Origin of the sequence: Streptomyces uncialis, from assembly GCF_036250755.1 — a bacterium.
Lineage (GTDB): Bacteria > Actinomycetota > Actinomycetes > Streptomycetales > Streptomycetaceae > Streptomyces > Streptomyces uncialis.
On sequence record NZ_CP109583.1, the window covers coordinates 172,105 to 633,477 of the forward strand.

Consider the following 461,373-nt stretch of genomic DNA (forward strand, 5'->3'; position numbering starts at 1 on the left):
CTGCCGGGTCCGACGAAGGTCGCGGGCGGGCGGCCCGGAGGGGTAGTCACGTCGAAGGCAGGGCCCCCGTGGGACGGGCGGCGCCCCTTTCGGCGCGCCGCCCGTCGTGGGATCACTGGTTCAGGAAGGCGTCACGCAGACGCATCTCGTTGAACTTGTTCCCGTCGTAGTCGTCGGAGTACGTCAGGGACAGCCGCCCGTTCGGTGCCAGGGACACCGCGGGGCCGGACTGGTTGCCGCCGGTGACGACGTTCATCCGGGTCGCGGGGAGCCGGTTGGTCGTGGTCTTGTCGGCGTTGAAGCCACGGGCGAACACATCGTGGAAGCCGTCCATGAACGCCTCACGCCAGGCGACGACGAAGCTGCCGTCGTCGGAGACGGCCACGTCGGCGTCGACCTGGGCGCCGATGGGACGTTCGGCGTGGATGTTCGCGTTGTCCTCGGTGGTGCGGCTCTCGGCCCCGGTCGGCGCACCGGCCGCGGAGTACACGCGGTGGTGGACGCGGTCGGGGCGGACCAGGGTGCCGGTGCCGGTGGTGTACTGGTCGCTCCAGGCGGCCACGATCCGGCCGTCGGCGGTCTGCGCGACGGCGGGCTTGGTCTGCTGGCCGTCGGTGAGGGAGTTGGCGACCCGGCGGGTCACGGCGAAGGCACCGGTGTTGTCGAGCTTGGCGAGTCCGACGTTGATTCCGGCGTTGCCGTCGGCGTCCTCCTCCCAGACGATCGCGGTGTTGCCCGCGGTGTCGATGGCGGCGTCCGGACGGCGGTTGGACCCGGCGGTCGCACCGGCGTTGATGGTGCTGACCTGGACGTCCTGGAAGCGCAGCGCGCCCGCGTCGGTCCGGCCGGTGGCCATCACCTGGTTGAGGGTGCTGCCGTCGGCGGTGTTCTCCCACGCCGCGGTGTAGGCGCCGTTGTCCGCGACGGCCACGGTCGGCCGGATCTGGTCACCGGTGCCGGAGGCGTGCGGACGGGGCAGGCTGGTGACCGTACCGCTCGGAGTCACCTTGCGGACGGCGATGTCCGCGTACTTGTTGCCGTCGTCGTCGGCCGCCCAGACGACGATGGCGTTGCCGTCCTGGTCGACACCGACATCGGGCTTCTGGTTGGACCAGTCGGTGCCCGCGACACCGGAGACGCTCAGCTTCTTCTCGTTCCAGAGCGGCACGCCGTCCTTGTACATCCGGATGTACACGTCGGTGCCGAGCTCGGAGTCGGCGGGGTTGTGCCGGTCACCGTTCTCGTAGACGACGGCGAGGTAGGTGGAGGTCCCGGAGCTGTTGGAGGCGGTGGCGCTGTAGTGCTGGTCGCCGGCGGCCCCGACGTTGACCCGCGAGTAGTGCTGCGAGCTGGTGCCGTACTTCGCCGCGTCGATGTCGGACACGGCGTCACGCAGCTTGTCGAAGTTGGCGACGAAGGCGTTGTAGACGCCCGCGTCGTTGATCCTCAGCAGGGTCTCGTCGTTGCGCTCCAGGGCGCCCTTGGTGAAGTTGTGGGACCCGGTGAAGGTGTGCTGGACGCGCTGGCCCGCGGCGTTCTTCCACTCGGTGAGGAGGTACTTCGAGTGGACGCTTCCCCGGTTGCACGATCCGCCGACGCTGACGGTGTAGCGGCAGCCGCCGGGACGCATCCCGTAGGCGTTGATGTTGGCCGCGGTCAGGTCGTTGACGCCCTTGTTGCTGTCCACGTCGCTGAAGTCGCGGACGACGGCGTCGACGGCGCAGCCGGCCGCGCGCTTGGCGTCGAGCGCCGCGAACAGCTCGGGGCGCAGCCCCTTGCCGTCCAGCCCGGAGGAGACGATGCGGATACGGCCGTCGGCGGCGCAGTTCACCTTGTCGATCTGGTGGGCGACGATGTCGGCGTTGCCGTACTGCGTCTGGTCCGACGCCTTGTCCCGGGGGAAGAAGATGGCCTCGACCGGCGCGCCCGGATCGTCGCTGGTGTGGTTGTACGTGGCCGTGCCGGACACGGTCGACCGCTGGACCTGCCGGTTGAAGGCGCCGCGGAACTTGGCCGCGAGGGTGGTGTTGCCGCTGATCACGACGGCGTTGTTCAGTTCACCGGACTGGCCCGGCCACATGTTCTGCGAGGACTGCCAGACCACGTTCTTGCGGCCGTCGCTCAGCGAGTCGAGGACGGCGAACTTGTTGTGGTTGATGCCCTTGCCGTCAGCGGGGGCGGGGTTGTAGAGACAGCCGTTGTCGCACTGGGTCAGCGAGCTGCTCCCGGTCAGTCCGGCCACGAGGCCGGCCTGGTCGGAGAAGCCGCCGCTCTCGGTGACCATCTTCAGCGTGACGCCCCGCGCCTGGGCGGCGAGCAGCTTGTTCTGTATCCCGGCGTCGCCGAACAGATACATGCTCAGGTACAGCGTGCCCGAGTCGGCGAGGTCGATCAGACTGCCGATCCCGTTACTGACGGAGTTGTCGTACGGGCCGTTCGGCGTCGAGTAGTTGAAGACCGATGTGTAGTTGCCGGAGACCACTTCCTCCGCCTGGGCGGTCGCGGGAGTCAGCAGTGTGAGCCCCAGAGCTGTGGTGGCAACGGCTGCCAGACCACGACTTATGCGTCTGCGCAAGATTCTTTCCCATCGCTTTGACGTGCGGAAACAGCGGAACTCTAGCCCTCTTTCGCGATCTTGCGTACAACGCGCGGACGGCCGGTATCCCACCCGGAGCAGGCCCTTCCACTGCCGGGCAGGTCCATGCGTGTGCATGCATTTCAAACCGGCGGGATACCGCCACGGCGATCGGACCGCGCGGTACGGGTGTGTGGCACGCGGTTCGGCCGCCGGGCGGAAACAATGGCCCTGACGGGCCGTCCGGTCCGTGACGCAGACCGAGGAGGTCCGGGGATGCTGTTCAAGGCGGAGACACTGGAGGGCATCCGGGAGGGCAGGGTCACGCTCGCCTTCCGCCGCTGGAAACGTGCCGGGGTGCGTCCGGGGAGCCGGTTGCGGACGGCCGTCGGGGTGGTCGGGATCGACGCGGTCACCGCGATCACCGACAGCGAGGTGACCACCGGTCAGATCGAACGCAGCGGTCACACCTCGCCCGAGGCGTTCTGGAAGGAGCTGACCCGGCACCCGGACGGCACGCTGTACCGGATCGAGCTGAGCTATGCGGGGGCCGATCCTCGGGTTGCCCTGCGCGAACAGGACGACCTCGACGGGACAGAACTCGACTCGGTGAAAGCGGAGTTGGCGCGGATCGACGGCGCGGCGAGGCGGGGGCCGTGGACCGGGGACGTACTGCGGGTGATCCATGAGTCGCCGGGAACGCCCGCCGGGGACCTGGCCGACCGGCTGGACCGCGAGAAGCTCGCGTTCAAGCGGGACGTCCGCAAGCTCAAGGAGCTGGGCCTCACGGAAAGCCTCGGCACCGGCTACCGGCTGTCCCCGCGGGGCGAGGTGGTGCTGGGAACCCTGGACGGCGGCGCCTGAGCGGCGGCGAAGGCCCGTGACCTCGTCCCGGTCCGCCCTGGGCGACGGCTGAACCCGCCGGTGTGAGGCGCCCGGCACCGGGGAAACCCTTGGATGCCCGGTGTCCTCGCCAGCCGGGCACCGCCCCCGGCCGGGGTCCGTCGCGGAGGGAACGGTACGGGGCTTCCAGGAGGTTCGGGATGTCGTCGACGACCGCACGGGCATGGACAGTTCTGGCGGGCGGGGTGTGCGCGGTGGTGGCCGTCACCCTCGTGACCGTCGTGACGGTGACGGATCTGGACACGGCGGACCGTACGGCCAGCGTCGTCGGGGCGGCGCTCAGCGCATTCGGTCTGCTCACGGCGGTGTACGGCCTCGTCCGGGGGCCCGCGGCGGCACCGGAGCGGAGCGGGGCGCGCTCGGTGACGGCCGCGGGCTCCATCGGCCGGGCCGTCACCGGGGACCGCAACCGCGTCGGCACTCCCCCGCCGCCGGTGCCGGGCACCGACTCGGTCGCGGGTACCGACTCGGCCGCGGGTACCGCGCCCGCGCCGCGGCCCCCCGTCGGCGAGCGGGCGGTGGACGCGGGCGGTGATGTCGCCGAGGCGATCACCGGCGACGGGAACCGGGCCTGAGGACCACGTCCGAGGCCTGCCGTCCGAGGCGCCCGCCGAAGGTCCGCCAAAGGTGCGTACAGCGGGTCTTCACGCCTGTCGCGAGCGGGAGTTCGGGCACTCGGCACCGCTCCGGCGCCCTGAACGGACTGTCACGTTCCGGTACTGCCCGAGCATCACCTTGAAGCATCATAAATACTTCTTTCGAGCTATAAGCCCGGAACTTCGGCACACGCGACCGGCCCGCACCGTTACGTTCAGTAGCGACATGCGTCCACCGCTCCGGGCTTCCGAGCCCGGAGCAGGGCGTGTTGAGGCTGTTCTGAGGCTCTTTCGAGGCGGAGGAAAGCGATGCGGGCGAAGGTGACGGTCCTCGGGCTGGGACCGATGGGCGCGGCGCTGGCCAGTGCGTTCCTGGCGGCCGGCCATCCGACGACGGTGTGGAACCGCACCCCCGGCAGAGCGGGTGCCCTGATCGACCGAGGTGCGCGGGAGGAGAGTTCGGCGGCGGCAGCCGTCACGGCGGGGCCGCTCGTGGTGATCTGTCTGGTGTCCTACGACGCCGTGGAGGAGGTGCTGGCGCCGCTGTCCGCCCAGTTGCGCGGACGCACGATCGTCAACCTCACCTCGGGGTCCCCGGTGCAGGCCCGTGAGGCGGCGGCCCTGGCGCAGCGCTGCGGTGCCGACTATCTGGACGGGGTGATCATGACGACTCCGCCCGGCATCGGCCGTCCGGAGTCGCTGCTCCTGCACGGCGGCGCGCCGGAGGTGTTCGCCGCGCACCGGGACACGCTCGCGGCGCTCGGTGATCCGGTGCATGTGGGTGCGGACCCGGCGCTGTCCTCCGTCTACGACACGGCCTTGCTGAGCCAGATGTGGGGCACGCTGACGGGCTGGCTGCACGCGGTGGCGCTGATCGGCTCCGACGGGCCGGGCGGCGGGGTCACGGCGCGGGAGTACACCGGGATCGCCGACCGCTGGATGGGCTCGGTCAGCGCGTTCATGAACGCCTACGCACCGCACGTCGATTCCGGCCGCTACCCCGGCGGTGACTTCACCCTTGATCTCCATCTGCGGACCATGGAGGTGCTGTCCCACGCCAGCGAACTGCGGGGGGTCGCGTCGGGTCTGCCGCAGGTGTTCGAGGAGCTGACCCGGCGGGCGGTCGACGCGGGACACGGTGACGACAGCTACGCGCGGCTGGTCGAGTTCATGCGCGTCGGCGGTCACGTGTGAGCGATCGGCCGGATGCCGTGGTCATCGCCGCGGGACCCACAGGTCTCGCGTCGGGACCGCCCCGCGGTGCCAAGGACCGGTGACCCCGGTCACGTACGCGGTGGACGCGGCGTGCGGCGTTCCACGCCGGGACGGCCCAGGTCCCGCAGGGCCTGGGCCCGGGAGCGGAATGGGCCCGGGAGCGGAGTGGGTTACTCGACGCCCTTGATGACCTCGACCTTCTTGTCACCCGCCGACGCGTGGGCGGTGGCGCCGACCCCCACGACCAGAAGCGCGGCGGTCAGGACGGCGGAGACAACGGCGGTGGCGCGCTTGAGCGTCATGGTTCCCCCTGGGATGTGACGGCGGACATCACCCGCAGCCTGCCAGCTGTGCCTCGCCGTGGACAAGACCTCGTCCGGACGGGGCGGGCGGATCACCGGGCCGGTCCACGGGCCGGTCCACGGGCCGGTCCTCGTCAGGGGGCGTCGGTGCGGGGACCGCCCCGCGGTCACCGGTGCGAGGAGAGGTCATAGGCTGAGGCGGCGGACCGTGCCCGGTGACCTTCCGACGGTCGCCGGGAATCACGCGCGACCGGTCGGGAACCCGCAGGGCCGGTCGGGCGTTCGCAGAGCAGACACGGACGGTCACGGCCGATGGCCGTGAGCGGATCGCGCGGTCGGTCATGGATGGTGAGGGGGGGACGGCGGATGCGTGAGCGAGCACGGCCGATGGCCGTCCGGACCCTTCCCGCGCTGCTGTGGGGCGCGCTGCTGATCCTGGTCGGAGTCCTCTCGCAGGGCGCGGCTCCCGCGAGCGCGGCGGACCGGGCCGTTCCCTCCTCCGTCTTCTCCGCCACCCATGTCTTCGGTACGGCGAAGTTCCCGGACTCCGGCACCCGGGACTTCGGGGCCCGGCTCCCCCACACCCAGGCCGACGGCACCCAGAACCTCGGCACCACGGCGACGACCGCGGACACACCCCCCTTCGTGCCCGGATTCACCGCGCGGGGGACGGAACCCGTCGTCAGCTCCGGCGCGCGGAACGCTCCCGTACCGCGGCACCGGCCGGACACCGCGCCGGGCAGCTCCGCGGTCCGGGGCGAAGCCGGGCAGGGTCCGGTCACCACCGTGCGGCTCGCGGCGGCCGGCGAGCACAGCGGCCGGCCCGTGCTTCCGCCGCCCGCGCCCGGAGGGCCCGTCGCACCCGGGTACGAGCCACCCGCCCCGCAGTGCGCGGTCCTCGCGGTCCCGCACGAGCGCGGACCGCCCGCGCCGTCCCACGGCCCCCGCAGCACCCGCGCACCCCCGCATTCACGGAGCAGCTGACGCCCCAGGCGTCCGCCGTCCCGGTCACCGGCCTGCCCGGACCGTGACGACGGCGGCGTCTCCCGTCCCTGCGCACGGTGCCGTTCCGCGCGCCGTGCGTGTCCCGCGTGTCCACACACACCGTCGGGTGTGTCCGTGGAGCTGCCCGTGGAGCATCCATGTCATCTCGTGCCACTCTCTGGCGGGCGCTGGCCGCGTTCGCCGTCGTCGCCCTGTCCGTACTGGCCGCCCTGACCACCGAGCCCCGGCTGGGGCTCGATCTGCGGGGCGGTACCCGGATCGTCCTGGAGACCCGGGACTCCCCCACCGTGAAGGCCGACTCCGAGGCCACCGACCGCGCGCTGGAGGTACTGCGGCAGCGGGTGGACGCCCTCGGGGTCGCCGAACCCTCGCTGGCGCGTTCCGGTGAGCGCCGTATCGTCGTGGAACTGCCCGGTGTCCAGGACCCCCGGGAAGCGGCCCAGGTCATCGGCCGTACCGCTCAGCTCACGTTCCACCCGGTGACGGGCATGGCCGGGAAGGCCGCCGACGGGATCGCCGAGGACGGGTCGCGGACCCTTCCCGACCCGGACGCGCCGGGGGCCTTCCTACGGCTCGGCCCGACCGCGCTGAGCGGCGGCGGGGTCAAGGACGCGGAAGCCGCCTTCGACCAGCAGGGGGCCCAGGGCTGGACCATCGCGTTGTCGTTCCACGACGGCGCGGGCAAGGACTGGGCGCGGATCACCGGGGAGGCCGCGTGCCGGCCGGCCGGGGACCCGGGGCGGCGGGTCGCGATCGTGCTGGACGACAGGATCGTGTCGGCGCCGGGGATGGAGCAGTCGGTGCCCTGCGGGGCGGGGATCACCGGTGGTTCGGCGCAGATCACCGGCGGCTTCGACGCGGACGAGGCACGTGATCTGGCGGCGCTGGTCAAGGGCGGCGCGTTGCCGGTGCCGGTGACCACCGTCGAGCAGAGCACGGTGGGTCCGACGCTCGGGGCGGACGCGATCCGGGCGAGCGCGATGGCCGCGGTGATCGGGCTGGTCTGCACGGGCCTGTTCATCATCGTCGTGTACCGGCTGCTGGGTGCGCTGGCCACGGTGGCGCTGGGTCTGTACGGGCTGATCTCCTACGCGGCCGTCGTCACCCTGGGTGCGACGCTGACGCTGCCCGGTCTCGCCGGTTTCGTGCTGGCGATCGGGATCGCCGTCGACGCGAACGTGCTGGTCTTCGAGCGGGCCCGGGAGGAGTATCTGCGGCCGGGCGCACGCCGGTCCGATCTGCGGCGTCCGCTGCGGGTCGGCTTCAGCAAGGCGTGGAGCGCGGTGACCGACTCGCATGTGACGACCCTGCTGGCGGCGGGGCTGCTGTTCGTCTTCGCGACGGGGCCGGTGAAGGGGTTCGGGGTGACCCTCGGGATCGGGGTGCTGGCCTCACTGGTCTCCGCGATGCTGATCACCCGGCTGCTGGCGGACTGGGCTCTGGAGCGCGGCTCCGTGCGGCGCCGCCCGTCCTGGACGGGTATCACCGCCAAGGGGCGGGTGCGGGCCCGGCTGGAGGCCCGTCCGCCGCGGCTGATGCGCTCACGGCGCCGCTGGCTGGGGATCTGCGGCGGACTGCTGCTGGTGGCGCTCGCGGGGATCGGGGTGCGCGGGCTGGACTTCGGGGTGGAGTTCACCGGCGGCCGGCTGGTGCAGTACTCCACGGCGCAGACCGTCGACGCGGACACCGCGCGGCAGGCGGTGGCGGACGCCGGGTTCCCGCGTGCGGTGGTGCAGTCGTCCGGGGACAGCGACATCACGGTCCGCACCTCGGAACTGACCGACGACGAGCAGCGGGAGGTGCGAGACGCGCTGAGCGAGGTCGGCGGGGAGACGACCGTGGTGCGGGACGATCTGATCGGCCCGAGCCTCGGGGACGAGCTGCGCAACCACGCGCTGATCGCGCTGGGCCTCGCGGTGGCCGCGCAACTGGTGTATCTCACGGTGCGGTTCCGGTGGACGTTCGCGGCGGCGGCGGTCGCGGCGATGGTGCAGGACGTGCTGCTGGTGGTGGGACTGTTCGCGTGGCTCGGCAAGCCGGTGGACAGTGTGTTCCTGGCGGCACTGCTGACCGTGGTCGGGTACTCGGTGAATGACACGGTCGTGGTCCTGGACCGGTTGCGGGAGCTGCGGCGGGCGGCGCCGCAGGCTCCGTGGCCGGATCTCGCCGACAAGGCGGTGGCGCAGACGCTGCCCCGGACGGTGAACACCGGTATGGGCGCGTTGTTCGTGCTGGTGGCGCTCGCCGTGCTCGGTGGGGACTCGTTGGCGGACTTCTCCGTGGCGCTGCTCGCGGGCGTGCTCCTCGGGATCGCCTCCACGGTGTTCACGGCGTTGCCGCTCGCCGTGTCCCTCCAGTCGCGGCGACCGGAGCGGCCGGTCAAGCCCCGGGTCCGGCCCACGGACCGTGACAGGTCGGGCGCGGTGGTCTGAGCGGGCCCGGTCCGGGAGCGCTGCCCGGCGGACGGCGACGGCGGATGCCGGGGCCGTCCGCCGGGGTCGCGGCCTCGGGGCCCGGCGAAGCAAAGCCCGCGCCGGTGGTGGAGGTTGTGCCGGTGGGCGCCGTGCACGGGGCCGGACCGGCCGCTGACCGGCGCGGATCGCGTCCCCGATGTGACATGGCCGGATTTGATGTTCACCATACAAAGACTTAGGGTCCCCTTAGTTCACGGCCTCGGTCCGGGAACGCCCGCTCCCCGCCGGGCCCTGGGGGTTGCGTACCGGCGTTCCCGGCCCGGGGCATGCCCCCTGACAAGAGGACCCCTCATGCGCTTCACCTCCAGCCGTCCGGGCCTGCGCGCGCTCGCAGTCGTCCCGGCCGCCGCCCTCGTCATGACGCTCGCGGGCTGCTCCTCCGACAAGGAGGACTCGGGGTCCGGCGACAAGTCGGCGGGTAAGGGCACCTTCCCGGTCAGCATCAAGAACGCGCTGGGCACGGCCGAGATCAAGGAGCAGCCCAAGCGGGTGGTGACCCTCGGCCAGGGTTCGACCGAGACCGCGATCGCGCTGGGTCACACGCCCGTCGGCATGGAGAGCTACGAGTGGGGCAGCGACAAGACGGGCTACATGCCGTGGATCCACGAAGAGGTGAAGAAGAAGGGCGAGAAGCTCCCGAAGCAGTTCACGGGTGGTGAGAACCTCGACATCGAGGCGATCGCCGAGCTGGACCCCGATGTCATCCTCGCCCCGTGGTCCGGTGTGACGCAGAAGCAGTACGACGTCCTGAAGGACATCGCGCCGACCGTCGCGTACCCGGACAAGGCGTGGAGCACCAACTGGGACGAGCAGATCGAGATCATCTCGAAGGCGCTCGGCAAGCCGGAGCAGAGCAAGGTCCTGATCGACGGCATCGAGAAGCGGTTCGCCGACGCCGCCGCGACCCGCCCCGAGTACAAGAAGCACACGTTCTCGTACATCTACACCACCGGTCCCGGCACGCTCGGTGTCTTCCGTACCGAGGAGCAGCGGGTGGCCGTGGTCAGCTCGCTGGGGCTGAAGGCGGACCCGGTCGCGGACACCTTCAAGGAGACCGAGGGCACCGACTCCGCGCTCATCGGGCTGGAGAACGGCAACAAGCTCGCGAGCAGCGATCTGATCTTCACGTTCTACTCGGACCCGAAGAGCCGCAAGGAGATCGAGGCGCAGAAGCTGTACAAGGCGATCCCCGCGGTCGGCAAGGGCGCCGTGGTGGCAGGTGAGGAGAACCCGTTCGTGACGGCCTCCTCGATGATCAACCCGCTGACCGTCCCCTGGAGCATCGAGCGCTACCTGCCGATGATCGACAAGGCCATCGAAAAGTCCGGCAAGTAGGACCGGTACCCGGGGATGACGACCACGGTCCGGGCATCCGCGCGCGGCGCCGCCCCGCCGCGCGCGGGTGCCCTCCGGTTGACGCTCGCCCTGGTGGGCGCGGCGTTGCTGCTGCTGTGCGCGGCCGCGGCCAGTGTGATGTTCGGCAGCATGAGCACCAGCCCGGGCGAGGTGCTCTCGGTGCTGTCCGGGGACGCGGAGCCGTATCTGACGACCGTCGTGGAGAGCCGCTATCCGCGGACCCTGCTCGGTGTGCTCGCCGGGGTGTGCCTGGCGGTGTCGGGCACGCTGATGCAGGGCGTCACCCGTAATCCGCTGGCCGATCCGGGGCTGCTCGGGGTCAACACGGGCGCCGCGGCCGGAGTGGTCACGGCGTCGGCGTTCCTCGGTGCCTCCGGCTCCGCCTCCGCCATGTGGTGGGCGCTGCCGGGCGCGCTGCTAGCCGGGGTGCTGGTGCATGTGATCGGTTTCAGCGGGGCGTCGTCCAGCGCGGTGCGGCTGGTGCTCGCTGGCGCGGTGCTGACGGCCGTGCTCACCGCGTACATCCAGGCGGTGACCCTGAGCCGCCCGAAGATCTTCGACAACTACCGTTACTGGGTGGTCGGAGCGCTCGGCGGGCGGGACTTCGACGTGCTGTGGTCGGTGCTGCCGTTCGCGGTGGCCGGTCTGCTCGTCGCGCTGCTGATCGCCCCGGCGCTCAACGCGCTGGCGCTCGGTGACGAGTCCGCGACGTCCCTCGGGGCGAACCCCGCGGTGACGCGGGCGCTCGGCTGGGGCTCGGCGACGGTCCTCGCCGCGGCGGCGACCGCCGCCGCCGGACCGATCGCGTTCGTGGGGCTCGCCGTGCCGCATGTGGTGCGCGGCCTGATCGGTACGGACCACCGGGGGCAGATCGCGCTGTCGGTGCTCGTCGGTCCGGTGCTGCTGCTGACGGCGGATGTGATCGGGCGGGTGCTGCTGCGGCCGCAGGAACTCATGGTCGGTGTCGTCACCGCCTTCGTCGGGGCCCCGGCGCTGCTGTTCACCCTGCGCCGGATGAAGCACTCCCTGTGAGCGGCCGGGACGGGAACCACGGGGAAGTGACGACACATGCCGTATGACGAGGTGGCGACGGCGTTTTGGGGTGCCCCCGGGGACCCGGAGCGCCGTACGCAGGGGACGAGGGGTGTCCGATGAAGACCCGCAGCGCGCCGGATCTCCCGGTGCCGCCCGCGCCCGTGACACCGCCGCCCCGCGCGGCCGGTCTGCTGAGGCTCGGGCGGACGGTCGCCGTACCCGTGGACACCCGGGCGGTGCTGGTGTCGGTGGCGCTGCTGGTGCTGCTCGCGGTGGCCGCCGTCGCCACCCTCACTCTCGGCCGGCTCGGTATCCCGCTGCGGGATCTGCCGTCGGCGCTGTTCGGTGAGCCGCGGGGGATGGACAAGCTGATACTCGACCGGCTGCGCGGGCCGCGGCTGGTCACCGGTATCGGTGCCGGGGCCGCGTTCGGGGTGGCGGGCGCGCTGTTCCAGTCGGTGACCCGAAATCCGCTGGGCAGTCCGGATGTCATCGGGCTGAGCGGGGGCGCGGGGGCGGGGGCGGCGACGGTCGCACTGCTCGCGCCCGGGTTCCCGGTGTCGGTCGGCGCGCTGGTCGGCGCCGTCGTCGCGATGGCGGTGGTGTATCTGGCGACGGGGACGGGCTTCGGTGATCCGGGGCGTCTGGTGGTCGCCGGGATCGGGGTGTCGGCGCTGACGGCGGCGCTGACGCAGTACGTGGTGTACGCGGTGGAGCGGGACCAGGCGACGGTGCTGTCCTCGTATCTGAACGGCTCGCTCGCCACCCGCGACTGGACCGACGCCTCCACCATCTGGGGACTGCTGCTGGTCGCGGTTCCGCTGACCCTGCTGATCTCGCGGAGTCTGACGATCAGCGAGATGGGCGACGAGCTGACCACGGCACTGGGCACGGACCCGCGCCGCACCCGGACCGCCGCGGTGGTGCTGTCGACGGCGCTGGCGGCGGGCGCGGTGACCGTGGCCGGTCCGATCGCGTTCATCTCGCTCACCGCTCCGCAGATCGCGCGCAGACTGGCCCCCGCGCCGGGTCCCCGGATCGCGCTCTCGGCTCTCACGGGTGCGACCCTGCTGGTGCTGGCGGATCTCGCGGCCCAGCATCTGCCGCTCACCGACGATCTGCCCGTCGGCATCTACACGATGGCTCTCGGCGGCGTCTACCTCGGTTACCTGCTCGTCCGCGAATGGAAAAAGGGCACGCTATGACCACCAAGTCCGCCGTGCGCGAGGGCGCCGGGTCCGCGACCACCGGGCTGTCGGCCCGCGGGGTGACGCTGTCGTACAACGGCGACCCGGTGGTCCGGGACGTCAGTGTCGATCTGCCGACGGGTGGGCTGACCGCGATCATCGGTCCGAACGGCTCGGGCAAGTCGACGCTGCTGAAGGCGTTCGCGCGGGTCCTCAAGCCCGACACGGGGACGATCACGCTGGGCGGCGCGGACGTCCACGCGCTGCGCGGCAAGCAGTTCGCCCGGCAGGTGGCGCTGCTGCCGCAGAACCCCCAGACCCCGCCGGGGATCACGGTCCGCGCCCTGGTGCAGCGCGGCCGTCATCCGCATCACACGCTGCTGCGGCAGTGGACGCCCGACGACGACCACCGGATCGCCGAGGCGCTGGCGCACACCGGGCTGACGGACCACGCGGACATCCCGGCGGCGGCGCTGTCGGGGGGCCAGCGGCAGCGGGCGTGGATCGCGATGACCCTCGCCCAGGACACCCAGCACATCCTGCTGGACGAGCCGACCACCTATCTGGACATCGCCCATCAGTACGACCTGCTGGAGCTCTGCGCCCAACTGCACCGGCAGGGCCGGACGATCACCGCCGTGCTGCACGACCTCAACCAGGCCGCGCACTACGCGACGCAGCTGATCGTGCTGAAGGACGGCCGGATACACGCCGAGGGTCCGCCGGCGGAGATCCTCACCCCCGGGCTGGTGTCCGAGGTCTTCGGCCTGACCTGCGACATCATCGCCCATCCGCATCTCGGGACCCCGCACCTCATCCCGCACCCGCAGCCCCGCGCCGACAGCTGAGGCGGGCGCCGCGGGGCGGGTCCGGGCGGTCGGCGGTCAGTCGGCGGCGGTCATGGCGGCGGAGTCGTCCCGGTCCTTGGGGCCGGGGCCGCCGGAGCCGTCCCCGGCGGCGGTGGGGCCGACCCGCACGGTGATCACGTCGTAGTGGGAGTACGTGTTGAGGTCGTCGCCCCGGTGGAGGGTGAGGCTCAGCCCCGCCCGCTCCCAGGTCTCCTCGTGGGTGTCCATCTCACCGGACGTGCTGTGCAGCGGGGCACCGAGCTCCGCGCGGATCAGACCGCTCAGCCGGGCGTACTCGGCGCGGAAGTGGGCGCGCCGGGCGTCCGGCGCGCGGTGCCAGGCGGGACCGTACTCCCCGTCCAGGTCGTCGGCCTCGTCGAGGTCGGTCCCGCCGTCCTCCTCACCGTCCTCGTCCTCGTCGTAGTCCGTCTCGGGGTCTTCGAGGTCGTCGTCCTGGGCGGCGCGGCCGTGCGGCAGCGGCGGTTCCTCGCCGAAGGCGGGCCAGAACAGCGCGCACGGCAGCTGGACGAAGGACGCGCCCTGCCCGTCGTCGGTGCCGGGTGCCGCGCCGAGTTCGAGGCGCGGGCCGATACCGGCGGAGGGCGGATCCGTGCCGAAGAAGTGCGGGGCCGCGGCCCCGCCGCCCCATTCCACGGCGGGCCGTCCGTCGGGGGCCTCGGCCGCCCAGCCCTGGCGTACCAGGGCGTTCTCGATCGTGGAGCGGTCCCAGGGGCCGTCCGTGAGGGCGGTCAGCAGGCGGATCTCCGCCGCTCCCACCCGCAGTGTCTTCAGTGCCATGGGGGAACAGTACGTCGGTGGGACCGAGGTGGTTCCGGGAAAGCCGGAGACCCGGCGGCGCGGGGTCGGGTCCGCGCCGCCGGGTCCGGTTCAGGGAGGGGTGATCAGCAGGGACCGAGGTCCTGCCAGACGCCCCACTCGCCCGTGGTGCCGGGCGCGTTGCCCTGGGTCCACCACTTGGACTTCCACTGCTTGCCGCCGTGGCTCACGGTGGCGCCGCCCGGGTACTCGGTGGTGGCGTTCCACGGGGCCGCGGTGCAGGTGCCACCCGTACCGCCGTTGCCGCCATTGCCACCGTTACCGCCGTTGCCGCCCGTACCACCGGTGCCGCCGGTCGTGGTGCCCGAGCCGTCGGGCTCGACGACCGTCGTGCCGCGGGTGAGGTCACCGGCCAGACCGTAGGTCTTGGCGCCGATCTTGACGGTCCAGTTGGACGGGGTGGAGACGGGGAGGTAGTACACGAAGTCCAGCTCCATCGAGGCACCCGGGGCGATCGACTGCCAGGCCGGGATCTTCATGGAGACCCGGTGGAAGTCGCCCTTGAGTCCACCGACGTTGTTGCCCGTGTGGTCGCTGCGGATGACCGTGGCGTTGAAGCCGGACTGGTCCTTGGCGTTGTTCGGCGCGGAGGTCCCGTAGTCGAACTGGAACTCCGTACCGCCGGGCAGCGCGCTCTTCGTGTTGTTGGTGATCTTCAGCTTCGGGCTGATGGGGTAGTTCTGGTCCCCCAGCTTGAAGCCGCCGAAGTCCACGTCCACGTTGACGGCCTCGGTGGGCAGCGCGATGTTGGACTTCTTCGCACCGTAACCGGGGGCGGCCTTGAACTTGTTGTACATGAGGTTGGTCAGCGTGCTGCCGGCCTCGTACTGGCCCTTGGCCGCGTTCCAGTCGTAGTCGCCCGCGAGCTCCCAGATCATGGTGCCGCCGAGGCCCTTGTTGACCACGTAGTCGGCCTTCGCGCCGATGGACTGCTCGTCCTCGGTGGAGATGAAGACCTTCTTCTGGGCGTTCCACAGCCACGGCGCCACGAGCGTGTTGTCGTACTTGCGGACGTAGCTGCCCTGGAGCTGGGTGTCGGCCGGGAGACCGAACTTCGTCATGTAGTCGCCGACGACACCCTTTTCGAGGTTCTTGGCGTGCCACATCGGGTTGAACCCGGCGGGGGCTTCCTTGCCGCTGGTGTCCTTGTCGTGCCAGACGTTGTCGACGCCCACCGCGCCGTCACCGCACTTGGTGAGACCGGAACCGGCCGGGCAGGACGTGGCCGCGGCCTTGCCCCACAGTCCGTCGGTGCCGCCCTGGACGTTCTTCCAGCCGCGGGTGTAGTACGGCAGACCGATGTTGATCCGGCCGGGGGGCATCGAACCGCGGAAGTACTGGTACGACCAGTCGGTGTTGAGGTACCCGATACCGCCGTACTGGGCGGTGCCGTAGATGTTGGCGCCCGCGAGCTCGGAGTCCTTGCCGTCGTCGTACAGCGCGGCCTGCGGACCGACGTGCTCGTTCCATGTGCCGTGCAGGTCGTACGACATGATGTTGAGGTAGTCCAGGTACTTCTGCACCTGGAACGTCTCCATGCCGCGCAGCAGATAGCCGGACGACGGGGCGGCGACGGTCAGCATGTAGTGCTTGCCGTCCGCGGCGCTCGCGCGGTCGAGCTTCTCACGCAGCGTCTTCATCAGCGCGGCGTAGCCCTTGACGAGACCGCCACGCCGGGCGTTGGCGATGGTCCAGTCGTCGGGGTTGCCCGCGTCCTTCATCGACGTGGGGTACTCGTAGTCGATGTCGACACCGCTGAAGCCGTACTTCTTCAGGAACGCGACCGTGGAGTCCGCGAAGGTGTCGATACCGGCCTGGTTGACCGAGCCGTCGGCGTTGGTGGCCACCGAGTAGAAGCCACGGCTGTCGGCCCAGCCTCCGACGGAGATCAGGGTCTTCACATCGGGATGCTGCTTCTTGAACTTGTTCAGCAGGTTGAAGTGACCCTTGTAAGGCAGCGACGGGTCCATCTCCGCACCGGCGACACCCGGCCAGGTCATCCCGGTGTTGGGGTTGTCCGCGGTGTCGGCGCCGATCGAGATCTTGTTGGCCGAGTCGATCCCGGCGAAGGCGTAGTTGATGTGGGTGATCTTGTCCCACGGGATGTTGTTGGCGAGGAAGGCGGGCCTGCCGTCCTTGCCGGTACGCCAGTTGGTGAAGTATCCGATGATGCGGCGCTGGTGGTCGGCGCCCATCTTCTCGCGGCCCTCGGTGTCGTAGACCGAGCAGTAAGGGACGTCGACACCGGGCGTGGAGTAGAGACCGTCGGGGCGACAGTTCTCCTGCGGCGCGGCCTGGGAGACGCCGGAAGTGAGGGTTCCGGCGAGCATCGCGCCGATCGCGACCGCACCGGCGGCGAAGAGCGCCGGCTTGGCCTTTCTGGAAGACAGCACGTTCAGATCCTCCTGGTGGGGGTCCGTGCTCCGCCGGGGAGCGCGGGGATGTGCAACACGCGTGTGGGGTTGACGCGTTGGCCCTGGGCTGGGGTGCCGAGGGCCGGAACAACGGAGGGAGTACGCCACTTGACGCTGGGGTAGCGCGGTGGCTGACGCTGGGTGGCGTAGTGGCCAGACCTTAAGAGGACTAGACCAACACGGTCAATAGGTCTGGACCTTTCCGCAAGTTTTGCTCAGGGCGGCTACCCGGCGGGAGGTGTCGGCGCCGGGCCCCGCAGGTCACGCGAGGGGCCGTGCCCCACCGCCCCGGGCAAGGGCGGCGTGACGTCCTCGGGCACCGGGACGAACCATCCGGAGGCTGAGAGAACTCTCATCGGCCACCCGCCGACGGGTGGGTCCACGCCACCCGGCACCGGACGGGCGACTCCGTTGTCGCGGGCCCCACTTCGGGGGAGGCGGGGCGGCCGCCACTCCCCGTCGGCCCACCTGTCACCTGCCGCCCGCCCTGGCCCCGTCCGGCCGGGCGCGCCCCTCTTTCACCAGGCTCTCCTCGTCCGGCGCGGCCCTCGCGGCCTTGACCCTGACCTGCGGGCCTTGCCGCTGACCTGCGGGTCAGGGGTTAGCGTCACGGCACTCCGGCAGCGGGCCGCCAGCCGTCCCGCTGTCCCGCTGTCCCGAACCTGCCCCGGGAGTCGCTGAGATGACCGCCGTCCTGCCCCGCACCACCCGTGAGATCCGGCTCGCCGCCACCCCCGAGGGGCTGCCCGGACCGGAACACCTCGCCGTCGTCGACACACCGATGCCGGTGCTCCGACCGGGCCATGTGCTGGTCCGCAACCGGTACTTCCTGGTCTTCCCCGGTCTGCGTACCCTGATGGGCGACGAGATCGACGGCGTACCGCTGCCCCCGCTGCGCGGCGGGGACACCCTCTTCGGGCCCGCGGTCGGTGAGGTCGTGGCCGTCCCGCCCGGCAGCCCGCTGCGGGTCGGTGACACCGTCTCGCATCTCCTCGGCTGGCGGGACCACGCCCTGGTGGCGGACGCCGAGTGCGCCCTACTGGACGGGACGCTGCCCGACCCGGTCGCCCGACTGGCACCGGGAGCGGCGGCCTACGGGGCGCTGACCCGGCTCACCGGTGTCCGCGAGGGCGACACCGTGCTCGTCACGGGAGCGGCCGGGGCGGTGGGTTCGCTGGCCGGGCAGATCGCCCGGGTGCTGGGTGCCGGGCGGGTGATCGGCAGCACCGGTTCACCGGAGAAGGCCGCGCGGCTCGTGTCCGAACTGGGTTACGACGCGGTGGTGCTGCGGGGCACCGGCTCCTTCGCGGAGCGGCTCGCCGGGGCGGCGCCCGACGGGATCGACGTCCTGCTGGACACCGTCGGCGGGGAGCAGCTGGCCGCGGCGCTCGGCGCGGCCCGGCCGGGGGCGCGGTTCGCGCTGGTCGGCGCGCTGTCGGGGCAGTTGTCGCCGGAGCGGGGCGGTGGCAGCGCGCCGGTGCCGCTGGACACGTTCCGCCTGGTCGTGCGGGGCGTCTCGGTACGCGGATACCGGGGCGCGGACCATCCCGAGGTGGACGCGGAGTGGACCCGGCGCTTCGGCGGCTGGCTGCGTTCGGGCGAGCTGAGCTTCCCGCACACCCGGATCGCGGGTCTGGACCGCGCGCCCCGGGCACTGCCCGATCTGATCGAAGGGCGGTACTTCGGGGCCGTCGTCGTGGAACTCTAGAGGCGCGGACTCCCCCGGGACCGGTGCGGGTCCGACGGCACGGCACGTCATGGGAACAGGGTCCGAGCGGGACGGGGTGGCGCGGGATGCGGATCGGTGAAGCGGCACAGGCGGCGGGGACCACGCCCCGGGCACTGCGGTTCTACGAGCAGCGCGGGCTGATACCCCCGCCCGTCCGCAGTCTCGCGGGACAGCGCGTGTACGGGCCCGCCGATGTCGCACGGGTCCGGGTCATCCGCGATCTGCTGGGCCTCGGGCTCACCGTCGAGGACCTGCGCCGCCGCGCCCACCGGCTCCATCAGCTGACCATGAACCCCCCGCCCCGGTGCGACGCCGCCGCACCCGACGGGGCGCGCTCGGCGGTGGTCAGCAACAGGCTCGCGACCCTCGACGCCGAGATAGCCCGGCTGACCGAGCTGCGTGAACGCCTGGCGCGGCAAACCGGTGGCGGCTGAGGCGCCGCACCCGGAAGCAGCCGTACGGTCTCCCCGCGAGCGAAGCGGCGCGGGACGGAGGACGTGCGGAGGGCCGGTGGCGGAACCGGACCCGCGCGGGACGGACCGGTGGGGAACCGGACCGGCCGTCCGGGGTGGACGGCGCGGGGCGGCGGGGGCGGCGGGGGCCGGGGTGAGAGCATGCCTGCGGACATGTTTCCTCCTGCCCGTACCAGCCGAAAGCGGAACGCAGCCCTTCATGAATACGCACAGCTCCTGGATCACCCGCGTCGAGACCGGTGAGGACATCACCGCTGTCCGCGCGATCAACGTCGCTGCCTTCGAGACCGCCTCCGAGGCGGATCTCGTGGACGCGCTGCGGGACGATCCCGCGTGGATCGACGGGCTGTCCCTGGTCGCCGCCGGGGCCGACGGGAAGCCCGTCGGCCACGCGCTGCTGACCCGCTGCCATATCGGGGTGACCCCCGCCCTGTGTCTGGCGCCGGTCGCGGTGCTCCCCTCCCACCAGCGCACCGGGGCGGGCACGGCCGTGACCCGTGCCGCGCTCGCGGCGGCGGCCCTCCTCGGGGAGCGGTTCGTCGTCGTCCTCGGGCACCCGGAGTACTACCCGAGGTTCGGCTTCGGCCGGGCGTCGGAGCACGGGATCGATGTCACGATCGATGTCCCCGACGAGGCCCTGATGGCCCTGGCCCTCGACCCGGAGCACCCACTGCCGAGCGGCACCGTGCGCTACGCGCCGCCCTTCGGGATCTAGCGCACCGGTCGGGCCGACGTCGCCGGACCGTCCCTGGGCCGCGCCGCGTCCCGGCCCAGGGACCGACGGTCGAGGCCCGGCGCCCAGCCGGCCTCCCGGGGACCGCACGGGTCACTCCAGGCCGACGTGGGTGATCCGGTCGTCCCCCAGATCCGTCTGGACGCCGCGCAGCAGGACGCCGAGGAGGTCCGTCAGCAGGTCCCGCTGTTCGGCGCCGAGACCGGCGACGAGTTCGGCTTCCCGGCGCAGGACCTGACCGACGGTCGCCTCGACCAGTTCGTGTCCGGCCGGGGTCAGGGTCACCTCGACGGTACGGGGACGCCCCCGGCCGTTGTCCCGGACCACGAGTCCGTCGCGTTCGGCGCGCGCGACCCGCTGGGAGACCGCCCCCGCGGTGACCAGGGAGCGGCGGGCCAGCTCACGGGTGGTGAGCGTGTAGGGCGGACCACCCCTGCGCAGCACGCTGAGCAGGTCGAGGGTGGCGGCGTCGACCCCGAGGCGGGCGAGGACCCGGCGGCGTTCGTCGCCGAAGAGTTTGGCGAGCTGCCAGACCGGGGTGACGATACCGATGGAGGCGACCGGTACCTCCGGGAGTTCCCGTGCCCAGGCAGCGGTGATGTCCGGCACAGCGGCGCCGCCTCCTCCGCCTGCGGCATCCGCGGCATTCCTGGTATCCGCGCCCTGGTCACCCGGGTGCCGTACCTGCTCCCCCGTCTTGTCGTTTGCCATGACGCCTCTCCCCATGCTTAATATTTAGACCTGAATTTAGACCTTAACGAAATGGTGGAGGCACAGCATATGACACGCGGTACGGCACGCACCGTCCTGGTCACCGGTGGTGGCACCGGCATCGGCCGGGCGATCGCACAGCACTTCGCCACCGAGGGGCACACCGTCGTGGTCACCGGTCGCCGGGCGGGCCCGCTCCAGTCGCTCGCCGAGGAGACCGGGGCCCGGGCGCTGGTCTGCGACCACAGCGACCCCGGGGCCGTGGAACGGCTGGCGGCCCAGTTCCCCGGGCGGCTCGACGTACTGGTCAACAACGCGGGCGGCAACACCGACTTCGACGGTGCCGACGCGGCGGACCTCGCCGGGTACGCCGCGGCGTTCCGGGCCAATCTGGACGCCAATCTCGTGAGCGCCGCCCTGACCACGAGGGCGCTGGAGGACCGGCTCGGTGAGGGCGGTTCGGTGATCCATATCGGCTCGATCGCCGCCGGTCAGGGCGCCGGTTCGTACGGCGCGGCCAAGGCGGGGCTCACGGCGTGGAACCTCTCGCTGGCCGGGGACCTCGGTCCACGCGGGATCACGGCGAACGTCGTCGCGCCGGGCTACGTCGGTGACACCGGGTTCTTCCGGGACCGGCTCGACGCGGACCGCCGTACTTCCCTGATCGCGGCCACGGCCCTGGGACGGGCGGGCGCCCCGGAGGACATCGCGGGCGCGGTCGCGTTCCTGGCCTCGCCGTCGGCGCGGCACATCACCGGTCAGGTGCTGCATGTGAACGGAGGCGCGTACACCCCCGGCTGAGCGCTCCGGCTCCGCCGGGGCCGGTCAGTAGCGGACCGCGGTCGCGACCTCGGCGGTGACCTCGCCGGAGACCTGGTGCGTGCCGCGGGCGGTGGCGTCCTTGGTGGCGCCGGCGGCGACGTCCGTGACGCTGACGACGACCGTGTCGACCAGATTGCCGTCCGCGTCCTTGAAGTTGACCTGCACGCCGAACGACTTGGCGGAGTCGGCGGTGTTGCGGACGGTGAACGGCACGGTGGCGCGGCCTCCGTCGTCGGCCGCGCGGCCGGACAGGGTCACCTCGTCCCGGGCGTCGACGCCGTCGGTGATGTCGTCGAGCTTCTTCTGCGCGTCGGCCGCCGCCGCGGAGACGGAGTCGGCGGCCGACGAGGCCAGCGACGCGCCGACCGACGCCACGGCGGACGCGGCGTTCGACACCGTGCTCGCGGGGGTGCCGCCGTCGTCGGAGCAGCCGGTGAGGGTGACGGTCAGTCCCGTCAGCAGGGCCGCCCCGGCGGCGGTCCGTTTCCAGTACCCGTTCACGTTCCGCCTTCCGCGCAGCCGGTCAGTGCCCCAAGTCAAGGGCGCACGGCCGCGGCCCGCATGTCCGGGCCGCCGGACGGGTGAGCGGCGGGCGGGCCCGGACGGGTCAGAACGAGTCGCCGTACCAGTGCGCGGCGCCGGGCGCGGTCACCGTGCGGGTCACGGCGGCCCGCGGGGCGAGCAGCGGGCGGGCCATTCCTGAGGTGTCCGCGCCGGTGGTGACGGTACCGGGGGCGAGCAGCCGGGGTTCGGCCTCGGTGACGGCCGGGGACGGCGGCAGCAGGACCCGGACCCGGGTGTGCCCGGCGGCGCGGACCCGGTCGGCGAGGGCGGTGTACAGCGCGCCGAGGGCATCGGGGTGGCCGGGGTGCAGCGCGGTCTCCAGGACGTCGGTCCGGCCGGGGGCCGCCGGGCGGGCCACCAGCCAGCCGGTGAGCGTGCCGTCGGCGGGGTCCTCGGCCAGGAGGGACCAGCAGGGCCGGGCGTACAGGGCGGGTACACGGACCCGCCAGTCGTCGGGGCCGCGTACGGCGGTCAGCGGCCGGGTCGCGTTGTACGCGGACTGGAGGCGGGCCAGGCCCGGGGTGTCGGCGGGGGTGACCGCGCGTACCCGGTGCGGGGTGGGTGTCTCCCCGGGTGCGGACGGGACGGTGTGCGGTGCGGCCAGTCGCCCCTCGGTGGTGGGGCGGGCGAACTCCGTCCAGCCGGAGCCCCGGTAGACACCGGGGGTGCCGGTGAACAGCAGGGACCAGGCGCAGCCCTCGTCGGTCATGGTGTCGGTTGCGGCGCGGAGCAGGGCGCGCACCAGTCCCCGGCCGCGGGCCTCGGGGCGGGTGGCGACGGAGCCGATGCCTCCGATCCGGTGCGGGGTGCCGTTCGCGTCGCGGACGCTGCGGGGCACGTACACGACCACGGCGTCGAGGGTGCCGTCGGCGCGGGCCGCGACGAAGGTGCGGTGGTACCGGCCGGGATCGAGGGCGTGCAGGGCGGGCAGCCGACGGACGCCGGGGAAGCACTCGGCCCACAGGGTCAGAAGGGCGTCGTCGTCGCCGGGGCGGGCGGTGCGGATCATGTGCGGACGTTCCCGTCCGCGTGTGCGGCGGGGCCGGTCCCGGGCAGGGCGGTGCGGCGGGTGCCGTGTTCGACGCAGGTGAACGACCGGCCGTCCCCCGCCCGCCGGTACCCCGCCACGACCACCACCGTGCCCTCCCGCACCGGCCTCCCACCCCACCCACGCAACTCCCCGACCGTCGGTACGGAGCGGGTGTCGTGCCCTTGGGAGCGGGCCGCGGCAGGGCCGCTCGCGGTGGCGGTGGCGGTGAGGGCCGCCGCGGTGCCCGATACGGGGAGCAGCTTGCGTCGGGCGGTGCTGCCGTGCGATTCCACTGGTTCCTCCAGGGCGGCCCGGTCCGCGCGGGGGCGGACGGTGTCAGGGTCTGGGGACGGTGTTGCGGTACGGCGGCATGAAGCGCATCCGGGGCATCTGGTCGGCGAGGACTCCCCCGTCCACGACGAGCCGGGTGCCGGTGAGATAGGCGCCCGCGTCGGAGGCCAGCAGCAGCAGCGCGCCGACGCATTCGTCGGGGTCGGCGTAGCGGCCGAGCGGGATACGTGCGCGGTAGGCGGCCTCGAACTCCTCGCGGTCGAAGGGGAACTCCCCGTCGATGGGGGTCTCGACCATGCCGGGTGCGAGGGTGTTGGCGGTGATGCCGTGCGGGGCGAGCTCGACGGCGAGGGTCTCGGTGAGCAGCTGGGCAGCGGCCTTGGACGCGTTGTAGTGGGCGAGCCCGGCCTCGGCGACCAGCGCGTTCTTGGAGGTGACGGTGATGATGCGGCCCGGCACCCCGTCGGCGACCATGTGTTCCGCGATCCGCTGGGACAGGAAGAACACGGCGTCGACGTTGACCCGCATGACGCGCTGCCAGGACTCGGGGGTGATGGTGTTGTAGCGCTCCAGCGCGGCGGTGCCCGCGTTGTTGACGAGGATGTGCAGCGGGCCGCCGAGGTCGGCGCGGACGCGGTCGGCCAGCGCGGACAGCTCCCCGGTGCGGGCGAGGTCCTGGGTGTGGACATGGGCGCGGCGGCCGTGGGCGCGGACGGCCGCCTCGGTCTGTGCCAGCCCCGGGGCGTCCGGGAGGTCGACCAGGACGAGGTCGGCGCCCGCTTCGGCGAGGCCGACGGCGAAGGCCCGGCCGAGACCGCGGGCGGCCCCGGTGACCAGGGCCGTACGGCCCGCGAGGCTGAATCGGTGCATGGGGATCGTTCCTCGGTTGGGGTACGGGTGCCGGGGCGGGCGCGCGGTGGCGGTCCGCCCCGGCGGCGCTCAGTCCGACAGGCCGAGCAGGGGCAGGGCGTCCCGGTGGATCAGCTTCTCCACCTCGTCCCGGTCGAGCGGGTCCAGGCCCGGGATACCGGGGACGGCCGCGACCTTCCGTAGTCCGGCGACGGAGTCGTCCACGGTGGTGAACGGGTAGTCGCTGCCGAACAGCAGCTTGTCCCACACGCCGTAGTCCTGGACCAGCCGCAGGCTGTGCCAGAGCTGGAAGGGGCGGTAGTGCAGGGCGCTGATGTCCGCGTACACATGGGGGTGCTTGCGGACGACCGCGACGCACTCGCCCTCGAAGGGGTGTCCCAGATGGGCGAGCACCATCCGCAGCTCCGGGTGGCGGATGGCGACGGCGTCGAGATGCCGGGGCATCGCGTACTCCAGCGGGGCCGTCGACACGAAGGTGGTGCCCGTGTGGACGAGCAGCGGCAGTCCGTGCCGTTCGGCGTAGGTGTACAGCTCGTCGTACGCCTCGTCGGCGGGGTCGAAACCGGCGTACATCGGCATGAGCTTGATGCCGCGCAGTCCGAGTTCCTGGTGGCCGTACCGCAGTTCGTCCCGCCAGCCGGGCTGGGTCGGGTCGAGCGACAGATAGCCGATCAGCCGGTCGGGGCGAGCCGCGGTGTAGGCGGCGACGGCCGTGTCGTCCACCCACAGTCCGCTGCGGCGGGCCTTGCCGCCGACGACGATGGTGCGGGTGCCGTCGGGTGCGGTGGCCGCGTACTCCTCCCACTTCACCGTGAGGTCGACCTCGCCCGCGTGGGCGCGGGCGGAGTCGGAGGCGAACGGGTCGGTGAAGTCGTGGCTGTGCCGGAACAGATGCGAGTGGACGTCGGTGATCACGCCTGCCGCCTCCCCGCGCTGGCACCGGACCGCGCGCGGGGGCGCCGGTGCTGGTTCATGTGCGGTTCCTCTTCTCCCAGCCGTCCTCGAACATGTTCCAGAAGCGGTGGGTCGGGGGGTGCTCCGCGAAGACCTCGTCGACGAGTTCGACACCGATCCCGGGTGCGGTGGGCAGCCCGATGTGGCCGTCCTCGATGGGGAGGGTGCCCTTGAGGGCCTGGAAGACATGGTCCTCCAGGAGGCCGTCGAAGGTCTCCAGGATCTTCAGATTGGGGATGCCGAGGCCGGCGTGCACGGAGACGGTGGTGCACAGCGGCGAGTTGGAGTTGTGCGGGGCGACGAGCATGCCGTGGCTGTCGGCGATGGCGGCGATCTTGCGGACCTCGGTGAAGCCGCCGGCCATGGAGAGGTCGGGCTGGACGATGTCGACGGCGTGCGTCGCGAAGAGCTGCTTGTACTCGTAGCGGTTGTGGAAGTGCTCGCCGCCGGAGAGGGGGAAGGCGGCGCGTTGCCGCAGTTCCGCGTAGCGCTCGATATGGGTCCAGGGCATCGGCTCCTCGAACCAGCCGATGTCGAAGGGCTCCAGCTCGCGGACGAGTCGGCTCGCGGTGGGCATGGCGAACCGGGCGTGGCCCTCGATGAAGAGGTCGGTGTCAGGACCGATGGCCTCGCGGACGGCGGCCACCAGATCGAGGGAGCGGCGCAGTTCGGCGCGCTCCAGTTCGTGCAGGCCGGGGCCGAAGGGGTCGAACTTGAGGGCGGTGAAGCCCTTCTCGACGGTGGCCCGGGCCTTGGCGGCGAAGACCTCGGGGTCGCGTTCGCCGTTGTACCAGCCGTTGGCGTAGACACGGACCTTGTCGCGGCAGGCGCCGCCGGTGAGCCGGTAGGCGGGGACGCCGAGGGCCTTGCCCATGAGGTCGTACATGGCCTGGTCGAGGCCGGACAGGGCGATGCCGCCCATGTCACCGCCGCGCAGGAAGTCGCCCTGGTAGACGCGGAGCCAGAGTTCCTCGATGTCGAAGGGGTCGGCGCCGATCAGATGGCGGCGGCCCAGCGACTCGGTGAGGGCGCAGACCTCGGCGCCGCGGTAGGGGTGGGTGATCTCCCCGACGCCGGACAGTCCCTCGTCGGTGTGGACGCGGACGTAGCCGAAGTCGCGCCAGGCGGTGCCCAGCATCAGGGTCTCGACCCGGGTGATCCGGCCGGCGGGACCGGCGGGGCGGGTGGTGTCGACGGTGAGCATCAGCGGACCGCCCCGCCCATGGTGGAGGCGTTCTCCAGGTCGCGGGCGCCGCCCTCGGCGAGGACTGCCTGGACGGCGGCCTCGGTGCCTTCGAGGAGCCGGTCGACGTCCGCGTCGGTGTGCGCGTAGCTGATGTGGCTGCGCTTGAGGTTGAGCGGCAGCTCGAACAGCCCGTGGTCGAGGAGTCGGCGGCGGTAGCCGACGAAGAGGGCGGCGTCGTTGGCGAGGAGGTCGTCGTAGGTGCGGGGCGCGTCGCCCGGCATGAAGTAGGTGACGAACACCGAGCCGTGGCCGGTGACGACGGCGGGGACACCGAGGCGGGTGTACAGGCTGTCGAGTCCGGCGCGGACCCGGGCGCCGAGCCGGTAGACATGCTCGTGGACGGGTTCCTCGCGCAGCTTGCGGAGGGTGGCGAGGGCGGCGGCGACCACGGACGGGTGGCCGTTGTAGGTGCCCGCGAAGAAGGCGGGGGCGCCGGGCCGGGTGGAGAACAGGTCCATCAGGTCGGCGCGGCCGCCGATGGCGCCGACGGGGGCGCCGTTGGCGATGGCCTTGCCGAGGGTGGTGAGGTCGGGGGTGACCCCGCTGAGCTGCTGCCAGCCGCCGAGGGCGTGCCGGAAGCCGGTGATGACCTCGTCGAAGACGAGCACACTGCCGGCCTTGGCGGTCTCCTCGCGCAGGGTGGTGAGGAACTCCTGGTACGGGAGGAGGGCGCCGACGTTGTGGGGGACGGGCTCCACGATGACGGCGGCGATGTCCTGGCCGTGCGCGGCGAAGGTCCGGCGGACGGCCTCGCTGTCGTTGAACGGGAGGACGAGTGTGGCGTCGAGGACCTCGGGGAGGATGCCGGTGGAGATGGGGTCGTGCCCGCCGATCTTCTCGGGCGCGGAGATGACGTTGAGGCTGACGGAGTCGTGCCAGCCGTGGTAGCAGCCCTGGAACTTGACGACGAGGCGACGGCCGGTGGCGGCGCGGGAGACCCGCAGGGCGTGGAAGGTGGCCTCGCTGCCGGTGCTGGTGAGGAGCACCTTCTCCACGGAGGGGATCAGTTCGGTGAGCTGTTCCGCCAGCTCCACCTCGCCCTCGGTGACGCCGACGCCCATATGCCCGAGGGTGGTGCCCGCCTCGGCGGTGGCGCGGGCCACGTCGGGGTCGTTGTGGCCGAGCAGCGGGGGTCCGAAAGCCGAGTGGAAGTCGGTGAACTCACGGCCGTCGGCGGTCCGGAAGCGTGCGCCGGAGGTCGCGGTGACGACGAGATCGGCCAGTCCGGGAACGCTGCGCTGGCCGCTGTTCACGCCGCCGGGCACGACCTTGCGGGCGCGCTCGGCGATCCGGGCTCCGGAGGTGAGGTCCGGGCCTGAACTCATGGTGCTTGCTCCTTGCGTCGAGAGTCGTCGGCTCCGGAGGCCCTGCCCGGCCTCCGAACCCTGGCGCCATCCGCCCGGCAGTCGCCGCAGGAAGAGTGCTTCGGTTCGGTCTGTACGGGTTGCCGTACAGATGGGGTGTCACATGGTGCGAGTTTTTCAGAACACCGTTCTGCTGTGCAGAACAGTTCCTGAAGATTACGAGCGCCCCTCCCACCGGTCAACCCCTTTCGGGGCGGTAGACCCGCTCGATATGACTAAACTGTTCGGTCATGACGAACAGAGCTGTTCAGGAGGACCCGAAGTACTGGGTCAAGAGCGTCGCCAGGGCAGCGGACATCCTCGAAGTCCTCGCCACCCCGGCGCCCGGCAGCGGACTGAGCGTCACGGAGGTGGCACAGATCTGCGGGATCTCCAAGAGCGCGGCGTTCGGCACCCTTCAGACGCTTCGCGCCTACGGCCTCGTCTCCGACGACGGCGAGGGCATGAACCGCCGCTACCGGCTGGGCATGGGGCTCTCCCGCCTCGGTGACCGGGCCCGTTCCCAGGTGTCCCTGCGCGGGGTCGCCCACCCGGTGCTGCGCGATCTGAGCCGTACGACGGGCATGGCGTCACGGCTCGCGGTGCCCGAGGACGGGCACGCGGTCGTGGTCGACCAGGTCGAGCTGGACCACCGGGTGCGCCTGGACCTGCGGATGGGGCAGCGCGAACTCCCCCACTGCACCGGGCTGGGCAAGGCCCTGCTGTCGGCGCTGCCCGAGGCGGAGGCCGCGGCCGTGATCGAACGGCACGGGCTGCCCCGCCGCACCCCGCGGACCATCACCGACCCGGCGACCTTCCTCGCGCATCTGCGGGACATCGACCGGGTCGGCTACGCGCTGGACGACGAGGAGGACGCCGAGGGAATCCTGTGCATCGGCGCGCCCGTCCGTGACGACCGGGACATGTGCGTCGGCGCCATCAGCATCACCGGGCTCAAGCTCGGTCTGCCCGCCTGGCGTTATCAGGAGCTGGGCGGCCAGGTGCGGGACGCGGCCCAGCGGATCAGCGAAGCACTGGGGTGGGCCGCCCCCGACCCGGCCGGGGACACGGCGCCGGGGGCCCCTCGGGGCTGAACACCCGGGCACGGACCGTGCGACGGGGATCGGAGAGCGGTGTTCCGGTCCCCTGTTCCGCGTACGCGGGGCGGCCGTCGGCCGGCCGGGAAGGTCCGGGTCCCCGGGGGCGGGAAGCCGGTCGCCGCTGCCGGGTGCGCGGCCGTCGGCCGGCCGGGAAGGTCCGGGTCCCGGGGAACGGGGAAGTCCGGTCCCCGGGAATTCGTCGTGATCCAGCTCTTGACCTTCCATGGAACGGCCACGTACGTTCCTGCCATCCGCCGGGACATTCTCCCGTCACCGGCGTGTCATCCCGATGTATCCCTTCCCGGGCCCTGCCCATCCGTCCGGGAACCCCGCTGAGCTCTGCTCAGGGGCAGCTCTTTCGAGCCATCCGCCGTCATGGCAGTCATCCGCAGGACCGCTCCCCTCCCGCCCGGTTTCCCGGTCACCTCTCGGAAGGCGAAGTCCGCGATGAGCGTTCCGCAACACCCGAGCACCGCCCGCCGTCATCTGCTGCGCGCCTCCGGCGTCGCCGGTCTCGCCCTCGCGGGCACGGCCGCCGCCACCGCTCCCGCCCAGGCCCGGTCCGCCAAGGACGCGACCCTGCGGGTCTCCGATGTCGGGGAGTTGCGTGGGCTGGGTGGGAGGTCGGTGCGGGAGGGCACGGTGGTGGTCGTGGCGGGGTACCGGCGGGCGGGGGACGGCGGGTCGTTCACGGCCCGCTGGGATGCCCGGTCCACCGCCGCGCACAACGGCGGCACCGTCATCGCCCCCGACACCAGGAAGCCCGGACCCGGGCGCTGGCACCAGCTCCACCACGGCGTCCTCGACTTCCGCACCTTCGGCCATTTCGACGCGGACACACCGGCCGACGACGCGCTCGACGCCATGATGAACGACCCCACCGTCCACCGCGTCGAGGCCCACACCGACCTCCTCCTGCGCAGACGCCACACCTTCACCCGCTCCCGTATCGAACTCGACTTCCACGGCAACACCCTCCACACCCACGGCACCGACAAGAACACCCACGACAACCCCTTCGGCGCCACCCTCGCCTTCCGCGGCACCGTCACGGACGAGACCCGCACCCATCGGCTCACCGAGGCGATGCCGGATCTCTCGGACCTCTTCGAGGTCGGGGACTCGGCGGGCTTCGAGGTCGGGCAGTGGTGGGCCGTCGAGGTCAACGCGCTCACCGGCAGGTGGGAGCGCGAGGTCCAGCGGCTCGTCCAGGTCACGGAGATCGTGGACGGCTCCCGTGTCCGGGTGAACTACCGCATCGGCTGGGACCTCGCCGCGGGCCGTACCCTCACCTGGACCCGGGTCGAGCCCGTGGAACGCGCCCATGTGCGCGATCTGCGGTTCGAGGGCGCGGGCGACGACCAGTACACCGGCACCCACCCCGTCTCCTACGAGTACGCGGTGCGCTGCGATGTCTCCGGCATCGAGGCGACGGGCACCTTCTGGCCGGTCGTGATGCGCCGCTGGTGCACCTACTTCCGCACCGACCGCTGCACCCTCACCAACCCGAAGTCGGTGACGTACGGCGGCGCGGGCTACCTCACCCAGCAGATCTACTGCCTGTACGGGCATGTCGAGGACTGCTACGTCTCCAACGCCCGGCACCTCAACGACTTCACAGGCAGCGCCTACTGCTATGTCACCAACTGCCACAGCGACGGCGACGACCAGGGACCGTTCGTCACCCATGGCCAGTACGAGCACGACCTCGTGTACACCGGCAACTCCGGGCTGATGACCTTCGCCAACTCCGGTGCCGCGTGGGGCGGGGCCGCCAAGCGGATCACCGTACGGCGGCACTCCTGCTCCTGGTTCGTCGCCCGGGTCAAGGTCACCGATCTGACGCTGGAGGACGTCACCGTCATCGGCAAGAAGTCGCTCGCCGGGTCGGGGATGCTCTGGGTCAACGCGGACGGCGTCCAGATGCGCGGTTGCACGGCCACCGGACCGCTGATCGTCTCCCAGGCGTCCAAGCGGTCGGCGCGGCCCAATGTCATCGCCGACTCGTCGTTCGCGTTCGCCGCCGGAGCCGAGATCACCAAGGCCGATGTCTCCGCGCCGCTGACCCTGGAGCGGGTCACCCTCACCGGGATCGGCGGAGCGGCCTTCAAGGGCACCGGCCCGCTCACCCTGGACCACTGCGAGCTGACCGGCGCGCCGGACGCGGCCCCGGCCACGTACGCCCATGGCGAGGTGCGTGTCGAGGGCGGCCGGCTCACCGACACCGGGGTACGGCTGACCGGGGCCGGGGACCAGACGCTGCGGATCGACGGCACACGGCTGACCGGCACCAACAAGGACGCCGCGCTGCTGTCCCGCTCGGGTGGTGGGCGGACCGTCGACTGGCGGCTCGGCGGACTCGACTCCTCCGCCCCGGACGGCACCGCGCATGTCCTGGTCACCGAGGGCGCCAACCGCTATCGCGCGCACGGCTGTTCCTTCACCGGCGGACGTCTCGAACTGCGGCCCGCCGCGTTCGGGGACGGCGGTCATCTGCTGCACACCGGGTGCGTGGAGGACGGCACCGAGCGCACCGCGCTGCCCGACGAGGGTGCGCGTGTCTCGCACGGCACCGGCAATCTGCGCCTCTGACCGGCCACCGGCCCGCCCATGAGCCGGGCCCCGCACAAGCCCCGCACGCCCCAGCGAACTCCCAGGGAACACCTGTGTCCACGCATCCCCCGATCACCGGCCGGCCGGTGCGCGTCGCCCTCGTCGGCGCCGGCAATCGCGGTCTCACCTACCTTGAGTGGATCAAGGCGCACCCCGAACGGGCCGAGCTCGTCGCGGTCGCCGATCCCCGTCCGGCGGCGCGTGCCGCGGCGGGCGCGCCGGTCGAGTTCGACGACTGGCGTCCGCTAGCCGGGGAACGGATCGCGGACGCCGTGATCGTCGCCACCCAGGACCGTGACCATGTCGAGCCGGTGCTCGCGCTGGCCCGCGCCGGGTACGCGATCCTCGCCGAGAAGCCCCTCGCCCCGACCGAGGAGGAGACCCGCACCCTCGTGGAGGGGGTGCGGGAGGCGGGGGTGCTGTTCGCGGTCTGCCATGTGATGCGGTACCAGCCGTACACGGATCTGGTGAAGCGGGTCGTGGACTCGGGGGTGCTCGGGCAGCTCGTGTCCGTCGACCATCTGGAGCCGGTCGGTTGGTGGCACTACGCCCACAGCTATGTCCGTGGGCCGTGGAGCAGTGAGAAGACGTCGTCGCCGATGCTGCTGGCGAAGTCGTGCCACGACCTGGACTGGATCACGTATGTGATGGGCGGCCGGATCGAGGAGGTCGCGAGTTTCGGGGGACTCGCGCACTTCCGTCCGGAGAACGCTCCCGAGGGGTCGGCCGAGCGCTGTCTGGACTGCGCGGTGGAGGCTGGCTGTCCGTACAGCGCGCTGAAGCTGTACATGCCGACGCTGCGGGAGCGGGGCGCGGTGTGGCCGGTCACCCATGTGACGGAGGCGGCCGACGAGGCCGGTCTTGTCGAGGCGCTGCGCGAGGGCCCGTACGGGGTGTGCGTGTACCGCTCGGACAACGACGTGGTCGACCACCAGGCGCTGGCCATGCGGATGTCGGGCGGGGTGACCGCGACGTTCCAGATGGTGGCGTTCACCGAGCAGACCCACCGGCAGACCAGGATCTTCGGCTCGCACGGCTGGCTGCGCGGCGACGGTGAGCGGGTGACCGTCCAGGACTTCCGTACCGGGGACACCGTCACGCACGAGCTGGGCGCCGGCGGGTCCAACGCGGCCGACGGGCACGGGGGCGGTGATCCCGCGCTGGTCGAGGCGTTCGTACGGGCCGTCGCCACCGGGGACCCGGGTGCCGTGCGGTCCGGTACGGCGGCGTCGCTCGGCAGTCATCTCGCGGCGTTCGCGGCGGAGCGGGCCCGCCACACCGGGACCGTGCAGAAGGTGCCGGCCCACTGACCCGTCCGTGCGCCGGATCACCCGGCGCGCGCCCCTCGATCTCCCCCCTCAGCTTCCCCTTCCCCCTGAGCTTCCCCTTCTCTTCCTTCTCTTCACGACGATCAGCAGCCTTCGGAGGCGACCCTCATGTCCCGTTCCTCTTCGTCCCGTGCCTCGTCCCGCCGGGGCAGAACGCGTGCCGCCGCCGTCCCGGTGGTGGCGACCGCGCTGGCCACCACGCTGCTCGCCGCCTGCGGCGGTGACAGCGGCGGCGACGAGAAGTCCGTCACCATGTGGACGTACCCCGTGATCTTCGACGAGGCGAAGAACAAGGCGTACTGGGACGGTCTGGTCAAGGAGTTCGAGAAGAAGCACGCCGGGACCTCGGTGAAGGTCGAGACGTTCCCGTGGGCCAACCGCGACACCGCGCTCGCCACGGCGATCGCGTCCGGCAAGGGCCCGGACGTGGTGTACCTGGTGCCCGACCAGCTGCCCAAGTACGCCAAGAACATCGTTCCCGCCGACGAGTACATGCCGGCCGACGCCAAGGCGGACTACACCGACTTCGCGCTGGAGTCGGTGACCGTGGACGGCAAGGCACTCGGCACCCCGGTGCTCACCAGTGCCAACCCGCTGATCTGCGACAAGCGTGTCTTCGAGGCGATCGAGGAGAAGAGCTACCCGAGCACCTGGGCGGATCTGGAGGCGCTGGCCCCGAAGCTGAAGGAGAAGGGCTACTACGCGACCAGCTACAGCGGTGACGCCCAGCAGACCCTCAACATGACGTTCTACCCGCTGCTGTGGCAGGCGGGCGGCGATGTGTTCACCGAGGACGGCAAGAAGACCGCGTTCGGCGAAGCGGCCGGGGTGAAGGCGCTGACGTTCCTGAAGAAGCTGGTCGACGCCGGTCACACCGACAAGGACCTGGTGACGACGACGCCGAAGCTGGAGCAGACGCCCGTCGCCAAGGGCAAGGTCGCCTGCACCTGGCAGAACGTGGCCTCCGATGTGGAGCCGTTCTGGGGCAAGGAGAACATCGTCGTCCAGCCGCCGCTGAAGGACACGGAGTCCGTCGGCTACGGCACGGTCGGGGCGCTGTCGATGCTGAAGGGCGCCGGTAAGAAGGCCGCCGGGGACTGGATCAGCTTCGTGGCCGAGGCGAAGAACGCGGCCGGTCTGGAGAAGGAGTCCGGATACTTCCCGGCGCGGAGGTCCGGCGGTGACCTGTACCCCGGTGACGCGCTCCAGAAGGCCGTCGGCGACACCCTGCCGAGCATGACGGCGGGCCCGCTCCACGAGAGGTCCCGTGAGGTCATGGGCGTCCTGGCCCCGGAGATCCAGGCGGCGCTGCTCGGACAGAAGAGCCCCGAGGACGCGCTGAACGCGGCGGCCAAGGCCGCGGACGCGATGCTCGCGCGGTGATCCGGCCGCCCGGCCCGGTGGCCGGGCAGCCGTCGGCGCCCGGGTGCCCGCCCTCCGGGCAGCCCCTCCCGGGCGTCACGGGCCGCGGGTCCCGGCCGGTGCTTTTCTCCGCGACCCGGCCGGGGCCCGCCGCCCGACGACCCGACCGTGACCGCCGGACCCGGCCTGCCGGGTCCGCTCCCTCCTCCCTGACCTCCCCTCCCCCGCACCGCAAGGAGATTCACCGTGGCAGTCGTCGCGGAACGCGCCCGTCGGGGCCGTCTCGGCGGGCCGCTGGCGCGCCGCGAGGCCCGGATCGGCCTGCTGTTCGTCCTCCCGTGCTTCCTGCTCTTCCTGGCCTTCCGGTTCGGTCCGGGTGTCGCCGGTGTGCTGATGAGCTTCACCGACTACTCCCTGACCGGCGGCGGCCGGTTCATCGGCTTCGACAACTTCGCCCGGCTGTGGGAGGACCCGCTGTTCTGGCAGGCCCTCAGGGTGACCGTGCTGTACACGGTCATCGCGGTACCCGGCACGCTGGTCGTGTCGGTGGCGCTGTCGCTGCTGACGCGGCGCGCGTTCCGGGGCTCCAAGGTGTTCCGGTCGGTGTTCTTCCTGCCGGTCGTCACCTCGCTGGTGCTCGCCGCGACCGTGTTCGTGTGGATCTTCTCCACCGGTGGTCCCTGGTCGACGCTGATGGGCTGGTTCGGCTTCCCGGAGGGCTCCTGGCTCTCCGACGACGTCCTCGTCATCCCGGCCCTCGCGCTCGTCGGTGTCTGGTCCCGCTTCGGCTACGGGATGCTGATCCTGCTGGCCCGGATGCAGGACATCCCCCGGGAGCTGGAGGAGGCGGCGCTCACCGACGGCGCCGGTCCCTGGCAGCGGTTCCGGTACATCGTCCTGCCGCAGCTCAAGCCGACGCTGTTCTTCCTCGCGGTGATCGAGACCACCGCGTCGTTCCAGGTGTTCGACGCCGTGTACACCATGACCGGCGGCGGACCCGCCAACGCGAGCTACACGCTCGTCTTCCAGCTCTACGACGCGGGCTTCAAGTACTTCGACCTGGGCTACGCGGCCGCCATCGGGGTCGCGCTGTTCGTGCTGACCCTGGTGGTCGCGTTCGTGCAGCGGCTCGTGATCGGGAAGGACCAGTGACCATGACGACCACCACACCGGTCGAGTCCCCCTCCGCCGACGGGCCCGCGCGGCCCGCTCCGGTGCCCCGGGACCGGCGGGCGGAGCGCAAGCTGCGCCGGGACGCCGAGCGCGACTCCGTACCGCACGCGATGCGCGGCACCCGGCGCGGCCGGATCGCCCGGGGTGTGCTGCTGGGGCTCGCCGCGATCGTGACGATCTTCCCGTTCTACGCGATGGTCGTACTGTCGCTGAAGCCGTCCGCCGCCGTGGAGTTCCCCGGCAGCCTGGTGCCCTGGCCGCTGACCGGTGAGGCGTACGACAGCGTGATGAACGCGCAGGACGTTCCGCGCTGGCTGTTCAACACGCTGGTGTACTCGCTGGTGTCGGTGGTGGGGACGCTGCTGCTGGCCTCGCTCGCCGGGTACGCCTTCGCGAAGAAGCGGTTCCCCGGACGGGAGGCGATGTTCTGGTCGTTCCTGTCGATGGTGATGGTCCCGTACCACGTCACGATGATCCCGACCTTCGCGATGATCGCGAAGCTGGGCGGGGTGGACACGTACTGGGGTCTGATCGTGCCGACCCTCGCCAACGCGCAGGCGGTGTTCCTGATGCGGCAGTTCATCAAGGGGCTGCCCGACGAGCTGTTCGAGGCGGCGCGGCTCGACGGCTGCGGCGAGTGGCAGATCTTCCGCCGGATCGTGCTGCCGCTGCTGAAGCCGATCCTCGCCACGCTCGGGGTGTTCGTCTTCCTGTGGCACTGGAACGACTTCCTGTGGCCGCTGGTCGTCGGACAGTCGACCGACATGCGGACCCTGACGGTGGGCATCGCCTCGCTCCAGCAGCAGAACGTGCCGCTGAACGTGGTCCTGTCGGGCTCCGTCATCGCGTTCGTGCCCATCTTCGCCGCGTATCTGGTGGGCCAGCGCTACTTCACCGAGGGCGTCACCGCGTCCGGGATCAAGGGATGAGTCAGCGGATGGGCCAGCGCACACCGAAGGGACCGGAAGAGATGTTCACGAACGAGGCGGCGCTGGAGGAGCGCCTGGCCACCCCCTCCCCCGCCCTCGTCGCGGATCTGGCCCGGCTGGACGGCGATCTGCTGGTGCTCGGCGCGGGCGGCAAGATGGGCCCGAGCCTGTGCCGGCTGGCGCGCCGCGCGCTGGACGCCGCCGGACGCGGGGACACCACCGTGTACGCGGTGTCGCGCTGGTCGGACCGGGCGGCGGCCGAGGCGCTGGAGGCGGACGGAATACGGACCGTGGCGTTCGACCTGATGGACCCGGCGGCCGATCTGTCGGCGCTGCCCGACGCGGCGAACGTCGTCTTCATGGTCGGCGCCAAGTTCGGCTCCGCCGGGGCGCCCTCCCACGCGTGGGCGGTGAACGCGGCGATGCCCGACCGGGTGGTACGGCGCTGGCCGCAAGCGCGGATCGCGGCGTTCTCCACCGGCAATGTCTACCCGCTGGTCCCGGTCGCCTCGGGCGGCTGCGTGGAGGACGACCCGGTGGGCCCGGTCGGTGAGTACGCCATGTCGTGCCTGGGCCGGGAGCGGATCTTCGCCCACGCGGCGCTGACCCGGGGCACCCCGGTCGCCCTGATCCGGCTCAACTACGCGGTGGACCTGCGGTACGGCGTGCTCGCGGACATCGCCGGGCGGGTGCGGGCGGGCGAGTCCGTCGACGTGCGCACCGGGGCGGTCAACGTCGTCTGGCAGGGCTACGCGAACGAGGTGACCCTGCGGTCCCTGGCGCACGCCACCGGCGGTGACGCGTTCACCCTCAATCTGACCGGTCCGGAGACCGCATCGGTCCGGCGGCTGGCCGGGCTGTTCGGCGCCGAGTTCGGTACGGAGCCGCGGTTCGCGGGTGAGGAGTCCCCGACCGCGCTGCTGTCCGACGCGAGCCGCTGCCACCGGCTGTTCGGGTACCCGGACGTCTCCCTGGGCACCCTGGTCGCCTGGCAGGCCGACTGGCTGCGGCGCGGACTGCCGGTGTCCGGCAAGCCCACCAAGTTCCAGGTCCGCGACGGCAGGTTCTGACGCCCGCGGTATCCGTCCCGCCCTTCTCCCCCACGGAAAGCCACTGCCATGAACCCCTTGGAAATCCTCGCCCAGGGCACGGTGATACCGGCCCACCCGCTGGCGCTCACCGCCGGAACGACCCTCGACGAGCGCCGTCAGCGTGCCCTCACCCGCTACTACCTGGCGTCCGGCGCCGGTGGGGTCGCCGTCGCCGTGCACACCACCCAGTTCGAGATCCGGGAGCCGGGTGTCGGGCTGCTGCGGCCGGTGCTCGAACTCGCCGCGGACACCCTGCGGGCGGAGGCCGACCGGCCCTTCGTCAAGGTCGCCGGAGCCTGCGGGTACACCGCGCAGGCCGTCGCCGAGGCGGAGCTGGCCGCGTCGCTCGGCTATGACGCGGTGCTGCTGAGCCCGGCCGTGCCGGGCGCGGACGAGAAGGGACTCATCGACCGGGCCCGCGCGGTCGGCGAGGTACTGCCCGTCATCGGGTTCTACCTCCAGGAGGCGGTCGGCGGCCGGTATCTGTCGCCCGCGTTCTGGTCGGCGTTCGCGGACCTGCCGTCCACGGTCGCCGTGAAGACCGCCCCGTTCGACCGGTACCGCACCGCCGATGTGATCCGGGCGGTGGCCGCCTCGGACCGCGCCGACGAGGTCGCCCTGTACACCGGCAACGACGACGACATCATCGGGGACCTGCTCACCTGCTACGACACCCCGGGCGGACGGCGCTGGTTCGCGGGCGGACTGCTCGGACAGTGGGCGGTGTGGACCAGGGCGGCCGTCACCCTGCTGACGGACGTCCGCCGGGCACGCGCCGGTGACCACGAGGCCATGGTGCGCTGTCTGGCCCGGCGGCCGGAGCTCACGGACGCCAACCAGGCCGTGTTCGACGTACGCGGTGGGTTCCGTGGCTGCATCGCCGGGGTGCACGAGGTGCTGCGCCGCCAGGGGCTGCTCGCGGGCACCTGGTGCCTCGACCCGGAGTCGGCGCTCTCGCCCGGACAGACCGAGGAGCTGACCCGGGTGGCGGCCGCGTACCCGTGGCTCACGGACGACGACTTCGTGAAGGAGCACCTCGATGACTGGCTCCGCTGAGCCACCCGCCGGGGGCGCCGGTCGCCCCCGGGTCGTGGTGAGCGTCCCGCCGCCGCTGCGCGCGCAGTTGTTCTCCCCGGCGGTCTGGGACCGGCTCGCGGCGCGTACCGAACCGGTCGTCCTCGACGGCCACACCGACCGGGACGCGCTGGCCGCCGCGCTCCCGGGGGCCCGAGCGCTGATCACGTCCTGGGGCAGCCCCCGGGTGGACGCGGGGCTGCTCGATGTCGCGGACCGGCTGGCACTGGTCGCCCACACCGGTTCCGCGGTCGCGCCGTACGTCACGGAGGAGGTGTTCCGGCGGGGGGTGCGGGTCACCCAGGCCGGGGACGCGATGGCGCGGCCGGTCGCCGAGGTCGCGCTGGCGTTCACCCTGTCCCTGCTGCACCGGGTGCACCGCTTCGACCACGCGCTGCGGACCGGCGCCGACTGGGACACCGCGAGCGCTGCGCCGCCCCGGCACGAGGTGCACGGCAGCGGGATCGGGGTGATCGGGGCGTCCCGTACGGGCCGGGCGTACATCGCGCTGGCGCGTGCCGTGGGCGCCCGGGTGTCGGTGGCCGACCCGTATCTGGACGCGGCGGACGCCGAGGAGCTCGGCGTCCGGCTGCTGCCGTTGGAGGAGCTGTTGGAGCGCAGCCGGATCGTGGCGGTGCACGCCCCGGCGACGGAGGAGTCCCGGCATCTGCTGGGCGCGCGGCGACTGGCGCTGATGCCGGACGGCGCGGGCCTGGTGAACACGGCCCGCTCCTGGCTGGTGGACGAGGACGCCCTGCTCGCCGAGGTGCGCTCGGGCCGGCTGGACGCGGCGATCGACGTCTTCGACGCCGAGCCGCTGCCGGTCGGGCATCCGCTGCGCGCCCTGCCCAACGTCCTGCTGACGCCCCATCAAGCGGCGGGTACCGTCGAGTGCCGACTGCGGATGGGGGCGAGCGCCGCCGACGAGGTGCTGCGGCTGCTCGACGGAAAGCCGCCACTGCACGCGGTGAGCGCACGGGCCCTGGCCCGGCTGCACTGAACCCCGTGGGACCGTTCCCAGGGGCGGTCCGCACCTCGTTCGCCGCACACGCCCCGCCCCGTTCCGGTCCGCGGCACGCCCCATGCGATCCGGTTTCCCCGTCCCTCCCCGACTCGTCCGCCTGTGACACGACCTTCGGAGATCCCCGTCATGCGTCTGATGCGCGTCGGCGAACCCGGCCATGAGAGCCCGGTGCTCGCCGCCCCCAACGGCCACTACTACGATCTGTCCCCCCTCACCGCCGATATCGACGGCGCGTTCCTGAACCGGCTCCTCGACGATCCGTCGCTCGTCCCGGCGGTGCCCGCACAGCTGCCCCAGACCGAGATCCACGGCCGCCGGATCGGGGCGCCGATCGCCCGGCCCTCGGCGGTGCTGTGCGTCGGGCAGAACTACGCGGCGCACGCCGCCGAGTCCGGGGCCCGGCCGCCCGAGCAGCCGATCCTCTTCTACAAGTCCCCGAACACGGTCGTCGGACCGTACGACGACGTGCTGATCCCGCGCGGTTCGCTGCGGACGGACTGGGAGGTGGAGCTGGCGGTGGTCATCGGCCGGCGCGCCTCCTATCTGGCCTCGCCCGAGGAGGCGCTGGCCCATGTCGCCGGGTACGCGGTGACCAACGACGTGTCGGAGCGGTCCTTCCAGCTGGATGTGTCGGGCGGGCAGTGGTCCAAGGGCAAGTCGTGCGCCACCTTCAATCCGCTGGGTCCGGTGCTGGTGACCGCCGACGAGGTGGGCGATCCGCAGGGCCTGCGGCTGCGGTCCTGGGTGAACGGCGAGCCCCGGCAGGACTCGAAGACCTCCGACATGATCTTCTCGGTGGCCCGGATCGTCCACCATCTGTCGCAGTACCTGGTCCTGGAGCCCGGTGACCTGATCAACACGGGCACGCCGGAGGGCGTCGCGCTGTCCGGACGGTTCCCGTACCTCGGTGCGGGCGATGTGATGGAGATGGACATCTCCGGACTGGGGCGGCAGCGCAGCGAGTTGCGTCCCGCGTAGGGCCGCCGATGCCGCGGAGGGCGGGACCCGGGGCGCTCCGGGTCCCGCCCTCCGTACCGGCGCTCGCGGGCTACGGCTTGCGGCCCACCGCGCCGTACGCGTCGACGGCGGGCGCGGCGGCCTCGTCGGGATCAGGCCGCCACGCGGTGACCGGGACGATGCCGGGCTCGACCAGTTCCAGACCGTCGAAGTAGGACGCGATCTCGTCCACCGGGCGGACGTGGTACGGCACCGCGCCGCTGGAGTTGTACGCGTCCGACGCGGCGACCATGCCGGGGCTGGTGGCCGTGCAGTCGCTGATGACGAGGTAACTCCCCGACGGCAGACCGGACATCAGCTCGGCGACCAGGGCGCGGGCCCGCACAGGGTCGTCGACATGGCCGAGGGTGTTGAGGATCATCAGCGCCACGGGCTGCGAGAGGTCGAGTGTCTCGCTCGCGTCCTCCAGCACGGTGGCGGGCGCGTACAGATCGGCGTCGAGGTAGTCGGTACGGCCCTCGTCCGTGCTGGTGAGCAGCGCACGGGCGTGGGTGAGGACGAGCGGGTCGTTGTCGACGTACACGATCCGGGCGTCCGGCGCGACGCGCTGCGCCACCTCATGGGTGTTGTCGGCGGTGGGCAGTCCCGTACCGATGTCGAGGAACTGGCGGATGCCCTGTTCGCCCGCGAGGTACCGTACCGACCGGCCGAGGAAGTGCCTGCTCGTACGGGCCACATCGACGAGACCGGGGAAGATCTCCATGATGTGGTCACCGATCTCCCGGTCGACCTCGTAGTTGTCCTTGCCGCCCACGAAGTAGTTCCAGAAGCGCGCCGAATGCGGCTTGGTGGTGTCGATCCGCGCGCGTATTTCCGCTGCTGCGCGCATGGATGCACGGTCGGACAAGGGGGTGCCTCCTCAAGGGACGTGGAGCGGACAGCTCACCACCGCCCGCGCGCCGGGACGGACCGGCCTGAATACGCGTTCCAGCCATACGAAACAGGCGTACGGGCTTGCGATTCGGTCAGTATGGCATGGCCTGTTGTGCGCTGCCGGGTTCATCACGAGCACGGGATCGACGGGCCGTGGGTGATGCCCCGCCGGTCGGCGGGGAGGGGACGGGGGGCGGTCGTACCCGTCGGCGGACGGGAGGTCCGGCGGTCGTTTCGTGAGCCTTCCGGTGCGGTCGGACCGGTGTGCGGGGTTCCGGTTCCCCGGGGTGGTGCGAGGGCAGGCGGGCGGGTCAGCTTCCGGGGGCCAGTACCGGGGCGCTGGGTACGGACTTGCGGGGGTCGTCGTAGATGGCGCCGGGGCCGGAGGGCGCGTTGTTGAGGACCCAGAGCCCGGCCAGGGTCGCGAGGGTGAAGACCACGGCGATCAGGACGGCGAGCACCAGCCTGCGGCGGCGCTCGCGGCGCAGCCACTCGCCGCGGACGGTGCGGTAGGCGTCGGGAGCGGGGCGGACCTCCCGCGCGAGGGCGTCGAACGCCTCACGCAGCCGCCGTTCGGTGTCGGGGGTGCTCATCGGCGGGCCTCCATCGCCTTCGTCAGGGCCGCGATCCCGCGTGCGGTATGGGTCTTCACCGAGCCCGCGGAGATGCCCATGGCGTCCGCTATCTCCGCCTCCTTGAGCCCCATCCAGTGCCGGAGCACCAGGGCCTCGCGCTGGCGGGCGGGCAGTTCCCGGACGGCGGCGATGAGGACCCGCTGGTCGTCCTGGAGCAGTGCGTCGTGCTCGGCGGAGGCGACGGGTTCCTTGGCCGGTGCGGGGGCCTCGGCGTGCCGGCGCACGGTCTGGAGGTGGCGTATCCGCATCCGGGTCAGATTGCAGACGACGGAGCGCAGATACGCCTCGGCGCGTTCGGGGTTCCGGAGCCTGCGCCACTTGCGGTACAGCTGGTAGTACGCCTCGGCGACGATGTTCTCCGGGTCGTCGGCGCCGAGCAGCGAGGCGAGCCGGAGCATGGATGTGTAGTGCCGTGCGAAGAGCGCGGCGAGGGCGATGTCCCGTTGCGGATCGGTGCCGTCCCCGACCGGGGTGCCCGCGGCAGGCATACCGGGGGTCGCGGGGCGGGTGTCCGCGGCCGGGCCGGTCGGGGCGCCGCCGCCGACGGCGGCGCGGTCGGCGGTTCCGTGGCCGGTGATCTCGTGGTCGGTGGCCCCGTGGTCACCGAGGGACAGGGCCCGGGACTCCCGTCTCATCCGTCGCATGTGCTGCTCGCTCCTGTTCCGGGGCGGCGCCTGAAGACCAGGCCGGGCGGTAGGGCGGTGGTGTCGGTGCCGCGGGGGACGCCGAACCGGTGGAGGACGGGGGTGAGGGCCACGGCGACGGTGAGGTTGACGAGCAGCGCCGCGAGTCCCGCGTAGACCTCGATGACATGGCCGGTGGGTCCGAGCGGTACGACCGGTGAGAATCCTTCCTGGACCACCATGACCGTACCGGCGGTCATGCCCACGGCCCAGCCCGTGAACAGCGCCCGGGGGTGCAGCCTTCGGGTGTAGAGGCCGATGGCGACGGCGGGGAAGATCTGGAGTATCCATACCCCGCCGAGGAGCTGGAGGTTGATGGCGGCCTGGTCGCGCAGTCCGTAGACGAAGCCGACGGCGCCGACCTTGGCGACGAGGGAGACGTTCCGGGCGATCCGCACCTGGCGTTTGGGGGTCGCGGTGGGGTGGACGTACTCGACGTACACATTGCGGACGAAGGAGGTCGCGGCGGCCACCGACATCACGGCCGCGGGGACGAGCGCGCCGACGGTGATGGCGCCGAAGACGAGTCCGGCGACGGCCGGCGGCATCAGCTGGTCGACGAGGAGCGGCACGGCGACCTCGGCGCCGCCGGCCGTGACCCGTATCCGCTCGGCGACGGCGGCGATGCCGAGCAGTCCGAACAGGGCGAGGACCGCGATCCAGGCGGGCAGACCGATCGTCACCCGGCGCAGGGTGTCGGGGCTCTTCGCGGCGAACGCGGCGGTCAGCATGTGCGGGTACATCAGGACGGCGAAGGCGGAGCCGAGGGCGAGGGTGGCGTACGCGGCCTGCTGATGCGGGGTGAGCAGCAGGGCGGCGTCACCCGCGCCGCCCTCGGTCATATGGCGGGCGGCCCGTTCGAAGACGGCTCCGGGGCCGCCGAGGTCGTCGAGCACGAGCCAGACCGCGACGATGACCGATCCGAAGACGGCGACGCCCTTGAACGCGGCGATGACGGTCGGGGCGCGCAGTCCGTAGCGGTAGGTGGCGACGGCGAGTCCGGCGAACAGGGCGATCATCGCGAGGTCGGCGCCCAGGGCGTCGGCGTCGATCCCTCCGGCGGCGAGGATCGCGCGGATGCCGAGGACCTGCAACGCGAGGTAGGGCATGGTCGCGAGGATGCCGGTGAGGGCGACGACCAGCGCGAGCGGCGGGGAGCCGTAGCGGCCGCGGACGAAGTCGGCGGCGGTGATGTATCCGTTGCGGGCGCAGACCGACCAGAGCCGGGGCAGCAGGACGAAGGCCAGTGGGCAGGCGATGATCGTGTACGGGATGGCGAAGAACGCGGGCGCGCCGTTGCCGTAGGCGAGGCCGGGCACCGCGGTGAAGGTGTACGCGGTGAAGAAGGTGCCGCCGATCAGCAGCCAGGACCAGCCGGTGCCGAGTCCGCGGTCGGCGAGGGCCCAGCCCTCCAGCGAGGGCAGTCTGCCGGTGGGGTGGAAGCGGCGGGCGGCGACGGCGAGCAGCGAGGTCGCGGCGATGACGGCGAGGAACGCGACGAGCGTGCCGCCTTCGTTCATCGTCCACCGTCCGTACCGGGCACCGGTCCCGGGGCGAACGCCCGGGCCGGTCCATGCTGTTCCGTCGCGACCCCCTGTCGCGTCCTGTTGCGTGAGTGTGACGGGCGGATCACGTCGGGGCACGGGAATCCGTGGAAGATCCGTCCGAAAATCCACCGCCGATCGCTGTCAACCGGACCGGGGGTGTCGGCAACTCTTCCACAGACCGGTGTGGTGGCGGGAGCGAGGGAGCACGGAGGGCCCGTGGCACAGGACAACGGCATGTGGCGTTCCGGCCGTTCCGCGGTACGGCGGGCCGCGGCGGCCTGCTGTCTGCTCGCGCCCGTGGTCGCGCTGGTCTGGGTGCCCTGGTACGCGGGCGCGCGCCCGGATCTGGCCGGGGTGCCGTTCTTCTACTGGTACCAACTGGCCTGGGTGCCCGGGTGCGCGGTGTGGCTGCTGGCCGCGTATCTGCTGACCCGGGGAACCCGGGGCTCGCCGGACGTGTGAGCCGTCGCGGGACCCGTGGGCGGGCCGTCGGCGGCGGCCGGGGCCCGTGGGTACCGCGCGGCGCTTCGCGTGTCGTGTGCGAGTGCGGCCGGGCGCCCGGCCAGGTGGTACCCGTAACGCTCGACGCAACCCCCTTATGAGAAGCGAACCCCTGAGAAGAGAAGGACTCACCGTGCCACAAACCCTCGTGTCCCCACCGCGGTTCCGTCCCAAGTCGGTGCTGGTCTGGACCCTGGTCGCGCTGGTCGGCGCGGTCTCCTGGGGTGTGCTCGCGCTCTCCCGCGGGGAGGAGGTGTCGGCGATCTGGCTGCTGGCGGCGGCCCTCGGCTCGTTCGCGATCGCCTACCGTTTCTATTCGAAGTTCATCGCCGACCGGGTGCTGAGGCTGGACGACGGCCGGGCCACCCCGGCGGAGCGGCTGGACGACGGCGTCGACTACCAGCCGACGGACCGGCGGGTGCTGCTGGGGCACCATTTCGCGGCCATCGCCGGGGCGGGGCCGCTGGTCGGTCCGGTGCTCGCGATGCAGATGGGTTATCTGCCGGGCACGCTGTGGATCGTCGCGGGTGTCATCTTCGCGGGCGCGGTGCAGGACATGGTGGTGCTGTTCCTGTCGATGCGCCGGGACGGCAAGAGCCTCGGGCAGATGGCCCGGGACGAGCTGGGCAGGGTCGGCGGGGCGGCGGCCCTGCTGGCGGTGTTCGTCATCATGATCATCCTGTTGGCGGTGCTGGCGCTGGTCGTCATCAACGCGCTCGCGGACTCGCCGTGGGGCACCTTCTCCGTGGCGATGACGATCCCGATCGCGCTGTTCATGGGTTTCTATCTCCAGATCCTGCGGCCGGGCCGGGTCGTCGAGACCTCCCTGATCGGTGTGGCGCTGCTGCTGCTGGCGATCCTGGGCGGCGGCTGGATCGAGCACTCGTCGCTCGCGGACACCTTCACGCTGAGCCCGACGACGCTGGTGTTCTGTCTGGTCGGGTACGGGTTCGTCGCGTCGGTGCTGCCGGTGTGGATGCTGCTGGCGCCCCGTGACTATCTGTCGACGTTCATGAAGATCGGCACGATCGTGCTGCTCGCGGTCGGGGTGCTGGTCGCGACGCCGCATCTGAACGCCGAGGCGGTCACGTCGTTCGCGTCGTCCGGCGCGGGTCCGGTGTTCGCGGGCTCGCTGTTCCCGTTCCTGTTCATCACCATCGCGTGCGGGGCGCTGTCCGGGTTCCACGCCCTGGTGGCCTCGGGGACGACCCCGAAGCTGATCCAGAAGGAGTCGCAGGTCCGGATGATCGGGTACGGCGCGATGCTGATGGAGGCGTTCGTCGCCGTCATGGCGCTGATCTCGGCCGCGGTGCTGGACCCGGGGCTGTACTACGCGATGAACGCGCCCGCCGGACTGCTGGGCCCGACGGTGGAGTCCGCCTCGCAGGCGGTCGCCGGGCTCGGGTTCACCATCTCGCCGGAGGAGCTGACGGCCGCGGCGAAGGCCGTGGACGAGAGCACCCTGGTGGCCCGGACCGGTGGTGCGCCGACGCTTGCCGTGGGGATGTCCCAGATCTTCTCGGACGTCGTCGGCGGCGAGGGGATGAAGGCGTTCTGGTACCACTTCGCGATCATGTTCGAGGCGCTGTTCATCCTGACGACGGTCGACGCGGGGACCCGGGTCGGCCGCTTCATGCTCCAGGACATGCTCGGCAATGTGTGGAAGCCGATGGGCCGGGTCAACTGGAAGCCCGGTATCTGGCTGGCCAGTGCGGTGGTCGTCGCCGGTTGGGGCTACTTCCTGTACGTCGGCGCCACCGATCCGCTCGGCGGGATCAACCAGCTCTTCCCGCTGTTCGGTATCGCCAACCAGCTGCTCGCGGCGATCGCCCTGACCGTCGCCACCACCCTGCTCATCAGGTCCGGGCGGCTGCGCTGGGCGTGGGTGACGGGGGTGCCGCTGGCGTGGATCGTCACGGTCACCCTCACGGCGAGCTGGCAGAAGGTCTTCTCCGCCGATCCGCGGGTCGGGTTCTTCGCCCAGCGCGAGCGGTTCTCCGACGCCATCGACGCCGGTGAGGTGCTGGCGCCCGCGAAGTCCATGGACGACATGCACACCGTGGTCACCAACTCCACGGTCGACGGGGTGCTGATCATCCTGTTCGTCGCGCTGGTGCTGACCGTCGTGGTGAACGCCGCGGTGGTGTGCGTCCGGGCGGTCCGCTCGCCCGGTTCCACGGTGTCGACGGAGACCCCGTACGTCGCGTCCGCGATCGAGACGCCGGAGTCCCGTCCCCGGACCCCGGCGGGCGCCGGGACGGGCGGCGGGAGCGGCCCGGGGGCCGGACGGTGAGCGGGGCGCCCGGCGCCACGGCTCCGGAACCCGTCGGGGGTCCCCTGCGTCGAGCATCACGGTGGGTTCTCTGGTATCTACGGGAACTGACCGGCGAAGCCCACTACGACCGGTACTGCGCGCGGTACCGGGAGCACCACCCCGGGGCACCCGTGCCCACGCCCCGGGAGTACCAGCGGATGCGGACGGCCCACCAGGAGGCCAATCCGCAGTCGAGATGCTGCTGATCGGACCCTCATCGCTCTGACCCCCATCCATGAACGGGCGCCGCGCACGGCCGCGCGGCGCCCGGCATCCACCTAGGACACGCGATGCTGCGACGAAGCACGGCGGTACGAATACGCCCCGAGCTGGACGACTACGAGCTGAGCCAGGCGCTCACCGACATCCGTGCCCCGCACCAGCTCCAGGGATTCGGCGCGGACCGTACCCGGCCCGCCTGGCAGCCGGTGGCCGATCTGCTGGACGCCACCGGCACGGACTGGGACCGCAGGACCCACCGGGTGTCCGTGCTGTCGCGGGTGCTGTCCCCCGCCGCGGTGGACCACTGGAGGAACTACGCGCCGGACAGCGTGGACGCGGTGGTGATGCGGGCGTGTGTGCAGGCGGTACGGGCGGCGCCGGGTTCCGTCAAGGAGGTCGGACAGGCGCAGACGAGCTGTGTACGGGCCGCGCACATCCATCCGGGGGACCCGGCGGCGCTGATCGCGCTGCTGGAGCTGATGCGCGAGCGCGGACTCCCGACCCGGCGGGCCTCCCCGATCTGGCGGGAGATCATCCGCCGTGACCCGGGCAACCGCGGCGCCCACCATGTGGTGCTGCGGTACCTCTCCCCCCGGGCGCACGGTTCGGTGAGCGATGTGACCACCTTCGCCTGGCACGCGGCGTCCCACGCGCCGCCGGGTTCCCCGCTGGCGCTGCTGCCGCTCGCGGCGCGCGCCGAGCATTTCGCCCACGCCCTCGACAGCGGCGGGACGAAGGCGCTGGGGGCGCACCGGATCTGGCACGAGAAGGCCGCCGCCAGTGAGCTGGACCTCGCGCTGCGGGGCTGGTTCCACACCGCGCCCGCGCCCCACGCGGCGGCCGTGTCGGACCTCAATATGCTGGCGTTCGCCCTGGTGAAGGCGCGGTGGCTGCCGGACGCGGCCCGGGTCTTCCAGCGGTTGGGGCCGCATATGACGATGTTCCCGTGGGACACCATGGAGGACCCGGTGAAGTCGTTCACCTACTGGCGGCAGCGGACCGGCGCGGTCTGACCCCGGCCGCCGCCGCGCGGGCCGGTGCGGCGGGCCGCACCGGGTGCCGCCACCGGTCCTGGCCGGCGCGAGCGTTCTCGCGCACAGGCCGTCCGGGCGGGCGGGTCGCCGGGTCCGGGCCGGAGCTGTCGCGCGTCCTCACGCGACCTCCCCCTTCACCAGCAGGTCCAGTGTGCGCCGCCCCCGTGCGGTGACCTCGTCGTCGCCGTTCGGCGGACCCCAGGCGAGGGCGCCGACGGCGTCGAGCGCGGCGAAGCACCGCAGCGCGTGGCGCTCGGCGGGGCCGGGCCTGCGGCCGTAGCCGGTGAGGAAGGCGGAGCGCAGCGCGGGGCGGTCCGCCCAGGGGCCGGTGGCGAGCCGGACGAAGTCCTGGACGGCGGGCGCGAACCGGGACCGCTCGAAGTCGATCCAGACCGCGCGGCCCGCCGCCGACCACAGCAGATTGCCGGGCTGGGCGTCACCGTGCACGAAGGCGAGCGGCAGCGGGCCGCTGGTGGCGAGATCGGCCACGAGGGCGCGGAGCAGGGCGCGTTCGCGGGCCGTCACCAGTCCCCCACAGCTGTGCAGACTCCGTTCGAGCCGGTCGGGGGCGCCGTCCCGTTCGGCCTCGGCCTCCGCGCGGCGGGGCGGGGTCAGGTCACCGGCGGTGTGCAGTCGGGCGAGCAGCGCGCCCGACTGCCGGTACGCCTCGCGTTCCTCGGTGGGCGGCAGCCGCAGATCGTCCATCGGGCGGCCGGGGACGGCGGTGAGGAGCAGCGCGAGGTGGTCGGCGCTGGAGTCCAGCAACTGGGGTGCGCCGCCGGGCGGGAGGGCGGGCAGGGCGTGCCGGTAGGCGAAGGTCTCCGCCCGGTAGGCGGTGGCGCCGCGGGCGGTCTTGAGGATGAAGCGGGTGGTGCGGTCGGGGCGGGCGAGTTCCCAGACGCGGCAGGCGGACGGCCCGGTCCCGGAGACGTCCCGGACGTGGTCGAAGGGTCCGATGACCCGGCGCGCCCAGGATTCGAGGGCGTAGGGGAGTTGATTCAGCAGCCGCATGCGCACCGCCTCGGGGACCGGCGTGGGGAACGCGCACGCGGACCTGACGGCGCGTCAACAGCGGATACTCCGTCCGGCCCGGGTACGGGCCGGTACTCGAACGCCGTGTGAAGACCCGAACGGGCGGGCACAGGATGCATGGTCTCTCCCTGATCCAGAAGCGGTGGTTCCTGACGCAAGCACAACGCACCAGATCAAGAACGCGTCACGCTCACTTCCGGACGATTCTTCGGCCGAAAGCACGATCCGCGGGGCATCGTCCGCAGGGGCACTTGATGGGAGGGCCCGTGACGCGGCGTTCGATTCACCCTGGCGGGGGGGGCACCACTTCGGGGGATCGCGGTGCGTGATATCCCTACGGGATGAATGATGTTCCCGCGCGCCCCGGGGCGACCGGTCCCGCGCCAGGCCACGACAGCACCGGGACGGGCCCGTCCGCCGCACCCGCTCCGCGGTCCGTACCCGCCCCCCGTACGGGCCCGGCGCCTCCCTTCGACGCCGTGCTGTGCGACGTGGACGGGGTGATTCGGCACTACGACACCGATGGGGTGACCCGGCTGGAGCGCGCCGTGGGACTGCCGGAGGGCACCACCGCGGCGGTCGCGTACGCCCCGCACAACGATCTGCCGCTGCTGCTGGGCCGGATCTCCCGGGAGCAGTGGGGGGAGTCGATCGCCCGGGAGCTGACCGGGCGGGTGGGGGCGCCGGACGCGGAGCGGCTGGCGCGGGAGTTCGTCCGGGCGGACTTCCACGCGGACCCCGTGGTGGTGGATCTGCTGCGCCGGGTGCGGGAGCGCTGTCCGCTGGTCCTGGTCACCAACGCGACGGTGTGGCTGGACGCGGATCTGGCGCGGCTCGGGCTGACCGGTCTGGCCCATCAGGTGGTGAACAGCTCACTGGTCGGGGTCGCCAAGCCCGACCCGCGGATCTACGGGATCGCCGCCGAGCGGGCGGGAGCGGCGCCCGCGCGCTGTCTGTTCGTCGACGACCGGGAGGAGAACATCGAGGCGGCGGTCGCCCTCGGGATGACCGGGCATCTCTTCCGGGACGCCGCCGGTCTGCGGGCGGCGCTCGCCCCGGTGACCGGGGCCGGGCCGTCGTCCGTCCTCTGAGGACCGCCGTGCCGCGGACACGTCCGGGACGGCGGGAGTCGTCCCGTCGCCCCGAACAGGGGTCGCCGCGCGTGGGGCGCGGCAACAGGTCCGCTACCGGACGGCCGACTGGGTCAGAGGCCCTTCGGCCGCCGCCGGGGGCGGCACGATCCGGGTTTCCACGGAGGCGAGTTCCGCGGCGGTGAGCTCCTCGCAGTAGGTCGCGAAGTGCGAGGTGAAGCCGCCGTCGACGGAGATGGTCGTACCGGTGATGTACCCGGCCTCGTCGGAGGCCAGGAAGGCGACCAGGTAGGCGATGTCCTCGGGGGTTCCGACCCGGGGGGTGAGGGTGTGCCGGGTCAGGCCGAGCTGCTGCTCGGGGGTGAGGTTGTCGCTGAGGGCCGGGGTGAGCACCACCCCGGGGGCGACACCGACCGCGCGGATGCCCTGTTTCCCGTACTGGGTGGCGATGCTGCGGGTCAGTCCGAGGATCGCCGCCTTGGAGGTGCCGTACATGGGCCTGACCAGTTCGGCCTGGATCCCGGCGGCGGAGCTGGTGTTGACGATGACACCGCCGCCGCGCGCCAGCATGTGCGGGATCGCGTGCTTGGCGGACAGGGTGTAGCCGAGGACGTTGACGCGCAGCACCCTGGCGAAGAGCTCGCCGTCGATCTCGGTGATGCTCCGGTCACGGGCGAGCACGTCCGGCGAGAGCAGGGCGGCGTTGTTGTGCAGGATGTCCAGTCCGCCGTAGGCGGTGACGGCGGTGGCGGTCATCCGCTGGATCTGTTCCTCGTCGCTGACGTCGGCGGCGACGGACACGGCCTCAAGGCCGCGGGCGGCGAGGTCGGCGGCGACCTCCTTGGCCGCCTCCGCGTTGATGTCGGCGACGACGACGGCGGCCCCGCGCTCCGCGAGGACGATGGCGGTGGCCCGGCCGATACCGGAGCCGCCGCCGGTCACCAGGGCGACCTTGTTCCTCAGGTTCCTCAGATCGTTCTGAGGCAGCTGATGCGGCGACGGGGACGGATTCGACGGACCGGGGTGGCTCGACGGGTTCAGCGTGTGCGGCAGTTCGGGATTCGACATGAGACTTCCTGGTCCGGCGCCGGTGGGGACGCTTGGTGAAGGTAGTGCACCTGGACCGATTTTCTTGTTCGAGACCGGACTTGTTCGACGCAATCGCGAGGATGGCTGGCATTGACCGCCGTTCGGGTGATGCCCGGTTTGCGGTGCCGAATCCCGGTCGGCGCAGCAACCCCTTGCCCTCCGGCCCGCGCGGCGGGCCGTGGCGGCCGGAAATCGGGGCGGCCGGAGCGTCGGGGGGCGGAGTCGGGCGTCACCCGTCCGTGTCTCTGTCACATGGCGTGTGGTTGCCACCCTTTCGTGTCCGTGCCGCCCGAACGGGCACTCCCGGGTGGTCCGCCCGCCGTCGCGGGACCCGGTCGCCGCTCCAGGTGGGCGGGCGGGTGGCGCGTCCGGCCCCGCCCCTGGCGGCCGGGCGGCGGCGCCCGGCCCGGCGTCCCGGTCGCACACGGCCGTGAGTCCCTTTTGTTGCGCGGGTGTTGCAGCCTCATGGCCGGCACGGTGATGTGCTTTCCGGGGCGAAACCGACCTATTACGTTGCGTGGTGCCGGGCGCTCACGGGTATGTGTCCCCGCGTCCTCGTGGCCCGGCGCGGAGCCAACCGGTCCCGGGTGTTCCCGTGGCCCCTCCGGTCCGCCCGTTCGGCACCCTCGCGCAAAGGAACACACATGAGCCAGCCCATCGACGCCGTGGCCGCCGGCCACACCCCCGACGACGAGCCCGTACCCGCCTCGGGCTGGTCGTTCGAGACCCGGCAGATCCACGCGGGGGCGGAGCCCGACCCGACGACGGGGGCCCGGGCCGTCCCGATCTACCAGACGACCTCGTTCGTCTTCCGGGACACCCAGCACGCGGCGAACCTGTTCTCGCTCGCCGAGCCCGGGAACATCTACACCCGTATCCACAACCCGACGCAGGATGTCTTCGAGCAGCGGGTCGCCGCGCTGGAGGGCGGTGTCGCGGCGGTGGCGCTGGCCTCGGGCCAGGCGGCGGAGACGCTGGCGATCCTGACGCTGGCGCGCGCGGGCGACCACATCGTGTCCAGTACGTCCTTGTACGGCGGCACGTACAACCTGTTCCGTCACACGCTGCCGAAGTTCGGCATCGAGGTGTCGTTCGTGGACGACCCCGACGACCTGGACGCGTGGCGGGCGGCGGTCCGGCCGAACACGAAGGCGCTGTTCGCCGAGACGCTGGGCAATCCGCGGGGCAATGTGCTGGACGTACGCGGGGTCGCCGACGCCGCGCACGCGGCGGGGGTCCCCCTCATCGTCGACAACACCGTGCCGACGCCGTATCTGCTGCGTCCCATCGAGCACGGCGCGGACATCGTGGTGCACTCGGCGACGAAGTTCCTCGGCGGGCACGGCACGACCATCGCGGGTGTCGTGGTGGACGGCGGCACCTTCGACTTCGGCGCCCACCCGGAGCGCTTCCCGGACTTCTCCGAGCCCGACCCGAGCTATCACGGGCTGCGGTACTGGCCGGACCTCGGGCCCAGCGCCTTCGCGGTGAAGCTGCGGGTGCAGCTGCTGCGGGACATCGGCCCCGCGATCGCCCCGCACTCGGCGTTCCTGCTGCTCCAGGGCGTGGAGACGCTGAGCCTGCGGATCGAGCGGCATTCCTCGAACGCGCTGGCCCTCGCCCAGTGGCTCGAAGCGCGCGACGAGGTCGCCGCGGTGCACTACCCGGGTCTGGAGTCCAACCGCTGGTACGAGGCGGGCCGGCGGTATCTGCCGCGGGGTTCGGGCGCCGTGCTGGCGTTCGAGCTGCGCGACGGGGTGGAGGCGGGCAAGCGCTTCGTGGACGCCGTGTCGCTGTTCAGCCATCTCGCGAACATCGGTGATGTGCGGTCGCTGATCATCCATCCCGCGTCGACCACCCACAGCCAGCTCGGACCCGACGAGCTGGCCGCGACGGGTACCTCCCCGGGCCTGGTGCGGCTGTCGGTGGGCATCGAGCACATCGACGACCTCAAGGCGGATCTGGAGGCCGGGTTCCGCGCGGCGAAGGAAGCCTCCTGAAGCCTGGGACGCCCCGCTCCACGGCAGCCGTGCCCACCGCTCCCCCGCCGCCGGCCTCCGGTGCCTGGCGTGAGGGGGACCCGGCGGGCCACCGCCGCTGGGTGTCCCTGCCCGCGCCTCTGCCACTGGAGGCGGGCGGCGAACTGCCCGGGATACGCCTCGCGTACGAGACCTGGGGCCGCCCGGCCCCCGACGGCTCCAACGCCGTACTGGTGCTGCACGCGCTGACCGGCGACAGCCATGTCAGCGGCGCGGCCGGACCCGGTCATCCGACAGCCGGATGGTGGGACGCGCTGATCGGGCCCGGCCGCGCCCTGGACACCGACCGGTGGTTCGTCGTGGCGCCGAACGTGCTGGGCGGCTGCCAGGGCAGTACCGGCCCGTCGTCGCTCCGCGGCGACGGCACCCGCTGGGGCGGCGGCTTCCCGTTCCTGACCCAGCGGGACCAGGTGGCGGCGGAGGCGGCGCTCGCGGACGCGCTGGGCATCGGCCGCTGGGCGCTGGTCCTCGGCGGTTCGATGGGCGGGATGCGGGCGCTGGAGTGGGCGGTGACGCATCCGGGACGGGTCGGGGCGCTGCTGCTGCTGGCGTGCCCGGCGGCGTCGGGCGCCGAGCAGATCGCCTGGTCCCATGTGCAGCTCCACGCGATCCGTTCGGACGCCCACTGGCGCGGCGGCGACTACCACGAGGCCCCGGACGGCGAGGGTCCGCACCGGGGCCTCGGGCTGGCCCGCCGGCTGGCCCATGTGACGTACCGCTCCGGGGCGGAGCTCCAGGAGCGGTTCGGACGCGCCCCGCAGGGCGCCGAGCAGCCGTGGCGGGGCGGGCGCTACCAGGTGGAGTCGTATCTCGACCACCACGCGGCGAAGCTGGTGCGGCGTTTCGACGCGGGCAGCTACGTCACGCTGACGGAGGCGATGAACAGTCATGACGTGGGCCGGGGCCGCGGGGGCACGGCGCACGCGCTGCGCCGGGTGACCGCGCCCGCCCTGGTCGCCGCCGTGGACTCGGACCGGCTCTACCCGCCCGCGCAGCAGCGGGAGCTGGCGGCCGGTATGCCGCACGCGGACGGTCTGCGGATCGTGGAGTCCCCGTACGGTCACGACGGGTTCCTCATCGAGACGGGGCAAGTGGGCGCGCTGGTAAGGGAGCTGGTGGGCGCCCGGTAGCGCGAACGTATGTCGGTCCGTGCTCGTGGGCGGGCCGGGCGCCACGCCCGGTGGTGTCCGGTGCCGGGGCGCGGCCCGGCACCGGGTGGGGCATGGGCACCGGGCGGGGCGCGCCCGGTGCCCATGCCCGTGACCGTGGCCCCGGGCCCGGCGGCCGGCCCGCGCGAGGCTGTCACTGCTCGCGCAGCCCCCACGGGGAGCCGTACTCGGTGAGCAGATCGAGGAACGGGCGCGGGGGCAGTGCCTCGGGGCCGAGGACACCGGCCCCGGACCAGGCACCGGAGGCGAGGAGTTCCAGCGCCACGACCGGGTTCACCGCGGTCTGCCAGACCACCGCCTGGGAGCCGTACTCCCGCATCGACCATTCGTTGTCGACCACGTGGTACAGGTACACCTCCCGGGGCCGGCCGTCCTTGGTGCCCTTGACCCAGGTGCCCGCGCAGGTCTTGCCGCGCATCCGGTCGCCGAGGGTCGCGGGGTCGGGGAGGCAGGCGGCGACGACATCGCGCGGTGACACCCGCGCGGTGGTCCCGTCACCGGCCGCGACCCGGACCGGCTCGGTGCGGTCGAGGCCCAGCAGATGGAGGGTGCGCAGGGTGTCGATGAACTCCGCGCCGAGGCCGTACTTGAAGGTGACCCGGCGGGCGTCCACCCAGCGGGGCATCAGCAGCACCTCCTCGTGCTCGACGTTCACGCACTCCACCGGGCCTATGCCCTCGGGGAAGTCGAAGACCTCGGGTTCGCTGAAGGGGGCCGTGGTGAACCAGCCGCGCTCCTTCTCGTAGACGACGGGCGGGTTCAGACACTCCTCGATGGTGGTCCAGATGTTGAACGAGGGCGCGAAGTCGTAGCCGTCCACGGTGAGGTCGGCTCCGTCGCGGACGCCGATCTCCTCGATGCTGTCGAAGAGTTCGTCGGCGGCGTACCGGGCGAAGACGTCCGAGAGGCCCGGTTCGACGCCCATCCCGACCAGGGCGGTCCGTCCGGCGGCCGTCCATTCACCGGCCCGCGCGAACTGGGCGTCGCCGAGCTTGACCCCGCACTCCTCGTAGGGGCGTTCGGGGTGCGGTCGGGACAGCGACATCGCCATGTCCAGGTAGTCGCTCCCGGCGGCGAGGGCCGCGTCGAACAGCGGCATCACGAAGCGGGGGTCGGTGGCGTTCACCAGGACGTCGCAGCGCTCCCGGCGGAGCAGTTCCGTGACGGCGTCCGCGTCGTTCGCGTCGACCTGGGCGGCGGCGAAGCGCGGATCGGGGGCGACGGCCGCGACGGCGGCCTCGGCCCGGGCGGGGTCGTGGTCGGCGACGACCATCCGGTCGAAGAAGGGGCGGCGGGCGGCGATCCGGGCGAGGGCGCTGCCGACGCCTCCGGCTCCGACGAGCAGTACACGCATGGCGGGACTCCGTTGCTGGGCGGGGTGGGCGCACGGCGGACGTCCGGACGTCTCCGGGGCACCGTGCCGCTGCCGTACGGGCGGGGCGGGACGGTCCGATCCAACGAGACCGCCCCTGTTCACGTCAATGGTGTTGGCATAAGCTCGGGGCCCGGGCCGGACGGCGGAGGGCGGGACGATGGCGAAGCCGGTGGTGGCCGAGAACGAGCGGCGACGGCGGCGGCCGACGAAGAGCGGCGAGGTGCTGTCCGAGCGGCTGATCGTCGACACGGCGCTGCGGATGCTGCGCGAGCACGGCAACGCGGGACTGACCGTCCGGCGTCTCGGCACGGCGCTGGGCGCGGACCCCAGCACGCTGTACCGGTACTTCCGGGGCATCGACGACCTCACTCTGGCCATCGGTGACGTCCTGATCGGACGCGCGTTGGAGGGCTGGCGGGCGCGGGGCGACTGGCGCGCCGATCTCCGGGACCTGGGCGTCCGGGTGCACGGCGCCTATCTCGCCCATCCGCAGGCCGCCGTCCTCACCGCCAGCCGGGTGACCGGCCGCGCGCATGAGATCGCGGCCGACGAGACCGTCCTCGGGGTACTGCGTAACGCCGGGTTCCCCGACGCGGACGCGGTCCGGATCTATCACGCGTTCATCGACCAGAGCCTTGCCTTCGCCGCCCTGGACGCGGCCTCCCTGGCGCTCCCCGAAGCGGCGCGCCGCGCCGACGAGCGGGTGTGGCGGGCCACGTACGCCCGGCTGCCCGCCGACACCCATCCGCACATCGCGGCGACGGCCCCGCTGCTGGTGGCCCGGATGAACGACAGTGCCTATCCGGCCGCCCTGGACATGCTGCTGGACAGCGCGGCATGGCAACTGCGTTCGCTGCGGGGCACGTCGGGGTCCTGAGCCGTCCGACCGAACCGCCACCGAAGGGCCGGTCGACACCTCCCGCACTCACCCTGCGTCACGTTGTGTATCTGGACATGCACACAGAGAAAGACCGTGCGACGCTGAAGGCGTTCACCCCCCACCCCTTCAGGAGTTTGCACCATGGGTATCAAGGACCAGTTCCAGGACAAGGCCGACGAGCTCAAGCAGCGGGCGCAGAAGGCCCGCGAGAGCGGCCACGACGAGGCCCGCGAGCGTGGACAGCAGGCCCCGGAGCGTGGCCGGCCGAACCCGGAGCACGCACGGCAGGACCGGGAACCCGGCCGCCCCGGCCAGGAGCGCGACCCGCGCCGCCAGCGACCGCTCGACGAGCCGGACGAGCAGTCGCAGCGCTGACGAGCGCCCGTACGTACGCAGAGTGGCGCGCCCCGTCCGCGGGCGCGCCATTCGCCGTGCGGGACCCCGGTCGCGACCCCGCGCGGCCCTCCCGGATCGACCCGGTCGCAGGGTGGGGCGTCCGGCTGCCGGACGGCCGTACAGGGGACGGGGTTCGCCGTATCGCGGCGTCGCTCCGGGCCGGGCAAGTACGGGTGCGGCGCGCGGCGTTCACCGCCGGGAACCCGGCGCCGGAAGGCGTCCCGGGGAGGCGTCCCGGGGAGGCGTCCGGGGGCGGTCGTACACTCCGGCCATGGACACCATGACGGCGATCCGCCGCAAGCTCGGACTGCTTCGTGCCGCCGACCCGGGCCTGCGGCTGTTCGGCGCCGGTCGGCATCGCCACAGGTCCCGCCCCGTCGCCGGGGCGGACACCGTCGAGCGGGTGGAGCGGCTGGCCGGGGTCCGACTGCCCGAGGATCACCGGGAGTTCGTGACCTCGGTCGCGGACGGGGCACCGGGCCCGTACCACGGGGTGATGTCCCTGGACGAGGCACTCGGCGAACTCACCCGGTCCTGCGGGACCGGGGTGCTCGGCGCGGACAGTCCGCTCACCGGGGACGTGGACCTCCAGGAACGGCTCGGAGGCGGTGACGACGACCGGGCGACGCACCTCGCGCGCCTCGGCGCGGACCCGGAGTACGCGGCCGGACTCTCCCGGCTCCGGACGGAGTACCTGGGCACGCCGTGGACCCGGGGACGGCTGCCCCTGGCCGAACATGGCTGCGGGGAGTTGCTGTTCCTGGTGCTGCGCGGGCCGCGCCGGGGGACGGTGTGGGTGGATTCGGTGCTGGGCGGGACCGGGCTGTACTGCCTGGAGACGGACTTCCTCACCTGGTACTCGCGCTGGCTGGACGATGGCCTGGCCCGGGCGGAGCAGGGCATGTACGACACGGTGGACGCGCGGTACCCGTTCCTCCGGTACGGCGACAACCCCCGCTACCGGATGGTGGTCCGCCCGGGGATCTCCTGATCACGCTCCGGCGGAGGCCCGGGAGCACTCCGGCATGCGGAAGCGCTGCCAGGGCCCGCCCGCCTGAGCCGACCCGAAGCGCCCTTCTCGCGACGCGGGGGCACGGGTCACCGTCACAGGGTCACAGGGTGGCTCCCCCGTGCTTGGCGTAGTTCTCGATCAGCCTGGTCCGCGAGCCCTCCAGCCGGTGGGCCAGGATCTCGGCGATCGTCCGCAGCAGGATGAGCCCGAGCGCGGTGTCCTGCTCGCACAGGGACCGGACCTTCGGCGCGTCGAACTCGTAGGCGCGTACCGGGCTGAACGCCTCGGCCCCGAAGTCCCACTCGTGCGGCGGGAACAGCCATGACCAGCCGAGCAGATCGCCGGGGTGCAGGGTCTCGACGGTGACGGGACGCCGTTCCGGCACCCGCAGGTCGAGACTGACCGTGCCGGAGCGGATCACCCAGAGCCGGTCGGCCGGGCCGCCCTCCTCGAAGATCCGGGCGTCCTGGGGGAAGGAGACCTCCTGTGCGAGTTCCATGAGCATCCGGCGATGCTCGGCGGACAGTGCCGTCAGCAGTCTTGTCGCGGTAGTCATGCCGGACCTCCTCGCGAGCGGGCGCCACAGCGGCGGCCGCACAAGGGACCTCCCCGCCCGGGAGGTCGCCGTGTGCGGGGTACGCGTACCGCTCTCCTACCCCGGTTCGCCCCATTCGTCACCCACATGGGTGACCCGGCCCGCACACGCCCGCCCGGCGGCCACGCACACGCCGTCCCGGTGGCCCGCGCGCCCCCTCCCGGCGGGGCCCCGGCCCGGCTACCGCCCCATGACCGAGGTCCGGATCCGTCAGGGCCTCGCGGTACCCCTCGTCGACGGCCCGGCCGTTCCGTCACGGCGGGCCGCCCATCTGCGGCGATCGGGGCTCAGCGCTCCACCAGGGTGTCCCGCAGCCGGGTCAGTTCCGCGTCGGTGAAGCCGTTCCGTACGAGCCAGCCCGCGCCTCCTCCGTAGTCGGCCGACAACCGGGCCAGGAAGTCGTGCATGGAGCGTGCCGTGGAGGCCATGTACGCGTGGCCGAGCGGCGGGATGTGCCGGTACGAGGAGATCGTGAGCAGCCGGTCCCTGACCCTGGCCACACGTTCGGCGGTGAGCGCGTAGTCCGTGGCGATGGCCTCGGCGGGCACCCCGACCGCGTCGAGGAGCACCGCCGCGCAGACCCCTGTCCGGTCCTTGCCGACCGCGCAGTGGAAGACGAGGGAGTGCCGGCCGGGGTCGGCGACGAGCCGGGCGGCGGCGGTGAGGGTGTCGCCGCTGGCGCGCAGCAGACCGAGATAGAAGTCGTGCATCTCGTTCTCGGGCTCGTCGGGGACGACACCGGAGAGGTCCGGGTCCGGGAGCCGGACGGGAAGGTTGGCGCGGTGCACGGCCGTCGCGGTGAGCAGACCATGGCCCTCACGCTCGGCCTCGCCCGGTCCGCGCAGGTCCACCACGGTGCGCAGCTTCAGGCCGTCCACCAGGAGTGCCACGTCCTCGGCGGTCACACCCTGGAGGGTGGCGGCGCGGAAGAGGACGCCCCGCCGGGTGGTGCCACCGCCGTCGACGGGCAGTCCTCCGAGGTCACGGACGTTGTCGGCGCCCGCGAGTTCGATCCAGCGGGACTGCTCCGGAGGCGGTGGTACGACTGTGATGTGGGCCGGTGTTCCGGCACCCGCCGGCTCCCGCGTCCCGGCGCCCATGTCCGGCGACCCGGCACCCACGTCCCGCGTTCCGGCACCCACGCCTGGTGACACGTTCCGCACCGCTTCCACCGCAATCGCCCCCTGTGTCGTACCCGCCTGTCGTGGCGGCACCCGCCGTACGGGAGGTACCGCTTCCGGGGCGGCGGGCCGGTGGTGCGTCACCGCGTGTCCGGCCGCCGCCCGACCGGCAGGATCGCCGGTCCGGCGGGCGGGTGTCCAGTGCTGCGGAGAAGTGGCCGAGGCGGCGCGAGCCGCGATCGGCCGGGGCCGGGCGGGAGCGCGGCTCCGGCGGGGCGGCCGGGCACTTGCCTGTGCGGGCGCGGATGGCAGCCGGGGCCCTCCCCCGTACCGTCCTCCGCGCCCGCACGCCTCCGCCGGGAGGCGGCAGCCTTCACCCCCGCGGTCCCGCGTTCCGCACCGCGCGCAGCGCCAGGTGCTGGAGCAGGGCGAATCCGCCGACCGTCACGGCCTGCATCGGCACCCATACCGCGCCGACGGTGGTCGGCGTCAGCCAGAACACCAGCGCGACGAGGCTGACCACGGCCCAGACGGCGTTCGCCTCGACCACCAGCCGGACCGGCAGGGTCCCTGGGGAACGCTGTGCGCCGAGGGCCGCGACACCGAGCCCGTAGAGGGTGAGGAAGACACCCAGGGCGACGAGGAGTCCCGCGTCGACGCCGAGCAGTCTGCTCAGCGGGCCCGAGGCGGCGAGATAGGCGACACCGTTGACGCCCGTGACGACGGCGTCGAGGGCGAGGAAGCGCCGCAGCATGGTGACCGGCTCGGTGGTGCGGGCAAGAGCGGCGAGCGGGAACGTGGCGGACATGGCGGGGTCACCCTCCGTGGGTCGGGAACGCGTCGGTGGTCACCGGTCCCCGAGGCGGAGTGCGCCGCCCCGGGGCCGGTGCGACCACCATGCCCCGGCCACGGAAGCGGGTCGATTACGCCGGAGGTAATGGAGGCGATGCCCGGCATGACCCCGCCCGCGCCGGACCTCGCGGGCCCGGCTCGCCGGGCGGCGCACGGAAGGTGACCTTGTTCGGCGCCGGATGCCCCCCTTGGGTATGGTCGGGGGCGAAACCCCACGGGCCGCGCCCGGACCGGGGTCGCTCGGACACGGACAAGGGACGGGACACGTGCGGATCGGCCGGACACTGCGGACAGCTGGTGCCTGGGGGCATCTGCTGCTCGTGGCCGTGCTCGCGCTCGGTGTCTTCATGATGCACACCGTGGGTCACCAGGAGAGCCCGTCCGGCACCGCCCTGGACTCCACCGCGCACGGGGCGCCCCCCGGCGCCGATCCGCCGTCCACCGCCGGTCATGGCTCCCCGGGCGCGGCGACGCTCACGGGCGCGGCACCGATGGCGGCGGACCCGGCCACCGCGTGGCGGACCGTCGCGTGGCAGGCGGCGCCGGATGCGGCCACTTCGGATCCGGCCACCTCAGGTCACGCCGCTTCGGGTCAGGCCGCTCCTGGTCCAGCCGCGTCAGCTCAGGCCGGTCCTGGCCAGGCCGCTCTTGGTCCGGCCGCTCTTGGTCCGGCGGCCGGATCAGCGTCCTCGTACGCCGACCGCGCCGCCGCGGCCGTCCCAGCCGTGTCCGGGGAGCACGACGAGGCGCCCTCGCACGACACCGGCATGGCGATGGACATGGCCTCGCTGTGTGTGGCCGTGCTGGCCGCCTGGCTGCTCGCGGCGCTGCTGCGGGCCGCGCTGTCCCGGCGTACCGAGTGGCTGGTGCGGCTGCGCGCGGGCGCGCTGCGCCGTTCGCTGCCGCAGCCGCCGCCAAGCGGACCCGATCTCATACGACTGTCGATCCTGCGGATCTAGGCCGACGCCACCGCGGGCCCCTCGTGCCGTTCCCGGCCGAGCCGTGCCCGCCCTCGCGTCATGAGCTCCTTCTCGCAGAACCGAACAGTCAAGAGGTTTCGACATGACCGCCTTCACGCGTGTCCCGCGCCGTCCGGTCCGCCGTCTCGCCCTGGTCTCCGCGGTCGCCGCGGCGTCGCTCCTGCTCGCCGCGTGCGGCGGCGACGACAACGACATGGACGGCATGGACCACGGCAGCGACCGGTCCGCCGCGCCGAGCGCGACCGGCTCCGGTGAGGCGTCCGGCGACAACCCGGCGCCCGGTGCCTTCAACGACGCGGACGTGATGTTCGCGCAGATGATGATCCCCCACCATGAGCAGGCCCTGGAGATGTCCGCGCTCGCGGACGGCCGTGCGAAGGACGCCGCGATCACGTCCCTGTCCAAGGAGATCTCCGGGGCCCAGGACCCCGAGATCGAGAAGATGCGGTCCTGGCTGAAGGCGTGGGGCAAGCCCGAGTCCGCCGACGGCACGGACCACGGCGGCCACTCGGGCGGGTCCGAGGGGTCCGGCGCATCCGGCGGGATGTCCGGGATGATGACCGCCGAGGACATGGCGGCGCTGAAGGACGCCAAGGGGACCGCGTTCGACAAGAAGTTCGCGCGGCTGATGATCGACCACCACAACGGTGCCATCGAGATGGCGCGTGACGAGCAGAAGAACGGGCGCAACGCCACGGCCAAGGCGCTCGCCGACGATGTGGTGAAGGCGCAGCGGACCGAGGTCGATCAGCTCCAGGAGATCCTCGACCGGCTCTGAGCACCGGTTCCGGGGGCCCGGGGCGGCGAGTGCCGTCCCGGGCCCCCGGCCCGCTCCCCCGCTCCCGGCCGTCCGCGGCCGTTCCCGCCACGCGCGCCCTCGCGGCGCCCGACACCCGATCAGGACCCGATGATGAAGCACCGCACCGCCCTGTCCGTCTCCGTCTCCGTCTCCGTCACCGTGCTCGCGCTGGCCCTCGGCGCCTGTTCGTCCGGCGGTGACGGTGACGGGGGCGGCGACAAGGACCAGGCCCATGGCACCACGATCAGCCATATCCACGGTGTGGCCGTCGATCCGGCCGACGGCACGCTCTATGTGGCCACGCACGACGGCATCTACACCCCCGACGACAAGGGCGCGCCCGAGCTGGTCGGGGAGCGCAAGGACGACTTCATGGGCTTCACGCTCGGGAAGTCCGGCGCCTTCCTGGCCAGCGGTCATCCCGCGCCGGGCCGTGACGCGCCGAGCAACCTGGGCCTGATCGAGAGCACCGACAAGGGCCGTACCTGGAAGGACAGGTCGCTCGGCGGGGAGGTCGACTTCCATTCGCTGGAGTACGCGCACGGCACGATCTACGGCTACGACAGCACCAACGGTCTGCTGCGGGTCAGCGCGGACGGCGAGCGCTGGGACAGCCGTGCCGAACTGAGCGCGGTGGACCTCGCGGTCAGCCCGGCCGACCCGGACACCGTGCTCGCGACGACCGAGGGCGGGATCGTGCGCAGCACGGACGGCGGGAGGAGCTTCGCCGCCGCCGCGCAGCCGGTGCTCGCCCATCTGTCCTGGCCGAGGAAGGACGCGTTGTACGGGGTGGACCCGGCGGGGGCGCTCAGTGTCAGCGCGGACGGGGGGCGTACCTGGACCGGGCGGGGCACCGTCCCCGGGGGCGGGCCGCAGGCGCTCACGGCGCTCGACGGGGAGCGGCTGGTGATCGCGTCCCAGGACGGCGTCTACCGCTCCGACGACGGTGGCCGGACCTTCGACAAGCAGCTGTCGGTCAGCTCCGCCGGGGGCCACTGACCGGCGCGGTCCACCGCGTCCGGGCGGGCGCGGTGGACCCGTACGGCCATGGGTGTCACTCCAGGGGTGTGCCGACCCTCAGCCGGTTGCCGTCGGGGTCCCGCAGCTCGATCTCCCGGGCCCACGGCACCTCCTCGGCTGTGACACCGAACTCGGCCGCGACCGCGTCCACATCGCGGACCCGCAGATACACCAGGGTGCCGGGGGTGGCATCGCCCCGGTGCTCCGACAGGAAGAGCCGCACCGGGCCCCGGGCCACCTCCACGAAGGCGGGGAGGTCCGGCTCGAAGCGGTGCTCCCACTGCTGGACGAAGCCCAGGCGGGCGTACCACGTCACCGCCGTGGCGGCGTTCTCGACGCGCAGGACGGGAATGGCCTCCTCGACCATGCCCTCGGGGGTGCTCGGCTGGGACGTGTCGTCCGGTGTGGGGTTGACCATGGGATCACTGTGACAGGTGGGTGTGACAATCCCGCCGCGCGCCGCCGGGCCGCGCGCCCACAGCCGCGGCACGCCGTCCGGCGCCCGGAGCGGTGTGCGGAGCGGTGTGCGGAAGCGTTGTTCCGGAGCGGTGTGCCGGGGCCGTGCGCCGGAGCGGTGTGCCCGGACGGGGCCGGTGTCCGCGCGCGGGTGCCTGTGTGTCGGGCCGCCGCCCACGTCCTCCCAGACCGCGGTCGGTTACGGTGCTTCAGGGCCGGGCCCGCGCCGGAGAGGTCCGGGCGGCGGAGCGGCGGTGGACACGGTGGGAGAGGTGGCTGACGTTGGCGGGCAGGAAGAACGCGAAGCCGGGTGGCGTGACGAAGGTGCCGCGCGGGCCGTACGAGCGGGAGTTGTACCGGCTCCAGACCGAGTTGGTGAAGCTCCAGGAGTGGGTGCGGGCCGAGGGCGTCCGGCTGGTCGTGGTCTTCGAGGGGCGGGACGCGGCGGGCAAGGGCGGCACGATCAAACGGGTGACGGAGTACCTCAACCCGCGTGTCGCGCGGATCGTCGCCCTGCCCAAGCCCACCGAACGGGAGCGCGGCCAGTGGTACTTCCAGCGGTACGCGGCGCAGTTGCCGGCCGCCGGGGAGATCCGGCTGTTCGACCGCAGCTGGTACAACCGCGCGGGTGTCGAGCACGTCATGGGCTTCTGCACCAAGGCGGAGCACCAGCGGTTCCTGCACCAGTGCCCGATCTTCGAGCGGATGCTGGTGGAGGACGGCGTCCTGCTGCGCAAGTACTGGTTCTCGGTGAGTGACGCGGAGCAGGAACGCCGTTTCCACAAGCGGCTGGAGGACCCGCTGCGCCGCTGGAAGCTGTCGCCCATGGACCTGGAGTCCATCACCCGCTGGGAGGCGTACTCACGGGCGAAGGACGAGATGCTGGTCCACACGGACATCCCCGAGGCGCCCTGGCATATCGTGGAGAGCGACGACAAGCGGCGCGCCCGGCTCAACATGATGGCCCATCTGCTGTCCACGGTGCCCTACCGGGAGGTCCCCCCGCCGGACGTCACGATCCCGCCGCGCCCGGCCGCGTCCGGCTACGAGCGTCCGCCGCGGGACCTCCAGTCGTACGTCCCGGATCACGCGGCGACCCTGCTGGACTGACCGGCCCGTCCGGCCACGCGGCACGTCCGAGGCGTTGGGTCAGGGCGCGGATGTGGGTGATCAGCTCGGGCGGTTCGTGGATGTCGAAGTCGAACCCGAAGGCCGCGGTCCAGACGGCGAGCTGGTCGAGGCTGTCGGAGCCGACGCGCAGGACGCAGCTGTGCTCGTCCACGGGCTCGATGACCCCGAGGGTGGGCGGCACCTCGTCCGCGACGGCCTCGGCGGAGCCGTGCATGGTCAGTACCGCCTGGTAGCGGTGCGGCTGGGTGGTGATGCCGAGGGCCAGATAGTGGGACAGGTCCTCGGCGGGCAGGGACCGCGGGGTGAAGCGGGGGCCCGCCGGGGTGCGCAGGGTGAGCCGGTCGGTGCGGAAGGTCCGCCAGTCGGCCCGGCCGGTGTCCCAGCCGAAGAGGTACCAGCGGCGGCCGGTGTGCAGCAGCCGGTAGGGCTCCACGTCCCGGACGGAGTCGGAGCCCTCGTGGGAGACGTAGTCGAAGCGCAGCCGTGTGTGGTCCCGTACCGCGGTGGCCAGGGTGACGAGGATGGACGGATCGACGGTGGGACCCGGTGAGGGCAGGGTGACCAGGGCGGCGCTGAGCGAACCCACCTGGTGGCGGAGCCGGGAAGGCAGCACCTGGTCGAGTTTGGCCAGCGCCCGGACGGAGGTCTCGGCGATCCCGGTGACCGCGCCGCCCGCGGCGGTCCGCAGCCCCACGGCCACGGCGACGGCCTCCTCGTCGTCCAGCAGCAGCGGGGGCAGTGCCTTGCCCGCGGCGAGCTGGTAGCCGCCGCCCACCCCGCCGATCGCGTGGATCGGGTAGCCCAGGGACCGCAGCTTGTCGACGTCGCGGCGGACGGTCCGGGCGCTGACCCCGAGCCGTTCGGCGAGTCGTGCCCCGGGCCAGTCGCGGTGGCTCTGCATCAGCCCGAGCAGTCGCAGCAGTCGGGCGGACGTCTCCAGCATGGTGGTCTCCGGGCGGCGGTGGACGGACGGAACGCGCGGGTGCGGCGGCCCCGGGCATTCCAGCAGCGATCGCGGACAGAAGTCGGCCGCGATCGTTCCTAGTGTGACGGACACGCCGATCACCCGGCGTGTCCACCACGGAGGGAATCCCATGACCGTTCTCGTGACCGGCGCCACCGGCAAGGTCGGCCGTCCGCTCGTCGACGAGCTGCTCGCCGCCGGGCACCGGGTCCGCGCCCTGACCCGCTCGCCCCGGGCGGCGGATCTGCCGGACGGCGTCGAGGTGGTGGCCGGGAACCTCACGGACCCGGCTGGGCTCGCCGGGGTCTTCGACGGGGTGACGGCCGCGCATCTGATCACCTTCGACGGCGCCGGGTTCGCACCGCTGACGAGCGGTCCGGAGATCGTCGCGCTGGCCCGGGAGGCCGGGGTCCGACGGGTGACGGTGCTGAAGGGCGATGTGGCCCGCAGTCCGCTGGAGGAGGCGGTCGACGCCGGTGGGCTGGAGTGGACGTTCCTCGCCCCGGTGGAGTTCATGTCCAACACGCTGGAGTGGGCGGACCCGGTGCGTACGGAGGGTGTGGTCCGGGAGGGCTTCCCCGAGGCGCGCAGCGCGATGATCCACGACGCCGACATCGCCGCGGTGGCCGCGGTCGCGCTGACCACCGACGGTCACGCGGGTCAGGAGTACTGGCTGACCGGCCCGCAGGCGTTCACAGCCCCGGAGAAGGTCGCGACGATCACGGAGGTGCTGGGCCGCGAGGTCCGGTACGAGGAGCTGTCCGAGGACGAGATCGTGGCGCGGTGGCGTGACTCGGGGTACACGGCCGAGGACATCGGCTTCTTCCTGGCCATGCGGACCGACCCGCCGGCCGCGGGGTACACGGTGCTGCCGACCGTGGAGAAGGTCACGGGGCGGCCCGCGCGGACGTTCGCCCAGTGGGTACGGGAGAACGCGGGCGCGTTCGGCGGCTGAGCGGGGTGGGGGGCGTGCCTTCGCGGGGGGCGTGCCTTCCTTCGCGGGCGACGTGGAAGCAGCGCCCGGCGCCCACCGCCCGCCCCCTGGTATCCGACTCCCCCGGCCCGAGGGCCGTCCCGGTGACCGAGCATCGAAGAACGTGGTGCTCAGCACCGGAACAATCCGCTTTTGTCACTCCGCCCGCAGGCCCCAGGATGGCCACGAGCCAGCCAGCGGGAGGAACCCATGACGTCAGCGATCGACCCGGAACTGCTGCCCCTGACCTCGGCGTACGGCCCCCGGGGGCTGACCGTCGGCGACGTGGCGCTGACCGAACTGGCCGCACGGTTCGGGACACCGCTGTTCGTCTACGACGAGGAGCATCTGCGCCGCCGCTGCCGGGAGGCCGTGGCCGCGTTCGGCCGGGACGGCGTCGCCTACGCCTCCAAGGCGTTCCTGTGCACGGCGATGGCCCGGCTCGCCCATGAGGAAGGGCTGCTGCTCGACGTCGCGTCCGGCGGGGAGCTGCGGGTGGCGCTGCGCGCCGGGGTACCGGCCGACCGGATCGTGCTGCACGGCAACAACAAGGACGAGGCGGAGCTGCGGACCGCGCTGACCGCCGGGGTCCGGCACCTCGTCGTCGACAGCTTCGACGAAATGGACCGGATCGAGCGGCTGCATCGGGCCGAGGGACTGCCCCCGGCCCCCGTGCAGCTGCGGGTGGCGCCCGGGGTCGCGGCCGGGGCGCACGAGGCGATCCGGACCGGCGGCCTGGACTCGAAGTTCGGCTTCGGTCTCGCCGACGGCTCGGCCCTGGCCGCCGTACGGCGCGCGTCGGCGTCCCCGGCCGTGCGCTTCGAGGGAATCCACGCCCATGTCGGCTCACAGGTGCTCGACACCACGGAACTCGCGGCGGGCGCGGCGGCCGTCGCCCGGTTCGCCGCCGGGACGGACGCGGCCCGGCTCACCGTCGGCGGGGGCCTCGGGGTCGCGTACGAGAGCGGACAGCGGGCGCCGTCGTTCGCGCGGTGGGCCGCGGCGGTACGGGACGCGGTACGCGGCGCGGGCTGGTCCGGCGCGGTGACCGTGGAACCGGGCCGGTCGGTCACGGCCCGCGCGGGCATGACCCTGTACCGGGTCGGCACCATCAAGCACATCGCGGGTGTCCGCACCTACGTCAGCGTCGACGGCGGGATGAGCGACAACCCGCGTCCGGCGCTCTACGCCAGCCGCTACGAGGCGTTCCTGCCGCGCTGCCCCGGAGCGGCGCGGCCCCTGCGGGCCCGGCTCGTGGGCAAGCACTGCGAGAGCGGGGACGTCGTCATCGACGACGCCGCCCTGCCCGCCGATCTGCGGGTGGGTGATCTGCTGGCGACCCCGGTGACCGGCGCGTACGGGTACGCGATGGCGTCCAACTACAACAAGCTCCCGCGCCCGGCCGTGGTCTTCGTCCGGGACGGGCACGCACGGCTCGTGGTGCGCCGTGAGACGGAGGAGGACCTGCTGCGCCTCGATGTCCCGGGACCGGCGGCGGTGCCCGGGGCGGCATACCTCGCGTCGGCGGGGGCGACTGCGCACGGGCTGCCCGTGGAACCGGTCGCGATGCCCGGCGCGGGCAGCGCTTAGCATGACGCGATGCTGAACAGTGCGCGTCTGCTCGTCCTGCTGGAGATCGCCCGCGGGGGCAGCATCGTGGCCGCGGCGCAGGCCCTGCATCTGAGCCCGTCGGCGGTCTCCCACCAGCTCGCGCGGCTGGAGCAGGAGGTGGGTGTCGCGCTGGTCGAGCGGGCGCCGCAGAGTCTGCGGATGACGGTGGCCGGGCAGCGGCTCGCGGAGCACGCGCAGGCCATCTCGGATCTGATGGCGGTCGCCCGGGACGATCTGCGGGGGCACTCCGCCGGGGAGGCGGGGCTGCTGCGGCTCGGGTTCTTCGCCTCCTCCGGGCTGGAGCTGCTGCCGCGCGCGCTCGCCGGTTTCTCCGCGGAGCGTCCGCAGGTCGAGCTGGAGCTGATTCTCGGGCAGCCGCACGAGCTGGTGCCCGATCTGGAGGCGGGGCGGCTCGACGCCGCCGTCGTGTTCGAGCATCCGCTCGACCCCTGGTGCCGGGACGCCACGGTGGACGTGGAGATGTTCTTCGACGAGCCGCAGCTGGTCGTGGTGCCGCTGCGGCACCGGCTGGGCCGCCAGACGGTGGTGCGGCTCGCGGCGCTGGAGGGGGAGACCTGGATCGGTACGCGGGGTGGCAGTACCGGTGAGCCCGTACTGGAACGTGCCTGTGCCGCGGAGGGCTTTCTGCCACGGGTGCGGTGCCGTAGCGACCACTACCAGGTGACGGTGAACCTCGCGCGGGCCGGGATGGGGATCGCGTTGGTCCCCGCGCTCGGGATCGGGGACACGGCCGGGGTCCATGTGTGCCGGCTGGATCATCCGCGGTTGCACCGGCGGATCGGGGTCGCCACCCGGTCCAGCAATCTGAATCCGCTGCTCCGTTCGTTCCTGACGGAGTTGCGGCGGGCGGCTCGGGAAGTCAGTACGCAGTGGGGGTGACGGTCTCTCTCTTCACGGAGCCCGTGAGTGCTTGCGCGGTTCCCCGCGCCCCCGGGTTCGTACCTGCGGCCGTAGCTGGTCCCGCGCGGGTCGTCCGTGGGTGCGCAGTTCCCCGCGCCCCTGAGTAGCCCGTGCTCGGCGCACTTCGTCCAGTGCCGTCGCTCGGTGGGTTTGCGCGGTTCCTCGCGCCCCTGGGTTTGTGCCTGTGGCCGTAGCTTGTCCTGTGCGGGTCGTCCGTGGGTGCGCAGTTCCCCGCGCCCCTGAGTACGTCGTGCCCGGCGCACTTCGCCCTGCGGCGTCGCTCGGTGGGTTCGCGCGGTTCCTCGCGCCCCTGGGTTTGTGCCTGTGGCCGTAGCTTGTCCTGTGCGGGTCGTCCGTGGGTGCGCAGTTCCCCGCGCCCCTGAGTAGCCCGTGCTCGGCGCACTTCGTCCAGTGCCGTCGCTCGGTGGGTGCGCGCTGTTCCTCGCGCCCCTGGGTTTGTGCCTGTGGCCGTAGCTTGTCCCGTGCGGGTCGTCCGTGGGTGCGCAGTTCCCCGCGCCCCTGGGTAGCCCGTGCTCGGCGTACGTTCGCGCGGTTCCTCGCGTTCCTCGGTACTCGTTCGTGGGCGTACTTGGTTCTGCGGCCCTGGGTACTTCGTGGTCGGCGGACGGGGCTCCTGGTGGGGCTGATCTGGTGGTTATGCTGCGGCGCATGGACATCGTGATCCCCCTCTTCGACGACTTCGAGCCGCTTGACGCGATCGGGCCCTACGAGATCCTCGCCTATGTGCCCGGTGCCACCGTGCGGTTCGTGACGGCCGAACCCGGTCTGGTGCGGGACGTGTTGGGGTCGTTGCCGGTGCATGTGCCGACCGGGTACACCGAGGTGGAACGCTGTGATGTCCTGCTGATACCGGGCGGGGGCAGCTTCCAGACCATGGTGGCCGACGCCGGTTTCCTCGACTGGGTGCGCCGCGTCCATACCGGCACCCGCTTCACCACCTCGGTCTGCACCGGTTCCCTGGTGCTCGGCGCGGCAGGTCTGCTGGACGGGCTGACGGCCACCACCCACTGGGACGCGGTCGCCGAACTGGAGTCGTACGGCGCCGTCTACACCGCCGAGCGGGTGGTCCGGCACGACCGGGTGATCACCTCGGCCGGGGTCTCCTCCGGTATCGACATGGCCGTGCGGCTGGCCGCGCTGCTCAGCGACGACCTGACCGCCCAGGCGATACAGCTCTACACCGAGTACGACCCGCAACCCCCCTTCGACAGCGGTTCGGTGGCCAAGGCTCCGGCCGAGGTTCTCGAACGGGCCCGCACCCTGGGCTGATCGGCGGTCCTGGTGCACGCACGGGCGCGGCCCGGCCGGGTCAGGGGCGTGGAGTGAGGGCGTAGGACTCCAGGGTGCGGCCGATGTCGCGGATCGCGTGGACAGCCGCCCGTTCCGTGCTCGGTCCCAGTCCGGTGTCCCAGTGCGCGACCGCCGCGTACGCCAGCCGCCGGGCTCCGATCAGCAGCCCCGCGTCGGCGCGCACCCCCGCGTCCGTACCGGTCTTGTTGGCCACGAGCAGTCGTCCGGCCGGCCGCTCGGGGAAGCACTCCGCGTAGGGGTCGTGGGAGATGAGCGCGGGTACGAGCCCGTGGTCCGTGTTCGCGCGCATCCAGCGCAGCAGCCGGGCGGACGCCCCGGGCGTCACCATCGAGCCCCTGGCCGCGTGTGCCACCAGCAGGGCCAGATCCCGCGCGGTCCCCGTGGCGAAGACCGGCGGCACCCCGGGACCCCGTACGTCCCGCACGTAGTCGTGCAGGGTGAGCCGCCGTAGTCCCAGCTCCGCGGCGAGCCGTGCGGTGGACTCCCGCCCGACCAGCCGCAACAACGCGTTGGTGGCGGTGTTGTCGCTGACGGAGGCGGTCAGCCAGCACAGGTCCTCGACACTCCAGCCGGTCCGGCCGAACCGGGACAGCAGCCCGGTGCCGCCCGTCCGGTCCTCGTCGAGGAGGTCGACGGGACGGTCGGGGCGCAGCTCACCGGTGTCGAGGCGCCGGGCGATCTCCGCGAGGAGCAGCAGTTTCGACGCGGAGGCGACGGGCAGGACGGCCTCGTCGTGGGCGCCGACGCTCTCGCCGGTGTCGACATCGACGGCGTGGACGGCGAGGACCAGCGGGAGCGCGGCGGACCGGCCGGCCGCCGCGACGACACGGTCGAGGCTCATCGCACCCCCACCACCTGTCCGGCCCGGACCCCGGTGGGCCGTCCGTCGTGGACGGCGAGCCGGCCGGCGACCACGACGGTGCCGATGCCGTCGGGCGCGAGCAGCGGGCTGTCGAAGGTGGCCCGGTCGCGGACGGTGGCGGGGTCGAGGACGACCAGGTCGGCGTGGGCGCCGTCCCGGATGGTGCCGCGGCCGGTGAGTCCGAAGCGGGCGGCGGGCAGTCCGGTCATCTTGTGGACGGCGTTCTCCAGGGTGAGGAGTCCTTCGTCGCGTCCGTAGCGGCCGAGGACCCGGGTGAAGCTGCCCGCCCAGCGCGGGTGGGGGCGGCCCGGTTTGGGGACGCCGTCGGACCCGATCATGGCGAGCGGGCTGGCGATGACACGGCGTACGTCGTCCTCGCGCATCGAGTGGCTGATGATCGTCACCTCGCCTTCCTCGGCGAGCAGGAGGTCGGCGACGTAGTCGACGGGGTCGACGGCGCGTTCGGCCGCGAGGTCGGCGATCCGGCGGCCCTGGATGTGCGGGTGGGTGGGGGCGGCGGCGACGGCGATGAGGTCCCAGCCGCCGTTGCCGACGGTGTTCTCCCAGCCCGCGACGCCTCCGGCGATGTCGCGGCGGACCCGCTCACGTACCGCGTCGTCCCGCAGCCGGGCCAGCAGCGCCGGGATGCCGCCTTCGTTGGCCCAGGGCGGCAGCATGGCGTGCAGGACGGTGCTGCCCGCGGTGTACGGGTACACGTCGCAGAGCACGTCCACTCCCTCCGCCCGGGCCTGTTCCAGTCTGGGCAGGGTACGCAGGGTGGCGCCCCAGGCGTGGCGTCCCGCGGTCTTGTGGTGGGAGATCTGGAGCGGGGCGCCGGAGCGGACGGCTATGTGGAGGGCTTCCTCCAGCGCGGTGTCGATCCCGGACATCTCGTCGCGCAGATGGGTCACGTACGGCTTGCCGTGCCGGGCGGCGATCCGGGCGAGGGCGACGATCTCGTCGGTGTCCGCGTAGGTGCCGGGCGGGTAGATGAGGCCGGTGGACAGTCCGGCGGCACCCTGGGTGAGGGACCGGTCGAGCAGGTCGCACATGGTGCGCAGTTCGGTGTCCGTGGGGGCGCGGTCGTCGAAGCCCATGACCCCGGCGCGGAGGGTGCCGTGGCCGACGAGGGACGCGAGATGGGTGGCGCGCAGCGCGGGGGCCTGGCCGGCGGCGAAGGCGGTGAAGTCGGCGGCAGGTGGGAGCGGTCCGAGCCCGAAGGTGACCCGCAGATGTCCGGCGAGGCCGCCGAGGCGTTCGGGCAGCGCGGGGAAGAGGCTGGAGCCGCAGTTCCCGGCGATCTCCGTGGTGACGCCCTGGAGGAGGGGCGCGAGCCGCAGGGTCTCCACCGAGGGGTCCTCGGTGTCCTGCGGCACCGCCAGGGCGTCGGAGTGGGTGTGCACGTCGATGAAGCCGGGGGTGACGGTCCGTCCGGTGACGTCCAGTGTGGTCAGGGCCGTGGCGGGCGCGCCGGTGGGCAGCAGGGTGATCCGTCCGGCGCGGACGCCGATGTCGGCGCGGCGGGCGGCAGCGCCGGTTCCGTCGACGACCGTGCCGCCGCGCAGCAGCAGATCGAGGGGAGCGCCCATCACAGCACCGTGGAGAGGAAGGCCCGGGTGCGGTCGTGCCGCGGGGCGGTGAACAGTTCGTCGGGGTGTCCGGACTCCACGACGAGTCCCTCGTCCATGAAGACGACGCGGTCGGCCACCTCACGGGCGAAGCCCATCTCATGGGTGACGACGATCATCGTCATCCCGCTGCGGGCGAGGTCCTGCATGACGCCGAGGACCTCCCCGACGAGTTCCGGGTCGAGGGCGGAGGTGGGTTCGTCGAAGAGCATCAGGGTGGGGTCCATGGCGAGGGCGCGGGCGATGGCGACGCGCTGCTGCTGGCCGCCGGAGAGCTGAGCGGGGTAGTGGTCGGCGCGGTCGGCGAGTCCGACCCGGTCGAGGAGTTCCCGGGCGCGGCGCTCGGCGTCGGCGCGGGGGCGGCGTTTGACGACGACGGGGCCTTCCATGACGTTCTGGACGGCGGTGCGGTGCGGGAAGAGGTGGAAGCGCTGGAACACCATGCCGACGCGTTCGCGCTGGGCCCGGATCTCCTTCTCGCGCCGTTCGCGCAGGACCCGGCCGGAGGTGCCGTGCTGTTCGTAGCCGACGAGTTCGCCGTCGACCCATACGCGGCCGGCGTCGATGCGCTCCAGATGGTTGAAGCAGCGCAGCAGGGTGGACTTGCCGGAGCCGGAGGGGCCGATGACGCACAGCACCTCGCCGGACCGGACCTCCAGGTCGATGCCGCGCAGCACCTCGGTGTCGGCGAACCGTTTGCGGACCGCTCGGGCCCGCAGGACGAGGTCGTTCATGAGGCGGCTCCCTTGCCGGTGCGCCCGGGGACGAGGTTGGTGAGCATCCTGCGGCGCAGGGGTGCGGCGCCGGGGCTGTAGCGGCGTTCGATGAAGTGCTGGGCGACGCTGGCGACGGTGGTGAGGGCCAGGTACCAGAGGGAGGCGACCATCAGCAGCGCGATGACCTCGAAGTTGGCGAGGTACAGATGCTGGGAGACGGTCATGAGGTCGGCGCCCGCGATGACGGATACCAGGGAGGTGGTCTTCAGCATGGAGATGAACTGGTTGCCGAACGGCGGGATGATGACCCGCATGGCCTGGGGCAGGATGACCCGCGCGAGGATCTGCCGGTTCGACATGCCGAGGGTGGCCCCGGCCTCGCGCTGGCCCGGGTCGACGCTCTGGATACCGGCGCGGACGATCTCGGCGAGGTAGGCGCCCTCGTTGATGGACAGGCCGAGCAGCGCGGCGACGAACCCGGTGATGACCGCGTTGGTCTGCCATTCGACGAGCTTGGGTCCGTCGAAGGGGACACCGATGCTGATCACGGGGAACAACAGTGCCAGATTGAACCAGAAGATGAGCTGGACGAGCAGGGGCGTGCCCCGGAAGAACCAGGTGTAGGCGCTCGCGGTGACCCGCAGGACGGGGTTCTCGGAGAGCTGCATCACCGCGACGGCGACGCCGATGACGATGCCGGCGGTCATCGAGACGAGGGTGAGCTGGACGGTGACCCAGAGCCCTTCGAGGATCACCGCGTCGAACTGGTGGTCGGCGATGACGTCCCAGTGGAGGTTGGGGTTGACGACGACGGTGTAGCCGAGCCACACCGTGACCAGGACGGCCGCGAGGACCGCGAACCAGCGGGCGGGGCGGGGGCGGCGGGTGACCCGGAAGGCGAACTCGTCGTCGGGGACGCCGCTGGCCGCGCCGGATCCCTTCACCTCGGCGGGGCCAGGGGGATGGGTGCCGTCCGGGCCCGGGGGATCGGTCTTGCTGAGCTGGGTCATGTCCCTGTCCACCGTCCGGCTCACTTGCCGTCGTTGACGGTGGCCCGCGGCACGGCGCTGTCCGCGACCCCGTACTTGTCGAGGATCTTCTTGTAGCCGCCGTTGTCGATGAGCCCTTGCAGCGCCTTCTGGACCGCGTCCCGCAGACCGCTCTGGTCCTTGTTCACCGCGATGCCCCAGGGCGCGGCGCCGTACTGGGTGGGAAGGACCTGGTAGGCGGGGTTCTTCTTGGCGAACATCGCGGCGACGGGGTAGTCGACGATGGTGGCGACCGCGCGTCCGCTCTCCAGCTGGAGCAGTCCGGTGGGGGCGTCCTCGCTCTGCGAGATCCGCATCTTGGGGTCGCACTCGGCGTTCTGCTCCTGGCCGATCTCCAGGTTGGAGCTGCCCTTGGCGAGGACCACGTTCTTGCCGCAGAGGTCGTCCAGGGTCTTGATGCCCTCCGGGTTGCCCTTCTTGGTCATGATCACGCCGCCGGTGCGGAAGTAGTCGACGAAGTCGACGGCCTGGCGTCGCTGGGGGCTGTCGGTCATGGAGGACATCACGAGGTCGAAGCGGCTGGACTTCAGCCCGGGGATCAGCCCGTCGAAGGCGGCGTTGGTGAGCTTGAGTTCGAGGCCGAGTTCGTCGGCGACGGCCTGGGCGAGGTCGGGGTCCACACCGGTCAGCTCGGTGGTGCCGGGCTTGTACATCTCCATCGGGGGGTAGCCGACGGCGGTCGCCACCCGCAGCACCCCGCTCTTCCTGAACGACGCCGGTACGAGTTCCTCGGCGGTCTTCCCCTCGGCGGCGGAGGCGCCCGGTCCCGCGTCGCTCCCCTTCTCGGAGCGACCGCAGGAGGTGACGGCCAGGGCGGCCACCGCCGCGAGGGCCGCGACAGCGCGCAGACGTCTGTGGTTTGCCATCTTTTCTCCCTGAACCGGTGACAGTGCGCTGATGCTGGCAGCCGGGTGCGGCTGGGCGGAAGATGATGAAGCTATTCACGGGTGAGCGTCGATTTCGGTATCGCTCCGGCCCGGCGGAGCCGCCCGCACCTCACCCGGGGTCGCCGCCTGTTCACGGTGTGCCGCCAGGTCCCACCCGCGGTGTCCGTCCGGTCGCGCCGGGTGTCCGGGGCTTTCGCCAGGGCGCGAGGAGAGGGAGGCTGGAGGGACAGTACGACGTATCTGCCCCGCCCTCCCGTTCCGGCGACCGCCGAAGCGGCGACGCCGGCAGTTCGCCGACGGGAGGCACATCATGCGCAAGGTCGCCGATTGCAGGGACTATCCCAGCGAGTCGAACTGCTCGCTCACCATCGCGGGTGAGGAGGAGGAAGTGGTACGCGCCGCCGCCGAGCACGCGGCGTCCGTCCACGGCCACGAGAACACACCGGAACTACGCGACCAGCTCCGCGGCATGCTGAAGGACGAGGTTCCGCAGCACGCCTGACCTGGCGGTACGGCCGATGAGCCGGTGGTCCGCCCGGTGAGCCGGTGGTACGCCTGAGCGGGTCACCGGTCGGCGCCACCGGGTGACAGGACGACGGGACCGCGCGGCATGGCCCTGGCGATCGCACAACCGTCGGGGCGCGATGTCGCACGGTCCGGTCCCGTCGGTCGGGCTGTCGTCCGCCCCTCCCCCATCGCTCCCCGTCCGCGCTCGCCGTCCGCGTTCCGTCCGGTGTTCGGCGTACACCACCAACTAACAATCTTGACGATGAGCAGATCCGTGGGATCGCCGCGACGGGCGGGGTCGTCTGCGTCAGCTTCTTCCCCGGGTTCCTCGCGGCCGACCCCGCCGAGCGGACCGTGGCCCGGGTGGTGGACCACATCGAGCATGTGGCGTCCGTCGCGGGTACGGCACACGTCGGTCTCGGGCCGGACTTCGTCCGCGAGGTGATCAGCGAGGTGACACCGCCGTGCTGCGAGGACTGCGGTATCGAGGGCATCGATCCGCTGGAAGCGCTACCGGGTCTCGAAGGGCCGGCGGGCCTGCCGCTGGTGACGGCGGAGCTCATCCGGCGCGGCCACCCGGAGGAGGACGTCGAAGCCGTACTCGGCGGCAATGCGCACCGGTTGTTCCGCGCCGAACTGGGCCGCCCCCGATAAGGGTACGTACACCGGCGGGCCGCACCTCGCCGGGCGGCCCGCCACCACGCACCCCGGGTGAACGGCATCCGGACCCGGCCGGGGAGCCGGGCCGACGAAGACGGAGGAGACCATGGAACTGGCGGCGATGCTCGCGGATCTCGAAGAGCTCGTGCTGTGCGAGTCGTTCTCGGCGGACCACGAGGCGGTGACACGCAGCGCGGCGGTCGTCGCCGCGCAGGGCGCGCGACTGACGGGCACCGCGCCCGAGGTACTGACCGTGTCGGGCGTCACCCATCTGAGCTGGACCTTCGGGACGCCCCGGGTACTGCTCGTGGGCCATCACGACACGGTGTGGCCGATGGGTTCGCTGGTCACCCACCCCTGGTCGGTGACCGACGGGATCGCCCGGGGGCCGGGGGTCTTCGACATGAAGGCCGGGCTGGTGCAGATGTTCCACGCGCTCGGCTCACTGCCGTCGCCGGAGGGGGTGCGGGTCCTGGTCACCGGTGACGAGGAGGTCGGTTCGACGACCTCGCGCACCCTGATCGAGGAGGCCGCGCGGGGCTGCGCGGCGACGTTCGTGCTGGAGGCGTCCGCCGACGGCGGTGCGCTCAAGACCGCCCGCAAGGGCACCTCCTGGTACGAGGTGGAGGTGCTGGGGAAGGCCGCGCACGCGGGCCTGGAACCGGAGAAGGGCGTGAACGCCGCCGTGGAGGCGGCCCGTCAGATCCTGGCAGTCGACGCCCTCGCCGAGGTCGTCAACACGTCCCACGGGTACGACGGTTCCTGGCGGACCACGGTCACCCCGACCGTGCTCGCCGCAGGGTCCGCCGGGAACACCGTGCCCGCGCGGGCCACGTTCCAGGTCGATGTCCGGGTCCCGGCCCTCGCCGCGCAGCGGCAGGTGGACGAACTGCTGCGGGCACTGACGGCCCGCACCCCGGGCGCCTCGCTCCGGGTCCGGGGCGGGCCCAACCGGCCGCCGCTCGAACGGGAGGCGTCCGCCGCGCTGTTCACCCTCGCCCAGGAAGCGGCGGCCCGCCTCGGGCTGCCGCCGCTCACCGCCGCGGCGGTCGGTGGCGCGTCCGACGGCAACTTCACCGCGGGAGCGGGCTGTCCGACCCTGGACGGGCTGGGCGCGGTCGGGGGCGGCGCGCACGCCGACGACGAGCATGTCGTGGTGGACACGATGCCGGTCCGGGCGGCGCTGCTCGCCGAACTGATCACGGCGGCACGAGGATGAGCCCGTCGCCCGGCCGCGACCCCGGCGGCGGGTCCCCCACGACTCCATCGAGTCCTCGGCGCACGCCGCCGCGGCGATCTCGCTGGGCGCGTGCTCGGTGGTGAACATCAAACCCGGCCGGGTCGGCGGCTGTCTCGAAGCGCGCCGTATCCACGACCTGTGCCGGGCGCACGGGGTCGCCGTACGGTGCGGGGGCATGCTGGAGACGGGTATCGGGCGGGCGGCGAACGTCGCGCTGGCCGCGCTGCCCGGCTGCTCGCTGCCCGGTGACACCTCCGCGTCCAGCCGCTATTACGCGAGTGACATCACGGCACCGTTCGAGCTGGTCGACGGTCATCTGGAGGCGCCGACGGGGCCGGGTACCGGGGTGGACCCCGTACCCGATCTGCTGGACGAGGTCACCACGTCGCGTGAGTGGATCGCCCTCTGACACCCCTTGGGACGATGACGCGTACTGCCGCCCGTCGTACCGCCAGTCGTGTCGTCCGTCCTGGTGCCCGTGGTGCCGCCCGCACCCTCCTGGGGCCCGCGTTCACCGCACCGGGTTACGTCAGTCGGCTTTGGGCACGGCCCGGACACCGAAGTGCAGATACGGCGAGCCGTCGGCGAGTTCGTAGAAGACCACCGGCAGCCAGCCCATGCCTTCGACATGTCCGACGAACGAGTTCCCGCTCACGGCCACGAGGTCCATGCTCGTACCGGGCGCGGTTTCGGCCAGGTCGCCCTTGCGTTCCATCACGAGGCGCGGCCCGTCACCGTCGCGCGCGGTGATGGTGATCTTGACGCCGACGCTCTCGTACACCCCGGCGAAGCGTGCGGCGTCGGTGTCGACGGGGGTGGCGGGCGGGCCCGGCGGGGGCGGGACCTCGATACCGAGCAGTTCCCCGAAGAGGGCTGTGCCCAGCTCGTGTTCGAAGGCGACGGAGTTGCCGCCGTTCAGTACGAGCGCGGCGGTGAAGCCGGACTCCGGTTCGACCCACAGCATCGATGACTGACCGATCGTGGTGCCTCCGTGGGAGAGGATCCGGCGCCCGGAGAGGGTGTCCAGCATCCAGCCGAGCCCCCACTCGCTCGCGAACGGCATCGGGCCCGGGATCGTCACCTGGGCCTCCCACATCGCCTCGGGCCGCTTGAGCAGCGCGCCGGAGAGGTGGCCGCGACCGAAGCACACCACGTCGGCGGCGCGGGCGCAGATGAGCCCGGCGGGACCGGCGGACCGCATCAGCCCCCAGACCTTGCTCACCGAGCCGTCCTTCCTGTGTCCGACGGCGCCGCTGTGCCGCAGCACCTCCTCGGGCAGCGTGCAGGTGTGGGTGAGGCCGAGGGGTTCGATGATCTGCTCGCGGAGCGCGGCGTCCCAGGTCTTGCCGGTGATCCGTTCGACGAGCCGGCCCAGCAGGGAGAAGCCGGAGTTGCAGTAGGACTGGGTGGCGCCGAGGGGGTGGACCGCCGGGAGTTGGCGGCAGGCGTCGGCGTACTTGTCCAGACAGTCGTCGCCGCGCCCGGTGTCGTGGAAGAAGTCTCCGTCGATGCCGGAGGTGTGGCTGAGCAGCTGCCGGATGGTCACGGACTTCGTCTGGTGCTCGCCCCCGACCTCGAACTCAGGCCATACGTCGATGACCGGGGTGTCGAGCGAGAAGGTGCCCTGTTCCACGAACTGCATGATCTGGGTGGCCGTCCACACCTTGGTGATCGAGCCGATCTGGAACAGGGAGTCGGTACGGACGGGATGGCCGGTGTCCCGGTTGAGCACCCCGGTCGCGAACTCGTGCATCCGGCCGTCGTGGTGGAACGCCAGCGCGGCACCTGGTACGCCGTGCCTCACCGCCGCCGTGCTGAGCAGATCGGTCCAGCGCGCGGGGTCGACTGCTGCGGTCATCGGTAACCGTCCTTCGTGGTCGGCTGGGCGATCGTCGGCTGAGCGTCCGATCAGCGTAGGCAGTCCGGGGCGACCCGGAGTTGGCCGGGAGAACGAAGCGGCGGGAGGGGGATTGTCCGGGGCGACGAACCTTGGTGGGGGCGGGGTACGTCCCCCGCCCGGCGGCAGGCGGGGCGACCGCCCGGCGCGAGGCAGGGGCGAGGGTCTGCGGAAGGCGGGGACGCGGGGGCTGCGGGAAGCGCGGACGACCGGTCTCGCGGAGGTGGGGGCGACCGGGCGGCGGAGCACGGGTGGTCGCCCGGATGGGGTACCCGGCAACCGGTCGGCCGGGGCGCCTTCGTGCGGGGTGTCGCCGTACGAAGGCGTCGCGTTAAGGCCGTTCAGACTCCGGAGCCGCTCGTGGACCCGGCTCCGGGGGTGCGGTAGGTGACGGCGGTGAGGAGCAGTCCGCGGGCGACCAGCCAGCGGCCCTCGAAGCCTCGCAGCGGGTGTCCGTCACGGTCCTGCCCCGAACGCAGCAGCCGCGCCCGGAACTCACCCGAGTAGGCAGCACCGTCCGGTACACCGGGTACGGCCGACACGCCGGGTACACCCACGTCGGCCACCGACGGGCCGTCCCCCGCAGGCCAGGGGTCCGCGCGGGGCGCGAGGAACTCCACCTCCGCCTCCTCGAAGCCGAGCCAGGCGCCGGTCAGGGGGAACCACGTCTTGTAGACCGATTCCTTGGCGCTGAACAGCAGCCGGTCCCAGTGGAGTCGCGGGTGCCGCCGTTCGAGCACGGCCAGCGCGTCCCGTTCGGCGGGCAGGGTGACACCGCCGAGTACGTCGTCGGGCAGCCGGGCATGGGGTTCGGCGTCGACGCCGAGGGAGGTCACCTCGGAGCGGCGGGCGACGGCGGCGGCGCGGTAGCCGTCGCAGTGGGTCAGCGATCCGACGACCCCGGCGGGCCACACCGGGGCGCCCCGCTCACCGCGTGGCAGCGGCCCGGGGGTCACACCGAGCGCGGTCAGCGCCTGCCGGGCGCAGTACCGGCCCGTCGTGAACTCGCGCCGCCGCTTGTCCACGGCCCGTGTGATCACGGCCTCTTCCTCGGGGTACAGGAACACTCCCGGCGGATCGGTGTACGCCTCGGCGCTGATCACCTGTGGGGGCAGCAGCCCCGCGAGCAGTGTGCTGCTCAACACGTCCCCTCCCCCGTGGGCGGGCGTACCGCGCCCACCCGGTGTCCGGTCCTGACGGCGACCACCCTACGGCCCGGCCGGGCGGATGCGGAGGCGGCCGGTGCGGGGGTGGCCCATGACCTCGTCAGCCACTGGACGGAACGTGACGCGGCCGGGCGGGCGTCCTTCGTACGCGAAGGAATGTCCTTGCAGCAGGCGTTCACCGGGAACGCCGCCCTGGTCATGATGATCGCGCTCGGCGCCATCGGCGCCCTCGTCATCGTCGGCGAGTACGGCACGTGCACGATCCGGACGACGTTCGCGGCGGTGCCCGCACGGCATACGGCGATGGGCGCGAAGGTCGTCGTGGTCACGGTCGTCACGACCGTGTTCGGTGGGTGGGTGGCGGTGTGGACGCCCGTTCCGGCGCTGCTGGCCGTGGTCTGTGTGCGGCGGCGTGATCAGTGAACGCCGTTGGTGGTCAAGGAGGTTGACCGGTGTGCCGTCGCGGCCGGGTCCGCGTTCGTACGGCGGTCCTTCCGCGCCGGTGCATCCCCCTCAATCCGGGTGGGGTTCGGGCGAACCAGCCATGATCATTTCATTGTGACCAGGCACTTTACTTCGACTTGACTCGGTGGCAAGCTGTCGCTCACTTCAGCCCCCCACAGCAGCAACCTTCCTCAACACCCCTTGTACGCAAGGGTGTTGCGGGCTGGGCTGAACTCCCTTGAATCCGAGATCCCTGGATCGGAGTGCGAATGAACCGTCGTGTCCGCTGTGCGGCTTTCATGGCGACCGTGGCGACCGGTGCCGCCCTCGCCCTGTCGAGCGGTACCGCCCACGCGCAGGACCAGCAGTCGTCCCCCCTCTCGGGCGGCCTGATCAACATCAACGCCCCGCTGATCAACAACACGGGTGACATCGACCTGATCGAGGACGTCTTCGAGCACATCAGCATTCCGATCCTGGGCCAGGCGGTGCACCAGATGTACGACTGGGCCACGTTCGAGGGCGGTCTGTTCGGCAAGAAGTGATCCGGCCCGTCCCCACGGATCACCACTCCGCCGGCCGGGGCCGACCTCGCCCGGGACCGGTGGGGCGGAGGTCCGGTGACCGGCGCTTCCCGCCGGTCACCGGGCCTCCGTCGCCGCACGCGGTCAGCCCCGGCCGGGCGGGCCGGAGAGCTCGGCGATCACCCCGGTTCCCCTCTCCCGCCCGGCATTCCCCCCGGCGGCCCCTTCCCGGTCCGCGAGACTCCGGTAGCTCCGGCCCGCGTACAGGAGCGGCCCCTCAAGGCCACCGGCGGACGGCACACGGACACCGGTGACCCGCGCGATGACCAGGACGTGGTCCGCGACCTCCACCTGCCGGGTCACCCGGCAGCCCAGGACCGCGGCACTGCCTTCCAGCTCCGGACCGCCTCCCTCGGGGGACGGCCGGTGGCGCAACCCCCGGAACTCCTCGTCCCCGAACACCCGGCGCCGGGTGAAGCGGTCGGCGAGGGCGTGCTGGCCCGCGGTGAGGACGTTCACGGTGAAGCGGCCGGTCCGCTCGACGACGCCCTGGGTGCGGCTGCCCCGTTTCAGGGAGATCAGCAGGGTGGGAGGGTCGAGCGACACCGACAGCACGGAGTTGACGGTCATCCCGTGCGGCCCGAGCGGGCTCCGGGTGGTGATGACCGCGACGCCCGTCGCCCAGTGCCGCATCGCGTCACGGAACGCGCCGGGGTCCGTCCCGTCGTCGCCCGCGACGCCGGGGTCCGCGGAGCGGATCGGGGTCACCACGCCGGTGCCGCCGGAGCGGTGGCCGTCAAGGCCGGGAAATGCGGGACGACCTCTTCGGTGAGCTGCGCCACCACCTCCGCCGCGGGCCGTCGGCCGTGCTGGATTCCGAGCGCGCCGTGGTTGACCCCGGCCGCCTTCCAGCGGCCCAGCAGTTCGCGCAGTCCCTCCGTACCCGTACGCAGCACGAATCCGCCCCGCAAGGGGGTCGGCGGGTACCCCGGGTCCTCGTCCAGGTCGATCCACTCATTGGTGACGACCGGACGGAACTCCCCGCCGGGCACCAGCTCCCGCCATGCCCCGATCTTGTTTCCGAGGGCCCGGGGGCCTTCGGCGGTGGCGGTGGCCCCCGGATAGACCAGCCATCCGTCGGCGTGCTCGGCGATCCAGTCGGGGGACTGCTGGGAGGAACCGGTGACCAGGAGCGGTATCCGGCCGTGCACCGGCTTCGGCAGCAGATGGGCACCTCCTGACCGTTCCTCGTCCAGCAGCCCGCGGAACGCGTCGACCGCCTCGCGGTACCGGACGCCCCGCGTCGCGTGGTCCAGGCCGTACGCGGGGAACTCCACCGGCCGGTCGCCGGAAGCCGCGCCGAGCACCAGCCGCCCCCCGCTGAGGTGGTCCACCGAGGCCGCCTGCTTGGCGAGGTCGATGGGGTGCCGCAAAGGGAAGATCACACTGCCTGCCGCGAGGGAGATCCGGGAGGTGTGCGCCGCGAGCCAGGTCAGCGCGGTCCACGGGTCGTACACCTGCCCCACATCCCCGAAGGAGGGGTCGGCCAGCGGGACGTCCCGGACCCAGGCGGCGGCGAACCCTCCCCGATCGGCCTGCTGGACGACCTCGGTATGACCGCGCAGGCCCGCCATGTCCCCGGCGTAGGGCCACAGGGGCAGGAACAGCCCCACGGTCAGCTCGCCCGGCGCGAACATGCGCCCGTACCCCGGGTGGCTCCCCCACGAAGATGATGCCGCTGCTTTCATCGCTATCCGTCCATTGCTCTGGTTGGAACGTTCGATCCAGACCCTACGGCATGCTGGACCGAACGTTCCAACCAGTACACTCGCCGGTATGGCAGCCACCCCACCATCCCCGCGCCCGTCCGACGCCGACACCCGCCGCCGGATCATCCGGGCCACGGCCGCCCTGCTCCAGCAGCAGGGATACGAGAGCACCTCGGTCAAACGCATCGCCGGTACCGCGCAGGCGTCACCCAGCTCCGTCTACCACTTCTTCCCCGGAGGCAAGCAGGAGCTCGCCATCGAGGCGATGCACCATGGCGCGCGGGAGTTCGGCGAGATGCTGGCGGCAGGGCTCGCCTCGTCCGCGGACCCGGCCGAGGCCACGGCCGCCTGCGCCCTGCTGCTGGCCGACGACCTCAGACGGTCCGACTGGAGCGACGGCTGCCCGGTCGCGGTCACCGCGCTGGAGACCGTCGGCCGGGTTCCCGGCCTCCAGGAGGCCGCGACCCAGGCACTGACCCACTGGCAGGACCTCGTCACGACGAAGCTGACCGGGAGCGGTATCCCGTCGGCCGAGGCCCGCTCGCTCGCCGGGACGGTCATCAGCATGCTGGAGGGCGCCGAGCTGCTGAGCCGGGTGACCGCGGACGACACCCCCCTCCGGGACGCGGCCGTCCATCTCGCGCAGCTCGTCAGAGCGGCACCCCGGGTCTGACACCGCCACCGCGCCGGGACCACGGGCCGCGCCGGGCCCGCGTCCCCGGCGGCGAGCCCTGCTTTCCCCGGCGGCGGGTCCGCGAGCGGGTCGCCGTAGCGCGACCCGCCGACGCGTGGTTCTCCACCTGCCCCGGCGTACTACGCGCCGGGCAGCGACGCCGCCAGATGCTCCCACTGGGCGTGGACGCGCTCCCCGACGATCCCGAACTGGGTGAGGACCGCGACGCAGCGCCCGTCCTCGTCGTCGAGCTCGATGGCCGAGGTCGGGCCGTGCGCGGCCGTGGAGCGGACGAGGTGGCAGGCCCGGACCCGCGCCAGTTCGATCTCCACCGCGCTCTCGGCGACCGCCGCGAACACCTGGCCGCCGATGGTCTGGTCGGTGACGTGCACCAGGCCGCTGCACGCCTGCATGGCCGCCGGGGCGAACACCGCGACCCCGATCGGCAGCCCGGCGGAGCAGACATGGTCGAGCACCTCGGGCACGACCCCGGCATCGATCGTCCGGTGCTCGCCCCGGTACCGGTCGAACCCCCTGCGCCGGGCGACCCCGCCGTCCACGAGGACCGCGTCGAACTGCGCGAGCTGGTCGCCGTTCTCCCAATCCGCCGTGCCGGAGGGCGCGGACGGTCCGGGGACGGGTGAGCCGGCGCCGACCGGACGGGCGAGTCCGACCAGCAGACGGTCCGCCTCGGAGAGCAGCCGCCCCTGGTGCGCCGTCCGGCCGTCCGCGTCGAACAGGTGCAGGGCGACCGTGCCGGTGCCCTCGTCCCGTACGACCACGGCCGAGGCGACGCCGTCGCCGTCACCGTCGATGCGCAGCGCGATCGAGCCCGGCCGGACGGCGAACGCCTCGCCGCGCAGGCTCGGGACCGCGTAGCTGCCGGCCTGGTCGATCCGTGCGACCGGCCCGCCGGTGACCGCCTGGACATGCCGGAAGAGCGTCAGGCAGTGCGCGAGCTCCGGCATCGTGGCGTCGATCAGACGCACGGTGCTGTTCCGCCGTTCGCAGCGTTCCTCGAACGCGCACAGGCCGTCGGTGTGCGGCGGCTCGAACTGATGGTCCGTCATCCTCAGTACACGTCCCGCACATAGCGCTTGGCCCGGCGCAGGTCCGCCAGGTACTGCGCGGCATCGTCGTCACCGCGTCCGCGTTGCCCGGCGATGACGCCCAGCAGTGCGGACTCGACGTCCTTCGCCATCCGGGAGGCGTCGCCGCAGACATACACGTGCGCGCCGTCCTCAAGCCATCCGTACAGCTCGCGCGACCGCTCGCGCATCCGCGTCTGCACATAGACCTTCTCGGCCTGGTCGCGTGAGAACGCGAGGTCGAGACGGGTGAGCACCCCGCACTCCCCCAGCTCGGTCAGCTCGTCCTCGTAGACGAAGTCGGTGCGGCGGTGCTGGTCCCCGAAGAACAGCCAGTTGCGGCCACAGGCGCCGCGCGCGGCGCGCTCGTGCAGGAAGCCGCGGAACGGGGCGATGCCGGTGCCGGGGCCGATCATGATCATCGGGGTGCTGTCGTCCGCCGGGACGCGGAAGGAGGCGTTCGGCTGGAGGTGGACCCCGACGACGGCGTCCTGCTCGTCCCCGCCGACCCGGTCCGCGAGATACGTGGACGCGACGCCCTCGTACCGGCGGTCCGGAGTCCCGTAACGGACGGACGCGACGGTGAGGTGGACCCGGTCCGGGTGGGCGAGCGGGCTGGACGAGATCGAGTACTGCCGTGCCTGGAGCGGGCGCAGCAGCGGCAGCAGCTCTTCGAGGCCGGGTGCGGCGGATCCGGCGTCCCGGAGCAGGTCGAGCACGTCCCGGCCCCGGAGCCAGGAGTCCAGGTCGGACCGGTCGCCGTGCGCGACGATCGCGGCGAGCTCGCTGGTCGGCGCGCGCTCGACGAGGTCGGCGACGAGGTCCTTCGACGGGGTGCGGATCTCACGTCCGGTGCGCAGCACTCCGGCGAGCGGCCGGCCGTCGATGTCCTCGTCGCCGCTCGCGCCGAGGTGTTCGAGGAACGCGCCGACGAGCGCGTCGTCGTTCACCGGTGTGACGGCGAGCGAGTCACCGGCCGCGTAGGTGATGCCGCTGTCGCCGAGGTCGAATTCGTAGTGGCGGATCTCCTTCGCGCTGTCCGGCGAGGACAGCAGCCGGTTCACCACGAGGCGGGAGGGGTACGGGTTGCGCTTGTTCCAGGGGGAGCGGGTCCTGGCGGGCGGGGGCGCCGCGGCGGACGGGTCCCCGGCAGCCGCCGCGCCCGCGCCCGTCGTGGTGCCGGTCTCGGCGACGAGCCGGTCTAGGACGGCGGCGGTCCAGGCCGCGGCGGGCTCCTCGAAGTCGACGTCGCAGTCGACGCGGTCGTGCAGCCGGGTGGCTCCGAGCTGCTCCAGGCGGGTGTCGACGAGCTTGGCGGCCTGGCAGAAGTCGTCGTAGCCCCGGTCGCCGAGGCCGAGGACCGCGTAGCGCAGCCCTTCCAGCCGCGGTGCTCCGTCGGCCTGGAGCGCTTCCCAGAACAGTCCGGCGTTGTCGGGCATCTCGCCCTCGCCGTACGTGGAGGTGACGATGAGCAGGTGGGACATCGTGGCGAGCCGCTCGGGTGTGACGGCGTCGAGCTCGGTGGCGCTGCCGCCGAGGCCGCGGGCGCGGGCCCCGGCGACGAGCTCACCGGCGAGGAGTTCGGCGCTCCCGGTCTGGGTGCCGAACAGCACGTCGACGGTCGCCGTGGGCGCGTCGCCCGCCGGGGGCTCCCGGCGTCCGGCGGCGGCGATACCGGCGATGAACCCGGCGAGCCAGGACTCCTGTTCGGCGGAGAACGGCGCGTCGGCCGGGATGAGGGAACCGGTCGGGGACATCAGCTTCATGTGGTCACCGCTTCGGTCGGGGCCTGCGGGGTGCGTCGTCCGGCGATGTCCTCAAGTGCCGCGGTCGCGAGGAGTTCGTCGAACCGGGCGGCCCGGACGCGGCCGGCGTTCTTCGTGGTCTGGTGGATGATCCAGCCGTAGGTGCCGGGGGCGTCCACGCTCAGGTTGTTCCGCTGCGTCAGCGCGCGCTTGTAGTCGTCGAGACGCTTGATCGCGATGAGCGTGGCGAGCTCGTCGTCGCCGAACCGCTCCAGGGTGCCGCGCAGGTACTTCACGACGCGTTGCTTGACGAAGAAGTCCTCGGTGAGCACGAGGTTGCGGACGGCCTCGGCGACCCGGGGATCGTCCAGGCCGCTCGCGCCGGGCACCCGCTTGAGCGCGAGGTCCTGCGCGACGCCGAGCACCGTGTACGACGACAGCAGCGAGAACATGTCGTCGCCGCCAGGGTCACCGAGCGCCGGGGCACGGCCGCCGAGCACGGTGCGGCGGTCGCGGTAGTCGACCTTGAACGCGCGGAGCTTGTCCGTCGCGATCGATGTCGCGAGCTCGTCGAGGAGCTCGGAGCGGGTCGCGGCGGCGAGGATCTCGGTGGCGTCCTGGTACAGCAGCAGCGACCGGGGCATCCCGCAGTACATGTGCCGCCGCTCGGTGCTCCAGTCCGCCAGCAGCCGGGCCGCGAGCTTCGAGCCGGTGGCCTCCAGATGCCACTCCAGCAGCAGCCGCACGGCTTCCTCGTGGAAGGCGCCGTGCTCGGTGCCGGTCACCGGGAACACCCGCAGGGAGTCGGCGCTCACCCGGCCGCTCAGCTCGCCCGACGGGTCGTACTGGTAGAGGAACCCGCCGCTCATACCGTTGCCGAGGCCCTTGCCGAAGCCGCCGAGGTTGAGCACGGTGCCGCCGGTCATGTACTCGCAGCCGAAGTCCCCGACGCCCTCCACGACCGCGGTCGCGCCGGAGTTGCGCACGGCGAAGCGGTCACCGGCCTCCCCCTGGACGAACGTCCGGCCGCCGGTCGCGCCGAACAGCGCGAAGTTCCCGATGAGCACGTTGCCGCCGCGTTCGGCGCTGCCGCCGCCCGGGGCACGGACGACGATCCGGCCGCCGCTCTGGCTCTTGCCGACACCGTCGTTCGCGGTGCCGGTGTGTTCGAGTGTGACTCCGTCGTTGCAGAACACGCCGTACGACTGGCCGGCGGACCCGGTGGTGCGGATGCGGACGGCGCCGTCGGCGAGGCGGCGACGGCCCCGGTCGTCGGTCACGACCGCGGGCACGCCCGCGAGGTCGTCGGCGCCGAGTTCATGGTTGAGGAGCCGTTCGACATCGATGCCGAGCTGTCCGCCGACCGACTTGTCGCTGTTGCCGAGCCGGATGCCCTCGATGTGCGCGGTGGGCTCGCGCCGGTCGAGGAGCGCGGCCCGGACGAGCTCGATCAGGGCGTCGTCGGTGGTGAAGTCCTTCTCCAGGTACTCCGGGTCCGCGACCGTCTTCTCCGGCACGCGCGCGAGCAGCCTGCGTACGTCGAGGCGTCCGACGCTCGCGGGGTGGTCGAGCAGTTGCAGCAGGTCCGTGCGTCCCCGGGCGTCGCGCAGCGAGCGCAGTCCGAGGCGGGCGAGGATCTGCCGGACGTCGTGCGCGATGTTGAGCAGGTACTGCGCGAGCGCGCGCGGGTCGCCCTCGAACGCCTCGGCGTTCGTGGTGAGCCCGGCGGGGCACTTCACATTGCAGTTCTTCGCCATGACACAGCCGAGCATCATGAGCGCGGTCGTACCGAACTCGAAGCTGTCGGCCCCGAGCAGGGCCGAGGTGACGACATCGCCGCCGGTCTGGTGCGCGCCGGAGCAGCGCAGGGTGACCTCCTGCCGGAGCCCGTTGACGACGAGCGCCTGGTGCACCTCGGCGACGCCGATCTCCGCCGACCGCCCGGCGTACTTGAGGCTGGTGACGGCGGCGGCGCCGGTGCCGCCGGTGTTCCCGGCGACGTTGATCACGTCCGCGCCGGCCTTGGCGACGCCGACCGCGATGGTGCCGATGCCCTCCGAGGACACGAGCTTGACGACGACCCGGACCCGCGCGGCCTTGCAGTCGTGGATGAGCTGCGCGAGGTCCTCGATCGAGTAGGTGTCGTGGTGCGGCGGCGGTGAGATGAGCTCGATGCCGGGGGTGCCGCCGCGGGCCGCCGCGATGTCGACGGTGACCTTCGGCGCGGGCAGCTGGCCGCCCTCGCCGGGCTTCGCGCCCTGGCCGATCTTGATCTCCAGCTCCTGGAGCATCGGGTCGGCGAGGTAGCCCGCCCAGATGCCGAACCGGCCGGACGCGAACTGCTTGATGCGGGAGCCGCGGATGGTGCCGTACCGGGAGTGGTGCTCGCCGCCCTCGCCGCTGTTCGACATGCCGCCGACCATGTTCGTGCCGTGCGCGACGGCCTCGTGCGCGGTCGCCACCAGCGCGCCGTGGCTCATCGCGCCGGAGGCCAGCGCGCGGGTGATCTCGTGCGCGGGCTGCACCTCGTCGGGCTCCAGGCTCCCGGGCGCGCCCGTGAGGAGCGTGAGCAGTCGCGCGGCGGTGCCGACCGCGGCGACGACGACACCGTCGGCGTCCGTCTCCCGGGTGACGGCCTCACCCGGATGCGCGAGCGCGAGTCCGTCGGCGAGCGCGGTGTGCCGCCGCGCCCCGTCGGGTCCCGGGGCCATGAGGCGCAGCCGGGCGGTGACGGTGCCGTCCGGCGGTGTCGTGCCGGTGTCCGGTTCCTGGACGGAGACGGTCATCCCGCGGACCATGACGTTCGCGTTGCCGGTGAGGGAGAACCGGCCGAGCTCCCGGGCGAATTCCTCCGGGGTGCGCAGCCCGGTGACGTCCGCGGGCAGCGCGAGGACATCGCGCAGCGCGGCCGGGCGGCGGGCCCGCTCCTCGTGGGTGGTCCGCAGGAAGGCGCGGTATCCGGGAGTGATCCGGAACGCGTCGATCTCGGCGTCGCTGAGCGCGTCGTACCCGGTGTTCCGGTACGCGGTGTCGGTGATGCCGAACGCGTCGTCGAGCTGGCCGAGGGTGAGCAGGCGCAGCGCCTCCGGGTCGGCCGGGCGGCCGAACTCGGGCCGCTCCTCGGTCATCCCGCCGAAGCCGCGCACGGCGGTGACGCCGAACGAGTGCCCGGCGCCGTCCGACCGTTCCTTGAACAGGCCGAGCAGCGGGATCTGCTGCTCGGTCTCCACCGTACGGGCCCGCTCGTGCCAGTCCGTCGCGGCCTGCGCGACCCGGGCGAAGCCGACACCGCCGACCGGGGCGTCCATGTGCGGGAAGATCCGGGCGAACACGTCGTCGCGGGTGTCGAGGTAGTTCGGTTCGAAGAACTCGCCGCCGATGTAGCTCTCGGCGGTGCACAGCCCGACGCGGCCCATGGTCTTGGCGAGCGACTTCTCGGCCGCCTTGCGGAATCTCGCCAGCGCCAGATCGGTGGCGGTGATCTCGCCCGCGGGCGCGGGTGCGCTCGGGTGCTTCTCCTCGGCGCGCAGCCGTGCGCTGAGGCTGTAGACGGCGGAGGCGCCGAAGCCGAGGGCGGTCGCGACATGGTGGGAGGAGGCCAGCTGACCGCTTTCCGTCACGATCGAGACGCGCAGCCGCAGCCCTGTCTCGATGAGGCGCTGGTTCACCGCCGCCACGGCGTGGATCACCGGCAGCGGAGCGTGGGTCGAGGAGATGGCCCGGTCGGTGAGGAGCGCGATGCCGCCCCCCTCGGTGGCGAACCGCTCGACGTCGTCGCAGAGCCGGTCGAGGGCGGACCGCAGCGCGTCGGCGTTCGCGGTCTCGTCACCGGTCACCGGGACGTAGAGCATGGCGAACCGCTCCAGCGGGACGATCCGCTGGTCGCGCAGCCGGACCATGTCGAGGTGTCCGAGCACGGGCGAGGACAGGACGAGCTGCCTGCCGTTGGTGTCGCCGGTGCCGTCGGGCTTCGGGCCGAGGGCGACCCGCATGCTCATGCCGTCGGCCTCGCGGATGCTGTCGAGCGGCGGGTTGGTCACCTGGGCGAAGCGCTGCGAGAAGTACTTCGCCATACCGCCCTCGGTGTCGCTGAGCGCGTTGATGGCGTTGCCGTACCCCATCGCCGAGATCCGTTCGGACCCGTTGGCGAGCATCGGGTCGAGCATGAACCGGAAGCTCTCCTGGTTCAGCGAGTAGGCCACGTACCGCCCGGCGAGCGTCAGGTCGCCGTCGTACCCGAGCGTCGTCGTACCGCGCTCGTAGTCGGGGGCGGGGAGGTCGTCGAGGTCGACCCGTGCCGCGGTGAGCAGTTCGGAGTAGGGGCGGCGTGCGGCGAGGGTGTCGAGGATCTCGCGGGTGCGCATCCGGCGGCCGGTGCGGTGGTCGACGACGAGCATGCCGCCGGCCTCGATACGGCCCCGGTGGACGACCTCGTCGTCGGGGAAGGCGACCTGGCCGGCCTCCGACGACACCATGAGGTAGTCGGCGGTCTCCACCGTGCGCAGCGGGCGCAGTCCGAGCCGGTCGAGGCGGGCGCCGACGACGTTCCCGTCGCTGAAGATCACGGCCGCCGGGCCGTCGTTCTTCTCCTCGTACAGGGAGAAGTACTCCAGCATGTCGCGGACGGCGGTGGGCAGGGTGCGGTCGTTCTCCCACGCGGGCGGCATGAGGGACACGACGGCCTCGACGATGTCCAGTCCGTCGTCGAACACCCGGCTCTGCAAGGTCTGGTCGAGCCTGCTGGAGTCCGACTGCCCGGGTGGGCGCACGATGCTCCGGGTGCGGGCGCGGGCGAGTGCCTCGTCGGAGAGCCGGTTCTTGCGGTCGGTGTTGAGCTCGCCGTTGTGCGCCATGAGGCGGAACGGCTGCGCCATGGTGGGGTGCGGCTCGGTGTTCGTGGAGAACCGGGTGTGGAAGTACAGCGACCGGACGGAGTGCCGGGGGTCGCGGAGGTCGCGGAAGTAGCCGATGACCTCGTCGGAGTTGAGCCGTCCCTTGAGCACCTGCGTCCGCGCGCTCAGGGACAGCGGGTACAGCCCGCTGTGGGTGTCGTCGGCGTAGGCGACGGACTCGACGGCGAGCAGCGCGCGGTTGGCCGCGGCGTCGACCTCGGCGCGTTCCCAGTCCTCGGGGGCGCGGAACACCCATTGCACTACGGGCAGCTGGTACCGCTCGGCCGCGGGCCGGGCGACGCCGTGATCCACGGGGACGTCGCGGACCAGCAGGACCTCGAACCCCTGGCCCGCGATGCTCCGGGCGACGAGGTCGACCGCGGCGGCGCGGCGGGCGGCGTCGGTCGGGACGAAGCAGTTCGCGACGCCGAAGTGTCCGGCGCGCAGTTCTTCGCCGGTGAGCGCGCCGAAGAACTCCACCGACAGATCGACGCTCACGCCCGCGCCGTCGCCGACACCTTCGGCGGACTTGCCGCCGCGGTGCGGGATGGCGCGGAGCGCTTCGTCGCCCTTGCGGATGACGTCGTGGCTCGGCACGCCGTCGAGACGGGTCACGAAGCCGACACCGCAGTCGCTGTGTTCGCGGGCAGGGCTGTACAGACCGAGGGGGGAATGGTTCACGTGGGTCCTGTCGGCGAGAATTCCGGCAGCGGACGGCCAGGCTGCGTCGGTGAAGCGCTCGCCGCGGGCGGACCGGTACGACGGCCGAGCCCCGAGTGGTGCGATTGGGTACGGTAAGCCTTGCCTAATCATCACCGCAAGTGTCGATCATATGCTGGTCACGGCGGCATACGGCCTCCGCGCTCCTCACCCGCGACGCGACTCGGACGGGCGGTACCTCGCCCGGCCGCCGGGGTCGCGTCCCGCCCGGACCGTCCGCGCGGGCGGTCACGGGGCGCACCTCGCCGTCGCACATACGATCGCCTCCGGCACCCGCACGGATTCACGCCGTCGAGGCCGGGCGGCGGGATCGCGACGGGCAGCCGCACACTTGTGTCATGACTCGTCCACAACACCATGTGCCCGTCACGCAATTGAGCGCACCGGGGTTCCCGCCGGAGGAGTACGAGGAGCGGCTGTTCGCGACCCGGGCGGCGATGGAGCGGCAGGGGCTGACGGCCCTGCTGGTCACGGCGCCGGAGGACATCCACTATCTGTGCGGTCTGGATCACCAGGGCCACTTCGCCGTGACCGGCCTGCTGGTGCCCATCGACGGCGCCCCCGTGCTGGTCGAGCGGGCCATGGAAGCCCCCACCGCGGCCGCGCAGACGGTAGGCGTGGGGCATCACGGCTACGGCGACGCCACCGATCCGGCCGACGCGCTGCTCGACGTGCTCACCCAGCTCGTACCGGCTGTCCGGACCGTCGGCTACCAGGCCGACTCGCTCAGCCTGCCTCCCGTCGTCTGGGACCGGCTGCGCACCGCGGCGGACGTGACATGGGCGGACTGTTCCGCTCTGCTCGGCGCGCGGCGCTCCGTGCACACCGACCGTGAGATCGCCCGTATCCGTGTCGCGGCCCGGCTGTCCGACACGGCCATGGCGGCGGGCCTCGCCGCGTCCACCGCGGGGGCGGGTGAGAACGAGATCGCCGCCGCCGTGTACGCGGCCATGCTGCGCGACGGCGGAGACCTCCCCGCCTTCGCGCCTCTCGTACGCACCGCCGATCGCCTCGACCAGGAACATCTGACCTGGTCACGACATCGGCTCGGTCCCCGCGACGCCGTCTTCCTCGAACTCTCCGCCGCGCACGGCCGCTATCACGCGCCCCTCGCCCGTCTCCACCATCTCGATCCCCGCGACGCCGCACAGGACGCGCGGGCCGCCGAGACGTCCCGCGCGGCGATGGAGGAGCTGTGCGCGACGCTGCGTCCCGGCAGTACCGCCGAGGAGGTCTTCGCCACCTGGCATTCGGCCATGGAGACACGTCTCGGCGAACCGTTCGCACGTCACCACTGCGGCTACCTCATCGGCATCGGCTTCCCGCCGGGCTGGATGGGCGGCAGTCGCACGCTCCGCCCCGGCAACACCATGGAACTGAGGGCGGGCATGACCTTCCATGTCCAGTCCTGGCTCGTCGGCGGGCCCCAGGGCACGCACGCCTTCTCCGACACCGCGCTGGTCACCGCCGACGGCTGCGAGATCCTCACCCGCACCCCGTACACGGACTGACACCGCTCCCCCGCTCCGAACGGCCCGGACAGCCGTGTTCCGTGGGCACGGCTGTGCGGCCGACCTCGTCCCGTGCTGTCATCGAACCAGGGCATCCGGTCGGGGCACGGACGCGCGGGAGACGACGACAGCCGCCCCACCCACTGCGCGACGGCACCGGTGAGGGGACCTGGTGCGGAGACCGGCGCGGGGAGACCGGAAGCGAGGACCGGGACGAGGAGGAGGACCATGAGGATCGGCTACAAGCTGATGGCGGAGTCGTTCGGACCCGCCGAGCTCGTCCGCCAGGCCGTACGGGCCGAGAGCGCCGGGTTCGACTTCGTCGAGATCAGCGACCACTACCATCCCTGGCTGGAGGAGCAGGGCCACTCCCCCTTCGCGTGGACAGTTCTCGGCGCCATCGCCGAACGGACCGGACGGATCGGACTCGCGACCGGCGTGACCTGCCCGACCGTGCGCTACCACCCCGCCGTCATCGCCCAGGCGGCCGCCACCCTCGCCCTGCTGTCCGACGGCCGCTTCACCCTCGGTCTCGGCTCGGGGGAACGTCTCAACGAGCACGTCACGGAAGGTTTTCCCGAATCGGTGCGCGTCCGCCACGACCTCCTCGGGGAGGCGGTGGCGATCATCCGGCTCCTGTGGACCGGTGGCTACCACTCCTACGAGGGCAAGCATCTGCGGCTGCGTGACGCCCGCGTCTTCGATCTGCCCGGCACACCGCCTCCCATCGCCCTGGCGGCAGGCGGCCCACGTGCCGCAGCGCTCGCCGCCGAACTGGGGGACGCCCTGTTCGCCACCGAGGACGACCCGGAACTCGTCCGCGTCTACCGGGACACGGGCGGCACGGGCCCGTGCTACGCCGAGGTGCCGCTCGCCTGGGCGGCCGACCCGTCGGCCGCCGCCCACGCCGCGCACCGCTCCTTCCGGTGGTCGGTCCACGGCTGGAAGGTGCTCACCGAGCTGCCTGGCCCCGCCGCCTTCGACGCGGCCTGCACCACGGTCGGTGAGGACGACATGCTCCAGGCGTTCGCCTGCGGCCCGGACGTGGGCGTGCATCTGGAACGCGCGCAGCGCTATGTGGACGCGGGTTTCGACACCCTGGCCCTGCTGAACGCGGGGCCGGACCCCGACGGCTTCCTCGACTTCTACCAGCGGGAACTCGACGGCCCGATCCGTGGTCTGACGGCCTCGGCCGACAGGCCGTGACTCCCCCGGCACGGCGGGTGGCCACCGTTCGCACGCGGGACGCCGTCCGCTGCGGAACAAGGGGACGCCGAATAGAATAGGGGCTTTCGGTGACATACCACGGCAGAACGCCGGTCGGCCCCAACGCGGTCGACCCTACGCCGGTCGGCCCGATCCAGCGGGCGGGCCCGGGCCGGAGCAGCCGACGGCCCCGCGCCAGCCGCGAACGGTTCGGCCACGAGGCTGTCCGGGCGTGAATGGTCCGGTGGGCCACGGGTAGCCGGGGCTCCAGAAGCCACCCCGAGCGCGGTACCCACAAGCCGCTCTCCACGCGGACGGCGCCGCTCCCGACCAGCGCGCTCCCGATGGTGGCACCGAGCAGGAGAGGAGTGAGCAGCGTGAGGATCGCCTTCCTGGTGGCCCCCGAAGGTATCGAACAGGTGGAACTGACGGAACCGTGGCAGGCCGTGATCGACGCGGGCGGCAGTCCGTCGCTGATCTCCACCGAGGAGGGACGTGTACAGGCGTTCAATCACCTCGACCGCGGCGACACATTCCCGGTCGACCAGGTGGTGGGCGGGACGGACCACGCGGATTTCGACGGGCTGGTGCTGCCGGGTGGCGTCGCCAATCCCGACGCGCTCCGCATGGACGAGTCCGCCGTGGCGTTCGTACGCGCGTTCTTCGACTCCGGAAAACCCGTGGCCGCGATCTGCCACGCGCCCTGGACCCTGATCGAGGCGGATGTGGTCGGCGGGCGGACCCTGACGTCGTGGCCCAGCCTGCGCACCGACATCCGCAACGCGGGTGGTACCTGGGTCGACGAGCCGGTGCGTGTCTGCCGCAACGGCCCCAACGTCCTGATCACCAGTCGGCGGCCAGATGACCTCAAGGACTTCACCGGCGCCTTCACCGAGGAGTTCGCCCGGGTGTCCGCTCCCTGACCGACTGCCCGGCCGACGGGCCGGGTCCGCGACCGTCCCGCTCGGCGGTGGCGTCACCGTGACCGCGGTGACGCCACCGCCGAACGCGTGCGGCATCCGCGCCCGTCGCCACAGCCGCGTGCCGCACACCGCGACGCAGGTTCAGGCGGGCCGTCCGCGCAGACGTACCGCCGCGACGATGCCCAGGACGGCGCCCACCGCGATGACGGCCGCCCCCCTCAGCCAGACCTCCCGCTCGATCTGGGTCGCGAGCACGACGCAGGACGCCGCCCCGGCGAGGGCGACGGCCGTCGGTGTCCTGAAGTGGTCCCGTGGGACGGCGTCCCGACGCAGTACGAGCACCGAGGTGTTGACGAGGAAGAAGACGACCAGGAGCAGCAGGACGAGGGTCGAGGCCAGCGTCGCCACGTCGCCGGTCATCGCGAGCAGCAGCGAGAGAGCCGTGGTGGCCGCGATCGACGCCCACGGCGTACGCCGGCCGGGCAGCACTCTCGTCAGGAAGCGCGGCAGAAGGCCGTCCCGGGCCATCCCGTAGGCCAGGCGTGACGACATGATGCCGGTGAGCAGCGCGCCATTGGCGACCGCCACCAGCGCGATGGCGCTGAAGAGCTGCGACGGGACACCGCCCGCCGCACGGACGACTTCGAGCAGTGGTCCGTCGGAACCGGCGAGCCTCTCGGTGGACACGGACGCCGCCGCGGCCGCGCCGACCAGGAGGTACACCACGCCTGCCGTGATCAGCGCGCCGAAGAGCGCCCTCGGGTACGAGTGCCGTGGGTCAAGGGTCTCCTCCGCCACATTGACGGATGTCTCGAACCCGACGAACGAGTAGTAGGCCAGCACCGCCCCGCTCAGGGCGGCGGCCGCGGGCCCTTCGCCGGGGGCGCCGAGGTCCGTCAGCCTCGACATGTCGCCGTCGCCGCGCAGCACGATCCAGGCACCGAGGCCGATCACGAGGAGCAGTCCGCCGACCTCGATGACGGTGGCGGCCACGTTGGCCCGTGTCGATTCCCTGATGCCGCGCGCGTTCAGCAGCCCCAGCGCGGCCAGGAAGACGGTCGTGACGAGCAGCGTGGGGAGGGAGACGAACTCGGACAGGTAGTCGCCGCCGAACCCGCGGGCCAGTGCGCCCACCGCCACGACACCGGCGGCGAGCATGCAGAATCCGGCGAGGAACCCGGCGAAGGGCCCGAACGCCAGGTTGACGTAGTGGCAGGCCCCGCCCGCGCGCGGGTACTTGGTGACCAGCTCGACATACGAGGCGGCGGTGAGCATGGCCAGGCACAACGCCACGATCAGGGGCACCCACACGGCGCCGCCGGAGGCTCCGGCGATCTGGCCCACGAGGACGTACACGCCCGCGCCGAGGATGTCCCCCAGGATGAAGAAGTAGAGCAGTGGGGTGCTCAACGCCTTCTTGAGTGCCGTCGGAGCGTCCGATGTCTCCGGTGGTGTGCCGGTGGTGATCTTCACACGAAGCCGTATACCCGGCATCCGTCCTCGCATGGGGAGGACACGCCACACACGCGGGAGCGGTGTTCGCGCCGGGGTCAGGGCTTCTTGGCGAAGACGAGCACCTCCGTGGAGGCGACACCCATGGGCGCCGTGAAGTTGGCCTCCAGCTCGCAGCCGAGGGTCGCGAAGAGGTCCACGCAGGTCCGGCGCGGCAGCGCCGCCGGGAAGGAGCCGTGTCCCGAGCCGCCCCGCTCGGCCCAGACGCCTACCGTCGCCGGGTCCAGACAGGTCTCCGTCATGACGTCGAAGACGATCCGGCCGCCGGGTCGCGTGACACGGGCCATCTCGAAGAAGTAGCGGACGGCCACCAGGAAGGTCACGGTGTTGAAGACCTTGTGGGCCTGGACGAGGTCGACGCTGCCGTCGGGCGTCGGAGCGAGACTGCTTCCCTCGGTCGGCTGGGCCACGACACCGAAGGTGTCCACGAGATAGCCGGCCCAGGGCGCTGCCGTCTCGTAGATCTCGTAGCGGCCGGGAGAGCACTCCTTCATGGTCTTCTCCAGATACCGTCCGGACCCGGGGCCGATCTCCAGCACCGTTTTCGGGTCGGCGGCGAAGACGCCGAGCGCGCGTAATTCGTCGATGGTGGACTGGGTGGCGCCAGGCGTCCCGTTCATGACCGCGTCGATATGGTCACCGATCGACAGACCGGCCGCACGGGCGGCCCGCATCGTCGCCTCGAACGGGATGAAGTCGTCCACCCCGCCCTGGACGTTGGTACTGCGCACGATGTCGAATCCGGTACGCCGCAGAAGCCGTTTGGCCCCCGACTTGAGTACGGATGTTCCTCTGCTTGCCGCCTTCATCAGGCATGACCCCCCAGGTCGTCTCCACCCTCGGTGTCAGCATAGGATCGCGGACGCGGACGCGCAGCGGGACGGCGAATTCGCCCTGGACGGAGTTCTGTTGGAGCGTGTCCACCGCCGGGGCACGATCGCGGTTCCGGTGGAATTCCATGGCTCCGGCACGGAAATGCGATACGGACCGGAAATCGCGGAGTGCTGACACCCGGCACTGTCAGACGGCGGTTTTCCGCGACCGGATTGTTGGTTAGGGTGCCGATCGAAGGCTGATTCCGATGCCTTGGCCGGATGAGGGACAGGCTGGGCGGGTCCGGGGCCGTACAGGCCGCCTGCTCCCGCGCGGGCCAGGTTCGGACATGACGGGGGGGCTCGTTGGTGCGGAGTCGGCGCGAGCAGAAGCCGAAGGTCACGTCGGCCGGTGTCGGGCGGCGTGAAGAGGTCCGGCCTCGCCCGGCCTCAGGAGACCGAGGTCCGCAGGATCCGCCACCGGTCACCGCGAGCCGTCCCGGATCGGAGGGGGACGACGGACGCGCGACCGGTCGGCGGACGCCCCCGGTGCTGCCTCCGTCGCTGCGCGCCTCGCTCGGGCTGATCGCGGTCCTCGCCACGCTGCTGGGTGTCGCGCTGGGGGTCCTGTACGCCGGGCGGAACCGGCCCGGCGGGGTGGACGGGTGGATTCAGCCGTCGGTGGACGGTGTGCCGCCGCCGTGGCGGAACATCGCCCTGGCCGTGGACTTCCTGGCGGAGCCCGCCGGGGCGGTGGCGCTGGTCGTGGCCGCCGTGTCGGGCTGTCTGCTGCTGCGGTGGCCGCGCGCCGCGGTGCTCGTCGTGGCAGGCGCCGTACTGACCGTGGGCGCGACCAAGCTGCTCAAGCCCCTGGTGGGACGCACCATCCACGACGGGCATCTGTCCTATCCGAGCGGGCACACCGCCTTCCTCACCGCGCTCGCCCTGATGGCGGCGCTGCTGGCGGTCGGGCGGCTCGGCCTCGGCAGGACGGCCGGGACGGCGCTCGCGCTGGGGGCGACGCTGGTCGCGGGCGCCGCCATGGGCTGGGCGCAGATCGCGCTGGGCGCGCACTACCCGACCGACACCCTCGGCGGCTGGTGCACCGCGCTGGCGGTGACACCGGCCACCGCGTGGCTGGTCGACCGGACGGCCGGCCTCCGTCGGGAGCGCCGCTGACTCCGTGTCACGCCAAGCGGCGGAACACGGGCTTGATCGGCCGCCCGGCCAGCCAGGGGGTGGGGTCGGCGGCGTCCAGCGCCTTCCGGTACACCGCGCAGGCTTGGGCCACCGTGTCGACGGTGTGGTCGATGTCGGCGTCGCTGAGCGCGCTGCTCACCACGAACGACGGGGCGAGCACCCCGCCCGCGAGGAGCCGGCGCAGGAACAGGGTGCGGTACCGCTGTGACGGCTGCCGGTTCTCGTCGAGGGTGGCGAAGACCAGATTGCTGGCCCGGCCCCGGACGACGATGTGGTCGGCGACCCCCATACCGGCCGCGGCCTCGCGGACACCGGCGGCCAATCGCTCGCCGAGGGCGTGCAGCCGCGCGGTGACGCCCTCCTCGACATAGGTGGTGAGCACGGCCATCGCGGCGGCCAGCGAGTGTGTTTCCGCGCCGTGGGTGGTGGACAGCAGGAACACCCGGTCGTGGGAGTGGCGCAGCCCGCCCAGTTCCATGAGGTCGCGGCGCCCGGCCAGCGCGGAGACGGCGAACCCGTTGCCCAGCGCCTTGCCGAACGTGGAGAGGTCGGGGACGACCCCGTACAGGCCCTGGGCGCCCGCCTCGGACCAGCGCAGGCCGGTGATCATCTCGTCGAAGACCAGTACGCAGCCGTGCCGGTCGGCCAGTTCGCGCAGACCGGCGAGGTATCCGGGCGGCGGCTCGGTGTGGGTGGCGGGTTCGAGGATCAGACAGGCGATCTCGCCTTGGTACCGGGTGAGCAGTTCCTCCGTGGCGGCCAGGTCCCCGTAGGGGAACGTCACGGTGAGCTCGGTGGTCGCCGCCGGAACGCCGGCGGACATCGGCGTGGTGCCGATGAACCAGTCGTCGGCGGAGAGGAACGGATGGTCGCCGCAGATGGCGATCCGTGGGCGCCCGGTGGCGGCGCGGGCGAGACGTACCGCGGCGGTGGTGACGTCGGAGCCGTTCTTCGCGAACTTCACCATGTCGGCGGTCGGCACGGTGGCCAGGAAGCGTTCCGCGGCCTCGACCTCCACGATGGACGGCCGGACGAAGTTGCTGCCGCGGTCGAGCTGCCGCCGTACGGCCTCGTTCACGCGGGGGTGGGCGTGGCCGAGGCTGACCGACCGCAGGCCGGAGCCGTACTCGACGTAGCGGTTGCCGTCGATGTCCCATACATGGGCGCCGTTGCCGTGGCTGATGACCGGGGCCAGGTTCTCGGGGTACTGGTCGTCGCCCTTGGCGTAGGTGTGGGCGCCGCCGGGGATCAGGGTGTGCAGCCGCTCGTTCGCCAGTCGTGAGCGGGGCAGGAGGAACTCTTCGGTGTCCACGCCGGTCTCATCCTTCCTTGTGCTTCAGGACCTGGGCGAGGCTCGGCGCCTCGCGGTCCCGCCGGGACATCGAGGTGACCGGCAGCGGCCAGGGGATGGCGAGCTCCGGGTCGTCGAAGGCGATGGTCACGTCCTCGGACGGGTCGTGCGGGCGGTCGATCCGGTACGAGACGTCGGCGGTACCGGTCAGCGCCTGGAAGCCGTGCGCGCAGCCCGCCGGGATGTACAGGGTCGTCTGGGTCTCGTCGGTCAGCTCGAAGAAGGCCCGGTCGCGGTAGGTGGGCGAGTGGGGCCGCAGGTCCACGACGACGTCGAAGATCCTCCCGTACGAGCACCGCACCAGCTTGGCCTCGCCCGCTCCGGAGCGCAGATGCAGTCCGCGCAGGACTCCCCGGACCGAGCGGGACACGCTGTCCTGGACGAAGGCGTCCGGGTCGAGGCCCACCGAGCGGACCACGTCGGCGTCGAAGGTGCGGCAGAAGGAACCGCGTTCGTCGGTGTACGACGTCGACTCGAACAGGTACGCGCCGGTGATCGCCGGGACTTCGGTCGCTTTCATGGGGTCTCCCGCAGTGCGTGGGCGTGGGTGTGGCCGGTGGCCGGGAAGAGGGCCGTGGTCAGGGCGGTGAACTGCCGCTCCAGTTGCCGGGCGGCGACCAGGTTCCGTTCGGTGAGGGTGCGCCGTATCCGCGCCGATTCCTTCTCCAGCGCCCGGAACTGTTCGAGGAGGCGGTCGGCGTCGACCTCGCGGGCCGGGTGGCGGTACGCGTCGAGCCCCATCCGGGCCATCAGCGCGTCGCTCTTCGCCGCGTAGCTGAGCGCGAGTGTCGGCGTTCCGGCCTTCAGCGCGCAGACGAGGTTGTGGTAGCGGGTCGCGACCACGGTGTCGGCGGCCGCCGTCTCCTTCATCAGGTCGGCCAGTGAGGACGCGTCGGCGGCGGTGACCAGCGGCGAGTCCACCGCGTCGAGGATCGCGGCGACCACGGACGCGTCGACGTCGTCGCCGGTGAGCAGCCGGACCGGGCGGCCGTCCTCGACCAGCGCGCGGACGAAGCGGATCGTCCCGTCGAGGTAGCGCCGGTGGATCTCCTCGGCCCGGGCACGGTCGTCGTTGCCGCCGTGGAAGTCCATGACGCCGACACAGACCGGGCCCGGCGGGCCGGGGGGCGCGTCGGCCGGTGGCACGGGCAGGGCGAACGCGAGGTCCGGGTAGACCTCGTCGCGTGTGGTGTCCACGCCCATCGCCCGCAGCGCGTCGCGGGACAGGTCGTCCCGGTACGACCGGTACGTCGCCAGCCGTGCCGACCAGCGCACCAGGGCCCGGGTGGGGCGGCTGCGGATCGCGGCGGCGCCGACACCGACCAGCGCGACCCGGGTGCCGAGCAGCCGCCCGCTCGCGCAGAGCAGGAACAGCGAGTACGGGAAGCCCCAGGGCCGCAGCGGCAGGGTGGCCTCCAGGACGCCCATGCCCGGCACGATCACCACATCGTGCCGGCGTACCCAGGCGGCGGTGCGGAAGACGTCGACGAGTTTGCCGAGGCCCTTCCCCGCGATCGCGCCCACGCGGGACGCGGTCCGGTACTCGCCGCGGTACCAGTGCAGCCGGGTCGCCGGTATCCCGTACCGGGCCGTGACGGCCTCGGGTCCGCCGCACAGCGCGTCCACGGCGGCCTCCGGGTGCGCGGTCCGGAGGTATCCGAGCACGGCTTCCAGCGACCCGTCGTTGCCGAGGTTGCCGGAGCCGAGCAGGCCGAACACCCCGACGCGCACCGGGGCGTCCCGCGCGGACCTCACGCGCGCCCGCCTTCGCGGCCGGCGACGAGCGCGTCGACGGAGACGGTGAGCCGGTCCGGGTCGACCGGGGCACGGTCCTCGACGCGCTCCCCGGCGCCCGGCCGGGCCCGGCTGGTCATCCAGGAGGCGAGGTGGCGGTAGCACTCGCGCCGGTCGGCCGGGGACAGCGGCGCCCGCTTGACCGCCGCGACGAAGCCCCAGACGTACTCGGCGAGCAGCCGGGGTGTCGGGTGCAGCGGACCCGCCCGGCGGGGGTCCAGGTTGACGCACCGGGAGCGTTTGCCCGGGTTGGCCCGCTCGGCGCGGGTGGGATGGTCGCGGCGGAAGTACAGCAGCTCGGGCACCTGGTGGAACGGCCCGTGCAGGGTGATCTCGGCGACGAACGTGCGGTCGGCGTGGTGGTAGCTGTCGTGCGGCTTCACCCGGCGCAGCATGTCGGCCCGCATCACCCCGTAGAAGTCGTCGCCGCCGGGCTCGAAGAGCAGGCTGCGGAAGCGCTCCGGCGGGTGGGGCGAGTCGGTGGCGAGTCCGTACTCGTAGGGGACCTTCACCCGGCCGTCGCCGTCGATGACCGCCTGGCCGCTGTGCGCGAGGACGATGTCCGGCCGTTCGTCCAGCGCCTCCACGCAGCGCTTCAGCAGGTCCCGGGCGTAGAGGTCGTCGTGCGAGGCCCATTTGAACAGTTCGCCGCGGCACTGGGTGAACACATGGTTGTGGTTCGGCGCGGCGCCGATGTTGCGGGGCAGCCGGAGGTAGCGGATACGGGGGTCGAGGGCGGCGTACCGGCGGCAGATGTCCTCGGTCCCGTCGGTCGAGGCGTTGTCGGAGACGACCAGTTCGAAGTCCTCGTAGGTCTGCCCGAGCAGGGCGTCGAAGGACTCGGCGAGGTACTCCTCGCCGTTGTACACGGGCAGGCCGATGCTCAGCCGGGCAGGGGCGGTCATGGGGTCCTCACTTCGCGGATGGGGTTCTGTTGGCGCTCGCGCAGGGCGGACCGCAGATGCAGCCACCAGACGGCCGAGCCGCTGACGGTCGCGGCGGCCACGCCCCAGGCGGAGCCGGCCGTGCCGGCCAGGGCGGCTCCGCCGAGCCCGCCGACGACGTAGCAGGCGGAGGCGAACAGCTGGCTGCGCAGGCTGCGCCGGGCGGCGCCGAGCGCGCGCAGCCCGGCCGCCGCGCCGACGCCGAGGCCGGCGCCCACGACACCGAGGGTGGCGGGCACGATGAGCGCGGAGGCGGGGTGCCAGACGCCGCCGAGCACGAGTTCACCGAGGCGGTCGGGCACCAGCAGCAGGGCGGCGCCCCAGAGCAGCGCGGCGGCGGCCTGTCCGGCGCTGAGCAGGAGGCAGAAGCGGCCGAGGCGGTGTGGGGCCCGCCGCAGTACCCGGGCCGCCTCCGGGACGGTGACCAGTGACAGTCCCATCAGCACGGCCAGGAACGGGCCGAGCAGGAGCTCGGCGCCCCGGATCACCCCGACCGCGCTGACGCCGACGATCGCGCCGAGCCCGTAGGCCCGCAGCTGGGCCGCGCCGCTGAGGCTGACGTTCTCGACCAGGTACCGGTAGCCGAGGTCGCGGTGCTCGCGCAGCCACTCGCGTGCTCCGGTCGGCCGGGGCCTGATGCGGGACTGGAGGAAGCCGTACCCGGCGGCCACCGCGGCGGCGGCGCCCCAGGCGAGCACGAACGCGGCCACGCTGCCCACGCGGGCCGCGACCAGCATGGCCGGGACGAGCGCGACGCCCCCCAGGAGGTCGTTGGCACAGGCCTTGCGCCCGGTGCCCGCGGCGAAGAACGAGTACCGCCAGGCGTCCTGGAGCAGCAGGCCGGGCAGTACGACGCCGAGGGCGGCGAACGCGTGTCCCAGCCCGCCGCCGAAGCCTAGCCCGGCCACCAGGCACACCGTGCCGAGGGCGGCGCCGACGCCGAGCGCGGTGCCGGACGACCGGGCCGTCGCCGCGCGCCAGGCGGTGTCCGGTACGCCGCTGAAGCGCACCACGAGCGGGTCGGTGGCCAGCCCTCGGGAGACGCTGAGCACCACGCCGTAGGTCACCCAGGCCAGGCTGAACACACCGAACGCGGCGAGCCCCAGGGAGCGTGCCACATAGATGCCCAGCGCGAAGTTGGTCATGCTGCAAACCGCCTGGTCGGCCAGTCCCCAGGACAGCCGGCCGGCCAGGGCCCGGCCGCCGCCGGGCCGGGCCGCCGCGGCGCCCTTCGCCTTCTCCCCCTCGGTGGTCATCGGTTTCATGCCTTGATCAGCCCGGCGCCCTCCAGGGCGTCGGCCGCGCCGGCGACGGTGTCGAACGGCAGCCCGGACCGCTCGGCGATGTCCAGCAGGCTGTGCTCGCCGTCGGAGAGGTTGAGCACCCACAGCATGGCCATCTGGGCCTGTTTCGCGTCACTGCGTCCGCCGAGCGCGTCGTACAACCCGCGTCGGCCCAGCTGTGGTTCGCCGTAGGGGCTGAGGTTGCGGTACCGCCGGTCGCGGTCCAGCACGCCGAACGCCTCACGGCAGACGGCGAGGGTGTCCGCCATCGCCTCCGGGGAGACGAAGTCCGGGTTGTCCGCCGAGGTGTGGTACTCGGGGTATCCGGCGTACGGGGTGCGGCTGAGCGAGCCCACGCCGAGATCGAACCCGGGCGAGCAGAACTGCCGCTCGTCGTAGCCGTAGGGAGTGAACTCGGTGATGTGGTGGGGGCGTTCGGAGGAGCGCAGCACATGCCGCATCACCCGGTCGATCTCCGCGTCGCCGCGTCTGCTCTGCTTGTACGTCAGCCGTCCCGGGTCACCGGCGCAGGCGAGCACCAGTCCGTGCTTGACCCGGTCCACCCGCTCCCGGTTGCGGGCCAGCCAGGTGATCGCCCCGATGGTGCCGGGCGCGAACAGGAAGCGGTAGGTGTACCAGGGCTTCGTCTCCGCCAGCGCCCGGGCCAGGAACGTCGCCACCGCGATGCCCGCCAGGTTGTCGTTGGCCAGCGACGGGTGGCAGACATGGCAGGAGACGATCACCTCGTCGGGGACCTGCCCGGGGACGACGTGTTCGGCGTAGGTGAGATGGCCGTCCGCGAGGGTGGAGTCGACGCGTACCTCGTAGTCGCCGTCCGGCAGCGCGTCCAGGGTCTCCTGGGCCAGGCAGAATCCCCAGTCCGGCTTGTAGTAGCTGGTGCGGTAGGGCACCCAGGTGGGGTGGTCGGGCAGGGTGTGCAGGTGTCCGCGCAGCTCGGACAGCGGCATGGTCGCCGACACGGGCACGCTGTAGCCGAGCACGTGCAGGCTGGACGCGGCGAAGTCGACGACGCGGTTGCCGGCGGTGTCGGCGATGTACGCGTCGCGGATGTTCCACTCCTGCGGCACCGTCCAGTCGAGCACCCGCGTCCCCGTCGGCACCTCGTGCGTTTGGAGCGGAAGGTACTCGCCGACGATCTCCAGGGTGTCGCGCACCCCGTCGCCGGTGATGCTCCGGCACAGCGGGTACAGCCGCTCCACCAGTGCGTGCATCTGCTCGCCGGTCGTCGTCATCGGCGCCACCGCAGGGTGTCGTCGACGGTTCCGGCGTCGGACGCCGCGCGCAGCACGGCGAGCCGGGTGAAGCGACGCTCGAAGTCCTCGCGGGTCAGGGCGTGTTCCCGGTAGGCGTCGGCGAGTTCGAGGGCGCCCCGCTTGACCGTCCATTCGCAGTCGAAGCCGGGGATCGCGGCGCGGAACCGGGCGAAGTCCACCCGGTACGACCGCGGATCGGCGCCGGTCTCGCCGGTGATCACCACCCGTGAGCCGGAGACCGCCTCGGCGACCTGTGCGGCGATCTCCGCGACGGTGACGTTGTTGATCTCGCTGCCGATGTTGAACGCCCGGTCGTGCACCGCCTCCCGGGGCGCGGTGAGCGCGGCGGCGAAGGCCCGTGCGATGTCGGCGGCGTGCACGAGCGGGCGCCAGGGGGTGCCGTCGGAGAGCACGAGCACCTCGCCGGACAGCAGGGCGTGGCCCACCAGGTTGTTCAGCACGATGTCGGCGCGCAGCCGGGGTGAGTAGCCGAAGGCGGTGGCGTTGCGCATGTACACCGGGCTGAAGTCGCCGTCGGCCAGCGCGTGCAGGTCGTCCTCCACCCGCACCTTGGACTCCGCGTACGGGGTCACGGGGCGCAGCGGGGCGTCCTCGGCCACCAGGTCGCCGCCGCCGGCGGCGCCGTAGACGGAGCAGGTCGAGGCGTACAGGAAGCGCCGTACTCCGGCGTCGCGGGCCAGTTCGGCCAGTCGCACGGACGCGTGGTGGTTGATGTCGTAGGTGAGGTCGGGAGCGAGTGCTCCCAGCGGGTCGTTGGACAGCGCGGCCAGATGGATCACGGCGTCCACCCCGGCCAGGTGTTCGGCCGTGATGTCACGGAGGTCCACCCGGTGTCCCGGCGGGTCGGCGGGCGGCGGGCCCAGCACGCAGTCGGCGAAGAGGCCGGAGTCCAGTCCGACGACCTCGTGTCCGGCGGAGCCGAGTACCGGGGCCATCACGGTGCCCAGGTAGCCCTGGTGTCCCGTCAGAAGTACGCGCAAGGTTCATTCCCCCAGGTCGAGAGTGAGTTTGGTGGCGGCGAAGGCCTCGGCGTAGCGCGTGTGGCATTCGATTCCGCGGATGCGTGCGAGGCCCAGGAAGGCCTCCCGGTCGTACCAGGGCCGGTGCCGCTGCGAGGGGTAGTGCTCCTGGAGCAGCCGCACCTTGCGTTCGGCGGTGTCGGGTGACAGCGGCTGGTACGCCGTCGGGCGGCCGAGGTCGCCGTCCCATTTGACGATCTCGTAGCCGAGTACGAGGTGGTCGCGGAACGCGGTGGTCATGAGCTTCGCCAGGACGCGGTGGTCCTGGTGCGCGTCCTCGGTGCGCGGGGCCAGTACGAGGTCCGGTTCGGTGCGCTCGCGCAGTTCCTCGACGGCGGTCTTGGCCTCGTCCCAGTGGGTCGGCAGCCGGCCGTCCGGCAGCTTGAGCACGGTCAGCCGCAGATCGGCGCCGGGGCAGAAGGCGGCGAGCGCGGCGCGCTCCTCCCGTTCCCGCTCGCCGCCACCGCCGGAGAGCACCAGCGCGTCGACGCGGAGGTCCGGACGCGCGAGGCACATCGTCAGCAGGGTGCCGCCCGCGCCGATGGCGATGTCGTCGCAGTGCGCGCCCACCGCGACCACGCGGTCCAGGCGTCCCGCCCCGAGCCGTATCACGCGGTCACCGTTCCGCCGCCGCTGTGCTGGTAGGTCCCCGCGCCGTCCCGTTCCCATACGGCCCACGGGCGGTCGCCCCGGGTGTACGCGGTGTCGAGCGCGGCCCGCTCCTTCACCGTGTCGGTCGGCTTCCAGAAGCCGCGGTGCTGGTACGCCACCAGCCGCCCGCGCTTGGCCAGTTCGGCGCATCCGTCGGCGACCAGGTCCCCGTTCTCCGGGATGTGGTCGAAGACCTCCTGACGGAGCACGAAGTAGCCGCCGTTCTCCCACAGCGGCAGTTCGCTGACCGCGGTGATGCCTCCTACGAGGCCGTTGTCGCCCAGTTCCACGCAGTGGAACGAGGACTGCGGCGGCACGACCGTCATCGACGCGCCGGCGTCGCGCCGGGCGAACCGGTCGATCATCTCGGGCAGCGGGGCGTCGGTGAGCACATCGGCGTAGTTGGCGAGGAACATCTCGTCGCCGTCCAGATGGTGCCGCACCCGGCGCAGCCGCTCCCCGATCGGTGACTCGATGCCGGTCTGCACGAAGGTGATCGTCCAGGAGGCGATGTCGGTGGACAGCAGTTCGGTGCGCCCGCCCCGCAGGACGAAGTCGTTGGACGTCGTCTCCTCGTAGTTGAGGAAGTAGTCCTTGATGTGGTGGGCGCCGTAGCCGAGGCACAGGATGAACTCCGTGTGCCCGAAGTGCGCGTAGTAGCGCATGACGTGCCAGATCAGCGGGCGTGGGCCGACCATCGCCATCGGTTTGGGTATGTCGTCCGCGGCTCCGTCGCGCATGCGCATCCCGTAGCCGCCGCAGAACAGTACGACCTTCATGCTGTGACCTCTTTCATGACGCGGCGTCGACAATGCTCAGTTCCGGAACGGGGAAGACCAGCCGGCCGCCCCAGGTGTGCACGAAGGACAGCTGCTCGACCAGTTCGTCCCGCAAGTTCCAGGGGAGGACGAGCACGTAGTCCGGCCGGTCGGCGGCTATCCGCTCGGGCGGCAGGATCGGGATACGGGCGCCCGGGGTGAACCTGCCGTGCTTGTACGGGTTGCGGTCGACCGTGTACGGGAGCAGGTCGGGCCGGACACCGCAGTGGTTGAGCAGGGTGTTGCCCTTGCCCGGGGCGCCGTAGCCGACGACCGTCTCGCCGCGCTCGGCCGCCTCGATGAGGAACCGCAGGAGGTCCCGGCGCACCTTGGCCACCCGGGCGGAGAACTCGGTGTACCCGGACAGCTCCTGGAGTCCGGCGGCCTTCTCCTGGGCCAGTACGTCGGACACCGCCCGGCTGGGCTCGCCGGCCGCCTCGGAGGGCCTGGCCCACAGCCGGATGGAGCCGCCGTGGGTGGGCAGCAGTTCGACGTCCACGAGCGTGAGTCCGCCGCTGGCCAGCGCCCGGATCGCGGACGCGACCGTGTAGTACTGGAAGTGCTCGTGGTAGATCGTGTCGTACTGGTTCCGCTCGATCAGGGTCAGCAGATGGTGCACCTCGATGGAGACCCAGCCGTCGTCGGCGACCAGGGCGCGCAGCCCCTTCGTGAATCCGACCACGTCGGGGATGTGCGCGTAGACGTTGTTGGCCACGACCAGGTCCGCCGGGCCGTGTTCGGCGCGGACGGCGGCGGCGGTGTCCGGGGAGAGGAACTCCGTGACCGTGGGCACCCCCGCCTCGCGCGCCGCGGCGCCCACGTTCACCGACGGTTCGATGCCGAGGCAGCGGACACCGCGGTCCACCATGTGCTTCAGCAGATAGCCGTCGTTGCTCGCGACCTCGACCACGAAGGCGTCGGCGCCGAGGCCCAGCCGCTCGACGGTGCCGGCGACGTAGGTGCGCGCGTGCTCCACCCAGGACGTCGAGTAGGAGGAGAAGTACGCGTACTGCGTGAACGTCTCCTCCGGGGTGATCAGCGGAGGGATCTGCGCGAGCCAGCAGTCGGTGCAGACCCGCAGGTGCAGCGGGTACGCCGGTTCCGGCAGGTCCAGTTGGTCCGCGGCGAGGAAACTCTCGCACGGCGGGGTCGCTCCCAGGTCGACGACGCTTTCCAGCGCCGCCGAGCCGCAGAGTCGGCATCGTGTCATCTACTTCCCCCATCTCCGCCCGCGCGGGTTCCCCGTCGCGGGCCAGTGCTTCCGTCTTCTGCGGGCGGCGGGCCGTCCCCGCCGCCCGACCGGCCCGCGATCGCGGAGCGGTACCCCTCCACCAGGCGCTCCAGCCCGACGGCCGGGCTGAAGTCCCGCTCGTATCGGCGCCGGGCCGCCCGGCCCATCTCCCGGTTGCGGTCCGGCTCGGCCGTGATCCGGCGCAGCCGGGACGCGAGCGAGGCGGGGTCGTTCGGCTGGTGCAGCAGCCCGGTCACCCCGTCCTCGACGAGTTCGACGAAGGCGCCGTGTCCGGCGGCGACCACCGGGACGCCCGCGGCCATCGCCTCCACGACCACCAGACCGAACGCCTCCAGCCAGGTCGAGGGAGCCACCACGGCGACCGACCGCGCGATGGCCCGACGGCACCGCGCCGGGTCGTACAGACCGGCGAACCGCACATCGTCCCGGCCCGCCGCCCAGGCGGTCACCTCCCGCTCCAGGGGTCCCGCCCCGGCGATCACCAGCGGCACGCCCACCCCGCCGTCCGCGGTGATCTCGTCCCACGCGGCCATGAGCAGCCGTACGCCCTTGGTCTCCGCGAGCCGGCCGAGATAGAGCAGATGTTCGCCGGGGCCCGCTCGCCGGTCGTCCGGGTCGGGTACGAAGTTGTGCTTCACCGCCAGCCGCTCGGACGGCATGCCCGACCGCACCAGGACATCGCGCTGCGCGGCGGAGATGCAGAAGAACCGCTCCACACCGGACCACCAGCGCCGCCGGTTGACGGCAAGGCTGACCGCGAGCGGCACCGTCGCCAGCCGGGAGTTCCGGTAGCAGCCGTGCCGGACGGCGGGCAGCGGGGTCGACCCGACGCACTCGGTGCACGGCCGGCCGTCCCGCTGGAGCGTGCCGGGCGGGCAGACCTGGGTGTAGTTGTGCAGGGTGGCGACGGCGGGCACACCGGCGTCGGCGCAGGCGGCCAGCACCGCGGGCGACAGGAGCGGGAAGACGTTGTGGATGTGCACCACGTCCGGGCGCTCGGCGCGCAGCCGGGTGGCGAGCTCCTTGCGGACCGCCGGGTTCCACGGCACCAGCAGCGGTATCGCGGCCTTGCCCGGCAGGGAGCGGGCGGGGATGTCGTCGCTGCGCCGTTCGAACAGCCCGACCCGGTGGCCGGCCGCGCGCAGCAGCTCCGTCTCCTGGTCGACGACGTTGTTCTCCCCGCTCGGCTGAGCCGAGGAGTAGCGGTTGTGCACCACGAGGACATGCATGCTCAGGTCACCTCCGATCCCCGGGCCCGGCCCGGGAGACGTCGTCGGGGTACTGCGGGGGTCGGGGGCGGCGCGGTCGCGGCGGGTGCCGCCAGCAGGGAGGCGGCCACGGCCAGATGCAGCAGATACGGCGAGGCGTCGCCCAGCCCCGCCTCGGTGTACGACGCGATGGCGCAGTAGCTGATCAGGAAGATCGCGCAGGCCCGGTGCAACGACGGTGGCCGCAGCAGCGCGACACCGCCCAGCACGACGAAGACCGCCACCACGAGGGCCGTGCCGGTGAGTCCCTGCTCGTGGTAGACGGCCAGCCAGCTGTTGTCGATCGGCAGTCCGCCGTACGACTTGTCGCCCAGGCCCACGCCGAACAGCTGCTCCGAGCCGGTCCGGGGGGCTGCCAGCAAGGCGTCCCAGACCTTGGCCCGGCCGGTGAGGTTGGAGAAGTTCTCCTGGCTCTGGCCGCGCAGGAACCACGCCTGGAGAGCGGAGTTGAACGCCACCGCGGCCACCACGGCGATCAGCACCGCCCAGGCGAAGAACCGGCGGGCGGCGGCGCTGGTCATGACGAGCGAGCCGATCGCCAGCGTCAGCCCGATGAGCAGTCCGAGGGTGGCCGTACGGGTATGGGTCAGCGCGAGCAGGACGAACGACAGCACGATGACGACCGCGGCACTCGCCCTGTCGGTCCGGCGGCCGACGAGGAGCAGCACGGTGAGCCCGATGATCACCGCGGCGTACTGTCCGATCTGCGGCGGGGTGAGCGGCCACAACGCGCCGACCAGCCGTCCGCCGTAGAGCTCGGGCATGGCCGCGCCCGGCGAGACGGCCGCGCCCGCGGCCACCGATCCGAGCACCGCGAAGTAGATCCGGATGTGATGCCGGACGAACGTCAGGCCGCCGTCCCACCAGCGGCTGAGCAGCCACAGCGTGCCGACGAAGAGCGCCAGCCGGGTGCAGCGGAACAGCGCGCCGAACCCGGACTCCAGATACGCGCTGGAGATCACGCTCGGCACCAGCAGCAGGGTCAGCAGGGACACATAGGCGCCGGGCCGCACGCGCAGCCGGAGGTTGAGTGCGAGGGCCAGGGCGAACGCGGCGACCAGCGCGCCCATGGTGACCATCTGGATGAGGGAGCGGGGCAGCGGGACGATGGTCTTGGCCCCGGCGGAGCCGAGTGTGTTGAGGACCAGCAGTCCCCAGACGATCCCGACGGCCTTCGGTGTGCCGGGGCGTGGTTCGGCACCGGGCAGCGTGCCCGTCGAGCCGGGGCGCGTGCCCGTCGCGCCGGGTCCGCCCGGTGTCCCGTCGTGCCGCGGGTTCCCGGCCATCTCAACCACCGGCCCGTGGGTCGAGGGTGCTGTCCGCGTCCTGCTGGTAGGGCGCGGACTGCCACTGCCCGAAGTCGAGGACCCGGCTCGGGTCGTGGGCGACGAACTCCCAGGGTCCGACGTACACGTTGTGGTGCCAGCGGTTGTGCTGCTTGAGAGTGATCGCCTCGGACACCTGGTCGCCCTGGTACGGCGACCAGTCCGGGTAGGTGCCGTAGTTGGCCAGCACCGCCATGCGGTCGCACTTCGCCGTGCATCCGACGACGGAGGTGTCCAGCACGAAGCGGTTGTGGTGGATGTCCACCCGCTGGGTCCGCCACCGGCAGTCGGCGTGGAGCGGTGCGGTGGCGATCCCCGGCCGGGCGCAGCGGTCGGTGTCCCGCACCAGCAGCGTGCAGTCGCCGGAGGAGGTGTTGGCGGGGCTGTTGCAGAACCGGTCGGCGTTCTCCCACAGGGTGATCCCGGACCAGTTGTCCTCCAGCACGTTCCGGTAGATCTCGATCTTGTTCGTGCGGGCCGGGACACGTGGTTCGCCGCCGGACTCGGACAGATAGACGGTCGCGAAGGGGAAGTTGTCGCCGCGCTCGGCGTTCCGGCGGCCCTCGACCCAGTTGTTGCGCCGGATGGTGTTGTTCCGGATGACCGCGTTGTAGCTGGTCTCGTAGATCAGGGCGGCGCCGTCGTTGGCGTCGAGGACGTTGTCCTCGATACGGAAGTCGTTGTTGTTGGTGTCCACCCAGAGCCCGGGTCCGCGGTTGTCGTGGACCCAGTTGCCGCGTATGTCGGCGCCGTCGACGGCCCAGAACTTCACGCCTCCGGTGCAGCCGCAGCCGGGCCGTCGCCGCTCCCAGCCGTCGGTGTTGTTGGCCACGATCTCGTTGCCCTCGACGACCAGGCCCTTGACCTGACCGGCGCCCTTGTACGCGTTCATGCCGTACTGGCCGTTGCCGCGCAGACAGCTGGCACGGACCTGCTGGCGGGCACCGGCCATCAGCCCGGCGCCGGAGTTGTGCTGAATCTTCGTGTGCTCGATCACCCAGCCGTCGGCCGAGTCGTGGTTGACCACACCTTCGTCGTGCGGTGCGACGAAACCCTGGACGGTCAGATGGCGGATGGTGACGTCCTGGGCGTCACCGCCGAACGCGTACTGGTTGGTCCTGCGGCCGTCGAGCACCGCTCCGGGCGCGCCGAGGTAGCGGTTGCCCTTCTTGGGGACGACCTGGGAGAAGCGGTCCGGCCCGAGCCCGTGCTTGCCGGGCCGGAGCCAGAACGTGGTGTGCGCGGGGCTGGTCCGGGTCTTCGCGGCCAGGTCACCGACCACCGCGGGGTCGACGGTCGCCGCGCCCGCCGGTGCCTGCGCCGGTCCCGCCGCGGGCTTGGCGCACACCCGGGCCACGGGCCGGGCCACGGACGCGGACGGCGCGGCGGACGGCTCCGCCGGGGCGACCGGTGCGCTCACGCAGCCGCTCGCCAGCAGGGCCGGTGCCACCACCGGTAACGCCCAGTTCCGCCACTTGATCCCCACGCGCCCCCCTAGCCGTGGAATCCGAGGACGGTGGTGAACCCGCTCGCGCCGTCGGCGAATCCGGTGCCGACGAGCGTGGTGCTGGGTTCCTTGCGCCCGAATCCGGCGGAGTACCAGCCGAGCGGCGGGCCGGTCTCGCCGCGATGCGCCCGCCAGCTCAGCTCCCCGGGCAGGTCGAGCACCGCGGAGCGGTCCTCACCGTCCCGGGTCCAGGTGAGCTTTGCCCGGTTGCCCACCAGGTCCGCGGTGATCGCGGGCCCGAGGTGGAACGCCAGCCGCGCCGCCTTGCGCGGGCCGCTCACCTCGTCGGTGATCCGCAGTTCCTGGCCCGCCCCGGTCAGCTCCACCCGGCGGCGGTGCACGGAGCCCTGGTATCCGTCGTGCTCGGCGCACCAGCGGGCCACGCCCCCGTCGGCCGTCTCCCCGGTCTCCGTGGCCAGGACCCGGCTGCGGGCCTGCCGGGTCCACAGGAACGGGCCGCCGGAGACGGACTGGTCGGCGCCGTCCAGCTCCAGGGTGTTGTGGCCGAGGGTGGACCGGAAGTACTGACGCCACTCGGGCTGTCCGTGGTAGCAGTACGTCCCCGGGTCGGCGAGTACGTCGACCCCGTCGTGCCGGACCTCCACGGACAGCGCGTCCGCGTGGGCGTGCGCGGCGATGGACAGGAAGCCGTGCGGACCGCCGTCGCAGCGGCACCAGATCCCCGCCGGACCGCGCAGGATGGTGAGTCCCGCGTCGGCGAAGCGGGCCGGCCGGCTGGCCGGGCGGGTCACCCCCGACGGCGTGGACCGGATGAGCGCGGCCAGCAGCGGGGTGCGCACATCGGTGCCCGTCACCTCCGGCCACCAGGTGAGCCGGCCGAACACGGCGTCCCCGGTGGCCAGCAGCGACGCCCAGCGGTCGGTGCCCGCGCCGTCCACGATCAGACCGTGGCCGTCGTCCGAGTCCCCCTGGCGCGGCGGCCGGAGCCGGTCGTCCACGACGGCCGCGAGCGCGTCGGTCATCCGCAGCAGCACCAGCCGGACGGAGCCGGGGACCGGCACCTCGGCGGCATCCGCCTCGGCCACCGCGGCCAGCCCGAGTTCGAGCACGAGGCCGTGGTACTCGGTGGCCAGCTCGCGGTTGAGGCCGGAGGGGAAGGTGTTGCTCCGCAGGTGCCGCTCCAGGGACCGCAGCGCGTCGGCCCGCCAGCGCGCCGAGGAGGGGAACCAGTCGAACGCGCACGCCGCGGCGAACTGTCCGGCGGCCTCCGCGATGATGTGGTTGTTCGCCGAGGACCCGCGGCTGGGGAAGGCGGCCAGCCAGCGCTGGTGGTGCCAGATCTGGTGGAGGGCCTCCGGGTTGCCCTCGAACAGCCCGGCCGCGCCCGGCCAGCCGTCGAGAAGTCGGCGGGTCCACACCCAGGACAGCAGCCGGATTCCCAGCTCGATACCGCTGATCCAGTGCACCCCGCGCAGCGGCGGGTTGGCCGCCCACCACGACCGCAGATGCGCGGCCACCCGCTCGGCGTACCGCTCGTCCCCGGTGAGCGCGTAGGCGGCGGCGAGCACGGTGAGGTACTGGTGCCGGGACGGCTCCCAGATCTGCTTGATGTCGCCGACCGCGTCCTCGCTGCGGTACGGCACGTCGAAGGCGTAGCCGAACGGCGCCCGGCGCCCGGTCTTCGGGTCGTACCACCAGTCCGGGTCGGCCAGGTCGTCGCGTGCCACGCCGAACCATTCGGCGTGCCCGGCCATCAGCCGGTCCGCCTCGGCGACGAGACGTTTCGCGGCGTCCGGCGGCACCGCGGCGATCGTCCCGGCGGGCAGCACCGAGGTGAACCGGGCGCCCGTGACGCTCGGGCTGTCGGGCACCCCGGACCGCCACCGGCGTCTGCGGACCGCGTCGCCCGCCCGGCCGCCGACCTCCCGCGGTCCCATCCGGGACAGCCTCCGCAGGTACCAGCGCGCGCTCATGGTCATCGCGCCGCCGCCAGCGTCACCGGCGCGCCGCCGGCCAGTGCGGCCCGCACGGCGAAGGTGGCCGCCGTGGTGGCGACCAGCGACTCCACCGGCACCGGCATCGGTCCGCCGGTCCGCACGGCCGTGAGGAACGCGTCCAATTCGGCGCGCTGCCCCTTGTCACGGGCCTTGGCCAGCCGCGGGCTGTTCCACCGCTTGCGGCCGTGCACCGAGGCACGGACGAAGTCGTCGAGCCGCAGCACCTTGCCGTCCGCGATCAGGTCCAGCGTCTCCTTGGGGAAGTCGGACGAACCGGTGGTGACATAGCTGAGGGTGGCGGTGGACCCGTCCGGGTAGCGCAGCACGACCTGGAGGTCCTCGTTGCCGGACGTGGCGACCGCGTACACCGAGACCGGGTCGGCACCGAGCAGCCAGCTCGCCGTGTCGATGAAGTGCCCGCCCTCGCCGGCGAACCGCGAGCCCTCGGTGTTCTGCTGGAGGTACCAGCTTCCGTTGTCCAGCCGTCCCGCGTTGATCAGATAGCGCAGGCTCGCCGGACCGCTGCGGGCGCCGAACCGCTTCCTGGCCTCCTGGAGCAGCGGCGCGAACCGGCGGTTGAAGCCCACCTGGAGCCGGTCGTTGCCTGACTCCTCCACCGCCGCGAGCACACCTGCCAGCTCGCCCTGGTCGAGCGCCAGCGGCTTCTCCACGAAGACCGCCTTGCCCGCGAGGAGTGCCTTGCGGGTCAGTTCGGCGTGCGAGCTGTGCCGGGTGACCACGAACACCGCGTCGACGGACGGGTCCCCGAGCGCGGCGTCGAGATCGGTGCTCGCCGCGGTGAAGCCGAACTTGCGCCGCGCGTTGACCCCGGACAGCGCCGTGGTGGTGACGACCGTGGACAACTCGACACCGTCGCGCCGGGCCAGATGCGGCAGCAGCATCGACGTCGCGTAGTTCCCCGCGCCGACGAACGCCAGCCGCACCGGCGCAGTGGCGGACCGGTTCCGGGTGGACACCGCGCCGCCGCGCCGCACCTCGGGCACGGCGACCTCCGGGGCCTGTGCCTCGGCCGTGTGCTCGGTGTGGCCGGGGTAGCGGAACAGCACGGCCACGGCCTTCAGGTCGCCGTCCTTCAGCCGCTGGTACGTCTCGACGGCGTCGTCGAAGTCTGCGAGGTGGGAGATCAGCGGTTCCACGTCGATACGGCCGCGGGCGTGGAGATCGAGGAAGCACGCCAGATTGCGGCGCTCGGTCCAGCGCACATAGCCGATCGGGTAGTCCCGCCCCTCCAGCTCGTACTCCGGGTCGTAGCGCCCGGGGCCGTACGAGCGGGAGAACCGGACGTCGAGCTCCTTCATGTAGTACGCGTTCCACGGCAGGTCGAGGCGGCACTTGCCGATGTCGATGACCCGGCCGCGGTCCCGGCTCAGCCGGACGGCCAGCTCGACGGGCTGGTTGCTGTCGCCGCCGGCGGCCAGGTACACCTGGTCCACGCCGTGACCGCCGGTGAGCTCGGCGACGGCGGCCTCGACGGCGGCGGACGCGGGATCGTCGCAGGCCGCGGCGCCCAGGCGCGCGGCGAGTTCGCAGCGCGCCGGGTCGGGGTCGACCCCCACGACACGGACCCCCGAGGCGGCGAGCAACTGCACCACCAGCTGTCCGATCAGCCCGAGGCCGATGACCAGCGCCACATCACCGAGCTGGGACTCGCCGCGGCGGACGCCCTGCAAGGCGATCGACCCGACGGTGCCGAAGGCGGCGTGCCGCGGCGCGAGGCCGTCGGGCACCGGGGTGTACAGGTTCTTCGGCACCCAGTTCAGCTCGGCGTGCAGCGCGTGCTCGTTGCCGGCGCAGGCGACGACGTCGCCGACCTTCACATCGTCGATCCCGCTGCCGACCTGCTCGACCACCCCGCACAGCGAGTAGCCGAGCGGCGTCCAGGAGTCCAGCTTGCCCATCACCTTGCGGTAGGTGGCGGGTACCCCGTTGGTGGCCACGCTCTGCATGACCTTGGCCACCTGGTCCGGCCGGGAGCGGGCCTTGCCCAGCATCGACATGCCGGCCTCGGACACCTTCATCAGCTCGGTACCGGTGGAGATCAGCGAGTAGGCGCTGCGGACCAGCACACCGCCCGGCTTGCACCCCGGCACCGGTACGTCGAGCAGCGCCAGCTCGCCGCTCTTGTAGTTCTGCACAACCTGTTTCACCGGAGCTCCTCTTGTTCCTACGTCGTCAAGGCGTCAGACCGACTGGCTCCGGCCGGAGCCGGAGGTCGCGCCGCGGTACCAGTACTCAAGGGTCAGCACATGCCACAGATGCTTGGAGAAGTCGCGCTGTCCGGAGGCGTCCTCGGCGACGAGCCGTGCCAGCGCGTCGCGGCGCAGGAACCCGGAGTTGACGAGCACCCCGTCGTTCACCACCTCGCGCACCAGCGGTGCCAGATCGCGGCTCATCCAGGCCCGCAGCGGTGCGCTGAACAGGCCCTTGGGCCGGTACGCGATCTCCCGGGGCAGGATCGAGGTGGCCGCCTCCTTGAGGACGACCTTGCCCTGACGTCCGACGATCTTGCGGTCGCCGGGCACCGCGAACGCCGCCTTGACCACCTCGACGTCCACGTACGGCACCCGTACCTCGGTGGACGCGGCCATGCTGGAGCGGTCCGTGTAGGCGAGGTTCAGGCCCGGCAGGAACATCCGGGCGTCGGTGAGGCACATACGGTTCACGAAGTCGTCGAGGTCGTTGTCCTGGTAGGTGTCCGTGTGCTCGGTGAGCACGTCGTCGACGGTCCCGGCCAGGTCCGGATCGATCAGCGCGAGCAGCTCGCCCCGGTCGTACATGGTGTAGCTGCGCCGGAACGCGGTCTCCTCCGGCAGATCCGCGAAGGAGAGGAACCGCTTCGCGAAACGCACCGACCGGTAGCCCCGGCGTGATGTGGCGACCGGGAGCCGGTCCACGGTCCGGGACAGTCCGCGCCGCAGGGGGCGCGGGACGCGCTGGTAGCGCAGCGCGAGGACGTTGGCCAGGTGCTTGCGGTATCCGGCGAACAGTTCGTCGGCGCCCATCCCGGAGAGCATCACCTTGACCCCGGCCTCCCGGGCGGCCGAGCAGATCAGATAGGTGTTGATCGCCGCGGGGTCGCCGATCGGCTCGTCCAGATGGTGGGTCATCCGCGGCAGCAGATCGGTCACCTGCGGGGCGATCTCGATCTCGTGCAGGTCGACTCCGTACCGCTCGGCCACCTGCCGGGCGTAGCGCAGATCGTCCGGCATCGCCTCGAACTTGGTGTCCTCGGCCCGGAAGCCGATCGTGTAGGCGGAGATCCCGGGTTGGTGGCGGGCCGCCAGCGCGGTCAGATAGCTGGAGTCGAGGCCGCCGGAGAGGAAGGTCGCCACGGGTACGTCGGAGAGCATGTGCCGCCGGGTCGACTCCTCGACGACGGCGCCCAGATCCGGCTGCTCACCGGCGCGGGCCAGCTCCCGCCCCTCGTGGGCGATGTCCCGGAGGTTCCAGTACGTGCCGCGCTCGACCCGGCCGTCGGCCCGGCAGCGCAGCCAGCTCCCCGGCGGCAGCTTCTCCGCCTCGCGGAACGCGCAGCGCGAGTCGGGCACCCAGTAGTAGAGGAGTGAGGCCACCAGCGCCGCGTGGTCCACCTCCAGGGACCCGTCGGTCACGGCGGCGAGCGCCTTGAGCTCGGAGGCGAACATCAGGCCCGTACCGCGCCGCAGCAGGAACAGCGGCTTGATGCCGAGCTGGTCGCGGGCGAGCACCAGTTCGCCGGTCCGTTCGTCGAAGACCGCGAACGCGAACATGCCGCGCAGCCGGGGCAGGCAGTCCGTGCCCCAGCGCCGCCAGGCCTCCAGCAGCACCTCGGTGTCGGAGGTCCCGCGGAAGCGCACCCCGGCGGACGCCAGTTCGGTGCGCAGTTCGGGCGCGTTGTACAGCTCGCCGTTGTACGTGAGGGCGAGGCCGTCCGAGACCATCGGCTGGGCGCCGGTCCCGGACAGGTCGATGATGGCCAGCCGACGGTGCCCGAGGTGTACTTCGCCGTCGCCGAGGGAGTGGCTGTAGCGGCCCGCCCCGTCCGGACCGCGGTGGGCGAGGACATCGGTGAGCCGGTCGGTCACGACCTTCCCGTCCGGCCATCGGTAAGTGCCTGCGATGCCACACATGTGCTAGCGCGCCTCCTGGTCGTTGTCCGGGACGAGTGCGGCCGCCGACCGCACCGTCCTGTGCGGCAGGCCCGTGCCGTTGTGCCGGGCGGGCCGCTCGTAAGGGCCGCGCAGCGCGGTGTCCAGCCCGTCCCACAGCGTGCCGTCGGTCCGGTCCCGCGGATCGGGGTCGATCAGCACCACACCGAGCACCGCGATCCGCTGGTCCGCGAGCTGTCGCGCCACGGTGTGCAGCCACGCGGCGCTGCCGTGCCCGGCGCGTACGACGAGCACGGTCCGGCCGCCGAGGTGCTGGAGGTCGGTCCACGCCGTGCCGGGCGCGACCGAGCCGACGCCGAGCCTGCGCGTCTGATGCGGGACGTCCGCCGCGCCCTCGCCGCTGACCACGGCCGGGTCGTCCGGCTTGCGGCCCCCCGCGAGCCCGGTGCCGGGCAGACCGTCGACGACGACCACCGGCCCCTCGGCCGTCAGCGCTCTGGCGACGTTCAAGGCGATCACGCTCGTGCTGTGCGCACAGCCCAGTTCCAGCAGCGACACCGGTTCCGCGGAGCCGCGCACGGTGCGGGCCAGGGTCGTGGTGAGCCGTTCGTGTGCCGCCCGGGTCCGTCGGCGCTGCCACGGCACGAGGGGTCGGCGGGGCAGGCGGCGCAGCTCCGCGACGACCGAGGCGCCGAGGTTCGCCGCGATGTCCCGGCGCAGCACGGGGCGGTCCGCCACCACCGTGCCGACGGCGGCCAGCGCGAGTCCGAGGACGAGCCCGAGGACGAGCCCGATCGCGGCGTTGGTGACCGCGGCCCTGGGCAGGGAGTGCGGCACCGCGCGCGGACCGTCCACGATCAGCGTGCCGGCGGTGAGCCGGGGTGTGCCGGTGCGTGCCTGCGCGGCGCGCTGGTCGAAGTCGGCGATCCGTGAGTTGAGTTCGGCCCGGCGCGCGAAGAGGGACTCGATGCTCGCCGACGCTTCCGGGTCGCTCTCCGGTGACCGGTCCCCGATCGCCTTGTTGACCTGGGCGAGCTCGTCCCGCATCCGGTCACGCTGGTCGAGCAGTGCTTCGGCGTCGGCCTTCGCGGCTTCCCGCATCCGGCTGACATGGTCCGCGATGAACGCGTCGGCGAGCGCCTTGGCCCGGGCCACCGCCTGCGCGTCGCTGTCACCGGTCACATCGATCTGCAAAAGGTTGTTGGTCAGGCCGGTGCCCCGGTACTCCTGGATGAAGTCCTCCGGTCTCTCCGGGGACTTGAGGGCCTTGAGGGCCTTTTCGGCGATCCGTGTGGTCCCGAGCAGCGCGACATCGGTACGGATCAGTGTTCCGGTGTCGTTCGGCTGATCCTCCTTGTGGGCGACCAGCACCTTGGTCACGGCGGTCGGGGCCGGCGGCAGCAGGACCGCCACCGCCCCGCCTGCCAGCAGCCCCAGGAGCGCCAGGGAGGACCAGAGGCGGCGCCGTCTGCGTACCGCCACCACGAGCGCGTGCAGGTCCAGCAGCGGAGCCGCCGCCGACGGCTCCGTGGTCGTGCTCGTCGTCACACCGACTCCCCCGTCGCGTTGCCGTGCGCCGCGAGCGCCGCGGGGGCGTGGTCCGGAGGATCCCCGTCGGACGGCGTCGGACGGGCCCGGACCGTGTCCGCGACGACGATGCCGACGACCTCGTGCCCGCCGTCCGCGCACGCCCCGGCGAGACCGGCGAGCTCCCCCGCGGTCCAGCTGCCCGCGCTGAGCACGACCAGCGCACCGGACTCGGCGCCGCTGTCCGGCACCATCGGCCGGGACACCGGGACCTCGACCACCCGCAGCGCGGGGTTTCCCCTGCTGGAGGAGCTGGGCGCAGGATCGTTCCCGGCGAGGGCGACCAGCTGCCCGGCGGCCCGGAGGGCGGTCCCGTCGCCCTCGGGTACGACGACCAGCAGCCGCCGGGGGGCCGGCAGCCGGTCCCGGAGGCGGGCGCACACCCGCTGGTAGCGGATCTGCCTTCCTGCCTCGTCGCCGGACAGCTGCGGGGTCGGTACGTCCCATGGGGTGTCGACGCCCAGCAACCGGCGGACGCGGTTCATCCGGCCACCGGCCTCAGGCCGGTGCGCGGGCCGTTCGCCGGGCACGTCGACCCTGCCCAGCAGCGCCGAGCCCAGGGCCGCGGCGATCTCCGGTTCGGTGCGCGGTCGGCGGTTCATCCGTGCGGCGGCGAGATGGCCGATCACCGCGAGCAGGAGGAACACCAGCGCCCCGGCGACGACGAGCTGTGTCCTCGTCGGGGGCGCCTGGCCGGTCGGCCGGGCCGCGGGCCCCATGACGACCATGCCCGCCTTGCTGGTCGCCGGGTCGGCCTGGTCGAGCTTCTTCATGGCCTCCTCCAGCGCGGTGCGCAGCTTTTCGAGCGCGGTACGGGCCTGCACGCTCTCCACGCTCTGCCCCGCGTCGGTCGCGTTGGCCAGTTCGGTGATACGGCGGTCGGTCTGCACCACCTTCTGCCGCAGGGCCTCGGGCCCCGTGGCCGCTTCGGGGTCGCTGCTGTCGCCCGCGATCCGCGCGGCGAAGGTGACGAGTTGCTGGGCCGTCCGGTCGGAGAGCCGCTGCGCGCGCTCCGGGGTCTCGGCCGTTCCTGAGATCGTGATGATGTTCCCGTCGGCGGCCTTGGCGCTGACCCGGTTGCGCAGGTCGCCGCCGCTGACGCCCGGCCGGCCGAGCGTGGCGGCCACCCGGTCGACCACCGCCGAACTGGTCGCGATGTTCACCTGGGTCAGCAGCTCGCGTTCCTCCCACTGCCCCGGCAGCAGTACCGAAGCCGACGCGGTGTAGCGCGGCGGGAACAGTACCGAGGTGCCGTACCCGACGAGCGCGCCCACCACGGCGAGCAGGGAGAGGAGCCGTCGGCGCCGACGGAGAATCCGCCCGATCGTGACCAGGCGTATCGACTCATCGCTCAACGGCGCGGCCTCTTCCCGGCGCGAATCCGGCCGTCCGCCGACACCGGGGCACGGCCCCGGACGGCAGCGGCGTAGGCGGCGAGCAGCGACGCCTGCGAGTTCCGCCAGGCGAGCTCCCCGCCGATCCGCTCCTGGCCGGTCTTGCCCATACCGGCCCGCTGCTCCGGGTCGTCCAGCAGCAGCGCGACGAGCCGCGCGAACTCGGCCTCGTCGTTGGCGGGCGCGTAGAGGGCGGCGTCACCGGCGGAGACCCGCGCCTCCCGGAGGTCGAACGAGACGATCGGCCGGCCCATCGCCATGTACTCCAAGACCTTGTTCATGGTCGACACGTCGTTGAGCGGATTGCGCGGATCGGGGGAGAGGCACACGTCCGCGGTGGACAGATAGCGCACCAGGTCGGCGTCGGGTATGCGCCCGGTGAACTGCACCTGCTCGGAGAGCCCGAGCCGCCGGGACAGCTCGACCATCGCGTCGAAGGCGTCACCGGCGCCGACGAACACGGCGTGCCAGTCGGTCCGGCCGAGCTCGTCGCGCAGCTTCGCGAGGGCCCGCAAGGCGTAGTCGACGCCGTCCTGCGGGCCCATGACCCCGAGGTAGCAGAGCAGATGAGGCTTGCCGCGCTTGAGCTCCGGCTCGGGCGGTACCGGCTGGAACCGGTCGGTCTCGGGCGCGCTGCGCACCACGAAGACATCCTCCGGCCGCCTGCCGCCACGGCGTATCGCGACATCCCGGTAGCTCTCGTTCGTGGCGAGCACGACGTCCGCGGTCCGGTAGGTCATCCGTTCCAGCGCGCACACGGCGCGGTAGAGCAGATCCTCACCGCGGCCGAACCGGGAGAGGTACAACTCGGGTGACAGGTCGTGCTGGTCGAAGACGAATCGCGCGCCGCGCCGTTTCAGCCACAGCGCCGGAAGGAACAGCAGGTCGGGCGGGTTGCAGGCGTGGACCACGTCGACCGGGCCGACCTTGCGGGCCAGCCGGGCCGTGTGCCACAGCGCCGATCCGTACTCCCGCAGATAGCCGGCCGGTCCTCCGGTGGCCGCGCGCAACGGGTAGCGGTGGATCGACACCCCGTCGATCTCCGCCTCCGCCTCCGTGTCCCGCTTGGTGCCCTGCGGGCAGATGACGTGCACCTTCCAGCCCGCGTCGCGCAGGGTCCTGCACTCCTGCCACACCCGCCGGTCGAACGGCACCGACAGGTTCTCCACCAGTATCAGCGCGCGTCGGACCGGCCGGTCACCGGCGGATATGTCGTCGAACGATATGTCACCAGGCAAGGCCCATGTACCCCGGTTCGGTCCGGCGCGTGTCGGCGTCGGGAAGGTGGATGAGGTCGATGAGCAGCGGGCCGTCGCCATGCGGCAGCGCCGACAGCACGGCCGGGTCCCTGGTTCCCACCAGGCACACCTCGGCGTGGTCGAGCACCTCGTCGACGGAGTCGGCGAGCAGCTGCGCGAGATGCGGCAGCCGCGTCTCGATGTATTCGCGGTTCGCGCCGAGCAGCCGGGAGAGGCTCACATTGGCGTCGTGGATCCGCAGGTCGTAGCCCTTGCCGAAGAGCCGTTCGGCCAGCTCGACGAGCGGGCTCTCGCGGAGGTCGTCGGTCCCGGGTTTGAAGGACAGCCCGAACAGGCCCACCCGGCGTTTGCCGGTGCGCTCGACCATCTCCACCGCGCGTTGCAGATGCGCGGAGTTGGAGGGCAGCACATTGGCGAGGATGGGTACCGAGACATCGGCCCGCTGTGCCGCGTGGATCAGGCTGCGCAGGTCCTTGGGCAGGCAGGAGCCGCCGAAGGCGAAGCCGGGCCGCAGATAGGCGGGGCTGATGTTCAGTTTGCGGTCGGCCAGGAACACATCCATGACCTGGTGCGAGTCCACCCCGAGCGCCTGGTACACCGCGCCCAGCTCGTTCGCGAAGCCGACCTTGAGGCCGTGGAACGCGTTGTCCGCGTACTTGATCGCCTCGGCCGTCGGGAGCGGCACCCGGAACACCTCGCCGGGCAAGCCGTCGTACAGCGCCAGCACCGCGTCGCCGCTCGCCGGGTCGAGCTCGCCGATGACGGTCTTGGGCGGGTCGAAGAAGTCCCGCACGCTGGTGCCCTCACGCAGGAACTCCGGGTTGACCGCGACCCCGAAGTCCACCCCGGCGGTGCCGCTGACGGACTTCTCCAGGATCGGTACCAGCAGGTTCAGACAGGTACCCGGGAGCATGGTGCTGCGGAACACGACGGTGTGCCGCCCGCCGGCCCGTTCGGCCAGTACGGCGCCGATCTGCTCGGTGACCCGCTCCAGATAGGTGGTGCACAGACTGCCGTTGGGCTCCGACGGCGTGCCCACGCAGACCAGTGACACCTCGCTTTCCATGATCGCTTCGCGGACGTCGCGGGTGGCGCGTAACGCGCCGGTCCGCACGACCTCGGCGATGAGCTCGCCGATCCGCTCCTCGACGACCGGGGCCTTGCCGTCGTTGACCAGGTCGACCTTCACCTGGTTCACGTCCACCCCGATGACCTCGTGCCCCATACTCGCCAGGCACGCGGCCGACACACAGCCCACGTAGCCGAGCCCGAAAACGCTGATCCTCATGACCCCTCCCTCCATCCGGACAGGCCCTCCCGGCCTGCGGTCCACGCGCTCGCCGGTCGACGGCTCCCGCGCATCAGTACGCCCCTTGCCCGTAGAGCACCGCACGCAGCGTCTTCCACAAGATCACGGTGTCCAGGGCGAGCGACCAGTCCTCCACGTACCGCAGATCCAGCCGGACCGCCTCCTCCCACGGCAGGTCGCTGCGTCCGCTTATCTGCCACAGACCGGTGAGTCCGGGCTTGACGAGCAGCCGCCGCCGGATGTCCGGGCCGTATTCCGCGGACTCCTCCGGCAGCGGAGGCCGTGGGCCGACGAGCGACATCGATCCGGTCAGCACATTGAAGAGCTGCGGAAGCTCGTCGAGCGAGTAGCGGCGCAGCACCGCTCCCACCCGGGTCACCCGGGGATCCCGGCGGAGCTTGAACAGCAGACCGGCGCCCTCGTTGCGGTCGGCCAGCTGGTCGCGTGCCCGGTCGGCCCCGGTGACCATGGTGCGGAACTTGAGAATGGTGAACTCGCGGCCGCCCTTGCCGACCCGGCGCTGGCGGTAGAACGCCCCGCCGCGGCTGTCCATCGACACGAGCAGCCCGACGAGCACCATCAGCGGCGCGAACAGCATCAGCAGGATCGCCGCGCCCATCCGGTCGACGACTTCCTTGACCGCCCGGCTGCCCCCGGTGAAGGTCGGCATGCTGACCCTCAGCAGTGGTATGCCGAGCACCGCGTCGACATGCAGCCGCGGGCCGGCCACCTCCATCAGTACGGGGGCCACGACCATCTCGGCGTCGCTGCCTTCGAGGTTCCACGCCAGCCGTTGCAGCCGGTCGGGTGACCAGTGCGGGTCCGGTGTGACCGCGACGACACGGTAGCCGTCGCGGCGGACATGGTCGGCCACATCCGCGAGCCGGCCGACGACCGGCACTCCGTCCAGGTGGTCACCGTCGAGACCGTGCCCGTCCGTCGTGCACACCGCGTCCACCCGCCAGCCGAGATGCGGGAACTTGCGGGCCCGGCTGATCAGGTCGCGCACGGTGAGCAGGCTCCCGGCGGCGAGCACCGGTCGCAGGCAGCGGCCTTCCTTCCGCTGTTTGTGCAGCCAGAGGCGCAGCAGATACCGCGCTGTCATGGTGACGAGCGCGATCGCCGGGACCGCGACGAAGATCCAGAGCTTGATGTTGCGCGAGGTGAGGGCGATTCCGCCGAGCGCCAGCACGACGGCCGCCGTGAACAGCGAACGTCCGAGCCGGCGGAACTCCTCGGCCCCCTGTCCGAGCACGGCCGGAGCCCATGCCCGGCTCACGGTGAGCGCTGCCAGCACCAGCAGTTCGGTGCTGAAAGCGAGGATTCCCCACTTCTCATGCCAGTTGGCCGCGTCCCGGGCCCCGAAGAAGTTCCCGATCGCCCCCACCACGAAGGCGGTGGCCACGGTGTCGCTGGTGATCACGGTACGTCGGTACCGCTCCTCCCAGTGGATCGCGGGTTGGGTGATGGGCCCGTTCGCCAGACGCCCGCGCGCCGACGGAAACGGGTTGACTAATTCCCCCTGCTGCACAGAACCCCCCAGATCGCCAGCGGTTCGATGTGTTCGCCTCACACTGATCTCCCCGGAAGCCCCCGCCTCCCGGACCGCGCTGTTCCTCCCCCGGGAGGCCTCGCCCCCCACGCGTGACACGCCTGCTGTTTCAGCGCTGTTTGAACGACCCACCTGGCGGCAGCGGACTCGCCTGTCCTGCCAGAATCTCTCCGAAGTGCGCGGGAACCCGTTGAAACCTCGGGTGCTCCCCGCACCCAAGACCCCCCTCGCGGGTCCCGAGAATTGATCACTCCATGCCTGACGCCGGGACGCGAATGCCTGTTGTCCATAGCGCCGGACCTGGAGATCAACATTGTTCTTCTCGTGTCCGAACATCTGAAGCACGGTCAATCTAGACCATCGAAGGCGGCATGGAGAGGTGATGTGTGCAATTCGTGTTCAAGCTTTGGTAGTCACTTCACCGGTCGGTCACCACCCATGGGCACCTCGCCGACGGCCATATGCCCTTTGACCTGTGAATATGAGAGATTCCAGGGCCCCCGGCACAGGTGGGCGCGAGGGCCCCGAACGCGCACAACTCGGCTACGAACAGGCCCCGTTGAGGCCCTCCAGCGTGCCCATCGGGACGCCGGGACACCGTCCCGGACGACCCCGGGCATCACCACGGGAGGGCCACCCGCTCTCGGCAACCGCTTTCCATTGTCCGCGCATTACGGCGCGCCGCGTGTGGCCTGCGGGACGTGTGGGGCGATCACCAATGACGGGAGTGGGCATCAATTCCCCAGCGCGCGGCGGTCCGCTTCTCCGCCCGGCAAAACAAGGGGAGCGGTTTGAACTCCCGAGGCATCTGTTTCTGGACAACGCTCCGCGAATCCGGGAATCCCGCATTAACGCCCCTACAAGGAACGATCCGATATGGGGGGCGGTTTCGAAGGCAGACAACAGGCCATATGGCGAATCGCCTTCGACATGATCACTTCGGTCCGCTCGGAGGGACGCGTATCCGGCGGGGCGACGGGGGCGGGTCGTCCGGCCCGGGGTGACACGAGGGAGGGCGGGGTCACCCCTGGCGGGAGCGGCACCGGCCGGGGCGGCACCGGGCCGAGCGGCACCCCGGCGAGGCGGTCGCGCGGCCGGGCGACACCGGCCGGGCGACCCGGGCCGGCCAGGCGACCCGGGCGGGCGGCGACCGGGGCGGGGCAGGCGCTCCCGCATGGCTCCGGTCGGTCAGGACGGCCCGGGTCAGTCAGGACGGCCCGGTTCTGTCAGGACGGTGCCGGTCAGCCGAGGAAGCTCAGCCGAACCTGTCGACGCGGGTTGTCCTTGTTGGTGTCCACCAGACAGACCGACTGCCAGGTACCCAACTCCAGTCGGCCCGCGAGCACCGGCAGCGTGGCGTGCGGGGCGACGATCGCCGGGAGGACATGGTCACGGCCGTGCCCCGGGCTGCCGTGCCGGTGCTGCCAGCGCTCGTCCGCCGGGAGCAACTGATGCAGGATGGCCAGCAGATCGTCGTCACTGCCCGAGCCCGTCTCGATGACGGCCACCCCTGCGGTCGCGTGCGGGACGAACACATTGAGCAGACCGTCACGGCCCGCCGCGACGTCGTTCAGGAAGGACGCGCAGGCGTCGGTGATGTCCGTGACGGATTCGCTGGAGCCGGTGCTGAGGTCGAGGACGCGTGTGGTGAAGGTGTCGGGCATGTTTCCATCCTCGCTCAGCCGCCCCACGCCTCGCATGGGCACCCACCGTCATCCGGCCCGATCCCCGCGTCCGCGCCCGGCGGCGGGGAAGCCTTGACGAACCGATACCGAACACTGATCGGATGCGACGAAACCCCTGGTCAGCGATCTGTGACCGGTCGGCCTCCTGGTCGCGGCGCAGCCATCGGACGCCTTCTCCCCTGGGGCATCCCCGGCGTACCCGTAGGCCGATACACGCGGTCCGCCTTTCGAGACGACGTTGACCCTGCGGCGACGGACTGACTACGTTCTGCCGCATGTCGCGTTCAGTCCTGCTCACCACGCGTGGTCACATCGACCTGCTGCGGGTGGCGTCCGCCGCGTGTCGCAGGGATCGCTGACGCACCCCTGATCCCGGACGCACTCTTGACCCGGTCGTTCCGGCCGATGACCGTACGCGGAAAGTCCGGGCGTGACGCTTCGGGTATCCCGGATCCTCCCTCCTGTTTCTTCCGTCTCGCCGCATGCCCACTCATGATCGTTCGTTCAAGTGTCCGACCTTCCGGGGTCTGATCCTGATCCGACGGGGTCATTGGGACGTCACGGTGTGGACGGCCGCTCGCAGCGGCAAGGTCGGCGCGAATCCGGCGATATCGAGTACGCCCGCCCCGGTCCGCTCGACCGGGCGCCATTGAGTCGTCGCCCAGGGCAGGCAGGCACGGAGGTATCGCCGGACAGGGCGGATACGACTCGGACAGGGCGGACAAGGCCCCGTACGACCGGCATTCGCCTCAGCCGCAGGCCCTCACGGGCACGGCTCCCACTCCCCTCGTTCGACTCCCCTCCCGGCGTCCTCGCCGGTCTCGTCGTCCGTACGCTCGAAAGGCTGCTGCCATGGCGACCGGTCCCCACCGGGCAGCGATCCCGTCGAAGGTGACGCGGGCCGCCGCGCCTGATCATTCCCCGACCGCCGGAGGGCCCGCCAAGCCTTCCGTTCAGGACAACGCGCCATCCATCACACAGAGTTCCCGAACCGTCACACCTTTCTCGCCGGTCGTGTCGGGTCATCCCGTGGTCCATGTCGAGGGACTGACCCGCCGCTTCGACGGACGGCCGGTGATCGACGGGCTCGATCTCGACGTCCGTCCCGGTGAGGTCGTCGCCCTGCTCGGTCCCAAGGGGTGCGGCAAGTCCACCCTGCTCCGCGTACTCGCCGGTCTCGACCGCGAGATCCAGGGAACCGTCCTCGTCACCCGCGGCAGGGCCGTGTCCCTCGTGACCCCGCGCCCCGGACCGTGGACGAGGATCAGGCGCCGCCTGCGGCCACAGACGTCCCCCGGCCGCCCCTCCCACACGCAGTCCCACCGGACCCCCTCCGAGTCGGCACCGTCCGACTGGGCCCGACCGGCGACCCGACCGGAGCGGGCCATCTGCACCTGGACCGAGTTCGTGTCCCCCGCAGCCGCTCAGCGGCATACGCGGCCCGCGGGGGCGCAGCGCCGTGAACCCGAACTCCTGTTGCTGGACGAGCCCTTCGCCGCCCGCAACGCACCGACCGGCGCCGCACGGCACCACATCGGCGAGCAGTGGCGACGGCACGGCCACGCGGTTCTCCTCGCCACACGCGACGTGGACGAAGCGGTGCTCCTGGCCGACCGGGTGCTCGTGATGTCGGCCGGGGTCATCGCGCACGAGACCGGGATCGGCCCCGGACGCCCCCACGACACCTCCGACCCCCGCTTCGCCGTCCTGCGGGCGCGTCTTCGCGAGCAACTGGACGAGGGCACGGGTGCTCCCGGCCGTCGCCGAGGTCCGTCACCGGCCGTCGTCCCTCCGCACCACTCCCGGGAGTTCCCAGCATGACCGTGCATCTCCACTGGTTCCTGCCGACCGGGGGCGACGGCCGCACCCTGGTGGACCGCCACGTCTACGCCGACGGCGGGGTCAACCACTCCCGTACCGGCCCCGCGAGTGGTGTCCGGGCACCCGATATCGCGTATCTGACGCAGATCGCGAAGGCCGCGGAGCAGGTCGGTTTCGAGGGAGCGCTGACGCCCACGGGAACGTGGTGCGAGGACTCCTGGCTGACCACGGCGGCCCTGTCGCAGCACACCGAACGGCTGAAGTTCCTCGTCGCGTTCCGTCCCGGTGTCGTGTCCCCGGTACTCGCCGCGCAGATGGCGGCCACCTATCAGCGCATCACCCGCGGACGGCTGCTGCTGAACGTCGTCACGGGTGGCGACGGAGCCGAACAGCGCCGTTACGGTGATCATCTGGACCACGATCGCCGCTATGCCCGCACCGACGAGTTCCTGACCGTCGTCCGTGGGGTATGGCGCGGCGAACCGTACGACTTCCGCGGTGACCACTACCACGTGGAGGGCGGGCTGACCGCCTTGCCGCCCGATCCGCTGCCCGAGATCTTCTTCGGCGGATCGTCGGCCGCGGCCGGACCGGTCGCGGCCCGGCACGCGGATGTGTATCTGACCTGGGGCGAGCCGCCTCAGCAGGTCAAGGAGAAGATCGAGTGGATCCGGGGGCTCGCCGAGCGGGAAGGGCGGACGGTCCGGTTCGGTATCCGTCTGCACACGATCTCGCGTGATTCGTCCGCCGATGCCTGGGCCACCGCCCGGCGGTTGCTCGACGAGCTCGACGCCGGAACGGTCGCCACGGCTCAGGAAGCCCTGGGCCGCAGTGAGTCGGTCGGCCAGCAGCGCATGCTGGCGCTGCACGGCGGAACGCGGGAGGGCCTGGAGATCGCGCCCAACCTCTGGGCGGGCGTGGGTCTCGTACGCGGCGGGGCGGGCACGGCGCTGGTCGGCAGCCATACGGAGGTCGCCGACCGGATCGAGGAGTATCACGCGCTGGGTGTCGAACACTTCGTGTTCTCCGGCTATCCGCATCTGGAAGAGGCGTACTGGTTCGGCGAGGGCGTGATCCCGGTGCTGGCGGGGCGGGGACTGCTGCCGCCTGCGGCAGCGGCCGGGGCGTAGGCGGCGCCGGGGGCGCAAGCGGTGTCAGGGGTCCCGGCAGCGTGAGCGGCGCCTCGGCGCCAGGGCATGAGGGCGTCAGGGCGTGAGTGGCGTCCGAGCGTCTGGTGTGGGTACCGCAGGCGCGTCGCCGACCGGGTCGCGTCATCTCCGGCCCGAGCCGGGGCCGGGGCCGGGGCCGGGGCCGGGGCCGGGGCCGGGGCCGGGGTAACGGGTCTGTCGGTCGGGGGCCGCACCGGGACGCCGGGGCAGGGCCCGGGAAGATCCAGCACACCCCCCAGGTTAGTAGAAGCGTGAACGAATTCGGGGATCTCAGTGGTGGCGGCCCGTCCGCCGACGGGCTCATGGACGTCGTGGTGATCGGCGCCGGGCAGGCGGGCCTCTCCAGCGCCTACCATCTGCGCCGCACGGGCTTGGAGCCGGAGCGGGATTTCGTGGTCCTCGATCATTCCCCCCGCCCGGGCGGCGCCTGGCAGTTCCGCTGGCCCAGCCTGACGTACGGCAAGGTGCACGGCATGCACGCGCTGCCCGGTATGGAACTGACCGGCGCCGACCCCGCGCGGCCTTCCTCGGAGGTCATCGGGGAGTACTTCGCCTCCTACGAGAGCACCTTCGATCTCAGGGTCCGGCGTCCGGTCGATGTACGGACGGTCCGGGACGGCGATGACGGCCGACTGCTCGTCGAGACCTCGGCGGGTACCTGGGCGACCAGGGCACTGATCAACGCGACCGGGACCTGGGACCGGCCCTTCTGGCCGCGCTACCCGGGGCAGGAAGAATTCCGCGGGCAGCAGTTGCACACGGCGCGCTACCAGGGGCCGGAGCAGTTCGCCGGGCTGCGCGTGCTCGTGGTGGGCGGCGGGGCGTCCGGCACCCAGCATCTGATGGAGATCGCGCCGTACGCCGCCGCCACGTACTGGGTGACCCGGCGGCCCCCGGTGTTCGTCGAGGGCCCTTTCGACGAGGGTGCGGGGCGATCGGCGGTGGCCCTGGTGGAGGAGCGGGTCCGGGCGGGTCTGCCTCCCCGGAGCGTGGTGTCCGTGACGGGGCTGCCGCTCACCGACGCGGTGCGGCAGGCCCGCGCCGACGGGGTTCTCGACCGGCTGCCGATGTTCGACCGGATCACCCCGGACGGAGCGGTCTGGGAGGACGGACGGAGCGTCGAGGCCGATGTCATCCTGTGGGCGACAGGCTTTCGTCCGGTCATCGACCATCTCGCGCCGCTGAAGTTGCGGGAGCCCGGCGGCGGCATCCGTATCGACGGGACCCGGGCCATCGCCGACCCCCGGGTGCATATGGTCGGCTACGGGCCCTCGGCCAGCACGATCGGAGCGAACCGCGCGGGCCGTGCGGCCGTCCGGGACATCAGACGGCTGCTGTCCGGTGAACTCGTCCCGGTGTGATCCACGAAGAACGGGCGGCGGAGCACGGAGGGCGGCACCACCGGACCTGGGCAAGCGGGGCCGTGGGGATTCGGGCCCTCGCACGCCGGAGTCGATGACCCTCCGGGCCGGAGCGAATCAGGCCCAAGTGGATCAGGCCGGGCGGCGCGGAGCGCGTGAGCGGGTGCCGGGCCGACGCCGGACCGGCCACGCCGGCCCGGCCGCACGCGATCACCCGGCGGGCGAACCGCTGGGCGTCGGTGAACCGGAGCGGTTGTTCTGGTTGAACTCGTCGACATTGCGTTGATGCTCTTCGTACTGCGCGGTGAACCGGGTGTCGCCCGGCTTCACGGTCACGAAGTACAGCCACTCCCCCGCTGTCGGACGCGTCGCCGCGCGCATGGCGTCGTCGCCGGGCCCGGCGATCGGAGTGGGCGGCAGACCCATCCGGGAGTATGTGTTGTACGGGCTGTCCAGCTGCGTGTCGCTCTGACTGGTGTTCAGCGTGCTGCGGTTCAGCGCGTAGTTGATCGTGGAGTCCATCTGCAACGGCATGCCCTGGGCGAGGCGGTTGTGGATGACGCGGGCCACCTTGCCCATGTCGGCCTTGTTGTCGGCCTCGGCCTGGACGATGCTCGCGATCGTGACGGTCTGGTACAGGTTCCGGGTGTCCGCGTTGGCACCCGCCGCGACCGGCGCGGTGGCGAACCGCTTGTTCGCGGTGTTCACCATGAACGACAGCACGGATGCGGGCGTCGACTTGTCGGTGATCGGATACGTCGCCGGGAACAGATATCCCTCGGGGTTGCCCTGTGCGTCGGCGGGCAGCTTGAGCCGCGCCTTGGGCACGGACTTCTTGGTCGTCCCGGCGGGCAGGGCGAGCGCCTTGTCGACGGCCGAGTAGACCTGGCCGGCGCGCCAGCCCTCGGGGACGGTCAAGGACGCGGGCTCCTCGGGCTTCTCGTCCGAGAACATCAGCGGTACGGCGACGGCCGCGCCCACGACGACCGCGCCGGTCGTGACGAGGGCGATCCGGCCCCGGCGCGTCAGCCTGATCGGGCTCCGACCCGGAGTCTTGGTCTGCATGAGGGCACGCTAACCCGACATCTACGGTAATCCTGGCATATCTTCATCTTGTCGGCTCCAATACGGCGTCCCGGTGCACCAGGGCGGCGTAACGCCCGTCCCGTTCGAGCAGTTCGTCGTGCGTGCCCAGCTCGGCCACCCGACCCGCTTCCAGGACGAGGATCTGATCGGCGTCGCGGACGGTGGAGAGCCGGTGGGCGATGGTGATGGTGGTGCGATCGGCGGACAGCGCGTCGAGCGCTTGCTGCACCGCCCCCTCGGTCCGGGTGTCGAGGGCGCTGGTCGCCTCGTCCAGGACCAGCACCGGAGGGTCCCGCAGGATGGTGCGCGCGATGGCGAGCCGCTGCTTCTCCCCTCCGGAGAACCGGTACCCGCGCTCCCCGACGACGGTGTCGTAGCCGTCGGGCAGGGCCGCGATGTGCTCGTGGATCTGCGCCGCGCGGGTGGCGGCCACGAGCTCGGCGTCCGTGGCGTCCGGCTTGGCGAACCGCAGATTCTCCGCGACCGACGCGTGGAACAGATAGGTCTCCTGGGAGACCACGCCGACGGCCCGCGCGAGGGTGTCGAAGGCGAGTTCCCGTACATCGACACCGTCGATGGTGACGCGGCCGCCCGTCACGTCGTACAGCCGAGGCACCAGATGACCGAGTGTGGACTTCCCCGCTCCGGTCGCACCGACGACGGCGAGGCTCCCCCCGGCGGGAACCCTGATGTCGATGCCATCGAGCACGGCGCCGCTCGGGTCGTCGTACCGGAACTCCACCCCCTCGAAGGCCACCTCGCCCTTGACCCGGTCCAGGCGCACGGGGTCGGCCGCCTCGGTGATGTCGGCGGGCAGGTCGAGGTACTCGAAGATCCGCTGGAACAGGGCGAGCGAGGTCTGGATGTCGACCCCCGTCGACAGCAGACCGACGGTCGGCCGGAACAGACCCTGCTGGAGCGAGACGAAGGCGACGAGGGTGCCGATGGAGACCGCGGGACCGCCGCCCGCGGCGGCCATGCCCGCCGTCCAGTACAGGACCGCGGGCATGGCGGACATGACCATGGTGATGACGGACATCCGCCAGCGGCCCGCCATGTTGGACCGCACCTCAAGATCGACGAGCCCTTCGGACTCCCGGGCGAAGCTCTTGGTGAGGGAGTCGGTGCGGCCCATGGTGCGGCCCAGGAGGATGCCGCTGACGGACAGGGACTCGGTGACGGTGGCGGCCATCACGGCCATCTGCTTCTGCCGCTGGGTGGCGATCCGTTTGCGCTCACGCCCGACCCGGCGGCTGATCCAGACGAAGACGGGCAGCAGGAGCAGGGAGACCACGGTGAGCCGCCAGTCCAGCGCGAGCATGGCGACGAAGGTGGCGATGACGCTGGTCAGATTGGACACGAGGGACGTCGCCGTCGAGGTGACGGTCGCCTGCATCCCTCCGATGTCGTTGGCGATCCGGGACTGGACCTCGCCGGTCCGGGTGCGGGTGAAGAACGCCAGGGACATGCCCTGGAGGCGCGCGTACACGGCGGTGCGCAGATCGTGCATCACCCGCTGACCGACGGTGGTGGAGATCAGGGTCTGGAGCACGCCGAAGGCGCTGACCACGACAGCGCTGAGGATCATGCCGAGCGCGAGCAGGGTCAGCAGCCCCGTGCGCCCCTGGGGAATCGCGGTGTCGAGAGCGGCCTTCAGCAGGAACGGGGTGACCACCGACACCAGGGAGGCCGCGCACACCAGCAGCCCGACGACCGCGAGCTTGCCGCTGTAGGGGCGGAAGAGCCGGACGATACGGCGCAGCTGGCGCGGCTGTCCGGGGTCAGGGCCGGGCGGCGTCCTGGGGATCGTGTCGGCGGGCATGGGCCTCCTACGGGAGCGGACTTCGAGGCGGGTCGGACGGTGCTCGACGGGTGCTCGACGGGTGGTCGTCGACGGTCAGGCGCGGTACGCGCCGCACCCGAGCGGTCACCACAGCGGACCCGCTCAGGCGAGCATAGTTCATAGTTACCTACACTCACAATGAATTATGCCCTGGTATTGTTCCCGATATGAACACCCCGGACGCCGACGGCATCCTCGCCGAGCAGTTGCTGCGGCTGACCCGTCGCGTACACCGCATCCAGAAGCGGCATATGGAGGCCAACGGGGTCGGGATCACTCCCGCGCAGTCGCGCCTGCTGAGGACCCTGGCGCTGTACGCCTCACCGCCCCGGATGGCCGATCTCGCCGAGCGCCTGGAGGTCGTACCCCGGGCCGTGACGACCCTGGTCGACGGGCTGGAGGCGGGCGGCCGGGTCCGCCGGGCGCCCGACCCGACGAACCGGCGGGTGATCCGTATCGAGATGACCGACGCCGGATGGCGGACCCTGGAGGAGCTGCGCCGCGCCCGCCGCTCCGCGGCCGACGACATCCTCGCCCCGCTCGGCCCCGAACAGCGCGAGACCCTCGGCGGGCTGCTCTCGACACTGGTCGACGGCATGGACGCCACCAGGCCGACCGCCCGGGACGAGTACGCCCGGCCCCCCGAGGACGCCGGGTCCCTCAGCAGTACACCCGCTCCCGCCGAGCATCCGGAGGGCTGCGCCTGACCGCACGGCGCCCGCCTGACCGTCTCCCCCATCCCCATGCCCAGCCCCTCCCAGCCACCTGCGGGGCCCGCTCCGAGGCGTCCGGAGCACGGCCCGACCACCCGGGCGGCAAGGCCAAGGCATGGATCGGCACGAGGCCGGGCAGGGGTGCGCGGCGGGCCGGGCAAGGGTGCGCGCGGGGTCCGAGTGCGGAGGGCGAGGGTCTGAAGCGATCACGGACGGGCCGCGGCGATCATGAAGACGGCCCCGGTGCGCGACGCCCCGTAGCCGTGTGTTCGAGTGGGCACAAGCGAGCACAAGGAACGAGGAGGAACAATGCCCCTGTTGGAGCCTGATCCGGACATCCTTCGCCCCACGTCACGCCCCGCGGCCCCGGCACCGGACCGGGTACGGGACGATCGCTCCCCGGGCACTCCGGAGCCGCTGCGCGGTGACCTCGTGGCCCTGCTCGGCGAGGACAAGGTCCTGACAGGGGTCTCCGACCTGGTCCGCTACGCGTCGGACGCCAGCCCCTACCGCTTCATGCCGCAGGTCGTGGTCGTCGCCGAGGATCTCGACGACATCTCCGCCGTGCTGTCGTACGCGCGCGGCAAGGGCCGTGAGGTCGTGTTCCGGGCGGCGGGCACCTCGCTGAACGGTCAGGCCCAGGGCGAGGACATCCTCGTCGACGTCCGTCGGCACTGGGCGGGCGTGCAGGTGCTGGACGAGGGCGCGCGGGTCCGGGTCGGCCCCGGGACGACGGTCGTCCGCGTCAACGCGGCCCTCGCCCGCCACGGAAGAGTGCTCGGCCCCGACCCGGCGAGCGCGATCGCCTGCACCGTCGGGGGCGTCGTCGCCAACAACGCGTCCGGAATGACCGCGGGCACCACCCGCAACTCCTACCGCACGGTCGCCTCCCTCACCTTCGTCCTGCCGTCCGGCACCGTGGTCGACACCGCCGACCCCGGGGCCGACGCCGCGCTCGCCCACGCGGAACCCGCCCTGTGCGAGGGGCTGCTGGCCCTCAAGGCGGAGATCGAGGCCGACCCGGAGCTGGTCGCCCGGATCAGGGCGAAGTACGAGATCAAGAACACCAACGGCTACCGTCTCGACGCGTTCCTCGACGGAGCGACCCCCGTGCAGATCATGCGGGGCCTCATGGTGGGTTCCGAGGGCACGTTCGGATTCATCTCCGACATCGTCTTCGACACCCTCCCCCTGGACCGGCGGATCACCACCGCCCTGCTCTTCTTCCCCTCCCTCACCGCGGCGGCCGCGGCCGTGCCGGTGTTCAACGCGGCCGGAGCCCTCGCCGTGGAGCTGATGGACGGCAACACGCTCCGGGCCTCGGTCAGTGTGCAGGGGGTCCCGTCGGACTGGGCCGACCTGCCGCGGTCGACGGCCGCGCTGCTGGTGGAGTTCCGCGCCGCGGACCTCGCGGGACAGGAAGCGTACGAGGAGGCCGCACAGGCCGCCATGTCGCGGCTGGACCTCGTCGCACCGGTTGCCTCGGTGACCAACGCCTTCACCCGGGACACGAGGACGATCAGCGGCTACTGGAAGGCCCGCAAGGCGTTCGTCACCGCCGTCGGCGGCTCACGGCCCTCCGGCACGACGCTGATCACCGAGGACTTCGCCGTTCCGCCGTCGCGGCTCGCGGACGCGTGCGAGGCGCTGATCGAGCTCCAGACCCGGCACGGCTTCGACGCCGCGGTCGCCGGCCACGCGGCCCACGGCAATCTCCACTTCCTGCTCGCCTTCGACGCGGGCAGACCCGAGGACGTCGACCGGTACGCCGCGTTCATGGACGAGTTCTGCCGACTGACGGTCGAACGCTTCGACGGCTCGCTCAAGGCCGAGCACGCCACCGGACGCAACATCGCGCCCTTCCTTGAGCTGGAGTGGGGCCCCACCGCGACGGCACTGATGTGGCGGATCAAGGAACTCATCGACCCGGACGGTGTCCTCGCCCCCCGTGTCGTCCTGGACCGGGACCCCCGGGCCCATCTGCGGGGCCTCAAGACGATCCCCCGGATCGAACTGATCGCCGATCCGTGCATCGAGTGCGGCTTCTGCGAACCCACCTGTCCCAGCCAGGACGTCACCACCACACCCCGTCAGCGGATCGTGCTGCGGCGCGAGATGATGCGACAGCCAGCCGGTTCCGACGTCGAGGAAGAGCTGCTCGACGCGTACGGCTACGACGCCGTCGACACCTGCGCCGGTGACTCGACGTGCAAGCTGGCCTGCCCGGTGGGCATCGACACCGGGGCGATGATGAAGGACTTCCGGCACGCCCGGCACTCCCCGCGCGAGGAGCGGGTCGCCGCCTTCACCGCCAAGAACTTCAAAGCCGTCGAGGCGTCGGCCCGACTCGCCGTGGCCGCCGCGGACCGCGTCAGCGACCGGCTGCTGACAGCTGTCACCCGCACGGCACGCAAGGCGGTACGACCCGACCTCGTACCGGAGTGGCTGCCCGTAGTGCCCGGCGCGGCACCGCGCGGACTGCCCCGCACCGCGCGCGCGGACGCCACCGCCGTCTACTACCCGGCCTGCGTCAACCGCATCTTCGGCGGCCCCGAGGGCCGGGAGGGGCCGTCGCTGCCGGAGGCCGTGGTGGCGGTGTCCGCCCGCGCCGGGAAGCCGGTATGGATCCCTGACGATGTGTCCGGGACGTGCTGCGCCACCATCTGGCACTCCAAGGGCTACGACTCCGGGAACGCGGTCATGGCCAACAGGATCGTGGAGGCGGCCTGGGCCTGGACGAACGGCGGCAGGCTCCCGCTGGTGGTGGACGCGTCCTCCTGCACGCTCGGCATCGCCCACGAGGTCGTCCCCTATCTCACCCCGGAGAACAAGCGGCTGCACCAGGAATTGACCGTCGTCGACTCCATCGTCTGGGCGGCCGAGGAACTTCTGCCGGGGCTCACCGTCCACCGGACCATCGACTCCGCGGTGCTGCATCCCACCTGCTCCATGCGTCACCTCGGTGACGAGGAGCAGCTCCGCGCGGTCGCGGAGGTGTGCGCCGACGAGGTGGTGGTGCCGGACGACGCCGGGTGCTGCGCCTTCGCGGGCGACCGCGGGATGCTGCACAAGGAGCTCACGGAGTCCGCGACCCGCAAGGAGGCCGCTGCCGTGACTTCCCGTCACTTCGACGCCCATCTGTCGGCGAACCGGATGTGCGAGGTCGGCATGGACCATGCGACGGGCCGCAGCTACTACTCGGTCCTGCTGGAGCTGGAGCGCGCCACACGTCCGGAAGGTTCGTGAGCGGTCTCTCGTTCCGTACGGCCGGGGGCGGTGCGCGTCTCCGGCCGCCTCCGGAACGGAAGGGCGAAGCGGCCAGGGGAACCGCGGCTATGTCCGCAGTCGCGCCTTGTCCCCCATCACCACGACAGGTCGCAGTTCGGGGTCGAGGGTGCGCAGCAGATACTCCATCCCGGACCGCGACAGGCTCACACATCCCGATGTGCCGCCGCCGTGGTCCAGGTGGAACCAGATGCTCCCGCCCTTCGACCCGCCCTGCGGCCGTACCGGATCGTTCGGCGGGACACCCCTGACCCGGTTGTAGTCGATGGCTATGACGTAGTCGAAGTCGTTCCAGTAGCGCTCGGCCCAGTGGCGGGGCGCCTGGAACGCCGCCGACCGTGTGTACGGCAGTTTCGCCCCGGGGTCGGGCAGCACTCCGCCCGCGTCGGACAGCGAGAAGACCCCCACCGGGCTGCGCTTGTCGTCCTCCCGGTGATCGGGGGTCCACCCCTTCCGTCCGTTGTGCGCGCGCCAGCTCCTTGCCTTGCGCCAGCCGGTCCCGTCCTTGGTGTACAGCACGACCGTCGCGTCGGCGGAGTCGGCGTGGTCCCCGTACACCGCGACGACCTGGCGGGCGGCGGACGGAATACGCCGGTGGGTCCGGTCACCGACGCCGGGGACACGGTCGAATCTGCTGGGACGGGCCCCGGGCCGGGCCGAGGGGGAACTCGTGGCGCCGTCGGTGACCGTCCGTCTCCCGTCGGGGCGGGCATCGTCGCCCGTGGATCCGCAGGCGGCCAGGGGAACGAGCAGCGCGGCGCAGGTCGCCGCGGCGACCGCGGCGCGTGTCAGGGCGGCGACAGGCATGCGCCCCATGCTCGCATCGGCCGAACAGCGCGATGACCGTGCGACGGACCGCCGTACGCATTCAGGCGCGATCTTTGCCGTGATCCGGAAAATCGTTTGCCTGACGGGCGCTGAAAGGTGAGGCTTTCACGGTTTGCACCCACCGGCAGCCGCATCCGGTGTCCGTGCCCTCGCCCACGTCTTCAGCCATGTCCTACCCCTTTGCCCGCAGGTGAGCGCCCCATATGCCCGCGGGTGAGCGCCGACCCATGTCCTGATCCTGTCCTCGATCACCGTGCGGGACGTCGTCCCCGATGGCGTCCGCTCCCTACGTACCCCCACTCCGTACGCCGACGGCTTCACCGCCACGCGTCTCTCCCCGACACCCCCGACCGCCATCCAAGTCCTGGGACACCATGCGCATCCAAGACCTCCCGTACGCCGACCCTGGTGTACCCGACACCCGCTCGGGCCCGCGGTTCCTGTTCTGGCTCGGTCGCAATCAACTGGGCGGACAGCTCAAGGCCCTCCTATGGGGGCTCGTCCACTTCATGGCCATCGCCGGTCTGCCGTTCGCGGTCGGCTATGCCGTACAGGCCGTCGTCGACCGGTCGGGTACCCGGCTCGCCCTCGCGGGCGGACTGCTCGGGCTGCTCGGACTCTGTGTCGCTCTCGGCGACACCATGGTGCACCGTGCCGCGGTCACCAATTGGATCACCGTCGCGGCCCGTGTCCAGCAGCTCCTGGCGCGCAAGACCGCCCTCCTCGGCGCCGCCCTGACCCGACGGGTGGCGGCCGGAGAAGTCGTCGCGGTCTCCACCGGTGACGTCGAGAAGATCGGGTGGTTCGTCGAGACGCTGTCCCGCTTCGCCGCCGCCGTGCTCACCATCGTCCTCGTCTGCGTCGGTCTCGTCGTGTACGAACCCGCCCTCGGGGTCATCGTCGCGATCGGCGTTCCGGTGCTGGCGCTGTCCGTGCTGCCGATGCTGCCGGCCGCCACCCGCCGGGCGGACATCCAGCGGGAGAAGGCGGGATACGCCACAGAACTCGCGTCCGACACGGTCGCCGGGCTCCGTGTCCTGCGCGGCATCGGCGGCGAGGAACTCTTCCTCGGCCGGTACCGCGGGGCCTCCCAGGAGGTCCGCAAGGCCGCCGTTCGCAGCGCCAGGATGTGGGCGCTGATCTCGGCGATCCAGGTGCTGCTCCCGGGCGTTCTGCTGATCGTCGTCGTATGGCGTGGCGTGCAGCTCGCGCAGGACGGCCTGATCTCGGTGGGCGCGCTCGTCACGGTGTACAGCGCGGTCACCCTGCTGAGTTTTCCGATCCGGCACGTGGAGGAGATCGCCATGGCCTACTCCTTCTCGCGTCCTTCGGCGACCCGCGCCGCGCGGGTGCTGGCGCTGGAGCGGGCGGTGGACGAGCGGGGCCGCGGCGGCCCGCCGTCCGGCTCCGGCTCCGGCTCCGGCTCCGGCTCCGGCAAGACGGTCGGTGCTGTGGCCGATGGTCCGCTGACGGACACCGGGCTGCCGTCCGGCGACCTGTACGACCCGGCGACGGGGCTGCTCGCACCGACCGGGCTGCTCACCGCGGTGGTCTGCGGCGATCCCGACATCGCGGGCCGACTGGCCGAAAGGCTCGGCGGCCACGCGTCCCTGGACGCCCCTCTGCCCCCGTCCGTACTGCTCGGCGGCACCGCCCTCGACGAGCTGCCGCTCGGCGATGCCCGCACCGCGGTCCTCGTCCAGGACAAGGACCCGGTGCTGCTCTCGGGCACCCTGCGTGAACTGCTCGACATCCCCGCGTCGGGCGGGGTGTCGGCGGAGCGGGCCCTGGACGCGGCGCAGTGCGGTGACGTCCTGGACGCGCTCTCCCAGAGCTCGGCCGACGCCACCGACCCGTTCGACGCCCGGATCACGGAACGCGGCCGTTCGCTTTCGGGCGGCCAGCGCCAGCGGCTGGCGCTCGCGCGTTCGCTGGTGACGGACCCCGAGGTCCTGGTGCTCGACGAACCCACATCAGCCGTGGACTCGCACACCGAGGACCGGATCGCGGAGGGTGTCCGCACCCTGCGCGACGGACGGACGACCGTGGTGCTCACCTCGTCACCACTGCTGCTGGACCGCGCCGACCGTGTGGTCCTGATCCACGACGGCGAGGTCATGGCGATCGGTACCCACCGGGAACTGCTCGGGAACGATCCCCGGTACCGCGCCATCGTCACCCGTGAAACCGAGGAAGCCTCGCCGTCCCCGGAACACACCGCCCGGCGGACCGTCCCCGCCTCCCCCTCCGACCAGACATCCGCAGAGACCGAGGGACCGCACGACCTGGACGCACCGTACGCACGCGAAGCACTGGCAGAGATCGAGGAGAAGGCATGATCGGCTTGGCGCCCCCGGCGTACGACCCGGCGGCTCCGACGACGGCGAACACCCTGCCGGTCGGCGCGCCCGCCACCGTACGTGCCTACGTCAAGGAACTCTTCCGACGCCACCGCACGGCCTTCCTCGCGCTCGTCACCGTGAACGCCGTCGCGGTGATCGCCTCCATGGTGGGCCCCTATCTGCTGGGCGCTCTGGTGGAACGGGTGTCCGAGGGCGGCGACGCACTCGGTGAGCTGCGGATCGGCCCGACGGTCGTGGCCTTCGCGGTCGCGCTCGTGGTGCAGGCCGCTTTCATCCAGCAGGTGCGGCTGCGGGGCGCGGTGCTCGGTGAGCAGATGCTCGCGGATCTGCGCGAGGACTTCCTCGTACGGTCGGTACGGCTGCCCCCGGGTGTGCTGGAACGCGCCGGTACCGGCGATCTGCTCTCCCGGATCACCACCGACATCGACCGGCTGTCCAACGCGATGCGTGAGGCCGTGCCTCAGCTGGCGATCGGTGTGGTGTGGGTGGTGCTGCTGCTCGGCGGGCTCACCGTCACCGCCCCCGAACTGGCACCTGCCGTAGTCGTAGCGGTGCCGCTGCTGGTCATCGGCTGCCGCTGGTACTTCAAGCGCGCCCCGGCCGCCTACCGGTCGGAGGCCGCCGGATACGCCGCGGTCGCGAGTGCCCTCGCCGAGACCATCGACGCCGGCCGGACGGTCGAGGCACACCGGCTGGGTGAGCGCCGGGTGGCGCTGTCCGACCTCCGGATCACTCAGTGGACCGCGTGGGAACGCTACACAATGTGGCTGCGGTCCGTCCTGTTCCCCGTCGTCAACCTGACACACATCACCGTGCTGGGCTCCGTACTGATGGTGGGCGGTGTCTTCGTCCTCCAGGGCTGGATCACAGTGGGCCAGCTGACCACCGGGGCGCTTCTGGCCCAGATGCTCGTGGACCCGGTCGGGCTGATCCTGCGTTGGTACGACGAGCTCCAGGTCGCCCAGGTGTCGCTCGCCCGGCTCGTGGGGGTGCGGGACATCGAGCCCGAGGAGGGTGACGACTCGGTGTCGCCCGAGGGCCGCGCGGTGCACGCCGACGCGGTGCGGTTCGGCTACCGCGCGGGGGTCGACGTCCTGCGCGACGTGTCGCTGAGGGTCGAACCCGGTACCCGGCTCGCCCTGGTCGGCCCGTCCGGCGCCGGCAAGTCGACGCTGGGCCGGCTGCTCGCCGGGATCTACGCCCCAGGTGGTGGCGCCATCACCCTCGGTGGGGCCGAGCTGTCGCGGATGCCCGCGGAGCGGGTGCGCTCCCATGTGGCGCTCGTCAACCAGGAGCATCATGTGTTCGTGGGCTCGCTCCGTGACAATCTCCGGCTGGCACGTTCCACCGCTGAGGACCCCGAGCTGTGGGCCGCTCTCGAAGCGGTGGACGCCGAGGTATGGGCGCGTGCGCTGGACGCGGGGCTGGACACCGACGTCGGTTCGGGCGGTCTGGGTCTGACCCCGGCGCAGGCCCAGCAGATCGCGCTGGCCCGACTGGTGCTGGCCGATCCGCACACGCTGGTCCTGGACGAGGCGACCTCCCTCCTCGACCCTCGTGCCGCACGGCATCTGGAGCGGTCGCTCGCCCGGGTGCTCGACGGCCGGACGGTGGTCGCGATCGCGCACCGGCTGCACACCGCCCACGACGCCGAGGTGATCGCCGTGGTCGAGCAGGGCCGCATCACCGAGCTGGGCAGCCATGACGAGTTGGTCGCGGCGGACGGCGCGTACGCGGCGCTGTGGCGGTCCTGGCACGGCTAGGACCTGACCGTCTCCGTGGTCCGGGCGGCACCCGGACCACGGATCGTCGTGGCTCCGACGACGGTCGGTACCCCGGGCACCGACCGCCCTCGGGGCCCGGGACCCCGGCACCCGAAGCCGTTCGGAACAGGGTGCCGACGCAGGTGGTGGCGCGGACGCCGATGCCAGCGACGGTGGCGGTGGCGGTGGCGGTGGCGGTGGCGTCAGATGACGTTCAGCGCGGCGGCCCCACCGACACCGCCGAGCAGCATGAAGGCGGGCATCAGCACCTTCAGCTCGACCCAGCTCCCCGCGCGGAACCGCATCATCTTCGGCGGGCCCAGCGGGTACCAGCGCTTCTTCCCTATCGGGATGGGCCACAGGATCGGGCAACCGGAGATCGTGAGCGCGTCGCCGATGTCGTGGACCAGTGCGCCCAACACGATCGGCAGGCCGAGCCAGAGGTACTCCTGCCCTGGTTCGGTGAACAGCCAGCCCGAGCCGTTGCCCGGCTGATCCAGCACACCGGCGAGAATCCAGGCGCACGCCGCCGCCAGCAGCCAGACGAGGACATCGCTGCTCTGTCCCCTGGTGGCCCGCCACAGCAGGCCCTCGATCGCCAGCACGAGATGGACGAACAGCAGACCGAGCACCGCCCAGCGACCGCCCGTGACCGCGAGCACGGACGCGCCGCCGCCGATGAGGACGGCCCAGAGCCAGGTGTGCGTCAGGGTGCGGTGTCCGCCGGAGCGCCGGGGGTCGCCCGGCTTCCTGGTGCCCTTGTAGACGGCGTACGAGAGCTTGTCGACGATCTCGCACAAGCCCCTGGAGACCGGCCCGAAGGCGCGGGATATCGTCGCGGCCTTGTGGTCGAGGTCGGGTGCGAGCGCGGCGCCGGCGCATATCAGCGCCCCGGTCAGCAGCACGGGCCACGGCATGGTGTGACCGGCCGCTGCCGCCGCGGCCCCCACCCCCAGCCAGGCTGCCGCTCCTGACAGTGAGTGTGCCGGTCCCATCATGGTGGTGCCCCGCCCCATTTCCCTTGTCCGGCCGGTCCACGGCCCGGGCGATGCCGTCATGCCTGGTGGTGGACGTCCGTGTGTGCTGACGCTGTGTCGGCGCATCAGCGTAACGTTCTCGATCTTCGTACGGTCGCCCGATTCCCTGATCGGAGCCGAAGCCAGGCAAGATAAGACAGTGACCCTTATCGATCAGCTTCCGCAGTCCGCCGACCCCGACGCTCTTTACGAGGCCTTCGGGTCGTGGGCCGAGGGGCGTGGCCTCACCCTGTACCCGCATCAGGAGGAGGCGCTGATCGAGGTCGTCTCGGGGGCGAACGTCATCGTCTCCACACCCACCGGCTCGGGAAAGAGCATGATCGCGGCGGGCGCCCACTTCGCGGCCCTGGCACGCGACGAGGTCACCTTCTACACGGCACCGATCAAGGCTCTCGTCTCGGAGAAGTTCTTCGAGCTGTGCAAGATGTTCGGCACGGAGAACGTGGGCATGCTGACGGGTGACGCCTCCGTGAACTCGGACGCGCCCATCATCTGCTGCACCGCCGAGGTCCTCGCGTCGATCGCGCTGCGTGACGGCAGGAACGCCGATGTCGGCCAGGTCGTCATGGACGAGTTCCATTTCTACGCCGAGGGCGACCGGGGCTGGGCCTGGCAGATCCCGCTGCTGGAACTGCCGCAGGCGCAGTTCGTCCTCATGTCGGCGACGCTCGGCGACATGGCGATGTTCGAGAAGGACCTGACCCGTCGTACGGGCAGGCCGACAGCGGTCGTCCGGTCGGCGACCCGCCCGGTGCCGCTGTCCTACGAGTACCGTCTGACGCCGATGACGGACACCCTCACCGAACTCCTGGAGACCAAGCAGGCACCCGTCTACATCGTGCACTTCACCCAGGCCCAGGCGGTGGAACGGGCCCAGGCGCTGATGAGCATCAACATGTGCACGCGGCAGGAGAAGGACCGGATCGCCGAGCTGATCGGCAACTTCCGCTTCACCACGAAGTTCGGCCGCAATCTGTCGCGCTACGTACGCCACGGCATCGGGGTGCACCACGCGGGCATGCTGCCGAAGTACCGGCGGCTGGTGGAGAAGCTCGCCCAGGCGGGACTCCTGAAGGTCATCTGTGGGACGGACACACTGGGTGTCGGTGTCAATGTGCCCATCCGGACCGTACTGTTCACGGCGCTCAGCAAGTACGACGGCAACCGGGTGAGGACCCTGCGGGCGCGGGAGTTCCACCAGATCGCCGGACGGGCGGGGCGCGCGGGATTCGACACGGCCGGCTTCGTGGTGGCCCAGGCGCCCGAGCACGTCATCGAGAACGAGAAGGCCCTGGCGAAGGCGGGGGACGACCCGAAGAAGCGGCGCAAGGTGGTCCGCAAGAAGGCGCCCGAGGGGTTCGTCGGCTGGGGCGAGAGCACTTTCGACAAGCTGATCACCTCGGACCCCGAGCCTCTGACCTCGCGCTTCCGTGTCACCCACACCATGCTGCTCGCGGTGATCGCAAGGCCCGGCAACGCTTTCGACGCGATGCGTCATCTGCTGGAGGACAATCATGAGCCCCGCAAGCAGCAGTTGCGTCATATCCGGCGGGCCATCGCGATCTACCGCTCCCTGCTGGACGGGGGCATCGTGGAGAAGCTGGACGAGCCGGACGCCGAGGGAAGGATCGTGCGGCTGACGGTCGATCTCCAGCAGGACTTCGCGCTCAACCAGCCTTTGTCCACGTTCGCGCTCGCGGCGTTCGAACTCCTCGCCCCCGAGTCCCCGTCGTACGCGCTGGACATGGTGTCCGTGGTGGAGTCCACGCTGGACGACCCCCGGCAGATCCTCGCCGCCCAGCAGAACAAGGCGCGCGGGGAGGCCGTGGCCGCGATGAAGGCCGACGGTGTCGAGTACGAGGACCGCATGGAGCGGCTCCAGGACGTGTCGTACCCGAAGCCGTTGGAGGAGTTGCTGTTCCACGCCTACGACACGTACCGCCACAGCCACCCCTGGGTGGGCGACCACCCGCTGTCGCCGAAGTCGGTCATCCGTGACATGTACGAGCGTGCCATGACGTTCACGGAGTTCGTGTCGTACTACGAACTGGCGCGTACCGAGGGCATCGTGCTGCGGTACCTGGCCAGCGCGTTCAAGGCGCTCGACCACACCGTGCCGGACGATCTGAAGTCGGAGGATCTGCAGGATCTGATCGCCTGGCTCGGTGAGATGGTCCGCCAGGTGGACTCCAGCCTTCTGGACGAGTGGGAGCAGCTCGCCAATCCGGAGGTGATGACGGCGGAGGAGGCGCAGGAGAGGGCCGACCAGGTGAAGCCGGTGACCTCCAACGGCCGCGCGTTCCGGGTACTGGTCCGCAACGCGATGTTCCGCCGGGTGGAGCTGGCGGCTCTCGACCATCTCTCCGAGCTCGGAGAGATGGACAAGGAGTCGGGCTGGGACGCCGACACGTGGGGCGACGCGATGGACAAGTACTGGGACGAGTACGACGACCTGGGTACCGGTCCGGACGCGCGCGGCCCGCGGCTGCTGATGATCCAGGAGGACGCCGAGCACGGTCTGTGGCGGGTGCGGCAGTCCTTCGCGGACCCGAACGGTGATCACGACTGGGGCATCAGCGCGGAGGTGGACCTGACGGCCTCCGACGAGGAGGGCCGGGCTGTCGTCCGTGTCACCTCGGTCGGACAGTTGTGAGACCGCTGAGGGCATGTCAGGTCGCTCCTTCCTGAGGGTGGGATCGCGTTGAGCTCGGTACGGGGCCGGTCGGCCGATCAGCCCCGGCCGCGCAGCAGTCGGGCGAGGAGCCTGCGGTGCCGCACGGGTTTCGGGTGCCGGGGAAGAGAGGCCCGGGGTCGGGCCGGCGGGATCGGGCTGATGGGCACCCGGTCACGGGCGTAAGCGACACAGAGCGCGAGATGCGTCTGGTACCAGCGGATCTCGTCCTCGTCGGCGGCCTTCATCAGGTCGGGTACCAGGGCGGGCGACTGGGTGCCGGAGCCGCTGTGGACGGGTCGCCTGGGCCGTAGGGCGTCGAGGTGTACCCGCTCGTCGGCGTCCGCGACCACATGGGCGATTCGTTCGTCGTCGAGGAAGGAGGCTGTGGCCGCGGCGCTCTGCCAAGGGCCGTCGGCGGTCCTCAGCAGCCTTCCGTGATAGCGACCGCGCCAGTTGCGGGCCCGGACGTCCATGCCTCGGTCGAGTCGTTCCTTGAGCGGGGCGGGCGTCCGACCGGTCAGCAGCTCACGGTTCTCAGGTCGGGCCTTGAACTCCCGGAGATCCTCGGCGAGGTAGAGCCAGACGGTGGCGCGGTAGCGGTTGCGGTAGTAGAGCGCCGGTGTGATCCGGCCCAGCCTGGCCAGTTTGGTGAAGCGGGCCGTGGTGATCCCCAGAAGGTTCGCGCCCTCCGAGGTACCCACCGTCCTCACCCGCTCCCGTAGGGCGTCGGGGAAGCCGTCCTGGGCGCGGACCCGGTCGACTTCCCCGCGGGTGACCCGGCGCTCCCCGGGCCTGGCTCCCGGGGTCGTGCGGATACGTCCGAGCTGGACGGCGAGCTCGAACTCGACGCGCTTGAGTCCGAGTTCCCTCGCTGCCCGGGTCGGGGCGAGGGTCGGTGGAGCGGGCCGCTCCTCCCCCGGCCCGACGGGTGGCGCAACGAGAACCGCATCGAATCGTCCGAACGTTCGGTCGGGTGCGGGCATGATGCTGTTGTTCGACATGTCGGTCTTCCCCCGTGAAGTGGTGTCGATCTCTCGGGAAAACCGTAGCCCGGAACAGCGATGTCCCGCTGAGCCTGTGGATAACTCTGATGGGAGCAGGAAAAGACCAGGCCAGGGCGCTGCGCTCCACTCAGCCGTCGATGATCGCCGTTCGGTCCGGGTGCCTGGCGTCCACGCCGAGATGCTCACCGACGCGATTCACGAGCAGCGTCATCTCATAGGCGACCTGACCGATATCGGCCTCGGCGGTGCTGAGCACGCAGAGGCAACTCCCCTCCCCGGCCGCGGTCACGAACATCACCGCGTCATCGAACTCGATCATCGTCTGGCGTACCTGTCCGGCCCCGAAGTGACGGCCCGACCCCTTGGCCAGGCTGTGCAGTCCCGATGCCACCGCGGCCAGATGCTCCGCGTCCTCGCGAGCCAACGCGCTGCTCGCCCCGGTGACCAGTCCGTCGTTGGAAAGGACCAGCGCATGCCGCACGTACTCGACCCGTTCGGTCAAGTCGTCCAGCAGCCAGCCCAACCCCGTTTTCTGCGCCATCTCCCGCTCTCCCCGATCCCCATCGCCCCCAGCGTTCCCTCCCACCTACCGGAGGCTTCGTCCCGCAAGCCTTCACCACCTATGGCCCCTCGGCAAGCAGGATGGGGACATGGCACAGAAGATGACCGACGAACAGTGGAGAGCCTTCGTTTCGCAGGGCACCCGCACCGCGAAGCTTTCGACTGTTCGGGCCGACGGAAGCCCTCACATCGCACCGATCTGGTTCGTCCTGGACGGTGACGAGCTGGTGTTCAACACAGGGAAGGAGACTGTCAAGGGGCGAAACCTGGCCAGGGACCAGCGTCTGGCGCTGTGCGTGGACGACGATCGGCCCCCCTTCGCCTTCGTCCTGCTCCAGGGGCGCGCGGAGCTGTCCGAGGATCTGGACGAGGTACGCACCTGGGCCGGCCGTATCGGTGCCCGGTACATGGGTGAGGAGCGGGCGGAGGAGTTCGCGACACGTAACGGTGTTCCCGGCGAACTCGTGGTCCGCGTCCATGTCGACAAGGTGGTCGCCTACGACGCGGTCGCCGAATAGCCGCCGCGCGCTGCGCCCTTGCGCATGCCGCGTCTCTGCGTCGCCATGCGGCCGTTGCCGACAGCAGCCGATTGGGGAGTTGCCTCGTACACCGACGAGGACTACCGCTTCCTCGCACTGGCGGTGCGCCGGAGGTGGGTGTCCGGCGGGGGCCCGCTGGATGCCCTCTTCTGCGTGCGTCGTTTCAACCCTATGTTGACCTTCAGGACGGACGACGACCGGTTGCGACCACACCGCTGAGAGGTGGCCTGCATGTTCGGCAGCATCCGCAAGCTCTTCACCAGGGTCGGTGCGAGATCGGCCCGGCCCGGTCCCGCGGAACCCGTCCGTCCGGCGAGGAAGCCGCCGAACCTCTTCGAGGCCGCGGCGGTCTATGTGGCCGCGAGCGCCGACAACGACCAGGAGAGCGCCGACGAGGCACGGGGCTGGGTGTCCCCCGAGGCGCTGTCCTTCGGGGTGAGCGAACTTGCCTGCCGTGCGGTGATCGCTCTCGCCAGGGAGCGCGATGAGTCACCCCGCACGGTGGCGCGGGCCCTGCTCGGTCTGCCCTCCGCGTGATGCTCGCGGGTGCGAGGACGTGAGCTCGTGCGCGGGGAGTGAAGGCATCCTCGTCCCCGTGACATGTGCGTGGGCCTGCCGGGGGGATGGCAGGCCCACGAACGGCTGAGGGGCTCGCGCCTTCCGAGCCGCATGGGCGCGATGTGGGCCACGACACGACAGCGGTGCGGAGCAGCGCCGCTTCGGCGTGACCCATGGCGGGTTCATGGCCGGGCGGGAGTGTCCCGCCGCGTCAGCGTCCCAGTTCCTTCCGGTTGATCCGGCGCAGCCGACGGCGTTGCGAGGGGTCCAGTGCGAGGTAGGCCACGGCGGGAACCCCGAGCACGATCAAGAGTGCGGCCCACCAGGGCAGCCAGATCAACAGGATGAGCCCGGCCGCCACACCTCCAGCGGCGATCTTCGCGTTGTTCGACATCTGTGTCGCCTCCTCCGCGGCGGTTGCCGCTCTCTGAAAAGAGGAACGGCCTGGTCGCCCGTACAGTTCCGGCAGACGACCCTGATCCGACCCTGATGTGATCCCCAAGGCCCGTCGACTCCCGACCACCACGATGCGGTGGAAGGATCGGACCGTCCGGTGGACCGGTGGCACGGCTCCCTAGCCGGCCCGGAGAGGCTCGCCGACCTCGTGCATATGACGCAAGGCTTGCCGGTAGGAATCGATGAGGCCGGTCTCCATGTACGGGATACCCAGCTGACCGCAGTGCTGTCGGACGAGCGGCCGGGCGAGCCGCAGGTGCGGGCGAGGCATGCTGGGGAAGAGGTGGTGCTCGATCTGGTAATTGAGCCCGCCGAGGAACCAGTCGGTGAGCGGGCCGCCCTTGACGTTGCGCGAGGTCAGCACCTGGCGACGTAGATGGCCCCAGCGCTCACCGTCGGGGTCGGGCATGTCCATTCCCTTGTGGTTGGGCGCGAAGGCCATCCCCAGGTGCAGTCCGAAGAGAGCTTGGTGGATCGCGGCGAAGGCGAGCGCCCGGCCGACAGGCATGGCGCCGAGGAGCAGGGCTGCGTACCCGACCACATGGGCTGCGAGCAGGACGCCTTCGACGGCGCGTTCCCGAGGGCTCTGGCGGCGCAGGTCCCGAAATCCGGAGATCTTCAGGGCCACCCCTTCCAGCAGGGTCAACGGGAAGAACAGCCATGCCTGGTGGCGGGTGAGCCAGCGGCGGAATCCGGCACGTCCCTTCGCCTGGGCGCTGGTGAAGACCAGCACGTCCGCCAGTACGTCGGGATCTTTGTCTATGTGGTTCGGGTTGGCGTGGTGACGGTTGTGCTTGTCGTTCCACCAGGCATAGCTCATCCCCAGCAAGAGGTTCCCGTGGACGAGGCCGATGACCCGGCTGGTCCTCTTGTCCGCGGTGATCTGCCCATGTCCGGCGTCATGACCGATGAACGCCGTACGGGCGGACAGGACCGCGAGGACGGGAGCGAGCGACAGTGCCCACCAGGAGTCGCCGATGGCCACCAAGGCGGTGACCACCGAGGCGAGCAGCAAGGCGTTGACCCCGATACCCAGGGAGTACCACCCTGTGCGGCGGTCGAGCAGCCCTTGTGTCCGTACGGTGCGGAGCAGGGGGGTGAACTCGCTGCCAGGGGGCTGTTTGCCTGCTGCGCCCACCTGTGGTTCCACGACGGGTGCGACGGCCTCGGGCATGGGGTCTCCGGTCTACGAAAGGGGCTGACCTGGTGAAACGTACGGTTTCGCGCCCCTGGGTGACCATGCGGCCACCACCCGTTCCCTGCTGGGGTGTTCCCGCCCGGACAGAGGGGGGCTGGCTCCACCCCCTGGTGCACAATGTGAGCAGGGTCACGCATCAAGCACCCCACAAGGAGGTGGTCGGTGTATATAGTCGGCCGCTTGCTTGCTAGTCAAACTTGAGGAGCGTGCCGTCTCAGTGCACAGCATTTCTCCGGCATCACCGCTCGTGATCACCGATCTCGCCGGTTGCTCCGTGGTATTCGTCCCCGCGTCCCCTCCGCGGAGCGGACGCGTCGCCTTCTGGTGCCCGTCCGGGGACCCCCTGCCGGTGATGCCCACGGACGAGATGGAGCGGCTGACCGTCGTCGTGCCCGACGGGCCCGACGTGACGCCGGTCGACGTACCAGCGCTGTCGTTGCCGGTCCGGGACGCGCTGGCGGTCCTCACCCGTGCACGTGCCGTGGACGGGGCCGATCCCACCGCGGCGTTCTGGGGGGCAGCGACGCTGCTCGCCCTCCAGTTCGCCGCCCGTGGCTTGCTGCTGCCCGGGCTGACGGAGGACGATCACGACGCCTGGCGGTTCGGGCCGCTGCGGCCCGAGGACTCCCAGCGGGTACGGGATTTGGCGGCGGCGATGCCTCCGGCGGCCCACGCCGTTCCGCTGGAGGACGGGCCCGGGCTCAGGCTGCCGGAGCCGGAGGATCTCCTCCGCGCCTTCCTCGACGCCGTCGCCGACGCGCTGCCCCGCTCCCCCGCCGCGGGCGCGGTGACGGGTTCTCCCGCCTTCGCGTCGACCGCGCCGCAGCATGTGCCGGAGCAGCGCGAGTGGGCCGCGGATGTGACGGCCCACCATGACAGCGGGGTCCGGATCTCGCTGCGGGTGGAGGTGCCGGGGCTGGACCCCGCGGACCCCGGTACGACTCCGTTCTCCTTCCGCGCGGTGCTCCAGGTGCACAGCGCGAGCGACCCCGCACAGATCGCCGACGCGGCCGAGGTCTGGACCGCCGCGGGCACCGCCACGGCGGGCTTCGGCCCTCGCGCCCGCATGGACGTACTGCTGGCACTGCGCACGGCCACGCGCGCGTGGCCCTCGCTCGCCCCACTGCTGTCGGCGGGCGTTCCGGACATGATCGAGTTGGCTGACGAAGAGGTCACCGACCTCCTCGGTGGGGGTGCCCACGCGCTCGCGGCGGCCGGAGTCGATGTGCACTGGCCCAAGGAGCTCGCCCACAAGCTCACGGCGCGTGCCGTCATCGGCCCCGACGACGACAACGAGAAGGGGCCCACGAGGGCCTCGTCGGACACTCCGTCGTTCCTGTCGGCCAATGCGCTGCTCGCCTTCAACTGGAGATTCGCGCTCGGCGACCGGCCGTTGAGCCGCACGGAGCTGGACCAACTGGCCGAGGCGAAGCGGCCCATGGTGCGTCTGCGCGACCAATGGGTGCTCATCGACCCCGATCAGGCACGACGCGCGCGGGCACATCAGGACCGCAAGCTGACCCCTGTCGACGCTCTCAGCGCCGTTCTGACAGGCTCCACCGAGGTGGACGGGCGGCATGTCGAGGTGGAAGCCACCGGCTGGCTGAGGAGCCTTCGGGAAAGGCTCTCCGACCCGGAGGGCATGGCTCCCGTCGAACAGCCGAAGGCGCTCATGGCACAGCTGCGCGACTATCAGACCCGTGGTCTGACCTGGCTGGCCCGGATGACGTCACTGGGTCTGGGAGCCTGCCTGGCCGACGACATGGGCCTCGGTAAGACGATCACGGTGATCGCCCTGCATCTGCACCGGCAGCAGGACTCCGAGACCACCGGCCCCACTCTGGTGGTGTGCCCGACCTCCCTGATGGGCAACTGGCAACGAGAGATCGAAAGGTTCGCCCCCGGTACCGCGGTACGCCGCTATCACGGTTCACAGCGTTCCTTGGACGGTGTGGGCGACGGTGAGTTCGTCCTCACCACGTACGGCACGATGCGCCTGGACGCCCGGCGGCTGGGCACGGTGCCCTGGGGCCTGCTGGTCGCCGACGAGGCACAGCACGTCAAGAACCCGTACTCGGCGACGGCCAAGGAGCTCCGGACGATCGACACGCGCGCGCGTGTCGCTCTGACCGGTACTCCGGTCGAGAACAACCTGTCCGAGCTGTGGGCGATCCTCGACTGGACCACACCTGGGCTCCTCGGCCGGCTGGGGAACTTCCGCAGCCGCTACGCCCGCGCGGTGGAGGCGGGCGGGGACCCGGCGGCGGCGGAGCGGCTCGCCAAACTGGTCGGGCCGTTCCTGTTGCGGCGGCGGAAGTCCGACCCGGGGATCGCTCCGGAGCTCCCGCCGAAGACGGAGACCGACCGCGCGGTGTCGCTCACCGCCGAGCAGGCGGGGTTGTACGAGGCGGTGGTCCGCGAAACGCTCGCGGCGATCTCGGAATCGGCGGGCATCGCCCGACGCGGCATGATCGTCAAACTCCTGACCGGGCTCAAGCAGATCTGTAATCACCCTGCGCAGTTCCTCAAGGAGGACGCGCCGAGGATCACGGGCCGCTCGGGAAAGATGGAACTGCTCGACGAATTGCTGACCACGATCCTCTCGGAAGGGGCGAGCGTGCTGGTGTTCACCCAGTACGTGCAGATGGCGCGCCTCATCGAGCGGCATCTCGCCGAGCGCGGCACGCCCACGCAGTTCCTGCACGGCGGCACGCCTGTCGCGGAACGTGAGGCCATGGTGAACCGTTTCCAGGACGGAGAGGTCCCGGTGTTCCTGTTGTCGCTCAAGGCCGCGGGTACCGGGCTCAACCTCACCCGTGCGGAGCATGTCGTCCACTACGACCGATGGTGGAACCCGGCCGTCGAGGCTCAAGCCACCGACCGTGCCTACCGCATCGGTCAGACGCAGCCCGTGCAGGTGCACCGGCTGATCGCTGAGGGAACGATCGAGGACCGTATCGCGGAGATGCTCGACCGCAAGCGTGAACTCGCGGAAGCGGTCCTGGGCGCCGGTGAGGCGGCACTGACCGAACTCTCCGACTCCGAACTGGCCGATCTGGTCGAACTGCGAGGGAGCACCGTATGACCGACCCACGCGGCTTCGACGACGTGGACGGCTTCGCCGGTCCGCGCCACGTGGAACACCTGGACGACATGGACGAGACGGACCGCACGGAGCACGGTACGGAACGCACCTTCGCCGCGCTGCCGCCCGCGCGCGGAAGGGGCTTCGCCCAGACCTGGTGGGGCCAGGCCTGGCTGAAGGCGCTGGAGGACACCGCACTGGACTCGGAGCAGCTGAAGGCGGGTCGGGCACTCGCGCGCGCGGGCGCGGTCGGCGCGGTGTCGGTGCGGCCCGGACGCATCACAGGAGTGGTACGCAACCGGGACGGCGGCGCGCACCGCTCCGATGTGCTGCTCCAGCGGCTCGGCGACGACGAGTGGGACCGTTTGCTGGACATGGCCGTGGAACGGGCGGGCCACATCGCGGCGCTGCTCGACCGGGACATGCCCCCGCATCTCGTGGAGGACGCGGCGGCGGCAGGGGTGGAGCTCCTGCCCGGTATCGGCGACCTGGAACCGGAGTGCGACTGTGAGGCGTGGGACCACTGTCGCCATACGGCCGCGCTCTGCTACCAGGTGGCCCGGCTGCTGGACCAGGACCCGTTCGTGCTGTTCCTGATGCGGGGCCGCGACGAACGCGTGGTGCTCGACGAGTTGCAGCTCCGCAGTGTCACCCGGGCGGAGCCCGCGCGGGACGAGGACGGGCCGGAGCCCGACGAGGGCGTGGACGCCGCGGAGGCGTTCGCCGCGGGCTGCATCCTGCCCCCGCTCCCGGCATCTCCCGAGCTGCCGCTGGAGCCGGGGTCACCGCCGTCCCTGGACATCGAGACCCGACCGGCCGAGGGGGTGGATGGCGAGGCGCTGGAGTTCCTCGCCCTCCAGACGGCTGTCGAGGCACACCGGCTGCTCTCCGAGGCTTTGGCACCGCAGCACGGTCAGCGTCCCCTCACGTCCCCGCTCACGCTGGAGCAGGACGCCGTGCGGCTCGCGACGGGGGCGTCCGGGAGGGACATCGCCGCCCGGTTGGCCGTGGCCTCGGGACGCAGCGGCGCGGAACTGGCCCTGGCCGTGCGCGCGTGGCGGTACGCGGGTGCTGACGCCGTTTCGGCGCTGGAGGACTCGATACCGCCCACGGCGGAATCGCTGGCCCGCGCGCGGGCCGCCGTGGAGGGGGCGTGGGAGGACGACGAGCGGCCGGTACTGAGCGAGGAGGGCCGCCGATGGACGTCGGCCGACACGGGAGCGCAGGTCCGTGCCGACGAGGACGGCCGGTGGTGGCCGTTCCGCCAGGAGGGCGGCCAGTGGGTTCCGGCGGGCGTACCGGCCCGTGACCCCGCCACAGCACTGGCGACGGCTCAGGGCGCCGACTGACGGCCTTGGCGCGGCTCCGGACCGGCTCGCCTCGGCCGTAGGGGGTTACCGGCCCCTCCAGGTCCCCGCGGACGGGCCTCGTCCGCGGTCCGCCGCCCGGACGGAGTCCGTCCGTTGCCGTCTTCCCGGCCGCGACTTGCACGCGGCCGGGAAGACGGCAAGCAGTGCACCCTTCGGTGGTGCTGCGTCCGCTGTCAGCCGTGGGCGGCCAGCAGGTGGTTCATCGCCAGTTGGTCGAGGTGTTCGAACGCCATGCCGCGCTCCCCCGCCGCGTCGGCGTCGAACTCGTCGTAGGCACGGGTGTCGGACAGCAGTCCGGTCAGTCCGTCCTCCGCCGTGGGGCGGGCCAGTTGGTCGAGGCGGGACGCCTTGAGCGCTTCCCGGACCTGGGGGTCCGCTCGGAACGCCGCGGCCCGCTCACGGAGGATCAGGTAGTTGCGCATGCACCCGGCGGCCGACGCCCAGACCCCGTCGGTGTCCTCGGTTCGGGGCGGCTTGAAGTCGAAGTGACGCGGCCCCGCGTAACCCGCCGTCTCCAACAGATCCACCAGCCAGAACGCGGACCGCAGGTCTCCGGCGCCGAACCGCAGGTCCTGGTCGTACTTGATGCCGTTCTGGCCGTTGAGGTCGATGTGGAAGAGCTTGTCCGCCCACAGAGCCTGGGCGATGCCATGGGGGAAGTTGAGTCCCGCCATCTGTTCATGCCCCACCTCCGGGTTGACCCCGTAGAGCGCGGGCCGTTCCAGACGTTCGATGAAGGCGAGCGCATGGCCCACCGTGGGCAGCAGCATGTCGCCCCTGGGCTCGTTCGGCTTGGGCTCGATCGCGAAGCGCAGGTCGTATCCCTGTGTGGTCACGTACTCGCCCAGCAGGTCGAAGGCTTCCTTGAGACGGTCCAGCGCCGCCCGTACGTCCTTCGCCGCACCTGATTCCGCCCCTTCCCGGCCGCCCCAGGCCACATAGGTGCGCGCGCCCAGTTCGGCGGCCAGGTCGATGTTGCGGATGGTCTTGCGCAGCGCGTAGCGGCGGATGTCGCGGTCGTTGGCGGTGAACGCCCCGTCCTTGAAAACGGGGTGGGTGAACAGATTGGTGGTCGCCATGGGGACGACGAGCCCGGTGGCGTCCAGGGCTTGCCGGAAGTGCTTGACGTGGGACTCACGAACGGCGTCCGAGGAGCCGAAGGGAATGAGGTCGTCGTCGTGGAAGGTCACACCGTAGGCGCCGAGATCCGCCAGTCGGCGGACCGTGTCGGCCGGATCGAGCGCGGCACGTGTCGCGTCGCCGAACGGGTCCCTTCCCTGCCAGCCGACGGTCCACAGTCCGAAGCTGAACCGGTCCTCAGGAGTGGGTTGCAGGCGCATACGGGGCTCCAAGGTCGCTCCGACTATTTCGTCATGGCACTTAACAAATTAGTATGCGAGGCGAGCGCTGGGAAGGTGTCGACCGTGAGCGACAGGCCGGACCGCCCGGCCCGAACAGGACGTCACAGGTGTGCGCACACGCCCGGGAACGGAGATGCCGATGTCAGCAGCCGAGGGACCGCTCGTCGTCGGTGTGGACAGCTCGACCCAGTCCACCAAGGTGCTGGTCGTCGATGTGTCGACGGGGCAGGTGGTCGCAGGCGGCCAGGCTCCCCACACGGTCACCTCGGGAGGCGCCCGCGAGAGCGACCCCGAACAGTGGTGGAGTGCGCTGCGCCAAGCGCTCCACCAGTGCGGTGAAGCGGCACGCGAGGCCACTGCCGTGTCCGTGGCGGGCCAGCAGCACGGTCTGGTCACCCTGGACTCCCACGGCAGGCCCGTACGTCCCGCGCTGCTGTGGAACGACGTGCGCTCCGCCCCACAGGCCCGACGGCTCGTCAGCGGGCTCGGCGGACCTGAGGCATGGGCCGAGCGAACGGGCAGTGTCCCAGGGGCGTCGTTCACCGTCGCCAAGTGGGCATGGCTGCGGGACAACGAACCGGACGCCGTACGCGCCACCAAGGCGGTACGACTCCCCCACGACTACCTCACCGAGCGCTTGACCGGAACGGGCACGACCGACCGCGCCGATGTGTCCGGGACAGGCTGGTGGTCGTCCAAGAACGAGACGTACGACGGCGACATCCTCGCGCGCGTGGAGCTCGACCCCGCCCTGTTGCCACGTGTGGTGCGGCCGGGTGAGGTGGTCGGCACGGTACGGAACTCGGCGGACCTCCCGTTCTCGACCGGCACACTGGTCGCCCCCGGCACCGGCGACAACGCGGCGGCGGCACTCGGACTGGGACTGCACCCAGGTGCTCCCGTCCTGAGCCTCGGCACCTCGGGAACGGTCTACGCCGTGTCGCGGCGTCGGCCCACCGATCCATCGGGAGTGGTCGCGGGGTTCGCCGACGCGCGAGGCGACTGGCTGCCCCTTGCCTGCACGCTGAACTGCACACTCGCGGTCGACCGGATCGCGACGCTGCTCGGCGTGGACCGTGAGGCCGTGGAGCCGGGCGGGGGCGTCACCCTGCTGCCGTACCTGGACGGCGAACGGACCCCGAACCTGCCGGACGCCACAGGGCTGCTCCTCGGCCTGCGGCACGACACCAGTGCCGGGCAGCTTCTTCAGGCGGCGTACGACGGCGCGGTTCATTCACTGCTCCAGGCCCTCGACCTGGTTCTCGGCCCGGACGCCGACACCGACGCGCCCCTGATGCTGATCGGCGGCGGCGCCCGGGGGTCGGCCTGGCAGCAGACCGTCAGACGGCTGTCCGGCCGTCCCGTGCAGATGCCACGCGCGGACGAACTGGTTGCGCTGGGGGCGGCGGCGCAGGCCGCGGGGGTGCTCACCGGGGAGGACCCGTCAGCGGTGGCGAGGCGATGGGGCACTTCACGTGGCCCCGTGCTCGATCCCGCGGTACGGGACGACGAGACGCTGGAACGTATCTCCGGAGTACTGTCCGACGCGGCAACCTTGCTCGACCGGCCGTCCGACCGCCGTTGACCGCCCTCGCCCTGATGGCGGAAGACGCGTTCCCACCAACCCTCCTTGCGGGCCTCAGGACAGTTGCCAACCACCGCACCGCCCGCGCCGACACACCCAAGGACTGACGGAGGAATGACCGTACCGCCGCACGGAACCCGCTCCAGCGCCCCCGACACGCAGCAGGGAATACGACGGCGGAACCTGTCGCGGGTCATGCACACGGTCGCCGCCGAGGGCCCCCGGTCGAGGGCGGGTGTCGCCTCGCGCATCGGCCTGACCCGAGCCGCGGTGTCGACCCTGGTGGACGAGCTGATCCGCGCCGGTCTGATCGAGGAGCTGGGACCGGAAAGACCCGGACGGGTCGGGCGGCCGGGTTCCGCGCTGGCCGTCAGCGCCCATGGACCGGCCGGACTCGGCGCGGAGATCGGCGTCGATCACCTGGCGGTCCACCTGGTCGATCTGCGCGGCGTCGACCGGGCACGCGCGGAGCACAAGGGCAGCAACCGCGGGCGGCATCCGGAACGCGTCCTGGCAGACCTCAACCGGCTCATCGGCGAGGTGACGGCCAAGGCGCGGGGATTGGGGCTTCGCCCGGCCGGACTGGCCGTCGCGGTGCCAGGGCTCGTGGCCCGTGACACGACGACGGTCGTCCACGCGCCCAACCTCGACTGGCAGGGACACGACCTGCGGCCCTTCCTCCCTGGCAACCTCCGTCTCACCGTCGGCAACGAGGCGAACTTCGGCGCCCTGGCGGAACTCTGGCTGGGTACCGACACCCCGGCCGACTTCATCCATGTCTCGGCCGAGATCGGGATCGGTGCGGCGATCGTCGTGGACGGACATCTGCTGCGCGGCACACGTGGCTTCGCCGGCGAGCTGGGACATGTACCCGTGCATCCCGACGGTCCCGCCTGCCCCTGCGGCGGACGAGGCTGTCTGGAGCAGTACGCCGGCGAGGAGGCGGTCCTGCGAGCCGTGGGCATCGCCTCCGGGCCGGACGCGGTCGCCGCGCTGACCCGGCGGGCGGCGTCCGGAGAGCTCCGGACGCGGGCAGCTTTGCGGGACGCCGGCACCGCCCTCGGGATCGCTCTGACCGGGGCCGTGCACCTCCTCGATCCACAGGCGATCGTGCTCGGCGGCGCGCTGTCGGAACTGGCGCCCTGGCTGGTTCCCGCGCTCGAAGCGGAGCTGGGCCGCCGGATCACCAGCGGGGAACGTGTCGTGACCGTCTCGGCACTCGGTTCGCGAGGGCCCGTGCTGGGCGCGGCGCACTCCGTGGTGCGAGCCGTACTGGACGACCCGACCGGGCTGACGCTCCGGTCGTGAACTGCTCGCCCTCTCCACGCCTCGGCCTCGGCCTCGGCGTGAACTACTGAGCTCTTCGATGGTGAGGGCCACGGGACGCACTCTCTGACGCTACGTCACATGCCGTAAAGAGCAACGCCATTCACCCTTTCGAGTGTCGGAGATATCCACTTCTTCACCGGTGTCCCCAGATGTCGCGGATGCTCTTCCTTTCGGATCATCCCGAGTCGTACCTTGGCATCACCTGAGGCGTTGGCCATGCGGCCGACGCCCGAATGCCTCATGGCGGGCCACCGTGCCGCCTGCCGTCCCCCCTCCCGATCAGCGCCCCGCCCCACTGCCGCGCCCCGCGCTCCCAGCAGACCCGCAGACCCGCAGACCCGCAGACCCGCAGACCCGCAGACCCGCAGACCCGCAGACCCGCAGACCCGCAGACCCGCAGACCCGCAGACCCGCAGACCCGCAACAGAAAGGCAGCACGACCATGCACCAACCGCAAGGCGAGACCACGCGACGACGACTGCTGCGAGGGGCTGTCCTCGGTTCGCTCCCGTGGGCATTGCTCCCCGCCTCCCGAGCGGCCGCCCGCCCGTCCGGAGTCGACTACCCCACGGCACAGTCCGCGCCGGCCAGTACCTCCAACTACACCGCGTCCAGCCGCCCCGACAGCCACGCCATCGATCGGGTCATCATCCATGTGACCCAGGAGACCTGGTCGGACACCCTCGCGATCTTCCAGAACCCGTCGAAGAAGGTGTCCGCGCACTATGTGGTGCGGTCCGCGGACGGGCATGTCGCCCAATGCGTCCGCGAGCGCCACATCGGTTGGCATGCGGGGAACTGGAACCACAACACCCGCAGCATCGGGATCGAGCACGAAGGCTGGGTCGACCAGCCCAAGTACTTCACGGACGCGCTGTACGCGAGCTCCGCCGCCCTGACCGCCGCCATCTGCGCGAAGTACGACATCCCCCGCGATCGGCAGCACATCATCGCGCATTCCGAAGTGCCGGGCGCGGACCACACGGACCCCGGACCGCACTGGGACTGGCCGAGATTCATGCGTCTGGTCGAGCGCGCCTGACGCTTCCCGCGCACACGCGCACACGAGAGGCGGACCGCTCCTCCCCGTCCGAGGAAGTTCGGTGCCACGCTCCATGCCAAGCGGATGAGCGAGAAGGGTGAGGAGGAGGGACATGGCGGAAGGATGTCGTCGGTGACGGCGCAACGCTTGCCGCTGATCCATGACACGGCAACGATGACAGGGGCCGCATCACCGTGCGGGGAGGGTGACTTGTCCGATCCATGGGTGGCACTGGAACCGGGGGCGGACCCTCGGGAGCGATTGCGGATGGTACGCATTGCCCACCAGAGGTTCACGTCGTCCGGGAGCTTCGCCGAGCCGGTGCGAGAGGTGGTCGCCGCGTCGTGGAGGCGGTCGGCGCGAGCCAGGGTCAGCCCGGACAGCGTGTCGGCCACGGTCGAGATACCGGACGACGACCTCGGGTCGTACCGTGCGGAACACCCGCTCGCGCGTGTGATGCCGTTGCTGCGCGAACTGACCGGAAGCTTCGCCCACGATGGCGAGCATCTGCTCGCGGTGTGCGACGCCAACGCCAGGCTGATGTGGGTCGAGGGCCACCCGGGGGCTCGGCGAAAGGCGGGACGGATGAACTTCGTCCCGGGGGCCCGCTGGGCCGAATCGGCGATGGGCACCAACGCTCCCGGCACCGCACTCACCGAGGACCGGCCGGTACAGGTGTTCGCCACCGAGCACTTCACCCGCACGGTCCAGCAGTGGACTTGCGCCGCCGCGCCGGTGCACGATCCGCACACCGGGCGGCTGCTGGGTGCGGTGGACATCACCGGGGGGAACAGGCTGGCCCATCCGCACAGCCTCGCGTTCGTGCAAGCGGTGGCGCGAGCTGCCGAGTCGCAGCTCGCGTTGCTGGCTCCCGTCCCGGAGCGATCCGGGATCGCGGAACTGACCGCACTCGGCCGTGACGAGGCGTTACTACTGGTCGGTGGGAAGAAGCTGCGCCTCAGTCGACGGCACAGCGAGATCCTGGTGCTGCTGGCGACGCACCCGGAGGGCATGACCGGCGATGAGCTCCTGTGCGGGCTCTACGAGGACGAGTCGGTGACGCCCGTGACGCTCCGGGCAGAGCTGGCGCGGTTACGACGCGTCCTGGGGCCCGATGTGGTGGCATCGCGGCCATATCGGTTCGCGCTCCCGGTGGAATCCGACATCACAACCGTCGAACGCCGCCTGGGGGCTGGGGCGATCTCCGCGGCAGCGGCATCGTACGCCGGGCCTCTGCTGCCCGGGTCACGAGCGCCGGCAGTCGTGCGGCTGCGCCGGAGGATCGCCGAGGGTGTGCGTGCCTCACTGATCGCACGGAGCGACCCCGATCTGCTCGCGGACTGGGCGCACGCGCCGTGGGGTGCGGATGATCTGGCCGTATGGCAGGCACTCGGGGCCGCCAGGCCCACGCCGACGGTGGCGGCGCGGATCGCAGAACTGGAGAGCGAACTGGCCGCTCCCACCGGCCGATCCGACAGGGCGCCAGCGGCGCCGCCTCGCGTCCGATCCTGGCAATGAGGTCAACAGGCGGATACACCGCGCCGTGTCAGCGCCCGTAGAACAGACGGGCCGACGGGGCCGACCGCCAAGCGGACAGCGTCGCGACAGCACCGCGACGACGCCCGGACCGCTCGGCCGGGTGGCACCTCGTACCCATTCGTGATGGGTGTGCTCCAGAGAGGGACCGAAAGAAGACAAACGAAGGGGGCGCAGCGAGCCTTTGGAACACCGCAACGCGATCGCAACCTCCACTTCTCTAGCATCGGTCGAGCGCTGCCCAACTACGGTCAGCGGCTTCAGGAAGCAGGGAGAGGCAGGTCGGCATGACGCGATACGCAGCGCCCGGCAGTGAAGGTTCCGTCGTCACATACCTGAGCCGATACGACCACTTCATCGGCGGAGAGTACGTCGCCCCGGCCCGGGGGCAGTACTTCGAGAACCCGAGTCCCGTCAACGGCCAGGTCTTCACGGAGGTCGCGCGGGGAACAGCTGAGGACGTGGAGAAGGCGCTCGACGCGGCGCACGCGGCCGCCCCGGCCTGGGGGCGCACCTCGGCCACCGATCGGTCGAACATCCTGCTGCGGATCGCCGAGCGGATGGAAGCCAATCTTGAGGCTCTGGCGGTCGCGGAGAGCTGGGAGAACGGCAAGCCGGTGCGGGAGACGCTGGCGGCGGACATCCCGCTGGCGATCGACCACTTCCGCTATTTCGCGGGAGCGATCCGCGCTCAGGAAGGTGCGCTGAGCGAGGTCGACGACGACACGGTGGCGTATCACTTCCATGAGCCGCTCGGAGTGGTGGCCCAGATCATCCCCTGGAACTTCCCGATCCTCATGGCGACCTGGAAGCTGGCGCCCGCGCTCGCCGCCGGCAACGCGGTGGTCATCAAGCCCGCGGAGCAGACCCCGGCGTCGATCCATTTCTGGATGAGTCTGATCGCGGATCTGTTGCCGCCGGGTGTGGTGAACATCGTCAACGGGTTCGGTGTGGAAGCGGGCAAGCCGCTGGCGTCAAGTGCGCGCGTCGCCAAGGTCGCCTTCACCGGCGAGACGACAACGGGGCGGCTGATCATGCAGTACGCCTCCGAGAACATCAAGCCGGTGACCCTGGAGCTTGGCGGCAAGAGCCCGAACATCTTCTTCGACGACGTATGGGCGCACGACGACGATTTTCGGGACAAGGCAGTCGAGGGATTCACCATGTTCGCGCTGAACCAGGGCGAGGTCTGCACCTGCCCTTCCCGCGCGCTGATCCAGCAGGGTCACTACAACGAGTTCCTCGAAGCGGCGATCGCCAGGACCGAGGCCATCGTCCCAGGTCATCCCCTGGACACCGGCACGATGATCGGGGCCCAGGCTTCCAACGATCAGCTCCAGAAGATCCTTTCGTACCTGGACATCGGCCAGCAGGAGGGCGCCAAGGTGCTCACCGGAGGCCAGCGCGTCGAGCACGAGGGCGAGTTGGCCGGCGGGTACTACGTCCAGCCCACGATCTTCCAGGGTGACAACCGGATGCGCGTCTTCCAGGAGGAGATCTTCGGGCCGGTGGTCGCCGTGACGTCGTTCACGGACTTCGACGATGCCATCAAGACGGCGAACGACACCCTCTACGGGCTGGGCGCGGGCGTATGGACCCGAGACGTCAACACCGCGTACCGGGCAGGACGCGCCATCCAGGCAGGCCGGGTCTGGACGAACTGCTACCACGCCTACCCCGCGCACGCCGCTTTCGGCGGCTACAAGCAGTCAGGCATCGGCCGGGAGACACACAAGATGATGCTGGACCATTACCAGCAGACGAAGAACTTGCTTGTGTCATATTCACCGAAGAAGCTGGGCTTCTTCTAGACGCCTGCGAGATAGCGTCTGACCTGGTCTTTTACCGATCAGGAGCAGCCCAGCCATTTCTCTAACAGGGGAGTCCGGAATCTTCCGTAACTCCCGCTTCATCCCGCCCCTGTCCCACCTGCGACCAGCTGTTCCGGTCTATTTCCGGTCCAGGTTCGGGGCTCATTCGGCAGGCGGGACGCCGCGGCCGATACGGTCCCACTCCTGCATGGACTGTTCGATGAGGCGGTTGGACTGTTCCTGGACTCCGTCCAGGAACTTGGCGTAGTGGCGGAACAGCACCTGGATGCTCTGTCCTGCGCGGCGGGCGCATTCGGCCGGGTCGACCCCGGAGTACAGCCAGAACGAGATCCCGGCGTGCCGGAGGTCGTAGGGCCGCTTCGCGAGGCCGGAGGCGTGCTCGGTCCGGGTCAGGGCGGCCCTGCGCGCCTTGGCCCAGGTCAAGCCGTAGGCGGCAGGGTCCACGTAGTTGCCGGCCTCGTTCCGGAAGAGCCGACCGTCCGGTGTCACACCGAACCGTTCGACGTGCGTGAGGAGTATGCGAACGAATGGCGGCGGGACCGGTACGGGGCGGGTCGCTTTGGCCGCGCGGCGCTTGAGCGGATGCACTTCGTGGACGGCGCCGTCGTCCGTCCAGTCCTTTCCCGCGGTCACGACACCGCCCGACAGGTTCAGCATCCCCCACCCGGTGGCCGGCAGATGGCACTGGTCGAGCCGGAGGTGGTTCACCTCGGCGGGCCTCATTGCGGCGTAGTACATACAGCCGAAAAATGCCTCCAGATGCGGACCCCGCCCGCGCTGCCGGCCGACCGCCGCGAGCAGCCGCACGACCTGGCGCGGATTGGGTACGGCAACCGGGTCCACCTCCTCGTTGACAGGCGGAGCGCTCCACCTGATTCCGTTGAGAGGGTTCTTGACGAAGTAGCCCTTTTCGACTGCGGTGTTGAGGACTTCGTTGAAGGCTGCTCTTTTGCGGCGTGCGGTTCTCGCTGCGGCCGGGCTGCCGTCCAGCTTGCGGCACAGGGCGTTCAGCGCACGTCGCAGCACATCAGCCTCCTCCAGGGCACTGACGGGCAGGGAGTGGCGTTTGATCCAGCCCAGCGCTCCGCGCCACTCGTCGTCGGGCTCCCGGTCCCAGGCATTCTTGTTGAACGCCCATGAGTACAAGGCGCGGCGCAGCACCCTCGGCTCCGGATAGGTTGCGCCGGGATGGACCAGGGCGGGTGTGATGGTGGCGAAGGCGTCGGCGAGGGTCTGGCGCGTGTTGCCCGGAGTGCGGTCCCACCGTTGGTCGAGGTAGTCGTGGGCGAGGTCGTACCAGGTCGTCCGCTGCCTGATCGCCCGGAGCTCGGACGCGGGCAGCCCTGTGTGCTCGTCGAACGGCTCGCCCTCGCGTGCCGTGGTCATGAGTTTCGCACGCCTGCTCTCGGCCAGCCCTGTGGTGCTGAACGATTCCGACTTCTCACGTCCGTTGACCGTCCACCGCACCTGAAATCGGGTACTCCGGCCGGGGCGCTCACGAATTTCCCAGAAGCGGACGTTGTAGCTCATCGCCACGTTTCAGAATTCCTTTCACATACCTGCCACCAGGAATCCAAATCCGAACGGCGACAGCGGAGTTCACCATTGGGCAGCTTGATCATGCGGGGCGCCTGCCCTCGGGCACGCATGCGGTAGAACGCCGACGGACTCATGCGGATCTCCGCAAGCACCTCGGCGAGTTTCAATGCAGGGGGACGGGCCATGCTTCTCTTCCTCGGTTTCGGCTGCGTGCGGCAGGCATGTGTTCGGCTACGAACACAGGAGATGCCTCCGAAGTCAGAGGCGTAGCGCATGCAGGGGGTGGACCCCGCGCGGCTCCACCGCCAGGCAGGGCTGCGCGAACAGAGACAAGAGTCCGGGGGATCCCCGATTTCGCGAACCGGGGATCGTCGGCTATACCACCTGTGGCCACTGAACTGCGGGAGCCGTGAGCACGTCGAACGGGTCAAGTCAGCCACGGCAACGAACGGGGATGGGGACGTGAGGGAGGGTGCGACCCACGCCGGAGTATCGGCAGCAACAGCTGGGGGGTGTTGTACGTTGACATGCTTCGCCACGCGAGATCCACTCCTCGGCCGTTCTTTCCTGTCTGCCGTGAGCGGATCTCCTGTAGAAGGTGAGCCGGCAGGACCGACACCAGTCCCAACCAGCGGGGCCGGCTGAACCGCATCGGCCCTCAGCCGAGATCCCGCGTGAGTGCCTCAAACCGTCGATGCCCTGCATCACCAGCCGGATGACGCCCGCCGACAACGGTGCGCAGGCGATGGCCGATCTGGAGGCCGAGGCGCAGCGGGTGATCGCTTCCCTAGCGCAGAAGGCGGCCACCGTGTCCGTCCTGGTGACGCTGCACCCAGTGCTGCCGCCGCTGGTGGTCCTCACTCCGGTGCCGAGGCAGGGGCGACGATCCGCGCCGCGCGGATCGAGCACATCGGTCCGGCCCGAGACCCATCCGGACCGGCGCGATGCGGCGCTGCCTCTCCCGGGACACCGCCAACCGGCCGAACAGCAGGATTTCCCCCAGCCGGTGCCGGCCCTCACCGGGCGGTGGGGTGGCACCGGACGGTGGTGACATCCTGCGCTGCCCCACGGCAGCATGGAGAGTTCACTCCTCGTCGTCCGTGCCGGCCGCGGTTGCCGCGGTGCTCGCAGCTGGATCTGGCCCCCGGGGACCGGTTGAACCCGACCCAGCGCGGTCGGACCCCTACGACATCATCGCCGAGATGGACCAGCTCCACGACGAACACGGTGTCAGCGCGTTCCGCGCCGTCGACGACCTGTTCCTGGGCGCCCGCCGGGTCATCCACCCCGCGCTCAGGGCGTTCACCGATACACGGATCGGCGACCGGTACGTGTGGGACGCCACCGGCCGCATCAACGTGCTTGACCGTGAGGACGACGGCGTCCTCGCCGCGACACGGAGCAACGGGCTGCGGGAAGTCGCCCTCGGCATCGAGTCCGGGGCCCGCACGATCCTCGCCGCCATGGACAAACGGATCACACCCGGGATGACACTGAACGTCACCCGCCGCCTCCTTGAGCACGGCATCCGTGTGAAGGGGTACTTCATCCTCGGCTATCCCGGCGAATCCCGTGAGGAAGCCGGACAGACGATCCGGCACATCAAGGAGTTACGGGGCCTGTCGGACCGGCTGCCCGGCACCTTCCGCGCCTCGGCCTTCACCTTCCGCCCCTACCCCGGGTCCCCCGTCTTCGACGAACTCGTCAACCAGGGATACGACCCCCTCGCGATGCAGACCTACAGCGACGTCGACCTGACCGCCCACGGCGCCGACGAAGCCATGCGCGGCCGCGACGAGTTCAACTTCACCACCGGCCACCAGTTCGGCGAGACCCCCCTCGATGACCTCCACCGGATGCTCGCCGACATCTCCCGCGAGCAGCACGACCGCACCCACGGCACCCGGCAGGAGGCAGGCACGTGACCGGCCACGACGGTCGAACTTGAGCCGGGCGCGGGGAGCGCAGCCCGCTCCGACAACGGTAGAGGACAGGGCCGACACTCGCGGCAGGCCCGGACTGGCCGGCAGTAGCGCTCCCAGCCACCTCGCTGCCCCCGTACTGCGCGTCATGTTCACCCACCTCACTGCGAACGAGGTCGCCGACCGGATCTGCCTTCCTCTCCCCCAGGCGCCCGCTGCCGTCGACCGCACCGCCCCCAGCCCGGAGCGGCTCACCCGGACGGAAGCTCGCCGATCCGCGGGCCGAGCCCGGGCCTGCCCGTCGCGGGGGCGGGGGGTTCGTACTCCCCGGATCTGTGCGTGTTCGTCCCGGGCTGCAGCATGATCGTGGGCAGCGGGCCGTTGACCAGCGTGGTGTCCAGGGGAACTCCGGTCACCTCACTCAGGACGCACCAGATCTCGTCGTGGCCGTCATCGCCATACGCCCGCTGTGCCGCGAGCTGCTCGAATGCCCGGTGCAGACCCAGAGGTGTTTCTTCTTCAGCCAGGGGCTCCATGCCCAGCTCGAAGCTCTCCATCGTCCGGCCGTCTCGCACATGCCGCACGGACCTCCCTCCCTTGAGGTTGCGGAAGTAGTGGATGGCATCTGTGCCTTCGGAGAGCCTCCGCAGCAGTACGAGGTCGGACCCCGCCGGAAACCACCAGGTCTCCATGCAGAACGACCAGTCACCGGCCCGTCCCGCGCGCAGGACCGTCCCCTTGTCATGCGGGGGCCCAAAGGCCTCGTCCGACTCCCGCCGCCTCAACGTCCGGGCCTGGGAAGGATCCGCGCCGTAGCACCGCAGGACATCGTCCACGCTACGGCCGCGGATGAGGTTGAAGGACAGCAACTCGTCGCAGGCCCAGTCCCAGCGGTTCCCGGCGCTCATGTGAACTCTCGCCTCTCTCCTTGTTCGTGCCGTGCTTCGGTGACCCCTCTACCTGGGGCTCACCGAAGAAGACTGCTTCCGCAGGGATCGGCTGCCGGATTCCCCAGTCCTCACGCCGCATGGGACCAGCTCGCAAGGATGCGCTGGGCAACGCGGACGGCGGCACCTTCACATGACTCGTCTGGTCATCGGACCGCGGGCATGTCCTCGTCGTCATCCACGCCATGACGAAGCCACTGACGAGCGAGCCAGGTGTCGATCTCGCCCCCGGCGTGAGCCTGGCGACCAGTCCAGCTCTGACATCGGAACTCCAAGTAGATATCGGAATGACTCGTCTCGTGCTCTGGTGACCGGGCCCGCCATCAGCAGCGCTCACCAGCCAACGCCACAGGTCAGGATCTCACCACCCGCACACTCGGATCCCCGATCAGCATTCGCGACCGCGCTCTTCGGAGTGACGCCGAGTTCTGGACCCGTCACTTGAAAAGGGGTGTGGGGAACGGCCGACCTGGCCCGCTCCCCACCCACTGCCCGGGCTACGGGATCCTTCCCGCACACCGACCTTCCGCGTGACCTCCGCATGAAGGCACTGCGCCGTCCATGAGGTGTCAGGAGGCTGCAGCCTCTTCCCCCGCGGGCACGGGCGTGGCCTGCTCCGGCTCGTTAGCGGTAGCACGCTCGGATGCCGATGTCCCCTCTGCACCGTTGGCTGCCGCCTTCGCACCGGCCTCTGTCGCGGTGTACCAGACCACCCTTCTGCCGCGACTCCCGTTCAGCCCGGCCCTTGCCGATATGCGAGTTCAGGGCATCACGGACCAGGGCAACGGTCGGCTTGAGCGAGAGGTACCCGTCCGTGACGGCCGTGGCCACCTCCTTCGCCATCAACGGCTCCGAGCTGCTGGCCAGCACCTCCTCTGTGCGTCAGCCGCACCAAGGGCTTCGAACCGAGTCCGGAGCAACTCCGCCGCGGCTCGCTTCGACGGCGTGAGTCCGGACAGGCACGACTGCCATATCGCCTCGACATCATCCATCGCACCAGGGTGCCCCACCTGACGCCAGCGCCAGAACGGTCAGCCGTTCACGCAGATCCGGATCTGCACCACCGTCCGGTGACGTCACCCCTGGTGAACATCCGCAGCATCCGAGACCGCACATTGCGGCTCAGCCCGCTGCCCAGTCGCTGCGCTTCGCGTGACCGAAGCCTCCAGCGAACTCGGCCGGCCTCGGCAACCGCGTTGGCCCGGCCTCACGGCACCCACTGGCGGTGCGGGCAGCCGGTGACGTCACTGGGCGGCATCGGCGGCACAACGCTCCGCAGTTGCGCTGCCGACGTGCCCGTGCCCCCGGGTACCGGACACACGCGAGCACCCCCGCCTCAGCTCCGACGCGCCGACGTAGGCTCGGAGGGTGAGAACCCCCAGCCCCGGGCCGAACCCCGCCGGGGCGTTCGATCCGTACGACTTCCCTCCGGACCTCGGTGCAGCACAGCGGCGGGCCGCCGGGCTGTATGCGGAACTCCACCCGGCAGGCGCGCCTTCCCTGGTCCCGTGAGCCTCATGACGGGTGGCCGGAGGTGAACGAGAGGGGCCGGGAACATGCCGGCCGGAGCGCTTCCCCGGCTGCTCCCGACGACGGCGCGGCGTATGACGAACTGTGGAGCAGCTTGCGGGAAGCGGCGGCCGTCGTGCATGGACACCCGTGGTAGGGAACCTGCAGGGCTCAGGGTGTCGAGGGACCGGCTCTCGTCGCCGCGAGGCAGGCGCTCAGGACTGCAGAGGGCCCCCGGGAGCCCGTCAGGATCCGGGGCCACAGCCTCTGCCCCGTGATCACGCGGCGGTGTCCCCTGCCCTCACCACGGGCGCCCCCGAAGCACAGAGCACACGGTCGGCCTGGCGAAAAGGTCGTAGTCGCCAAGGCCGCTGATTGGTGTCCCGAATGAGGCGCGGGGCCGGGTTCGCCCCGGTAGGCGCCGAACGGGCGGCCGGCCGAACCGCGTGGAGCGGTGTTCGATCTGGCTGTCGCACTCTTAAGCCGCGTCACCGGCGTAGCAGTGGACAGCCTGCCAGGTGCCCGGGGCGGCGCGGGCGGCTTGTTGAGGTGTCGTCAGACGGGGGACGACACGAGGCCGACACCGTCACACCCATGAGGCCGAGTGGCCACCCACGCCTCGCGCTCCGTCGTACATCGCCCTGCGGAAGGCGGTGGGTGACGTGCCGTAGACCTCGCGGAACGCCCGGCTGAAGACGGTTGAGCTGGTGAACCCCCAGCGCGCGGCGATTACATGGACGGGCAGCGGGGACCGGGCGAGGTCGGCGCGGCAGCGTTCCAGGCGCCGTCGGCGTATGGAGGCGGCGACGCTCATGTCGCGGGCGTCGAACAAGGCGTAGAGCATGCGCAGGGAGACATGGTGGTCGGCGGCGACGGTCCGGGGGCTGAGCTGGGGGTCGGACAGGTTCCGGTCGATGTAGGCGTCGATGCGGTGCAGTAGATCGGGGCCGGAGGGATCCGCGGGGCAGGACGGGGTTCCGTGGGCGGGGGTGGTCTGGGAGGCGGTGTTCCAGTTCATGCCGGGCTCCTGGGTCAGGGGTGGTGTGCCTCAGTCCTAACGGGGCGCGCTGCGCGTGGCAGCCGTACGGCCGGGCATCGGGATGCGTGGACTCGCGGTCACGCGCTCGTGAGCCGGAACGGCAGGCGAGGGTCCGGGACGCTGATGTCTCCCCGGCGCCGTCCGTACCGAGGAACGCGACGGCGATGCCGGGCACGCGTGCGGAGTCGATTCCGCCGCCGACCGGGACGGTGCGAGCGGAGGGCTTCACCACCCACGGCACGGCTACGACGGACGGATCGCGCAAGAGTCCCTCCTTTGCGTAAGCCTTACGCAATATTGTGTAAGGCTTACGCATTACTAGGATGACCGTCAAGACGGAGCACGGCGAAGGGCGGGCGGTATGAACGGCAGCGACGGCGCCGACAGTTGGCTGCCCGCCAGCGCCGAGGCGGCCTGGGGAATGCGCGAACGCCCCTCGAGAGGTCGCAAACCGGTGCTGAGGATCGACCGGATCGTCACCACCGCCGTGGACCTCGCCGCGCGAGAGGGCCTGGACTCGGTGTCCATGGTCCGTGTCGCCAAGGAACTGGGGACCTCGACGATGTCCCTCTACCGCTATGTCGCCGCCAGGGACGAGCTGTACCTCCTCATGCAGGAGGCCGCCGTCGGCCCGCCGCCTCCGCCGCCACCCCCCGGGACCGGCTGGCGGGATGCCCTGCTCACCTGGGCGACCGCGCAGCGGGCAACCGTCCACCGCCATCCATGGATGCTCCGGCTCCCCATCACGGGACCGCCTCTCACCCCCAACTCCGTCGCCTGGTGGGAGCGTGGACTCGACGCGCTCGCGGACACACCGCTCGACGACGGGGAACAGATTTCCGTGATCATGCTGATCGGTGGATTCGTCCGCCACGAGGCATCCGTCGCGGCGGACCTGGGCGCCGCCGTCGCCGCCTCCGGCCTCGACCCGGAGGAAGCCATGCGCCGGTACGTCCGAACCGTGGAACGCGTCGCGGACCCGGCACACCACCCCCGGGTGGCACGGTTCCTGCGCTCAGGGGTGCTCTTCGAGACAGGCGATCCCGACCACGAGTTCACCTTCGGCATGGCCCGCATCCTGGACGGTGTGGAGGCCCTGGTGGACGCACACGCGCGGACATCGCTCGGTGATACGTAGACGCGCCTCCGACACCCCCCATGACGGCGACACCGTGCGCGCCCGCGACAGTCGCCAACTCTGCACAGATCGTCATGTCTCCCCCCGCACGGGCTCGGCACAATGGTCCTGACCTGCCGGGCCAACCCGGGCAAGGCATTGAACCGGCTGTAGGGGGTTTATTGATGATGCGTGGGAGATGTGCCGCGGGGACGGGAAGCGCGCGGGCGGGGAAGACCGGGCAGGCCCACAGGAGAGCAGCCGCCCGACCGCGTCACGAGCACCAGGGCACCCGTCGCGTGATCCGCCGCGCACACCGGTAGGGCGTCAGCTCCGGGCTGCGGCCCGGGAGGACCGCCGCCCCCTCTCCGTACCACTCGTCAGACCACCAACCCTCTGGGTACGAACGCTTCCGCGACCGCTCGTGGTAGCGCCGACCGCCGCGAGCGCGTGCCCGTCGTGGGGATGGCCCCACTTTCCTTTTCCCGGCGGTATGCCGACTCACCCCGCCTGCCGGGGTGTGCCGAAGCCTGCCCGCCACCCGATTCCTCTCACCCTGGGAGTTCTCACCATGTCGTGGTCAGTACGACGAATCCCGCGTGTCCCCGTCCGCTTCGCGGCCGTCACCGTCGCGCTCGCCTCCGCCGTCCTCGGCCTGACGGCCCCCGTACAGGCATCGCCCGCCACGGCGGACCCGGCCGGGACACCGACGGCGGCCCGTCCGGCGAACGTGACCATCCCTCCGTTCGTGGGCGGGCCGATAACACGTCAGAACATCATCAACCGCGCCCAGTACTGGGTCGATCAGCAGGTGCCCTACGACCGGACCGCCTATCGCGGCGACCTGCACGGCCGTCCGTACCGCACCGACAGCGGCGGTCTTGTCTCGATGGCCTGGCGGCTCGGCACCAGCGCCACCCCGCGGACGCTGCCCCACCACTCCACCAGGCTGGGCGGTGTCGACGAGCTCCAGCCCGGGGACGCGCTCAGCAATGGCATGGGCCGTGCGGCGGTCTTCGTGGAATGGACCGACGCCCTGCGGACCAGCGCGACCGTCATCGAGCTGGCCGGGCCCGGCACGGTGGCCCACCGGACCCAGTACTCCGCCAATCTCATCACGCTCGGCCGATTCAAGCCGTACCGCTTCAACAGGGTGATCGAGATACCCGTGGTCATCCCTGACAAGGGCATGACCAACATCACCCCGGCCGGTGATCTCAACGGCGACGGGGCTCCCGACGTGATCGCGGTGGAGACCGCCACCGGTGATCTGTACCGCTACTCCGGACCGTCGTACGGTGGCGGCACCCGGGTGAAGATCGGCCACGGGTGGACATCCATCAGCGACATCGCCGGGGTGGGTGATCTGACGGGTGACGGAGTGTCGGACATCCTCGCAGTGGAGGCGGGCACGGGTGATCTGTACCGCTACTCCGGCCCCGGGTTCGGCGGCTCCACCCGGGTCCAGATCGGCCACGGCTGGGACTCCATGGCCCAGGTGACCGCCGTGGGCGACCAGACGGGCGACGGTGCCCCCGATGTCATCGCGATCGAACGTTCCACCGGCGACCTCTACCGCTACGCGGGCCCCGGATACGGTGGTTCCACCCGGGCCAAGATCGGCCACGGCTGGAACATCTATGACACGGTCGTCGGCGTGGGCGACCAGACGGGCGACGGTATCGCGGACATCCTCGCGGTCCACGCCCAGACCGGGGAACTCTTCCGCCACTCCGGCCCCGGTTACGGCGGCGCAACGAAAGTGAAGCTCGGCGACGGCTGGGACGCGATGATCAACCTCGCCGGCATCGGCGACCTCACCGGCGACGGCGTCCCCGACCTCCTCGCGGTCGAGGCGGCCACTCAGAAGCTCTTCCGCTACTCCGGGCCGGGGTTCGAGGAGAACACACGGGTCCAGATCGGCACCAACTGGTAGTCACGGCGCAGGGCCCGGGGGGCGGCCGGCCACACGACGGCCGGCCGCCTTCTCGTTGGGCGCTCCAGGTCGTATCCCCGGAGTCCCTAGGTTGTATTGCCCTGTGAGGTTGGGGACGTGACTGGCGGGTGGTTTGCCTGCGAGCGCGGTGTGTCCGCGGTGGTGATTGCAGGTGTGCAGCCATCCGGGGAAGGCGTCGCGTCGTTCCTGTTCTGAGCGGTAGGGGCGGGCGTAGGCCCACTCGTCGAGCAGGGTCCTGTTCAGTCGTTCGACCTTGCCGTTGGTCTGGGGCCGGTAGGGCCGGGTGCGCTTGTGGGTGATCCCGGCCTCCGCGAGTGTGTCCCGACAGGCGTGGGACCTGTAGCAGGCCCCGTTGTCGGTCAGGACGCGTTCGACGGTGATCCCACAGGTGGCGAAGTAGGTGTGGGCCCGGGTCCAGAAGGCGGTGGCGGTCTCCTTCTTCTCGTCGGTGAGGATCTCGCTGTAGGCGAGGCGGGAGTGGTCGTCGACGGCGGTGTGGATGTAGCTGTAGCCGGTCCCGGTGCGGTTCTTGTGGCCTGCCGGGCGGCCGAGGGCCTTGTGGCCGCCGCCGTCGGGGATGTTGCCGAGTTTCTTGATGTCGACGTGGACGAGTTCGCCGGGCCGGTCGCGTTCGTAGCGGCGTATGACCCGTCCGGTGGCCCGGTCGAGGTGGGTGAGGCGGGCCAGGCCGTAGCGGACGAGCACGCGGTGGACGGTGGAGGGGCCCAGGCCGAGGAGATGGGTGATGCGGGCCGGTCCCCACCGGCGCAGGAGCCGGACCTTGATGATCCGGCGCTCGGTGCGGGTCGGTGTCCGCCGGGGGCTGTGGTGCGGGCGGGAGGAGTGGTCGCTCATGCCCGCCTCGCCCAGACTCCGGTAGCGGGCGGCCCAGCGCTGGGCAGTGGTGGGCGAGACCTGGGGACGTTCGGCGGCTGTCGGTAGGTTCGGATATTGGCTGGTGCGGAATAGCTCCCCAGCCGCTGTCGGTGGGAGTGTGCAGACTGATCGCATGACGACGTCTCGCAACAGCTCTCGATACCTCCACGCCGACCTCGCTTGGGTGCGGTCGATGGGTGGCCCCTTGATCGTTATCCCGACCTCTGCTGTGGACCAGTGGGGTGGCTGCACGGAGGACGGGATCATCGTCGGCGGGACTGAGGTTGCCGACGATTACGACCGCGCATGCGACGTAGAGGGCTGGGCCGGGATCGTCGGCGTTGGTGTGGAGGCCTCGGGGTTGGTGTTGGCGGACGAACCAGCCACGACTTGCTACCTCTCCGAACAGAACGTCTTCGTGCGGTGGCTCGCCGCTGATTCAGATGCCGAGCTCCTTGAGGCCGCGAGGACCGTCTTGGACGATCCCGCCACCGACTGGGAGGACTGTGGGGTGTGGGAGACCGATGGGTCGGCGGTTCTCCTGGACTCCGCCGTAGCCGGAGCGGACCTCGCTGTGGAGTACCCGGACCAGGGAGGTCTCCCGGAGCAGGCCCAGGTTCCTGTGCCCGCAGGACGCTGGAGCGTTCGCGCGACTCATAAGACGGGCGACTTCCCGTGGGTGGGGGTCGTCCAGCTCCTTCCTGCATGACTCTCACGTATTTGTCGGTAGTTTCGCGCGGATCACCGAGGTCAACCCGCCGATACGACGCATTCGTCTGTCGCTCAACCAAGCGGGGAACGACCTGCAGCCTCGGCCGCGTAGGCGGTCCTGACGGCTCCGGCCGACCAGCGCTCGGCAGCCGGGGCGCTGACGCCGAGGAGGCGTTCGAGAATGACCGGCGGCGTTGTGGTGCAGATGTCGAGCAGGGCCGCGCATCATCCGGATTCGGGTGGGAGCCGATCCTTCGCAGCCGAGCGTTGAGGCGCTTGCTGGTCAGGTGCTGTCCGGGCCGCTGGGTCGGGAAGAGCCAGGGCTTATTGAGCTCGTTCGACGTCGCCGTGTGCTGGTCGTTGGCGATGTCAACGAGTTGGAGGATCAGATCGTCAAGGGGCGGGGGCACTCTCGGGATGCAGCAGGCGCACCCCGGAAACCAGCTCCAGCCGAGCCGAACCCGCGATTTCACGCGTGCCGTCGGACACTCGCCGCCCTCTCTCGCCAGAGGGCAGAATCATGCATCTAATGACTGTCTAAAGCCAACCACCAGGTCAGAGCAAGCGATCACCCTGGAGCGTCAGCAGGACGAGCAGCGCCACACTTCCCGCAGCACAGGGGCAGACCCCCTGTGCTGATCATGCACTTGATGCAATTCCCCGGGGTCCCGGCGCAGGGGCCAGCCGCCCTTGACCACGCAGTGGGCCAGACGTAGGCGCCCGGTCTCGGTCAGGGGTGCATTACGGTGGGGCATGAGGGCCTTCTGTCGCTCGGTGTGGACGTCGCAGTCCACACCGAACCGGAAGGCCCTCACCCGTTCAAGATCCCTCAGCCGAGACCTCCATCACCCGTCCACAACCTCCCGAGGCAATACACCTATGGGTACCGCTCCAGGAACGCGGAGCGGCTGAAGGTCCAGTTGCCGGTGGGCGCGGACCAGCCGTTCGCGGCCCCGTTCAGCTTGCCGTCGGCCTTCGCGGTCCAGGTGTACATACGGACGCTGCCGTCGCTGTAGCCGTACATGCCACCGATGTCGTCGCGTCCATCACCGTTGTAGTCGCCGATGACGAGTTTGAGGTGGGGTCGGTACCAGGTGCCGGCCGGGCTGGTCCAGGCTTCGTGGTAGCCGGTGAAGGTGCCGTTGGGGGTGGCGGAGAACACGTTGACGGCGTCATGCCCGTCGGCGTAGTCGTACCAGGTGGCGATGTCGTCACGTCCGTCGCCGTTGAAGTCGCCCGCGTGCAGGGTGGTACGGCTCCAGTCGCCCCAGGTCGTGGAGGTCCACGAGGCGGTGCGGGCGAAGGATCCGGTGGGGGTGGCAGCGAAGGTCCAGAGCTTCTCGCTGCCGTCGGGATAGTCGTACATCGCGGCGAGGTCGTCGCGTCCGTCGCCGTTGAAGTCGCCGGTGACGACCTTGGAGCGGGAGTGCTCCCAGCCGGAGCTCGCGCTCCACGCGTTCACCGGATGGTTGAAGCCGCCCTTCACGGTGGCACTGAAGACGAAGGCGGTGTCACGGCCGTCGTGGTAGTCGTACCAGACGGCTATGTCGTCGCGTCCGTCGCCATTGAAGTCACCGCTGTAGGGCGTCATCCGCTGGAAGGTCCAGTGGCCGGGTTTGACGTCCCAGGACCGGAAGGGGCGGTTGAAGGTGCCGTCGGGTTTGCCGGTCCAGGTCCACAGGGAGACCCGGCCGTCGACGTACCCGTAGAGGGCGGCCGCGTCACCGATGCCGTCACCGTTGAAGTCACCGGTCACGCGCTTCATGTTGTCCGCGTCGAAGTCGCCCGCGGGGGCGGTCCACGCCGAGCGCCAGCTCGTGAACGTCCCGTCGGACAGGGAGTCGAAGGTGAGCAGCGCGTCCTTGCCGTCGGCGTAGTCGTACCAGGCCGCCACATCGCTGCGGCCGTCGCGGTTGTGGTCGTGGCGGGGTGCGCCGCCGGAGGTCCACAGGGAGTGGCCCTTGGCGTTGTGGACGACGAGGTTGCCCCGGTCCTGGAGCAGTGCGTAGCCCTCGCCGGTCGCGGTGGCCGGTCCGCTGGACCAGAGGAGCACGCCGACGGCGGAGTTGACGGTGATGTGGCCGTCGCCGCGGACGAGGGCCGTGGCGCCGTTGTTGCCCGCCGTGCCGCTGGACCAGAGCTTCTGGTTGGAGGTGGAGGTCAGGACGAGGTCGCCGTCCGCCCTCATGGTGAGGGTCGCGGACGGCGAGCTGACGGACTGGCCCGGGGTGAGCGTGGTGCCCGCCGCGATGCGGCGGCCACCGTTGACACCGTCGATGAGGTAGGCGGAGCCGATGCCGGTGTAGTCGTCGCCCGTCCTGATGCCTCGGTGGCCGTTCAGGGTGTTGTCGGCCTTGCGGACCCAGATGTCGGGGATGCCGTCGCCGTCGTTGCTGCCGTCCGGGGTGTCGTCGCCGTCGAGGTCACCGGAGGTCCCGATGGAGGGATGGGTGCTCGCGGGGAACATCCCGGTGGCGATCCTCACCCGTGTCCCGGCGGCCCCCCAGGTCGCCGTGTCGAGGGCGCCGTGGGGGCCCTTCTTCCCGTACGCGCGGTAGACATCGCCGCTGGCGTTGTGGCGCAGCAGCAGATCGGGCACGTCGTCCTTGTTGAGGTCACCGGGCAGGACCGGTGTGAACTGGTCCCAGTCCGTCTCCCCCACCAGTACGGGTGCGCGTCCGGTGTCGAGGTGGACGGTGCGGTTGCCGTAGTAGAGCCAGAGCCGCTTGCCCTGTTTCACCAGGATGTCGGGCTTGCCGTCAGCGTTGAGGTCGGCGGTGGCGATCTGCTCGGCGGTGCGCCAGTGTTCGAGCGCCGCCGACCGGGCCCGGAGCCGTAGATAGTCCTCGCGGTCGATAGTCCCTCGGCCGGAGCTCTTGTAGACCTTCAGCTGGTTCGTGTTGTCGTTCGCGTTGTGTTCGAGGGAGATGAGGTCGTTGTGGCCGTCCTCGCTGATCCAGTCTCCGTGGAAGGCGACCTGTCGGCCGGGGAAGGTGCCGCCGCCGTGGGTGGCGGAGGAGAACTCCCGGTTGCCCTCACCCGCGTAGGTGAGCAGGGTTCCGTTGGCGTCCGTGCTCCAGATGTCCTTGTAGCCGTCGCCGTTGAGGTCACCGGGTTTGTCCCGCTCCCGGGAGCGGTTCGCGTAGTACAGGTAGGTCGCCGTGTCGGAGCGGTTGCCCGCCCGGTCCACACTGTAGGCGTGGATCATGTGCGGGCCGTACGACGGAGGGGTCACGAAGGCCGACGGAGCGCCGACCGGAGTCTCCTGGACCTCGGAGTCACCACTGGTCCACCAGTGGTAGGAGGCCACATCGGTCACCCCGCCGCTGGAGAAGACGAACTCCGTCTGCGCACGCGCCGGGCCGGTCGGGTTCGGCCAGCCGTTGTCCCCGTTGGGGTACGCGTTGCCCCTGGAGGTAATGCCCGGCGGGCTGGCGGGCCGGGTACGGTCCATGGAGAAGGCACAGGTCGCGCTCCAGGCCGAGGTGGCGCCGTCCCCGTCCTTCGCCCGGACCTTCCAGCTGTAGGTGCCGGTGGGAACACTGGTGGCGGGCAGGACGAGTGTGGCGTGGCGGCCCTTGGCCACCGAGAGTTCACGGCTGAGGACGACCGGCCGCTCGGGGAGATCGGTGCGCACGACCTGGAACTGCGCGGTCAGCATGCCGGCCTCCGGATCATCGATCTTCGCGTAGACGCTGACCTGAGCGTTGCCGATCACACCTCCGTTCGCGCAGCTGGTCCTCGGGTTGGTGCCCAGACCGGTGGGGGTCTTCGGCGGGTTGTTGTAGTCGATCTCCAGCCTGGCGGTCTTGGGGTCGAACCGCTTCCAGCCGAAGGTGTCGCTCTCGTCGGCGGCGTACAGGCCGAGGGTCACACTGGGGTCGTCGGCGGCCGCGGCCGTCCGGACGGCGCTGGTGGCGTTGAACTCCAGATTTCCGGCCGGGCATCCGTCGCCCCAGCCCTTGGCATCGGTCACCGTGTCCAGTGGTGTGCCGCCGAGCTGTCCCGGCTGATGGTTCCAGGTGGTCCTCTTCGAGATGTCCTCGACGCGCCACACCTGGACCGCTCGCTTCTGGCAGGACCACGACCACGTGTTGCGGATCCGGAAGGTCGCGGACTTGATCTGCGCGCCGCGCACCCCGCTGGTGTCGAGCTGGAAGAAGGACCGTGAGATCCGGTCCTGGCCGCCGGTCTGGGACTCGTAGCCGACCCGGACGTCGCCCTTCGCGTCCCAGTAGGAGGTCGTCGGGAATGCCTGGTAGACACGGGCCCAGTGCTGCCACTCGCCGAAGGCCCAGCTGGGGTCGATGTACACCGGGTAGGTGGTGCTCGCGCCGGTCAGCAGTCGCTGGTCGGGGGTGATGGTGAGGGTGTCCCCGGCCACCGCCGTCGGCATCTCGGCGTTCTTCGCGCCCGCCCCGGGTTCGAAGGTGTCCTGGGGTGTGGACGTGGCCGTGAGGGTGCGTGCGGCGGGCGCGGTCGGAGGCGGTGTGGAGTCCCACATCAGGGGGGTGGGACTGGTGAACACGGTCTGCCCGGCGGGGTCCGTCGCCTCCAGCGCGCCGGTGTTCGGGTCCTCGGTGACCGTCACCCCGACGGTGGCCATGGTGAACCGCAGCTGGGCGAGATCGGGATGGGCTGCGGCCTGGGCGTTCTTCACCACCAGCAGCTGGGAGAACCCTTCGACGTCGGCCTTCAGCTGGAGGTCGACGCCGGGGAGGACCTCGGCATAGGTGGCGACATTGCCCGCGAGCGTGGGGGCGGGCAGGGGCTTGGTCCAGGTCAGTGAGAGGGTCCGTCCATCCTTCACCCCCGTCAGCATCGGCCCCGTACCGCCGCCGGAGAACGTCACGTCCACCCGGGACGCCTTCGGCACCACTGAGCCGTCCGCAGCGAAGACCAGTGTCGCGTCGGCCGCCACCCAGGCGCCGTTCCGCCACAGCCGTACCGGCGCCCCGTGCCGCACCACCGAGAACGAGCCATCGGGGCGCACCCAGGTGTCGCTCGTCTCCGTACGGGCGGACAGCAGCTCGACCGGCTGCCCCAGGGCGATGGCGTCCTGGAGGGCCTTGTCCTCCTCGCTCACCGAGCCGTCGTCGGTCGAGCGTGCCGGCACGGAGGACGCGGCACCCGCCTGTCGCTCGGCCGCAGGTGCCGCCACTGCGGGCATCGCTCCGGAGGCCAGCAGAGCCCCGACGACCAGACCGTACAACCAGGGCGGTCTGCGGCGGAACCTCCGCCGCCGGTTCCGCGAAGATATGAACATCATTGACTCCCTATGCCTTCGAAACAATTGACTCGGACTATCTGCTCACATTCATGCACTTGCCACCGATCAATGGTGAGCGGTGAATCCCTCAATGCCGAAAGGGGTGCGCAAGGTGACACTGTCAAGCGATGTGACGCGTGCGCGCCGGCCCTCGCAGGAGGAGTACAACACCGCGCCCGCTGCTCTGACTTTGCATGATGGCACGTCCGTGTCAAGACCATCCTTCGGTAACGGCCGCTTCTGTGCACGCATCGTGCGGCGCTTTTGACATTCCGTGCAATACGCGTCCGATCCTGTTCCGCGCCATGAATCCGGCTGATACGTTCGGCGTGATTTTCGTGACTGCCACATAAGGGGTGGGTCGTTGAGACGATTCGGAATACGTGGATGGGTCGGGACGATATCCATCGCCCTGACGGTCACTCTCCTCCCGGGCATCCAAGTGACCGCCACACCATTGGCCGTCGCCGCGCCCCGGGGCCCGGACCTGCCGAAGCTGAAACAGCCTCCGACCGTCCCGGTGACGGAGATGAGATCCGGCGGCACTCCGCGCCCCGCCGACGCGGCGGCACGCACATGGCGGGCACCGAAGGTCACCTGGCCCGAGCCCGGCAGCACCACCGTCGCCGTGGCAGCCACGGCCGGCGCGGCGGCGCGGCGGGCCGGGGCCCTGCCGGTCAGCGTCAGCCGTGTCCACGACGCGAGGAAGCCCTCGGTCACGGCCCCCGGCAAGGTCAAGGTCACCGTCACCGACCGGCGCACGGCCCGGGCGGCGGGCGTCGACGGGATCCTTCTCGCGGTGAGCCGCCCGGGTGCGAGAACAACGGCCGATGTGGGCGTCCGGGTCGACTACACCGGATTCCGTGGGGCGTACGGAGGTGACTGGGCGGCCCGGCTGCGGCTCGTACGGCTGCCCGCGTGTGCGCTGACGACGCCCAAGCGCCCGGCCTGCCGCACGGGCGTACCCCTGACGACCACCCATGACGCCGAATCACGAACGCTCGGCACCACCGTGACCATTCCCCGGGCGACGGTGAAGGAACGCTCCGCCTCCGGAACGGGAAGTACGGCCGTGCTGGCGCTCTCGGCGGGGGACTCCGGTCCGACGGGCACCTACCGAGCCACCCCTCTCCAGACCTCCGGGTCCTGGGAGGTCGGGGGCCCGGCCGGCGGCTTCGCCTGGCAGCACCCCATCGTCGCACCGGCGGTGCCGGGAGGGCTCCAGCCGGACATCTCCCTGGGATACAGCTCCCAGGCGGTGGACGGCAGGACCGGGGCCACGAACAGCCAGCCGAGCTGGATCGGTGACGGCTGGGGATACGAGCCCGGATTCATCGAGCGGCGGTACACACCGTGCGAGGACGACAGAACCGGGGGGACCAACACCACCAAGGTGGGCGACCTGTGCTGGTTCAACGACAACGCCACCCTCTCCCTCGGAGGCAAGAACACGGAGCTGGTGTACGACGCCGAGAAGGGCTGGCGTCCCGTCACGGACTCGGGCGAGCGGATCGAGAAACTGACGACTGGCACGGTCAACGGTGACAACGACAACGAGCACTGGAAAATCACCACGACCGACGGGATGCGGTACTACTTCGGCCGCAACCGGCTGCCGGGCTGGAGCGACAACGGGGATCAGCCCGACGACCCGGTGACCAACTCCACCTGGACCGTCCCCGTCTTCGGCAACCACTCCGGCGAGCCATGCCACGGCGCCTCCTTCGCGAACGCCTGGTGCCAACAGGCATGGCGCTGGCAACTCGACCGCGTCGTCGACCCGCGCGGCAACGCCATGGCCTACTACTGGGACAAGGAGACCAACAATTACGGCCGCAACGTCTCCCTGACCACCGGCAAGGCCACCGTCACCCCGTACACCCGAGGCGGCCACCTCGACCGCATCGAGTACGGACTGCGCGCGAACTCCGTCCACGCGAAGAAGGCGATGGGCCGGGTCGACTTCACCGTCGGCGAGCGATGCCTCACCAACTGCGCGACGTTCGACGAGCCCAACGCGAAGAACTGGCCCGATGTCCCCTACGACCAGTACTGCGGAGAAGGCTCCACCGAGTGCAAGAGTCAGTACTCCCCCTCCTTCTGGTCCCGTAAGCGGCTGACCGGCATCACCACCCGGATCCTGACCGGCGGCGTCTACAAGAGCGTCGACTCCTGGGCCCTGGAACAGAACTTCCCCCCGTCCGGCGACGGCATCTCCACCCCGATGTGGCTCTCCTCGATCACCAGGACCGGCACGGCGGGCGGCACCGTGACCCTGCCTCCCGTCCGCTTCACCGGTGTGCAGAAGCCCAACCGGGTCGACCGGCGCGGTGACGGACTCGCCCCCTACATCCGCCTGCGCATGTCCCAGATCATCAACGAGTCCGGAGGGTCGATCGCGGTCGACTATCTCGACCCGAGCTGTACCCCGACCAGTCCGCCTCCCCCCGACGGAACCAACACCACGCTCTGCTACCCGGTCAAATGGGCCTACGAGGGTGACACCGCGAAGCTCGACTGGTTCACCACGTACCCGGCCCGGCGCGTGGTCGAGGGCGACAACCTCGCCACCACACCCGACACCGTCACCGAGTACACCTATGTCGGCGGCGCCGCCTGGGCGAAGAGCGACGACGAGTTCACCAAGGCGGAGGACCGTACCCACTCCGTCCCACGCGGCCACTACCTCGTCCAGACCCGCACGGGCGCCGGAACCGACCCACGCACCCTGTCGGAGACACGCTACTTCCGCGGTATCAACGGAGCCGAGGTGAAGAACGGTGCCGGTGTCGCGGTCACCGACCGGGAGCAGTTCGCCGGAGCGCCCCGGGAACAGGCCACCTACAACGGTGACGGCGGCGCCCTCATCTCCGCCACCTCCTACACACCCTGGCGCTCCGCCGTCAACGCCACCCGCGCCCGGACCGGACTGCCCGCCCTCGAAGCCCGCTACACCGGCACCGAGGCCGAGGAGACCCGTACCACCGTCACCGGCGGCATCCGCACCACGAAGACCACCCACGCCCATGACTCCCACGGCATGGTCACCGAGGTCTCCGACCACGGCGACACCGCCAAGACCGGCGACGAGAAGTGCACCACTACCTCCTACGCCCGCAACACCGACCCGGACGTCTGGATCCTCACCGCCGTCTCCCGGGTGGAGACCGTCGCTGTCACCTGCGACAAGCCCGTGACCCGGCCGGCCGATGTCATCGACGATGTCCGCACCCACTACGACGGCGGTGCCTTCGGGACCGCCCCCACCAAGGCGCTCGTGACCCGGTCCGAGCGGATCAAGGGTGACGGCAGCGGCTACGACCCGCTCATGACCGTCCCCGCCACCTGCGGCACCGGCGGTGCGCAGCTCTGCTACGACGCCTACGGCCGGACATTGAAGGCGGCCGACCCCTACGGCAAGGTGACCTCCACCACCCACTCGCCCGCGGCGGACGAACCTCCCACCTCGACCGCGGTCACCAATCCGCTCAACCACCGTACGAGCACGATCACGGACCCGCTGCGGGGACAGCCGACACAGGTCACCGACGCCAACGGGAAGGTCACCACCACCGGCTACGACGCGTTGGGCCGGGTCACCAGAGTCTGGACCCCGACCCGCTCCGCCGCGACGTTCCCCAACGCCCCCAGCCACACCTTCGACTACCTCGTTCGCAACGACGCCCCGACCGTCGTGACGAGCAAGAGCCTCGACCACAACTCCGTCCACCAGACCACCTACGCCTTCTACGACGGTCTTCTGCGACCCCGTCAGACCCAGGTGAGATCCCCCGACCGCGCGGGCCGCCTGGTAACGGAGACGTCGTACAACACCCGTGGCGAGACCTGGCACGACTCCGGTGTCTACTTCGCCACCGGGGCGCCGGAGCCGACCCTGGTGACCGGGCAGGAGAGCCGTTACCCGGCATCCGCCGAGACGGTGTTCGACGGTGCGGGCCGTCCCACCGCGGTGATCTCCAAGAAGTTCGGTGACGAGACCAAGCGCGTCACCACCGCCTACACCGGCGACACCACCACGGTGACCCCGCCTGCGGGCGGCACCACCACGACCACCGTGGTCGACGCCCTCGGCCGGACCACGCAGGTGAAACAACACCTCAGCGGCCCCAGTACCACGCAGTCCACCACCTACGGCTACAACCGGCACGGACGTCTCCACACCGTCACCGATCCGTCCGGCGCGCGGTGGACGTACACCCACAACACGCGTGGCCTCGTGACCGGCTCCGATGATCCGGACCGGGGCACCACCACCACCTCCTACGATCACGGTGACCGGCCCGTCACCACCACCGACGCGCGCGGGGTGAGCCTCACCACCACCTACGACGAACTGGGACGCCGTACCGCCCTGAAGAAGGGCGCCACCACGCTCTCCGAGTGGACCTACGACACCGCGGCCAAGGGCCGGCCCGCCAAGGCGGTGCGGCACGTCGACGGCAAGACCTACACGAACGAGATCACCACCTACGGCGACCTGTACCAGCCCGCCACCACCAAGGTCAGCATTCCGGCGGCCCACGGCCTGCCCGCCGCGACGTACGAGTGGACGAACCACTTCTCCCCCAACACCGGTCAGCCCGAGGGGACCGACCATCCGGCGCTCGGCGGTCTGCCGGCTGAATCCGTCACCACCGCCTACAACACCAGCGGTCTCGTCGACAGCGTCTACGCGGGCGGCGACCCGCTCATCTCCGCCGCCACGTACGACCACTACGGACGCACCGCGCGTCTGGAACACGGCGCGTTCGGCCGGCACCTCTTCACCACACGGCAGTTCGACGACCACACCGGTCTCGTCGTCCGGGCCGTCACGGACCGTGAGACGGCACCGCAACGGGTCGAGGACACCCGGTACACCTACGACCCCGCGGGCAACGTCACCCGGATCGCCACCGCCTACGGCCAGGACGCCCAGCGCACCACTGACACCCAGTGTTTCAGCCTCGACACCCTGCGGCGCGTCACCGAAGCCTGGACCAACACCGGCGAAACCTGCGCGGCATCACCCTCGGCGGGTGTGATCGGGGGCGAGGACCCCTACTGGACCAGCTACACCTACGACCCGGTGGGCAACCGCAGGACGGAGGTCCAGCACCAGACCACCGGCGGCCCGGCCGCGGACATCACCCGTACCTACACCGCCCCCGACACGGGCAGGCACAACCTCCCCAAGGTCACCCAGACAGGCCCCGGCGCCCACGAGGAGACCTACACCTACGACGCGACGGGCAACACCCTCACCCGCAAACTCGGCACCGCCGATGTCCAGAACCTCGTCTGGGACGACCAAGGACACCTCAAATCCGTCACCCAGGGCGCCAAGTCCTCGGAGTACCTCTACGGGGCCGATGGCGAACGGCTGATCCGCGAGGACTCCACCGGCACCACGCTCTACCTCCCGGGCGGCAACGAACTCCACGTCGACAAGGTCGGCCTCACCACCGGAACCCGCCACTACACCGCCGGCGGCCAGAGCATCGCCGTGCGGACCGGCACCAACCTCACTTTCACCCTCACCGACCACCACAACACCACGACCACCCAGGTCACCACTGACACCACCCAGGCGATCACCCGCCGCAAGACCACCCTCTTCGGAGCCCCCCGCGGCCTCCAGCCCACCACCTGGACCGGCGACAAGGGCTTTGTCGGCGGCACCCGCGACACGGACACCGGGCTCACCCACCTGGGTGCGCGGGAGTACGACCCTGCCGTCGGACGCTTCATCAGCGTCGACCCGATCATGGATCTCGCCGACTCGCAGCAGATTCACGGCTACACCTACGCCAACAACAACCCGGTCACCTACTCCGATCCGACGGGACTGCTCTTTGGTCCTGGCTTCTTCAAAGCAGTCAAAAAGGTGTACCAGTGGGCCCAAAAGGCCGTGAAAAGGTATGCCCGAGGCAGGGGAATCGGCACACCCAGCACACAGATACATTCTGGCGGCGAGGAGCAGCGAGTCATTCACGGCATTGCCGTCCCCTCGCTGGAGGAGCTCAAGCGCCTTCCGTTCGCGGTGGGCGACAAGAGCCACGAAGAGCTCCTCACCCGGTGGGCGGAATGGAAATGCTCCAGCGAATCTGAAAGCACAGAGAAGTTCTGCGCAGCGGGACAAACCGAATTCAACATGTACAAGAAGGGGCTTTTCGATAGGTTCGTCGAGTCCGTCGTCGTGCCGGACATCGACGCCTGGAAAAACTGCCCGAACTCGATCGCGAGCTGCATGGAAGCCGCCTTGGATCTGCCGATCTTCAAGCCGGCGAAGGGCGTGAAGAGCCTCAAGGCCCTGCTCAGGGATTGCAACAGCTTCACCCCCGGTACGCGTGTGCTGATGGCGGACGGCGCAACGAAGCCGATCGAGGATGTCCGGGTGGGCGACAAGGTCCTGGCGGCGAACCCGAAGACGGGGAAGGTGGCGGCCCGCACCGTCACCACCGAACTCTTCGGAAACAGTGTGCGGGACCTTGTCCGGATCACCATAGATCCGGACGGAAAGAAGGGCGGCCCCTCCGCTTCATTGGAAGCAACGGACGAACATCCCTTCTGGGTGCCCCAACTGGACGAGTGGGTCAACGCCACCGACCTCCGGCCCGGGCAGTGGCTCCGGACCAGCAGCGGAACGCGGGTCGAGATCACGGCGGTCAAGCGGTGGACCGAGCGGACGTCCACGCACAACCTGACCGTGGACGATCTCCACACGTACTATGTGCTGGCGGGGGCTACTCCGGTCCTGGTGCACAATTCCGGTCCGAATTGTGGAGTTCCAGCTGGCGGCAGGAATGGAGACCGTCTCGGCGGCGAGGATTTCCATAGAAGTGACTACAGTCTCGACGAGATGGTTGAGTTCGTGAACGGGCACACGGGTGGGGGGAACCCGGCAATGGGGCGTCCGTCCGCCACGGAAGTTGAGACGACGCTTCGACAGGCTGGGCCACGCCAGTTGGACGGGCAGAACTCATCAAGGTTTGACCACAATGGTGTCCGCGTAATTATCAACTGGGATATGCCGTGGAAGTCCACGTCGTATTACCCTGGCAGGTGAATGGATGAATGCAAGCGAACGAGGCGAATGGCTCGGATGCTTCCTGACGGATATGGACATCCGTCGGCTGGAGAGCGTCTCAGTTCCAGTCGCCCCGGAGCGGACCCTAGGGCTGGTTGAGCTGCTGGAGAGCTGGCGCAATCACGTTCTCAGGATTGAGGCGGAGATTGGGCTACCCGATTCCGACAGGACGGTGTGGGGCGTCTATGACTTGATTGCCGCCCTCGCACTCAGGAGCTTCGTCTCTCTCGGCATGAAAAAGACCGACTCGGATTTCCTTGGGGGATTCAGGCGGGCGCTCGATGATGCCGACTCCAGATTTACTCAGTTCACTGAAATTGATGAATCTGGAATTGTTCGTCGTCTCGATGGCGGTGAGCGATCGAATGGTGAATGGTGGTGGGATCGAGTTCCCCGGATTGGCCCGATCCGTCGAGAGGTCGAGCGAATCAAATCGTCATCGTGACCCGATTGCGGCTGTTGAAATAGAGAGAATTCGATGGCAGCCCTAGAATTTCATCAGTAAGTCTGAAGCCCCACCGGATTACTTTCCGGTGGGGCTTCAGGGGTGTTTGACGGCAACGCTGACGGCAACGTCAGCGGACGAGGGCTGCGGCGGGTGGGTCGTTGGGGTCGTCGTCGGTAAGGCCGAGTGCGTCGCCCAGGGTGTCGATGGCCTGGCGTTGGAGGCGGAGGCGTACGTGGGCGTAGACGCCGGCGGTGACGCCGATGTGGGCGTGGCCGAGGAGTTCCTTGATCACGACGAGGTCCACGCCTTGTTCCAGGAGCAGGGTGGCGGTCGAGTGCCGGAGGTCATGAAAGCGGATGCGGCGGAGCCCGGCCCGGCCGAGGAAGCTGCGGAAGCGGCGTGTGAGGTTGGCTGGGTCGAGAGGCCGTCCGGTTTGGTGTAGTGAAGACGAGGCCGCTGTCTCTCCAGGCTGGTCCTGCAATTTCGCGTTCCTCGTCCTGCCGTCCCTTGTGCTCCTTGAGGGAGTGGAGGCATTCGGCGGGGAGGGCGATGCGGCGCTCGGACGCCTGGGTCTTGGTGGGCAGGTGGGTGAGGCCGCCGGTGCGGGTGCGCTGGAGTGAGCGCCGGATGCTGGCCGTTCCGGTGGTGAGGTCGAGGTCTTCCCAGTGGAGGCCGAGGAGTTCGCCCTTGCGGAGTCCGGTGCGTAGCGCGAGTTCGTACAGCGCGTGGAGCCGATCGGTGCGGGCTGCGTCGAGGAACTGGCGGGCCTCCGCTGCGGTGAGGGGCCGGAATCGCCGGGGACGGGGCGCGGTGGTCTTGACGTTCCGGGCGACGTTGCGGGGCAGCTCGTCTTCGCGGACCGCGTGTTCCAGCGCCGACTTGAGCACCGAGTGCACGTAGGTCACGGTCAAAGCGGACAACTGCTTCTGGCAGCACTGGCCGATGGCGCAGCACCTCTCCCGTTCGGTGTCCAGTCCCTGGGCGCAGCATTGGCAGGTGATGCGGAGCCGGTCGAGGAAGGTGCGTACGTCCTTGGCCGTGAGGCGCGCGACCTTCTTGGTGCCGAGGCCGGGGTTGAGGTGGAGGCGGACGCAGGTGGCGTAGCGGGTGTGGGTGTTCTCGCGGAGCCGGTGGACGGCGACGCCGTTCAGCCAGTAGGTGAGGTAGTCGCCGAGGGTGCTGTCGGCGGTGGCGACGGGGAGGCCGCGGTTGCTGTCGGCGATCTTCTCGGTGAGTTTGTCGGCGGCTTCTTTCCGGGTGGTGCCGTAGACGCGGACGCGTTTGCGGGTGCCGTTGGCGGCGAGGACGTAGCCGGCGGCTTCCCAGCGGCCGTCCTTGCGCTGGTAGATGGTGCCTTCGCCGTTGGCGCGGGCCTTCTTGCGCTTGGGGGCGGTCATCGGGCGGTCTCTTCCAGGTGGCGCTGGACGTAGTCAGCGAGGGCGTGAGCGGGGATGCGGCGGGCGCGGCCGATGGTCAGGGAGGCCAGGCGGCGGGTGCGCAGGAGGTCGTAGAGGGCGGAGCGGCCGATCTTGAGGCGGGCCATCGCCTCGGGGACGGTGAGGAGTTCGTCGTCACGCACCGGCTGTCACCGCCTGTTCGCGCGTCGGGCCGCCGCCGATGAGGGTGGCGAGGCGTTCGAGGTCGGGGGTGAGGCCGGTGCCGTCGTAGGCCCAGTGGGCGAGGACGAGGGTGGTCGGGTGGGCCGGAGGGGTGTGGCGGCGGTGCCAGGCTGCTCGGGCGGCCCGGAGGGCGCAGAGGGTGGTGGAGTAGGCGCGGGTCTTGGTGGAGAAGTGGCCGCGGAAGCCGAGCATGTGGGCCCACTTGCGCAGGTTCAGGTGCTTGAGGTCGTCGCGGGCGCCGAGGGCCCAGGCGGTGCGGATCATCCGGGCGGCGTGCTCGGGCACGGACTCGAACCAGAGGTCGGTGATCCTCTTCAGCCGGTGGTCGAGGGTGCCGGTCGCGGCTTCGGTGCCCTTGGTGGCGTACTTGGCGACGTATCCGGCGACCTTGCCCTCGGTGATCGTGGCCCCGTCCTGGAAGGCGGTGGACCGGATGATCCTGGTGTCGATCTGCTTGCCGAAGGCGAAGGAGAGGGGTGGCCGTTGACCATGGGCCCGTCGATGCGGGCGTGGGTGGCTGCGATCTGGATGGCGTCGGCCAGGAGTTCGGGGGTGGCCCAGGAGGGCGGCGGGGTGTGGCTGCCTGCGGGGCCGTCGAGGCGGATCACGGCGTGGAAGTGGATAAGTCCGCGCTGCTGGTACTCGGCGACCTTGGCGTACGAGACCCGGACGACCTTGGAGAGCAGTCGCTGCGGGAGTCCGGCCGCTGCGGCGATGGTGCGGCGCAGGTGGAGCATGAAGCGGGCCCACAGGGTGGGGGCGTGGGCGTTCCACAGCACCGCACCGGTGTAGTCGTACTGCTCGGGGTCGAGCGGGGTGCCGAGGAGCGGGTCGCCATTGGTGTGGGTGTGCCCGCAGCGGCAGCGCGCGGAACCGCCCACGCGTCGCCCGTGGACGGGGCCGTATGAGGGTGCGGTGAGGGTGGCGAAGACGCGGGGGTGGGTGGCGACCTGGTCGGGGATGTTCTTGCCGCCGCGCAGGCCGGCGGCGATGAGGTGGTAGGTGTCCTGGCGGTAGAGCTCGGCGCAGGAGGGGCAGCGGCTGGTGCGGCGGTTGCCGCATCGGACCAGGAGATGTCCGGCGGGCAGTTCCTTGGACTTCAGTTCGCGCAGGATCTCGCCGGTGAAGGCGTCGATCTCGGTGCGCTGGCCTTCGAGCCGGATCGGCTGGGCGCAGCCACCAAGGGAGGACAGCTGGCGTATCAGGCCGAGCAGGTTCCGGTATCCGGTGAACGTGGGCAGCGCGGGTGCGGCCGGTTCGGGGTGGGGGATTGTGGTGGTGCGATCGTGCGGTGGCATGCTGGCAGGACCTCTCTGCGCTGCGGCACACGCGTGTGCCGTGGATGGATGGGGAGGGAGGCCCCGGCAGGGGCGAGGGTTTGGCGACTACACGCCCTTGCCGGGGATCACTGCGAAGCAGGACCAGGAGGCGGCGGTCACGCGGCCTTGTTCAGGTCGATGTGGTCGGGCAGGTCGCGGACCTTGAGCCCTTCGGCGCACATGAGGTCGTTGATCTGCCAGCAGGCTTCGGTGGGCAGGTAGACCGAGCGCAGCCGGACGGGGGTTCGCATGTCGCCGACGGAGGCGATGGAGACGCCCTGGGGCATGGTGCGGTCGGCGGCGGTGATGTCCAGTTCCCGGCCGTCGGGGAAGAGGTGCAGGGAGTCCTCGACGGTGTCGACGCGGTGGCAGATCCGGGCGGACAGGTTGGTGCGCACGGCGGTGGTGAGCACGTCGGCGGAGGGCTTCTGGGTGAGGAGCCACAGCCGTATGCCGAACTTGGCGCCCTGGCTGGCGATGGCTAGCAGTTCGGCCTCGAAGCGTTCGCGGGCCTTGCGGTCCGGGTGGCGGGTGTAGTTCGCCACCTCGTCGATCACCACGAGCAGCAGCGGCAGTTCGGGGCTGAAGTCGGTGATGCGGTCGGTACGGCCGGACCAGAACAGCCGCTCGCGGCGCTGCATCTCCTCGCGCACCCAGCGCAGGATCTCGGTCGGCTCGTCGGGGTGGATGGCGTCGGAGACCTTGTAGGCGGTACGCCACCAGGGCGCGACCGCACCGAGGTTGGGGTCGATCACGATCAGCCGCACATCTCGCATGAGCGAGGCGTAGGCGAGGAGGGTGTTGACGGTGATCGATTTGCCGGAGCGGGTGAGGCCGACGACGAGGGCGTGGGCGGAGTAGGCGAGGTTGAGCACGATGGGGGTGCCGTCCTCGTCCCAGCCGAGCAGCACGTCATCGGTGGAGACGAACTGACCCGGTCGGCAGACGGGGGAGCCGTCGGGGCCGAGGAGTGGTGAGCGGATCACCGTCTCCAGCGGCTCACGGCGAAAGCCGCGCGCGACGATCAATCCGGGCTTGGGCTGGCTGATCCGGATGCGGCGCATGCCCCAGGCGTCGCACAGGCCCTCGTTGGCGTCCTGCCAGGCGCTGAGCCCGACCTGTGGCAGGGCATCGGCGATGGCGGTGACGCCGAAGGCGTCGGCGCGGGTGCGCAGGTGCGGAACCAGCACACGCGGCTTGGTCGGTTGTTCCTGGGGGCCGTACTGCTGGAGCACGGTCGGGGTGGCGTCCTTGACTGCCAGGCCGAGCATCGGGGCGAGCCGCTTCCAGCCCCACCGCATCCGCCGCGCCTGCCTCAGACTGGCCCGGGTCTCGGCATCGGCCCGGTACCAACGGGCGAAGCAGTACCCGGCCCAGCCCAGCAGCCCAAGCGCGACCAGCACGGCGACGACGAGAAGCGCGAGCCCAAGGCGATTGCCGGTCGTCATGCGCCCGCCTTGGCGGTGACGGCGTCGGCGCGCAGGGAGATGCCGTGCCGGTCCTTGCCGTTGATCTCGTTCTCCCAGGCCGACGCGACAAGTCCGGTGAAGACGACCGGCATGCCGACCTTCAGGCCCTTGCCGAGACCCGGCTCGGGGACTTTCACGGTGATCACTTCGGCGCGGCTGTTGAAGGCGAACATCACGTCCACCAGGTGCAGGTGGGCGCCGGTGGCCCGGTCGATCGCGGGCTGCTGGCCTTCGCGGTCCTTGAAGTGCGGCCGGGACTCGGAGGCCAGGATTATCAGGGCCTGTGACTGGTCGATGGGCATGGTCTTCACGGCAAACCTCCAGGTAGAGGGGTGCGAGTCACCCGTGTGGGTGATCGCGTGCCGCAACCATACATTCATTCCATCCGAAGTCCATCCCTATTGAGTTCCATCCGTTCTTGCCATGGTCCATCCATCCGGCGGCTACCCTGGCCCCGTGAGGCCGCTGAGCTGGTGAAACACGACAGGCAGCGGGCGGCCCGCGGCGGATGAAATCGGAATCGGACCAGGGATGGACATGGCTGCTGCTGACGAAGCGCGCTTGACGTTCGAGCGCATCGCGGACGACCTGCGGCAGCAGATCCGGGACGGCGAACTACGTCCAGGCCAGCTCCTGCCGACGCAGAGCCAGCTCATGCAGACCTACAAGGCATCCAGCCTGACCGTGCAGAAGGCGATCCGGCTCCTCAGGAACGAGGGCTGGGTCATCGCCCGCCAGGGGCGCGGCACTTTCGTCACGCGCTCAGCCGACTTCGAGGACGCCTTCGAAAAGGTCGCCGGCGACCTCCAGCAGCAGATCTACACCGGCACCCTGGCGCCCGGGGCCAGGCTGCCCGCCCGCGAGGTCCTGGCGGAGCACTACGCGGTGCCGCTCAACGTCGTCACCAACGCCATCTCTCTGCTGGCGGGCAACTCCCTCCTGCGCTACCCCGGCGAGTTGCCCGGCGACGAGGTCTACGTACGCGACTGGGATGACCACGGCTTCGCCACCCAGCTCATCCACGGCCGCCTGGTACGCAAGATCCGGGACGGATCACTGGCCAGGGGAGCCAGGGTCACCGTGGACGACGTGGTCGACACGATCGGCGGCGACCCGGAATCCGCAGACCAGGCCCTGACCTTCCTCACCCTGGAGGGCAGGATGAAGAAGGCCCACCAGCGGAACGGGTCGATGGCGTATGTCGTCGTGGGAGGCGAGTTCGGCACGGAGGTACCGGTAGCGGTGCAGCCGGTAGCCGAGTCGGACGAAGCGTCGGCTGCTCCGCAGAAGGAGTTCCCGGCGGCGGCCGGAGTAGCGGATCTGGCCTACAAGCTGGAACGGGCCCTGGAGCGGATCGAGGAGCTGGAGGAGCGCGTCGAACGCCTCGAAGGCCGCCACGCCACTGAGACGGGCGCGTGAACGACGGCGTCCCCGAAGGCCGCAGGTAGGCTTTCGGGGACGCTTCGCGTGGATCGGTCAGGGCTGGTACTCGTAGCCGATGGTGAACCGGGGAGGCAGGCACCACTCCCCGTACTCGATGATCCCTTCCGCGTCCGACCATCGGTGGGCGCCGGCCAGGATCGGGGAGCCGACCGGCAAGCCGAGCGCGCTGGCCTCTCGGGCGTCGGCGGGGCGGGCGTGCATGTCGTCGCGGGCGTGGGTGATCGTGCGCCCGGTGGCTTCCAGTACCCGGGCGGACAGTCCGTGGTTGCGGCCGGGGGCGGTGTTCAGCAGGTCCGGTACGAGGGCGGCGAACGGGGCCGGGTACCAGGTCACCGCGAACACGGTCCGGGTCTTGCCCCGTCCGGCCAACCACTCGCGCCGCACCACCTGGTCCCCGGCCTCCAGGTCGAAGATCTCCGCCACATACAGCGGCGGGGTGATCAGCTCGGCAGCCGTCACCCGACTCGTCTCACCCTCGGCCAGGAACGATTTCACCCGCTGGACCCTGGCCAGCCGGTCACGTGCCGACAGCGTCCAGCGCGGGTCGTCGGCGACGTAGGTGCCGCGCGGGGTGGTGCGGATGAAGTTCTCCACCTGGAGAGCCTGCAAGGCGCGGGAGACGGTGGCGGCCGCGGCCTGCCACTGCCCGGCGATCTCCCGGTTCGTCGGCAGCTTGGCGCCCGGCTCAAGCTCTCCCGACAGGATGCGCTCCCGGAAGTGATCCGCGATCTTCGTGAACGTCTTGGGACTGGGCATAAGGCTTGCCCCTCCGTTGAGTTGACGTGATGTCAGTGAAAGCACACTAGTGCACTGCGAACCGTAGCGGGAGTGCTTCGGCCACTCGAATACTGAACTAGAGCACCGACCTGTCAAGAGGTCGGCCATGTGACGTTCGAGAGGTGGCGATGTGCAGTGACGGAGCCGACCAGGTACTCGACCCCGCCAGTTGAACTCCCCTTGCGCCTGGAGCTGGAGCCGGTACCCGTTGAGGGCTGTGCGGGGTGCGCGGAGCTGGCCAACGTACGTGACCGGGCCCGCACGGTCGGCGACATGACCACCGTCGGCGACTGCAACGTCTACATGCGACGCCACCCGGAGGGCCACCAGTGAGCCCCCGCACCGTCTACCGGCACGTCACCCACACCATCCGCCACGCACCCGAAGGCGGCATCACCTACGAGGCGTTCTGCACCGCTGCCAACTGCGAAGCCGAATCCGGACCCCACGCCGAGCAGGAAGCCGCACAGGACTGGGCACTCCGCCACACCGGACGCACCGGTCACGACCTCTTCAGACGCGTCGTCACCGACCACGCCAAGGTCACCCGAGCCGAGTAGAACCACCACCGTCATCCGGAACAGGACCCACAACTCGCAGACCAACGCACCAGGCCAGTAGCCCAGCCGGACGCCCGGCCACCGACCACGGCGTACCGCCGAAGCAGGATGCGTCCAAACTTTCTCTACGTCTTCAAGGCGACCCGCTGACGCTGGTCGCGCGCGGCACGGCCGCCCACCCGGCCCGCTCTCGGCTCCGCCACCGCGGGCCGGCCAGCGACCAGGCCGCGCAAAGACAGCACAGCGGACGAACGGAAGCGCGGAGAAAGCCGGACGCGCCAGCACGGCGAGCGCCAGGCCGACGGTGAAGCGACGGCGGGGAGTTGGCCGGGGCGTAGGCCCGGGGGTGGGGCCGGTCGGCTCCGTGGGCTTTACCCACCTCCCCGGGCCGGGGCCCGCGTCGGGCATGGCCAGGGGGCCACTCGTTCAAATTCCGGGCAGGTCCAAAGCCTGCCCGAGTTGCCGGGCCAGCGTACGGCCCCCTGACCATGCCCGACCCCAACCCGGGCAGGACACCGGCCAAAGCCCACTCCACCGCCCTCACGTGCGTAGCCGTCTGACGGCAACGCCGACGGCAACAGAGGCGCACAGCACGGCACTTCCATGCACGCCCACGGACAGGCCAGAATTCGCTGACCAGCGAAAATGCAGGTGACGCCCGCCCGGCGAGCACACGTACTATGTGCTGGCGGGCACGACGCCGGTACTCGTTCACAACAGCAACTGCGATCTTCCAGAGGGATACACCTCTTCCCCTGCGCTCAAGGGTGATCCGTACCATCCGGACTCGGTGGCTGCACGGAGTAAGCAGAACCGAGAGCTGTACGCGGGAACCGTAGGGGATCGGGCCGGGGCTCTGGGATACAGAACGAGAATTCCCGCGCAAAAGGCCCCGTTCAATTCACACGGCCAGGTGGTCTTCTCCAATGGGAAGAACTACATCACGCCTGATGTTGACGGGCATAACGTGTCGGATGGCTGGAAGATGTTCAATCGCAAGGGACAACGGATCGGAACCTATGACCCAGATCTCAACTACCTCAAGGAATGAAGACTTCGTGATCGAGGTGATCGATTACCCGACCTCAGAGGGTACGAGTTCGCTGCCCTCCAAGGCAGTCGGCAGGATCAGGATCGGCGAGTTCACGGAGACGTTTCTGATGGACCTGAGTTTCTGGACGGTGGATGACTACCGCCGAAGCTGGGATGGTGCGCTGAGGAAGCTAGAAGAGGCCGAGAATTCGACCTCCTGCCTCATCGCCTCAATTACCGATCCGGCGGCCAGTAATTTCATCTCCTGTTGGCCGATGTATCGAGACGGGGAAGAGGTCTACGTGCAGAACTCGATCATCTTCCTGGACGAACTCCACGAACGGTTCAACCCGCAGGAGCCGGGGCGGTACGTAGAGGCTCGATCGTCGGTCGACGAGGATGGAAACCGCATCTCTGAGTGGTCGACGAGCACCTCTCAGGTGCGGCGGTTCCGTGCGTCCGCCTGGGGGCGATAGATCCCTCGCGCAGGTGCGAATTTGAAACCCCGTCAGGTATGTCCTGGCGGGGCTTCAGCGCGGTCTGACGGCAGTAGTTGACGGCAACGTCAGCGGACGGGGGCTGCGCAGAGCGGTGGGTCGTCACCGTCGTCAGGCTGGCCTGCGCTCTCGACGGGCCCCGAGAGCGTCAGGCGCCGAGCAGGAGCTACTCATGGCCCATGTCCTGACCGACCGCGAGCCCTGGAGCGGGCCGGTACCCGACCCGTGTCGGTAGAGGCGCTCCAGGAGGCAGGCGTGGTCGCCAGCGGCGAGAGTCACGAACCGCTCGTGCACAGAGTCCAGATCACCGTCGCGCACCCTGACGTCAGCAACCTCCCCGTCCAAGACCGGACCAGCGACCAGCCTGCCAATCCTCAAGGCAATCACCGTTGCAGTAGGCGTGGCGCGGCACGGGGCGCCGTCCCGTCGGACGTCGAAAGGCGGTCCGGGGCACCTGTCCTGCCACGGACGAAGGCGAGGACACCCGCGGCAGTACGGAAGTTCCCGACATCGAGGTCCTCGGCCTCGACGGTCAGCTGGAAGCGGTGTTCGACGAAGATGACGAGTTCGAACGCGAAGAACGAGTTGGCGCGGCCGTCGGCGAAGTAGTCGTCGTCGAGCCCGACCGGACTGCCCGACGCATCGGTGAAGAAGCCCAGGACGTCCTCGGTCGCTGTTGCCATGAAGGTCTCCCGGAATCTACAGCTGGTAGGTGTGGTCGTGGTCCTCTCCGGTCGCGACCAGGAGCAGGCTCCAGGCGGCTACCGGGCTCACGTTGATCAGGACGACGGGTCCGCCGTCGGGCACCTCCCCGCGGCGCAGTGCGGTGTGGAGGTTGAGCAGGACGTCGGCCGGCCCGAGGTGCCCGTAGCGGCGCAGGTTGTCGCGGCAGGCGGGCAGCATGCTCACGTCCAGCGCCTCCTCGACGAATGCGAGGCCTGCGGCCGAGAGGTTCTGGCTCGCGAATCCGCGTACGTCCTCGCGGCGCAGGCCGTTGCGGTCCAGCAGCCGGCTCAGCATGACTCCCAGTCGGGCGCGGGTCTCCAGGGCGAGGCGGAAGGAGTACATGGTGGTGTCCCGGCACTCCTCACGCCACTCGGCGACGGGCCGGTCCCGGAACGGGACATGGAACAGGTCCCAGTACGCGCCGTTGGTCTCCTGCAGGACGTCGAGGACCCGGACCGGGCCGGTGCGGGCCAGCAGCACCGCCTGGCCCGCGTCGCCGTTGACGGTCACCGGGTGCCGGTAGCGGGTCGGCGTCGCGGGCTTGCTGCCGTGCACGACGAGAACATGCTCCAGATCGTGGTCGGCGGCCAGCAGGCCGCGGGCGGTCAGCAGGGCCGGGGTGATCGACACACAGCCGAGACCGCCTACCGAGAAGGTCAGGGCACGGTGGGCGCCGAGCAGGTCCTGCAACCGGGTGGCGTCGGAAGCCATCAGCTGCCGTGGGGCGCGGGACTCGATCACCACCAGCGCGCCGAGTTCCCCGGCGGCCACGCCTGACTCGGCGAGCGCCTGCCGGGCGGCGTCCAGCGCGAGGTCCACCTCGTCGAGGCCGTCGTCGGCGCTGATCCGGTCGATGCCCAGGGCGAGGCAGGTCGTGCGTCGCGCCGGGTCGAGGGCAGCCAGTTCGGGGAGGGCGGCGACGTCGATGTGCCGCTGCGGCAGGTGCCAGGCGGCGGCGCGGACGGCCAGCGGGGCGGCCATGTCAGCGCTGCCCCGCGAGTTCGGCGAAGGCGTCGGCGAGACAGTCGGCCAGGGCACCCATCCGCTCCGTGTCGAGCCGGTCGTCGTGCACGAGGTGGATCTCCAGGGCGCCCTCGGCGATCGCGCTGGTGACCACGACGGGCACATACGACAGGAGTGCGTTCTGCTCCAGGACCAGTGGTCCGGAACGGATCCACACGGGGTCCGTTGCCAGCCGAAGCTCGTCACCGCCGGTCGCGGTGTGCTCGACGAGTATCTCGGGCTCCGGCAGGGCGCGCAGCGCGGACGTGGCGGGTGTGTCCGGGCTCAGGTGACGCAAGATTCCGTAGCCCACGCCGTCGTTGGGCACGGAGCGCAGGATCTCGGCGACGGTCGGCACGGCGGCGGCGGTGTGCTGCTCCGGCCGGACCGGCAGCAGCACCGGATGGGCGCTGGTGAACCAGCCGAGGGCAGAGGAGCGGTCGTCCGGACGGTAGGCGTTGGGGGTGCCCGCGCCGACGGTCAGCACCAGGGCGTCCGGCTGTCCGCGCCACCGGCTCCAGGCGCTGGCCACGGCGGCGGCAGCCGCCTCCTGGCCGCCCGGTCCGGATACGGTGAGCGCGGCGGCCACCTGGTCCGAAGGCAGGGTCCGGCGCAGTACGGCTGTGCCGGTGCACGGTCCGGTCGGCCGGTCCGGCAGGGTTCCGGCGCCGCGGCCGTTCTCAAGAACGGCTCTCCAGTACCCGCTCTCGCCGGAGAGTTCGTCGGACTGCGCCATCCGGCGCAGGTGGGCGGTCCAGTGCCGCCACGCCTGTCGTCGTACGCCGGTGCCCGCAGCGTGCGCCGCAGGGCCTTCGGGGTCGCGCAGCGCGGAGTTCAGCTCCTCCAGCAGTGGTACCGCCGAGACATGGTCGTAAGCGAAGTGATGCACGGCCAGCAGAAGGATGCCGGTGCGTCGCGGGCCGCGGTCGTAGAAGCGGGCGCGCAGCAGGGTGCCCCGCACGGGGTCCACGGCCGCGGCGAGTTCGGTCTTGTCCGCCTCCAGGACGGCCGCAACGGCGTGGTCGTCGAACAGGGGCAGGGCCTTCATGTCGACGGCGGTGGACGTCTCCGCGGCCGTGCGGACGAGGCGGTGGCCGAGGGCGTTGGTCCTCAGCCGGTAGCGGAGCGGTTCGTGCAGCTCCACCAGCCGCGCCAGCGCGGCGGCCACCGCGTCGCCGCGGATACCGGGGGCGGTCTCCAGGACCTCCGCCACCACCATGTCGCGGCCGTGGTCCGGGGCCTTCTCCAGCACCGCGTGCATCAGAGGGGTGAGCGCGATCGGCCCCGCCGGGGTGGCCTCGAAAGGTGTGTCCGCGCCGGGTGCGCCACCGGTTGTGGCATCAGGTACGGCGCCGGCCGTGGTGCTCGCTGCCCGGGCGGCGAGTTCGCGCAGTGTCGGACTGGTCAGGAGGTCGTGCGGGGTGAGCGTGAGTCCGGCGCGCTCGGCACGGGAGGCGACGGCGACGCTGAGCACCGAGTCGCCGCCGGAGGCGAAGAAGTCGTCCTCGGGCCCGACCGGTCGGCCGAGCAGTTCCGTCCAGATCCGGGCGAGGATGCGCTCGGCGTTTTCGTTGGCGTCGGGTGAAGACGGGGTCGGTGGGACCATGTCGGCCTCTCTGCCGGGGTCGGCTGGCATGCCGGGGAGGGTGGTCGGGTAGCCGCCGGGCCGGTCCGTGCCGGACGTCGGGGCGGCTGCCGTGGCGTCGGCCAGGGCGGCACGGGCGAGCTTGCCGTTGGCGGTTCTGGGGAGCCGCCGGTGGGTGACCACCCGATCGGGGACCATGACGGCGGGCAGCCGTCGTGCGAGCCGGGCGAGCAGGTCCGCCTCAGTCGGCGGCGGCTCCCCGGCGACATGCGCGACCAGCCGCGTCGCGCCGCTCGCGAGCCGCTGCGCCACTACGACGGCCTCCTGCACCCGAGGGTGCTGGAGCAGCGCCCGCTCGACCTCCGCCGGCTCGATCCGGTGGCCGCGGATCTCCACCTGATCGTCGGCGCGCCCCAGGAAGTCGAGGGTGCCGTCGGGACGTGTCCGGACCACGTCTCCGGTGCGGTACATCCGGGTACCGGGCACGGCGGAGCGGGGGTCCACCACGAACCGCGTGGCGGTCAGGCCGGGCAGGGCGTGGTAGCCACGGCCGACGGCGGCACCGCCCAGGTACAGTTCCCCCGCCCGGCCCGGCGGGACCGGCTGGAGATCGGGGCCGAGGACGTACACCTCGGCGCCCGTGATCGGGTCGCCGATGCCGGGCAGCGTCCCGGCCGGGTTCGGCTTCACCTCCTCGCAGGTGCCCACCACCGCGCATTCCGTGGGCCCGTACATGTTCAGGAGCCGGAAGGACGCGCCCTCGGGCGGCCGGACCCGCAGCCGGTCACCGCCCGTGGCCAGCACGCGCAGCGCGAGACCCGGGACGTCCGGCGCTTCGTCGAGGACGAGTTCGGCCAGCGGTGTGGGCAGGCAGGCGACGGCGATCCCCTCAGCCGCGAACCGGCGCAGCAGGGCGGCGGGTGTCTGCAGGGTGTCTTCCGTCAGGTGCAGGGACACGCCGTGCGCGAGGGCGGCCAGGATCTCCAGGACCGAGCCGTCGAAACCGGGGGCGAAGGCCTGGGCCATCCGGTCACCGGGGCGCAGCCCGGTGTGCTGCCCGAACCAGCTCAGCAGGTTCGCCAGCGCGCCGTGCCCGACGGCGCAGCCGTGCGGCGCCCCGGTGGAGCCGGACGTGAAGGCCACATAGGCGAGTTGGCCCGTGTGGGGGGCCGCGGTCGGCGCTGCTGCGGCGGCGGGCTCAGGGCCGGGCTCGGGGGCAGTCTCCGGGCCGGTCTTCGGGTCGGTTTCCCGGTCGGTTCCCGAGTCGGCGTCCGGGATGTCCACTCGCTCCGTTGCCGGGTCGGCGGGAAGCGGCGTCACGACGGTGCGGCCCTGCGCGTGTGGTGCCGTGAGGTCGGTCGTGCCGACGAGGACGCGGCAGTCGAGGTCCGCGAGGAGAGCAGCGAGCCGGGAGAGCGGTGCCGCCGGGTCGAGCGGGGCGAAGGCCCCGCCCACTTTGAGCACGCCGAGCCAGCCCACCACCAGTCCCACGCCGCGGGGTGCGAGGACCGGCACCACGGTGTCCGGCCCGACCCCTGCGGCCCTCAGCCGATCGGCGAGCCGCTCGGAGAGCCGGTCGAGTTCGCCGTAGCCGCAGACCGTGCCGCCGTGCACGACGGCGGGCCGCTGCGGATGCCGGGCGGCGAACCGTCTGACGGCGTCGGTGACGAGGGAAGCTCGTGGCAGCTCCTGTGCGGGGGACACGGCACGCGGGCCGACGAGTTCGGTCAGGGGCCGGTCCGGGTCCGCCACGGCGGCGACGACCAATGTCAGGAAGCGGTCGGCGAGCTCCTCCATGGTGGTGCGGTCGAACAGGTCGACGGCGTACTCCAGATAGCCGGGCATGGGGCCGTCCGTCTCGTCGCTGATGCCCAGAGTGAGGTCGACCTTGGAGGTGCCGGGGGCGATGCCGGCCACGGAACCGGTCTCGGGCACGACGGTGAGTCCGGTCAGCTCCGCGGTGTGCGGTGCCGTGTTCTGGTGGGTGTAGCAGACCGTGTACAGGGGGTGCCGGGACGGGTCGCGCCCCGGGTTCAGATCGGCGACGATCCTTCCGAACGGCACCTCCTCGTGGTCCAGGACGCCGGTCACGGTGTCCGCGGTGCGCCGCACCAGTTCGCGGAACGTACGGTGGCCGTCCACCGGTGTGCGGAATGGCAGTACGTTGTTGAAGTAGCCGACAAGGGCGTGTGAGGCGGGGCTGCCGCGCCCGCTGGTCGCGGCTCCGACGATCACATCCCGGTGCCCGGCCCACAGATGCAGCAGGGCGTTGACGGCGGCGAGCATGGTGACGAACGTGGTCACCCCTTCGCTCCGGCAGAACTCCCGTATCCGCCGGGCGTTTCGCTGGTCGAGGCTGAACTCCAGCAGGTCGCCGGCATACGAAGGGACGGGCGGGCGCGGGCGATCGAGCGGGAGTTCCCCGGGCTGGAGGTCGGCGAGTTCCGCACGCCAGAACCGCAGCCCGGCCGCAAGGTGCCCGCCGGCCAGGCGCTCGCGTTGCCAGACGGCGAAGTCGCCGTACTGGACGGGGAGTGCGCGCAGCTCGGCGGGCTTGCCCTCGCGGTGCGCGGCGTAGTACTCGGCGAGATCGCGGAAGAACACGGCGGGCGACCAGCCGTCGAAGACGATGTGATGCCAGGTGCACAGCAGCACGTGGTCGTCCTCGGCCAGGGCGACCAACGTCGTCCGCAGCAGCGGTCCGGTGCCCAGGTGGAACGGGGTTCGGGCCTCGACGTCGGCGAGCCGGCGCACGGCACGCTCCCGCTCCGCCGGGAGCCGGTCACGGAGGTCGACACGGATCAGGTCGGGCAGTGGCGCGTCGAAGGTCGCGCAGGGCAGGCCGTCCTCGGTCAGGACCCTGGTGCGCAGCACCTCGTGACGCGTCGTCACGTCGTGCAGCGCGGCACCCAGGGCGTCGGCGTCCAGCTGCCCGCGGTAGCGCAGCCGTCCGGGGATGTTGTAGAGGGGGCCGGGCGGGAGCAGTCGGTCCAGGTACCAGAGCTGTTCCTGGTTGTGGGAGAGGGGGGCGCGGTCTTTGCGGGGGGCCGCCGTAATGGTCCAGCCGGGCCCGTCCGCCTGCGCCGGGGCCGCCTCGCCCGGCTGGGCGGAACGCCGCTTCCGGTCGATGAGGGCGGCGAGCTGCCGGACCGTGGGATTGCGGTAGAGGTCGGCGAAGGTGATCCGGGCGCCGAAGCGCGCCTGCGCCTCGCGGAGCAGTGTGATGCCCGCGATGGAGGTGCCGCCGAGGTCGAAGTAGTTGGCGTCGGGGCCGATACCGGGCGCGTCAAGAACACTGTGCCAGATCTCCGCCACGGCGCGTTCGGTGTCCTGTCCGGCGGGTGCCGCGGACACTTCCGGGTCCGGCTCCCGCACCGGGTCCGGCTGCGTTCCGTACCAGCAGGAGACCGGCTCGAACGGATACGTGGGCACCTCGACGCGTCCGACGGCCGTACCGTCGTAGGCGCGGTTCCAGTCGACGGCGACGCCGAGTTCGTACAGTCGGCCGAGTGCGCGCAGTACGCCGCGGCGGCCGTCGTCGGTGGGCAGCGGTACGACGGGCAACTCCGGCGCCAGCTCCCGGACACGCCGGGACAGTACACCGTCACCACCCAGTTCGACGAGAACGGCACCCTGCTGGGCGAAGCCCCGTACCGCGCGCAGCAGTCCCTCCTCGTCGACCCGGTCGGTGAGCGTCATGGCCGCCGCCTGCTCACGCGCCGCGCCCGGCGACAGTCGCCCGCGGGCGACCTGGACGGCGAGGTTCCCAGGACCGGAGCCGACGAGTCGGCCGGTGTCGAGTCCGAGCGAGTGGGCGAGCCGGTTCAGGCCGTACTGGCGGACCAGCAGCGTCACGCCCTCCGCCCGGGCCGCCCCCGCGGTGTCGCCCTCGGTGAGTACGGGGAACTCGGCGCTCAGCAGGCGCCATGTCTCCTCGTCGAGCCCGGCGACGGAGGCGTCTCCGGAGCAGAGCAGGACGAGCGGTGGCGCGGTGGGGGACGGTTCCGTCGGCACCGTCGCCGTGCGCAGGGCATCGGCCAGCTCCGCGGTGTCACGGGCGACCACGCCGACGCGATGGCGGTGATGGTCCCGGCCGCGGTTGAGGGCATGGGCCACCTCGGCGAGCGCATGCGGGGTGCGCGCGGCGAAGTCGCCCACCTGCGCGAGGCAGCGGTCGAGCGCCGCGGGGGTGACAGCGGAGACGACGACGAGCTGACAGGCCCCCGGTCCCCCGGCCGACGCACCGGCCCGTACCCCGGACTCGACTCCGGCCGCCGCGGCGGGCCGCTCTCCCGCCGCTGCCCCCGGTTCCTGCCCTGGCCGTGCTTCCTCCACGACCACGTGCACATTGGTCCCGGTCAGGCCGAACGAGCTGATCCCCGCGCGGCGCGGCTCGCCCTCTCGGCGCTCGGGCCAGTGCCGGACCGTGTCGTTGACGCACAGCGGGCTGCCCGCCCCGAGCAAGGGATGCGGCTCGGTGAAGTGGGGGGTCGGGTAGAGCGTGGTGTGGCGCAGGCCCGCGAGGACTTTGAACAGGCCCGCCATGCCCGCCGCGTGGTCGAGATGGCCCACGTTTCCCTTGACCGCGCCGATCGGCAGCGGTTCCCCCGCCGCGCCCGCCTCCTCCAGCACCCGGCGCAGTCCGGCCGCCTCGACCGCGTCGCCCAGCGGCGTTCCCGACCCGTGGCATTCGACGTATCCGGCGGTGGTGACGGGGACGCCCGCATCCTGCCACGCCGCGCCGATCACCTCGGCCTGGGCATCCCGGCTCGGTGCGCTCATGCCGGTCGCGCGGTAGCCGTTGTGGTTGACGGCGACACCGCGCAGCACGGCGTGGATGTGGTCCCGGTCCGCGACGGCGCGGGACAGCGGCTTGAGGACGAGGATCCCGCCGCCCTCGCCGCCGACCGTGCCGTTCGCGGCGGTGTCGAAGGGGCGGCACACCGCGTCGGGTGATTCGATTCCCGGCAGCGGGTCGTGGCCGCTGCGGGGACGCAGTACGGTCTGCAGGCTCACTCCGCCGGCGATCGCCAGCTCGGCCTGACCCGCGCGCAGCTGCTGCACGGCGAGGGCCACGGCGGCCAGGCTGCCGCTGCACGCGGTGTCCACGACCAGGCCGGGGCCGGCCAGGTCGAGGAGGTAGGCGACACGGGCGGCGGTCGCCGACGGCAGCGTGCCGAGGATCCGTTGCGGGTCGTCATCGGGTACCAGTTGCGCGTACCCGGGGTCGGGGGCGCTGAGGACCACTGCGGTGCGGGAGCCTCGCAACTCCCCGGGCGCGTGGCAGGCGTTCTCGACGGCCCGGTGGACCAGCTGCAGGGTGAGCCGCTGATGCGGGTCCATCAGCTCCGCTTCCCGGCGCGCGAGTCCGAAGAACGCGTGGTCGAAGAGGTCGATACGGTCCACGTAGGCGCCGGAGGCGTACGCGGTGCCCGGGTCGCCGCCGGCGAACCGGACCCGGTCGGCGCCCGGAGGCGCCACGGCGACCCGGCCGGCGCGCAGGTTCTCGTGCAACGCGGCCAGATCGTGCGCGCCGGGCAGCACCAACGCCACACCGATGATCGCCACAGGTTCGTTGTCCATCGTGTTCCCCCGCATCACAGTTCCCAGTCGCCGGGGCCATCGGGTACTGTCCCCGGCCCACCGTCGGCGCCGATGGGCGGCGCGGCACCCGGCACCGGGCCGCCCCGGTCGTCGAGGAGGCGCGCCATCTCCTCGACGGTGGAGTGTTCGAGGAGGTCGGCGACGGAGATCTCCTCCCGCCCCGCGGAGTCCAGGCGTGCCGCCAGCTCCATTAGCGTCAGCGACGTGCCGCCGGCCTCGAAGAACTTCTCCTGCGCTCCCACGGTGTCCCGCCCGATGAGCCGCGCCCACTGTGCGGCGACGAACCGCTCGGTGACTCCGCGTGGTCCGCGGCCCGCCGGGGCCGCGCGGTGGGGAGCGTCGCTCAGGGCACGCCGGTCGACCTTGCCGTTGGCCGTGAGCGGCAGGCTGTCGTGTACCAGGAACATCGCGGGCACGAGGTGGTCCGGCAACCGCCGCGCCAGCTCCCGGCGGACGGACGCGAGGGCCGCATCGGTCCCGTCGGCCGGGGATGCCGGTACCAGATGGGCCGTCAGGCGCCGCCGGTGCCCGGTCCCGTCGGCGGTGACGGCGGCCTGTGTCACCGCCGGGTGGGCGATGAGCGCGGCCTCGACCTCGGCCGGCTCCACCCGGAAGCCGCGCACTTTGATCTGGTCGTCGGCGCGGCCCAGGAACTGCAGGCCCCCTTCGGGTCGGCGGCGCACACGGTCGCCGGTTCGGTACATGCGCGCGCCGCGGGGACCGTACGGGCAGGCGGTGAACCTCTCCGCGGTCGCCCCTGGTCGCCCTCGGTAGCCGCGGGCCAGTCCGGCGCCCGCCAGGTACAGCTCCCCGGCAGCACCGGGCGGCACCGGGCGCAGCGCGGTGTCCAGGACGTAGACGCGCGTGCCGGGGACGGGGGAGCCGATCGGCGGCTCGCCAGGGCCGTCCAGGGGTCCGGTGACGGTCGCGCACACGGTGCTCTCTGTCGGCCCGTAGGCGTTGAACAGCGTGTGCCGCGCGGCCAGCCGGGCGGCGAGGCCGGCGGGCAGGTGCTCGCCGGCGGCGACGATCGCCGTCCCGCGCGGCACCCGGTCCGCGGGCAGAACCCCCAGGACCGCGGGTGGCAGCGTTATGTGCGTGATGCCTTCCCGGGCGAGAGTCTCGGCGAGCCCCGGGCCGGGCCGCAGCCGGTCGGCCGGGGCCAGGACGAGAGTGGCGCCGGTGAGCAGCGCCGCGCACATCTCCCAGAAGGCGGCGTCGAAGCCGAGGGACGCGAACTGCAGGACGCTGTGGCCGGGGCCCGTGGCCCCGGTGCCGCGCACGGCCGCCAGCATGCCGGTCACTCCGCGGTGGGTGACGTCCACCGCCTTGGGTCGGCCGGTGGATCCGGAGGTGTAGATCGTGTACGCGGTGTTGTCCGGCCGTACCGGAACCTCCGGCGGGGTGGCCGGACCTCTGCCGAGGCGAATGCGTGCGGAGTCGAGCGCGAGAGCGGGGACCGCCCCCGGCCGCCACGGGGCGTCCTGGCCGGTACCGGTCAGCAGGAGCGCGGCGCCGGAGTCCGTGAGCATCCAGGCCAGCCGTTCGCCGGGGTGTCCGGGGTCGAGCGGCAAAAACGCCGCGCCGGCCTTGAGAACGGCGAGCAGGGCGACGATCCGGTCCGCCCCGCGGGGCAAGGCGACGGCGACGAGCGTCTCGGGTCCGGTGCCGTGCCCGGCCAGGTGGTGGGCCAACCGGTTGGCGCGCGTCTCCAGTTCCGCATAGGTGAGAGTCTGCGCCGCGTCGCCATCGGTGTGCCGTACGGCGGTCGCGTCCGGGGTGCGTGCGGCTTGGGCCGCGAACAGGCCGGGTACGCAGGCCGGAGGTGGCGTCGACGCGTCGCCGACGTCACGCTGCGGGTCGGCCTCGCGGAGCGGGGACAGCGCGGCCACCGGCGCGTCGGAAGCAAGGTCCGGCAACTCCCGCAGCGCGGTGAGCACTTCGGTGGCGAGTCGCGCGATGTCGTCGGCCGTGAACACCGCGGTGTCGTAGCCGAGCCGGAGCACCAGGTCGCCGCCGGTGTGGACGAGCAGGGACAGCGGGTAGTTGGTGGCATTGTCGGTGTCGAGGCTTACGACACGCACTCCGGCGCCGGTCACGGCGGCCGGGTCGTGGGGGATGTTGTCGAAGGCGACCGCCGTGCTGAACAGGCCGGTTCCCCGCCCCGTCCCGTCGGTGGCGGGCAGTTCGGACAGGGGAAGGGTGTCGTGCCGCCGGGCCTCTACCTGCCGGTCCTGGAGGCGGTGGAGCCAGTGGAGGAGGCCGGCGCGCTCGTCGACGCGGACCCGCACCGGAAGGGTGTTGACCAGCAGGCCGATGATGGTCCCGGCGTCCTCCAGATCGGCCCCGCGGGTGGAGACCGTGGCGCCGAACACCACGTCGTCGGTGCCGCCGTGCCGGGACAGCAGCAGCGCCCATGCCGCCTGTACCAGGGTGTTGACGGTCAGCCGGTGCCTACGGGCGAAGGCGCGCAGCCGCTCGTGCTGCGGCAGCGGTAGCGCGACGGTGTGCTCGGCATGCGGTCCCGTCCGCCCGGCCGGCGCGGGGTAGCGCCCGTACGGCAACGGGGTCGGTGTGTCGCTTGCGTCCAGTTCGGCCTGCCAGTGGGCGCGGCTGCCGGACGCGTCGCGGCCGCGCAACCATGCCACGTAGTCGGCAAACGGTCTGCGCGGGGTGACGGCGGGAGTGCGGTTGTCAGCCAGGGCTCCGTAGGCGGCGAAGACGTCGGACAGGATCTCCGACACGCTCCAGCCGTCCACGAAGAGGTGGTGAGTGGTCCACAGGACAGCGACCTCGTCGTCCCGGGTGCGTGCGATGGCCAGTCGCGTCGGCGGAGCCTGGCGTGGATCGGGGTCCGCCGCCCGGTCCTGCGCCACCAGCGCCGCCAGTGCCTCGTCCTGCGCGTCGGGCGGCAGTGCGCGCCAGTCGTGCCGGGCGACCGGCAGGGTGAACGCGGGGTGCACGTTCTGCACCGGCTGCCCGCGCTCCGGCATTCGCACGGTGCTGCGCAGTGCTGGCACGTGGTCGACGACGTGCTGCCAGGCCCGGGCCAGCACCTCACTGTCGGTGACCCCCGCGAGGGTCATGGTCAGCCGCCGTACGTAGACGTCGCGGCCGCTGAGGGAGTGGTAGAGCAGCCCGGCCTGCAAGGGTGTCAGGGGATATTCGTCGTGACGCACGGGGGTGGCGCACGGGGTACGACTGCCGGCGGCTGCGACGCTCCTCGCCACCTCGGACAGCGAGCGGACGGTGGGCCGACTGAACACGTCCTTCGGTGTCACCTCCAGGCCGGCAGCGCGGGCCTCGGCGACGAGTCGCACGCTGGTCATGGAGTCGCCGCCCAGGTCGAAGAAGTTGTCTTCGAGGCCCACGCGTTCGATGCCGAGGGCCGCCGCCCAGACGGCCGCGAGCGTCCGCTGCACTGAGGTCTTCGGCGCCGTGTACGCCGTCTCGGGCTCGGGCTCGTGCCGGGGCAGGGCCCGGCGGTCGACCTTGCCGCTGGGGTTCAACGGCAGGGCGGACAGGGCCAGATAGGCGGAGGGCACCAGGGCGGTCGGCAGGGACCGGCCGAGCAGGCGGCGCAGGGCTGAGCCGGTGGGTGCGGCCCGTCCGGGGCGGGGCACCACGTAGGCGACGAGCCGCAGGTCGCCCGCGCCGTCCGGCCATGCCACCACGTGCGCGTCGGCGATGTCGGGGTGGCCGCACAGGGCAGCCGCCGCCTCGGCCGGCTCGACGCGGTAGCCACGGATCTTGACCTGGTCGTCGCTGCGGCCGAGGTAGGCCAGAGTTCCGTCGGCGCGCAAGCGCACCAGGTCGCCGGTGCGGTACATCCGGCTGCCCGATGGGCCGAACGGGTCGGCAGTGAACCGTGCCGCGGTCTCGCCGGGCCGCCGCTGGTAGGCGCGTGCCAGTCCGGCCCCTGCGATGTGGAGTTCGCCCGGGGCTCCGGCCGGGACGGGGCGTAGCCATCGGTCCAGGACGTAGTGGCGGACACCCGCGACGGGTGTGCCGATCGGCACGCCGTCCGGGCCGTCCACGGCGTGCCCCGCTCCGCGCGGCACGGGGTGAGCGGTGGAGCACATCGTGGTCTCCGTGGGCCCGTAAAGGTTGGCGAAGGGGTGCCGGGCCGCCCAGGCGCGCGCCGTCGGTACCGGGCACACGTCGGCCGCCGAGTACACGCGCACGGTGTCCGGCAGCGCCGTGGGGTCCAGGGTGCCGAGGAGGGCGGGCGGCAGCATGAGGTGCGTCACCCCGTCGTCGCGGACGCGGTGGGTCAGGGCATCCGGATCGATCCGCTCGCCGGGCAGGCTGAAGCAGACGGTCGCCCCCGTCAGCAGCGGCATGAGGATCTGCCAGATGCCACCGTCGAAGGCGAAGGAGAGGTGCTGGAGCATCCGGGCGCCCGGCCCCAGGCCGAGGGTGTCCCGGCTGTCGGCGGCGAGGTTGGCCAGGCCGGAGTGCGGGATCTGCACGCCCTTGGGCCGCCCGGTGGAACCAGAGGTGTAGACGACGTAGGCGAGGTGCTGCGGCAGCGCCGTGCCGGGTGGTGCGGTGGCCGGGCGCCCTGCGATCGCGGTGCGCTCCTCGCCCCGGTCGGGGCATACGACGGGTTGGGCGCCGTCCGGCAGCAGTGCCGCCCGGTCGCGGGTCGACACGAGAAGGCGCGGTCCCGCGTCGGTGATCAAAGCGGCCGACCGGTTCGGGGGCTGGCCGGGGTCCAGGGGCAGGAAAGCGCCGCCGGCCTTGAGGACGGCGAGGACGGCCACGACGAGGTCGGGACCGCGGTCCAGGAACAGGCCGACGACCACGTCCGGTCCGACGCCGTGAGCCACGAGATGATGCGCCAACCGGTTCGCGGCGCGTTCCAGTTCGCCGTAGGTGAGGTGCTCGTCGCCGTGCACGACGGCGAGGGAGCCGGGCGAGCGGGCCGCCTGCTCGGCGAACACCTCGTGGACGCAGCGCCCGTCCCGCGCGGGTCCGCCGTCCTGCCGGGCGGCGATCAGCTCCCGCTCGGGCCCGGCCGGCCGCGGCAGCTCCCGCAGCGGCCGGTGTGCGTCCGCGACGACACGGGGCAGCAGTTCCGCCCACGCGGTTGCCAGCCCCTCGACGGTAGGCGCGCCGAACAGGTCGGTGCGGTACACGAAGTCGGCTTGCAGCCCGTCCGTCGTCTCGCGAAACTCCACGCTGAGGTCGAAGTCCGCGGCAACCACGGGGACATCGGCCTCGGCGACGGTGAGTCCTGCGAACTCCTGGCGGAGCGAAGGGGTGTTGGCCATCACCACCATGACCTGGACCAGCGGGTCCTGGCCTGTCCGGCGCTCCGGCGCCAGCTCGTCGACCAGCCTGTCGAAGGGTAGTTCCGCGTGGTCAAGGGCCTCGGCGACCACGTCCCGCACACGGTCGAGCAACTCGGCGAACGTCCGCCGCCCGTCGACCGTACTGCGCAGCACCACGGTGTTGATGAAGAATCCGACCAGTCCCTCGTACGCCACGTCGTCGCGTCCCGACACGACGGTCCCGACGGCGACATCCTCCCGGCCCGCACGCTGCGCCAGTACCACCGTGCAGGCTGCCAGGAGCGTGGCGAACAGCGTGGCGCCGTGCGCACGGCCGAGCAGCTGGAGGCGGTCACGCAGGTGCGGGGAAATCGTGCGCCGGACCCTGGCGCCCGGCCCGCTGCGCCCGGTCCGGGGGCGGTCACAGGGCAGCTCGAACGGGGACACGGCACCCAACTGAGCACGCCAGTAGGTCAGCTGATGCTCGGCGAGGCCTTCGGAGAGGCGGTGGCGTTGCCGGGCGGCGTAGTCACGGTAGCGGGAAGACAGCGCGGGGAGGACGGGCGGGCGGCCGGCCGCGGCGAATGAGTAGTAGGTCCCGAGCTCGGCGGCCATCACCTCGTACGACCAGTCGTCGGTGATGATGTGGTGCGCTGTGAGGGTCAGCAGGTGCTCGGTGGGGCCGAGCCTGATGAGGTGGGGTCGGAGCAGGGGGAACATCGCGAGGTCGAAGGGGCGGGAGAGGTCATCGCGCTGCAACCGGGCCGTCTCCGTGCGGCGTTCGGGATGCGGGAGGCTGCTGAGGTCGGTGTGTGCGAGTGGTATCCGGGCCGACGAGTGGATGACCTGGACACAGCGTCCCGCGTCGTTGTCGAAGGTGGTGCGCAGCCCTTCGTGACGGGCGACGAGCCGGTTCAGTGCTTCCTCCAGCGCGCCGGGGTCCAGGGGGCCGGTGAGCCGGAGCGCCAGGCTGACGTGGTAGGCGGGGCCGGGCTCGTACTGGTGCAGGAACCAGAGACGTTGCTGCGCGAAGGACGGGGGCAGCCGAACCGTCTCGTCGGGCGGGGCGTGGTCCTGGGAGGGATGTTCGGGGGCGGGTGCGGGGGCAGCGGCGAGGGGAGCCATCTCAGCCAGGGCCGCGACGGTGGGTGCCCGGAACAGCGCGCCGGGGGGCAGCTGGCTGCCGAGGACGTCCCGGGCCCGGGACGTCACCTGCATGGCGAGCACCGAGTCACCGCCCAGCGTTCGGAAGAAGTCGTCGTGCACCCCGATCCGCTCCACGCCGAGCACCTCGGACCAGACGTCGGCCAGCTTGCGCTCGCGGTCGGTACGTGGCGCGACGAATCCGGCCGGGCCGGGCCGCGGGCCCGGCCGGCTCGGCAGGGCGCGCCGGTCGATCTTCCCGTTGGGCAGCTGCGGCAGTCGGGCCAGGCCCACGAAGACCGGCGGCACCATGTGTTCCGGCAGCTGCTCGGCGAGCCGGGCGCGCAGCCGGTCGGCGTCGGGCGGCGCGCCGTGTTCGGTCACCACGTACCCCACCAGTCGGCGACGGCCGACGCCGTCCTCCTCCGCGGTGACGGCCGCGGCCAGCACGCCCGGGTGGCCGACGAGGGCGTTCTCGACCTCGGCGGTCTCCAGGCGGTGGCCCCGGATCTTGACCTGGCCATCCGTACGGCCCAGGAAGTCGAGATGCCCGTCGGCCCTCCGCCGCACCAGGTCCCCGGTCCGGTACAGGCGTTCACCGGCGGCGCCGAAGGGGTTGGCCACGAACCTGAGAGAGGTCGTGCCCGCTCGACGATGGTAACCGCGGGCGAGGCCCGGCCCGGCGAGGCACAGTTCACCGGTTGAGCCCTCGGGGACAGGCCGCAGCATCTCGTCCAGGACATGGACGGCGGTACCGGGGACGGCTTGGCCCAGAGGCACCGTCGCCGAGTCGTCGAGGACGTCCGGGGTCAGGGGCAGGACGCAGGAGTCCACCGCGGTCTCGGTCGTGCCGTAAGCGTTGACCACCGTGGTCCCGGGCGCCACGACGTCCAGCAGTTCCCGGCAGTCCTGCGTGAGCCATCCCTCCGACCCGACCGACACGAGGCGCAGCGGCGGCAGCGTGGTTTCCCTGGCGACCGCCTCCCGCGCCAGCGCCTTGGCGAGGCTCGGCAGCAGTTCGACGGCGGTGCCGCGGCTGTGTTCCACGAGGTCGAACAGCCGGGGCGGATCGGTGATCACTTCCTGGGAGGCGATGACGATCGTTCCGCCGGAGAAGACGGAACGCAGCAGGTCGGCGAAGAACAGGTCGACGGCGAGGCCTGTGACCGAGACCAGCCGCAGCGGCGCGTCGGTGAGCCCGTACAGCCGGTCCCAGGCGTGCCAGAGGCTGATCAGGTTGCGGTGCGTCACGAGCACGCCCTTGGGGCTTCCCGTGGAGCCGGAGGTGTACATGAGGTAGGCGAGGGAATCGGAGGCCGCAAGCGCGGGCTGCGTCGGCTCCCGGAGATCGTCCTGCCCCGTCCGGGACCGGTCGTCCGGGCGGAACGGGTCGTCCAAACCGACGTATGCGAGGCCGGGCGGGAGGCGGTCGATGAGGCGGTCTCCGGTCACGACGAGCCGGAGCCCCGCGTCCTCGGCCGTCCGGCGCAGCCGCTCCCGGGGGTGGGCCGGATCGAGAGGCACGTAGGCTCCGCCGGCCTTGAGTACGCCCAGGAGACCCACGACCGCGTCGGCTCCGCGCTCCGCACACAGGCCGACCAGGATGTCCGGTCCGACGCCGTGGCGGACCAGGTGCCGGGCGAGGCGGTCGGCGCGGGAGTCCAGCTCACGGAAGGTCAACCGCTGTTCGCTGTCGACCACCGCGACGGCGTCCGGCGACCGAACCACCTGCGCTTCGAACAGCTCATGCACGAGTGAAGGCCCTGCCCCGGCAACCATACGTTCTCCGCCCCGATATGGGCTGAATGATCGGCCCGTTGGACCGCTGTCCCCCGTTCCCGGTCGGCCGGCGTCGCCGGATGACCAGGACGGGGGGAGGATCGTCACCATCGCCGGGTCTCGGCGAAGAAGTCCGGCACGGCGACGGTCGTGCCGGCCCTGCGGGCGCGGCGGTGGACGAACGCGCCGACGGCGAGGTCCAGGATGCCGAGCCCGAACGGCGAGAAGATCACCGGCCTGCCCGGCGGCAGGGACACGGCGCCCGTCAGGACTCCGGCGAGGGTGCCGGTCACGAAGTCACGCCCGCCTGCCGCCTGCTCCGCCAAGTGCGGCGAGGTTTCGGCCTTCATGCAGTGCTCGACGTCGTCGAATACGTTGGACGCTGTCAGGATCACCTCGGGTGCGAGGTCACGGAGCGACAGGTTGAGGACGACCTGCTCCGGCTTGAAGTGGGTGTGGACGTAGGGACGGCCCGCCGTGGTGGCGAAGATCACCGTGTCGGCCTTCAGTGCCGTGCCGAGGTCGTCGGTGAAGTCGGCGCTCTCCCCCAGGGCGCCGCGCAGGTGGTCGACGAGGGCCTGCCCGGACGTCTCGTCCACGTCGTGCACAAGGTAGGAGGCGGGGCGGCAGCCAGCTTCTTGCAGGTACCGGCACACGGTGCGGGCGATGACGCCAGCACCGACGACCGCGAGGCAGGTTCCCTCGTACCCGTCGGGTCGCAGGGCCTGTGCCGCCACGGCAGCCGAGGCCGCCGTACGTGCGGCGCTGATCTGCGCGGCCTCCAGGCAGGCGATGGGATATCCGGTCTCGTAGTCGTTGAGGATCAGCACGGCCGAGGCGCGCGGTACGGATTTGCGGGTGTTGGCCGGGAAGCTGGAGATCCACTTGATGCCCGCGAGTTGGACATCCGCGCCGAGGAACGCAGGCAGCGCGATGATCCGCGCATCCGGCTTCTCCGGGAAGCGGAGGAAGTGGCTGTCGGGGTTCACCGACTCGCCGGCCTCGTGCTGGAGGTACGTCTGCCGCACGAGAGCCATGACACCGCTCCGGTCGTCGTTCAGGATCTCGTTGACCACGGGTCCGGGAACCAGGTCGAAGTCGAACATGCGGACTCTCCTTTCCAGGAGTCAGAGGATCGGCTGGAGGGCTTGCGGGCCGAAGTGGTCGACCACCCAGTCGTCGTCGTAGACCGTCTCCAGGTAGCGCTCGCCCATGTCGGGTGAGATGCAGATCGACTGCAGGGAGCGGTCGGCATCGTGCCGGTCGAGCCAGGTGCGGGCCCCGCCGACGACGGTTCCCGTGGAACCGCCGAAGAGCATTCCGCGTGCGGAGAGAGTGCGGCACATGCGGACGGCGTCGTTCTCCGGCACATGGACCACGTCGTCGAACAGACCGGATTCGAGCATGGGCGGCCGCACTCCCGCGCCCAGGCCCGGAATGTGCCGGGGCGCCGCCGGGGCGCCGAAGCTCACCGACCCCACGGCGTCGACGGCGACAACCCGGGCGCTGCTCCCCGCGTCTCGGAAGTAGCGCACACATCCCATCGCGGTACCGGAGGTGCCCACGCCGACGAACACGACGTCCACGTCGGGGAAGCGTTTGAGTATCTCCGGTGCGGTTGTCTCGTAATGCGCTTTCCAGTTCTCCTCGTTGGAGTATTGGTCGAGCCAGACGTAGCGGCTGTCCTCGGTGCACAGGCGCCGCACCAGGTCCAGTCGCGCTCCGAGGAAGCCGCCCTCGGGGTGCGGCTCGTCGACCCTGAGGACGGTGGTGCCCAGGGCCCGCATGGTGGCGGCGGTGAGCTGATTGCACCGGCGGTCCGTGACACAGGTGAAGTGGAGGCCCTTGCTCGCCGCGATAGCGCTGAGGGCCACACCGAGATTCCCGGACGAGGATTCGATGAGCGTGGTGTCCTCGGTGATCAGGGCGGCACGTTCGGCTGCGGCGACCATGGAGGCGGCCGCCTTCATCTTGATCGAGCCACCGAAATTGAGCCCCTCGCACTTCACATAGAGCCTGCGTCCCAGCAGCGGGCGCAGATCGACGTACAGATCGGAGCCGAACAGCTCCTGCGGTGACGTGATGATGGTCATGGATGTTCACCTCGGGGGGGGGGGTGGGCCCCCAGCTCCCCGTTCACTACCGGCCTGGCAGTTGCGCAGGTGCGCCGGGCACCGGCTCGGCCGGGTCATGTCCCTGATGGACTTGCCTGTTAGCACCGTCCACGTGCACCACTTTCGCCTGGTGGCTGTGCAGTTCGGACTGGTGGAGCTGGGCGTAGGTGATGATGATGACCAGATCCCCGGGGAGCACCAGGTGCGCGGCCGCACCGTTGACGCCGATCACGCCGGAGCCGGGTTCGCCCGCGATCGCGTAGGTCTCCAGCCGGGCGCCGTTGGTGATGTCGACGACCTGGACCTTCTCGTTCTCCACGATGTCCGCCGCCTTCATCAGGTCGGAGTCGATCGTCAGCGAGCCGACGTAGTGCAGGTCGGCTCGGGTCACGGTGGCACGGTGGATCTTGCCATTCATCAAGGTGCGCTGCATGAGATGCCTCGGTTCGGATCTCGGCTGATGGTGTCGGCATGACCGGCGGCATCCACACCCGGGTGGAAGCCGCCGATTGTGCGGTCGCGCCGAGGGCGGCGGGCGACGCAACGGTATGGACGGTCGGGGCGGTGAGGAATCACTCCCCCATGGCGCGGATCAAGCTCTTGGGACGCATGTCGGTCCAGTTCTCCTCGACGTAGTCGAGGCAGGACTGCCGGTCCGCCTCGCCGTGCACGACGGTCCAGCCGTCCGCGACGTCCGCGAAAGCGGGCCACAGGGAGTGCTGTCCCTCGTCGTTCACCAGAACGTAGAACGAGCCGTCCTCGTCGTCGAACGGGTTGGTCATGGTTGCTCCTTGGTCTCCTTGAGAGGATTTTTCCCGGGTTTCTTCGCGGGTCTTCACCGAGTGCGCGATCGAACGGTCACACGGGCTGGCCCAGCCGTACGGACAGCACAGCCGAGGACGGATCTGTGATCACGAGCGCCGGACTCCGTGACGGCGTCATGGCCGACGCAGACCGCAGCAGTCCGGCCAGCGCCGCGTGGGCCATGCTCCTGGCGAGCGCGGCTCCCAGGCAGTAGTGCATTCCGTGGCCGAACGCCAAGTGCGCGTTGTCCCGCCGGGCGGAGTCGATGACGCCTGGTTCGCCAAACCGGCGGTGATCGCGGTTGGCGGTCGCCAGGACCACTTGGACGAGGTCTCCCGGCGCGATGGTCGCTCCGCCCAGTTCCACCGGCTCGCGTGCGATGCGCAGGGTGCCCACCTCCGCGGACCCGTGGCGGCGCAGGATCTCCTCGACGAGCGCGGGGACGCCGGCCGGGTCCGAGCACCGCACGGCTCCTGTCAGGACCAGTACCGCCATGGTCCTGACCAGATGAGCGGTGGTGCGGTGTCCGGCGATCAGAATGCTCAGCGCCATGGAGACGAGTTCTCCCTCGGAGAACCGGTCGCCGTCGTCTCTGGCCCGGACGAGCGCGGTGAGCAGGTCGTCCCCGTCCCACCGTTCGCTGCGTCGTACGGCGATCGCTCCCGTCATGTAGGCGATCAGCTCCCGGGCATCTGCCACGATCCTCGCCGGGTCGCCGCTGGTGAGTCCTTCGGCCGACGAGCGCCACCGCTGCTGGTCGCCGGAGGGTACTCCCAGCAGTTCACCGATGACCAGGATGGGGAGCTGATGGGCGAAGTGCTCCATCAGATCCACTGTGCCGTCGGCGTCGACGTGATCGGCGAGCCCCGTGAGCAGGTCGTCCACGACCTGCTCAACACGTGGTCCGAGTCGCTGTATCCGACTAGGGGTGAAGGCGTGGGACACCAGTCTGCGCAGCCGGGTGTGGTCCGGCGGATCGTAGGCGGCGAGGGTCGAGGTCAGGGCCGTACGCAGGTCTTCAGGCAGGTTCGCGCCGGGCAGGGGAACGCTGTCCTGCCGACTGAGGTCGTTGCTGAAGCGAGGATCGGTGAGCACCGTGACGACCTCGTCGTATCCGGTGACCAGCCAGAGCTCGACGCCACCGAAGTGGCGTCCGCGGATCACGGGCGGACCCGCCGACAGGATGTCGTACCGGGAGTCCCGGTCGGCGGACGACAGGATCTCGTCCAGCCGTGGACCCTCGGACGCAAATGTGGGCATGGCGACCTTTCCGCTCATGAGCGTGGTCCGTGGGACTCAAGGACCTCGGCGGTGTGCTCGCCGAGGTCCGGTGCGGGCGTGCGGAAGGAGTCGAGCCCGGCGCCGAAGACCACCGGGAAGCGGACTTGGTGCCACCGCTGGTCCTCTGGTCCGCCCGGCACCTCGGTGATCAGCTCCCGGGCCTGGACGTGTTCGTCGTCGACGACCGCCGCCGCCGTCTCGTGGACCGGTGCCCAGGGCACGTCCAGTTCGCCGAGCACCTCGATCCACCACTTCAGATCCCGGTCGGCGAAGACGGCGGCGAGGAGGGCGGACACCGCCTCCTTGTGCCGGGTTCGGTCGCGGCGGCGGTCGTAGGCGTCAGTGGCCAGGGCAGGGAACTCACCGGCGAGCCGTTCGCGGAAGGCACGCCAGAACTTGTCCTCGAACAGGGCGAGGGACAGGCGTCGGCCGTCGCGTGTGGTGAACGCGTCGTTGTCCCCGGTGACCAATGGGCTGTTGACCGCGGCGCCATTGAGCGCGGGCAGTGCCAGCGGTCCGGCCCAGGCCGCGGCCGCCTCGTGCAGCGACACATCGACATGCTGACCGGTGCCGGTCGTCGCGGCATGCTGGGCCGCCACCGTGATCGACAGAGCGGCGTACATCGCCCCCGCGAGGTCCGCGACCCGCACTCCGGGGCGGTCCACGCTGCCTGTCGGCCGCTGCGGTACGGCGAAGAACCCGGACAGGGCCAGGAAGTTGACGTCATGACCGGGCCGCCGGGAGTAGGGGCCGGTCTGACCGAAGCCCGACAGGGAGCAGAGCACCACACGGGGGTTGGCGCGCCGCAGCGCGGCGAAGCCGAGACCGAGCCGGTCCAGGACACCGGGCCGATGGCTCTCGATCACCACGTCGAACCGGGGCACCAAGGCCAGGAAGGCCCGTTTCCCTTCAGGCTCGGCCAGGTCGAGCATGATGGAGCGCTTGTTCCGGTGGATCGCGGCGAACGTCTCGGGCATGACCTGCCGGAGCGGGTCTCCGACGGGTGGCTCGACCTTGACCACGTCCGCCCCCAGGTCCGCGAGCAGCGAACCGGCGAAGCCGCCCGGCAGCAGCCGTGTCAGGTCCAGGATGCGCAACTGCCGCAGCGGCAGCCACGATGTGTCCTCCCGGCCCGTCATGTCACCACCTCGCCAGGCAGGACGGTCATCCCCGGCTCGGGAGCGTTCACCAGCACGGACATGTTGCCCGGCGGATGGGCGTTCTCGTAGATGAGCCGGTGCAGCTCGGCGATGTCACCGAACGGTGCCGTGCGGCTCAGGCAGGGGTCGAGTCTGCCCGCCGCGACCAGGTTGGTGACCTCCCGTGACTCCCGGGCATTGGCGCAGTGCGACCCCTGCAGGCGCTTTTGGAACATCCACAGGAAGCGCAGGTCCACGTCACCGTTGTAGCCGCTGGTCCCAGCACAGGTGACCACCATCCCGCCGTTGTCGCAGACGTACAGCGATGTCGGCAGGGTGTCCTGCCCCGGGTGCTCAAGGACGATGCGGGGCGAGCGACGCTCGCCGAGCACGTCCCAGATCCCGCGGCCGAAGGCACGGACACCGCTGAGCCAGTCCTGGTACGCGGCGGTGTCGGTGTGGTCCGGCAGCCTGCCCCAGTGGTCGAACTGGGTACGGTTGATCACGCCTCGGGCACCCAGCCGGAGGCAGTGCTCGGCCTTCTCCTCGGCCGACACCACCGCGATGGGCACGCCGCCGAGCAGATCGACGATCTGGATCGCCATGGAGCCGAGACTGCCCGAGCCGCCCCACACCAGGACCGGATCGCCCGGCCGGACCGTGTGCGGCGGCCATCCGCACAGCTGGCGGTACGCGGTGGCACCACCGGCAAGGAAGCAGCTGGCCTCCTCCCAGGTGAGCCGTTCCGGCTTGGGGTGCAGCTGATACTCGTCGACCACGGTGAACTGGGCGAAGGTGCCGAAGTTGAGTTCGTACCCCCAGGCCCGCTGGGAGCGGGAGACAGCAGGATCCGTGCCGAGCCTGATGTCGTCCGCCCGCTCATCCCACTTCAGCCCGCCGAACACGACGTGCTCGCCGGCGCGGAACCGGGTGGCGCCCTCGCCGGTCGCCCAGACCACCCCCGATCCCTCGGAGCCCGCGATGTGGAAACCGTGCGGGTCGCCCTGTTTCTGCCGGGCGGCGATCACGTCCACGGGTGTGCCCAGACTGGCCCAGACGCCGTTGTAGTTGATGCCGGCCGCCATCACCATCACCAGCACCTGGCCGGGTCCCACCGGCGGCACCTCGACGACCTCGATCTTGATCGCGTCCTGCGGCAGGCCGTAGCGCTCCGGGCGGATCAGCGCGGCGTACATGTGATGGGGCACCTCCCCCAGCGGGGGGATCTCGCCCAGCTCGTAGAGGTCTCGTGTCATGTCCATCCAATCCCTGCGGCGAGGCGGCGCAACTCCTGGCCGGCCTCTGTGTGTTCCAGCAGATAGAAGTGGCCGCCGGGATAGCCCCGCCGGTGGGGCGGGCGCGGCACGTCGTCGGCCCACAGCCGGGCTTCGTGCGCGTTCGCCTCGTCGTCGTCCTCGCCGTACCAGATGTGGTATTCCGTGGCGTCGTGCTGTCCGCCGCGGCGGACCGGCGCGGAGTACGTGTCGATGAGCTGCATGTCGTGGCCGAGGGCCGTCACGGCCAGGTCCACCAGCTCCGTGTCGGCGAACAGTTCCGGAGGGCAGCCGCCGTACCGAACCATGTCGTCCCTCAGCGCCGCCCGGGACCGGGCGGTGAACGCCGTCGGCGGGAAGGTCGCGAGTCTGCTCCTCGTCGTGGGCGAGCGGGAACCGGAGAGCACGACACCGGAAACCAGGCGCCGACAACGGTCCGGCAAGGCCTCGACCAGCGCATGGGCCAGCAACGCACCCATGCTGTGGCCGAAGACGATGGTGGGGCGGTCGAGCAGCGCCTCGAACTCCGGCTGGAGCAGGGTCACCGCTTCTGTGAAGGTGCGTGCCGGATCGCTGCGGTCGTTGAGTTCCAGCAGGACGACGCCGCAGGTTTCCGGCAGGTGCCGGGCCAGCGGCAGCAGCGACGCGGCCGACCCGCCCGCGTAGTGCAGCAGCACCACACGGTGCGGGGCGTCCGCGGCACCCAGCACGAGGTGCCGGGACATCGCGCGGGCGCTCACGCGGGTGCCCCGTCGTCGAGGACCGCCCGCAGGACACGACCGATCTCACGTAGCGGTGCGCCATCGAGCATCTGCTGGTGCTCGCAGTCGATCGGATAGGTGGTGATCGTCCCCGTGACATGCGGCCGCCAGCTGTCCTCGGTCAGGCGGTTCGCACCGTGACCGCGGACGGCGGGGAAGAAGGCCATGTTGCCGTCGAAGGTGCTCGGAGTATGCGATGCAGCCAGCTCGGTGAAGTTCCGGGAGACCTGCACCAGCCGCTGCGACCGCTCGCCCAGCAGGGCCACCATCGGATTGTCGTGCTCGCGCAGCAGAGTCTCCGCCTCCTCCGCCGTCATCCCGTCAGGCAGCCGGTCGGGCAGATCACCGACCGTCTCCAGCAGGGTCCGGAGGATGGTCACGCCGTCGGGCGACCCGGTCACCAGCCCCGCTGCCGGTGCGGCGTCGAGTACGGCCAGCAGTTCCACGTCCTCCCCCGCCCGGAGGAGCCTCGTCGCGACCTCATGGGCGACGATTCCACCGAAGGACCAGCCGACGAGCCGGTAAGGGCCCGGTGCGGTCTTCCTGATCCGGGTCGCGTAGTCGGCGGCGAGTTCCGCCACGGATCCCGGCAGCGGGCCGTCGTCGCTGTATCCGGGAGCCTGCAGGGCGTGGATCGGCGCGGTGTGCGACAGCACCCGGATCAAACCCGAGTAGCGCCAGCCGAGCCCGCTCGCCGGGGGCAGGCAGAAGACCGGCGCCGCAGTCCCCTGGGGGCGCAGGGACAAGAGGACCTCGAAGGCGGCGTCCTGCGCGATCCCGCCGCCCAGGATGTGCCGACGGGCGAATCCGGCGACCGTGGGGGTGAGGAACAGGTCTCTGATGGTCGGCGCACCACCGAGCCGGCGCCGGACCCGGCCGATCAGCCGCATCGCGAGCAGGGAATCGCCACCGAGGTCGAAGAAGTCGTCATCGGTGCCGACCTCGGACACGCCCAGTACCTCGCGGTACAGCTCGCACAGCACTTCTTCCACCCGGTTCGCCGGAGCTGTGCGCGCCCGCAGGACGGGCGCCACCACGCCGAGCGCGGCGCGGTCGACCTTGCCGTTGGCCGTCACCGGCAGCGAGTCCCGGACCACGACGGCCGACGGCACCAGGTAGGTGGGCAGCAGACCCTGGGCGAAACGGGTCAGTTCGGCAGCGTCCGGCCGGTGTCCGGCCGACGGCACGGCGTACGCCACCAGACGCGGACCCGTCGGCGCCTCGTGGGAGACAACCACGACGCTGTGTGCGACACCGGGGTGGGTGGCCAGGACGGACTCGACCTCGCCCGGTTCGACCCGGAACCCCCGGATCTTGACCTGGGTGTCGGCGCGGTCGGCGAACTCCAGCAGACCGTCGGAGTTCAGACGCGCCAGGTCACCGGTGCGGTAGGCGCGTCCGCCGGACCCACCCGGCTCGGCGACGTACCGGGTCGCGGTCAGGCCCGCCTGCCCCACGTAGCCGCGGCCGACTCCGTCGCCCGCGACGTAGACCTCGCCGACGGTTCCCCCGGGTACCGGTCGAAGGACGTCGTCCAGGAGGTGAATCCGGATGCCGGGCAACGGCAGCCCGATGGGCACGGCCGCGCCGACTGTTCCGGCGGAGCGCATCCGGTGGGCCGTGACGAACACCGTGGTCTCAGCCGGGCCGTATCCGTTGGCGAGGGACAGGCCGGGATTGCGCCGCAGCACCTCCCGTGCGGCGGCGGGCGGAACGACGTCGCCTCCGAGGAGCACTTCCCGCAGGCCCTCGAAGCACGACGGCTCGTCCTCGACCAGCGTCCGGAACAGGACAGGAGTGAAACACGCCCACGTGACCCGCTCGTCGCGGATGACGCGGGCGAGCGTGACGGTGTCCAGGTCACCGGGCGGAGAGAGGACGAGGCAGCCGCCGTTGAGCAGAGTGCCCCAGATCTCCGCGGTAGACGCGTCGAAGGCGAGCGGACTGTGCACGAGCGCCCGGCGCGGCGCGCGGAAGCCCTCCTCACCGGCGATCCAGGTGAGCTCCCGGCGGGACACGGCCACGGCCTTGGGACGGCCGGTCGAGCCCGAGGTGGACATGACGTAGGCCATGGCTCGTACCGGCACGGCGGGGAACCTGACGTCATCGCCGGGCGGCACGACCATGGCCGGATCGATGACCGGGATGCCGAAGTCCGTCGCCCCTTCACCGTCGGCGAGCAGCAGCGCGGCGCGCGACTCGGCCAGGACGGTCCGTATCCGTGCGGTGGGGAACCTGTGGTCGAGCGGCACGTACGCAGCACCGGCCTTCAGGACACCGAGCAGCGCGGCGACCATCCGGGGCGTGCGCTCCAGCCGCACAGCCACTGTGACCTCCACACCGGCCCCCGCCGCCACGAAGGCCCGCGCCAGCCGGTCGGACCACGCGTCGAGTTCGGCGTAGGAGAAGGTCCGACCCTGGCCGGTCACAGCCGGGGCGTCGGGGGTCTTGGCCACATGGCCGGCAAAGACGTCGATCGGATCGCGGTCGGGCGAGTCCGCAGACGGACCGGACACCACGGCCCGGGCCCCGTCCCGGTGCCCGGTGACCCGATCGACCGGCTGGCCCGGATCGGCTGCCATCGATTCCAGCGCGTCGCAGATCCAGGTCACGATCTGCTCCGCCCGGGCCGGGGCGATCAGGTCGGCACGGTGGACCAGTCGTAGCCCCATCCCGTCGGGGTGGGCGGCAGCCACCAGGCCGATCGGATAGTGCATCCCGTCCCTGGCCTGCTCCATCCGGACGGCCGTGTCGGCCTGGCCCACCCGGACGGCGCCCCCGCCGGTCGGATAGTTCTCGAAGGCCAGCGCGGTGTCGAACAGTTCACCGGCACCGATCAGCCTGTGCACCTCGGCGAGCCCGAGGTGATGCGCCTCGCCGAGGGCCGCCTGTTCGGCCTGGAAGCGGCGCAGCGAGTCCGCCACGGTCTCGGCGGAGCGCGCGGTGAGCCGGACCGGCAGGGTGTTGATGAAGCAGCCGATCATCGACTCGATGCCAGGGACAGCCGGCGATCGTCCCGACACCACGCTGCCGAAGACCACGTCCCGCCGTCCGGTGAGACGGCCGAGCACGAGCCCCCAGGCGACGTGCACCATGGCGCTGGTCGTGACACCCAGCGCACGAGCCGTCTCCTGTACCAGGGTCGCGACCCGCGCGGGCAGTTGCCGACGCACTTCCTGCCGCGGGCCGGCGGGCTCACCGCTGCCGGGAGCCACTCGGCAGCTGTCCACACCCGACAGGGCGGCCCGCCAGGCCTCCCGTGCCGCCTCCCTGTCTTGCCCCACCAGCCATGACGCGAAGGCACGGTGGGGAGTCACGGTGGGCAGCCGGGCTTCGTCCCCAGCGGTCCGGTAGGCGGCGAAGAGTTCGCGCAGCAGCAACGGCAGCGACCAGCCGTCCAGCAGGATGTGATGGTGGGTCATGACCAACCGGTGTTCTTCTTGGGCCAGCCGCACCAAGAGCATCCGGATCAGAGGCGGAGCGGCCAGGTCGAAGCCCGCGCGGCGTTCCTCGGCCGCCAACGCGGCCAGCTCGGCCGCATCGGCAGCCGCGGCTTCCTTCCAGGGGACGGCCGCCTGTCCGGCGATCACCTGGACAGGGGGGCCGTCCGGTGTCTGGACGAACGCCGCGCGCAGGGCGTCGTGGCGTTCGACAACCGTCTGGACCGCTTGACGCAGTGCGTCGGAATCCAGCTCTTCAGGCAGGGCGAGGACGCTCTGCACCACGTACGGGTCGTCGTGTTCGCGGTCGGGGCCGTCGAGCAGCGCGTGGAAGAGCAGGCCTTCCTGCAAGGGGGTGACCGGCAGCACGTCCGAGAGTGCCGGCCAGGTCCGCTCGATCCAGTCCACCTGCTGCTGGGCGAGGTCGACGAGCGGGAAGTCCGAGGGACTCCGGGTGGCCGTCGCGCCGTGCGCGTGGACGACGATGCCCTCCAGAGCCTCGAACCAGAGATCGGCCAGGTCTTCCACGTCCCGCTCGGCCAGCACCCCGGCCGGCCAGGTCCAGTTCGCGACGAGTCGTGGTCCCTCGGGGGTGTCCCTGATCATGGTGTCGAGCGCTACGGTGTGGGCCACGGCCCGCGCGGCGGTTTCCCGCGGCGTCGTCGCGGGGGCGGAATCCGCCGGACCGGTCATCCGCCCCAGGTAGTTGACGCAGATCTGCGGTGTGCCCACCCGGGCCAGCAGCGGCATGCTCTGGGGATTGAGGTAGCGCAGCAGGCCGAAGCCGAGCCCGGAGTCGGGCACGGACCGCAGCCGCTCCTTCACCTGCTTCACTGCCGAGCCCACGCCCGGGGCACCGCGTCGGACGTCTGCCCACTCCAGTGCCCCGGGATCGAGGGCCACCGGGTGCAGCGTGGTGAACCATCCGACAGTCCGGGTGAGGTCGAGTCCGTCCTGCTCGACCCGGCCGTGCCCCTCCACGTCGAGCAGAACCGCGCTCGTCGCGGGGATGCCCCGGCGCTTTCGCCACTCGCCGACGGCCAGAGCAAGCGCGGTGAGCAGCACATCGGGTACCCGGCCGTGGAACGCCGCCGGGGCGTCGGTGAGGAGCGGAGCCGTGGTCCCGGCCCGGGCCGTCCGCAGGATCGACCCGGTCGTGGCGACGGTGTCCTCGAAGGGATCGAGGGGCCGGTCGCCCAGTGCGGGGTCGCAGGTGCGCAGCACGTCCGTCCAATACCGGACCTCGGTGAGCCGGGAACGGTCCGTGGCGGCGGCGACCAGCCGTTCGGCCCAGCGCTTGAAGGAGGTGCCGACCGGGGCGAGCTCGACCGTCCGGTCCTCCGCGGAGGCGGTCAGGGCCTGGTCGAGATCGCCGCTCAGGATGCGCCACGACACCGCGTCCACGACGAGATGATGGGCGGTGAGGGAGAGCAGACCGGGTGCGCCGGGTTCCCCCGGCAGCAGCACCGCGGCAAGCATGAGACCGCGGTCGGGGTCGAGACGGTCCCGGGCAGCACCCACCGACTGGGCCGCCAGCTCGCGCAGTGCGTCGCCGGACAGCCCGGTCGTGTCGGCGACGACGAGCAGGTCCTGCGCGTCGACGGCTCCCGGTTCGGGAATGTCCAGTGCCCACAGCCCTGTGTCGTCGTCCCGGGACAGGCGCATCCGCAAGGCGTCGTGATGGTCGAGGACGGCCTGCAACGCGGCGGTGACGTGGCGCCGGTCGAGTCCGGCCGGCACCGGGACGGTCACGGACTGCTCGAAGCCCGCGATGTCGTCACCGAGTTCGCGCAGCCAGTGCATGGCCGGGGTGAGCGGGACCGGGCCCCTCCCCGGATCGGGCACGGGTGCCGGGGTGGGGCGACCGGACGCAGCCACCGCGGCGAGTTCCGCGATCACCGGGTGCGTGAAGACGTCGCGCGGGGTCAGCGACAGTCCCTCCCGGGCCGCCCGGCTCACCAGTTGTATGGCGAGGATGCTGTCGCCGCCGAGCTCGAAGAAGTGGCCGTCGGCCGGCAGGTCGGGCTGACCCAGCAGGTCGCTGATCAGACGGCACAGGACGCGCTCGTACGCGGTGACCGGGGTACGGCCCGGGGCCCGGCCGGCGCTCGGGGCCGCAGCGGTGGTGGGGGCGGGCAGCTGCGCCCGGTCCACCTTGCCGTGGGCGGTGAAGGGCAGCGCGTCCACAGGGACGAGCGCGGTCGGCACGAGGTGGTCGGGGACCCGCTCGGCGAGCCATCCGCGCAGCTCGGCGACGCTTGCGCCGCCGGGTTCCGCGACAATGTACCCGGCCAGCCGTGGCCCGGCCGGAGTGGAGAAGGTGGCCGCCGCTGCGGCGCGCACCGCGGGATGGCCGAGGAGGGCCTGCTCGACCTCGCCCAGTTCCACGCGGTGTCCGCGGATCTTCACCTGTCCGTCGGCCCGGCCGATGAACTCGAGTTCGTCGTTCCGGTGCCGCCGCACCATGTCGCCCGTGCGGTACATGCGCACACCCGGTGCGCCGTACGGATCGGCGACGAACCGGCCGACGGTCGCGGCCGGCTCGCCGCGATAGCCCCGGGCCAGGCCCGGACCCGACAGGTAGAGCTCGCCGACCATGCCGGGCAGGACCGGGCGCAGCGCGGGATCGAGCACGTACGCCTTGGTGTTGGCGAGCGGCCGGCCGAGGGGTGGCACACCGTCCCCGGCCAGTGCCCCGGTGATCGTCGACGCCACCGTGCACTCGGTCGGACCGTAGACATTCAGGACCCGGCACGACGAGGCCCATCGGTCCACGAGCGAGCCCGGTACCGTCTCGCTGCCCAGGGCGAGCACGAAGCCTTCCGGCAGCGTTCCGGGGCGTATTCGTGCGGCGACGGTCGGGGTCAGGGTCGTGTGGGTGACGCCGTGGCGCGCAACCAGGTCGGCCAGGTCGGCCGCAGCGGTGACCCGGTCGGTGTCGAGCAGCACCAGGGCCGCGCCCGATGACAGGGCGAACAGGATGTCCCCGGTGGCCACGTCGAAGCCCGGTGAGGCGAACTCCAGGACACGGCTTCCCGGCCCGACCTGATAGGCATCAGCAAGGCTGAGGGCCAGGCCCGGCAGTCCGCGGTGGGTGACCAGCACGCCCCGTGGGGTGCCGGTCGAACCCGAGGTGTGGATCAGGTAGGCCGGATGGTCGGGTGACCAGGGACGCAGCCGATCGGCGTCGGTGGGGTCGTGAGCGGGGAGGTCCGGCAGGTGTTCGGCCGGGTCCAGGACGGGCGCGTCCGCCGGTCCCGTGTCGCCCTTGGCCAGGACCAGTGCGGGAGAGGCCCGGTCGAACAGCAGGCGCATCCGCTCGGCCGGGTAGTCGGGGTCCACCGGCATGTACGCCGCGCCGGATTTCAGTACCGCCAGCAGGGCCACGATCAGGTCGACGGACTGGGGGAGGTGGAGCGCGACGATCTGCTCCGCGCCGATCCCCCGCGTGATGAGCCGGTGGGCCAGCCGGTTGGCGCGCTCGTTGAGCTCCTGATAGCTGATGCGGTCTGCGCCGCACACGACGGCGTCGTCGTCCAAGCGGTGCGGGACGTGCCGTTCGAAGGCGGCCAGCGCGTGCTCGACGGGCACAGGGCGGTCGGTGTCGTTCCAGGGGAGCTGTTCGGTGGCCGGCTCCAGGCGCGCCGCCCCGATCCGCAACGTGGGATCAGCCGCGACCTGGTCGAGGAAGAGCACCAGCCGCGCGGCCAGTTCCTCCCCGGTACGCCGGTCGAACAGGTCTGTGGCGAGTTCCAGGGCTCCTGCGAGGCCTTCGTACTCCCTGGCGGCTCCACGGCGTTCGGCGACGTTGACGGCAAGGTCGTACTTCGCCGCGACATGGCCCGTGAGTTGCGCGCTCACCCGTATCTCGTCGAGGCGCAACGGGGAAGCGCCGTACTGGTCGAACGCCAGCATGACCTGCACCAGAGGGTTGCGGGCCATGGACCGCTCGGCACCGAGCACGTCGACGAGCCGTTCGAAGGGCACGTCCTGGTGGGAGTATGCGGCCAGGTCGGTCTGCCGGACACGGTCCAGCAAGGTGGTGAAGTCCGGATCGCCGCTGGTGTCGGTGCGCAGGACCAACGTGTTGGCGAAGAACCCGATCATCGGGTCCAGCGCGCTGTCGTCGCGGCCGGCCACCGGTGTTCCGATCGGAACGTCGGTGCCGGCGCCGTGCCGGGTGAGCACCGCGGCGAGGGCCGCGTGCATCACCATGAACAGCGTCACGCCGTGGCGTGCGGCGAGCTCGGCGAGCAACCGATGGGTGTCCGCGCAGACGGTGTACTCCACCAGTTCGCCCTGGTGCCCCGCGGCCTCCGGGCGTGGGCGGTCGGTGGGCAGCGGGAGCTCCTCGGGCAGTTCGGCCAGTGTGTCGCCCCAGTACCGGATCTGCTGGGCGATCATGCTGTCGGGATCGTTCTCGTCTCCGAGAAGCGCGCGCTGCCACATCGTGTAGTCCGCGTACTGCACGGGCAGCGGGGGCCAGTCGGGGGCGACGGACCGCTTGCGAGCGGCATAGGCGGTGGACAGGTCCGTGGCGAGTGGTTCGAGGGAGCCTCCGTCGCCGGCGATGTGGTGAAGCACCACCGACAGGACGTGGTCCTCGGGGGCGATCCTGAACAGCCGTGCCCGCAGCGGAGGTTCCTCGGCAAGGTCGAAGGCGTGCGCCGATGCCGCGGCAAGTTCCGCCGCGAGTGCGTCGGGTGCGACGTGGCCGACGGTCAGGCCGGGCCAGATGTCGTCGACGGGGAGGATGCGCTGGCAGGGCACGCCGTGGTCGCTGTCGATGACCGTGCGCAGCACTTCGTGCCGGTCCACCACGTCACTCAGGGCGGCCTGCAGGGCCGTCGCGTCCAGGGGTCCCCTCAGGCGCAGCGCGAACGGGATGTTGTAGGTCGCCGACGGCCCTTCCAGACGGTCGAGCACCCACAGACGCTGCTGGGCGAACGACAGCGGTACGCGGGTGGGCCGGGTCACCGGGGCGACGCGGGGACGGGCGGCTGCCCTGTCGTCGAGCACCGTGTCGAGGGCGCGCACCGTCGTGGCCTCGAAGAGCTGTCGGATGGGCAGCTCCACCCCCAGTGCGTCGCGTACCCGGCCGATCAGCCGAACGGCCAGCAGGGAGTGTCCGCCGAGCGCGAAGAAGTCCTCGTCGACGCCCACCGACGGGCGCTCGAGCACCTCGGCGAACAGGGCGCACAGGGTCTCCTGACGCGGCGTCGCCGGAGGCGTCACGTCCATGGCGAGCCGAGGGGCGGGCGGGCGTACGGCCGGAGCGGGGGCGACGGTGTACTCGGTCGGCACGAGGTGTTCCGGCAGCCATCGAGCGGCGAACGCGCGCAGCCGGTCGACATCGAGAGCATGGCCGTCCTCGGCGATGACGTGCACCGCGACGGTCTGCCTCCCGGCTTCCGTGTCGTGGTGGAGCACGGCGGCCACCTGCTGAACGTCGTCGTGTTCGGCCAGGACCTCCTCGATCCGGGCGAGGTTGATCTCCCGGGCAGCCGGCACCGGGGCCAGATGCCCGTCGAGTGCGTCGCCGGCGGTGAGGTCCACGACTCCGATCCGCACCGACGGGTCGGCCGCCACGGTCTCCAGCAACCGCCGCAGCCGTTCGACGAGCCGTTCGACCGTGGCCCGGTCGAAGAGGTCCGAGCGGTACTCCACCATGCCAGCCACGCCTGCGGGACGGCCCGCGACCGGGTCGCGTTCGGCGAGGTTGAACCCTAGGTCGAAGTTGACCGCGCCTACGTCCAGCGGTTCACCGGTGATCCGCACGGACGGCAGGGACAGCTCGGTCCGCGGGGCGTTCTGGAGGACCATCATCACCTGGAACAAGGGATGGCGAGCCAGCGAACGATCCGGGTTGAGGGCCTCTACAAGGTGCTCGAACGGCAGGTCCTGGTTGTCGTAGGCGGCCAGAGCCGCCTGCCGGGCCCGGCCGATCAGCTCGCCGAACTCCGGATCGCCGGAGGTGTCCACGCGCAGTACCTGGGTGTTGACGAAGAACCCGACCAAGTCCTCCGTGGCCGTGTCCGTCCGTCCGGCGATCGCGCTGCCGAGCAGGACGTCGGTGCCGGCACCCACGCGGGTGAGGAGGGCGGCGACGGCACTCTGCAACACCATGAACAGGCTGGCCCGGTGCGCACGGGCGAGGTCCAGCAGCCGGGCGTGCAGATCGGCCCGCAGCTCGAACGACAGCCGCTCGCCCGCCGGTGTGGAGTCCTGTGCTCTCGGTCGGTCGGTGGGCAACGGGACCTCCGCCGGGGCGGCAGCCAGTGCCCGGCGCCAGTGGACGAGCTGACGGGACAGCACGCTGCCGGGGTCGTCAGGGCTGCCCAGCACCGTGCGCTGCCACAGCGCGTAGTCGGCGTACTGCACCGGCAGGTCGGACCAGTCGGGGGCCTCGTCCCGGACCCGGGCCCGGTAGGCCTCGGCCAGGTCCCGGGCGAGCGGTCCGACCGACCAGCCATCGGCCGCGATGTGGTGCAGGACCAGCAGCAGCACATGCTCGTGGTCGTCGAGCGCGAACAAGGTGGCGCGCAGTGGCAGGTCGGTCGTGACGTCGAAGGGCACCCGGCCGGCCGCGGCGAGGGCTTCGGGCAGCGCGTCCGGGTGGGTGGCGACGACCGGGAATTGCGGCCGCGCCCGCTCGGCGGGCCGGACGATCTGGGAGGGTTCGCCGTCCTGTTCGGGAAACACGGTGCGCAGTGTTTCGTGCCGGGCCACCAGGTCGCACAGCGCCTCGTGCAGCGCGTCCCGGTCCAGATTTCCGCTCAGGCGCAGCACGGTGGGCAGGTTGTAGCCCGGTGAGGACGTGTCGAAACGGTTGAGGAACCACAGGCGCAACTGGGCGAACGACAGTGGGACGCACGCCGGCCTCGGCATCGGGACGAGCAGCGGACGCGCCGGTGTACGCGCTTCCAGTCGTTCGCACAGGGCGGCGACGGTGGGGCCCTCGAAGACGCGCCGAATCGGCATCTCGATGCCGGTGACCGACCTGATCCTGCTGACGAGCCTGGTGGCCAGCAGGGAGTGCCCGCCGAGTTCGAAGAAGTTGTCGTCGATGGTCACCTCGGGCACCCCGAGCACCTCGGCGAACAACTCGCACAGCACCTGCTCCCGGGGCGTGCGCGGCGGGCGTCCGGACGACAGGACGGCGAAGTCCGGCTTCGGCAACGCGTTTCTGTCGAGCTTTCCATTGGCGTTCAGGGGAAGTTCGTCGAGGACGACGAAGGCGGCCGGGATCATGTAGTCCGGCAGCCACCGCCGCAGCCCGGTCCGCAGCCGGTCGCTGAATCCCCGCAGGCGGCGGGTGCGTGCGGGGCTGTTGGCGTGCGCTTGCAGGCTGTCCCAGGCCGGGTCCCCCGTGTAGGCCTGCACCGTGGCGTCGGCGTGCGCGGGCACGAAGACCGCGTCGAAGCAGTCGTCCCGGCCCTGCCCGGACCATGTGGTCACCACCTGGAAGCCGTGAGCGGCACCCACGTCGTGGAGGTCCTCGGGGTCCACACCCCCGGCCTCGGCGCGCAGGGCGGCCAGCACCCGGGCGGTTCCGCTGCCACTCCGCAGCTCACGCAGGGCGTCGTGCTCGGCGAGCAGTCGGCCGTTGGGCACGTCGGTGACACGGAGGCCGCGGGGTGCGTCCAGCAGCGCCCCGGCCACTGCGCCGGTCGAGCCCAGGTCCGCCCAGCCCATCCGGGGCAGGTCCTCGACCGGGGCCGGGGCGGCGGGTGCCTTGGTGATCACCACCTCGTAGCGGTAGCGCGACAGTTCGTTGTCGAACCGGCCCCGCTTGAGCCTGATGTCCACCCCCGCGATGTCGGGGGACGTCCGGGCGAGCGCGACGAAGAAGTCGGGTGCCAGCAGCAGCTCCTCCTCGGCGGCCACCTTCTGCTCCACCAGGGCACGGACCGAGGAGGTGTCCGCCGCGTCGGTGAGCTGTCCGACGGCGACCGCCGTCTGCAGACAGCGCAGCAGGCGCAGATTGCGGATGTCGCCGAGGACGACGCGGCCGCCGGGCACCAGCAGATCCAGGCACTTGTGCACTACATCGGTGAGATAGCCCGCGTGCGGGAAGTACTGGACCACCGAGTTGAGCACGATGGTGTCGAAGAAGTCTCGGGGCAGTCCGCTGACGTCGTCGGCACTCTGGACCCGCAGTGCAATGCCCGGCCTGTCCTCGCCGCGCGCCCGCAGCCGCTCCCCCAGCTCCGCGATCACCGACGGGGAGAAGTCGGTCCCCCAGTACGCCTCGCACTGCGGGGCCAGCCGGGACAGCAGCAGCCCGTTGCCGACGCCGATCTCCAGGACGCGCCGGGGCTTCAGCCGCAGCACTTGGTCGACGGCCGCCGAACGCCACTGGGTCATCTCGGCGAGAGGCAGGTGCCGACCGTCGTAGCTGCTCTGCCAGACCGTGAAGTCCTCCCAGAAACCTCCGTCGGCGACCTGGTCTGCGTAGAGCGAGTCGTAGAGGTCACGCCACGAGCTAACCTGGTCGTTCTCCTCCGGCTCGTCGCGACCTGCGGACCACGCCGTGCCGGGGACGACGTAGCCGACGAGCGTGCGCTCGCCGTCACCCGTCTCGTCGGCCAGGACGGTGGCCTCCACGACGTTGTCCTGCCGGGACAGTGCCGCCTCGACCTCACCGAGTTCGATGCGGAAACCGCGCACCTTGACCTGGTCGTCCGCCCGGCCCACGAAGTTCAGTCCGCCGGCCCGGCGCCACCGCACCAGGTCGCCGGTGCGGTACATCCGACTGCCCGGCTCGCCGAGGGGATCGGCAACGTACCGTTGCGCGGTCAGTGACCGACGGTTGAGGTATCCCCGGCCGAGGCCCGTTCCGGCGATGTAGAGCTCACCGGTGACGCCGACAGGCACGGGTCGCAGGCTGGGGTCGAGCACGTACATGCGGACGTTCTGGGTCTGGCTGCCCACCGAGGGCGGACCGTCGGCGACCGTCCGGGAGTCGCCGACTTCGGCCAGGGTGCTCCACACGGTGGTCTCGGTGGGGCCGTAGAGGTTGACGACGCTGGAGCCCACCGCCCGCATCCGCTCGGCGAGGCCGGCACCCAGCGTCTCGCCGCCGACCAGCAGCCGCATCTCACGCAGCCCTTCGGGCGCGTGGGCGAGCAGCGTGCGGTACAGCGACGGTGTGGCCTGCAGGACGGTGGCGTCATGGCGCACGGCGAGTTCGGCGAGCGTGGCGGGGTGGCGGACCGCCTCCGACTCGGCGATGACCACGCGTCCGCCGTGCAGCAGGGGCAGATAGACGTCGACCGCGACGATGTCGAACGCGACGGTAGCGACGGCGAGCGTGCAGTCGTCGCTGCTCATCGGGAACCGCTCGGCGAAACCCGTCAGGTTGTTGATGATGCTCCGGTAGGAGATCACGACGCCCTTGGGCCGGCCGGTGGAGCCGGAGGTGTAGATGATGTAGGAGGCGTTGTCGGGCAGGATCGGGGCGACACGGTCCTCGTCGGCCGGGTCCGAGGCGTCCCGCCCGGACAGGGCTCGCTCGGCCGAGGGGTCCCCGAGCACGAACATCGGGGTGTTCCCCGCAGGCAGGCGGGGTGCGATGTCCGGGGTGGTGATCAGGAGGGTCGGCCGGGCGTCACCGAGCAGGAACTCCAAGCGCTCGGCAGGATGCGTGGGGTCCATGGGGAGGTACACGCCCCCGGCCTTCTGGACGGCGAGCAGTGCCACGACCATGTCGACCGAGCGGGGGACGGCCAGGGCGACGACCTGTTCGGGTCCGACGCCGTGCGCGATCAGCTCACGGGCCAGGCGGTTGCTGCGCGCGTTGAGCTGGGCGTACGTCAGCTCGTCGCGGCCGCAGCGCACCGCGGGAGCGTCCGGTGTGGCTGCGGCCTGTTGCTGGAAGCGTTCGTGCAGGAAGTGGGCCGGCAGGGGCCGGTCCGTCCGGTTGCGCGTCACCAGCAAGTCGTGCTGCTCGGCCGGGGAGAGGAACTCCACCTGCTCGATGGGGGTCGCGGGATCGCGCACGACGGTCCGCAGGAACTCGCCGTACCAGGCGACGAGTTGTTCCACGGTCTCCCGGTCGAAGAGGTCGGAGGCGTACTCGACCGTCCCGTACAGCCCGTCGGGTCCGCCCTCGGCCGTACGCCGCTCGGCCACGCTGACGAAAAGGTCGAACTTGGCGTTGCGGGCGGGCACCGGGCGGGGCTGGGCGGTCAGGCCGGGCAGGTCGACCGTGACGCCGTCGACGTTCTGCAGGGCGAACATCACCTGGAACAGGGCGTTGCCCGCCAGGGAGCGTGCCGGGTTCATCGTCTCCACCAGGTGCTCGAAGGGCAGGTCCTGGTGGGCGTAGGCATCAAGGTCGGTGGCGCGGACCCGGGCGAGGAGCTGACGGAACGCGGGGTTGCCCGAGGTGTCGCAGCGCAGCACCAGGGTGTTGACGAAGAACCCGACGAGCCGGTCGAGCGCGTTGTCGGTCCGGCCGGCGACAGGTGTGCCCAGCGGGATGTCGGTGCCGGCGCCCAGTCGGGTCAGGAGTGCCGCGAAGGCAGCCTGCAGCACCATGAACAGGGTGGCCCGGCCGGTCCGGGCGAGGTCGGCGAGTTCGGTGTGCAGATCGGCGTCGAGAGTGAAGTCGACGGTGGCGCCGCGGTAGCTGGCCACCGCGGGCCGCGGCCGGTCGGTCGGCAGATCGAGTTCCGCCGGGGCTCCGTCGAGGACGGTGGTCCAGAACGTCACCTGGCGGCCGATGAGGCTGTCGGTGTCCTCGCCGTCACCGAACATCTGGTGCTGCCACAGGGCGTAGTCGGCGTACTGCACGGGCAGCGGCGCCCAGTCGGGCCGCGCACCGTCGCGCCGCGCGGCGTAGGCCGTGGCCAGGTCGCCGAGGAGCGGGTTGAGCGAGGAGCCGTCGCCGGCGATGTGATGGAGCAGCAGGATCAGGACATGGTCCTCGGTGGACGCCCGGGACGTGAACGCCCAAGCCCGCAAAGGTGGTTCCGCGGTCAGGTCGAAGGTGTGGTCCACCGCGGCGCGCACCGCGTCGTCGAGTGCGTCGGGGTCGACGGCGGCCACGGTGAGCTGCGGCTCGACGGCGTCCGGTGCCAGCACCACCTGGTGCGGCAGGCCGTCGTGGGACGGGAAGACCGTGCGCAGGCTCTCGTGTCGCAGCATCACGTCGGCCATGGCAGCGCGCAGCGCCTCCGTGTCCAGCATGCCTCCGAGGTTCAGCACGACGGGAATGTTGTACGTCGGGCTCCGCCCCTCGAGCTGGTTGATGAACCACAGCCGCCGCTGCGCGAACGACAGCGGGATGCGCTCGGGACGCGGCACGGGGCGCAGGGACGGCCGGGTGGCGGCAGCGGGGTCCAGAACGGTCGCGAGGCCCGCCACGGTCGGTGTCTCGAACAGCTGCCGGAGGGCGACCTCGACACCGAGCGTGGCGCGAATCCGGTTGACCAGCCGGGTGGCGAGCAGCGAATGACCGCCGTGCGCGAAGAAGTCGTCGTCGATGCCGGTCCCGGCCAGTCCCAGCACCTCGGCGAACAGGTCGCACAGGATCGCCTCGCGCGGGTTGCGAGGGCGCCGTCCGGCACTGTGGGGGCGGTGCGGCGCGGGCAGCGCCCGGCGGTCGACCTTGCCGCTCGGCCCGATCGGTATCTCGTCCAGGATCGTGAAGGACGAGGGCACCATGTATTCCGGCAGTACCGTGGAGGCTGATTCACGGACCGCGGAGATGTCCGTGTCGGGCTGGGCGAGCAGGTAGGCGGCCAGTTCCTGGCCGTGCGCCACCACCACGGCCCGGCGGAGGCCGGGGTGCCGTGCGAGCACCGACTCGACTTCGCGCAGTTCGACCCTGAAGCCTCTGATCTTGACCTGGTCGTCGGTCCGGCCCAGAAACTCGAGGATTCCGTCGGCCCTGCGGCGGACGAGGTCACCGGTGCGGTACATCCGCTCGCCCGGTGTCCATGGGTTGGCGACGAATCGTTCCGCGGTCAGCCCCGGCCGGCCGAGGTAGCCGCGGGCGAGCTGGGCGCCCGCCAGGTGGAGCTCACCAGGCACTCCGGGCAGAGTGGGGCGCAGGTAGGGGTCGAGCACGTGGGCCTGGGTGTTCCATCCGGGTCGGCCGATCGGGACCGTGTCGTCGCATACGTCCCAGGCCGTCACGTCCACGGCTGCTTCGGTAGGACCGTAGAAATTGGCCAGCTCGGCGCCGAGGGTGCGCCGGAACGACGCGGCCAGTTCCACGGGCAGCGCCTCGCCGCTGCATACGACCAGTCGCAGCGAGGAGCATCCGGACGCGGCCGGTTCCTCCAGGAACATCTGCAGCATCGAAGGGACGAAGTGAGCCGTGGTGATCCGCTGCTCCTGGATGAACTCCGCGAGATAGCGCGCGTCCTTGTGGCCCTCCGGCCGCGCGAGGACCAACGTGGCCCCGGTGATCAGAGGCCAGAAGAGCTCCCAGACGGACACGTCGAAGCTCGACGGTGTCTTCTGCAGCACCCGGTCGTCGGCGCGCAGCCCGTAGGTGTCCTGCATCCACCGCAGCCGGTTGAGAATCGCGGCATGGCTGACCACGACGCCCTTGGGCAGGCCGGTGGAACCCGAGGTGTGGATGACGTAGGCCGGGCTGTCCGGCCACAGGGTCCTCGGCGGGGCGGAACCGGTCCCCGCCCGGGATGCGCGGACCTCGGACGGGTCGTCGAGGACGACCGCGGGTTCCGCGTCGGCCAGCATGAACGCGATGCGCTCCGCCGGGTAGCCGGGATCGATCGGCAGATAGGCGGCCCCTGTTTTGTGCACCGCGTACAGCGCCACCACCAGTTCGGCCGAGCGGGGCAGGGCCACGGCCACCGTGCGCTCCGGGCCGGCGCCCCGTCGGAGGAGGTGTCCGGCGAGCCGGTCGGCCCAGGCGTCGAGTTCGGCGTAGGTGAGCGCGGTGTCCTCGGCCACGACCGCGACGGCGTGCGGAGTGCGGGCTGCCTGGGCCTCGATCAGGCTGGGCAGATCGGTCGCCGCGAGGTCCGTGTCCGAGCCGCGGGCGTGTGTCAGTGCCAGCGCTGTTTCCGCCCGGAACGGCGTGTCGGTGCGGGCGACGGCCACGCCCGGCCGGGTGGCCAGTTCGCCCAGCAGGTCGACCAGTCCGTCGGCGATCGCCCGCGCCCGCTCGGTGTCGAAGACGTCGGTTCGGTGCATCACCCTCAGCTCCAGCGCGCTGCCACGCAAGGAGGCGCCGAGGCTCAGCGGGTAGTGCATGGCGTCTTCGGCGCTCTCGACCGACACCCGTACGCCGTCGAGCACGGACTGCACACCGTCCCGGTCGACCGGGTAGTTCTCGAACACCACGGCCGTGTCGAACAGTTCGGTGGCACCTGCCGGTCGGTGCAGCTCGGACAGGCCCAGGTACTGGTGGTCGGCGAGCGCCGACTGCTCGCGCTGGACCCGTGCGGCGAGTTCTCCCAGCGATTCGGCCGGGTCCAGCCTGACGCGCACCGGCACCGTGTTGATCAGCAGTCCGACCATGGTCTCGATCCCGGGCAGCACCGGGGGCCTGCCGGAGACCACGCTGCCGAAGACAAGGTCTACCCGGCCGGTCAGCCGGGCCAGCAGCAGGGCCCAGGCTGTGTGCACCGCAGTGCTCACCGTGACCCGCAGGCCCTTTGCGGTCTCCCGCAGCGCGTCGGTGACCTGGGGGGGCAGCTGCACCGTGACGTGCTCGTGGCGCGACGACCGGGCAGCGGCCCGGCCGATGCCTGGCGCCGCGACGAGGGTCCCCCCGTCAAGCCCTGACAGCACTTCGCCCCACACCTGCCGGGCGGCGTCACGGTCGCGTTCGGACAGCCACCGCAGGTACTCGCGGTACGGCGTGACCGCGGGCAGGTGGCTGTCGTCGCCGTCGGCGGCGTACACGGAGAACAGGTCGCGCAGCATCAGCGGGCCGGACCAGCCGTCGAGCAGGATGTGATGGTTGGTCACCACGAAGCGGTGTGCGTCCGGTGCCAGCCGGACCAGGGCGAACCGGATCAGCGGCGGCCGGGCCAGGTCGAATCCGGCCTCCCGGTCCTCCTGCAGCAGCCGAGCCAGTTCTGTCTCCCGCTCCGGCAGTGGCAGTGCGCTCAGGTCGTGCTGCTGCCATGCCACCTCCACGCGGCGCGGGACGACCTGGATGGGCGCGCCTTCGCGCTGGCTGAGAAAGGCGGCCCGCAGGTTCTGGTGCCGTGTCAAGATCCGCTCGGCGGCATGCCGCAGCCCGTCGGCACGGATCGGCCCGTCGAGAGCCAGGACGAGCTGCACCACATAGGGATCGGCCTGCCCGTCGCCCAGCTGGGCGTGGAAGAGAATGCCCTCCTGCAGGGGCGACAGCGGAAGTACGTCGACGACTCCGGAGCGGTCCATCAGAAACTCCACTTCTCTTCGAGCAGGTCCAGTTCCTCCTGGTTGAGCGAGACCAGGGGGACGTCGGAAGGAGTGCGGCCGGCCTTGCCTCCCGCGCAGGCGCGGGCGCACAGCGCTGCCAGCGTCTCGTTCCAGAGGCTGGCGAAGTCAGCCGCCTGCTGTTCGCCGAGAAGGGCGCGCGCCCAACTCCAGGTGACCGCGAACTCCGGGCCCCGGAGCAGGTCCGTGCAGACAACCGTCAGTTCGAGGGTGTGCGGCACCGGCATCCGCGGATCGGCGGCCGGCACGGGCACGGGGTCGGCGGTCGGAAGCCAGTCCGCCTCGTCGGAGACCTCGAACCGGCCGAGGTAGTTGAATCCGATCTCGGCCCGGCGACGGGTCAGGGCCTCACCGGTGCCGTCCGGCGTCAGATAGCGCAACAGGCCGTATCCGGCTCCGCCGTCGGGGCACCCGCGCAGCTGTTCCTTCACCCGGCGCGCGGCGCGCTCCACCGCATGGCCGCCGGTACGCAGGTCCTGCGGCGGCACCGTGCCGGGGTCGAGCCGGACGGGATGCATCCGGGTGAACCAGCCGACCGTGCGGGACAGGTCCATTCCCTCCATTCCCCCGGACAGGTCCCGGCCGTGGGCCTCGACGTCGACGAGCACGCCCTGGCCGGGGAGCCGCCGTCGGCGACGCCACTCGCCGGCCGCGAGCGCCAGGGCGGACAGCAGGACCTCGTCCACCCGGAGGTTCAGGGCGGCGCTCACCTCGCCGAGGATCGCCGACGTCAGTTCCGTGGGCACGGTGGTACGCAGTCGGCCGAGGTCGGCGAAGGTGTCCCGATCGGGCACCGGACCGTCCTCGCCGAACAGCCCGGGTCCCGCGGCGGAAGTACGGCGCCACCACGGCAGTTCCTCCAGCCGCTGTGGGTCCTGTGCGGCGGCGGAAAGTCGCCTGGCCCAGCCGCGGAAGGAGGACGTCACCGGCGCTGGTGCCGCCGCACGGCCCGCCTCTGCGGCCCGGTAGGCAGCCGCCAGGTCCGGCAGCAGGATTCGCCAGGAGACCCCGTCGACGACGAGGTGGTGGATGACCAGCAGCAGTCGTCCGGGCCGGGCCGGGCCGGCGTCGAACCAGACGGCCTGCAGCATCACGCCGTTCCACGGATCGAGGCGTGCGCAGGCCGCCGCGCCCTCGGCGGCCCGTACGGATTCGTCCGCGGTGGTTGCGTCCGCCCGCCGCAGCAGCGGCGCGGCACGGCAGGCACCGGGCTCAGGGACCTCCAGGGTCCAGTCCGAGTGCAGCCTCGCGCGGAGCATGTCGTGCCTGTCGAGCAGCGTCTGAAGGGCTTCCTCCAGCCGGGCGCGGTTCACCGACGCTGGAACACGCACGGTCATGGACTGGTTGAACGCCTCCACGGGGCCGCCGAGTTCACGCAGCCAGTGCATGATCGGCGTGGGCGGCAGGACACCGCTCGCCGACTCGTCGGATACGTCCCGGTGCTCGGCGACCGGCCGGGCCACGCGGGCCAGGTCGGCGACCGTCTGGTGGGTGAACACGTCCCGGACGCCGAGCAGCAGACCGGCGGTCCGCATCCGGCTGACGAGCTGGATGAACAGGATGCTGTCCCCGCCAAGATCGAACAGGTTGTCGTCGATGCCCACCTGTTCCAGTCGGAGGAGTTCGGCGACCGCCTCGCACAGCACCGTCTCGGTTCGGTTGCGGGGCGGTCGGACGGCAGCTGGGCCCGGGTCCTGGGCGGGTGCCGGGAGGGCCCGGCGGTCGACCTTGCCGTTGCGTGTCAGGGGCAGTTCGGCGAGTTCCACGAATGCGGCGGGCACCATGGGCGTGGGCAGGAGCGCCGCCAGCCGGCTACGGAGCGCCTCGGCCGACGGTGCCGGTCCGCCCGGTTCCGGGACAACGTAGCCGACCAGGACAGGGACGCCCAACCGGTCCTGCCGGACCACGACCGCCGCGCGTGCGATGTCCGGGCACGCGGCCAGCGCCGCCTCGATCTCGCCGGGTTCGACCCGGTGGCCACGGATCTTCATCTGCTGGTCGGTCCGTGCGAGGAACTCCAGTTCGCCATCCGGCCGGAAGCGGACCCGGTCCCCGGTGCGGTACATCCGCTCCCCCGGCGCGCCGAAGGGGTCGGCCACGAAACGCTCCGCCGATCCGCCGGGCTGGGCCAGGTACCCGCGAGCGAGTCCGGGACCGGCGACATAGAGCTCGCCGGGCACACCGAGGGGGACCGGTCGGAGCCGGTCGTCCAGCACATGGCAGCGGACGTTGTCCATCGGCCGGCCGATCGGCACACGGCCGGCCGGGCCGTCCGCGTCCACGGTGTGCTGTACCACCGCGAAGGTCGTCTCGGTCGGCCCGTAGCTGTTTGTCAGCCGTGTGCCGGGAGCTGCCTCGCGCACACGCGCGGTCGCCTGCGGCGACATGCTCTCGCCGCCGGTCCACACCTCCTGCAGGCCTCGCAGGCAGCTGGGGTCCGCGGTGGCGAGCGCCTCGAACACCGCGGCGGACAAGGCGACTCCGGTGATGCCGTGCTCGGCCACGGCGCGCGCCAGCAGATGCGGCTCGGGGTGCCGCCGCCAGGGTGCGACGACCGAGCATCCGCCGGTGAGCAGCGGTACCCACAGCTCGAAGGTGGCGGGGTCGAAGGCGGGGGAGGTGTGCATCAGCACGCGCTCGGCGGCACCGTGGGACCACCACCGGTCGGCCGCCAGGGCGACCACGGAAGCATCGCTGATCCCGACGCCCTTCGGCGTGCCCGTTGAACCCGACGTATGCATGACGTAGGCGAGCTGCGCGGGGCGACGGGCCCTGCGTCGTCTCGGTGCGCCCGCCCGGCTGTGCGCGTCGGCGAACACCACCGGTACCCAGGAGTCCCGGACGGTGTCGTGGTCACGAAGCCGGGTGTGCGTCAGCAGAAGGACCGCGTCGGCCTGCCGGGCCAGGGCACCTACCCGGACCGGCGCGTCCTCCGGCTCGAACGGAACGTACGTGCCACCGGCCTTGAGGACCGCCAGGGCCGAGACGACCAGATCTCGCGAGCGTTCCAGCAGAACGGCCACGTTTGTCTCGGCGGTGACGCCGAGTTCGGCGAGCCGGTCGGCCAACAGCTCGGCCTTCCGGTCGAGCTGACGATACGTCAGGGCGTCGGCGCCGTCGGTCACGGCGACCGCGTCCGGGGTGCGGGCCTGCTGCGCGGCGAAGGCGTCCGTGATGCTTAGGCCGGCCACACCGTTCCGGACGCCGCTGCCGTGCCGGGACAGCAGGTCCCGGTCCTGCGGACCGAGCAGGTCGTGATCCGCGATGGCCCGACCCGGCTCGGCGACCACCGCGCGCAGCAACCGGTCGAGCATGGCCGCCAGCCGCTCGACGGTCGAGCGGTCGAACAAGTCTGCGGAATACTGCACAGCACCCCGGCATCCCTCGTCGGCGTCGTCGGTGAACCCGAACGCCAGGTCCACCTTGGCGGCGGTGATGTCGGGAACGGTCCGACTGACGGTGAGGTCCCCGAGCCCGGCCATCGCTTCCGGTGCGTTCTGCAGTGTGACCATCACCTGGAACAGCGGGTGGCGCGACAGCGACCGTGCCGGATTGACCTCGTCCACGACCTGCTCGAACGGCACGTCCTGATGGGTGAACGCGGCGAGGTCCGACTCACGCGTGCGCTCCACCAGCTCGGCGAAGGAGGGGTTTCCGGCGGTGGACACCCGCAGCACCACGGTGTTGACGAAGAACCCGACCAGGCCGTCCAGGGCCTCGTCCCCACGACCCGCGACGGGCGTGCCGACCGGCACGTCGTCCCCGGCGGCGAGCCTCGACAGCAGGGCGGTGACCGCTGCGTGCAGCACCATGAAGACGCTCGCGCCGCAGCTGCGCGCCAGCGACCTGATCTGCCCCCACCGCGAGGCGTCCACAGTGAAGGGCACCACTCCGCCGGTGAGGCCCGGTACCGCGGGGCGCGGGCGGTCCACCGGCAGGGGCAGGTCGTGGGGAAGTCCGGCGAGCGCGGACCTCCAGAACGCGACACCCTGGTTCCGCGCACTGTCCGTGTCCGGATCGTCGAGCATGTCCCGCTGCCACATCGCGTAGTCCGCGTAGTCCACCGCGAGCGGCTGCCACTGCGGAGCCCGCCCGGCGTACCGGGCCCGGTACGCCTCGTCCAGGTCGCGCAGCAGCGGACCGATGGACATGCCGTCCACGGCGACGTGGTGGAGAAGCAGCAGCAGGCGGTGGCGGTCCGGCGCGGTGCTCAGCAGCCATACCCGCAGTGGCGGTTCGGCGGCCAGATCGAACGCGTACCGCTGGGCGTCCTCGGTCTTCCGGGCCACCTCCTCCGGGGTGACCTCCAGCGTCACGATGCCGGGCAGGGCCTCGGGGCCGGACAGGACCTCCTGCCACGGTTCCCCGTCGTCGCCGGGCAGCACGGTGCGCAGCGGCTCGTGCCGCTGGACCACGTCCGCCAGAGCAGCCTCCAGCGCCGTCGGAGCCAGGGTCCCTTCCAGGTCCAGCAACAGGGGTACGTTGTAGCTCCAGTCCTCGGGGTTCATCCGGTTGAGGAACCACAGGCGGCGCTGCGCCGACGACAACGGCACCCGCTGCGGGCGCGGACCCCGGCGCAGCGCCGGCCGTGCGTCGCGGGCTCCGGTGAGCAGGGCGGCGAGCGAGCGCACCGTCGGATGCTCGAACACCGCCCGCGCGGGCACCTCGCGGCCGAACACCGTACGAATCCGGTTCACTAGCCGCAGCAGCGACAGCGAGTGCCCGCCGAGGTCGAAGAAGTCGTCGTCGGCACCGACCTGCTCGGCTCCCAGTACCTCGCCGAAGACACCCGCCAGAACTTCCACGACCGGGTCGCCCAGTGCACCGCCGCTGCCCCGGGCCGACGCCTCCGGCAGGGCGCGTCGGTCCACCTTGCCGCTGGTGGTGGTGGGCAGTTCCGCCAGCACGACGAACAGGGCAGGGACCAGGTGCGCGGGCAGCATCTGGGCGGCCCACGCGCGCAGGTCGCCCGGGGTCACCGCCGATGTCGCGCTCACGTAGGCCACGAGGTCCTGCTCCCGCGCGATCACGACCGCCCGGGACACCACGGGATGGCGGCCCAGGACCGCCTCGACCTCGCCGGGCTCGACCCGGAAGCCGCGGATCTTGACCTGATCGTCGGCCCGGCCGTGGAAGGTGAGCAGGCCATCCGCCGTCCACCGCACGAGGTCCCCGCTGCGGTACATGCGGCGTCCCTGTGCCCAGGGGTCGGCCACGAACCTCTCGGCGGTGGCACCCGCGGCGCCCAGGTATCCGCGCGCCAGCCCCGCGCCGGACACGTAGAGCTCACCCGTGACCCCGACGGGAACCGGGTTGAGCCATGCGTCCAGCACGTAGACGGCTGTGTTCCACACCGGGCGCCCGATCGGCACACCGCCCGCGGGCAGACGGGTGGAGGAGGACGCCGAGAATCGCACGCAGCCGACGGTCACCTCAGTGGGACCGTACTCGTTGTGGATCGTCATCCCTGGTACGCGGGACAACCACGCCTCGGCCAGCTCCGCGGGCAGTTGCTCCCCGCCGACCACCAGATCGCATCCGGCCGCGAACTGTGGGTGCGGTTCGCCGAGCATGGCCAGATGAGTCGGGGTCATCTTCAGCAGGCTGTATCCCCGGTCGGGTGTGGGACCGGTTTCCAGGTCGCCGACATCGATCCTGCCCCCGGACACCAGCGGCGCGAACAGCGTGGTCACGGGCATGTCGAAGGTGATCGGCGAGTGCAGCAGGGTCCGGTCGCCCACGCCGGGATAGGACATCGCCGCCCACGCCACGTAGTGAGCGAGCGCACGGTGCTCGATCACGACGCCCTTGGGCGTGCCCGTCGAGCCGGACGTGTGGATCACGTACGCCGGGTGCCCGGGGCGGGGCGGCGCGGGAACGGGCGCTGCCGTCCCGGGCGGGTCCTGGTCCACCAGCAGCGTCGGCAGCGGGAGCCGGTGGGCGAGTAGGGCGGTGGTCATCGCCACGACCGGCCTGGCACTGCCCACGACGGCCTGGAGCCGCTCTGCGGGATGGTCCACGTCGAGCGGCAGATAGCCGGCCCCTGACTTCAGGACCGCGAGCACCGCCACGATCTGCTCCGCACCGCGCGGCAGGAGGATCGCGACGAACCGCTCGGGCCCGGCGCCCCGGTGGGTGAGCATCCCGGCGAGGCGATCGGTCCGGGCGTCCAGGTCACGGTAGGTCAGCACGGCGTCGGGCGCGCTGACGGCAATGGCGTCGGGTGTTTTGGCCGCCTGGGCCCGGAAGGCTTCGACGACGGTCTCGTACGGCACCGGGTGGCGGGTGTCGTTGCGGTGGCGCACGAGGTCAGTCCGCTCGCGCGCGCCCAGCAGGTCGATGTCACCGAGCCGGACACCGGGGTCGGCGACGACCGCTGTCAGCACTCGGCGCAGCGCCGTGACCAGACTCTCCACTGTGGACCGGTCGTACAGCTCCGTGGCGTACTCCACGCCGCCGGTGAGTCCGTCGTCCGCTGAGCGCAACAGGAAGGACAGGTCGAACTTCGCCCGCCCGAGCCCCGCGAACCGGCGGCGCATGGTCAGACCGCCCAGAGCAGGCTCCGCCTGCGGGGTGTCCTGCAGTGCCAGCATCACCTGGAACAGTGGGTGGTGCGACAGCGACCGCCTCGGGTTGAGCTCCTCCACCACCTGTTCGAAGGGCACATCCTGGTGAGCGAAGGCCGCGAGGTCCGCGGTACGTGTACGGTCCAGCAGGTCGGCGAACGGGGGGTTGCCCGCGGTCGACACCCTCAGGGTCACCGTGTTGCCGAAGAAGCCGACCAGGTCGTCGAGCAGTTCGTCGCCCCGTCCGGCTACCACGGTGCCGACCGGCACGTCGTCTCCGGCGCCCAGCCGTGACAGCAGGGCGGTCAACGCGGCATGCAGGACCATGAAGACGGTCGCCCCACTGGTGCGGGCAAGTTTCCGTACCCCGTCCCACACCTGTCCGTCGAGTCCGAGCGGCACGATGTCACCTGCGAAGTCCGGCGCGGCGGGGCGCGGCCGGTCCGTCGGGAGCGTCACCTCTTCAGGCAGGTCCGCCAGCGCCACATGCCAGAACCCCAGTTGGTCCTTGAGCACACCGCCGGCGTCGGAGGTGTCCCTCAGCAGCTGCCGCTGCGCCAGCGCGTGGTCCGCGTACTGCACCGGCAGCGGTTCCCAGCCCGGCTCCTGCCCGGCTGAGCGTGACCGGTAGGCCGTGTCCAGGTCCCGGAGGAAGACGTCGAGCGACCAGCCGTCGAAGGCGATGTGGTGCAGGACGAGGACGAGGACCTCGGCGCCCGGTGTGGACAGCAGCGCCGCCCGGACAGGCGGTTCGGTCGCCAGGGAGAACGGCCGGTCGACGCGGGCCTGCACCAGCTCGGACAGCTGCTCGACCGGGGTTTCTTGCAGTTCGAGTCGGAGCTCCGCGAACGGGAGCACGTGCTGGTGGGGCTCGGGGCCGTCGGCTGGATACAGCGTGCGCAGGACCTCGTGCCGCTGGACGACATCCTCCAGCGCCGCTGCCAGAGCCGCGGAGTCGAGCGGTCCCTCGATGTCGAGCACGACCGGCACGTGATACTCGGTGGAGTCCGGCCGGAGGTGGTGCAGGAACCACAGGCGTTGCTGTCCCGGGGACAGCGGCAGCACGCCAGGACGGGTCTGCCGCACCAGTGCCGGACGCGCCGGCCCGGCGCCCGGCAGCCGCCGGGCGAGGCCGGCAGGGGTCGGTGCCCGGAACAGAGTCGCGAGGGTGATTTCCACGCCGAGCTTCACACGGATCCGCGACACCAGCCGGGTGGCCAGTAGGGAATGGCCGCCGAGGTCGAAGAAGCTGGCGTCGGTGCCGACCCGGTCCACGCCGAGCACGTCGGCGAACAGCCCGCACAGGATCTCTTCCTGCGGCGTGCCCGGCGCCCGGCTCAGCGCGCCGGGCATTTCCGGCACGGGCAGCGCCTTGCGGTCGGTCTTGCCGTTCGGCGTCAGCGGGATCGCGTCCAGCGCCATCACCGCGGACGGCACCAGATGGTCCGGCAGCTGTGCGGACAGTGCCTCCCGCACCGCCCGGGTGTCCTGGCTGCCGACGATGTACCCGACGAGTCGGGGGTGTCCGCCCAGGCCGGTCACCACGGATGCCACCGCATCCGTCACACCGGGCTGGGCGCGCATTTGCGCCTCCACCTCCCCCAGTTCGATCCGTCGTCCCCGGATCTTGACCTGAGTGTCGCGGCGACCCAGGAACTCGAGCTGGCCATCCGGGAGGAACCGCACCCGGTCGCCGGTGCGGTAGAGACGGCCGCCGTCGGCGGTGAAGGGATCTGCCACGAAGGTGCCCGCGGTCTTGGCCGGATCGCCGAGGTATCCCCGGCCGACTCCGGTACCGGCGACGTACAGGTCGCCGACGACTCCGACGGGTACGGGCTGGAGCTCATCGCTCAGCACGTACAGCCGGGTGTTACGGATCGCACGGCCGATGGGTGCCGTGGTCCGCGTGGGCGGCTGCGCGACGATGGCGTGGGTGACGTCGTCCGAACACTCGGTCGGACCGTACGCGTTGACGACGGGGATGTCCGGGAAGCGGGCGTGCCAGCGTCGGCTCAGTTCGGCGGGCAGCTCCTCGCCGGTGACGACCAACCAGCGCAGCTTCGGCAGCGGCGGCACCCGCGTCCCGTCGTCCCACGCCTCCAAGACGGCCCGCAGCAGGGAGGGCACCACTTCCAGGACGGTGACCCCCTGACGGGCCACGGACCGGAACAGCCCCGTTGGATCGGCCGCCAGGTCCGGTCCGACCGCGAGCGTACGGCTGCCGACGAGCAGGGCGGCGACCATCTGCCACAGCGAGATGTCGAAGGTGAGCGGGGCGTTGAGGACGATCGTGTCCTCAGCGGTGAGGGTGAGGCTCTCCACCTTGGCCAGCAGGTGGTTGTTCATGCCCCGGTGGTGGACCATCGCGCCCTTGGGACGGCCGGTGGAACCGGACGTGAAGATGACGTACGCCAGCTGGTCGGGCGCCGGTGTCACGCGCGTACCGCCGATGGGTTCTACGCCGTCCCCGGTGAGCTCCAGTACGGCCACCGTGCCGGCCGCGCCCTTCGCGACGGCGGCCGCGAGGTCTCCGTGCCGGGGGTCGGCCAGCAGCCAACGCGTTCCCGCGTCGGTCAGCAGGGCGGCGGACCGGCTCGCGGGTGCACCCGTCTCCAGGGGAAGGTACGCGGCTCCGGCCGCGAGAACGCCGAGGAACGCGGTCACCGCCCAGCGGCTCCGGTCGGCCAGCACGCCGACCACCGTGTCCGGCCCCGCGCCATGGGCCCGTAGCCGGCTTGCCACCAGCTCCATCCGCGCCACGAGTTCCCGGTAGGTCACGTCACCGTCATCGTCGGTGACGGCCACCGAGTCCGGTCGCCGGTCGGCCATGGCGCTGACTCGCGCCACCACATCGTCCAACGTGTGTGGTGCCTCGGTCCGGTTCCAGTCGTGCAGTAGTCGGTGGTGCTCGTCGTCGGCGAGGATACGGGCGTCACCGATCCGCGTGCCCGGGTCCTGCGTGACCGCCTCGATCAGGCGGACGTATCGCTCCAGCAGGGCCCGGGCGGTGTCCGGGCGGAAGACATCGGCGCGGTATTCCAGAGACGCCCTGATCCCGTCCGCATCGCCTTCAGCCGTGAAGGCTTCCCGAACGTTGAAGGACAGGTCGAACTTGGCCGTCCCGGTGGGCATGCCCGTCAGCTCCAGTTCCAGGCCGGCCACGGACGGCAGCACCCGCCGGGAGCTGTCCATCGAGAGCATGACCTGGAAGAGCGGGTGCCTGGACATCGAACGCGGAGGCTTGAGCGCCTCCACCAGCCGTTCGAACGGCAGGTCCTGGTGACCGTAGGCCGCGGCGTTCGCCCGGCGCACCCGACCCAGCAGTTCACGGAAGGAGGGGTTGCCCGACGTGTCGGTGCGCAGCACCACCGTGTTGACGAACAGACCGACCAGGTCGGCGAGGGATGTGTGGGAGCGCCCCGCCACGGCCGCGCCGACGGCGATGTCGTCGCCGGCGCCGAGCCTGGTCAACAGTGCCGCCAGGGCGGCCTGGAGCACCATGAAGGTGCTGGCGTCGGCGGACCGTGCGAGGCCGACGACACGGCTGTGAAGAGCGGGGTCGAGGTCGATTTCGGTCACCGCGGCGGGTGCGGTGCGGACGCCTGCCGGATGGGGCCGGTCGAAGGGCAGGTCGAGGTGGTCGGGGAGACCGGCCAGTGCCTTCTGCCAGAAGGCGATCTGCCGGGCGGAGACGCTGTCCGGGTCTGCCTCGTCGCCCAGCATGCGGCGCTGCCAAGCGGTGTAGTCGGCGTACTGCAGGGGCAGGGGCGTCAGGGCCGGAACCTGTCCGGCGCGACGGGCTTCGTAGGCGGCCAGGAGGTCGCGCATCAGCGGGCCCAGCGACTCGGCGTCGGCGGCGACGTGGTGCAGCAGCAGCAGAAGTACGTGCCGCCCCGGGTCAAGGGCGAACAGCACGGCCCGCAGCGGGGGCTCGGCCGACAGGTCGAAGGTGTCGGCCGCGGCCTCGGTCAGCCTTTCGCGCAGTCGCGAGTCGTCGGTGGCCACGACGGCCAGTCCAGGGTGCGCCGGGCCGCCCTCGGCGAGGATGCGCCGGACCGGTCGTCCCGCGCGGTCCTGGTAGAGGGTGCGCAGCGTCTCATGGCGGTCGACGACGTCTCCTAGTGCCGCGGCGAGGGCGCTCTGGTCGAGTTCACCGCCGAGGCTGAGGACGAGCGGGATGTTGTACGCGGTACTGGGCCCTTCGAGCTGCTGCAGGAACCACAGCCTCCGCTGCGCGAACGACAGCTCCAGGTCGCCGTCGCGGAGTGCCGGAACCGGGCCTCGGCGGACGGGATCGTCGTCGGAGCCGGCCCGACGGTCCCCCAGACGTTCGGCGAGCTCCCGCACCGTCGGCGCGAGGAAGACCGTCTCCATGCCGCAGTGGGCGCCGAGTTCGGCACGGATGCGGACCACGAGCTGCCCCGCCAGCAGGGAGTGTCCGCCCATTTCGAAGAAGCTCCGGTCGATCCCGACCGTGTCGGCATCGATATCGAGGATCTCGGCGAAGAGCGCACACAGCTGTCGTTCCCGCGGCGTCAGCGGCGGGCTGACGAACCCGTGGTCGGTGGCCGTCGTCCCACCCGTTCGGGAGGGGGCCGGTAGGGCGGCGCGGTCCACCTTGCCCTGAGGAGTGACCGGCAGGGCGCCGAGTTCGAGGATCGCGTGCGGGCGCATGTGGGCGGGAAGCGTCTCGGCCAGCCGTCCGTGGGCCGCGTCGACATCCAGGGCAGCGGTGCCCTCGGGTACGACGTAGGCGACGATCTGCGGCTCGCGTACGCCCTCGGTGCGCAGGACGGCGACCGCCTGACGGACTCCGTCCGACGCCAGCAGTACGGACTCGATCTCGCCCAGCTCGACGCGGAAACCGCGGATCTTCACCTGCTGGTCCGCGCGTCCGATGAACTCCAGCCGGCCGTCTTCCCGCCACCGTGCCAGGTCGCCGGTGCGGTACATGCGGTCGCCGTCGCCGGTGAACGGGTTCGCCACGAAGCGCTCGGCGGTCAGACCGGCCCGGCCGAGGTAGCCGCGGGCAAGGCCCGGCCCCGTCACGTACACCTCGCCGGCGACTCCGGGCTGGACCGGTTGCAGGGCGTGGTCCAGCACGTGAATGCCCGAGAGCGCAAAAGGGCTGCCGATCGGGACCGGCGAGCCGGTGCCGCCGCTCAACGGCTCGCTCGTGGTGCAGCACACCGTGGTCTCGGTGGGGCCGTAAGCGTTGATCATCTTACGGCCGGGCGACCATGTGTCCACCAGCTCGAGCGGACACACCTCGCCTGCCACGGCGAGGGTGACTCCCTCGGGTATCGCCCCGTCGGGGAGAGCCGCCAGTACCGCCGGCGGGAGGGTCACGTGGGTGATCCTCCGCTCGCTGAGCAAGCGCCCCAGCTCGGGTGGCAGCAGCTCGTCCGGATGTGGCGCGAGGATGAGGGTGCCACCGGAGAGCAATGCCATGGCCAGTTCCCAGAACGCGGCGTCGAAGCTGATCGAGGCGAACTGCAACACCCGTGACCCCGGGCCGACGCGGAAGGCCCGCTGCTGGGCCTGCGCGAGGGCCGCCACCCCCTGGTGGGTCACCGCGACGCCCTTGGGAACTCCGGTGGAACCGGAGGTGTAGATGACGTAGGCCGTGTTCCGGACGTCGGGGGCCACGGCGGGCGCGGCGCCGCTTGAGGCGCGAGCCGTCCCGGACAACTCCTCCCGGGTGGCCGGAGCGTCCAGGAGGAGGACGGGTGTGTCCTCCGTCCCGGCCTGCTCGGCCAGTCCTTCCACGGTGAGCAGGCACTGCGGCCGGGCGTCGGCAAGCATACGGACAATACGGTCTCGCGGGTACGCCGGATCGACGGGCAGGTAGGCGCCGCCGGCCCGCATCACGGCCAACACAGCCACCACGAGGTCGACGGAGCGGGGCAGCGCGACCGCGACGAGCGATTCCGGCCCGACGCCCCTGGCGAGCAGTAGCCCGGCCAGCGCGTCGGCCCGTTCGTCCAGCTCCGTGTAGCCGACGCAGGGCGCGCCCGCCAGCTCCACCGCCGGCGCGTCCCCGTGCCGTGCCGCAACTTCCCGGAAGAGGTCGGAGAAGGTGCGTGCGGGGACGGGCGGTCCGGCCGGGCGTCCCCAACCGTTCAGCGCCTCCCGGCGTTCGCGCCCCACCGTTGACAGGTCGGCGATCGTACGACCGGGGTGGTCGAGCGCCTCGGTGATCTCCCCGACGAGTTGACCGAACGCCTCGTGATGGCCTGCGACTTCGCCGTCCGTGTAGAGCCGCGGATCAGCGTCCAGATCGATGTCCAGCCCGCCGTCGGCACGCCGGTAGGCGCTGAAGCTCATGTCGTGAATGTGACGGACCGACATATTACGTGACGTCACCATGCGGGCGCCGCCCAGGCGGCCACCGTAGTGGAACGGGATGACGTTCACCGCCGGCCCCCACACGGAGCGTCCCATACCGCGTGCCCTCAGCTCCTGGCGCAGCCGCTCGCCGGGATAGCGCTGGTGGGCCAGCGCCGCCCTGATCTCAGCGCCGACCTGTTCGACCAGCTCGCGCACCGGAGTCTGCGGCCGTACCGAGAGCCGCAGCGGCAGCACGTTCACCAGCGGGCCGGCTGCCGTCTTCGCCGTCTCGGTGACCCGTGCGGTGACCGGCAGTCCGAGGACGACATCACCGGCTCCGGAGTGCCGGTGTACCAGCACGGCGGCAGCCGCGAACATCAGCCGGGACGTCCTTGCGCCGTGCCGTTGCCGCGCATCCCGCAGCGCGTCCAGGGACCGCTCCGGCAGTGCCGCGCGCCGTCGTACCGGAACCGTCCACCCCGTCGGCGGCTCCCCGGCCAGCCGACCCGGCTCCGGAAGGTCGGCGAAGCGGTCCCACCAGTAGGCCTGGTCTTCGAGGAACTGGCTGGAGCGGGCGTACTCCTCGTGATCGTCGACGAGTGACCGCACCGAGCCGATGGACGCGGCGGGAACGGCCAGGCCGTCCGTCAGGGCGTTGTACGCCTCGGCGAACCGCTGGTTGAGCAGTGCGAAGCCGACGCCGTCGATGACGATGTGGTGATAGCCCTGGTACCAGAGGTAGGTATGCTCTGCGATCCGGAAGACGGCGAAGGTGAACAACCGGTCGGCGGCCAGGTCGATCAGGCGGGCGAGGTCCTTGCGTATCCACTCGTCGACGGCGGCCCGGGGGTCGGGCTGTGACCGGAAGTCGAGCCATGCCGGTTCCCACGGCGGGAGGGCGCCGATCAGCTGGCGTGGTCCATCCGCCGTCTCGACGAATCTGGCCCGCAGGGAGTCGACGTCGTCCACCGTGCGCCGCAGCGCCTGCTCGAACAGAGCCCGGTCGAGCGGCCCTTCCACCTGGACGCATTCGGCCGCCCGGTATACCGGAGCGTCGGGGTCGGCCCGGCATGCGACCCAGATGGCGTGCTGGGTCGGCGACAGCGGCGCCGACGACGCGTCGTCCGTGTGCGAGGACTTCAACATGCGACCGCCCCTTCAGTCCGGCGGCCCGGTTCCGGGGACGCCTCCACAGCCACGTCAGTCATGACAGCAAGTCACCAGGACCCGATGCGGGGTACGGCTCTCACCGGCATCGACTTGACCCCCGCCACGAAGTTGGAGGCCAGGTGCCGGACCTCGCCGGCGGGTTCGAATCGTTCGACGCGCGCGAAGATCCGCTCGAAGAGCATGCGCAGGGAGATCCGGGCCAGTGCGCCCCCGACGCAGTAGTGCGGCCCGAATCCGAAGGCGACATGCCGGTTGGGCCTGCGCTCGATGTCGAACAGGTAGGGATCGGCGAAAACGTCTTCGTCCCGGTTGGCGGACCCCAGCCACGCGACCAGTGCCGAGCCCTCGCGAAGGGTGTGTCCGCCGATTTCGACGTCCCGGGTGGTGTAGCGCATGAAGTGGCTGGCGGGCGAGGACCAACGCAGCCCTTCTTCGACGCACCCGGGCACGAGGGAGGGGTCCGCGGCGGCCGTGCGGAAGGCGGCCGGGTGGTCCATCAGCGCCTGTACCAGCCCGGTGATGGTGTGCGGCGTGGTCACGTTGGCGCCGAGGATCAGGCTGTAGCAGTTGTAGACGATGGTCTCGTGGTCGAGAGGACTCCCGTCGATCCGCATGCTCATCAGGTGGCCGATCAGGTCGTCCGTGGGGGTACCGCCGCGGGCGGACAGCTGACGTGAGAAGTACTCGAACAGTTCGTGGTGCACGGTGAGCAGCGTGAGCGGAGCGGATCCCTCCTGGAAGGAGGCGTCGTGCGGTGCGATCGCCATCGTCGTCAGCTTTGCCAGCCGCGGCCAGTCCTCCTGCGGCAGGCCCATCAAGGTGCCGATGAAGTCCATCGGGAAGTTCATCGCGGCCACGGCGAGATCGCTGATCTCCCCGGTCAGCAGGGGAGTCAGGAGCCGGTCGACGGGCTGGAGCAACACCTCGCGCCGGGCCTCCACCGCCCGGGCCGACAGCACACGGCCCAGCGACTCCCGTAGCGCTGTGTGCCGTGGCGGGTCGGTCGCCGCCATCATCTTGCCGCCTGCCGGGTCGTCGGCGCCGAGCGCGGTGAGCAGCGTTCCCCGTTCGGACGTGAAGAACTCGTGGTCGCGCAGGACCCGGCACACGTCCGCGTACCGTACGACCGACCAGAAGCGTCGGCCGTCCTGCAGTTCCTGCCGGTGCACGGGTGCCTTTGCCCGCAGCAGGCGCCATAGCGCGTGCGGGTGCCCTTCGCTGTAGAGCCGTGCATCCCACAGATCGACACGGTCCGGATCCATCGGCTGCCCCGGATCGTCCGGCGACATCCTCATAGGGTGCGCTCCTCGATCAGCGTGGCGAGCCCCGCCACCGTCGGTCTCAGGTAGAAGTCCAGCGGTGTGAGCGCTACCGCGAACTCGGTGGCGATGTCGGCGGTCATCCGCATACTGAGCAGGGAATGGCCGCCCAGGACGATGAAGTCGTCGTCAACCCCGATCCGGTCGATGCCCAGCAGGTCGGACCACATCTCGGCGATCTGTTTCTCCAGGAGGGAGCGCGGAGGAACGTAGTCGGTGAACAGGTCCGGGCGCTCACGGGAGACGCGCCCGGCCAGCTCGGCGCGATCGACCTTGCCGTTGACCGTCAGTGGAAGGCCGTCGACAACCCGATAGGACGCGGGGCGCGCGTAGTCGGGCAGTGCCGCAGTCGCCTGCTTCCGCAGCCCCAGTACGGACAGCACCTGGCCCCTGTGCGGCGCGACGAAGGCGACCAGCTGTTGCGTCCCGGTCGTGGTCGGCTGGGCCACCACTGCCACGGCGCGCACACCCGGCTGAGTCGCGAGGGCGCTCTCCACCTCACCTGGCTCCACCCGGAAGCCGTTGATCTTGATCTGCCGGTCGGCCCGCCCCAGGAATTCGAGCACACCGTCCGGACGGACGCGCACCCGGTCACCGGTCCGGTACATCCTGCCGCCGGGCGGCGAGCTCCACGGGTCGCAGACGAAACGTGCTGCGGTCAGCCCCGGCGCGCCCGCGTACCCGCGGGCCAGTCCCGACCCCGTCGCGTAGAGCTCGCCCTCCACGGCCGGCGTGAGCCGTGCGTCCAGTACCCGTACGCCGGTGCCGGTGATCGGCCGTCCGATCGGCAGCGGTCCCGGCTCCCCCGGGGCGACCTCGTGGCAGCAGGTGAAGGTGGTGTTCTCCGTCGGGCCGTACCCGTTGACGAGCCGTAGGCCCGGCACCCGCGCCAGGATCTCGGCGGCGTGCCGTGGGGAGACCACGTCTCCGCCGACGACCAGCCGCCGCACTCCCGCCAGATGGTCGACGTGCGCGTCGACCATCAGTTGGAAGAGACCTGCGGTCATCCACAGCGTCGTGATCTTCTGTGCGCTGATGAACTCCGCGAGTTCGGCCGACGACGGCTCACTCGCGGGATGCACCACGAGTTCGGCGCCACCGAGCAGCGGAGGCCAGATCTCGAACGTGGACGCGTCGAACGCCACGGGGGCGAACTGAAGATAGCGGTCATGAGGGTCGAGTGGGGCGCAGGTCGGGTCGAGCGCCAGCCGCAGCACCGCTTCGTGGGGCACCGCCACCCCGCGGGGGGTACCAGTGGACCCCGAGGTGAACGCGACATAGGCGAGATGGCCGCCCGCCGTTCCCAGGGCCTGTCCGGCGGCCGGATCCGGTCTGGCCGCCTCGTACCCCGGCAGCGCGGTGCCGGTCTCGTCCACGAGATGCTGCACGCCGGCGGACCGCAGGGCCGTGGTGCGCCACCGGTCCGGCTGCCGCGGGTCCACGGGCACGTAGGCGGCGCCCGACTTCAAGACGCCCAGCAGTGTCACCACGAGCTCGACCGAGCGCCGCGCCACAACGCCCACCGTCGACTCCCGGCCCATGCCGAGCGCCCGCAGACGCTCCCCCGCACGGTTCGCCCGCGCGTCCAGCTCCGCGTACGTGAGGACACAGTCGTCACCGCGCACGGCCACCTTGTCGGGGGTCGCCGCCACCCGCTCGGCAAGAACCTCGTGCACCATGTTCATCGGGCCAGGTCCCGCCGCATGTCGTCGGCCAGCTCCGCCATCAGCGCCAGAGGCGCCTCGAGGAACGTGTGGTGCGAGCCGCGGAGGGTGATGAACCGGGCGTCGGAGCAGTAGTGGCGCCAGCCGTGCATCAGCTCCGGTCGCACCTCCTCGTCACGGTCCCAGCCGATCACCGTGACGCCGCCCGGCAGCCGCAGCGGTTCGGGGATGCGGTACGCCTTGTGCGCGGCGATGTCAGCCTTCATGACCGAGAGCCCCAGGGCGAGCAGGTCCGGAATCGGCTCCCCGCCCATGGACCGGGTCAGCGCGGCGAGCTCGGCAGTCAGCTCGTCGTCGCTCATGGCGAGAAACCGGCCGTACGGCGGCTCGTGCGGCGCCACCTGCGAGGACACGAAGAGCCGTCGCGGCACAGGCAGACCGGCCCCGGCGAGCCGGTTGGCCACCGCGAAACCGGCGAGTGCGGAACTGCAGTGCCCGAAGAACGCGAACGGTCGGTCCAAATAGGGTTCGAGCTCGGGAATCACCTGTTCGGCGAGGGCGTCGAAGGTGCCGTAGTGGGGTTCCGCCAGCCGGTTTTCCCGGCCCGGTGGCTGAATCGGGCACACTTCCGCGCTCCCGGCCCACTCCGGCCAGCGCGCGTACATGGAGGCTCCGACCCCGGAGTACGGGAAGCAGAAGATGCGGCACGTCGCGGCGTCATTGGGACGGCGAAGCAACCACTGCCCACGGACACGGTTGGCGTTCAACGATGACATGACCCCCGTCAGAATTCCTCGGGTCGTCGGCAAGGGTCAGCAACCCTGCGCCGCGACATCCTCCATCCGGCTCTGCCTGGATCATGCCAACCACCTCTGCAGTTCCGGTGTCATTTCCCTTTCAGTCGGCTTGCCCCGCTCTGCTGGGGGCGGAAAGGCAAGGGCCTGTGGGTCCCCCTCGTAGCGTGAAGTCCGTGACTGCGGGGAAGTTGAGAGTCACGGCAGAGAAGCGTCGGGCGTCCGAGTCGGAGTCCGGTGCGAGGGCTGCAGGGGTCGTGACCGCGACGGGGAATCAGATCTCCGAGGTCGCCGATGAACTGGGGACAAGCGAGGCGACGTGCGCGAGTCGGGTGTCACGGGCCGGGCGGAGCGAGAAGGGCAAGCCGGCCGAAGCGGATGAGGGGATCACCCGGCCGCGGCAAGAGAACGCGGAGCTGCCCAGGGTGCAGGCCGGAGAGCCTGCCCCTCAGCCGTACATCACGTCCGTGGACCGACCCAACGCAGGATCAGGTGCTCGCCCGGAAATGGCTGCGCACCGCGCTTTCGTGTCCCCCGTTCTCAGTGGACCCACGATGTCGACAGACAAAACACCGCTTGTTGGTCCTGAAGGCGCGGCAGGCGCTGCGCCGCCTCCCGTTCGGTGTCCGACGCGTCCGCCTCTGCCACTTCCCTGGCAAAAGCAGCCGCCAGACCGAGCATCCGGAACATCAGCGGACCCCTGTCGACCACCTTGAGCAACCGGCTGTCCACCAGCCGTTCCAGCGCCTCAGCGTGATCAGGCACCGGGAGGTCCAGCACTGCGGTGGCCGAGAAGGCGGAGGAGACCCCGACGCCGGACAGTCCGATCATCCGGAAGAGGCGCCGCTCATCCTCGGTCAGGCGACGATAGGCAGGAGCGAAGCAGGAGCGGACGCTGAGTGAGTCGCGGGTGAGTTCGTCCAGGAGCCAGCGCTGGTGGGACAGGCGGGAAGCGAGATCACCGAAGGTCCAGTGCGACTTGGCCGCAAGCCTGGCACCGGCGATGCGCAGCGCGAACGGCAGGTAGCAGCAGAGGCGAGCCACTTCGCGAGCCGCGGCCAGTTCTTGGTCCACCCGCGCGGCACCCACCACGTGCTTGAGAAGCGTCACGGCCTGGTGCTGGCTCATGTCGTTGAGCTCGATGCGGGAGGTGAAAGGCATGCCGGTGAGCCGTGCGCTGCTGGTGATGATGACGCCGCTCTCCGGGTTGCCGGGGAGGAGGTGCTGCAACTGTGCCTCGTCGGCGGCGTCGTCGAGCACCAGGAGAACGCGCCGGCCCTTGAGACCGTCACGGAAGCAGGCAGCCTTCGCCGTGAGGCCCTCGGACAGCTCCGACAGAGGAAGGTTCATCGCGCTCAGCATCTGGGCGAGTACCGCCTCGGGCTCCGCGGGATGCTCGGCGCTGCCGCCCAGATCGACGTAGAGTTGTCCGTCCGGGAATGAGGAACGCAACTGTTGCGCGAGGTGGACGGCGACTGTCGTCTTTCCGGCCCCGCCCTGGCCCGTGATCGCCGCGACGGTCGTGGTGGTGGGGTCACGGGCCGTGAAAACGTGAGCAACGGCCTTGGAGACCTCACCTGGTACAAAATCAGGAGTGTCGGCGGGAAGTTGCGACGGGGACACCCACCCGGACCGCGACACGTTGGTCGACGTCCACGCGTTCGCCGTGCCGCTGTCCTGCGCATCCCGCTCCAGAAGGGACCGATGCAGGTCCCGCAGTTCGGAAGTCGGCTCGGCGCCGAGCTCGTCGGCAAGTTTCGAACGCAGCTCGGCGTAGACGGCGAGGGCTTCGGCCGAGCGGCTGGACCGGTGGAGGGCCGTCATCAGGTGGCCGTGGAACGTCTCGCGGAGCGGGTACCTCGCGACGAGGGGCTTGAGTCTGCTCACCACCTGCGTATGCGCTCCCATGGCCAGCATCACATCGGTGTGCTGTTCCAGAGCGACCAACCGCAGCTCGGTCAGCCTATCGGCTTCCGCGGCGACGCAGTCACCCGCTGTGACGTCTGTGAACGCCTCTCCCTCCCAGAGCGACAGGGCGCGCTCGAGCAGGTCGGCCGCCTTGTCGAGGAACCCCTTGTCGCGTTCCCGCATGCCTGCCGCCAATAACTTCTCGAACTGATCGGCGTCGACTTCGTCGGGGCACAGGCGGTAGGCACCGGGCTCGGTCGACATCACCGCCATGACGGTACCCGGGTCGGACATTGACCGGAAGAGCGACCTGATACGCGACACCCTGACATGTACCGCGTTGGCCCGATTGACCGGTACTTGCGCGGGCCATGCCGCCTCGGCGAGGTGGTCGACCGAGACCACGCGCCCGGCGTGGGTCAGCATCTCCGCCAGGAACGCTCTGTCTCTGCGTCCAGTCAACATCGCCCCTGTCCCCTGCCCGTTCGACACTCTCAACGATCCAAGTACGCAGAACCTCATAACTTGATCGTTGCACGACGTTCATCCGATCACCACAGGCTGCAACCCCCGGAGGGCCAACCGGTGCACGGCGCGGGTGCCGCCGTACTCCTTGGTGAGATCTTGGACGTCGATGCTGGTCAAGGCGCCGGAGTGGCGACCGGGCACGGGTCCAGGACTCTGCCGCCCGAGGAGAGCGTCTCCCCCGTTCGGGGGAGGCTCGCCGTCAGTTCCGGACGCCACATGACGGAGTGACCTGCCTGCTGCGCCCGCTGATTGACGGGACGAGGCACACCCACCTGCCGTCCAAGCCATGGGTGCCCGCAGTGTCGCTGCTTGCGCTGGGGCTGATCCCCGCGGTGCGCCTGAGCGAGGGCATGCAGGCGCGCCTGCTGATGACGCCCGGCAAGCGGGGTGCCCCGGACGCGCGGCGATCACGGTCACACCGCCAGCCACGTGGCGGGACCGGCTGCGGACAGTGGTAGGGGCTGGAGGCGCGCATGGCCCTCGGTGCGGTGATGCTCCTCGCTCCCTCTGGCTGCTGGTCCTCGCCGTGGTGCTGGCCCGACTCTCCTTCGGGCAGGTGCCGGACGACATCTGGGTCCTCTCGAAGGCGCACCCGCACTGGGCGTACGCAGCGCGGCGCTTGGCCTGCTCAGCCTCCCGCCGGCGGCGGGTCTCCTCTTCCCGGCGGGTCTGCTGCTGTGCCCGGAGCCGGGCCGCCCGCTCTCGCGCGGCTAAAATCCACGATCACCGCAGTCGAAGCCCTCTCATTGACCGACCAGCCACACCACTTGACCGTGATCGGCGAAGGAACCCTCCAGGAGCACCTGCAACAGCGGGCAGTCGAACTCGGGCTCCGGGACCGGGTCCGCTTCGTCCCGTTCCTGCCCCGCGCCGAACTCTGGCGCCTCCTGCCGGACTTCGACGCCTTCGTCTTCACCACCACAGGTCTTGAGGCCTTCGGGCTCGTCCTCATCGAAGCCCAGGCCCACGGGCTTCCGGTCGTCTACTCCAACCTGCCCGGTGTAAAGGAAACCCTCGGAGGCGCCGGAGTTCCCTACACTCCCGGCGACCCGCGCTCACTGGCCGCGGCCCTGGACGGGATGGGCCGCGCCCCCCACCGGCGCAAGGCCCTGAGCAAGGCGGCTCTCGACAACGCGCGCCGATACGACATCGCCGCCACCGGCCGCCGGCTCCGCGAACTGACCATCCGCGTCACCTCCTGAGCCCGATGCTCGTCCAGTTGGCCACCGACCGCTCCCTGCCTCGGCATCCTCCTGGGATCGCTGCACTCCGCGGCCATCACCATCCGCACCTGGCAGAAGAAGCCAGGCAATGCCGCGGCGTACCACAACGCCCTTCATCGCGTCGCCGGGATCGCCATCGCCGGAGGTGCTTCGCAAGGTGGCCCCAGCCAGGTGACGAGTTACTGTGACAGTGGAGCGGGCGTGCCTTCGCGGACGCGAGGCAGGGAGCGGTGAAAGGTCATGCCGGTACGATTCCGAAGGTGTCGCTGCGGGCCACGCGCCGAAGGGATTGAGGGAGACCTGGAGGAGGTCGCCGCCTCGGATCCGGAGGCAGAAGCTGTTGCGGCTGACCGGGGCGATTTGATGACCGCCCCAGCGGTGGTAGCCGAGGAGATCGAACTCTTCGCTGTCCGCAGCCTGGCACCCGTACCGGATGATTCGCCTCCGTCGTATCGCAGTCCAGTGACGCCATCACGTCGCCCCGCCAGTTGCCGCCGGGACCGCGGACTTCCGGCTCGGCGTGGTGCCCGGCGGTAGCGAGCTCCAGCTTCAGCAGACGGTGCTCCATCCGAGCCTTGAACACGGTCCTGGCCCGGATTCGCCGCACCGGTGACGGGGTGGATATTCTTTCCCGCCACCGGTGGAAGGGAGTGGCGTTCCATGAGCGAGGTGAAGGGTGTCGAGGCGGTGCCCCGGCTCTGGCAGCGCTTCACGGAGTGGCTCAGGCACAACGCCCCTGAGGACCACGCAGTGCTGTTGCCGGGGATCGGGGCGGAGGAGCTCGGCACGCTGGAGCGGGAGATCGGCTTCCCTCTGGACGGCGGGCTGAAGGCGCTGCTGTCGGTTTGCTGTGGGGTCGTGACCCCTGCGTCGAGCATGGAGCCCGGCGCTTTCTTCCTCCAGTACAGCCTGCTGGACGCCGCCGGGATCGTGGAGTGGCAGCGGTACTTCGCCAACGCGGAGCGGGACCTCGTCGCGGACGGAAACGGCTGGGGCGTCGGGATGCTGGCGCACCACTCGTGGGTGCCCTTCGCCCAGGCCAACACCGGGGACGTGTTGTTCGTGGACCACCGGGACGGCCACGAAGGAGAGGTAGGGGAGATGTCCTTCGGCGACCCCCGGTACCGGCTGCTGCGGCCCGGTCTCACAGAGACACTGCACGACATGTGCGTCGCGGTCGAGGAGTCCGCCCCACTCCTGTCGCCCGAGTTGAGGCGGCGTCCAGTGGTGCACGAGGGGCGCATGCTGGAGTGGCACTGAGGGCTTGCAGGCGGCGAGAACGCTTCCGCCGGCGGCCGGGGCGGCCATGCCGCGTTCCGTCATCGTCATCCCGATCGCGGTCCCCAGCCCGAGCGGCTCGCGGCCGTCACCGCACCGCTGGCCGCCGTCCAGCGGGCGCGCGGCGCAGGCCCGGTCGGATTCTTCCTGGCCTGCCGTGGCGTGTCGCGACGTGCTCGGACCAGGCCGGCCGGTGGTGCGGGGAGCCGTGAACGTACGGGCCGGCACCGGCGGGGCCGGAGCTCCCGGGGTGCCTGGCGGGTGAGCGGTGCGGTCAGGCGACCTGGTCCATGCCGGCGCCGACCTTCTTCATGCACGCGTCCTCGAAGGCCCTGAGACTGATCTGGCCGTCGTGCCCGGGGCCTATGAACTCCGTGAAGAGGGTCCAGCCGCGCTGCTTGAGGATCACCTTGGGTATTCCGTCTCCCCGTCCGGTGTCTTGCGCACCCTCTGGTCGTGGGTCCGCCAGTCACGCTCCCGCAGTTCGCGGACCGCCGTGTCGTAGCGGGCGATGTCGACCGGGGTGGCGGTGATGTCGGTCGTCCAGGCCTTGAGAGCGACGCTGCACGACGCTGCCGTGCCCGGCCGGACGCCCGCGGCGTCACGGGCGAACTCCTCGTTCGCCGGGACATCCGCGTCGGCGGCCGAGGTGTCGAGGTCCGCGCGTACGACCTCCCTGGGGAGCGGCCCGGTGCCCTTGGGGCGGGGGCGGAGCCGGGGTGACGGCCGCTCCGGCGCCCGAACCACCCGTGCCGCACCCCGCGGCTCCGACCACGACGACCGTTACCACCACGGCGGCGGCCCACTTCGCTCTGCCCACAGTCCGTACCCTTCCCCACACCGCGGGGAGCAGGCGCCCCCGTGACCTGGGGAGGAGTCTGCCACGGCGTGCTGACGCGACAACCGGCAGCCTCTCCGCCTGACGACCGGTGAGCAGCCCCGCCGGTCGGCCGCTACGACGGCCGCCCCTGACAGCTCCGTTCTCACGTGCACCGCCAAGCGGACGGGATGCCGTACCGGCGGGCACCACGCCTACGCGGCCCGGGACCGCGTCGCGGTCGTCGAACACCTGGCGCATCTGGACGCGGACCAGCTGGAGTTCACCGCGGGTGTGCTCCGCAACACCTGCAACGACACCCTCCAGGTCCTGCGGGAGACCGGCCGCCCGCACAACCCGGCCACCGTGGTCCGCCAGGCGGTGCGGACGGTGTCGGTCCTTTCGGCTGGGACGGCTGGGCGGTGCCCGCCCTTCTCGTCTTCGGTTTCGGCGGCCCGGAGCCCGTCGCAGGTCAGCTCTCGTTGGAAGTCGCGTCGGACTTCCCCGGCCACTACGGCCGCACCCGCCCGCCGGCAGCCGGGCTGCGCCCGCTGCGTGACCCGAGCACCGACGAGAAAGCGGCCGACGACGAGAACAGCCGGCCGCTTCCCAGCGGTCAGGCCGTTCTGGTTACTACCCGGCGTGCAGGACGAAGAACAGGAAGCACAGGAATCGCGGCTCGGCCGCGATGGCCTCGGGGAACATCTCGCGGGCGGCGGGATCAGGATCCGGCTCGCTGATGACCGATATCCTGAAACCGGCCCCGCCGAAAGCCTCGATCATCGCGTGCAACGGCCTGTGCCATCTGCTCACCAGAGCGGTCCGGCCGCCCACGGTCCACTCCACGGTCCATTTGGTGGTGTCGAAATAGTTGCACTTCGCCTCGCGACCGGCCTCGCGGTGTATGAGATTGATGGCAAAGGGATGGTCGACAGACGCGATCAGCCGACCGCCGGGCCTGAGTACGCGTCGCAGCTCGGCCAGCGCCGGCCCCCAGTCCTCCAGGTAGTGCAGCACCAGGGACGCCACTACATCGTCGAACGTGTCATCAGCGTAAGGAAGCGCGCTGCCCAGGTCCGCCACCTGCAGGTCCGCACCGCCGCCGAGCCGCTGCCGAGCCAGCTCCAGCATCCCGGCACTCGTGTCGAAGCCACTCACCACGGCGCCACGGTCGCGCAGCGCGGCAAACAGGGCCCCCGAGCCGCAACCGGCGTCGAGGATCCGCCGGCCGGCCACCTCTCCGGCGAGGGCCAGCATCGCGGGCCGCTCGTAGTAGGCATTGACAAGGTTGGTTTCGTTCGCGGCCGTGTACGCCTCGGCGAAGCTGTTGTAGTCGTTGGTCCCCGACGGATCCACACTCACTGCGGACGGCGAGACCAGCCTGGTGGAAATCGCCTGCTCTGGGCGCTCGCTTGGGATCATGGTGCGGGAGACGTGCGCTGCAGCAGTCCGGTTCCTGGCTGCGGCCAACTGCTGCGCTGCGTCGTCGCACGGGTCGATCCCGTCTACCCCGGAGTCCTCTCCCTGTCGGGCCACGCCGGTGCGGCGGGCCCTCCCGGAACACAGCAAGCACCCCGGCGCTCGTGCCGGAGAACGGAAGCGCGAGCACAAGGCTCCCCGGGCCGGGTTCGCCTCATAGGCGACCGCCACCGTCATGCGGATGCTGCGCGAACACGACGAACAGGCGGCAGCACTGACGAGCACCTGACCGCTGCGACCCCTGTCGCAAAGTGGTTGGCTACAGAAGTTCTTCGGGGATTGCGGGATCCGCGACTTGCTGCGCATCCCGACACGGGAGGCGCGAATCCGTTGTCCTGACTCCTCCTCGGTGACCTGCGACAGCCCAGGCCAGTGCCTTACTGGCTCACCACGGAGGGCGGATCGGCCCCTGTGGCGTAAGCCGGGTCAGGTCGGCGACAAGTTCACTGAAGCGCGCCTCTCCCAGCGCTTCTCGCCATGGTGCGACGGCTGCCCGGGCAGCCTGGTCGGCGGCGCGAGTGGCAGCCCAACCGGCCTCGGTAAGCCCCAGGAGCCGGGCTCGGGCATCGTGCGGGTGAGGATGCCGCACCAGGTATCCCTTGCGGACCAGTTCCTCGACCAACTGGGCGCCGGCCTGCTTGGTCACCCCCAGGTGCTCTGCCAGGTCGGCCGTAGTGGCGTCGCCCAGGGAGATGCGGGCGAAGGCGAAACCGTGTGCCGGCCGCAGATCCTCAAAACCTTGCCGGGACACGCGAGCGTGGATCTCCTGCACCAACTGTCCGGAGAGTGCCAGCACGACAGCGGAGAAGGCCAGAGCGTCATCCATGGGCTTGACTATAACTGGTCAAGCTGCTTGTCTTCATGGACAAGCTACTTGTCCATAAGGAGGCTGCTATGCCGTTCATCCGCCGCGACGAGGCCGTCGTGCACGAGATCCACGGTGTCCGCTTCGTTTCCTACGTCCGCCCGGGCTCGGGCAGCCGGGATCTCGCCGCCTGGCGCGGCGAGATCCCGGCCGGAACGATGGGCCAGCCCCACATGATCAGCCACGAGGAAACGTTCTACGTTCTGTCCGGTCGCCTGCGGCTCACCATCGGCGGCGAGACCGCCGAACTCGGCTTCGGCGACGCAGCGGTGGCTCCGGCAGGCTCCGAGCTGGCAGTTGCCAACACCACCGACCAGCCCGCGCACATGTGGGTCACCACACGTGTCGGGCTCAGCGCCAAACTCGCCGACGGCAGCACCATCACGCCGCCCTGGACTCATTGAACCCACCCGAAGCAAGGTCATCAAGCAGAGCGTGGACGATGCCGAATCAGTCGATGCGGCAGGGTGCGACCCATCGTGATCAACTTCTCCCGATCGGCCCGTCTGCCATGCCCATCGCCCGGGCCTGCCCGACAGCCCTGGCCGCCGCCGAGCGCGAGCGGTTGAAGAAGACGGCCTCTTCGCCACAAGACCGAGTAGCGGCTGGACCACTCCAGCAGCACCAGCTGGATCCCACCCAGGTAGACCCGTCTCGTATGCCGGGAGCGAGGCTCGGACCGCGGGCCACCGTCGAGGAGGATGCGAACCCAGGCTTCGACGACGCGATGGATGCCCGGGGCCGTCCCGTCGAGTTCCCGTTCCAACCACCGGCCGACGGCGGTGAGGGCCCGGACCCCGCAGTCAGAACCGGTACCGCTGGGGCCGGATACCATCCCGGAATGCCCCAACAGCAAGAGGAGTCCTCCGAGCAGCAGTCCAGACTGCAGTGGCTGCTCCCCCACCGTCTCGCCGTGCGCGAGGGATGGCGGTACGCGAGCCTCGATGGGCTGCTGATGGCGCACGGCCGCTGGTTCACCCCTTCCCCCCTCCCCGCGGAGGTGGCCCCCGGGGTCCCCGGGGCATGCTTCCGGGAATCACTGGCCTGGGCATCCGGGCAGCCCCCCGACGACACTGCCTACGTGGAAGGGTTCGCGGACGACATGATTCTGGGGCCGACCGCTCACGCGTGGTGCTCACGGGCCGACGCCCGGGCGATCGACCGCACCTGGAACCCGCCCGGCGTGGCATACATCGGCCTCCCCCTCCGGCCGGAAGCGGCAAAGTCGTTCACGCACGACAACGGCACGTGGTCCGTTCTGTTCGCCTCCGGCGGGCTGAGCTCGCCGACAGCCGAGAATTGGATGCGGCACGGCATCCCCCAGGGTGTGCTGGCAGACGTCGGCATTCCCTTCCCCGCAGCGTTCCCTCAGCCGGGCTGACCGGACCGCACCACGCCGTCGGCCCGGGGCCGAATGGCGCGGCGGCCGACATGCTCCCGTGGTGGTGAAGGCCCGAGCCTGACACGCGCCTGGCCTTCACTCAGTCCAGCGGCATCCGGTCCATGGGCATCAGGACCGGACCCGGCAGGCATCCTTAGCGCGAAGCGCGCCTTCGCCGATGCGGTCCCACACAGGGGTTCCGTGCCGACGTACCGGCCCAAGAGCGGTCGCCGGGGCCATCGCTGCGGGCTTCAGCCGTGACCAGGTGACGCGGTACCGGCCGCGATCGCCCTGCACGGCGCGACGGGCAAAGCGTTGGCGGAGTCCGGCGGCCGGGGCCTCCGGGGCCACTGATCAGGCGGCCCCCGGCTGATGGCGGCTCCGCCAGGGGGCCCCGCAGCGCCGTGTCCGCTTCGCGCACCTTCCATCGTGTGGCCCCTGGTGGGCCGCGGTGCGACTCTTGTCCGATGAGGACAGAACGGCGGAGCCAGGCCGCGCGCGACGATATTGGCGCCGGAGACGCCAACATCCAGCGTGATGGCGCCGAGTTCATCAGGAAGATGCGGGCCCGGGCCGGCGCAGAGGCTGCCTACGGCGCAGACAGGCGGTCGGGGCCAGCGGCTGCCGTCCCGGGTGGCGATCATGTCGTTCAGGTGGCGGATCTAGCGCTGCTCGGCGTCCTCCACGAGCTCGCATCGCCAGTCGTAGTGGACCCGGTAGAGGGACTCGGTGGCCACGGGCACAGCCGATCCGTCAAGGGGGACGGTCGCCAGGTGAACGGTCCCGCCGTACAGGGCCACACAGGTCAGGACCGCACGCAGGTACTCGTGCCCGTGCTCCTCCAGGCCCACAGTCCCGTCCTTGTGGGCGTGCGCGACCTCGTGCAGACCCACGGTGCGGGTCTCGTCGAGGTCCGTGAAGGCCGGTGCCGGGTCGAAGACGCGGTGCGGGCACTGGTCCACGGAGATGTCGCGGACGGCGACCGTGATGTTGATGTCAGTCCGTGAGCCTGCGGCCCCGGCGGTGGTGACGATGGCGAGCAGGCGGTCGCGGATTGCCGCTGCCTGTGCGTCGATCGTGGCCCACAGCGGGCCGACACGGTGGCTCTCCAGGTGGAGGTAGAGGCTGATCATCAGCTCCGCCTCGGCCTGGGTCATCGTGACCTCGGGCAGCAGATCCTCCGGGACGGCGGCCAGGCGCAGTGGCGAGGGCCGGAACCTCGGGCTCGCGGTTCCCGTGCAACTCAGCGGCAGCCCTTCGATGGAAGGCCGCACCGCCACCACGTCGGCAGCCGGACCGCAGGGCGGCCCCGGGCGGGCCGGCCACGGGCACCCGCCCGCGCGCACGGCTCCCCCGCCATGGGCCGTGAACGTGACCACAACGTCAGTACCGAACACCGTCGTGACAGCCGTCCGGACTTCAGCTTCTGCCAACAGCAGGCTCTGCGGTCACGACGACGGTCCGGCCGTCGGGGTCGGTCAGGCGGTGTGTCCCGGTCGGGAGCGGCCCGGCCGGAACGCTGAAGGCGAGGCGCGCACGTCCGGTGGCCTCCTTGCCGTCCGCCGGGTACACCTCGAAGACGAAGCCGCCCTCGAGTTCAGCGGCGTAGTGCACGGGGCCGGCCCCGTGCTGTTCACGGACCATGGGCAGGCCGAAGCCGGCGTAGAAAGTCCGGCAGCCTTCGAGGTCCGGGGTGTAGATGACGAGCAGGGTGGCTCGCATGGTTTGCTCCTTGACGGCGTCGGGAGAGGGTCGCCGGCCCCGGGGCCGATGGGCCGGATCCAGTGCCGGCGGATCACTTCGCCGTGCTGGCTGAAGCAGATCGTCAGCGCTTTCCATGGTGACTTCGGCCCGATGGCCCTCTGATGCGGGTTGCCAGTCTGCCGTCTGTCCGGCGGGTGATGTAGTCCGCGCGGAGAGCGTCTACCGGCGGGAGCGAAGTGAACGGCCGCCCCGCCCTTCGCCCGGCATGCCGCCGCAGCCCGGGCTGCCGTCGCCACTCAGCACCTGGGCATCCGGCAGCCACCGCGAGGACGGGACAAGCAGGGGCGTTGCATACCCTCGGGGCCGGTGGTCCGCAGATCTCCGGCCGGCTTCCGGGCCGGTGGTCCGCACCCTTCGAAGGCCCATGGCACCAGAGGCCGTCGGCCATCACCGGCGGTCCGGGCCCGACCCTCCTCGCCGCTGCCGGCCGGCACGCCATGTGTTGTCCGCCTCGCAGGGCCGGGGGCGCCTCAGGGGTGGGACCGCAGCCGGGCGGGGTCGCGCTCCGCGTCCGTGCCGCCGACCGCCGGGACGTGATGTCCGGATGTTCCCGCCCTGCGCAGCCGCGCTTCGGGGCCGGCGGGTGTATGGGGGGCGGCGTGGGCGGCAGTCGTGGTGTTCTGCCGGACGTCCCGCTCCCGCCTGACCCGCTTGCAGAAGGCCAGGCGAGAGGGTTCCGGCATGCCCACAACGCGTCCGGCAACTCACCGCCGACAACCGCACCCTCGACGAACGGCTCAAGGCCGCCCGCTCCAACCTCCGCTTCCAGGATAGGCGCGTCGCCGACCTCGAAGCCCGAATCGCAGACCCAGCTTCAACGATCTGATCCCGTCCGGCTACGACCCGCAGATGTCAGTGCCGCGGGCCATACTCGTGCCGCGGCGCCGCCCGGGCACCGCAGCACGCGGGGAGCGACATGGCTGAGGTGCTGGTTTTCCACCACGGGCACGGGCTGACCGTCGGCGTCCGTGAGTTCGCCGAGCAGCTGCGACGGGCCGGACACACCGTCCACGTCTCGGACCTGTTCGAGGGGCAGGTATTCGACAGCCTCGAGGAGGGCATCGGTTACGCCGAGGACGCCGGGTTCGGCACGGTCATCGCGCGCGGAACCACGGCCGCCGAGGGGCTGCCTGCGGAACTCGTCTACCTCGGGTTCTCGCTCGGCGTCCTGCCGGCGCAGAAGCTGGCGCAGACCCGCCCCGGCGCGAAGGGCGGGCTGCTGCTGGAGGCATGCGTCCCGGTCGCGGAGTTCGGCGGCGCCTGGCCCCACGATGTCGCGGTCCAGGTCCACGGCATGGACGCGGATCCGTTCTTCGCCGGGGAGGGCGACGTGGACGCAGCCCGGGCGCTCGTCGAGACGGCGGCGGATGCCGAGCTGTTCCTCTATCCCGGCGGCAGGCACCTGTTCACCGACAGCAGCCTGCCGCCCTACGACGAGCAGGCCGCCGCGCAGGTCTCTCATCGAGTGCTGGACTTCCTCGACCGCATCAAGTAGCCCGGCATTTCGGCGAGGACTACCAAGGCCCAAGGCTGCCCACTCCAAACTGCGCTTCCAAGACCGACGCATCGCCGACCTCGAAGCCCCGCCTCACCGACCCGGGATCAGCGACGTGGTCCTGCCTCGCTGACCTCCTCACAGCCCGTCCACCGTCCCGGTGGACGGGCCCCCACGAGACCACCCGGACGAGCTACAGCAACGGCCCCAACTCGCCATCACGGACATGTAGTGTATGAACCGTCGCAGTTCAGAGCCGGTGCACGAGCTCCTGCGGTCGGTAAACTCGACGAAGCGCGGGAGACTGCCGATCCGGTCCGGCTGATGCGCCTGTTCGGGATCACCTCCTACACCGCGATCCGCTACGTCCGCACCGCCCACCCCGAACGCTTCACGATCGACCCCACACAAGCCTGAGGGGACGGGGCCGTCCGCAGGAAGCGTCGCCTGTGATCAGCTGCTCTTGCCTGCGTGGTCAGGCTCCCCGAGACGCTCCGTCGGCCCACCGAACGGCAGGACCAGAGTTCGCTTCGCCAGAAGCCAGACACCATCGGTCCTGCGGAAGGTGTCTTCATAGTGACCAATGTTTGCTGGCAACCGGGGTGGAACAAGCAGGCCTTCGGCATAGCCGTCGACCCGGTAAGTTGCGAAATAGGTCGTGGCCGTTGCCTCGTTGGTCGAGTGAACAGTGACCAGAATGTTCGTGCACATCCGCCTGGACAGCCGGTCCGCCGGCCGGGATCCGAAGTAGTGGCGAAGGGCTTCGCGTCCTTCGATACGACGACCGTCACGCGGCCACTCCCAGACTCCGTCCGGGGTGAACAGGTCGGCCACCGTGCTCGGTTCGCCGAGATCAAGCCTTCGGACGAGTTCCAGGACCAAACGCTCACATGAGCGCTCAGCGGGCATACGGTCCAGGGAACCGAGATCTTCGTTAGTCATCTGCGATCTCTATCAGCCGCCGTGCCAGACCACGAGTGCTTTTCGTCGGCATTGGGGCCGGACACGGGTGAGCTGAGCTGCACCGAACCCGCTTGCGCCTCCCAGGAGAGCCCCACCCCACGAGCGGGTTCCCAGCAAGGCAGCCTTCAGATTCCACGAACCCGCTGGTTTCCATACCTAGCATGCCCTTCGGCCTTCGTGAGCAGGCCACCCTGCGGGACCTCGCCCGCCGGTGCCACACAGCTTGGGTCTCGTACCGACTGGCCGTGCAGGAGCGCGGAGGGAGAAGGTCTGTGCCCTCCCGGCGCCAGGAGAGCGGGCGTACATCCCTGCGGTGGATGTGCCGAGGAGCGGCGCGACCACGGAGCGCAGGGGCTGGCACCGACGGGGCGGGGCGCTCCCCCGAGTGTCTGTCCTGCGAGCGGTGTGGTCAGGCGACCGGTCCATGCTGGCGTCGGCCTTCTTCCTGCACGCGTCCTCGACGCCGTGAGGCTGGTCGGGCCGCCGTCCCGGGTCGGTGCTCGTAGTAGTGCTCGTCGGCGACGAGTACCGAGGTGACGTGGACCGGGAGGCCGCCGCTGGTGCGCGGGACGTCCTGCGAGGTCTCCCGGGTGAATCCGAGGGAGGCACCGGGGATGAAGGGGTACTGCGGCTCGGAGCGGTCGACGGTCCAGCCTCGCTCCTGGGCCCGGCGGAGGAGGTGGTCGGCTGGTGTGGTGAAGACGTCGTCGCCGTCGAGAAGGACTCGTACGCCGGTCCGCCGGCCTTCGCCGGGCCACCAGAGCTCGACCGCGGTGACTCGGCCGGGCTCTTCGAGCGCGACGTCGACACGGATCTCCCGGCAGGCCGTGAAGACCGTCGCCGAGCCGTCGTCCTCGTCGTGTTCGACTCGGGGCAGGCCCCACGGGGTGACTGCGGCCCGGGCCTCCTCGAGGGTCATGCCGAGGTGTACAGGGCCGACGCTGCGGGGCGGTTCCAGAACCAGGTCCATGAGTTGCGTGTCTCCCCTCCGGTGGGCTCACAGGTTACGGATGGCCTCCGCCAGGTCGGGGCCGTAGGACGCCCAGCAAACGACTGATCCGTCGGTACCGAGCTGCCCCATGTACCACTCGCCGTCGTCGAGCACGAGGCACAGGTCGTGGAACCCGAGGACTGCCTCAGGCCGGAGTGTCATGTATTCGTTCTGGCCCGGCTGTTCGACAACTACCAGCCTGTCGAGGGAGAGCGGGGTGGCGCTCCGGTCCTGCGAGAGCGTGCGGATCTGCTCGATCGTCCATCCGGCGGGCAGGTATGAGGTCACCGTCGCATGATCGCAACTTGCCGCGCCTCGGGGCCACTCGTCGATGACCGCACCCACCGCTGTTGTCTCGTGGTGCATCCACCCGCCACGTCATGATGGCGTACGCCACCTCGACGCGGCGGGGGTCGGCGGTCTCGTCGGATTCGACGCGCCGCATCAGGTCCGGGCCGAGGCTGCCGGGGCGGACCGGCAAACTTCCCAGACATGGCTTCTAGCGCGGGTCGCGTTCCGATTCGGTCTGCTGGGGTTCCCGACGCTCTCGGTCGATGAGCTCGGTGATTCCCTCGATGCTTCCGTCGCTGCGTGACCGTCGCGAGCGGACCCGGCGAATGACGCCGCGGGTGGCCGACTTGAGGGAGCTCGCGATGACGTCGGAGGCCACACCACCGGCGATGGAGAGGGCGATGGTGACGATTTCCGAGACCCCGAAGCCGTGTCCCTCCTCGACGGCCAGCACCTTGACGTTGATCCCGTGGTCGGTGAACTTACGCTCTTCGACGTCGATCAGCACCGACCCGGGGAGACCGGAGTCGTGCGGGTCGATCTCCACGTCGAGCTCGATGACGGTCATTCATGCCTCCGGAACGGGTCGGGGGAACATGTGCAGGGTGTGCGAAGTCGGGCGGCCGGCATGCTCGGATGTCAGGGTGCTTTCCCACCTGGCGGCGCTTTCCCGGACGGCCTTCGCGCTCGAAGCCGCCAGCTGACGGCGTATGGACTGGATGACGTAGAGGCCGGCGCCTCCCAGAACGACGTCATTGCTCGACGGGCCGGCCGACCGGACGAAGGGGTGGATCAGGGTCTGTCGTGGTGGTCCGGTGACTGCGAAGGTCCCTTCTTCGCCAGCCAGGCGCCATGCCAGCAGCTTTTCCACGGCGAGGATTTCGAACAGCCAGCGGATCGCCATCCAGATGTCACCGATGGTGACGTTCTCGGCGGGGTTCCTGAAGAGTGCGTCGTAGGCGAAGCGATCGGCTTCGGCCTCCAGCTCCGGACCTGATCTGCCCTCTTCGTGCAGGAGGAGGTGCGCGAACTCGTGGGCGATCATGAAGGTCATCTGGATCCGTGCCGCATTGACGGCTCCTCCCCCGGCCAGCTCTGAACGTACCCGCATCATGGGGGTCTGGTCCCATCGGACGTTGCGGTACAGGGGCAGCAGGAACGGAAGGAGACTGTCGTAGGACGGGTTCGGCAGCGCGGCGTTGCTGCCGGTCGTGCCTATCAGCTGCTGCCGCACGCTTACGGCATTCCAGAGGAACAGGTCGATGGTGTGCCACAGCTGTCGAGTGACCAGGGACAGCCTTATCTGGCGTGTCGCATGGTGAGCGCGGACATACAGGCGAGGGTCGTAGGTGACAACGACCTCGATGTCGTCGACCTGGGGGAAGGCAGGACGCAGGTGATCGCGGACATGCACGACTGTTTCTTCCGCCCAGGTGGGCAGCGGCAGGGGATGCCCCTGGTTGGTCCACCAGTACAGGCGCAGTGCGCGATCGAGTGCGGTTCGCCGCCACGTGCGATGCCGCTCCACGGACGCCTCGTCCGCAGCTGATCCGAGGCTCGCCACCGACCGGAGGACGAAGTAGATCAGAGACTGGCGCTCGCGGTCTTCTTCCAGGGGCGAAAGCGCAGGGACGCCGTGTGGAGGAAAAGGAGGTTCTGACGACTTGTCGAGCAGGTAGTTGAGGTACGAGTCACTGTCGAAACCGATCCCGCTGAATTCCTCAGGCATAGGCCACACCAAGATTGTCGAGGTGCACGAACAGAGCCAGTTCGTAGTCGGCGGCCATGTGTCCCGCCACCGTGACGTGCGTGCCGGCCCCGCTGGACCGCAGGTGTTCCTCGATGCGCTCGGCCGCACCCGTGAGGACGGCGGCGTACGAGTCACTCGGGCCGGCCGTGGAGAATAACGTTCTGAAACCGTCAAGCGTCCAGGCGAAGCGCATGACCTCATCGCAAGCCACGGGATCCCCCGAGGGCGTCAGCAGACCGTCGAAGGTGGTCATGTCGGCAGGGATCAGGAGAGCGCAGCGACGAAAGATCACCACGGCCAGGAGGTAGTCGTACACCGAACCTTGCGAAACCGCCCGGCTGTAGGCCGTGAGCGCCAGATCGAGGAGCATCCAGCCGGCCAGCTGGGGTAGCCGGTAGGTCGTGAGGCGTGATTCCACAAGCGCCATGTGGCTGAGCAGCGCATGTGCATAGCCGCCAACGCGTATCCGCTCACCCGCCAAGTTGACAAGGTTCTGGAGTCGGTGCTCGGACTCCACAGGGTCGGGGGAGGCGGCCAAGGCACGCGCCAGAGCGGACATCGTGTCGTTCAGCGAGTCGAGACCGCCGAGGAGGCGGTACCGGGCGATATGAGCGAATCCGAGATTCGACAGGTACGGCATTATGGAGGATCCTTCGAAATCCGCCTCCGCCACGGCCCTGCCCAGGAGGGCGACCGCCTCGTCGAGATCGTCCTGTGAGCGATCTCGCTCGCCACGCAGCCGCAGGGCACGCCCCAGCAAGTAGCAGGCCTCGGCGGCCTTCCGTCGAGGACCGGTGAGTGCGGCCACGGCCCGGCGGAGCGATATGACTGCCTCCCCGAGGGCTCCCGGAACCAGGGCCAGTTCATGGCTCATGAGGAGGGCCCGGCCCACGGTCTCGAACCGCTCACCTTGCTCGATGCTGCCGTCCGTCGCCGACTCCGCGAGGGATCGCGCGATGCCCGAGACCGTCAACCAGTCCTCTGCCGAACGCGCGGGGTCTGTGGATTCGGTTAACGAGGCGCGGACCCCGTAGGCGGTAAGCCGTGCCCGCTGGACGTCGATCCGAGCGCGCGCTTCGGGAGAGCGCGCTATCGCCTCGTCTAGGCGGCCGATGCCCCTTGACAGAGGCTCCGTACTACCCAGAGCCGGACACGCGCCGATCTCCACCCCCACGAGTTCCAGGAGCGGCAGTATCGAATCCGGGACGGTGGGGTCTCGCAGAACGGCTTCCCACAGCGCGACCGACTCTTCGAATGCTTGCGTGTCCCTGCCAGCCATGGCTTGTTCGGCCAAGGCCCGCGCGGATTGAACCTGCGCGGCGGAACGACCCCAGATGCCGCCGTCATCGACGTCCGTGCCCAGTAGGTCCGTCACCGCTCCAGTATGCGTCCCGACCCGGCATGAGTAGCCCTGAACGCCGCAGAACGTCTTGCCCATACAGGGATCCCGCACAGCGAGGCCGGCCCCAGGCATTCGACAGGCCCGTCACCCAACCGAAGGCGTCGGCCCAGCGCGGTCCCCGCAGCACGACGCGCCCCTTTCGGTGATCAACGCGTCAGCGGCGCATGGCGGCCTCCGTGGCCAGGACCTGGCGGCGGCGTTGCACGCGGGACCGCGCGACCGGGGCCGGCGCATCGTCCGGGCCGACGCCTAAGCGTCCGGACTGCGGGTCTTCCCGTCATCAGAACGATCCCACCCCGCACTGTGATCATCACGGCACGAGGCAAGACACGGGCCCCAGCGCCAAAACACGGCATCGCCGCTGCCCGGCACCGGCGCCGAGGGCCATGTCCGGCTGCCGCACGCGGACGGCATAGACGGACTGCCGCCCGCCCGGGCGCGTTTCGGGCAGTGAGACGCCGCCCAGGCCGGTTGCGCCATTGCGCCTGGTGCCGTACCGGCATGGCGGACCGGCTTCGCCGACGACCTTTGCCCGGAGCCCGAGGGGGGTGGGTAGGACCCTCGGTGTTCAGGTCGTCGAGCCGTCGTCGTACGGCTCGTGGGCGGGGACCTGCCCGATGCGGCGCCGCTGCCGGTCACCGGTGAGCGCGACAACACGGTGCAGGGGCACCCCGACAGACGTGTGCCCTCCCGCAGGGGAGAACTCCAGGCTGCCGGTGCCGGGGTCGAAGGCGATCACGGTGCCGTACAGGCGGTGCAGTGCGGTGCCGGGCCGGGGTCCGCACTCCACGTCCAGGCACAGCATCCAGTCCTTCAGCCAGTGCACGGGCAGCTCCGCCAGCTCGGCGGACGCACTGCCCCCGGCATCGTCGTCCGGCACCCAGCTGTACCGGCCGACGACGAGCTCGTCGTACCGCGCGATGGAGCCGAGGTCTCCCTGAAATGTACGGCCCGGGTCGCGCCGCGCCGCCCGCACCCCGGTCACCAGCGGGGAGGGCCGTCCGCCGGGCCCGTCGTCCCCGGCGTCCGCCGGAAGGTACGGTTAGGTGCCGCGCAGCAGCGCCCGCGCCTCCTGCCCGGCCTGTCCGGCAGCGCCGTCCGGTACGGCGGGTCCGCTCACGATCCTGCCGCTCCCGGCCGCGGCGTGCCCGGCGGCGAACGGGGCACGGCCAGGACCACGGCGTGGTCGGGTTCCCAGGTGTAGCCGGTACGGCGTACTCCGAACGGCACGGCGGGTGCGAGCTGTTCGTACTGGGCCAGGTAGGCCACAACCGTTGTCAGCGGTGCCGTCGGCGTTGACTACTCAATGACCATCAATCGATCGCTCGAGAAAGTACGCCCATCGCGTTCCGCCCGAGGCCGATCCACAGGTCCTGACACTACTCTCCGCAGACTCGGACTGTGCGGATCAAGCGCGCGTCTGACGATCGATAGACGCTGGTCTTCCGTCATGAATCAACGGTAGTTGTCGGGCATGACAGCCTCCAGGGTGTTCCCAGAGTGAACAGGGTCTCCTACGGCATGACGAACGTGGCGCTGTACTTCGCCCGCGTCACCGCGACGTAAAGCTTCGCCCTGTCTCCGGCCTGGGTGCAGTCTCGGGTCTGGTAGTAACTGATCATCGGCTTCGTCGGGAAGATGAGCACGCGGTCGAACGTGCTGCCCTTCGAGGTACCCATGTTCATTGCGTCGAGACCGCATGTATCGGCTCGCTTGTCCCAGCGCAGCACCGTCGGCGCGTACTTCTCGGCGTACTCCAGCACGGCCGATTTCCCGATCGCGAAGATGCCATCGTGACCAGTCACTTCGGTGTTCTTGGACACGGTACGCGCAAGGTTGGGGTACAGATCATCTGCGAAATCACAGATATCCTGGTTGCAGCGGTAACTCTCTACTCGGTTTTCAACGAGGCACAGGTCGGTACGTGTAGCCAACCACTCAACGATGCCACTCCCCTTGTACTTCGCGTTCTTTGTAGCGTTGTTCGTTGCGAAGGTGGCCTGGCGAGGATCACCAACCACCGTGACGGCAATCGGCGACTTCATCAAAAGGTCCAGGAGATCGAGGTCGCACCCTGCCACGTCCTGGATCTCATCAATGAAAATGTGGTCGTATATCCGCGAAAGACGATCTACCACCATACCCTTGCTCAGTTTGTTGGCCTCGAAGGAGAACGCCGATACACCGTCTCGATATGCCGACTTGCCGCGATCTACGTAGTACTGCTGAGGCTTGCTTTTTGGGATGCACCTCGAACGCTGTCCCACGAAATTGAGGCCACCCATCATTCCCGCTTCACCGAGAACAAAGCTCTGATAGGGGCGAGCACACTCGTTGAGAATAAACGTGAACCAACCCATGACCGTGGCGTGCCGCGGTAGCACGCCAGTGCCCGCGCTCAGTCGGCTCACGATCTGATGGAGGTTTTCGTTGGTGTAGGTCGTCACCAAGACGCGCTTGCTCGGATCAGCGACAACGCAGTCGATGATGTGCTGGTTCTTCCGCGAGCCAGCCGCCGCGATGACGGCTAGATTATTAGGCGACTGCATCCCTGATGTACTCCGGCATGTTGATGTTCTGGTCGCTAGAGAAGATCGCTAGAGCACAGGTTGTCTTTCGATCCTCCATATGCTCAAGCAAGTCTGCTTCGGAGGCAAAATTCTCTCCGAGGATGGCGTTCATTGCGACTAGACCGTTCGCCTTGAGGAGTTGCGGCTCGAGAGTCCTGTACGTCTTATCCTGTCCCACGTGAACAGAGATGTTCGGGAAGGCAGTGTGAGCGGCGTACTTTCGCTGCACCTCTGCGGCCTCGGTACCGTCGTTATCCCTCACGACGGCGACCACATTTCCGGTGAGTGATGCGATATCCAGGGCTGGCGCCCGGCCGGGGCCTTGGCCGCAGCGTGAGGTCCTGTGGTTCACAAAGGTGAAGCTGCCTTTGGGCCCTTCCAGCAGGCCACTGCGGCTTGGGGTCGGCTGTTACGGGCGGCCCAGGGGAACGAGGGAGCGGACCGGACAAGGAAAGATCACGGCGTACACCTGGCCGGGCTCCTGGCACACCGTCGGGCTTCGTTTCCAGAGGTACCAGCAGCCGTTGCCGGGCGCCGGGGGGATTGGGCCGATGCAGTGAGGCCGGGGGCCGCGTGTGCGGTCCCCGGCCTCATGGTTGTGCGGGTGGGTTACTTGCCCTTGCCGGGCTCCCCGCGCTTGTTGGCGATCTTGACCGTCACGGTCTCACCCGCGTCCTCGGGGGTGATGACGATCGGGCCGCGGACCGGGTTGTCGGGCAGGACGTAGCCCTCGGGCACGTCCGTCTCGCGTACGTAGTACGTCCCCGTCGGCAGTTCGTCGAAGACGCACAGTCCCGCGCGGTCCGTGGCACAGCCAGGACCGGTACGGGTGTCGGGCGGGGTGGAGCCGGAGGGCCGGGTCTGGAGGCCCGGGACGCCGTTGGTCTCCTCCCACAGTTCGAAGACCGCGCCCGCGAGGGGGCGGCCGTTCTTCGCGTCGGTCTTCTCGACCTTGATGACGCTCTCCTCGGCCGGGGTGCGGCTGTTGCCGGCCGTGACCGTGACGCCCTGTCCGGCGTTCTCCGGTGTGAGGTTCAGCGGGCCGAAGACCGGGTTGGAGGGCAGTTCGTAGCCGGTGGGCGCCTGGGTCTCGCGCCAGTAGTAGGCGCCGGTCTCGACGGTGCGGGTGCACTCGCCGTCCGCGCCGGTGGTGCAGGGGGCGCCGACCTGGATGTCGGGGTTGCCGCCGGTGGTCTGGAGGCCGGGCGTGCCGTTGGTCTCCTGCCACAGTTCGAAGACGGCTCCGGCGAGGTTGGCGCCGGTGTCCGCGTCCTTCTTGACGACCGTGACCTCACCGGTGACGGGGGCGATGGTGGAGTTGTTGGCGTTGACGGTGACGCCGGTGGGGGCGTTGGCCTCGGTCAGGACGAGCGGGCCGAAGACGGGGTTGGCCGGGAGGTCGTAGCCGTCGGGGGCGCGGGTCTCGCGCCAGTAGTAGGTGCCGAGGTCGACGGTGCGGGTGCACTGGCCGTTGGCGGGAGTGGTGCAGGGGCTGCCGACCTGGGTGTCGGGGTCGGTGCCGGAGGTCTGGAGACCGGGGATGCCGTTGGTCTCCTCCCACAGCTGGAACACCGCGCCCGCGAGGGGTGCCTGGGTGGTGGAGTCCTGCTTGACGACGGTGACCGCGCCGGTGACCGGAGCGGTCGGGCTGTTGTTCGCGGTGACGGTGACACCCTGTTCGGCGTTCTCGTCGGTCAGCGCGAGCGGCCCGAACACCGGGTTGGTCGGCAGCTCGTACCCGGGCGGCGCCTGGAACTCGCGCCAGTAGTACGTGCCGGTCTCGACGTCGCGGGTGCACTCGCCGTCCGCGCCCGTGGTGCAGGACGCGCCCACCTGGACGTCGGGGTTGCCGCCGGTGGTCTGGAGACCGGCGATGCCGTTGGTCTCCTGCCACAGCTGGAACACGGCACCCGCGAGGTTCGCGCCGGTGTCCGAGTCCTTCTTCACCACGGTGACCGCACCCGTGGCGGGGGCTTTGGGGGTGACCACCCGTGCGCTGCAACTCGGCTCGCAGCCGAGGTCGTCGGTGCCTGCGGCGGGGGTGACGGTGGCCGTGTTGGTGATGTCGTCCGAGGCGTCGGCCGCGGGAGTGCCGGTGATGACGAAGGTCACCTGGCCTCCCGCTGTGATGTTCACCAAGGTGTCGACGCCTCCGGTGCCGGAGGGGTCGGTGCACGAGCTCGCCGTTCCTGCGGCCTCGCACGTCCAGGTGAGGCCGGTCAGCAGCGCGGGTCGGGGGTCGGTCACGCGGACGGCGTGCGCGTCCTGGGGGCCCGTGTTCTTCACGATGACCGTGTAGGTCAGCGGCCGGCCGGGTGTGTAGGACGGGGAGTCGGCCGCCTTGGTGACACTCAGTCCGATGTCCGCGCAGCGGGTCGGGTACAGCGTCTGGGGCTCGCGTGTCTCGTGGATCCACGCGCCTCCGCCGTCGTAGATCAGCGTGTCGGACGGGGTGTAGGTGTCGCCCACGGTGACCCGGGGGCCGCAGGGGCTGCCCCAGTCGTTGCTGCCGCGCCCGCCGACATCCCTCGGCCCGGGGGTCGCGGCGGTGGTCGCGGCGACGGGGGTGTCCCGGGCGTCGACGGCGACGTTCCCTCCGATCATGTCGTTGTCCTGATTGCTGTCCTGTCCCGTCTCGGCGTTGGTGAACGTGCGGAGGGCGACCGAGTCCTTCGGGAAGACGTTGCCGCGCACCAGGACGGTGTCCCGCATGACGCGCCAGGTGCCTTCCTTCTCGCCGAGCTGGATCATCGGTCCCGTACCGGTGAAGACATTGCCGAGGACGTCGATGTCCGAGGACGAACGCGACTGCTGGTCCTCGGGGGTGTTCGGGAAGGTCGCCGGGTCGAGGTTCTCCAGCGCGGTGCCCGCGCGGACGGCGCCCGAGTTGTCCTCCAGCGGGGTGAAGGAGATCTCGTTGTCGCTGACGGCCACATGGTGCGCGGGGACCGCGTAGACGACGTAGTTGGCGGGTCCGCCGCTCACCTTGTTGCGCAGATAGTCGAGCGTGTCCCCGCCGTAGGGGAAGAGGACGCCTGCGGGGTTGTCGGTCAGCTGGTTGTCGGCGAACGTGATGTCGCTGCTCTTCTGGATGACGTCCAGTCCGTCGGCGCTCGCGGACGGGTTGATGGTCAGGTTGGCCACGCCGGCGTTGCCGGTGAAGGTGCTGTTCCGGACGGTCAGCCGGATGACGGATTCCGTGTACGTCGCCCACCAGTCGATGCCGCTGACGGTGGCGTCGGTGACCGTGACGTCCGTCGTCATGTCCCAGTAGAAGGCGTTCGCGCCTCCGGTGAGCGTCGAGTTCTCGACGCTGATGTGGTCGGAGTAGTAGAAGCGGATCGCGGCGGATCCCCGGCGCACGTCGTCGGGGTTCTCGTAGCCCTCGACGGTCACGCCGCTGATCACGACGTCGGTGTTCTCGTAGCCGCCGATGCCGATGCCACCGCCGCCGCCCGCACCCGCGACGAGTTCCAGCGAGGTTCCGGTGACCCGCAGGCCCGAGTTGTTGGCGACGAGGATGCCGGTCGCGACGTCCGTGAAGGTGCCTCCGGTCACCACGGGGCCGTTGAGGGGGTGACCGGACGTCCGCACCCAGACCTGTCTGACGCCGATGCGCACCCCGCTGATCTGCGGGTTGTCGAGGGTCACGGAGGTGGCGCGGACCAGGTCGACACCGGTGCCGGTACTCCCCGGCGCGCCGGAGACCTTCACGTCCGTGAGCCTGGCGCCGGTGGTCGCCCCGAGGCTGATGCCCGTCGTGCCCATCCGGGAGACCGTCACCCGGGTCAGCTGGGGGCCCTCGCCCGTTGTCGCGGCGGTGGTGGTGATGCCGTTGACGTAGCCGGTGACCGTGCTGTCGGTCATCACGACACCCGTGGAACCGCCCAGGCCGACGCCGGTCGACCCGGCCAGCGACGTGCCCGTGAGGTGCACCTCGTCGAAGGAGGCGCCGGTCGTCCTGCCGGTCACCACGCCCTGCAAGGTCGCCCCGATGTCCACACGGGAGAACCGGGGGCCGGTGCCGGTGGCCGCGGCCGCCATGAAGAAACCACGGGTGACTCCGGTGATCTGCGTGTCGCGCACCACGACGGAGGCCGCGCTTCCCGCGTTGATGCCGGTGGAGACGCCGTTGGCGGCATTGTCACCGTTGTCGAACACGTAGTTCGCGACCGTTCTTCCGGTCGCCGGGGTACCGGAGAAGGTGATGCCGGTGATGGCGGCCAGGTTCGCCGTGTTGGTGATCCTGATGCCGTCCAGCACGGTGTCGGCGGAGGTCGCCGCGACCGTCACGACCGTCCTGCTCGCGGCGGTCGGCTCGAACGTGACACCGCTGACGGTCAGTCCGCCGCCGGTGACCGAGAACAACGCGGTGACCACCGAGGCCGACGCACTGGCGAGGGTCACCCGACGGGGCACGGTGATCGTCTTCGTGAACACATAGCTGTCGGGGACGATGCTGACGGTGTCCCCGTCGGCGGCCGCGTTCATCGCCTGTTGCAGGGTCAGCAAAGTCGGCGGCTGAGTGGGGCCGACCCAGGCGATGAGGGAGTCGTCAGCGGGATTGACGACGCGGCGGCCCGGCGCATCCGACCGGTGCGACGCTGGACGCGCCACGGTACGGGGCGCGGCCCCGGCGGGCCCCCCGCCCGGGGAGCGGGCCTCGCCGCCGCCATCGCGGCCGGCGGCGTGGCCGGCGGCGTGGCCGGGGACAGGACGGTGGTCCAGTTCCCTGACCGCCGTGACCCGACCGGGAGCCGGCACCGCCGGAACCGCCGCGGCTCCCCATACCCCCCACACCAGCAAGCAGGTCAGCGCTGCCCGCACCGACCGGGCTGCGGCCGATGGACGTCTTCGGTTCAAGGACTCTCTCCAGGTCACTTCCGCGACTCCCCCGGAACAGGGACGCGGTGCCCCGATCCAAACCGGACGACCGACGCGTCCTACGCCTGACGCGCTGGGCGTAGGACGACTGCCACAGCACCGGCACCCGTCCGCGTGAAGAAATGAGGGCGCGGCCGACCCACCACCGGGTGCGGGCGAGTCCGTGCGGCCGGTGCCGGGGGTGGTCGGGGTGCGGGTCACGGTTCCCATTGGCGGGGAGCGTGGTGGGGTGGCTCAACCGGCTTTCCACGAGCCCGTGGGTGGGTGTGCTGGTGAGGGCCGGTGCGGGTGGCGTGCGGCAGGTTCGCGCGTTCAGGTGAAGGGCGGGTAGTTGTCTCTTGGAGTCCGTCTGCGCCGTGTAAGGAGGGCGTTCGGTCGCGTGGGTTCAGGGGATGGTGTGGCGGTGGTCCGCGGATGGGCGGTGCCCCCGGCTTCGTCGGCGACGAACGGGTGGTGATGGCCGGTGCCGAACTCCTGGCGCTCCGCGACCCGGGCGCTCCGGGGGCAGCCGTACGGTCGGGGACCGTACGGTGCGGGTTCAGTACAGGCCCTCGGGGGCCGAGCTCGTGGTCTGGAGGGGGCGGACGTTGGCGACGCCGTCGATGGGCCAGCGGTCGGTGCTGTGGCGCAGTGCCTGATCGCGTTCCAGGATGTTGGGGAGGAAGAGGTCCTCGTGGAGCACGGTGAGCCGTACCTGGCCCACGGTGCCGGGGGCGACGGGGGTCGAGCGGTCGGCCTTGTCCACCACCGCCATCGTGACCTGTGGATAGTTCGGGACATAGCTGATCAGCTCACCGTCCCGCTCGATGTCCAGGCAGGCCGCGTTGCCGAAGGTGTTGCCGTAGGTCAAGCCGCAGATCCCGCCCCGCAGGGCGGTTCTGAAGGTCCGGTACATATCGGCGCTGATCTGGGTGCCGCTCAGGCGTACGCCGTCGAGGGCGGCGACGAGTTCGGGCCGGCGTTGGCGGAGGGCCTGGAACAGGGCCGGTGTGGTGTTGAGGTACTGGACCCGGCCCTGCCGGAGCACGTCGGTGATCTGCTCCAGCAGATGGGTGGTGTAATCGCCGACCTCGGCCAGCCGGCCGGCCCGGATGAGGCGCTTGACCCACCGGGGGTCCATGTCCACCGCGTACACCTGGCCGGCGTGGAGTTCCGAGACCTCCTGGACGCCGTTCCCGATCAGATGCGGTCCGGTGGGCGTGGCCTGCAGCCAGGTGCGGCCGGGTGCGAAGCCTTCCCGGACGAAGGACCAGCGGCGCCAGATCGCCCGGTGCGACAGCATGTCGGGGGTGTAGAACACCCGGCAGGGTGTGCCGGTGGTGCCGCCGGTGTCCCAGACACGCCCGGCGAGCGGCCGGGGCACGGACTGCGGGACGAGGTCCGCGGGGTCCTCCTCGCGCAATCGGTCCAGGGGGAACGGGCCGAAGGCGCCGAGCTGGTCGTGGCGGGTGATGTCACGCGGGTCGAAGTCCAGTTGGTGGACGCGGCCGAGCCAGTACAGGCTGCCGGACACCGGGTCGAAGTGCCGTCGGACGACCCTGCGGGTCCATTCGTCCAGGTCGGTGTCCAGCCATCGCGCGACCTGGGCGTCCGGGTCGGCACGGGTGGGGGCGGTCATGACAGCGCCGGGGCGCCGGTGAGGTCGATGCCGAGGTCGTACGCGGTGGTCAGAGCCTGTTCGATGTGCTCCGGCTGCTCGATGTGCACCACCGGGAAGGGGAACGCGAGGATGCCCTCCGGGATCGAGGGGCCCATCACCAGCCCGAGTTGTACGCCCTGTTCCCGCATGCCGTCGTAGACGTCGACCAGGCTGATGGGGTCCGTGGAGTTGCGTTGGAACAGGTCCCTCACGTCGGCCGCGGTCCGCAGGACCTTGGGTTCCAGGCAGGACAGCAGGGGGATCTCGGGGTCGGTGAAGGACATCGCGTCGATGCGCGGGGCCATGAAGTCGCGGTAGTGCCGACGCAGCGGGGTGTGGACGGCGATGGTGCGGCCGGGGAGCGGGACCACCGTGCCCGGTGGGACCTCGGCGGCGAGTGCGTCGAGCGCTTCGGCGTGGCCGGCCAGCATGAGGATGCGCTGGGTGCCGTCGGTGGTGGGGCCGAAGTCGCCGGCCAGATGGACGCCGGGGACATTCTCGCCGGGGTGGGAGGGGGCGCCTTCGCCGAGGGCGCCGAAGGCTATGGCTATCCCCTGCCGCGGTGCGTCGGCGGGCGGTTCCGGGGTGTCGCGGGAGCCGGCCAGCATCTCGAACAGTTCCCGACGGTCCACCGATCCGGCGAGGCAACTGGCGGCCATCGCACCGAGACTGAGGCCGCCGATGGCGGCAGGGCGTAGATTGAACGACGCGAGCACGTCGTGCACACCGATCGCGAGGGCCGCCTCGCGGACGGTGCCGACGCTCTGGCGTTCCTCCTGGGCGGTCGGGAGGTCTTCCTCCAGGATCTGACCAACGGTCAGCCCGGTCCACTCGGAAACCTGTTCGTACCAGCTGCGCACCACCGGGTAGGTCCGATGGAGCTCCAGGCCGTGCGGCTCGGTCCCGACGCCGCCGCCGAACAGGTAACCCAGACTCATGACAGCTCCTGTGAATTGGTGTGCGAAAAGGAGGGGCCGGTGCGGCCCAACGGTAGAGCAGCGAAACCAGGGCTACCAGCACAATGCCGCAGAATCCGCTCTCCGGGCGGGTGATCGGAAGCCCGTCTCGCTGCGCGATATCGATACGATATTCCGGTCTGGGAAAATCTACCGGAAGCGTACCGCTGGAGCACTTCTCCCCCTGAGGGAAGGACCTATCGGAAACGAGATAGGGGAACAGGCGGCTACCGCGCTCTCCCTATGTTTCGAGGAATTCCGGAAGGACCCGGGGCGGCCATGCTCCGACGCTCAGCACGCCGAGGGAATGTGCCCGCGAGACCAGGGCGGCCCGGTTCGCGACCTGGAAATGACGCAGCATCAACCCGATGCGGTACTCGACACCCTGTCGGCTCAGATAGAGGGAGGCCGCCAGCTGGACGGTCGAGGTGCCGACCGCGACACCCTCCAGGATCAGGACGTCCAGCGCGGTCAGCCGTCGGACGCCCACACCGCCGGAACAGTCCTCGCCCGACGGGCCGGGGTGATCGGCGCGCTCGGACCGCGGCGGTCCCTGCGCGGAGTGGATCTGCCCAGAGATGGATAACGGTGTCACCCTCAACACCCCCTATTCCTGATGTTCGTGGTATCAGGCGCGCGGTGCGGTGGCGAGGTGCTCGCGGAGCATGCCGATCACCTCGTCCGGCCGACTGCTCAGATAGAAGTGCCCGCCGGGGAAGACCTTGAGGTCGAACGCGGCCGTCGTGCGATCGCGCCAGGTCCCGGCCTCGGACACGGGTGTCCAGGGGTCCTGGTCCCCCACCGCCGCGGTGATCGGGCACCCGACCGCGGCGCGGGGGTCGGCCTGGTAGGTCCCCAGCGCCCGGTAGTCGCCGCGCAGCGCGGGCAGCACCATCCGCAGCAGTTCCTCGTCCTCCAGGAGCCGGGCGTCGGTGCCGCTCATGGACTTGACCTCGGCCAGGATGCCCTCGTCGTCGAGGGGCTGTGAAAGCTCCGGCCGGTCCGTGGACGGCCCCCTGCGGCCGGACACGAAGAGATGGTCGATCCGGCCGCCCGCGCGCTCGATCCGCCGGGCCACCTCGAAGGCGACCAGGGCGCCCATGCTGTGGCCGAAGAAGGTCAGCGGGAGGTCGTCCCAGCGGCGCAGGGCCTCGAACACCCCGTCGGCCATGAGGTGGAGATCCTCGACGCCGTGCTCCTCGCGGCGGTCCTGCCGCCCTGGGTACTGCACCGCGAGGAGGTCGACCGGGCCGCACAGTTCGGCGGAGACCGGAAAGTAGAAACTCGCCGAACCGCCGGCGTGCGGAAAGCAGACCAGCCGACGTTTGGCCGTGGGCGAGGGATGAAAGCGACGGCACCACAGGTCGCTGTCCAAAGAGAGGGAAGTCATGTCGACCGTTCATTCCTTTCTCAAATCCGCGCGGCGCCAGTGGGCAGGGTGAGCCGATCATGTGGGACATCCTCCGCACCGGCGGACCGGCTGGTAGGCATACTGAATGCCGGGAGCGCCGATCGGCGGCGATCGGAGAGTCACGGGCACCGCATATCACAGCCTGCCATGCCGCTCGGAATGTCAGCAAGGGCGCACCGGCGCAGTCGCCTCACACACCACCGGGTTCAATTCCGGTTGTTTCCGCGGTGAATGGCGGGATCGTTGCGGTCCGGGCAACCTCGTGGGATTTACTTGACGCCGAACCGGCGGCAACGGTCCGGCCGGACCGAACGCCGCGGGCCCGGCGCGTACGCGAGGAGCACCGTTATGGCAAGGCTGTACGCCGTCAGCGACCTCCATGTCGCCCATCCGGAGAACCGGGCCGTTGTCGAGGGGATGTTCCCCGAGGACGAGGGGGACTGGCTGCTGCTGGCGGGGGACGTGGGCGAGTTGGCCGCGGACGTGGAGTGGACGCTGCGGCTGCTGGCCGACCGGTTCTCGACGGTCGTGTGGGTGCCGGGCAACCATGAGTTGTGGACCCATCCGGCCGACCCGGTGCGGTTGCGCGGCGAGCACCGGTACCGGTATCTGGTGGAGCTGTGCCGGCGTCTGGGTGTCATCACCCCCGAGGACCCCTATCCGATCTGGACCGGTCCGGGCGGTCCCGTGACGGTGGTACCGCTGTTCCTGCTGTACGACTACAGCTTCCTGCCGCCGGGAGTGCGTGACGTCGGGGCCGCGCTGGCCCTGGCGGAGGCCGCGGGTGTGGTGTGCTCCGACGAGTTCCTGTTGCACCCGGACCCGTATCCGACGCGGGCCGACTGGTGCCGTGCGCGGGTCGTCTCCACAGAGGCGCGTCTGGCCGGCTGCGACCCGGCGCTGCCGACGCTCCTGGTGAATCATTTCCCCCTGGTCAGGGAACCGACGGAGGTGCTGCACCATCCGGAGTTCGCGTTGTGGTGCGGTACCACGGCGAGCCGGGACTGGCCTGTGCGGTACCGGGCGTCCGCGGTGATCTACGGGCATCTGCACATTCCGCGGACCATTCACACGGACGGGGTACGGCATCAGGAGGTGTCCCTCGGCTATCCGCGCGAGTGGCGGCGCTGGGGCAAGCCGGACCCGCTGCTGCGCGAGGTCTTCCCGGCCGGGGAGCAGCGGTGACGGGTGTCCGGCGGTGATCGAGGATCTGTTGCCGGCGTCGGTCGAGGTGGCGGAATCGCTGGGGGACCCGCCGGGGTCGGAGCTGTTCCCCGAGGAGGAGCCGCTGGTGGCCCACGCGGTGGAGCGGCGCAGACGGGAGTTCACCACGGGGCGGTGGTGTGCCCGGCAGGCGCTGGCCCGGCTGGGCCTGCCCCAGGCACCGCTGTTGGCCGGGCCGCGCGGGGAGCCGCTGTGGCCGGAGGGTGTGGTGGGGTCGATCAGCCACTGCGCCGGGTACCGGGTGGCCGCGGTGGCCAGCAGCGCTGATCTGCTCGCCCTCGGGGTGGACGCGGAGCCGGTCGGTCCCCTGCCGGAGGGCGTGCTCGACGCGGTGACCGTCGCCGGGGAGCGGGCCGCGCTGGACGGGTGTCGGCGCATGTCGCCTGGGGTGTGCTGGGACCGGGTGCTGTTCAGTGCCAAGGAGTCGGTCTACAAGGCGTGGTTCCCGCTGACGGGACGGCCGTTGGACTTCCTGGACGCGTTCGTGCGGCTGGACCCCGTACGGGGTGTGTTCTCCGCCGGGCTGAGGGTGCCGGGGCATCGGGTCGGCGGCTCGGTGGTCGACGGATTCACCGGCCGCCTGGCCGTGTCCGGTGGCTTGGTGCTGACCGCTGTGGCGGTTCCCCGGAGCGCAAACCCGCCGTGATCGCAAGACATATGTTCTAGGGATACATCTAGATATACGGGGATCTTGTTGACCGGGGCATGATCGCCCAAGACGCTGGGGGCATCTCTGGCCATCCCGTCGTGCGACGAAGAGGGATTTCCTTGAACTTCCTGCTGCTGGGCCCGCTTTCCGTCCGGTTGCACGCGCGTGAGGTCCACGTGTCGGCGCCAAGACAGCGCGTGGTCCTGGCGGCGCTCCTCCTCAACGCCAACCGGGTGATCTCGGTCGACCGGATCGCCGAGTACGTGTGGGACGGCGCACCGCCGCCGAGCGCCGCCGCGACCGTCCGCACCTATGTGATGCGGCTGCGGCATTCGCTGGGTGAGCACGCCTCCGCCAGAATCCTCACCCGGGCGCCCGGGTACCTCCTCGAACTCGGGGAGCACGAGAGCGATCTGGGGCAGTTCACGGCGCATCGCCGACGCGCGGCGGAGCTGGCCGGGCGCGGGGATCTGGAGGGTTCCTCCGCCGAGCTGGCCGAGGCCCTCGCCCTGTGGCGTGAGGAGCCGTTGGCGGACATTCCCTCGCGGACGCTGCGTGATGTGGAGGGCCGTTACCTCCAGGAGCTGCGGTTGCAGACCATGGAACTGCGTTTCGACGCGGAGCTCGCGCTGTTGCGGCACGCCGAGGTGGTGCCCGAGCTCGTACGGCTGGTGCGGAAGTACCCGTTACGTGAGGCCCTGGTGGGCAAGCTGATGCTGGCGCTGTTCCGCTCGGGAAGGCAGTCGGAGGCACTGGATCTGTACCGGCGCACCCGGGTCCTGCTCGTGGAGCAGCTGGGCGCCGAGCCGGGCGCCGATCTGCGTGAGGTCCAGCGGGCTATCCTCTCGGCCCATGACCGGCCCCGTACGCCGGGCCCGGTGGAGCCGCCCGCCAAGAAGGCGGTCGCGCCGGCCGCGCCCTGGAATGGTCCTGGTCGGCCGAGTCCGGCTCAACTTCCCTCGGTCGCACCGAAGTTGTCGGCACACTCGGGTCCGCTGGCGCGGCTGGAGCATTTCCTCACCACCGGCGCGCTGCCCGCGGGCACGGTGGCGACCGCGGTGGTCACCGGTCGTGGCGGCGTCGGCAAGAGCGCGCTGGCCCTGCACGCGGCCCACGCCGTGCGCGAGTGCTCGGTGCACGGTCAGCTCTACGCCGACCTCGGCGCCGGGCCGCGGCCGCTGACCGCGCGCACGGTGCTGCCGCGGTTTCTGGCCGACCTCGGTGTGCCCCGGGGCGAGATCCCGCGGGAGGAGTCCGAACGGGAGAGTCTGTACCGTTCGCTCACCTCGGGCCGCCGGGTGCTGGTCGTGCTCGACAACGCGCACAGCAGCACACAGATACGGCCGCTGATACCCGGCAGCGGAGGGAGCAGGCTGCTGGTCACCAGTCGGCGGCGGCTGGCCGATCTGGAGGGCGCGCGCACCCTGCTCCTTCCTCCGCTGGACGAGGCCGGGTCCCTGGAGCTGCTGGGGAGCATCGTCGGACCGGCCAGGGTCGGCGCCGAACCGCGCGCCGTCCGGACGGTGCTGACGATCTGCGCGGGCCTTCCGCTGGCGATCCGGATCGCGGGGACCAGACTGCTGGAGCGCCCGCACTGGAGCATCGGGGACTTCGCCCGGCGGCTCACGGAGGCCCCGCGTCTGCTGGACGAGCTGTGCGCGGGCGATCTCGGGGTCCGCCCCTGCCTCGACGCGGACCATGCCGGGCTGCGGCGGACGGCCCCGGACGGTGTCGATCCCGCCGAGGTGTTCACCGCGCTGGGGGCCGCGGAGGCGTCCTCCTTCTCCGGCAGCAGGGTCGCGGTGCTGGTCGGCTGCTCCGAGGCCAGGGCCGAGGAGGCCCTCGACACCCTGGTCGAGGCCAATCTGCTGGGTGCGCCGAGGGCGGGCCGCTACTGGCTGGACGCACTGCTGAGGGCCTACGCCGCCGAACAAGCACAGGCGGTCGCCCTGCGGCAGCGCGGTCGCCCGTTCATGCGCGCCGGGTGACCCTCCCGGCGCCCCGACCACGGAACATCCCGCCGACCGGCCCCTTCGAGAGGAACCCCGCGCCATGGCACACCAGACGGCAGCCACCCCCGACCTGCTCGCCTATGTCCGGGAAGTCTCCCTCCGCGACGACGAACTGCTCAGGGAACTGCGGGAGACCACCGCGGACCTGCCCGGCGGGACCGCCATGCAGGTGATGGCGGAGGAGGGGCAACTCCTCTCCTTGCTGGTCGGGTTGACGGGTGCCCGGGCGGTGCTGGAAATCGGCACCTACACCGGTTACAGCACCCTGTGCATGGCCCGCGCGCTCCCGGCGGACGGAATGCTGGTGTCCTGCGACATCGACGACCGGTGGCCGGCCGTCGGCGCCGACTTCTGGGAGCGCGCCGGGGTCGGCCCACGGATCGATCTGCGGATCGGTGACGCGGCCGCGATCCTGGACACCCTGCTGGCGGAGCGCGGGCCGGAGAGCTTCGACCTGGTGTTCATCGACGCCGACAAGACCAACTACGTGCGCTACTACGAGACTTCGCTGGCGCTGGTGCGCGGGGGCGGTCTGATCGTGGTCGACAACACCCTCTTCTTCGGCAGGGTCGCCGATCCGGCCGCCGTGGACCCGGACACCGCCGGGGTCAGGGCACTGAACCGGGTGCTGCACCAGGACCCGCGGGTGGAGCTGTCGCTGCTGACGATGGCCGACGGGATCACGCTCGCCCGCAAGCGCTGAGGACCGAGGGGGGAGCGTCGGGGCAGTCAGAGTGTTCCCGTCCCCTGTTCCGGCGCCCCCGGGTCGGGTGCGCCGAGGTCGGGTGCCTCCAGGCTCATGGTGGTGGACACCGCGCGCGGTCCGGGGGCCAGATGCAGCCGCTGGAGTCCCACGAGCGCCGACGCCGGTTCCAGGCCCGTGGCGCACGGGCACGGGTCCTCCTCGAAGCCCGCGAAGCGGTAGGCGATCTCCATCATCCGGTTGCGCTCGGTGGCCCGGAAGTCGGCCACCAGATGGACCCCGGCCCGGGCCGCGGAGTCGGCCAGCCAGTTCAGCAGGGTCGCGCCGGCGCCGTAGGCCACGACCCGGCAGGAGGTCGCGAGCAACTTGAGGTGCCAGAGCCCCGGGTGCCGCTCCAGCAGCAGTACGCCGACCGCGCCGTGCGGTCCGAACCGGTCGGTCAGGGTGACCACCAGTACCTCGTGCCCGTGGTCGGTGATCAGGTCGCGCAGCACCGCGTCCGGGTAGTGCACCCCGGTGGCGTTCATCTGGCTGGTGCGCAGGGTCAGTTCCTCGACCCGGGAGAGCTCGTCGCCGGTGGCCCGGCCGATGCGCATCCGCAGGTCCAGGGTGCGCAGGAACTCCTCGTCGGGTCCCGGCGCCGCAGCGCGCTCGGCCTCGCGGCGGAAGCCCGCCTGGTACATCTGCCGACGCCGCCGGGAGTCGACGGTGCTGGTCGCGGGCGTGAACTCCGGCAGCTCCGGCAGCGCGAGGACCTGTTCGGCCGGGTAGCACCGCACCTCGGGCAGATGGAAGGCCACCTCGGCGCGCTCGGCGGGCCGGTCGTCGACGAACGCGATGGTCGTGAGCGCGAAACCGAGCCGGTCCGCGATCCGCCGCACCGCCTCGGACTTGGCGCCCCACCCGATCTCCGGGAGTACGAAGTACTCGGCGAGGCCGAGGGCCTCCAGCCGGGCCCAGGCGTGCTCGTGGTCGTTGCGGCTCGCGATGGAATGCAGGATGCCGCGGGAGTCGAGCTCGATCACCGCCTTGCGCACCTCGTCCGGCAGCCCTACCTCACCGTCCTCCAGCAGGGTGCCCTGCCAGAGCGTGTCGTCCAGGTCCCAGACCAGGCACTTGACCGTCACGGGCGCCATGTCGTCCTCCGTCGGCTCGTCGGCCGGGGGCCCGTTCACGGTGCCTCCGGACGGGAGAGGGCGTGCTGAGCCAGCATCAGACGGCACAGCTCGTTGCTGCCCTCGATGATCTCCATCAGTTTGGCGTCCCGGTACGCCCTGGCCACCGGATGTCCGTCCCGCGCCCCTGCCGAGGCCAGCACCTGGACGGCCGTTGCCGCGCCCCGGGCCGCCTGGGTCGCGCTGACGTGCTTGGCCAGCACGGTCGCCACCACCTGGTCCGGCGCCCCCTCGTCCCAGCGGCGGCTGGCGTGCTCGCACACCCGGCTGGCCACCTGCTCGGCCGTGAAGATGTCGGCGAGGTGTCCGGCGACGAGTTGGTGCCCGGCCAGCGGTTCGCCGAACTGTTCACGCCCGGCGGCGTGGGCGGTGGCCGCCGCCAGACAGGCCCGCAGTATGCCCACGCACCCCCAGGCGACCGATATCCGCCCGTAGGCGAGCGCGGTCGTCACCAGCAGGGACAGCGGCAGGGCGTAGCCGCCGAGGACGCTGTCGGCCGGCAGCCGGACCCCTTCGAGACGCACGTCCGCGTGTCCGGCCGCCCGGCAGCCGAGCGGGTCGGTGATCCGTTCCACCCGGACGCCCGGCGCGTCGGCGGGCACCACCACGGCCGCCGCACCGTCCTCGTAGCGGCCGACGATCACCAGCAGGTCGGCGTAGTGGGCGGCGGTCACCCACTTCTTGTGTCCGTCCACGACGATCGAGTCGCCGTCGCGGCGGACGGTGGTAGTCATCGCCGCGAGGTCGCTGCCGGCGCCGGGCTCGCTGAAGCCGACCGCCGCCAGTTCGCCCCCGGTGAGCCGGGGGAGGTACCCGGCCGACTGCTCCGCGGTGCCCAGGCGCCGCACGGTCCACGCCGCCATGCCCTGGGAGGTCATCACACTGCGCAGCGAACCGCACAGGCCGCCCACATGGGCGGTGTAGGTGCCGCTGTGCATGCTGCTGAGCCCCCAGCCGCCGTACTCCTCCGGGACCTCGGCGCACAGCCGGCCCTCGGCGCCCAGCTCATGGAGCAGATCCAGCGGGAGCAGGCCGGTCCGGTCCCACTCCCCCGCCAGGTCGCCGACCCGCAGGGTGACCGCGGTGAGGGCACCGGCCAGGTCCTCACCCATGGTGGCTCCCGGGGGCGGGCCGGCGGAGCCGGTCGACCAGTCCGGCCATCCGCCGCACGGTGCGGAAGTTGTCCAGCCGGAGGTCCGCGCCGCGGACGGCGATGGTGTAGGTCTTCTCCAGATGCACCACCAGTTGCATGGCGAACAGGGACGAGAGGCCCCCGGCCGCGAACAGGTCGGTGTCGGCTTCCCAGGGGGTTCCGGTGTGTCCCTCCAGGAACCCCAGAAGCTCCTTCTCCAGGTCGTCGGCGTTCGGGGTGCTGCCCGTGGTCATGGCTGTCTCCTCGTCGGGTTCGTCAGGTGTAGTCGTAGAAGCCGCGCCCGGACTTGCGGCCGAGCCGGCCCTCACGGACCAGTCGCACAAGCAGCTCGCTGGGGCGGCAGCCGTCGTCGCCGGTGCGTTCGTGCAGCACCCGGAGGGAGTCGACGAGGTTGTCGATGCCGATCAGATCCGCGGTGCGCAGCGGGCCCGTGGGATGTCCCAGACAGCCCTGCATCAGGGCGTCGACGGCCTCGGCGGTCGCCGTGCCCTCCTCCACGACACGGGCCGCGTCGTTGATCATCGGGTGCAGTATCCGGCTGGTCACGAAGCCCGGTGCGTCCCTGACCACCACCGCCCGCCGCCGCAGGGCCGCGAGCAGCGACGTCACCGCCGCCATCGCGGGCTCCCCGGTCCTGGGCCCGCGGACCACCTCGGCGGTCCCGATCAGATAGGGCGGGTTCATGAAGTGGGTGCCGACCAGTTCCTCCGGCCGCTCCAGCGCCCCGGCCAGCTCGTCCACGGGGATCGAGGAGGTATTGGTGATCAGCGGGGTTCCCGGGCGGACCAGTGCGGAGACCTCGGACAGGACCGCGGCCTTGGTCGCCGCGTTCTCGGTGACCGCCTCGATGACGGCGGTGGCCCCGGCCGCGGCCTTCAGCGAGGTGCCGGTGACCAGTTCGCCCGGGGAGATACCGGGGGGCAGCGCGCCCATCAGCTCGGCCAGCCGGAGCTCGCCGTCGATCCGGTCCCCGGCCTGGTCGAGCAGCTCCCGGTCCACGTCGACCAGGTGCACCGGCAGACCGTGCCCGAGGGCGAGGACGGTGATGCCGACGCCCATCACGCCGGCTCCCAGCACGGTGAGGGCGTGCCGCGGTGGCGATTCGTCATGCGGAGCGGTGGTCAACGGACTCTCCTTCGGCTTCACAGGTCATCGGAGGTGCGGAGGACGGCGCCGAGCCAGGTGCCGACGGCGTCCCCGGTGGTCGCGACATGCTGTTCCATGATCGAGAAGTGGTCTCCGGGAACGTCGACGACGGCGTCGGCGGAGGCCCAGGACGAGCGCCAGTCACCGGCCCCGGCGGACGGACTGCCGAGGGGGACGGACGCGCGTACCAGGAGCACCGGGGCATGGACCGTCGGCGGTTTCCAGTCGTCGAGCAGACGGAAGTAGCCGCCCATCGCGGTCAGTCTGGTCCCGTCCATCGGGGCCGCCCGGTCCTCGCGGGCGAACATCCCGCCCAGCAGCACATCGTTGAACTGGGTGATGCCCGTGTTGTCGGAGAGATAGGTGTCCAGCAGCACCACGGCCGCGGGCCCCTCACCGCGGCGTTCCAGTTCGGCGGCCACCCCATGGGCGAGCGTGCCGCCCGAGGAGGAGCCGGCCAGCACCAGGGTCCGTCCGGACAGTTCGCGGAGCAGCGTCGCCGCCTGGAATCCCACCAGGGCGGCCATATCGGCGGGCAGTTCCTCCTCAGGGGTGAAGCCGGGGGCGTCCAGGGCGGTGACGGCGTAGCGGTCCCGGAAGCGGGCGGCGAAGCGGGCGTACTGGTGGGCGCCGCCGAGGGCGACGACGGAACCGAAACAGACGATCACCGGGGCACCGTCGCGCTCGTTCAGACGCAGCAGTCGCGGACCGGTGCCGGCCGCCGCGAGTTCGTCGCCGTCGCGGAACGCCGGGCGCAGGGCGGAGGCGTGCTTGAGCAGGGCGATGCCCTCGTCGGTCCGGCCGAGCGCGCAGGCCCGTCGGAACAGTACGCTCACCGGGTCGTTGTCGGACTCGGTGTCGGACGCGGCGTCCGGCGGGGTGTCTGTCACGGCCGGCGGCGCGATACCGGTTCGGGGTGCAGGTTCGGGTTCGGCGCGCGCCGCGGTGGCGAGGCGCGCGGCGAGCCCCGCCGGCGTCCCGCTGTCGAAGACCACGGAGGGCCTCAGCCGCAGACCGGTGGCGGCGGCCAGACGGTTGCGCAGCTCGACCGCGGTCAGCGAGTCGAAACCGACGGAGAGGAACGGCACCGTCCCGGACAGCGCCCCGGACTCGGTGTGGCCGAGGACTTCGGCGGCCTGGGTGAGGACGAGTTCACGCAGGATCAGCTCACGCTCCTGGGCGTCGGCGGCGTCGAGCCGGTTCCGCAGCGACAGGGCGGCCGTCGCCGCCGCTCCCGCCGGGCGGCCCCGCCGTACCAGCGAGCGCAGCATCGGGTGGACCGGACCGTCGCGGTGCGCGGGGAGGTCGAGGTGTGCCAGGACGGCGGGGGTCCCGTCACCCGTCTCGGCGGCGTCCGCGGCGAGAGCGGTGTCCAGCAACGCCATGGCCTCCGCGTCGGAGAGGCCGCGCGCGCCGCGTCGGTCGATACGTCGCCGTTCGGCGCCGTCGAGTTTCGAGGTCATCCCGCTGTGCCGCTCCCAGAGCCCCCAGGCCAGGGACAGCCCGGGCAGCCCGAGCCGTCGGCGTTCGGCGGTCAGCGCGTCCAGCGCGGCATTGGCGGCGGAGTAGGACGCCTGTCCCGGACTGCCCAGCACGCCCGCCGCGGAGGAGAAGACGACGAACGCCGAGAGATCCGTGCCGCGCGTCAGCCGGTCGAGGTGCCGGGCGGCGTCGAGCTTGGGCCGCAGCACCGCCGTCATCCGCTCCCGTGTCAGCCCCTCCAGCAGGCCGTCGTCGAGCACTCCGGCGGTGTGGACCACTGCGCACAGCGGATGGCGCGCGGGGATGGCCGCCAGAGCGGCGGTCAGTGCCTGACGGTCCGACACATCGCAGCCGACGGTGGTCAGCTCGGCCCCCGCCGCGGCGAGTTCGGCCGTCAGCTCCGGCATCCCGGGAGCGTCGGCGCCCCGGCGGCTCAGTACCCGGAGACGGCGTACCCCGTGCGCGGTGACCAGATGGCGTGCCAGGACGGCCGCGAGAACGCCTCCGCCACTCAGCAGCACCGTGCCCTCGGCCGGTCCGAACAGTCCGGTCGCCCGGGTCGTGGGCCCGGTGCCGGGCCCCGCACCGGGCGCTGCCACGGCCCGGGGGGCGGTCGGCCGTAGCAGTCGGGGCGCGTGCAGTACGTCGGCGCGCAAGGCTGCCTGCGGTTCACCGGTGGCGAGAAGTTCGGTGAGCGCGTCACCGACGCTGTCCGGCCGGTCGATGTCCAGCACCACGAACCGGTCGGGGTGTTCGAGCTGGGCTGCCCGGAGCAGGCCCCAGACGGCCGCCGCGCCGAGGTCCACGGGGCGCGGCTCCCCGGTGGGCGGACCGGGCGCGCCCCGGGTGAGCACCACCAGCGGTACGGCTGCGGCGGTGTCGTGGGCGAGATGACGCTGGAGGTGTTCGAGGACGGAGGCCGCGACCGCGTGCACCGCCGGGATTCCCTCGTCCCGGGCCGAGGCGTCCCCGGGCGGGGCATCCCCGGGCGGGGCATCCCCGGGCAGGGCGTCCCCGGTCGCAACGTCGCTGGTCGCCGCAGCCACGGTCCCGACGGCCACGGTCCCGTCGGCCATGGTGGGAGCCTGCCCGGCGCGGGTGTCCCCGGCTGGAGCGGTGCCGGTCGGGACGTTCCCGGTCGGAGGGTTCCCCGCCGGGGCGGACGGGGGGCAGATCAGCAGTACCGCGTCGGGCGCCGCCGACGGCGGCACGACGGGGAAGCCGGCCGGCAGCAGCCGATCGTCCCGCGGGCCGAGCAGGCCCCAGCGGGTGACCGGGCGTGGGCCGGTCGGCGCGGTGACCGGGGTCCAGCCGACACGGAACACGGAGCCCGACGACGCCCGCAGCGCGTCGGCGCGCGCCGCACGCAGGGCGAGCGAACCGACCGTCACCACGGCACGGTCCGACGGGTCGGTGATCCGCACGGTGACCGCGTCGGGTCCGTCGGAACGCAGCCGGACGCGCAGCACCGGCGCGTCGGACGGCTCGATCTGGACCCGCTGCCAGGAGAACGGCAGGGGGACACCGTCGGCGGCCCCCGGAGTACGGGAGCCCTCACGCAGACCGGTCGCCTGGAGGGCCGCGTCCAGCAGGACCGGGTGCACCCCGAAGCCGCCCCGTCCGGCACCGGGAAGGCCGGCGGGCCGTGCGACCTCGGCGTGGATCTCGTCCCCCGCGCGCCAGGCGGCGCGCAGACCCCGGAACGCCGGTCCGTAGTCGATGCCACCGGCTTCGAGCAGCTCGTACAGTTCGTCGACGTCCAGGGGGACCGCACCGGGCGGGGGCCACGTACCGTCCGGCCGTGCCGCACCGTCCGAGGGGCTCCGCACGCCGACCGTCCCGGTCGCGTGCCGGGTCCAGACCCGGTCGGGCCCGGTGGCGTCCTCGGGGCGGGAGTGGAACTCCACCGGACGCCGTCCCGAATCGTCCTCGGCACCCACCAGGACCCGCAACTGTACGGCGCGGTCATCGGTGGCATCACCGGGCAGCAGCAGCGGGGCGGCCAGGGTCAGCTCCTCCACCAGAGCGCAGCCGAGGCGGCGGCCCACGTGCGCGGCCAGCTCCACGAAGGCCGCGCCCGGCAGGATGACCGCGCCGGCCACGGTGTGGTCGGCGAGCCACGGGTGGGTGGCCAGGGACAGCCGTCCGGTGAAGAGGGTGCCCGCGTCGTCCGGCAGTTCGACCGCCGCGCCGAGCAGCGGATGGTCCGCCGCCGATTGACCGGTGGACACCGGGTCGCGATCGGCCGGAAGGGCGTCGAGCCAGTAGCGGCGTCGCTGGAAGGCATAGGTGGGCAGGTCCACGCGCTGGGCACCGGTCCCCGTGAACAGCGCCGCCCAGTCGACCGGCAGACCGCGGACCTGGGCCGCGGCGAGGGCGAGCTGCATCTGGTGGAGTCCGCCCTCCCCGCGCCGCAGGGTGCTGAGCACCAGCGCCTCCGGGGCGCCCGCGTCGGCGGCCGTGTCCTCGACCCCGTAGGTCAGGACGGGGTGGGGACCGGTCTCGATGAAGACACGGTGTCCGGCGGCGAGCAGGGAGCGGGTGGCCCGCTCGAACTCAACGGTCCGACGGAGGTTGCGATACCAGTACTCGGCGTCCAGGGCCTTGGTGTCCAACAGGGCGCCGGTGACGCTGGAGTAGAACGGCACCGGACCGGAGAGGGGAGTGATCCCCGCCAGATCGGCGAGGAGCTGTTCGCGGATCTCCTCCACATGCGCGGAGTGCGAGGCGTAGTCCACCTCGATACGACGCGCCCGCACCTCCTGCTCGACGAGCTGGTCGACCAGCGTCGTGACCGCGTCCGCGTCCCCCGACACCACCGTCGACGACGGACCATTGACCGCCGCCACCGACAACCGGCCGTCCCAGGAAGCGATCCGCTCCCGCACCACGTCCACCGGCAGCGGCACCGACGCCATGCCGCCGCGGCCCGCCAGCGCACCCACCGCACGGCTGCGCAACGCCACCACCCGCGCCCCGTCGTCCAGACTCAAACCACCCGCCACACACGCAGCAGCAATCTCCCCCTGACTGTGACCCACCACCGCATCCGGCACCACACCGAACGAACGCCACACCTCGGCCAGTGACACCATCACCGCCCACAACACCGGCTGCACCACATCCACCCGGGCCAACGCCTCGGCCGAGCCCAGTGCTTCTCCCAGCGTCCAGTCGACATAGGGCGCCAGCGCCCGCTCGCACTCCGCCATCCGAGCCGCGAACACCGCCGACCCCTCCAGCAGCTCCACGGCCATCCCCACCCACTGCGAACCCTGCCCCGGGAACACCAACACCGAACGACCCGGTGTCACCCCACCGCCCCGCACCACCCGCGGGGAGTCCACGTCCCGTGAGAGGGCCGCGAGGCCGGTCAGCAACTCGTCGCGGTCCGACCCGGCCACGACCGCCCGCTCCGCGAAACGCGAACGCCCCACCGCCAACGAGTAGCCGACATCCAGCACATCCAGCCCGGGCTCCGCCAGTACCCGCGCGTGCAACGCCGCCGCCTGCCCGCGCAACGCCGCACCGTCCCGCCCCGACAACGGCCACACCACCACCCCCGGACGCGGAACCGATCCGGCCGGTCCGGTCGAGGTGACGGGGGGTGCCGACTCCACGATCACGTGGGCGTTGGTGCCGCTGACACCGAAGGAGGAGACGCCCGCCCGGCGCGGTCGGCCGGTCTGCGGCCAGGGGGTGGCCGCGGTGAGCAGGGAGACGGCCCCCTCGGTCCAGTCGACCTGGGTCGAGGGGCGGTCAATGTGCAGGGTGCGCGGCAGCAGCCCGTGACGCATCGCCAGTACGGTCTTGATCACGCCGCCGACCCCGGCGGCGGCCTGGGTGTGGGACAGGTTGGACTTCAGCGACCCCAGCCGCAACGGCCGGTCGGCGGGGCGGCCCTGGCCGTAGGTGGCCAGCAGCGCCTGCGCCTCGATCGGGTCTCCGAGCGTGGTGCCGGTGCCGTGCGCCTCCACCATGTCCACCTCGCCCGGGGCGAGTCCGGCTCGGTCGAGCGCGCCGCTGATGACGCGCTGCTGGGCCGGGCCGTTCGGGGCGGTCAGTCCGTTGCTGGCGCCGTCCTGGTTGACGGCCGAACCACGGATGACGGCCAGGACGGGATGCCCCGCGCGCAACGCGTCCGAGAGCCGCTCCAGCAGAAGCAGACCGAGTCCCTCACCGAACCCCGCCCCGTCCGCCGTGGACGAGAAGGACTTGCTGCGCCCGTCGGGTGCCAGGCCGCGCTGGCGGCTGAATCCGACATAGAGGCCGGGGGTGGACATCACGGTCACCCCGCCGGCCAGGGCGAGGGTGGCGTCGCCGGAGCGCAGTCCCTGACAGGCGAGGTGGATGGCGACCAGCGAGGACGAGCAGGCGGTGTCCAGGGTCACCGCCGGACCCTCCAGGCCCAGGGTGTAGGCGATCCGGCCCGAGGCCACGCTGGGGATGGTGCCCGTGCCGAGGAAGCCCTCCAGCTCGTCGGGCACCCGGTCGAGCCTGGACGCGTATTCGCTGTAGATCACTCCGGTCCAGACCCCGGTGCGGCTGCCGCGCAGCGTCAGCGGATCGATGCCCGCGCGCTCCACCGCCTCCCAGGACGCCTCCAGCAGCAGCCGCTGCTGCGGGTCCATGGCCAGCGCCTCACGGGGCGAGATGCCGAAGAAGCCCGGGTCGAACCCGGTGGCGTCGTGGAGGAAGCCGCCCTCGCGGACATAGAAGGTCCCGGGGGCGTCGGGGTCGGCGTCGAACCGTCCCTCGACGTCCCAGCCGCGGTCGGTGGGAAACGGCGCGACCGCGTCACGCTCCTTGACCAGCAGCTCCCACAGATCCTCCGGGGTTTGTACGCCACCGGGGTAGCGGCAGCTCATGGCCACGATCGCGACGGGCTCGGCGGAGTCGTCGCGGAGCCGTCGGTTCTCCTGGCGCAGGCGCTGGTTGTCCAGCAGCGAGGCACGCAGGGCGGCGACCACCTGGTCCGTGTCCGTGTCCGTGGGCATCGTGTTCGGCTTCTCCCTCTGCGGCAGTCGGTCAGTCACGTTCGCCGCCCAGGGCCATCCGGACGAGGTCGTCCACGTCCATGCCGTTGATGTCGGCCGCGGGCGCCGACGGCCCCGGCCGGTCGGCGAGGCGCATCAGCGCGTCGAGCAGTCCGGCCCGGCGCAGCTCGGCCGGCGGGATGGTGGCGAGCAGGGAGCTGATCTCACGGTCCCCCCGGTCCGTCGTCCCGGCGCTCCCCCCGGTGCCGGGGCCGCCCGGCTCGTCGGGCACCAGTCGGCCGGTCAGATAGGTGGCGACGGCGACCGGGGTGGGATGGTCGAAGACCAGGGTCGCGGGCAGTCGCCGCCCGGTGGCCGCGCTCAGCCGGTTGCGGAGTTCGACCGAGGTGAGCGAGTCGAAGCCGAGTTCCTTGAACGCCTGGTCCGGGTCGATGGTCCCGGCGCCGCCGTGACCGAGTACGTCCGCGACCCGGCCCCGTACCAGTTCGAGCACGGCTGCGACGCGTTCCTCCGGCGGGAGCCCGGTCAGCCGGCGGCGCAGCGAGTCGGCCTCGGCGGCGTCCGCTCCCGAGGCCGGGCGGCGGGCGCCGGGGACCAGGCCGGAGAGCAGAGCCGGTACGGGCGCGGTCCGCGCCGCCGTCCGCAGTCGGCCGAGGTCGACCTTGACCGGGATCAGCAGCGGTTCGTCCAGGGCGAGCGCGGCGTCCAGCAGTGCCAGCCCCTCCTCGGTGCCGATGGCCGCGGTGCCTCCCCTGGCCATGCGCCGCAGATCCGCGTCGGTGAGCGCTCCGGTCATGGCGCCGCGCCGCGCCCACAGGCCCCAGGCGAGGGACTGCGCGGGCAGGCCCAGTGCCCGGCGCTGCTGGGCGAGCGCGTCGAGGAAGGCGTTGGCCGCCGCGTAGTTGGCCTGTCCCGCGTTGCCGACCGTCGCGGACGCGGAGGAGAACAGGACGAAGGCCGACAGCGGCAGGTCTCGGGTGAGGGCGTGGAGGTTGAGGGCCGCGTCGACCTTGGGGCGCAGCACGTGACGCATCCGCTCGGGAGTCAGCGACTCGACGACCCCGTCGTCCAGGACACCGGCCGCGTGGACGACCGCGCTCAGCGGACGGTCGGCGGGGATGTCGGCGAGCAGGGCGGCGAGGGTGTCCCGGTCCGCGACATCGCAGGCCGCGACGTCCACGAGGGCGCCGCGCCCGCGCAGCCCGGCCGCCAGGTCCATCAGGCCGGGAGCCTGTGCGCCGCGTCGGCCGACGAGCAGCAGGTTTCGTACTCCGTGCACGGCCACGAGGTGCTGTGCCACCAGGCCGCCGAGCGCCCCGCCGGCGCCGGTGACCAGGACGGTTCCGCCGGTCGCGGCGATACCCGACGGCGTGTTCGTCTCCGACCGCGGGTTCGGGTCCGGGTTCGGGTCCGCCTCGCGGTTCGGGTTCGGGTTCGCGGGGACGGTGACCCTGACGAGCCGGGCGGCGAGGAGCTTTCCCCCGCGTATCGCCAGTTGGGGTTCCGATCCGGCCAGTGCCTGCGGCAGCAGACCGGGGACGGCGGCCGGGTCGTCGGTGTCGATCAGCAGAAAGCGGCCCGGATGCTCGGACTGGGCGGAGCGGACGAGACCGCGGACCGCCGCCCCCGTGAGGTCGGTGACACCCTCCTCGGCGTCCGTGGCGACCGCGCCCCGGGTGACGAGGACGAGCCGGGTGCCGTCATCCCAGCGGGAGTCGGCCAGCCAGTCCTGGACGAGTCGCAGGGCGTCGTCCAACGCTGTGTGCACGGACGCGGCATCGGGTGGGGACGGGAGGTGCGAGGCATGGTCGCACCACGCCAGCACCGTGGCGGGCGGCGGCGTTCCCTGGTCCACCGCGGTGATGAGCGCGGCGAGATCCGGATGGCCGCCGGGGAACAGCTCCCGGCCGCCGATGACCGCCCAGCGCCCGAGGGGGTCGGCCGGCGCGGTGGCGGGCGTCGCCGACCACTCCAGTCGGTAGAGGGATTCAGAGCCTCCGCCCGGGCGGAGGGCGTCGAGATCGATCGGGCGGACGGCGAGCGCCTCGACCGACGCGACCGGGAGGCCGGACGGGTCGGTGGCGTCGATCGACACCGACCCGTCCGGCCCGAAGCCGAGTCGTACCCGGAGCGCGGTGGCAGCGGAGGCGTGGAGCCTGACACCGCTCCAGGAGAACGGCAGTCCGGCGGATGTCCGGTCCTGGCCCGGGTCGCTTCCCGGCCCGGTGCCGAGGAAAAGTCCCTGGAGGGCGGCGTCCAGGAGAGCGGGATGCAGACCGAAGGCGGAGGCGGACCGGTGCTGGTCCTGCGGCAGTCGCACCTCGGTGAAGACCTCGTCACCCCGGCGCCAGGCGGCGGTGAGCCCACGGAAAACGGGTCCGTAGCCGTAGCCGGAGGCGTGGAACCGTTCGTACAGGTCGTCGACGGGGACAGGGACGGCCCCGGGCGGGGGCCAGGAAGCGGTGCCGCCCGGGACGGGGACGGGCGGCGGGTGCTCCGTCGCACCGTCAGCGGTGAGTCCGCCGGTAGCGTGCGCGGTCCAGAGCGGTGCCGCCGCGTCCTCGCGGCAGGAGAACAGGTCCAGGGAACGACTGCCGTGTTCGTCGGCGGCGCCGACCCGCACCTGCACACGGACGGCACCGTCGGCGGGAATCAGCAGGGGCGCCTGGAGCGTCAGCTCTTCCACCGAGTGGCAGCCCGCCTCGTCCGCCGCGCGCACCGCCAGTTCCACGAAGGCCGCGCCGGGGAGCAGCACCGTACCGGCCACGGCGTGATCGGCGAGCCAGGGGTGGGTGCGCAGCGACAACCGGCCGCTGAGCAGCAGCTCGCCCGTGTCCGCGAGCTCGATCGCCGCTCCGAGGATGGGGTGGTCGGCGGAGTCGAGTCCGGCCGATCCCACATCGGCCGCTGTCGTGTGCGTCGGCTCGGGCCAGTAGCGCCGGTGCTGGAAGGCGTACGTGGGCAGCTCCACCCGCCGGGCCCCCGGGAACGCCCCGGACCAGTCCACCGCGAGCCCGCTCTCCCAGGCCCGGCCGAGCGAGTGCAGCAGCCGTTCGAGGCCGCCCTCCCCGCGCCGCAGTGTCCCCAGCACCGCCGCCTCCACACCCGCGGCCTCCACCGACTCCCCCACCGCCACCGCAAGCACCGGATGCGCACTCGGCTCCACGAAGAACCGAAAACCCTCCCCCAACAACGCACGCGTCGCCTCCCCGAACCGCACCGTCTCCCGCAGATTCCGGAACCAGTACGAAGCATCCAACGACGCCGTGTCCAACCAGCCACCCGTCACCGTCGAGAAGAACGGCACCGAACCCGTGACAGGAGCGATCCCGGCCAGATCGGACAGGAGCTGTTCGCGGATCTCCTCCACATGCGCCGAGTGAGAGGCATAGTCCACCTCGATACGACGCGCCCGTATCCCCTCCTGAACCAACTGCTCGACCAACTCGGCGACCGCGTCCGCGTCGCCCGACACCACCGTCGACGACGGACCATTCACCGCCGCCACCGACAACCCGCCGTCCCAGGAAGCGATCCGCTCCCGCACCTCATCCACCGGCAGCGGCACCGACGCCATGCCGCCGCGGCCCGCCAGCGCACCCACCGCACGGCTGCGCAGCGCCACCACCCGCGCCCCGTCCTCCAACGACAGACCACCCGCCACACACGCGGCGGCGATCTCCCCCTGACTGTGACCCACCACCGCATCCGGCACCACACCGAACGAACGCCACACCTCGGCCAGTGACACCATCACCGCCCAGAGCGCCGGCTGCACCACATCCACCCGGGCCAGTACCCCCGACCCGCGCAACACCTCCGACAACGACCAATCCACATAAGGCGCCAACGCCCGCTCACACTCAGCCATCCGCCCCGCGAACACCACCGACCCGTCCAACAACCCCGCAGCCATCCCCACCCACTGCGAACCCTGACCCGGGAACACCAACACCGAACGGCCTTCGACGGTCCGACCGCTGTCCCATGATCCCGACGTGCCGTCCGTCAACTGGCTGAGCAGGGAGTGCAGTTCGTCTCCGCTCCCGATCAGTGCCTTTCGGTGTTCGAAAGGTGTGCGCGCGTTCAGCGAGAATCCGATGTCGCGTGGTTCCAGTGCGGAGTGGCCGTTCAGGTGGTGGCTCAAACGCTCGGCCTGGGACCGCAGTGCCTGGGGGCTCTTCGCCGAGAGCAGCCAGGGCACCGCTGGAACGGAGGTCCGCGCGGTTGACGGGGCGTCGTCGGGCGGGGACGCCTGTTCCAGGATCAGGTGGACGTTGGTGCCGCTCAGGCCGAAGGACGAGACTCCGGCGCGGAACAGACGACCGCCGGCCGGCCAGGGCCGCGGTTCGGTGGCGAGGGTCAGTGCTCCGCGTGTCCAGTCGACATGGGCCGACGGCTTTCCGACGTGCAGGGTGCGAGGTACCTGCCCGTGCCGCATCGCCAGCACGGTCTTGATCACGCCCGCCACACCCGATGCCGCCTGGGCGTGACCGATGTTGGACTTGAGTGAGCCGACCAGCAGGGGCCGGTCCGGCGCACGGTCCTGCCCGTAGGTGGCGAGCAGGGCCTGGGCCTCGATCGGGTCGCCCAGGGTCGTGCCGGTGCCGTGCGCCTCCACCACGTCCACCTCGGACCCGGCCAGCCCCGCGTCCGCAAGCGCCGCACGGATCACCCGCTGCTGCGACGGACCGTTCGGCGCGGAGAGACCGTTGCTCGCACCGTCCTGGTTCACCGCCGAACCCCGCACCACCGCCAGCACCGGATGCCCGTTGCGGCGCGCGTCCGACAGCCGCTCCAGCAGTACGACGCCCGCTCCCTCGCCCATGCCCATCCCGTCGGCGTCGTCGGAGAACGCCTTGCAGCGTCCGTCCTCGGCCAGTCCTCGCTGCTGGGAGAAGCTGACGATGGCGCCAGGGGTCGCCATCACCGCGACACCGCCGACCAGGGCCATGGAGCAGTCGCCGCCGCGCAGCGCCCGGCCGGCGAGGTGCATCGCGACGAGTGAGGAGGAACAGGCGGTGTCGACGGTCACCGCGGGGCCTTCGAGGCCGAGGGTGTAGGCCACCCGGCCGGAGACCACGCTGGGCGCGCTGCCGGTGAGCAGATGGCCGTCGCCTTCCCCCGACTGGGCGACCACGGCCGCGTAGTCGGCGTAGTTGACGCCGGTGAACACCCCGGTGCGGCTGCCCCGCAGGGTCACCGGGTCGATGGCCGCGCGCTCGATCGCCTCCCAGCTCGTCTCCAGCAGCAGCCGCTGCTGGGGGTCCATCGCCAGCGCCTCACGCGGTGAGACGCCGAAGAACTCCGCGTCGAAGTCGGCCGCGTCGTGCAGGAAGCCGCCCCGCCGGGTGGTCGAGGTGCCGGGGCGGTCGGGGTCGGGGTCGTAGAGCGCGTCGATGTCCCAGCCGCGGTCGGTGGGGAACTCCGAGACGGCGTCGCCGCCCTCGGCGAGCAGTCGCCAGAGTTCCTCGGGGGTGCCGATGCCGCCCGGGAAGCGGCAGGCCATGGACACGATCGCGATCGGGTCGTCCTCGGGCGCCTGAGGGTGGGCGGTGGCGGCCGGGTCGGACGGTTGCGCCGTGGTGGTCCGCCCGCCCAGCAGCTCGGCGCGGATCTCCTCCGCCAGCGCGGTGGACGACGGGTGGTCGAAGATCAGGGTGGACGGCAGCCGCAGGCCGGTGGCGGCGTTGAGCCGGTTGCGCAGTTCCACGGCGGTGAGCGAGGCGAATCCCATGTCCTGGAACGCCTTGCCGGGCCGGATCGCGTCCGCCGTGGGATGGCCGAGGACGGCGGCCGCGTGGGTGCGGACCAGGTCGACCAGCCTGCGTCGCTGTTCGGCCTCGCCCAGGTTGGCCAGCCGTTGGCGCAGCAGGGCGGCGGCGGGCACCTCGGCGCCGTCGTCGCCGGTCGGGCGTTCCAGGGCGCGGCGGGCCTCGGGGACACCGGTCAGCAGCGGGCTGGGGCGGGTGGAGGTGAACACCGCCGCGAACCGTTCCCAGTCGATGTCGGCGACGGCGACCACGGTCTCGTCGTCGTCCAGTGCCTGTTGCAGGGCGTGGACGGCGATGTCGGGGGAGATCCGGGGCAGACCGTGCTGCTCCAGTTTGAACAGGTCGGCGTCCTCACCGGCGACTCGGGTCTGCCAGGGGTTCTCGGCCTGCCAGACGCCCCAGTCCACGGCGGTGGCGGTGAGGCCGCGTGCCCGGCGGTGCTGGGCCAGGGCGTCGAGATAGGCGTTGGCCGCCGCGTAGGCGGCGTGGTCGCCGCTGCCCCAGACGCCGGCGATCGAGGAGAACAGGACGAAGGCGTCCAGTTCCCGGTCGAGCAGGGCGTCGAGGTGTTCGGCGCCGGCGGCCTTGGCGGCGACGATCTGTTCGAACGCGGACATGGGTGTGCTGTCCAGCGGGGCGAGCGCGATGAAGGCGGCCGCGTGAACCACCGCGGTGACCGGGTCACCGGCTGCTTCCAGACCCGTCAGCAAGGCGTCGACGGCGTCCCGGTCCGTGAGGTCGCAGACGGGCAGGGTCAGCCGCACGCCGAGGGCGGCCAGTTCCGCGGTGAGTTCCGTCGCGCCGGGGGCCTCGGGGCCGCGGCGGCCCGGCAGGACGAGGTGTGCGGCGCCGCTTCGGGCCAGCCAGCGGGCGATGTGCGGACCGACGGCCCCGGTGCCGCCGGTGAGCAGGACCGTGCCACGGGGTTTCCAGCTCCTCGTCCGGCTGTCGTTCCTGGTGCCGTGGGCGAGGCGGCGGGCGAGGAGGCCGGAGGCACGCAGGGCGAGCTGGTCCTCGTGGCCGAGGGCTTGCGTATGTCCGTCGCCGTCGGCGCCGCGGGGGGTCGTCAGCAGCGCGCCGAGCCGGGTCCTGGCGCGGGCGTCGAGGTCCGGCGGCAGATCGATCAGTCCGCCCCAGCGGCCGGACAGCTCCAGTGCGGCCACCAGTCCGGTGCCCCAGATCAGGGCCTGGCGCGGGTGGGTGACCGGATCGTCGGCTCCCGTCGACACGGCTCCGGCGGTGGCGCACCAGAGGGGCGCGGTGAGGGCGAGGTCGCCCAGTGTCTGCACCAGGGCGACGGTCAGTGCCGTCCCGGTGGGCAGTGCGGGGTGGTCGGGGTGGGGCTGGTCGGCCACGGCCAGCAGCGACAGCACTCCGGTCGGAGCGCCGCCGCCGAGGGCGGCGGTGAGCGTGGCCGCGAGTTCCTCGCGTCGGATGTCGCTTGCCGTGAGTTCGGCCGTGACGACCGTGGCGCCCGTTTCGGTGAGCGCCAGGACCGGGCCGCGCACCCGTTCGTCGGATCCGTGACCGGCGGGCAGCACCACGAGCCAGGTGCCGGCGGCGGAGGTGGCGGCGGCCGGGTCGGGCAGTGGCTGCCAGCCGACGCGGTAGCGCCAGGAGTCGATGACGGTCTCGTCCCGTCGCTGTCTGCGCCAGCCGCGCAGAGCGGGCAGGACCCGGCCGAGAGTGTCCTCGTCGACGGCGAGGTGGGCGGCGATGTCGGCGGGGGCCTCATGGTCGACCATGTGCCAGAAGGCCGTGTCGTGCGGGTCGGCGCCGGTCGGCCCCGCGTTCTGCGATGCCTCGGGCTCCAGCCAGTAGCGCCGCAGCTGGAAGGGGTACCCGGGCAGGGCCGTCGGACGGGCCCCCGTGCCGGCGAACACCGCGGCCCAGTCGACGCTCACGCCCGCCACCCACAGTTCGGCGGCCGAGGTCAGTACCCGGTGCGGTCCGCCGTCGTCCCGGCGCAGGGTGCCGACGACCACGGGCGGGTCCGCGGTGCCCATGTCCTCGGCGGTGTCCTGGAGGGCCATGGTCAGTACCGGGTGCGGCGACACCTCGACGAACACCTCGTGGCCCTGTTCGACCAGGGAGCGGACGGCCGTGTCGAAACGGACGGTCCGGCGGAGGTTGCGGTACCAGTAGTCGGCGTCCATGACCGTGGTGTCCAGCCGGTCTCCCGTGACGGTGGAGAACAGCGGCACCCGGCCCGCGGCCGGGCGCACATCCGCCAGCGCGGCCAGTACCTGGGACCTGATCCGTTCGACCTGGACCGAGTGCGAGGCGTAGTCCACGGGTACGGCTCTGGCCCGCACTCCTTGGGACGCGCAGTGGGCGAGGAGTTCGGTGAGGGCCTGTGTCTCTCCGGAGACCACGACGGCGGCGGGTCCGTTGACGGCGGCGACCGACAGCTTCTCGGCCCAGGGGGCGATCTCGGCCCGGACCCGTTCCTCGGACAGGGACACGGCGGCCATGCCGCCGAGTCCGGCCAGGGCCCGGATGGCGCGGCTGCGCAGGGCGACGACCTTCGCCCCGTCCTCCAGCGTCAGCGCTCCCGCCACCACGGCGGCGGCGATCTCCCCCTGGCTGTGGCCGACCACGGCGTCGGGCCGGACACCCCAGGAGTCCCAGAGCGCGGCCAGTGACACCATCACCGCCCACAGCACGGGCTGCACCACGTCCACCCGTTCCAGGGAGGGTGCGCCCGGCGCGTCCTCCAGGACGTCGAGGAGCGGCCAGTCGACATGGGCGGCGAGGGCGGTGCCGCACTCGGTCAGCCGGTCCCGGAAGACGGGGCTGCTCGTGAGCAGGTCCCGTGCCATGCCGACCCATTGGGAGCCCTGGCCGGGGAACACGAGCGCCGTCCGGCCCTCGACGACCCTGCCGGCGCCCGCTACGACGTCAGCGGCGCCGGGCGGGTTCCCGGGCGCGCCGGTGAACACGCCCGGGTCGCCCGTGGACACACCGGCGAGCCCGTCCAGCAGCGCGGCACGTCCGTCGCCGATCACCACCGCACGGTGTTCGAAGGCGGAGCGGGTGGTCGCCAGGGAGTACCCGATGTCGACCGGTCGCGCGGCCGGGTCCGTGGCGAGACGGGCGCCCAGCCGGGCCGCCTGGTCCCGGAGCGCGGACGCGGTGCGGCCGGACAGGACCCAGGGCAGCACGGATGTCCCCGGCCCGGCGCCCGTCCCCGATCCGGCTGTCGGGTCCGGGTCGGCTGCCGGGTCCGGTTCGGCTGTCAGGTCCGGTTCGGCTGTCAGGTCCGGCCGCGGTGCCTGTTCCAGGACGACATGCGCGTTGGTGCCGCTCATACCGAACGAGGACACCCCGGCCCGACGGGGACGGTCCGTGGCGGGCCAGTCCCGGGCCTCGGTGAGCAGTTCGACGGCGCCCGAGGACCAGTCGGCGTGCGGGGTGGGCTCGTCCACGTGCAGGGTGCGGGGCAGCACGCCGTGCCGCAGCGCGAGCACCGTCTTGATGACCCCGGCGACCCCGGCGGCGGCCTGGGTGTGCCCGATGTTGGACTTCAGCGACCCCAGCCACAAGGGCCGTTCGGCGGACCGGTCCTGACCGTAGGTGGCCAGCAGGGCGTCCGCCTCGATCGGATCGCCGAGGGTGGTGCCGGTGCCATGGGCCTCGACCGCGTCCACGTCCCGGGCGGCCAGCCCCGCGTCCGCGAGGGCCGCCCGGATCACCCGCTGCTGGGAGGGGCCGTTGGGCGCGGTCAGCCCGTTGCTCGCGCCGTCCTGGTTCGTCGCCGACCCGCGCAGCACGGCCAGCACCGGACGGCCGTTGCGCCGCGCGTCCGACAGCCGCTCCAGCAGCAGCATGCCGACGCCCTCGCCCCAGCCGGTGCCGTCCGCGGCGGCGGCGAACGGCTTGCAGCGGCCGTCGGCGGACATCGCGCCCTGTCGGCTGAACTCCACGAACACCGCCGGCAGCGCCATCACGCTGACCCCGCCGGCGAGCGCGAGCGAGCACTCGCCGGCGCGCAGGGCACGCGCCGCGAGATGCAGCGCCACCAGCGACGCCGAGCAAGCGGTGTCCACCGTGACGGCGGGGCCTTCGAGGCCGAGCGCGTAGGACACCCGCCCGGACATCACACTCATCGAGTTCCCCGTCATCAGGAACCCCCGCACGGCTTCCGGGGCGGTGGCGCCCAGTGTCGCGTACCCCTGGTCGATGGCCGCGGCGTACACCCCGGTGCGGCTGCCCCGCAGGGTGAGCGGATCGATGCCGGCCTGCTCGACGGCCTCCCAGGACGCCATGAGCAGCAGCCGCTGCTGCGGGTCCATCGCCACCGCCTCACGGGGCGAGATACCGAAGAACTCGGGGTCGAAGTCCGCCGCGCCGTCGAGGAAGGCACCCTGGCCGGGGACCCCTTCACCGGCCGGCCAGGCAGTCTGCCAGCTCCGGTCGTCGGGGACGGGGGTGATCGTGTCGCGGCCCGCGACGAGCAGGTCCCACAGGTCCTCCGGGGTGCGGACACCGCCGGGGAAGCGGCAGCTCATCGCCACGATCGCGATCGGTTCGCGGTTCCGGGCCTCGGCCTCCCCGAGCCTTCGCCGGGTCTCCCGCAGGTCGATGGTCACCCGGTTGAGGTACTCACGCATCCTCTGGTCGCTCACAGGACACCGCCGTTCTGGTCTCGGGAGGCTCGGGCAGCGCGGACAGGGCCCCGGGTCACGCGGATCCCAACTGCCTGTCGATGTAGTCGAAGACCTCGTCGTCGCTCGCCGACTCGATCCGGTCGGGAGCCAGATCGTGCGCGTCGCCCCCGTCCGTGGCGGGGGCGGGTGTCCCGCCGGGCAGCGGGCGCGACAGCACCTCCCGCAGCCGGGACGCCAGTTCGTCGCTGACGCCGTCCGGGGGCAGGGCCTCCAGCAGTGCCTCCAGGGTGTCGAGTCCGGCCCGGACCGCCGCGTCACCCGTCGGGCGTGCGGCCGTGGTCAGCGCCGTGAGATGGCGTGCCAGCGCCTCCGGTGTGGGGTGGTCGAACACGAGCGCGGGCGGCAGCCGCAGCCCGGTCGAGGACACCAGCCGGTTGCGCAGCTCGACCCCGGTGAGGGAGTCGAATCCGACTTCCTTGAACGGGCGTGCCGCGCGGATCAGGTCCGGTGAACTGTGGCCGAGCACCGCCGCGGCGTTCCCGCGCACCAGATCGAGCAGCGTCCGGTACAGCTCGGCCTCCGGGAGCGCGGCGAGTTGCTGTGCCATGGAGCGGGCGGGAGCCGCGGCGGAGGAGGCGGTGCCGGTGCGGGCGGGGCGTACCAGGCCGCGCAGCACGGCGGGCAGCCGGTCGTTCGCCCGCAGGGCGGACGGGGTGATCCTGGCCGCGAGCCGGTAGGAGTGCGGGGAGTTCAGTGCCGCGTCGAACAGGGCGAGCCCTTCGGCCGATGTCAGCGCGCCCGCCCCGGTGCCCCGGTCCCCGGTGACCCCGGCGGTCATCACGCTGCGCTCCTCCCACAGGCCCCAGCCGATGGACAGGCCCGGCAGCCCCTCGGCCCGGCGTTCGGTGGCCACGGCGTCGAGGACCGCGTTGGCGGCCGCGTAGTTCGCCTGCCCGGCCGCGCCGAACAGGGCGGCGCCCGAGGAGAACAGCACCAGGGCCGCGAGGTCGGAGTCCCGGGTCAGTTCGTGCAGGGCGAGTGCCGCGTCCGCCTTGGGCCGCAGGACGCGGTCGAGGCCGTCCGGCGTCAGACGGGCGATCGTGGCGTCGTCCAGGACTCCGGCCGCGTGCACGACGGCGGTCAGCGGATGTGTACCGGGCACCGCCGCGAGCAGGGCGGCGAGCGCGGTACGGTCGGCGACGTCGCAGGCGGCGACCGTCACCGCGGCCCCGAGGCCGGTCAGCTCCTCCACCAGTTCCGGCATTCCGGCGGCGGAGCCGCCCCGGCGCCCCGCCAGCAGCAGATGCCGGGCGCCGTGCGCGACGACCAGATGCCGGGCCAGGATTCGTCCCAGGGTGCCGGTGGCCCCGGTGACCAGGACGGTGCCCTCGGGGTCCAGCGGCGCGGGGAGCAGCAGGACGTTCTTGCCGACCCCCCGGGCCTGGCTGAGCGAGCGCAGGGCGGCGGGGGCACGCCGGATGTCCCAGCCGGTGACGGGCAGGTGATGGAGCGCACCGCGCTCGAACAGGTCCAGGATCTCGGCGAGCATCTCTCCGATGCGCTGGGGACCGGCCTCCATCAGGTCGAACGCCCGGTAGCGCACACCGGGGTGCTGCCGGGCGACCGTCGACGGGTCGCGGATGTCGGTCTTGCCGAGTTCCACGAACCGGCCGCCGTTCGGCAGCAGTCGCAGACCCGCGTCGACGAACTCCCGCGCCAGGCTGTCCAGTACGACGTCGACGCCCTGTCCGGCGGTGGCCGTGAGGAAGGAATCGGCGAAGTCGGTGGTGCGGGTCGAGGCGATATGGGTGTCGTCCAGTCCGTTCGCGCGCAGTACGTCCCACTTGGCGGGGGCGGCGGTCGCGAACACGCGCGCCCCGGCGTGCCGGGCCAGCTGGACCGCCGCCATGCCGACGCCGGCCGCGGCGGAGTGGACCAGTACGGACTCGCCGCGCCGCAGCCCGCCGAGATCGAACAGACCGTAGTGGGCGGTGAGGAACACCACCGGCACGGACGCGGCGCGGGCGAAGGACCAGCCGGCCGGTATCCGGGCGATGGTGCGGCGGTCGGCGACGGCGACCGGGCCGAACGCGCCCCCGAAGATCCCCATCACCCGGTCCCCGGGGGCCAGGTCGTCCACGCCGGGGCCGGTCTCGATGACGGTTCCGGCCCCCTCACTGCCCAGACCCTGCTGTTCGGGGTCGGGGTCCAGACCGAGCGTGGCGATGACGTCGTGGAAGTTGAGCCCGGCGGCGCGCACCGCGATCCGGACCTCGCCCTTGCCCAGCGGGGCGAGGGCGGCGGGAGCGGGCACCGGCGCGATGTCCTCCAGGGAGCCCCGGCCGTCGGTGGACAGCCGCCAGGCGGGATCGGCCGGCAGGGACAGCGTCCCGTCGGACCGGCCCCCGCGGACCAGCCGGGGCAGCAGCGGCGCCCCGGCCCGTAGCGCCAGTTCGGGTTCACCGCCCGCCAGTGCGGCGGGCAGCGCGCCCGCCGGTTGTTCACCGGCCCCGGCCAGGTCGATGAGTACGAAGCGGCCGGGATGCTCGGCGCGCGCGCTGCGCACCAGACCCCACAGGGCGGACTGGGCGGGGTCGACGGGACGGTCGGTCGGCCCCGTACGGACCGCGTCCGTGGTGAGCAGGGCCAGTCTGGCCGCGGCGAACCGCTCGTCGGCCAGCCACCGCTGGACCAGGGCGAGGCAACCGTGCGCGGTGGCGTGCACCCGGTCGGCCGGGTCGGGCAGGGCGGCGGTCGCGACCGTCGCGACGATCACCTCGGGGAGGGCGGTGCCCGACCCGAGGGCGGCGCCCAGGGCGTCGAGGTCCGGCCAGGAATCCGCGCCGGGGACAGCGCCGCCGAGGGCGGCCCAGGTCGGGGCGGGGCCGTCGGCCCGGGTGGTGGCCGGTGTCCAGTCGAGGTGGAACAGCAGATCGGCGTGGGCGGCGGCGGACAGCGGTCCGCCGGGGGCCGGGGGCCGCAGAAGCAGGGACTCCACGCCGAGCACCTGCTGACCGGCCAGGTCATGGGCGGAGAGGGTCACCGCGTCCGGGGCGTCGGCGGTGAGCCGCACGCGCAGGGTGGTGGCCCCGGTGATCCTGCTGGTCACCCCGGTCCAACTGAACGGCAGCCGGGCCCGGCCGTCCTGATCGGGCAGCAGCGCGGCGATCTGGAGGGAGGCGTCCAGCAGTGCGGGGTGCAGCACGCATCCGGCGGCGTCGGCGTGCTGCGGCTCCGGCAGCACCACCTCGGCGAACACCTCGCCGTCGCGGAGCCACGCGGCGCGAAGACCACGGAAGGCGGGGCCGTAGTGGTAACCGGCTTCCGCGAATCGCTGGTAGAGGTCGTCGGTGTCCACGGGCTCGGCACCGGGCGGTGGCCAGCTCAGCAGACCGGCGGGGGACACGGCCCCGGCCGTGTCCCCGGCGGGCTGGGGCGCCAAAGTGCCGCTGGCGTGCTCGGTCCAGGGCGAGTCGGCTTCCCTCGCGGCGCGGGCGAACACACTGAGCCGTCGTCGGCCGTCACCGTCGAACGCTCCGACCCGTATCTGTAGCTGAACGGCTCCCTCGTCCGGCATCACGAGCGCCGACCCGAGGGTGAGTTCCTCGACCACGGGGCAGTCCGCCTCGGCCGCCGCGCGCAGCGCTAGTTCGAGAAAGGCCGTGCCGGGGAACAGCACGACGCCCGACACCGCGTGGTCGGCCAGCCAGGGATGGGTCTCCAGCGACACCCGGCCGCTGAGCAGCAGCTCATCGGAGTCCGCGACCTGCGTCGCCGCGCCGAGCAGCGGGTGCCCGGTCGTGGCGAGTCCCGCCGACGCGACGTCCCAGCTCGTGGTCGGAACGTCGAGCCAGTAGCGCCGGCGTTGGAAGGCGTACGTGGGCAGCTCCACCCGCCGGGCCCCCGGGAACGCCCCGGACCAGTCCACCTCCAGCCCCCGCACATATCCCTGACCGAGCGAGTGCAGCAGCCGTTCGAGGCCGCCTTCCCCGCGCCGCAGTGTCCCCAGCACCGCCGCCTCCACACCCGCGGCCTCCACCGACTCCCCCACCGCCACCGCCAGCACCGGATGCGCACTCGGCTCCACGAAGAACCGGAACCCCTCCCCCAACAACGCACGCGTCGCCTCCCCGAACCGCACCGTCTCCCGCAGATTCCGGAACCAGTACGAAACGTCCAACGACGCCGTGTCCAACCAGCCACCCGTCACCGTCGAGAAGAACGGCACCGAACCCGACACCGGAGTGATCCCCGCCAGATCAGCGAGAAGCTGCTCACGAATCTCCTCCACATGCGCCGAGTGAGAGGCATAGTCCACCTCGATACGACGCGCCCGTATCCCCTCCTGAACCAACTGCTCGACCAACTCGGCGACCGCGTCCGCGTCACCCGACACCACCGTCGACGACGGACCATTCACCGCCGCCACCGACAACCCGCCGTCCCAGGAAGCGATCCGCTCCCGCACCTCATCCACCGGCAGCGGCACCGACGCCATGCCACCCCGGCCCGCCAGCGCACCCACCGCACGGCTGCGCAGCGCCACCACCCGCGCCCCGTCCTCCAACGACAGACCACCCGCCACCACAGCCGCCGCGATCTCACCCTGACTGTGACCCACCACCGCATCCGGCACCACACCGAACGAACGCCACACCTCCGCAAGCGACACCATCACCGCCCACAACACCGGCTGCACCACATCCACCCGGGCCAGCACCCCCGACCCGCGCAACACCTCCGACAACGACCAATCCACATACGGCGCCAACGCCCGCTCGCACTCAGCCATCCGCCCCGCGAACACCACCGACCCGTCCAACAACCCCGCAGCCATCCCCACCCACTGCGAACCCTGACCCGGGAACACCAACACCGAACGACCCGACACCACCCCACCAGCACCGGTCACCACACCCGCCGCGGGCAACCCCCGCGACAACGCGCCCAATCCGTCGGCGAGCTTCTCCGCGGTGCCCACCACCACCGCACGGTGTCCCAGGGCGGTACGGCCCGTGGCCAGGGAGAACGCCACGTCGTCGGCGGAGACGTCCGATCCGTCACCGAACTCGGCCAGCAGTGCCGCCGCCTGGGCGCGCAGCGCCTCGGGGGTGCGCGCCGAGAGCAGCCAGGGGACGGCGGTGGGCGCGGTGTCCGGCGGGCCGGGCCGGTCGGTCGGGGGCGTCGCGGGGGCCTGTTCCAGGATGACGTGGGCGTTGGTCCCGCTCACTCCGAAGGAGGAGACACCGGCCCGGCGCGGACGTCCCGTGTCGTCCCACGCCCGGGCTTCGGTGAGCAGCTTGCCGGCCCCCGCGGACCAGTCGACCTCCGGTGTCGGACCGTCCACGTGCAGGGTCTTCGGCATCACCCCGTGCCGCAGCGCCAGCACCGACTTGATCACTCCGCCCACACCCGCCGCCGCCGAGGTGTGCCCGATGTTGGACTTCAACGAGCCGATCCACACCGGGCGTTCGGCGGGGCGCCCCTGTCCGTATGTCGCGAGCAGCGCCTGGGCCTCGATCGGGTCGCCCAGGGTCGTGCCGGTGCCGTGCGCCTCCACCACGTCCACCTCGGACGCGACCAGTCCCGCGTCCGCCAGCGCCGCACGGATCACCCGCTGCTGCGACGGACCGTTCGGCGCCGTCAGGCCGTTGCTCGCGCCGTCCTGGTTCACCGCCGAACCCCGCACCACCGCCAGCACCGGATGCCCGTTGCGGCGCGCGTCCGACAGCCGCTCCACCAGCAGCATGCCCGCGCCCTCACCGAAGGCGGTGCCGTCGGCCGCCGCGGCGAAGGACTTGCATCGGCCGTCCGGGGCGAGACCGCCCTGGCGGCTGAACTCCACGAACAGTTCGGGGCTGCACATCACGTTGACACCGCCGGCCAGGGCCATGGAGCACTCGCCGGATCGCAGTGCCCGCACCGCGAGATGCAGGGCCACCAGCGACGACGAGCACGCGGTGTCCACCGTGACCGCGGGGCCCTCCAGTCCGAAGAAGTAGGCCAGGCGGCCGGAGACGACGCTTCCCGAGTTGCCGGTGCCGAGGAATCCCTCGACGTCCTCGGGGATGTAGGGCAGCAGGCGTGCGGCGTAGTCCTGCTGCATCAGCCCGACGTACGTTCCGACGCGAGCGCCGCGCAAGGTGGACGGGTCGATGGCCGCGCGCTCGAACAGTTCCCAGCTCGTCTCCATCAGCAGTCGTTGCTGGGGGTCCATCGCCAGCGCCTCACGCGGCGAGATGCCGAAGAACTCCGCGTCGAAGTCGGCCGCGTCGTGGAGGAATCCTCCGTCGCGGGTGAGGGAGGTGCCGGTCCGGTCGGGATCGGGGTCGTACAGCGTGTCCAGGCCCCAGCCGCGGTCCGTGGGGAATCCGGAGATGCCGTCGCGGCCCTCGGCCAGCATCCGCCACAGATCCTCGGGCGAGCGGACACCGCCGGGGAAGCGGCAGGCCACGGAGACGATCGCGATTCGGTCGTCGTCCGCGTCCTGGTCCCGGCCGGTCGCCGCGGCGGGTGGGGCGGGGACCGGGGCGGACACCGTGTCCGTCAGTCCGGTCCGCAGGAAGTCCGCGAGCGCCGTCGGCGTCGGGTGGTCGAACACCAGGCTCGCGGGAAGCCGCAGACCGGTGGCGGCGGTCAGGCGGTTGCGCAGTTCCACCGAGGCCAGCGAGTCGAATCCCAGTTCGCGGAAGGCCCGTCCGGGGTCGAGGGCGTCCGGGGAGGCGTGGCCGAGGACCGATGCCGCGTGGGTGCGGACGAGTTCGCCCAGCAGCCGTGTCCGTCCGGCGGCGTCGAGTGCCGCGAGACGCCGCCGCAGCGCGTTGTCGTCGGCCGTCGTGTCCGCGGTGGCCGACGCCCGGCGCGGTGGTGTGCGTACGAGACCCCGGAGCAGCGGCGGCAGTGTGCCGTCCGCCGCCGCGGACCGCAGGGCCGTGGTGTCGAGGCGTATCGGCACCAGGGCGGGACGGTCCACGGTGAGGGCGGTGTCGAAGAGCGCGAGCCCCCGCTCGGTGGAGAGCGGCGGCATCCCGGAACGGGCGACGCGTCGCACATCGGCGTCCTCCAGGTGGCCGGTGAGGGCGCTGGGCTGCTCCCACAGGGTCCAGGCCAGGGACTGACCCGGCAGTCCCGCCGCCCGGCGCTGTTCGGCGAGGGCGTCGAGGAAGGCGTTGGCGGCAGCGTAGTTGGCCTGTCCGGGGCCGCCGAAGGTGCCCGCGGCCGAGGAGAAGAGGACGAAGTGCGCGAGGTCCAGGTCCTGGGTCAGCTCGTGCAGATGAAGGGCGGCGTCGACCTTGGGGCGCAGGACGCCGTCCACCCGTTCGGGGGTGAGTGCCGTGACGACGCCGTCGTCGAGGGTGCCGGCGGTGTGGACCACGGCGGTCAGCGGATGGTCGGACGGCACGGCCGCGAGCACGGCCGCGAGGGCGTCCCGGTCGGCGGCGTCGCAGGCGACGATGTCGGTCTCGGCCCCCAGTCCGGTGAGTTCGGCGCGCAGTGCCCCGGCGCCCGCGGCGGCCGGACCGCGGCGGGACAGCAGCAGCAGCCGCCGGACGCCGTGCCCGGTGACCAGGCGGCGGGCGACATGGGAGCCGAGGAGGCCGGTGCCTCCGGTGATGAGGACCGTGCCGGTCGGGTCGAGTGCCCGGACGGGTGCGGACGGTCCGTCCGGCTCGCTCCTGGCGATCCTGGCCAGCCGGGGCACCAGGACGTCCTCGCCCCGTACGGCAGACTGCGGTTCTCCCGAGGCGAGGGCCGCCGCGACGCCGGCGGAGGTGCCGTATTCGTCGCTGGGGTCGAGGTCGAGCAGGGCGAAGCGTCCCGGATGCTCGGACTGGGCGGAGCGGACCAGGCCCCAGAGCGCGCTGTGCGCAGGGTTGCGCACGGCCTGCCCGGCGCTCACCGCGCCCCGGGTGCGGAACACCAGGCGTGATGCGTCGAAGCGTGCGTCGGTGAGCCAGGTCCGCACGTCGGCGAGGGCCTGGTGGACGGTCGAGCGGACCGTCTCGGCGGGGCCGCCCGCGTCCTCGTGCTCCGCGCAGGCCAGCAGTACCGTTTCGGGCACCGGCGCCCCGGCGTCGACCTCGGCGACCAGCGCGGCCAGGTCCGCGGTGACGTGGACCGGTGCTCGGGTCCCGCCCGGTTGCGCGGCGACCCACTCCACCTCGTACAGGTCCTGGTGACGCCGTGTACCGGGGCGGCCGGTGGCGGGTTGTCCGGTGCCCGCGGGCCGGAGCACCAGCGCGTCCACCGTCGCCACGGCGCGGCCGGTCGGGTCGGTGACATGGAGCGCCACCGCGTCGGGTCCCGCCGGGGTGAGCCGGACGCGGATCGCCCCGGCGCCGGTGGCGTGCAGGGTGACACCGGTCCAGGAGAACGGCAGCCGTCCCCCGGGGTGGGCGTCCGCGCCGGGGGTGCCGGGCAGTCCGGTGGCGTGCAGGGCCGCGTCCAGCAGCGCCGGGTGGAGGCCGAAGCGGTCGGCGTCGGGGGCGGGCCCGGCCGGCAGGACGGCTTCGGCGAACGTCTCGTCGCCGCGCCGCCAGGCCGCTCGCAGGCCCTGGAAGGCGGGACCGTAGACGAATCCGCCGGCCGCGTAGCGGTCGTATAGTCCGTCGAGGGCGATGGGCTCGGCGCCGGGCGGCGGCCAGGGCGCCGGTTCGCCGTCCGTGGCGCTTTGCGCGCGGTCCTCGGCCAGTACGCCCTCGGCGTGCCGGACCCACTCGTCGTCGTCCGGGTCCTCGCCGGTGGGTGTGTCGGGCCGGGAGTGCAGGCTGAGCGGGCGGCGTCCCCGGCGGTCGGGTGCGCCCACGGTGAGCCGCAGTACGGTCCCGCCCCGCTCGGGCAGCACCAGGGGGGTTTCGAGGGTGAACTCCTCGACCCGGGGGCAGCCGACGCGGGCTCCGGCCTGGAGCGCGAGTTCCAGGAAGGCGGTTCCCGGGAGCAGCATACTGCCCTGGACCGCGTGGTCGGCCAGCCACGGGTGGCTGCGGGTCGACAGTCGGCCGGTGAGCAGCAGGCCGTCGCTGTCGGCGAGGACCACGACCGCGCCCAGCAGGGGGTGGTCCGCGGGGGTCAGTCCGGCGGAGGTGACGTCGGCGGCGGGCGCGGCGCCGTCCTCCAGCCAGTACGGATCCCGCTGGAACGCGTAGGTGGGCAGTTCCACCCGTCCGGGGCGGCGTCCGGCGAAGACGGTGTCCCAGTCCAGGGGCACGCCGCGCAGATGGAGTTCGGCCAGGGACTCGGTGAATCTGCGTGGTCCGCCCTCGTCGCGGCGCAGCGTGCCGACGGCTGTGGCGTCGGCGCCCGCGTCCTCGACGGTGTCCAGCATCGGGACGGTGAGGACGGGGTGGGGGCTGCTCTCCAGCAGTACCTGGTAGCCGTCCGCCAGCAGGGCGCGGGTGGCCTGTTCGAAGCGGACGGTGCCGCGCAGGTTGCGGTACCAGTAGTCGGCGTCCAGGGCGGAGGTGTCCTCCAGCGGTCCGCCGCTGACGGTGGAGTAGAACGGGATGCCGGACCGGCGCGGGGTCAGTCCGTCGAGCTGGGTGAGCAGTTCCGTCCGGATGTCCTCGACGTGGGCGCTGTGCGAGGCGTAGTCGACGGGGACCCGTCGGCTGCGGATGTCCTGGGCCGCCGTTCGCGCGAGGAACTCGTCCAGGGCGTCGGTATCGCCCGAGACGACCGTGGACGCGGGTCCGTTGACCGCGGCGACGGAGAGCCGGCCGTTCCAGGGGGCGATCCGTGCGGCGGCCTGTTCGGCGGGCAGTGCCACCGAGGCCATCCCACCGCGGCCGGACAGGGCGCGTATCGCCCGGCTGCGCAGTGCGACGACGCGGGCGGCGTCGTCCAGGGAGAGGGCGCCCGCGACGCACGCCGCCGCGATCTCCCCTTGTGAGTGGCCGATGACGGCGCCGGGGGTGACGCCGTGGGAGCGCCACAGCTCGGCCAGGGAGACCATGACGGCCCACAGGGCCGGCTGTACGACGTCCACCCGGTCCGCCGGGGGTGTGCCGGGGGCGCCGCGCAGGACGGCCTCCAGGGACCAGTCGACGAACGGCGCGAGGGCTCGTTCGCAGTCCGCCACGCGGGCGGCGAAGACCGGCGCGCGGTCCAGCAGCCCGACCGCCATTCCGGCCCATTGCGATCCCTGTCCGGGGAAGACCAGGGCGACCGCGCCGCCCGTTCCGGCGATGCCGCGCACCAGGCCGGGGGCGGGGGTGTCGGCCGTCAGGGCGTCGAGGCCGGCGCGGAACTCGTCCGGGTCGGCGCCGATCAGGACCGCCCGGTGCTCATGGGCGGCGCGGGTCGTCGCGAGGGCGTGGCCCACCTCGGCCGGGCCCGGCCCGGGGTGGGCGTCCAGATGGGCCCGGAGCTGTCCGGCCTGGGCGCGCAGGGCCTCGGCGGTGCGTCCGGAGAGCACCCAGGGCACGACGGGCGGCGGGGTGCCGTCGGCGGTGTCCCGGGTCTCCCGCGTCTCGTCGTCGCCCGCGGGCTCGGCCGGGTCGTCCGCCTGTTCCAGGACGATGTGGCCGTTGGTGCCGCTGACGCCGAACGAGGACACCGCCGCCCGGCGCGGCCGTCCGGTGTCCGGCCATGGAGTGCTCGCGGTGACCAGCCGCACCGCGCCCGCCGTCCAGTCGATCCGCGGGGACGGGTCCTCGGCGTGCAGGGTCGGTGGGACCGTGCCGTGCCGCATGGCCAGTACGGTCTTGATGACGCCGCCGACCCCGGCCGCCGCCTGGGTGTGTCCGATGTTGGACTTCAGCGAACCGAGGAGCAGCGGCTGCCCGTCCGTGCGGTCCTGCCCGTAGGTGGCCAGCAGGGCCTGGGCCTCGATCGGGTCGCCGAGCGGGGTGCCGGTGCCGTGCGCCTCCACGACGTCCACGTCGGCGGGGGTGAGTCCGGCGTTCGTCAGTGCCTGGCGGATCACCCGTTGCTGGGCGGGGCCGTTGGGGGCGGTGAGTCTGCTGCTGGCGCCGTCCTGGTTGACGGCGGTGCCGCGGATCAGCGCGAGGACGGGGTGCCCGTTCCGGCGGGCGTCGGAGAGGCGCTCCAGCAGCAGCGTCCCCACGCCTTCGCCCCAGCCGGTGCCGTCGGCGGTGGCGGCGAAGGACTTGCAGCGGCCGTCCCTGGCCAGACCGCCCTGCCGGCTCATCTCCACGAAGGGGACGGGTGTCGACATCACCATCGCGCCCCCGGCGAGCGCCAGGGCGCAGTCGCCCGCGCGCAGTGCCTGGGCGGCGAGGTGGATCGCGACCAGGGAGGACGAGCAGGCGGTGTCGACGCTCACCGCCGGGCCCTCCAGGCCGAAGGTGTAGGCGACCCGGCCCGAGGCGACGCTGTCGGAGCTGCCGTTGCCGAGGTAGCCGGCCACGTCGTCGGGGACCTGGCGCAGCCGTACCGCGTAGTCCTGGTACATCATCCCCGTGAAGACCCCGGTGCTGCTGCCCCGCAGTGACACGGGGTCGATCCCGGCCCGCTCGAACGCCTCCCAGGTGGTTTCGAGGAGCAGCCGCTGCTGCGGGTCCATGGCAAGGGCCTCGCGGGGGGAGATCCCGAAGAATCCGGGGTCGAAGTCCCGTACGCCGTCGAGGAATCCGCCCCGTGCGGCGTAGCTGGTGCCGTTGCGCAGCTGGTCCGGGTCGTCCAGGTGGTCCAGGTCCCAGCCACGGTCGTCGGGGAAGCCGGTGATCGCGTCGGTGCCGTCCGTGACCAGGCGCCACAGGTCCTCCGGCGACCGGACCCCGCCGGGGTAGCGGCAGCTCATCGCGACGACGGCGATCGGTTCGCGGCCCGCCGCCTCGGCCTCGGTCAGGCGCAGGCGGGTGCGGTGCAGGTCCGCCGTCACTCGCTTGAGGTAGTCCCTCAGCCTGTCGTCGTTCACCCTTGCCTCGCCGCCTTGGTCCGTGTGCCTGGTCGGTGTCATGACATGCCGAGTTCGTTGTCGATGAAGTCGAAGAGCTCGTCGTCGGTCGCACCGTCCATGCGGCCCTCGATCCCGTCGTCCGCGGCGCCGGTGCCGTTGGCCGCGTCGGCCGCCGGATCGAGGCGTGTCAGGAGTTCCTGGAGCCGGCCGGTGAGCCGGTCGCGGGCCGCGCCGTCGCTGACGCCGTCGCCGAGGGCGAGTTCCAGCTGGTCCAGTTCAGCCAGTCCCGGCACTGGGTCGGGCCCCGGTTCGGGGACCAGTTCGGCGGACAGGTGTGCGGCGATCGCGGCCGAGGTCGGATAGTCGAAGAGCAGGGTCGCCGGGAGCTGGAGTCCGGTGGCGGCGCGGAGCCGGTTGCGCAGCTCCACCGCTGTCAGCGAGTCGAAGCCGATCTCCAGGAGGCCGCGTCCCGGCTCGACCGCGGCGGCGCCGCTGTGGCCGAGCACCATCGAGGCGTGCGAGCGGACCAGGTCGAGCAGCACCCGTTCGCGCTGCGGCCCGTCGAGGGGGCCGAGCCGCTGTTTCAGTGCTCCGGCCCGGTCGGGTCCGGTGTCGGTGGCCGGGCCCGCCGTGGCGCGCCGGGCCGCGGGGCGCACCAGGCCGCGCAGCAGGGCCGGGACCCCACCGGTGGCGGCCTGCGCCCGTACCGCCGCCGTGTCCAGCCGCAGCGGCAGGACGACCGCCTCGTCCAGTGCCCCGGCCGCGTCGAACAGCGCCAGTCCTTCCGCCGGGGTGAAGGCGACGATCCCGCCCCGGGCGATCCGTCGCAGGTCGGCCTCGGTGAGGCCGCCGGTCATCCCGGTCCGGTTGGCCCACAGCCCCCAGGCGAGGGAGCGTCCGGCGAGGCCGTCGGCGCGGCGCCGGTGGGCCAGGGCGTCCAGGAAGGCGTTGGCGGCCGCGTAGTTGCCCTGGCCCATGCCGCCGAAGACGCCCGCGATGGAGGAGAACAGGACGAACTCGGAGAGGTCCAGGCCGGCGGTCAGCTCATGCAGGTTGATCGCCGCGTCCACCTTGGGTCGCAGCACCAGGTCGAGCTGGTCGGGCGTCATGGTGGCGACCACGCCGTCGGCCAGGACGCCCGCGGCGTGCACCACCCCGGTCAGCGGGTGTGCGGACGGCAGACCGGCCAGCAGGGCCGCGAGAGCGTCGCGGTCGGCGGCGTCGCAGACGGTGATCTCGGCTTCGGCGCCCAGCGCGGTGAGATCGGCGAGGAGTTCCGCCGCCCCTTCGGCGGCGGGACCGCTGCGGCTGGTCAGCAGCAGGTGCTTGACGCCGTGTTCGGCGGCCAGGTGCCGGGCGACGTGGGCGCCGATGGCACCGGTGCCGCCGGTGATCAGGACGGTTCCTCCCGCGTCCCAGCCGGGCCCCCGCCCGGTGGCGGACAGCGGGACCCGGGCCAGTCTGGCGACATGCGCCGCCCCCGCCCGGATCGCGAGCTGGGGCTCCCCGGACGCGAGAGCCTGGGCGAGCGCCGCGGGTGAGGCCTCGTGGGTGTCCAGGTCGAGCAGGACGAAGCGGTCGGGGTTCTCCGTCTGCGCCGAGCGGACCAGGCCCCACACCGCTGCCCCGGCCAGGTCCGGGACGTCGTCGCCGACCGCCACCGCGCCCGAGGTCACCAGCACCAGCCGGGACCCGGCGAGGCGTTCGTCCGCGAGCCACTCGCGCAGCAGACCGAGGACCGCGCCGACATCGCCGTGCACCGCGTCGCGGAGATCGCCGGACGGCCCGGCCGCTGCCGTGACGGGCGGGCAGGCCGCCAGCACCAGCCGGGGCGGCGGTGTGCCCGCGTCGATGAGTGCGGCCAGTGCGGCGAGGTCCGTCACCGCCCGGCCCGGGAGCGGCGGGGAGCCGGACCACCAGGGTGTCCGCGTACCGAGCACGGTCCAGGACTCCGGGCCGAGGTCGCGGCCCGCAGGCGCGGCGCGCTCGGGGAGAGTCTGCCACTCGGGACGGTACAGCTCCTCGTGGTGTCCGCCTCGCGCGGCCTTGAACTGATCGGCCGAGACCGGCCGGAGCACGAGGGAACGCGCCGAGGCCACCAGCTGTCCGGTGCCGTCGGTGGCCAGCACCGCGACGGCGTCCCGGCCGGTCGGGGTCAGCCGCAGCCGCAGCTCGGACGCGCCCGAGGCGTGCAGCCGCACCCCGTTCCAGGAGAACGGGAGCCAGCCCTTGGCGGGACCTCGCAGCACGTCGAACACCAGCGCGTGCAGGGCGGAGTCCAGCAGGGCCGGGTGCAGGCCGAACCTGGCCGCGTCCGGCTGCTGCCGCTCCGGCAGGCTCGCGGCGGCGAAGACCTCGTCACCGAGCCGCCAGGCCGCACGCAGGCCCTGGAACGCGGGGCCGTAGGCGAATCCGCCCTCGGCGAAGCGCTGGTAGAGCCCTTCCACATCGAGCGGGACGGCTCCGGCCGGCGGCCATGGCGCGAGGTCCGCCGGGTCGGCCGGTACCGGCTCGTCGCCGGTGGTCAGCAGGCCGCTCGCGTGCCGGGTCCAGGGTGTGTCGGGTCCGCCGCCCTCGGGCCTGGCGTGGACGCTCAGCGGGCGGGCGCCGGAGCCGTCCGGGGCGCCGACGGTGAGCTGTAGCGCGACCGCTCCGCTCGCGGGGAGCACCAGTGGCGCCTCCAGGGTGAGTTCCTCGACCTGGCCGCAGCCGACCTGGTCGCCCGCGCGGACCGCGAGTTCCAGGAAGGCGGTGGCCGGGAACAGCACGCCTTCGAAGACCCCGTGGTCGGCCAGCCACGGATGGCTGCGGACCGAGAGCCTGCCGGTGAACAGGAAGCCGTCTGAGTCGGCCAGTTCGGAGCTGGCGCCGAGCAGCGGGTGATCGGCCGTCAGCAGTCCGGCCGCGGGCAGGTCCGCTCCGGCGGAGCTGCCCTCCAGCCAGTAGCTCCGGCGCTGGAAGGGGTAGGTCGGCAGGTCGGTGGGGTCGGCTCCGCCGCCGGGGTGGACGGCTTCCCAGTCCACCGGGACGCCGTGGACGTGCAGCCGGGCCAGGGCGGCCGTGGCCGTGGCGGCCTCGGGCCGGTCCCGGCGCAGCAGCGGCACCAGCACGGCGCCGTCGGTGAGGCAGTCCTGGCCCATGGTGGTGAGGGCGCCGTCGGGCCCGAGTTCCAGGAACGAGGTGACGCCCTCGCGTTCGAGGCGGCGTATCCCGTCCTGGAACCGCACCGTGCCGCGTACATGGTCGACCCAGTGGTCCGGCGAGCCGAGCTGCTCGGCCGTGACCGGTTCCCCGGTCAGGTCGGAGATGACCTGGACGGTGGCCTCACCCGGCTCGATCCGCGCGGCGGCCTCGCGGAACCCGGCGAGCATCGGCTCCATGAGGGGCGAGTGGAAGGCATGGCTGACCCGCAGCCGGCGGGTCTTGTGTCCGAGCGCCGCGAGTTCGGCGGCGAGTTCGGCCACCTCCGTCCCGTCACCGGAGATCACGGTCGAGGCCGGGCCGTTGACCGCGGCCAGCCCGACGGCCTTCTCCCGGCCCGCCAGCAGCGGCAGCACGTCCTCCTCCCCGGCGCCGAGGGCGAACATCGCGCCTCCGGCCGGCAGGGCCTGCATCAGCCGTCCCCGCGCGGCCACCAGGGCGGCGGCGTCCGCCAGCGGGAGCACACCGGCGACGTGGGCGGCGGCCAGCTCCCCCACCGAGTGGCCGAGCAGGTAGTCAGGACGTACACCCCAGTGTTCGACCAGCCGGAACAGCGCGACGCCGATGGCGAACAGGGCGGGCTGGGTGTATCCGGTGTGGTCCAGCAGGCCGTGGTCGGGGCTGCCGGGGGCCGCGTCGATCACCTCGCGCAGCGGGCGGTCCAGCAGCGGGTCGAGCTCCGCGCAGACCGCGTCGAAGGCGTCGGCGAAGACCGGGAAGCGCGCGTACAGCTCCGCGCCCATGCCGGGCCGCTGGCTGCCCTGGCCGGGGAACAGGAAGGCGGTCTTCCCGGCCGTCCTCCCCGCCGCGCCGGTGACGCCGTGCACCAGGTCCGCCGACGGATCGCCGGAGGCGAGGGCGGTGAGCCCGCGCAGCAAGGACTCCCGGTCCGTGCCGGTGACGGCGGCCCGGTGCTCGAAGGCGCTGCGGTTCAGCGCCAGGGACCGGCCCAGACCGGCGACGGGGAGCTGCGGGTTCTGCTCCACGTGCCGCAGCAGCCGTCCGGCCTGGTCGCGCAGCGCTTCCGCGCTCCGCGCGGACAGCAGCCACGGCAGCGCGGATGTCCCCTGGACGGTCGCGGACGCCGGTGCGAGGACCTTCCGGGGGGTGTCCGCGGGGTCCGGGGCCGGATCGGTGGGCTGTTCCAGGATGGTGTGGGCGTTGGTGCCGCTGACGCCGAACGACGACACGGCGGCCCGCCGGGGGCGGCCGGTCCGCGGCCACGGGGTGTCCTCGGTGAGCAGCCGGACCGCGCCGGCGGACCAGTCCACGTAGGGTGTCGGCGTGTCGACGTGCAGGGTCCTGGGCAGTGCCCCGTGCCGCATGGCCTGCACCATCTTGATGATCCCGGCGACCCCGGCGGCGGCCTGGCTGTGCCCGATGTTCGACTTCAGCGATCCCAGCCACAACGGCCGCTCCGCGCCCCGCTCCCGGCCGTAGGTCGCCAGCAGCGCCTGGGCCTCGATCGGATCGCCCAGCCGGGTCCCGGTGCCGTGCGCCTCCACCGCGTCCACCTCGGACGCGGCGAGCCCGGCGTCGGCGAGCGCCGCCCGGATCACCCGCTGCTGGGAGGGGCCGTTGGGCGCGGTGAGGCCGTTGCTGGCGCCGTCCTGGTTGACGGCCGAGCCACGGACGAGGGCGAGCACCGGGTGTCCGTTGCGCCGGGCGTCCGAGAGGCGTTCGAGGACGAGCAGCCCGGCGCCCTCGGCCCAGGAGGTGCCGTCCGCGGCGGCGGCGAACGGTTTGCAGCGGCCGTCCTCGGCGAGCACCCGCTGCCGGCTGAACTCCACGAAGGCGCCCGGTGTCGACATCACGGTCACCCCGCCGGCGAGCGCCAGCGAGCACTCCCCCGCCCGCAGCGACCGGGCCGCCAGATGCACCGCGACCAGGGAGGAGGAGCACGCGGTGTCGACGGTGACCGCCGGGCCTTCGAGGCCGAGGCTGTAGGAGATCCGTCCGGACGCCACGCTGCCCGCGCTGCCGATGCCGAGGTAGCCCTCGAACTCCTCGGAGGGCTCGGTGACCCGTGAGCCGTAGTCGTGGTGGCTGCATCCGACGAAGACGCCGCTCTCGCTGCCCTTGAGCGACAGCGGGTCGATACCGGCCCGCTCGAACGCCTCCCAGGACAGTTCGAGCAGCAAGCGCTGCTGGGGGTCGATGGTCAGTGCCTCGCGCGGGGAGATCCCGAAGAAGGCCGGGTCGAAGCGGTCGGCGTCATGCAGGAAGCCGCCCTCCCGCGCATATGTGCTGCCGACCCGGTCGGGGTCCGGATCGTAGAGGCCCTCCAGATCCCAGCCGCGTCCGGTGGGGAAGCCGGAGATCGCGTCCTGCCCGGTGGTGACCAGCTCCCACAGCTCTTCGGGGGTGCTGACGCCACCGGGGTAGCGGCAGCTCATGGCGACGACGGCGATCGCCTCGTCGTCGGGCACCGCCGCCGTCACGGGTGCCCGCTCGGGTTCCGCGAGCGTCGCCGGGCCGGCCGCGCCCAGCAGTTCGGTGCGCAGATGACCGGCCAGGACCGTCGCCGTCGGGTAGTCGAAGGCCAGGGTCACCGACAGCCGCAGCCCGGTGGCCTCGGCGAGCCGGTTGCGCAGTTCGACGGCGGTCAGCGAGTCGAAGCCGATGTCCTTGAACGCCTGGTCGGGTTCCACCGCCTCGGGTCCGGTGTGCCCGAGCACCGCGGCGACCTCGGCGCGGACCAGGTCCAGCAGGGCCCGGTCCCGTTCCGCCGGGGGCAGCGCGGCCAGCCGCAGGGCGGGCGGCCCGGCGCCGTCGGCCGTGTCCTGGGAGCCGCGCGCGGCGGCGAGCACCTCCCGCACCTCCGGCAGATCCCCGAGGGCGGCGCTGGGCCGGAGCGCGGTGAACGCCCGGGTGAAGCGGTCCCAGGCGAAGTCGGCGACCAGGACGGCGGTGTCGTCGTGGTCGAGTGCCTGTCGCAGCGCGACCGTGGCCGACCCGGGGTCCATGGCCGGCAGACCGTCACGGATCAGCCGTTCGGCGACCGCTCCCGAGGCGAGGCTGTCGCCGCCCCACAGGCCCCAGGCGACCGAGGTGGCCGGCAGCCCGAGTTCACGGCGCTGCCGGGCCAGGGCGTCGAGGTAGGCGTTGGCGGCGGCGTAGCTGCCCTGGCCGGTGCCGCCGAGCGTGCCGGCCAGCGAGGAGAACAGCACGAACGCGGTCAGGTCGAACTCGCGGGTGAGCGCGTCGAGGTTGCGGGCGCCGTCCAGCTTGGGGCGCAGGACTCCCGCCGCGCGTTCGGGGGTGATCGAGTCGATCACCCCGTCGTCCAGTACGCCCGCGGTGTGCAGCACGGCACGCAGCGGACGCTCGGCCGGGATGCCGGCCAGCAGTTCCGCCAGCGCTTCGCGGTCCGCGACATCGCAGGCCGCCGCGGTGACGTCGGCCCCGAGTCCGCGCAGTTCGGCCAGCAGGGCGTCCGCTCCCGGGGCCTGTTCGCCGCGCCGGCTGGTCAGCAGCAGACGCGCGGTGCCGGTGCGGGCGAGCCACCGGGCGATCTGGGCGCCGAGACCGCCGGTTCCGCCGGTGATCAGGACCGTGCCGTCCGGTGTCCAGTCACGGACGGGGGCCGTGTCGCCGAGTCCGGCGTGGACGACCCGGCGGCCGAAGACGCCGGACGCCCGTACCGCCAGCTGGTCCTCGCCGTCCAGGCCCGTCAGCGCCTCGGCCAGCCGGGCCCCGGCCCGGTCGTCGAGCCGTCGCGGAAGGTCGACCAGGCCCGCCCACCGCTGCGGGTACTCGACCCCGGCGACCCCGCCGAGGCCCCAGACCAGCGCCTGGAGCGTGCTGTCGATCCGGTCGGAGCGGCCGACCGACACCGCGCCCCTGGTGGCGCACCAGAGCGGGGCGTCGGCGCCGAGGTCGCCCAGCGCCTGGAGCAGTGCGACCGTCAGGGTGAGGCCGAGCGGCAGCGCCGATCCCTCGCCGTGGGGTTCCTCGGCCAGGGCGAGCAGGGACAGCACCCCGGCGGGCGGCCCGTCGCTCCGGTCGTGGGCATCGCGCAGCAGTGCGGCGAAGCGGCTCCGGTCGGCCGCGTCGGGGCCCGCCTCGACCAGGACCGGCGCGGCGCCGTGCCGGCGCAGGGAGTCCACGGCGAACGCGACGGCCGGGTCCTCGGCGGCGCCGGCCGGGGACACGACCAGCCAGCTCCCGGCGAGCCGGGGCCGTCCGGGAGTCGGCAGGGGCTTCCAGGCGACCCGGTAGCGCCAGCTGTCGGCGGTCCGGTCGCCGCGTCGGCCGCGCGCCCAGTCCGCGAGGGTGGGCACCAGGGAGGCGAGGGAGGCCCGCAGTTCCCCGTCCTCGACCCGCAGGGTGGTGGCGAGGGCGTCCAGGTCCCCGTGGTCGACGGCGTCCCAGAACCCGGAGTCGGCCGGGCCGGTGCCGGTCATGGCGGCGGCGGTCCGGTCGGGGGCGCCGGTGTCGAGCCAGTACCGCCGCTGCTGGAAGGCGTAGGTGGGCAGGGACCGCTTGCGCGCACCGGTTCCGGCGAACACCGTCTCCCAGTCCACCGGCAGTCCGCGCACGTGGAGTTCGGTGAGCGCGGCGAGGAAGCGGGCGGGGCCGCCCTCGGCCCGGCGCAGGGTGCCGACGACGGCTCCGTCACCGGCCCCGGCCGCCTCCACGGCCTGCTGGAGCCAGACGGTCAGCGCGGGGTGGGTGCTGCACTCGACGAAGGTGTGGTGCCCGTCGGCGATCAGCGCGTCGACCGCCTGTCCGAACTCCACGGGGCGGCGCAGATTGCTGTACCAGTACTCGGCGTCCAGGGCGAGGGTGTCCAGCGGGCCGCCGCTGACCGTGGAGTAGAACGGGATGCCGGATGTCCGCGGCGCGGTCCCGGCGAGCAGGGTGAGCAGTTCCTCCCGGATCTCCTCGACCTGCGGCGAGTGTCCGGCGAAGTCCACGCCGGGGACCGGCCAGGTCAGTACGCCCGCTTCGGAGTACCGTTCGCGCAGTTCCGCCAGGGCCGCCGGGTCGCCGGAGGCCGTCACCGATGTCGGTCCGTTCACGGCGGCGATGTCGAGTGCCCCGTCATAGGCGGCCAGCAGTTCCCGTACCGCGTCCACGGGCTGCGGCACGAACAGCATGCCGCCGCGTCCGGTCAGGGCGAGCAACGCCCGGCTGCGCAGGGCGACGATCCGTGCCGCGTCGTCCAGGGAGAGCGCACCGGCCACGCATGCGGCGGCGATCTCCCCTTGGGAATGGCCCACCACGGCGTCGGGGACGATTCCGTGGGAGCGCCACAGCTCGGCCAGGGACACCATCACGGCGAACAGCACCGGCTGCACCACGTCCACCCGGTCCAGCGGGGGCGCGTCGGGCTCGTCCCGCAGAACCGCGAGCGGCGACCAGTCCAGATACGGGGCGAGGGCGCGTTCGCAGGCCGCGATCCGCGCGGCGAACACCGGGGCGTGATCGAGCAGTTCCTGGGCCATGCCCGTCCACTGGGAGCCCTGGCCGGGGAAGACGAAGACGGTCCTGGCCGATCGGGCGACGCTGCCGTCGACCAGGCCGGGGGCGCGTTCTCCCTCGGCCAGCGCGGCCAGACCGTCCAGCAGGGTCGCGCGGTCGTCGCCGACGACGGCGGCGCGATGCTCGAACGTGGTCCTGGTGGTCGCCAGGGAGTAGCCGACGTCGACGGCCGGTATCTGCGGACGCTCCGTCAGATACTCGTGCAGTCTCGACGCCTGGTCACGCAGGGCCTCGGGGGTGCGCCCGGACACGATCCACGGGACGGCGACCGGCGAGGCGTGCGGGTCCGGCGCGGCGGACCCGGGGGCGGGGGCGGATTCCGTGGGTACGGCGGGCGCGGCGGGTTCGCCGGGCTGCGCGGGTACGGAACCGGCGGGCGGCTGTTCGATGATGACGTGGGCGTTGGTGCCGCTCAGGCCGAACGAGGAGACCCCGGCCCGGCGTGGCCGGCCGGTCCGCGGCCAGGCGGTGGCCTCGGTCAGCAGGGAGACGGCGCCCGCCGTCCAGTCGACGTTCGGGGACGGCCGGTCGATGTGCAGGGTCCGCGGCAGCTGTCCGTGGCCCATCGCCAGCACCATCTTCATGATGCCTGCGACCCCGGCGGCGGCCTGGGTGTGCCCGATGTTGGACTTCAGCGACCCCAGCCACAACGGCCGGTCGGCGGGCCGGTCCTGACCGTAGGTGGCCAGCAGCGCGTCGGCCTCGATCGGATCGCCCAGCCGGGTGCCGGTGCCGTGGGCCTCCACCGCGTCCACCTCGGCGGGCGTCAGCCCGGCGTTCGCCAGCGCGTCGCTGATCACCCGCCGCTGGGCCAGCCCGCTGGGCGCGGTCAGCCCGTTGCTCGCGCCGTCCTGGTTGATCGCCGAGCCGCGCAGCACCGCCAGCACCGGGTGGCCGTTGCGGCGGGCGTCCGAGAGGCGTTCCAGCACCAGCAGGCCCACTCCCTCGGCCATGCCGAAGCCGTCCGCCGAGGCGGCGAAGGACTTGCAGCGTCCGTCCTCGGCGAGTCCGCGCTGCCTGCTGAAGCCGGTGAACGACAGCGGGGTGCCCATCACCGTCGCGCCGCCGGCCAGCGCCAGCGCGCACTCGCCCGAACGCAGCGACTGGGCCGCGAGATGCACCGCGACCAGCGATGAGGAGCAGGCCGTGTCCACCGTCACGGCAGGCCCCTGGAGGCCCAGTTGGTAGGCGACCCGCCCGGACAGGACACTGGTCGAGATGCCCGCGATGAACAGCCCCTCCAGTTCGTCGGGGACATCCCGCAGGGTGCCGCCGTAGCCCTGGTAGGACGCACCGGCGAAGACCCCGGTCCGGGTGCCGTGCAGGGACGTCGGATCGATGCCGGCGCGCTCGATCGCCTCCCAGGAGGTCTCCAGCAGCAGCCGCTGCTGCGGGTCCATCGCCAGCGCCTCGCGCGGCGAGATCCCGAAGAACCCGGGGTCGAACCGGTCCGCGTCCTGGACGAATCCGCCCGCGGCGGCGTAGCTCCGGCCGGGCCGGTCGGGGTCCGCGTCGTAGAGCGCGTCCAGGTCCCAGCCGCGGTCGGACGGCAGCCCGGAGACCGCGTCGCGCCCGTCGGCGACCAGGCGCCACAGTTCCTCGGGGGTGCGCACCCCGCCGGGGTAGCGGCAGCTCATGGACACGATCACGATCGGGTCGTCGTCCGTGGCGGACACCACCGGCGGGGGCGGGGAGACGGCGGCGGGGCGCTCGGCCGCTCCCAGCAGCCCGGTCTCCAGATGCCGGGCCAGCGCGGTGGCCGAGGAGTAGTCGAAGACGACGGTGACCGGAAGCCGCAGCCCGGTCGCGGCGTTGAGCCGGTTGCGCATGTCCACGGCGGTCAGCGAGTCGAAGCCGAGGTCGCGGAAAGCACGGCCGGGGGCGACGGCGTCCGGCGAGTCATGACCGAGGACAGCCGCCGCGTGGGTACGGACCAGGTCGACCAGCACCCGTGTCCGCTCGGCCGCCGGGAGCGGACCCAGCCGCTCGCGCAGCACCGACGACGTCCCGGCGGTGCCGTCCGGGCCGGTGGCCTGGTCGGCGGCCAGCGCGGCGCGCACCTCGGGCAGTTCGGCGATCAGCGGGCTGGGACGCGCCGAGGTGAACACCGTCGCGAAGCGGTCCCAGTCGATGTCGGCGACCAGGACCACCGTCTCGTCGTGGTCCAGTACCTGCTGGAGTCCTGTGATCGCGACGGCGGGCGGCATGAAGAGGACGCCGTGACCACGCAGGGTCTCCTCCACCAGTTCGGCCGCCATCCCGGCCCCGCCCTCGGGGTTCCAGATCCCCCACACCACGGAGGTCGCGGCGAGGCCACGGCTGCGGCGGTTCTCGGCGAGACCGTCGAGGTAGGCGTTCGCGGCGGCGTAGGCGCCGTGGTCGGCGCTGCCCCAGACCGCGGAGATGGAGGAGAACAGCACGAACGCGTCGAGCGGGTCCCCGTCGAACAGCAGGTCCAGGTTCCTGGCTCCGCCGACCTTGGCGTGGAGGGTGTCGGCGAACTCGTCCAGATCGGTGGTGGGCAGCGGCACCAGCAGTCCGGCCCCCGCGGCGTGGAAGACGGTGCCGATCCGGTGGCCGTCCTGTTCGAGGTTGTCCTTCAGGGCGCGCAAGGCGTCCAGGTCTGCGACATCGCAGGAGGCCAGGGTGACCCGGGTACCGAGAGCGGCCAGTTCCTCGGAGAGCTCAGGCGCGCCGGGCGCGTCCGCGCCGCGCCGGCTGACCAGCACCAGCTGCCCGGCTCCGCGCCGGGCCAGCCAGCGCGCGATCTGCGCGCCGATCCCGCCGGTACCGCCGGTGATCAGCACGGTGCCGCCGGGTCGCCAGGCGCGCCGCGGTGGGGCGTCGCCCAGTGGGGATCTGACCAGCCGTCGGCCGTGGCAGGCGGTGGCGCGCACGGCCACCTGGTCCTCGGCGCCTGCCGCGCCGGCCAGCACCCGGCACAGCCGCGGGGCGGTGTCCTCGTCCAGGTTCTCCGGAAGGTCGATCAGACCGCCCCAGCGCTGCGGGTACTCCAGGGCGGCCACCCGGCCGAGGCCCCAGAGCAGGTTCTGCTCGGCGCTGACCGGGCTCCCGGTGTCCGCGCCCCCGACCGATACCGCGCCCCGGGTCGCCCACCACAGGGGCGCGTCGACCCCGGCGTCACCGAGGGACTGCACCAGGGCCAGGTTCTGCGCGGTGCCCAGCGGGACGGCGGGGTGGGCGGGGTGCGGGCGCTCGTCGAGGCCCAGCAGCGACAGCACCCCGGCCACCGGACCGGGCACCGGGCCGAGGGCCTCACGGACCCGGTCGGCCAGTACGGCGCGGTCGGCCTCCGACTCGGTGAGCCGCACCTGGACCACCGTGGCCCCGCCCTGTTCCAGGGCCCGGACGGTCGCGGCCGACCGGTGTGCCTGCTGCCCGGACCGTTCGGCCGGCGACAGCACGAGCCAGGTGCCGGTCAGTGCGGCCGCGGGGCCCTCGGGCAGGGCCCGCCAGGTCACGCGGTAGCGCCAGGAATCCACCACCGAGCGTTCCCCGCGCTCGGTGCGCCAGGTGGTGAGCGCGGGGAGCACCACGTTCAGCGGGTCCTCGGGGTTCACCCCGAGGGTCGCGCTGAACCGGTCCAGGTCGCCGCCGCCGATGGCCTCCCAGAAGTCGTCGCCCTCCGAAGACCCTTCGCGTCCACCGCCCGGTACCGCGCCGGTGTCCTCCAGCCAGTACGGGCGGCGCTGGAACGGGTAGGTCGGCAGGGAGACGCCGTCCGAACGGTGTCCGGCGAACACCTGCTCCCAGTCGGGCGACAGTCCGCCCGCGTGGGCCTCGCCCAGCGACAACAGGAAACGGTCGAGGCCGCCCTCACCGCGCCGCAGCGTGCCCAGTACCACCGCCGGGCCCTGCGCGGAGTCGGCGGTGGCGGCGGCGTCGGCGGTCTGCTGGACACCGAAGTTGAGCACGGGGTGCGGGCTGGGCTCCACGAAGAACCGGAACCCCTCCCCCAGCAACCCGCGTGTCGCCTCCTCGAACCGCACCGTCTCCCGCAGATTCCGGAACCAGTACGAAGCATCCAACGACGCCGTGTCCAACCAGCCACCCGTCACCGTCGAGAAGAACGGCACCGAACCCGACACCGGAGTGATCCCCGCCAGATCAGCGAGAAGCTGCTCACGAATCTCCTCCACATGCGCCGAGTGAGAGGCATAGTCCACCTCGATACGACGCGCTCGGACACCCTCCCCCACCAACCCGTCAACCAGCTGGGTGACCGCGTCCGCGTCACCCGACACCACCGTCGACGACGGACCATTCACCGCCGCCACCGACAACCGGCCGTCCCAGGAGGCGATCCGCTCCCGCACCACATCGGACGGCAGCGGCACCGACGCCATACCCCCACGACCCGCCAGCGCACCCACCGCACGACTCCGCAGCGCCACCACCCGCGCCCCGTCATCCAGACTCAAACCACCCGCCACACACGCAGCAGCAATCTCACCCTGACTGTGACCCACCACCGCATCCGGCACCACACCGAACGAACGCCACACCTCCGCAAGCGACACCATCACCGCCCACAACACCGGCTGCACCACATCCACCCGGGCCAACGAACCCGACCCGCGCAACACCTCCGACAACGACCAATCCACATAAGGCGCCAACGCCCGCTCACACTCAGCCATCCGCCCCGCGAACACCACCGACCCGTCCAACAACCCCGCAGCCATCCCCACCCACTGCGAACCCTGACCCGGGAACACCAACACCGAACGGCCGGTCGACACTCCGTCGCCCCGGACCAACTGCGGTACGGATCGGCCTTCGGCCAGCGCCTTCACTCCGTCGAGCAGTCGGTCCGGGTCCTCGCCCACGACCACGGCCCGGCGCTCGAAGGCCGTACGTGTGGTGGCGAGTGCGCGGCCGAGCTCGCCGGGCCGCAGTGGTCCGGGGCCGGCACTCAGATGTGCCAGCAGCCGGGCCGCCTGGTCCCGCAGCGCTTCATCGGTCCGCCCGGACAGCGGCCACGGCAGCGGGTGCGCACCGGGATCGGTCGCGGGGCCGGTGACGGGAGCGGTCTCCTCCGCCGGGACCTGTTCCAGGATCAGATGGGCGTTGGTGCCGCTGACGCCGAAGGAGGACACCCCGGCCCGGCGCGGATGCCCCGTGTCGTCCCAGGCGCGGGCCTCGGAGAGCAGTTCCACGGCCCCCGACGACCAGTCGACCATGGGGGTCGGCCGGTCCGCGTGCAGGGTCCGGGGCAGTTCGCCGTGCTGGATCGCCAGCACCATCTTGATGACGCCGCCCACCCCGGCCGCCGCCGAGGTGTGGCCGATGTTCGATTTCAACGAGCCCAGCCACAAGGGCTGCCGGGCGGGGCGGCCCTGCCCGTAGGTCGCGAGCAGCGCCTGGGCCTCGATCGGGTCGCCCAGGGTCGTACCGGTGCCGTGCGCCTCCACCACGTCCACCTCGGACCCGGCCAGCCCGGCGTCCGCCAGCGCCGCACGGATCACCCGCTGCTGCGCCGGACCGTTCGGCGCCGTCAGGCCGTTGCTCGCCCCGTCCTGGTTCGTGGCCGAACCCCGTACCACCGCCAGCACGCGGTGGCCGTTGCGCCGCGCGTCCGACAGCCGCTCCAGCAGCAGTACGCCGGCGCCCTCGGACCAGCCGGTGCCGTCCGCGTCGGCCCCGAACGCCTTGCAGCGTCCGTCCGCCGACAGCGCGCGCTGGCGGCTGAACGCCACGAACGCGTCGGGGGTCGCCATCACCGAGACCCCGCCGGCCAGGGCCAGCGCGCAGTCACCCGCCCGCAGGGCCCGGATCGCCAGATGCAGGGCGACCAGGGAGGACGAGCAGGCTGTGTCCACGGTCACCGCGGGCCCCTCCAGGCCCAGGGTGTAGGCGATCCGTCCGGAGACCACGCTGCTCGCGGTCCCGGTGTCCAGCAGGCCCTGGACCTCGGGGAGATGACGGGAACCCGCGCCGTAGCCGTTGCCGATCGCCCCGATGAAGACACCGGTGCCGGTCCGCCGCAGCGCCCGGGGATCGATCGCCGCCCGCTCGACCGCCTCCCAGGCGGTCTCCAGCACCAGCCGCTGCTGGGGGTCCGTCGCCAGTGCCTCGCGGGGGGAGATCCCGAAGAACTCCGCGTCGAACTCGGCGGCCTCGTGGAGGAATCCGCCGTGCCGGGTGTAGGAGGTGCCGGGCCGGTCGGGGTCCGGGTCGTAGAGGGCCCCGATGTCCCAGCCGCGGTTGACCGGCCATTCGGAGACCGCGTCGACGCCCCGGGAGACCAGGTCCCACAGCAGCTCGGGGGAGTTGGCCCCGCCGGGATAACGGCAGGCCATGGAGACGATGGCGATCGGTTCGTGGCGGGCCTGCTCGGCTTCCCGCAGTTGCCTCCTGGCGTCACCGAGATCCGCGGTGGCGCGCCTGAGGTAGTCGAGCAGCTTCTTGTCGTCGGACATCGGTGCCAGCTCTCTCTCAGGCCGTGCCGAAGTTGTTGTCGAGCAGGGCGAACAGCTCGTCCGCCGTCGCCGTCGCGGTGTCGTCCACCGGTCCGGGCGGGGGCGCCTTGCCACCTGTGGGAGCGGCGCGCTGTCCCCAGCCGCGCAGCAGCTCGTTCAGCCGCTCGCCGACTCCGTCGGCGTCTGCCTCCCCTGGCGGTACGGCCGCGAGGAGCGCGGCCAGCCGGTCCAGTTCGGCCAGCAGTGGCGAGGGCGGCTCGGACGTGGCGGAAAGCTCCGCGTCCAGGTGTGCGGCAAGCGCGGCGGGGGTCGGATGGTCGAAGACGAGCGTCGGCGGGAGGGGCAGTCCGGTGGCCTCGCCCAGCCGGTTCCTGAAGCGCACCGCGAGCATCGAGTCGAAGCCGACCTCGGAGAAGGAGCGCTCGGGTCGCACCGGACCGGTCCCGGTATGGCCGAGGACTGCGGCCGCGTGGCCGGTGACCAGGTCGAGTACCGCTTGGCGGCGTGCCTGCCGGTCCAGCGGGGCCAACCGGGCCGCCAGTCGTGCGGCGGGTGCTTCGTCGTGCTCGTCCGTGGTCCCGGCGGGCTCCGCCGCGGTCGCGACGGCGGCGGGAGCGCCGGTCCGGCCCGGGGTGGGCAGCCAGTAGCGGTCGCGCTGGAAGGGGTAGGTCGGCAGCGGGAGGGGTGGAGTGGCGTCCGGACCGGAAGCCTCCGTCCAGGGCGACCAGTCCACCGGGCCGCCGCCGCTCACCCATGCCTCGGTGAGTGCGGCCAGCAGCCGGTCCCGGCCGCCGTCACCGCGCCGCAGTGTGCCGACCGCCGACACCTCACATCCGGCGTCCCCGGCCACCGCCTCGATCCCGGCGAGCAGCACCGGATGCGGGCTGACCTCGACGAACAGGGTGTGGCCCGCTTCCAGCAGGGTGCGGGTGGCTCCGACGAAGTCGACCGGCTCGCGCAGATTGCGGTACCAGTAGGCGGCGTCGAGCGATTCTCCCGCGACGGGCCCGCCGGTCACCGTCGAGTAGAGCGGGACGGCCGAGGCGCGTGGGCGTATCCCGGTGAGGGCGCCGCGCAGTTCGTCCTCGATCTCGGCGACCTGGGCCGAGTGGGCCGCGTAGTCCACCGGGATCGCCCTGGCGCGCAGCCCCTCTCGGGCGCAGGCCGCCAGCAGGGCGGACAGGTCCTCCGGTTCTCCGGCGACGACCACGGCGTCGGGGCCGTTCACCGCGGCCACATGGACACGTCCGCCGTCGGGCAGCAGGCTCGCGGTCCGTTCGGCGGAGGCGGCGACCGACACCATGCCGCCGCGCCCGGCCAGCCGTAGCAGCGCCCGGCTGCGCAGCGCCACCACGAGCGCCGCGTCGTCGAGCGACAGGGCTCCGGCGACGCAGGCGGCGGCGATCTCGCCCTGGCTGTGTCCGACGACCGCGTCCGGGGTGATCCCGCTGTCGCGCCAGTGCGCGGCCAGCGCGACCATGACGGCGAACAGCACCGGTTGGACGACGTCCACGCGGTCGAGCGTCGGCGCGCCGGGCGCTCCGCGCAGCACCTCGGTGAGGGACCAGTCGGTGTACGGGGCGAGGGCTCGTCCGCAGGCGGCGATGGCGTCGGCGAACGCCGGCGAGGCGGTGAGCGCCTCCACGGCCATACCGGCCCACTGCGAGCCCTGACCGGGGAAGACGAAGGCGGTAGGGCCGCCGCGTACCCGGTCCCGCACCGCGTCGGGCGCGGGTTCTCCCGCGACGAGGGCGTCCAGCCAGTTGAGGAGCCCCGCACGGTCGCGGCCGGTCGCGGCCGCCCGGCAGGGCAGGGCGGGACGGGTGGTGGTGAGCGCGCGGGCCGCCTCGGCGGCGTTCTGGCCGGGGTTGGCCCGCAGTTGCTCCGCCAGTCGTCGTGCCTGGCGGCGCAGCGCCGCGGGGGTCATCGCGGAGAGCAGCCAGGGAACCTTCGTCGCCGTGTGTTCGGACGGTCCGTCGGACACGTCTTCGGGCGGCGGTGCCGAGCCGGTGGCGGGTGCTTCCTCCAGGATCGCGTGGGCGTTGGTGCCGCTCATCCCGAACGCGGAGACGCCGGCCCTGCGCGGCCGGTCCCCGTCCGGGGCGTCCCAGGGGCGGGTGCGCGCGAGCAGCCGGACCGCGCCCGCCGACCAGTCGACCCGGCTCGACGCCTCCTGGGCGTGGAGTGTGCGGGGGAGCTGGCCGTGCCGCAGGGCCAGCACGGTCTTGATGACTCCGGCGACCCCGGCGGCGGCCTGGGTGTGCCCGATGTTGGACTTCAGCGACCCCAGCCACAAGGGCCGTTCGGCGGGCCGGTCCTGACCGTAGGTGGCAAGGAGGGCCTGGGCCTCGATCGGGTCGCCGAGCACCGTACCGGTGCCGTGCGCCTCGACCAGGTCGACTTCGGCACCGGACACCCCCGCTGCGGCGAGCGCGGTCCTGATCACCCGCTGCTGCGCGGGGCCGCTCGGGGCGGTCAGGCCGTTGCTGGCGCCGTCCTGGTTCACCGCCGTGCCCCGGACCAGGGCGAGCACCGGGTGCCCGAGGCGCCGTGCGTCGGACAGCCGTTCGACGAGCAGTACGCCCACCCCCTCGCCCCAGCCCGTGCCGTTCGCCTCTTCGGCGAAGGACCGGCAGCGGCCGTCGGGCGAGAGTCCCTGCTGACGGCTGAACTCCACGAAGACGTCCGGGCTCGCCATCACCGCGGCACCGCCGACCAGGGCGAACGAGCAGTCCCCCGCGCGCAGTGCCTGGCCGGCCAGGTGGAGCGCCACCAGGGAGGACGAGCAGGCCGTCTCCACGGTCACGGCGGGGCCGCCGAGTCCGAGGGTGTAGGCGACGCGGCCGGAGGCGACGCTGGTCACATTGCCGCTGAGCAGGTGCCCCTCGACCTCGTCGGACGGGTTCTGCGGTCCGGTGCCGTAGCCCTGGGCTGCGACGCCGACGTAGACACCGCCCTCGCTGCCGCGTACCGAGGCGGGATCGAGTCCGGCCCGTTCCAGCGCCTCCCAGCTGGTCTCCAGCAGCAGTCGCTGCTGCGGGTCCATCGCCAGCGCCTCGCGCGGGGAGATCCCGAAGAACTCCGCGTCGAACTCGGCTGCTCCGTCGAGGAATCCGCCGCCGGTGGTGTAGAACGTGCCCGGGTTCAGGGGGTCCGGGTCGTAGAGCGTGTCCAGCGGCCAGCCCCGGTCGGCCGGCAGCGCGGCGACCGCGTCCACTCCGTCGGCCACGAGCCGCCACAGGTCGTCGGGCGAGCGGACACCGCCGGGGAAGCGGCAGGCCATCGAGACGATCGCCAGCGGCTCGTCGGACGCCATGGGCCCGGGGACGGAAACCGCCGGGCCGTCGGCGGTGGCGGCGTCCGTGTCGCTCAGTCCGGCGAACAGGTGCGCGCCGAGCTCGACGGCCGTCGGGTGGTCGAACACGGAGGTGAGCGGGAGCGGCAGACCGGTGGCCGCGACCAGCCGGTTGCGCAGTTCGACGGCGGTGAGCGAGTCGAAGCCCACCTCGCGGAACGGGCGGTCGGCCGCGAAGCCACCGGCCGACTCATGGCCCAGTACGGCGGCCGCCTCGCTTCTGACCAGCTCCCGCAGCAGCTTCCGGCCCTCGGGCACGGAGAGCCGCTCCAGCCTGAGGCGCCACGACGGGTCACCGTCCGCGCCCGGCCCGGCGGGAGCGTCCGCCGCCGGGGGCGGCGGGGCCGTCGGCAGCCCGCGCAGCAGCGCGCTCTCCCGTACCGAACCGAACGTCGGCGCGAAGCGGCTCCAGTCCACCTCGGCGACCACCGGTTGGCCCTCGTCCAGTTCCAGCGCCAGGCCGAGCGCGGCGAGCGCCGTCGCGGGGGCCATCGGCACCAGTCCGTGGCGGCGCAGGCCGTCGCCGACCGCGCCGTCCGCCATGCCCGCGCCGGACCAGGGGCCCCAGGCCACCGAGGTCGCCGTCAGTCCCCGGCCGCGCCGCGCCGCCGCCAGCCCGTCCAGATAGGCGTTCGCCGCCGCGTACACGCCCTGACCGCCGCTGCCCCAGGTGGCCGAGATCGAGGAGAACAGCACGAAGGCGTCCAGCTCATGGCCCTCCAGCAGGGCGTCGAGGTGCGCCGCGCCGCGTGTCTTGGCCGCCGTCCGTTCGGCCAGCTCCTCCAGGGCGCAGTCCGTGATCGCGGTGTCCGTGGTGAGCCCCGCGGTGTGCACCACGGCCCGTACGGTGTCGTCCTCGTCGCGCAACCGCTCCAGGATCCGCTCCAGTGCGCCCCGGTCGGCGACGTCGCAGGCCACTACGGTGCTCCGGGCTCCGAACTCCGCCAGGGCGGCGACCAGCCCGGCGGCTCCCGGCGCCTCGGGGCCCCGGCGGCTCAGCAGGACGAGGTGCTCCGCGCCGCGCTCCGCCAGCCAGCGGGCGACCTGGGCGCCGAGACCTCCGGTGCCTCCGGTGACCAGTACCGTGCCGCGTGGCGTCCACGGCGTGGCCGCGGGGGTCGCGGGTGTCCGCGCGCGGACGAGGCGGCGGCCCAGCGGTCCCGGCGCGCGCAGCGCCACCTGGTCCTCGCCGTCCAGTCCGGCCAGCACCGCGCACAGCCCGTCCAGTGCCGGTTCGTCCAGCGGTTCCGGCAGGTCGACCAGGCCGCCCCAGCGCCGGGGATGCTCCAGTGCCGCCACCCGGCCCAGGCCCCATATCTGGGCCTGTTCGGGGCGGGCCGTCTCCGTGCCGTCCGCGGCCACCGCTCCGCGTGTGGCGCACCACAGGGGCGCGTCGATCCCGCTGTCGCCCAGTGCCTGGAGCAGCAGCAGGGTCCCGGTGAGGCAGGCGTCGAGCGTGTCCAGACGCGGATGGGTTCCCTCGGCGAGGCCCAGCAGGGACAGCACACCCGTGAGGGTGCCGAACTCCGGCAGCACCGAGGCCAGTTCCGCGCGTGTGGTGGCGGCCCCGACGCGGATGACCACCACGTCGGCGCCGTGTCCGGCGAGGGCCTGTTCGCAGGCGAGCGCGGTGTCCTCGGCCCCGGGTCCGTCCGGGGTGACCAGCAGCCAGCGGCCGGAGAGCCGGGTGGACACGGGCGCGGTGAGCGGCTGCCAGTCGACGTGGTAGCGGTGGAGGCCGGCGGCGGTCGCGGACGCGCGACGGGAGCGCCAGGACGCGGGGACCGGGTCGAGGGCGGCCTCCGGCCAGAAACGCCGGCGCTGGAAGGCGTACGTGGGCAGGTCGACCCGCCGGACGTCGGTGCCGGTCCACCCCGCCGACCAGTCCACCGGTACACCGCGCAGATGCAACGAGGCGAGTGCCGTGCGGACCGCGTCCGTCTCGGCGCGGCCGTCACGCAGCAGCGGCACCGTCGCGCACTCGCCGGGGTCCGGGAGGCAGGAGTGCGCCATCGCGGACAGCACACCGCCGGGGCCGAGTTCGAGGAACGCCGTGGCGCCCTCGGCCCGCAGTCGGCGGGCTCCCTCCAGGAAGCGCACGGTGCCCCGGACATGGCGTACCCAGTGGTCCGGCGAGCGGAGTTCGTCGGCCGTGGCCGTCCGCCCGGTCAGATTGGAGACGATCTCGATCCCGGGCGCATGATAGGTCAGCGACTCGGCCACGTCCCGGAACTCGTCGAGCATCCCCTCCATCCGGGCGGAGTGGAACGCGTGGCTCACGTTCAGGGTCCGGGTGCGCCGACCGAGGGAGCGGAACGCCCCGGCCAGGCGCCGCACCGCGTCGCCGTCACCGGACAGCACCACGGAGGTGGGACCGTTGACGGCGGCGATGTCCACCGTGTCCCGGTCCGTTTCCCGCCCCGCGGCGGCCCGTCCGGTGCGGTCGTCCAGCAGCGCCTGCCGTGCCTCCTCCTCGGTGGCCTCCACCGCCGTCATCGCCCCGCCCCTGGGCAGCGCGTCCATCAGCCGGCCGCGGGCCGCCACCAGCGCACAGGCGTCGGGCAGATCCAGCACACCCGCCGCGTGGGCGGCGGCGAGTTCACCGATCGAGTGCCCCATCAGCAGGTCGGGCCGCACCCCCCAATGCTGGACGAGCCGGAACAGCGCCGTCTCCAGGGCGAACAGGGCGGGCTGGGTGTAGCGGGTGCGTTCGAGCAGTTGCGCCCCGGGAGTTCCGGGAGCGGCGAACAGGATGTCGCGCAGCGGACGGTCGAGGTGCGGGTCCAGTCCGGTGAGCACCTCGTCCAGGGCTGTGGCGAACACCGGGTCGTCGCGGTAGAGCTCCGCACCGGCCCCGGCCCGCTGGCTGCCCTGTCCCGGGAAGAGGAAGGCGGTCCGGCCGGGGCGTCCGGCGCCGCCGGTGAGCAGCGGGCCCGCCGCCGTGCCCCGCGCGAGGGCGGTGAGCGAGCGGCGGACGGACGCCGGGTCCCGTCCCAGGACTGCGGCGCGGTGTTCGAGAGGGGCGCGTCCCGTGGCCAGCGAGTAGGCGACATCCGCCAGTTCGACATCCGGGTCGGCGTCGAGCCGGGCCCGCAGGCGTTCGGCCTGTGCCCGCAACGCCTCCGGCGTCCTGGCCGAGAGCAGCAGCGGCACGGGCGGTCCGGTACGGCCGGCGGGGACGGTGGCCGTGGTGGCGGGTGCGGCCGGATTCGAGGGGGGCACGGGCGGAACGTCGGCGGGCTCCGCGGCGGGGAGGACCGGGTCGGTGGGGTCCGCGGGGGGTACGGCCGGGCCGTCGGTCCGGTCCGGGGTGGGGACGACCGCCGTGACGGGTGCCTGTTCGATGATCGCGTGCGCGTTGGTCCCGCTGATGCCGAAGGACGACACGCCCGCCCTGCGCGGGCCCCCGGTCTCGGGCCACGGGGTGCGCCCGGTGAGCAGGCGGACCTCACCGCCGGACCAGTCGACGTGCGGGTTCGGCGCACCGGCGTGGAGGGTGCCCGGCAGTTCGCCGTGCCGGATGGCCAGCACCATCTTCATCACCCCGGCCACACCGGCGGCCGCCTGGGTGTGGCCGATGTTCGACTTCACGGAGCCGAGCCACAGCGGACGGTCCGCCGGGCGCTGTGGCCCGTGGACGGCCTGGAGCGCCTGCGCCTCGATGGGGTCGCCGAGCCTGGTACCGGTGCCGTGGGCCTCGACCGCGTCGATCTGGTCGGCGCGCAACCCGGCGTCGGCCAGCGCGGCGCGGATGACCTGTTGCTGGGACGGGCCGTTGGGGGCGGTGAGCCCGTTGCTGGCACCGTCCTGGTTCACCGCGGTGCCGCTGATCAGCGCGAGGACGGGGTGGCCGTGGCGCAGGGCGTCGCGGTGGCGCTCCAGCAGCAGCACACCGGCGCCCTCGCCCCAGCCCGTGCCGTCCGCCTCCGCCGAGAACGCCTTGCACCGGCCGTCGGCGGCGAGTCCGCGCTGGCGGCTGAACTCCACGAAGAGCTTCGGTGTGCTCATCACGGTCACCCCGCCCGCGAGCGCCTGTTCGCAGTCACCGCGCCGCAGCGCCTGCACGGCCAGATGCACGGCCACCAGCGACGACGAGCACGCGGTGTCCACGGTGAGCGAGGGCCCCTGGAGGCCGAGGACGTAGGACAGCCGCCCGGACAGCACACTGGCCGTGTTCCCGGTCAGCAGATGGCCCTCGGATATCCCCTCGGCCCCCTCCAGCAGGGCGGAGTAGTCCTGGCCGTTGGTGCCGATGTACACCCCGACCTGCCGGTCCTTCAGCGCGGTCGGGTCCTGGCCGGCCCCCTCGACGGCCTCCCACGCGGTCTCCAGGAGCAGCCGTTGCTGCGGGTCCATCGCCAGTGCCTCGCGTGGCGAGATCCCGAAGAACTCCGCGTCGAACCCGGGGGCGTCGTGCAGGAAGCCGCCCTGTCTGCTGTAGGTGGTACCGGCCCGGTCGGGGTCCGGGTCGTACAGGCCCTCGGTGTCCCAGCCCCGGTTCGACGGCCAGTCGCCGACGGCGTCGGTGCCCTCCGACAGCAGACGCCAGAAGTCCTCGGGCCGCTCGACCCCGCCGGGGAAGCGGCAGCCCATGCCGACGATCGCGATCGGCTCGTCGCGGCCGGACTCCCCCACCCCGTTCCCCTCGGCTCCGGCGGATGCCGCGCTCCCGCCCGTCGGGTCCGGGAGGCCCAGTTCGGCGAGCAGCCGGCCGGCCAGCGCCGACGGCGTGGGATGGTCGAACAGGACGGTGGCGGGCAGCGCGAGTCCGGTGGCGGCGGCGAGCCGGTTGCGCAGTTCCACCGCCGTCAGTGAGTCGAAGCCGAGCGCGGAGAACGCCACTGCGGGCCGGACCGTCCCGGCATCGGGGTGGCGCAGAACGGCCGCCGCGTGGGTGCGCACCAGCTCGGTGAGGGTCCGGACCCGGTCCTCATGGCGCGGCAGTACGGCGATCTGTTGCCGCAGGGTACCGGCGGAGCCGGCGTCCGGGGCCGACCGTGCGGCGGCGGGGTCGGGGACGGCCGTCGCCGTGCCCGGGGCCGGTATGCCGTCCAGCAGGGCGCCGGACCGCAGTCCCATGCCCGCGGCGAAGCGCCGCCAGTCGACATCGGCCACCAGGACCAGCGCGTCGTCCTCGGCGAGTGCCCGGCCGATCGCGGTGACCGCCGACTCGGGCTCCATCACCGGCATGCCGAAGTCCCGCAGCCGCTCGGCGACACCGTCCGCGAGCATTCCGCGCCCGGCCCAGGCGCCCCAGGCCACGGCCGTCCCGGGCAGTCCCGTGGCCCGGCGGGCGGCGACGAGCGCGTCGACGGCGGCGTTGGCGGCCGCGTAGTTGCCCTGCCCCGCGCTGCCCACGACGCCCATCACCGACGAGAACACCACGAAGGCCGACAGATCGAGTCCCGCGGTGACCTCATGGAGGTTGCGCGCGGCGGTCAGCTTGGCGCGCAGCACGGCGGCGAGCCGCGCGGGGTCCAGGGCGTCGAGCACGCCGTCGTCCAGTACGCCCGCCGCGTGGACGACGGCGGACAGCGGGTACCGCGCCGGGATGTCCGCGACCAGCTCCGCCAGCGCGGCCCGGTCGGCGACGTCACAGGCCGCGAAGGCCACCTCGACGCCCAGCGCGGTCAGCTCCTTCCGCAGCTCGTCCGCGCCGGGTGCCCCGGCGCCGCGACGGCTGACCAGCAGCAGCCGCTCCGCCCCCTGGCCCGCGAGCCAGCGCGCCGTGTGCGAACCGACACCACCGGTGCCACCCGTGACGAGAACGGTGCCGTGCCAGTCCGTGCCGGGCGGCACCTGGGCGGCCGGGCCGTCCGTACGGGCCTTCGGCGGGGCCGGTGCGGCGGGCCGGAGACGGCGCCCATGGACCCCGGTGGACCGCACCGCCACCTGATCCTCGTCGGCGGCGGCTCCCGCGAGCACCGCGCACAAGCGGCGGGCGGCACGCGCGTCCAGCACCTCGGGCAGATCGACCGAGCCGCCCCAGCGGTGCGGGTGTTCCAGTGCCAGCGTCCGGCCCAGGGCGGCGGACGCGGCCTGGCCGACGTGTCCGGGCCGTTCCGAACCGCCCAGAACCGCCGTTCCCGTCGTCAGTGTCCACAGCGGGGCGCCGATCCCGGCGTCCTCCAGTGCCTGGGCCAGCGCGAGGGTCAGCGCCGGACCGCCGGGGAGGTCGGGGTGCTCGGGATGGGTGCGCTCCTCCCAGGACAGCAGCGACAGCACCCCGGCGATCGGCTGCTCCCCCACCTCCTTGGTGAGCAGCGAGGCCAGTTGCTCCCTACTGGTGCCCGGGTCGGCAACGACACACTGGAGCAGGTCGGCCCCGGCGTCGCCGAGGGTGTCCAGGACGGCGGCCGCGGCGTCGCCCTCGGGACGCAGGGCGAGCCAGCGGCCGACGAGACCGTCCACCGGAGCGATCGAGAGCGGTGACCAGGCGACGTGATAGCGCCAGGAGTCCGCCCGGCGCTCACGGGTTCTCGTGCGACGCCAGGTCGCCAGGGCGGGCAGGACTTCGTCCAGCGCGGCACAGCCGACCCCCAGCGCCTCGGCGAGCCGGGCGGGGTCCTGTAGTTCCAGATCGTCCCAGCGGTCCTCGGCGGGGGAAGCCGGGACGAGGGCGGGGGCAGTCAGCCAGTAGCGCCGGCGTTGGAAGGCGTACGTGGGCAGCTCCACCCGCCGGGCCCCGGTCCCCGCGTACAGGTGCTCCCAGTCGACCGGCGCGCCCTGCGCATACGCGTCGCCCAGCGCGAGCAGCAGCCGTTCGAGGCCGCCCTCCCCGCGCCGCAGTGTCCCCAGCACCGCCGCCTCCACACCCGCGGCCTCCACCGACTCCCCCACCGCCACCGCAAGCACCGGATGCGCACTCGGCTCCACGAAGAACCGGAAACCCTCCCCCAACAACGCACGCGTCGCCGCCCCGAACCGCACCGTCTCCCGCAGATTCCGGAACCAGTACGAAGCATCCAACGACGCCGTGTCCAACCAGCCACCCGTCACCGTCGAGAAGAACGGCACCGAACCCGTGACAGGAGCGATCCCGGCCAGATCGGACAGGAGCTGTTCGCGGATCTCCTCCACATGCGCCGAGTGAGAGGCATAGTCCACCTCGATACGACGCGCCCGTATCCCCTGCTCGACGAGCTGATCAACCAGCAGGGTGATCGCGTCCGCGTCGCCCGACACCACCGTCGACGACGGACCATTCACTGCCGCCACCGACAACCCACCACCCAGCGAAGCGATCCGCTCCCGCACCACATCCACCGGCAGCGGCACCGACGCCATGCCGCCGCGGCCCGCCAGCGCACCCACCGCACGGCTGCGCAGCGCCACCACCCGCGCCCCGTCCTCCAACGACAAACCACCCGCCACACACGCGGCGGCGATCTCCCCCTGACTGTGACCCACCACCGCATCCGGCACCACACCGAACGAACGCCACACCTCGGCCAGTGACACCATCACCGCCCAGAGCGCCGGCTGCACCACATCCACCCGAGCCAGCACCCCCGACCCGCGCAACACCTCCGACAACGACCAGTCCACATACGGCGCCAACGCCCGCTCGCACTCAGCCATCCGCCCCGCGAACACCACCGACCCGTCCAACAACCCCGCAGCCATCCCCACCCACTGCGAACCCTGACCCGGGAACACCAACACCGAACGACCCGACACCACCCCACCAGCACCGGTCACCACACCCGCCGCGGGCAACCCCCGCGACAACGCCGCAAGACCGGCCAGCAGCTCGTCACGGTCCGACCCGACCACCACCGCCCGCTCCGCGAAGCGCGAACGCCCCACCGCCAGCGAGTGACCGACATCCGCCACGTCCAACCCGGGCTCCGCCAGTACCCGCGCGTGCAACGCCGCCGCCTGCCCGCGCAACGCCGCACCGTCCCGCCCCGACAACGGCCACACCACCGCACCGGGCCGCTGGGCATCCGCCACCGGCACGGCCGGGGTCCCGACCGGCGCGGACTCCACGATCACGTGGGCGTTGGTGCCGCTGATGCCGAAGGAGGACACGCCGGCCCGGCGCGGACGGCCGGTGTCCTCCCACGCACGGGCCTCCGTCAACAGCTCGGCCGCCCCCGCCGACCAGTCGACCTCCGGTGTGGGACCGTCCACGTGCAGGGTCTTCGGCATCACCCCGTGCCGCAGCGCCAGCACCGACTTGATCACTCCGCCCACACCGGCCGCCGCTTGGGCGTGTCCGATGTTGGACTTCAACGAGCCGATCCACACCGGGCGTTCGGCGGGGCGCCCCTGTCCGTATGTCGCGAGCAGCGCCTGGGCCTCGATCGGGTCACCCAGCCGGGTCCCCGTGCCGTGCGCCTCCACCATGTCGACCTCGGACGCCGCCAGCCCGGCGTCCGCCAGCGCCGCACGGATCACCCGCTGCTGCGACGGACCGTTCGGCGCCGTCAGGCCGTTGCTCGCACCGTCCTGGTTCGTGGCGGAGCCCCGCACCACCGCCAGCACCGGATGGCCGAGACGCCGCGCGTCCGACAGCCGCTCCACCAGCAGCATCCCCACGCCTTCGGCCAGACCGAAGCCGTCGGCGGCCGCCGCGAAGGCCTTGCAGCGGCCGTCCGGGGCGAGACCACCTTGGCGGCTGAACTCCACGAGCATGCCGACCGTGGACATCACCGTCGCACCACCGGCGAGCGCCAGCGTGCACTCGCCCGAACGCAGGGCCCGCACCGCCAGGTGCAGTGCCACCAGCGACGACGAGCACGCCGTGTCCACGGTGACAGCCGCTCCCTCCAGACCGAGGGTGTAGGCCAGCCGGCCCGACGCGACGCTTCCGGTGTTGCCGGTCAGCAGATGGCCGCCGGCGTCGGCGCCCTGTTCGAGACGGGGTCCGTAGTCCATCGTCATCGCCCCGACGAAGACACCGGTCCGGGTCCGTCGCAGGGTGGCCGGGTCGATCCCGGCCCGCTCCAGCACTTCCCAGGCCGTCTCCAGCAGCAGCCGTTGCTGGGGGTCCATCGCCAGCGCCTCACGCGGTGAGATACCGAAGAACTCCGCGTCGAACTCGGTGGCGTCGGCGAGTGATCCCGCCTCGCGCTGGTAGTACCGGCCCGGCGTGCCCGGTGCGGGGTCGTAGCGTCCGGCGGTGTCCCAGCCACGGTCGTCGGGCAGCGGCGAGACGGCGTCGGCACCGGCCGACACCAGTTCCCAGAGTTCGTCCGGACTGCTGACGCCGCCCGGGTAGCGGCATCCCATGCTGACGATCACCACGGGGTCGTCGTCCCGGGCCCGCGCCGGCACGACCGTGTCCGTGTCGCGGTCGGGCCGGTCACCGACGAGTTCGGCGCGCAGGTATTCGGCCAGGGCATCCGGGGTCGGGCAGTCGAAGACGGCCGTCGCCGGGATGCGCAGCATCGTCGCCGCGCTGAGGCGGTTGCGCAGTTCCACCGCGGTGACGGAGTCGAATCCCAGGTCGAGGAAGGCCACATCGCCGGGCACCGGATCGGACCGCCCGGTCAGCGCGGCGATCTCTCCCGCCACCAGCCTTGCCAGCGCGGCGCGCTGCTCCGACGCGTCCATCGAGACCAGCACCGCATGGAACGCGACGCCGTCGTCCCGCTGCCCGTCGCCGTCACCCGACGGGGTCATGTCCGCCGGGCCGGGCTCCGCCAGGGCCGCGAGCGGCAGTTCCCGCAGCTGGGCGCGCTGTCCGGCGGACAGCGCCTCCCGGTCCGGTGTCACACCGCGCACATACAGTTCACCGAGCGAGGTCAGGAACCGGCCCGGGCCGCCCTGGTCCCGGCGCAGCGTCCCGAGGACGGCGGCGCGCGATCCGTGCTCCCGCGCGGTGTCCGTGAGGGCAGCGGTCATCACGGTGTGCGGGCTGACCTCCAGCAGTACGTCATGGCCGTCCCGCAGCAGCGCCTCGGCCGCCTGCTGGAATCTGACGGTGCCGCGCAGATTGCGGCACCAGTAGTCGGCGTCCAGCACCGGGACGTCCAGTCGTCCGCCGGTCAGCGCGGAGTAGTAGGGCAGGTTCGGTGTGCGGGGCCGGATCGGCGCGAGGTCGGCGCGCATCCGGGGGACGATCGTGTCGATCTGGGGGGAATGGGCGGCCAGGCCCACCGCGATCCTGCGCGCGTGCACGGCGTCCGACGCGAGTTCGGCGAGCAGTTCGGCCGCGGCGTCGCGGTCGCCGGAGACGATCACGGACCGCGGGCCGTTGAGCGCGGCGACGACGAGGCGGCCGTCCCAGCGTTCCAGTCGTGGCGCCACCTCGTCGACCGGGGCCATGACGGAGACCATGTCCCCCTGTCCGGCCAGGGTCGCCTGGGCCTGGCTCCACAGGGCCACGACCCGGGCGGCGTCGTCCAGGGAGAGCGCGCCGGAGACCTCGGCGGCGGTGATCTCACCGACGCTGTGCCCGAGTACCGCGTCCGGTTCCACGCCGTGGGAGCGCCACAGCGCGGCCAGTGACACCGTCACGGCGAACAGCACGGGCTGCACCACGTCGGCCCGGTCCGCCGCAGGTGCGTCCGGCGCGTCCGGGTCGCGCAGCGCGTCCGTCAGCGACCAGTCGATGAAGGGTTCCAGGGCCTGGGCGCACGCGTCCATCCGGTCGCGGAACACCGTGGACGTGTCGAGCAGGTCCACCGCCATCCGGGGCCACTGGGCGCCCTGTCCGGAGAACACGAAGGCGACCCGCCGGTGGGGGCCCCCGGTCCCCTCCACGAGACCGGGCATGCTCCTGCCGTGGGCGAGCGCGTCCAGCCGCTCCAGGAATCCGTCACGGTCCTGCGCCACCAGCGCGGCCCGCCTGCTTCCCTCAGCGGCGCGGTGGGCGAGGGTGAACGCGATGTCCCGCGGGCTCCAGTCGTCATGGCCGGCCAGGTACGCGCGCAGCTCGCGCGCTCCGGCCGCCAGCGATTCCCTGCCGCCGCCGGCCAGTGTCCACAGCAGCGGTGATCCCGTACCGGTTGGGTGCGCCATCGTGTCTCCGGACTCCTTCACGCCGAGCAGGACCATCAGTCACCGGACCCTCGCGGACGCCCGCTTCCGCGGGCCGCGCACCGGCTGGGGCGCTTCTCGTCATGCCCGGCGCGTGCCGTCACCGGACCTGCGACGCTGATCTTGCCGAAGCCGCATAGCGGCCTGATAGCGCAGGCCGCGACACGGAAGCGAGCGGGGCACCCGACGGGTCGCGGAGAAGCGGAGGAGCCGCGTTCATCTCACGGACAGGGGTTGTTCGCGGGGTCGTTGCCATCACCCCGTCACACGAGCGCGGCCGTGCGGACGCCGCCGTTGGCGGGTGCCCGTACCGACCGGGCCCGACGGCGCGTTGCGCGTGCCCCGGTATCGGGAGGTGCGGGTCAGCCGTCCGTCGTGGCGGGACGTCGCGGGTCCGGGGCGCGTGTCAGCCCCAGTTCCTGCCAGATCTCGTCCAGTGCCGCGACGAACTTCCTTATCTCGGACGGCTCGTGCACGGCGCCGGGAGCGCTCCTGAGGATCTCCTGGCCGGGGCGTACGCTCGGCGCGTTGATCGCCTGCACATAGACGCCGTGGCGTTCCAGGAGCAGGCCGGAGATCCGTTTGGCGAGTTCGTCGTCCCCGACGAAGACCGAGACGATATGGGATTCGTCGGAGACGAAGGGAATCCCGTGTTCCCTGAGCAGTCGGTGTGTCAGTCGCGCGTTCTCCCGGAGCCGGTGACGTTCCGCGTCCGAGGCGCGCAGGTGCCGGACGGCGGCGAGCGCGCCCGCGACGACCGCCGGGGGCAGGGCCGTGGTGAAGATGAAGGAGCGGGAGAAGCCGCGTACGGCGTCGATCAGTTCGGCGGGACCCGCTATGTAGCCGCCGGTGGTGCCGAATCCCTTGGCCAGGGTTCCCATGATCACGGTGAACTCGTCCGCAATTCCCAGGCCCGCGGCGATACCGGCTCCCTCGGGTCCGTACATTCCGACAGCGTGCACCTCGTCGAGGAAGGTCATCGCGCCGTGCTTCCGGGCGATCCTGGAGATCTCGGCGAGCGGGGCGACATCACCGGCCATCGAGTAGACCGACTCCGTGACGATCATCTTCGGACGGTCGGGATCGGTGGCCGATATCAACTCCTCCAGATGCGCCGTGTCATTGTGGCGGAAGATACGCTTCTCCGCGCCGCTGTGCCGGAGTCCGTCGATGATCGAGGCGTGGTTCATCTCGTCGGAGAAGACGACGCAGTTCCCCAGCCGGCCGGCGAGCACCGAGAGGGATCCGTCATTGGCGGTGTACCCGGAGGTGAAGAGGAGTGCGTCCGCCTTGCCGTGCAGATCCGCCAGTTCCTTCTCCAGCAGCACATGGTAGTGGTTGGTCCCCCCGATGTTCCGGGAGCCGCCCGCGCCCGCGCCGTACTCGTCGAGGGCTTCCCGGGTAGCCGCCAGGACGAGCGGGTGCTGGCCCATTCCCAGGTAGTCGTTGCTGCACCACACACTGATCTCGGCGTCGATCCCGTCGCGCCGGCTCCGCGCCGCCGGGAACTGTCCGGCGAGCCGTCCGATCTCAAGGAACTCCCGTTTCCCCTCCGCGGACCCACCTTCCTGCATATGCCGCGAGAAGAGCTCCAGGTAATGGTCCATGACGTCAACTCATTTCTCTGTGAACTGCGTCGATGCGGGCTCGGACTGGTAGGTGGGATTGTCCCAGAGCGGCATATCACTTCGATGGCGCGGCCTGCGACAATTCCGAACTCCTCACGCAACCGTTTCTGCAATTCACACTCCTGGCACATCCGCCTTTCGTGTTGTAGGCTCCCCGGAAATTCCTCGACACGGCACCACTGGAGTTCCGTATGCCGTCGAACGAAACGTATGTCAGCCAGATCCTTGAGGTAATCTCCGCGGAGCCGGAAAAGGTGGTCCTGTCATGGCAGGACCGGACCCTGACCGCGGCGGAGCTGACCGCCCTGGTCCGGTCCGCCGCGCAGGCCCTGCACCGGCACACCGGCGGGGACGGGAAGGCCACCGACGCCGTGGTAGCGGTCCTCACCGTCACGAACACCGCCCCGACCCTGGTGCTGCGGTACGCGGCCAATCTGATCGGGGCCACGGTCGTCCATCTGCACACCACCAACGCGGTCGATCCGGCGGACCACTTGGCCGCCGACGCCAAGCTCAAGATCCTCCAGGAGACCGGTGCGACGCACCTGGCAGTCGACGCGGAGAACGTCACGGCCGCTCGTGAGCTGAGCGAGCGGTCGCGAACTCCCCTCGTCCTCGTCGGTCTCGGCGCTCTCGGCCCCGATGTCCTGGACCTGACGGCCGGGAACCCGGACGCGTTCGATCCGGCCGCCATCGAGATCGGGCTCGACCGGACCGCGGTGGTGACCTACACCAGCGGGACGACCGGTGAGCCGAAGGGCATCGCCGTCGACTTCCGGACCCGCAACGGCTTCATCTCCGCCGGACTCCAGATGGGCTGGCGCTCGGTCTATCTGGCCACCCTCCCGCTGAGCCACTCCAGCGGCGCCACGACCGACGACTCGCTCGCGTCCGGTGGCTCGGTGGTCCTGCGGGACGGGTTCGAGCCGGGTGACGTACTGCGCTCCGTGGAGCGGCACGGCATCACCCGGATGCTGCTCTCACCGCCCCAGTTGTACATGCTCATGGACCACTCGGAGGCGGGCTCGGCCGACCTGTCCAGCCTCCAGATGGTCACCTATGTGGGTTCCCCCGCGTCCCCGGAGCGGCTGGCCGAGGCGGTCAAGCTCTTCGGTGACGTGCTCATCCAGGTGTACGCCACCAGCGAGGCCGGTTTCGTCAGCATGCTGTCACCGGCCGAGCATCTCGATGCCCGGCTGCGGACCACGGTCGGCCGGCCGATGCCCGGCTGGGTCCGGATACGCGACCGGGACGACTCCCGCGATCTGCCGACCGGTGAGACCGGTGAGGTCTGCGTGCGGTCAGCGTTCACGATGAGCGAGTACGTGGGGGAGCCCGAACTCACCGCCCGGACCGTACGGGACGGCTGGGTGCACACCGGTGACCTCGGCTTCGTCGACGGTGACGGTTATCTGCACCTCCGCGGACGGATCGGTGAGGTGATCAAGACCAATGGCATCAAGATCCATCCGGTGACGGTCGAGAACGCCTTCCTGGCCCATCCCGATGTCGTGCAGGCCGGCGTCTTCTGCGTGCGGGACAAGGACCGGATCGAGCACATGCACGCCGCCGTGGTGCTGCGCGAGCCAGGAACGGTCACCGCCGCCGAGTTGGCGGACCATGTCGGGGCGGTCATCTCACCGAAGCACGTCCCGGCGAAGATCGGCATCCGTACCGCCCTGCCCCTCACCGGTGCCGGGAAACCGGACAAGGCACGGCTGGCCGCGGAAGCGAGCGTGTGAGACCCGTATGACCCTCTCCGTGGCGGCCATACTCGCCGAGTCCGCGCTGCGGCGACCGGAGCACCCGGCGGTCGTGTTCGACTCCCGGAAGGTCACCTACCGTGAACTGTGGGACGGGGCACGCAGATACGCGGCGGCGCTGCGCGAGCGGGGCATCGGCCCCGGCGACAAGGTGGCGCTGCTGCTGCCCAGTACACCGCACTTCCCACTGGCCTACTTCGGTGTGCTCGCGCTCGGTGCGGTCGCGGTCCCCGTCCACGCCCTGCTCCGGGCGGACGAGATCGCGTACGTCCTCAAGGACTCGGGGGCCGCGGCGCTGATCTGCGCCGCCCCGCTGCTGGCCGAGGGCGGCAAGGCCGCGGACGCCGTCGGCACACCCGTGCTCACCGTCATGGAGGAGAGGGACACCCGTGCGCCGCGGCTGGACGCGCTCGCGGCGCGGAGCACACCGATCGAGCGTCAAGTGCCACGTGATCCCGGTGATATCGCGGTGATCCTCTACACCTCCGGCACCACCGGCCGGCCCAAGGGCGCGTTGCTCACCCATCTCAATGTGGTGATGAACGTCGACACCACCATGCTGTCGCCATTCGACTTCACGGCGGACGACATACTGCTCGGCTGTCTGCCGCTGTTCCACACCTTCGGCCAGATCTGCGGAATGAACACCTGCTTCCGGGCGGGCGCGACCCTGGTACTCATGCCCAGGTTCGACGGACCGCGGGCGCTGGATCTCATGGTCCGGGAGAACTGCACCCTGTTCATGGGGGTCCCGACGATGTACGTGGCACTCCTCGACGCGGCCCGGGCCGATCCACGACGGCCCGCGCTCGACCGGGCGTTCTCCGGGGGCTCCGCGCTGCCGGTGGCACTCCTGGACGCCTTCCGGGAGACCTTCGGCTGCCCGGTCCTCGAAGGGTACGGGCTGACAGAGACATCCCCGGTGGTGGCGTACAACCAGAAGGCGTGGCCGCTGAAGCCGGGCACGGTGGGCCGGCCGATCTGGGGCGTCGAGGTCGAGATCGCCCGGGCGGACGTGGAGGACCGGGTGGAGCTGCTGTCCACCGGTGAGCTGGGCGAGATCGTCGTCCGGGGACACAATGTGATGGCCGGGTACCTGAACCGGCCGGAGGCCACCGCCGAAGCGATCGTGGACGGCTGGTTCCGCTCGGGCGATCTCGGCGTCAAGGACGACGAGGGCTATCTGTCCGTCGTCGACCGCAAGAAGGACATGGTGCTGCGCGCCGGGTACAACGTCTACCCCCGCGAGGTGGAGGACGTCCTGGCCCGCCATCCGGCGATCGCCCAGGTGGCCGTCATCGGACTGCCGCACGCCGTCCACGGCGAGGAGGTGTGCGCGGTGGTGATGACACATCCCGGCGCGACGCCGTGCCCGGCACTCGGCGCCAGGATCGTGGCCTGGAGCAGGGAGCGGATGGCCCCCTACAAGTATCCGCGGCTGGTGGAGTTCGTGGACGCCTTCCCGCTCGGCCCCAGCGGCAAGGTGCTCAAACGGGAGCTGGTGTCCCGGCTGAGCGGTGCGGAGCGCGTGGCCGGCGGATAGCCCGGACCGCCTCACATTCTTAGGGACACGGTCATACCGGGCCCGGAGGCCGGCGGCCCCATTGCAGGACCGCGAAAAGGACAACGGGGGGCTGCCGGAGCAGGACAGCGGGAACATCCAGGGCGGGAGAGCAAGGACGCGGTGCTCGGACCCGGCTTGCGAGGTCCGTTCAGGGAGTGGTTCTGCCAGGAGCGGCGGAGAGGTCGCCGCCGCTCCTGGCAGATGAAGCTCAGGCCTCCTTTCGGAGCCTGGCTCAGCTCGCACAGCCCGGCGGCTGTCCTGTTGTGCGCAGGGTGGCCTGCCGCAGGAGCGACTGGACGGAGGTCCTGTCGCGGTGGGGGGCCAGTGTGGTGCGCATGGTGGTGACGGCTCTGTCGATGCTCCGTGACCGGGTGAGGGTGCTCTGTTTGAGGAAGCGCGACCAGGTGTCGCACGCACGGTCCAGGTGGCCTTCCTGGGCCTGTAGTTCGGCTGCCCGGGCGAGGGCGTTGGCGCGCGGTGCGGTCATCTCGGGCGGGCAGAGCCGGGCGCATTCGCCCAGGGCTGCGATCGCACGTGTCCGGTCGTCCAGGTGCCAGGCGACGGTGGCGCGGTGGAAGGCGAGCTGGGCGAGGAGAACGCGGGTATGTGCGTGGGGTGCGGTGGTCCCGGCTGCCGCTGAGGCAAGTTCCTGGGCTGTCCGCAGGCTTGTGCGGGCCGCGGCGCTGTCGTGGAGGGCGGCGAACGCGGCCGCGAGCTGTCCGTGGAGAAGGGGGGTGTCGGCTGTGGTGCCGTGGCCCTGTTCCACCGCGGCGAGGGCCAGGTCCAGGGCGGCGGTGTGGTGGCCGAGACGGCCCGCCTGCATGCTCAGGGTGCGCAGCACGGAGGCGAGGCTGTGCCGGTCGCCGGCCTCGTCCGCGAAGGCCGCACTCAGACGGTAGAACTCCATGGCTGTTCCGTGGAGTTCGTCGTCGACGTGGACCGTGCCGCACAGGCTGGTGAGTGACGCCGCGGATGCGAGGAGCTCCTGGTAGAGGGCGGGCCGGGTCCGCATGCGGAAGGAGGGGCAGAGCGTCGTGGCGAGGAATGCGGTCAGTGGCGCGCGGACCGTCTGTGCTCCCAGGACGTGGCTGGTGCGGGTGAACAGGACTGTCAGGTCCCGGAGTCCCCGCAGGTGCGCGGAGGGCATGGGGAGGCTGCCCCGGGGCGGAGCCTTCGGGCCCTGGTACCTGCCCGATCCTGCCGCTCGGGGGATGCCCGTCAGGCTGCTGACGGAGTAGACGAGTGTCCGGCGGTCGCCCTGGCCTGCCAGTGTCCGCAGCGTGTCCGCGGTGCGGGGTCGTTCCTCGGGGTCGGGGGTGCCGGCTCCCGTGAAGCCGGCTTGGGCCGCGGTCAGGGGCCGGCCCAGTCTCCGGCTCAGTGCCTCTGCCACCAGTTGCGGTCCGGTACCACGCGGCACGCCTCCGGCGAGCCACTGCGCGACCGAGGGCCTGTCGTAGCGCAGATCCAGCCCTGTCTCCCGGCCCACCGTGTTCACCGCGCGTGCGAGGTCGGCGCCGCTCCAGCCGCTTTCGGTGAGAAGCGACCGCAGTGCCGCGTTGGGAGAACGCCCTGTGGCCATCAAGTCTCCCGATTCCGACGGAACTTGCTGTCTGTCCACGCCGTGACGTGCCTGGTCCGCGTAAGCGCGGGGCACTGTCCTGCGCCGAATGAAAGCAGGCCGTCCGGGGCGGCGGCAAGGGATGCCACGCGAGGTCATATGGGTGAGCGGAGCGCATGCGTGCGCGGGATGCGAACGGCCCGCCGGACCGGGCGCGGCCCCGTCCTCTGCCCGTTCCGCGCGGGCGGCAGTGACCGTCCGCAGGTCCGCCGGGTGGGAGACGAACAGCCCCGCCCCATGCGGTCGCGGGGCGGGCGTCCTCGGGGCAGCAGGCATCCCGGTTTCTTAACGTCTGCAGAAGCTGAACAGAACCGGACATCCGTGGACTTGTGACGCTGCCGGTGCGGGTCGACGGTGGTGCGAGGGCCCGGCCCGGGCGCATCCCGTCACCGGGGCGCGCGACAGGTGGGAAGAGTTCGTTCTGAAAGGCGCCATGAACATGAACAGTGCGGATCCGTCGTGCAGCTGCGCCGCGCACCGGGCCGTCTCGGTCGCCCCGCTCGCGGCATCTGTGGAAGGTGTCCTGGACGCGGCGGCCGTGCGCGGCGACTTCCCCATCCTCCGGCGGACCGTCAACGGCGGTATGCCCCTGGTCTACCTGGACAGCGCGGCCACCTCCCAGAAGCCGCAGAGCGTCCTCGACGCGGAGACGGACTACTACCGGCTGCACAACGCCAACGTCCACCGCAGCCACCACGAACTCGCCCGGGAGGCCACCGCTCTCCTGGAATCGGCCCGGATCCGGATCGCCGCCTTCGTCGGCGGGCGGGCCGAGGACATCGTGGTGACGAAGAACGCCTCCGAGGCGCTGAACCTGGTCGCCTACTCCCTGATGAACGCCTCGCACGCCCCCCGCGCGCTGCGCTCCCATGCGCTGGGCCCGGGTGACAGCGTGGTCATCACCGAGATGGAACACCACTCGAACCTGATGCCATGGCAGCAGCTGTGCCGCCATACGGGAGCCGAGCTGAGGTGGCTGAGCATCACCGCTGAGGGGCGGCTCGACCTGGACGGGCTGGAGAAGACGGTCGACAGCAGTACCCGGGTGCTGGCCTTCACCCACCAGTCCAACGTGTACGGCACCATCAACCCCGTCCCGGCGCTGGTCCGGCGGGCCCGGGAGGTCGGTGCGCTCACCGTGCTCGATGCCTGCCAGTCGGTCCCGCACATGCCGGTGGACGTCAGCGGTCTCGGCGTGGACTTTCTCGCGTTCTCCGGGCACAAGATGTGCGGGCCGACCGGTATCGGCGTGCTGTGGGGCCGGTCCGGTCTGCTCGGTGAGCTGCCACCGTTCCTCACCGGCGGGGACATGAACGAGTCGGTGTCGATGACCGGCGCCGAGTACGCCGAACCCCCGCACCGCTTCGAGGCAGGCACACCGGTGATCGCCCAGACCATCGGCCTGGCCGCGGCCTGTTCCTACCTCGACGGGCTGGGTCGCGCCCGGCTGGCGTCCCACCACGAGCGGCTCACCGCACGGGCGCTGGACCAGCTGAGCGGGGTGAGGGGCGTGCGGATCGTCGGCCCGGCCGACGCGGCGGACCGCGGGCCCGCCGTCTCGTTCGCCGTCCGGGACCTCGGTCCCGACGCCGTCGGTGAGCACCTCGACCGGCGGGGCATCGCGATCCGGGTCGGTCATCTGTGCGCCCGCCCGGCCTGTGTCCGGTTCGGTCTGCCCGCCACCACGCGGGCCTCGTTCTACGCCTACAACACCGACAGTGATGTGGACGTGTTCACCGAGGCGCTGGCCGAACTCTCCGAGCCTCGTTCCGTGGCACCCGGGGCCGCGTCGGCCGTAGCCGCCGCGCCGCCGCGTGATCCCGTCGCGGCCGTTGCCCCCGGGGACCGGCCGGACACGACCCGCCGGGAACCGGCGCCGACTCGCGACGGGGACGCGGCAGCGTTCATGGACACGGTGTTCGCGGACGCGGCCACCGCGGCCACCGGACTGGCTGTCTCCCTGGGCGACCGGCTCGGGCTGTACCGCGCCATGGCGGGCGCCGGACCGCTCACCCCCGCGGAGCTCGCCGCGCGGTCCCGCACGCAGGAGCTCTACATCCGCGAGTGGCTGCACACCCAGGCAGGGTCAGGCTATGTCCGCACCGTGGCGGACGGTTCCGGGCCGCTGCGCTACGAGCTGCCCCCGGCCCACGCGGAGGTGCTGGCCGACTCCGGTGCCCCCACGGCCGCCGTCGGTATCTTCGCCGCCCTGCAGAGCCTCTACGGTGTCGAGGACCGGCTCGCCGAGTGCTTCCGCACCGGGGGTGGTGTGGACTGGGGCGAGTACCCGCCGCAGATGTTCCGGGCCGTCGCCCGTTTCTTCAGGCCCGCCTACCGCGCCAACATCGTCCAGCACTGGATTCCGGCGGTGGAGGGCCTCCCGGAGCGACTCACCGCGGGTGCCTGCGTCGCCGACATCGGCTGCGGGGTGGGCTACTCCACCCTTCTCATGTCCCGTGCCTACCCCCGGTCCGTCTTCCACGGCTACGACCCCCACCGTGAGTCCGTCGAACGGGCGCGTGTCATCGCCGAGGAGCAGGAACTGGACGACCGCACCCATTTCCACACCCTCGCCGCGGCCGACCTGGACGCCGAACGGCCCCGGGCCGACCTCGTGACCTTCTTCAACTGCCTCCACGACATGGGTGACCCCGTGGCCGCGCTGCGCGGGGCGCGCCGCATCCTCAAGCCGGACGCCGTCCTGCTGCTCGTGGAACCCAACGCGGAACCCGACCCCACCACCAACACCCACCCCACCGGAATGCTCTTCATGGCCCTGTCGGCCGCTCTGTGCCTGCCTGCCGCGGCGGCACAGAACGGACCCGCCGCCCTCGGCAACCACGCCGGCGAAGCCGCCCTGCGGGCCGTGGCCGGACAGGCCGGATTCACCGCGTGGAAGCGCGTCGCGGAAACACCGCGCAGCGCCGTCTACGCCGCAGGACTGTGACCGCACCCGCTCTCCCGGGCCCGGGCCGCCGCGGGCATCGGGGTCCGCCGGCGCCGCGTAGCTCCCGGGCGCGTGCTCCCGGACACGGACACAGCGCCCGCACATATCAGCCCGATCCACACGCCGGGAGGCCCGATGAGCAAGGACCTGGACAGTTTCGACACCAAGGCCACCTACAGCGACGCCTCCCTCGACTACGCGACCGTCGCCGAGGAGTTCTGGGGTTTCGTCTCCGACGACACCGCCGACCTGATCGGGCCGCGGCCCGGCCAGCGGGTGCTGGACCTGTGCTGCGGGCCGGGGCCGATGACGATCCGCAGCGCGGAACGGGTCGGGGCGCACGGTTATGTCGAGGCCGTAGACATCCTGCCCGAGATGCGCGCCATCACCCGGGACCGCGCGCGGGAACGGGGACTGGACCAGGTCACGGTGCGCCATGGCGACATCGACGAACTGCCGCCCGGCGACGCGTCCTTCGATGTCGTGAACTGTTCCCTCGGTCTCTACTTCGCCAAGGACATGGCCCGCTCCCTCGCGTCGTTCTGGTCCTATGTGCGCCCCGGCGGGACGCTCGCGGTCACCACGATCGGCCGCAGACTCTTCGAACCGGTCCTGCCCGTCTTCTTCGCCGCATGCCGGGCGGAACAGCCGGGGATGGGCACCTACCTGCCGTGGGTGCGCACGGAGGACCCGGACGTCCTGCGCGCACTGGCCGCCGAGGCACGGCTGACAGGCGTTCATGTGAGTACCCGTGACACGCCCATGCCGCTGCCCTCCCCCGGGGCATGGTGGCCGATCGTGCACGGCAGCGGCCTGCGGAGGCTGGAGACCGAGCTGGACCCCGGCGCCCAGGACCGCGTCAGACGCACCTGCGAGGAGTGGATCACCGCACACCGCATCACACAGCTCAACGTCGGAACCGTCCGTCTGATCGCCACCCGCGGCCGGGACGGCGTGCCGTACACCGTCCCGGCCTGACCCCCGCAGAGAACGGAGATACCCGTGAGCAGCAGAAGCGAAGTAGAGGCGACCGCCCTCAGGACCATCGCCGAGATCCTGGAGGAGGACGGGCAGCACGCCCCACAGGTTTCCGGAGCGAGCACCCTGGACGGGCTGGGCGTCACCTCCCTGGTCCTCGCGCGGGTGGTCATCGACCTGGAGGACCAGCTCGGCGTGGACCCCTTCAGGGGAGGACTCGCTGGGGACTCCCCCCTGCGGACGGTCGACGACCTGATAGACGCCTACACCGGCGCCCTGACGGAGGCCGGTGCGCAGTGAAACTCCAGCGCTACGCCCTGACACCCCAGATGAGGCAGTACGACGACTTCGACAACCGCGGCCACACGCGCTACCTGCCGTACCAGATGTACTTCAACCACGCGGACTACCGCTCGGACGTCCTGAACACCGACCGGTTCGGGTTCCGTTACACCCACGGGCCCGGCGGTCGCCGGGCCGCGCTCGACGGGGCGGCGGAGCAGGGACCGGTGAATCTGTTCGTCGGCAGCTCCGTGGCCCTCGGTATCGGCGCCACCAGCGACGCCACGACCATCCCGTCCCTCCTGTGGTCCCGCTACGCGCCGTCGGTTCCCTGGCTCAACTTCAGCGGCCGGAGCTACAACTCCGCCCAGGAACTGATCATGATGCTGCTCTACCGGCATCTGCTGCCCGGCGTCGAGGAGATCGTCATCCTCTCCGGGGTGAACAACCTGCTCCTCGCCCGGCTGCCGGCCGAACTCCAGGGTGACCACGGAGCGTTCTTCTACTGCAACGAGTACTACGAGCTCATGGAGCAGCTGCGGGCCCGGCACCGCAGGCCCGGCCGCCGGCTGTGGGGCCGGACCGGGCCCGCCCCGGGCCCGTCCGGCCTGCCGTCCCGGAGTGATCCGGTCCATGATCTCGACGAGCTGATCAGCCGTGCCACCGGTCTCACCGCACGGCATCTGGACGGATGGCGCCGGCTCGCCGCGGCCACCGGTGCGCGCGTGTCGTTCGTACTCACTCCGCTGGCCCCCTGGATCCGCAGGCAGCCCGCCCGGCAGGAAGCCGTCCTGTTCACCGAACTAGACAAGCTGTCCCACCTCGGTGTCCCGCTGGACGAGATGTTCGGCGAGATCGGCACACAGGACGCCGGGCGCCGGTACGCCCAGGCCCTCCGTGAGACCTGCGAGAAACAGGATGTGCGGTTCCTGGAGATCGCCCCGCTCATCGCGCGGGCGGCAGCCCCCGAGGACTGGCTCTTCGTCGACCGCGGCCACTTCACCGACCTGGGCAGCGACATCTTCGCCCGTCTGCTGGCGGAAGAGCTCTCCCTTACCTGAAAAGGAGCACCCCGTGCGGTTCATCCGGAAGGTGATAGCGCGATGGCGCCGGCGCAAGGCCCGGCGCGGGAACGACAACTCGATCTACCCGATGTTCTGATGACGCCGGCACTCGGCGGGCCCACAGCCGGGACCGGTCAGTACCACAGCGAGGAGGACGACAGGATGCCCGTATCCACGGCGGAGACAGCGACAGCGGACGGGACGGCCTGCCGGACGCTCTACCGACGGGCCGCCGACCCGGAGGGAGTGCCCCCGGGAGCCGACTGGGTGGCGCGGACGCGCGCCGAACTGGACGGTGCCGCCGGATGGGACGGCGGCAGCGGCCCGCCGGACAGCGGCGGCGCCGGCCTGGACGGCCTGCGGGGCCTCGTCGGCACCTGGGCGGAGGAGGAGCGCGACCGGTACCGCGTCCTGTGCGACGGGAGCGGCGAGACGGCCGGTGTCCTGGCCGCGCGGGCCGCGCTGGCCTGCGCCCCGTTCGCCGCCCACGACGGTGCCTGGCTGCAATGGATGAGCGCAGCGGGAAACGCGGACGGGACGGCGGCCCTGCGGCTCCTCGCGCTGTACGCGTCGGACGTGGGAGTCGGCGGCGCCCGCGCGTCCCGGGGCGACATCTACGTGGCCTCGCTGCGTGCGGCCGGCCTCGCCCAGTACGCGGAGCCCGCCGCACGCCTCGCACTGGACGGCAGGATCGCCGACCGCGACTTCTATCTCCCCGCGCTGCTGCTCGCCATGAGCCGTCTGCCGGACGAGTTCCGGCCCGAGATCCTCGGAGCGGACCTGTGCCTGACCGCGGTCGGCGCGGTTCCCCCGCTGGTGGCGGCCGCCCCGCTGCTGCCGCCCGGCGGCCGGAGCGGACCGGGTCCCGGCCGGGACCCGGTCCGCTCCGAGCACCGCTGGAACACCGTGCGCGCCTGTCTGTCTCCCCGCGGTGACGACAACCGCCGTGCCGTCACGGGCTTCGTCTGGGCTTGGCAGGCCCTGCGACGGTGGAGCGGCGACCTGCACGGCGACCTGCGGTGCGCGCGCGATCCGGCGTACGGGATGGCCGAACTGCTCCGGGCGCGGGCCAGGGAGGGAGCTGTCTATCACGACCGGTTCCTGCTCGCCGGACGTCCGGTGTCCGCGTGGCTGGAGGAATGCCGCGCCGACCCGGCCGGATTCCTGGAGGTCCTGGCGGCGAGCACGCTGGTGCGGCCGGGCCGGTCGCGGGAAAGCCGCCTGGTCAACGGGCTGGTGCTCCAGCGCGGGCCGATGTTCCGCGTGTTCTCCCCGGAAGACCTGACGGTCATACGCCGCTGGATCGACTCACTGCCCAGGGAACCCGGCGCGCCACCCGCCGGACCGGCGCGACCACGCGCCTCCTACCCCGTCCCGCAGGAGACCCCGTGCCACCTCCCGTCACGCCGGACCCCGGGACGCCGGTCCCCGGACTCCGGCGGCCCGTCGGATCTGCGGTCCGCCTACTTCCTCCTCCAGGGCCGCCCACGGACACCGGCCCTGCGCCGGTACACCCTCGACTATCTGCGGGGCTGGCTGGCACGGTCGCGCCACGGGATCGACCGTGACCCCCGTCCGCTGCTGCCCGCGGCCTGGCCGAGGAAGGGGCTGCGGCCCTGGCTGCTGGACCAGCACGACCGCCACGACCGGGAGCAGGCCACTGACGGCGCGCCCCTGCCGTCACGCGGGGAGCTGATCGACGCCACCGTGCAGCTGGCACCCCTGACACTGATCGACGGTGCCTGGTTGCAGGGCTTCACCGACTACGCCCTCGCGTCGTCCGAGCACGGCCGCTTCCTGTTCGAGACCTACTGGGACGAGCTCGGCAACGGCATGCCCAGCCTCAACCACCCCCTCATCTACCGCCAGGTGCTCGCCGAGATGGGCGTCACGCTGCCGCCGACCGCATCCCGGGAGTTCGCGCGGTGGCCCGGCTTCCGCGAGGAGTCGTTCGCCCTGCCCGTCTACTGGCTGAGCATCGGCCGCTATCCACGGACCTGCCTGCCCGAAGTCCTCGGCCTCAACCTGGCCATGGAGCTCTCCGGAGTCGGCGGCGGGTACCGCCGCGCCCACACCGCCCTCAAGGAACACGGCTTCAGCACCCGGTTCGTCGACATCCACAACACCATCGACAACGTGGCCACCGGCCACGCCGCCTGGGCCGCCGACGCGGTGGACGCCTACATGGCATCCGCGCTCCAGACCCGCGGCCCCCAGGCCCAGTCGGCCGACTGGCAGCGGGTGCGTGCCGGGTTCCGCTCCCTCGATCCCCCGGGCGGGTTCCGGGCGCGCCGGGCGGGCCACCGGGCCCGCCGTTCGCCGCGCGGCCGTGCCCGCGGCTGGGAGGAGGCGGAGGCATGACCGAACTGATCCTGGGGGTCTCCGCCTTCTACCACGACAGCGCCGCCGCGCTCGTCGCCGATGGCGTACCCGTCGCCGCCGCGCAGCAGGAACGGTTCAGCAGGCGCCGGCACGATCCCGCGTTCCCCTCCGACGCCGTCCGCTACTGCCTGCGCGAAGCAGGCGCCTCTCTCGCCGATGTCGCGGCGGTCGCCTACTACGAGGACCCGTTGCTGAAGTTCCGGCGCGTCATGGCCACCTTCGCCGCCACGGCGCCCCGCGGCTACCCCGTCTTCCGGGAACGGATGCCCGGCTGGCTCACCTGGCGGCTGCGGGGCGCGGCCACCGTGCGCCGGAAGCTGGCGGAACTGGACGCGGGGCCCGTCCCCGGCATCGTCCGCCGGGAGCACCATGAATCCCACGCGGCCTCCGCGTTCTTCCCCGGCCCGTACCGGTCCGCGGCGGTGCTGTGCGCGGACGGCGTCGGCGAATGGGCCACCACCAGCATCTGGCACGGCCGGGACACCCGTCTGCGGAAGGTCGCGGAGATCCGCTTCCCGCACTCGCTGGGACTGCTCTACTCCGCGTTCACATACTTCTGCGGCTTCAAGGTCGACTCGGGTGAGTACAAGCTCATGGGACTGGCCCCGTACGGCACACCCCGCTGGGCGGACGTGATCCGCGACAGGCTGATCGACGTCAAACCGGACGGCTCGTTCCGCCTGGATCTGCGGTACTTCACCTACCTGCGCGGGCAGACGATGACCGGCCGCCGCTTCGAGGAACTGTTCGGCGGGAAGCGCCGGCTGCCGGAACAGCCGCTCACCGAGCGGGAATGCGATCTGGCGGCGTCCGTCCAGGCCGTCACCGAGGAGGTACTGCTCCGCCTCGCCCGCACGAGCCGGACCCTCACGGGCGAGGAGGATCTCTGCCTCGCGGGGGGCGTGGCGCTCAACTGTGTCGCCAACGGGAAGATCGCCGGGGCCTCGGACGGCGGGCTGTGGATCCAGCCCGCCGCGGGCGACGCGGGCGGCGCGCTCGGCGCGGCCCTCGCCACCGCCATGGAACGCGGCGCACCCCGCGACCGCCCGGACAGCCGGCACGACACGATGTCCGGGGCCCTCCTCGGGCCGGCGTTCAGCGACGAGGAGATCGGCGCGTACCTCGACCGGCATTCCATCCCCTACACCCGCCCCGGACGCGACGCCCTGGTGGAACAGGTGGCGGCCGCCCTCGCGGACGGCCGGATCGTGGGCTGGTTCCAGGGCCGTATGGAATTCGGACCGCGCGCGCTGGGCGCACGCTCGATCCTGGGGGACGCCCGCGATCCGCGCATGCAGTCGGTCATGAACCTCCGCATCAAGTTCCGCGAATCGTTCAGGCCGTTCGCACCGGCCGTCCTCGAAGAAGCGGCCCACGACTACTTCGACCTGCCGCACACCAGCCCCTACATGCTGCTGGTCGCCGGGATCGCACAGGCCAAGCGGCTACCGACGGCCGCCGACACCGATGTCCGCGGACCGGAGCTCCTGCGGATACCCCGCTCAACGATTCCCGCGGTCACCCACGTCGACTCGACCGCACGGGTACAGACCGTCGACGCGCGCACCCATCCGCTCTTCCATCACCTGCTCACCGCCTTCCGCGGGCGGACCGGCTGCCCGGTACTGGTCAACACCTCCTTCAACGTCCGGGGCGAACCCATCGTGCACACACCCCACGACGCCTACACCTGCTTCATGCGCACCGGCATCGACATGCTCGCCCTCGGCGGCTACCTCCTGCACAAGGACCGGCAGCCGGCCTGGCGGGAGGACGGCGACTGGCGCGACGAGATCCCCCTCGACTGACCGGCCCGGCACCACGCCCGGAACGCCTGGCCGGACGACCCCCTGAAAGGAAGGTGGGGACGATCACCCGCATGTGGAGCCTCCTGCTGCCGCCCGCCTACTTCCTGCTGTTCACCCCCCTGAGTCTGCTGCTGCGGGTCGCCCGTGACCCGCTGCGCCGCCGCTGGGACCCGTCGGCCACCGACTACTGGCACTACCGCCGCCCCACGAGGGACAACGATGAACCGCATCCGCCCCGCGCCCTCCGCTGACCCGGGCAGCGTCATCGGCCCGGCCGCAACAGGCCGCGCCGCCGTGCTCGCCGGGGCAGGACACTGGCTTCCCCCGCGCGTCCTCACCAACGAGGAACTGGGCGACCGGCTGGGCACACCCGCCACCTGGCTGCACAGCCGCACCGGCATCGCCCGCCGTCACGTCGTCCAGCCCGGCATGGCGACCTCGGACCTCGCGGTCGAAGCCGGACGCCTCGCGATGGCATCGGCCGGCACCACCGAGGTCGACACGGTGATCGTCGCCACCACGACCCCGGACCGCATCTGCCCGCCCACCGCCCCCGAGGTCGCCGCACGGCTGGGCCAGCCGCAGACCGCGGCCTTCGACCTGAACGCGGCCTGTAGCGGGTTCCTCTACGCACTCGCGGTCGTCGGCGGCATGATCGCGGCCGGCACCGCCCGCACGGCCCTCGTCATCGGCGCGGAGACACTGACCTCACTGATCGACCCTCAGGACCGGGCCACCTCCGCGATCTTCGCCGACGGCGCGGGAGCCGTGGTCCTGCGCGCCGGGACACCCGGGGAACCCGGCACGATCGGACCGGTCGTCCTCGGCAGCGACGGCACCGGCAGCGACTTGATCGCGGTCCCCGCGGGCGGCTCACGCCGGCCCCTGCCTCCTGCCCCCGACACCGGAGCACGCTGTCTGACCGTTTCGGGGCCCGAAGTGTTCCGGCACGCCGTCACCCGCATGACCTCGGTGACACACCAGGCGATCTCCGCCGCCGGATGGGAACTCGACGATGTCGACCGGGTCGTCGCCCACCAGGCGAACGCCCACATACTCGCCGCCGTCGCCCGCAAACTCGGCATCACCCCGCACCGCATGGCCACCAACATCGCGCATGTGGGCAACACCTCCGCCGCCTCCATCCCTCTCCTCCTCTCCCAGGACGCCGCCGACGGACGCATCGAACCCGGCGACCGTCTCGTACTCACCGCCTTCGGCGCCGGACTCACCTGGGCCGCCACCACCCTCGTCTGGCCCCACCTGCCCGAGCCCGCCGCCCCCGCCCCGTAAGGAACCGGTATGCCTGCCACCACCGCTGTCCTGTGCGGACTGGGCGCGAGCCTTCCCCAACAGGCCGTCTCCAACAGCCGCCTCATCGCGGACAACCGTCTCGACTCCGACGACCAGTGGATTCTTCAGCGCACCGGAATCGCCTCCCGTCATATGGCCGACGCCCGCACCAGCACCGGAGACCTCGCCACCGCCGCGGGACGGGCCGCCCTGGACTCCGCCGCCGAACTCGCCGGGACCCGTATCCACCCCGACATCGTCCTTCTCGCCACCACCACACCCGACCACCGCTGCCCGGCCACCGCACCCGAGGTCGCCCACCGCCTCGGATACACCGGCACCCCCGCCCTCGACCTGTCCGCCGCCTGCGCGGGCTTCGTCTACGCCCTCACCGTCGCCCGCGCCCTCATCACCGCCGGCCACTGCACCCACCCGCTGGTCATCGGCGCGGAGACCTACACCACCACCCTGATCGACCCCCACGACCGCGACACCGCCATCCTCTTCGGCGACGGAGCCGGCGCCGCCCTCCTGCGCCCGGGAACCCCCACCGAACCCGGCGCACTGCAAGCAGCCGACCTCGGCAGCGACGGCGCCCGCGCCGCCTACGCCCAGGTCCCCGCAGGTGGATCACGCACCCCCCTCGGCGCCCCCGGTACCCACCCCGGCGACCATCACCTGCGGATGAACGGCCGTGCCGTGTACACCCAGGCCGTACGCCGGATGACGTCCTCCGCGCTCACCGCCCTGGAGAAGACCGGCTGGACCACGCACGATGTCGAGGCATTCATCAGCCACCAGGCCAACCAGCGCATCATCGACGCCGTCGCCGACCGCCTCCACATCCCCGCCACCAGGCGCCACGGCAACCTGCGCGAGCTCGGCAACACCGCCGCCGCGTCCATCCCCCTCGCCCTCGCCGACGCCGCCACCCGCCGGGCCGCCCACCCTGGACAGCGCACCCTGCTCACCGGCTTCGGCGCCGGCCTCGCCTGGGGCTCCCACACCCTGCTCTTCCCCGAAGCCCGCCCCCGCACCCTGCCCTCTCACCCCCACGACGACAAGGCAACCCCATGACCATGGCCTCCCGCTACGAGCACCTGACCCGTCTGCTCACCGAGAAACTCAACGTCGCCCCCGACACCGTCCACCCCGACGCCACCCTCGCCGACCTGGGACTCGACTCCCTCGCCATCGCCGAACTGACCATGTCCCTCCAGGACGACTGGCACGTCGACCTGGAAGCCGTCAGCACACCCCCCGAAACGACACTCACCCACCTCCTCACCCTCGCGGACACGGCACCACCCGCCACCACCTGAACCCGCCCCGGCACAGCCCCCACCAGAGAAACCCCCTCCCGGCCGACCGCCGCGCCGCACACGCAGTCCTCCGAAAAGGTGCGAAATCCATGACCGACGACCGCGCAGAATCCGGGCCGACGCACTCCACCGGCCTCGCGGCCCACCTCGCGCTCGGCACGGCCAGTCACCGGACCGCGCAGTTCCGCGAACGCGTCCGCACACTCATCACCGACCGCATCGCCCCCCTGCTCCCCGCCGCCGAGCGCGACCGGACGTTCCCCCGGGCAGCGGTGACCGCCTGCGGCGCCGCCGGACTCTTCACCGAACGCTGGACCGGAGGCATCCACGGCGACCTCGGCCGCTCCGTGCTCCTGTCCGAAGAAATGGGACGGGCCGGACTCGGCGGCATCGGCGTCGGCATCGGCCTCCACCTGGAGGCAGCCGTCCCCCTGCTGCGCCGCTACGCCACCACCGACCACGCCAGAGCGCTCCTCGGTCAGGCCCTCGACGGCGACATCACCTGCTGCGTCGCCACTTCCGAACAGAACGTCGGCTCCGACCTGGCCGCCGTCGAAACCCGGCTCACCCCCAAAGGCAGCCAATGGCAGGTGCACGGCACCAAGTGGTACGTGTCACCCGGCGCCGCCGCCGACACCGCCCTCGTGCTCTGCCGCCACACCGACGGCCCCGCCATCGTGATCGTTCCCCGCGACGGACTCCACACGGTGAAACGCTGGACCACCACCGGCATGCGCAGCCTGGAGACCGTCTGCCTGTCCGTCGACGCGACCGTCCCCGACGAAGCGGTCCTGGTACGCCCCGGCGCCGGACTGGCCGCCATGGGCCACGGCCTCCTCCACGAACGCCTCGCCCTGGCCGCCCAGACCCTCGGCGCCCTCGACCTCGCCATGACCCTGGCCATCACCCACCTGAAACGCAGAAGACAGTTCGGCACACCCCTCCACCGCCACCAGGCCCTGCGCCTGCGCACCGCCGACCTCCACTCCCAGGTCCGCATCACCCGCCTCGGCCTGTACGCGGCCGCCACCGAATGGTCGGCCAACGGCCATGTGCCCCCAGCAGAGGCAGCCGCCCTCAAAGTGACCGCCGCACGGCTCGGCGAACAGGTCACCAGCGAATGCGTGCACCTCTTCGGAGGACGCGGATACACCGAGGACGCCACCCCCCTGGAACGCCTCTGGCGGGACCTCAAAGTCACCCGCCTCGGCGGCGGCAGCGACGAGATGATGTGGGAACTCGTCGCCGCCGGATTCCGCCCCGACCACGCCCTCTACGAACACTGGATCACCGACTGACCCCGCGCGGAACCCGGACGCCGCCGACCCCGACAATCTCGCCGCCCAACTCGACGACGGCACCCAGGCCAGCTGTCCGGCAGGCCCATGGTCGGTACGGGTTCCTGACCCTGCGGGACTTCGGAGGTGAGGTCCCCTCCCGACGGCGACACCCCCAGCGAGCACCGGTGGAACCAGGAGGTGCGGCTTCGAGTCGGTGGGCGCCGAGGACCGCTGTGCCGAGGGTGAGGGGGCGGGGTACAGCGTGGCCCTGCCCCGCAGGCGCTTCGGGCTCGTTACGTTCACGACGACGCAGCATGCCGTAGCGGCGCAAGGGGGGCGAGCCGGGCCCCGTTACCGTCTTCGTGGCCTTGCAATGAGGCCCCCGGCCTTCGGCCCCGGTATGACTTGAGCCACCAGTCGAGATGATCGAAAAGGTGGTGTCGCCGGTGCCGGAGGCATTGGCAGACCGCTGATGAGAGGCACGAGCGCCCTTTGGGCAGTCTCTTCGTCACGTGGATGTCGGCACGCTGATGCCCCAGGTGAGGCCGGGGAGAACACGAGCACGGGAGCGAAGGGCATCACGGACGAGACTGACATCGACGTCTGTCTGCGCCTGGACGTCGGGAAGAGTGATCACCACGCCACCGCCGTGAACCGGGCGGGGAAGAAGGTGTTCGACAAGCCGCTGCCCAACAGCGAACCGAAGCTGCGCGAACTCTTCGACAAGCTCCGGGCCAAGCACGGAACGGTACTCGTAGTCGTCGACCAGCCTGCCTCCATCGGGGCCCTGCCGCTGGCGGTCGCCCGGGACGCGGGATGCCAGGTCGCCTACCTGCCCGGACTCACGATGCGACGGATCGCCGATCTTTACCCCGGCGAGGCGAAGACCGACGCCCGCGACGCGTTCATCATCGCGGATGCCGCCAGAGCGATGCCCCACACCCTGCGGACGATCGAGCCCGCGGACGGGACGGTTGCGGAGCTCGCGATGATCGCCGGGTTCGACGACGACCTCTTAGCTGTGGGCGATGCCTGTGCCTCCGGGTGGACGGCCGGGCCGTGTCCGCGGGGGCTTCACGCTGCCTCATCGCGGGCGTGCACACGGCTGGGCGGGGGGGAAGCCGTCGCTCCGGGCGAGCACGGCCGTCAGCGCGGAGGCCGCCAGCAGGGCTGAGGCCACCCAGGGCAGGGCCTGTGCCCCGGCGCCGTCCAGGACGGCGCCGCCGAGCGGGGAGCCGCCAGCCATGCCGATGTTCCATCCGGTGACCCGGAGTGAGTTGGCCGTGTCGGGAGCGAACGGGGCCGCCTTCACCCCTGCGGTCTGCGTCAACGTCGGAATGCCGCCGTGCGTTACACCCCAGAACACCGCGCCTAGCACGACGGCCGCGGTGATGTGCGAGAGCCCGACGGCCATGCCCGCCAGCGGGGGTCGCCGGGCACCGGTTCGCCGTCAGTGGGGTCATCAGATCGCGTGTCCCCAGTTCGGTGGCATCTGCCAAGCAGGCCCCGTACATGAAGCGCGGCAACCCGCGCGTCGGCCCGAGTTCCTCGCCGACCGGCCGGCCTCCATGGCACGGGCGCCTCGCGGGCGGCCTTCAGGGGTGGGACCGCGCCGAGGCGGCGACCCAGTCGTCCTGCTCCCACAGGACGACGTCGTCGGAGGTCCCGGCTCCCATTCCGACTTCGATGCCGCCTTCGGCTCCGGTTCCCCTCCTCGCGGCCCGGAGGATCTCGGCGACGGAGCAGCCCTGGTCCCGCACCGCCGTCGAGAGGACCCGGAAGAGGAAGACCAGGAATTCGGCGGCCTGAGCAGGGTTCATGAACGACGGCAGATGGGTGAGCCTGCCGGTGGTGGGGCCGCCGTCCGGCTCGACCATGTGCAGGGCCAGTCCGTCGTGCAGTGCCGGTGTGCGAAAACCCAGGAGACGGAACGCCAGATCCCCGGGTTCGGTCGGCTCGGCGTCGCACATCGAGCGAGGGTAGATCTGCATGCACACGGAGGGGGCGTGCGCGGCTTCCGGGTCATCCTGTGCCAGGGCCTCCTCGACCAGATACGACGGTGTGCTCGCGTGGTCGACCGCGTCGAGGAGCACGTCCTGGGCCTGCTCGACCAGTTCAGGGAAGGTCGCCGTGCGGTCGACCGGGACCCGCAGCAGGAGTCGGTCGCTGAACAGACCGACGAGCGGCTCGTGCTCCTCTTCCTCACGTCCCGCGTACGGCACGGAAACGACCGTCTCCGGGGTTCCCGTCAGGTCGGCGAGCACTGCGGCCAGCGCCGCCAGCGTGATGGTGAACGTGGTCGAACGCAGCGAACTCGCCAGCTGCCGCATCCCCTTCCCCAGAGGATCGGGGAGACCGAAAGGCAGGGACAACGCCACGGTGCTCCGCGCCCCTTCGCCCGGACTTTCCCCGGACCCCTTCCCCGGCCCGGCGTCCGACGCCGGCACTCCGAACGCTCCGCCGAGACGGCGACGCCACCAGCCCAGATCACGGGTGTACCAGCCGGACCGCTCCCGCTCCGCGGACTCGGCCACAAAGGCCGCCCAGGCAGCTTCGAGCGTTTTCTGCGGATCTCCCGGATCGGTGGCCTCCCCGCGGGACAGTGCGCGGAAGTGGCTCTGGATGCCCCTGATCACCACGCCACAGCTCCAGCCGTCGGCCACGACATGGCTGATGGTGAGGAACAGCAGATGGCGCCTGGGTTCGAGGGTCACCAGGGTCACACGCATCGGCCAGTCCGTCGCCAGATCCACGGGCACCGCGCTGTCCGTCGCCCCGAAGCGGGTGCTGGCGTCCGCCTGCCGTTCGGTGGGCTGCCCGGTCAGATCGACGACCTTCACCGGGTACGAGTCCGGGGCCGCCCGGAGCGTCGCCACGGGTTCTCCGTCCGGGCCGGCCACGATGCGCGTCCGCAGCGGGGCGTGCTGGCGGACGACCCGCGCCAGAGCCCGGCCGAGCAGAAGCGGATCGATCTCGTCCGTCACCAGATAGGTCGGTGACATCTGGTCGACCGGGTTGTCCGAGGCGCATGCCGCGCGCCAGCGCCGTGCCTGCCCGCGGGTCAGTTCCGTCGGGATCGCGTCGTGCCCCTCGTCAGCCACCCGTGGCCCCCTCTCGGCCGCGGGTGGCCGATCCGCTTCCTCTCGGCACGCGCAGCTGAGCGAGAAGCTGGTACACGGTCTCGGTGCCGCGGCGCAGTTCCTCCACCTTGATGTACTCGTCCGTGCCGTGCATACGCCGCAAGGCGTCCCGGTCGACGGTGTACGGGTACATCCCGTACACCGGGATTCCCTTCTCACGGAAAGGGACAGCGCTGGTCACCGCTTCGAACTGTGCGGCGGTCGTGGCCACTTTGCCGTGGGTGACCGTCACGGCGCGCCGCCACATGCGGAAGATGTCCGTGTCGACCGTGGACGCCGGGACCGCGAGATATCCGGTGAACCGTTCCAACGCCTGCTGCTCCGTCTCGCCCGCGCGGGCCACGACGGACAGCACGGCGTGATCCGCGATGAGCTCACGTAGTCCGCGCACCACCGTGGCGGGGTCGTCCCCGCCGGGCAGGAAGCCGACGAGCATCCGCGCGGAGGCGCGGCCCGGGATGATGCTGGTGTAGTAGCCGGCGTCGGCGCCTACGAACGCGAGGGTGGTGCGCATCATGGCGTTGTGCAGTTCAGGGTGCCCGCTCGCTCTGATCGCGCGCTCACCGGCCTCGTTCCTGGCCGGTTGGGTGCGGGCGGAGAGCATGTCCCGGAGTGCGGCCGCGAACGCGCGGTCGCGAGTGGCGCGGCTCAACTCCTTGAAGTAGGTGCGGGACAGCGCGTTGGGGCGGATGGGGGCACGGAAGTCGCCGAGTAGTTCGAGCGCCCGACCGAGGCGGACCACCGCCTGGCCCTCGTTGGGCTTCGAGGTGTGGGTCGCGTAGGCCCGGGTCTCCACCTGGACGAGGATCGCGCGCCTGTCCGAGCAGGTCAGACTGGCGAGCATGGGGGTGGTCTCGTCCTTCTGGTTCAGGATCCAGCCGCCCTCGGTGAGGACGACCCCGGGTTCTACCTTGCCCGGGTACTTGTCCAGCAGCCAACGCACTCCGTGGGAGCCTTGCTCCTCGTCACAGTCGGACCAGAAGATCACCTCGCGGTCGAAGCGTGCTCCTTCCCTCAGATGTCGCACCAGGGCGGCTGCGAAGGCCGCGTTGGTTCCCTTCATGTCCAGCGCGCCCCGACCGTAGAGACGTCCGTCCTTCACCTCGCCCCCGAAGGGGTCCACCGTCCACGGGTCGCCGATCGCGGGCACCACGTCGGAGTGCCCGAGCAGAAGCAGGGGCTTCTTGTCCGTGGGGCCCGCGGCGGGGACTCGGGCGAAGAAGTGGACGTTTCCGGCCTTCGGGGTCTCGACCGTCTCCGTGCGGGCGCCGGCGTCCTCGAAGAGGTGCCGGAGCATCCGGGCGTGCGGCAGGGTGAGCGCGCCGTCGCCCGGATTGCCGGTGTCGTGACGGATCATCGCGGAGGCGAGAGCGACCGGGTCGACGGCGGCGGCGCTCGTGAACGTCGCCGGGCCCGTTCCGCTCCGGGCCGTCTGAAGCGGCGCGGTCACCGTCGCGTTCGGCGCGAGCGCCTCGGCAGGGGTGGCGGTCGCGCCGAACGCGACGGTGACCGCGCCGACGCCGACGCTCAGCAACGACCGCCGGGACGGTTCCCCGGCCGCGACCGGGGCCGGCACACAGGCCCGGATCACCGGCCCGGGGGCCGTGCGGTGGATGTCGTGACCGCCGTCCACGGTGTCTTCGGTCCACTGGATGTCTGTGTACCGTGCCCACTCACGGGCCGTCGTCTCGGAGACCCGCGGGTCGTGGGTGCCTCTGACCAGCCGGACCGGCACGGAGAGGCTCGGCGCGGCACGGCCGTCGTATCCCGCGCCGAGCCGGAGATCGGCGAGGATCGGGGCCAGGAGAAGTTCCTCGGCGGCCTCCGGCCCCTTGACCGGCTCCGGTGCCGTGAGGCCGGCTGCCGCCGCGTACGACCGCGCGTCCACCGCGGTGATCGACCGGGATCCACCGGTGCGGGCCGACGGCGGCCTGCCCGCCACCACGCACAGGAGCGCCACGTCCCGGCCGGCTTCCGCCAGGGCTCGACACGTCTCGTACGCGATGACGCCGCCCAGGCCGACTCCGACCAGGATCAGCCGTCGGTCCGAGCCGGCGAGTTCGGCGGCGATCATCTGCGCGTACTCGGCCATGTCGGTCACCGGCCGCTCGCCGAGGCGCGGGCCGCGGCCGGGCGGGTCCACGACCGCGAGGGCCGTTCCGGTCGGCATCCGCGACGCCCAGGAGTCGAACGACGTGCCGGACGCGCCGGTGGGCGGAACGCAGACGACGAGCGTGTGGGCGTCGTCAGGCCGGAGGGTGAAGCGCACCCACGCCGCTGTCGTGGTCATGCGCCGGCCTCCGCGTCGCCGTCACGGTCGCGGCACAGCTCGACGACCCCCGAGAAGGTGGGGGACCCGAGCAGTCGACGCAGGCTGATGCGCTTGCCGAACGCCGTCTCCAGCCGGTTCGCGAACCGGACGGCCAGCAGGGAGTGGCCGCCCGCGTCGAAGAAGTTGTCGTCCGGCGTGGCGGGGGCCGTTCCGAGCAACCGCTCCCAGAGGCCGAGGACGACGCTCTCTGTCTCGTCGGCCGGTGCGAACCGCTCGCGCGGCCCCTGGGCGGCATTCTCGGCGATCGTCCCGAGGACGACACGGTCCAGCTTGCCGTTGGGACCCAAAGGCAGGTTCGGCAGCACGACGATCCGTGACGGGAGCATGTAGTCCGGCAGCCGATCCCGGAGGAAGGCTCGCAGAGCCGCCGGATCCGCTTCAGCCGCCTCCGTCACACAGGCGACCAGCCGGGGTTCCCCTTGTTCCTCGGTGACGAAGACACCCGCTTCGGCGACGGACGGATTCTTGCGCAGGGTGGCCTCGATCTCTTCGAGTTCGACACGATAGCCGCGAATTTTCACCTGGTTGTCGACCCGTCCGACGATCTCCAGATCGCCTCCGGCGGACAGCCGACCGCGATCTCCGGTGCGGTAGCGGCGCACGCCGTCGTCCCCTGTGGTGAACCTGTCGCCGGCGGCCCGGACATAGCCCAGCGCCAGGGGCGTCCCCGCCACCCACACCTCGCCGACCACTCCCGGGGGCAGCAGCCGACCGTACCGGTCGTGCACGGTGAGGGACGCGCCTGCCACCGCCTTCCCGACGGGCACCCGGTCGGCGTCGGGGGCGAGCGCGGCGGTGTCGTACGCGGCGACGTTCGAGGCGGTCTCCGTCATCCCGTACAGGTTGAGCAGGGTGGTACCCGGGAACGTCGCGCGGAACCGGTGGACTGTGGCCGTCGGCAGGGCGTCCGCACCGCTGGTCACGAGCACCGGACGATGCGCGAGTCCGCCGCGGCGGTCCGCCTCGTCCAGCAGCCCGGTCACGAGGTGCGGAGTGAGGAACAGATGGGTGACCCGCTCGCGTTCGAAGGCGTCGGCGAAGAGGGCGGGGTCCAAGACCTCCTCCCTGGTCAGGAAGACGGACGGGACTCCCCGCAGGAGTCCGCCGAGCAGTTCCCAGGGGGAGGCGACCAGGGAGACGGACTTCTGGACGGCGAGTACGGCTCCGGGCTCGAAGGGGTGGTCACGCCACATCCACCGCAACCGGTTGAGGACCGCCCGGCAGCCGATGCGCACCCCTTTGGGGTCCCCGGTCGTGCCCGAGGTGTAGACGATGTGGAACACCGCCGAGGGATCGTCGTCGGCCGGGTCGCGAGGCGCGAGCACGGGCCCCCGCGTCGGCTCGGTCAGCCGTACCCGGGGCGCGTCCAGCGTCGGGAACTGGTCGAGCCCCGGTTCCGCGAGTACGCAGTCCGGAGCGGTCTCCTCGATCATCCTGCGCTGTCGGCGGGCCGGAATCGCCGGGTCGAGACCGAGATGGCCGGCACCGGTGCGCAGCACCGCGAGCACACCGGCGAGAGCGGCGGGCCCCCGATCGGCCGCGAGCGCGACGACGCCGCCGGGGCGCACACCGCGATCGGCGAGCTGTGCCGCGAGTCGGCCGCTCCACAGATCCAGTTGGCCGTAGGTCAGGACGCGCTCGCCGGTCCGCACCGCGATCGCGTCCGGGGTGGCGGCGGCCTGCGCGGCGAAGAGCGCCGCGAGTGACGCGGGGCCGTCGCCGATGCCGGCCTCATGCGGTGCGGTGACGTCGGACAGCATCAGAGGGTTCCTCCCGTGGTGAGGTTGGAGACGAGGTACCGGCTCTTCGCGTCCGGCAGCAGGTTCAACGCGCGGGTCGCAGTGCCGGGGGCCTGTACGAGGGCGCGCGCGGCGAGCAGCGTGCTCTCCAGCACGTTCCGGGCGACGTCCTCGTCCATCAGCTGCGGCTGATATGCGAACTGCAGGAGAAGCTCCCCCGGCCCGTGCGGCTGCACATAGAGCGCACAGTCGTACTTGGTGTAGCCGGTGTCGAGTTCGACGAATCGGAAGGTCACCCCGTCCGCGGTCGTGCCCGCCGCCGGGTAGGCGAGCATGTTGAGCATGGTCTGGAAAACGGGCGTGGCGGAGCCGCTGCGCGCGGTGGCCGGCAGATCGCGCAGGGTCCAGCCGAAGGGATGGTCGGACGCGGCGTATCCGTCGAGCACCACGTCCCGGACCCGTTCCGCGAAGGTGCCGATGGTCGTGCCGGGGTCCACCGCGATGCGCAGCGGGAGCATCGACAGCATGAAGGCGGGGACGTCGGCCTGCTCGGGACGGTCGCGGCTCGCCATCGGCGCGCCGATCATCACCTCGTCGGTGTCGCCGTAGTACGCGAGGGCCAGCGCGTAAGCGGCGAGGAGGTGACTGAACGAGGTCCCGCCGATGCGGCGCGCCGACTCCCGCACGGACGTCGTCAGATCCTCTGTCAGGACGGCCTCGACGATCCGACCCCGGTACGTCGGTCGCTTCGGCCTCGGCCGCTGCGCCACGTCGAGCACGGGCAGTTCGCCGGCGAGCTGTCGATGCCAGTACGCGCCGGCCTCGGCGACTTCCGGGGTGCGCAGGAGTTCCTCGTGCCAGTCGAGGTAGCGGTCGTAGTGCGCGGTTCGCTCCCGGTCGGCGGTGGCCGTGCGGTCCCGTGCCGATCGGTACAGCTCTGCGAGGCGACGGAACAGCACGGTGGCACCCCAGCCGTCGAGCAGGATCTCGTGCATGGTGACCAGAAGCCGGTGCTCCCGGTCCCCGAGGGCGAACAGGCGCAGTCGCAGGGGTGGTTCCGAGGTCAGGGCGAACGGCCGCGCGGCCTCGTCGGCGGCCTCCTCCCGGTGGCGCCGCAGGCGTTCCTCCGCTCCGTGTTCTCCGAGGTGCTCGACGGCGGGCAGCGGCACGCGCCAGTGCGGGTAGCTGTGGACGGGCCTGTCGTCCTGTTCCGCGAAACGCGCGAGCAGGACCGGATTCTCCTCCAGCAGCAGGTCCCAGGCGCGGGAGAGCCGGTCGTGATCGAGTGGGCCGTCCAGCACCAGGGATCCCTGGTAGCTGTAGTTCGGGCTGTCCGGGTCGAGACACCAGTGGAAGTAGACCCCTTCCTGTTGCGGCGTCAGCGGCCGGGTGCGCGGGACGTCGTCCGAGGCGCTCCCGGCGGAGGGGGCGGGGCGCCGCTCGGCCGGGGTCCCGACGGGGGCGGAGTCCGTGGCGAGGGCGGCGAGAGCGGCCGGGCTGCCGTCGCCCAGGACATCGCGCAGAGTAGCGGCGGTCCCGTCGACGCGCAGCCGGGCCAGCAGCCGCATGGCCAGGAGGGAGTCGCCGCCCAGCTCCAGGAACGTCTCGTCACGGCCGACCGCGCCCGTGCCCAGCAGTTCGGCGACGACGGCGGCGATGTGCCGTTCCGTCGGATCACGGGGGGCGTCGTAGGCCCGGGCGGCGGGTCGTTCCCTGCGGGGCGGCGGGGGAAGCGCGGCGTGGTCCGTCTTGCCGTTGCGAGTCAGCGGCAGGGCCGCCAGCTCCACGAAGACGGATGGCACCATGGCCTGGGGGAGCCGGTCGGATAGATGGGCGCGCAGCTCGTCGACGGGGAGGGGAGAGCGGTCCGACACCACGTGGCCGACGAGTCGGGGCGGCACCGCCGCGGCGGGTGCGAGTCCCGTCTCCCGGGCCACCAGCGCGGCGGACGGCTCCGGGGTGTGCACCGTCACCGCGCAGGCGGTCACGGCCGGATGAGCTCCGAGGACGGCTTCGATCTCCGCGAGCTCCATCCGGACGCCACCCAGCTTCACCTGGCGGTCGACGCGGCCCAGGTACTCCAACTCCCCGGACGGCAGGACGCGGACGGCATCCCCGGTCCGGTACACGCGGCCGTGCCCGGTGAACGGGTCCTGGTGGAAGGTCTCAGCGGTACGCAGCGGATCACCGAGGTAGCCGCGACCCACCGCGACCCCGCCGACGAACAGCTCCCCCGCCTCGCCTCGCGGGCACGACAGCCAGCTGTCGCCGTCTCCGCGCAGCACGTACAGCGTGACATTGCCGATAGGGCCGCCGATCGGAAGGTGGCGCACGTCCGGGGCGGGTGCCACAAGTCTCGCGTGCGTCACGTCGTCGGAGCATTCCGTGGGCCCGTACGCGTTCAGCAGTCCGACCGTCGGGAAGGCGGCGAGCCAGCGGCGCGCCAGCGCCGGCGGCAGCTCCTCACCGGTGGCGATCATCCAGCGGAGTCCGGCGAGGGTCTTCCATTCGGGCTGGGCCGGGCCGACGGATGCCGTACGGGTGTCCCGGGCGTCCAACAGGAATCGGATCAGAGTGGGCACGACCTCCAGGACGGTGGTGCCCCGGCGCACGACGGACGTCAGCAGCGCCGCGCCGTCCTGGGCCTCGTCGTCGGTGTAGATCTGCACGACGCCACCGGTCAGAAGCGGGGCGAGCATCTGCCAGACGGAGATGTCGAAACCGAGTGGAGCGGTCTGGGCCAGTCGGTCCTCCGCGCCCAGCCCGAGGTCATGGACCTTCGCCCACAGGTGGTTGAGCATGCCCTGGTGCTCGACCAGCGCGCCTTTGGGGCGGCCGGTGGAACCCGAGGTGTAGAGGACGTAGCGGATCTCGTCGGGGGCCGGGGGCAGGGGACGCCCCGTGGGGACGGCGGATTCCTCGTCGAGGGTGAACCGCAGTGTGGGGCAGCCCGCCGCCTCGGCTCCCTTGACCAGCGACTCCCGGGCTTCGGGCCTGCCGGTGGTGATCAGGCAGCTCGCCGCGCTGTCGGCGAGGACGTCCTCGACGCGGGCGGACGGCCACCCGGCATCCACCGGGAGGTAGACCGCGCCCAGGATTTCCAGGGCCAGGAAGGCGGTCACGACCTCGCTGCCGCGCTCGCCGCCGACGGCGACCACCTGGCCGGGGCCGACGCCCCGGGCGGCGAGTGCCGACGCGGCCCGCCGGGCCTCGTCCGCGAGTTCGCCGTAGCCGACGGTGCGTCCGGCTTCCTCCACGGCGGGTCGCCCCGGGGTCCGTTCCGCGTGGCGTTCGACGTGGGTGACCACCGCGTCGCGGAGGTCGTAGGGCTCGGTTCTGGACAGGGCGACCGCGCTCGCGGCCTTCCGGTGGGCCTCCGTGAGTGGAAGCGGCGGGAATACGGCGGGCACGAGCGAGGGGGTGTCACTCACCGTCGCTCCCTCTTCTCGGCGATCACCTGGAGGTATTCCACAGGTAGACCGGTCCCCCGGCTGTCGGTGGTGACGAAGCGCTCGGTCATCTCGACCAGCTCGGCGCGCAGTTCGTGCCACCGGCCCGGAGGGGAGATGGTGTTGCGGGCGGCGATGCACGGGCCGAAGCAGGATTCGAAGAAGGCGATCAGCCCCTCGGCGTCGAATGCGTACCACAGCGCGCGACGCTCCGTCGTGAGCTCGAACGAGTCCCCGAACAGCTCTCGTTGGTACTCCTCGTCACCCCAGAGCATGGGCTGTCCCTGGTTTCCCGTGGGCGAGGGAAAGTACGAGGACAGGATCTCCTGGAAGTGCGCCGTCCAACTGCGGCTGGTCCAGTTGCACATGCCGATACGCCCACCGGGACGGCAGACACGTGCCATCTCGCCCGCCGCGGCGGCGTGATGCGGGGCGAACTGCACACCGTAGGTCGAGGTCACGAGGTCGAACGAGTCGTCGCCGAAGGGAAGCTCCTCGGCATCGCCGCGGTGAAGGTCGATCTGGACGCCCGCCCGCTCGGCTCGCTCAAGGGCGTCCGGGAAGAACTCGTCGGTCAGATCGAGGCCCTGGACGAGTGAACCGCGACGCGCGGACAGAAGGGCCACGTTGCCGTTTCCGGTCGCCACGTCGAGGTGCAGCGTGCCGGGCTCCGGGGCGAGACGGTCGATCAGATCGACTGCTCCGGGCCTGAGGAGGTCGGCGACATGCCGGTACTCGCCGTACGACCACATGGTGCGGTTGACCTCACGGATGTCCTGATGCGTGGGCATGGTGTCTCTTCTCTCTCAGAGGCTGAGCAGGCTGCCGATGTCGCGGGCCTCGGCCTGGGCACGGACTCGGTCGGCGACGGCCACGTCCAGGATCGACATGCCGAACGGGTTGGTGACGATGACGTCGTTCTGGCCGCGCCGACCGGGATGGCGGCCGGCCACGATGTCGGCAAGTGAAGCGTCCACTCTCCGCGCGCCCGGCAGGGGAGTCACTCCGGGCCGCGGCAGGCCGTCGGGCCCGAGCAGGCTGCCCGCGCGGTGCATGCGGCCGAGGAGGCGTCGTGGGTCGTCGGACACCAGGCCCCAGTCGTCGACGACCACGAGATCGGCGCTCGACACCGCCTCCTGGGTGAGGTCGTCGAGAGAGACATGGGCGATCAGCGCGCCCGCTTTCAGCCAGTCGGGCTCGATGTAACCCTCCGTGACCGTGGTGACCGGAACAACCAGGTCGGCGTCGGCGACGCACTCCCGCGGTCCTGCGGCTGCCTTCAACGCCAGGCGCTCCCCGCCGGGCAGCCCGGCGACGAACGCCAGCAGGCTCTCCGCGCGGCCCGGTGTGATGTCGTACGCGATGACCTCGCCGAGCGTCGGCACACTCGCCAGCAGGAGCGTCGCGTGGGCCTGCGCCAACGTGCCACAGCCGATGAGCGCGAGGGTCCGGGGTACCTCGACGGCGAGGTGTCGCGCCGCGAGGGCGGTCACCGCCGCAGTGCGCATGGCGCTGATGTAGGCGGCCTCCATCAGGGCGACGGGCCGGGCCGTGTCCACGTCGAGCAGCAGCGTGAACCCTTGGGACCGGGGAATGCCCCGGTCGGGGTTGGCGACACTCGCATTGATCGTCTTCAGGCCGATCACCGGCCCGGACTCCCTGATGAGCGCGCCCGGCATGGCCAGGCATCGGGCGGCGGCGCCGCCCGATGTCGTCCAGCCCAGATACGCCTCTTCCGGGAGGACCGACCTGCCCTCGCTGTGCAGCACCAGCGCCTCGGCGACGGCGTCGACGATATCGATCCGCCGGGTCGCCTCAATGACGTCCGCACGGGTCAGATAGCGAAAGGAACTCTCGGGGTAGCGCTCGAAATCCACGGGCGGAGACCTCCTGAGGTCTGAGGGTGGGACTCGGAACTCGCGGGGAAGACAGACACGGGGAGAGACCGGGGTCAGGAAACGGGCCCGAGGACGGATGCCTTCGCGGGCAATCGTCGGACCAGGGCGAGGACGGGAACCGCCGAGCTGAGAAGGAAGATCCCGGCCAGGAGCACCCACCCCGCCGTGCCGAGGGCGAGCACCACGCCGGTCATCAGGAGCGGTCCGGCCACGCGGTTGGCCATGGTGCGCCCCAGGTTGAACAGGACCAGGTAGGCGCTGCGCGCGTGCTCCGGGGCGAGTTCGTAGGAAAGCGTCCACGAAGCGCCCACCTGGAGCACCTCGCCGAAGGTGAGGAGGACGATGGATCCCGCCATGACGGCGACGGCCGTGCTCGGTTCCACGCCCGGGGCCAGCGAGAAGCCCGCACACGAGACCGCGAGCAGCCCGCCGGCGACGCCGTAGGAGACCCAGGAGCGTCGGGGCGTTCGATAACAGGCGTTCAGTGGGTACTGCAAGGCGACACAGGCCACGGTGTTGACGGCGTAGAGAATCCCCACGTAGCGCTCGGGCACGTCCGTGCGCGTCACGAGCCACAGCGGGAAGGCCACGTTCAGCATCGGCGTCCACAGCGACAGCACCGCGTTGTACAGAGTGAATCCCAGCAGCTTCCAGTCCTTGAGCAGCAGCCCGACCCGGGGCTGGGTTCGCTGGGCGCCCTCGTCGCCACGCACACAGAGAAGGAGCAGCGCCACGGCCGCGTACGCTGCCGCGCCGCCGATCATCAGCCAGTCGAAGGAGGCCCGGTCCCCCCGTCCGAGCGCCACACTGGCGATCAGCCCCCCCGCGCTGATCCCCAGATTGACGATCGTGCGCTGCATGGCCATGACCCGGCTGCGGAGGTTCCTCTCGACGCGCGCGCCGACATAGGCCTGGACGAGGGGAGCCGACGACTGTTCCGTCACGGCGATGACGATCGCCACACACAGGAATCCGCGCCACCCGTCGACCCAGAGGTATGCGAGCGTCGCCACCGAGCGAATCAGATCGACGCCCACCAGCACCCTGCGCGGCCCGAAACGCTCGGCGAGACGGGCGACGGGCACTGCGGCGGGCATGGCGACCGCGCCCGCGATGGCCAGCCCCGCGCCCACCGAGTTGACGCTCAGCCCCACGATCCGCACGAAGTAGATGGTCGAGGCGGCCAGGAACAGACCGGTCCCGGTCCACTCTATGAACGCCACCAATTGCAGTGACGGCAGGTAGTCGCTCCACTTGGCCCGCTCCTCGTGAGTGCCGGCACCGTCGGCGTGCGTGCCGACGCTTTCGCGGTGCGTGCCGGGACTCTCGCCGTGCTTGCCGGTCATTTCCGCGCTGCCCCCCAGCCGAAGGCGACGCCGTCCGCGCGCAGACGATCGACAGCCTCGCTGACGTTCTCGTGAATACCCTGTTCCTTGATCCAGTCGTCGGAGTAGAAGGTGTCGAGATACTTGGCGCCGCCGTCGGCGGCGAGGCAGACGGGGAACCCGCCGGCGGCCTCCGTGGCGAGATCCGCCAGCAGCGCGCGGACGACACACCCCGTGGAGCCGCCGACAGTCACGTCGAGGTCCTCGCGCAGAATCCGGCAGACCGCGATGGCCTCGGCGTCGTCCACGTGCACCGCGTGGTCGTACGCGCCGTCCCGGAGGAACGCGGAGCGGCGGCTGGCTCCTATTCCGGGAATGAGTCGACGTCCGGCGCTGCCGCCGATGGCGACGGAACCCGTGACGTCGACGGCGACACAGCGGACATCGGGCCGGTGTTCACGCAGATGGGCAGCGATGCCGGCAAGGGTTCCCCCGGTCGACACCGGTGCGTACGCGGCGCTCAACTCCGGTCCCGCCTGGTCGGCGATCTCCGGTCCGGTGCTGTGCTCGTGCACCCGGGGGCTCGCCGGGTTCTCGTACTGGTTGGGCCAGCGGTACTCGGGGTGCTCGGCGAGGATGCGGCGCACCGTGTCGAGTCTCCGTAAAAGGTAGCCGCCCTGTCCGTCGGGCTCGTCCACGACGATGACGCGCGCGCCTCGCTCCAGGAGTTCCCGCCTGGTCGAGTGGGGGGTCTTCAGGTCCACGACAGCCAGAAATACGCAGTCTATGGAGGGGAGAATGTGTGCCATGGCGAGACCGAGGTTTCCCGAGGTAGATTCGACGACCACCGTGCCGGGTGCCAGGGGCGCTTGACGATGCAATTCCCGTAACAGGCCCACAGCCGTTCGGGCTTTGACCGATCCGGTGACCCCATGTTCTTCCATCTTGAGACCGAAGCGGGCCGTCCTGCCTCGCAGCGATAACGAGATCCGCCGTAGCGGGGTACGGCATAAGGCGTGGTCGAAGGCACGTTCAACCTGCAGCATGGACACCTTCCCATGGGTTCCGTCGCACGAATGTCCGCACCGCGAAGGGACCCAGCAGATCATGTATCGACATGTACTCGACTGCAAGCATGTTTCGAGCCACGCCATTCGTCGCGTATCGACGACATCCGCAGGAAATAACGGGTGCGGCCCGTGCCCGGGTTCGCGCGAGTCGGCGAAAAGACGCTGGCCGGGAAGTTGGCCGGTCCAAATTTCGTCCTGTGGCTCGAGTTCCGGAAGTGCAATCCGGGACAACTTGAACTCCGGCGTACGGAAGAGCTGTGTGTAGCTGCGCATACAGGAGTTTCGCAAGGTGCACGAGTTGCTAAAGGTCCTTGCGGCGCCGTGAGGCAGCCAGAAACGACGCATTCCTGTCCGCCCTCCCGAGCAGACCGTTGAATTCTGTCCTTCCGAGCTCGCCCAATCCAGACGCCTCTCTACCGACTTCGGCGGGGGCTGACGTGAGGAACCTCCGTCTCACCTTGCCGGCGCGTCCGCAGCGATCGCACTGAACGGGTCCTGTGCTCGAGCGCCACGCAGAACCGGAACAGGACACCGCCCGCATAACCTGCGCGCGGTGATTACCACCAGCTTGAACTCCCGGCCACCCGGTCAGCGGATTCCCCGACAGGGGTTTAACCGCTCTCAGGCACGGTGAACGACTTCTCGGTCCCGGCCACCGTCATATGGACGTCGGTCGTGTAGGCATTGCCCTTGACACCGTAGACGGACGGAATCTCCCGGCTCAGATAGCCCTGGTTCCCGGTGAACCGGAAGCAGAACCTGTCCTGCCTGCCGCCAAGCGCCCACACCTCCAGCAGTCCCGGCGCACTGCCACAGGTGACGAGGGTGATGTTTCCGTCACCGCCCTTGAGCACGATGCCCTGCTCCTGAAGAATCCTGGCGGCCCCGGGATAGGCGAAGTCTTCCACCGCGTACGGCATCGAAGCGTCCGCCCCGCTCTGCGGAGAGCCCGGCTGATCCGCGAACGCAGAACCCGACAGCATGGCGGGGGTGTCCAGGCGCTGCGGCGGGCAGGCGGACCTGCTGCGGGTGGCCTTCACCGCCGTGAGACCGCGTCCGGCGGCGTCCAAGCAGACCGTCCACACCCGTGGCGTCACCCGCTCCCCGACCGCGGAAGGCTGCCCCGTGAACCGCCCCATTTCCCGCCTCCACCGAAAGATCCGGAACCGAAGTGCCGACATCATCCGCCATCCCCCGCGCCCGCCGGGGCGATCGGCCACACCGTGCCGCGCCAAGATCCGGCACCGGGATCACGCCACCGCCCCACAACTGGTGGCCCCCCACTAGACGGGAGACGCCCGGGAGTCCGCCGCGCTGATCACGCCGCCCGGGCTGACTCGACTGGCGTGCGGGGTGTGGTCGGCGGGGCCGGTGTGTGCCGAACGAGGACCCTGAACGGCCTCGTTGCGTGCCGAGGCCGGCCATCCGCATCGCAGGCGGCGGTCCCGGTTCGGTCCGCTCATTTCTCCGGCGGCGGGGGTGTTCGCTCCGCAGGCGCGCCTCCTGTGAAGGTCCGGCCGCCGCGTCGTGGGAGCCCGCCGGGCCCGCTGTGCTCGTCGAGTGTCAGGCAGGCGAGGTGGAGTTCCGCGCGGGTGGCCGGTGAGGTCAGGTCGGCGGCGAGGCGTTCGGTGATCTCCTCGAGCCAGCGGTTCAGGGTGGTGCGGTGAAGCCCGAGGGCGTCGGCTGCCGGGGCGGTGTGGCCGAGGTGCTGCAGCCAGACGCGGAGGGCGATCCGCAGGGGCGGAGCGTCCAGGGGCGCGAGGAGGGTGGTGGCCCATCGGTGCGCGGTCGGTTCGTCGGTCAGGGCGACGGGGAGCGGTGCACGGCTGCTGGGGTCGCGGGTGGGGGGCGGGTCCGCCGTGGCAGCGGCATCGGGGGTGGGAGTGGGGGTTCTGAGGGCGAGGAGGAGCTGGGCCCGGGTGGTGGCGGAGTCCAGGGGTGTGTGGAGGAGGTGGGCGGTGGTGCGCAGGCGGGTGCGGACGGTGGCGCGGGAGACGCCGAGGATGTGTGCGGTGGTGCCGATGGAGGCGGTGCGGAGCCAGATGTTCAGCAGGCGGCGGGCGGTCGTGTCGAGGGGGTGGAGCAGGGTGCGGGCCCAGGCGGTGAGCCGGTCGGGTGGGATGAGGCGTAGCAGGGCGCGGTCGCCGAGGCCGGTGACGGGGGCGAGGCGGTGGCCGGGGGTCGCGGCGGTTTGTGCTTGTCCGGCTTCGTCCCAGGCAGTGGTGATCATGTCGAGGGCGCAGGGGTCGGCGACGCCGCCGAGGAGGTGGTGGCGTTCGGCCGCGCGGGCGATGAGGCGCAGGACACGGCCGTTGTCGGCGGCCGGATGGAGGGCGATGACGGTGAGTTCGCCGCCTTGGAGGGTGAGCAGGGTGTGTTCGCCGTTGTCCGGCGCGGTGGGCTGGAGGGCGCGGCGCAGAGCGTGGTGGGCGCGCTGGGGGTCGGGGCCGGTGAGGCGGTAGACGGTGGCGGTGGGGGCGAGGGTGCCGAGGATGGTGTGGGCGAGGGTCGTTTCTCCGCGCAGGAGGAGGCGGACGGCGGCGGTGTGGAGGCGGATCTCGGCGGGTCTGAGGTCCAGGGTGCGGCGGGCGCGGACGTCGAGGAGGCCGGTGGTGGCGGTGGCCACGAGGTCGGCGCGGCGGCTGGAGGTGTCGGTGCCGGGGCACAGGACCAGGGCGGCTCCGGCAGCCGGGTGGACGGTGACGGGGGTGGTTTCCCCGGCGTCGGTGGCGGGTGGGGCGGCTGCGGCGCGGATCCCGTCCTCGGCGGCGTCGGGCGGGGTGCTGTAGATCGCGCCGGCGATGGGGTCGGCCAGCACGGCCCAGCCGTTGATGGTGTGGGCTGCTTCGGCGATGAGCTGGGCGCCGGAGCGGGCGGCCGCGGCGATGAGCCGCCGGATCACCACAGCGTCGCTGTCCATGACGACCAGCGTTGGGCAGGTGCTGCCGCGGCGCATCCGCAGGGGTGAACGGCCGGTCGCGGTGTCGGTGGTTGGCGCTGTGCGGTTCTCCGGCCGGGTGGGCAAGGGGGCGGGAGTGCGGGAAGGGGGTGGTGGTCCTAGGGGATGCGGGCGACGGCTCCCCAGCCGGCGCGGATGGCGGTGGTCCCGGTGGTGGCGTCCGGCCGCCAGTTCGGCCAGGACACCAGTCCCGGGGCGACCAGTTCCAGGCCCTGGAAGAAGCGCCCGATCTGCTGGGGCGTGCGGAGGATGTAGGGGATGGCGCCGGTCGCGTTGTAGGCGTCCTGGGCGGCCCGGTGCTCGGGGCCGTCGGCGTCGCAGTGGCTCAGGGCGAGGTAGCTGCCCGGCGGCAGCCGCCGTACGATCCGCTCGATCAGGTCGAGTGCCTCGTCGAAGTCTTCGATGTGGCCGAGGACATCCGCGCAGACCAGGGCGACGGGCCGGGACAGGTCCAGGGTGTCCGCCGCTCCGGCGAGCACGGTGTCGGTGTCGCGCATGTCCGCTTCGACGTAGGCGGTGGCCCCTTCGGGGGTACTGGTCAGCAGCGCGCCGACGTGAACGAGGACCTGCGGGTCGTGGTCGACGTAGACGATCCGGGCGTCCGGGGCGATCCGCTGGGCCACCTCGTGGGTGTTGTTGACCGTCGGGAGTCCGGATCCGAGGTCGAGGAACTGGCGGATGCCGGCCTCGGCGGCGAGGTAGGTGATCATGCGGCGCAGGAACGCCCGGGACTCCTGCGCCCACTGCCGGGCCTGGGGAAGGGCGGCTTCGTAGGCGAGGCCGGCAGCCTGATCCGCCGGGTAGTGGTCCTTCCCGCCGAGCCAGTAGTTCCACACGCGGGCGGAGTGGGCGACGGAGGTGTCGATGCGCGGGCGCTGGGCGGGCTGGTCGTCGGTCATCACTGTTCCTCTCACAAGGTGGTGGGGAGCGGCGTTTCGGGGCCGGGGGCGGCGGCGCACGCCTGGTCCAGCAGCATGCGGTAGGCGGTCACGGTGAGGGTGTCGTCCCAGATGCCGGGCGGGCCGACGGGGCTGTCCCGGACCACATGGTCGGGGATCTCCTCGACATCGACCCGGTACAGGGTCAGGGCGCAGGCGCCGGTCAGCGGATGCGCCGGTCCGGCGAGCGGCGAGACCTGGATGGTGCGCAGCCCGCGCGGGGGCCCGGCCGCCGTGCGCAGGGCCTCGATCTGCTCCGCCATCACCGCCGGGGAGCCGACACGGGTGCGCAGCGCGGCCTCCGGCACCAGGGCCCAGATGCGGGCTTTGCGTGCCGCGATCCGGGCCTGCCGCTGCGCCAGGAACTCGGCGCGCCGCCACCGGGCCGCCTCCGGGGACCCGGGGAGCCGCACCCGGTCGAGGGCCTCGGTGTAGGCGGGGGTCCGCAGCAGTTCGGGAACCAGGGCGGGGTCCCAGACCCGGATGAGGCTGGCGGCCGTCTCCACGGCCATCGTCTGCTGCTGCCACTCGTCCATGACGTCGCGCCAGGGGTGCCACCACTGCGGTGCGTTCGCCTCCGCCAGCTGGGCGAGGAACTCGGCGGTCTCCGCCTCCCCCGCACCGTAGAACCGCAGCAGCGTGCCGACCTGCCCGGCGTCCAGCGACGTCTCCGCTCCCTCGATCCGCCGCACCGTCGCCGCGTGGGACCCGAGCTCCGCAGCGGCCTGCGCGGCGGACACGCCGGCTCCTTCCCGCCGCCACTTGAGACGGGTGGCCAGCACCGCGTGCAGTACGCCCGGCCCCGATCTCGGCCTCGGCATCCCGGCCTCCTCCCGGCGTGTCCGACACGGTGCGCACCCTGCCCATGGTGTACATCCTGTGCGTTGCACCTGTCGTGCGGTGCGTCACACAGTTGAGTGTGTCCGCAAATCCGGCGTGCCACCACGCCGCGCCCCGCCGGCCGCAGGCCGTCACGCCCGGACCGTCACCGCACCCAACCTGTGGAGCCACCTGTATGACCTGCCCCGCCGCGTCCCGACCCGCCGGTATCCGGCACACCCGCATCCATCTCGACCGCTGCGCCCGCGCGTGCGGCGAGGCCCGCCGGTGGGCCAGGAACACTTTGCGTGACTGGCCGCCGCCTGACGGTTGCCTCCATGGGCGTGCGGACGAGGACATCGTCCTGGTCGTCTCCGAGCTGGTCACCAACGCGGTGACCCATGCCGTCGGCCCGATCCGGGCGGACCTGCACCGGCACCCGGACGGCTCCATCCGGGTGGCCGTCACCGACGGCGGCCCCGCCGCCTTCACGCACCGCCCCGCGGCCGGCCCTCTCGCCGAACACGGGCGCGGCCTGGCCATCGTCGCCGCCCTCGCCGCCCGTCACGGCCGCGACACCACCCCCGCCCGGCCCTTCCGCGCCAGATCCTGGGCCGTCCTCACCCCCACCCGCTGACACCCCACCCCGCAAGGAGCACCGCACGGATGACCCACGACGCCGTCTCCCTCCCCCGCCAGCGCCGGCACACCGCAGCCGATGTCCGCCTCGCGTTGACCGAGGTGACCGTCACCCAGACCCTGCGGCTCGCCGTGGCCGACACGGAACAGCTCGCCCGAGCAGGCCGCCAGATCGCCGCCCAGGACCCCGACACCGCCCGAGCCCACGGCTGGCGCCCCGGGACACACCTCGACCCGGCCACGGCGCTGCGCCTCCTTCTCGCCGACCGGGACCCCTCCGACCTCACCGACAACGCCCCCGAGTACGGCCTTCGCCTCACCAGCAGCATCACCCTCGCCACCGCTGCCACCGGCGCCACTCTCTACGAAGAGACGTCATAGCCGTGCCGGAGTTCAGGCGGTGCCGCGCCGGACGTCGGCCTCAAGGCCCTGGGCCCCGGTGAACTCCTTGAAGTTCTTCAGATCGCCCCTGGCCCGACGGTGGATGAACCCGAGCTTGTCACCGTCGGTGTAGGCGGCCTTCCCTGCGGGGCGTGGTCGAGCTGGAGCATCACGTTCGTACGCGTGTCGTCGAGCCGGTGGAACGTGACCACCCCCGCCTGACGGACCTCGCCCGCCACCGTGGTCGATGAGAAGGCCGATGGCGATGCCGGTCGCATCCGCTCAGCCGGCCGCAGTGTTCTGTGTCGCCTCGCGTGCCTCGGTGAGGGCTCGCTGCCTGATGCTGCCGAACAACTGCGTCGTGACGGAGGCCAGGACGTCATCCCTGCCGATGGTCCACCCGTCCCCCGTGCGAACGGACAGGGCCCGGAGGGGGTCCTTGAGGGACAGGGGCGGGGCCGGTTCGCCCGGCATCACCAGGGCGACCGTACCGAAACGTTTGACCCCGCCCCCGCGGACGACCATGGCCGCGTCCCGGGCGAGGTTCGTCAGGAACATGCTCGCGATCCCGTCCAGGTCGCGGACCATCGCCGGGACGGCTGTCACCCCTTGGCCCCGCAGCAGCTTCTTGACCCCGGCCTCGAACCTGTGGGCTCCGACAACAGCACTCGGCTTGCGCGACCTGCTGCGCCTACGAGAAGGCACGACGACACCCTCAGCGCCGTACAGGACACCGGTCAGGCCCCGGAACGTCGGGCTGTAGTGGTACCACTGGTCCCCCACATCGACCTCGACGTCCCGTTCGAGTGCCGAGACAAGGTCCCCGGGAATCAGCTTCTTCCGGGCCTGCTCTGCTCCCACTCTCCTCGCACCGTCGATGATCTGCGTCAGCACCGTACGCGTCACCGACGCGGCGGCCCACACGGCCGGCCGGGAGACGTGCATCAGGGTCACGTCCCTGAACACCGCTCTGACGAGAACGGGCTTGAACGGCGGGACACCCATGACCGAGGCAGCGTCAGGACCTATGCGCGCAGGACGTCCGGGCTGTGCGGTCACCGGAAGAAACGCTCCCTGCTGTCGGAGTTGTCACAAGCCCGCACTTCACCACACAGACCCGCCCTCGTCCCCCATCATCCCCTGGCCAAGGGCCTGACGGGCAATCGAGCCCACCCGGCGGGAGTTCCTGGACCCGCTGGAAACGGGCGGGCGGGATGCGGACCCGGTCGCGGCGGCCGTACGCTCCTTCGCCGCGCTCCAGGCCGCGGTGGTGGGCTCGTCCCGGAGATCGACGCGGTCAGGCGAAGCGGAGCGCTCCTACGGGCCGTCGGCGCCGGCGTCCTCGGCTCGCGCGGTGGCCGCCGGTTCCAGCAGGGACCAGCCGTCGATCTCCACCGCTCCCCGCTCCTCCGGCTGCCACCCACCGGCCAACGCCGCGTCGAGCAGAGCCCGGACGGCACCGGGCTCGTGCAGGTTCAGGCCCGCACCCCGGACGAAGCCCACGTCACCGGAGCCCAAAGGGGCGCCGCCCGGGACGTACCGGCCGGGACCGGAAGCAAAGACGATACGCAGCGGCCCTCCGGTACCGGCCGGCTGCGGGGACAGGGTCAGGGTGTGGCGGCAGTCCACCGACCCGCCGTCGGCATCCATTCGGTGGGAGTGGCGCATCGACCACATGTACACGCGCCCGTTGGCGACCAGCCGGCGGGGCTTCTTCAAAGGGCGGGGCACGGAGCCGAAGGTACGCGATCTGAATGCACGGGGCACACCTGCTCCTGGCAGTGACCAAGCGTCGATGAGACGAACAGGACAGGGCGGTCGCCCAGGATCTACGGCCCTGACGGACCGTACGAGCCGCACGAGTTGGCCGCCGAAAGCTCAGAAGCAAGGTCCTGTTTCGACACCATCGCCAGCGGCCACCGGCTCCCGTAGGCGTCGTCGTAGCTGCGGGACTCCGAGTGTCCGCCGTCGAGTGTGTCGTCGCCGGGGCCGCCCCGCAGGATGTCATCGCCGTCAGCCTCCGCCGCCCCGGGACTTCAGGCAACGGCGGGGCGGCGGGCGGATGCATGCTTCACGGGTTTGCCGCGGTACGACGCCGGAAGCCTGCCGCGAAGGTCAGCCTCCAACGCCGCGGCCTGGGCAGGTGATCCGACAGCGCCGCCGTGGGAACGGGGTTTTTTGACCGCTTTCGTTAGCCCGCGCCATATGTCGGAGAGATGCCTGCGGTGTTCTGCCGGTGGCAGAACACCGGCCGGACCGGGCTCGACGATCACTACAGTCCGGTCCCATGACGACGATCACGACGCGTACGGTCGAGTACCCGGCGGACGGTCTGACGATGATCGGGCACCTCGCGCTCCCGGCCGGTGCCGACCGTCGGCCCGCGGTGCTGCTCGGACCGGAGGGCACGGGACTCAGCGACGTCGAACGCCGCCGGGCCGACGCTCTCGCCGAACTGGGATACGTGACATTGGCCTTCGACCTGCACGGGGGGCGCTATCTGGGGGACCCCGAGGAGATGCTGGCCCGTTGCCTGCCGCTGCTCGCCGATCCCGGCCGGATGCGGGGCATCGGCCATGCGGCCCTCGACGTGTTGCGCGCCGAACCGCGGACCGACCCCGACCGGATCGCCGCCGTCGGCTACGGCACCGGGGGCGCCGTTGGGCTGGAACTCGGGCGCGACGGCGTCAGCCTGCGCGCGATCGGGACAGTCAACGCGACCACCACGGGCCGACCGGGTGAGGCGGCGCGCATCAGCTGCCCGGTGTGGGCCGGGGTCGGGTCGGAGGACCCGATCATGCCGCCCGCGCAACGGGACGCGTTCACCGCCGAGATGCAGGCCGCGGGCGTCGACTGGCGCCTCACGGTCTACGGCGGCGCCTTGCACGCCTTCCACCACCCGCCGGTCGACCACCCCGTGGTCCCCGGCGTCGGCTACCACCCACAGCACGCGCGGCGAGCCTGGCGCGACGTGCTCGACCTGCTCGCCGAGTGCCTGCCCGTGACGGAGGATCTCGGGCCCTGACACAGGTGAGCAGGCCGGCGCCGGGCACTGACAGTCCCCTCCCCGCAAGTACGCACAGCAGAACCGCATCCGGGCACAGGACAGGGCAGACGCACCCCTGGCCAACGAACAGGCTTCCTTCGTTCGCATCGCTTCACGGCCCCATCGCCGCGCCCGGACATCGGCAGACAGACCACCCTGGCTGTGCCGACGCGCCCTGGAGGGGGAACGCCGTGCCCGGGAGCCGCCGGGAGGCCCCGGGGTCTCCCGGCTCGATACCGGCGGTCCTCCACACCGTGGCCGGCTGCGTGTACGCGGCGCCGGCGTCGAAGCCCGGGGTGTCCAGGACGGAGGCCGCGGTGAGGTCCCGGCCGGCCGGGATGCCGAGGGTCAGGACCACCAGCACCCTTTCGAGGCCGGTGATGAAGGCCGCGGCGGTCCGGGAGGGCGAGACATCGACCGAAACTCTCGATCAGCTCACAGGACCCCGACGGCACTCTCCTCGCCGTCCCTCGCCCGCCGCACGACCTCCAGGACCTTCCACAGGGCGTCCAGCTCGAAGGCCGGAACGGTCAGCAGGCGGACCGCGGGTCTCCCGGCCTCCGGAGCGAGGACCTCGCCCCTGATGCGCCCGATCACGCACCCGGCGATGCGGTAGGTGAGACCGGTCAGGACGTACCGGTCCGCGTCGTCCTTGTCCTCAGCGACCTCGGCCGCTCTGCCGAGAAGACGGAAGGTGTCCTCAAGGCAGGCGGCGGCCCCCGATCCAGGCCGGATCGCCGGGCATGACGCACACTCGGCCGAGCCGCTGCCGCTTCGTCATTGCAGCAGCATGCCTTCCTCACAGCAGGTACATACCGGGCACAGGCACCCGCCGTCACCTCAGGGGACGCGGTCCGTATCACCTCCTGAACCCGATGCTCCGAGACCAACCCCGGGAGGGGGCTGACATGCCACCGGGGCAGAGTCAGCAGCCGGGGCCGCCCGGCGCAGACGACGTCAGGGCGAGCGCGGCAGTCCGTATCCCGGCCTCCCACGTCCGCCGGTCGAGCCCCCGCGTGTACCCGATGCAGCAGCCGCATCGCGGGATCAGGGAGACGAACGCCCGCTCCTCAACGGTTTCGGCTTCCGTCTCCCACCAGTCGCCCGTCGCCAGGTCGGCGGGAGCGATGTCCCCGTCGACCGGTCTCGCGGCCAGCTGGCGCAGCGCGTGGCGCCGTGCCACGCCCCGCTCAGGCAACTCGATTCCGGTCTCGGAGAGTGCTTGCTCGAACGCGTCGCGGATATCGCGGGTATCCGCGTTGCGGGGCAGCCCGGCGAGCTCGCACAGCGTGGGGGTGTCCAGCCCGGCAGCGAGTGCCTCGGCAGCGGTCATCGGCCGCGCACCCGGGCAGCATCGAGTTCGCCGTCCACGACCCCGGCCCGCAGATGCCCTCGCGGACCACTGCCTCCACCGCGGAATGGCCGTCCGGCTCGGCAGCGAGCTGTTTGACGCTCCAGCACCGGCGGTCGGTGTGCACGGTGAACGACCGGCCCTTCGGCGGCACCCTGAGGGTCACGGGCACGTTCAGCGGCGAACGATCAGCCGCTCTCTCGGGTGAGGGTGGCCCTACAGGCCAGCCGAGTGCCTCGAAGACCCCGGCGCCCCGCCACTGCCGAAACCGGTTGTGCACGGTGGACCAGGCACCGAACCGGTCCGGCACCTCCCGCCACTGCGCTCCCGAGCGGAACTTCCAGATCACGCCCTCGCACTGTGGTCCCGCAGCCGCCCGGGATACGGACCGTACTCACCCACCGGCAAATACCGCTCGACGAACCCCCACTCCTCGTCGGTCAGTTGCGCACGCGTCATGTGTGCTGGCCTACCAGACCCGCCCTCGGAACAAGGCCGGATGCGGCAGACTGATCACGGCTCAATACAGGCCCTGAGGTATTGGCGCGCCGGCTGGACGGTTACGGCTGCTGCTACTGGATCACCTGGTCCGGCTGTCCGACCCGGCACCTCCCTGGCCGGCCGTCCGCTACCGCCAGAGCGCGCCGGTCCCGCCTCCGTCTTGCCGCCTCCACACGCTGTGCTCGATCCAGCCGTTCAACACAGGGGCGAGATGCTCGGTGCGCACGTACGGCATGGACACGACCTGGACGAGTCATTCCGAATACTGACGGTGTCTCCGTGCGCGCAGACATGACGTCCAAGACCGTTGGGTCACGAACAACCTGGACGCCCTGTGCCTGAAGATCGACGACGAGATCGGAGGTACCCGATGGCGCTTGGCAAGCCGCCGCGCCTGACGGACTCCGAACTAGCTGCCCGTGCCGTTGCGCAGGTGCTGGAGGTCGGCCGAGGGGGAGTCATCGTCGGGTTTCGCCAGTCGAGTTTCCGCGCGGGCTGCGGTGAAGGCCGTGAGGCCGACGGCCGCGGTGATGCCGATGTCTGTCCAGGACGGGGCCGAGGTGCCGAGGAGCCGGGCGAGGAAGGGTACATATACGGCGGCGGCTCCCAGGGCGGCGGCGGTCAGCACGGCGGCCGGGAGGGAGAGGTTACGGCGTGTGAGAACCCGCTCGCGCAGTCCCAGTGCGATGCCGAGCTGGGCGGCCAGCAGGGACAGGAACAGCACTGTCTGCCAGGGGCCGCCTGTATGCCGGACCCACAGGCCGACTGCGAGGCATACAGCCGTGACGAGGATCGACAGGCGCAGGACACGCTGCCACAGGCCGTCGCCGAGGACGTGCTGCCGCGGTCGGCGCGGGGGGCGGTGCATCGCGTCGGGGGAGGCGGGTTCGGCTCCCATGGCCACCCCGGTCAGGCCGTGGGTGAGGAGGTTGATCCAGAGTATCTGTCCGGCGCGCAGGGGCAGTGCGAGGCCGAGCAGGGGGCCCAGGAGCATGATGAGGATCTCTGCCGCGCCGCCTGCCAGGGCGTAGAGGAGGAAGCGGCGGATGTTGGCGTAGACGCGGCGTCCTTCTTCGACGGCGTCGACGACCGAGGTGAGTTCGTCGTCGGCGAGGACCAGGTCGGCGGCCTGACGGGCGACTTCGGTGCCCCGGCGGCCCATGGCGACGCCGATGTCGGCCTGGCGCAGTGCGGGGCCGTCGTTGACGCCGTCGCCGGTCATCGCGGTGACCTCACCGCTTGCCTGCCACGCCTCGACGATGTCCAGTTTCTGCTGGGGTGAGGTCCGTGCGAAGACACGGACCCGGGTGAGGTCGGGGACCTTGCCTGCCGCGAGTTCCTGGCCGGTGACCACCAGGCCCGGCCGGTCGGCTTCGTCGCGGCGCAGGATGCCGACGCGTACCGCGATGGCGCGGGCGGTCGCCGGATGGTCCCCGGTGATGAGGACGGAGGTGATGCCGGCGCGCCGGCAGGCGAGTACGGTCGCCTCGGCGGCTTCCTTGGGCGGGTCGCTGATGGCCGTGAGGCCCAGCAACTTCAGGCCGCTCTCGCTCTTCTCCGCGGGGTTGGGCACATCGGTGCGGGTCCCCTTGGCCACGGCCAGGACGCGGTAGCCCTCGGCGGACAGGGCAGCCGCCTCCTCGCGGGCACGCTCCAGGACTTCGGGCTCCTCGTCGAGCAGCGAGGGTGCCAGCACTGCTTCCGGTGCGCCCTTGAGGCAGATGTCGATCGTCCCTCGCGGGGTGCTGTGGAGGGTGGTCATGCGTTTGCGGAGGCTGTCGAAGGGGACTTCCCCGACCCGGGGCCGGGTGGGGGCGAGGTCCTCGCGGGCGCGCCCGGCCTTCGCGGCGGCGGTCAGCAGGGCGGCTTCCGTCGGATCGCCGAGGGCGGCCCAGGGTGCGCCCGCCTCGGCGGGCGGGACCAGCGAGGCGTCGTTGCACAACGCTCCCGCGACGAGGACTTCGCGTACGGCTCCGGTCAGGACGGGATCGGGAGGAAGGCCGGCATGCAGGAACTCGCCCACCGGTTCGTATCCGGCCCCGGAGACGGTGACGGTGCCGTGGGGGGTCCAGACGCGTTCGAGGAGCATGCGGCCCTCGGTGAGGGTGCCGGTCTTGTCGGTGGCCAGGACGGTGACCGATCCCAGGGTTTCGACGGCGGAGAGACGGCGCACCACCGCGTTGCGGGCGGCCATCCGCCGTGCGCCCAGGGCCAGGCCGAGTGTGACCACGGCCGGCAGCGACTCCGGGACCGCGGCGACGACGAGACTGATCGCGGTGACGGCCATGAGTTCCAGCGACTGACCACGCAGCAGTCCGAGCGCCAGGACCAGGAGACACAGCCCGACAGTGACGAGGGCCAGTACCTTGCCCAGTCCGGCCAGGCGTTTTTGCAGGGGAGTCATCTGCTGCCTGGGATGCAGAGAGGCGGCGATCACGCCCAGGGCGCTGTGCGGTCCGGTCGCGGTGACCGTGGCCACGGCCCGGCCTCGCACCACCACCGTCCCGGCCCGCAGCCGTGCCGCGTCCGGGTCTGTTCCGTGGGCGTCCTTGTCTGCCGGGACGGATTCGCCGGTGAGAGTCGATTCGTCGACCAGGAGTGCGGCGGCCGCCAGCAGGGTGGCGTCGGCCGGCACGATGTCGCCCTCGCCGAGCATCAGGACATCTCCCGGAACGATGCCGGAGGAGGCGATTTCCTGCTCCGTTCCGTCACGCCGGACGCGCGCGGTCGGGGCGGTCATGGCGGACAGGGCCGCGACCGCGTTGTCGGCGCGGACCTCCTGCACCACGCCGACGGTGGTGTTGAACAGGACGACCGCACCGATGATGATCGCGTCGGCGTAGTCCGCGGTGGCGATGGTCAGGGCCACCGCGGCCAGCAGCACGATGATCAGCGGGTCGCGCAGTTGTGCGGAGACGCGGGAGGACAGGGAGATCGCGGGAGGCGGGGCGAGCGCGTTGGGCCCGTACTCGGTCAACAGCCGGGCAGCCTGTTGCCGGCTCAGGCCCGCTCGTTGGGCCGGTTCGGGGTGAACGTCGGACACGAGGGACATGGCGGCTCCGGATGCTCTGGTTCCGGCGCCACAGGTTCTGTGACGCGGTGTGGTGACGGTCTGGCGGGGTGCTGTGGTGTTCGCGGAGCTGCCGGGCGGGTCACGGGGGCCGGGTCTCTGCCCTGGCCCCTCCGTGACTCCGCCTCCCCCGCTCCCGGAGCTCAGCCGGTCCAGGTCCAGTCGCTGACCTCGGGCAGATCGGTGCCGTGCTCGCGGATCCAGGCGTGGTGGCGCAGCCGTACGTCCGCCATCTCCTGGCGGACCGCGGCGGCGCGGACGGCGAGGCCGGGGACGCGGTCGATGACGTCCATGACCAGGCGGTAGCGGTCGAGGTCGTTGCGCACCACCATGTCGAAGGGGGTGGTCGTCGTGCCTTCCTCCTTGTATCCGCGCACGTGCAGGTTCGCGTGTCCGGTGCGCCGGTAGGTGAGGCGGTGGATGAGCCACGGGTAGCCGTGGTAGGCGAACACGACGGGCTTGTCGGGGGTGAACAGGGCGTCGAAGTCCGCGTTCCGCATGCCGTGCGGGTGCTCCTCCCGCGGGAGGAGACGGGCCAGGTCGACCACGTTGACGACCCGGACGGCGAGGTCGGGCAGGTGGTTCCGCAGGAGCTGGGCGGCGGCCATGACTTCCAGGGTGGGGACGTCCCCCGCGCATCCGAGGACGACATCGGGCTCCCCGTCGTGGTTCTCGGTGCCGGCCCAGTCCCAGATTCCCGCACCGCGGGCACAGTGTCCCCGGGCCGCTTCGAGTGTCAGCCAGTCGAAGCACGGCTGTTTGCCCGCCACGATGACGTTGACGTGGTCACGGGAGCGCAGCACGTGGTCCGCCACGGACAGCAGCGTGTTGGCGTCCGGCGGCAGATAGACCCGTACGACCTCGGGTGCCTTGTTGAGGACATGGTCGATGAAGCCGGGGTCCTGGTGGGAGAAGCCGTTGCTGTCCTGACGCCACACGTGAGAGGTGAGCAGGTAGTTGAGGGAGGCGATGGGGCGCCGCCAGGGCAGGCGCCGGGAGGTGCGCAGCCATTTGATGTGCTGGTTGACCATGGAGTCGATGATGTGGACGAACGCTTCGTAGCAGGAGAAGAGTCCGTGCCTGCCGGTGAGGAGGTAGCCCTCCAGCCATCCCTGGCAGGTGTGCTCGGAGAGGATCTCCATCACCCGGCCGTGCGGGTCGAGGTACTCGTCGGTGTCCCGTGTCTGGGCCTGCCAGGCCTTACCGGTCGCCCCATATACGGCCTGGAGCCGGTTGGAGGCGGTCTCGTCCGGTCCCACGAGTCGGAAGTCGCGCCGCTGAGCGGTGTTCTCCATCACCCCTTCGATCAGGCCGCCCAGGACCCGTGTGGGTTCGTGCAGGGTGGCGCCGGGTTTGTCGACGGCCACGGCGTACCGTTCCAGCGCCGGGACCGGCAGGTCGCGGACGAGCAGCCCTCCGTTGGCGTGCGGGCTCGCGCCCAGCCGCCGTGTCCCGGCCGGCATGCACTCCAGTACGGCGCCGACGGGCCGTCCGGCCTCGTCGAAGAGTTCCTCGGGACGGTAGGAGCGCATCCACCGCTCCAACTGGCTCAGGTGGTCGGGGTTCTCGCGCACTTCGGTCAGCGGGACTTGGTGGGCGCGCCAGGTGCCCTCGACCGGCAGGCCGTCGACCTCGGCCGGTCCGGTCCACCCTTTGGGGGTGCGCAGGACGATCATCGGCCAGCGGACGCGTTCGCTCACGCCTTCGTCGCGGGCTCGCCGCTGCGCGGTCCTGATCCGGTCGAGTGCGGTGTCCATCGCGTGCGCCATGGCCCGGTGCACCCGTAGCGGGTCGTCGCCCTCGACGTGCAGGGGCTCGTGTCCGACGCCGCGCAGGAAGGCGTCGAGCTCTTCCCGGGGCAGGCGTGCCAGGACGGTCGGGTTGGCGATCTTGTAGCCGTTGAGATGCAGGATCGGCAGGACGGCCCCGTCATGGACGGGGTCGAGGAACTTGTTGGAGTGCCAGGAGGCCGCCAGCGGGCCGGTCTCGGCCTCACCGTCGCCGATCACGCACCCGACGAGGAGGTCCGGGTTGTCCAGGGCCGCGCCGTAGGCGTGGGAGAGGGCGTATCCCAGCTCGCCGCCCTCGTGGATCGAACCCGGGGTCTCCGGTGCCACATGGCTGGGCACGCCGCCGGGGAAGGAGAACTGACGGAAGAGCCGGCCCATGCCGGCCTCGTCCCGGCCGATGTCCGGATAGGTCTCGGAGTACGTGCCCTCCAGCCAGGAGTTCGCCAGGACGGCCGGTCCGCCGTGGCCGGGGCCCCAGACGCAGACGGTGTCCTGTCCGCGCTCCCGCGCCACGCGGTTGAGGTGGGTGTGCACCAGGTTCAGGCCGGGCGAGGTTCCCCAGTGGCCCAGCAGCCGGGGCTTGATGTGTCCGGGTCGCAGCGGCTCTTTGAGGAGCGGGTTGGACAGCAGGTAGATCTGGCCGACGGCCAGGTAGTTCGCGGCCCTCCAGTGCGCGTCCAGCGACGCGAGTGCGGCATCGTCGAGGTAGGAATCTTCTCCCTGGATATGGGTGGGCATGTCTCGCTCCTTGGCTGATGCCGAGCGGGGCCTGATCGTTCGGCCCGCCCGCCGATGTCCGAACCCGCCGGACGGCGACGATCACCGTTGCGCCGGGCACGGTGTTCCGGCCGTGGTAACCGCCGGGTGGGGCTGTTCTCCATCGTCGTCGCCCCGGCGATCGGGAGGCGAGGGCCGTTCGGCCCCAGGCGGGAGCCGGGCGGCCTCTCTTGCGGCGCTGCCACCGGTGCGAGGCTCCGGCTGAACGAGCCACGACCTCGATCTGTTCAGAACAGCACACAGCAGGAGGCGAGCAGCATGCTCCGACCCGTCATCGTCGGCATCGACGGATCTCCCGAGAGCCTCGCCGCCGCCGGGTGGGCGGCGAGGGAAGCGCAACGCCGTGACACGGCGCTGCGCCTCGTCCACGCCTGGGCATGGTCCCCGCATCCCTCCTGCGCCGTTCTCCCGGCGATCAGCCAGCGTCATTGGGCGCAGCGCATCCTGCGGGAGGCCCGCGATCATCTCGGTGCCTCGTACCCACACCTGGACGTCGAGGAATCTGAGGTAGAGGGACTCGCTCCGGCCGTGCTCATGGAGGCGTCGTCCGGCGGGGCGCTCCTCGTACTCGGATCGAGGGGGCTCAGCGGCTTGGCCGGCTACCTGTCGGGATCGGTGGCGCTGCATCTGACAGCACGGTCCACCACACCGGTCGTCCTCGTGCGAGCAGGCGAACAGGCTTGTGACGCGCGCCAGTTGAACGCGGAGGGCCGCAGTTCGACGGATACCCCCTACCGCGACATAGTGCTGGGGATCGACCTGGCACACCCGAGCGAAGAGGCACTCGGATTCGCTTTCGAGGTGGCCCGGTCGCGAGGCGCCGTCCTGCGTGTTCTCCACTGCTACCGTCCTGGGCCGATCGCGGCGACGGGTTCCGGTGCCGCGGTCAGCCCCGAGGCAGCCGCGGAGTGCAAGTCGGCCCTCGACGCGCTGGTGCGACCGTGGCGCGAGAGGTATCCGGAGACCGTGTTGACGACCATGGCCCGGCCGGGACGTGCCCAGAGCCTGTTGTTGCACGCCGCGTCCGGGGCCGGGCTTCTCGTCCTCGGCCGCCGGGAGCGGCTCCGGCCCGGACCGTACACCAGGCCGGTGATTCATGCCGCCATGCACCACGCCCGGTGTCCGATGGCCACGGTGCCGCACGTCTGACCCGGCAGCCGGCTGACAGGCGTGGACTGTGACCTCGCGGATGCGGGTTCCGGCCCGGTGCGGTCCGCACCCGGTCCGCACCGGGCCGGTACCGCTGCTGGACGATGTCCGGATCAGGCCCGCTGGGACGGCCGCGCCGACGAGTCGACCGGACAGATGGGGAAGGGCAGCCCGCGCGGGGCACCGGCTCTCGGCAGCCGTCCCGGCCGGGAGACCCGACCGGCCTGCCGGGCAGGGACCTTCGGCCTGCTGCCGGGGGCCAGCCGGACCGGTCCCCGCGACCGGCCCGGCAGACAGGCTGAAGGGGTTCACGCATCTCGCGTGACTCAAGCAAGGGTGGGCCACCATGGCGCTGCATCATCCTCGACGACTCGCGGGCATCCGCTTCCCCTCCTCCCGCAGGACCTCGGGGGAGGGAGCGGCCGCTGACCAGACGGCCGCGCGTGACGAAGCGGCCCCGTCCGCCGTCGCTCTCGCACGTACCGCCGCGGTACTGCGCGTCCTCACCGCGTTCACCTTCCTGTGGGCGTTCTTCGACAAGGCCTTCGGCTGGGGCTACGCGACCGGGGCCGGCAAGGGATGGATCGACGGCGGTTCGCCGACGCTGGGCTTCCTGAGCGGCGTCTCGGCCGGCCCGATGGAGGGCACCTTCCATGCCTGGGCCGGCGACGCCTGGGCGGACCGGGCCTTCATGCTGGGCCTGCTGGGTGTCGGCGTCGCCCTGGCGAGCGGGATCGCGCTACGGCTCGCGGCAGGTGCCGGCATGGCCATGATGGCGCTGATGTGGGTGGCGGAATGGCCTCCGGCGCGGCACCTGTCCGACGGTTCGCCCAGTACGTCGACGAATCCTTTCATCGACTACCACGTGCTGTACGCGGCCATCCTCGTGCTGCTCGCCGTGGCGGCCGCCGGGCGAACCTGGGGCCTGGGCATCGCATGGGCGCGGCTGCCCCTCGTACGCGGGCACCGCTGGCTCCTCTGACCCGCCGTCACCTTGCCACCAGTGCCATCGAGCTCTCGCGTCGTCACCTGTTCCCCTCGCGTGCGCCCGGAACCCGCCGATCACAGGAGAACCGTCATGACCGCACACCCGCGGACCGCAGCGGGCGACATCCCGGGCGACGCCACCGCCGATCCCGGCCACGCTGCCGCCGTTCGGGACCGTTCGCGTCTTCCCGTGCTGCGAGACATGAGAGCCGTCGTGTTCGACACCGATGGAGTCATCACCGACTCCGCGCGGATCCACGCCGCTGCCTGGAAGACCGCCTTCGACGCGTGTCTGCGCGCACACCCGTCACGGAGCCCCGGGCCCGAACGGCTCTTCGCTCTCCCGGCTGACTACCTGCGCCACGTGGACGGCAGATCGCGGCTCGACGGTGCCGCCTCGTTCCTCGCCTCACGCGAGCTGCGGCTCCCCGCGGGCAGCCCCGACGATCTCCCGGGAACCGGAACCGTGACGGCGGTCGCCGCCCGCAAGGAGCAGCTCTTCGTGGAGCGCCTGAGCCAGGGCCGCATCAAGGCGTACCCCGGCACGGTCCGGCTGCTACGCGTTCTGCACGCCCGAACCGTGCCGATGGCCGCCGTCTCCGCGTCCCGTCACGCGGGCGAACTGCTCCGGGGCGCCGGAGTGCTGGATCTCTTCGCGGCCCTGGTGGAAGGGGGTGAGGCGGCCCGGCTGGCGCTGCCGGGCAAACCGGATCCCGCCCTGTTCCTGGAGGCGGCCCGCAGGCTCGGCACCCCGGTGGAGCACACCGCGGTGGTGGAGGACGCCTTGGCGGGAGTCGAAGCAGGTCGCCGTGGCGGTTTCGGCCTTGTGATCGGCGTGGACCGTACCGTGGGTCCGGGCACGGGCACCGCGCTACTGAGCCACGGCGCCGACCTCGTGGTCACAGACCTGGCAGAACTGTTCGACGACGACGGCCAGGACCGGCCGTGACGGGATGGACCTGGGAGTACCACGGGTACGACCCGGCGTCGGAACGGCTGCGCGAGGCCCTGTGCACGCTGGGCAACGGATACTTCGCCACCCGCGGTGCCACGCCCGAATGCCCGGCCGGCGACTCCCACTACCCCGGCACGTACGCCGCGGGCTGCTACAACCGGCTCACCTCGACGGTGGCCGGCCGGCAGGTCGAGAACGAGGACATCGTCAACCTGCCCAACTGGCTGCCCCTGCGCTTCAGGATCGGCGCGGAGAACACCGACGCGCCCTGGCTCACTCCGGACAGCACAGCGCTGCTCGACCATCACCAGCGCCTGGACCTGCGCGCGGGAACCCTGGAACGGACCACGCGCTACTCGGTCGGGGACAATCAAGTGCTGTCCGTGCGGCAACTGCGGCTCGTCCACATGGCGGACCCGCATCTCGCCGTATTGCGGACCGAGTTCACCGCGGAGAATTGGGCGGGCAGCGTGGACGTCGAGGCGGCCCTGGACGGTTCGGTCACCAACGACGGCGTCGCCCGATACCGGCAGCTCGACGGCCAGCACCTCACCGACGTCCGCACCGGGCACGGCACACCGGACTCCGCCTGGCTGACCTGCCGCACCCGTACGTCCGCGATACGCGTCGCCATGGCCAGCCGTATGACCGCCGACGGCCCCGTCGAACACCGCCACACCGATCCGGGCGCCCTCCGGGTCACCCAGTTCCTACGCCTCTCCCTCGCACCCGGCCGGCCGGCCGCCGTCGACAAGGTCGTGGCGCTGCACACGTCACGCGACCCCGCCATCAGCGATCCACTGCACGCAGCCCTTGACAGGGCAGACCGGGCACCAGGATTCGAGGCGCTTCTCAGCTCTCACCGCGAAGCCTGGCGGCACCTGTGGAACGCCGCGGAACTGGACGTACCGGGGAAGACGGGCGAGATCCTGCGCCTGCACCTCTTCCACGTCCTGCAGACGCTCTCCCCCCACACGGCCGCCCTCGATGCCGGGGTGCCGGCCCGCGGCCTGCACGGAGAGGCCTACCGGGGCCACATCTTCTGGGACGAGCTCTTCGTCCTGCCGTATCTGAACTTGCGCTTCCCCCAGGTCTCCCGGGCTCTGCTCACCTACCGCTACCGGCGCCTCGAACAGGCACGGAACGAAGCCGCCGACGCCGGCAGGGCCGGCGCACTCTACCCGTGGCAGAGCGGGAGCGACGGCCGGGAGGAGACCCAGCAGGTGCATCTCAACCCCCGCTCCGGACGATGGCTGCCCGACCACACACGACTTCAGCACCATGTCGGATCGGCGATCGCCCACAATGTGTGGCAGTACTGCGAGGCCAGCGGGGACACCGAATTCCTGCACACCCAGGGCGTGGAGATGCTGACGGAGATCGCCCGCTTCTGGGTGGATCTCGCGACCTACGACGACGCCACCGGACGCTATCGAATTCTCGGCGTGGTCGGCCCCGACGAATACCATGACGCCCGTCCCGGCTCCCCGGTACCCGGTCTGGACGACAACGCCTACACGAACGTCACCGCCGCCTGGGTACTCGCCCGCGCGCTCGACGTGGTGCGCGCACTGCCGCAGGCACGCCGGGACCGGCTACGCGAGCGAACGGGTCTCCAGGTCAGCGAACTGGACCGGTGGGACGAGGTGTCCCGGAAACTGCGGGTGGCCTTCCACGACGGAGTCATCAGCCAGTTCGACGGCTACGCCGAGCTCGCCGAGCTCGACTGGAGCGCCTACCGGGCACGCTACGGCGACATCCGCCGGCTCGACCGGATCCTGGAGGCGGAGGGCGACACGGTCAACCGCTACCGGGCCTCCAAACAGGCCGACGTCCTCATGCTCGGATATCTCTTCCCCCTGTCCGAACTACGTCGGATCTTCGCCCGGCTGGGCTACGAACTGGACGACGCGATGTGGGGCAGGACCGTCGACTACTACCTGCCGCGTACGAGTCACGGCTCCACCCTCAGCGGGCTGGTGCACGGCTGGGTACTGGCCCGCCTGGGACGCGAGGACGCCTGGACGTACATCGAGGAGGTGCTGGCGGGCGATGCCGCAGACATCCAGGGCGGCACCACCGAGGAAGGCATACACCTCGGCGCCATGGCCGGCACCCTGGACCTCGTCCAGCGCGGGCTCACCGGCCTCGAGACACGGGACGGCGCACTGTGGCTCGACCCCGTACCGCTGCCGCAACTCCCCGAATACAGCTTCTCCGTGCGCTACCAGGGGCATGAGGATCTCACCGTGCAGGTACGGGCCGGAGAGTTCCGGGTCACCGCATCCGCATCCGGACGATCACCGATCGACATCAGACTCCCCACCCGCACGGTGTCCCTCGCCCCGGGCGAGACCTGCTCTCTGCCGCTGCACGGCCGGTGACGCACACCTCCGACGGCAGCCCGGCGACGACAGCCGGGGCCGGTCGGGGACGGGCGGGGGTCCAACGGCCCCTGCTGCGAGCCCCCATGACATGGCAAGAGTGGGGACTATCCGCACGACGACCAACCACAGGAGGTTCACATGCCCCGTACCGTCATCGCAGGCGTCGATGGTTCGCGCGAGAGTCTGTCGGCCGTGGAGTGGGCAGCCGGTGAGGCTTCGCGGCGAGGACTGCCGCTTCGGCTGCTCCATGTCCGGGACACCTCACCCGGGGTTCGCGCCTTTTTTGCCGGTGCCGGGAGAGCACTCTGGCCCGATGGCGGACCGCAGGCGGCGATCGAGGGCCTCCAGGCCCGGCACCCGGGCCTCGAAGTGACAACCGACGACATACCCGGCAGGCCCGCCGAAACCCTCTGCGGGGCGAAGGACCAGGAGCTGCTGGTCCTCGGCTCACGGGGGCTGGGCCGACTGGCGGGATTCCTCCTCGGCTCCGCCTCACTGGCGGTCATCGCCCGCAGCACCGCGCCGGTCGTCCTCGTGCGCGCCAAGGACACGTCATCCGCCCAGGAGTGGCAGTCGTCCGGCGATGTCGTGGTGGGCCTGGACACTTCCCACCGGTCGGACGCCGTGCTGGAATTCGGCTTCGCCCACGCGGAACGGCACAGCCTCGCGCTGCGGGCGCTGCACAGCTGGCAGGTTCCCCAGGTGTACGGCGGCGATCCGACGGGCGCGATGCTGTCGGCCCAGACAGATCTGGCCACGGTGACGAGCGAAGTCCTTACGGAGATTCTGGCGCCCTGGCGGGAGAAGTTCCCCACCGTCGCCGTGACCGAGCGGTGTCGGCTCGGTCACCCCGCGCACGACCTCGTGGAGGCATCGCGCGATGCCGGTCTCCTCGTCGTGGGCCGCAGGGAGCGCCGGGTGGGCGTCGGCGCGCACATCGGCTCCGTCGCGCACGCCGTGCTGCACCACTCGAAGGCCGCAGTGGCCGTGGTGCCCCACGCCTGACCCCATGCGAGCGCTCTGCCAGGGAGGGCAGGGGCGGACACACCGCCCCTGCCCTCCCCCGCTCTCGGCCGACGACAGGCAAGCTGTGCCATGTCCCCCACTTCAGCGCCCGCGCTACGCCAGGGGCCGCACCACACGGGGCCGGGAACAACTCGGTCTGCCCCGCCAGGATGTGGCAGCACGCTGCGACCCGGTGCCCGGATACCTCACGGAGGAACAGCGGGCCTTCAGCAGGCATCGGCTTCCTGGCCTCCTCCCGGCGATGCCCGTGCAAACCCCAACTGCCGTGATCGGCAACGCAGTCGACCAGGACACGCCCAAGCCGCCTGCCCACACCGCATCCCGTTCCATGCGTCCTCGACCGGTACGAGGACGCGCGACCCCGTACCAGCTTGGGCTCCGGCCTCCCCTCGGAACGCGACGCCCGCGCTCGGTGGCGCGGCGAACCCCACTGACGCAGCAACTGGCACGGCACCGCCGTCGGGAAGGTCTGCCCCGCCCTAAGGTCCGGCCGCCGGGACACGCCACACCAGTCGAGTTCCGCCGCCGGGGGGCGAGGACAACTCCATCGTGCCGCCGCAGCGTTCCGCCCGGTCCGACAGGTTCCGCAGACCGCTGTGCCGCCCGCTCCCCTCGATCCCGACCCCGTCGTCGGCTACGGTCAGGGTCACTTCACGGCCGTTGGTCCGCAGCGTCACTTCCACCCGGCTCGCGCGCGCGTGGCGGACGACGTTGGCCAGACTCTCGCCCAGGACGGCCAAGAGGTGGTCGGCGACGAACCGGGAGACCTGGGTGTCGAGCAGGCCCTCCTTGCGCAGACCGGGCGAGAAGCCCAGGCTCGCCGCCGCGACGGCCACGGCCCGCACCGTACGGGCCCGCAGTCTCTCCCCCTCGCCTTCGACCTGCGTCCGCAGCCCGAAGATCGTGGAGCGGATGATCTTGATGGTTGCGTCCAGGTCGTCGACCGCACGTTCCACCCGTTCCGACGCCTCGGGGTGGTCGATGAAGCGTCCAGCGCTCTGCAACGTCATCCCCGTGGCGAACAGTCGCTGAATCGCCAGATCGTGCAGATCGCGCGCGATCCGGTCGCGTTCCTCAAGCAGCACGATCTGCTCGGTGTCGCTCCGGCGTTCCGCCAGCTCCATGGCCACCGCGGCCGTACCGGCGAATCCCAGAACGGGGCGGATCTCCTCGGCGAGGAACGGCGCACGACCCGAGGCACGGACAAGCAGCAGGACCCCGCGCACGCCGGCGCCGGTGCCGATGGGAATCGCCACGCCCGGACCCAGCCCGGTCGGCCCGCCCAAGTACGCCGCGGGACCTGGATCATCCATGTCCTCACCGGTGACCGGCACAGCACGGGTGAACGCCGTACCGATCAGTCCGCTGGACACCGCCAGACGCAGAGCTCGGTACCGGTCGGCCTCCAGACCGTCGGCCAGCTCCACGACCAGCGAGTCCCGGTCGGCAGCGGGCAGCGCGACCACGACCAGATCGGCGCCCGCGATCTCTCGCGCCCGGTCGGCGATCAGAGCGAGCACCACAGCGCGCTCACTGCCCGACAGCAGGCTCTGCGTGACCTCGGCCGTCGCCTGGAGCCACAGCTCCCGCTGCTGGGACCTCTCGTACAGTCGGGCGTTGTCGATAGCCACGCCCGCCGCCACGGCCAGGGTGGTCAGGATCGACTCGTCCTCGGCGTCGAACTGGGCACCACCCAGTTTCTCGGTGAGGTACAGATTGCCGAACACCTGGCCGCGTATCCGGATCGGCACTCCCAGAAAGGTGCTCATCGGGGGGTGACCGGCCGGGAAGCCGTAGGAAGAGGCGTGCTCGGAGAGTTTCGCCAGACGCAGGGGCTCAGGGTGAGCGACCAGCTCGCCGAGGATGCCGTGGCCGGACGGCGACGAGCCGATCACGGCGGCCTCTGCGTCGTCCACACCGACGGTCAGGAACTGGACGAGCTTCTCGTGATCCGGACCGATGACCCCGAGGGCCCCGTATCGCGCACGCACCAGAGCCGTCGCCGCCTTCACCACATGCCGCAGGACGTGTTCCAGTTCCAGGTCACGCCCGACGGACATCACCACTTCCATGAGGTCCTGAACCCGGTCACGCGTGCTGTGCGCCGCATCCAGCCGCCCCTGCAACAGAGCGAGCTGCTCATCGCACTCCTGCCGCCCGCCCTGTGCGGGCCGGGCTCCGCTGTCCTGTGCGTGTGTCACCGAACACGCTCCTCGGGCTGCCTCAGGAGACCCGCTGTCACGGGCACGAGTGCCCGGACGGGCCGAAGCACCGGCTCACGGCCAAACCGACCGCGCTGCGGGCTCATCGGCCGGGACCACGGTACCGATCGGGATCCGCCCGTCCGGAACCGTCCGAACCCGCTCTCGCGGCGGCGGCCGGCCTCCCCTCCGCCGCTCCGGACACCTGGGTGGCGATGACCGCCGCCTGCACACGCCGCTCGACACCGAGCTTCGCCAGCACGCGAGATATGTGATTCTTGACCGTCTTCTCGGCGAGAAAGACCCGCAGACCGATCTCACGATTGGTCAGGCCCTCGCCGATCAGGGCGAGGATGTCACGTTCACGGCTGGTCAGACCGTACAGAGCGTCCGCCGCCGACTCGTCGCGGTCCTCACCCCGCAGCCGTGACATCAACCGGGCCGCCGCGCTGGGATCCAGCAAGGACTTGCCCGAGGCCACCGTGCGCACGGCCGCAACAAGATCGCCGCCCTGGATCAGCTTCAGCACATACCCGGACGCCCCGGCCATGACGGCGTCCAGCAGGGCCTCCTCGTCATCGAAAGACGTCAGCATCAGGCAGGCGAGGTCGGGCATTCGCGAGCGCAGCTCCCGGCAGACGTCCACTCCGCTTCCGTCGGGGAGCCGCACATCGAGCACCGCCACGTCCGGGCGCAGCGCCGGGACCCGCGTCAGAGCCTGTTCCGCGGTCCCCGCCTCGCCGACCACGCTGATGTCCGGCTCGTCGCCGAGGAGATCACGCACACCGCGCCTCACCACTTCGTGATCGTCCAAGAGGAAAACCCGGATCGGATTCTCAGGACCGCGTGAACCGCTGTCCGGCATGGACCGCTCCTCAGTGCTGTCGATCGCGCAGTCCGCGGGAACAGGGGCCCCCGCTCAGCCAAGACTCCAGCATTCCTCCATGTGCGGCTAGTGATCCGAGTCGGAGATTCATCGACAATGGTCGACCACCTCGCCCGCACCACCGCGGTCACCTGACCACCCGGTAGGAGGCCGCGCAGCGGGAGGCGATGATCGGCGGCGATCTCTACAGCGCGTGCTCCAACCCGCACGGTGTACGGCTGGTCATGGGCGACGTCCGGGGCAAGGGCATCACCGCGATCGAGACCGTCCCCATCGTCCTGGGCGCCTTCCGCGAGGCGTCGCACGACGAGAGGACACTCCCCGAGGTGGCGGCCCGCCCGGAGAAAACGCTGGACCGGGACCGCGCGGACCGGAACGGTGGCCACGACCTGGAACTCCGCCTGACGGGCAGACGCTTTCCGACCCCCGCCCGCCTCCTCAGCACCCTCGTCGACGACGTACAACGCTTCTCGGGCGGCCTCACCGCGACGACATGGCCCTCCTCGCCACCCACAAGCCGCTGCCCCGCCCGGCACGCTGAAGCCGTTGCGAGCGCGGATCGCGGGCGGCTTCGGGTGGTAGACGTCGCCGGACCGTACGAGGTACCCGCCCCGGCCGTCCTTCTTCCGGATGGCCAGCTACTGGAGGGCACCACGTTGATCAGCCGGCGACGGCCCGCACCTCGCACGGTGGTCTAATTCCGGACACGTTACCTGTGCGGACGTGGACACGACACATTGCCCTGTCAAGGGCATTTCTCATGAGGCAGAAGTGATTCTCATCGAATCCTCACCTCAACACCCCCGCACATACGGCCACCCACTCGACGCGAAAAGAACCAGCCACCGGCTGTCCAGTTTCAAAATGACCACTTCACACCGAACCGAGAATTCGTCCCTTCTCCGGCACTCCTACGGCCTGTACTCATGACGCAAGCGGCCCGAATTCATCATCTGGCCGCGTACAGCCGTGAATCAGGGGGTCTCTCTGTCATGACCAAACTCACCCGACGCCAAGCCTTCGGCACCGTCGCGGGTGCCGCAGCGGGCATAGCCGTGGCCGGAATAGCCATAGCTTCCGCGAACGCCACACCGGACAAGGCCGGCCGGTCCACCACCGCAGCAACCGGAACCGCAGCCGGCACGAAGCACCACCACACAGCCGTCCCGGCCCCCTTCAGCGAAGTCTTCGAAGGGCGTCGCATCCAGGGCATACCCGGCGACGCCAACGCCAAGAGCGAGGCGCACGGGCAGCATCACACATCCGCCACCGGCTATCGCGTCCTGATCGACGGCCGGGAACTGCATGTGATGCAGAAACCGGACAGCAGCTGGACCAGCGTGATGAACCATTACCAGACGTTCCCGGACCCACACACCACCGCCCGCGCCGCGGTGACCTCGCTCATGGGCGCCGACCTCGTCCCCCACACCCCCACCGCCTGAACCGGGAGCAGCCGCCATGACCGTACGGAAGAATCAGGCGAACCTCACCCCCGCCGAGAAGCGAGCCTTCGTCAACGCCGTGGTGGAACTCAAGCGGAGAGGCCGGTACGACCCCTTCGTCACCACTCATCGCGAGATCTTCATCTCCGATATGACGGGCCCGATACGGCAGGGGCACGAATCACCGTCGTTCCTGCCGTGGCACCGCCAATATCTGATCGACTTCGAGCGGGCACTCCAGTCGATCAACCCCAATGTGTCCATCCCGTACTGGGACTGGACCAGGGACCGGACCCCCACATCCTCCCTCTGGTCGGCCAACTTCCTCGGGGGAAACGGCCGGCGGCCGGACGGACAGGTGATGAACGGCCCCTTCGCCCACTCCACCGGCAACTGGAGCATCACCGTCCAGGACGACACCGCGCCCTTCCTCCGGCGTGCCATGGCGCCAACGGGCATGCCACTGCCGACCAGGGCCGAGCTGAACACCGTTCTCGCCGTCACCCCGTATGACATGACGCCATGGGACTTCACCGCCCCGGGGTTCCGCAACAGCCTCGAAGGCGGAGCCGGTCCGGGCCTGCACAACAGGGTGCACAACTGGGTCGGCGGGCAGATGCTGCAGAGCGTGTCTCCCAATGATCCGGTCTTCTGGCTGCACCACTGTTTCGTCGACAAGGTCTGGGCGGACTGGCAGCGGCGCCACCCGCAGCACTCCTATCTGCCCGCAGTGAGCACCACGGGCGTGGTGGCGCTCAACCAGGCCATGGCCCCATGGAACAACGTCACCCCGGCCGCGATGCTCGACCACACCCGCTTCTACACCTACGCCTAGCGATGGTTCGTCAAACCGGGCGGTAGAGATCAGGTGGGCGTCAGCGTCTCAGCCCGTGGCTCCTTACGGCTTCGGCCAGGTCAACCGCGGCTGCGGGCTGGGGGTACCGGGCCGGGGCAGGTCGGTGGCCGTACCAGGTCGACTCGCGGGCAGGGTCTGCGGGTGGGCGATAGCCACGACGAGGCGGACGTTGCCGTCAGTTCCCCGGCGATGCCTCGGGCAGCCCACCAGGTGATGGTGTGTCCGTCGCGGAAGGCCGCTACCGCCCGTGACGTCACTCCGGCCTGTTTGGCTTTGCGAGCCGGTTCGCCGGCAGCTTGCTGCGGAAGCCTGGGCCCTTCTTGCCGGTCAGGAAGTGGTGGGTGGGGATGTACGGCACCGCGTGCAGCGGGTAGCACAGACGCTCATCGGCCAGCAGGTCGTCACCGTGACCACGCCGCGGTCGACCTTGCCATCGACGTGGCGGCGTGCTGATCTTCCTCGAAGAGATCAACGCCTCCATGGAGCAGCCGGCCCACTGTTCGGGAGAAGCCCCGTGAGCCCGGCGACCCGAAGATCTCCCCGGCCGTCGTTGCCCTCAACGAGGTCCTCGACGACTGCGGGCAGCCCGCGCCCAGCCCGGCACCACTCGACGGGCCGGGCTGGGCGCGGGGTGAAATGTTGCCTCCGTGTCAGCCCTCTCCGGCTTGGGGCGTTGAGGCGGCAGGGCGGTCCGGCGGAGCAGTCCCCGGGCTTATGGGGCCGGATGCGGCCGGGGCTGGAGCAGTCTTTCGAGCAGGTGGGTCCAGGCGGGCCTCGGACCGTCCGTTCGGCTCCGCCGTACCACGAGGGACGCTCACTCTTCGGCTATCAGAAGATCTCGATCCGAGTCACCTTGTGCACGTGGCCGGGGTTCCACGCACTCCATTTTCCCATGGTGACGCTTTCGATCCTCGGGTTGCCCACACTCCTCTGGAACTGAATTTCCGCTCTGTTGTTGCCTGACTCAATCCAGTTGATGCCATAGATGGCGACGCCCATGAACCCGCGGTCGGCGAAACAGAGAACGCTCTGACCGTTGTTGCCGTGGACCTCCAGATAGTCGGTCCGGTCGCAACTCACGCGGTGGATGAGCGGTGAGACACGGTCGCTTGCGGCGCTGGCTGGTAGAGCCGTTGCAGCCAGGGCGGCCATCGTGGCGGCAATGACTCCGAGAGTTCGACGTAAGGACGATTTCATACTTCCTCCAGCGTTTGTCGCGGACATGTGCCCGTACGTGACGAGCACATCCAGATCTTCGGAACTCTTGCGTATCCCACGCCCATGGTGGCCAGTAGGGTGGTCCGTAACCGCAGGGCTGAACTCGTGGGGCATTTCTATGGCTTCGCCCGGCTGCGAGAACAGCGCGACCGGGGAGAACCCGTTTCACCGCAGTGCCCGGGCCGACAGTTTGCCGGGGCATGGTGCGACTACCCGGCTTCAGTCTCCCGCCGGACTCTCGCCTGCCACTGGACTCTACGGGCGGCGGCTCGGCGGGCGATTGAACCTTCGCGACATGCCGATTGAATATCGGCGCCACGAGATAGGAACGCCACACCGAGAGAGGCGGATCGACGGGCGATGGCAGGTACTGAGGCAGGGGCCGACGACTCGCGGGGGGCGTTCTCCCTGGACACCACTACCCCGGGTCCCTTACCGCGAGGATTCGCCAGCTTCCGCCGCGAGTGGGAGACACAGGTCGGTGACGGCTTCCCGCTACCGACCTTCAGCCCGGCCACGACGGGCGACTTCCGGGTCGAGGGCCGCGTCGCGAAGGTACGCGATGCGGCGATCACCGATGTCAACTGCGCATCAGCCATCCGGACCGCCGCCCTCGGCGATGTCGAGGATCAGGTGCGGATGTGGGTCGTGCAGCGCGGCGCATGGACTCTTGGCGGCCCCGGTGATGAGCACACCGTATCCGCCGGGCAGTTCCTCCTTCGGCACGTCGGGCGGCCCTCGCACTTCGCGACGGCCCCACACACGACGGCGAAGATCGTCGTACTACCCGCCACCATGCTCAAACCGTTGCTCGGGAACCAGATCGTTGCCGGCTCGCTGGACTCGGCCGAGGTGCGCCTGCTCGTGGCTCACACGAACATGATCCACGCCAACGTGACCGACCTCGGCCCGGCCGGTGTGCGAGCCGCCCACAGCGCTCTGATCGAACTGGCCAAGGCGGTGGCGGGACACCGGTTCGACGACAAGGAACCCTTACTGGCTTCCGCCCTCGCCCAGGCCGCGAAGGACCTGGCGGACAGCCGACTCACCGACCCCTCCCTCTCCTCCAGCATGCTCGCAAGCGAACTCAGTGTCTCCGTACGCACTCTGCAGCGGGCGTTCGCCACAGGAGGAGAACCAGTGACCGCCTACATCCGCCGCAGGCGGCTGGAAGAAGCGCGGCTCGCCCTCACCGCACCGTTCGGCCGGCTGAGCATCTCGGAACTCGCCGCCCACTGGCAGTTCGCGGACAGCAGCCACTTCATCCGGGCCTTCAAGACACACTATGGCCAGACACCCACCGACCATGCCGGCCGGGCAAGGTCCCGAAAGGAATGAAGTCCCCCCGGCGAAGACGAGCGGGGGCACCTGCACAGCCTCGCCACCCCGGAGGTCTTCGGGCCCGCCGCGATCGTCGGCGGCCACCAGGCGGAGTTCTTCCGCTCGGCCATGCGGAACATGGGCCTGAGACCACAGTTCGCCACTGATCTCAGCGACGGGCCTGTCACTCCCGTGCACAGCTGGCGTGAGCCGAGCACTGCCTGGTGTCGTTCCTCTCGCGCGGCGCCCTCGTGATGTCACGCGGCGTGCTTCACCGCGGTGCGGTGACCGTTCGGCCGGGCTTTCACGGCAACAGATGACTGCCAGTATCAGAAGAAGCTCAGACTGCCAGAGCTTCCTTCCCCTCGCTAGCGTGATCGAAATGCTCGGACTCGCGGTCCGGTCCCGGTACGAATGGCTGAGATTCGAGGACGTCTACGCCACTTCGGCCTGGGCATCGATACTCGTCAGCGCCGGTGTCGTCGAATGGTTCGTCGTCCACCGCACCCTCAAGCCCCTCGCCCGCAGACCCCGCCCGCGCGGGACTCCCGCCGTCACCCCAGGAGGGGCGACCACCATTCCCCGCACAGGACGCATACCCGCGTAACGAACGATCCCAGGGGCTGAGGTGTCACACGTCGAGTGCGTGGGCGCGGTGGGGCCGTGCGGTCGCCTCGTCGTTCGGTGTGCCGGTATCGAGGCAGCGTGCAGAATACCCACGAGCCGTTCGGCGAGTCGGCGCCGGGCAGCGTTGAGCTCAACCCGGCTTCATGGATGGGGAGTTGCATATGGAGGCACAGGACTCGCAGGACACGGCCAAGAGGCTGCGGGCCATCTGCAACGAAGTGTCGGACCGCTTCTTTGAGCGGGCTGACGTGGTGCGAACTCTCGTGATGACGCTGTTGGCCGGCCAGCACTCGTTGGTACTCGGCCCGCCCGGAACGGCGAAGTCTGAGATGGCCCGGGAGCTCACGGGCAGGGTCGAGGGTGCGACCTACTGGGAAATCCTCCTTTCGAAGTTCACCGCGCCGACAAGGATCTTCGGTCCCATCGACGTCGCCGCACTGGCCCGGGGTGAGTACCGTCAGGTCTACGAGGGCCGCGCCACGACGGCGCACATCGCGTTCATCGACGAGATCTTCAAGTGCTCCACGGCGGCGCTGAACGAGACGTTGGGCTTCCTGAATGAACGGCTCTACCACCCAGAGAACGGCGGCAAACCACTCTCCTGCCCGTTGATCGGAGCCATCACGGCGAGCAACGAACTGCCTATCGGAGAGGATTCGGCCGCGATCTACGACCGGCTGCTGGTGCGGATCGAAGTCGGGTATCTGGCTGACCCATCGAACTTCGCCGCGCTGGTGCGCTCCGCCGTCAACCGACCGACCCCGTTGACGCGGACCACGGTCGAACTGAGCGCATTGCAGCACGCCGTGGCCGAAGCCGTCCCGGCCGTGGATCTCCCCGATGTGATGGTGGACGCGGTGTGTACGCTGCGAGCCGCCCTGCGCCGCAAGGAACTCATCGCCTCTGACCGCCGCTGGCGGCAGGCGGTGGGGCTGCTCCAGGCATCTGCGTTCCTGGATGGCCGCCCAGCGGTCACCGAGGCCGATCTGGCGGTACTCACCCACGTGCTGTGGGACTCCCCCACCGAGCGCCCGACCGTCGAACGCGAAGTACTGCAGCTGGTCAACCCCGATGCCAAGGAGGCACTCGACCTGGCCGATGTCATCGAGGAGCTGGAGGCCCAGCTCGAAGCCATGGCCGGGCAGTCACGCGAGGCGCTGAGCGAGTGGGTCATCAAGAAGGCCCACAACAAGCTCGCCACAGCCGGGAACAGGTTGGCGAAGCTGCGTAAGGAGGCAGCGGGCGCCGGGCGGTCCACTGCCGCCATCGACCGAGTCACCGGCCGCCAGCGCGCCGTTCGCGCCCGTGTTCTCACCGAGGCCCTCGGCATGGACGCGAGCATGGTGCAGACCCAGCTCTGAGCACCGGGAGGTCACAGCCATGGGCAGGACTCCGAGCGGGCACAACGAGTCGTCGAGCCGGGCCGGGGGGAAGCTGAGCACCTCCACCACAGCTCCCGAGCGGCACCGCACAACCGTCGTCGTGGACCGCTTCGACCAGATCTCCTGGCGCGACACCTACGAGCAGTCGGCCGGACTCAGCGAGCTGGCCAAGGAGCTGAACGAGCGCCATGGCTGCGGCGCCGACCTCTTGGCCGACGCGTTTCAAGCCGCCTACAAGGTCAGTGCGCGGTTGCGCGAGCGCGCGGAGATGGACCGCTCCCGATTGGTCAACCACCAGATCATCACCGCATTGGCAGAGTCATGTGAGTTCGCCGAGCTGCGCCGGGTGACGGTCGGCGACCCCTATGCCGCAGCCATGGCCGTACTCGCCCAGGCCCCCGCACTGCGCCGGATGCTGGAACACTCCCGCAACGCCCAGGAACAAGCTGAGCAGGTGGAGAAGGCCCCGCAGAATGCCGCAAGCGATGCAACCACTCTGTGCGAGGCGCTCCGACAAACAGCCGGCAGCGCCGACGAGGACACCGCAGTCTCGGCATCCGACGCCGTACAACAGTCCATCAAGGCGGCCACAGCTGCCGCGCGGCAGAGCGACCGAAGTGCCGCGCAGGCCCTCCCGGCGGCGGCACCCGGTATGGGTGCCACCGCGCGCAGTGCGGCGATGAAGGCCGTCGAGATCGTGCGAGGGGAAGCCGCGCTGATGCGGGCATGGGGCGTTGGTCCAGGCGAGCTGGAGAAAATGCCGTTCGACCAGCGCGCTCAGCTCGCCGAGCGGCTGCGCACCGGCCGTCTCGCGCAGTGGGCCGAGCTGATCGGTCGATTCCGGCAGATGGCGAGCGGTGAACGCGCCCGAAAGGTGGCGAACGCCACCGGGGAGTTGGTCGGCGTCACGCTCGGCGATGATCTCTCCCGCGTCATCCCCTCCGAACTCGTCAACCTCGGCCTGCCTGAGCTGCGTGCAGTGTTCGCCGCGCGCTACGCCGCAGGGGAGCTGATGCTCTACCACAGTCAGGGGGAGCAGGCCACCGGCCAGGGCGCCATCATCGCGTGCGTAGACACCTCGCACTCCATGTACATCGCGGGGCGGGACGGGGTCAGCCGGGAGGCGTGGGCCAAGGCGTGCGCCCTGGCGCTGCTGGACCAGGCCCGCCATGCCAAGCGTGACTTCGTCGGCATCCTGTTCTCCGCTGCCGACAAGATCCAGGTCTTCCGCTTCCCGGCCGGCCAACCCGCCGACCCAGCCCAGGTGCTCGACTTCGCGGAGACCTTCCTCGGCGGTGGCACCAGCTACCAGACGCCCCTGACTGCGGCCGGCGAACTACTGGCAGAGGAGCTCAACGACGCCGCCCGTGGACGTGGCGACATCGTGATGATCACCGACGATGAGTGCGGCATCGCCGAGGAGTGGATGCGTGGCTGGAACATCGCCAAGCATCGGTTGGGCTTCCGTGTCTTCGGCGTGGCCATCGGCGCCCCGCGCGCCACCGAAGCCGACTCGGTCCTGGACGCCCTGTGCGACAACCTCCGCTCCATCGAGGACCTCACTGATGTCTCCGCCGCCGCTGACCTCTTCCGCATGATCTAAACCCTTTTGAGGTGGAAAATGCCGTTGCTTTGGTCGGGTAGCCGGGTCACGTTGCCGTGACCCGGCTACCCGGCCTGGTGGTCGTGCCACCGGTTGTTCAAGGCCACGACGATTGGTGGTCGACGGCGGCTGGAGGGTTCGCCTGGAGCTTTGCCGGCGTAGCCGGTGATGCAGGAACGGATCTTGCGGGGGCAGCCACGGGATCTTCGCGGGGTAGGAGGATGTGACCGATTTCGGGGAGTTCGAGGCGTCGGTCCCGCTCGTGGGCTGAGGGGGAAAAGCCGCTCGGTGAGATCACTGAGCGGCGGACAACGTCCAGGGCCCGGGTGAACGAGGTCCGTTCGGCAGTGCTGTGGCGCCAGCAGGCGACCGCGTCGAGCGGGCCCCGGGTGCTCGGCCCGGGTGTGGGCCTGGTCGGTGGAGCGGGTCGGCGATCGAGGTGATGGGGCGGCCGGGGTCGGGTAGCGGGTCGCGGGCGGCTTCGGTGACTTTCCCGGTGGCGGCGTTGGGGCATCTGCCGACCCGGCCGCGGGCGGCGGCCAGGACCTCGCGGGCTGCACGCCTCTGAGCGGGTGGTTTACGACGGCCGTGAGGAAGTCGCCCGGCACGATCGGCTCATCGCCTGCGGCGCTGCCCGCCTTGGCCTCGACCACTACCTGGAGGCACTGATCCGGAAACCGGGTGCCCTGCCCGGCGCCACCGCCCTTGACCAGGCTCGCGCCGTCGGCCGTTCCGCACCCATCCACGACGCCTGGTGGCAAGCCGCGGTGAAGGCGCACGGCGCAGGGGAGGGCACCCGGGCCCGGATCGAAGTCCCCCTCCGCCCGCTGGGGACATCGGCTCGTCGCCGGACCGTGGGACAGGTGGTCCGTCACCAGGTGACGGGCAGTTCCACCGGCCGGGTGAAGAGATAGGTGTCCGGTTCCCAGGCGATGTCCTCGTGTTTGGCCGCCAGGGCCAGGTCCGGCAGGTGTGAGAACAGGGTGGAGAGCGCGGTCTCCAAGTACATGCGGGCGATGTTGACGCCGAGGCAGAAGTGGGGGCCGGTGCCGAAGGTGATGGCCGGGTCCTCCTGCGCACTGCGGTCGAGGCGGAATCGTTCTGGTTGTTTGTAGTGTTCCGGGTCCCAGGTCGCGGCGACCCAGGGGGTGATGACGGCGTCGCCGGCCCGGATGAGTACCCCGTGCATTTCGGTGTCGGTCAACGCGAGGCGGGGCATGGAGGTCATGCCGTTGTGGTGCAGCCGTAGGAGTTCGGCCACCGCGTCGGGCCACAGGGTGGGGTCGCGCTGTATCCGGGCGAGTTGGTCGCCATGTCGCAGCAGGGTGTACACGCCGGTGGTGACGGGGCCGGTGACCGGTTCGGCGGAGGTGACGAAGAGGTACATCACCGTGGCGTGCATCTGCTCCCGGGTGATGGTCCCGTGACGGTGGGTGCGGATCAGTGCCTCCACCGGGTCCCGCGGTTCGCGGTTGTCGTCGTAGTCCGCCGACTTGGCGTCGATGACTTCGTCAGCGAAGTCGAGCATCCACCGGGTGGACGTGTCGATGGCGGAAGCCGGTGTCGTGTAGTCGACCTGGGAACGTAGCCGGGGCACGATCTTGCGGCGTTGCCGGGGTGCCACGCGCATGAGGTCGCAAGCCAGTGTCGCCGCCAGCGGATGCGCGTAAGCGCGGTGCAGGTCAGCGGGGTTGGGGCCGTCGCGTAGCGCCGTCGCCAGGTCGGTGGCGGCCAGGGCGACCGCGGGCCTGAGGGCAGTCGCGGCGGCAGGGTTGAAGAACGGCTGGACCACGCGCCGCACGGTGGTGTGCGCGGGGGGATCGAGGTTGAAGATGCCGCCCGGCACGCTGTTGAAGTCGTCTCCGGCGATGCGCTGCCCGCCCGGGCAGGTGAGATCGCGCGAGAAGCTGCGGCTCGATCCGATGGCGGTGATGTCGGCGCGGCGGGTGACGAGCCACGCGTGGTGGCCGGAAGGGAACGCAACCCGGGCGACCGGCCGCTCGCGCCGCAGGAGGTCGAACATCTCCGGTGGCAGCCCGTGTCCGCGGGTGGGGAAGGAGTCGGGCCAGGTCAGGTCATCGGGAATCGTGGTCATCACGGTCGTTCCTCTCGTCGCTGAGCACGGACAGGACATGGCCCGACCCGATGGTGAGACCGGGAACCTGACCGTCGGCCACCACGTCGTAGACGGGCACCCGGCGGTGGTACACGAACAGGGCACGGGGTCGCGCCAGCACTCCGGTCGAGTCCAGCAGCAGCGGGGACTCGGCGAAGATGTAGCGGGTGTTGTCCTCAATCTGGGCGGGGGTGGGCTCGGAGTCGATGGAGGCTTCCAGGGCCGTGCGGGTCATCGCGCACACCGCCTCCCGCATCGGGGTCTGCGTGCGGTACGCCGTCTCGATGCGGGTCCGGACCTCCCGGTAGCGCGGGTGTGCGGCGAAGCGGGTCAGTACGTGGACCCTGGAGTCCGTGTCGGGCACCCCGCAATCGGCCAGGGTGCGACGCGCCACATTGCGCATGTTGTGGATGACGCGCTTGGAACGCTGGACCGCGCGCCGTGGCGCCTTGCCCGCGGAGATGTGGCGCAGTGCTGATTCGGGCGCCCCCGGAAGGACCACATGCACATCGTCGAAGGACACCGACGCGCTTCGGCACAGCGCGGTCACGGTCTCCGTGGAGTAGAAGGAGTTGAACGGTGACAGGCCGAGCACCACGGTGCCGTACCGCTCGGCGAGGCGCGGGTCGTGGAGGTCGAGGCCCTCCACCCGGAACCCGCTGGGAGCGATGGGCTCCTGCGGCGGCGAGGGCGGGAGGTCGGTGCCGGTGCTGGCGCCGGTGCCGGGTACGTGTGCGTGTGTGTCCTGGATCTGACTCATGCTGGTGACCTCAATCTTCTGCTGGTCGTTCTGAGTCGGGGGAACCGCGGAGAGCCGGCTCATCGGAGCGGGGTCTCACTTCGCCGGAGTGGGGGCGGGGTTCTCCACCGGGAGGGGACGGTCGGCGGGTTCGGACCCGGGGCCGGCCTGCGCGTCGATGATCAGCGAGTGGGGGCAGGTGAGGTAGTTCTCCCAGAACGCCTCTCCGTGCTTCGCCAGGCCCTCTTCGGAGACGGTCGGGCGGATCCACGAGACGCGGTCGAAACCTGCTGCGGCCAGGGCTTGTTCGTGCGCTGCCGCGGACCAGCGGAAGAGGTCCAGGTCGAGCACGTCCTGCCCGACCCAGGCACGCAGGTGCCCCGGGGTGCCCTCCGCCGGCGACTGCCGCACGCTCAGACGCATGCCATAGCCGCGGTACCACTGGGGGTCCGTGGAGAAACCGGGGTTGAGCACCGCGGCCACGAACCGGCCGCCTGTCGGGCGCAACGCCCGTCGCGCGGTGACGCAGAACCCCTCCAACGCCTCTCGGGTGGGGGCGTAGGGCAGTACGTACACGGCGGTGACCACATCGAACGCCCCGGCGATGCCGGGCAGATCGGTGGCGCCCGGATCGGTGGCGTTCGCGGCCAGGTACTCCACACCCAGGCCCTCGCGCTCCTCGCGCCGGCGGGCGTGTTCGACCATCGCGGCGGACTCGTCCATCCCGACGACCCGGGCCGCCCCCGCGCCGCGCAACCGGCGGGCGTACAACCCGCTGCCACAGCCCAGGTCGAGCACATCCCGCCCGGTGACATCGCCGACCGCGTTCAAGAAGCTGTATTCCTCTATGTGCTCCCGAAAAGGCATCTCTTCCATGCTGCGTTCATACGCGGCCACCGCCGTGTCGAACTGGGAATCCATCGCCATGCTCCTCGCTCCTCTGCGATTTCGTGTCAGGCCGGCCCCAAGTCCGGGGCACGCTCGTAGGCCTGTTTTTGGAAAGGGGGGTCCCGGCATCGAGCCGAAAGTCCTGCGTAGGCCCGGCACCCAGCCCAGCGTTCGATCGCACGTTCCGGGCCGGACGGGTGCCTCACACCCCGGTGGGACACCACGACATGTCGTGTCCCCGAGCGAGCGGGAACCGCCGCACCGGCGGCCGGTTCAGCGGCCATCCCCACCAAGGCGCGACGGACTCGCTCGGTGGACATCCATCGGGCCGCCGATACCCCGGTGTGAGAACCGTTCTTCCTCTCCACCCTTCTTGCCGCGATCCGGCGCCGCAAGAGTCCACACGCAATCGGAAGCGTGCACGCGTTGAACGCTTGTGCCCTTGTGAAGAACGGCAGGCCCGAAAGGGCCCGCGACGCGTGCGGACCCTGGTAGCGGCGCAGGCGCAGTGACGGGCCCCGTCCGTGGGCGTCCAGTCAGCGTGATCGCTCTGGACCGGTCGGAGGCGGCCGGGACGACCCGGCACACGCCGAATGCCCCGACCTAGCCTTCCGCGACACCCTTCAGGAAGCGCGGTACCCCTGGACGGGATTGCGCAGCGCGCCGCAGATGCCGCCGAGTGCTTCCCCGAAGACCGGTGACCAGCCGAGGGATCGCAGCCGGCTCGCGTCGAGCGCCGCGTCCATCGCCAGGAATCCGGCCAGCGGGCCGTGGGTCTCCAGCGCCTCGGCCAGGCTCCACGACGCCACCGGTACCCGGGCGGCCTCACCGATCGCGGCCGCCAGCGACGCCATGTCGACCGGGACCGGCTCGGCGATATGAAACACCCCTTGGGCGGGCTGTTCGAGCAGCGTGGCATACCCGGTCGCGAGGTCGTTCACCTGCACGGTGGACCAGTGGTTGTCGCCCGGACCGGTGTAGCGCGCCACACCGTCGGCGCCGGCCTGGCCGACCAGCCGGGCGAGCGGTCCGCCGCCGTCGCCGTACACCATCGGGGGGCGCACGACAACGCCACGGACTCTCGGGGCCTCCAGCACACGCGCTTCGGCCGGGGCAAGCCAGGCGAGCGGTCCGGTGGGCTCCGCGGTGTCGTCCTCGGTCACCGGTGTCCGCGACGAGCGGGCCCGCGGCGCACCGGTCGTGGTGATGAAGACGCCGCCCTCCATCGCGTCGAGCATGGCGGTCACCGCCGCCGCATCGACGGCGGGCCGGTCCGCCGTGTCGGTAGCCGCGGTGTGGACCACAGCGTCACCGCCGGCCGCCTGTGCCGCCAGTACGGCGAGGTCGGTGAGGCTGCCCCGGACCGGGTCGCCGCCGTTCCCCCGTACCCTGGCCTCGGCCGCGTCACTCCTCGCCAGTCCGCGCACCCGGTGGCCGCGGGCGACGAGGGTACGGGTCAGAGCCGAGCCGATGTAGCCGCTCGCGCCGGTGATGAAGATATCCATGGTGGTGCGGTCTCCCTGTTCCTTGGGGTCGTCGAGAGTTCCAGGCATGCTCCGGGGCCACTCGGGCCTTCCGGGGGCTCCCGCTCTCGGGCTGTCCCGGGTTCCCGGGTGTTCGTTTGAGCGTAGGAAGCGGCAGGAGGGGCGGACATGCGCCTGAGTCCAGGTGTTTTACGCGATCGTTCAGGGCCGGATGCCCTCGGTACGCTGCTCGGCCGGATACGGGTCGGCACCGCACGGTTCGGGCGCATCGAGCTCGGCGCGCCATGGGGGGTGCGGATGGGGCCCCGGGACACCGTGACCCTGCATCATCCGCTCGACGGCGAGATGTGGCTGGACGCCGATGGGCGGACGGCCCGGATCGGGCCGGGGGATCTGGTGATCCTGCCGCACGGTGTCCCGCACTCGCTCAAGTACCGCCCGGACGCCCGGGTCATGATGGAGGAGCAACGGCACGGTCCCCTGCCGGAAGGCGGATTGTCGGTGCGGCGCAGCTTCGGCGGCGACGGGGTGCGCACGGTGGTGCTGTGCGCCGAACTCGCGCTGACCGGCGCAGCACGCGGCCTTCTTCTGCGGGCCCTGCCTCCGGTGATCCATCTTGGGCCGAACGCGGGCGGCGATCCCCTTCCGGGGCTGCGCCGGATTCTCGACGCTCTCCGCGAGGAGGTCCGCGACGGCCGGTCCGCCTCGCCCCTGCTCGCCGCGCGGTTGGTCGAGGTGCTGCTGCTCCAGGGGATCAGAGCCGAGCTGGAGCGGCCGGCAGCGGCCGGGACATGGGGTGCCGCGCTCGGCGACGATCGCGTGGGCCGGGCGCTCGACGCGTTGTACAAAGCGCCCGGGTATCCGTGGAGCGTCGCGGAGCTCGCCCGGGTGGCAGGTATGAGCCGGGCGGCGTTCGCGCCATTGTTCCGGGAGCTGGTAGGCGAGAGTCCGATCGCCCACCTCACCGCCTGGCGTATGGCACTCGCGAAGACGGCGCTGTGCGAACAGCCCGATCTCCCGGTCGGCCGGATCGCCGCATCGGTCGGATACGGCAGCGAGTTCGCGTTCAGCGCGGCGTTCCGGCGAGTGGTGGGCATGCCACCGGGCCGGTACCGCGCCACCACGAGGACCACAAGCACCCCCTGAATCCCCCGCACCGTCCTTCCGCCCAGGGGTATCCGAGCCGCTTCGGCCCGGGCAGCACAGCGGGGGATCGCAGCAGGTCTCCCAGGCAGCGGTCACCAGACGGACGGTCCCGTGGCCCGGGCGCGCTCTTCCCTTCCAGGCCGCGCGAGTGTGTGGACATGCCGCGGGCCTCGACCTGTTCCGGGCACGTGTCCGGGCAACGCCCGCTGTCTGGGATCGGGTCCGGCTGCGACGACGGCATTCCGGGGAGGCTGTCGTCGCCGGACCGGCCGACCAGGACCGTGTTCACCCACCGGTCCGTGTACTGGGCCGGCTGCCGATGGCCCCGGTACTGGTCCGCGACGGCTCCCGCGTACGACGCCCCGCCCCCTGGGTATCCAGCTCCACGCTCCCGAGGGCGGTCCGGCGGAGAGGAACACCCGCACAAACGATCCGGCAGGAGCGGCGACGGGACCCGTTGTCAGTGGGGGGTGTCACCCTCGCCGTATGACTTCGACGGACGAGACCACGAGCGAAACCCCGTTCGACTGGCGGGAGTTCCTCACTCGCTGGAGCGGGGAGTGGGCGGACGCGCAGGACCCCCATGAGCAGGACGAATGGGACCCGGAGCTGACGGCGGCCCGGTGGCTCGGCTGTCCGGGGGCGTCGGACGCGGATATCGCCGCCCTGGAAGAGCGGATCGGGCATCGGCTGCCGCCGTCGCTCGACACGTTCCTGCGGATCAGCGACGGCTGGCGGCCGGAGGACCACCCCGTCTACCGGCTGGCGGGGACCCGGGAAATTGATCCGCACGAGAACGCCCACGGCCTCGCCGAGATCTTCGCGGAGGGCCTGGACGAGGACGCGTCGCCGCAGGAGCTGCTGGAGGCCGGGATGTGGCACCGCGCGTTCCGTCTGGACGCGGAGACGGACGCGACGCTGGTCCTGATCGATCCGCTGGACCGGGACGCGGACGGTGAGTGGGCGGTGTACGAGTGGGCGTACTGGCGGGCCGCGCCGCCCGACCGCTTTCCGTCCTTCCGCCATTACATGCTGGAGCGATACCGGTCCTTTCACAGCTCGGCCGCCCACAAGGCTGCTCACGGCGAAGGACCGGCGTTCGCCAACGACACGACGCGGGCGCAGGACGCCGTGGTAGAGCTGGCCCGGCGGGCGGCACTGGGCGGGGAGTACGAGGAGGCCCTGACCCTGCTGCGGGAGGCCGGTGAGTACGGCAGGCCGCGGGCCGGACTGCTGCGGGGGCAATTGGACTGTCTGCTCTCAGCACAAGCTTCGGCGTACTCGGTCGATGTCCTCGCGGTCGACCCGGTGTACGCCCCTGATCTGCTTCCGGTGGCCGCGGCGGGCTTCGCCACGACGGACCGGCATGACAGCAGTACCGGCCAGTCGTGGGCGCTGCTTGCCCGCTGTACGACGCCCGAGGCGGTGGAGAGGGCGGAGGAGGCGCTGCGGGCGGCGCGGGAGGGGACGTACCGCTTCACGGCCGAAGGGCCGCTCGGGGAGGCGGCCGATAAGGCGCGGGAGTTGGCCCGCTGGGGCCGGTGGAACGAGGCGTGGCGGCTGCTGTGGGCCGCGCTGCCTCACTGGCGGCCCCTGGGCCCCGACCATATGGCACCGCTGGGACTGCTCGCGGATCCGGTGCTGGGTCCGGTGATCACCCCGGAGCGGGGGCGGTTGCTGCTGGCTCTGCCGCGGGGCGAGTTCGCGCGGCCGGAGCGGGAGCTGCCCGGTACGGTCCTGGGTCCCGTCGGGGAGGCGCCGGGGGACGATCCGGTGGGTCTGTCCTGGCTGGAGGACGAGGTGCCGGACCGGTTCGATGGGGGCTATCGGGCCGTGTTCGTCGCGGACCCCGATCCGGCGGGCCTGCCGGCCCGTCTGAAGGACCCGGGCGGGGGCGGCCCCGGGCCCGGCGGCCGGCCGCAGCGGGAAGTGACGCCCGGGCCGGACGGCTTGTACCCGCCCCGCAGCACGTGGGACGCGGACCACCGGCTGGGCCTGGCACTCGGCAGTACGTCGTACGACGACCGCGCCCTGGCCTGGGTCGGGCAGGCGGCCCCCGGGTGGAGCTTCGCCTTCGACGGCAGAGCCAGGGGCTTCGGCGAGGAGCGCTTCGTCTCCCCGGCCGCTGCCGCCTCGCAGGGGACCAGGGCGGTGGTCGTCTGGCACAGCGTCGGCACCTTCGACCGGACCCGGACCCGCTTCCATCTCTCCGTCGGGGTCGACGGAGAGGAGGTGTGCGCGTTCACCGTCACGGCCGGGGACGTCGACCCGCACTGGACCGGGGAGATACCGCCATGGCTGTCGCTCGACGGCTTTCCCGGCACGACCGGGGAGTGGCGGGGCGATGAGGACCCCTGGACGGACGCGGACGACCGGAACACCCCCGACCGCGGGCTGCCGGGGACGCGGGGCGCGCTGGCCGCCCTGGAGCGGGCCCTGGGACTGACCCTGCCCCGCACCGCCCTGCTGGAAGGCCCGCTGCACAGCTTCGTCACCCGTTCGTGGACCCGTCCACCAGGGCCCGGCGAGTCGTACGCCACCCTCATCATCACCACAAGCCTCCCGGACCCCGGCGAGAACGTGTGAACCTGCCTGCGCTCCGTATCCCGCGCCGCGCCCGGACGGCGCCAAAGGCATCGTCCCCCTGCCGGTGATCCGGGACCGTGGCGGCCGTACTGAGCCGGCGGAGCCTCTGGAGCTCGTTGTCCTTGGCCGCCAGGACCGACAGCAGGCACCGGTGGCATTCCTTGAGCCGCGTGAGCTCGGTGTTGGGTCCGGGCGAGTTCGCCGGTGAGCCGCTGACCGCGACCTGCGCCGCGCTGTCCTCTACCGCCGCGGCCGCGAACAGTCCGCGCACTGCCGCCGGCTCAACTCGCCGGGCGGGAATCCTCACCGGTCACGGCAGGCCCGGGCAGCGCGGCGGGCGGGACGCGGATCACTTAGGGACCCCGGCGAGCTTGGCCCGGAGTCTGCTCTCCACCTCTGTGAGCGCCGCCAACTGGGCCTGCACGGCTCGAAGCCGCTGTTGGTACAGGACGTAGGCCTCACAGGTCGGAATATGCTCAAGTTGCTTCTCGTCGAGGCACAAGTTGAGTTCGCGAATGTCGTCGACCTTGAGGCCTGCGTCGAGGAGCGCCCGGACATTGTGCACGCGGATGACGGCAGACTCGTCGTACTCGCGGTACCCATTGCCCTGGCGACGGGCCTGGAGCAGGCCGCGCTGTTCGTAGTATCGGAGAGCCCGCGTCGAAACACCGGCCGCGTTGGCAAGTTCTCCAATCCGCATGCGCCCCCCTTTTTCAAGGCCTGCCATGATACCCAGCGCGCTGGTGAACCTCTTCACCCTGCTCCGCATGGCGTGAACGTGCCTGGTCGTGAGGTGGTGACAGGTTACGGAAGGGCGACCTCGCGGGGAGCGGTGCCGCCCTCGGGCGCGCGGGTGGGAGAGGGGTAGCGGCGTACGGACATCGCCATCACGACGATGGTGATCAGGCCGGCGACGCAAGCGACCACCAGGACGCCAATTCCGCCGGAGGCGTTGACCGCACCGCCGCCGATGGCACCGGCCAGCGCGATGCCCGCGTACAGTCCGCTGGTGTTCAGCGCCAGCGCCTCGGTGGCGGCGTCGCCGCCCATGTGCATGGCCCTGGCGTTCATCGGAGGGTTGTTGCCCCATCCGGGAACCCCCCACAGCACCAGCACGACGCCGACCACCCACACCGGAACCGTCCCCTGCCCGATGCCGCCGACCGCGAGCAGCACCAGAGCGGCCACCACCACGCCGCCGAACGCGGCCAGCAGGGTGCGGTCCACACCCCACCGGTCGGTCAGCCGTCCGCCCAGCACCGTTCCCACCGCGCCCGAGACACCCACGATCGCGATGAACACGCCCACGTACTGACCGCCGACGCCGGTGAGATCGTGGGTGATGGGGGCCATGTAGATATAGGGCATCAACCCGCCGCAGGCCGCGAGCATCGTGCCCAGCACGCACAGCAGCACCGGGGGCCGACGCAGCAACCGCAGCCGCTCGGCGACCCCGATCACCCGGGTCTGCGGAATCGAGGGCAGCATCAGCGCCGTGATCGCGACCGCCAGACAGGAGAACGCCCCCACCGCGATGAAGGTGGCCTCCCACTGCCACACGCCGCTCACCCAGGAGCCGAAGGGCACGCCGGCCACCAGCGACAGGGTCAGCCCCGCGGCCACGGTGCCGATCGCCCTGCCGGTGCGCTCCGGCGCGGCGAGCCGGCCGGCGACCGCGAAGGCCGCCGGCGAGAGTGTGGCGGCCACCAGCGCCGCCACCACCCGAAGCGCCATCAGCGTCCCGAAGGAGGGTGCCAGCGCGGTGATGAAGTTGACCACCGCGAACACTGCCAGCCCTCCCACGATCAGCGCCTTGCGCGGCACCCGGCTGGTGGCGACCGCGAGCACCGGACAGGCAATCGCGTAGGTGATCGAGAACACCGTCACCAACTGACCCGCCGCCCCCTCGCTCACCCTCAAGTCGGCGGAGATCTCCGGAAGGATCCCGGCGATGACGAAGTCATCCGTACCGATGACAAAAGTCGTCAGCAGCAGGCCCAAGAGCCAACCCGAACCGGTCGGGAGCGATATGCGCTCGTGTTGCGATTCCATGTGTCCACTGGTCCTTCGTGCATCCTGCGCTTACGGAGTCGCCCGCTACGCTAAAACCTTGACACTGCGTCAATGTCAACCCGTCGTTCGACTGCCTTCGGGCAGGTCCGAGCGAGAGGCCCGAGGCAGTGCGCGGTCAGCTGCGCGCCGGTCAGTTTCACACCGGCCAGGTCCGCTCCGGACAAGGTGGAACCGTGCAGGTCCGCACCAGACAGATCCGCGTGGATCAGGGCCGCGTGGATCAGGGACATGCCGGGAGGCCTCGCATCCCGCAGGACGGCCCGCTGCCCCGAGGCGACGAGCTCGACGCTGTCGAGCCGGGTGCCGCGCGGGTCCGGGCGGAAGTCTCTGTCGTGTGAAGGGTCACGGAAGGCCAGAACGGTGAGGGCCGCGCGCATGTCGGCCGAGTCGTCCTGACTCAGGATCGGCCAGGAGGAGTCGTGGACCGAAGGGAGCTCATGCTCCTTGTCGGCGGCGTGGGAGCGGACGTAGGAACCCGCCCAGCACGTCGTCCGCCATGCGCCTCCGCACGACACCCACGCCGGTGACATCGTCGCCGGGGCGCTCTCCCGGCATTCGATGGTGCGGGCCACCGCCGTGATGACGGTCGCGGCCGGGGCCGGGGCCACCGGACCGGGCGCTGCCCGGGCCGAAACCGCTGCCGCCGCCCGGCCGACGAGTTTCCGGCACGGCCGGACGGACGGGGCCCGGGGCCTGCGTTTCGCACCGGTCACCCCCAACGAGCACGCGCAGTTCCTCGGGCGGGACCTGGCGCATCCCGCGGATCGTGACGGGTATCTGCACCGGCCCATCCTCCATATACAAGGTCAGGTGATGGCCCCGTTCGGTCGTACGGTCCCTCCAGTGCGTGAAGGCAAGACCGGTCGCCCTGGTGGAAACGCCGGGAACCACGCGGGCCTGCCCCTCGGCGTCGCTCCCCTGATCACAGGGGGACAACGGCCCGGTGCCCGCGGCTTCCGATGAAGCCGCGGGCACCGGGCCGTTCCCGTGTGCCGGGGTCAGACACGGCCTCCCGCGTTGCGGATGCCCAGGTGCTGCGCCTGCTTCGTGTGCTGGTTGTGGAGCGTGAGCAGCCGGGCGATCCCGGCGGAGTCGCCGGCGGCGAAGGCGTCGATGATCTCGTAGTGCTCGTCCACGGCGTGGGCGCTGGGCGCGCCGCCGCCGCTCAGCGCCGCGGCCATGAAGCCGGGTGTGCTGAGCGCGCGGTAGACCTGATGCAGGGTGGGATTCTCCGCGAGGGCGATCAGGAAGTCGTGGAACTCGTCGATGGCGACGAGATAGCCGTCGAGGTCGGTGATCCGTCCGCCGCGCACATGGCGTTCGGCGGACGCGGCGATCCGCCGCCAGCGGTCGGCCACCGCCGGGCTCAACGGCCCGGGGAGCGAGGCGGCGACCCCGAGCTCGATGGCCAGCCGCCCGTCGAACGCCTCGTCCGAGGCCCGGGTGTCGAGCGGCACGAGGACATAGCCCCGTTCCGGGTCGCGTCCCACGAGCCCCTCGCCGATGAGACGGGTCATGGCGTAGTACACCGCGGACGGCGGGGTCCGCAGCCGGGCCGCGAGGTCGTCGACGTCGAGACTGCCGTCGAGCGGCAGCGTGCGGTGGACGACGAGCTCCCGCAACTGCTCGTACGCGGTGGTGTCCTGCGCCAGCTCGAACCGGCCGAACCTGCCGCGGAAGTACCCGAGGGGGGCGCCGTCCCGCGCGCTGGCGCCGACGACGCGGGCGAGGAACACCCGGTGCGTGCCGCCGACGACGTCCTCGATCACCTCGCACTCAAGGGCGGCGAGCGCGGCCGAGAGCACCGGGACGCCGCGGACACCCCGGTCGCAGTCGACCCCGGCGAACTTGTCGGCGCGCGGTCCGGCGAACTGCGCGGCGAGATGCTCCTGGTCCTCCCCGAGCACATTGACGGCGAACACCCCCGCCCGCTTCACCGCGGCATGGGTGGGCGCCTTGGTGTGGGCGCAGATCAGCAGCATCGGCGGATCGAGGGAGAGGGAGGACACCGCGCTCGCGGTCATCCCGTGGTCGACGCCGCCCTCATGGGTGGTGATGACGGCGACCCCGCTCATGAAATGGCCGATGACATGCCGGAAGAGGGCGCGGTCCAGGGGCTGGTCCGGCGCGTCCGGCGATTCCGGGGCCGGCGCCGGGTCCGCCACGCGGCGCTCCGGGCCCGAAGTCCGCTCCACGGCCGTGCTCATGGGCCGCTTCACGACCGCGCCCACGGTCCGCGCGTCCAGCCGTCGAGGTCGTAGTCGCCCAGGCAGTCCTCGACGACGGAGTCGAGCCGGGCGGCGAGCCCGCCGCGCCGCGCCGCGTTGAGCGCGTCGATCCTGACCTGGTCCGCGTTGCCCGAGTAGACCCGCTCGTACAGCCCGTGACGGCCTCCGAACTCCGTTCCGATGGTGTCCCAGACCAGCTTGAAGAGCTTGATGCGGCTCTCGGCGGAGGAGTCCGACCCCCGGTAGTACCGCTCGATGAGCGGGCCCAGTTCCGGATGGGCCAGATCGTGCCGGCTGGAGGGGACGACCAGGGGGGCGCCGCCGAGATGCGTCTCGAACAGTTCCCGGACCCGCTCCCATGCCTGCGAGGTGAACATCCGCAGCGCGCCCGCGTGCTCGATGCTGGGCATGACGGTCCCGCCGGGACCGTCGACGGGGTCCATCGCCATCACCGTGGTCAGCGCCCAGGCCGTGTTGCGCAGGGTGATCACCTCACCGAGGGCGGCCTGGACCCCGCGGAAGCCGCCGGTGCCGTTCGACGCGACCGCGCGGGCGAGCAGCCCGGCCATCAGATCGAGCTTGACGGCGAACCGGGTGCCGGCCTGGAGATGGGAGCGGTTGACGAATCCGGAGCGCGGGAAGAACGAGTTGGCCTTCTCCACGTCCCGGTAGATCAGCACGTTCTCCCAGGGGATCAGCGCCTCCTCGAAGATGAGGACCGCGTCGTTCTCGTCGAACCGGGACGAGAGCGGGTGGTCGAACGGGCTGGCGGCACGGGCCTCGTAGGAGCTGCGGCTGATCAGCACACAGCCCGGGGTGTCCATCGGGGCGATGAAGGCGAGCGCGAAGTTCTCCGCCTTGCCGGCCTCCATGCTGACGGCGCTGTTCTGGGCGACGAAGGTGGCGTGGGTCAGCGCGGAGCCGGTCGCCAGCATCTTCGCGCCGCTGACCACGATGCCCCGGTCGTTGTCGCGGACGACCCGCACATACACGTCGCCGACCTCGTGGACCGGTCGGCTGCGGTCGACCGGCGGGTTCACCAGGACGTGATTGAGGAAGAGGGCCTGCGAGGCGTAGCGGCGGTACCAGGCACGGGCGTTGTCCGCGTACGGCGCGTAGAGGTCGGGGTCGCTCGACAGGCTCGCCATGAACGCGGCCTTGTAGTCGGGGGTGCGGCCCAGGAAGCCGTACCCGAGACGGGACCAGGCGGCGATGGCGTCACGTGCCTTCAGCAGCTCGTCCGGGGTGCGGGAGGGGGCGAAGAAGCGGTGGGTCCTGATGCCCTGGTCGTCCTCGAAGGTGAGGGTGTCGCGCAGTTCGGGGTCGTGGAGCGCGTCGTACAGCCGGGAGATCGAGCGGGCGCTGTTGCGGAACGCCGCGTGCTCGGTGACGTCCTTGACCTTCTCGCCGTCGATCCAGACGGTGCGGCCGTCGCGGAGGCTGTCGAGGTAGGTCTGTCCGTCGAGGAGTGTGTCGGTCATGGGGTCCGTCCAAGGGTGTCGGGGCCGATCGCGGCGGGTCAGGAACCCGGGATCGGGACGGGCGGGGTGAAGGGGACGGGTGTCGGACCGATCGCGGTGACGTCGATCTCGATCACACAGGGGCCACGGGTGGCGAGGCTCTTGTCGAGCGCGGCGGGGAAGTCACCGGCGTCGGTGACCCGCTGGAAGGGCAGTCCGTACGCGGCGGCCAGCGCGGCGAAGTCGGGCGTCGTCAGATCCACCGCGCTGCGCCTGCCGCGATGGGCGTCCTGCATGTTGCGGAGCACGCCGTATCCGCCGTCGTTGAAGACGCAGAGCACGAGCCAGGGGCGTTCCTGGGCGAGGGTGCCCAGTTCGCCGAGGTGCACCGCGAGACCGCCGTCCCCGGCGATCACGAGGGTGGGTACGCCGGGTCTGGCGAGGGCGCCGCCGATGCCCATCGCGAGCCCCTGGCCGATCCCGCCGCCGAGTGGGAAGAGGTTGGTGCTGGGGTGGTGGATCTCCAGCAGGCGGTTGCCCCACTGACTGGAGGCGATGGTGACGTCGCGGGCGATCACGGACTCCGGGGGGAGCCGGTCCCTGAGGGTGTCGCAGATCAGGGCGTAGGGCCCGATCGCGGTGCGCAGTTCGGAGCGGGCGCGCGTGGCCGCCGCGGCGCCGTGTGCCCGCCAGCCCTCCTCGGCGGTGTGCTCCCCCAGAGCCGTGAGGAGTGCGGTGAGTACCGGTGCCGCGGCGCCGACCACCGCGGCGGCGGCCGGGAACACCCGGCCCACGGCGCGTGGGTCGATGTCGATCTGCACATGGCGGGCCGGGACGGGCAGTCCGTAGTCGGCCGTCTCGTTGGAGCGGAAGTGGGTGCCGACGCTGAGCAGCAGATCGCAGGAGGCGAGCAGTTCCCGGCCGGCGGGCGAGGCGGCGAAGTTGCCGACCGCCAGCGGATGGTCCTCGGGCAGGGAGCCCCGGCCCGCGTTGCTCGTCAGCACCGGGGCACCGAGCCGCTCCGCGAGGGCGCGCAGGGGGCCGGCGGCCTCCCGGGCGCCGCCGCCCGCCCAGATCAGGGGACGGCGTGCGTCCGCCAGCAGTGCCGCCGCCGCGGCGAGTTGCTCCGGGTCGGCGTCGGGCGGCGCGGCGACGGGAGCGGCCGGGCCCGTCAGTGGCTGCCGCGCGTACTGGAGGTCGATCGGCCATTCGACGCTGACCGGGCCCCGCGGCGGGGTCCGGGCGCGGACGGCGGCGTACCGGAGCAGGGCCCCGGCGTCCGCGCCGGGCCGTACGGTCGCGGTGTGCCGCGAGACCGCCCGGAGCAGCCCGGTCTGGTCGTGGGTCTCGTGGATCACGCCCCGGCCGAGGCCGAGGTAGCGGCTGTCGATCTGGCCGGTGACATGGAGGACGGACGCCCCGCCGGACTGGGCCTCGATCAGCGATCCGGCGGCGTTGCCGCAGCCGGTGCCGGTACTCGTCAGCGCGACGCCGAGGCCGCCGGTGACCCGGGCGTGGGCGTCGGCCGCGTTGACGGCCGCCGCCTCGTGGCGCACGGGGACGAATCTCAGCGCGCGGTCGACGGCTTCGACGAGCGGCATGTTGTGCACGCTCACCACGCCGAAGACCACCTCGGCGTGCTGCTCGCGCAGCACGGTCACCAGCAGATCACCGCCGTTGCCGTGGCTCTCGCTCCGGGGTCCTTCATCGTGGTGCGACACGTGGGTCTCCGTTCTTGTCGCGGGGCCGGGTGATCGGCGCCGGGTCCGGCGGGCGCGGGTCAGACATAGCGGCCCACCCCGCCTCCGACGTCGACCGTGGCTCCGGTGATGTACGCGGACCTCGGGGAGAGCAGGGAGGCGATCGGGAAGGCGACTTCCTCGGCGGTGCCGAGCCTTCCGAGGGGAATGCCCCGGTCGGCGGCGAGCCGGGCGCTCCACCGGGTGTAGTCGAGGGCGCCGCCCTCGGCCTCGTGGCGGCGCCGCCACTGGCCGGTGTCGATGAGGCCCAGGCACACCGAGTTGACCCTGATGCCCCGCGGTCCGAGGTCGTCCGCGAGGGTGCGGGTGAGGTTGAGGAGGGCGGCTCTCGCCGCGGAGGTGGCCGCGAGCCGGGGTTCGGGCTGCCGGGCGAGGATCGCGTTGACGTTGACGACGGCCCCGGCGTCGGACGCGCTCAGCAGGGGCAGGGTCGCCTCGACGGTGTTGAGGACGGAGAAGAGCTTCAGTTCGAGTTCCTCGCGCCACTGGGTGCGTGTGGTGTCCGGCCAGGGCGCCATCAGTGAGCCGCCGGCGTTGTTGACGACGCCGTCCAGCCGTCCGAACCGCCGTCGGGCGGCGTCGGTGAGCCGGGCGACCGCCTCGGGGTCGAGGACGTCGGCGGCCGTCGTGACGAGCCGGTCGCCGTCGGGGCCGAGCTCCCGGGCGAGCCGGTCGCCGTCGCGGGCGCAGACCGCGAGCGAACAGCCCTCGTCGAGCAGGAGCCGGGCGGTGGCGAGGCCGACGCCCGAACTCGCGCCGGTGACCAGATAGGCGCGTTCCCTCAGTCCGAGGTCCATGGGTCCTCCTTCGGCGTGGGGCGGGGGCCGTCGCCGTGGTGTGCGTCGGCGGTGGGCCCGGCGTCCGGGTGGGCGGGGCCGGGCGCCGCGCCGTCCTGTTCGGCGAGGAAGCCGGCGACGAGCGCGGTGAACAGGGCGGGCTGTTCCTGGTTGGCGAGATGCCCGGCGCCGGGGATCACGGTGAGCCTGCTCCCGGCGACGAGCCGGTGGAGGGTCCGGGACTCCTCCACCCCGGTGATCCGGTCGTGTTCACCGACGAGCACGAGCGTGGGGACGTTCAGTCCGGGCAGGGCCGCGGTGTGGTCGGTGTCGGCCATGGAGGCGGCGGCCCGGGTGTATCCCGGCAGTCGTACGGAGGCGGTCATCACCTCGCGTACGGCGGCGACGGCCGCGTCGGGCGCCTGGTCGGAGAGCAGCCGGGGAGCTCGTGCCCGGGCGAACTCCCGGACCCCGTCCCGGGCCAGTTCCCGTACGCGCTGCCGCATGGCCGCCGCGCCCTCGGGGGTGCGGCCGGAGCCCCGGGTGGAGTCCGCGAGGACGAGTGAGCGCACCAGAGCGGGGTGGCGCAGCGCGAGCCGGGTGGCGACGACCCCGCCCCAGGAGACGCCCACGACATGGGCGGGGCCCGGTGCGAGGGCGGTCAGCAGGGCGGCGGCGGTGTCGGCGTAGTCGTCCATGCGGTAGCGGGCGCCGGGATCGCCGGAGCGGGCGTAGCCGGGGGCGTCCCAGGCCATGACCCGGTGGTGGCGGGCGAGTGCGGTGAGCTGTCCGGTGAAGGAGGCGGCGGACGAGCCGATGCCGTGGAGCAGCAGGACGGGTGAACCGGCCGTGCCAGCGGTGTCGACGTGGACGCGGACGCCGCCCGCGGTGAGGTGTCCGCCGGTGACGGCGGGGGTGTTCATACGACGCCTCCGGGGTTCCCGGCGAGGGCGCGGATCGCGCGGAGCGCGGCGTACGGGACGATGCCGCTGGTGCGGGGGTTCGCCGGTGAGGGAAGGTTGGCGATCTCGAAGCGGTAGCGGCCCGCGGGGCCGGTGGCCTCGATCTCATGGCGGCTCAGGGTGGCCCCGGGGTCGGCGACGACGACGGCCTCGACGAGGTCCCAGTCACCGACGGCCAGGGCCACGGACGCCGCCACGTTGCTGGTCGCGGGGAACGCGCGGGTGACCTCGCGGGCGGGGGCGCGAAGCACCTCGTACGGTTCGGCGGTGGTGCGCAGCCGGGATGTCTCGGCCTCGGTCATCCACGGACGGGCCAGGGAGCCGGGGGACTTGGACGTACGGATGGTGACGGTGTCGAAGGGGGCGAGGGCGCCGGCGGCGGTCAGCAGGTCGAGTCCGCCGACCGCGCCGGCGCACAGGCTGAGCCTGCCGGGTCCGGCCAGCAGACGCCGGTGCAGCACGTCGTCGGCGAGTGCCCCGGTGGAGAGGGCGAGCAGATGCCGGCCCGCGGCGACGACCGAGGGGCCTGTGTCGCGCAGTGCGGTCTGTCCGGCGCATTCGACGACGAGTTCGGCGCGGGCGAGCGCGGTGGCGAGGGGCACGACCGGCAGCCCGGGGGCGGGTGCCGTGGCGGGGTCGACGACCGCGACGAGGCGGGCGCCCGGCACGTGTCCTTCGCGGAGCGCGTCGGCGATGACGGACCCGATGGCTCCGTGGCCGAGGAGGGCCACCGTCAGTTCCGTCATGCCGGTGTCCCGCGGTGCCCGGGGTCGGGGATGCCCGCCATCCGGGTACGGACGTCGGTGGACGGCGGCCCGGCGGTGCCCCAGAGGTCGGACAGGGCGGGGGTGCGCCGCCAGGTGCGGCAGAGCCAGGTGTCCTCCTGGACCTGGTCGACCTCGGAGGTGTACTCGCAGACCAGCCCGGCCGGATCTGCGAAGTAGGAGAACGTGTTGTTCCCCGGGCCGTGCCGTCCCGGTCCCCACAGGGGCAGCCGGTCATGGTGGCGGAGCCGGCCGATGCCGCGCATGAAGTGGTCGATGGAGGTCATCTCGTAGGCCACATGGTTGAGCGAGGTCCACTCGGCCTGGTTGAACGCGATCGCGTGGTGATCGTTGTTGCATCGCAGGAACGCCATCCGGTGTTCCGACCAGTCGGATATCCGCATGCCGAGCACCTGGGTGTAGAAGGCGCAGGCGGCGTCGATGTCGACGGTGTTGAGCACCACATGGGCGAGCTTGCGGGGGATCGCGGCCCGGCCTTCGGGGTCGCCGGGGACGACCGCCTCGACCTCGCAGGAGAGTTCCACGAGGCGGCCCTCCGGGTCGGCGAACCGCAGTCCGTAGCCGCCGCCCGGCTGGTCCAGGACGCCCGGTCCGGCCAGCGGCCGCGTCCCGTGCGCGGCGAGCCGCCGGGCCGCGGTGTCGACCTCCCGGCGGTCCCCGACCGAGAAGACGATCTTGCCCAGGGCGTTGCGCTCCGCCTCGTGGAGTTCGAGGATGTGGTGCTCCTGTCCGGTGCCGCGCAGCCACGCCGCCCCGTCGCCGCGCTCGACCGGGGTCAGTCCCCACACCTCGCTGTAGAACTCCGCGGACTCGGTGGCCCGCGGGGTGTGGAGGGAGACCGCGCGCAGCGAACGCAGTCGGGCGACGGGCCGCGGCGGATCGGCGGAGCTTCCGGCGCGGCCGGCGCGGCGCTCTCCCGCGTCGGCGGGGCGGGCGCCGTCGTGGGTGGGGCCGGAGGTGGTGGCGGTTTCGTTCATCGGGTGACTCCTCAGGGGCCGGGCGGGACCGCGGGACCGGGCCGGGTGCGGGCGTTCGGTGGCGGGGCCGGGGTCAGCCCCGGGTGATCCCGTGCATCGCGGAGGTCGGCGGGTAGGTGGGCAGCTGGGGCCTGTTCGCGCCGATGACCACACAGAACAGGGCGTCGGTGGTGCCGATGTTGCGCAGGCTGCGCGGCACCCCGGCAGGGACCCGTACCAGGTCCCGGTAGCCGAGGACACGGCTCGCGGTCCGGGTGCCGTCCTCGGTGTCGTGGACGGTGACCTCCAGCCGCCCTTCGAGGACGAAGAACGCCTCTTCGGCGTCGTGGTGGGTGTGCTCCGGGCCGACGGCCCCGGCCGGCAGCCGCATGTTGGAGAAGGTGAAGTGCCCGGCCGGGAGGATACGGTCGTCGCCGTCGTGGTCGCCGGTGGCACCGGAGCCGATGTACCGGATCTGGGCCCGGCGGAACTCGTCCCCCGCCTTGGCCTGGAAGCCGAGGGTGTCCCAGTCCTCGTGCCGGGAGTCACGGCTGGCGACGCAGGAGTCCAGGAGCGTCCGCAGGGCGGCCTCGGTCGACTCGCGGGTGGTGGCGTTCTGCTCGCTCACGGTGTGTCCTTTCGCTGGTGACGGGCTGGTCGCCCGCCGGGGAGGGGGCCGTACCGGATCGGCCGGCCGTGGGGAAGGTCAGGGGGAAGGTCAGGGGTGGTGCGGGCGGCTCGACCGGAGGTCCGGGAGCCGGGGAAGGGGGCCGGGTGCCGTCCGGGCGCGGTCCCGTGCCCGGGGCGTTCAGGGCTCAGGTGCCCCAGGCGGACGGCGTCGCGTCGAGGCCCCAGTACAGGCTCTTCTGCGTCATGTAGGCCCGGATGCCCTGCCGGCCCTTCTCGCGCCCGATGCCGCTCTCCTTGACCCCGCCGAACGGGGTCGACGCGGAGAGCTGCTTGTAGGTGTTGATCCAGACGGTGCCCGCCTCGATCCGGCGGGCGAGGCGCCAGGCCCTGCGGTAGTCGCGGGTCCAGATCCCGCACGCCAGTCCGTACGGGGTGGAGTCGGCCAGCGCGCCCAACTCCTCCTCGTCGTCGTACGGGAGGACCGCGAGGACCGGGCCGAAGATCTCCTCCTGGCAGACGCGTGAGGCCGGGTCGAGTCCGGTGATCACGGTCGGACGGTAGTAGAAGCCGCCGTCCAGACCGGGTCCGGTGGGCCGTTCGCCCCCGGTGCGGATGTGCCCGCCCTCGTCGGCCGCGAGCTGGACGTACGACTCGACCGCGGCACGGTGCTCCGCGGAGATCAGCGGGCCCATATGGGTGCCTTGCGCCATCGGGTCGCCGATGACGAGCCGTTCGGCGGCCGCGACCACGCGGCCGGTCAACTCCTCGAACGCGGACCGGTGGACGAAGAGGCGTGAGCCTGCGACGCATGCCTGTCCCTGGGAGGAGAAGATGCCGAGGAGCACCCCCTGGACGACCTGGTCGAGATCCGCGTCGGGCAGCACGATCACCGGTGATTTGCCGCCCAGTTCGAGGGAGACGGGCATCAGTTTCCCGGCGGCGATCGACGCGATCCGCCGACCGGTGCCGGTACCGCCGGTGAAGGCCACCTTGCGGACCCCCGGGTGACGTACCAGTGCCTCACCGGTCACCTGTCCGGGCCCGGGCAGCACACTGACCAGGCCCGGGGGGACACCGGCGCGCAGCAGCAGGGAACCGAGCCGCAGGGCGGCCAGCGGCGACCACTCGGCGGGTTTGATCAGTACCGCGTTCCCGGCGGCGAGGGCGGGCGCGGCCTTCTGGGCCTCGCTGGCGATCGGTGAGTTCCAGGGGGTGATGGCGGCGACCGGGCCGATCGGCTCGTGCACGCTCATGCTCAGATAGGGGCCGCGCGGGGTGGTCAGCTCCTCGTCCAGGGTTTCGAGCGCGGCGGCGACGTAGCGGAAGGTCCCGGCGGCACTCGCCACCAGGGCCCGGGTCTCGGTGAGGGGCTTGCCGATGTCGTGCGCCTGGAGCCGGGCGAGGTCCTCCGCCTCCTCCTCGATGAGCGCGCCGACGCGATGGAGCAGCGCGGCGCGTTGATGGGGAAGAAGACCGCGCCAGCGGGGGTCCCGCATGGCGGCGGCGCCCGCTGTCACCGCGTCGTCGACGTCCTCGGCGGTGGCGGTCGTGACCTCCGCGAGGACGGCCCCGGTCGCCGGGTCGAGCGACCGTATGACCGCGCCGCGCCCTGGTCGGTGCCGCCCCGCCACGATGATGTCCATGCTTGTGCCGGCCATGACGACCTCTCTCTCCGCCGGTTCGGGAGCGGCTCTCGCCGCCGCTGGGCCGGCGCTCCCACCACCGGATCCTGGTGTCCGGCTGGTCCAGCGGGAGAAAACTTAGATCTAAGTCTCTTAGAGCGTCAATACATAGGGCTGATATTCTCCGCGTCCAGCCTGTTCATGACGAGCCGTAGGTGGGCGCACCCGTGAGCCATCGACCCGACAGACGTTCCGCCGTGTCCGATCCCGCGTCGCCGGGGTCGGCGGACCGGGCCCCGGAGCCCGCCCGGGAGGACACCCCCGACGAGGTGGACCGGATCATCGCCGAGTGGCGCAGGGAGCGGCCGGGCCTCGACGCGGACAGCATCGACGTGGTGGGCCGCATCACCCGCTGCGGGGTGCTGGTCCGCAATCTGTCGAACCGGATGTACGACCGCCACTCCATCAATCAGTCGATCTTCGACGTACTGGCGAGCCTGCGCCGGATGGGGCCGCCCTATCGCAAGACGGCGCGGGAACTGGCGACCTCGTCCCTGCTCACATCGGGCGGGATGACGATGCGGCTCGACCGGATGGAGCGGGACGGGCTGATCCGCAGGATCCGCTCGGCCGAGGACCGCCGCAGTGTGTACGCGGAGCTCACCCCGGCGGGTTTCGCCCTGATCGACCGCATCATCGACGATCACCTGGAACGGGAGCGCGAGATGCTCCGGACGCTGGACCCCGACGAGCGGCGGCAGCTCGCCGGTCTGCTGAAGAAGCTGGAGACCCGGCTGCGCGACCTGGACTGACCGGCCTCCCGGGGCCGTCCGGCCCGGCCCCGGCCTGCGTGACGTGCGGCGATCCGTCGCGCCACGGAGGCCGGGCCGCACGGGATACACACGCAACAACTTAACTAAAAGCTTCTTTGACCTAAGCCTTGTGGGTCCCGGACGGCGGGGTCTATGGTCTCGGCAACGCAGATCAACCCTCCAGGTCATGAGCCCGCGACCGCCGCACACGACGGCATCGGCCGACCTGACGGACATCCGACCATGAGGGCTTGAGCCCATGCCCCGCCGTCCCCGCCGAGTGCGCGGGTGACCGTTCGAGGGGCTACGAAGGGAGCCATCCGTGCCGACTCCGACCATCGCCGGGACCACCCCGGGGACCGCACCCGCCACCGGGACCCCGGAAGGGGAACCGCACGACGAGCGGGCGTTCCGGATGCGCCGCACCCAGGAGTTCATGGACGCCCATGAGCTCGACGGCCTGCTCGTCTTCGGCGCCGACCGCAGCGACCGCTACGACGCCGGCCAGTACCTCTTCCGTGACCGCCGCTACCAGCACTTCGTCGTCCCCCGGCACGGCGAACCCACGATGGTGGCCTTCGCCGCCCAGGTCGCGGCGCAGCACCAGCTCACCCGGGAACGCGGTCTGGAGACCTGGATCGAGGACATCCGCGTGGGGTCCGCGCCGGAACTCCTGCCGCGGATCGCGCGGGAGAAGCAGCTCGGCGGCGGCCGGCTCGGCGTCATCGGCGCCGGGTACGGATCGCCGTTCTACCCGGGCGGCTGGGTCTCCCGGTCCGTCTGGGACGCGATCGGCGAGGGACTGCCCGACGCCACACTGCTCGACGTCACCCGCGACTACGGACTGGTGATGGCCCGGCGCAGCGACGAGGACCTGGAGCACATCGCCACCGCCGCCGCGGCCGGGGACGCGGCCGTCGAGGCCATGATGGCGCTGGCCGCGCCGGGCCTGGACGAGACGGAGCTGTACGCCGAGGGTGTGGCGACGATGCTGCGCAAAGGGATGCGCGTCACCTGGATGCTCTTCCAGACGGGCCTGGACAACTACGCCTGGGGGGAACCCACCTGGCTGACCCGCCCGGAGCGCGCCCGGCGGCTGGAACGCTCCGACATGGTGTGGGCCGAGATCTTCCCCAACTACGCCGAGCTGAACACCCACGTCAACATGAGCTTCACCCTCGGCACGCCCCCGGCCGAGACGCTGCGCTGCGCGGAGGTCGCCCGCGCGTCCTACGAGGCCGGTGTCGCCGCGGTACGGCCCGGCGCGTCCTTCGCCGAGGTGTGCGCGGCGATGGAGGTGCCGCTCACCGAGGCCGGGATGTGGCATCTGACCCCGCAGTTCGCCTCGCTGAACCCGCTGTTGTCCGGAGGAGGCTCGGCCCTCGGCATCCGGGACCACGTCGACTCCTTCGCCGGCGCCTACCCGCACGCGGACGGACACCCGGGCCCCTTCTTCGACTTCGAGATCGAGCCCGGTATGACTTTCTCCCTCCAGCCGGACGCCCGGCTCGGCAGGCGCGGCGCGATCGTCGGCGGTGTGGTGGCCGCGACGGAGTCCGGCTGCCGTGAGTTCAACACCGTCTCCACCCGGCTCAACTCGGTCGAGGTGTAGGCACCGGCCACGGCGTCCGGTCCCCGCTCCAGCGCCTCGGCCGGCGTGCGGGCGTAGGTCACGGCGACCGGCCCCTTGGTGCGGCGCCCCCCGACCGCGTGCCCGGGACCGTTCGGCCCGGGCGCGCGGAGCAGGACCGTCGCCCACCCGAACCCTGATGATCCGGCCTGGTTCAACCCGTTCCGGTCGGATACGATCCGCTTCGACCGGCCATACGGTCACCACCGCCACCCCGCGCACCACGCCAATGGCGCCGTCGATCCGGCCCGGCTCTCCCCGCGCCCCGGCCGTACGCGCGGCCCCTTCCGGCCGGGTCGCACCGGTCGGCCCGCGCCCTGGGCCCCACGCCCGCACCCTCCGGCGGCCCCAGCAGTCGGACCTCGTACAGCCGGGTATCCCCGCACCCCGGTCCTTCCTCCCTTCCGGCCGGACTGCCCGGCCACCCTCCCGGCAAGGTGGTATTGCTCATGACAAAGCGGCCTGTATCGATCGATCGGCGCGCTCTTCTGCACGGCATGGCCGCGGTGGGGACCGGCGGTCTGCTGGCTGCCTGCGGCGACGGCTCCGGCTCCTCTTCCGGCAAGGCCGGTTCCGGCGGGAACCTGCCCTCCTCCCTCAGACCGCTGGCCGACAAGGCGGCCAAGGAGGGCGAGATACGGCTCTTCATCAGCACCGACTCCCGTACCCCGGCCCACGCCAGGAAGCTCGCCCAGGCGTTCCGCGCCGACACCGGCGTCGACCTCAGGATCAAGTTCGTCGGCGGCGAACCCGACCCCGCGTTCGCCAACAAGCTGGTGCAAGAGGCGAAGGCCCAGGTCACTCCGTCGATAGACGTGTTCGCGACCACCCCCTTGGTGGTCAAGCAGCTCAGCGGCGCGGGCCTGGTCCAGCCGGTCGACTGGGGCTCCATGGAAGGGGTCGCCGCCGACGATGTCTGGGCCGACCACCATGGCATCCACATCGCCGAGATCGCCCGGACGGTCCTCTACAACACCAAGGACGTACAGGCGGCGGACGTCCCGAAGTCCCTGGAGGAACTCCTCACCGACAAATGGCGCGGCAAGATCGTCACCGCCGGGCTGCCCGATGTCTTCAGCCCGCTGGCCGCCGGACTCGGCGTCGACAAGACCCTGGACTTCGTGCGCCGACTGCTGGAGGACGGCAGGGTGTCCCTCGCCTCGGTACCGACCGCCATCCGCACCCAGGTGAGCAGCGGGGAGTTCCCGATCGGCTACGGAGTACGCATAGGCGAGCGTCAGCGCGTCGCCAAGGCACCCGTCGACTACGCACCCGTCAAGGTGCCCGTGGTGCCGCGCGCCGGACTCGTCGTCAAGGGAGCGGAGAACCCCGCCGCCGCGCAGCTCTTCCTCTACTGGCTCAACGCCACCGAGCAGGGCCGCAAGAAGGCGTACGAGGTCCTCGACTGGCCCCGCCACACCACCCCCGGCACCGATCTGTATCTCCTGGCCGAGAAGGCCGGCGGGGTGATGACCGCGGGGACGGACTGGTGGATGAACGACTACGAGAAGGTCAACAAGCAGCTCGCACAGTTGCTGAGGAAGTAGGGATGGGGTCGGACAAGGTGCCGGAACTGACCACCTCGCGCCCCGCCCCCGAAGGCAAGCGCACCGGGGGAAAGGGCACCGCCTCGCGGCACGATCCACCACCGGGCCGCACCGCACGACGCCGGGTCGACGCCCCGCTGGTCGTGGTACGGGTGATGATCGCCCTGTTGTGCGTGGTGCTCGTCGTCCCGATGGCCGGACTGGTCTGGGCGGCGTTCGGCCCGGGAGAGGGATTCGGCGGCGGAGAGCTGTCGCTCGACAACTTCCGCACGGTACTCGGCTCCAGCGGACTGGCCGGGACGCTGCTGCGCACCCTGGTGCTCGGGGTGGGCAGCGTCATCGTGATGCTGCTCGTCGCCGTCCCGCTGGCCTGGCTCTACGCCAGGACGGATCTGCGCGGCAAGAGCGTCATCCTCTTCCTGGCCGCCGCGAAGATGGCGATCCCCGGCTTCCTCGTCGCCCTCGGCTACATCTTCATGTTCAACCCGAGCAACGGGATCATCAACACCTGGTGGGGGGAGCTGGGCGGCAGCGGCCCCCTCACGGATGTCTACAGCCTGAAGTGGATCATCCTGCTCCAGGGACTGGACTTCGCCGGCCCCGCGTTCTTCATGCTCGTGCCCACCCTGCGGGTCATCGACGTCAACGTCGAGGAGGCCGCCGCGGTCCACGGCATCCCCCGGCTGCGGGCCGCCCTCCAACTGCTCCTCCCGATCGCGGCACCGGCCATCGCCGGGGTGTCCATCTTCTTCTTCATCGTCGCCGTCGAGGTGTTCGACTACGCCGGGATGCTCGGGATGCCCGCCCGGATCACCGTCCTGTCCACCCTGATCTACCAGTACACCCAGGGCGCCACCGGCTCCCCCGAGTACGGCAACGCCGCCGCCGTCGGGCTCGGGATGGCACTCGGGATCGGCCTCATCATGCTCGGCTACTACCGGGCGATGCGCCGCGCCGGACAGATGGCCACGGTCACCGGCAAACGCGCCGCCCGTGAACCGATCAGACTCACCCGGCGGGGCCGGGTCGCCGGATACTGCCTCATCGGGCTGTACGCGCTGATCGGTGTGGTGCTGCCGGTGCTGACCCTCGTCTGGGCCTCGCTGGTGCCCTATCTGCGGCCCCCGTCGGCCGAGGCGTTCGGGGAGCTGTCCTTCGCCGCCTACACCGACGCCGCCTACGATCTGGGGGAGGTACTGCCGACCACGCTCCTGCTGGTGGCGGTGGTACCGACGGCCGCGGTGGCGTTCGCCGCCTGCGCCGGATGGCTGGTCACCCGCACCACCGTACGGGGCCGGCGCGGACTCGACGCGCTCATCATGATGACCCTCGCCGTCCCGTCGATCGTCATGGCCGTGTCCTTCGTGTACGTCGGGCTCTCCGCCTACCGATGGCTCCCGCTCTACGGAACCGCGGCCTTCCTCGCCCTCGTGGTCGCCTGCCGGTTCGTGGCGACCGCGTACCGCACCCTCCACGGAACGATGCTCCAGGTCCACGGCGAACTGGAGGAGGCGGCGGCGGTCTCCGGCATCCGCCGGGGCCGGGCGTTCGTCTCCGTCGTCCTGCCCGTGGTGCGCGGCAGCCTGGCCTACGCCTGGTTCTGGATCGCCCTGCTGACCATCCGCGAACTGACCATCACCCTGATCCTCTCCAGCGACGGCACGGATGTGATGTCCACCCGGATCTTCGGCTACAGCTCGGCGGGCGAGACCGGCCTGTCCGCCGCCCTCGGGGTGATCCAGCTCGGACTGATCACGGTCCTGCTCATCGCCTTCTGCCGCGTCGCCCGCCGCCAGTCCCTCTAGGAGCTCCCATGATCGACCTCGAAGGCGTCTCGAAGTCCTTCGCCCAGGACCGCGACCGGGTGCCGGCGCTGCGCGATGTCTCCCTGTCCGTCGCCGAGGGCGAGTTCTACGTCCTGCTGGGCGCGTCCGGCTGCGGAAAGACGACCACGCTGCGCATCGTGGCCGGACTGGAACGACCCGACACCGGCACCGTGTCCATCGACGGCCGGCAGGTCTCAGGACACGCACCCCCGGTCTGGGTGGGCCCCGAGGAAAGACCTCAGGCGATGGTCTTCCAGTCGTACGCCCTGTGGCCCCATATGACGATCCGGCAGAACATCGCCTTCCCCCTGCGCCGCGGTGTGCGGCGCCCGGACCGGGCGGAGGCGGCGGCCCGGGTGGAGGAGGCCCTGGAGATGTTCCGGCTGACCGAGCAGGCGGACCGCAAGGTGACACAGCTCTCGGGCGGCCAGCAGCAGCGGGTGGCACTCGCCCGGGCACTCGCGCTGCGCCCCAAGGTGCTGCTCATGGACGAACCGCTCTCCAACCTGGACGCGAGACTGCGGATGGACCTCCGTATCGAGCTCAAGGAGCTGTCCCGGCGGACGGGCATCACCTGTCTGCTCGTCACCCACGACCAGGAGGAGGCGATGATGCTCGCCGACCGGGTCGGCATCATGCAGGGCGGCGGGATCGTCCAGGAAGGCCCGCCGCACGAGCTGTACAACGCGCCCGCGACGGAGTTCGTCGCCAACTTCCTCGACCATATGAACCTCGTCCGTGCCGTCTCGGTCGTCTCGTCGGACGCGCACGGTCTGGAGGTCACGGCGGGCGGCCGGCACCTGCGCACGGGCCCCGGCGACCATGCCGTGGGCACCGCGCTCACCCTCGGTATCCGCCCCGACGACATCGTGTTCGACCTCGGCGACGGCACGGGTACGGAGCCCAACCAGGTGACCGGCACCCCCCTCGACCACCACTACGTGGGCGGACACTTCCTCCACCGGGTGCAGACCCCGCTGGGCCTGCTCACCGTCCGCTCCCCCACGGGCCCGGACGCGTTCACGTCCGGCACGGTACGTCTGCGGCTGCCCGCCGAGAAGCTGATCACCATGGCTCCCCCGGCCGGGGCGTGAGCTCCCGCGACCGGGCGCCGGCGGTCGGCCGGTGAGGGGCAGCCAGGTCTCTTCCGCGGACTGGGCGTTGAGGTGGCCCTGTTCCGGGCCGCAGGGCGCCGCCCTCCGCCCCTGACCCAAGCGCCATCCTCCGGGCTGCTGCCCGGCCGGCCTGCGGGTCCTCCAGGTCCTCCGGGTCGCGCGGCACCCCGCACTTCGGCGGTTCGCCACCGTTGAGGTCCCGGCCGGCGAACGCGCACTCGGGGCGCGTCAAGCGATGAACTCCAGTTCACCTGGCGAACACATGCCGTCGTCACCCCGTAAAGGAAGCTTCCGTGGACAAAGTCAGTCACAGCGCCGCCGCAGCGGTCGGCGACATCGGGGACGGAGCCTCGCTCGCCGTCGGCGGGTTCGGTCTCAGCGGTGTGCCGGGCACCCTGATCGCCGCCCTCCTCGCCCGCGGGACCGGTGGACTGCACGTGGTCTCGAACAACTGCGGGGTGGACGGCTCCGGGCTCGGCACCCTGCTCGCCGCGCGGCGCGTCACCCGCGTCACCGGCTCGTACATCGGGGAGAACAAGGAGTTCGCCCGTCAGTACCTGGCCGGTGAGCTGGAGGTCGAACTCGTGCCCCAGGGAACCCTCGCGGAACGGCTGCGCGCGGGCGGCTGCGGCATACCGGCCTTCTTCACCCCGGCCGGAGTCGGCACCCAGGTGGCGGAGGGAGGTCTGCCCCGCCGTTACGGAGCGGACCCGGAGCTGAGCTCCGCCAAGGAGATCCGCGCCTTCGGCGGCCTCGATCACGTTCTGGAGCCCGCCATCACCACGGACTTCGCCCTCGTACGGGCCGCCAGGGGCGACCGGCTGGGCAACCTCGTCTTCAGCAGGGCGGCCCGCAACTTCAACCCGCTCGCGGCGATGGCGGGCCGGATCACCATCGCCGAGGTCGAGGAACTGGTCGAGCCGGGCGAGCTGGACCCGGACGCCGTGCATCTGCCCGGCGTCTTCGTCCAGCGGGTGGTGCCCCTCACCCCCGCACAGGCCGCCGACAAGGCCATCGAGAAGCGAACGGTCCGGTCCGGCGGGCCGGAAGCAGCCGCACGGACCCGGACGGTGGACGCCTGATGCCCTGGACACGCGACGAAATGGCGGCCCGCGCCGCCGCCGAACTGACCGACGGGTCGTACGTCAACCTCGGCATCGGACTGCCCACCTGGGTCCCCGCCTTCCTCCCCGCCGGGATCGACGTGGTCCTCCACTCGGAGAACGGCATCCTCGGAGTGGGCCCGTATCCGACCGAGGACGAGGTCGACCCGGACGTGATCAACGCGGGCAAGGAGACCGTCACCGTCCGGCCCGGAGCGGCCTGCTTCGACTCCTCCCTCTCCTTCGGCATGATCCGCGGCGGACACATCGACACCGCCGTCCTGGGAGCCATGCAGGTCTCCGCCGGCGGCGACCTAGCCAACTGGTCCGTCCCCGGACACCTGGTCAAGGGCATGGGAGGCGCGATGGACCTGGTCCACGGAGTGCGTCGGGTCATCGCCTTGACCACCCACACCGCCAAGGACGGTTCCCCGAAGATCGTGCGGGAATGCACCCTGCCGCTCACCGGCAGAGCCTGCGTGCGACGCGTCATCACCGATCTCGCCGTCCTCGACATCACCGACGACGGCCTGCTGCTCGTCGAGACCGCACCCGGTGTCACCGCCGCCGAAGTACGCGCGAGAACCGCCGCCCCGATCCGCGTCGCCGCCACCATGACCGGAGGAGCCTGAGATGCCCGACCGCCTCCGTGAGGTCTATGTCGTCGACGCGGTCCGCACCCCCGTGGGCAACTCCTCACCCCTCAGCGACGGGGCATCCGCGCTGCTGCTCACCGACGAGGACGGGCTGCGCGCCCGCGGACGCGAGCCGCTCGCCCGCGTCAGCGCCACCGCCGTCACCGCCGTCACCGCCGTCACCGCCGTCACCGCCGTCACCGGCATCGAACCGCGGCCATTCGGAGCCGGCCCCGTCGAAGCCGTCCACCGCGCGCTGGAGAAGGCGGGCCGCAGGACGGCGCGAGTGGACGTCCTCGAACTGAACGAGGCCTTCGCGGCCCAGGCCCTGGCCTGCGTCGGCCAGTGGCCCGACCTCGATCCCGCTGTCGTCAACCCGCGCGGCGGAGCCCTCGCCATCGGCCATCCGCTGGGCGCCTCCGGAGCCCGTATCACCGGCGCGGTCGCCCATCAACTCGCCGCGGCGGGCTCGGGCACCGGGGTCGCGGCCCTGTGCATCGGCGTCGGCCAGGGTCTCGCCCTCGTACTGGAACGGTGACACGTGTCCCTCAGCGAACCGACCCAGCGGCAGATCAGCGCCGAGATCGCGGCGGCCCATGAAAGCGCCGCCACGACGTCCCGGCACCACCCGGCTCGTGACTTCGCGCCGTACCGCGGCACTCTGCTCCGTCATCCGCACCAGGTCCCGATCCCGCTGACCGACGACCCGGAGGCCGCGGAACGGACCGGGCCGGTCTTCGGGGTCACCGATGTCACCGGCCTCGACGCGGATCTGACCCGGCAGCACCCTGGGGAGCCGTTGGGCGAACGGATCACCGTCACCGGACGCGTCCTCGACCGGGTGGGCCGCCCGGTACGCGGCCAGCTCGTCGAGATATGGCAGGCCAACGCGTCCGGGCGGTACGCGCACCAGCGTGATCAGCACCCCGCCCCGCTCGACCCCGGCTTCACCGGCGCCGGACGCTGCCTCACCGACGACCAGGGCCGCTACCGCTTCACCACCATCAAGCCCGGCGCCTACCCCTGGCGCAACCACCTCAACGCCTGGCGGCCCGGCCATATCCACTTCTCCGTGTTCGGCACGCACTTCACCCAGCGGCTGATCACGCAGATGTACTTCCCCGGCGACCCGCTGCTCCCCTATGACCCGATCCTCCAGTCGGTCACCGACCCGGCCGCCCGCGCCCGGCTCGTCGCCGAGTACCGGCATGAGCTGTCCACCCCCGAACGGGCGCTCGGCTACCACTGGGACATCGTCCTCGACGGACCCACCGCCACCCTCCCCGACCCCGAGGACCACCGATGATCCTCCCCACACCGGCCCAGACCATCGGCCCCTTCTACGGATACGCGCTCCCGTTCCCGGGCGGTGCGGACATCGCCCCCCGCGGCCATTCCCAGGTCGTGACCGTCCACGGCTCCGTCCGTGACGGCGGCGGCGACCCGGTACCGGACGCGCTCCTGGAGAGCTGGCAGACCGTCCCGCGCCCGGGCCCCGGCTCCATGCGGCGCGATCCCGTCAACGGCGGGTTCGCGGGCCGCAACGGCGTCGACTTCACCGGATTCGGACGGGTGGCCACCGACGCGGACGGCCACTGGGCGATACGCACCCTCGCCCCACCCGCCACCGCGCCCTATCTCGCCCTGTGTGTCTTCGCCCGCGGACTGACCCACCACCTCTTCACCCGCGCCTATCTCGTGCGGCCGACCGAGGACCGCCTGCTGAGCACGCTGCCGCCGGATCGCGCGCGGACCCTGATGGCCACCGGGGACGGGGAGCGGACCTACCGCTTCGACATCCACCTCCAGGGGGAGAAGGAGACGGTCTTCCTTGACTTCCGACACCACTGATCCACAGGGCGCGTACCCGGCCCACGGGCTGCTCGCACCCGCGTGGGCCGGCGTGCCCGCCGAGGCGACGACCGGGGACAGGGCCGTGCTCCAAGCCCTCCTCGACGCCGAGGCCGCACTCACCCGCGCCCAGTGCGTCACCGGTCAGGCTCCCTCGGCCGCCGGTCGCACGGTCACCGAAGCCGCCCGCGCCGACCGCTTCGAGGTCCGCTCGCTGGCACTGCGCGCCCGTGGTGGAGGCAACCCGGTCATCCCGCTCGTCGCCGATCTCACCCGGGCCGTCGCGGACCTGGTCCCGGAGCACGCGGAGTACGTGCACCGGGGAGCCACCAGCCAGGACATCCTGGACACCGCCCTTGTCCTGGTCGCCGCCCGTACCCTCCGTCCGATCGTCCTGGACCTCCGGCGGACGGCCGACGCGCTCGCCCGGCTCGCCAGGGCCCATCGCGACACCCCGATGGCGGGCCGCACCCTCACCCAGCACGCCGTCCCGATCACCCTGGGGCTCAAGGCGGCGGGCTGGCGCTCCCTGGTCCTGGACGCGGCCGACCGGCTCACCCGGGTCCGCGCCTCGCTCCCCGTCCAGCTCGGCGGGGCGGCCGGCACGCTGGCCGCCTTCCACGCCTACGCGCCGGACGCCGGGAACGAGCAAGGCGGGATCGACCCCGGACTGGCGCTGATCACCGCGTACGCCGCCGAACTCGGCCTGGTGGCACCCGCATTGCCCTGGCACACCCTGCGCACCCCGATCGCCGACCTCGGCGGAGCCCTCGCCTTCGCCACCGGAGCGCTGGGCAAGATCGCGGCGGATGTGCTGGTGCTCTCCCGCACGGACATCGCGGAGGTCGCGGAGTCGGGGGGCGGCGGTTCCTCAGCCATGCCGCACAAACACAATCCCGTACGAGCGACCCTGATCGCTTCCACCGCCCGTCAGGTCCCGGCGCTGGCGGCCATCCTGTTCGGCTCACTCGTCGCGGAGGACGAACGGCCCGCCGGCGCCTGGCACGCCGAATGGGAGCCGCTGCGGACCGCTCTGCGACTCACCGGCGGGGCCGCGCACCACACTCATGAACTCATAGCGGGGCTGCGGGTCTTCCCCGACCGGATGCGCCTCAATCTGGAGCAGACCGGGGGGCAGTTGCTCAGTGAACGGCTGAACGCGCACCTCGGCACGGTCATCGGCAGGGAGGCGGCACGAGAACTGCTGGAGCGGGCGGCGCGACGCACCGCCCGGGACGGCGTCCCGCTGCTCGACGCACTGCGCCACGAAGCGGGTGCCGAACACCCGCGTGCCGGTTCGCCTTCCGACCCGGCCCGCCCCGCGCCCCGGGCCGAACAGCACTCCGCGCCTGGTGAGCCGCCGCCGGGCCGTTCCCTGGTACCGGTGCGTCTGATGCTGGACGCGCTGCCGCCCGATCTCACCGACCCGTCCGGCCATCTCGGCTCCGCCGCGCCCCTCACCGACCGTGCGCTGGAGCGCCGACTCCCCCAGGACCCCTCATGACACTCCACCATCGCGCCGAAGGCCCGGTCGACGGGCCACCGCTCTACCTCGGCCCCTCCCTGGGCACCTCGCTCGCCGTCTGGGACCGGCAGGCAGCCGCCCTCGCCCGTCGTCACCGGGTGATCCGCTGGGATCTCCCGGGCCATGGCGGGTCATCCGCCCGCCCGCTCCCCGCCACCCTCGCCGACCTCGGACACGGGGTGCTCGATCTCGCCGACTCACTGGGTCACGAGACCTTCGCCTGCGCGGGGATCTCCCTCGGCGGGGCCGTCGGCGCCTGGCTGGCGGCCCACGCGCCCGAGCGCGTCACCGCGCTCGCCCTCGTCTGCGCGTCGGCCCGGTTCGGCGAGCCGGGGCCCTGGCGGGAGCGGGCCCGGCTGATCCGGGCCGAGGGGCCCGGGTCCTTGGCGGCGACAGCACCCGCCCGGTGGTTCACCCCCGCCTTCGCCGCCTCGGGCGATCCGGCGGTCGCCGCGCTGAGCGCCGACCAGGGCGGCGTCGACCCCGAGGCGTACGCGGCCTGTTGCGATGTCCTGGCCGAAGCCGACCTACGGCCCGACCTCGCCCGGATCACCGCCCCCACACTCGTCGTCGCCGGTCGCGACGACCGGGCCACCCCACCGGCTCACGCCCGTGCCCTCACCGACGCGATCGCCGGCTCCCGTCTCGTCGAACTGCCCCGGACCGCGCATCTCGCCCCGGTGGAGCAGCCACGGATCGTCCTCGCCCTCCTGCTGGACCACTTCACCACCGGTGAGCCCGCGGCCGGAACCCGGGCGGACACCACGGCCGCTGCGACGGCCGTACGCCGAGCCGTGCTCGGTGACGCACACGTCGACCGGGCCGTCGCCGGGACCACGCCCTTCACCGCCCGGTTCCAGGACCTCATCACCCGCTACGCCTGGGGCGAGATCTGGAGCGGCGGCACACTGGACCGGCGCACCCGCAGCTGTATCACCCTCACCGCACTCGTCGCGGGAGGCCACCACGACGAGCTGGCGATGCATGTCCGCGCCGCCCTCCGCAACGGGCTCACCCCGGAGGAGATCGGTGAGGTCCTGCTCCAGACCGCGGTCTACTGCGGTGTCCCCGCCGCCAACTCCGCTTTCGCCGTCGCCGACAGGGTGTTGCGCGAAACCACCGAGCCCCTGGGAGAGAACCACTGATGCGCACCACCGTCGCCATCATCGGAGGCGGCCCCGCCGGGCTGCTGCTCGCCCGGCTGCTGCACAACGCGGGCATCGACACCGTGACTCTCGAAGCCCGTGACCGTGTCCACGTGGAGAACCGCCAGCGCGCCGGCATCCTCGAACAGGGCACCGTCGACGCTCTCCGGTCGGCCGGCGCGGGCGCGCGAATGGACCGTGAGGGCCTGGTGCACCACGGTGTCGAACTACGCTTCGACGGCCAGGGTCACCGACTCGACTTCCCCGCCCTGACGAACGGGCGCTCGGTCATGGTCTACGCGCAGACGGAGATCGTGAAGGACCTCATCGCGCTCCATA

At 71.5% G+C, this 461,373-nt stretch carries 296 protein-coding genes and 10 pseudogenes (1 of these 306 only partly in view); 135 read left to right on the plus strand and 171 right to left on the minus strand.

Annotated features, from left to right (window positions below; genetic code table 11):
- Window positions 1-112: 112 nt before the first annotated feature.
- Window positions 113-2,575, minus strand: a complete 2,463-nt coding sequence (locus OG711_RS00750; RefSeq protein ID WP_329558028.1) for a phospholipase D-like domain-containing protein — start codon at window positions 2,573-2,575, stop codon at window positions 113-115.
- Between the two features lie 276 nt (window positions 2,576-2,851).
- Here OG711_RS00750 and OG711_RS00755 point away from each other — a divergent pair, with 276 nt between their 5' ends.
- From OG711_RS00755 to OG711_RS00765, 3 genes are all read left to right on the plus strand, one after another.
- A complete protein-coding gene (locus OG711_RS00755; protein ID WP_329558029.1) occupies window positions 2,852-3,439 on the plus strand; it encodes an ASCH domain-containing protein in 588 nt (195 codons plus the stop codon).
- Between the two features lie 179 nt (window positions 3,440-3,618).
- Window positions 3,619-4,053: a hypothetical protein gene (locus tag OG711_RS00760; RefSeq protein WP_245876916.1), complete on the plus strand. Its 435-nt coding sequence runs from the start codon at window positions 3,619-3,621 to the stop codon at window positions 4,051-4,053.
- Between the two features lie 330 nt (window positions 4,054-4,383).
- A complete protein-coding gene (locus tag OG711_RS00765) occupies window positions 4,384-5,268 on the plus strand; it encodes an NAD(P)-dependent oxidoreductase (RefSeq protein ID WP_073792574.1) in 885 nt (294 codons plus the stop codon).
- 191 nt (window positions 5,269-5,459) lie between these two features.
- Here the strand turns inward: OG711_RS00765 and OG711_RS00770 are convergent, their stop codons facing one another.
- Entirely contained in the window at window positions 5,460-5,591 is a 132-nt protein-coding gene (locus tag OG711_RS00770) for a hypothetical protein (RefSeq protein ID WP_266504136.1), read from the minus strand.
- 366 nt (window positions 5,592-5,957) lie between these two features.
- Between OG711_RS00770 and OG711_RS00775 the strand changes: the two genes are divergently transcribed.
- The 6 genes from OG711_RS00775 to OG711_RS00800 all read left to right on the plus strand — a co-directional run bounded on the left by OG711_RS00775 (window position 5,958) and on the right by OG711_RS00800 (window position 13,496).
- Complete coding sequence (locus tag OG711_RS00775; RefSeq protein WP_329558030.1) at window positions 5,958-6,575, plus strand: hypothetical protein; 618 nt, start codon at window positions 5,958-5,960, stop codon at window positions 6,573-6,575.
- Between the two features lie 158 nt (window positions 6,576-6,733).
- The gene (gene secD, locus OG711_RS00780) at window positions 6,734-9,028 is read left to right on the plus strand and encodes a protein translocase subunit SecD (RefSeq protein ID WP_329558031.1); all 2,295 of its coding nucleotides are present in this window, start codon (window positions 6,734-6,736) and stop codon (window positions 9,026-9,028) included.
- A gap of 333 nt (window positions 9,029-9,361) precedes the next feature.
- Entirely contained in the window at window positions 9,362-10,405 is a 1,044-nt protein-coding gene (locus tag OG711_RS00785; RefSeq protein ID WP_329558032.1) for an iron-siderophore ABC transporter substrate-binding protein, read from the plus strand.
- Window positions 10,406-10,420: 15 nt separating this feature from the next.
- Window positions 10,421-11,458: a FecCD family ABC transporter permease gene (locus OG711_RS00790; RefSeq protein ID WP_329558033.1), complete on the plus strand. Its 1,038-nt coding sequence runs from the start codon at window positions 10,421-10,423 to the stop codon at window positions 11,456-11,458.
- A 119-nt stretch (window positions 11,459-11,577) separates the two neighbouring features.
- Entirely contained in the window at window positions 11,578-12,666 is a 1,089-nt protein-coding gene (locus tag OG711_RS00795; protein WP_329558034.1) for a FecCD family ABC transporter permease, read from the plus strand.
- Window positions 12,663-13,496: an ABC transporter ATP-binding protein gene (locus OG711_RS00800; protein ID WP_266504148.1), complete on the plus strand. Its 834-nt coding sequence runs from the start codon at window positions 12,663-12,665 to the stop codon at window positions 13,494-13,496. Before OG711_RS00795 ends, OG711_RS00800 begins: the two co-directional genes overlap by 4 nt.
- Window positions 13,497-13,532: 36 nt before the next feature.
- Here OG711_RS00800 and OG711_RS00805 read toward each other — a convergent pair whose 3' ends face one another.
- Window positions 13,533-14,294 carry a hypothetical protein gene (locus OG711_RS00805; RefSeq protein WP_329558035.1) on the minus strand — a complete coding sequence of 254 codons (762 nt, stop codon included), beginning with the start codon at window positions 14,292-14,294 and terminating at the stop codon, window positions 13,533-13,535.
- Window positions 14,295-14,398: 104 nt separating this feature from the next.
- Entirely contained in the window at window positions 14,399-16,726 is a 2,328-nt protein-coding gene (locus OG711_RS00810) for a chitinase C-terminal domain-containing protein (protein WP_329558036.1), read from the minus strand.
- Between the two features lie 703 nt (window positions 16,727-17,429).
- Here OG711_RS00810 and OG711_RS00815 point away from each other — a divergent pair.
- From OG711_RS00815 to OG711_RS00825, 3 genes are all read left to right on the plus strand, one after another.
- Window positions 17,430-18,455, plus strand: coding sequence for an MDR family NADP-dependent oxidoreductase (locus OG711_RS00815; RefSeq protein ID WP_329558037.1), 1,026 nt, complete (start codon window positions 17,430-17,432; stop codon window positions 18,453-18,455).
- 86 nt (window positions 18,456-18,541) lie between these two features.
- Complete coding sequence (locus tag OG711_RS00820; protein WP_099281904.1) at window positions 18,542-18,910, plus strand: MerR family transcriptional regulator; 369 nt, start codon at window positions 18,542-18,544, stop codon at window positions 18,908-18,910.
- A 238-nt stretch (window positions 18,911-19,148) separates the two neighbouring features.
- The gene (locus tag OG711_RS00825) at window positions 19,149-19,664 is read left to right on the plus strand and encodes a GNAT family N-acetyltransferase (RefSeq protein WP_073792563.1); all 516 of its coding nucleotides are present in this window, start codon (window positions 19,149-19,151) and stop codon (window positions 19,662-19,664) included.
- 111 nt (window positions 19,665-19,775) lie between these two features.
- Here OG711_RS00825 and OG711_RS00830 read toward each other — a convergent pair whose 3' ends face one another.
- Window positions 19,776-20,393, minus strand: a complete 618-nt coding sequence (locus OG711_RS00830; protein ID WP_079184916.1) for a MarR family winged helix-turn-helix transcriptional regulator — start codon at window positions 20,391-20,393, stop codon at window positions 19,776-19,778.
- A gap of 51 nt (window positions 20,394-20,444) precedes the next feature.
- Between OG711_RS00830 and OG711_RS00835 the strand changes: the two genes are divergently transcribed.
- Window positions 20,445-21,194, plus strand: a complete 750-nt coding sequence (locus OG711_RS00835; protein WP_245876915.1) for an SDR family NAD(P)-dependent oxidoreductase — start codon at window positions 20,445-20,447, stop codon at window positions 21,192-21,194.
- Between the two features lie 24 nt (window positions 21,195-21,218).
- On the opposite strand, the gene OG711_RS00840 is transcribed toward OG711_RS00835, so the two are convergent.
- From OG711_RS00840 to OG711_RS00870, 7 genes are all read right to left on the minus strand, one after another.
- Complete coding sequence (locus OG711_RS00840; protein ID WP_073792560.1) at window positions 21,219-21,716, minus strand: FxLYD domain-containing protein; 498 nt, start codon at window positions 21,714-21,716, stop codon at window positions 21,219-21,221.
- 106 nt (window positions 21,717-21,822) lie between these two features.
- Window positions 21,823-22,788, minus strand: coding sequence for a GNAT family N-acetyltransferase (locus tag OG711_RS00845; RefSeq protein ID WP_329558038.1), 966 nt, complete (start codon window positions 22,786-22,788; stop codon window positions 21,823-21,825).
- Window positions 22,785-23,102 (minus strand): hypothetical protein, encoded by a 318-nt coding sequence (locus OG711_RS00850; RefSeq protein WP_329558039.1) that lies wholly within the window; start codon window positions 23,100-23,102, stop codon window positions 22,785-22,787. The genes OG711_RS00845 and OG711_RS00850 overlap by 4 nt, the downstream gene beginning before the upstream one ends.
- A gap of 43 nt (window positions 23,103-23,145) precedes the next feature.
- Window positions 23,146-23,970, minus strand: coding sequence for an SDR family NAD(P)-dependent oxidoreductase (locus OG711_RS00855; protein ID WP_329558040.1), 825 nt, complete (start codon window positions 23,968-23,970; stop codon window positions 23,146-23,148).
- A 69-nt stretch (window positions 23,971-24,039) separates the two neighbouring features.
- The gene (locus OG711_RS00860) at window positions 24,040-24,885 is read right to left on the minus strand and encodes an amidohydrolase family protein (RefSeq protein WP_329558041.1); all 846 of its coding nucleotides are present in this window, start codon (window positions 24,883-24,885) and stop codon (window positions 24,040-24,042) included.
- Window positions 24,886-24,940: 55 nt separating this feature from the next.
- Window positions 24,941-26,128 carry a mandelate racemase/muconate lactonizing enzyme family protein gene (locus OG711_RS00865; protein WP_329558042.1) on the minus strand — a complete coding sequence of 396 codons (1,188 nt, stop codon included), beginning with the start codon at window positions 26,126-26,128 and terminating at the stop codon, window positions 24,941-24,943.
- Complete coding sequence (locus OG711_RS00870) at window positions 26,128-27,495, minus strand: aspartate aminotransferase family protein (RefSeq protein ID WP_329558043.1); 1,368 nt, start codon at window positions 27,493-27,495, stop codon at window positions 26,128-26,130. Before OG711_RS00870 ends, OG711_RS00865 begins: the two co-directional genes overlap by 1 nt.
- Window positions 27,496-27,764: 269 nt before the next feature.
- Here OG711_RS00870 and OG711_RS00875 point away from each other — a divergent pair, with 269 nt between their 5' ends.
- The 10 genes from OG711_RS00875 to OG711_RS00920 all read left to right on the plus strand — a co-directional run bounded on the left by OG711_RS00875 (window position 27,765) and on the right by OG711_RS00920 (window position 40,185).
- Complete coding sequence (locus OG711_RS00875; protein ID WP_329558044.1) at window positions 27,765-28,607, plus strand: IclR family transcriptional regulator; 843 nt, start codon at window positions 27,765-27,767, stop codon at window positions 28,605-28,607.
- Window positions 28,608-29,060: 453 nt separating this feature from the next.
- Window positions 29,061-31,205 carry a peptidase C14 gene (locus OG711_RS00880; RefSeq protein ID WP_329558045.1) on the plus strand — a complete coding sequence of 715 codons (2,145 nt, stop codon included), beginning with the start codon at window positions 29,061-29,063 and terminating at the stop codon, window positions 31,203-31,205.
- A gap of 74 nt (window positions 31,206-31,279) precedes the next feature.
- The gene (locus OG711_RS00885) at window positions 31,280-32,536 is read left to right on the plus strand and encodes a Gfo/Idh/MocA family protein (protein WP_073792552.1); all 1,257 of its coding nucleotides are present in this window, start codon (window positions 31,280-31,282) and stop codon (window positions 32,534-32,536) included.
- Window positions 32,537-32,662: 126 nt separating this feature from the next.
- Window positions 32,663-33,937 (plus strand): extracellular solute-binding protein, encoded by a 1,275-nt coding sequence (locus OG711_RS00890; protein WP_329558046.1) that lies wholly within the window; start codon window positions 32,663-32,665, stop codon window positions 33,935-33,937.
- 225 nt (window positions 33,938-34,162) lie between these two features.
- The gene (locus tag OG711_RS00895; RefSeq protein WP_329558047.1) at window positions 34,163-35,068 is read left to right on the plus strand and encodes a carbohydrate ABC transporter permease; all 906 of its coding nucleotides are present in this window, start codon (window positions 34,163-34,165) and stop codon (window positions 35,066-35,068) included.
- Window positions 35,069-35,070: 2 nt separating this feature from the next.
- On the plus strand, window positions 35,071-36,018 hold the full coding sequence (locus OG711_RS00900; RefSeq protein WP_073792549.1) for a carbohydrate ABC transporter permease: 948 nt from the start codon (window positions 35,071-35,073) through the stop codon (window positions 36,016-36,018).
- 41 nt (window positions 36,019-36,059) lie between these two features.
- The gene (locus tag OG711_RS00905) at window positions 36,060-37,088 is read left to right on the plus strand and encodes an NAD-dependent epimerase/dehydratase family protein (protein WP_329558048.1); all 1,029 of its coding nucleotides are present in this window, start codon (window positions 36,060-36,062) and stop codon (window positions 37,086-37,088) included.
- 48 nt (window positions 37,089-37,136) lie between these two features.
- Window positions 37,137-38,165, plus strand: a complete 1,029-nt coding sequence (locus OG711_RS00910; RefSeq protein WP_329558049.1) for a dihydrodipicolinate synthase family protein — start codon at window positions 37,137-37,139, stop codon at window positions 38,163-38,165.
- Window positions 38,149-39,183: a hydroxyacid dehydrogenase gene (locus OG711_RS00915; protein ID WP_329558050.1), complete on the plus strand. Its 1,035-nt coding sequence runs from the start codon at window positions 38,149-38,151 to the stop codon at window positions 39,181-39,183. Before OG711_RS00910 ends, OG711_RS00915 begins: the two co-directional genes overlap by 17 nt.
- 150 nt (window positions 39,184-39,333) lie before the next feature.
- Window positions 39,334-40,185: a fumarylacetoacetate hydrolase family protein gene (locus OG711_RS00920; RefSeq protein ID WP_073792546.1), complete on the plus strand. Its 852-nt coding sequence runs from the start codon at window positions 39,334-39,336 to the stop codon at window positions 40,183-40,185.
- Between the two features lie 70 nt (window positions 40,186-40,255).
- Here the strand turns inward: OG711_RS00920 and OG711_RS00925 are convergent, their stop codons facing one another.
- From OG711_RS00925 to OG711_RS00940, 4 genes are all read right to left on the minus strand, one after another.
- Window positions 40,256-41,053 (minus strand): SAM-dependent methyltransferase, encoded by a 798-nt coding sequence (locus tag OG711_RS00925; RefSeq protein ID WP_329558051.1) that lies wholly within the window; start codon window positions 41,051-41,053, stop codon window positions 40,256-40,258.
- A gap of 355 nt (window positions 41,054-41,408) precedes the next feature.
- Window positions 41,409-41,690 (minus strand): hypothetical protein, encoded by a 282-nt coding sequence (locus tag OG711_RS00930; RefSeq protein WP_073792544.1) that lies wholly within the window; start codon window positions 41,688-41,690, stop codon window positions 41,409-41,411.
- The gene (locus OG711_RS00935; protein WP_405638901.1) at window positions 41,687-42,376 is read right to left on the minus strand and encodes a SigE family RNA polymerase sigma factor; all 690 of its coding nucleotides are present in this window, start codon (window positions 42,374-42,376) and stop codon (window positions 41,687-41,689) included. The genes OG711_RS00930 and OG711_RS00935 overlap by 4 nt, the downstream gene beginning before the upstream one ends.
- Complete coding sequence (locus OG711_RS00940; protein WP_073792543.1) at window positions 42,364-43,935, minus strand: sodium:solute symporter family protein; 1,572 nt, start codon at window positions 43,933-43,935, stop codon at window positions 42,364-42,366. Before OG711_RS00940 ends, OG711_RS00935 begins: the two co-directional genes overlap by 13 nt.
- 261 nt (window positions 43,936-44,196) lie before the next feature.
- Between OG711_RS00940 and OG711_RS00945 the strand changes: the two genes are divergently transcribed.
- The 4 genes from OG711_RS00945 to OG711_RS00960 all read left to right on the plus strand — a co-directional run bounded on the left by OG711_RS00945 (window position 44,197) and on the right by OG711_RS00960 (window position 48,012).
- Entirely contained in the window at window positions 44,197-44,424 is a 228-nt protein-coding gene (locus tag OG711_RS00945) for a DUF3311 domain-containing protein (RefSeq protein ID WP_329563542.1), read from the plus strand.
- 172 nt (window positions 44,425-44,596) lie between these two features.
- Window positions 44,597-46,756 (plus strand): carbon starvation CstA family protein, encoded by a 2,160-nt coding sequence (locus OG711_RS00950; protein WP_245876914.1) that lies wholly within the window; start codon window positions 44,597-44,599, stop codon window positions 46,754-46,756.
- Complete coding sequence (locus tag OG711_RS00955) at window positions 46,753-46,983, plus strand: YbdD/YjiX family protein (protein WP_399504305.1); 231 nt, start codon at window positions 46,753-46,755, stop codon at window positions 46,981-46,983. Before OG711_RS00950 ends, OG711_RS00955 begins: the two co-directional genes overlap by 4 nt.
- Window positions 46,984-47,067: 84 nt before the next feature.
- The gene (locus OG711_RS00960) at window positions 47,068-48,012 is read left to right on the plus strand and encodes a hypothetical protein (RefSeq protein WP_329558052.1); all 945 of its coding nucleotides are present in this window, start codon (window positions 47,068-47,070) and stop codon (window positions 48,010-48,012) included.
- A gap of 138 nt (window positions 48,013-48,150) precedes the next feature.
- On the opposite strand, the gene OG711_RS00965 is transcribed toward OG711_RS00960, so the two are convergent.
- Entirely contained in the window at window positions 48,151-49,044 is an 894-nt protein-coding gene (locus OG711_RS00965; RefSeq protein WP_329558053.1) for a phosphotransferase enzyme family protein, read from the minus strand.
- Between the two features lie 362 nt (window positions 49,045-49,406).
- On the opposite strand from OG711_RS00965, the gene OG711_RS00970 reads away from it, so the two are divergent.
- Window positions 49,407-50,156: an HAD-IA family hydrolase gene (locus tag OG711_RS00970; protein ID WP_329558054.1), complete on the plus strand. Its 750-nt coding sequence runs from the start codon at window positions 49,407-49,409 to the stop codon at window positions 50,154-50,156.
- A 93-nt stretch (window positions 50,157-50,249) separates the two neighbouring features.
- On the opposite strand, the gene OG711_RS00975 is transcribed toward OG711_RS00970, so the two are convergent.
- The gene (locus OG711_RS00975) at window positions 50,250-51,224 is read right to left on the minus strand and encodes an SDR family NAD(P)-dependent oxidoreductase (RefSeq protein ID WP_073792539.1); all 975 of its coding nucleotides are present in this window, start codon (window positions 51,222-51,224) and stop codon (window positions 50,250-50,252) included.
- Between the two features lie 665 nt (window positions 51,225-51,889).
- On the opposite strand from OG711_RS00975, the gene OG711_RS00980 reads away from it, so the two are divergent.
- Window positions 51,890-53,245, plus strand: a complete 1,356-nt coding sequence (locus OG711_RS00980; RefSeq protein WP_099281926.1) for a bifunctional o-acetylhomoserine/o-acetylserine sulfhydrylase — start codon at window positions 51,890-51,892, stop codon at window positions 53,243-53,245.
- Window positions 53,246-53,274: 29 nt separating this feature from the next.
- Window positions 53,275-54,414: a homoserine O-acetyltransferase MetX gene (gene metX, locus OG711_RS00985; RefSeq protein WP_329558055.1), complete on the plus strand. Its 1,140-nt coding sequence runs from the start codon at window positions 53,275-53,277 to the stop codon at window positions 54,412-54,414.
- A 172-nt stretch (window positions 54,415-54,586) separates the two neighbouring features.
- Here the strand turns inward: metX and OG711_RS00990 are convergent, their stop codons facing one another.
- A complete protein-coding gene (locus OG711_RS00990; protein WP_329558056.1) occupies window positions 54,587-55,807 on the minus strand; it encodes a saccharopine dehydrogenase C-terminal domain-containing protein in 1,221 nt (406 codons plus the stop codon).
- 178 nt (window positions 55,808-55,985) lie between these two features.
- Between OG711_RS00990 and OG711_RS00995 the strand changes: the two genes are divergently transcribed.
- From OG711_RS00995 to OG711_RS01005, 3 genes are all read left to right on the plus strand, one after another.
- Window positions 55,986-56,705, plus strand: coding sequence for a TetR/AcrR family transcriptional regulator (locus OG711_RS00995; protein ID WP_073792535.1), 720 nt, complete (start codon window positions 55,986-55,988; stop codon window positions 56,703-56,705).
- 144 nt (window positions 56,706-56,849) lie between these two features.
- Complete coding sequence (locus OG711_RS01000; RefSeq protein ID WP_073792534.1) at window positions 56,850-57,083, plus strand: hypothetical protein; 234 nt, start codon at window positions 56,850-56,852, stop codon at window positions 57,081-57,083.
- 292 nt (window positions 57,084-57,375) lie between these two features.
- A complete protein-coding gene (locus OG711_RS01005) occupies window positions 57,376-58,095 on the plus strand; it encodes a hypothetical protein (protein ID WP_329558057.1) in 720 nt (239 codons plus the stop codon).
- Window positions 58,096-58,216: 121 nt separating this feature from the next.
- Here OG711_RS01005 and OG711_RS01010 read toward each other — a convergent pair whose 3' ends face one another.
- The 3 genes from OG711_RS01010 to OG711_RS01020 form a co-directional block, all read right to left on the minus strand.
- The gene (locus OG711_RS01010) at window positions 58,217-58,672 is read right to left on the minus strand and encodes a cyclic nucleotide-binding domain-containing protein (protein ID WP_073792532.1); all 456 of its coding nucleotides are present in this window, start codon (window positions 58,670-58,672) and stop codon (window positions 58,217-58,219) included.
- Between the two features lie 326 nt (window positions 58,673-58,998).
- On the minus strand, window positions 58,999-59,811 hold the full coding sequence (locus OG711_RS01015) for a tyrosine-protein phosphatase (protein ID WP_329558058.1): 813 nt from the start codon (window positions 59,809-59,811) through the stop codon (window positions 58,999-59,001).
- 394 nt (window positions 59,812-60,205) lie between these two features.
- Window positions 60,206-60,640, minus strand: coding sequence for a hypothetical protein (locus tag OG711_RS01020; RefSeq protein ID WP_329558059.1), 435 nt, complete (start codon window positions 60,638-60,640; stop codon window positions 60,206-60,208).
- 310 nt (window positions 60,641-60,950) lie between these two features.
- On the opposite strand from OG711_RS01020, the gene OG711_RS01025 reads away from it, so the two are divergent.
- The 3 genes from OG711_RS01025 to OG711_RS01035 all read left to right on the plus strand — a co-directional run bounded on the left by OG711_RS01025 (window position 60,951) and on the right by OG711_RS01035 (window position 63,462).
- Entirely contained in the window at window positions 60,951-61,643 is a 693-nt protein-coding gene (locus OG711_RS01025) for a hypothetical protein (protein WP_329558060.1), read from the plus strand.
- 103 nt (window positions 61,644-61,746) lie between these two features.
- Complete coding sequence (locus tag OG711_RS01030; RefSeq protein WP_329558061.1) at window positions 61,747-62,442, plus strand: DUF305 domain-containing protein; 696 nt, start codon at window positions 61,747-61,749, stop codon at window positions 62,440-62,442.
- Window positions 62,443-62,571: 129 nt separating this feature from the next.
- Window positions 62,572-63,462 (plus strand): F510_1955 family glycosylhydrolase, encoded by an 891-nt coding sequence (locus OG711_RS01035; protein WP_329558062.1) that lies wholly within the window; start codon window positions 62,572-62,574, stop codon window positions 63,460-63,462.
- A 55-nt stretch (window positions 63,463-63,517) separates the two neighbouring features.
- Here the strand turns inward: OG711_RS01035 and OG711_RS01040 are convergent, their stop codons facing one another.
- Window positions 63,518-63,850, minus strand: a complete 333-nt coding sequence (locus OG711_RS01040; protein ID WP_266510075.1) for a glyoxalase superfamily protein — start codon at window positions 63,848-63,850, stop codon at window positions 63,518-63,520.
- A 371-nt stretch (window positions 63,851-64,221) separates the two neighbouring features.
- Here OG711_RS01040 and ppk2 point away from each other — a divergent pair, with 371 nt between their 5' ends.
- Window positions 64,222-65,049 (plus strand): polyphosphate kinase 2, encoded by an 828-nt coding sequence (gene ppk2, locus OG711_RS01045; RefSeq protein WP_245876913.1) that lies wholly within the window; start codon window positions 64,222-64,224, stop codon window positions 65,047-65,049.
- Here the strand turns inward: ppk2 and OG711_RS01050 are convergent.
- Window positions 64,952-66,013, minus strand: a complete 1,062-nt coding sequence (locus OG711_RS01050) for a helix-turn-helix transcriptional regulator (protein WP_329558063.1) — start codon at window positions 66,011-66,013, stop codon at window positions 64,952-64,954. The genes ppk2 and OG711_RS01050 overlap by 98 nt on opposite strands.
- Before the next feature lie 151 nt (window positions 66,014-66,164).
- Here OG711_RS01050 and OG711_RS01055 point away from each other — a divergent pair, with 151 nt between their 5' ends.
- From OG711_RS01055 to OG711_RS01070, 4 genes are all read left to right on the plus strand, one after another.
- Entirely contained in the window at window positions 66,165-66,989 is an 825-nt protein-coding gene (locus tag OG711_RS01055) for an NAD(P)H-binding protein (protein ID WP_329558064.1), read from the plus strand.
- Between the two features lie 228 nt (window positions 66,990-67,217).
- Window positions 67,218-68,597 (plus strand): diaminopimelate decarboxylase, encoded by a 1,380-nt coding sequence (gene lysA, locus OG711_RS01060; protein WP_329558065.1) that lies wholly within the window; start codon window positions 67,218-67,220, stop codon window positions 68,595-68,597.
- Between the two features lie 9 nt (window positions 68,598-68,606).
- Window positions 68,607-69,518, plus strand: coding sequence for a LysR family transcriptional regulator (locus tag OG711_RS01065; RefSeq protein WP_073792525.1), 912 nt, complete (start codon window positions 68,607-68,609; stop codon window positions 69,516-69,518).
- Between the two features lie 690 nt (window positions 69,519-70,208).
- Window positions 70,209-70,829: a DJ-1/PfpI family protein gene (locus OG711_RS01070; protein WP_329558066.1), complete on the plus strand. Its 621-nt coding sequence runs from the start codon at window positions 70,209-70,211 to the stop codon at window positions 70,827-70,829.
- A 40-nt stretch (window positions 70,830-70,869) separates the two neighbouring features.
- On the opposite strand, the gene OG711_RS01075 is transcribed toward OG711_RS01070, so the two are convergent.
- Genes OG711_RS01075 through OG711_RS01095 form a run of 5 tightly spaced genes read right to left on the minus strand, consistent with a single transcriptional unit; the run spans window position 70,870 to window position 75,992 of the window.
- Window positions 70,870-71,712 carry a serine hydrolase gene (locus OG711_RS01075; RefSeq protein WP_329558067.1) on the minus strand — a complete coding sequence of 281 codons (843 nt, stop codon included), beginning with the start codon at window positions 71,710-71,712 and terminating at the stop codon, window positions 70,870-70,872.
- Window positions 71,709-73,322 (minus strand): N-acyl-D-amino-acid deacylase family protein, encoded by a 1,614-nt coding sequence (locus OG711_RS01080; protein ID WP_329558068.1) that lies wholly within the window; start codon window positions 73,320-73,322, stop codon window positions 71,709-71,711. Before OG711_RS01080 ends, OG711_RS01075 begins: the two co-directional genes overlap by 4 nt.
- Complete coding sequence (locus OG711_RS01085) at window positions 73,322-74,095, minus strand: amino acid ABC transporter ATP-binding protein (RefSeq protein ID WP_073792522.1); 774 nt, start codon at window positions 74,093-74,095, stop codon at window positions 73,322-73,324. Before OG711_RS01085 ends, OG711_RS01080 begins: the two co-directional genes overlap by 1 nt.
- A complete protein-coding gene (locus OG711_RS01090) occupies window positions 74,092-75,087 on the minus strand; it encodes an amino acid ABC transporter permease (protein WP_079184909.1) in 996 nt (331 codons plus the stop codon). The genes OG711_RS01085 and OG711_RS01090 overlap by 4 nt, the downstream gene beginning before the upstream one ends.
- A gap of 20 nt (window positions 75,088-75,107) precedes the next feature.
- Window positions 75,108-75,992, minus strand: coding sequence for an ABC transporter substrate-binding protein (locus OG711_RS01095; protein WP_329558069.1), 885 nt, complete (start codon window positions 75,990-75,992; stop codon window positions 75,108-75,110).
- Between the two features lie 331 nt (window positions 75,993-76,323).
- Between OG711_RS01095 and OG711_RS01100 the strand changes: the two genes are divergently transcribed.
- The 4 genes and pseudogenes from OG711_RS01100 to OG711_RS01115 form a co-directional block, all read left to right on the plus strand.
- On the plus strand, window positions 76,324-76,515 hold the full coding sequence (locus OG711_RS01100) for a DUF1059 domain-containing protein (RefSeq protein WP_073792520.1): 192 nt from the start codon (window positions 76,324-76,326) through the stop codon (window positions 76,513-76,515).
- 263 nt (window positions 76,516-76,778) lie between these two features.
- Window positions 76,779-77,174 (plus strand): annotated as a pseudogene (locus OG711_RS01105) (membrane dipeptidase); the annotation flags it as partial.
- Window positions 77,175-77,286: 112 nt separating this feature from the next.
- On the plus strand, window positions 77,287-78,399 hold the full coding sequence (locus OG711_RS01110) for a M20 family metallopeptidase (RefSeq protein WP_405672528.1): 1,113 nt from the start codon (window positions 77,287-77,289) through the stop codon (window positions 78,397-78,399).
- A 40-nt stretch (window positions 78,400-78,439) separates the two neighbouring features.
- A pseudogene (locus OG711_RS01115) lies at window positions 78,440-78,829 on the plus strand (enolase C-terminal domain-like protein); the annotation flags it as partial.
- Between the two features lie 120 nt (window positions 78,830-78,949).
- Here the strand turns inward: OG711_RS01115 and OG711_RS01120 are convergent.
- Window positions 78,950-80,278, minus strand: coding sequence for a serine hydrolase domain-containing protein (locus tag OG711_RS01120; protein WP_329558070.1), 1,329 nt, complete (start codon window positions 80,276-80,278; stop codon window positions 78,950-78,952).
- 380 nt (window positions 80,279-80,658) lie between these two features.
- Window positions 80,659-81,447 carry a 4'-phosphopantetheinyl transferase family protein gene (locus tag OG711_RS01125; RefSeq protein ID WP_405674732.1) on the minus strand — a complete coding sequence of 263 codons (789 nt, stop codon included), beginning with the start codon at window positions 81,445-81,447 and terminating at the stop codon, window positions 80,659-80,661.
- 120 nt (window positions 81,448-81,567) lie between these two features.
- Here OG711_RS01125 and OG711_RS01130 point away from each other — a divergent pair, with 120 nt between their 5' ends.
- Together OG711_RS01130 and OG711_RS01135 are read left to right on the plus strand one after the other, a co-directional pair.
- Complete coding sequence (locus OG711_RS01130; protein ID WP_329558071.1) at window positions 81,568-81,906, plus strand: hypothetical protein; 339 nt, start codon at window positions 81,568-81,570, stop codon at window positions 81,904-81,906.
- 290 nt (window positions 81,907-82,196) lie between these two features.
- On the plus strand, window positions 82,197-82,472 hold the full coding sequence (locus OG711_RS01135) for a hypothetical protein (protein WP_073792515.1): 276 nt from the start codon (window positions 82,197-82,199) through the stop codon (window positions 82,470-82,472).
- A gap of 123 nt (window positions 82,473-82,595) precedes the next feature.
- Here OG711_RS01135 and OG711_RS01140 read toward each other — a convergent pair whose 3' ends face one another.
- Both OG711_RS01140 and OG711_RS01145 read right to left on the minus strand, forming a co-directional pair.
- Window positions 82,596-83,222, minus strand: a complete 627-nt coding sequence (locus tag OG711_RS01140) for a flavin reductase family protein (protein ID WP_329558072.1) — start codon at window positions 83,220-83,222, stop codon at window positions 82,596-82,598.
- Window positions 83,216-84,148 carry an LLM class oxidoreductase gene (locus OG711_RS01145; protein WP_329558073.1) on the minus strand — a complete coding sequence of 311 codons (933 nt, stop codon included), beginning with the start codon at window positions 84,146-84,148 and terminating at the stop codon, window positions 83,216-83,218. Before OG711_RS01145 ends, OG711_RS01140 begins: the two co-directional genes overlap by 7 nt.
- Before the next feature lie 139 nt (window positions 84,149-84,287).
- Between OG711_RS01145 and OG711_RS01150 the strand changes: the two genes are divergently transcribed.
- Window positions 84,288-84,893: a TetR/AcrR family transcriptional regulator gene (locus OG711_RS01150; protein ID WP_329558074.1), complete on the plus strand. Its 606-nt coding sequence runs from the start codon at window positions 84,288-84,290 to the stop codon at window positions 84,891-84,893.
- A 140-nt stretch (window positions 84,894-85,033) separates the two neighbouring features.
- Here the strand turns inward: OG711_RS01150 and OG711_RS01155 are convergent, their stop codons facing one another.
- From OG711_RS01155 to OG711_RS01165, 3 genes are read right to left on the minus strand one after another with little or no spacing between them, the layout of a single operon-like run.
- Entirely contained in the window at window positions 85,034-85,963 is a 930-nt protein-coding gene (locus OG711_RS01155) for a hypothetical protein (RefSeq protein WP_329558075.1), read from the minus strand.
- 2 nt (window positions 85,964-85,965) lie between these two features.
- Window positions 85,966-87,747 carry a sulfite reductase subunit alpha gene (locus OG711_RS01160; protein ID WP_266504270.1) on the minus strand — a complete coding sequence of 594 codons (1,782 nt, stop codon included), beginning with the start codon at window positions 87,745-87,747 and terminating at the stop codon, window positions 85,966-85,968.
- Window positions 87,744-93,299, minus strand: a complete 5,556-nt coding sequence (locus tag OG711_RS01165; protein WP_329558076.1) for a glutamate synthase-related protein — start codon at window positions 93,297-93,299, stop codon at window positions 87,744-87,746. Before OG711_RS01165 ends, OG711_RS01160 begins: the two co-directional genes overlap by 4 nt.
- A 377-nt stretch (window positions 93,300-93,676) precedes the next feature.
- Between OG711_RS01165 and OG711_RS01170 the strand changes: the two genes are divergently transcribed.
- The 3 genes from OG711_RS01170 to OG711_RS01180 all read left to right on the plus strand — a co-directional run bounded on the left by OG711_RS01170 (window position 93,677) and on the right by OG711_RS01180 (window position 96,978).
- Window positions 93,677-94,849, plus strand: a complete 1,173-nt coding sequence (locus tag OG711_RS01170) for a M24 family metallopeptidase (RefSeq protein ID WP_329558077.1) — start codon at window positions 93,677-93,679, stop codon at window positions 94,847-94,849.
- A 228-nt stretch (window positions 94,850-95,077) separates the two neighbouring features.
- Window positions 95,078-96,055 (plus strand): TIGR03557 family F420-dependent LLM class oxidoreductase, encoded by a 978-nt coding sequence (locus tag OG711_RS01175; protein WP_329558078.1) that lies wholly within the window; start codon window positions 95,078-95,080, stop codon window positions 96,053-96,055.
- Between the two features lie 377 nt (window positions 96,056-96,432).
- Window positions 96,433-96,978 (plus strand): type 1 glutamine amidotransferase domain-containing protein, encoded by a 546-nt coding sequence (locus tag OG711_RS01180; protein ID WP_329558079.1) that lies wholly within the window; start codon window positions 96,433-96,435, stop codon window positions 96,976-96,978.
- A 141-nt stretch (window positions 96,979-97,119) separates the two neighbouring features.
- On the opposite strand, the gene OG711_RS01185 is transcribed toward OG711_RS01180, so the two are convergent.
- Together OG711_RS01185 and OG711_RS01190 are read right to left on the minus strand one after the other, a co-directional pair.
- Window positions 97,120-98,451: an APC family permease gene (locus OG711_RS01185; RefSeq protein ID WP_329558080.1), complete on the minus strand. Its 1,332-nt coding sequence runs from the start codon at window positions 98,449-98,451 to the stop codon at window positions 97,120-97,122.
- A gap of 77 nt (window positions 98,452-98,528) precedes the next feature.
- Window positions 98,529-99,299, minus strand: a complete 771-nt coding sequence (locus tag OG711_RS01190; protein WP_329558081.1) for a class I SAM-dependent methyltransferase — start codon at window positions 99,297-99,299, stop codon at window positions 98,529-98,531.
- A 552-nt stretch (window positions 99,300-99,851) separates the two neighbouring features.
- Between OG711_RS01190 and OG711_RS01195 the strand changes: the two genes are divergently transcribed.
- Window positions 99,852-100,481, plus strand: a complete 630-nt coding sequence (locus tag OG711_RS01195; RefSeq protein WP_329558082.1) for a phosphatase PAP2 family protein — start codon at window positions 99,852-99,854, stop codon at window positions 100,479-100,481.
- Between the two features lie 7 nt (window positions 100,482-100,488).
- On the opposite strand, the gene OG711_RS01200 is transcribed toward OG711_RS01195, so the two are convergent.
- The 22 genes from OG711_RS01200 to OG711_RS01305 all read right to left on the minus strand — a co-directional run bounded on the left by OG711_RS01200 (window position 100,489) and on the right by OG711_RS01305 (window position 129,841).
- Window positions 100,489-101,814 carry a glutamate-1-semialdehyde 2,1-aminomutase gene (locus OG711_RS01200; RefSeq protein WP_329558083.1) on the minus strand — a complete coding sequence of 442 codons (1,326 nt, stop codon included), beginning with the start codon at window positions 101,812-101,814 and terminating at the stop codon, window positions 100,489-100,491.
- A gap of 7 nt (window positions 101,815-101,821) precedes the next feature.
- Window positions 101,822-102,373, minus strand: coding sequence for a dTDP-4-dehydrorhamnose 3,5-epimerase family protein (locus OG711_RS01205; protein ID WP_073792505.1), 552 nt, complete (start codon window positions 102,371-102,373; stop codon window positions 101,822-101,824).
- The gene (locus tag OG711_RS01210) at window positions 102,370-103,608 is read right to left on the minus strand and encodes a polysaccharide pyruvyl transferase family protein (RefSeq protein ID WP_329558084.1); all 1,239 of its coding nucleotides are present in this window, start codon (window positions 103,606-103,608) and stop codon (window positions 102,370-102,372) included. Before OG711_RS01210 ends, OG711_RS01205 begins: the two co-directional genes overlap by 4 nt.
- Window positions 103,605-104,552, minus strand: coding sequence for a glycosyltransferase family 2 protein (locus OG711_RS01215; protein WP_266504290.1), 948 nt, complete (start codon window positions 104,550-104,552; stop codon window positions 103,605-103,607). Before OG711_RS01215 ends, OG711_RS01210 begins: the two co-directional genes overlap by 4 nt.
- Window positions 104,549-105,856, minus strand: coding sequence for an MATE family efflux transporter (locus OG711_RS01220; protein ID WP_266504292.1), 1,308 nt, complete (start codon window positions 105,854-105,856; stop codon window positions 104,549-104,551). The genes OG711_RS01215 and OG711_RS01220 overlap by 4 nt, the downstream gene beginning before the upstream one ends.
- Window positions 105,853-107,136 carry a DUF4910 domain-containing protein gene (locus tag OG711_RS01225; RefSeq protein ID WP_329558085.1) on the minus strand — a complete coding sequence of 428 codons (1,284 nt, stop codon included), beginning with the start codon at window positions 107,134-107,136 and terminating at the stop codon, window positions 105,853-105,855. Before OG711_RS01225 ends, OG711_RS01220 begins: the two co-directional genes overlap by 4 nt.
- A complete protein-coding gene (locus OG711_RS01230; RefSeq protein WP_329558086.1) occupies window positions 107,124-108,149 on the minus strand; it encodes an NAD-dependent epimerase/dehydratase family protein in 1,026 nt (341 codons plus the stop codon). Before OG711_RS01230 ends, OG711_RS01225 begins: the two co-directional genes overlap by 13 nt.
- Window positions 108,150-108,152: 3 nt before the next feature.
- Complete coding sequence (locus OG711_RS01235; protein WP_073792499.1) at window positions 108,153-108,800, minus strand: PIG-L deacetylase family protein; 648 nt, start codon at window positions 108,798-108,800, stop codon at window positions 108,153-108,155.
- Entirely contained in the window at window positions 108,797-109,618 is an 822-nt protein-coding gene (locus OG711_RS01240; protein ID WP_329558087.1) for a glycosyltransferase family protein, read from the minus strand. Before OG711_RS01240 ends, OG711_RS01235 begins: the two co-directional genes overlap by 4 nt.
- 13 nt (window positions 109,619-109,631) lie before the next feature.
- Entirely contained in the window at window positions 109,632-110,867 is a 1,236-nt protein-coding gene (locus OG711_RS01245) for a class I SAM-dependent methyltransferase (protein WP_266504305.1), read from the minus strand.
- Window positions 110,864-112,138 (minus strand): glycosyltransferase, encoded by a 1,275-nt coding sequence (locus OG711_RS01250; RefSeq protein WP_329558088.1) that lies wholly within the window; start codon window positions 112,136-112,138, stop codon window positions 110,864-110,866. Before OG711_RS01250 ends, OG711_RS01245 begins: the two co-directional genes overlap by 4 nt.
- 2 nt (window positions 112,139-112,140) lie before the next feature.
- Complete coding sequence (locus tag OG711_RS01255; protein ID WP_329558089.1) at window positions 112,141-113,463, minus strand: O-antigen ligase domain-containing protein; 1,323 nt, start codon at window positions 113,461-113,463, stop codon at window positions 112,141-112,143.
- Between the two features lies 1 nt (window position 113,464).
- Window positions 113,465-114,988 carry a right-handed parallel beta-helix repeat-containing protein gene (locus tag OG711_RS01260; RefSeq protein WP_329558090.1) on the minus strand — a complete coding sequence of 508 codons (1,524 nt, stop codon included), beginning with the start codon at window positions 114,986-114,988 and terminating at the stop codon, window positions 113,465-113,467.
- A gap of 8 nt (window positions 114,989-114,996) precedes the next feature.
- Window positions 114,997-116,949 (minus strand): heparinase II/III family protein, encoded by a 1,953-nt coding sequence (locus OG711_RS01265; protein WP_329558091.1) that lies wholly within the window; start codon window positions 116,947-116,949, stop codon window positions 114,997-114,999.
- The gene (locus OG711_RS01270; RefSeq protein WP_329558092.1) at window positions 116,946-119,135 is read right to left on the minus strand and encodes a bi-domain-containing oxidoreductase; all 2,190 of its coding nucleotides are present in this window, start codon (window positions 119,133-119,135) and stop codon (window positions 116,946-116,948) included. The genes OG711_RS01265 and OG711_RS01270 overlap by 4 nt, the downstream gene beginning before the upstream one ends.
- 33 nt (window positions 119,136-119,168) lie before the next feature.
- A complete protein-coding gene (gene asnB, locus OG711_RS01275) occupies window positions 119,169-121,097 on the minus strand; it encodes an asparagine synthase (glutamine-hydrolyzing) (RefSeq protein WP_329558093.1) in 1,929 nt (642 codons plus the stop codon).
- A 3-nt stretch (window positions 121,098-121,100) separates the two neighbouring features.
- Complete coding sequence (locus OG711_RS01280; RefSeq protein WP_266504324.1) at window positions 121,101-122,624, minus strand: Wzz/FepE/Etk N-terminal domain-containing protein; 1,524 nt, start codon at window positions 122,622-122,624, stop codon at window positions 121,101-121,103.
- Entirely contained in the window at window positions 122,621-124,018 is a 1,398-nt protein-coding gene (locus OG711_RS01285) for a Wzz/FepE/Etk N-terminal domain-containing protein (RefSeq protein ID WP_329558094.1), read from the minus strand. The genes OG711_RS01280 and OG711_RS01285 overlap by 4 nt, the downstream gene beginning before the upstream one ends.
- Entirely contained in the window at window positions 124,015-125,295 is a 1,281-nt protein-coding gene (locus tag OG711_RS01290) for a glycosyltransferase family 4 protein (protein ID WP_329558095.1), read from the minus strand. The genes OG711_RS01285 and OG711_RS01290 overlap by 4 nt, the downstream gene beginning before the upstream one ends.
- Window positions 125,285-126,604 carry a nucleotide sugar dehydrogenase gene (locus tag OG711_RS01295; protein ID WP_073792487.1) on the minus strand — a complete coding sequence of 440 codons (1,320 nt, stop codon included), beginning with the start codon at window positions 126,602-126,604 and terminating at the stop codon, window positions 125,285-125,287. Before OG711_RS01295 ends, OG711_RS01290 begins: the two co-directional genes overlap by 11 nt.
- 73 nt (window positions 126,605-126,677) lie before the next feature.
- Window positions 126,678-128,156, minus strand: a complete 1,479-nt coding sequence (locus OG711_RS01300) for a sugar transferase (RefSeq protein ID WP_073792486.1) — start codon at window positions 128,154-128,156, stop codon at window positions 126,678-126,680.
- A 1,262-nt stretch (window positions 128,157-129,418) separates the two neighbouring features.
- Complete coding sequence (locus tag OG711_RS01305) at window positions 129,419-129,841, minus strand: secondary thiamine-phosphate synthase enzyme YjbQ (protein WP_073792485.1); 423 nt, start codon at window positions 129,839-129,841, stop codon at window positions 129,419-129,421.
- Between the two features lie 296 nt (window positions 129,842-130,137).
- Here OG711_RS01305 and OG711_RS39005 point away from each other — a divergent pair, with 296 nt between their 5' ends.
- From OG711_RS39005 to OG711_RS01320, 4 genes are all read left to right on the plus strand, one after another.
- Entirely contained in the window at window positions 130,138-130,221 is an 84-nt protein-coding gene (locus OG711_RS39005) for a putative leader peptide (protein ID WP_353961784.1), read from the plus strand.
- Between the two features lie 493 nt (window positions 130,222-130,714).
- Window positions 130,715-131,683 (plus strand): ATP-binding cassette domain-containing protein, encoded by a 969-nt coding sequence (locus tag OG711_RS01310; RefSeq protein ID WP_405672540.1) that lies wholly within the window; start codon window positions 130,715-130,717, stop codon window positions 131,681-131,683.
- Window positions 131,680-132,813 carry an LLM class flavin-dependent oxidoreductase gene (locus OG711_RS01315; RefSeq protein WP_329558097.1) on the plus strand — a complete coding sequence of 378 codons (1,134 nt, stop codon included), beginning with the start codon at window positions 131,680-131,682 and terminating at the stop codon, window positions 132,811-132,813. Before OG711_RS01310 ends, OG711_RS01315 begins: the two co-directional genes overlap by 4 nt.
- 341 nt (window positions 132,814-133,154) lie before the next feature.
- Window positions 133,155-134,213 (plus strand): NAD(P)-binding domain-containing protein, encoded by a 1,059-nt coding sequence (locus OG711_RS01320; protein ID WP_073792707.1) that lies wholly within the window; start codon window positions 133,155-133,157, stop codon window positions 134,211-134,213.
- Window positions 134,214-134,423: 210 nt separating this feature from the next.
- Here the strand turns inward: OG711_RS01320 and mltG are convergent, their stop codons facing one another.
- Window positions 134,424-135,278, minus strand: a complete 855-nt coding sequence (gene mltG, locus OG711_RS01325) for an endolytic transglycosylase MltG (RefSeq protein WP_073792482.1) — start codon at window positions 135,276-135,278, stop codon at window positions 134,424-134,426.
- A gap of 43 nt (window positions 135,279-135,321) precedes the next feature.
- Window positions 135,322-137,121, minus strand: a complete 1,800-nt coding sequence (locus OG711_RS01330; RefSeq protein ID WP_329558098.1) for an ABC transporter ATP-binding protein — start codon at window positions 137,119-137,121, stop codon at window positions 135,322-135,324.
- A gap of 188 nt (window positions 137,122-137,309) precedes the next feature.
- Between OG711_RS01330 and OG711_RS01335 the strand changes: the two genes are divergently transcribed.
- Window positions 137,310-137,849, plus strand: coding sequence for a MarR family winged helix-turn-helix transcriptional regulator (locus OG711_RS01335; RefSeq protein ID WP_329558099.1), 540 nt, complete (start codon window positions 137,310-137,312; stop codon window positions 137,847-137,849).
- Window positions 137,850-138,164: 315 nt separating this feature from the next.
- Window positions 138,165-141,101 carry an FAD-binding and (Fe-S)-binding domain-containing protein gene (locus OG711_RS01340; RefSeq protein WP_329558100.1) on the plus strand — a complete coding sequence of 979 codons (2,937 nt, stop codon included), beginning with the start codon at window positions 138,165-138,167 and terminating at the stop codon, window positions 141,099-141,101.
- An 87-nt stretch (window positions 141,102-141,188) separates the two neighbouring features.
- Here the strand turns inward: OG711_RS01340 and OG711_RS01345 are convergent, their stop codons facing one another.
- On the minus strand, window positions 141,189-141,947 hold the full coding sequence (locus tag OG711_RS01345) for a L,D-transpeptidase family protein (RefSeq protein ID WP_329558101.1): 759 nt from the start codon (window positions 141,945-141,947) through the stop codon (window positions 141,189-141,191).
- Window positions 141,948-142,008: 61 nt separating this feature from the next.
- Window positions 142,009-142,137, minus strand: coding sequence for a hypothetical protein (locus tag OG711_RS01350; RefSeq protein ID WP_266504349.1), 129 nt, complete (start codon window positions 142,135-142,137; stop codon window positions 142,009-142,011).
- Window positions 142,138-142,342: 205 nt separating this feature from the next.
- Here OG711_RS01350 and OG711_RS01355 point away from each other — a divergent pair, with 205 nt between their 5' ends.
- Window positions 142,343-144,307: an ABC transporter ATP-binding protein gene (locus OG711_RS01355; RefSeq protein WP_329558102.1), complete on the plus strand. Its 1,965-nt coding sequence runs from the start codon at window positions 142,343-142,345 to the stop codon at window positions 144,305-144,307.
- Entirely contained in the window at window positions 144,304-146,094 is a 1,791-nt protein-coding gene (locus OG711_RS01360; RefSeq protein WP_329558103.1) for an ABC transporter ATP-binding protein, read from the plus strand. The genes OG711_RS01355 and OG711_RS01360 overlap by 4 nt, the downstream gene beginning before the upstream one ends.
- Before the next feature lie 203 nt (window positions 146,095-146,297).
- Here OG711_RS01360 and OG711_RS01365 read toward each other — a convergent pair whose 3' ends face one another.
- Window positions 146,298-147,092 carry a metal-dependent hydrolase gene (locus OG711_RS01365; RefSeq protein WP_073792706.1) on the minus strand — a complete coding sequence of 265 codons (795 nt, stop codon included), beginning with the start codon at window positions 147,090-147,092 and terminating at the stop codon, window positions 146,298-146,300.
- 178 nt (window positions 147,093-147,270) lie between these two features.
- On the opposite strand from OG711_RS01365, the gene OG711_RS01370 reads away from it, so the two are divergent.
- Window positions 147,271-149,784 carry a DEAD/DEAH box helicase gene (locus tag OG711_RS01370; RefSeq protein ID WP_329558104.1) on the plus strand — a complete coding sequence of 838 codons (2,514 nt, stop codon included), beginning with the start codon at window positions 147,271-147,273 and terminating at the stop codon, window positions 149,782-149,784.
- Window positions 149,785-149,861: 77 nt separating this feature from the next.
- Here the strand turns inward: OG711_RS01370 and OG711_RS01375 are convergent, their stop codons facing one another.
- Window positions 149,862-150,806, minus strand: a complete 945-nt coding sequence (locus OG711_RS01375; RefSeq protein ID WP_329558105.1) for a DUF6397 family protein — start codon at window positions 150,804-150,806, stop codon at window positions 149,862-149,864.
- Window positions 150,807-150,936: 130 nt separating this feature from the next.
- Complete coding sequence (locus tag OG711_RS01380) at window positions 150,937-151,350, minus strand: roadblock/LC7 domain-containing protein (RefSeq protein WP_073792475.1); 414 nt, start codon at window positions 151,348-151,350, stop codon at window positions 150,937-150,939.
- A gap of 109 nt (window positions 151,351-151,459) precedes the next feature.
- On the opposite strand from OG711_RS01380, the gene OG711_RS01385 reads away from it, so the two are divergent.
- Both OG711_RS01385 and OG711_RS01390 read left to right on the plus strand, forming a co-directional pair.
- Entirely contained in the window at window positions 151,460-151,888 is a 429-nt protein-coding gene (locus tag OG711_RS01385; protein WP_073792474.1) for a PPOX class F420-dependent oxidoreductase, read from the plus strand.
- A gap of 252 nt (window positions 151,889-152,140) precedes the next feature.
- Window positions 152,141-152,446 carry a hypothetical protein gene (locus OG711_RS01390; protein ID WP_073792472.1) on the plus strand — a complete coding sequence of 102 codons (306 nt, stop codon included), beginning with the start codon at window positions 152,141-152,143 and terminating at the stop codon, window positions 152,444-152,446.
- A 232-nt stretch (window positions 152,447-152,678) separates the two neighbouring features.
- Here the strand turns inward: OG711_RS01390 and OG711_RS01395 are convergent, their stop codons facing one another.
- Together OG711_RS01395 and OG711_RS01400 are read right to left on the minus strand one after the other, a co-directional pair.
- A complete protein-coding gene (locus tag OG711_RS01395; RefSeq protein WP_073792471.1) occupies window positions 152,679-152,861 on the minus strand; it encodes a hypothetical protein in 183 nt (60 codons plus the stop codon).
- Window positions 152,862-153,041: 180 nt separating this feature from the next.
- Window positions 153,042-154,097 carry a fatty acid desaturase family protein gene (locus OG711_RS01400; protein WP_329558106.1) on the minus strand — a complete coding sequence of 352 codons (1,056 nt, stop codon included), beginning with the start codon at window positions 154,095-154,097 and terminating at the stop codon, window positions 153,042-153,044.
- A 241-nt stretch (window positions 154,098-154,338) separates the two neighbouring features.
- Here OG711_RS01400 and OG711_RS01405 point away from each other — a divergent pair, with 241 nt between their 5' ends.
- Both OG711_RS01405 and OG711_RS01410 read left to right on the plus strand, forming a co-directional pair.
- Complete coding sequence (locus tag OG711_RS01405) at window positions 154,339-157,206, plus strand: DEAD/DEAH box helicase (protein ID WP_405672547.1); 2,868 nt, start codon at window positions 154,339-154,341, stop codon at window positions 157,204-157,206.
- On the plus strand, window positions 157,203-158,555 hold the full coding sequence (locus OG711_RS01410) for an SWF or SNF family helicase (RefSeq protein WP_399546176.1): 1,353 nt from the start codon (window positions 157,203-157,205) through the stop codon (window positions 158,553-158,555). The genes OG711_RS01405 and OG711_RS01410 overlap by 4 nt, the downstream gene beginning before the upstream one ends.
- A gap of 194 nt (window positions 158,556-158,749) precedes the next feature.
- Here the strand turns inward: OG711_RS01410 and xylA are convergent, their stop codons facing one another.
- The gene (xylA, locus tag OG711_RS01415; RefSeq protein WP_329558108.1) at window positions 158,750-159,916 is read right to left on the minus strand and encodes a xylose isomerase; all 1,167 of its coding nucleotides are present in this window, start codon (window positions 159,914-159,916) and stop codon (window positions 158,750-158,752) included.
- Window positions 159,917-160,076: 160 nt separating this feature from the next.
- Between xylA and xylB the strand changes: the two genes are divergently transcribed.
- The 5 genes from xylB to exaC all read left to right on the plus strand — a co-directional run bounded on the left by xylB (window position 160,077) and on the right by exaC (window position 167,240).
- A complete protein-coding gene (gene xylB / locus OG711_RS01420; protein WP_266504364.1) occupies window positions 160,077-161,522 on the plus strand; it encodes a xylulokinase in 1,446 nt (481 codons plus the stop codon).
- A 114-nt stretch (window positions 161,523-161,636) separates the two neighbouring features.
- Entirely contained in the window at window positions 161,637-162,830 is a 1,194-nt protein-coding gene (locus OG711_RS01425) for an ROK family transcriptional regulator (RefSeq protein WP_329558109.1), read from the plus strand.
- Between the two features lie 463 nt (window positions 162,831-163,293).
- Window positions 163,294-163,893: an N-acetylmuramoyl-L-alanine amidase gene (locus tag OG711_RS01430; RefSeq protein ID WP_073792466.1), complete on the plus strand. Its 600-nt coding sequence runs from the start codon at window positions 163,294-163,296 to the stop codon at window positions 163,891-163,893.
- 174 nt (window positions 163,894-164,067) lie between these two features.
- Window positions 164,068-165,411 (plus strand): GAF domain-containing protein, encoded by a 1,344-nt coding sequence (locus OG711_RS01435; RefSeq protein ID WP_329563552.1) that lies wholly within the window; start codon window positions 164,068-164,070, stop codon window positions 165,409-165,411.
- A gap of 305 nt (window positions 165,412-165,716) precedes the next feature.
- A complete protein-coding gene (exaC, locus tag OG711_RS01440; RefSeq protein WP_329558110.1) occupies window positions 165,717-167,240 on the plus strand; it encodes an acetaldehyde dehydrogenase ExaC in 1,524 nt (507 codons plus the stop codon).
- A gap of 162 nt (window positions 167,241-167,402) precedes the next feature.
- Here exaC and OG711_RS01445 read toward each other — a convergent pair whose 3' ends face one another.
- Together OG711_RS01445 and OG711_RS01450 are read right to left on the minus strand one after the other, a co-directional pair.
- Complete coding sequence (locus OG711_RS01445) at window positions 167,403-168,791, minus strand: integrase (RefSeq protein WP_329563554.1); 1,389 nt, start codon at window positions 168,789-168,791, stop codon at window positions 167,403-167,405.
- Complete coding sequence (locus OG711_RS01450) at window positions 168,788-168,985, minus strand: helix-turn-helix transcriptional regulator (RefSeq protein WP_073792464.1); 198 nt, start codon at window positions 168,983-168,985, stop codon at window positions 168,788-168,790. The genes OG711_RS01445 and OG711_RS01450 overlap by 4 nt, the downstream gene beginning before the upstream one ends.
- A 530-nt stretch (window positions 168,986-169,515) precedes the next feature.
- On the opposite strand from OG711_RS01450, the gene OG711_RS01455 reads away from it, so the two are divergent.
- Entirely contained in the window at window positions 169,516-169,851 is a 336-nt protein-coding gene (locus OG711_RS01455; protein WP_143201279.1) for a hypothetical protein, read from the plus strand.
- A gap of 151 nt (window positions 169,852-170,002) precedes the next feature.
- Entirely contained in the window at window positions 170,003-170,725 is a 723-nt protein-coding gene (locus OG711_RS01460; RefSeq protein WP_329558111.1) for a B12-binding domain-containing radical SAM protein, read from the plus strand.
- A gap of 248 nt (window positions 170,726-170,973) precedes the next feature.
- On the opposite strand, the gene OG711_RS01465 is transcribed toward OG711_RS01460, so the two are convergent.
- Both OG711_RS01465 and OG711_RS01470 read right to left on the minus strand, forming a co-directional pair.
- Window positions 170,974-171,630, minus strand: a complete 657-nt coding sequence (locus tag OG711_RS01465) for a DUF6461 domain-containing protein (protein WP_329558112.1) — start codon at window positions 171,628-171,630, stop codon at window positions 170,974-170,976.
- A gap of 2,134 nt (window positions 171,631-173,764) precedes the next feature.
- Window positions 173,765-174,196: a helix-turn-helix domain-containing protein gene (locus tag OG711_RS01470; protein WP_329558113.1), complete on the minus strand. Its 432-nt coding sequence runs from the start codon at window positions 174,194-174,196 to the stop codon at window positions 173,765-173,767.
- Between the two features lie 382 nt (window positions 174,197-174,578).
- Between OG711_RS01470 and OG711_RS01475 the strand changes: the two genes are divergently transcribed.
- Window positions 174,579-175,355, plus strand: coding sequence for a TetR/AcrR family transcriptional regulator (locus OG711_RS01475; RefSeq protein ID WP_329558114.1), 777 nt, complete (start codon window positions 174,579-174,581; stop codon window positions 175,353-175,355).
- A 550-nt stretch (window positions 175,356-175,905) separates the two neighbouring features.
- Window positions 175,906-177,270: an FG-GAP repeat domain-containing protein gene (locus OG711_RS01480; RefSeq protein WP_266504416.1), complete on the plus strand. Its 1,365-nt coding sequence runs from the start codon at window positions 175,906-175,908 to the stop codon at window positions 177,268-177,270.
- A gap of 93 nt (window positions 177,271-177,363) precedes the next feature.
- Here the strand turns inward: OG711_RS01480 and OG711_RS01485 are convergent.
- Window positions 177,364-178,302: pseudogene (locus OG711_RS01485) on the minus strand (IS481 family transposase); the annotation flags it as partial.
- Between OG711_RS01485 and OG711_RS01490 the strand changes: the two are divergent.
- Window positions 178,301-178,876: an Imm21 family immunity protein gene (locus OG711_RS01490; RefSeq protein WP_073792456.1), complete on the plus strand. Its 576-nt coding sequence runs from the start codon at window positions 178,301-178,303 to the stop codon at window positions 178,874-178,876. The pseudogene OG711_RS01485 and the gene OG711_RS01490 sit on opposite strands and share 2 nt — an antisense overlap.
- Window positions 178,877-179,755: 879 nt before the next feature.
- Here OG711_RS01490 and OG711_RS01500 read toward each other — a convergent pair.
- Window positions 179,756-183,994, minus strand: a complete 4,239-nt coding sequence (locus OG711_RS01500; RefSeq protein ID WP_143201278.1) for an FG-GAP-like repeat-containing protein — start codon at window positions 183,992-183,994, stop codon at window positions 179,756-179,758.
- Between the two features lie 682 nt (window positions 183,995-184,676).
- On the opposite strand from OG711_RS01500, the gene OG711_RS01505 reads away from it, so the two are divergent.
- A complete protein-coding gene (locus OG711_RS01505; protein ID WP_329563556.1) occupies window positions 184,677-191,216 on the plus strand; it encodes a polymorphic toxin-type HINT domain-containing protein in 6,540 nt (2,179 codons plus the stop codon).
- A gap of 4 nt (window positions 191,217-191,220) precedes the next feature.
- Window positions 191,221-191,682 carry a hypothetical protein gene (locus tag OG711_RS01510; RefSeq protein ID WP_329558115.1) on the plus strand — a complete coding sequence of 154 codons (462 nt, stop codon included), beginning with the start codon at window positions 191,221-191,223 and terminating at the stop codon, window positions 191,680-191,682.
- Between the two features lie 130 nt (window positions 191,683-191,812).
- Here OG711_RS01510 and OG711_RS01515 read toward each other — a convergent pair.
- The 5 genes and pseudogenes from OG711_RS01515 to OG711_RS01535 form a co-directional block, all read right to left on the minus strand.
- Window positions 191,813-193,082, minus strand: a pseudogene (locus OG711_RS01515) (tyrosine-type recombinase/integrase).
- The gene (locus OG711_RS01520; protein WP_329558116.1) at window positions 193,079-193,264 is read right to left on the minus strand and encodes a helix-turn-helix domain-containing protein; all 186 of its coding nucleotides are present in this window, start codon (window positions 193,262-193,264) and stop codon (window positions 193,079-193,081) included. Before OG711_RS01520 ends, OG711_RS01515 begins: the two are co-directional and overlap by 4 nt.
- Window positions 193,257-194,602, minus strand: a pseudogene (locus OG711_RS01525) (replication initiator). Before OG711_RS01525 ends, OG711_RS01520 begins: the two are co-directional and overlap by 8 nt.
- Window positions 194,603-194,739: 137 nt before the next feature.
- The gene (locus OG711_RS01530) at window positions 194,740-196,071 is read right to left on the minus strand and encodes an FtsK/SpoIIIE domain-containing protein (protein WP_329558117.1); all 1,332 of its coding nucleotides are present in this window, start codon (window positions 196,069-196,071) and stop codon (window positions 194,740-194,742) included.
- A complete protein-coding gene (locus OG711_RS01535; RefSeq protein ID WP_329563559.1) occupies window positions 196,068-196,394 on the minus strand; it encodes an SCO3933 family regulatory protein in 327 nt (108 codons plus the stop codon). The genes OG711_RS01530 and OG711_RS01535 overlap by 4 nt, the downstream gene beginning before the upstream one ends.
- Window positions 196,395-196,629: 235 nt before the next feature.
- On the opposite strand from OG711_RS01535, the gene OG711_RS01540 reads away from it, so the two are divergent.
- Window positions 196,630-197,511, plus strand: coding sequence for a GntR family transcriptional regulator (locus tag OG711_RS01540; protein ID WP_329558118.1), 882 nt, complete (start codon window positions 196,630-196,632; stop codon window positions 197,509-197,511).
- 57 nt (window positions 197,512-197,568) lie between these two features.
- Here OG711_RS01540 and OG711_RS01545 read toward each other — a convergent pair whose 3' ends face one another.
- Entirely contained in the window at window positions 197,569-198,291 is a 723-nt protein-coding gene (locus OG711_RS01545) for a GntR family transcriptional regulator (protein WP_019761424.1), read from the minus strand.
- 156 nt (window positions 198,292-198,447) lie between these two features.
- Here OG711_RS01545 and OG711_RS01550 point away from each other — a divergent pair, with 156 nt between their 5' ends.
- From OG711_RS01550 to OG711_RS01565, 4 genes and pseudogenes are all read left to right on the plus strand, one after another.
- Window positions 198,448-198,645, plus strand: coding sequence for a hypothetical protein (locus tag OG711_RS01550; RefSeq protein ID WP_329558119.1), 198 nt, complete (start codon window positions 198,448-198,450; stop codon window positions 198,643-198,645).
- The gene (locus OG711_RS01555) at window positions 198,642-198,872 is read left to right on the plus strand and encodes a DUF7848 domain-containing protein (protein WP_329558120.1); all 231 of its coding nucleotides are present in this window, start codon (window positions 198,642-198,644) and stop codon (window positions 198,870-198,872) included. The genes OG711_RS01550 and OG711_RS01555 overlap by 4 nt, the downstream gene beginning before the upstream one ends.
- 667 nt (window positions 198,873-199,539) lie before the next feature.
- A pseudogene (locus tag OG711_RS01560) lies at window positions 199,540-199,923 on the plus strand (toxin C-terminal domain-containing protein); the annotation flags it as partial.
- Between the two features lie 7 nt (window positions 199,924-199,930).
- A complete protein-coding gene (locus tag OG711_RS01565; protein ID WP_245876905.1) occupies window positions 199,931-200,380 on the plus strand; it encodes a hypothetical protein in 450 nt (149 codons plus the stop codon).
- Window positions 200,381-200,784: 404 nt separating this feature from the next.
- On the opposite strand, the gene OG711_RS01570 is transcribed toward OG711_RS01565, so the two are convergent.
- The 18 genes from OG711_RS01570 to OG711_RS01655 form a co-directional block, all read right to left on the minus strand.
- Entirely contained in the window at window positions 200,785-201,084 is a 300-nt protein-coding gene (locus OG711_RS01570) for an acyl carrier protein (RefSeq protein WP_073792452.1), read from the minus strand.
- A 16-nt stretch (window positions 201,085-201,100) separates the two neighbouring features.
- Complete coding sequence (locus OG711_RS01575; protein ID WP_073792451.1) at window positions 201,101-202,108, minus strand: 3-oxoacyl-[acyl-carrier-protein] synthase III C-terminal domain-containing protein; 1,008 nt, start codon at window positions 202,106-202,108, stop codon at window positions 201,101-201,103.
- A 1-nt stretch (window position 202,109) separates the two neighbouring features.
- The gene (locus OG711_RS01580) at window positions 202,110-209,297 is read right to left on the minus strand and encodes a non-ribosomal peptide synthetase (RefSeq protein ID WP_329558122.1); all 7,188 of its coding nucleotides are present in this window, start codon (window positions 209,295-209,297) and stop codon (window positions 202,110-202,112) included.
- 14 nt (window positions 209,298-209,311) lie between these two features.
- The gene (locus OG711_RS01585) at window positions 209,312-217,489 is read right to left on the minus strand and encodes a non-ribosomal peptide synthetase (protein ID WP_329558123.1); all 8,178 of its coding nucleotides are present in this window, start codon (window positions 217,487-217,489) and stop codon (window positions 209,312-209,314) included.
- A 131-nt stretch (window positions 217,490-217,620) separates the two neighbouring features.
- Window positions 217,621-218,622, minus strand: coding sequence for a 2,3-diaminopropionate biosynthesis protein SbnB (gene sbnB / locus OG711_RS01590; RefSeq protein ID WP_266504431.1), 1,002 nt, complete (start codon window positions 218,620-218,622; stop codon window positions 217,621-217,623).
- A 21-nt stretch (window positions 218,623-218,643) separates the two neighbouring features.
- Window positions 218,644-219,609 carry a 2,3-diaminopropionate biosynthesis protein SbnA gene (gene sbnA / locus OG711_RS01595; RefSeq protein WP_073792447.1) on the minus strand — a complete coding sequence of 322 codons (966 nt, stop codon included), beginning with the start codon at window positions 219,607-219,609 and terminating at the stop codon, window positions 218,644-218,646.
- Window positions 219,610-219,655: 46 nt separating this feature from the next.
- Complete coding sequence (gene panD / locus OG711_RS01600; RefSeq protein ID WP_073792446.1) at window positions 219,656-220,063, minus strand: aspartate 1-decarboxylase; 408 nt, start codon at window positions 220,061-220,063, stop codon at window positions 219,656-219,658.
- A gap of 139 nt (window positions 220,064-220,202) precedes the next feature.
- Window positions 220,203-220,412, minus strand: a complete 210-nt coding sequence (locus tag OG711_RS01605) for an MbtH family protein (protein WP_073792445.1) — start codon at window positions 220,410-220,412, stop codon at window positions 220,203-220,205.
- A 76-nt stretch (window positions 220,413-220,488) separates the two neighbouring features.
- Window positions 220,489-221,694, minus strand: a complete 1,206-nt coding sequence (locus OG711_RS01610; RefSeq protein WP_178391108.1) for a cytochrome P450 — start codon at window positions 221,692-221,694, stop codon at window positions 220,489-220,491.
- Between the two features lie 14 nt (window positions 221,695-221,708).
- Entirely contained in the window at window positions 221,709-222,854 is a 1,146-nt protein-coding gene (locus OG711_RS01615; protein ID WP_329558124.1) for a CaiB/BaiF CoA transferase family protein, read from the minus strand.
- Window positions 222,851-224,116: a crotonyl-CoA carboxylase/reductase gene (gene ccrA, locus OG711_RS01620; protein ID WP_266504440.1), complete on the minus strand. Its 1,266-nt coding sequence runs from the start codon at window positions 224,114-224,116 to the stop codon at window positions 222,851-222,853. The genes OG711_RS01615 and ccrA overlap by 4 nt, the downstream gene beginning before the upstream one ends.
- Complete coding sequence (locus tag OG711_RS01625; RefSeq protein ID WP_143201277.1) at window positions 224,107-224,868, minus strand: thioesterase II family protein; 762 nt, start codon at window positions 224,866-224,868, stop codon at window positions 224,107-224,109. Before OG711_RS01625 ends, ccrA begins: the two co-directional genes overlap by 10 nt.
- Window positions 224,865-242,702, minus strand: coding sequence for a non-ribosomal peptide synthetase (locus OG711_RS01630; RefSeq protein WP_329558125.1), 17,838 nt, complete (start codon window positions 242,700-242,702; stop codon window positions 224,865-224,867). Before OG711_RS01630 ends, OG711_RS01625 begins: the two co-directional genes overlap by 4 nt.
- Window positions 242,702-256,783: a non-ribosomal peptide synthetase gene (locus OG711_RS01635; RefSeq protein ID WP_329558126.1), complete on the minus strand. Its 14,082-nt coding sequence runs from the start codon at window positions 256,781-256,783 to the stop codon at window positions 242,702-242,704. Before OG711_RS01635 ends, OG711_RS01630 begins: the two co-directional genes overlap by 1 nt.
- 71 nt (window positions 256,784-256,854) lie before the next feature.
- Window positions 256,855-258,102, minus strand: coding sequence for a cytochrome P450 (locus OG711_RS01640; protein ID WP_266504450.1), 1,248 nt, complete (start codon window positions 258,100-258,102; stop codon window positions 256,855-256,857).
- Window positions 258,099-259,811 carry a non-ribosomal peptide synthetase gene (locus OG711_RS01645; RefSeq protein WP_073792437.1) on the minus strand — a complete coding sequence of 571 codons (1,713 nt, stop codon included), beginning with the start codon at window positions 259,809-259,811 and terminating at the stop codon, window positions 258,099-258,101. The genes OG711_RS01640 and OG711_RS01645 overlap by 4 nt, the downstream gene beginning before the upstream one ends.
- Window positions 259,808-260,566, minus strand: a complete 759-nt coding sequence (locus OG711_RS01650; RefSeq protein ID WP_266504454.1) for a thioesterase II family protein — start codon at window positions 260,564-260,566, stop codon at window positions 259,808-259,810. The genes OG711_RS01645 and OG711_RS01650 overlap by 4 nt, the downstream gene beginning before the upstream one ends.
- Before the next feature lie 558 nt (window positions 260,567-261,124).
- Window positions 261,125-262,918 (minus strand): AfsR/SARP family transcriptional regulator, encoded by a 1,794-nt coding sequence (locus tag OG711_RS01655; RefSeq protein ID WP_329558127.1) that lies wholly within the window; start codon window positions 262,916-262,918, stop codon window positions 261,125-261,127.
- Between the two features lie 593 nt (window positions 262,919-263,511).
- Between OG711_RS01655 and OG711_RS01660 the strand changes: the two genes are divergently transcribed.
- Both OG711_RS01660 and OG711_RS01665 read left to right on the plus strand, forming a co-directional pair.
- The gene (locus OG711_RS01660) at window positions 263,512-264,222 is read left to right on the plus strand and encodes a glycosyltransferase family 4 protein (RefSeq protein WP_266510096.1); all 711 of its coding nucleotides are present in this window, start codon (window positions 263,512-263,514) and stop codon (window positions 264,220-264,222) included.
- Window positions 264,223-264,903: 681 nt separating this feature from the next.
- Window positions 264,904-265,503, plus strand: a complete 600-nt coding sequence (locus OG711_RS01665) for an SMI1/KNR4 family protein (RefSeq protein WP_266506684.1) — start codon at window positions 264,904-264,906, stop codon at window positions 265,501-265,503.
- 292 nt (window positions 265,504-265,795) lie between these two features.
- Here OG711_RS01665 and OG711_RS01670 read toward each other — a convergent pair whose 3' ends face one another.
- The 4 genes from OG711_RS01670 to OG711_RS01685 form a co-directional block, all read right to left on the minus strand.
- A complete protein-coding gene (locus OG711_RS01670) occupies window positions 265,796-265,930 on the minus strand; it encodes a hypothetical protein (RefSeq protein ID WP_281257833.1) in 135 nt (44 codons plus the stop codon).
- Window positions 265,927-266,268: a hypothetical protein gene (locus OG711_RS01675; protein ID WP_073792432.1), complete on the minus strand. Its 342-nt coding sequence runs from the start codon at window positions 266,266-266,268 to the stop codon at window positions 265,927-265,929. Before OG711_RS01675 ends, OG711_RS01670 begins: the two co-directional genes overlap by 4 nt.
- Window positions 266,269-266,971: 703 nt before the next feature.
- Window positions 266,972-267,760, minus strand: coding sequence for a class I SAM-dependent methyltransferase (locus tag OG711_RS01680; RefSeq protein WP_329558128.1), 789 nt, complete (start codon window positions 267,758-267,760; stop codon window positions 266,972-266,974).
- 442 nt (window positions 267,761-268,202) lie between these two features.
- On the minus strand, window positions 268,203-268,643 hold the full coding sequence (locus OG711_RS01685; protein WP_073792430.1) for a MarR family winged helix-turn-helix transcriptional regulator: 441 nt from the start codon (window positions 268,641-268,643) through the stop codon (window positions 268,203-268,205).
- A 68-nt stretch (window positions 268,644-268,711) separates the two neighbouring features.
- Here OG711_RS01685 and OG711_RS01690 point away from each other — a divergent pair, with 68 nt between their 5' ends.
- The gene (locus OG711_RS01690) at window positions 268,712-269,086 is read left to right on the plus strand and encodes a cupin domain-containing protein (protein ID WP_073792429.1); all 375 of its coding nucleotides are present in this window, start codon (window positions 268,712-268,714) and stop codon (window positions 269,084-269,086) included.
- Window positions 269,087-269,523: 437 nt separating this feature from the next.
- Window positions 269,524-270,063, plus strand: a complete 540-nt coding sequence (locus OG711_RS01695) for a hypothetical protein (RefSeq protein WP_329558129.1) — start codon at window positions 269,524-269,526, stop codon at window positions 270,061-270,063.
- Window positions 270,064-270,725: 662 nt separating this feature from the next.
- Here the strand turns inward: OG711_RS01695 and OG711_RS01700 are convergent.
- The 3 genes from OG711_RS01700 to OG711_RS01710 form a co-directional block, all read right to left on the minus strand.
- Complete coding sequence (locus tag OG711_RS01700) at window positions 270,726-271,337, minus strand: hypothetical protein (RefSeq protein ID WP_143201275.1); 612 nt, start codon at window positions 271,335-271,337, stop codon at window positions 270,726-270,728.
- Between the two features lie 145 nt (window positions 271,338-271,482).
- Window positions 271,483-271,785, minus strand: a complete 303-nt coding sequence (locus OG711_RS01705; RefSeq protein ID WP_073792425.1) for a VOC family protein — start codon at window positions 271,783-271,785, stop codon at window positions 271,483-271,485.
- A 512-nt stretch (window positions 271,786-272,297) separates the two neighbouring features.
- Window positions 272,298-272,510, minus strand: a complete 213-nt coding sequence (locus OG711_RS01710; RefSeq protein ID WP_073792424.1) for a hypothetical protein — start codon at window positions 272,508-272,510, stop codon at window positions 272,298-272,300.
- 233 nt (window positions 272,511-272,743) lie between these two features.
- On the opposite strand from OG711_RS01710, the gene OG711_RS01715 reads away from it, so the two are divergent.
- Window positions 272,744-273,322 carry a dienelactone hydrolase family protein gene (locus tag OG711_RS01715; protein WP_329558130.1) on the plus strand — a complete coding sequence of 193 codons (579 nt, stop codon included), beginning with the start codon at window positions 272,744-272,746 and terminating at the stop codon, window positions 273,320-273,322.
- Window positions 273,323-273,775: 453 nt separating this feature from the next.
- Here the strand turns inward: OG711_RS01715 and OG711_RS01720 are convergent, their stop codons facing one another.
- The 14 genes from OG711_RS01720 to OG711_RS01785 form a co-directional block, all read right to left on the minus strand.
- Window positions 273,776-274,264, minus strand: coding sequence for a nuclear transport factor 2 family protein (locus OG711_RS01720; RefSeq protein WP_073792421.1), 489 nt, complete (start codon window positions 274,262-274,264; stop codon window positions 273,776-273,778).
- Between the two features lie 430 nt (window positions 274,265-274,694).
- The gene (locus OG711_RS01725; protein ID WP_329558131.1) at window positions 274,695-275,204 is read right to left on the minus strand and encodes a hypothetical protein; all 510 of its coding nucleotides are present in this window, start codon (window positions 275,202-275,204) and stop codon (window positions 274,695-274,697) included.
- A gap of 78 nt (window positions 275,205-275,282) precedes the next feature.
- Complete coding sequence (locus tag OG711_RS01730; protein ID WP_073787543.1) at window positions 275,283-275,564, minus strand: hypothetical protein; 282 nt, start codon at window positions 275,562-275,564, stop codon at window positions 275,283-275,285.
- 211 nt (window positions 275,565-275,775) lie between these two features.
- Window positions 275,776-276,135, minus strand: coding sequence for a hypothetical protein (locus OG711_RS01735; RefSeq protein WP_329558132.1), 360 nt, complete (start codon window positions 276,133-276,135; stop codon window positions 275,776-275,778).
- On the minus strand, window positions 276,136-277,296 hold the full coding sequence (locus tag OG711_RS01740; RefSeq protein ID WP_329558133.1) for an ImmA/IrrE family metallo-endopeptidase: 1,161 nt from the start codon (window positions 277,294-277,296) through the stop codon (window positions 276,136-276,138).
- Window positions 277,289-278,692 (minus strand): hypothetical protein, encoded by a 1,404-nt coding sequence (locus OG711_RS01745; protein WP_329558134.1) that lies wholly within the window; start codon window positions 278,690-278,692, stop codon window positions 277,289-277,291. Before OG711_RS01745 ends, OG711_RS01740 begins: the two co-directional genes overlap by 8 nt.
- A 595-nt stretch (window positions 278,693-279,287) precedes the next feature.
- Complete coding sequence (locus tag OG711_RS01750) at window positions 279,288-279,704, minus strand: hypothetical protein (protein ID WP_073785734.1); 417 nt, start codon at window positions 279,702-279,704, stop codon at window positions 279,288-279,290.
- Window positions 279,705-280,233: 529 nt separating this feature from the next.
- A complete protein-coding gene (locus OG711_RS01755) occupies window positions 280,234-281,268 on the minus strand; it encodes a UvrD-helicase domain-containing protein (protein ID WP_329558135.1) in 1,035 nt (344 codons plus the stop codon).
- Window positions 281,255-281,641 carry a hypothetical protein gene (locus tag OG711_RS01760; RefSeq protein WP_329558136.1) on the minus strand — a complete coding sequence of 129 codons (387 nt, stop codon included), beginning with the start codon at window positions 281,639-281,641 and terminating at the stop codon, window positions 281,255-281,257. Before OG711_RS01760 ends, OG711_RS01755 begins: the two co-directional genes overlap by 14 nt.
- Window positions 281,642-281,898: 257 nt before the next feature.
- The gene (locus OG711_RS01765) at window positions 281,899-285,801 is read right to left on the minus strand and encodes a SpaA isopeptide-forming pilin-related protein (RefSeq protein ID WP_329558137.1); all 3,903 of its coding nucleotides are present in this window, start codon (window positions 285,799-285,801) and stop codon (window positions 281,899-281,901) included.
- 910 nt (window positions 285,802-286,711) lie between these two features.
- Window positions 286,712-287,791, minus strand: a complete 1,080-nt coding sequence (locus OG711_RS01770) for an arylcarboxylate reductase (RefSeq protein ID WP_073785740.1) — start codon at window positions 287,789-287,791, stop codon at window positions 286,712-286,714.
- Complete coding sequence (locus tag OG711_RS01775) at window positions 287,788-288,750, minus strand: malonyl transferase (RefSeq protein WP_073785742.1); 963 nt, start codon at window positions 288,748-288,750, stop codon at window positions 287,788-287,790. Before OG711_RS01775 ends, OG711_RS01770 begins: the two co-directional genes overlap by 4 nt.
- 259 nt (window positions 288,751-289,009) lie before the next feature.
- Window positions 289,010-289,258 carry a LuxR C-terminal-related transcriptional regulator gene (locus OG711_RS01780; RefSeq protein WP_266504474.1) on the minus strand — a complete coding sequence of 83 codons (249 nt, stop codon included), beginning with the start codon at window positions 289,256-289,258 and terminating at the stop codon, window positions 289,010-289,012.
- 138 nt (window positions 289,259-289,396) lie between these two features.
- Window positions 289,397-290,158: a thioesterase II family protein gene (locus OG711_RS01785; RefSeq protein ID WP_073785746.1), complete on the minus strand. Its 762-nt coding sequence runs from the start codon at window positions 290,156-290,158 to the stop codon at window positions 289,397-289,399.
- 369 nt (window positions 290,159-290,527) lie between these two features.
- On the opposite strand from OG711_RS01785, the gene OG711_RS01790 reads away from it, so the two are divergent.
- The 4 genes from OG711_RS01790 (at window position 290,528) to OG711_RS01805 (ending at window position 294,767) form a co-directional block, all read left to right on the plus strand.
- Window positions 290,528-291,364, plus strand: coding sequence for a metallophosphoesterase family protein (locus OG711_RS01790; RefSeq protein ID WP_073785748.1), 837 nt, complete (start codon window positions 290,528-290,530; stop codon window positions 291,362-291,364).
- Between the two features lie 13 nt (window positions 291,365-291,377).
- A complete protein-coding gene (locus OG711_RS01795; protein ID WP_329558138.1) occupies window positions 291,378-292,049 on the plus strand; it encodes a 4'-phosphopantetheinyl transferase family protein in 672 nt (223 codons plus the stop codon).
- A gap of 122 nt (window positions 292,050-292,171) precedes the next feature.
- Window positions 292,172-294,040: an AfsR/SARP family transcriptional regulator gene (locus OG711_RS01800; RefSeq protein WP_329558139.1), complete on the plus strand. Its 1,869-nt coding sequence runs from the start codon at window positions 292,172-292,174 to the stop codon at window positions 294,038-294,040.
- Window positions 294,041-294,104: 64 nt separating this feature from the next.
- Window positions 294,105-294,767 carry a class I SAM-dependent methyltransferase gene (locus tag OG711_RS01805; RefSeq protein WP_329558140.1) on the plus strand — a complete coding sequence of 221 codons (663 nt, stop codon included), beginning with the start codon at window positions 294,105-294,107 and terminating at the stop codon, window positions 294,765-294,767.
- Window positions 294,768-294,793: 26 nt separating this feature from the next.
- On the opposite strand, the gene OG711_RS01810 is transcribed toward OG711_RS01805, so the two are convergent.
- The 10 genes from OG711_RS01810 to hemA all read right to left on the minus strand — a co-directional run bounded on the left by OG711_RS01810 (window position 294,794) and on the right by hemA (window position 358,046).
- Window positions 294,794-295,903 (minus strand): HAD-IIIC family phosphatase, encoded by a 1,110-nt coding sequence (locus tag OG711_RS01810; RefSeq protein ID WP_329563562.1) that lies wholly within the window; start codon window positions 295,901-295,903, stop codon window positions 294,794-294,796.
- A 35-nt stretch (window positions 295,904-295,938) separates the two neighbouring features.
- The gene (locus tag OG711_RS01815; protein ID WP_329558141.1) at window positions 295,939-297,054 is read right to left on the minus strand and encodes an acyl-CoA dehydrogenase family protein; all 1,116 of its coding nucleotides are present in this window, start codon (window positions 297,052-297,054) and stop codon (window positions 295,939-295,941) included.
- Entirely contained in the window at window positions 297,047-297,328 is a 282-nt protein-coding gene (locus OG711_RS01820) for an acyl carrier protein (RefSeq protein WP_266504497.1), read from the minus strand. The genes OG711_RS01815 and OG711_RS01820 overlap by 8 nt, the downstream gene beginning before the upstream one ends.
- Window positions 297,329-297,350: 22 nt before the next feature.
- Window positions 297,351-298,220, minus strand: a complete 870-nt coding sequence (locus OG711_RS01825) for a 3-hydroxyacyl-CoA dehydrogenase family protein (RefSeq protein WP_329558142.1) — start codon at window positions 298,218-298,220, stop codon at window positions 297,351-297,353.
- A gap of 17 nt (window positions 298,221-298,237) precedes the next feature.
- On the minus strand, window positions 298,238-304,720 hold the full coding sequence (locus OG711_RS01830; protein ID WP_329558143.1) for a type I polyketide synthase: 6,483 nt from the start codon (window positions 304,718-304,720) through the stop codon (window positions 298,238-298,240).
- Window positions 304,721-304,751: 31 nt separating this feature from the next.
- Complete coding sequence (locus tag OG711_RS01835) at window positions 304,752-315,107, minus strand: type I polyketide synthase (protein ID WP_329563564.1); 10,356 nt, start codon at window positions 315,105-315,107, stop codon at window positions 304,752-304,754.
- A gap of 70 nt (window positions 315,108-315,177) precedes the next feature.
- A complete protein-coding gene (locus OG711_RS01840; protein WP_329558144.1) occupies window positions 315,178-326,982 on the minus strand; it encodes an SDR family NAD(P)-dependent oxidoreductase in 11,805 nt (3,934 codons plus the stop codon).
- 38 nt (window positions 326,983-327,020) lie between these two features.
- Window positions 327,021-342,095, minus strand: coding sequence for a type I polyketide synthase (locus OG711_RS01845; protein WP_329558145.1), 15,075 nt, complete (start codon window positions 342,093-342,095; stop codon window positions 327,021-327,023).
- A 16-nt stretch (window positions 342,096-342,111) separates the two neighbouring features.
- Window positions 342,112-356,421 carry a type I polyketide synthase gene (locus OG711_RS01850; RefSeq protein WP_329558146.1) on the minus strand — a complete coding sequence of 4,770 codons (14,310 nt, stop codon included), beginning with the start codon at window positions 356,419-356,421 and terminating at the stop codon, window positions 342,112-342,114.
- 380 nt (window positions 356,422-356,801) lie between these two features.
- A complete protein-coding gene (hemA, locus tag OG711_RS01855) occupies window positions 356,802-358,046 on the minus strand; it encodes a 5-aminolevulinate synthase (RefSeq protein WP_329558147.1) in 1,245 nt (414 codons plus the stop codon).
- Window positions 358,047-358,258: 212 nt separating this feature from the next.
- On the opposite strand from hemA, the gene OG711_RS01860 reads away from it, so the two are divergent.
- Window positions 358,259-359,809, plus strand: coding sequence for an AMP-binding protein (locus OG711_RS01860; protein ID WP_329558148.1), 1,551 nt, complete (start codon window positions 358,259-358,261; stop codon window positions 359,807-359,809).
- Window positions 359,810-359,816: 7 nt separating this feature from the next.
- Window positions 359,817-361,373, plus strand: coding sequence for a long-chain-fatty-acid--CoA ligase (locus OG711_RS01865; protein ID WP_329558149.1), 1,557 nt, complete (start codon window positions 359,817-359,819; stop codon window positions 361,371-361,373).
- 253 nt (window positions 361,374-361,626) lie between these two features.
- Here OG711_RS01865 and OG711_RS01870 read toward each other — a convergent pair whose 3' ends face one another.
- Complete coding sequence (locus tag OG711_RS01870) at window positions 361,627-362,973, minus strand: hypothetical protein (RefSeq protein ID WP_329558150.1); 1,347 nt, start codon at window positions 362,971-362,973, stop codon at window positions 361,627-361,629.
- Window positions 362,974-363,451: 478 nt separating this feature from the next.
- On the opposite strand from OG711_RS01870, the gene OG711_RS01875 reads away from it, so the two are divergent.
- From OG711_RS01875 to OG711_RS01930, 12 genes and pseudogenes are all read left to right on the plus strand, one after another.
- The gene (locus OG711_RS01875) at window positions 363,452-365,959 is read left to right on the plus strand and encodes a SufS family cysteine desulfurase (RefSeq protein ID WP_329558151.1); all 2,508 of its coding nucleotides are present in this window, start codon (window positions 363,452-363,454) and stop codon (window positions 365,957-365,959) included.
- A 135-nt stretch (window positions 365,960-366,094) separates the two neighbouring features.
- Window positions 366,095-366,937 (plus strand): class I SAM-dependent methyltransferase, encoded by an 843-nt coding sequence (locus OG711_RS01880; protein ID WP_329558152.1) that lies wholly within the window; start codon window positions 366,095-366,097, stop codon window positions 366,935-366,937.
- Window positions 366,938-366,961: 24 nt separating this feature from the next.
- Window positions 366,962-367,237 (plus strand): hypothetical protein, encoded by a 276-nt coding sequence (locus OG711_RS01885; RefSeq protein WP_073785793.1) that lies wholly within the window; start codon window positions 366,962-366,964, stop codon window positions 367,235-367,237.
- A complete protein-coding gene (locus OG711_RS01890) occupies window positions 367,234-368,280 on the plus strand; it encodes an Inducer of phenazine A (protein WP_329558153.1) in 1,047 nt (348 codons plus the stop codon). Before OG711_RS01885 ends, OG711_RS01890 begins: the two co-directional genes overlap by 4 nt.
- A gap of 165 nt (window positions 368,281-368,445) precedes the next feature.
- Window positions 368,446-370,644, plus strand: a complete 2,199-nt coding sequence (locus OG711_RS01895) for an iron-containing redox enzyme family protein (protein WP_329558154.1) — start codon at window positions 368,446-368,448, stop codon at window positions 370,642-370,644.
- On the plus strand, window positions 370,641-372,473 hold the full coding sequence (locus tag OG711_RS01900; protein ID WP_329558155.1) for a carbamoyltransferase family protein: 1,833 nt from the start codon (window positions 370,641-370,643) through the stop codon (window positions 372,471-372,473). The genes OG711_RS01895 and OG711_RS01900 overlap by 4 nt, the downstream gene beginning before the upstream one ends.
- A 71-nt stretch (window positions 372,474-372,544) precedes the next feature.
- Window positions 372,545-372,724 (plus strand): hypothetical protein, encoded by a 180-nt coding sequence (locus OG711_RS01905; RefSeq protein ID WP_073785810.1) that lies wholly within the window; start codon window positions 372,545-372,547, stop codon window positions 372,722-372,724.
- A complete protein-coding gene (locus OG711_RS01910) occupies window positions 372,693-373,766 on the plus strand; it encodes a beta-ketoacyl-ACP synthase III (protein ID WP_329558156.1) in 1,074 nt (357 codons plus the stop codon). The genes OG711_RS01905 and OG711_RS01910 overlap by 32 nt, the downstream gene beginning before the upstream one ends.
- Window positions 373,767-373,775: 9 nt before the next feature.
- Entirely contained in the window at window positions 373,776-374,843 is a 1,068-nt protein-coding gene (locus tag OG711_RS01915) for a beta-ketoacyl-ACP synthase III (RefSeq protein ID WP_329558157.1), read from the plus strand.
- Entirely contained in the window at window positions 374,840-375,088 is a 249-nt protein-coding gene (locus tag OG711_RS01920) for an acyl carrier protein (RefSeq protein ID WP_218623241.1), read from the plus strand. Before OG711_RS01915 ends, OG711_RS01920 begins: the two co-directional genes overlap by 4 nt.
- A gap of 89 nt (window positions 375,089-375,177) precedes the next feature.
- Window positions 375,178-376,386, plus strand: a complete 1,209-nt coding sequence (locus OG711_RS01925; protein ID WP_329558158.1) for an acyl-CoA dehydrogenase family protein — start codon at window positions 375,178-375,180, stop codon at window positions 376,384-376,386.
- 559 nt (window positions 376,387-376,945) lie between these two features.
- Window positions 376,946-377,383 (plus strand): annotated as a pseudogene (locus OG711_RS01930) (IS110 family transposase); the annotation flags it as partial.
- Between the two features lie 580 nt (window positions 377,384-377,963).
- Here OG711_RS01930 and OG711_RS01935 read toward each other — a convergent pair.
- The 12 genes from OG711_RS01935 to OG711_RS01990 all read right to left on the minus strand — a co-directional run bounded on the left by OG711_RS01935 (window position 377,964) and on the right by OG711_RS01990 (window position 396,039).
- The gene (locus tag OG711_RS01935) at window positions 377,964-379,469 is read right to left on the minus strand and encodes a condensation domain-containing protein (RefSeq protein WP_329558159.1); all 1,506 of its coding nucleotides are present in this window, start codon (window positions 379,467-379,469) and stop codon (window positions 377,964-377,966) included.
- Window positions 379,462-381,798, minus strand: a complete 2,337-nt coding sequence (locus OG711_RS01940; RefSeq protein ID WP_079184438.1) for a M20/M25/M40 family metallo-hydrolase — start codon at window positions 381,796-381,798, stop codon at window positions 379,462-379,464. The genes OG711_RS01935 and OG711_RS01940 overlap by 8 nt, the downstream gene beginning before the upstream one ends.
- Window positions 381,795-383,600 carry a non-ribosomal peptide synthetase gene (locus OG711_RS01945; RefSeq protein WP_266504551.1) on the minus strand — a complete coding sequence of 602 codons (1,806 nt, stop codon included), beginning with the start codon at window positions 383,598-383,600 and terminating at the stop codon, window positions 381,795-381,797. Before OG711_RS01945 ends, OG711_RS01940 begins: the two co-directional genes overlap by 4 nt.
- Window positions 383,600-387,010, minus strand: a complete 3,411-nt coding sequence (locus tag OG711_RS01950) for an amino acid adenylation domain-containing protein (protein ID WP_329558160.1) — start codon at window positions 387,008-387,010, stop codon at window positions 383,600-383,602. Before OG711_RS01950 ends, OG711_RS01945 begins: the two co-directional genes overlap by 1 nt.
- A complete protein-coding gene (locus OG711_RS01955; protein WP_329558161.1) occupies window positions 387,007-387,819 on the minus strand; it encodes a class I SAM-dependent methyltransferase in 813 nt (270 codons plus the stop codon). Before OG711_RS01955 ends, OG711_RS01950 begins: the two co-directional genes overlap by 4 nt.
- Before the next feature lie 15 nt (window positions 387,820-387,834).
- Window positions 387,835-388,905 carry an ornithine cyclodeaminase family protein gene (locus OG711_RS01960; protein WP_329558162.1) on the minus strand — a complete coding sequence of 357 codons (1,071 nt, stop codon included), beginning with the start codon at window positions 388,903-388,905 and terminating at the stop codon, window positions 387,835-387,837.
- A gap of 74 nt (window positions 388,906-388,979) precedes the next feature.
- On the minus strand, window positions 388,980-390,272 hold the full coding sequence (locus OG711_RS01965; protein ID WP_329558163.1) for an MFS transporter: 1,293 nt from the start codon (window positions 390,270-390,272) through the stop codon (window positions 388,980-388,982).
- On the minus strand, window positions 390,269-391,666 hold the full coding sequence (locus OG711_RS01970; RefSeq protein WP_329558164.1) for a pyridoxal-phosphate dependent enzyme: 1,398 nt from the start codon (window positions 391,664-391,666) through the stop codon (window positions 390,269-390,271). Before OG711_RS01970 ends, OG711_RS01965 begins: the two co-directional genes overlap by 4 nt.
- A 266-nt stretch (window positions 391,667-391,932) precedes the next feature.
- Window positions 391,933-392,460: a hypothetical protein gene (locus tag OG711_RS01975; protein WP_329558165.1), complete on the minus strand. Its 528-nt coding sequence runs from the start codon at window positions 392,458-392,460 to the stop codon at window positions 391,933-391,935.
- Window positions 392,461-392,780: 320 nt separating this feature from the next.
- Window positions 392,781-394,241 carry a helix-turn-helix domain-containing protein gene (locus OG711_RS01980; RefSeq protein ID WP_329558166.1) on the minus strand — a complete coding sequence of 487 codons (1,461 nt, stop codon included), beginning with the start codon at window positions 394,239-394,241 and terminating at the stop codon, window positions 392,781-392,783.
- 137 nt (window positions 394,242-394,378) lie between these two features.
- On the minus strand, window positions 394,379-395,179 hold the full coding sequence (locus OG711_RS01985; RefSeq protein WP_073785832.1) for an SAM-dependent methyltransferase: 801 nt from the start codon (window positions 395,177-395,179) through the stop codon (window positions 394,379-394,381).
- Between the two features lie 11 nt (window positions 395,180-395,190).
- Window positions 395,191-396,039, minus strand: a complete 849-nt coding sequence (locus OG711_RS01990; protein ID WP_266504573.1) for a helix-turn-helix domain-containing protein — start codon at window positions 396,037-396,039, stop codon at window positions 395,191-395,193.
- Window positions 396,040-396,233: 194 nt separating this feature from the next.
- On the opposite strand from OG711_RS01990, the gene OG711_RS01995 reads away from it, so the two are divergent.
- A complete protein-coding gene (locus OG711_RS01995; RefSeq protein ID WP_329558167.1) occupies window positions 396,234-396,674 on the plus strand; it encodes an ATP-binding protein in 441 nt (146 codons plus the stop codon).
- Between the two features lie 29 nt (window positions 396,675-396,703).
- Window positions 396,704-397,057, plus strand: a complete 354-nt coding sequence (locus OG711_RS02000) for a hypothetical protein (RefSeq protein WP_329558168.1) — start codon at window positions 396,704-396,706, stop codon at window positions 397,055-397,057.
- Window positions 397,058-397,339: 282 nt separating this feature from the next.
- Here OG711_RS02000 and OG711_RS02010 read toward each other — a convergent pair whose 3' ends face one another.
- Together OG711_RS02010 and OG711_RS02015 are read right to left on the minus strand one after the other, a co-directional pair.
- Window positions 397,340-398,062: a hypothetical protein gene (locus tag OG711_RS02010; RefSeq protein WP_245876692.1), complete on the minus strand. Its 723-nt coding sequence runs from the start codon at window positions 398,060-398,062 to the stop codon at window positions 397,340-397,342.
- A gap of 312 nt (window positions 398,063-398,374) precedes the next feature.
- A complete protein-coding gene (locus OG711_RS02015; RefSeq protein ID WP_329558169.1) occupies window positions 398,375-398,788 on the minus strand; it encodes a hypothetical protein in 414 nt (137 codons plus the stop codon).
- Between the two features lie 556 nt (window positions 398,789-399,344).
- On the opposite strand from OG711_RS02015, the gene OG711_RS02020 reads away from it, so the two are divergent.
- Window positions 399,345-400,082 (plus strand): dienelactone hydrolase family protein, encoded by a 738-nt coding sequence (locus OG711_RS02020; RefSeq protein WP_073785843.1) that lies wholly within the window; start codon window positions 399,345-399,347, stop codon window positions 400,080-400,082.
- A gap of 456 nt (window positions 400,083-400,538) precedes the next feature.
- Here OG711_RS02020 and OG711_RS02025 read toward each other — a convergent pair whose 3' ends face one another.
- The 5 genes and pseudogenes from OG711_RS02025 to OG711_RS02045 form a co-directional block, all read right to left on the minus strand.
- A complete protein-coding gene (locus OG711_RS02025; RefSeq protein ID WP_329558170.1) occupies window positions 400,539-400,700 on the minus strand; it encodes a hypothetical protein in 162 nt (53 codons plus the stop codon).
- A 328-nt stretch (window positions 400,701-401,028) separates the two neighbouring features.
- The gene (locus OG711_RS02030) at window positions 401,029-401,436 is read right to left on the minus strand and encodes a hypothetical protein (RefSeq protein ID WP_329564256.1); all 408 of its coding nucleotides are present in this window, start codon (window positions 401,434-401,436) and stop codon (window positions 401,029-401,031) included.
- 307 nt (window positions 401,437-401,743) lie between these two features.
- Window positions 401,744-401,803, minus strand: a pseudogene (locus OG711_RS39010) (hypothetical protein); the annotation flags it as partial.
- Between the two features lie 561 nt (window positions 401,804-402,364).
- Window positions 402,365-404,932 carry a cation-translocating P-type ATPase gene (locus tag OG711_RS02040; RefSeq protein WP_329558171.1) on the minus strand — a complete coding sequence of 856 codons (2,568 nt, stop codon included), beginning with the start codon at window positions 404,930-404,932 and terminating at the stop codon, window positions 402,365-402,367.
- Between the two features lie 236 nt (window positions 404,933-405,168).
- Window positions 405,169-407,553 carry a phosphoketolase family protein gene (locus OG711_RS02045; protein ID WP_329558172.1) on the minus strand — a complete coding sequence of 795 codons (2,385 nt, stop codon included), beginning with the start codon at window positions 407,551-407,553 and terminating at the stop codon, window positions 405,169-405,171.
- Window positions 407,554-407,850: 297 nt separating this feature from the next.
- On the opposite strand from OG711_RS02045, the gene OG711_RS02050 reads away from it, so the two are divergent.
- The 5 genes from OG711_RS02050 to OG711_RS02070 all read left to right on the plus strand — a co-directional run bounded on the left by OG711_RS02050 (window position 407,851) and on the right by OG711_RS02070 (window position 414,075).
- Window positions 407,851-408,741, plus strand: coding sequence for a universal stress protein (locus OG711_RS02050; RefSeq protein ID WP_329558173.1), 891 nt, complete (start codon window positions 407,851-407,853; stop codon window positions 408,739-408,741).
- Window positions 408,742-409,087: 346 nt separating this feature from the next.
- The gene (locus OG711_RS02055) at window positions 409,088-409,723 is read left to right on the plus strand and encodes a hypothetical protein (RefSeq protein ID WP_329558174.1); all 636 of its coding nucleotides are present in this window, start codon (window positions 409,088-409,090) and stop codon (window positions 409,721-409,723) included.
- Between the two features lie 207 nt (window positions 409,724-409,930).
- Window positions 409,931-410,677, plus strand: coding sequence for an HAD family hydrolase (locus tag OG711_RS02060; protein ID WP_329563566.1), 747 nt, complete (start codon window positions 409,931-409,933; stop codon window positions 410,675-410,677).
- The gene (locus tag OG711_RS02065; protein WP_329558175.1) at window positions 410,674-413,067 is read left to right on the plus strand and encodes a glycoside hydrolase family 65 protein; all 2,394 of its coding nucleotides are present in this window, start codon (window positions 410,674-410,676) and stop codon (window positions 413,065-413,067) included. The genes OG711_RS02060 and OG711_RS02065 overlap by 4 nt, the downstream gene beginning before the upstream one ends.
- Window positions 413,068-413,208: 141 nt before the next feature.
- Window positions 413,209-414,075: a universal stress protein gene (locus OG711_RS02070; RefSeq protein WP_329558176.1), complete on the plus strand. Its 867-nt coding sequence runs from the start codon at window positions 413,209-413,211 to the stop codon at window positions 414,073-414,075.
- Window positions 414,076-414,575: 500 nt separating this feature from the next.
- Here the strand turns inward: OG711_RS02070 and OG711_RS02075 are convergent, their stop codons facing one another.
- Together OG711_RS02075 and OG711_RS02080 are read right to left on the minus strand one after the other, a co-directional pair.
- On the minus strand, window positions 414,576-416,297 hold the full coding sequence (locus tag OG711_RS02075) for a GAF domain-containing sensor histidine kinase (RefSeq protein WP_329558177.1): 1,722 nt from the start codon (window positions 416,295-416,297) through the stop codon (window positions 414,576-414,578).
- Between the two features lie 103 nt (window positions 416,298-416,400).
- A complete protein-coding gene (locus tag OG711_RS02080) occupies window positions 416,401-417,162 on the minus strand; it encodes a response regulator (protein WP_266504608.1) in 762 nt (253 codons plus the stop codon).
- Window positions 417,163-417,350: 188 nt separating this feature from the next.
- On the opposite strand from OG711_RS02080, the gene OG711_RS02085 reads away from it, so the two are divergent.
- The 3 genes from OG711_RS02085 (at window position 417,351) to OG711_RS02095 (ending at window position 419,463) form a co-directional block, all read left to right on the plus strand.
- Window positions 417,351-417,881 carry a SpoIIE family protein phosphatase gene (locus OG711_RS02085; RefSeq protein ID WP_329558178.1) on the plus strand — a complete coding sequence of 177 codons (531 nt, stop codon included), beginning with the start codon at window positions 417,351-417,353 and terminating at the stop codon, window positions 417,879-417,881.
- A 294-nt stretch (window positions 417,882-418,175) separates the two neighbouring features.
- Window positions 418,176-418,628 (plus strand): apotyrosinase chaperone MelC1, encoded by a 453-nt coding sequence (gene melC1 / locus OG711_RS02090; RefSeq protein WP_329558179.1) that lies wholly within the window; start codon window positions 418,176-418,178, stop codon window positions 418,626-418,628.
- 16 nt (window positions 418,629-418,644) lie between these two features.
- Window positions 418,645-419,463 (plus strand): tyrosinase family protein, encoded by an 819-nt coding sequence (locus OG711_RS02095; RefSeq protein ID WP_329558180.1) that lies wholly within the window; start codon window positions 418,645-418,647, stop codon window positions 419,461-419,463.
- Window positions 419,464-419,509: 46 nt separating this feature from the next.
- On the opposite strand, the pseudogene OG711_RS39225 reads toward OG711_RS02095, so the two are convergent.
- Window positions 419,510-419,916 (minus strand): annotated as a pseudogene (locus OG711_RS39225) (IS701 family transposase); the annotation flags it as partial.
- Between the two features lie 396 nt (window positions 419,917-420,312).
- On the minus strand, window positions 420,313-420,729 hold the full coding sequence (locus OG711_RS02105; RefSeq protein WP_329558182.1) for a beta/gamma crystallin domain-containing protein: 417 nt from the start codon (window positions 420,727-420,729) through the stop codon (window positions 420,313-420,315).
- 333 nt (window positions 420,730-421,062) lie between these two features.
- Between OG711_RS02105 and OG711_RS02110 the strand changes: the two genes are divergently transcribed.
- The 4 genes from OG711_RS02110 (at window position 421,063) to OG711_RS02125 (ending at window position 425,634) form a co-directional block, all read left to right on the plus strand.
- Window positions 421,063-422,040, plus strand: a complete 978-nt coding sequence (locus OG711_RS02110) for a helix-turn-helix domain-containing protein (RefSeq protein ID WP_329558183.1) — start codon at window positions 421,063-421,065, stop codon at window positions 422,038-422,040.
- 355 nt (window positions 422,041-422,395) lie between these two features.
- Window positions 422,396-422,629, plus strand: a complete 234-nt coding sequence (locus OG711_RS02115; protein ID WP_143201195.1) for a hypothetical protein — start codon at window positions 422,396-422,398, stop codon at window positions 422,627-422,629.
- Between the two features lie 181 nt (window positions 422,630-422,810).
- Complete coding sequence (locus OG711_RS02120) at window positions 422,811-424,010, plus strand: AAA family ATPase (RefSeq protein ID WP_329558184.1); 1,200 nt, start codon at window positions 422,811-422,813, stop codon at window positions 424,008-424,010.
- Window positions 424,011-424,029: 19 nt separating this feature from the next.
- Entirely contained in the window at window positions 424,030-425,634 is a 1,605-nt protein-coding gene (locus OG711_RS02125) for a VWA domain-containing protein (RefSeq protein ID WP_329558185.1), read from the plus strand.
- An 871-nt stretch (window positions 425,635-426,505) separates the two neighbouring features.
- Here the strand turns inward: OG711_RS02125 and OG711_RS02130 are convergent.
- The 4 genes from OG711_RS02130 to OG711_RS02145 all read right to left on the minus strand — a co-directional run bounded on the left by OG711_RS02130 (window position 426,506) and on the right by OG711_RS02145 (window position 430,882).
- Complete coding sequence (locus OG711_RS02130; RefSeq protein ID WP_329558186.1) at window positions 426,506-427,729, minus strand: cytochrome P450; 1,224 nt, start codon at window positions 427,727-427,729, stop codon at window positions 426,506-426,508.
- A complete protein-coding gene (locus tag OG711_RS02135) occupies window positions 427,710-428,510 on the minus strand; it encodes a tRNA-dependent cyclodipeptide synthase (RefSeq protein ID WP_329558187.1) in 801 nt (266 codons plus the stop codon). Before OG711_RS02135 ends, OG711_RS02130 begins: the two co-directional genes overlap by 20 nt.
- 75 nt (window positions 428,511-428,585) lie before the next feature.
- Entirely contained in the window at window positions 428,586-429,416 is an 831-nt protein-coding gene (locus tag OG711_RS02140; RefSeq protein ID WP_266504630.1) for a class I SAM-dependent methyltransferase, read from the minus strand.
- Between the two features lie 584 nt (window positions 429,417-430,000).
- Window positions 430,001-430,882: an NAD-dependent epimerase/dehydratase family protein gene (locus OG711_RS02145; protein ID WP_073785881.1), complete on the minus strand. Its 882-nt coding sequence runs from the start codon at window positions 430,880-430,882 to the stop codon at window positions 430,001-430,003.
- 147 nt (window positions 430,883-431,029) lie between these two features.
- Between OG711_RS02145 and OG711_RS02150 the strand changes: the two genes are divergently transcribed.
- Together OG711_RS02150 and OG711_RS02155 are read left to right on the plus strand one after the other, a co-directional pair.
- Complete coding sequence (locus tag OG711_RS02150) at window positions 431,030-432,007, plus strand: AraC family transcriptional regulator (protein WP_266504635.1); 978 nt, start codon at window positions 431,030-431,032, stop codon at window positions 432,005-432,007.
- 486 nt (window positions 432,008-432,493) lie between these two features.
- Window positions 432,494-434,593: an SMI1/KNR4 family protein gene (locus OG711_RS02155; RefSeq protein WP_329558188.1), complete on the plus strand. Its 2,100-nt coding sequence runs from the start codon at window positions 432,494-432,496 to the stop codon at window positions 434,591-434,593.
- A 349-nt stretch (window positions 434,594-434,942) separates the two neighbouring features.
- On the opposite strand, the gene OG711_RS02160 is transcribed toward OG711_RS02155, so the two are convergent.
- The 12 genes from OG711_RS02160 to OG711_RS02215 form a co-directional block, all read right to left on the minus strand.
- Entirely contained in the window at window positions 434,943-435,362 is a 420-nt protein-coding gene (locus OG711_RS02160; RefSeq protein ID WP_329558189.1) for a MerR family transcriptional regulator, read from the minus strand.
- A 35-nt stretch (window positions 435,363-435,397) separates the two neighbouring features.
- Entirely contained in the window at window positions 435,398-436,645 is a 1,248-nt protein-coding gene (locus OG711_RS02165; RefSeq protein WP_329558190.1) for an MFS transporter, read from the minus strand.
- 50 nt (window positions 436,646-436,695) lie between these two features.
- Complete coding sequence (locus tag OG711_RS02170) at window positions 436,696-437,457, minus strand: pentapeptide repeat-containing protein (protein WP_329558191.1); 762 nt, start codon at window positions 437,455-437,457, stop codon at window positions 436,696-436,698.
- Between the two features lie 207 nt (window positions 437,458-437,664).
- Entirely contained in the window at window positions 437,665-438,873 is a 1,209-nt protein-coding gene (locus tag OG711_RS02175) for a flavin reductase (RefSeq protein WP_143201196.1), read from the minus strand.
- 8 nt (window positions 438,874-438,881) lie between these two features.
- Window positions 438,882-440,375, minus strand: coding sequence for a 4-hydroxyphenylacetate 3-hydroxylase family protein (locus tag OG711_RS02180; protein ID WP_073785899.1), 1,494 nt, complete (start codon window positions 440,373-440,375; stop codon window positions 438,882-438,884).
- A 38-nt stretch (window positions 440,376-440,413) separates the two neighbouring features.
- Window positions 440,414-442,075 (minus strand): thiamine pyrophosphate-binding protein, encoded by a 1,662-nt coding sequence (locus tag OG711_RS02185; protein ID WP_329558192.1) that lies wholly within the window; start codon window positions 442,073-442,075, stop codon window positions 440,414-440,416.
- A gap of 59 nt (window positions 442,076-442,134) precedes the next feature.
- Window positions 442,135-442,911 carry an SDR family oxidoreductase gene (locus tag OG711_RS02190; RefSeq protein WP_073785903.1) on the minus strand — a complete coding sequence of 259 codons (777 nt, stop codon included), beginning with the start codon at window positions 442,909-442,911 and terminating at the stop codon, window positions 442,135-442,137.
- Window positions 442,896-443,813 carry an alpha/beta fold hydrolase gene (locus OG711_RS02195; RefSeq protein WP_329558193.1) on the minus strand — a complete coding sequence of 306 codons (918 nt, stop codon included), beginning with the start codon at window positions 443,811-443,813 and terminating at the stop codon, window positions 442,896-442,898. The genes OG711_RS02190 and OG711_RS02195 overlap by 16 nt, the downstream gene beginning before the upstream one ends.
- Entirely contained in the window at window positions 443,810-444,598 is a 789-nt protein-coding gene (locus tag OG711_RS02200) for an aspartate dehydrogenase domain-containing protein (RefSeq protein ID WP_266504660.1), read from the minus strand. The genes OG711_RS02195 and OG711_RS02200 overlap by 4 nt, the downstream gene beginning before the upstream one ends.
- Window positions 444,595-445,614: a VOC family protein gene (locus OG711_RS02205; protein ID WP_329558194.1), complete on the minus strand. Its 1,020-nt coding sequence runs from the start codon at window positions 445,612-445,614 to the stop codon at window positions 444,595-444,597. Before OG711_RS02205 ends, OG711_RS02200 begins: the two co-directional genes overlap by 4 nt.
- Before the next feature lie 73 nt (window positions 445,615-445,687).
- Complete coding sequence (locus OG711_RS02210) at window positions 445,688-446,221, minus strand: cupin domain-containing protein (RefSeq protein ID WP_266504666.1); 534 nt, start codon at window positions 446,219-446,221, stop codon at window positions 445,688-445,690.
- 187 nt (window positions 446,222-446,408) lie between these two features.
- On the minus strand, window positions 446,409-447,881 hold the full coding sequence (locus OG711_RS02215; protein ID WP_073785909.1) for an aldehyde dehydrogenase: 1,473 nt from the start codon (window positions 447,879-447,881) through the stop codon (window positions 446,409-446,411).
- A 191-nt stretch (window positions 447,882-448,072) separates the two neighbouring features.
- Between OG711_RS02215 and OG711_RS02220 the strand changes: the two genes are divergently transcribed.
- The 13 genes and pseudogenes from OG711_RS02220 to OG711_RS02280 all read left to right on the plus strand — a co-directional run.
- Window positions 448,073-448,657 (plus strand): MarR family winged helix-turn-helix transcriptional regulator, encoded by a 585-nt coding sequence (locus tag OG711_RS02220; protein WP_329558195.1) that lies wholly within the window; start codon window positions 448,073-448,075, stop codon window positions 448,655-448,657.
- A gap of 322 nt (window positions 448,658-448,979) precedes the next feature.
- Window positions 448,980-450,269: a M24 family metallopeptidase gene (locus OG711_RS02225; protein ID WP_073785913.1), complete on the plus strand. Its 1,290-nt coding sequence runs from the start codon at window positions 448,980-448,982 to the stop codon at window positions 450,267-450,269.
- A gap of 467 nt (window positions 450,270-450,736) precedes the next feature.
- Entirely contained in the window at window positions 450,737-451,834 is a 1,098-nt protein-coding gene (locus tag OG711_RS02230) for an ABC transporter substrate-binding protein (protein ID WP_329558196.1), read from the plus strand.
- A 2-nt stretch (window positions 451,835-451,836) separates the two neighbouring features.
- Window positions 451,837-453,639, plus strand: a complete 1,803-nt coding sequence (locus OG711_RS02235; protein WP_329558197.1) for an ABC transporter permease — start codon at window positions 451,837-451,839, stop codon at window positions 453,637-453,639.
- 8 nt (window positions 453,640-453,647) lie between these two features.
- On the plus strand, window positions 453,648-454,754 hold the full coding sequence (locus tag OG711_RS02240) for an ABC transporter ATP-binding protein (protein WP_329558198.1): 1,107 nt from the start codon (window positions 453,648-453,650) through the stop codon (window positions 454,752-454,754).
- Between the two features lie 314 nt (window positions 454,755-455,068).
- Complete coding sequence (locus OG711_RS02245) at window positions 455,069-455,857, plus strand: CoA transferase subunit A (protein ID WP_329558199.1); 789 nt, start codon at window positions 455,069-455,071, stop codon at window positions 455,855-455,857.
- Window positions 455,857-456,510 (plus strand): 3-oxoacid CoA-transferase subunit B, encoded by a 654-nt coding sequence (locus tag OG711_RS02250; RefSeq protein WP_329558200.1) that lies wholly within the window; start codon window positions 455,857-455,859, stop codon window positions 456,508-456,510. The genes OG711_RS02245 and OG711_RS02250 overlap by 1 nt, the downstream gene beginning before the upstream one ends.
- A gap of 13 nt (window positions 456,511-456,523) precedes the next feature.
- A pseudogene (locus tag OG711_RS02255) lies at window positions 456,524-457,051 on the plus strand (3-oxoadipyl-CoA thiolase); the annotation flags it as partial.
- A gap of 3 nt (window positions 457,052-457,054) precedes the next feature.
- Window positions 457,055-457,819 (plus strand): protocatechuate 3,4-dioxygenase subunit beta, encoded by a 765-nt coding sequence (gene pcaH, locus OG711_RS02260; RefSeq protein WP_405672588.1) that lies wholly within the window; start codon window positions 457,055-457,057, stop codon window positions 457,817-457,819.
- Window positions 457,816-458,364: a protocatechuate 3,4-dioxygenase subunit alpha gene (gene pcaG / locus OG711_RS02265; protein ID WP_073785926.1), complete on the plus strand. Its 549-nt coding sequence runs from the start codon at window positions 457,816-457,818 to the stop codon at window positions 458,362-458,364. Before pcaH ends, pcaG begins: the two co-directional genes overlap by 4 nt.
- Window positions 458,345-459,868 carry a 3-carboxy-cis,cis-muconate cycloisomerase gene (gene pcaB, locus OG711_RS02270; protein WP_329558201.1) on the plus strand — a complete coding sequence of 508 codons (1,524 nt, stop codon included), beginning with the start codon at window positions 458,345-458,347 and terminating at the stop codon, window positions 459,866-459,868. Before pcaG ends, pcaB begins: the two co-directional genes overlap by 20 nt.
- Window positions 459,865-461,034, plus strand: coding sequence for a bifunctional 3-oxoadipate enol-lactonase/4-carboxymuconolactone decarboxylase PcaDC (gene pcaDC / locus OG711_RS02275; protein ID WP_329558202.1), 1,170 nt, complete (start codon window positions 459,865-459,867; stop codon window positions 461,032-461,034). Before pcaB ends, pcaDC begins: the two co-directional genes overlap by 4 nt.
- On the plus strand, window positions 461,034-461,373 hold the start of the coding sequence (locus tag OG711_RS02280; protein WP_329558203.1) for a 4-hydroxybenzoate 3-monooxygenase. The gene runs 845 nt beyond the window's last position; the window shows 340 of its 1,185 coding nt (coding positions 1-340); it begins with the start codon at window positions 461,034-461,036; its stop codon lies off the right edge, out of view. Before pcaDC ends, OG711_RS02280 begins: the two co-directional genes overlap by 1 nt.

Excerpts from the sequence above, each read along its gene's own strand:
- OG711_RS00755 (WP_329558029.1), top strand. The coding sequence starts at position 2,852 with ATGCTGTTCAAGGCGGAGACACTGGAGGGCATCCGGGAGGGCAGGGTC.
- OG711_RS00760 (WP_245876916.1), top strand. The coding sequence starts at position 3,619 with ATGTCGTCGACGACCGCACGGGCATGGACAGTTCTGGCGGGCGGGGTG.
- OG711_RS00765 (WP_073792574.1), top strand. The coding sequence starts at position 4,384 with ATGCGGGCGAAGGTGACGGTCCTCGGGCTGGGACCGATGGGCGCGGCG.
- OG711_RS00770 (WP_266504136.1), bottom strand. The coding sequence starts at position 5,591 with ATGACGCTCAAGCGCGCCACCGCCGTTGTCTCCGCCGTCCTGACCGCC.
- OG711_RS00775 (WP_329558030.1), top strand. The coding sequence starts at position 5,958 with ATGCGTGAGCGAGCACGGCCGATGGCCGTCCGGACCCTTCCCGCGCTG.
- secD (WP_329558031.1), top strand. The coding sequence starts at position 6,734 with ATGTCATCTCGTGCCACTCTCTGGCGGGCGCTGGCCGCGTTCGCCGTC.
- OG711_RS00785 (WP_329558032.1), top strand. The coding sequence starts at position 9,362 with ATGCGCTTCACCTCCAGCCGTCCGGGCCTGCGCGCGCTCGCAGTCGTC.
- OG711_RS00790 (WP_329558033.1), top strand. The coding sequence starts at position 10,421 with ATGACGACCACGGTCCGGGCATCCGCGCGCGGCGCCGCCCCGCCGCGC.
- OG711_RS00795 (WP_329558034.1), top strand. The coding sequence starts at position 11,578 with ATGAAGACCCGCAGCGCGCCGGATCTCCCGGTGCCGCCCGCGCCCGTG.
- OG711_RS00800 (WP_266504148.1), top strand. The coding sequence starts at position 12,663 with ATGACCACCAAGTCCGCCGTGCGCGAGGGCGCCGGGTCCGCGACCACC.
- OG711_RS00805 (WP_329558035.1), bottom strand. The coding sequence starts at position 14,294 with ATGGCACTGAAGACACTGCGGGTGGGAGCGGCGGAGATCCGCCTGCTG.
- OG711_RS00815 (WP_329558037.1), top strand. The coding sequence starts at position 17,430 with ATGACCGCCGTCCTGCCCCGCACCACCCGTGAGATCCGGCTCGCCGCC.
- OG711_RS00820 (WP_099281904.1), top strand. The coding sequence starts at position 18,542 with ATGCGGATCGGTGAAGCGGCACAGGCGGCGGGGACCACGCCCCGGGCA.
- OG711_RS00825 (WP_073792563.1), top strand. The coding sequence starts at position 19,149 with ATGAATACGCACAGCTCCTGGATCACCCGCGTCGAGACCGGTGAGGAC.
- OG711_RS00830 (WP_079184916.1), bottom strand. The coding sequence starts at position 20,393 with ATGGCAAACGACAAGACGGGGGAGCAGGTACGGCACCCGGGTGACCAG.
- OG711_RS00835 (WP_245876915.1), top strand. The coding sequence starts at position 20,445 with ATGGTGGAGGCACAGCATATGACACGCGGTACGGCACGCACCGTCCTG.
- OG711_RS00845 (WP_329558038.1), bottom strand. The coding sequence starts at position 22,788 with ATGATCCGCACCGCCCGCCCCGGCGACGACGACGCCCTTCTGACCCTG.
- OG711_RS00855 (WP_329558040.1), bottom strand. The coding sequence starts at position 23,970 with ATGCACCGATTCAGCCTCGCGGGCCGTACGGCCCTGGTCACCGGGGCC.
- OG711_RS00865 (WP_329558042.1), bottom strand. The coding sequence starts at position 26,128 with ATGCTCACCGTCGACACCACCCGCCCCGCCGGTCCCGCCGGCCGGATC.
- OG711_RS00870 (WP_329558043.1), bottom strand. The coding sequence starts at position 27,495 with ATGAGTTCAGGCCCGGACCTCACCTCCGGAGCCCGGATCGCCGAGCGC.
- OG711_RS00875 (WP_329558044.1), top strand. The coding sequence starts at position 27,765 with ATGACGAACAGAGCTGTTCAGGAGGACCCGAAGTACTGGGTCAAGAGC.
- OG711_RS00880 (WP_329558045.1), top strand. The coding sequence starts at position 29,061 with ATGAGCGTTCCGCAACACCCGAGCACCGCCCGCCGTCATCTGCTGCGC.
- OG711_RS00890 (WP_329558046.1), top strand. The coding sequence starts at position 32,663 with ATGTCCCGTTCCTCTTCGTCCCGTGCCTCGTCCCGCCGGGGCAGAACG.
- OG711_RS00900 (WP_073792549.1), top strand. The coding sequence starts at position 35,071 with ATGACGACCACCACACCGGTCGAGTCCCCCTCCGCCGACGGGCCCGCG.
- OG711_RS00905 (WP_329558048.1), top strand. The coding sequence starts at position 36,060 with ATGTTCACGAACGAGGCGGCGCTGGAGGAGCGCCTGGCCACCCCCTCC.
- OG711_RS00910 (WP_329558049.1), top strand. The coding sequence starts at position 37,137 with ATGAACCCCTTGGAAATCCTCGCCCAGGGCACGGTGATACCGGCCCAC.
- OG711_RS00915 (WP_329558050.1), top strand. The coding sequence starts at position 38,149 with ATGACTGGCTCCGCTGAGCCACCCGCCGGGGGCGCCGGTCGCCCCCGG.
- OG711_RS00920 (WP_073792546.1), top strand. The coding sequence starts at position 39,334 with ATGCGTCTGATGCGCGTCGGCGAACCCGGCCATGAGAGCCCGGTGCTC.
- OG711_RS00925 (WP_329558051.1), bottom strand. The coding sequence starts at position 41,053 with ATGCGCGCAGCAGCGGAAATACGCGCGCGGATCGACACCACCAAGCCG.
- OG711_RS00930 (WP_073792544.1), bottom strand. The coding sequence starts at position 41,690 with ATGAGCACCCCCGACACCGAACGGCGGCTGCGTGAGGCGTTCGACGCC.
- OG711_RS00935 (WP_405638901.1), bottom strand. The coding sequence starts at position 42,376 with ATGCGACGGATGAGACGGGAGTCCCGGGCCCTGTCCCTCGGTGACCAC.
- OG711_RS00940 (WP_073792543.1), bottom strand. The coding sequence starts at position 43,935 with ATGAACGAAGGCGGCACGCTCGTCGCGTTCCTCGCCGTCATCGCCGCG.
- OG711_RS00945 (WP_329563542.1), top strand. The coding sequence starts at position 44,197 with ATGTGGCGTTCCGGCCGTTCCGCGGTACGGCGGGCCGCGGCGGCCTGC.
- OG711_RS00960 (WP_329558052.1), top strand. The coding sequence starts at position 47,068 with ATGCTGCGACGAAGCACGGCGGTACGAATACGCCCCGAGCTGGACGAC.
- OG711_RS00965 (WP_329558053.1), bottom strand. The coding sequence starts at position 49,044 with ATGCGGCTGCTGAATCAACTCCCCTACGCCCTCGAATCCTGGGCGCGC.
- OG711_RS00970 (WP_329558054.1), top strand. The coding sequence starts at position 49,407 with ATGAATGATGTTCCCGCGCGCCCCGGGGCGACCGGTCCCGCGCCAGGC.
- OG711_RS00975 (WP_073792539.1), bottom strand. The coding sequence starts at position 51,224 with ATGTCGAATCCCGAACTGCCGCACACGCTGAACCCGTCGAGCCACCCC.
- OG711_RS00980 (WP_099281926.1), top strand. The coding sequence starts at position 51,890 with ATGAGCCAGCCCATCGACGCCGTGGCCGCCGGCCACACCCCCGACGAC.
- OG711_RS00990 (WP_329558056.1), bottom strand. The coding sequence starts at position 55,807 with ATGCGTGTACTGCTCGTCGGAGCCGGAGGCGTCGGCAGCGCCCTCGCC.
- OG711_RS00995 (WP_073792535.1), top strand. The coding sequence starts at position 55,986 with ATGGCGAAGCCGGTGGTGGCCGAGAACGAGCGGCGACGGCGGCGGCCG.
- OG711_RS01000 (WP_073792534.1), top strand. The coding sequence starts at position 56,850 with ATGGGTATCAAGGACCAGTTCCAGGACAAGGCCGACGAGCTCAAGCAG.
- OG711_RS01005 (WP_329558057.1), top strand. The coding sequence starts at position 57,376 with ATGGACACCATGACGGCGATCCGCCGCAAGCTCGGACTGCTTCGTGCC.
- OG711_RS01010 (WP_073792532.1), bottom strand. The coding sequence starts at position 58,672 with ATGACTACCGCGACAAGACTGCTGACGGCACTGTCCGCCGAGCATCGC.
- OG711_RS01015 (WP_329558058.1), bottom strand. The coding sequence starts at position 59,811 with ATGGGCGCCGGGACGCGGGAGCCGGCGGGTGCCGGAACACCGGCCCAC.
- OG711_RS01020 (WP_329558059.1), bottom strand. The coding sequence starts at position 60,640 with ATGTCCGCCACGTTCCCGCTCGCCGCTCTTGCCCGCACCACCGAGCCG.
- OG711_RS01030 (WP_329558061.1), top strand. The coding sequence starts at position 61,747 with ATGACCGCCTTCACGCGTGTCCCGCGCCGTCCGGTCCGCCGTCTCGCC.
- OG711_RS01035 (WP_329558062.1), top strand. The coding sequence starts at position 62,572 with ATGATGAAGCACCGCACCGCCCTGTCCGTCTCCGTCTCCGTCTCCGTC.
- OG711_RS01040 (WP_266510075.1), bottom strand. The coding sequence starts at position 63,850 with ATGGTCGAGGAGGCCATTCCCGTCCTGCGCGTCGAGAACGCCGCCACG.
- OG711_RS01050 (WP_329558063.1), bottom strand. The coding sequence starts at position 66,013 with ATGCTGGAGACGTCCGCCCGACTGCTGCGACTGCTCGGGCTGATGCAG.
- OG711_RS01055 (WP_329558064.1), top strand. The coding sequence starts at position 66,165 with ATGACCGTTCTCGTGACCGGCGCCACCGGCAAGGTCGGCCGTCCGCTC.
- lysA (WP_329558065.1), top strand. The coding sequence starts at position 67,218 with ATGACGTCAGCGATCGACCCGGAACTGCTGCCCCTGACCTCGGCGTAC.
- OG711_RS01065 (WP_073792525.1), top strand. The coding sequence starts at position 68,607 with ATGCTGAACAGTGCGCGTCTGCTCGTCCTGCTGGAGATCGCCCGCGGG.
- OG711_RS01070 (WP_329558066.1), top strand. The coding sequence starts at position 70,209 with ATGGACATCGTGATCCCCCTCTTCGACGACTTCGAGCCGCTTGACGCG.
- OG711_RS01075 (WP_329558067.1), bottom strand. The coding sequence starts at position 71,712 with ATGAGCCTCGACCGTGTCGTCGCGGCGGCCGGCCGGTCCGCCGCGCTC.
- OG711_RS01080 (WP_329558068.1), bottom strand. The coding sequence starts at position 73,322 with ATGGGCGCTCCCCTCGATCTGCTGCTGCGCGGCGGCACGGTCGTCGAC.
- OG711_RS01085 (WP_073792522.1), bottom strand. The coding sequence starts at position 74,095 with ATGAACGACCTCGTCCTGCGGGCCCGAGCGGTCCGCAAACGGTTCGCC.
- OG711_RS01090 (WP_079184909.1), bottom strand. The coding sequence starts at position 75,087 with ATGACCCAGCTCAGCAAGACCGATCCCCCGGGCCCGGACGGCACCCAT.
- OG711_RS01095 (WP_329558069.1), bottom strand. The coding sequence starts at position 75,992 with ATGGCAAACCACAGACGTCTGCGCGCTGTCGCGGCCCTCGCGGCGGTG.
- OG711_RS01100 (WP_073792520.1), top strand. The coding sequence starts at position 76,324 with ATGCGCAAGGTCGCCGATTGCAGGGACTATCCCAGCGAGTCGAACTGC.
- OG711_RS01110 (WP_405672528.1), top strand. The coding sequence starts at position 77,287 with ATGGAACTGGCGGCGATGCTCGCGGATCTCGAAGAGCTCGTGCTGTGC.
- OG711_RS01120 (WP_329558070.1), bottom strand. The coding sequence starts at position 80,278 with ATGACCGCAGCAGTCGACCCCGCGCGCTGGACCGATCTGCTCAGCACG.
- OG711_RS01135 (WP_073792515.1), top strand. The coding sequence starts at position 82,197 with ATGAACCGTCGTGTCCGCTGTGCGGCTTTCATGGCGACCGTGGCGACC.
- OG711_RS01145 (WP_329558073.1), bottom strand. The coding sequence starts at position 84,148 with ATGTTCGCGCCGGGCGAGCTGACCGTGGGGCTGTTCCTGCCCCTGTGG.
- OG711_RS01150 (WP_329558074.1), top strand. The coding sequence starts at position 84,288 with ATGGCAGCCACCCCACCATCCCCGCGCCCGTCCGACGCCGACACCCGC.
- OG711_RS01155 (WP_329558075.1), bottom strand. The coding sequence starts at position 85,963 with ATGACGGACCATCAGTTCGAGCCGCCGCACACCGACGGCCTGTGCGCG.
- OG711_RS01160 (WP_266504270.1), bottom strand. The coding sequence starts at position 87,747 with ATGAAGCTGATGTCCCCGACCGGTTCCCTCATCCCGGCCGACGCGCCG.
- OG711_RS01170 (WP_329558077.1), top strand. The coding sequence starts at position 93,677 with ATGACTCGTCCACAACACCATGTGCCCGTCACGCAATTGAGCGCACCG.
- OG711_RS01175 (WP_329558078.1), top strand. The coding sequence starts at position 95,078 with ATGAGGATCGGCTACAAGCTGATGGCGGAGTCGTTCGGACCCGCCGAG.
- OG711_RS01190 (WP_329558081.1), bottom strand. The coding sequence starts at position 99,299 with ATGAAGGCGGCAAGCAGAGGAACATCCGTACTCAAGTCGGGGGCCAAA.
- OG711_RS01205 (WP_073792505.1), bottom strand. The coding sequence starts at position 102,373 with ATGAAAGCGACCGAAGTCCCGGCGATCACCGGCGCGTACCTGTTCGAG.
- OG711_RS01215 (WP_266504290.1), bottom strand. The coding sequence starts at position 104,552 with ATGACCGCCCCTGCCCGGCTGAGCATCGGCCTGCCCGTGTACAACGGC.
- OG711_RS01220 (WP_266504292.1), bottom strand. The coding sequence starts at position 105,856 with ATGAAACCGATGACCACCGAGGGGGAGAAGGCGAAGGGCGCCGCGGCG.
- OG711_RS01240 (WP_329558087.1), bottom strand. The coding sequence starts at position 109,618 with ATGAAGGTCGTACTGTTCTGCGGCGGCTACGGGATGCGCATGCGCGAC.
- OG711_RS01245 (WP_266504305.1), bottom strand. The coding sequence starts at position 110,867 with ATGACACGATGCCGACTCTGCGGCTCGGCGGCGCTGGAAAGCGTCGTC.
- OG711_RS01250 (WP_329558088.1), bottom strand. The coding sequence starts at position 112,138 with ATGCATGTCCTCGTGGTGCACAACCGCTACTCCTCGGCTCAGCCGAGC.
- OG711_RS01255 (WP_329558089.1), bottom strand. The coding sequence starts at position 113,463 with ATGGCCGGGAACCCGCGGCACGACGGGACACCGGGCGGACCCGGCGCG.
- OG711_RS01265 (WP_329558091.1), bottom strand. The coding sequence starts at position 116,949 with ATGACCATGAGCGCGCGCTGGTACCTGCGGAGGCTGTCCCGGATGGGA.
- asnB (WP_329558093.1), bottom strand. The coding sequence starts at position 121,097 with ATGTGTGGCATCGCAGGCACTTACCGATGGCCGGACGGGAAGGTCGTG.
- OG711_RS01295 (WP_073792487.1), bottom strand. The coding sequence starts at position 126,604 with ATGAGGATCAGCGTTTTCGGGCTCGGCTACGTGGGCTGTGTGTCGGCC.
- OG711_RS01305 (WP_073792485.1), bottom strand. The coding sequence starts at position 129,841 with ATGCCCGACACCTTCACCACACGCGTCCTCGACCTCAGCACCGGCTCC.
- OG711_RS39005 (WP_353961784.1), top strand. The coding sequence starts at position 130,138 with ATGTCGCGTTCAGTCCTGCTCACCACGCGTGGTCACATCGACCTGCTG.
- OG711_RS01310 (WP_405672540.1), top strand. The coding sequence starts at position 130,715 with ATGGCGACCGGTCCCCACCGGGCAGCGATCCCGTCGAAGGTGACGCGG.
- OG711_RS01315 (WP_329558097.1), top strand. The coding sequence starts at position 131,680 with ATGACCGTGCATCTCCACTGGTTCCTGCCGACCGGGGGCGACGGCCGC.
- OG711_RS01320 (WP_073792707.1), top strand. The coding sequence starts at position 133,155 with ATGGACGTCGTGGTGATCGGCGCCGGGCAGGCGGGCCTCTCCAGCGCC.
- mltG (WP_073792482.1), bottom strand. The coding sequence starts at position 135,278 with ATGCAGACCAAGACTCCGGGTCGGAGCCCGATCAGGCTGACGCGCCGG.
- OG711_RS01330 (WP_329558098.1), bottom strand. The coding sequence starts at position 137,121 with ATGCCCGCCGACACGATCCCCAGGACGCCGCCCGGCCCTGACCCCGGA.
- OG711_RS01335 (WP_329558099.1), top strand. The coding sequence starts at position 137,310 with ATGAACACCCCGGACGCCGACGGCATCCTCGCCGAGCAGTTGCTGCGG.
- OG711_RS01340 (WP_329558100.1), top strand. The coding sequence starts at position 138,165 with ATGCCCCTGTTGGAGCCTGATCCGGACATCCTTCGCCCCACGTCACGC.
- OG711_RS01345 (WP_329558101.1), bottom strand. The coding sequence starts at position 141,947 with ATGCCTGTCGCCGCCCTGACACGCGCCGCGGTCGCCGCGGCGACCTGC.
- OG711_RS01350 (WP_266504349.1), bottom strand. The coding sequence starts at position 142,137 with ATGGCTGAAGACGTGGGCGAGGGCACGGACACCGGATGCGGCTGCCGG.
- OG711_RS01355 (WP_329558102.1), top strand. The coding sequence starts at position 142,343 with ATGCGCATCCAAGACCTCCCGTACGCCGACCCTGGTGTACCCGACACC.
- OG711_RS01360 (WP_329558103.1), top strand. The coding sequence starts at position 144,304 with ATGATCGGCTTGGCGCCCCCGGCGTACGACCCGGCGGCTCCGACGACG.
- OG711_RS01365 (WP_073792706.1), bottom strand. The coding sequence starts at position 147,092 with ATGATGGGACCGGCACACTCACTGTCAGGAGCGGCAGCCTGGCTGGGG.
- OG711_RS01375 (WP_329558105.1), bottom strand. The coding sequence starts at position 150,806 with ATGTCGAACAACAGCATCATGCCCGCACCCGACCGAACGTTCGGACGA.
- OG711_RS01380 (WP_073792475.1), bottom strand. The coding sequence starts at position 151,350 with ATGGCGCAGAAAACGGGGTTGGGCTGGCTGCTGGACGACTTGACCGAA.
- OG711_RS01385 (WP_073792474.1), top strand. The coding sequence starts at position 151,460 with ATGGCACAGAAGATGACCGACGAACAGTGGAGAGCCTTCGTTTCGCAG.
- OG711_RS01390 (WP_073792472.1), top strand. The coding sequence starts at position 152,141 with ATGTTCGGCAGCATCCGCAAGCTCTTCACCAGGGTCGGTGCGAGATCG.
- OG711_RS01395 (WP_073792471.1), bottom strand. The coding sequence starts at position 152,861 with ATGTCGAACAACGCGAAGATCGCCGCTGGAGGTGTGGCGGCCGGGCTC.
- OG711_RS01400 (WP_329558106.1), bottom strand. The coding sequence starts at position 154,097 with ATGCCCGAGGCCGTCGCACCCGTCGTGGAACCACAGGTGGGCGCAGCA.
- OG711_RS01410 (WP_399546176.1), top strand. The coding sequence starts at position 157,203 with ATGACCGACCCACGCGGCTTCGACGACGTGGACGGCTTCGCCGGTCCG.
- xylA (WP_329558108.1), bottom strand. The coding sequence starts at position 159,916 with ATGCGCCTGCAACCCACTCCTGAGGACCGGTTCAGCTTCGGACTGTGG.
- xylB (WP_266504364.1), top strand. The coding sequence starts at position 160,077 with ATGTCAGCAGCCGAGGGACCGCTCGTCGTCGGTGTGGACAGCTCGACC.
- OG711_RS01425 (WP_329558109.1), top strand. The coding sequence starts at position 161,637 with ATGACCGTACCGCCGCACGGAACCCGCTCCAGCGCCCCCGACACGCAG.
- OG711_RS01430 (WP_073792466.1), top strand. The coding sequence starts at position 163,294 with ATGCACCAACCGCAAGGCGAGACCACGCGACGACGACTGCTGCGAGGG.
- OG711_RS01435 (WP_329563552.1), top strand. The coding sequence starts at position 164,068 with ATGACAGGGGCCGCATCACCGTGCGGGGAGGGTGACTTGTCCGATCCA.
- exaC (WP_329558110.1), top strand. The coding sequence starts at position 165,717 with ATGACGCGATACGCAGCGCCCGGCAGTGAAGGTTCCGTCGTCACATAC.
- OG711_RS01445 (WP_329563554.1), bottom strand. The coding sequence starts at position 168,791 with ATGAGCTACAACGTCCGCTTCTGGGAAATTCGTGAGCGCCCCGGCCGG.
- OG711_RS01450 (WP_073792464.1), bottom strand. The coding sequence starts at position 168,985 with ATGGCCCGTCCCCCTGCATTGAAACTCGCCGAGGTGCTTGCGGAGATC.
- OG711_RS01455 (WP_143201279.1), top strand. The coding sequence starts at position 169,516 with ATGACGCCCGCCGACAACGGTGCGCAGGCGATGGCCGATCTGGAGGCC.
- OG711_RS01460 (WP_329558111.1), top strand. The coding sequence starts at position 170,003 with ATGGACCAGCTCCACGACGAACACGGTGTCAGCGCGTTCCGCGCCGTC.
- OG711_RS01465 (WP_329558112.1), bottom strand. The coding sequence starts at position 171,630 with ATGAGCGCCGGGAACCGCTGGGACTGGGCCTGCGACGAGTTGCTGTCC.
- OG711_RS01470 (WP_329558113.1), bottom strand. The coding sequence starts at position 174,196 with ATGAACTGGAACACCGCCTCCCAGACCACCCCCGCCCACGGAACCCCG.
- OG711_RS01475 (WP_329558114.1), top strand. The coding sequence starts at position 174,579 with ATGAACGGCAGCGACGGCGCCGACAGTTGGCTGCCCGCCAGCGCCGAG.
- OG711_RS01480 (WP_266504416.1), top strand. The coding sequence starts at position 175,906 with ATGTCGTGGTCAGTACGACGAATCCCGCGTGTCCCCGTCCGCTTCGCG.
- OG711_RS01490 (WP_073792456.1), top strand. The coding sequence starts at position 178,301 with ATGACGACGTCTCGCAACAGCTCTCGATACCTCCACGCCGACCTCGCT.
- OG711_RS01505 (WP_329563556.1), top strand. The coding sequence starts at position 184,677 with ATGAGATCCGGCGGCACTCCGCGCCCCGCCGACGCGGCGGCACGCACA.
- OG711_RS01510 (WP_329558115.1), top strand. The coding sequence starts at position 191,221 with ATGAATGCAAGCGAACGAGGCGAATGGCTCGGATGCTTCCTGACGGAT.
- OG711_RS01530 (WP_329558117.1), bottom strand. The coding sequence starts at position 196,071 with ATGACGACCGGCAATCGCCTTGGGCTCGCGCTTCTCGTCGTCGCCGTG.
- OG711_RS01535 (WP_329563559.1), bottom strand. The coding sequence starts at position 196,394 with ATGCCCATCGACCAGTCACAGGCCCTGATAATCCTGGCCTCCGAGTCC.
- OG711_RS01540 (WP_329558118.1), top strand. The coding sequence starts at position 196,630 with ATGGCTGCTGCTGACGAAGCGCGCTTGACGTTCGAGCGCATCGCGGAC.
- OG711_RS01545 (WP_019761424.1), bottom strand. The coding sequence starts at position 198,291 with ATGCCCAGTCCCAAGACGTTCACGAAGATCGCGGATCACTTCCGGGAG.
- OG711_RS01570 (WP_073792452.1), bottom strand. The coding sequence starts at position 201,084 with ATGGCAACAGCGACCGAGGACGTCCTGGGCTTCTTCACCGATGCGTCG.
- OG711_RS01575 (WP_073792451.1), bottom strand. The coding sequence starts at position 202,108 with ATGGCCGCCCCGCTGGCCGTCCGCGCCGCCGCCTGGCACCTGCCGCAG.
- OG711_RS01580 (WP_329558122.1), bottom strand. The coding sequence starts at position 209,297 with ATGGACAACGAACCTGTGGCGATCATCGGTGTGGCGTTGGTGCTGCCC.
- sbnB (WP_266504431.1), bottom strand. The coding sequence starts at position 218,622 with ATGTTCGACTTCGACCTGGTTCCCGGACCCGTGGTCAACGAGATCCTG.
- sbnA (WP_073792447.1), bottom strand. The coding sequence starts at position 219,609 with ATGACCATCATCACGTCACCGCAGGAGCTGTTCGGCTCCGATCTGTAC.
- panD (WP_073792446.1), bottom strand. The coding sequence starts at position 220,063 with ATGCAGCGCACCTTGATGAATGGCAAGATCCACCGTGCCACCGTGACC.
- OG711_RS01605 (WP_073792445.1), bottom strand. The coding sequence starts at position 220,412 with ATGACCAACCCGTTCGACGACGAGGACGGCTCGTTCTACGTTCTGGTG.
- OG711_RS01610 (WP_178391108.1), bottom strand. The coding sequence starts at position 221,694 with ATGCCCACATTTGCGTCCGAGGGTCCACGGCTGGACGAGATCCTGTCG.
- OG711_RS01615 (WP_329558124.1), bottom strand. The coding sequence starts at position 222,854 with ATGACGGGCCGGGAGGACACATCGTGGCTGCCGCTGCGGCAGTTGCGC.
- ccrA (WP_266504440.1), bottom strand. The coding sequence starts at position 224,116 with ATGGACATGACACGAGACCTCTACGAGCTGGGCGAGATCCCCCCGCTG.
- OG711_RS01630 (WP_329558125.1), bottom strand. The coding sequence starts at position 242,702 with ATGGACCGCTCCGGAGTCGTCGACGTACTTCCGCTGTCGCCCCTGCAG.
- OG711_RS01635 (WP_329558126.1), bottom strand. The coding sequence starts at position 256,783 with ATGTTGAAGTCCTCGCACACGGACGACGCGTCGTCGGCGCCGCTGTCG.
- OG711_RS01640 (WP_266504450.1), bottom strand. The coding sequence starts at position 258,102 with ATGAGGATGTCGCCGGACGATCCGGGGCAGCCGATGGATCCGGACCGT.
- OG711_RS01645 (WP_073792437.1), bottom strand. The coding sequence starts at position 259,811 with ATGAACATGGTGCACGAGGTTCTTGCCGAGCGGGTGGCGGCGACCCCC.
- OG711_RS01650 (WP_266504454.1), bottom strand. The coding sequence starts at position 260,566 with ATGTCATCGTTGAACGCCAACCGTGTCCGTGGGCAGTGGTTGCTTCGC.
- OG711_RS01655 (WP_329558127.1), bottom strand. The coding sequence starts at position 262,918 with ATGCTGACCCACGCCGGGCGCGTGGTCTCGGTCGACCACCTCGCCGAG.
- OG711_RS01660 (WP_266510096.1), top strand. The coding sequence starts at position 263,512 with ATGCTCCTCGCTCCCTCTGGCTGCTGGTCCTCGCCGTGGTGCTGGCCC.
- OG711_RS01665 (WP_266506684.1), top strand. The coding sequence starts at position 264,904 with ATGAGCGAGGTGAAGGGTGTCGAGGCGGTGCCCCGGCTCTGGCAGCGC.
- OG711_RS01680 (WP_329558128.1), bottom strand. The coding sequence starts at position 267,760 with ATGATCCCAAGCGAGCGCCCAGAGCAGGCGATTTCCACCAGGCTGGTC.
- OG711_RS01685 (WP_073792430.1), bottom strand. The coding sequence starts at position 268,643 with ATGGATGACGCTCTGGCCTTCTCCGCTGTCGTGCTGGCACTCTCCGGA.
- OG711_RS01690 (WP_073792429.1), top strand. The coding sequence starts at position 268,712 with ATGCCGTTCATCCGCCGCGACGAGGCCGTCGTGCACGAGATCCACGGT.
- OG711_RS01695 (WP_329558129.1), top strand. The coding sequence starts at position 269,524 with ATGCCCCAACAGCAAGAGGAGTCCTCCGAGCAGCAGTCCAGACTGCAG.
- OG711_RS01705 (WP_073792425.1), bottom strand. The coding sequence starts at position 271,785 with ATGCGAGCCACCCTGCTCGTCATCTACACCCCGGACCTCGAAGGCTGC.
- OG711_RS01710 (WP_073792424.1), bottom strand. The coding sequence starts at position 272,510 with ATGCCGGAACCCTCTCGCCTGGCCTTCTGCAAGCGGGTCAGGCGGGAG.
- OG711_RS01715 (WP_329558130.1), top strand. The coding sequence starts at position 272,744 with ATGGCTGAGGTGCTGGTTTTCCACCACGGGCACGGGCTGACCGTCGGC.
- OG711_RS01720 (WP_073792421.1), bottom strand. The coding sequence starts at position 274,264 with ATGACTAACGAAGATCTCGGTTCCCTGGACCGTATGCCCGCTGAGCGC.
- OG711_RS01725 (WP_329558131.1), bottom strand. The coding sequence starts at position 275,204 with ATGACCCTCGAGGAGGCCCGGGCCGCAGTCACCCCGTGGGGCCTGCCC.
- OG711_RS01735 (WP_329558132.1), bottom strand. The coding sequence starts at position 276,135 with ATGACCGTCATCGAGCTCGACGTGGAGATCGACCCGCACGACTCCGGT.
- OG711_RS01740 (WP_329558133.1), bottom strand. The coding sequence starts at position 277,296 with ATGCCTGAGGAATTCAGCGGGATCGGTTTCGACAGTGACTCGTACCTC.
- OG711_RS01755 (WP_329558135.1), bottom strand. The coding sequence starts at position 281,268 with ATGCAGTCGCCTAATAATCTAGCCGTCATCGCGGCGGCTGGCTCGCGG.
- OG711_RS01770 (WP_073785740.1), bottom strand. The coding sequence starts at position 287,791 with ATGACCGCCCCCACCCGTGCCGACCCGGACGCCCAGGTCGCGCGATGG.
- OG711_RS01775 (WP_073785742.1), bottom strand. The coding sequence starts at position 288,750 with ATGAGTCTGGGTTACCTGTTCGGCGGCGGCGTCGGGACCGAGCCGCAC.
- OG711_RS01785 (WP_073785746.1), bottom strand. The coding sequence starts at position 290,158 with ATGACTTCCCTCTCTTTGGACAGCGACCTGTGGTGCCGTCGCTTTCAT.
- OG711_RS01790 (WP_073785748.1), top strand. The coding sequence starts at position 290,528 with ATGGCAAGGCTGTACGCCGTCAGCGACCTCCATGTCGCCCATCCGGAG.
- OG711_RS01805 (WP_329558140.1), top strand. The coding sequence starts at position 294,105 with ATGGCACACCAGACGGCAGCCACCCCCGACCTGCTCGCCTATGTCCGG.
- OG711_RS01810 (WP_329563562.1), bottom strand. The coding sequence starts at position 295,903 with ATGGCGCCCGTGACGGTCAAGTGCCTGGTCTGGGACCTGGACGACACG.
- OG711_RS01815 (WP_329558141.1), bottom strand. The coding sequence starts at position 297,054 with ATGGGTGAGGACCTGGCCGGTGCCCTCACCGCGGTCACCCTGCGGGTC.
- OG711_RS01820 (WP_266504497.1), bottom strand. The coding sequence starts at position 297,328 with ATGACCACGGGCAGCACCCCGAACGCCGACGACCTGGAGAAGGAGCTT.
- OG711_RS01830 (WP_329558143.1), bottom strand. The coding sequence starts at position 304,720 with ATGCCCACGGACACGGACACGGACCAGGTGGTCGCCGCCCTGCGTGCC.
- OG711_RS01835 (WP_329563564.1), bottom strand. The coding sequence starts at position 315,107 with ATGCGTGAGTACCTCAACCGGGTGACCATCGACCTGCGGGAGACCCGG.
- OG711_RS01845 (WP_329558145.1), bottom strand. The coding sequence starts at position 342,095 with ATGTCCGACGACAAGAAGCTGCTCGACTACCTCAGGCGCGCCACCGCG.
- OG711_RS01850 (WP_329558146.1), bottom strand. The coding sequence starts at position 356,421 with ATGGCGCACCCAACCGGTACGGGATCACCGCTGCTGTGGACACTGGCC.
- hemA (WP_329558147.1), bottom strand. The coding sequence starts at position 358,046 with ATGGACCATTACCTGGAGCTCTTCTCGCGGCATATGCAGGAAGGTGGG.
- OG711_RS01860 (WP_329558148.1), top strand. The coding sequence starts at position 358,259 with ATGCCGTCGAACGAAACGTATGTCAGCCAGATCCTTGAGGTAATCTCC.
- OG711_RS01865 (WP_329558149.1), top strand. The coding sequence starts at position 359,817 with ATGACCCTCTCCGTGGCGGCCATACTCGCCGAGTCCGCGCTGCGGCGA.
- OG711_RS01870 (WP_329558150.1), bottom strand. The coding sequence starts at position 362,973 with ATGGCCACAGGGCGTTCTCCCAACGCGGCACTGCGGTCGCTTCTCACC.
- OG711_RS01875 (WP_329558151.1), top strand. The coding sequence starts at position 363,452 with ATGAACAGTGCGGATCCGTCGTGCAGCTGCGCCGCGCACCGGGCCGTC.
- OG711_RS01880 (WP_329558152.1), top strand. The coding sequence starts at position 366,095 with ATGAGCAAGGACCTGGACAGTTTCGACACCAAGGCCACCTACAGCGAC.
- OG711_RS01895 (WP_329558154.1), top strand. The coding sequence starts at position 368,446 with ATGCCCGTATCCACGGCGGAGACAGCGACAGCGGACGGGACGGCCTGC.
- OG711_RS01900 (WP_329558155.1), top strand. The coding sequence starts at position 370,641 with ATGACCGAACTGATCCTGGGGGTCTCCGCCTTCTACCACGACAGCGCC.
- OG711_RS01905 (WP_073785810.1), top strand. The coding sequence starts at position 372,545 with ATGTGGAGCCTCCTGCTGCCGCCCGCCTACTTCCTGCTGTTCACCCCC.
- OG711_RS01910 (WP_329558156.1), top strand. The coding sequence starts at position 372,693 with ATGAACCGCATCCGCCCCGCGCCCTCCGCTGACCCGGGCAGCGTCATC.
- OG711_RS01915 (WP_329558157.1), top strand. The coding sequence starts at position 373,776 with ATGCCTGCCACCACCGCTGTCCTGTGCGGACTGGGCGCGAGCCTTCCC.
- OG711_RS01920 (WP_218623241.1), top strand. The coding sequence starts at position 374,840 with ATGACCATGGCCTCCCGCTACGAGCACCTGACCCGTCTGCTCACCGAG.
- OG711_RS01925 (WP_329558158.1), top strand. The coding sequence starts at position 375,178 with ATGACCGACGACCGCGCAGAATCCGGGCCGACGCACTCCACCGGCCTC.
- OG711_RS01940 (WP_079184438.1), bottom strand. The coding sequence starts at position 381,798 with ATGACCACGACAGCGGCGTGGGTGCGCTTCACCCTCCGGCCTGACGAC.
- OG711_RS01945 (WP_266504551.1), bottom strand. The coding sequence starts at position 383,600 with ATGCTGTCCGACGTCACCGCACCGCATGAGGCCGGCATCGGCGACGGC.
- OG711_RS01955 (WP_329558161.1), bottom strand. The coding sequence starts at position 387,819 with ATGCCCACGCATCAGGACATCCGTGAGGTCAACCGCACCATGTGGTCG.
- OG711_RS01965 (WP_329558163.1), bottom strand. The coding sequence starts at position 390,272 with ATGACCGGCAAGCACGGCGAGAGTCCCGGCACGCACCGCGAAAGCGTC.
- OG711_RS01970 (WP_329558164.1), bottom strand. The coding sequence starts at position 391,666 with ATGCGTCGTTTCTGGCTGCCTCACGGCGCCGCAAGGACCTTTAGCAAC.
- OG711_RS01975 (WP_329558165.1), bottom strand. The coding sequence starts at position 392,460 with ATGGGGCGGTTCACGGGGCAGCCTTCCGCGGTCGGGGAGCGGGTGACG.
- OG711_RS01980 (WP_329558166.1), bottom strand. The coding sequence starts at position 394,241 with ATGGACAGCGACGCTGTGGTGATCCGGCGGCTCATCGCCGCGGCCGCC.
- OG711_RS01985 (WP_073785832.1), bottom strand. The coding sequence starts at position 395,179 with ATGACCGACGACCAGCCCGCCCAGCGCCCGCGCATCGACACCTCCGTC.
- OG711_RS01990 (WP_266504573.1), bottom strand. The coding sequence starts at position 396,039 with ATGCCGAGGCCGAGATCGGGGCCGGGCGTACTGCACGCGGTGCTGGCC.
- OG711_RS01995 (WP_329558167.1), top strand. The coding sequence starts at position 396,234 with ATGACCTGCCCCGCCGCGTCCCGACCCGCCGGTATCCGGCACACCCGC.
- OG711_RS02000 (WP_329558168.1), top strand. The coding sequence starts at position 396,704 with ATGACCCACGACGCCGTCTCCCTCCCCCGCCAGCGCCGGCACACCGCA.
- OG711_RS02010 (WP_245876692.1), bottom strand. The coding sequence starts at position 398,062 with ATGGGTGTCCCGCCGTTCAAGCCCGTTCTCGTCAGAGCGGTGTTCAGG.
- OG711_RS02020 (WP_073785843.1), top strand. The coding sequence starts at position 399,345 with ATGACGACGATCACGACGCGTACGGTCGAGTACCCGGCGGACGGTCTG.
- OG711_RS02030 (WP_329564256.1), bottom strand. The coding sequence starts at position 401,436 with ATGACCGCTGCCGAGGCACTCGCTGCCGGGCTGGACACCCCCACGCTG.
- OG711_RS02045 (WP_329558172.1), bottom strand. The coding sequence starts at position 407,553 with ATGCCCACCCATATCCAGGGAGAAGATTCCTACCTCGACGATGCCGCA.
- OG711_RS02050 (WP_329558173.1), top strand. The coding sequence starts at position 407,851 with ATGCTCCGACCCGTCATCGTCGGCATCGACGGATCTCCCGAGAGCCTC.
- OG711_RS02055 (WP_329558174.1), top strand. The coding sequence starts at position 409,088 with ATGGCGCTGCATCATCCTCGACGACTCGCGGGCATCCGCTTCCCCTCC.
- OG711_RS02060 (WP_329563566.1), top strand. The coding sequence starts at position 409,931 with ATGAGAGCCGTCGTGTTCGACACCGATGGAGTCATCACCGACTCCGCG.
- OG711_RS02070 (WP_329558176.1), top strand. The coding sequence starts at position 413,209 with ATGCCCCGTACCGTCATCGCAGGCGTCGATGGTTCGCGCGAGAGTCTG.
- OG711_RS02080 (WP_266504608.1), bottom strand. The coding sequence starts at position 417,162 with ATGCCGGACAGCGGTTCACGCGGTCCTGAGAATCCGATCCGGGTTTTC.
- OG711_RS02085 (WP_329558178.1), top strand. The coding sequence starts at position 417,351 with ATGATCGGCGGCGATCTCTACAGCGCGTGCTCCAACCCGCACGGTGTA.
- melC1 (WP_329558179.1), top strand. The coding sequence starts at position 418,176 with ATGACCAAACTCACCCGACGCCAAGCCTTCGGCACCGTCGCGGGTGCC.
- OG711_RS02095 (WP_329558180.1), top strand. The coding sequence starts at position 418,645 with ATGACCGTACGGAAGAATCAGGCGAACCTCACCCCCGCCGAGAAGCGA.
- OG711_RS02110 (WP_329558183.1), top strand. The coding sequence starts at position 421,063 with ATGGCAGGTACTGAGGCAGGGGCCGACGACTCGCGGGGGGCGTTCTCC.
- OG711_RS02120 (WP_329558184.1), top strand. The coding sequence starts at position 422,811 with ATGGAGGCACAGGACTCGCAGGACACGGCCAAGAGGCTGCGGGCCATC.
- OG711_RS02125 (WP_329558185.1), top strand. The coding sequence starts at position 424,030 with ATGGGCAGGACTCCGAGCGGGCACAACGAGTCGTCGAGCCGGGCCGGG.
- OG711_RS02130 (WP_329558186.1), bottom strand. The coding sequence starts at position 427,729 with ATGACCACGATTCCCGATGACCTGACCTGGCCCGACTCCTTCCCCACC.
- OG711_RS02135 (WP_329558187.1), bottom strand. The coding sequence starts at position 428,510 with ATGAGTCAGATCCAGGACACACACGCACACGTACCCGGCACCGGCGCC.
- OG711_RS02140 (WP_266504630.1), bottom strand. The coding sequence starts at position 429,416 with ATGGCGATGGATTCCCAGTTCGACACGGCGGTGGCCGCGTATGAACGC.
- OG711_RS02145 (WP_073785881.1), bottom strand. The coding sequence starts at position 430,882 with ATGGATATCTTCATCACCGGCGCGAGCGGCTACATCGGCTCGGCTCTG.
- OG711_RS02150 (WP_266504635.1), top strand. The coding sequence starts at position 431,030 with ATGCGCCTGAGTCCAGGTGTTTTACGCGATCGTTCAGGGCCGGATGCC.
- OG711_RS02155 (WP_329558188.1), top strand. The coding sequence starts at position 432,494 with ATGACTTCGACGGACGAGACCACGAGCGAAACCCCGTTCGACTGGCGG.
- OG711_RS02160 (WP_329558189.1), bottom strand. The coding sequence starts at position 435,362 with ATGCGGAGCAGGGTGAAGAGGTTCACCAGCGCGCTGGGTATCATGGCA.
- OG711_RS02165 (WP_329558190.1), bottom strand. The coding sequence starts at position 436,645 with ATGGAATCGCAACACGAGCGCATATCGCTCCCGACCGGTTCGGGTTGG.
- OG711_RS02170 (WP_329558191.1), bottom strand. The coding sequence starts at position 437,457 with ATGGGCCGGTGCAGATACCCGTCACGATCCGCGGGATGCGCCAGGTCC.
- OG711_RS02175 (WP_143201196.1), bottom strand. The coding sequence starts at position 438,873 with ATGAGCACGGCCGTGGAGCGGACTTCGGGCCCGGAGCGCCGCGTGGCG.
- OG711_RS02180 (WP_073785899.1), bottom strand. The coding sequence starts at position 440,375 with ATGACCGACACACTCCTCGACGGACAGACCTACCTCGACAGCCTCCGC.
- OG711_RS02190 (WP_073785903.1), bottom strand. The coding sequence starts at position 442,911 with ATGGACCTCGGACTGAGGGAACGCGCCTATCTGGTCACCGGCGCGAGT.
- OG711_RS02195 (WP_329558193.1), bottom strand. The coding sequence starts at position 443,813 with ATGAACACCCCCGCCGTCACCGGCGGACACCTCACCGCGGGCGGCGTC.
- OG711_RS02200 (WP_266504660.1), bottom strand. The coding sequence starts at position 444,598 with ATGACGGAACTGACGGTGGCCCTCCTCGGCCACGGAGCCATCGGGTCC.
- OG711_RS02205 (WP_329558194.1), bottom strand. The coding sequence starts at position 445,614 with ATGAACGAAACCGCCACCACCTCCGGCCCCACCCACGACGGCGCCCGC.
- OG711_RS02215 (WP_073785909.1), bottom strand. The coding sequence starts at position 447,881 with ATGGCCGGCACAAGCATGGACATCATCGTGGCGGGGCGGCACCGACCA.
- OG711_RS02230 (WP_329558196.1), top strand. The coding sequence starts at position 450,737 with ATGACAAAGCGGCCTGTATCGATCGATCGGCGCGCTCTTCTGCACGGC.
- OG711_RS02235 (WP_329558197.1), top strand. The coding sequence starts at position 451,837 with ATGGGGTCGGACAAGGTGCCGGAACTGACCACCTCGCGCCCCGCCCCC.
- OG711_RS02240 (WP_329558198.1), top strand. The coding sequence starts at position 453,648 with ATGATCGACCTCGAAGGCGTCTCGAAGTCCTTCGCCCAGGACCGCGAC.
- OG711_RS02250 (WP_329558200.1), top strand. The coding sequence starts at position 455,857 with ATGCCCTGGACACGCGACGAAATGGCGGCCCGCGCCGCCGCCGAACTG.
- pcaG (WP_073785926.1), top strand. The coding sequence starts at position 457,816 with ATGATCCTCCCCACACCGGCCCAGACCATCGGCCCCTTCTACGGATAC.
- pcaDC (WP_329558202.1), top strand. The coding sequence starts at position 459,865 with ATGACACTCCACCATCGCGCCGAAGGCCCGGTCGACGGGCCACCGCTC.